Below are 367,943 nucleotides of genomic sequence, written 5' to 3' on the forward strand. Positions count from 1 at the left end.
CGCCGGTGATCTGGTGGAGGCGCAGGCGGCCCTTTACACCGGGGATGCGTTCCATCGGGATTGGGCGTCGGGGACGTTGGACCGGGTGGCGGCGCTGGGCGCCGAGGCGCTGGTGGGCGGACGCGGCTCGGTCGCGGTGGGCCGGGACGCGGTGGACGCGGCGATCGACCAGACCCGCCACTTCCTGCAGGTGATGATCGGTGAGGTGACGGCCGTCCAGGGCCGCGGCGGGACGCTCAAGGAGGCGTTCGAGGCGGTGCACGGGGAGCTGGAGCCGCGTTATGGGCGGTGGCCGATCTTCGAGCACTGTCTGCCGTTCGATGTGTCGCGGCTGTGGGACGAGCTGTCGGGCATCGAGCGGCCCGTCATCTGGACCGCCGAACGCGACCGGGCCGTCTGGGACGAGCTGCAGGCATGACGATGGGCAGGAACGAGACGGATCCGGTCGTCATCGTCGGCGCCGGGCCGGTCGGGCTGGTAACGGCACTGCTGCTGGCCCGCTTCGAGATCCCCACGATCGTGCTGGAGGCCGCCGCACGGCGGGACCCGACAGGGTCCAAGGCGATCTGCTTCCAGCGAGACGTCCTCGACGTGTTCGACCGGGTCGGCTGCGCCGAGAAGATGATCGAACGCGGCGTCACCTGGACGACCGGCCGCACCTATTACCGCGGCACCGAGCTGTTCGCCGTCACGTTCCCCGGCTCGGGACGCAGCACCGTGCCCCCGTGGATCAACATCTCCCAAGCGGAGGTGGAACGGTACCTCCTCGACCTCGCCGACGCGGAACCGCTCATCGACATCAGATACGGGCACCCGGTCATCGGCCTCCACCAGGACGAGACCGGCGTCGAGGCCGATGCGGCCACCGCCGGCGCCAGGGTCGTCGTCCGCGGCACACATCTCGTCGGCGCGGACGGCTCGAAGAGCACGATCCGGCAGCTCATGGGCGTCGGATTCCCCGGCCGCTCGTTCAGCGACCAGTTCCTCATCTGCGACATCCGCGCCGACCTGCCGTTCCCCAACGAGCGCCGCTTCTACTTCGACCCCGAATGGAACCCCGGCCGCCAGGTCCTCGTGCACCAGTGCCCTGACCGCACCTGGCGGATCGACTGGCAGGTGCCCGCGGACTACGACCTCGAAGCCGAACGGGGATCCGGCGCGCTCGACACCCGCATCCGGAAGATCACCGGGGACGTCCCGTACGAGGTCGTCTGGGCGTCCGCCTACCGGTTCCACCAGCGGCGGGCCGAGACCTTCGCCCGCGGCCGGGTGTTCCTGGCGGGGGATGCAGCGCACCTGTACGCGCCGTTCGGCGCGCGCGGGCTGAACTCCGGCGTTCAGGACGCCGAGAACCTCGCCTGGAAGATCGCGTTCGTCCGCCGGGGCCGGGCACCGGAGGAACTACTCGCGAGCTACGACACCGAACGCCGCGCCGCATCCGGGGAGAACCTGGTGGTCACTACCCGCACCATGGAGTTCCTCGTCCCGCACACCGCCGAGGAGAAGGCCCGTCGGCTGGCCGCGCTCGAAGCCGCAGTCACCGACCCCGCCGCGCGCACCCGCATCGACTCGGGCAAGCTCGCCGAACCGTACTGGTACCTCGACTCGCCGCTCACCACCCCGACGGGGCCCGTCGGCGACTTCCCGCGCATCGCGGGAGCCGCCCGCCCGCCGTTGCCCGGCGTGCTGTGTCCTGACGCTCCTTGCACCGTCGGCGGCCGCGAGACCCGGCTGCGCCGGCTGTTCGGAACCGATCTCATCGCGCTGACGCGGACCGAGAAGCGGTGCGCCGAGATCGCCGAGCAGGTGCACGGCCTGCCCGTCCGTTCCTACGCGCTCGACGCCATCGACACCACCGGCGTCGTGGGGACCGCGCTGGACGCCGGGCCCGACACCGTCCACCTCGTCCGGCCCGACGGCCACCTCGCCGCCGTCCTTCCGGACTTCGACCCGGAAGCCCTGGCCGGCGCCGTCCGCCGGGCCATGGGCCACCGCTGACAAGCGAGAGCGGTCGGGCCATCGCAGGCCCGGCCGCTCTACTCCTGGATCAGGACTTCTGAACGGTCAGCTTGAAGACGTTCGGGTAGACGACCTGCTGCACCGTGAGGCAGCCCCGGGCGCCGGTGAGCGCCAGGTGCTGGGCCTCGTAGCGCTCCAGCCCGCTCTCGTTGATCTCACCGACGGAGACGGACCTGCCCTCCGGCGTGGTGAGGGTGTCGGTGCAGAAACCGTAGTAGTCGTTGCCCACCTTCCTGGTCGTGGTGCACTCGGTGTGCACCGAGCCGACCGTCGCGCCGCCCTGGGTGTAGGCGAGCGAACCGGTCGAGATGAGCTTGCTTCCCGCGCCGCGCGGGTCGCAGGTCGGGTTGTCCGGGCCGGGGGTGCAGGCGGGGATGAACTGGGTGTCCCCGTCCGCGACGGTCTCGTAGTAGACGTTGGTGGTCGCGGCGGCGGCCGGGGACACCGCGACGCCGACGCCGGCGAGCGCCATCGCGAACGTGATGAGCACCTTGCGCATTCGTCCTCCTGGGGGGAGAGAGTCGGTGATCGCTGCGCAGCCGCCTCATCGTCGACCGGCCCGGCCGCCGGGCAAAGGAACGCGGTCCGCCCAACGGGACGCGCAGGTCAGCGACGCCAGGCGCCCGTCCAGCAGGTGCCGCCGTACCCCGGCCAGGACCGGTCGAGGACGACCAGCCCGCGCCGGGCCGCCCACCGGATCACCGGACCGCTCGTCAGCCGCACGCGATGCCCGCCGGCCACCACGGCCCACGCCAGCGTCGCGCCGCCGTTCGGGTCGGGACGCGTCAGCACGCGCCCGCCGGCGCCGGGAGCGGCGAGCACCTGGACGCCGAAGCAGTCCGACGGAGCCGTCGGGCGGTCGAGCACCGTGTCGTGCACCGGTACGACGATCGGCGCGGGCGCGGGCGGCGAGGGGATCACCGCGCCGGGGTCGAGCGGATGGGCGGGGTCCATCGGCGCGACCAGGAACACGTCGGCGTCGGGCCGCGCGCCGCTCGGGCCGGACGACGCCGCGTCCGGCGTGTCGACGTACAGGGTGATGAGGTGACCGGCGACCCACGCCGTCTCCACCTCGTCGGGCACCGGCGGCTCACCCGCCGTCGCCGTCGCCGTGCCGCCGAGCAGGAACGCCCCGGCGGCCGTGCTGACCAGAAGAACGCGATGCTTCATCGACGCCTCCAATGCGGAGAAGGAATGAAGCCACAAACTTCGGTCTGCTCTGAGCGTGCCCGCAACAGATGTGTTTCGCTCACCGATTCAGCGCGACGGCTGAAGCCGAATGACCGGCCAAACCAGCGCCGAGCATCAGCGGATGAGGCGTCGCCAACAGATGATGGCTGCGGCGACGGTCACGAAGGCCTCGTGAATGTCGTCGAGGCTGCTCCCAGCGGACGTGTAAGCGGCGAAACCAGTGCAGCAGGCGCTCGACGACGTAGCGGTGGACACCCAAGCCAGACCCGTGCGGGGCGCCGCGGCGAGCGATGACCAGCTAGATTCCCTTGCCTCAGACCAGACGGCGGTATTTGTCGCGGTCGGCCAGCAGTCGCCGGGGCGTCTCCGACCCGGCCGCGGATGGGCGGCACCCTATTCAGCAGAGCCAACAGCGCGTGACATCGTTGCGGTTGCCGCCGGTCATCGCCAGGGCGAGCGCGGGCCATGCCCGTCGGTCAGCACATGGTGCTTAAAGCCGGCTAGCGGCATGCAGTTTTCCAGCAGACGACGGTGCAGCCGATCCCACACCCCGGCCTGATGCCACTCGGCAAGGCGGGCCAGCACGTTATGCTCGAACCGCACTCCAGTTCCTGAGCGGGGAACCCCCACGGGATCCCCGCAGCGCAGCAAAACAAGATCCTGCACAGCACCTGCGGTTGTCCAACCGCTTACGGCCCGGGTGGCACTCGCGGCGCTCGACCTTCGGCAGCAGCGGCTCGATCAGTTCCCACAGGCTGTCGGCCACGCTCCATGGAAGCGATCTGAAGGCCCGGATCTCCGAGGCCAAGCAGCAGGGGTGGCTCGGTAGGCCGAAGATCTGCGCACAACCCTCGCCGGCGCGGCCGCCGGCACCCCCGTGTTCGGACCGCGAGATGTGTCCGGATCGGGCGGTAGCTTTCCGGCATGATCAAATCGCCCTCCTTCGAACTGCTCGACGGTCTGCTCGGCCGCCGCACCGACGACCCGCGCCTGATCGAGCTGCACCGCAACTACCCCTTGAAACCCCTTCCCGCGTTCACCGACCGAGAGGACATCTCTCCGACCGGCTCGGACGCGCACGGGTTCGCGCTCACCTACCAGGCGACCGCGCGCGTGCCCGGCTGCTATCCCTCGATCAGGGTGCGGGGGCGCGGCCCGCTGCTCGGCTACCTCACCAAGGTGTGGATCAGGGAGAACTACCCCTTGCCGATGGGGGACGGCCTCAGCACGGTGCTGCCCGAGCCCGAGGTGCGCGCACGAGCACTGCACAGCAGCGTCCAGGAGTACGGAAACATCGTCCATGTCCTGCGCCGCGACGAGCGCAGCACCCTGGAGGCGCGCTATCACGACGACGGCCGATTCATCTGGTTTCTCCTGACGCTCAACGAGCGGGACGAGGACGATCCTGAACTGCTGAAGTCAGCGGATGCGGTCCTGGCCGCCGCGCCGGCGCGGGAGTACCCGTCCTGGCCGGAACCCGGCGTCGACGAGCCCTTCCCCGCTGCCCTGCGTGCACTGCACGACCACCAGGCCGTGCACGGATTCGGCGAGATCAACTTCGAGATGCGCGACCACTTCACCTTCGGCGGGCCGCACGCGTGGACCGGCAACCCCGCGGCCGAACGAGAGTTCCGGGTGTTCGGCCAGGACGCCAGTGGCGGCCTGGCGGCCTTCTGGTTGGTCCACCAGGGACGCCCTGTCGAGGAGCAGCCCGTGGTCTTCCTTGAGAGCGAGGGCGCCATGGGACCCGTCGCACCGAACCTGCGCGACCTGCTCTACCTGCTCGCGGACGGCATCGGGCCCTACGAGGCCATCACCTTCGGAGCCTCCTACTGGGACGCCGACCCGCAACCCCAGATCGCCCGCATCGCCGAAGACCACTTCGGAACCCGCCAGGCGCGCACACCTCAAGAGATCATCGACGACGCCGACAGCGAGTACTCCGACCTCATGGACCGCGTCGACGCGCTCAGCATGCACTGACGGCACTGCCACCCACCCCGCCCGGTCACGCCGACACATCCCTTACGGGGCCGCTGTCGACCGGTGTGGCACGCCACGTACGCACCGTTCTGTACAGCAGATCGAGCCCTCGCAGTTCGTGTTGCACGCGGTCAGGGCGGCCGGCAGTACAGGAGGGCGGCTAGCGAAAGAGCCAGGCGCGCCCGCGTCACCAGCGACTCGGCCATGGTCACCGCCAACGGTGGACCGGCAACTATGAAGAAGGGACAGGGAGTCATAGTCCATGGCACGAGCACGCGCGTCACTCTGGAGACCAGACCGACAAGAACCAGGTGACCCCGAAAATCGAAAGTTGACACCCTCAGGCGGCGATGCCCGGAAATTCCAGGCCCAGCAACATGGATCAAATCGTCCACCTGAACATTTTCGGCGGGTGCAGGCCCCGAGTAGCACCACCTACCCCGCTGGCGGCAACCCGATCGGCACCAGCATCCTGTGCAATCACCGCGACGAACATCGCCGGCGAGCAGCCGTAACACACACCCCCGAGACGGGCTTCGGGGGCCGGCATCGACCGCGATCAAATCGCGGTGGCCACCTTCCACGCCGAGTGCATCGCGCCCTCGATGTAGTTGACCTCGTCGGCGTCGCCGACGAGGTGGACCTCGATACCGCTCTGGGCCAGTTCGTCGGCGAGCGGCGCCGCCGCCGAGACGCCCGACGCGACGACGACCATGCGCGCCGGCGCGGAGTGCGACTTGCCCTCGACAGTGAACTCGACGGTCTTGCGGGTGATGCGCTCGACGGTCGCGTTGCGGTGGATCTTCACGCCCAGCTCCTTAGCGTGCTTGACGGCGGTCCAGCGGCGGGGCATCGCCATCGGCACACCGAGTTGCCGGCCTTCCTCGACCAGGGTCACGCGGCTGCCGCGCTCGGCGAGGAACTCCGCGAGTTCGAGACCGACGAGCGATCCGCCGATGACGACGACGTACCTGCTCATCGGCAGGAACTTGAGGAACCTGCGGCTCAGGTCGCGAATCCTGGAAGGGCTCTTGGTGATACCGGCGAGACCACCGAGCCTGCCGGCGACCCGCAGGAACAGCGACTGGTCCGAGACGTCACCGGTGCCGGTCATCAGGCCGCGCAGGCTGTCACCGGTATGCACATGGGGCAGGTCGCCGCCCGGCACGCTCGGACGTCCGCGCACAGCACCTGTGGCGACGACGACGGCGTCCGGCGCGAGGGCCCTGATCGTCGCGGCGGTGGCCTCGGTCTTCAGCCGGACGTCGACACCGGCCCGCCGCACCTCCTGGCTGAGCCACTTCAGCAGGCGCTCATTGTCCGGAGTGGTCAGCGTCGAGAACCACAGCGTTCCGCCGAGACGATCGGTCTTGTCCAGCAGGGTGACGCGGTGGCCGCGTTCGGTGGCGACACGGGCGGTCTCCATGCCGCCCGGTCCGGCACCGACGACGACGATGTGCTTGGGGGCCGAAGTGCGCGGGAACGGCAGCAGCGTCTCGTTGCCCAACGCGGGGTTGACCGCGCACAGCGGGGTGGCGTCCCAGAAGTTCTCCTGCACGCACACATAGCAGTTGATGCACGGCCGGATCTGCTCGCTGAAGCCGGCCTTCAGCTTGTTGACCAGGCCGGGGTCGGCCAGCAGCTGGCGGCCCATGGCGACGAAATCGGTGTGGCCCTCGGCGATCATCTGCTCGCCGACGTCGGGCAGCATGCGCCCCACGGTGATGACCGGAATCGACACCGCGCGCTTCACGACCGCGGCGTTGGCGGTGTAGAAGCCGACCGTGTTGGGCAGCGGGCCATCGGTGAAGTTCGCGAATGCGTTCAGCGCGGTGCCGGTGACGTGGATGGCATCGGCGCCCGCCTGCTCGAACAGGGCGGCGGCACTGGCGGCCTCGTCGGGTGTCAGCCCCTCGGACTCGCCGTACTCCTGGCCTGAAAGACGCACGATGACGGCGAGGCCGTCACCGACCTCTTCCTTGACCGCGCGGATCACCTCGCACGACAGCCGCGCCCGGTTCTCGAGCGACCCGCCGTACTCGTCGGTGCGCTGGTTCGAGTAGCGGCTCAAAAAGCCGCCGAGCACGTAGTTGTGGGCGCAGTGGATCTCGACGGCGTCGCCACCGGCGGCCTTCACACGGTCCGCCGCCTCCGCGAACATCCGGACCAGCCACGCGAGGTCCTCGTGGGTGGCCTCATGGTGGGCGGCCTTCTTGCCCTCCTGGATCGCGGCCATCTTCCCGAGCTCCTCGGGAGTGCAGTCGATCATCGCGCTCATGTCGCCGGGCGGCTTCGGGACGGACGGCACCAGCTGCGGCCGTCCGTCGAGGGTGTCGATCCGGGCGACCTTGCCGTGGTGCACCATCTGCACGCACAGCTTGCTGCCGGCCTCGTGGACCGCGTCGGCCAGCGCCTTGAGGCCGGGGATGAACCGATCCTCGGAAAGGCCCGGCTCCTTGCGGCTGGTGCAGCCCGCCGGGTAGGCGACGGCGCAGCAGCCCGTGATGATCATCCCGGTGCCGCCCTTGGCGCGGGCCGCGAAGTGGTCTATATCGGCCTGGTGGATCTCGCCGTCCTCGCAGAGGTTCATGTCCATCGCGGGGAGGACCACTCGGTTGGCCAGCGCGAGGGGCCCGATCTTGCCGGGCGAGAGGAGGGCAGGGAACGTTTGCTGTCGGATCACCACCAGCGGGACGATATTTCACAACACCGATTGCTTCCGGCGCCTTCTCGCTCAGCGAGACGTACCCGGGGGCAAGGTCCGAGTGTGCCGCGACGAGACGATGAGCCACGTTGGTACGCCACGGCCGCCAAGCGGTGATCCGCCGGATCTTCAATGACAGGGTCCACCGCCAGAGCGCGCAGCCTGCAGCCGCGGACGGTCTGTGGACGCACCTTGCGCAGGCATTGTCGGCTTCGACGACACGACGGGAAGGCGGCCCAGCGGGCTGTCGACCGGCATGGCCTCGCACCTGTCGCTACGGCCGGACTCGGGTGGGCGCCGGTACCGTCCGGGGCCGAGTCGGGCCCCGGTGCAGCTGGCTTGCGCGGGCCACGTGAAGAGTTACCGCCGCGTTGAGTACGGCGGCTAGCAGGGGGACGACGATCTGTGCGGCGAGTGCTGTCATGGAGCCGCTTGTCGAGCTAGTCGATGAGCAGGACGCGCGGCACCTTGTACGGCAGCAGGGATGTGCCGAGCGGGCCGAGGTGGATGTGGTGGCCGATCGGAGCCGACCGCGTGCGGCTGCGGCCGACGGCCGCTCCTGGAGTACGGCCGGAATGCGCCGGAAAGGGATTGTCGCGCAGGTCAAGAGGGTGGAGCGGAGGCCGCCGCGCTGCCGGGTGTACTGCCAGCGCAGCGGCTCGTGCGGATCGCGGCGGCAGATGAAGCCGCCGAACCGGTCCAGTCCGTTCGCCAATCGTCGCTACGATCTTGTCTTGCGGTCTTGACGGCTCTTCCGAATCACCCACCGGAGATTGCCCATGCCACAGGTAACGATCTTTAACCTGAAAGAATCCGATCCGCTGCCCGACATCGCGGAGGCTGTCAGACGCGCTCTGACGAGCATGCCGGAACTTCAGGTAAACGATCACGAAATCGACCTTGTCCCTGTCATGGCTCCGGACTCCTTCGACGCCGTGACGACCAGGATCAACGTTGATCTGTGGGAGCACGAAGCACGGACCAAAGAAGCGCTGCAGGAGCTGGCGACTCGGGTCGCTAGGGCCTTCCAGACCGTAACCGGGACAAACCGAAAGGTGAAGGCGGTCATCCGACCGTACGACGTGGGACGCAGCGGCTGGGTGTCATTGGGAGCTGATCAGCGCGCCTGCGAGTGATCGAGGCCACCACGTCGGCGACGTCCACGGCCTCACCCCGCCCGGCGCGCAGGGTTGTCGCGCGTGGACAACAGCGGGCGGGCGCTACCCAGATCGGCCACTGAATCGGGACGGCGCCGCGCGGCGACCATCTGGTGGAAACGCCTGTCCTCAGTCGATCATGAACCAGTTGCCATGCCGGTACGACAGCGTCACACCGCCCAGGTCGTGCTCGGTGAACCTCGCGCTGGAGACCACGGCGCGCGTCGGGATGTCCACGTCTCCATTGGCCCGCCTCGTCACCCTCGTCTTGTTGATGGTGGCGCTCCGCAATGCACTCAACTGCGAGTCGGAGAACATGCTCCGCATGATGGCGAAGGTAGTCCGGCATTTCCCGAATCCTTCGGCTTCGGCCTTCTTTGCTGCCGGCCCAGCAATGACGCACACGGTCTTCAGGTCGCCTCGGCTCAGCGCGTGCAGCACGGTCACATAACGCGCGATCGCGGCCTCGGTGGTTTTGGGCACCGCGGTCGAAGAGGGCGACGGAGGCGGCGGGCTGGGCGCCGACGGCGTGGAACTTGCGACCGGCAGGCCGGCTTTCGGGTCGGACGTGGTGTCGGTCTTCCCCCCGTCCTGGCACGCAGACGCTGCGAGGAGGGCAGTTAGGGTCAGCACGCTGGCGCCGAGACGTATGGCGGGTTTGCTCACAACAATCCTTAGCGGCCGGTTTTCGGGCAGACCAAAGGTAGCCGGATTTGCGCGCTGGTATCTAGCTTCCCTCGATTCTTCTGACCTCGCCTGAGGGGGAACAGGCGGGCGACAGTTGTGCTGCTCACGCAGCATCCTGCCGGGCTGTCGCGCCCGCCGGTCTCGACGAACCCAAGGTGAAGTTCCTGGGTGCGATGACGTCACAAGAGCCGGGGGCAACTCGGCACGGCTCGAGGCGATCGTGTGGCGGGACGTGGCCTCCACCGAGGGGTCGGGGTGCTGTTCAGGCATGGTGTCGTTCGTGCCAGAGGGCGTGTAGCGCGAGGCCGCGTCCGGTGGCCTCGATGCTGGCGCCGACCGGCTGCCCCGCCGTCGGGAAGATGCATTGCGGTCGTCAGGCCCAGCATGAGGCAGATCGTCGCGGCGATCACGTGTTGGGGGACGAAGACGCCTGGGCCGTTTCCTTCCGGCTGGCGTGGGTGGCGGTCGCGAGCGGCGTGGTTCCCCGTGGCGTCCTTCCAGGCTGAGGGGCTGGTGACAACACGGTCGCGTCGGCCGGTGTACGGGTTCGAGACGGTTCAGCGATAACCGCTGATTCGAAGGTATGGCCAGGCCGGGGCTATGGATGTAGGTGTGGAACCGAGTGTTTGCGAACGGCCGGACGGTGTGGATAATTGCCATCAACCCGGCTCGGATCCGGACCAGCCAGGACCTTGCCGAGCAGTTGGCTGTGCTGTCCGCTCGGTATCCGCAAGGGGTGCAGTGCTTGGCCGCGGACGCCGGGTTGGGAACGGGGACGGTCCGGGACCTGATTAAGGGTCGTACAGCGATCCCTCGGGTCGGCACGTTGAAGAACTTCGTGGCGAGTCGGTTCGGGAACGTGTGCGGGCCCGGAGGAACCAATGCGCGGCGATCAATGGGATGGCGCCGACGGGGTACCAGGCAACATCAATGAGGTCGAACCGGGCGCCCAGGAGCTGCCGCGCGAACCAGCTGCGTTGGGAGAGTGCCGCAGGTATGGGGGTGAGCTGGGCGAACTCGATGAACCAGCAGTATGCGATCGTGGCACTGCCAGCGGACAGTGGTGAAATCGGCGGCCATATGCAGATCACTATCGTGTAGACGATGGCCGCGGACAAGGCGGCGCCTGAATACTGTTCGATAGGCCCGTCCATCGCGGCACGGATTGCGTAGGCCGCGCCTGCAAAGCCGGCTGCTGAGACCACCATGAGGAGCCGAATCCAGCGCACTGCGAGCGACATGACGCAATAGTAGGTGATAGTGCAGTTGAAAGTGTCCCACGTGGGTTGCGGATAATGCGGGATCGTGTCGTCAGATCTTGCGTTGCGTCTGGTGCCGGATGAGTTGTGGGAGCTTCCCGAGCCGCTGATACCGGCGTTCCGAGCGCGGAGGCAAGGGCGGCGGTGAGTGATCGGGCGGTGTTCACCGCGGTCGTGTACGTGCTGACCAGCGGATGCACCTGGCGGCAGTTGTCCGGCGAGTTCGGTGTCACCCGGTGGACGGCGCATCGCCGGTTCGCTGCCTGGACCGGAGTCATCGGTTCACTTGGCTGCGATCTGGAGAATGGAGTCGGCTCCTTCCCGTCCGCCGGCGTTCCCCGCCATGACCAGGCTGCCCGGCCGGGATGCGGCTATGTTCCAGGGCAGGTCGCAGGGCAGATTCATGGCGTCCACCGGGTGCGAGGGCATCCGGCATCCACTTCTGTTCCCGTTGAGGTGGCGTGCGACGACCATTGCCGTTCCCGCGTGGACGTGGACGACGTAGTTCGCGCGGTCGTCGCCGGTGAGGATGTACAGCCCGTCCGCGCCATCGCCCGCCATCGTGTAGGCGGGCATCGAGGTGAGGACGCCTGCGATCCCCGCGGACCGTGCCGGAGCGGCGAGTCGTCCTACGGTGCCGTCCGCTCGGATCGTCATCACATCGCTGATGCGGGGTGAGGGCGCAGCCGGCCTGTTCTTCGGTGCGTCGTAGTAGGCGGTGAGATACACCGTCCCCTTGGCGTCCATGGCTGTTTCGACCAGCCGCGGATTCGTGGCGGCCCGGTACGGTCGGCGGAGTTGGTAGAGACGGGTGAGCCGTTCTTTCGCGAGTGCCCAGACGACGTCGCCGTCCCCGATGACCAGCGAGCCGTCCGGCCGTACGCCGAGCGGAAGCGGGACGCCGCGAAAATGGTGGGCGGCCGCGTTCGCGGTCCGGGGAACGGCCCGAGTCGGCGTGCGGGACCTGCCCGTCGCACCGGCCAGAACCGAGACTTTGACGGTCCCCTCCTGGTCGACGGTGACCTTCTTCAGGACGGTGCCGCTTCCGAAGGCGAGCGAACCGTCAGGGAGGACCGCCAAGCCGCCATAGGTCTGCCCCACCTGGTCCTCGTAGAGGACGGTCTGTACCCTACGGTCGGGCGTCACCCGCACCAAGTACTGGTCCAGCCCGTACACGCTGCCGTCGCGTCCGGCGGCAATGGTCCCGGTGAAGTCGCCGAAGGCCCGTTCCGCCAGTGAACCCTGCCCGGGATTCAGGAGCACGGCCGCCTGCCCGGGTGCGGGCGGCTTCCATCTGCCGCCGCCCTGGTGACAGCCGGACGTTCCGATCAGAACCGCGACGAGGACCATCACCATCCGCCTGCGCACTGCACAAGTCTGTCACTTCGAACATCTAAGGAGGCAATGCCTGCGCGGAATTCTCATCGGCTGTGAACATGCTGCCTTCCTTGCGCGGGCGTTGCTCTCCGCGACTGCGGAACCGCGAAGAGCGTGGATCTGTCCGGGGGATCAGGGCCGTTAGTACGATGACGGAGCAGGGGCGGTCTGGGATTAGGCGAAGGACGTGTGCTGGGTCCCGCTCGTCGCGGTCGGCCTCGCCGAATCCCTCTGGACGATCGACCAGGACATCCCATCCGCGGCGTTCGAGGAAGCCCCGCTGCCGCCCCTTGACCGCAAGCCCCGTAAATCGGCAACAGCCGCCGCTGAGCGGGGGAGGGGGGCCTGCCCGCGCTGGTGGGGATAACCCCCGGAGCGATCTTGGAGCGTGCCTGATCGCGGGCCCTTAGAGGTCGGAAATAGCGTTTCAGACATGACTTTGACTCTGCGCGGGCGCCTGGCTGTGGCGTTCGGTGTCGCTGCGCTGCTCGCCTGTGATGTGGTCCCGGCCGCTGCCCGGCTTGGCGGTCCCTCCGCTGCGGAGCGGTTGCGGCAGGACGCCGAGGCGATCCGCGCTCTCGGGGTCAGCGGGGTGCAGGCCCGCATGGTCGGTCCTGACGGTCGGCAGTGGGTCGCCACCAGCGGTACCGCCGACCTGGACACCGGCCGCCTGGTCTCGTCCAACGGCTACTTCCGCATGGCCAGCACGTACAAGACGCTGGTGGCCACGGTGGTTCTCCAACTGGAGGCCGAGGGCAGGCTGTCGCTGGACGACACCGTCGGCCACTGGCTGCCCGGAGTCGTGCACGGCAACGGCAACGACGGCAGCCGGACCACTCTTCGCCATCTGCTCCAGCACACCAGCGGGATCCGCGACGACCTGCCCGGGTACACCACGCCGGAGGAGTACTACCAGCAGCGCCACGACATCTACAGCCCCGAGCAGCTGATCGAACGCGCCATGGCCCACAAGCCGGACTTCCCGCCCGGCAAGGGCTGGGCGTACTCGAACACCGGCTACATCCTGCTCGATATGATCATCCAGAAGGTCACCGGCCGGCCCGCCCACCGGGAGATCGAAGATCGGATCCTGCGCCCGCTCGGCCTCCACCAAACCCGGTGGGGTGGCACCTCACCTACCCTGCCCTGGCCGCATGCCCGGGCCTATCAGCTGTTCGGTCCGGGTACCCCGGTGGACGTCACCGAACAGATACCGGTGGACTACCAGAACCTTTCGTGGGTCACGACCACGCGGGACCAGAATCGCTTCTTCCGCGCGCTGCTCGCGGGCCGGGTGCTGCCGGCGCGGCAGCTGGCCGAGATGAAGCGGACCGTCCCCGTGAGCGCGGAGGTCCAGCAGCTGTGGCCCGGCGGCCGCTACGGCCTCGGCCTGGTTGAACGCCCCCTGACCTGCGGAGGCACCTACTGGAGTCACGAGGGTGGGGACGGAGGGTACATCACCCTCAACGGCGTCACAGAGGACGGCAGGCGCAGCGCCGTGGTCTCCATGTCCGAGGCGCGCGGCGACACCTTCGAGCACATCAAGGAGCAGGAGGAAGCGGCCAGCGTCCTGATCGACCACGCACTGTGCGCCGGAGTCCCCGGCACCCCATGAAGTGAGACGCCGCCACGCCGGCCTCAGACGCCGTGCCGACGCTCACCACTTGGCTCGCGGCCGGCACCCGGTAGCTCGCCTGGCCCCAGATCGTGGTCAGCGGTCAGATGTGCAGAACCATCGGCGCAACCGCGTGCGGGAAATCGCACGGTGCGGATTGGACGGGGAAAAAGCCCTCCCGGGCTGCCGCGCCCTTGACTTGTCAATGACCCAGGCTCTGCGGCGGGCCGTTGCTGGCGGTGCACCCGGGCCCCCGGACGCGGAAACCGCTTCGTCGAGCCCGAGCACTGGCGCGGGCTGCCCGACGGACACACCCGCGTCACCACCCACCGGTCACGCCCCAGCCGACCCGGGCGACCAGATGGCGGCCCGACGACGGCGCCACCAGCGGCCATGAGCATTGGCAGCGTGACACCGTGCCCGCTAGCGCGCTCGGCCAGCCGTCTCTTCTCGTCGGTCGTGAGTCGACGGTAACGCCAGCACCCGGACCTGCCTCCACTGTCTCCGGATTGGCTGCCAACGGCAGCGGCGGACGGGGGCAACTCGGACAGGCGGTCGGTCCGCCTCGTGGGCCTCCGCCCGCAGGGCATCCTGCCGAGTGAAGGCACGTTTCGCATTTTGAGACGTTCTTTCTCGTTATGTGGATCAGCGTTACGATCCTGCGAGTCGGTCTCCGGTGGAGGAGGTGGGGTCATGGTCGAGGCTGCGGCGCTTCCGCTTCCGTGGCAAGTCGGGTTTCAGGCGGGTGGCAACGAGAGCATCGCCGACACGCTCAAGGCCGGCATCGGCGGTTCGACGGGCATGCGACCGCACGAATTGCTGGAGGCCTCCCTTGCCACGTGCATGACCATCTCGGCGCGGATGGCGCTGGCCGACCTCGGCATAACCGAGGCGGAAGTAGGTGTACGAGTGCACCTGGAACGCGAGGAGTCGGAGACCCGGTTCTGCTACGAACTCCTTCTCGCTCCGGAGCTTGAGGCCCACCGGCCCATGCTCGTAGAGCGCATCACGGGCTCGCCTGTGCGCTCCACACTGAGCAAGTCGTTGGTCTTCGAAGCGCTCTGACTGCGCCCGGTCCAAGTGACGTTGCCGTTGGCGATGACTTCGCAGAGTCGTTCGGCGTAGCGGCAAAATCAGGTATCTTGCCCGGCTCTTCTCGGGCTTTGAAGCTCGCTGCCGCGCTCAGCTCACCTCGCCGGCAGCAGTGGCATTCACATTTTTGCGGACGATGGGGCTGGCGGTAGAACCGGCTCAAGGCGGGATGGTGGTTCGTGCAGGCGCTGTGGTGGGCAAGGGGCGGTTGGCTGATGCTGTACCTGTATCGGCTTGGCTTGTGTCGGGGGTTGAGCGCGTGCCTGATGGCGGTAGTGCAGGGGTGAGGCTCCCACCTCCCGTTTGAACGCGGTGCTGAAGGCGCTCTCGGAGGCGTAACCGAGCTCGGCGGCCAGCGATCCGATGCGGACGTCGCCGTCTCGCAGAGCACGCTGCGCCAGCAGCATTCGCCACTGGTTGAGATAGGTAAGCGGCGGTTGGCCTGCCACGGTCCGGAAGCGTTCAGCGAAGGATGTCCGTGACATCGCCGCGGCGTGTGCCAGTTCCTGCAGGCGCCAGGGCTTCCCGGGCTCGGTGTGCATGAGGTGCACGGCCGGACGCAACCGTTCGTCGGTCAGGAGCCGTAGCCATCCCGGAGGCAGTTCGGCCTGGTGGACGTAGGTGCGCAACACATCGAGCAGCAGGAGTTGGCCGTGCTGCCGGATCGCGAACCCCGCACCGATCCGGTGCCCGGTCACTTCGTTGAAAAGCCGGTCGAGACCGCCGCGCAGGTCGGCCGCCGCGGCAGGGGAGGCGGAGGCTTGGACGTGCCCCATAGCCGGAAGCGCCTCTTGTAGCAGTGCCCGGCCGATCGGGTTGAGATCGACGGCGATGCCGATGACGACGTCGTCGCTGTTGGGATCGGCGCCGGAGAGCCGGGCGAAGTTCTCTTGCGGCCGGATCTCCTGGCGCGGCCCGTCGCCGTCGCCGCCCTGCTGTTCGAGCCATGTCCGGCCGTTCAGGATGGCGACGTCGCCCGGCTCCAGTTCGATCGGCCCGGCCACGCCGTCGGCGGTCAGCCGGGCGCGTCCGTACACCATCGCGATGAGCTTCAGCGGGTCCTGGATGGGAGCGCGCGCCAGCCAAGGGCCCCGTGCCGCGAAGCCGCCAGAGACCAGGCCGCGGATCTCGACGAGATCGAACACCTCAGAAAGCTGATCACCGACCATGGCCGTACTTTTGCGCATGAAATGCGCACGGTCAATTATTCCGAGTACGGCCCGGCGGCGGGAGGGTGGTGGCATGACGCACAAGCAGCATCCTCTCGGGTCCGGCTTCACCGCGGCCTCGACCGCCGATGAGGTTCTCGCCGGCATCGATCTTTCCGGCAAGAACGCCGTCGTCACCGGCGGCCACGTCGGGCTCGGTCTGGAGGCCACACGCGCGCTGGTCAAGGCGGGCGCCTCGGTCACCGTCGCCTCGCGCGACCCCGGACGTGCGGCGGCGGCGCTGGGGGAGACCCAAGGCATTGAGATCGGCCGGCTCGACCTGGTGGACCCGTCCTCGATCGACGCCTTCGTAGGTCGCTACCTCGGCTCCGGCCGTCCGCTCCACATCCTGCTGAACAACGCCGGCGTCATGGCTCCCGCCGAGCTGACCCTGGACGCGCGCGGCTACGAGATACAGTTCGCGACCAACCATCTGGGCCACTTCCAGCTGACTTCGGGCCTGCTACCCGCACTGCGCGCGGCGGGTGGTGCCCGCGTGGTCAACACGACGTCCGGTGCGACCCGTATCTCCGGCATCCGATGGGACGATCCGCACTTCGCCACCGGCTATGACGGCCACCTCGCCTACGCCCAGTCCAAGACCGCCAACGTGCTCTTCGCCGTCGAGCTGGACCGCCGGTGGTCCCACGACGGGATCCGCGGCTACGCAGCGCACCCGGGCATCATCGTCGGCACGAACCTGGGCGGCTCGATGCCCGCGGACCAGGTGCGGGCCATGAACCTGGCGATGGGCCTGGTCGACGAGTCCGGCCGGCCGATCATCGACCCCGAGAGCGGGAAGAAGACGCCCCAGCAGGGTGCCGCCACCATCGTGTTCGGGGCCACCAGTCCGCTGCTCGCCGACACTGGCGGCGTCTACCTCAAGGACAACGACATCTCGCCACTGGACGACGCCGCCGATCCCACCGCCCAAGGCGCCGACCTGATCCGCTCCCAGAACGTCGTCCCGCACTCGATCGACCCCCAGTCCGCCCAGCGCCTATGGACGATGACCGAGCAGCTCATCAAAACGTGACCCCTTACCCAGGGTCCTGATGAACCCCAGCAGCCAACCGCAGCCGCCGCAATTCCTGTCCAATCTTCCGCAACTGCTCACCCCGGTCGTTGCGGTGGCCGCAACAAGTACTACAAGTTCACCGTCATCGACGACTGCACGCGGCTGCGGCTGCTGCGCATCTACCCGACCTTCAACCAGAAGACCTCGGTCTAGTTCCTGGACTACGTGCTGTCGAGGCTGCCGTTTGAGGTCGAGGTGATCCAGACCGACAACGGGGCGGCGTCCAGTCGGAGTTCCACTGGCACGTGCTGGACAAGGGCATTGCCCACACCTACATCAAGCTGCGAACACCGTGGCTGAACGGCAAGGTCGAGCAGGTCGGGGCCGTACTGGGCGATCAGGGGCGGGCCGAGCTCGACCCAGGTCATGCGCCGCAGTGCTCGACCTCGCCGCCGTCCCCGACGGCATCTGGGGAGTCGGCGCCCAAGGGGCCCGGCGGGCTTCAACGGCTGACCCCACCAAGGCAGTGCGGGCGTTCGCGGTGGCCGCCAGCTCCAGGCCGCACGGGCTGCAGCCGGGTTCGGCGGTCCTCCGCTCGCCGCTACACTCCCCGCCATGAGCGGGCCGCGAAAGTCCTGGTGGCGGCGGGCGACCGCCGCCAAGGCGCCGATGTCCGGGCCCCAGAAGGCTTTGGCCTGGATGGGCCTCATCATCGCAATGTTGGCGTTCGGGGCGATGGGGCTCGGTGGGGCGATTGGTGGAGCGGTCGCCTGGCAGCGCATCCCGAACGAGACGGCCACAGCGGCGGGGGTCGTGACCCAGGCCGGACACTGCGGCGGCAAGAGCAGCACAGACGGAAGAGCCACTTTCTCCGTTGCAGGCAGTACGTACACCGCCCGTGTCGCCTGCGATGCGCGGATCGGGATCCATGTTCAGGTCAAATACGATCCCGCCGATCCGGCTCACAACAACGACAGCCATGGTCGAGCCACTGTTCTGTTCGTGATGGCGGCCATCGGCTTCGTTGCCCTAATGGGCTCGATAGCGGCCGCCGTTGGGGTGCACCGGACGCCAACGCAGCGGCCCAGCCCTCGCAGGAATGCTCCCGGCAGACCACTGCATCGCTCGCCGTAGCCCCGTTTAACCTGCCGGACGTGCGATTCGGGGCTTCTCTGGGCTGCGGGGGCCGGGGTGCGGGTCAACTGTCTCTGGTCGTCTCTGGCCCGGCGGTCGTCAGGTCGTCGGCAGTTGCTGGCCGGACAGAGGACGGGGACGTCGCGGGCGGGTGACGGGCGGGCGGAACACGAGGTGTTGTGCCGGGTATGGTCGGCCCGGCCGGAGGTGAAGTGCGTCAGGGAGTGGCGAGCACGGGGCCGGGGGCGGCGCGGTAGAGGTGGGCCAGGCGAGGAGAGACGATCGCCGTCGGTAGTTCGGGGTCGAACCAGCGGTCGACGTAGGTCCAGTGGTACGGGTGGAGCAGGTACGGCCCGTTGAGGCCGTCTGCGTTGGCGAATTCTTGCTCCCACGCGTGGGTCCAGTGGCCGGTTGCACGGCTCAGCGCCCAGGAGCCGATGGCGGGGATGTGGCGGGGCATCGCCATGAGGTCGGCCTCGAACGAGGCGATCGTGTCTGGTGGGGCATCGGGCCGCACGGTGAGCAACAGTGTTCGTTTGATGCGCCGGCCGGGTAGCTCGACATGCGCGGAGGCGATCTGCGACAACGCGACGGCCTCGGCCCCGGGGACATCGGGGGCGGTGTCGGAGACCAGATCGAAGCTCGCGCCGCGGCCGCCGACGCTGCCCGGCAGGTCGGGACCGCCGTCTGCGCCGGGCACCGTGGTGTCTGCGTGGGCAAGGATCACCCAGCGGGGCATGTGACCTCCTCCAGCAGGCGCCTGTCGCGGCCGTAGGCCAAGGCGTCGGTGGCGTCCCAGAAGGCTTTCACCGACGGATCAGCCGCCGCGGCGGTACGCATCGCGTAGAAGTCGTAGGGGGTGGGCAAGGACCAGAGCAGGTAGAGGGTGACCTGCTCTGGGCCGGTGTAGCAGCGCCATGTCCGCTCGAGCCGCATTCCGCGCTCCTGCGCGCCCGGCAGGTACTCGCCGCGCCAGCGGTGCAGCCAGTTCTCGACCGCCGGCTCGGGCAGGACGACGGTGTCGAGCACGCTGGTCATAGCTTGTCCAGCACGGTGTCGCGGTAACGGTCGATCTGGTCGCGCAGGGCGTCCAGTCCGCGCGGACCCAGGAGACTCTCCGGATGGGTCCTTGAAAGGCGGGGCGCGAGCACGATGCGGGTGGCGCCCGCATCGACGTACCGGCGGACGAAGGCCGGATCCCACTCACGCTCGGGATCGCAACTGCCAGGCCAGGCGGTGATCTCGACGGTGCGGCCGTCGGCGCTGGCACGCAGCAGATCGGCTCGTTCGGTGAACTCCGCGGGCGCGATCGTGTACGGAAACCAGCCGTCGGCGACGCGACCCGCCCGCCGGACGGCCGGTTCGCTGTTGCCGCCCAGCACGATGGGGACCTTTCCGGACGCGGGCCGGGGCAGGCAATGCACGCGATCGAACGCGACGAACTCGCCCTGATAGGAGGCAGGGGCCTGCGACCACAGCGCCCGCATCGCGGCGATGCACTCGTCGAGACGGGCACCGCGCCGCTGGTAGGGCACGCCGACCGCGGCGTACTCCTCCTTCTGCCATCCGATGCCCAAGCCGAGCATCAGCCGCCCGTCGGACAGCAGATCGATCGTCGCGGCGCGCTTGGCCAGCACGACCGGGCTGTGCAGCGGCGCGACCACCATGGCGGTCCCGAACCGCAGAACGCCGGACCCGCCGGCCATGTAGGCGATGGTGTCCAGGGGGTCGGGCATCGGAACGCCCTGCGGCGGCCCGGGGATCCGGCCGCTCTCGGAATAGGGGTACAGCGGTTCGTACTCGGCGGCGACCACCACGTGCTCCACCGTCCACACCGACTCCACGCCGGACTCTTCGAGCGTGCCCGCGTAGTCCCGCAGGAACCCGCCCGAGGTGATCAGGCCGTCCGCGAACGGCGCCATCATGCCCAACTTGATCATGCGCACTCCCGCCCAGAAGGTGACCTTGCGGTGACGGCCATCACAGCCGTCCGCTCCCAGGCGGTGACAGAGCGCTTCCCGGTCACCGGGAGGGCGAGCAGGCCCAGCCCGGAGACACCGAGCAATGCCGGGCCGGGGTGCGCATGTGTGGCGGCGCCAGCGATGCCGGACGGATCGAGCAGGCCATTGACGTCGCGCGGCGAACAAGCCGGAATCGCAGAGGAGACCCTCGCGACCCGCAAATGCAAGACGAAATCCGGCGGCGCAGGGAGCTGCAAGGCCGACGGGGAGCGCTACCAGAACGCCGACCATGAACTGTAGGGGGACCCAAACCGCCCTCGTCGAGGGGGCGAGCCCGGACGTCACCGAGCGGCTGGCCGACCGCGATCATCGACGTCGCCATGGGACGGCCCGGCACCGACGTCGCCCGCGAGGCGTCGACCATGGTGCTGACCGACGACGACTTCGCCACGATCGTGACGGCGATCGAGTCCGGGCGCCGCGTCTACGACAACGTCCGCAAGTTCATCCAGTACATCTTCGTCCACGCTGCCCCCGAGCTCGTGCCGTTCCTGGTGTTCGCGCTCAGCGGCGGCCTGATCCCGCTGCCGATCCTCGCGATCGACCTCGGCACCGAGACGCTGCCAGCCCTGGTGCTCGACCGCGGGCAGACCGAGCCGGGCATCATGAGCCGCCCGCCCCGGCCGTCCTCCCGAGGGTCATCTCCCGGGAGATACTGATTCGCGCCTGGGGCTACCTCGGCCTGGGCTCCATCGCGCAGGTGAAGTCGGTCTTCTTCTACGCGCGCTGGCGTGCGCCGGTTGGCGGCCGCCCCAAGCAGAGCGGCCCTACAATAACCAGATGAGAATCCACGCCGAGTATGTGCGCGCTTCACCCCACAGGAGTTGGACCGCGTACTAGCCGACCCTGAATGGGGAAGGACGTTCGCCGAGGAACTTCGTGATGCTGAGGGAATAGACCGCTACACCTCCATGTCACAAAGCACGGACCGCTGCTTCGACACCGCCATGTGGGACGCGCTGCAGATCCTGATAGGTCGTGCACTGCCGAAACTCGACACGTGCCCGATCTTGGGAGGCACGCCGTTCGGGGAGAGATGGCGCTACGACAAGCCGCGTTTCCTCACCCTAGAGCAGGTATGCGCGCTGGCCGAGCAATTGGCCGCGCTTCCGTTCGACCGGCTCGTGGACGCCTATGACGCACGCGCCCTTGCGGAGGCCTGCAACGGCCCATGGGGACGGGATAACCTGTTCTGTCTCAAAGATACCTATGGGGCGTTTTCTCTTAGCTACTTTCCGGGGGCGGCAGCCTCAGGGCAAGCCATGGTCCTCTATCGTGCGGAGAATTCGAGGCCCCAAAACCCGCAACCGATGTGATCCTCGCTCCGGACGAGAGAGCACGGTGACGTGGCGGGTGTCGCCGCAGGCGACTTGCGGCGTGCCGGTGGGACCTTGGGTGTGGGCGTGACGCAGGTTGTTCACCTGTTCGACAAGATTCGGCGCGGCGTCGCTTATGACGCCTGCCAGTCGGCCGTCACCTACAGGCCCGAGGGCTATCCGAAAAGCCTATGAGTGCAGGAGCAAAAGCTTCTCGAAGGTGTCGACGGTTTCTTCTCCCTCAATATCTTCGCGAAAAGCCGTAGGGTGCGGCCGGAAAGCGGCCTGATCAAGGCTCAAGGCGCAAGGACGTGAGAGGAGCAGTCGAAGGGCGGAGCACTACGCCAGGTGATCGATGACATTGAGGTGCGAAGGATTCGCTCGGTCCGCGAACTCGGACTCCTCGAAGACGGCGACGGTGACCTGATGCGCGACATCCGTCAACGCCCGGCGGCGCTCTCGGACGAGCACGCCGGTGTTCGGCGAATCGGGCGCTCTGGACGACCGGGGGGCCGGCGCGGTGGGACGTGGGGCCAGGTGGAGCCCCACGATCGTGGCGGTGCTGCTGTACTCCGGCGCCTGGGTGGAGGAGTGCGCCTGCTTGGCGGCGGAGGACATCCCGGTGACCGCGCGGATATCACGCAGGTCGTGCTCGTGGCCGGGGTGCCCGGGTTGCGGGCCGCATCGCGCCGGTCGTCGCCTCGGCACTCGGCTACCGCCACAACACCACCAGCGAAGGGACGGCTCGATGGCTTTGATCGCTCGGCACGGCCCCGAGTGGACCTATATCGACCACCACCAGTTCTTTCTCATGGAGCCGGACCAGCAGGCCGACGTGCCTGAGGAAGCCGGACCGCTCATTTCCACTACCGGTGAAGCGGTCATCGTGCACACCGGAATCGCCAACGGCAACGTCGCGGTGCACATCGAGATCCACGACCACGAGCCGCCCTTGGACCATGCGGACTGGGAAGAAGTCGCCGAGGCCAGCGTGCAGGTGGAAGAAGGCCCACTTATGGTGCGCTGCCTAATGGAAGATCCACCAGACCTGCCGATGCTCACTCCGGCAGGGCCCGGCCACTACCGGGTCCGCGCACACGCTCGTGGCCGCGACATCGCATACGACGGATGTCGCGATCACAGGAGGTCTATCTCTTCCAGATCTGGTCGGCTCCCCACCTGCCGTTGCACCTGCTCAAACAGACCGATCTGTGCGGCAAGGGCCTGCGCCGCCCTCGACACCTCTCCTAGGAGTAGCTACTCCGGTCTTCAACCGACGCGCGATACGACAGACCGCCGGTCACAGGGCCAGTCGGCCCTCGTCTTCAGGCGACCGGCAATGCCCACGGGCACGGAGCGGCAGCCTGGCGACCGCGCATCGCTACGTCACCGAGGTCTTCGTGCTGCCGGCCGAGCGGGCACCAGATCTGCGCGAGGCGACGCGAACCGTCCAGCGGAAGGCCTACGCCATCCAGGACGGCGCCCACCGGCACGGCGTGAACATCCACTCCTGGCCGACCCGCGCGGCCGACTGGTCCGAGTGTCAGCGGTACTGCCGGGCTTGACGCACGACCTCACCGCCGATCCAAGACACCCTCGCCCTACCCGAATGGGAGAACACCCTGACCGACGCCTGGACCTCACCGCTGCGTAACGCCGGACGCACGCCCGTTCCGGCGGCAGCGCGGCTGGACCATCTCGGCATGATGCCAGCGGGGCGTCGGCGATGCTGGACGCGTGGAGTACGTGTCCAGAGTGCCGCGCCCGCCGCTGGACGGGCTCATCGACGATCTTTACTACCTGGAGGGTGCGCCGCCGTACGCCCGGCTGACGCTGCCGCCGATGCCGGCGGCGCTGCTCATCGTCAACCTCGGGGCGCCGTTCCGCATCCGCGCCGGCACCGATATCGAGACGGCCGAATACGCTGACGGCTGCGTGGTCACCACGCCCACCCGCGCGTTGGAGTTCGGGTACCCACTCCGGACCCGGTCCGTCGGCGTGCACTTCAAGCCGTGGGGGCTGGCGCTGTTCCTGCCGATGCCCGCGGCCGAGCTGTGTGACCGGCCGGTGACGGTAGAGCAGGTCTGGGGCCGGCCCGCCATTGCTGAGCTGCGAGACCGGCTGGCCACGGCGGACGGCCCGCACGAGATGCTGACGCTGCTTCAGGAGGAGCTGATGCGTCGGCTGTGTGAGACCGCCGGCCTCGGTCTGGTCCGCCATGTGAGTAGCGTCATCGCGGCGACCAGCGGGGCGGTGGCGATCGGCGACCTTAGCGTGGCAGCCGGTGTCAGCAGCACTCATCTGGCACAGCGGTTCAAGGAGCTCATCGGCGTCACGCCGAAGCGGCTGGCCCGCACCCACCGCTTCGCCGCCACCGTGTTCGCGATCGACCCTGCCGGACCGATCGACTGGAGCGATCTAGCCGGTGGCGCAGGCTACTTCGACCAGGCCCACTTCGGCCACGAGTTCCGGGCGTTCACCGGGCTCACGCCGACCCGGTACCTCGAAGTCCGGCGGCGGTTCCTGCACGAACATCCCGGCCACGTACTGGACAGCTGGCCACTGCCGACCGATTGATTTCTTACAAGAGCGACACCCCACGAATCGCTAATTTGGGGGGATCCCCAAAGCAGAGGAGAGCCCCGTGGGCAAGGTGGTCATGTACAGCTCGGTGTCGGTGGACGGCTTCATCGCGGACGAGAATGACCAGCCCGGACCGCTGTTCGACTGGTTGTCCAGCGGTGACGTCCCGTTGGACGAGAGCGGCGAGGTGAAGGTGTCGCAGACGTCCTACGACTACACCCGGCCGTACTGGGACCAGATCGGAGTCACGATCGTAGGCCGCCACGTCTTCGACCTGACGGACGGCTGGGACGGGAACCCGCCGAGCGGCATCGACCACGTGGTCGTCGTGACGCACCGGCCGGAGCCCGAGGGCTGGGACCCCGAGGCGCCGTTTCACTTCGTCGGCGGCGTCAAGGCAGCCGTGGCCAAGGCGCAGGAGCTTGCGGGTGACCGAATGGTCGAGGTCGCCGCCGGCGACGTCGGTGGCCAGGTACTTGCCGCGGGCCTGATCGACGAGGTGCGCATGGACGTCGTACCCGTCGTGTTCGGGGCCGGCAAGCGCTACTTCGGGTCGGTCCACGCGCAGCACCTTCTGGAAGACCCTGACGTGGCGATTCAGAGCAACCGGGTGCTTCACCTGCGTTATCGGGTGCGCCGTTGACCGATCTGAGCGGGTGCACAAAGACATCCGTTATGAACGGTGACACAGGATCGGGGCCTCCGGCTGCGTTCGCGCATCGCTGTCCTTGGTCGGGCAACCGACGCCGATCCGCCCAAACACCTCATTTGCGGCAAGTTCAACTCAAGATCACCGGTTGCCGGTTTCCCGTCGTATCTCGGCAGACCCCGAACGGACTCGGCCTAAGCGTGGCCTCGAGACTTTGGCCCGATCAACGCGCCGACGTCACCCTCCGACCAGAGCTTCTGATAACGCGAGGGCGATCTAGGGTGGCAGCACCAAGCGGTACCCGAGGTGCTCACCACGATCCGCAGCGCTGAAGCGAGCCGCGCTGGACGGCGACACCCGTCGCGCCTACGACTCCATTAATCGCCTGGCTGGATGCTGGCGGCCCCGACAGCGACCCTCACCGAAGCACACGACCGGGACTTCGCCGTCAGCAACTACAAGAGCATATGAAGACCGTGCTGCGCCGCGCGTCGAATACCGTCAACGCCGACCTCACCGCGTTGACCACTTCTTCACCCAGCTCGGACTCTGCCCCGCCGTGAGCGGGTCGGCGGCGGCGCGATGCGGCTGACGCTCTGGTACCGGCCGTTTCGATGCCTGACCGCGCACGGCGACCAGGCGATCCTGACTCGCTGCCGCGACAAGGAGAAGGGCCGGCGCTGGAAACTACGCTGAGCCGACCACCCGGTCCGTTCCGTTGGGACCGGACAGCGGGCGGTCCTGCTTCGCCCTTCGGCATAGCTCTAGGAGTTCCGGCCGTCTCCGCCGTAATCACTCGGGAGCGGTCCATTCCTCGGCTAGGAGCGCGTATGAGAGACCGTCGAGCCATCCCTTGGTGCGGTGGAGAGAGTCACTCACCGTGTGCTGTTCGCGGCGCATCCCTACCCGCTCCATCAGCCGCCACGAGGGTTCGTTGTCGTAGAAGCAGTCCGCGTGCAGGCGGCGCAGGCCAAGTCTCCCGAAGGCGATGTCGATGAGGCCGCGTACCGCTTCGGTGGCGTAGCCCTTGCCGCCGTAGGAGGGATCGATCGTCCACCCGAGCTCTCCTTGGACGCTTTTCGCCTGGTCAGCGACCTCCTCCTGGGCCCAGGCGTCCTGGACCTGCAGCATCAGATCGCCGATCACCCGGCCGTCCAGTTCGACGATGAGCACGTCCGCGAGCCGCTCCTCGCGGAGAAAACGCTCACGGTAGTCGTCGAACGTCGTCGTGGCGGCCCCAACCCATTCGTGGACCTCCGGCAGCTTCCGGAATGCCCAGGTCGCGTCCAGATCGTCGGGGGTGGCTCGGCGCAACAGCAGTCGCTCGGTGGTAATCGGCCAGTCCAGCGTGTCAAGAGGGTGACGCATGGGCCTCATGCTGGCAGAGGGCCGTGGTGACACACAAAGTGGATTACTGCGGGCGACGTCGCAGCAACGACGCGGAGATCGCCTGACAGGAACCGGCAGGACCAGGGCGGCGGGGCTGGTCGGGTGTCACAGGACGGGCGGGGTTGTCGGTTCCGTCTGGTGGGCGTCGCTGAGGTCGTTGGCGACGGCGTGGAAGTCCTTGGGGAGGCTGTAGTCGTGGTTGCTGGGGATTGCGGGCGCCGACCTTGTCCAGGCTGGCGCGGATGGCCGCACCGGTTGCGCCCGGGGGTGTTGTGGCGGATGCGGCTTCTGGCGCGGCCGGACACGGTGCTGCGCTGCACCGTGACCTGATTGCGGGCCGACGCGCTGCCCGCTCGAAACCCAAGCGGCCCGGCAACCCGCCGACCGTCCGCTCCGTCCGCCCTTGTCCTCCGCTTGGTGTGGGAGAACCTGGGTTGGGCTACCTGCGGGGACACTGCGAGTTGCTGGTGCTCGGTATCGAGGTCGCGGCCTCCACCGTCTGGAGATCCTCAAGGACGCCGGCGTCGATCCGGCGCCCGAGCGTGCCTCCCGCCGGCTGGGTCGGCTTCCGGCGCTCCGAGGGCGAGGCGCTGCCGGCGTGTGACGTCCTGGAGACCGTGACCTTCACCGGCGCCCGCATGTACGTGCTAGCGGTCATCGAGCATCGCACTCGCCGCATCCGAGTTCCGGATGCTATTGCTCACCCGACCGCGTCGTAGGTGACACAGACGGTCCGGAACCTGGTCATGGACCTTGAGGACCCGGCTGCCGGCCACGGTTCCTGGTTCGCGGCCGGGACGGCATCTTCGCTGAGGTGTTCGACGCCGTGCTGGCCGATTCCAGCATCCAGGCAACGCTGACCGGGGTGGCGAGGATGAACGTGGCGATAGCACGGTGGGTGCTGACCTGCCGGCGTGAGCTCTTGGACGGCACGTTGATCTGGAACCAGGGTCGCCGGTCCTCCGCGAGCGAGACCCCTCGGGCGTCGCGAGGACGCCTCGGCCTGCTCCACCCGGAGCCGGTCTCCATCGGCAAACTCAACGACGTCTGCGAGGCCATCGAGATCTGCCGCACCGCCCGCACCGGGCATCTCGCCGGTGTTCACCCGCCACCAGAACAACCTGGAGTCCGTGCTCACCTACGAAGGCGCGCACGGTACCGACCGAGTACGCTCCCGTGCTCGGTCGAGGAGTTCCTGGCATCCTTGGTAATGCTGGCGGTCTTGATTCGCACAGCAGGGGACTATGCCTCGGTACCGGCGCCGGTTTGGAACTCAAAGTGGGTGTAGCAACGTGGAAGATGAGCCACTAGCGCGCGCTGCGTCCATGGTCGGCGTTGACGTAGAGGAAGCCAAACGGCTTTATCGCGAAGCGACCAGAGGAGGCGTTGCTGGCGCGGCGCGCGCCTATGCTCAACTTCTGATCGACCTCGATGACTTTAGCGAGGCGGAAGATGTGCTGCGCAAGTCCGTCGATGCAGGAGAACTGTCCAATCGCGGCTTGTTGGCCAATGTACTGGTTTACATGTACCGCGAGGTCGAGGCGATGCAGATTCTGAGCACCGCCTTCCGGGAAGGTGAGATCGGTGCGGCGCTGCAGGCTGCGACCATCTTTGCGGAGATTCTAGATGACCGAGAACAAGCCGAGATGTGGTACAGGCTCGCGGTGCGATCAGGTGATCCCGATGCCAAAAATGATTACGGAGACTTCCTGAGAGGGGACGAAGCGCGGCTGGATGAGGCAGAGAGGCTTCTTCGGGAGGCCATGGCGGGCGGGGACCCCTTGGCGCCCGGAAATCTCGGAAGGCTGGAGATCGACCGAGGCAATTATGGTGTTGCGGTAGATCTGCTTCTCCAGAGCTTGGCTTCGGGGTGCGAGACTGTTCTATTGCCGCTTGCTGAAGCCGAAACGCGGCTTGGGAACGACGACAAGGCTCGCGAGTACTTCAAGCAGGCTCGCGATCGCCGGGTGCCCAATGCGCGCCTGGCTTATGCGCGATTTCTCGCTGATCGTCTTAAGGGAGGAGCGGCGGACGAGGCGGAGCGAGAATTTCTCATCGCAGTAGAAGAAGACGGCTCAAGGGAAGCGGAGGCCAGTTTTTATTACGGTCTCTTTCTTGAAGGCGAAGACAGGGGTGACGCTGCGGTCAGGGCTTACCTGCGTGCAGCACGGAAGAACAATGAAGCCGCTCAGCATAATCTCGCGCTGATCTATCTTGATCGCGGCGACTTGGAGAAGGCTGAGAAGTATTTCAGGAAGGCTGTGGAAGCCGGTTGCGGTGAGGCCCTGTCTTCTTATCTGGATATGCTCAATGGTCAGGGCAGGTTCAAGGAGGCGGCATCGCTGCAGCGCGGATCAGATTCTCCACATGCGGCGCGCTGATCTCTCTGCGTCGGCGGGTTGGTCTGTGCGGTGGTCTTTCCACGCGCCTGTGAGGCTTTGATGTACGTGGTCACGAGTTTGAATCGTGAGTTCGAGCGCATTGGCGGTTTCCTGTAGAAGTGGCACGTGCCGTTCGAACATTTCGGGCGTCAGTGCGGCTGCCGCAGATGAACAAGAACGCATATCCGACCGACACGTCCCGGTGCCGTCGCCCGGCCTGCAGCCAGCGCAGGTAAGCCGCACGGCACCTCGGCGCGATCTCCGAGTAGCAGGGCCGGTGACCCAGGCCCTCTCCCGCCCAGTCCGGTGCACTCCGGTCGACCGGAAGCAGCGGGTCGATCAGTGCGGGCTCAACGCCGTCCCTCGACAAAGGCCGGCATCCACATAAAGCATGCCGTCTGGGACCGCACGATCCCCGACTCAGCACGCTTCTCCAGGCGCCACCCAACTTGCCGTTGCGTCCCCCTGCACTGGAGGCTGCTCGGTCCCCAACGTCACCTCCCACCCCCTCAACCTGCGCATCGTCCGCCCGCGCCAGGAGGCAGACACGATGCGTAAGAGACGACGCCCCCACCGGCTACGCGGATGACATGGCTGCACCAAGAACCGTGTTGAGCCGATACGCCGCCGTTCTGCTGGCTTTCCCGGTGGGCGCTGGCCAGCAGGGACCGGCGCGCGCCAAGGGGGCCCGGGCGGGGCCCCCTTGGCACAGGATGCCCAGGACCAGGGCCAAGACGACGTCACGGACTCCCTTGGTGATCAGGAAGCCGCCGCCGCCACCGGACGGCGGGCTCGGCAGTCCGAAGCCCAGCGTCGCCGTCTCCGGGCTCAGGATGAACTCCGTCCCGAACCAGAGGATGTGGCGCTCGTTGGCTCCGGCGGTCGCCGCTCCCGCCGCCGGCCTCACGACCGGGCGTCGCCTGGGGCGACGTGCATGTCTGGGGCGTGGAAGTAGGTGCCCCTGCGGCCTTTGGTGTGCTTGCTGTGATAGCTCTGCCCGATTTCCTGGCATACGGGATCGCCGGAGTGGGTGATTCCGCTGTGCTGGATGCGGGCGAGGGCGGCGTTGAATTCCTGTTCGGCGTTTCGACGTCACCCGCGCCTCGATCCTCGCCGCGGCCCGCGAGCGGTTCGCGGCGGGCGGCTACGAGAAGGCGACCATCCGGGCCATCGCGCGCGACGCGGAGATCGACCCGTCGATGGTGATGCGCTACTACGGCAACAAGGCGGGTCTGTTCGCGGCGGCCGTCTCGATCGACCCTGGCCTGCCCGTCGAACCGCGCGAGGAGATCGGCCGTACGCTGGTGCGCCAGTTTCTCACCCTGTGGGAGGAGAGCGGGGAACTCACCGCGCTGATACGGGTCGGCGCCACCGACCCGGCCGCCGCCGAGCGCATGCAGACCGTGCCGCGCGACCAGTTGATCCCGCTGGCCCGCGGAGTGGGCCCCGAGCCGGAGGAGGCGCCGGCGCGGGCGGCGCTGTGCGCCTCGACTGTGCTGGGGCTCGCGTTGACGCGCTACGTGTTGCGGTTCCGGGCGGGCGTGGCGCTCGGCTGCGAGGAGATCGTGGACTGGCTCGGCCCCACGATCCAGCGCTATCTCACCGCACCCACGCCCTGAAGCGCGCGTTCAGGCTTCCTCGATCACGCGAACGCGGGGTGGCCGCAGGTCCCTCGGATCGATGGTCAATGCGATGCGCTCGCGATTTCGAATGGCGATGAGGTCTTCTTCCCATCCGCCTTCACGCAGTTCGGCATCCGTCATGATCAGGTCTTCGTTGTTGCGGCTTGTGGCTGCCAGATGCCCGATGAATCCGTGGGGTAGTCGCTCGACGATCCAGTCTGGCCATGCGGCGGCTACCTTCGCTGCGAGTTGAGGTGGGACGCTCTCCGTCGTCCAGTAGCGAAGCCGGCGTGAGGGAAGATCGACGATTGCGCCGGCGTTAACGGTCTGCTCGGCCGGCATAGGGTACGGCGCGCGAGCAAGCAGCGACGCCGTGAGAGATGCGTCGTGATGCGCCAAGAATGGCACGATATCGTTAACGGCGAGCTGATAATCCATGACGATATCGTCGGATCCGATAACGCTCACCACAGCGGTTGCCGGAGCGAACCAGTCTGCGATCGTCTCGTGGTAGAGAACCGAAATCTCTCGCTCGCCGGGATTCCAGTCGACGAACCAGCCGTCCCGAGAGGTCAACGCTGCGTCCAGTGGAGTTGCCTCCGTTGCGGCCGGCGTTACGACCGCCGGCCTGGCCTCCGGCACCATCTCGACAAGAGCCTCGCGTCCGCTCCATGCATAACCGACATCCCAGCCGGACCATCCAGGAGCCGAAGCCAGCCGCGCCGCAGTGCTTTCAAGGTAACTCACACCCGGCTGCAGAGTTTGAAGGCCGCAGCCGAAAAAGCGATACCGATGACCGACGAAATCGAGCACGACACCACGGCAGAACCACGAGTCCACGAGATCACGTGCGGAGTCGTCGCTCACCGCCACGCCACCGCGCAAGATCGACTCGGCGATCCGGATGCGATCGCCTTCCTCGGCGAGGAACCAGTCCCCCCACTTCTCGCCCATCGTCCAGCATGATCCGTCTTCGGCCCGCAAGACGTAAGCGGTCCAACATCCCATTCCAGATCTCCTCGCGGCGCATTCGCCCAGGCCGTTGGAATCACTACGGCAACGACACCTCGGTGTCGGGCAAACGATGAGCGTCCGCCGCCCGGCGGGTCGCGATCTCGCGGATGCAGTACGTCGCGATGGCCAGAACGGCAGGGAGGACCGTGCCCGGTTCCGGGCGGACGAAGGCGATGTAGGGGGTGACGGTGACGGAGTGGTCCAACGCGGTGGCTCCGGTGTCGAGCACCGCGACGACATTGAAGGCCACGAGCGCATAGCCCGCTCTACGGATCCAGAGTCCGGTCCGCGGCGTGAGCGCGGCGGCGAAGGCGAGCAGGCTCACCAGAGCGACGGTGGAGACGGCCAGCGTCCACCAGTACTGTCCGTAGCCGCCCTGTTCCTCAGCCGTACCCGCGATCACCGCGCCGTAGATGCCGAACAGGAGCAGAGGCAGGACGAACCGGGTCACTTTCGTCACCGCCGCACGCCGGCCCGGATGCGACATGAGAACGAAATAGCCGATGAGCCAAGCCGTGGCGACGGTGACCGCGAGGGTGCCTGTCGCTGCGTCGCGGGCGTCGGAGACACCGTTCACGTTGATCGAGACCAGTACGGCGGTCGCCACCACGATCAGCAGCCATACCGTGCCCGGCAGCCAGGGCCCGCCCACCGATGTGCTCTTGGTCGTCGAAGACGGGGGGACGTCGTCTTGCCGCGTGAGCACCTTGGTGGGCGCCCGGTCGAGTTGCACCAGGGCACGGGAGACGTCGGCGGCCGATTCGTATCGCTCAGCCGGGTCCTTCCTCAGAAGTCTGTGTACGAGAACGTCCCACGAGCCGGGGATATCGGGCCGCACCGAACTGGGAGCGGGTGGTTCCTGGCTGAGATGGGCCGTCAGATAGCCGACGCTGTCGGGTGCCTGGAAGGGCAGTCGGCCGGTGATCAGCTCGAACAGCAGGCACCCGAGTGCGTAGAGGTCGCTGCCGGGTTCCGGGTAGCCGCGTGCCTGCTCGGGGGCCATGTAAGGGGGAGTGCCGACGATGAACCCGGTCTGGGTGAGACGGTCGCCGGTGGCGTAGGGGTCGACCGCCCGCGCGACGCCGAAGTCGAGGACCTTCACCGCTCCGGTCTGCGTGATGAAGACGTTGGACGGCTTGATGTCCCGGTGCATCACGCCCGCCGCATGCGCCTCGGTCAAGGCTTCGCAGACCTGCGCGCCCCACCGGGCCGCGTCCTCCAGGCTGACGTCGCCCCGGGCCAGCTTTGCGTCCAGGCCCTCGCCCCGGACCAGTTCCATCACCAGAAACGGGGCGTTGCCGTTCTCGGGACCGCTCTCGCCAAGATCGTGGACGGTCACGATGTGCGGATGTTGCAGACGGGCCGTGATCCGGGCCTCCCGCAGGAACCGGGCACGCGCCTCACTCGCGCGGCTTCCGCCCCCGCCGAGCAGCGAGATCACCTTGACCGCGACCCGCCGGTCCAGCGTCTCGTCCTGTGCCTCCCAGACCTCGCCCATGCCGCCCTCGCCGAGTTGCCGCACCAGCCGGTAGCGGCCTCCCAGGAGCTGATCCCGCACTGTGACCCCTCACCCTCGGCTTCGCCCGCCCGATCATGCCACGCCGCCTGCGGCTACGCCTTGCGCCGACGGCTTGAGCCGGGCTTCGGCTCAGGGCGGCGAGGCCGTCGCGGAAGATGCTCGTGAGGAGGGCGACCACTTCTTCGTCGGTCGCGCCATCGGGGACGAACCGTCCCGACCATTGGACCTCGGCTGCGGCCTCTTGGACGGTCACCGGATGCATTCGCATGGTCGAGATGTAGATGACGTCGCCGTCAGGTTCTTCAACCGCCGGACGCGTCCTCAGACGCCTTCCGGAAGTGGCGCCTGGGGGCTGACGAGGCCGGACTGGCGCAGCACTGCAGGGCGGCCGCCTTGATGCTCCCCCCGGGCCGGTCGGCGATCTCCCTGAGACGCCGCACCTTCTCGATGATCTCGGGGAAGGCGTCCGCGTACTCGAAGTGGGTGCCGTCAGCGAGGACCCCGGAGCTGCAGGGGCCGCCGACGATCATGTCGACGCCCTGTTCGGCGGCCATGGGCAGGAGCCGCTGTAACGCGTGTGCGTGGTCGAGCAGCGTGTAGCGCCCTGCCAGCAGGAACCCGTTGGGCCGGGGCTCGTCCAGGGCGAGCGTCATCTCGATGGGCTCGGTGTGGTTGACGCCGAGTCCCCATGCCTCGATGACGCCCTCGTCGCGCAGGCGGGATCTCGAAGACGTTGTCCTGCGATCCCTGAGGGCCGGTTGATTCAGGGCCACTACCGCTGTGGTCGTGCGCGCGCCGACGACCACTGCTCGTTCTCCCTCCGCTCCAGGCATCACTACGACCGGGGACGTCGAGACTGCTCACGGGCAATCGGCAGTGGAGGAACCCGCGTGGCCCAGATGGCCGGCCGCTGCGTGTCGAGCCCGGGCTTCTCCGCCCCGGCGGTTTCAAGGGACGTCGGCGTCATTCGGGCAGATCGGCTACGACCAGGCCAAACGCGGTCGCGAGGTCGATTGTCTTGCGGGGTGTTGAGCATTGCCTGGCCAGGCTTGTCTGGTCGAGGCGGCCGTCACGTGCTTGGAACAGGAACCGTGCGGCGGGATGTTGCCGTAGTTCTTCCTTGGTGAGGTTGCCGGCGATGCGGTGTGCTGCGGCAGCCAGGGCAGGAAACGACGACTGCAGTTCCGCGGACCAGGCAGCGACTGTCTCTAGCCAACTGCGCACGGCGATGTCAGGTGTCGAGGAGAACCTTGAGATCGCCTCAGCCAGTTCGGGCCAGGTGAAGTCACGCCAGGGCTTGGTCTTCAGGACGGGCAACTGCCATCGGCGCTTGGCGATCGACCAATGATCCGCGTGCGCCTGCACCGAGTGCACCGTGAAATCCGGCACGCATAGTGCGGTCAGGTTCCAGCCATGGCAAGCGCCGGTGTCCAAGCCGAAGATCCTGCCGTCCCGAATCATCGGCTCATGCCCGGTTACGTGATGTCCGAACACGATCGGCTTGGTGTCGGTGTAGTGATGGTGCCAGTGGCTGTCGGGGAACAGCGCGGCGAGTTCTCGTTCGCCGCTGGTCGAGCCGCAGAGGATCTCTTCCTTCTGGTCGGCCAGCGGGATTCCTGCCAGCATCGCGGCGTGGACAACGCGGACATGGTCGTTCTCGAAGTAGTACGGCAGTGTCCGCATCCAGTCGACTGTTTCGGCGTAGCGCTCGCCCAGCTGCAGACGCGTGATTTCTTGCGCATAGGAGAAGATGCCGCGCACATGCTTGCGCTCGTGATTGCCCATGACCACGACCGAGTTCGGGCGCTCGCGGAAAAGACCGACCACCTCACGCGGCGCTGGACCACGGTCGACCAGATCGCCGACGCTGACCAACAGGTCGTCCGGGTGGAGATCGACTTTCTCAAGCAGTTCGAGCAATTCGTCGAAACAGCCGTGGATGTCGCCGATGATGACGGTGCGCCGCATCCGGGCGAGCCTAGGCAGGCATCGGTTCGGCGCGCAAAGGATTTTCCGAGGAGCCGGGTATGGTCGCTGGTCATAGGCTTCCGGGCGTGGTTTCACCAGTCTCGGGTAGCGATCAGTTCCTCGATGTCGGCGCCGTCGAAGCCGTAGGCGGTGGCCACGAACCAGAACTCTTCGCCGATCACGTCGCGGGCGACCGTCTCGATCTCGCTGCCGGCCGCATCGAACTCCTCCTGCAGGGCGTTGAACTCGTCGGTCGCGGCGTGCGTCAGCGCGTAGAGCGCCGCCAGATCGGCGGGCTGCTCGGTCTCGATCCGCCCGCACAGACTCAGCAGGATCGCTTTGCCCTTGTCGACGAGGTGATCCGGGAAGTACCCGTCGTTGTACATCCCGGTGAGGAACTCGTGCTCGAGCACCTTCTGGTTCGTCACAGCCACCACAATTGCCCCCTTGTCTGCCATACGGGTCTCTGGCACATGCTGCACGGCGCCACTGACAACACCGGTCCTGATCTCCTGGGGGCGCGGAGCCCACTGGCCGACGACGCGGGTGTCGGTGCGAGCAGCCGGGGCGGTGACCGCGATGGCGTGCCCGGCCGAGGTGATTCGGAAAGCGCAGCGCGGCTTCTTGTCGCCTAGGGCGTGTATCGAAAACGGATCTCGAGCTGTGAACACGGTTCATGGGACGAGGAGATCTCACGGACGAGCAGTGGGCAGTGCTGGAACCGTTGCTGCCGAAGGGCGCGAGAGTGGGACGGCCCCTTGTCCGGCCGCGCCGGCAGTTGATCGACGGCATACGGTTCCGTGTGCGGATCGGTGTGCCGTGGCGGGACGCGCCCGTCGAGTACGGACCACGAAGCCGGGTCTACGACTTGTTCCGCCGGAGGCAGCGCAACGGCACCTGGCAGCGGATCCTCACTCGGCTTCAGTCCCTGGCCGACGCGAGAGGCGCGATCGTCTGGGGCTTGAGCGTCGACTCCGCAGTCTGTCGCGATCACCAGCATGCGGCCGGGCCCACAAACGGGGTGACCTGCAGATGGAAGCGCCTGGCGATGTGTTCACCGAGCCCGGAGATCACGGGCTGGGAAGGTCGCGCGGCGGGTTCACCACCAAGTTGCGTCTGGCGGTCGAGTAGGGCCACAAGCCCATGTCGATCGTGATCACGGCAGCGCGCCTACCTGTGCCGCTGTGGCATCCGCTGCACCATTCCGGATAAGAACGACCAGGCGCGCAACCGCAAGAAACTCGGCTCCCTCGGTGGCTGGCCGCCCGGGTTCATCGCCGAGGACTATAAGGCTCGGCATGCCGTCGAGTACGGCATCAACCGCCTCAAAAGGAACCGGGCCGTGGCCGCGAGATACGACAAGCTCGCGGGCCGCTGCGAGGCCACTGTCCTCGTAGCGGCGATCAATGAATGGCTGTGACCAGCTCAATCAGGGATGACGAACGTCCGTGGACGTCTGGGCGGTTCAGGTGTTGATGGCATGTTCGACGAACTGGCCGCAGGCGCGGAATCCCAGGCGGCGGTAGACGGGCTCGCCGTCGGTCGACGCCTGCAGGACCGCGATGCGGTGGTCTCGTTCGCGGGCCGTGCCAAGGGCCGCGAGCGTGATGGCTCCGCCGTAGCCGCGTCGGCGGTGGGTGGCCAAGGTGGAGATGTTGTAGATGCCGGCGACTCCCGCGTGGTGGAACACCTCGGCGGAGCAGACCGGACGGTTCTCCACGTAGCCCACCAGGTACCGGGCCGGGCAGGTCGCGGCCGGCGCCTGCGAAGCGGCCCGGGCGAAGAAGTCGCGGACGGTTTCAGCGGGTGGATTCCAGTTCGCGGCGAGGACCTTGGCGTAGTCGGCGAGCTGCTCGGGCGTGGTCACCGTTCGGATGTCCAGACCCGGGACAGAGGGAATCGGCAGGGTTTCGTCCAACTCGGCCCACATGGCCGTCTCACGCTCGGACACCGGCAGGCCGGCTGCCGTCAGGCGGGCAGTGAGGTCTGTCGGTGTCGAGGCAGGTCCCACCCACCAGGAGAAGCTGCGGCCGGTGCCGGCCAGCGTCCCGACGGTCTCGGCGATGCGGGCCGCGGCGTCGCCGGCGGTGAAGCGGGCCGCGGCGACGATGTTGAACGTGTCGTCGTCCAGACCGCTGTCCGCGACCAGGAGGTCGCCGGTCTCTGCGACGGTCGCACCGGACATGCTTCGGTGCAGATGGCAGGCGTGTTCCGCCAGGTTCCGCTCCATCCTGTCCGTCAAGTCGGCTTCGTTGAGAAAGTAATCATGCATAGCGTTTGATCCCAGCACGACCGAGCGAAGACTGCATGTCACTTTAGGCGGTGCCACGTCGACGACCAGCACTTTCGATACACGCTCTAGGGCGCCGGTGGTGGGCGGGGCGGGTACGGACGCCCAGGTGAAGATCATCAGCGAGGACGCCGCGTATCGGCTGGCCGGGTCTGGCGCGCAGAAGTTCGTGGCCGGTGGCGTCCAGGTGCTGATGCGCCCTGACGGCACGGCCGTCTTGGTCACCGAGGCTGCTGAGCGCCTCGAAGGTCACCGGCAGGTGCGCGAGGTCGTCCTGCCGTGGAGGTCGGTCGCGTCCGACGAGCGCACCCGGTCGCTCCTGGAGGGCTTCGACGATCTGCGGCGCCGGGTGTTGCTGTGGCTGCCCGGGGGCTTGGCGGACTTGGGGTGGGGGCGGGGTCGCTCAGGTCCACCCACCCCCTTCCCGGCCGCGCCGCCGTCATCGGCGGCGACGCTGACCCAGCAGTCGTCGACGTCGGGGGCGCTGGACTCCGGCGGGCCGGGATACAGGCAGGCGATCCGGCCAGGCGCCACCGCGAACGTGACCGGCTCCCACTCGGCCAGCAATGGCTGCAGCGGAACCCGCCCAGCGGCTCCCGCTCACGCCACGGCGCCCTCTCGTGGATGCCGCTCAGCCACCCGTCCTGGTCGTCGCGGATCTCCTCGCGCTGGACCGCCAGCACCTCAGGATCACCCTCTCCAGGCGAAAGCTGCCAGCCGGGCCCGTACTCACCGTCACCACCCAAGCCAAGCGGGATCCTTCCGGTCTGGTCGACCTCCAGTTCGGCAAGAGGATGCAGGAAGCTGCGGCGGTATCTACGGCCCAGCAGATCGGGATGGTGGCGGGCCAGACGATAGAAGTCGGCCAGCACCGGAGGCACCGCGATCTGCGGCGGAGCCTGAAATTCGGGCCGCCAGGCAGGCTGCAGCCGTCGCGGGAACCAACCCGCCGCGAACTCCCGCAACGCTCGGCGCCGATCGGTCAGAGCGTGCTCCAGCCACCCGATCCGGTGCCGGCTCATCCACCGGAACCAGCAGCGACCGCTGGAGATCCAACCACGAACCCCCTGGACGTCGACTGGTACACCTTCACCGGCTGAGCCACGACGGTTCGCCGGTCAACTGGTCACTGAGGGGTGTCGGTCGCGGTCGTCCAGCGGGGATCGATATGGCCCAGCCAGGCGTCTTGAGCGTCCGCCAGCGGTCGGGTGAGCGGTAAGGGCAGGAAGCGGCAGGCGAACGTTAGGCCGGTGTCGTCTCCATCGCCGTGGACGGTGTGGTGCCATGCGTCCGCCGTGGTCGCGGGCGCGTGAAGGTGGAAGTAGGTGGTTCTGCGCGGCTGGTGGGTGTCCGGATGGGGCTTGTCCTCCGCGGCGATGTGCCGGACGACCGAGGCGGTGAGCAGACCGGTCTCTTCTGCGACCTCTCGCAAGACCGCTTGTTCCAGCTGCTCACCTGGTCGGACACCGCCGGCGGGGATCTGGGTTCCGGCTTGGGGCATGCCGACGTGGTCGAAGACCAGGAGTTCGGGGACGGCGCTTTGCCTGATCACGTAAGCCGCGACGCGGATTCTCGGTCGGGTCACCTCGGCATTGTCCACGCTGCGCGGTGGCTGCGGTCAGGACGGTGCTCCGATGGGTGCGGCATGGGCGAGGCGGTCGCCGAGGGCGGCGGCGGTCGCGCCGGCGGCGCCGAGGGAGAAGGCGATCTGCCGTCCCCACAGGAAGTACCGGTGGACGGGGTAGTCGATGTCGGCGCCGATTCCGCCGTGCAGGTGCTGGGTGGCGTGGACGGCCCGCAACCCGGCGCGGGACGCCCACCATTTGGCGACCAGCGCGGCCGTCTCGGCGGCGTCCTCTTGGCCGGTGTCCAGGAGCCAGGCCGCGCGCCGGGTGGTCAGCCGGATCGCCTCGGTGTCGAGGTAGGCGTCGGCGGCCCGCACCGCCACCGCCTGGTTCGTCGAGAGGGGGCGGCCGAACTGCTCGCGCTGGGACGTGTACTGCGCCGTGACCTGGAGGGCCTGCTCGCAGACGCCGGTCTGCAGTGCCGCCAGCGCCACCCGGGCTCGGAGGCGGGACCAGGAGAGCACTTCGGCGCCGTCCGAGGGCAGGAGGTTTGTGTCGGCGACGGTGACGCCGTCGCAGCGGATCGAGGCGCGGCTCTCCCTGCTGGTGGCGCCGAGTTCGGTCGTGGTGAGGCCCGCGCTGTCGGTGGGCACGATCGCCATCACGGTCGTTCCGTCGTCGAGCCGGGCGGGGACGAGGAGTGCGGCGGCCTCCCGCGCGGCGGGGACGGAGAGGAGGTCGCCGGTCAGGGAGAGCCCGGCGGGGGTGCGTGACGCCGCCAGTCCGGCGCCGCCCGTGCTCTCCTCCAGCGCGGAGGTGACCGGGGCCGATCCGTCCAGGATGCCGGGCAGCCAGGCGCTGAGCTGGTCCGGGGTGCCGAAGCGGACGATCGTCAGGGCGGCGATGGCCACGGGCCACAGCGGGACCGGCGCGACCCGCCGGCCCTGCTGCTCCAGCACGGTCACCAGGCCGAGCATGCCGAGGCCGGCGCCGCCCGCCTGCTCGGGCAGCGCGATGCCGAGGAGGCCGGCGTCGGCGAGCGCCTTCCAGAGGGTCGGGTGGAAGCCGCCCCCGTCCTTCTCGGCTTCCACGACGCGGTCCAGGGTCGCGAGGTCGGTGAAGATCTCGTTCGCCAGTTCGCGCGCGGCTTCGAGGTCGCCGTCCAGGTCGAAGTCCATGTCAGCTCCGTTCAGGGGTGGTCGCGGGGCGGCGGCGGGCGGCGAGGGTCATGCCGAGGCTGTTGGACGCGACGATCTCGCGCATCACCTCGTTGGTGCCGCCGCCGAAGGTGTTGTTCTGTGCCCGGCGGCCGAGGGACTCGACCCGGCCCTGCAGCGCGGCGCCGGGGCTGCCGGGACGCAGCAGGCCGGCGGCGCCGAGCACTTCCTGGAGCCGGCCGTAGGCGGTCACCACCGCCTCGGTGCCGAAGATCTTGGCGGCCGCCGAGTCGCCGCCGCCGAGCGTGTTCGCGGCGACGTCGGCCACCAGGCGGAGGCTGAACAGCTCCGCGGCGCTGAGGAGGGCGTACACCTCGGCCATGGTGTGGCGCACCCAGGGGAGGTCGTGGACGGTGCCGTCGCCGAGCCGCTCCTGCCGGGCCCAGGCGAGCACCTCGTCGAACAGTTCGTTGGCGATGCCGCCGCGGGCGGCGAGGGCGACGCGCTCGTGGTTCAGCTGGTCGGTGATCAGGCTCCAGCCCTGGTTCAGCTCGCCGACCAGGTTGGACAGCGGGACGCGGACGTCCTCGTAGTAGGTCGCGGCGGTGCTGATGCCGCCCACGGTCTTGATCTCGGTGGCGGAGAACCCCGGCGCGTCCGTGGGCACGAGGACGACGGAGATGCCCTTGTGCCGGGGCGCGTCCGGGTCGGTGCGGACCGCGAGCCACACCCAGTCGGCGAAGACGGCGGCGCTGGTGAAGATCTTGTTGCCGTCGATGACGAGGTGGCCGCCGTCGATGCGGGCGCGGGTCCGGAGCGAGGCGAGGTCGGTGCCGGCTCCAGGCTCGGTGTAGCCGATGGCGAAGATCAGCTCGCCGGCGAGGATCCTCGGCAGGAAGTAGTCCTTCTGCTCCGGTGTGCCGTGCTTCATCAGCGCCGGCGCCACCGTGTTCAGGGTGACGAGGGAGAGCGGCGCGCCGGCCCGGATCACCTCGTCGTAGAACACGTAGAGCGCCTCGGGGTCCTCGCCGCGTCCGCCGTACTCCTCGGGGAAGCCGAGCCCGAGCCAGCCGTCCTCGCCCATGCGCCGCAGGATCCGGCTGAAGGTGGGGCCGCCCTCGGTCTGGTCGACGAGGTCGCGGCGGTCCCGCGGGCTGATGATCTCGGCGAAGTAGGCGCGCAGTTCGGCGCGCAGCCGCTTGGAGTCCGCCGACAGGTCGGGATGCATGGGCCGCTCCTTCAGGAGTCCTGGCGCGGCAGCCCGAGGACGCGCTGCGCGATGACGTTGAGCTGGATCTCGACGGTCCCGCCGCCGAACAGGACGGACGGGAGGCCGATGTGGTCGATGGCGTAGCCGCCGTCGGCGACGGCTCCGGCTGGTCCGAGCAGGGAGACCAGCGCGCGCGAGCCGTCCCGCTGCGCGATCGCGTTGAAGACCTTCTGCACGCTGATCTCGGCGCCGAGGTCGTGGTCGGACAGCCGGGCCAGGACGCCGCGCAGGCCGAGCGCCGACAGCGCCATCTCGCGGGCGGTGTTGCGGCCGAGCACGCGGACGGCCTCGTCGTGGGACGCGGCGTGGTCGCCGCGCTCGATGAGCGCGCGGACGGTCTCGGCGGAGCCGTGGGTCAGCATGCCGCCCATGCTCAGCCGTTCGTTGGACAGGGTGGTCGCGGCGAGTCTCCAGCCGCGGCCGGGTTCGGAGACGAGGCATTCGTCGGGCACGAAGACGTCGTCGAGGAAGACCTCGTTGAACTCCGCGCGGCCCGTCGCCTGCCTCAGCGGGCGGACCTCGATGCCGGGCGTCCTCATGTCGACCAGGAAGTACGACAGGCCGCGGTGCTTGGGCGCGTCCGGGTCGGTGCGGGCGAGGCACACGCCCCAGTCGGCCTCGTGCGCGCCGGACGTCCACACCTTCTGGCCGGTGAGCGACCAGCCGCCGGGGACCCTGGTCGCCCGCGTGGACAGCGCCGCGAGGTCCGAGCCCGCGCCGGGCTCGCTGAACAGCTGGCACCACACGATCTCGCCGCGCAGTGTCGGCAGGACGAAGCGTTCCTGCTGTCCGGGCTCGCCGTGCGCGAGGAGGGTCGGCAGCACCCATTCGCCGATCACGGTGGTCGGCTGGTGGAGGCCGCGCCGCGCGAACTCCTCGGCGATCACGGACTGCTCGCCGGGGCCGGCCGCGAGGCCGTAGGGCGGCGGATAGTGCGGTGCCACCAGGCCGGCTTCGGCGAGGCGGGCCCGGCGCGGCCCGCCACGCACGGCGTACCGGTCGTCCTCCCCGGGGGTGGCGGGCAGGGTCTCGATCTCGTCGAGCACGCGGCGGACATCGGCCCGCAGTTCGGGGAAGGCGTCCTCGGCCACGAAGGCGAAATCCCGGGCGTCCGCGCGGGCGGCCTCGCCGAGCCGGTGCGCCCACTGCTCCTCGGGGCCGCAGGCCGAGGCGATGCTGAGCGCGCGGCGCCAGTACAGGTGCGCGTCGTGCTCCCAGGTGAAGCCGATGCCGCCGTGCATCATGACGCACTCGAACGCCGCGTCGATCCCGGCCGGCAAGGCGGTCACCGCCGCGGCCGCGGCGGCGAGGCGCCGCTGGGCGGCCGGCTGCTGCTCGGCGCGCGCCGCGTCCCAGGCGGCGGCGCAGGCCGTCTCGGTGCGGACCAGCATGAGGGCCGCCTTGTGCTGGACGGCCTGGAACGCCCCCACCGGCCGGCCGAACTGGACGCGGGTCCGGACGTACTCGACGGCGGCGGCGAGGCACCACGACGCGATCCCGGCAGCCTCGGCGGCGAGGACGGTGTTGACGGCCAGGTCGGCGCGGGTCTGGTCCGGGGCTTCCAGGACGTCGCCGGGAGCGACCCGGTGGTCCGCCAGTTCGAGCCGCCCGACCGACCGGGTCAGGTCGGTTCCCTCGTCGACGTGCACGACGGCCGTCTCGGCGGGGGTGAGCCGGAACCACAGGGCGCGGCTGGAATCGCCCCTCACGGCGGCCCGGACCACGACCTCCTCGGCCCCGGGCAGGCCGAGCACCGGACGGCAGGAGCCGTCCACTCGCCAGCCGTCCGGCTCCTGCACGGCGGTCAGACCGGACGTCGTCACCAGTGCCCCGGTGGCGCCGCCGGCATAGGCCCCGAGCAACCGGTCCCGGACCGCCGACGGCGGGGACGCGGCGACGACGGCGCCGGCGATCGCGGTCGGCACGAACGGGCCAGGGACCAGGGCACGCCCCAGCTGCTCGGCCACGACGGCCAGTTCCATCAGGCCGGCGCCCGCGCCGCCGTGCTCCTCGGGCAGGTGCACCGCGTGCAGCCCCTGGCGGACGAGGGCGTCCCACGCCGGCGGGCGCCCGCCCGCCGCCAGGTCGGCGAGGGTCTCACGGGTCGCCGCCACGGGCGCGTGGCGGCGGGCGAAGGCGGCGGCCGAGTCGGCGAGCGCGCGGTGATCGTCCTCGATGGGGAGTGGCATGGGGGTCCTTGTCCGGATGGTGGTCAGAGTCGTTCGAGAATGAGGCAGGTGGTGGCCGCCGCGGCGCAGATCGCGATCATCGCGATGTGGGCGTCGCGGCGCTCCAGCTCGTCGATGGCCGTGGCCAGCAGCCGGATGCCGGTCGCGCCGGCGGGGTGGCCGATCGCGATCGCGCCGCCGTTGACGTTCAGCCGGTCCTCGGGCACGTCCAGCTCGCGCGCGAACGACATGGGGATCGAGGCGAACGCCTCGTTGACCTCGAAGAGATCGATGTCGGCCGGTGTCATTCCGGTCCGTTCGAAGAGCCTGCGGGCCGCGGGGACGGTGCCGTCGAGCAGCAGCTCGGTGCTCCCTCCGACCACGCATTGGGCGAGCAGCCGCGCCCTCGGCGCGACCCCGAGTTCGCGGGCCCGCTCCCGGGACGTCAGCAGCGCCGCGCTCGCCCCGTCGGAGACCTGGGAGGACGTGCCGGCGGTGTGCAGCCCGTACGGCACGGTCGGCCGCAGCCGGGCCAGCGCCTCCATGCTGGTCTCCCGCAGCCCCTCGTCGCAGGTGACGAGCGTGCGGCCACCGTCGCCGTCCGGCACCTCGACCGGGAGGACCTGCCGGTCGAGGGCACCGGCCGCCCAGGCCGCCCGGGCGCGTTCCTGCGAGCGCAGCCCGAACGCGTCGATCTCCTCGCGGGTGATGCCGTGCACCGCGGCGATGCGGTTGGCGGCGTTGTACTGGTCCGGCTGCTCCACGTTCCAGGACGCGGGGCGCGGCGAACCCTTGCCGAGCCGGATCTCGGCGGCGACGGCGAGCGGGACGCTCGACATCACCTCGATCCCGCAGGCGACGCCGACGTCGAGCGCGCCCATCGCGATCTGCCCGGCCAGCAGCTGCACCGCCTGCTGGGACGTGCCGCACTGCGCGTCGATCGTGGTCGCTCCGGTGCGCGGCGGGAGGCCCGCGTGCACCCACGCGGTGCGGGTGATGTTGCCGAACTGCTCGCCCGCGGGCGTCACGCATCCGCCGATGACCTGCTCGGCGAGGTCGGGGGCGATCCCGGCGCGGTCGAGGACGCCGCGCTGGACGTGCCCGAGCAGCTCGGCGGCGTGCAGCGGCGAGAGCCAGCCCGCGCGCTTACCGAAGGGGGTGCGGACCGCGTCGATGATCACCGGGCTCATTGCGGCACCTCGTCCCTCGTCCGGTGGCCGCGCGTGCTCGCGAAGCGGTGGATCGACTCGGTGATGCGGGTGACGTGCTCGTCGGTCAGGCCGTGGCTCATGCCGAGGGTCATGCCGCGCTCGAACACCGCGTCGGCGGCCGGCAGCCCCTCCTCGGGGACGCGGTGCTCGACGCCCGCCATCATCGGATGGCGGGTGATGTTGCCGCTCCAGACGGTCCGGGTGTCGATGCCGTCGGCTTCGATCGCCTCCTGCAGGTCGCTGCGGGAGAACGGGGCGTCCTCGTTGACCAGCACTGGGTAGCAGAGCCAGGCGGTGTCGAGGCCCGCGGTCTGCCGCGGCGTGGTGAAGAAGTCGGGGAAGGCCGCGTAGGCGGCGGTGTAGGCGTCGAAAATCTCGTGGCGGCGCTTGTAGTTCGCCTCCAGCTTGCCGAGCTGGACGACCCCGTACGCCGCGCCGAGCTCGGACGGCTCGAAGTTCCACGGCAGCAGATCGAAGATGAAGTCGTTGTCGTAGGCGACGCCGTCGAGGTCCTGGCGGAAGACCCGGCCGGTGCCGTTGCCGAACAGGTTCGGCTCGGACCGGCGGCCCCAGCGGCGCAGCAGCAGCGCCCGGTCCCGCGACTCCTCGTCGTCGACCATCACCATCCCTCCCGTGCTGGCGCAGGTGATGATGTGCGCCATCGAGAAGCTGGTGACGCTGATGTCGGCGCGCGCCCCCGTGGGGGTCCCGCGCAGCTTCGGGCCGAGGGCGTCGCAGCAGTCCTCGATCACCTTGAGGCCGTGCCGGTCGGCGATCGCGCGGATCGCGTCCCAGTCCGGTGCGTTGCCGGCCAGGTTCGGGAACAGCAGGGCCCGGGTCCGGTCGGTGACCAGCGCCTCGATCCGGCCGGGGTCGACGTTGAACGTGTCGGGTTCGACGTCGGCGAAGACCGGGACGAGTCCGGCGCGGACGATGGGTGCGACGTCGGTGGAGAACGTCAGCGGCGAGGTGATCACCTCGCTGCCGGGCGGCAGTCCGAGCAGCTCGACGGCCAGGTACAGGGCGGACGACCCGGAGTTGCACATGACCCCGTACCGCTTGCCCGACAGTGCGGGGACGCGGGTCTCCAGCTCCTTCACGTTCGCGCCGATCCGCAGGCCTTGGGGGCCGCTGCGCAGCACGTCGACGACGGCCTGGATCTCCTCCTCCCCATGGGTGGCGCGGGCGTAGGTGATGCGTTCGCTCACGGTGGGCTCCTTGTCTCGGTTGGTGGGGCGCGTCCGGTCAGCGGTCCGCGGTGAGGACGATCGCGCTGTGCGGGACCGGCGAGCCGCCGGTGACGAGCACGTTGCCCAGTTCCTTCGCCGGCTGGTTGACGGAGGTGCCGCGGATCAGGCGCACGCCCTCGGCGATGCCGTTGACACCGTGGATGTAGCCCTCGCCGAGCTGGCCGCCGTGCGTGTTGATCGGGAGCCGGCCGTCGAGGGCGACGCCGCCGGCGGCGATGAAGTCCTTGGCCTCGCCGCGTCCGCAGAACCCGTACTCCTCCAGCTGGAGCAGCACCATCGGGGTGAACGCGTCATAGAGGACGGCCGCGTCGATGCCGTCGGGGCCGACGCCCGCCTGGCTCCAGAGCTGCCGGGCGACCAGTTCGACCTCCGGCATCTCGTCGATGTCGGGACGGTAGTAGCTGCTCATCGAGATCTGCTGCGGGCCGACGCCCTGCGCCGCTCCGGTGATGACGGCCGGGGGGTGCGGCAGGTCGCGGGCGCGCTCGGTGCTGACGATCACGAGGGCCTGCCCGCCGTCGCTCTCCTGGCAGCAGTCGAGCAGCCGAAGCGGATCGGCGATCATGCGGGAGTTCTGGTGGTCGGCCAGGGTGATCGGGCGCTCGTAGAACCACGCCTTGGGGTTGCGCGCGGCGTGCTCGCGCGACAGCACCGAGACCCGCCCGAAGTCCTCGCTGGTGGCGCCGTACTTGTCCATGTAGCGCCGGGCGAGGAACGCCTCCTGCTGAGCCGGGGTGAGGAGCCCGTAGGGGTTGATCCAGTTGCGGTACTCCTGGTCGGTGTTCGCGCTGTAGGCGAACGGCGGCGGGCCCGCGCCGAAGCGGTGCCCGGACCGCTCGTTGAACGCCCGGTAGACGACGACCACGTCGGCGACGCCGCCGGCGACGGCCAGCGCGGCCTGCTGCACCGGGGCGCAGGCACCCCCGCCGCCATGCGGGATCCGGCTGAAGAACTTCAGCTCCGGGATGCCGAGGGCGCGGGCCACGGCGATCTCCGGGTTGGTCTCCATGGTGAACAGGGCGAACCCGTCCACCTCCTCGACGCCGATCTGCGCGTCCTCCAGGGCGGCGAGGACGCTCTCGCACGCGAGGCGCCACTCGCTGCGACCGGAGTCCTTGGAGAACTCGGTGGCCCCGATGCCGGCGATCGCCGCCGCCCCGGAGAATCCGCCGCCGCTCATCGGTCCCCTCCCTCGGCCGGTACGACGACCACCACGTCGGCGGTCACGTGGACGCCGCGCGAGTTCCTGCCGGTCACCCGGACGGACACCGAGTCGCCGGTCACGCCGGTCACCTCGCCGGACAGGCGCATGGTGTCCCCCGGGAAGTTGGGCACGCCCAGGCGAAGCGCGACGCGCGCGATCCGGGCGTGCGGACCGGTCCAGTCCGTGACGTAGCGGTCGACGAAGCCGTTGGTGGAGTTGATGCTCATGAAGATGTCGGGCGTGCCCCGCTCGGCGGCCTTGCCGGGGTCGTGGTGGACGTCCTCGAAATCCTGGGAGGCGATCGCGGTCGCGACGATCAGCGTCCGATCCAGCGGGAGATCCAGGGCGGGCAGCGTCGTGCCCACCCCGCAGTCCGGGAACGTCATGCCGCGTCACCTCCGGGCAGGGTCAGCCGGGGGAGGATCTCGCCGTGGGCATGCTCGGCGAACCCGACCTCCAGCTCCATCCCGGTCTCCAGCTCGTCGAGTTCGACGCCGGAGATGTCGGCCACCAGCCGGGTGCCCTCCTCCAGGTCCACCAGCCCGACGGCGAGCGGGTAGTCGAACGCGTCGTCCTTCGGGTGGTGCAGGACGGTGTAGCTGTGCAGCGTGCACCGGCGGGTGGAGTCGACGCTGTCCCAGGAGAAGGACCGGCAGGACGCGCAGGCGGGGGCCGGCGGATGCCGCAGCGTCCCGCAGTCGGTGCAGCGCTGGATCGCCAGGCGGCCCTCGCGGGCCGCGTCGAACCAGAACCGGTTGTCCTGGGTGATGATCAGCCGGGGAACGGCGGTGCGGACGGCTTCGCTCATCTGCCCTCCTCCTTGGTGTCCGGGTCGAAGCGCAGCAGCCGGAACCGCTCCTCGGCGAGCGGGCCGCCGTGCTGGTCGACGTAGCGTTTGTGCAGCGTGATGAAGACGCCGTCGCCGAGCGCGGTGCGCTTCACGGGCGAGACGTCCTCGATGGTGAAGTGGGCGGTCACGCGGTCACCGGGATGCAGCTCCCGGGCGTAGTCCTGCTCCACGTTCGTCGCGACGACCGAGGTGAACCCGGCCTCGTCCAGCACCGCGAGGAGCCGCGAGTAGGCGAAGTCCTCGCTGACGCCCTCCGCCCGCAGCCGGTGGATCTCCCGGTGGCGGCGGTAGCCGGCCATGACCCACGTCGAGATCATCGCGGGCGGGCCGACGACGTCGCGCCGGCCGGTCGCGCGCGCGGCCTCCGGATCGGTGTACACCGGGTTGGAGTCGTCGTGCGCCTCGGCCCAGTTCCGGATCATCGCCGCGTCGACGTCGTAGCGCGCCACGCGTGGAGGCTCGGCCACCTCGCCCACGAACGGGGCGCAGCGCTGCTCCAATTCCTGCACCATGGACCTCCTGGAAATCGTCGGCCGCCGTCAGGCCACATGCGCGACGGCGTGGGTGAGCACGGGCGCGTCCCCCTGCTCGGGGCAGGTGGCGGAGAGGGTCAGCACGTCCCCGTCACGCCACACCGACGTCCGGATCGTCTGGCCTGGAAGCAGGGACCCGGCGAAGCGCACGCTGATGCCGCGCAGCCGGTCGGTATCGCCGTCCAGAACGCCGTCCACGACGGCCTTGGCGACGATGCCGTACGAAGCGAGCCCGTGCAGGATCGGCTGCTCGAACCCGGCCGCCTTCGCGAACTCCGGATCGGCGTGCAGCGGATTCAGATCGCCGTTGAGGCGGTAGAGCAGCGCCTGGCCGGGGGACGTCGGCGACTCCAGCACATGGTCGGGTGCGCGGACGGGCGCGGACCAGGTGGTGTCCGGACCCGGTGCGCCGCCGAAACCGCCTTCGCCGCGCGCCCAGATCTGCATCCCGGTCGTCCACAGCGGTTCCCCCGAGGGGGCGGTCGCGGTGCCCTCCAGCACGATCAGCGCGGCCTTGCCCTTGTCCCACACATGCGTCACGCGCGACGACAGGGACGCCTCGCCCGACGCGGGGAGCGGGCGGTGCACCGTCAGCGACTGGCCGGCATGCAGGATGCGGCGCAGGTCGACGTCGATGCCGGGCAGTCGCATCGCGGGGAGGCCACCGTCCCCGGCGGAGACGCCCTGCCCGGCGACCATGGCGAAGGTGGGAAGGACCCGCAGGTCCCGCTCGAAGGTGTAGCGCAGCTCAGGGTCGAGGTCCGCGGAGCGGCCGGCGCCCAGGGACAGGTGGTACAGCAGCACGTCGCGGCGGTTCCAGGACAATGTCCTGCGGGCCGGCGCGGCGGACAGCGCCTTGTCGATGTGGATGCCCATCGCTCAGGCCCCCGCGCTCGTTGCCGCCTCAGGGTTCAGCGTCATGAGAGCAGCCTGCCGACCGACCGCTGCGCGGCCGGGTACGGATCCCGCTGGGTGGCGGGGGAGAGCGCGTCGCCGAGCAGGCCCATTCGCCGCCTCACCCGCCATCTTGTTCAGTGGGAGCGGACGAGAACGTCCACCCCGCCCAGGGCGAGCATTCCGCCGTGGCCGAGTGCGTGGTCCTCGGCGTGCCACACGAAGAACTGGGGCAGGAGACTCAGGCCGTCAGGCCGTCGTGCCGCCCAGCCGGGCGCCGAGCAGCATTTCGCAGGAGACGCGGATGTCGTCGTCGGCCTCGTCCGGTGACAGCCGGCCGTTGAGGCAGGAGAGCAGCACGCCGTACCAGCACGATTCGAGGAGCCGCATCAGCCGCTCGTCGGCGGGTGCCGGAGAGTCGATGCCGGCGATGCCGAGCAGCATGTCGCGGAACGTGCGGTCCGAGGACCAGGGGCCGTTGGGGATGGCCTGGGCGGTCTGGTCGGCTTGAAGGACCGTGCACGCCAGCCGGTGCCGCCGCATCATCTGCTCCCTGGCCCGTACCAGGACCTTCACCACGGCTTCGAGGGGAGGTTCCGACGCCGACCGCAACCGGGCGGCATCCTGTGAGAGCTGTTCGACCTGCCTGCGCTTCACGGCGGCGAACAGATGGAGCTTCGACGGGAAGTAGCGGTACAGGGTGGCGATTGCGACGCCCGCCTCGTCGGCCACGTCCTGCATCTGGACCCGGTCCAGGTCGTGCACGGACCCGAGCTTGCGCGCCGCGCGAAGGATCCGCTCGTGCCGCTCCTTCTGGAGCGGCGACCTCGGCTCGGCCGCCGGGCGTGCGTCGGCGATACGTGGCACTGCGTCTCCTTCGGTCGATGCTCTTCATGGTGCCGCAGCCCCCCGGTGGAGCCTAGGCGTCCACCGGCCGGTCAGATCCAGTCGCCGTCCTGGCCGATCGCGGCGAGACGGGCCAGAGTGTCGGCCGACCAGGTCTCCGCCGGCGCGCCGGCGGGGTCGACGCGCTCGCTCTCGACCTGCGACACCAGTGCCAGGGAGATCGTCCTGGCCGCGGCGGCCACCAGCGGGGCGACGGCCTCGAGCGGACACTCCGCACCCCCGACGAGCGAGACGGCCGCGAGCGGGCCGTCGGGACCGCGCACGGCCGCGGCGGCACAGCAGATGCCGGGAGTGTGCTCACCGCGCTCGAAGGCGATTCCGTTGCGGACGCGGATCCGGTGCATCTCCTGGTAGAGGATCCGCGGATCGCTGATCGTGCGCTGCGTCAGCCGGCCCATCGAGTCGCCGACCAGCGCGTCGACCTCCTCGGCCGGCAGCCACGCCAGCATCGCCTTGCCGAGCGCGGTCGAGTGGGCCGGCGCGCCGCCGCCCACCCGCGAGGGCACCTTGGCGGCGAACGAGCCGCCCACCTTGTCCAGGTAGCGGACGTCGGCGTCGTCCAGCACGGCGAGATGCACGACCATCCCGGTCTTGAGCAGCAGGTCGTGCAGCACCGGGGCGGCCGCGGAGCGCAGGTCGAAGAAGCTCTGCGCATCGGCGCCGAGCCGCAGGGAGCGCCGGCCCAGCGAGTAGCCGGCGGACGAGTGCCGCAACCACGCCGCCTTGACCAGCTGATCGAGGATCCGGTGCGCGGTGGACCTCGGGAGCCTCGTCGACCGGACGATCTCTTCGAGGGTCAGCCGCATCGTCGAGCCGTGGAAGGCGTCGAGGATCAGGGTCATCCGGTCGACCATCGATGGAGGGATCTCCCGCGAGGGGCACCGTGACGGCACGACCGCGGCGGTTGACGTCATTCCGACCACCCACCCGAAAACTGAAGTGAATTCTGCTTTCTGGTTTGGAAGGTAGCGCTCACGTGCGCAAAAGGGAAGAGCCGCGCCCAACTCCGTCGCATCCCACCGGCGCGCCCCGGCAAGCTCGGCCGCGCAGCCCGTCGACGACGGCGGCCGGCTGCGCCTTGGGCAGGCGGTGGACCCGGCCGAACTCCTCCGCCCTCATACCGAGGGAGGGGGCGAGGAGGACGTGGGACTCGGTGCCGCCGACGCCGTGGAGATCTCGATGAGTTCCGGGTACGTGGGCGGTCGAGAGATGCATGCTCGGCCCGTCCACACTCCGTCACGTCAGGAGGACCCGATCGTGTCTCGTTCCGTGCTCTACATGTCCATGTCTGTCGACGGCTTCATCGCCGGTCCCGATGACGGCCCGGAGAACGGACTCGGCACGGGCGGAGAGGTGCTGCACGCCTGGCTGTTCGACGGCGACATCGAGGCCCGTGGCGGAGCCGGCGTCCCGGCCATCCGAACCAGTGCGGCCAGCCTTCCTGTGGTCGAGGAGGTCATGGCCACCGGGGCCGTGCTGACGGGACGGCGCACGTTCGAGGCGGCCGGCGGCTGGGGCGGCGACCACCACGACGGTGTCCACATCGAGGTGTTCACCCGCGCGGAGCCGGGCGCCGACGCCGTCCAGGGCCCCAACGTCCGCTATGCCACCGACGGCATCGAGGCGGCCATGGCACGCGCCAAGGCGGCCGCCGGCGACCGCGACGTGCTGGTCCACGGAGCGGTGACGGCGCAGTTGGCGCTGCAGGCCGGAGTGCTGGACGAACTCGTGATCCACCAGGTCCCGGTACTGCTCGGCGCCGGCCGGTCGCTGTTCGGCGCATTGGGCTCGCCCCGCCCGCTCGACCTCGTCCGCGTCATCGACGCTCCAGGGGTCACGCACCTGCGCTACCGCGTGGTCGGCTGAGCGCGTCCGCCGCGGTCGCGAGCCCGGACCGGTTCGGTGTTGCTGAGCCATGGTCATGGTGAGGTCGGGCGGAGAGCGATGAATGCCGTGTCGTCGGTGCTGTCGGAGCCGAGCCGGATGAGCAGTTCGTCGCAGAACACCTCGAGAGGGGCGTGGGAGAGGGCGGCGGCCTGTTCGCGGAGCCTGTCGAGGCCGCGGTCGAGGGGCTCGCCGCGGCGTTCGATGAGGCCGTCGGTGTACAGCAGCACGGTCGAATCGGCGGGCAGCGGGACCCGGGCCCCGGGACGCGGAAGGTCGAACCCGGTGCCCAGCATGAGACCGCCGCCGTCCTCCAGGTAGCGGGCTTCTCCGTCCTGCGTGGTCAGCAGCGGCGGCAGGTGCCCGGCGGAAGAGTAGGACAGCTCCCAGAGGCCCGCATGGCATTCCTTGACGACGGCATAGACGCAGGTGCCGGTGGCTTCCTGGGCAAGGGTCCGGTTCGCCATGTCGAGGTGGCGCAGGACCTCCTCGGGCGGCTCCTGGCAGACGACGGAGATGCCGCGCAACATGCTGCTCAGCCGGCTCATGGTGGCGGTCGCATCGATGTCGCTGCCGGTGACGTCCCCGATGACCACGGCGGTGCCGCCGTCCGGGAGCGCGAAACCGTCGTACCAGTCGCCTCCTACCTGCGCGGTGATGGCCGAGGGGACGTAGCGGGCGGCGAGCCGCAGGTTCTCGATCTCCGGCAGTGCAGGAAGGAGGGAGTGCTGCAGGTGCTGGGCGATGGTGCGGACACGGGTGAACCTGCGCAGGTTCGCCACCTGGAGGGCGAGCCCCCGGGCCAGCTCTCCGACGAGATCCACGTCGTCCTGCATGAACGGCCGTTGCGAGCCGAGACGTCCCACGGTGAGCGCGCCCAGGACCTCGCGATGGGCCTGCAGCGATGCGACGACGGCGCTGCCGACGCCCAACTGCTCGGACAGCTCGGCGTACCGGGTGTCCAGCGGGCTCTCGCCCTGCCCCATCGGGGGTGTGCCGGTGAGCAGCAGCGGTCCTGCGCCGCGCAGCGCCCGGGCGAGGGGGCCCCGGGCGGGACTCGACGGCGGAGGGAGCGCGCCCTCGTACGCGGAGGGGGACGACCCGGGATCGTGGTGGACGACGATGGCCCGCTCGACCTCGTCGTGCTCGTCGATCAGGTCCACCGCGCACCAGTCCGCCAGCCGCCGGGTCAGCAGCAGGGCGAACTGGCGAAGGGCCTGCGGCAGATCCTCGGCTTCGCTGCCGGCGCGCCTGCTCTCGGCCAGCAGGGAGAGTCGCTCCAGCTCCGACATGCTCCGGTCGCGTCCGCGCGCTCGCTGCGCGGGCTCATAAAGCCGCGGGGACGCGGGCGGAGGCTCTGCCAAGGCCGCCGCGCGGCTCTCATTGAGCTCCCCGGGCCAGTCGGCGGGCGGCGGCTCGGGCGCGGCCGTGCGGGGGAGGAGCTGGGCGACGAAGACGGTGCGGCCGTCGCTCATCTCCTGGGCCTGGATGAGCAGGCGGATGGGTATCAGCCGGCCGTCGCGGTGCAGCGCGGGGACGGGGACCGGCCGGCCCAGGATGCGGGGGCGGCCGGTGAGCAGCAGGGACGTGAACGCGGCCAGGTGGCGTTCGCGCAGATGCTCGGGGATGAGCACGGGCAGCCGCCGCCCGACGAGGTCGCCGGCGTCCCAGCCGACCAGGTCCGACGCGGCCTCGTTCGCCGCGATGATCTGGTTCCGGTCGTCGATGGCGATGGTCGGGAACCTGCTGGCCTGGATCTGTTCGCGGTTCCAGGGCCTCAGCTCCAGGGACGAGTCGGTCGGCTCCCGGGGGACCACCGTCCACGCGGTGGGGGCGCCCCCGCCGAACTGCCCGATGATCTCGTCGAGCATCCACCGCCGCAGGGCGGAGAGCTGCGGAAGGGCGGGCCGGGTCAGGAGCGCCTCGAACCGGGTGGCCTCCTCGGCCTTGTCGAGGACGCGGCGCAAGGCGAGCAATGCCGGCGTAACGTGCGCAGGCACCGGCAGGGTCAGGGTGCGGACGTCGGCGTCGGCGGGATGGCCCTCGCACGCGGCGGCCACGCAGGCGCTGATCACGTTGCTCACGTCGTGGGCGGCTTCGAGGTCGTCCGGCCGGATGCCGAGCGGATCCCCGGCGGACGAGGCGAGGACGAGCTCACGCAGCAGCGCATGCCGGTGCTGCTGTTCGGCCATGCACAGCGCCCACGGCAGGTCGGCCAATGTCACGCTACGGCGGTCGCCAGAGTACGGAACGGCGGGCCCCCAGCCGGCGGAAGCCGCCGATGGGGAAACAGACGGGCCCAATTCGAACCACACGGACTTGGTCTTCTCACCGGTGTCGGCTCCGCAGCGGGACGCGAGCCGCTCGACGAGATAGAGGCCCCGTCCCGTATCGGTGTACGGATGGCGGCGCCGCGGCACCAGCCCGCGGCGCGGTTCGCCGTCGACGACCCGCGCGTGGACCGTGCCGTCCACGGACCGCACCGACACCCCGACCTCGGTACGCGCATGGAGCACCGCGTTGGTCACCAGCTCGCTGACCAGCAGTTCGGCGGTGCGCAGGGTATCCAGAGCGACGCTTCCCGCCAGCCGGTCCCGTACGAAGTCCCGGGCGTGCGCCGCACTGATCGGTGACGGTGGGAACGTCCGCTGGGCCCCTTCATGCGCATCCGGATCACTCATGTGGTCAGTGTGGTCCGCGCCGGTGACCGAAGTCCCGATCGCCGACGCGTGTCATTCGATTGCCTTTCGACCGTCGCGTCCGGCGCAATACCGCCCAGGCTCTGTTGACCCGCTGTATCCGGAAAGCGGCGCTTTTTTGGGTCAGTCCATTCAATTCTGGCGGACCTTGAAAAAGCGGGACCGATTGTGGAGGAGCGGTGTTACTGGTGGCATCTCGCGCGTGGGGCAGACGGTAGGTGTCCGATGTCCGGCATCTCGGGCAGCCGTTCCGCTGGGCTCGCGGTGGCAGAGTGAGGGTATGCGCGTGGCGATCCTCGGGCCGTTGTCGGTCACCCATGAGGGCCGCGGTGTCGCGGTGGGCGGTGCGCGGTTGCGGGTGTTGCTGGTCAGGCTGGCGTTGGAGCCGGGCCGGCCCGTCGCGGTGGATTCGCTGGTGCGGGATTTGTGGCCGGATGGTGGTCCGTCGGATCGCGTGCATGCGTTGCAGGCGCTGGTCTCGCGGTTGCGGCGGGCGCTGCCCGAGGGGCGGCTGCTGTCGACGCCCGGGGGATATGTGCTGGACGTCCCGGGCGAGGCGGTGGACGCGCTGTCGTTCGAGCGGCTGGCCCGGGACGGCGCCGGGGCCCTGCGGGCGGGCGACGCCGTCCGAGCGTCCGCGGTCCTGGGCGAGGCATTGGAGCTGTGGCGGGGGCAGGCGCTCGCCGACGCGGCGGGTCTGCCGTTCGCCGACGCCGCGGCCGTCCGGCTGGAGGAGCTGCGGCTCTCCGCGACGGAGGACCGGGTCGCCGCGGAGCTCGCCGGCGGAACCGATCCTGGGCGGCTCGTCGCGGAACTGGAGGAGCTGGCGGCGCGGCATCCGCTGCGCGAGCGGACCCGGGCGCTGTCGGTCCGGGCCCTGCACCGCGCGGGACGTGCCGCCGAGGCGCTGGCGGCGTACGAGCGGTTCCGGGACGTGCTGGCCGAGGAACTCGGCACCGACCCTGGACCGGAACTGCGGGACGCCTACCTCGCCGTCCTGCGATCGGCCCCGCCGGAGCGGCCGCGCGGGAACCTGCGCGCCCCGTCGACCAGCTTCGTCGGACGGGGGGACGAGCGCGCCTGGATCAGGCGGCGGCTGTGGGAGGGGCGGCTGGTCACCCTCGTCGGGCCCGGCGGCGCGGGCAAGACGCGGCTGGCGACGACCGTCGCGGCGGAGGTGGCCGGCCGGTTCCCGGGCGGGGCGTGGCTGGTGGAGCTGGCGGCGGTCGCCGGCCCGGCCGAGGTGCCGCGCGCGGTGGCCGAGGCGCTCGGTCTGCGGGCCGGCATGGGCGGGCGCAGCACCACGGACGTGCTCGTCGACGCGCTGTCTCCGGAAGAGACGCTGATCGTCCTGGACAACTGCGAGCACGTGGTGGGGGCGGCCGCCCGGCTCGCCGACGACCTCCTCGGCAGATGCCCGGGCCTGCGCGTCCTCGCGACCGGCCGGGAGCGGCTCGGGCTGGACGGGGAGGCGCTGTGCCCGGTTCCGCCGCTGGACGCGACGGAGTCGGTGCGGTTGTTCGCGGAGCGGGCGGCGGCGGTGCGGCGCGGTTTCGAGGTGGGTGCCGGGAACGCCGCGCTGGTCGGGGAGATCTGCGGTCGGCTGGACGGGCTGCCGCTGGCGATCGAGCTGGCCGCCGCGCGGCTGCGCGCGATGCCCGCCGAACAGCTCTCCGCGCGGCTGGAGGACCGGTTCGCCCTGCTGGGCGGCGGCGCCCGCACGGCCCTGCCGCGGCATCGGACGCTGCGCGCCGTGGTCGCCTGGAGCTGGGACCTGCTGGACGGCGCGGAGCGCCGGTTCGCCGCGCGGCTGTCGGTGTTCCCCGGCGCGATCGGCCCGGAGGAGGCGGCACAGGTCGGCGGGCGGGCGGACGCCCTGGAGGCCCTCGACGCGCTGGCCGACCGGTCGCTGCTCCAGGTGGTCGACGGTCCGCGGCCGCGGTTCCGGATGCTGGAGACGATCCGCGAGTACGGGCTGGAGCGGTTGGAGGCGGAGGGGGAGACCGGCGAGGCGAAGGCGGCTCATCTGGCCTGCTTCCTCGATCTGGCCGAACGTGCGGAACCGCACCTGCGCGGCGCTGGACAGCTGCACTGGATCGGGGTGCTGGACGGCGAGCGCGACAACCTGTCGGCGGCGCTGGCGTGGGCGGTCGAGTCGGGCGACGCCGCGTCCGCCGTCCGCCTGGGGGCTGCGCTCGCCTCGTTCTGGATGATCCAGGGGGACCACGCCGAGGCGGCGCGGCGGCTGCGCCTGGCGCTCGAAACGCCGCAGGAGGGAGGCGCCCTCGGCGACGCCGCCGCGGTCGCTCTGGGCGGGTACGCGTTCAACACCGTCCTGTCGGGCGGCGACGCCCGCGATGACCCGCTGCTGAAACGGTTCCGGCGGGGTGCGGCCGCCGCGCATCCGCTCGCCGCGCTGGCCGAACCGTCCGCGGCGCTGCTCGACGACGATCCGGCACGCGGGCTCGCGGCCGTCGACCACCGCCTCACCGCGGAGCGGGACCCCTGGGCGCGTGCCGCGCTGCACCTGGTGCGGGCGATGCTGAACGGCAACAGCGGCGCCATGGACGAGGCCGCCCGCGACATCGCCGCGGGCTTGGCGGAATTCCGGCGGTCCGGCGAGCGGGCGGGGCTCGCCCTGGCGCTGGCGTTCTCGGCGGAGGCGCGGACCGTGGCGGGCGGCTTCGAGACCGCGATCGCCGAACTGGAGGAGTCCGTCGGCCTGCTGCGCGAGCTGGGTCAGGAGAGCGGCGCGGGGATGCAGCGGGTGATGCTCGCGGTGGCGCGGGCCCGCTCCGGCGACGTCCGGCGGGCCCGGGACGAACTCGCCGCGATGATCGCCCCCGGTGCGGCGACGCCGGCCCGGCACCTGGTCCCCGCGCACCTCGCCCTCGGCGATCTCGCCCGCCAGGACGGCGACGCGGGCCGGGCGCTCCACCACTATGCCGCCGCCGAGCGGTACCTCGCCCGCGTCCCCTCCTACCCGCAGTTCGGGTCGCTGCTGGAGACCGCGATGGCGCACCTGGCGATCGAGGCGGACGACCCGGACGCGGCCCGCCGCCGGCTCCGCAAAGCCCTGGCCCTGGCCACGGACGCGCCGGACCTGCCGATCGCCGCGGTCGCCGGGATCGCGGTGGCGCGGCTCGGCGCCGCGTCCGCGCCCGAGGCGGCGGCCGAGACCCTCGGCGCGGCATCGGTCCTGCGCGGCGCGCCCGACGCGTTCAACCCCGACGTCGTGCAGGCGTCCCGGGTACTGCGGCGCGCCCTGGGGGAGCGCGCCTACCGGGACGCCTACGCGAAGGGCGCCGCCCTGAAGGTCGCGGACGCGCTCGCCCTCGTGGACGATCAGCTGCGCCGCCGGTAGGCCGCCACCGCCAGCGGCGCGAACACCGCCAGGAACACCGCCGACCACACCAGCGTCAGCATCGCCTGATGCGCGACGGGCCCGCCGATCAGCAGGCCGCGGCACGCGTCCACGGCATGGCTCACCGGGTTCACCTCCACCCACGCCCGCAGCCAGCCGGGCAGGGTGCGGGCCGGCACGACCATGCTCGTCCCGAAGGCCAGCGGGAAGATGCCCAGGAACGCCACCGACTGCACGATGACCTCCTCCCGGATCAGCACCCCGATGAGGACGGTGATCCAGCTCATGCAGAACCCGAGCGTCACCGCGAGCGCCGCCGCGCCGAGCGCCCGCACCGGCCCGGTCTCGACGCGGAACCCCAGCAGGTAGCCGGTGGCGAACAGCACCACGACGGCGACGGCGTACCGGATCAGGTCGCCCAGCACTGAGCCGGCGAGCGGCGCCGACCGGCCGATCGGCAGGCTGCGGAACCGGTCGAACACCCCCTTCTTGATGTCGGTGTTGATGCTGAGCCCGGTCGCCAGCATCCCGACCAGGATGGCCGTCATCACCAGCACGCCGGGGAAGATGTACTGCAGGTACCGGTGCGTCGAGCCCGACACCGCGCCGCCGAACAGGTACACGAACAGCAGCAGGAAGATGATCGGGACGAACAGGGCGTCGCTGAGGAGCCCCGGGTTCCGCCGGTTCTTGGTCAGGCTGCGTCCCGCGAGCAGCATGCTGTGCCGGACGAGCCCGAACGGCCGCCGCGCCGGCGGCACGACCGTCCGCGTGGTGTCGATGGTCGCCGTCATGCCGCCTCTCCCTCGCTCGTGTCGCCGGTGCGGTGGCCGGTCAGGGTGAAGAAGACCTCGTCCAGGCTCGGCAGCCGCAGCGACAACTCGGTGACGGAGATCCCCGCCGCCCCGAGGCGCCGGACGGTCTCGGCGAGCGCTCGGTCCCCGTCCTCACCGGCGACCGGCGCGACGAGCACGCCGCGGCTGGGCGACTCCGCGTCGCGGCCGGTCACCGCGTTGAGGACCGCCGCGACCTCCACCAGCCGCCCGGCGTCGCGCGGCCGGACGGCGATGGTCTGCCCGCCCGCGATCCGCTTCAGTTCCGCGGGCGTCCCCGCGGCGATCACCCGTCCGCGGTCGATCACCGTGATCGCGTCGGCGAGCGCGTCCGCCTCCTCCAGGTACTGCGTGGTCAGCAGGACGGTCCCGCCGTCGTCCGTCATCGACCGGATCAGCCGCCACGCCTCCTCCCGGCGCCCCGGGTCCAGGCCCGTCGTCGGCTCGTCCAGGAAGATCACCGCGGGCCGGGCGATCATGCAGGCGGCCAGGTCGAGGCGGCGCCGCATCCCGCCCGAGTACGTCGACACCTTGCGTTCCGCGTCCTCGGCCAGCCCGAACCGGTCCAGGAGCTCGGCGGTGCGGGCGCGCGCCTCGGCCTTGCGCAGGTCGAGTAGCCGGCCGATCAGCACGAGGTTCTCGGCACCGGTCAGATCCTCGTCCACGGACGCGTACTGGCCGGTGAGGCCGATCAGCCTGCGCACCTTCGCCGCGTCGCGGACCACGTCCAGCCCGCGCACCTCGGCCCGCCCCGCATCGGGCCGCAGCAGTGTCGCGAGCACCCGCACGGCCGTCGTCTTCCCGGCGCCGTTCGGCCCCAGCAGACCGAGCACGCCGCCCGGAGGAGCCGACAGGTCCACCCCGTCCAGTGCGATCGTCTTTCCGAATCTCTTGACCAGGCCCTCGGCCCGGATCGCGTCGTCCATACCGGCGACGGTCCCGCAGCCCGCTCACAGATCGCTCACAGCGGCCGGATCGGCCTGCCCCGTCCGTGGCCGAGGACGGCGCCGCCACCGGGCCCGGGACGAGTGCTCGGCGGTCCCGCGGCGTGTCCCCATGGCTTTCGGCTATCGCGCTATGCAATGAAATGGGGGGATGCTCTTGCGCAGGCGTAACGGCGGCCGCGTGCAGTGAAGGGGGATGCGGTGGTGCGGAGGAGGGGGCGCCCGGTGCCCTACGGGTATCGGTGCATCCGCGATGAGCGGGGGCGGTACGTGACACAGCTGCCCATGGAGCCGCAGGCGAGCGTCGTCCGCGAGATCATCAGCCGGGTCGCCCAGGGGCAGGGCATCCAGCCGATCATCCGTGAGCTCGAGGGCCGCGGCGTGCGCGCTCCGCGCGGCGGCCCGCGCTGGTCGTGGTCGGTCGTGCACGACATCGTGCGCAACCCCGCCTATATCGGCAAGGCCACCGCCGATGAGGAGGAGCGGGTGGCATGGGCACCCCTGGTGCCCGAAAGCCTGTTCTTCGATGCGCAGCGCTCCCTCGGCGGATCGGACGGTCCGCCGGGGGCCTATCCGGCCCTGAGCCTTCTGCTGTGCGCCGTCGGCTCCGGTTACGGGATGGCCGCCGGCTGCCTTCAGCTGGTCACCTGAGGCGATGTGGGGCCCGAGGCTCTGCCCCCGGGCCCCACCGCTCTCAGGAGAGCGGGCTCTGCGTCACTGTGCCCGCTCCCGGACGACGCGCGCGATGTCGAGGCGCCGGACCATGCGGTTGGCGGGGATCTGCGACAGCAGCGACGCGCCGAACATGGCGAGGGCGGCGAGCACGAGGGTCGGCCAGCCGATCTTGAGTTCCATGGAGAACATGTCGCTGTCGAACGACTTCAACGCCGCCCAGGCCGCGACGACCCCGGCGACCAGCCCGGCGGGCGTCGCCAGCGCGGTGGCGGTGAGGTTCTCGACCGCCAGGATCCCCGCGATGCGCCGCAAGGGCACACCGGCGGCCTGCAAGGTGGCCAGCTCGGAGCTCCGTTCGGCGACGTTGACGGTCATGGTCACGTAGATGACGGTGAGGGCGAGGACGCCGCCGAGCACCAGCATCACGCCCACGAACATCCAGAACAGCTTCAGGAAGCTGTTGAACTGCCGTTTGACGGCCTGCGCGTCGGCGTAGGCGACCACCCCGGGCAGCCGGCTGATCTGCGCGCGCACCTGGTCGCGCTGCCCGGAGCCGGTGCCGGGAGCGAAGCGCAACTCGTAGGAATCGGTCCGGGCACCGGTCAGCGACTGGACGGTCTGCCGGGCGCCGTAGACGGAGGTGCCGAGCGGTTCGTCCACGAACCCGGCGAGCCGGACGGTGCGCGCGCCGCCGGAGGAGTGCACCGTGACGGTGTCGCCGACCGAGACGTGCAGTTTCGCGGCCAGCCCCTTGCCGGCGAGGACGCCGCTTGAGGGGAGCGGCTCGTCGCCGCCGCCGTCGGTGCGGAAGCCGTGCATCCGGGTGCCGGGCTCGTAGCCGGTCAGCGTGGTCTGGTACGAGCGGCCCGCGGCGGTGAGGCTCACCGGTACCGCCGTCACCGGTTCGACCCGTGCGACGTGCCCGATCCCTCGCAGGGCCGGGGCCAGATCGGGCGCGCCCGGTGCGGCGGTGACGGTGGCGTCCTGCCGCTGCACGTCGCCGAACTGGGTGTTCATCATCGACCGCATGCTGATGATCATGCCGCCGGAGACCAGCACCAGGACGAGCGCGAGCAGCGTGCCGGTCATGGTGGCGGCCGTCCGGCGCTTGCTGCGGGTGAGCCCGCGCAGGGCGAGGCGGGCGACCACGGGCAGGCCCCGGGCGCGGGCCACCGCCCGGCTCCACGGCCCCGGCGGCCGCAGCGTCCCTCCGTCGCCGCGCATGGCCTCGGCGGGCGCGGCGCGGGACGCCGACAGCGCGGGCGCGATCCCGCCGGCCAGGCCGACAGCGACCCCGAACAGCACCCCGATCACGAGGGTGAGCGGCCGCGCCTGCACCACGGTGTCCGGGATGCCCAGCCCCTTGGTGTAGGCGTGCGTCATCCCGGAGGTGGCCAGTTGTCCGAGGGCCGCTCCGGCGAGGGCGCCGGCGGTTCCGGCGATCGTCCCGTGCCCGAGGTAGTGCCGCACGGCGACGCGGCGGGGCGCGCCGCCGGCGAGGAAGGTCGCGATCACCTTGCGCTCGGACAGGACGAGCCGGGTGATCAGCACGTAGGCGGCGATCGCGGCCGCGGCGAGGAACAGGACGGGGAACCCGACGGCCATCTGCCGGAAGCCGGTCAGGTCCTCGTGCAGGGTCGCGTTGGACGCCTGGTCGGCGCGTTCGGTGACGTCCACCGCGCCGGCGGCCCGCAGCGCCGCGGCCGCCCGCCCGCGGTCCGCGGCCGTCGCGGAGCCCTTCATCTGCACCAGCGTCTGGGACTGGGCGTGCGCGCCGGCGAGGGACCGGGCGGTCTGCTCGGGGGCGAAGACGACGGCGAACGAGTGCGGGTCGGACAGGACCTCCTGGCGGTCGCGGGCCGGCCACAGGTACTCGGGGGAGACGACGACGCCGCGCACGGTGAGGGTGCGCCAGGTGCGGCCGTCGAAGGCCTGCAGACGATCACCGGGGGAGAGATGGAAGGTGTCGGCGGCGTGCTTCTCCAGCAGGACCTCGTCGGGTGCGCCCGCGGCCAGGTTCCGGCCGTCCTTCACATCGACCGCGTCCACCGCCGCCGGTCCGGTGGCCGGCATGCCGGTCACGCGTCCCAGCAGCTTGTCGCCGCCGAGACGCAGCGGCAGGTCGGCCTGGGTGCGGGTCGCCACGCGCCCGACACCCTCGGCACCGCGCGCGGCCTGCGCGGTCTTCTGCGGATCGCCGCCGGTGGCGGTGAGGTCGGCGAAGTGCAGCCGGTCATAGGTGCGGTTGTAGGAGGTGGTCAGGTTGCGGAAGGCGTCGTAGCTGGCGACGAACAGCAGGACGCCGACCATGACGGTGACGGCGATCGCGGCGAACTGCGGGAGGCGGCGGCGCAGGTCGCGCCGGGTCTTGGTGATCAGGACGCGGTGCACGGCGCTCACCAACCCACGGACACGGCGTCGGCCGGCGCGGCGTTGCGCTCGACGGACTGGACGGCGCCGTCCCGCATCGTGATCACACGGTGCGCGATCGCGGCCACGGCGGCGTTGTGCGTCACCATCAGCACGGTGCGGCCCTGCCGGTTGGTGTCCTGCAGCAGCTTCAGCACCGACTTCCCGGTCGCCTGGTCCAGCGCCCCGGTCGGCTCGTCGGCCAGCAGCAGGTCGGGGTCGGTGGCCAGGGACCGTGCGATGGACACCCGCTGCTGCTGTCCGCCGGACAGCTGGGCCGGGAAGTGGTCCATGCGGTCGCCCAGCCCGACCGCCTCCAGGAGCCCGGGCACCTTCCGGCGGTCGCCGCGTCCGGTGAGCTCGACCATCGCCTCGACGTTCTCGCGCGCCGTCAGGGTGGGCACCAGGTTGAAGAACTGGAACACGAAGCCGACGTGGTCGCGGCGGAAGCCCACCAGGTCCCGCGGCGGCCGCCCGGTCAGGTCGATCCCCGCGACCTCGACGGTCCCGCCGTCGGCGGTCTCGATGCCGCCGATCACGTTCAGCAGCGTCGTCTTGCCCGAGCCGCTGGGGCCGAGCACGACCACCATCTCGCCGGCCTCGATGTCGAGGTCGACGCCGGCGAGGGCGGTGAGCGCGGCCTCGCCCGTCCCGTAGGTCCTGGTCACCTCGCGCAGGCGCACACTGCCGCGCGGGGTCGTCGGTTCTGCCATGGAGCCCTCCTCGAAGGGTCGTGACGACCGCGGGCGGCTCCTTCCGGCGGCCATGGGCCGCCGGGCTCGCCGGTCAGTCGTCGGGTGGCATCGACGGGACCGCCCCTTCGGGCGTGAGTCCGGCCATGCGCATGATGGGCGCGGCCAGGGGGGTCGAGCGGAGTCCGGGGTCGAGCATGTAGTGCAGCACCAGGCCGTCGATCGCGGCGCCCAGCACGGTGGCGGTGGCTTCGGCGTCCTCCACTCCCTGTTCCTCGAGCCACCGCGCCGTGGCGGTGCGCCACCGGCCGAGCAGTTCCGCCAGTTCGGTGCGCAGCCGCTCGATCCGGGTGGCGGCGAGCACCGCCTCGGTCATCAGCAGTGTCAGCGGATCGTCCGAGGGGTAGCCGGCGACCGTCGCGAGCATCTCGCCGAGCCCGCCGGGGGCGGACCCGTTCTCGCCGAACAGGACCAGCATCCGGTCAAGCTCCTGCCGGACCGCGTCCAGCGAGGCCTCGACGAGCAGATCGGTGACGCTACCGAAGTGGTAGTGCACGACTCCCGGACGCACCTGCGCGCGATCGGCGATCTTCCTCGTCGTGGCGGCGCTCCAGCCTTCCTCGACGATCAGCTGCACCGCGGCGTCGAGCAGACGGGCACGGGTCTGCTGCCCGCGGGCCGCGGAATCGGCGGACATTCGGTACATGCTCCTTCGACCTGGCGAACTCCTGCTCCGGACTGTAGTCCCCGTCGATTTGGACAAGCACCCTGGACGATCGGCTTGGTCGATTGACTTGGACGATCGACCAGGGCGATAGACCAAACATAGCACGGCCTTCCTCGCGGTCAAGGGATCCGGCGATGCGCGCGAGGCCGCGCCCGCGCTCACCGCATGCATTGCGGGTCGGCTCGGCAAAAGGTTCGCCAACGCGAGAATCCGGGCGCCCGTGCCGGTCACGAATGGGGTGAGCCGCCAGGACCCCCGTCCTCCGCCCGTCCTGCTCCCGCCTGTGATCGACGGCGACTCGGGGACGGCGCGGAAATAGGAGATGAGGCCGGTGGGATGGCATCGACTACCGCGGCCGCGAACCATCCGCGGACGGGACACGCTGATCACCGTGGTGGCGGCCACACTGATCTTCACCGTGCTCGCGATCGGAGCGGACGTCATCGTCCGCTCCCGGGAGAGCGACTTCGCGTTCACGCGGACGGAGGTGGCCACGCGGCGGGTGAGCGCCGCGGTGCGGCAGGGGGCGATCCAGAACCCGCTGCCCGAGGGCCCCTACGGAGTCCGGCTCCTGCAAGTGGTCGACGCCGGCCGGAACGTCGTCACCGCGAGCAGGGACGCGGCGGGACGGCCCCCGATCAGCTCGGTCGTGCCGCCCCCCGACAACCGGCTCGAACGCCTGTACGCGTGCCCGGCGCACGACGGGGGATGCCTGACGGTGGTGGCCGTCCGGACCACCGTCGCCCGCGACTCGCCCGTCGTCTACGGGGCGCGCCCGGTGCCCTGGATACTGGCGGGCCCCTACATCGAGCTGATCCTCGCCGTCGGCGCGCTGTTCCTCATCTCCATGACGACCTGGGCGGCCTGGCTGGTCGTCGGCCGGACGCTGCGCCCCGTCGGCGAGGTCCGCGGCCGGCTCGCCGAGATCAGCATCAGCGACCTGTCCAGCCGGGTGCCCGAGCCGTCAGGCGAGGACGAGGTGGCGCAGCTCGCGCACACCGCCAACGTGACCCTCGACCGGCTCGAGCGGTCCGTGCGCCTGCAGCGGCAGTTCGCGTCGGACGCCGCGCACGAGCTGCGCACACCGATCGCCGCCCTCCGGCTCAACCTCGAGGAGATCGCCCTGCACCCCGACGACCCCGAGGTGGGCCCGGCGGCCCGCGCCGCGATCCGGGCCGCCGACCGCCTGGAGTCCATCGTCGCCGACCTGCTGCTGCTCGCACAGATCGGCACGGCCGCCGAGACGCCCGAGGACCTCGACTTCAGCGGCCTGGTCAACGGCGAACTCCGCGCACACCGCTCCGCTGCCGGCGGCCCGGACCGGCGGCCGCCGATCACCGTCGACGCCGACCTCGCACCCGGCCTGTACTGCCGGGGGGTCCGCGCCCAGCTGGAGCGCGTCGTCGACAACCTGCTGGACAACGCCCTGCAGTACGCCGCCACGACCGTCGAGGTCCGCCTGGAGAGCAGGTCCGGCGACGCCGTCCTGACCGTCGGCAACGACGGCCCCCAGATCCCGCGCGCCGACCGCGAACGCGTCTTCGAGCGGTTCGCCCGCCTCGACACGGCCCGCAGCCGCGACGCGGGCGGAACGGGCCTCGGTCTCGCCATCGCACGTGAGATCGCGAACGCGCACCGCGGCTCGATCGCCATCGACGACGGCACCCTCGGAACGCGGTTCATCCTTCGCCTGCCGCTCGTGACCGGGCCCACGGCGATGCGCCGGAACTCGGACGCATGAGGTGAGGGGAAGGCGGAGTTCGCGGACGGCGGAGGTCGTCGGCGGCCGCGGCGTCAGCGGTCAGGGAGCGTTCGGTGACGTCGGATCGGGCGGCTCGACCAGGCGGTGCCGGTAGGCGAGCGCGACCAGCTGCGCGCGGTCCCGGGCGCCGAGCTTGGTCATCGCCCGGCTGATGTGGGTCTTGGCGGTGGCCTGGCTGATGGACAGGACGGCGGCGATCTCGTCGTTGCTCATGCCGTGCGCCGCGAGCCCGGCGACCTCCCGCTCCCGTCCGGTGAGCATAGCCAGCGCTCCAGGATTGATCTGGCGGGTGGAGGCCTTGTCGACGAGCCGGGCGATCAGCCGGCGGGTCAGACCGGGGGACAGGAGCGCTTCGCCGCCCGCGACCACCCGGATGCCCTGCAGCAGCTGGCCGGGATCGGTGTTCTTGATCAGGAAGCCGCTCGCCCCGGCGTCCAGCCCTTCGATGACGTACTCGTCGTGATCGAACGTCGTGAGGATCAGCACGTGCACGCCCGCGAGGTCGGGGTCCTCGGCGATCCGGCGGGTGGCCTCCAGCCCGTCGACGCCCGGCATGCGGATGTCCATGAGGACGACGTCGGGGCCGGTCCGCCGGGCCAGGTCGACCGCCGCGGCGCCGTCGGCCGCCTCGCCCACCACGATCATCTGCGGCTCGGCGTCGATGAGGGCCCGGAACCCGGCGCGGACCAGCATCTCGTCATCGGCGATGAGGACCCGGATCGGCTCGGGCCGGCCGGTCGTCGGCGGGCGCATGCCGTCATCCTGCCTGGTCCGGGGTGGGTATCACACACAGCACCTGGAAGCCGCCGTCGGGATGCGGGCCGGCGGTGAACCGCCCGGACAGCGCCACGGCGCGTTCGCGCATGCCGCTCATGCCGTGGCCGTCCTTACCGCCGGTGTCGCGGGGACCTGTGCCGGGGGCCGGCCCGTCGTCGCGGATCTGGATGACCAGCTGCGCGGGTTCGTAGCGCAGGTCGAGCCGGACGGTGCGGGCGTGGGCGTGGCGCACCACATTGGTCAGTGCCTCCTGGATGATCCGGTAGGCGGCGAGATCGACGGCTGCGGGCAGCGGCCGCGCGTCGTGGTGGATGTTCAGCTCGGGCCGGACGCCGGCCGCCCGGACCGGGTCCAGCAGGGCGTCGAGCTGGTCGAGGCCGCCGCGGGGCGCCCGCGGCCGGTCGGGTTCGTCGCCGTCGGCGCGCAGGATGCCCAGGATCGTCTTGACGTCGGTCAGCCCCTCGTCGCTGATCTGCTTGATCGCGCGCAGCGCCTCCACCGCCTGGGCGGGGCGCGTGGCGATGAGGTGGATGCCGACCCCGGCCTGCACGCTGATGCCGGCCATGGTGTGGCCGAGGACGTCGTGGAGTTCGCGGGCGATGCGCAGCCGCTCCTCGACCACGAGGCGGCGGGACTGCTCCTCGCGGGTCCGGGCTTCGCGGGCGAGCTGAGCGCGGGTGGCCACCAGCAGTGCACGGTTGTATCCGACCGCGGTTCCGGCGGCGCCGGCGGTGAAGGCCATCCACATGGCGTTGCCCGTGATCCCGGCCGGCGCGGCGCCGTCGAAGGCCAGGCGGATCGCCGCCATCGCGGTGAGCGCGGTCACCGCCGCGCCGGCCAGCCCCCACCGCCACCCGCGCAGGGACGCGAGGGTGTAGCAGGCGACCAGCGGGACCAGCGGGACCAGCGGGCTGGGATAGTGGACCGCCGACCAGGCCAGGGCGGCCGCGTTGAGGACGACCAGCACCGATCTCGGGTACCGGCGGCGCAGCGCGACGGCGCCGGCCATGACCCCGACGAGGCCGACCGCCACGGCGTCGAGCCGCTGAGGGTCGTCGATCCACGGGAGTTTCGCGCCGGCCCGGCTGCCGGCCAGCACCAGCACCAGCAGCGCCACGCCGAGCCCGATGACGGAATCGGTGCGGTTCGGTGCGGCCCGGCGCGCGGTGCTGAGCGCCTTTGACGTCTGCATCGCGAGACATTCTGCCTGTATCCGCTGGTCATGCGCATCCGCTGTCCGGAGTACCGCGCTCGGCGTACCGGTCTACCGCGTAGGGATGACCTACTCCGGCGGAGTGAGCCGCGAAACGCGACCGCCGGCCGACGCGAATTGCCCGCACCTGCCGCCACGATCGGTTGATGACGGGCGCGAGCGAGGCAGAAAGAGTTCCGCTTCGGAATTTCGATGTGCGGCGTTCTCGCGATCACGGCGACATTGCGCCAGAGCCCTTTCGCAATTCCTTGATTCGTGAACGCGCGACGGATCAAGGCGTCCAGCGCCGAACGCGAACGACTTGAGGAGAAGATGATGACGACCGAGGCTCCACGCACGGATGGGGCTCTGGCCGGACTGGCCCGTTTCTGTTACCGGCGGCGCCGCCTGGTCCTGCTCGCCTGGATCGTCGGCGTGATCGCCGTCGCGTTCGCCGGCTTCGGCTACGGCGCCGCCCCCGACAACGACATGTCCGGCGGGGGCTCGGAGTCCGCCAAGGCGCAGGCACTGATCGAGAAGCACTTCCCCGAGCGGCAGGGGGACACGCTCACCCTCGCGATCAAGGCGGACAAGGGCATCGACGACCCCGCCGCCCGGCGGACGATCGAGAAGGTCGTCGCCGACCTCGAAGCCTCACCGATCACCGGCCCGGTGACCTCGCCGTACCAGGACGCGAAGCTGGTGACCAAGGATCGCCGCATCGCCCGCACGATCATCCCGCTGACCGAGAAGGCCGCGACGAAGACCGAGGTCAAGCCCCTGGTGGACGCGGTCAAGGATGCCTCCGGAGACGGCGTTTCGCTGGGGCTCGGAGGCGAGCGGGCCGAGAAGGCCGAGACGCCCAAGCAGAGCCCGGCCGATAGCGCGGGCGTGCTGGCGGCGGCAGTGATCCTCTTCATCGCCTTCGGGTCGCTGGTGGCGATGGGCCTGCCGATCGTGACCGCGCTGACGGCGATCCTCGGCGGCCTCGCCCTGACCAAGCTGTCAGGGCATCTCGTACCCGCGCCGGACTTCACCGTGGTCTTCGCCGCAGTGATCGGGCTCGGCGTCGGCATCGACTACGCACTGTTCATCGTGACCCGCTACAAGGACGGTCTCCAGGAGGGTGACACTCCCGAGAGCGCCACCGTCAGGGCCATCACCACCGCTGGCCGCGCGGTGCTGTTCGCCGGCACGACCGTCGTGATCGCCATGCTGGGACTGGTCGTCATGGGACAGCGGCTGATGACCGGGGTGGCCATCGGCGCGTCCGCGACCGTGCTGGTGACCATGATCGCCGCGGTGACCCTGCTGCCGGCGTTCCTGGGCTTCATCGGCCACAGGATCGACGCGCTGCGGCTGCCTCGCCGTACGTCCCGTCGGGGCGCGTCCATCGACGGCCCGGCACCGGCGCGCCGTACCGCCGCCGAGCGCTGGGCCGGGACGGTACAGCGCAGGCCGATGCTCGCCGCGGTACTGGCCGGGGCGGGTCTGCTGGTGCTGGCCGCCCCCGCGCTGTCGATGCGCCTCAGCCTGCCCGACGCCAGCGTGCAGCCCCACGACAGGGGCAGCTACACCTCGTACAAGATCCTCTCTGAGGGTTTCGGCCCGGGCTACGGCGCACCCCTGATCTTCGCCACCGAGGCCGGCTCCAAGGACGGGCTGGGCGCCGTCGTCGAAGCGGTCCGCGCGACCAGGGGCATCGCCTCCGTCACGCCGCCCCAGGTCAGCGAGGACGGGAGGGCCGCCACCTTCACCGCGTTCCCCAAGAGCGGATTCCAGGACGAGGCGACCGCCCAACTCGTGCGCACGCTCCGCGACGACGTGCTGCCCAAGGCGCCCGCCGGCGACAAGGTCCACATCGGCGGCCCGAACGCGGCCGCGATCGACTACTCCGAGCAGACCGCCTCGCGCCTGCCCCTGATGATCGCGGTCGTCATCGCGCTGTCGCTGGTGCTGCTGATCGCGCTGGTCCGGTCGGTCACGATCGCGCTGCAGGCCGCCGTGATGAACCTGCTGTCGATCGGCGCCGCCTACGGTGTCCTGGTCGCGATCGTGCAGTGGGGATGGGCGGGCTCGGCACTCGGGTTCGCCACCGACATGCCGATCACTACCTGGGTGCCGCTGGTGATGTTCCCGGTCCTGTTCGGCCTGTCGATGGACTACGAGGTCTTCCTGATCTCGCGGGTCCGCGAGGAGTGCGAGCGCACCGGCGACACCCGCACCGCCGTCACCCACGGGCTGTCACGGACCGCCAAGGTCATCACCGCGGCGGCCGCCATCATGATCGCCGTCTTCACGACCTCCATGCTGGGCCCCGACGTCGCGGTCAAGCAGGTCGGCCTGGGCATGGCCGTCGCCGTGCTCATCGACGCGACCATCGTCCGGATGGTCCTCGTCCCCGCGGTGATGGAACTGTGCGGCAAGGCCAACTGGTGGATGCCCGGAGGACGGTCACGGAAGACGACCGCGGCTGCACAGGCCATGGCCGGTGAGAGGGAAATGGGCAAGGTCTGACCCGTCGCCGGCCCTGCTGTGCAGTCCGGCCGCCGCGCCGCATCCAGCGGCGCGGCGCCGGACACCGGCGTTCGCTTCTCAGCCTCGGCGGCGCAGCCTGTACCAGTGCGGATTGGTCCTGTTCATCGGCCAGCCGAGGCCCGCGGTTTCCGCGGGTTCGGCGACGAGCATCTCCCATTCCGGGAATGCCTCTTCGACTTCCGCTTGGGAAACTCCGCCCACTCGGGAGCGCATTCGGCTGAGGCCGAAGGCGAGCATCAGCAAGGTGGCGTCGGGCTCGGCGAGGGCGGTGACTCCGCGCCCCACCGCCATGCGCTGGTCGGCGTCGAACCCTTGGAAGCAGCCGATGTCGAGGAAGAAGCCGAACGTTCCCAGATCGGCTGACCGCAGGTCTGTGACGTCCCCGACGCGGTAGGAGGCGCCGGACGTGTCGCGCTTCTCGGCGGCCTCGATCGCGGCCGGCACGTAGTCGATGCCCACGGCCTCCCATCCGCGTCGCGCGAGGTCCGGTGTGAACTGTCCCCGGCCGCAACCGAGGTCGAGCGCACGGCCGAGCGGGCGTGACCGCTCGGCTTCCTCGCGGTCCAGTTGGGCGGCGATGCTCGCCGCCGCCGCTTTTCCGTAGCGCTCCCAGGGAGTGAGTCCCAGCCGGTACAAGCGGGCGTAGTTCGTCATCTGGACTACCTCACGTGACGTGCGATCGAACGCATCTACTACGGCCCATAGTACTACGGAATGTAGTAGATGACCATGACTTCCGGCCACCCGATCGGGCGGCGATGCCGACGCGATCGGCGGTATCGACGCGTCCGCCGGAATGAGCGGAACGGTCATCTGACGGGCTTTCAGTTCGGGCGCCTTGGCGCTAATCTGACGGCCAGTCAGAAACGGGCGGCCCTCGGCCGCCCGTCCGGCCCGCTCGCGGAGGCATGGTCCCGATGGAAACCCACACCCGGCCCGGCGCACCGCTCGCCGGGATCCGGATCGTCGAGGCGTCGATGCTCGGCCCCGGCGCCGCCACCACCCACCTGGCCGACCTCGGCGCCGATGTGATCAAGGTCGAGCCGCCGCGCGGCGACTACCTGCGTGAGACGACCTGGCCGCTCGTCTCGGGGGTGTCGCTGATGCACCTGCACATCAGCCGGGGCAAGCGCAGCATCGTGCTCGACCTGCGCACCGCCGAGGGCCGGGAGGTCTTCCTCGACCTGGCGAGGGGCGCGGACGTCGTCGTGGAGGCGATGCGGCCGGGCGGGCTGGAGCGCCGCGGCGTCGGGCCCGGGGTGCTCGCCGAGGCCAATCCGCGCCTGGTGTTCTGCGGCATCTCCGGATACGGCGAGACGGGCCCGTACCGCGGCCTGCCGAGCCACGGGGTCGCGTTCGACACCTGGGCCGGGCTCGTCCGCCCGGAACCGACCGGGGACGGCCACTGGTCGATCCCCGAGCACTCCTCGACGGGCATCAACGCCGGCCCGCTGTTCGCCGCCCTCGGCATCCTCGCCGCGGTCGTCCGGGCACGGGCGACCGGCGTCGGGGGCCGCCTGGAGGTCGCCCAGTCGGACGCGGCGGCGTCGATGGACTGGCTGCGCAGCGAGACGTGGCGGGCCTACGAGCGGCCCGAGAGCGAGGTCACCGGCAACAGCGCCGACGGGTTCCGGCGCCGCGAGCCGGGGACGGCCGGCATGCGCGACGGGGTGCGGTACCAGTTCTACGCGACCGCGGACGGCCACATCCTGCTCATGGCCTCCGAGCGGGAGCTGTGGCGCAACTTCTGCGCCGCCGTCGGCCGCCTCGACCTGTTCGACCGGCATCCGGGCTCGCGCTACGCCGACCACGCCGTCGGCGACACCGTGCTGCGCGACGAGCTGACGGAGATCTTCGCCGGCCGCGGCAGCGCCGAGTGGATCGCGTTCGGCGCCGAGCACGACGTGCCGATCGGACCGGTGAACACGCCCCGGACACTGGCCGGCGACCCGCAGTTCCAGGAGCGCCTGCCCTGGCTGCCGGCCGAGCGGCTCGGCACCGACCAGCTGCCGAGCCCGATCAGGTTCGTCGGCGAGGAGCGCCGGGTGCCGGCCCGCGCGCCGACGCTGGGCGAGCACACCGGGGAGATCCTGCGCGAGGTGCTCGGCTACGACCCGGCGGCGATCGCCCGGCTGCGCGAGTCCGGCGCGCTGGGCGAGGTGCAGGAGCCGGGCGCGTTGCCTATTGCACAAATCTGACGCCCCATCATATTGTCGCTTCCACTGCGTCCTTGGAGGTGAGACCATGGAACTCGCCCGAAACAGAACGAGTTCTACGATCCCACGGCACGATTCGGAACCACCGCCCGCCGCCATCCACGCGACCGGCGTCGAGCGCCGGTTCCGCCGTGGCCGCGCGGACGTGCACGCTCTGGGGCCGGTCGACCTCGACATCGCGGCGGGCGAGTTCTGCTGCGTGGTGGGGCCGTCCGGATGCGGGAAGTCGACCTTCCTGCGGCTGATCGCCGGGCTGCTGCGGCCGAGCGCCGGACGCCTGGAGATCCGTGCCACCGCCCAGAACCCGGCCGCGATGATCTTCCAGGACTACGGCATCTACCCCTGGAAGACCGTGCTCGCCAACGTCCGCTTCGGGCTGGACGTCCAGGGCGTCCCGCGCCGGGAGGCGACGAAGCGGGCCCGCGACTGGCTCTCCCGGATGGGCCTGACCGACTTCGCCGACGCCTACCCCGCCTCGCTGTCGGGCGGCATGCGGCAGCGGGTGTCGATCGCCCGGGCCCTCGCCGTCGAGCCGGAGATCCTGCTGATGGACGAGCCGTTCGCCGCGCTCGACGCGCAGCTGCGCACCATCCTGCAGGAGGAGCTGCTGGCGATCTGCGAGGCGGACCGGCGCACCGTCCTGTTCATCACGCACAGCCTGGAGGAGGCCATCGTCCTCGGCGACCGGGTGCTGGTGATGAGCGCCCGACCCGGCCGCATCCTGGCCGAGCGCGTCCCCCCGTTCGGCCGCCCGCGCAGCGGGGACGTCCGGCACTCGCCCGAGTGCGCCGAGCTGAAGGCCGAGCTGTGGGACCTGCTGCGGGGCGAGATCGAACCGGCCGGAGGTGGCGGCGAATGACCGGGCAGCAGACCCTGCGGGCGGCGTCGGCCGAGGAACGGATCATCGTCCGCGAGCCGGGGGCCGCGGAGCGGTCGCCGGCCGCCGCCGCGACCCGCCGGCGCACGCTGGAACTCGGGCTGGCGATCGCCGTCCCGGTCGTCCTGGTCGGGCTGTGGCAGCTCGCCTCGGGCCAGGGCTGGATCGACGCGCGGCTGTACCCCTCACCGTCCACCATCGTCGCCAACGGGTGGGACCTGGCCCTGGACGGCAAGCTCTGGCCGGACGTCTGGGTGACGAGCCGCCGGGTCGTCCTCGGCTTCCTGCTCGGCACCGGCATCGGCGTGCTGCTCGGCCTGGTGATGGGCACCTCGCGGACGGTGCGCGCCGCGCTGGAGCCGCTGCTCGACGCGCTGTACGTGGTGCCGAAGCTGGCGCTGCTGCCGATCTTCCTCAACATGTTCGGCCTGGGCGAGGGGCCCCAGCTCGCGCTGGTCGCCACCACCGTCTTCTTCTTCGTGTGGATCTCCACGATGTCGGCGTTCCTGGCCGTCCCCGAGGGGTACCGCGAGGCGGGCGAGGTGTTCGGGGCGGGCCGGTGGCAGATGTTCCGGCACGTGCTGCTGCCCGGCGCGCTGCCCCAGATCATGGTCGGCGCGCGGATCGCGGCCGGGGTGTCCGTCCTGGTCATCGTGGCCTCGGAGTTCGTCGCCGCGACCGACGGGCTGGGCTATCTGATCTTCAATTCGCGGGCGCTGTTCCAGAACGACGTGATGTACGTCGGCATCGTCTGCGTCGCGGTGCTCGGCGTGCTCTTCTCCGAGATCATCCGCTTCATCGGCCGGCGGCTGACCCCCTGGGCGCCCGGTGACCGTGACCGCGTCCGTACCTGACCAGGCGTTTCGGTGCCGGAGGACAACATGAGACTGCCCGTTTTCGTTCCGATCGTCGCCGCCGTGGCGCTCACCGCCGCCGCGTGCGGCGGGGAGGGCGCCGTCAGCGCGGACACCCCGCGCAAGGCGCGCCCGATCAGCCCGGTGGCCGGTTGCGGCGCGACGGCGTGGAGCGATCCAGCCGACCTCGAGCCCGACCGCGCCCCGGCCCGCTGCAAGGCCGGCGCGCCCGCGCCCAAGCCGCTGGCGAAGAAGACCAAGATCACGATCTCGTCCAGCACCGGGTCGGCCGAGTTCGTGGCGCCGCTGCGGCTCGGCATCGCCAAGGGCGAGTTCGCCAAGGAGAACCTGGACGTGGAGTTCAAGCAGCTCGGGGTCGCCGACTCGATCCCGCTGCTGGCCAAGGGCGACCTCGACGCGATGTGGTCCGCGCCCGAGGCGGCGTTCTTCAACGGCCTGCAGCAGCGGTTCGAGCTGCGCTGGGTGCTCGGCAACTACTCCTCCAGCCCGCAGTCCAAGTCCGGGCTCTGGGCCCGCGTCCCGAAGGGCGCCGCGCCCGGCGCGGTGAAGCTCGACGACGCGCAGGTCGGCACGCTCATCGGCAAGGGCAGCGTGATCACCTACCCGATGAGCCAGGTGCTCGGCAAGCACGGCACCAGCCTCAAGAAGGTCCGCTTCACCAGCCTCACCGGGCCGTCCGACACGGTCACCGCGCTGGAGAACGGCGGCGTGGACGCGGCGTGGATGGTCGACCCGGTCTGGAAGCAGGTGGACGGCAAGCCGGGGCTGCGGTTCCTCGGCGGCCAGCCGCTCGGGGAGCCGCTCGGCGGCCTGATCTACGGGCCGGGGATGCTGCGCAAGAACCCGGACGCGGGCGTGGCGTTCGTCCGGGCCCTGGTCCGGATCGTGAACACCTACTTCACCGGGGACTACAAGAAGAACGCCGCGTTCGTCGGGGAGCTGGCGTCGAGCCTCGGCCTCAAGCCGGAGGCGCTCACCGCCGTCCCGGCCCCGATCTGGGACTGGGAGATCCGCAAGGGCACCACCGACCGGCTGCAGAAGGCGTACGTCGAGGGCGGCGCCCTGGGCAAGACGGTACCCGAGTCGGAGGCCGTCGACCGCACCTTCTACGAGGAGGCCGTGGGCCACAAGCCCTGACCCGCACGAACCCCGCGCCGCATTGGCACGGCACAGTACGGCCCCGGAACCGGGAGGACGGTTCCGGGGCCGTACGGCGTTCCGGTGGTTGCGGGCGGGTCCCCGCCGCCGCGGGCGGGCGCGGCGGCGGGGGAGTGCTCAGACCAGGTCGAGCTTCAGCATCCTGATCGCGTTGCCGCGGGTGATCTTGTAGACGGTCTCGGCGTCCAGGCCCTGGAACATCTCCTCCGCGACCTTCCTGGTGTGCGGCCAGGTCGAGTCGGTGTGCGGGTAGTCGGTCTCGAAGGTCACCCGGTCCACGCCGATCCGGTGCAGCGACTCCAGCCCGTGCACGTCGCGGAAGAAGCAGCCGTACACCTGGCGGCGGAAGTAGGTCGACGGCGGCTCGGGGATGGTGTCGCGCACGCCGCCCCAGGCCCGGTGCTCCTCCCACACGTCGTCGACCCGCTCCAGGACGTACGGCAGCCAGCCGATCTGCCCCTCGGAGTAGGCGACCTCCAGCTGCGGGAAGCGGACCAGGACTCCGGAGAACAGGAAGTCGCACAGCGAGGCCATCGCGTTGTTGAACGACAGCGCGGCGGAGACCGCGGGCGGCGCGTCGGCGGAGGTCGCCGGCATCCTGGACGACGAGCCGATGTGCATGTTCACGACCGTGCCGGTCTCCTGGCAGGCGGCGAAGAACGGGTCCCACGCGCCGGAGTGGACGCTCGGCAGCCCGAGGTGCGGCGGGATCTCGCTGAAGCAGACCGCGCGGACGCCCCGCGCGGCGTTGCGGCGCACCTCCTGGGCGGCCAGCTCGGCGTCCCAGAGCGGGATCAGGCAGAGCGGGATCAGCCGCCCGCCCGAGTCACCGCACCACTCCTCGACCATCCAGTCGTTGTAGGCCCGCACGCAGGCCAGGCCGAGCTCGCGGTCCTTGGCCTCGGTGAAGGTCTGCCCGCAGAACCGGGGGAAGGTGGGGAAGCACAGGGACGCCTCGACATGGTTGAGCTCCATGTCGGCGACCCGCGCCTTGGGGTCCCAGCAGCCCGGCCGCATCTCGTCGTAGGTGATGGGGGACATCGTCATGTCGTCGCGGTCGAACCCGACGGCGGCGACATGGCGCTTGTGGATGTAGACGAGGTCCTCGTAGACCCAGCAGTCGGCCTGCGGGCCGTCGTCGTCGAAGGTCTGCCGGTAGGTGCCGCCGCCGATGTGTTCGACCGAGCCGATGCCGCGGCGTTCGATCCGCGGGCCGCGGTCGCGCAGCCGGGCCGGCAGCCAGGTCCGCCAGACGTGCGGTGGCTCGACGACGTGGTCGTCGACGCTGATGATCTTCGGTAGCTCGCCGAAGGACAGGCTCATGGTGTCCATCCCCACTAATCTGATGGGTCGTCAGAAACAAGGTAGTGGCGTACCGCCGATTGCGGAAGGTCGCCGGCGGTGGAAACTGACGGGGTGTCAGCTAAGGGTGGACGACGGCCAGCGCGTCCAGCGCGACGGCGCCGTCCGGCAGTACCGCGAGCGGGTTGATGTCCAGCTCGGCGAGCACCCCGTCCAACTCCAGCCCCATCCGCTGCACCTTCATGATCACGTCGACCAGCGCGCCGACGTCCGCCCGCGGCCGGCCGCGGGCCCCGTCCAGCAGCGGGAACCCGCGCAGTTCGGCCAGCATCCGGTGGGCCTCGGCCGCGTCGAACGGCGGCACCCGGAACGCCACGTCCTGGAACACCTCGACGAAGACGCCGCCCAGCCCGGCCATCACCGTCGGGCCGAACAGCTCGTCGTGCGCCAGGCCCACGACCGCCTCGACGCCGCCCCGCACCTGCTCGCAGACCAGGACCGCGTCGACCCCGGCATGCGCGGTGATCCGCCGGTACGCCTCGCGCACCTGCGCCGCCGAGCGCAGGTCCAGATGCACCAGCCCGAGGTCGGACTTGTGCGCCACGTCCGGGCCGCACCCCTTCAGCACGACCGGGAACCCGATCGCCGCCGCGGCCCGCGCCGCCGCCGCGGCGCTGCCGGCCAGCTCCTCGCGGGGCGTCCGGATCCCGTACGCGCGCAGCAGCTCCTTGGCGGTGTGCTCCGAGGCGGGGCCGGCCGCGAGCAGCCGCCGCCCCTCGGCCGCCGCCGGCGACGGGGTCCGCGGCGCGTCCGGGAACGCGGACCGGTACCGGCCCTGGAACTCGTGGAAGTCGAAATAGGCGCGCACCGCCCCGACGCAGTTGGCGAAGGTGCGGAACACCGCCAGCCGCCGCGAACCGAGCAGGACGTCCCGGTAGGCCGCCTCGGTCCCGGCAGGCGAGCCCCACACCACGCAGACCGGCTTGTCGGTGCGCTCGGCGATCTCGGCGAGGTCCCGGGCCAGGACGTCGCTCATCGGCGGGAACGCGCCGGTGATCGGGCAGATCAGCACGCCGACCGCCGGATCGGCCACGAGCGTCTCCAGGATGCGGCGCCCGCGCCAGTCGCCGACCGGATGGCCGCCGTTGTCGACCGGGTTGGAGACCCGCAGGTAGCCGGGGATCCACTCGTGCAGCGCCTTCTGCGTCCCGGCCGACAGCTCGGGCAGCTCCAGGCCCGCCGCCGAGCACAGGTCCGCCATGTGCGCGCCGGTGCCGCCCGAGATGGCGTACACGCAGACCCCGCCGCCCACCGGCGGCTTCGCGCGGGCCAGCAGCGCCGAGGTGTCCAGCAGCTCGTCCAGCCCGTCGACCCGGGTGACGCCGAACTGCCCGAGCACGGCCGAGGCGACCGCGTCCGACCCGGTGAGCTTGCCGGTGTGCGAGGCGGCCATCGACGCGCCGTCCCGGGTCCGCCCGACCTTCACCACGACGACCGGCACCCCGCGCCGGGCCGCGTGGTCGGCGGCCAGCATCAGCGTGCGGCCGTCCTTGAAGCCCTCGACGTATCCGGCGACCGCGCCGACCTCCGGCAGGTCGGCGAAGTGCCGCAGGAAGTCGGCGAACTCCAGGTCCGCCTCGTTGCCGGTCGGCGCCCAGTGCGACACCCGGACGCCCAGCTCCTGCGCTTGGAAGATGGGGCGGCCCTGGTGCCCGCTCTGCGAGATGAGCGCGATCGCGGGGCCGTCCAGGTCCTCGCGGAACTCCTCGAACGCGTTGAGGTTGGTGTTCGGGCCCAGCACCCGGGGGCCGTCCAGCGCGAGCCGGCCCATCCGTTCCTGCGCCGCCCTGCCGTCGTCGCCGAGCTCGGCGAAGCCGGACGCGAAGACCACGGCGAACCGGGCCCCGGCGGCGGCGAGCTCGTCGAGCACCCCGGCCGGATCGCCGACCAGGACGGCGGCGACGTCGATGGGCTCGGGCACGTCGGCCACCGACCGGTGGCACGGCTCGCCGTCGACCAGGTCGCGCCCGGGGTTGACCGGGTGGACGCGCGCGCCGACGCGCCCGGCCCAGGCGCGCAGCCTCCGGTAGACGGCGGTGTTCGGCCGGCCCGGCGTGTCCGAGGCGCCGACGACCGCGAGCGTGCGCGGCCTGAAGAACACGCCGAGGTCCTCGTCGCGGAGCGCCAGGACCCGGCCGCTCACGTCCCGCTCGATGTCCTCGGCCCGAAAGGTGCTGTTATCTGACATGCCGTCAGCTTAACCTCGGACAGGCCGAAATCTGATGGGGCATCAGAAAATAGACGACGGAAGACCCGCTCCCGGATCCGTCGGTCGACGTGCGCGTCCGCGTCCGCGGCCACGGCCGCGGGGGCGCGGGCTACTTGGGCGGGCGCTTGCCCGACACGGCCCAGAAGACCAGCTGGGCCATGCTCTCCCGCAGGTTCCCGACCCCGATCTCCCAGGACTCGTAACCGCGCTGGTGGGCGGCGTTGTGCGCCATCATCCCGACGAGCGCGCCAGCCATCGCCTCGGGGTGGACGCTCTCGGCCACCCGGCCGCGCTCCTGCATCTCGCCGATCACCGCGGCGAGCGCCGTGACCACGTTGTTGAGCATGCGGACGCGCAGCGTGTGGAAGCGCTCGTCGCCCTCGATCGTGGCGAGGTCCACCACCCGCAGGACCGCCTCGTTGTCGCGCCAGAACTCCAGGAAGCCGTCGACGAGCAGCTGCGCCGTCTCGTAGCCGGACTTCCCGGTCCACGGCTGGTCCTCGACGAGCGGGCGCAGCCGCCTTCCCGCCTCGGCCATCTCGGCCGCGATGGTGAGGACGGCGGCCTCGATGTCGGAGAAGTACTGGTAGAAGGTGGCGGGGGACGTCCCGGCTCGCCGGGCCACGTCGATCACCGTGATGTCGCGGTACGGCGAGGTGGCGAGCATCTCCGTGAGGCGGCTCAGGAGCCGCTGCCGGGTCGCCCTGGCCCGCCGGCCCGCGACCCTGCCGTCTGCGGTCAGCACGGTTTCTGGCATACCGTCAGTTTAGGGCCTCCGGGCGCGCGGAGCCCACGGGTCCCGCACAGACTTCAGGGGCCGCTGGGCGGGGCGATGGTGATCAGGACGGGCCGTTCGGTGATCCGGACGGAGTCCTCGGGATGCACGGAGCTTCCGCCGCCGTCCAGGCGCTGCACGGCCCGGGCGCCCGGTGGCGGGACGGTGTCGGCGGTCCCGGTGTGCGTCCACCGGATGACGGCTGGACCGCCGGGCAGGACGAACTCGCACTGCCACACGTTCGCGGGCAGGCCCATGGCGAGGCCATGGCCGCATGCATGGATCTTGGCGCGGGTGAGCCAGCGCTGTAGGTGCTCGACCGCAAGAGCGGCACCGGTGGGAGTCCCGCCCACTCCTTGCAGGACGATGGGAAGCCGGGTGCTGCCCCAGTTGTAGAAGTACATGCGCTTGATACCGAGCGTTGTGGCGTACATGCCGGTCAGATAGAAGCGGGCGGCGTAGTTCGCCGCCCGGTCCTGGTCGAGCGGGCCGTACAGCGGCAGCTCATGGGTGGTCCCCGTGCTCCACAGGTCCGGATGGACACCGGCCTTGTGCATCGCCGCGTCCAAGCCCAGCAGAGGTTCCAGCATGGTCTCGGGCGGATCGGCGGGGCGCCGCTGATGGAGCTTGACGCTCGCGGCGTCACAGAAGTCGTATCCGCCCAGGTCGGCGAAGCGTCTCAGAGCCTTCGCCGTTTCGGGCCGCCACAGCGCCCCCATGCTCGGGCACACCACGCGCGCCTTGGGATCGATCTCCCGGATCACGCGCGAGGCCCGCTTCGTCATCTCGGCGAGCCGCTCGGTGGTGTCGTTGAAGAAGCGCCGGTCGCTGCCGTTCACCCACACCTCGTAGGCGGCGAGCCGGCCCTTGTAGCGCCGGACGAGGGCCCGCACGAAGCCCTCCCAGTCGCCGAGATCGTCCGGGGCCGCGGCCCGGGCACCGTCGGGGTAGGGCATCCGCGGTGCGTTCGGCGCCGCCCATCCGGGCGTGCCGCCGAGCACGAACATCGGTTCCAGAGCGCCGCGTTCCGCGCCCGCCACGAGCCGGTCCAGGGTCGCCCAGTCGTACCGGCCGCGCTCGGGTTCGAGGTTGGACCAGCGGGTGCCGCTGTCCCAGAACCGGACGGACCCGACCCGGAAGGACGGCATCTCGCCGGTATCGGAGTTGATCGTCACCCCGAACATCGACGGATCGACCGGCCTCGGGTGGACCGACCAGCTCGGGCCGTGGACCTGCTGGGGCGCGCTCGAAGCACGGAGCGGGCCGGGCAGCGAAGACACCGCCGTGATCGCCACGGCCAGAGCGACGGCCGCGAACTTGACGAGCCGCGTCCCGCGCGCGGCGCTCATTACGTTCGCGGCGCGTGGCACGGGCGTGGTCGGCGACGGCGCGGATCGTGGTTCTTCCGCGCGGATGTCCGGCGCAGGAGGAGGGGGCGGCGCCTGGGGGACGGGCTCGTCCCGGTGGACGGCCATCCACGCCTCGATCAGGCGGTGCGTCTCGCGCCGGTCCGCGCCGCAGGCCCTGGCGATCCGCGAGAGGGTCTCGGCGTCGGAGGGCACGGTCTTCCCGGCGCAGTAGCGGTGCAGTGTCGACCGGCTCGTCAGCGCCGTGCGGCTGAGCTCCTCGTAACTCCGGCCGCTGCGTTCCTTCAGCTCCTTCAGCAACCGCGCGAACTCGGCCGTCGTCTCCAACGGAAGCCTTCCGTCGCTCGTCCCCCTGTCCGGCAGATGGTGCCACGTCTCCCAAACCGCCGACAAACACACACGTCAGGACGTGTTCACCGTCCCAGGCGTCCCAACGGGACGGTGATCCGTTGTGGCGGTCCGTCCCGTCCTGCGAGCTTGTTCGTGGCCGTCGCGGAGCCGCGGCGGACCCGGCACGAACACGTGTCCGGGAAGGCGATCCAACGGGGAGAACATGAGGACCAGAACCAGGACCACCGCGCTGTCGGCGCTCGCCGTCGCCGCGCTGGCACCGCTCACCGCCGGCCTCGCGACCACGCCGGCGAACGCGGCAACGCCCGCCGCACGGACCTTGCGGGTCGCGCAGGCGGCCCCGGCCGGCGCTCAGGTGTCGGCCGCGGCGAAGTGCACGATCCGCAAGTACTCCAGCGCCGGATGGGGCGAGAAGATCTCCCACAAGGGGAAGGGCACCGCGAAGTACAACTACGGGGTCACCAAGTACCGAGGGCGCCAGCTCATCCTGCGGACCGGGCGGATCTACGACCGTTCGTCCGCGCGGATCCTCAAGGGCTACAAGAAGGGCGACAAGGTCTGGGTCGACATCACCGGGAACGGCGGCAAGAGCTGGCAGGCGTGCGGCTCGACCAGCGGCGACCGCACCGGCTGGTTCCTCCACGACTACAAGAAGCGCTGGATACGCGCCTGCATGAAGGTGGACGGCCACGTCAAGTGCGCCACCAACGGCAACAAGAAGGGCCCCGGCAAGCGCTGGTGGTGGAGCGACTCCTGACAGTGGAGAGCGAGGCCGATACGCCGAGCCCGGGGTGGCCTGACAACGGCAGGGCTTGACCGGCCGGCATGGGGGCCCGGTCGTGCCGCTGCGCGGTTCGCGCAGCGGCACGACCGGTCGCGTACGACCACGGAGAACGGTGACCGGCACGCCACGGCGATGAGGACCCGCGGTGAGACCAGAGGTCAGCGATCGTGCCCGGTTCGTTGCCGCCTGCGGTATGCGGCCGATCGGTCCTTGCTTCCGCAGGCGGTGCTGGAACACCAGCGGCGGCGGCCGGGACGGCTGGTGTCGACGAACAGCAGGGCGCACTCCGGACTCGCGCACTCGCGGATGCGGTCGGCGGCGGTGCCGGTGAACAGGTCGATGGCGTCGCGGGCGACGGTGCTCAGCGCGGCCTGCTCACCGCCACCGCCTGGCAGCGTGAGCCGGCCGGTTCCCTCATGGAGGACGGGGACCAGAGCCGGGACGGCGGCCGCGGCGGTGATGGCGGCCTCGTCCTCGGCGGCGGCAGGCCGTCCGGCCATCACCGCGCGGGCGACGCGGTAGATCGCCTCCCGCAGCGTGCGGGCCGCGTGCAGGCCGGCCGGCGTGACCGCGACCGGTTCGTCGAGGAGTCCGCACTCGCGATACCACCGCGTCAGGTCGGCGGGGCTCCGCAGGCGCTCGTAGTTGCCGCGCCACCGTTCGCCGACGGTGGCGACGAGGGCCAGGCTCAGGCGGCCGGAACGGAAGTTGAACCGCAGTTCCTCGGCGGGCACGTCCCCGGTGCGGGTTGCATCGGCATCCACATCACGAGTATAACTCGTGACGTGATCAGCATCGTCCGCGCCGACCACCTCGTCCTGACGGTCCGCGACATCCCGGCCACCGTCGCGTGGTACAGCACCGTGCTGGGGATGCGGCCGGTGACCTTCGGCGCGGGCAGGCAAGCTCTCACGTTCGGCGGACAAAAGCTCAACCTCCACCAGGCGGGGCGCGAGCTGAAGCCCCGAGCCGCGCATCCGGCACCCGGCTCGGCCGACCTGTGCCTGGTCAGCGCCGCCTCCCTCGCCGACGTCCAGGAACACCTGCGCACCTTGGCCGTGCCCATCGAACTGGGGCCGGTCGCACGGACGGGCGCCACCGGTCCCATCACCAGCATCTATCTCCGGGACCCGGACGAGAACCTCGTAGAGATCAGCACGTACGACTCCGGCCGGCCCCAGGCCCCCGCCCCTTACGACCTGCTTCCGCCGGTCGCCCCTCTGACGGTCGACAGTCCCGACATCGCCGACGGCCGTCCGCTCGCCGAACGGCACGTCCACGACAGCCTCGGCGGCGGGAACAAGAGCCCGGAACTGACCTGGACCGGCGCACCGGCAGGCACCTGCGGCTATGCGGTGACCTGCTTCGACCCGGACGCCCCCAGCGGCAGCGGCTTCTGGCACTGGATCCTTCTCGGGCTGCCCGCCACGTGCGCCCGGCTGCCCGGCAACGCCGGTCGCGGTGACGGTGGGCACCTCCCGGCAGGCGCGCTGCATCTGCGCAACGACTTCGGCGCTCACGCTTACGGAGGCGCCGCCCCGCCGACCGCGGACCCCGCACACCGTTATGTTTTCGCGGTTCACGCCGTGGACACCGACGACCTCGGCCTGGCCCCCGACACCAGTGCCGGACGCGCCGGTCTCGTCCTGACCGCGCACACCATCGCCCGCGGGGGCGTTCGGCCCACCTACCAGCGCAGCGCGCCCTAGGTCGGGGAGCCCGCGGCCGGTTGACGGCTCGCGGCGTTCCAGGACGTCGACTGAACGCTCAGATTTGTGCCTATTAAGACGAAGGAGCACGATGAACGACTCTGCACCCTGGACCGTGGCCGTGCTCGGCCCCGGTGGCGTGGGCGGCCTGCTCGCCGCACTGCTCTCCCGCGCCGGACACAGGGTGATCTGCGTGGCCGGCGAGACGACCGCGGCCACGCTGGCCCGCACCGGGATCAGTGTGCACAGCGCCCAGTTCGGTGACTTCACCGCGCAGGTCGAGGCCGTCACCGAGCTCACCGAACCGGTCGACCTGTGCCTGATCACCTGCAAGCAGACCGCACTGGAGGCCGCACTGCGGCGCGTCCCGCCGGCCGCCGTCGACAACGGCGTGATCGTTCCGCTTCTCAACGGTGTCGAGCATCCGGACCTGCTGTGCCGGCGGTACCGCCCGGAACTGGTGGCGCCCGCCGTCATCCGCGTCGAGTCCACCCGGACCGCTCCCGGCGTCATCGAGCACGGCAGCCCGTTCACCGACATCGACCTGGCCGGCGATGCCGTGTCTTCGCAGCGCCTCGAAGCCACGGCCGCGATGCTCAACGCGGCCGGCGTCCACACCAACGTGCAGTCCGACCAGACCGCCTCACTGTGGCGCAAGATGAGCTTCCTTGCCCCGATGGCACTGCTGACAACGCGACACGGGCTGTCCATAGGAGAGCTCCGCTCCGCGCGGAGGCAGGAACTGCTCGAACTCGTCGAAGAGACCACAGCGATCAGCCGCATCTACGCCGCCGGGATCAACGCCGATGCGGTGATGCGGGTGTACGACGACTTCCCGCCGGAGAGCAGATCCTCAATGCAGCGCGATGTCGAAGCCGGCCGCCCCCTGGAACTGGACGCCATCGGCGGTGCACTGCTGCGCGCCGCCGACCGACACGCCGTCGAGGCACCGATCATCAGCAGACTGGTCACAGAGCTGACAGCGCTCACCCCTCCGGGTACGACAATCCAGCCTCGGCGCCATTCGTAGGACCGCCCCGACCGGGCAGGGGAATCGAGGAGCGACAAGTGCCAACTCGGATGATCCGCGCGCCGTCATACATGCCGACGCCCCCTACGACAAGGACAACGAAATGCATCGCCGCCAGGCCCTCGCCGTGATCGCCGCTGCCGCCGCCGGGGTGGCCGCGGGCGCCGTCCCCGAGGTGTGGCGCCCGGAGCGGCACCGGTCGGCGCACGCGGCCGCGGCACGCCGGACCCCCGCGCCGCCGCCCGATCCCGGGTTCGCGCCCGCCCGGTCGATGAAGGCCGTCACCAGCCCGGTGCACACCCTGCACGACCTGGCTCCGGCCGCGCCGCCGAACGCGGTGGCGCTGACCATCGACGACGGGCCGCACCCGTACTGGACGCCCAAGGTCCTGGACGTGCTCGCCGAGTTCGACGTGCACGCGACCTTCAACATGATCGGCGAGCAGGTGCCGGAGAACACCCGGCTGGTGCAGCGGATCGTCGCCGCCGGGCACCAGATCGCCGACCACACCCTCACCCACCCGATCAACCTGCCGCAGCTGCCCGCGGCGCGCATCCATCAGGAGATCGCCGAGGCGCACGACCGGATCGCCCAGGCGTCATCGGCCGCTCCGCGGTTCTTCCGGTCCCCGGGCGGCAACTGGTCGCAGCAGGTCATCGAGACCGCCGGCGCACTCGGGATGATCTGCGTCGACTGGGCGGTCGACCCCCGCGACTGGGCCCGTCCGGGCGTCCCGCACATCACCGCCTACCTCGAGAAGGCCAAACCGGGAGACATCCTGCTGTGCCACGACGGCGGCGGCGACCGCTCCCAAACCGTCGCGGCGCTGCGCACCGTCCTCCCCGCCCTCAAGCAACGCGGCCTGACCTTCGTCGCGCTTTGATGAGCGAACCGGAAGAGCACTCGCAGACCTTGGCCATCCCGCGCGGCGGGGGTTTATTCGTAGGCTCGGGGAGCGCGTGCCAGGTTCTCCTGAATCTTGTCGCGGACGAGGGCGAGAAAGGCGTCATCGGCGGGTCGTGAGTACGCCATCGTCGGGTCCGGATAGATGACGACGTCCACGCGTTCTGTGGTGGCGGAGATAATGGACAGGCCGGACGACCTGCGAGCAGTATTGATCCGCACTGTGGCCGGGGCGACTTTGGCGCCAGTACTGGGAAAGGCTTGTATTCGTTTCGGCCGGCGGATTCCGACCTTCCATAGAGCGACCGAGTTCTGGTCGATGCTGAGGATGAAACCGGCCATGTTCCGCATGCCGAGGGTTGGACGGCACAGGAACGCCAGGCCGTCCCGGCGCAGTGCGGCCAGGGTTCTGCGCTGGTTGCGGACCGCGAGCCGCCCGTAGATCACCAGGGCGAGCAGCGGCAGGAGCGCCAGCGCCACGACCAGGAGCAGCAACGGGAGGAGATGCATCGGCCGACCGTAACCCATTCGGCGGGCCCGTGGTGTCGGTCCGTTGTGTCGGCGCGGCATTCGCGGACGTTCGGGAACCGAACGGGCGGCCGGCGCATCAGTATCTCTGACATCGGTTCGTGTGGGAGTTCTCGTGAAGCGTGCAGCCTCAGTCCTTTCCGTTCTCGCGCTCGGCGGTGCGCTGCTGCTCACGGGCTGCCAGAGCAACTCGCAACGCTGCGTCAACGGCAAGTGCCATGTGACCGTGAGCGGCGCCGGCCAGACCATCAGCGTCAACGACATCGATGTCGTCGTATCGCGGATCTCCGACGGGGGCATGACGGTGAGCGCGGACGGTTCGGCGCCCGCGCGGGTCGGAAACGGCGAGCGCGCACAAGTCGGCCCCGTCACGATCAAGGTGACTTCGATCGACGGCCAGACGGTCAAGTTCGACCTGGAGTAGTTCCTGGGTCTTTCTCGGTGGCGACGGCGGAGGCCGAGAGGAGTGTCGCGGCGGCGAGGCCGCCCCAGAGGGCGGCCGGGCCGTGGAGTGCGAGCGTGGTGATGACAGCGGGGGAGACGGCGAGGCCGAAGCCCGTGGAGAGCTGGAAGCGGGCGAGGGCGCGTCCCAGGACATGGGCCGGGGCGAGGGCGGTGACGAGTGCGGTGGCGCTGCCCGCGTAGATGATCTCGCCGAGGGTGCAGACCACGGACACCGCGGCGACGGCGGGGGCCGCCCAGCCGTGTCCCAGTGAGGTGGCCGCGAGGAAGCCGAGGTAGGACGCGGCGAGGACCACGCCGGAGAGGGCCAGCACGGTCCGCCGGGAAAAGCGAGACATCAGGACGGTGACCGGCACCTGCAGGGTGACGACCAGCGCCGTGTTGGCCACGAAGACGGCCGCCGGCCACACCGGGGATGCGTGGAGCTGCGTCACCAGGACCAGAGGGAGCGCGACCTCCGGGACGTTGAGGCAGAAGACGTAGACCACGTTGGCGGCGAGCAGCGCAAGCATCCGGGGTGCGGGCTTGTCGGCCCGATCCACGGCAGGGGCGGCTTCCGCCGGACGGGCGTGCACGTGGACCGACCACGCCAAGGCGGCTGCGGCGAGGTAGGCGAGCGCGGTGACGGCCGCCAGCGCCCGCAGTGCGGTGGTGCCGCCCGCCAGGCATGCGGTGGCGAGGAGTGCTCCGACGCCCAGGGCGGCGTTGCGCAGGGCGCGGCCCGCCGCGAGGGCGGTGTCGCGTTCCCGGCCGTGGGCGACCGTGGCCACGAGCGCGGCGTGGGCGGCGGGCCATGCCTGGTTGCCGATGCCGAGGAAGAGCGCCGCCGTTGCGAAAAGCCAGACGTGCCCCGCCGGGGCGGCCAGCAGCAGCGCCACGCCCAGCACGCGCACCAGCATCGACGCCGCCACGACCGTGCTGCGTGCGCCGCGGTCCAGCCATCGGCCCACCGCGGGCATGCACGCCAGACCCGCGACGATGCCGGCCGTCATGGCGACGCCGGTCACCGGCGCGGACAGCCCCAAGACCGTCACGCCGTAGAGCAGCAGGAACGGCCGCAGCAGGCCGGTGCCCAGCGCGTCCACGGCCAGGGCGACGGCATAGCGGGGGCCTCCGGAAGCGCGGACGAGGGCACGTGGCTGAATTCCGGTGATGGTTGCCATGGCGCCAGACGGTGCGTGCGGCCGCCGGGGCAGGGCACGTCGGTTGACGCACATCGTCAATCGGCGCCGTCACCTGGTCGTCCGGGCGGTGATGATGAGGGGATGACGCTGAGGATCGACATCGGCGGCCTGCCGTCCGAGCGGGTCCGGTTCGCCGCCTCCCCGCTGGCCGAGCTGACCGCGATGCTGCACGTGCTGGCCGAACCCGGGCATCACCCGCAGTTCGCCGGCTGGGCAGCGGACGTCTGGGCCGGGCTGCGCCCGGAGCCGGCCGAGCGGCTCAGGGAGGCGGAGTTCCTCTGGCGTTCCTCACAGGCCGACTTCCTGATCCCCGCACGGCCCCGTCCGACCCTCGCCGAGGAACTGGACGACGTGGACCGGATCGACGACGAGACGTATGTGACCGCCGCGCTCGTCACCACGTGCGGCAGCAACCGGGTCCATTTCCGCGGGGCGTCGCCGCTCACCGATGCGATGGCGCGCGAGCGAGCCCTGGACGTGGCCCAGGCCCGGGGCGCGCTGCAGGAGGCTTTCGCGGAACGGCTGCTCGCGGACCCGGCCGCGGTGAGGGCGCGGGTGCGCCGCACCCTCGAAGAATGCGCCGAGGCCTTCTTCGACGGCGCCTGGGCGGACGTCGCGGTGCAGCTCGCCACCGATCTGCGCCTGAAGAACGAACTGCTCAGGCGCCAGGGCATCGGTGCGGCACTCGCGTCGGTCTCCGGCGCGGTCACCCTTGCACCGGACGGCGACTGCATCATCGTGGACAAGGTGCAGGACAAGGCGACCGCCGCCCGTGATGCCGGGGTCACCTTCATCCCCAGCGTCTTCGGCCGCCCGCACCTCGTGGCGGTCCACGCGCCCGGGTGGCATCCGGTGGTGCAATACCCCGTGGCCGAGCCGGGCCCGGCGGAGCCGGTCTCTCTGGAAACGGTCACCCTCCGGCTGGAGGCGCTCGCACATCCGGTGCGGCTGCGGCTGCTGCGCACCCTGGCCCGCGGCCCGCACACCACCGGCGAGCTGGCCCACTTCTGGGAACTCTCGCCCCCGGAGGTGTCCCGCCACCTCGCCGTCCTGCGCCGCGCGGGCCTGCTCACGGCCAGGCGGCAGGGCCGTTACGTCCGCTACACCCTCAACCTGCCCGATCTGACGGCGCTGGGCGCCGACCTGCTGGCGGCCGTACTGCGCTGAGTGGCTTCATAGCTTGGCGGACGCCTTCTGCTCAGCGGGGCCGAACGGCCCGAGTGATGAGTTCTGCCGCCCCCATCCGTCATACCTGCGACGGGACACGCTGAGACGGAAGGACGAGTGATGAGTGCGGACACGTGGCCGGCGGGGCTGGGCGAGGTCGGCGAGCCGGAGTTCTCGGGGCTGGCGGAGCGGCACCGGCGGGAGCTGCACGTGCACTGCTACCGGATGCTCGGGTCGTTCGAGGACGCCGAGGACACCGTGCAGGAGACGTTGCTGCGCGCCTGGCGTCGGCGGGAGACCTTCGAGGGGCGGTCGACGTTCCGGGCCTGGCTGTACCGGATCGCGACGAACGCGTGCCTGGACCTGCTCGCCAAGCGCCGCCCCGAGCCCGCGACCGGCGGCGAGGTGCCGTGGCTGCAGCCCTACCCGGACCGGCTGCTCGACGAGCTGCCCGCCGGCGACGCGGACGAGCCGGAGATCGTCGCCGTCGCGCGGGAGACGATCGAGCTGGCGTACCTGGTCGCGGTCCAGCACCTCGCGCCGCGCCCGCGGGCCGTGCTGATCCTTCGGGACGTGCTCGGCTGGCCGGCGAAGGACGTCGCCGAGCTCCTCGGGGACTCCGTCAACTCCGTGAACAGCGCGCTGCAGCGCGCCCGCGCCGGCATGCGGGAGCACCTGCCCGCCGAGCGGCAGGACTGGACCGGCGGCGAGGAGGACGCCGGGACGCGCGAGCTGGTGCGCCGCTTCACCGACGCCAGCGTGGCCACGGACGTCGACGGGCTCGCCGCACTGCTGCGCGATGACGTCCGCTGCTCGATGCCGCCCACGCCGGGCCTGCAGGTCGGTCGCGACGCGGTGGTGAACGACTGGGTCGAGGACGGCTTCGAGGGCATGAAGGGCCTGCGCGCCGTCCAGACCTCGGTGAACCGGCAGCCCGCCGTCGCCTTCTACCTCTGGCGCGAGCCGGAGGGCGCGTACCTGCCGCTGACGATCGACGTCCTGCGCGTCACCGGCGGGGCGATCACCGAGATCGTCACCTTCCACGACGACCGGTTCCCGCTGCTGGGGCTGCCGGAGCGCCTGCCGGCGGACGGCACGGAGTAGCCCCGGACCGGCCACCCGATGATGGAGGATGGCATGAACAGCATGAACGACAGCGGCGTCGTCGCAGGTCCGGCCCCGGACCCGACGAGCCGCGACCGCCGGTTCCGCGGGCTCGCCGGCACCGGCCTGGTCGCCGCGCTCGCGGCGGCCGCGGCCACCACCCTCGCCGCGGCGCTCGCCCAGGCCGCCGGTGTCGACTTCGAGCTCCCCGATGGCGGCGAGTCGATCCCGTTGCCCGGGTTCGCCGTGGTGACCGGCTTCTTCTCGGTCGTGGGCACCGGCATCGCCGTCGCATTTCTTCGCTGGAGCACGCGCCCCGCCACGCGATTCGTGTGGACGGCCATGGCGCTGACCGCGGTCTCGTTGGTCCCGCCGCTCATCTCCGGGGCGAACACCGCCACGACCACCGCCCTCCTTGGTCTGCACCTCGTCCCCGCGGCGGTAATGATCACCACCCTGGCGCGGAGCCTCCGCGCCCGCACCGGCTGACGGTCCCGCAACGGAACGCCGCGAGAACCGGCCAGGGCCGCCCACCTGACCGGTTCCGCCGGTGTCCGGACCGCGCTCTTGCCCGGTTCGCGGCGCCGGTTCTATCCGGCGTCCACGGGGCGGTGGGCGGCCTGGCGGGCCGGATCCTGGTCCTGGAGGCGGCTCGCCTGGAGCGCTATCCGGGCCGGGGACGGCCAGTGGACGTCGTAGGCGCAGCCCAGCCTTTCGAGCAGGCGGATCAGCGCCGCGCTCGGATCGGTCTGTCCTTTGAGGACGCCGTGGCGGGCGCTGGTCGGCTCGATGTGGTGCCAGTTGTGCCAGCCCTCCCCGAACGTCAGGAGCGCCACCCAGCGGACGTTCGAGGAGCGGTCGCGGGTGGGGAAGGCGCGGTCGCCGAAGCAGTGCGCGATCGAGTTCACCGACCAGGTGACGTGGTGGACGATCGCGTAGCGGACCAGACCGGCCCAGAAGAGGGCGGTCCAGAAGCCCGTCCACGACCAGGAGAGCAGGCCGCCGGCAGCGGCGGGCAGCAGGAAGGACGCGGCCGCGATCGCCGGGTAGGCCGCGTCGACCCGGCGGATGTCGGGGTCGGCGAGCAGGTCGGGCACCCAGTGCGCGCGGTTCGACCGCCGGCGGGCGCCGTAGAACCAGCCGACCTGGGCGTGCAGCAGGCCGCGCAGCAGAGCGAGGCCGCTGTCGCCGTACGCCCAGGGGGAGTGCGGGTCGCCCGGCTTGTCCGAGTACTTGTGGTGTCTGCGGTGTTCGGCGGCCCACAGCGAGGGCGGCCCCTCAAGGGCCAGCGCGCCCGCCAGGGCGAACGCCACCCGGACGGGGCGGGTGCACCGGAAGGAGCGGTGGGTCAGCAGGCGGTGGTAGCCGACGCTGATCCCGAAGATGTTGACGGTGTACATGACCAGGGCGAGCAGGACGTCCAGCGGTCCGATCCCGCGCCCCCAGGCGACCGCCACCGCCGCGGCCAGGGCGACGGGAGGCAGGACGACCAGGACGAGCAGGTAGGCGTGCCTGCGGGACTCGGAGACCTGGACCGTTTCCCCCCGCGCCCGATCCGTCATCGCCCCTCCCGAAGGTCGGCACCCATTGAACGCCGGGCCCGCGGCCCGGCGGCAGTTGCCTGACGGACAGGCAATCATCACCGAGTGAAGCCATTTGACTACATGAAGTGCCAAATCTCTTGGCGTCACCCGTTTCCGCTCCTTACTCTCTGGATCCGGCCGGTCACGAGTTCGGAGCTGATGCCATGCGACCCGACGGGTACCTCGCCACCTACGACAGGCTCGCCCGGACCGATCCGCCCGCCGCGCAGGCCCGGCTGGCCGGCTGGCTGCGCACCGGCTGGCGGGAGCTGTTCGCCGAGCTGCGCGCCGCGCGGCCCGTCCTCGCCGCCCCGGCGTTCACCCTGGTCACCCGGCACGCCGACGTCCTCGACGTGCTGGACCGCCCGGCGTCGTTCCCGGTCGCCGCCTACGGGCCGGCGATGGAGTCCGCGCTCGGCGCCCCGATCATGCTGACCCGCGACGGGACCCCGCTGAACTGGCGCGAGAAGGGCCTGATGCAGGTCATGCTCGCGCCCGAGGACGTGCCCGGTGTCCGCGCGCTCGCGGGAGAGCTCGCCGAGCGGGCGCTGGACGAGGCCGGCGGCGGGCTCGACGCGGTCAGCGACCTGTTCAGGGGCGTTCCGCTGAAGGTCTGCGCCGGCTACTTCGGCTTCCCGGGACCCGACGAGCGGACCCTGTCGCGCTGGTCGCGGACGATCATGACCGACGTGACCGCCAACCTCGCCGGCGATCCCGGCGTGCGCGCCGAGTCGGCCGCCGCGGGCGCGGAGATGATGGCGTACCTGCGCGGGCTGGTCGCCGAGCGGCGGGAGGCACCGGGCGGCGCCGACGTGCTCGGCCGGCTCGTCCGGACCCGGCTGCCCGCCGAACTCGGCTTCGACGACGAGCGCGTCGCGGTCAACGTCGCGGGCCTGCTGCTGGGGTTCGTGGAGAACGCCGCCGGGTCCATGACGAACGTGGTGTCGCTGCTGCTCGCCCGGCCCGATCTGCACGCCGAGGCCGCCGAGGCCGCCGGCGACCCCGCGCGGTTCGACCCCTACGTCTGGGAGGCGCTGCGGTTCGACCCCTTCCTGAAGATGATCGTCCGGTTCTGCGCGCACGACCACGTACTGCCCAGCGGGGAGGCCGTCCCGGCCGGACGCCTCGTGCTGGCCGCCGTTGCGTCCGCCATGTTCGACGACGACGCGGTCGACGACCCCGCCGCCTTCCGGACCGACCGGGCCGAGGACGCCTGGCTGCACTTCGGCCACGGTCCCCACGCCTGCCTGGGCGTGCACCCGGGCCGGGCCGTCATCGCCGAGACCGTCCGCCGCGTCATGCTGCGGCCCGGCCTGCGCGCCGCCGGGGAGGTGCGCCGGGACCGGGACGTCTTCCCCGACGCCCTCGATCTGCGGTTCGACGTTCCGGCGCGCGAGGAGGCATGACCGTGCGACGGACCCGTCAGAGCGCCCGCGGCTTCGCCTCCGACGGCGCGCGCAACCGGCTGCGGTTCCTCGCGCTGACCCGCGGCCGGCCGCTGTGGCGGCTCGCCGAGAGCTCGACCGGGCTGCGCCGCCGCATCAACGCCGCCGTGATCGACCACGCCGTCCGGGAGATGCCGCCGCGCCCCGAACCGCTGAGCACCATGGCGCCCTACACGTCCTGGTCCTCGCTGACCGACCGCACCTACAGCGGCCGCCACCTGCCGCCCGTCCCCGACCAGGAGACCGGCCGCCCGACGGTGGAGCAGGCCGCGGACCTGTTCGTCCGGGACGGCGCGATGATCCCCTGCCCCCGCTCGACGGTCCTGTTCGCCTACTTCGCCCAGTGGTTCACCGACGGGTTCCTGCGCGGGGAGTCGCGCGAGCCCCGCGACCCGCGCCGCAGCACCTCCAACCACGAGATCGACCTCAACCCGCTGTACGGGCTGGACGCCGAGGCCACCGACGCCGTCCGCGCCCACGAGGGCGGCCTGCTCAAGAGCCAGCTCCTCAACGGCGGCGAGTTCCCGCCCTATCTGTGCGAGAACGGCAAGGTCAAGGCGGAGTTCTCGGCGCTGTCGGTGGTCCGCATGGAACGGCTCACCGACGAGGGGCGCGACACCCTGTTCGCGACCGGCGGCGACCGCGGCAACGTCCAGGTCGGCTTCACGATGATGACGGTGCTGTTCCTGCGCGAGCACAACCGGGTCGCCCGGGCGCTCGCCGCGGAGAACCCCGGCTGGGACGACGAGCGGCTCTTCCAGACCGCCCGCAACATCGTCATCGTCGAGGTCATCCGGCTCGTCGTCGAGGAGTACATCAACCACATCACGCCGTACCACTTCCGGTTCCTGCTGGACCCGCGCCTCGGCCGGACGCTGCGCCGTGCGCACTGGCACCGCCAGAACTGGGCCTCGGTCGAGTTCAACCTCGTGTACCGCTGGCACAGCCTCATCCCGTCGGACCTGGTCGTCGGGGACGCCGAACTGCCCGCGGTGCGGACGCTGTTCGGGGCCGCGCTGATCCCCGCGCCCGGGCTCGGCCGGCTGTTCGAGGACGCCTCCGAACAGCGCGCCGGACGCATCGGCCTGTTCAACACCGACCCGCTCCTGCGCGAGGTCGAGGTGTCCTCGATCGCCGACGGACGCGCCCTGCAACTGGCGTCCTACAACGACTACCGGGCCCACTGCCGCTTCCCCAGGGTGCGGGACTTCGCCCGGGTCTCGGGCGCCCCGCGGGTGCGGGAAGCGCTGGCCGACCGCTACCGGAGCGCCGACGACCTGGAGCTGTACGTCGGGCTGTTCGCGGAGGAGCCCGGGTCGCCCGCCGCCGTCCTGCCCCCGCTCCTCACCAAGATCATCGCGATCGACGCGTTCTCGCAGGCGCTCACCAACCCGCTGCTGGCCCCGCGCGTGCTGAACGCCGAGACCTTCACCCGCTTCGGCCTGCGGACGATCGCCGAGACCCGCACGATCGGCGACGTGCTGGCCCGCAACACCCCCGAGGACCCGCGGCCCCGCTTCGTGAGCATGACCTGGCGAGGAGCGCTGCGATGACCGCGGGCGGCGGGCCGGGGGAGGCGGGCGCCGCACCGCGGCTGCCCGCCGCCGCCCGCGAGCTCGCCGAGATCGCGCACACGCTCCGCGAGGCGTCCGCGCACGCCACGGCCGCGCTCGCCGATCCGCGGATCGCCGCCGCCGCGTGCCGCGCGCCGCGCGAGGGATGGCGCGCGCAGCGGGCGCTGGCCCGGGCCGTCACGAACCCCGCCGGGCTCGGCTGGGCGCCGTCGGGCGGCGCGCTCGGCGTGCTCGGCGCCAAGCTCGGCGGCTTCGCCGGCGCGACGAGCCTGCCCGTCTCCGTCATGACCACGTCGCTGCGGCTGCGCATCGCCGAGGTCGCGGCCGCCGAACCCGCGCTCGCCGAGGACCCGCTGGTACGCCGGCTGATCGAGGCGGCCGGCGAAGGCCGGGCCGGGGTGGCCGGTGCGCTGCGCGCCCTGATCGCCGACCGCGGGGCGGCGGGCGCGCTCACCGCGCTGTCCCCGGTCTTCAGCGAGGTCCTCGCCCTGCACGCGCTGCTCGACCGCAACCCGCTGAACGACCACACCGCCTGGCTCATCGCCACCGGCGCGGGCGCCGCGACCGCCGACCCGCTGACCGGGCTGAGCAACCGCGTCATCGCGCGCCTGGACCGCGGCCTGGGCGCCGCCGTGCGCACCGAGCCGACCGCGGCGGAGGCGGCGCGGTTCTGCCGGGACGCGTCCCTGCTCGGCCTGCTCGGTGATCTGACCGCGATCGGGCCGACCGGCCGCGCGCTGGTCCTCACCGTGCGCGGTCCCGACGACGTCGAGCGGTACGTCCTGCTGGCGCCCGGCATGCGGATGGGCGTGCCCGACGACGCCTCGCCCGCCGACCTGCTCGGCGCGTTCAGCAGCACCGTCCTGGACAGCGGCCCCTACAGCCGCTCCCTCGCCAAGGCGATCGCCGACCACCGGGTCCCCGCCGGCGCCGACCTCGCCCTCATCGGCCACAGCGCCGGCGGCGCCGCTGTCATGAGCCTGAGCCAGGACACCGCGCTCAACGCCCGGCACCGGCTCACCCACGTCATCGCGATCGGCTCGCCGATCGATTTCAAGCGACCCGCGAACCCCGCGACCTGGGTCGCCAGCATCACCAACCGGCACGACCTCATCCCGAGCCTCGACGGGCAGGGCAGCGGCAACTGCTTCGAGCGCCGGCCCGGCTGGTACGTCGTGGACTACACCGACCCGACGCACCTGTTCCCCGCCTGCCACAGCCTGGAGCAGTACGCCGCCAACATCGAGCACGACCTCCCCGAGGCCCGCGCGGAGATCGAGCAGCGCCTCGCTCCCTATTGCGGTCCCGTGGCCGAACGCCGGCTCTACCAGCTCTACGACGACGCGCGCCGCCCGCCCGGCTTTCCCTTTCTCACCGTCGCCGACCGTCTCGAACCCACCCCCGACGGGCCGGTGGAGCTGCCCGCGCGCACGTCCGACGCGTCGTCGCTGACGGCCTGGTTCACCATCGACGCCGCCTCGGCCGCCGCCGTGACCGGCGGCTGCGTCCCGGTGCGGGTCGGCCCATGGGCGCTGGCCGCGCTGCACGTCCACGACCACCGCGCGAGCACGCTCGGACCGCACCACGAGATCACCCTCGGCGTGCTGGTGCACGATCCGTGGTGCCCGCGGCCCGTCGGCGTCTGGTGGGACCTCCTGCGCCGCCCGCAGTTGCGCGGCGCGGGCCTGCGCACGCTCGCCACGGCGCTGAGCACCCCCGCCGCGGGCGCCGCCCACCGGAACGTGTGGAGCGACGATGCCTTCACCGCCCCGGTCGACGTCCACCTGGACGGCAGGACCGCTGCTCTCACCGTCGGCTCCCCGGACGCCCGCACGCTGACGCTCGCCGGAACGCTCGGCCCGAGCGGCCCGTGGCGCTCGGGCGACCTCGTCCTCTACTCCGTGCGGAAGGGCGCCGTGCTGCGCTCGCTCGTCCGCACCCACGGACCGGCCCGCCTGTACCCGGCGCCGCGAACCCGGTTGCACGTCGGCGCCGCGGACAACGCCCTGGCCGACGGGCTGCGCGCCCTCGGCCTCGACGAGGCCCGGCCCATCCTCTGCCACGGCAGCCCGCGCCGCCTCGTCCGGCGCGACGCGGGCGCCCTCGTCTTTCCCGCCTAGGAGGCCGCCTTGCCCACTCGCCGCCGCCCGGTCGCCGACGCCGCCGCGCTGCTGCTCTCCGACGTCGAGGCCGTCGACCGCGCCACGGCCCGCCTGCGCGTCCTCATGCGGCGGCTCCAGGACGTCCAGGAGACCCCGCCATGGTTCGCCGCCGTCATCGACGCCCACATCACGGCCGCGACGATCGCCGCCGCGGACCTGGCGCGCGCGGCGTCCTGCCTGCGCGCCCTCTCCGAATCTCGCGCACCGGACGGCGCGAAGCCGGAGGGGACGACGGTCCCGCCCCCGCTTGAGCACGACCGACGGCTGCCGGAATAGCCGTCTACGGTGGGCGGATGAGGATGGAGATCGCTGAGGTCGAGGGGTGGCTGCGGGAGCGGCTGCCGGGGCTGGCGGAGCAGTACGAGGTGCCGGGGGTGGCGGTCGCCGTCGACGCCGGCGGGCGGGTCGTCGAGGCGGCGGCCGGGGTGCTGAGCACGGCGACGGGGGTGGAGGCGACGGTCGACTCCGTCTTCCAGATCGGGTCGATCACCAAGCCGCTGACGGCGACGCTGGTGATGGGCCTCGTCGCTGAGGGGCTGGTGGAGCTCGACGCGCCGGTGGACAGCTACCTGCCCGGGTTCCGGAAGGCGACCGTCCGGCAGCTGCTGTGCCACACGGCCGGGTTCGAAGGGGACGTGTTCACCGACACGGGCAAAGGCGACGACTGCCTGAAGAGGTATGTGGAACTGCTGGCCGACGTGCCGCAGCTCTTCGAGCCGGGGGAGATGTTCTCCTACAACAACGCGGGCTTCAGCGTGCTCGGGCGAATCGTCGAGGTGGTGCGGGGCGAGCCGTTCGACCGGTGCATTCGGAACCACCTGTTCACGCCTCTGGGCATGACGCACGCGGCGTGCGATCCGTACGAGGCGATCCTGCATCGCGCGGCGGTGGGGCACATCGGCGGGCGGCCCGTCCCGGTCTGGGCGCTGCCGCGCTCGAACGCCCCCGCCGGGTCGATGCTCGCCATGACCCCGCGCGACCTGCTGGCCTTCGCCCGCGCGCATCTCACCGACGAGGGACTGCAGGCCATGCGGGAACCGCAGGTCACCCTCCCGGACATCGGCTGGGGGACGGCCTGGGGCCTGGGCTGGGAGCTCTACGACCTGCCGGGCGGCCCGATGTTCGGCCACGACGGCAACACCATCGGGCAGTCGGCCGTCCTCCGGGTCGACCCGACCCGCGACGTGTGCGTTGCGGTCTTCACCAACGGCGGCGACCGCAAGCCGCTGATGAAGGAGATCCTCGGCAGGGTCGTCGAGACGCCCGCGAAGCCCGTCCCGGACTCCACCGTGCGCCCGGACGCCAGGCGCTACGAGGGCGTCTACCAGTCGAGCACGAGCCGGACCACGGTGAGCGCGGACGAACGGGGACGGCTGTGGCTCGACCAGGTCCCCCTCGGCTTCGCAGTCGAGGCCGGCGACGAGCCGTACCGGACGGAACTCCTCGGCTGGCGCGGGGACTCCCTGCTCCCCGCGGAACCCGGCCACGGACCCGTCGCATTCCTCGGAGACGACGGCGAGGGACGCGCGCGCTACCTGCACACTGGCCGAGCCGACCTCCGCGCGCCCGAACGAACCGAACCCTGAGACCCACCGACTCGCTCAGGTGCGGGAGGTTCCGGTAAACGCGGACGGTCCGCACAGCAGTGGGGCACCGCTCAGTGGGTGCCCGTCGAACGACAACTGGCCCCACCTCCGTCAGGGGTGGGGCGAGTTGTTACCAAGGGGCGCAGACGAAAGTCCTAGCCCCACGGTACGAAACAGCCCGGGAGCAGCGAGCTCCTGGGGTCTTCGCCGTTACGAAGGCCACCCTTCTGTGACCGCTGGGACCGAAGGTGCAGGCGTGTAGCAGAGCGGCGCGCTCTTTGGGTCCAGCTTGTGGTGGTGTGGCCGGGCGCCCAGAACGTCGGGCCGGCTCCGTCGCCTACCGGCACCAGGTCGTCTTCGAGGAAGTCGTCCGCCGGCCGGGGCTGGACCGGACGATTCTCCGGCGCCGAGGTTTCCGCTTGAACGCCTACACGCGTGGCGGTTCGCCGTTTTCGGTGGTGCGGTGATCGGTCAGGCACTGTGAGCGGGGCCGGTGAGGCCGTGTCGCAGCAGCCCGGTGAGGGTGCCGATCGCCTCGTCGTCGGTAAGGGAGCGGCCGGCCGGCTCGCCTTTCCCGGTGAGCCAGACCGCGCAGAACCCTTCCAGTAGCGCGTTGAACGCTGACGCCAGGACGACGGGGGTGCCGGGCAGGTCGAACCCGGCGATCTTGAGCCGCTGGAGGTGTTCGCGCATGGTCTGGAGTTGGGCGTGCCGGATCTGGGCGAGGCGCTCGGCGAACTCCGGGTCGACCAGTGCGGCTTGGCCGAGCGCCTGGATCTCGGGCAGGTGCGCCTTGTAGGTGTGCCAGTACGCGGCCACCCGGGCGCGCAGGGCGGGCTCGGCCGACAGGTCGTCGCCGGCCTCGTGGGCGGAGAGTTCCCGGCCGGCTTGGGCGAGCCAGTCCGACAGCAGTGCCTGCAGCACGTCCTGCTTGCCGGTGAAGTGCTTGTAGAAGGAGCCCGCGGAACGTCCCGCCTCGGCCGTGATGTCGGTGATCTTGGCGTTGAGGTAGCCGTCGCGGGCGAACACGCGGCGGGCGGCCTCCTTCAGGGCGATCTCGGTCTGCGCGGCCTTCTGCCTCCGGCTCGCAGGCGTCGGTTCGGATGCGGACACACGGCCCCCTTGACGGACGGGCGACTTTGAGTGAATCATGATTCACTGAATCTAGATTCATCGAATCATCATTCAGGCACAGTATGACCCACCGGAAGGGTGGAGCCATGGGCAAGGCACGCAACGGCGACGTCGAACTCGCCTACGAGACCTTCGGCAGTCCGCGGGGCGCACCGTTGCTGCTGATCAGCGGTACCGGGGTGCAGATGCTGGTCTTCCCCGAAGACCTCTGCGGCGCGCTGGCCGACCTCGGCTTCCAGGTCGCCAGGTTCGACAACCGTGACACCGGCCTGTCCACGCACCTGACCGAGATGCCGGCACCCGGCTGGCTCACGACCGTGATCCGACCCTCTTCGGCGCCGTACCGGCTGGAGGACATGGCCGAGGACGCCCTCGCGGTGCTGGACGCCCTCGGCTGGGAGTCCGCGCACCTGGTCGGCACCTCACTGGGCGGAATGATCGCCCAGACGCTCGCCCTCCGGCACCCCACCCGGGTGCGCACCCTCACCTCGGTCATGTCCACCCCCGCCGCCCGGCTCGGCACCATGCCCAAGATCACCACCCTTAAAGCGATCATGAAACTCTCCGCCATGCCGGTCACCGGCCCGGACCAGGCGGCCCGGGAGGCGGTCGCGATGAGAAGGCTCATCGGTTCTCCGCGCTACCCGTTCGACGAGAAGGAAGTGGGCGACATCGGCCGACGCTCCTATGAGCGCCACCCCGGCAGCCCCGAAGCCGACGCACGTCAACGCGCCGCCGTCACCGCCTCCGGAGACCGGCGCAAGGCGCTGACCACGCTGCGCATCCCCACCCTCGTCCTGCACGGCGAGGACGACCCGGTCATCCGGCTCAAAGGCGGCCGGGCGACCGCGGCGGCCGTCCCCGGCGCACGCCTGGTCACCTACCCCGGCATGGGCCACGACCTGCCCCGCCAACTCTGGCCGTCCATGCTCGAGCAGATCCGAACCCTTGCCTTCCCGCAATGACAGATCATCACTCAGCCACCAGATGGGGCCAGAGCCAGTTCATCGGGTGGGACCAAGAGCCGCGCGTCAAACCACCGCGCACCTCACCGGAGGGGGACGACGATCGCCCCAGCGCGGTGTCCCGTTTCCGCCTCGTCCAGCATGAGGGCGGCCAGTGACGCGCGGGAGATCCGAGGCGGTAGCAAAGGGCGCTTCAGATCCGCGAGCGGCACGGTGTGGCGAGTGGGGCTGATGGGTCCGGCGGCCAGGTCCGGGGCGTGAAAGACGGTGGCGCCCGCCTTCAGCGCGACTTGGTCGGCCTGTGCCTTCTCGGCGAGTTCCTTGCCCACCGCCAGGCGCATGATCGCCTGGTAGATCCGCCCGCCCGCATTGGTCGACACGCCTGATCCCAGGGCGCCCAGCCACACGGTGCGGACGCGAGCCTCGGCGAGGACGTCCGCCCCTGCGAGCAGGGCGCCCGGGCCGTCGCCCTTGCTGATGCCGATCGCCGAGACGACCGCGTCGGCGTCGCTCACGTCCGGGAAGGTCTCCGGCAGGCGGACGTCCGCCTGCCGGATCTCGATCTGCCCTGCTCCGGCGGACGCGGGCGCCGCGTACCGGTCCGGGGCGCGGACGAAGGCCACGACCTGGTGGCCGCGCTCGAGTGCCTGGTCCACGAGCAGCCGGCCGACCTTGCCGGACGCGCCGAGTACCGCGATGCGCATGATGGATCCACCCCTAACTGAACAACTGTTGGTTACATGAGTGAACAACTGTTGGTTAGCGATGTCAACCCGGCCGCCGGGTAAGGTGAACAGCCGTTGCCGATCGTTCGCGCAGGGCAGGGCAGGGGAGGGGCGAGTGCCTGAGGAGCGGGCCGCTACCCGCAGGCGCAACCCGCGAGGGCAGGGGCAGGTGCTCCGCGCCCAGCTGGTGGAGGCCGCGGCAAAGCTCCTGGCCACTCTCGACCATCCGGAGACGCTGACGCTGCGGCAGGTCGCGCGCGAGGTCGGCGTCGCGCCGGCCAGCATCTACGGCCACTTTCCGGACCTGAGCGCACTGATCCAGCACGTACTGCGGCTGCGCTACGACGAGCTGGCCCGGCTGATGGGCGAGGCCGCCCGGTCGGCCGCGGACCCGCTGGACGATCTCGTGGCCCGGTGCGCGGCATATGTGCACTGGGGAGTTGAACAGCCCGGCCACTACCGGACCCTCTTCGGGAGCCGTATGCCCGCCGACCTCGTCCCGGGATCGGCTCACGGCGCCGGCGCCGACCTGCTCGAGTCCGTCGTCGTCTCCCTGGCGGCCGTCACCGACCCGGACGGGACCCGGACGACGGAGGAGCAGCGGTGGCAGGCCGGCCTGCTGCTCTGGACGGCGATGCACGGCCTGATCACCCTCTACAACGACCACGGGAACGTCCCATGGCCGTCCGTGGACGGCCTGCTCGCAGAACTGATCGGCCTGCACGCCGCACGACCGGCGATCGAGATCGCGGAGCACCTCGCCCGGAACCGTCCGAGCCGCCGGGACTTCAGCCCCGACTGAGGCTCCGGGGCGGGCGAGGCTCAGGTCAGGCCGACCTTTCCCTCGGCGGCACGGCGGTCGCGATCGCCGTGCCCGCGTCGGTCCGGCTCAGCGGACTCGGTCGTAGACCATGGCGACCTCGCCCAGTTCGCCGGTCTCCAGCCGTGTGAGCGTCCACCGCGTAGAGGGCACGCCGTCGTCGAACAGCCGCGGGCCGCCTCCGGCGATCTCGGGGCAGATCAGGAGATAGAGCCGGTCAAGCAGGTCCGCCGCCACGAGCGGCTTGATGACGCTGGCGCTGCTGTTGACGAGGATGTCGCCCTCGCCGGTGGCCTTGAGGTCGGTGACGACGTCCGCGGCGGGGGCGTTCACCAGCCGGGTGCGTTCCCACGGCGACTCGGTCAGTGTGGTCGACAGGACGACCTTCTCCGTGTCGACCAGCCACTTCGCGTATCCGCGATCGCGCGGGTCGGCGTTCTCGTCCTCGGCGACCGACGGCCAGTACCCCAGGAACCCCTCGGCATTGACGCGGCCGAGCAGCGCCGTCGTCGCGCCCTCCCGGATGCGGGTGAGGTGGTCCCGCGCGACCTCGGTGGCCACATACGGAGCGATCGCCCCGAAATCGCCGGGCCCGCCGGGGCCGATGTAGCGCCCGTCGAGAGTGAGGGCCAGGTTCGCGGTGACCTTGCGGGCGGTCGAGTCGGTCATTTCGTGCTCCTTGTGCCGGTGCGGTGCCGGGTGTCGCGCGGGTCCGCGGCGAGGATCGCCGCGAGCTTGTCGAGGCTCTGGCCGAAGCCGATCTCGATGCCCGCGACGAAGTCCGCGGAGTCGACCGTGCTGTCGGAGATGCGGAAGTGGACGTCCAGGTCGGTGCCGGTGCCGGTCGGCTGGAGCCGGAGGTCGATGTGGGAGGTGAAGGCGGGACCGCCGTCGGGGAGCAGGGGAGAGGACCGGTAGGCGAGGCGCTCGCCGGGCCGCGCCTCTTCGACGACTCCTTCCGCGCGTCCGGCGACCAGGTCGGAGCCGTCGGTGTCCTCGGTGTCGCGGTACTCCAGGACGACCCGTCCACCCGGTCGCGCCTCGAAGACGAGTTCGGAGACGCGGAGGTCGTCGGGCGCCCACCAGCGGGCGAGCAGGGACGGTTCGGTGAGGTGCCGCCAGACCAGTTCGGGGTCGCCCGTCAGTGACCGGAGGAACCTGAACGAGCGGCCGTCGGCCCAGCCCGGATTCTCGGCGGCGAGCCGCTCGGTGCCGAGGCTGAGCGCGTAGCGGTCGTAGGTCTCGCGCGCGCCGCCGGCCTGGTCCGCGATGTCGGCGAGCCTGCCGAGCGCCGCCGCCAGTTCCCGCAGCGGGGCGGGCTGCAGCGCGTAGACGCGGCGCTGGCCGGTGCGCTGGGAGGTGACGACGCCGGCGCGTTCGAGGGTCTGCAGGTGCTTGGTGGTCTGCGGCTGGCGCGCCTCCGCGAGGCGGGCGAGGACGCCGACCGGGCGGGGCCGCTCGGCCAGCAGGGTCACGAGCCGCCAGCGGGCCGGATCGGCCAGTGCGGCGAGAAGTGCGTCCATGGCAGCAAGTATTCTCCACAACGAATATTCGTGTCAAGGAATAAGTTCCCCCCGGCCAGGGCGGGGCGCCTTCCCTCCGGCTTCTGTCGAGCACCAACGTTTTGTTGACAACAATGTGTTGATGGCTCAAGGTGGTCCGCATGGAGGATGCAGAGGCCGACCATGGTCAGGCCGCCCGCGAGGCGGAGGCGCGCAAGCGGTTGCTGGACTCGGGTGCTTCGTCCCTTCCGCGGGCGCCCTGGCTCCACGGGAGCCAGCCGCCCTCGGCGGTCGATCTGATCCATTTCGCCCTGTGGCGTGGCAACGCCGGCGACCTCGACGAGCGCGCCGTGATGGCGGCCTTGGCTCTGCTGCCGGCCGCCCGGGCCGAAATGGACCAGGTGGAGGCGGCGCTGATGTTCACCGCGCGTGCTCAGGGCCTGTCCTGGCCGCAGATCTCCCGGGCCATGGGGCTGGCGTCCGCGCAAGCCGCGCAGCAGCGCTTCGGCCGGGTGTCGGGTCGCGTCGAGAACCGTCGAGAGGGTGCTTGAGGTGGCGTTCTCGTCCGCGCCGGAGGACTTGGCCCTGCACGGCGTCCGAGTGCTCGGCTTTTCGACGACGTCCCGCGTCGCCGCACGTTACGGAATGGACGTCGAAACGGTAGACGAGGCGCTTCTGGACTTCGAAGCCCGAGGTTGGGTTCGCAGGTCGAGCTTCGCCGGTAACTCCGGCTGGTCACTGACCGACACCGGCCGCGCGGAGAACGAGAAGCGGCTGGCCGGCGAACTCGACCGGGCAGGTGCACGAGACGCCGTGACCGACGTGCACGCCGCGTTCGTGCCCCTGAACCGGCGCTTCGGCGCCGCCTGCACCGACTGGCAGATACGTCCGACACGGCTCGATCCCATGGCGTTCAACGATCACACCGACTGGGCCTGGGACGAACGGGTCCTGCGGACGCTGGCGAACGTGGGCAGGTCCTTCGCCGAGCTGTGCGGTCGGCTCGCCGAGTCCCTGGCCCGCTTCGACGGCTACGCCGACCGGTACTCCTCGGCGCTGCGCAAGGTGGACCTGGGACAACGCGCCTGGGTCGACGGCCACGACCGGGACTCTTGCCACATTCTGTGGATCCAGTTCCACGAAGATCTGCTCGCCACTCTCGGCATCCCGCGAGGATCCGACACCTGACGACCTCTTGGGTAGGGTCGGGCAGTGCCCGAGCTGAAGCTGCTGCATGCCGGCCATGCTCCAGCGGTTCTCGCCTTCGAGCTGGCGAACCGCGCCTACTTCGCCGCCTCGATCTCCGACCGCGGTGACGAGTACTTCGACCAGTTCGCCGACCGGCACAGTGCCTTGCTGGCCGAGCAGGAGGCCGGCGCCGGCGCCTTCTACGTGCTCGTCGCCGAGGACGGCTCGATCCTGGGCCGGTTCAACCTGTACCGCTTCGAGCACGGCACTGCCGACCTCGGCTACCGGGTCGCGCAGCACGTTGCGGGCCGCGGGGTGGCGACCGCGACCGTCCGGGAGTTGTGCCGGCTGGCGGCGGCGCGGCACGGGCTGCGGACACTGCGGGCGGCCACCGCCCGCGCGAACGCCGCGTCCCAAAGGGTCCTGATCAAGGCGGGGTTCGTCCCGGTCGGCCCGGCCGACCCGGCGGACCTGGGCGGCAAGCCCGGCACGTGGTACCAGCGCGACCTGGTATTCCGTGAGTAACCCGTGATCCTGGGGACGGGCATGGCCAGGGCGGGCGCGCTATTTCATGATTCTGACGAGTGCGTGGTGACGTAGTCTGGTGATACCGAGGGCATTTCGTGCGTGGGCCACCATGTCGGCGCCGTTCTCGGAGGATGACGACCCGGTCCTTGACGGACCGAGAATGGGGCCTTCTAGATGGCCCACACCACTCGACTCACCCCCGTTCCCGCTGCAGCCGGATGCGATTTGCTTCCGCCTCCGGCGACGTCCCGGCTTCAGTTGACGCTCGGAGATGCCGGGAGCGGAATCTTGGACGGCGGCTGGTGGCCCCGGTCGCGCGACGCGGCCGCCGAACTCGCCGAACTGGCGATCGCCCTGACCGACCGGCTGGGCATGCCCACCCGCCTGACCATCGACTTCGACGACTGGGACGACGTCCCGCTCCGCATCACCGCCCTGGGGCGGGTCATCAGGGTGGGCTGGCTGCCCCACCTGGACCACATGGTCGCGGTCACCTGCGGCCGCGACGAGCCGATCCTCCTTCTGGTCATTCCGCCCGAGACGCCCCGGGCCTCCGCGGAGGAGGCTCTGGCCAAGGCGGCGGCCGGGACCGGCGATCTGCTGCCGGAGGAGATCCTCGCCACCGCCCGCCCGTGAGGGTCGGACCGGCCCGTGCGACCTATCGCCTGCCTTCCGGGCCGCCGCCGGGCGTTCCGTGAGCGGAGATCACCATGACCACCTTCATGGCCGCCGCAATCGCATGGTGGCGGCCGGAGGAGAGCCCCGATGGGCCGTGAGGCCCGTGGGCACCGGACTCGGGCGGGACGAGACGCTCGAAGCACGATGAAGGACGAGTACTTCGCGCTGATGAAGGGCCTCGCAGGCGGTATGGCCGTTGCGGTCGTCGCCGTCTGCGCGGTCATCGGCGTGGTCTTCCTGATCGTCCGCTGAACGTCCCCAAGTCGACGTGTTCAGAGCTCCCGCGCCCGCGCGGAACGGGCGCCCCTCTCCGGCTACAAGGGCTCGCTGATCCAGCGCCATCCGCCGTCGACATGGCGCGCGCTGATCAGCTGCGCGCTGCCGGAGTCCGCGACCTCGGCGATCATCCGGATCAGCTGCCGATGGAAGTCGGCGGGCGGGTGGCCGCCGCCCGGCGAACCCTCCAGAAGGGTCACGCTGACCTTCGCCTCGTCGCGCAGCTGCACGGTCAGCCGTCCGGTCTTGTCCAGCCGAAGGATCACGATGGCATCGGCCCGGATCAGGTCGCCGTCGGCGGCCGAGATCCACACTTCGGGAAAGGTCCCGCTCATGAGCCTCACCTCCCTGAACCTGGGGAACCTGTACCCACCACTCCAACATAGGGACTCCTCCGGCCGGTATCGCCTATGGGCGTACAGGGGCGGGTGGGATGTGGGCCAGGCAGGAAGTGTCGGGGACTCGCAGGTCGCGGATGAATCGTGTCTGGATGGCGGCCACGCAGCCGCTGGGTTCGTGTTCGGCCACGTGGCCGACGTTCGGCACCTCCACTACCGTGGCGCGGCGGAACTGGCGTGCGGCCTGGCGGCCCGTCTCGGTCGGGGTGTTGGCGTCCAGGTCGCCGGACGTCACCAGGACCGGGACGTCGGGGAACGGGCCGGCGGTCGGCCGGCTCGGGCCGCGGCGGTCGGGCCAGCGGATGCAGGTGTCGCCCTGGTCGTAGCTCATGCTGGTCCAGGCCCGTTTTCCGAACGGCCGGAAGTCCCGCTCGGGCAGCGCGGCGCGTCCCGCCGAGAACTGCCGGAGCCGGACCGGCAGCGCCGCTTCGCGGTCCCACAGCGTCGGGTAGTCGTTGCAGACGACGGTCGCGGCCAGTTCGGGGTTGAAGGGCTGCGGGTCGTCTTGACGCAGCGAGGACCCGCTGAGCGGGGCGGCCTGCCGGGCGGCGTCGATCAGCAGCGCGTTGTCGGAGTGCAGGGCGCCGCGGACCATCGCGGGGACGTCCCCGATGCCGGCGGGCGCCGTCTTGGCCAGGCCGTAGACGACGGAGGCCAGCGCGGTGTCGTCGAGTCGCCGCTGCTGTCCGTCCAGCGTGTAGGGGATCGGGCGGGCGTGCAGCCGCCGGGAGAGCCGTGCGATGTCGCGCAGCACTTGGTCGCCGTCGCAGGCGCCGGCGCTGCGCCGGCAGACCAGTCGCAGAGCCCGGCGTGCGGCCCGCGCGTTCGGACGGCCCCGCATGTCAACGGCGAGCGGATAGGCGCTGGAGAGTACGAGCGAGCGCACCCGCTCGGGGTGCCGCTGGGCGTAGACCGTCATCAGGTAGGTGCCGTAGGACTCCCCGAACAGGTCCAGCCGCCCGATGCCGAGCTCGGCGCGGACGGCGTCGATGTCATCGGCGATCTCGGCCGAGGTGTAGCCGCGCGCGCGAACGCCCAGCCGCCGGCCGCACTCACCGACCGCCCGCACGAATGTCGCACGGGTGGCGGGCAGCGAACCGAGCGTCCCGCAGCTGAGCGGATCGGAACGGTTCACCCCGCGCGGATCGACGAGCAGCAGGTCATGGTCCTTCAGCAAGTCGCCGAACATCCGCGCATACGTGGCGGCGGAGGCGATCGCCGAGTCGCCGGGGCCGCCGGGGTTGATCGTCACGGTTCCCGCGGCGGGCCGCGACGTGTCACGGTGCTTGATCAGTGCGTAGGCCACGGTGATGTCGCCCAGTCCGGGACGGGCCCGCACCAGCGGCGCCCGCACCGTCCCGCATACCGCACCCGGCACCGGCACGCACTCGTCCGATGCCGTTCGCTGCGCCGTGCCGGCGTGGCCGGCCGGCACGGCGACCGTCGCACCCGCCGCGACCGCGGCGACCCCGGCCATCAGCATCCCGATGCTCTTCGAGATCAACTTCATGCACGGAAGCCTGAGCGGCGCGGGACCGGCCGCGCATCGTCCTGCACGGCGAACCCGCGACCCACACCTGAGAGGGAGATCGAACCGGCCGGAGACCGGGCGGCGGCCTACGGCTTCGGGACCGGGGCGGTCAGCTCGTCGGCCAGGAGGTCCATGAGGAGACCGTCGTGCCAGGTGCCGTCGGTGCCGCGTTCGTACCGGCGCATGATGCCGACCGGACGGAAGCCGACTTTCTCGTAGCAGCGGATGGCGGCGGCGTTGGACGCGGCCGGGTCGATGGTGAGCCGGTGGTGGCCGTGGTCATCGAAGAGGTGTCGCGCGACGGTGTGGACGGCGTCGGGTCCCAGACCCCGGCCGCGCACGGACGGATCGAGATAGATGTCGATGCCGGCGTGCCGATAATCGGGGTCCTCTTCCGCATGCCACTGAATCATGCCGACGGCGTGGCCCTCGTACTCGATGACCAGTTTCTCGGTGTCGGGATCGGCGAGGTCCCGGGCCACTTCGGCGGCGAGGTCGGCGTCGCCGCGCCACCATCGGTACACCTCCGGTTCCGCACGGACAGCGGCCAACGCCGGCACGTCGGCCTCCGTCGGGGGCCGCAGCGTCACCGACGTGCCATGAAGGATCTTGCTCACGGCTCGACGATATCCGCCGGCGCACGCGGCGGCTGCGTCAACGCCTTTGGCGGATCAGTGCTGTGGGTCGACGAGTCGCGACAGCAGCGTGATGAACTGCCGCCGCTGGGCGGCCGTCAGAGGCGCGAGGAACTCTTCCTGAATGCCGTCGATGACCTTGTCGAGCTCGATGAGCCGTTCGGCGCCCGCGGCTGTGATCGTGACGATGTTCCGGCGCTTGTGGGCGGGATCGGCCGAGCGCTCGACCAGGTCGCGCGACTCGAGCCTGGTCAGGGCGGCGGTCACATCGCTGCGATCGATCCCGGTCCTGCGGCCGAGCTCGGCCTGGCTCGCGGGGCCCCACTCCTCCAGTGCGGCGAGGAGCCGGTAGTGGTAGCCGCGCAGTCCGTCGCCATGGGCCTCGAAACCGGCGCCGAGCAGGCCCGAGGCACGCGCGTGCGCGCGGCTGACGAGCCAGCTCGCGCGTCCTTCGAGCCGGGTCGGCGTGCGGCCGGCGTCGTGATGGGGCGTGGGCACCCGGCAAGCGTAACAGTTGTGGGTCGCGCCAACACTCGCTATGTTGGCCTTGCCAACATAGAAGCCGGGCTCGCCGCATCGGCGTCCAGCCGCGCAGGGGGACACCGCCGGCCCGCGAACCGGCCCCGGAATCCGCCGTAAAGGAGACCGACAATGAACACCTCGCCGAAGAACGAGGCTGACCGCGTTCTCGTCATCGGACGCAGCCCCAGTGTGCTTCTCGCCACCGTCGACATCCTGCGGGACAAGGGCTATTCCGCGGACACCACGAACCAGTTCGACCAGGTTCTCGACGACTACGATGTCGCCGATCTCGACGTCCTCGTCTTCGGTGGCATGGTCCCCGCCGACATGAAACAACGACTGCGTGCGGACATCTCCGAACGCAATCCGCACGTGACCTTCATTCAGGGCCTCGCCGGCATCGCCGGTCTCATCGCCGCCCAGGTGCAAGCCGCCACCTCGGCTGAAACCACCGAAAGTGGCGAGGTCGTCTACGACGCCGCACAGCGCTCGGTGCGACTCGTGCTCGACGATTCCGCCACCGTCGCCGTCGAGGCGTGGTGGCTCACATCGTTCGTACCTCCGGAGCCTGAAAGCGCATCGATGCGCGTTTGCGAGGGCCGGCTCGACGCGGGGTCGCACACCATTCCGCTTCCGGATCGGGTGCCGTCCGAGGGGTCCTTCGCGGCCGTCACCGTCGGCTCGTCCACGCGCGTGTTCACCGTCGGCCCCATGCCCGAAGCCGTCAAGCGGCTGGCGCCTGCTTCGACCGCCGACAATCGGCTTCCAGAGGTCCGCCGGGTCGCGACCGGCACCGATGACCGGTGACGGGCGGGTGGCCGGCCGGTCTTGCGCGGCCGGCCACCCGCCGCCGTCCTCGGTCGGGCGCGATCGGTCAGCGTCGGACGATCCGGCGGACGGCCAGGCCGCCGCCGGTGGCGGCGAGGACCAGGCCGCCGAGGATGACGGGCACCCGGCTTCCGCCGGAGTCGGCCTTGGGGGAGGGCCCGTAGCCGCCCGCCATGCCCTGCCGGTCGTAGGCCGAGCCGGGCATGCGGTCGCCGTAGCGCTTGCGGACCGCCCGCTGGTAGGACGCCAGGGAAACCGACGGCGCGCCGGTCATCTGCCGCGCCTCGGCGTTGAGCGGGCGCACCCGGCCGTCGCGCAGCACGTACCACGCGTTGACCTGCGGTTCGCGGAAGACCGTGCCGCCGTTGCGGGTGTAGGTCTCCTCGTCCGCGCCGGAGGCGATGTTGGCGAGCCGCCAGGCCCCGTTCTTCTTGACGGTCCACACCGAGGCGTGCTGCCCGTCGGCGGAGACCGCCTCGGTGGCGAGGAACGCCAGCCGCGCGACGGTGCCCGACGCGCCGGTGACGAAGCCGGGGTTCAGGTCGTAGACCGGCACGGTGGCGCCGGTCAGCCTGGGCGCCGCCTGCTGCACCGCGGTGGCGCTGACCTTGTCCGTCTTCCCTCGTCCGGCGAAGAAGCGGGCGAGGGTCGGGGACGCCGCGGCGGCGGTCTGCCTGGCGGCGGCCACGTCGGCGGCCGGCGGCGGGGCGGGGGCGGGGGAGGGGGACGCGGCGTGCGCCGGCGCCGCCGCGGCGGCGACGATGGCGCCGCCGAGCGCGAGACCCGTGAACGTTCTCATCTCACGCCTCCTCATGCGCCGATGTAGTCGAGGGAGTGGGTCCAGAAGAAGCTGTCGTTGTCGACGTAGTAGTCGTAGGACGACCAGTTGTAGCGGTAGCTCGACGGCCATGGATTTCCCCAATAGACCATGTTCGAGCTGTCGTCGTAGCCGTACAGGACCTCCATGTGCCCGCCGCCGCTCGTCCATTGGATGCGGGCGATCACGGGCCGCCGCGCGTCGATCTCGCGGGTGACGGCCCAGTAGTAGAGGTGGCCGTCCACGTAATTGCCGGGGCTGATCCCGATCTTGCGGAACGCCGTCTGGTCGTTGGCGAGCGTCGCCTGGCTGTTGGGGCAGGACGAATTCACGGACCGGTCGAAGGCGAGGTTGCAGAACTGGTTCTGGCTGTAGTCCTTGCCCATGAAGGCGGCCACGGTGTCGCCGGACGCGGCCCAGCACCAGTTGGACATCTCCTGCGCCTGCATCGAGATGTCGAGCCGCAGGGCGGCTGCGTCGGCGGTGCCGGGCACGGCCGCGACGGCCAGCGCCAGCGCGCAGACGGCGGCGCTCCGGCCGAAACGTACATGCATGAGAGCGAACTCCTCCGGGGCGGGGGTGGGGACCTTCGGACGTCCGCGGAACGTCAAAAGAATGGTCGGCCCGCGACCGGTCAGAGGCAACCCCTGCGGCGCCGGAGGCATTTCAACGTATACGCCGCCATAAATTGAACGGGTTTCTCCGGGGGGTCTCAGTCCCATTCCCAGCGGATGCCGTGCACTCCGGGCCGCACTTCCATCTCGGCCACGTGGACGGCGCGCCAGCCGGACAGCCGGAGCTCCGCCACGTCCGCCGGGGGCGTCACCGTGTTCGGCTGCCAGACGCGGAGGCAGCGGGCCGGCAGGGCGTCCGGCTCGAAATGGACGTGCAGCAGGTACATGTGCATGGGGTGGCGGAACCACCGCTGGTAGAAGGTCGCCTCGGGGCCGCCGCGGCTGTAGCCGAACTCGTAGTCGACCATGTACGTCTCGCCGCGCCGCAGCGGGTGCTCGAACAGCAGCTCCGCGGCGGTGACCCCGGCTTCCGGGTCGGTGCGCACCTGGCCGAGGCGGCAGTGGGACGCCCGGCGGATGTCGGGCAGCATCTCCTTCTCGCAGTAGTGCACCGCCACGTGCCTGTCGACGCCGTCGGTGCGGGCCTGGAACACCACGCGCGTGCGCACCGACCGCTCGTCCCGCCCGGCGCCGACGCGGACCGTCTCGTCGCAGCTCAGCCAGCGCAGCTGACCGTCGACCGGGTTGCGGATCTGGTCGAGCAGCCGGTCGACGCTGGCGTGCACCTGGCTGACGTCGCGGTACGACAGCGCGCCGGGCACGTTGTGGGCCCACCGGCCGCGCGGGCGGCGCGGCCCCAGCAGCGCGGTCAGGGAACCGGGCGCGAGTTCGAGGATCTCCTCGAGCGCCTGGACGGCGGACAGCGACCGGGACCGCTCCGGGCGGCACCTGCCGCGCTGCCAGTTGCTGAGGCTCGCGACGCTGACCTGGATCCCGCGCTCGGCGAGCCTGGCATGGAGCCGTTCCAGGCCCAGCCCTCGGGCCTGGACCGCCGTCCGCAACACACTGTCGAACGAATCCGCCATCGCCGGATCCTCCTGATGAGCGCGCCTACCCGACGACTGAAGATCATCAAGGACCAGGAGTCACGAGGAACGTACTGACTCGCCGTCCAAGAGTCCAGATCGCCGCCACCGGGCAGCCGGTCGTCTGCGTGTTCTGGATCAACGTGCCGATCGGGCCGGCCACGATGGGCCTCGCCGCGCGGTGGCTGCCGGAGTCCACCGCGCCGCGGGCGCGCCGCCTCGACCTGCGCGGCGTGGCCGTGCCGAGCGCCGCGCTGACGTTGGTGGCGTTCCCGCTGATCCAAGGCCGGCAGGCGGGCTGGCCGGGCTGGAGGGCTGGGCGTGCCTGGCCGCGAGCCTGCCGTGCCTGGCCGCCTGCGCCGCCCGTCCAGCCGAGCCCGCCACGGCCCCCGAACCGAGGCGGTAGTCCGGCCGGGCCCGGGTCAGTGGTGGCCGTCGTTGCGGGGGCGTTCCAGGACGAAGGTGTCGACGGGTTTCGTGGCGCCGCCGGGACCGGTGACGGCGTAGTAGGTGACGTTCATCGTGGTCTTGCCCCCGGGCCTCCCCGGGTCGACCTGGAAAGCGCAGAACCCGTACGGGTTGATCTTGTCGCGGAAGGCCGACCAGGGCGCCGGCTCGTCGACGTAGACCGGCTTGTAGTGGTTCAGGAGCTTCGGGTCGCGTTCGGTGCCGCGTTCCACGATGACCTTGGCCTTGGGCGTGTCGTAGAGGAGCTAGTTGGAGGTGAATCCCATCCCGCCGCCTCCGATGACGAGGTGGACGGTGCCCCGGCCGGTGTCGGCGCGGTGCGGGTCGGTGGAGACGGGGATGGGCGTCATCGTGGAGTTGCCCTGGTGCCCGCGGACGGGATGCGAGCGTTCGTAGTGGTGTTCGTGGCCGCATACGACCAGGTCGACGCCGTACTGGTCGAACAGCGGCAGCCACGCCCTGCGGACGCCGAGGTCGGCGCCGTTGGAGTCGGCCGTGGAGATGACGACCTGGTGCATGCACACCACGATCCAGTCGATGCCGCGGTCGGCGCGGGCGCGGCGCAGTTCGTCCTCCAGCCAGCGCCGCTGCGCGCCGGCGGAGTAGCCGCTGATGTAGGTCGCGCCGCCGTCCTGCAGCGCGACGTCGTCGTTCTGCAGGACGATGACCCGCACGGAGCCGGCGGTGAACGCGTACCAGAGTCCCTGGAACTCGTCGTCGCCGCCGTTGCCCGGCACCTCGAAGTAGGTCTGGAAGGCGCGGAACCCGATCGGGCCGTTGCCCTTCTCGTTCTCGTGGTTGCCGGCCGCCGGCATCCACGGCCGGTTCCGCGCGGAGCGGCTGGTGTTGATGAACCAGTCCCGCCACACCCGGGTCGGGTTCCCCGACAGCTGGGCGTAGCACAGGTCGCCGTTCATCAGGTGGAACAGGGGCGCGGCCCGTTCGACGGCGGTGGTGGTGTCGCCGGCGAACGGGGAGCCGTAGTTGTCCTGCGTCCACAGGGTGATCTGCTCGGTCGGCATGGCCTTGTTGACCTGCGGGGTGGCCTGGTCGCCGAAGCTGGTGAAGGTGAGGGGGCGGCGGCCGCGCGGGGCCGTCCGGAACGTGCCGGCCTCGGGCGTGGCGCCGTCGTGGACGGCCAGGTAGAGGTACTCGGTGTCGGGCCGCAGCCCGCGGATCCGGGCGTGGTGCGAGCGGACCTCCTCGCGGGTGACCGGGTCCCGGTAGGCGCGGGTGTCGGCGCCGTACGTCCGGCCGAGGCCGCCGGTGAGCGTGCCGACCATGACGCGCGGGTTGCGGACCGGCAGCGGCGTCTGCCACGAGACGGTCATCTCGGACGAGGCGTCCGAGCCGAACTGCAGGTGGAGGCCGGAGACGCTCGGTGCGCCGGCCCGGCCGGGGGAGTGGAGCAGCAGCGGGGACGGTGCGGCCGCGCGGGCCGGGGCGGTGTCGAGGGCGAGCAGGGTCGCGCCGGCGCCGGCGGCGGTGAGGACGCCGCGGCGGGAGATCGGGGGCCTTTCCGGTGAGCTCAAGGACGCTCCTCAGGGGGAGGGGGATCGAGCGGGGCGTCAGGCAGGGGTGCGGATGGCGGCGCCGTCCAGGCCGGGACGGACGAGGATCTTGATGTGGTCCTCGGGGCGGCGGAGCGCGTCGACCGCGGCGGGGACGCCCGCCAGGCCGACCTCGCCGGTGATGAGGGACGCGGCGTCGACCGTGCCGTCGGCGATGCGGCGGAGCGTCGCCGCGTACTCCTCGTGCGGGTAGACCAGGCACATCTCGATGACCAGGTCCTTGTAGACGCCCACGACGGGGCGGATGACGTCGTCGGACATCACGGCGCCGATCTGCATGATCCGGGTGCGCGGCGGGACGGCGTGCATCAGCCGGTTGAGCAGGCCCGTCGCGGAGACGCAGTTGAACACGGTCAGCGCCTGGCCGGCGGAGGCGAGCGACCGCCACACCTCGACCGGGTCCTGGTCGGCGGGGTCGAGGACGCGGTGCGCGCCGAGCCGCAGCGCCGTCTCGCGCCGCAGCCGCGACGGGTCGGACACCACGATCGGCGCGACGCCCCGCTCGGCGAGGCCGGCGACGACGCCGAGCCCGATCGGCCCGGCGCCGACCACGACGGCGCTGCCGTCCGGGCCGATGCCGGTGCGCGCGACGTTGCCGAACCCGACGGCGAGCGGTTCGGTCAGCGCCGCGACGGCCGGCGGCACATGGTCGGGGACGGGCTCCAGCGCCATGGCCTGCAGTACCATGCGCTCGCCGTAGCCGCCGGGGAAGTCGTTGCTGTAGCCGATGCCGCGGACGACGCCCGCCGCGTCGATCGCCCACGGCAGCGCGACCGCGTACTGCCCTTCGACGACGCCGGGGGTGTCCGGGCCGGCCGCCAGGACGCGGACGCTGAACTCGTGGCCGAGCACCACGTCCCGCGCCGGGTCGAACAGGAACATGTCGACGCCGCTGTCCCGCGACGCCTCCAGGAAGTCGCCGGTGTGGGCGAGGGCCGACAGGTCGGACCCGCAGATGCCGCACGCGACCGTCTCCACCAGCACCTGGCCCGGGCCGGGCTTCGGCTCGGGGATCTCGTCGGTGACGAGCCGTCCACCGCGCATGACCGTCGCACGCATCGTCACTTCTCCTCCGCGTTCGCCTCGGCGAGGACCTGGCCGTGCTTGTCGAACGCGGCCATGACGCTCTGCTTGAGCGCGCCGATGAACCGCTCGTTGTTGGCGTTGGCCCACGACAGGCTGGCGGTGCGTCCCGCGTTGAGGCCGCGGAAGTGCGGGACGACGTGCTCGGCGAACAGCTCGTAGCCGCGGCGGGTGGCGGCCGGGTCGGCGCAGTTGTGGCCGAGCAGCAGGAACGTGCCGAAACCGCCGGTCTCCTCGATGAGCGCCTCGATCGCCTCGATCGCGTCGTCGGGGGTGCCGATGACGGCCCGCCCGAACGTCGGGAAGCCCTCGGTCGTCCACTGTTCGACGGCGCTCTCGGCGGTCTTGCCCCACGGCATCGTCATGCCGCTGAGCTGCTCGATGTAGTGGACGAAGTCGAGCACGCCCCACTGCGCCTCCTCGCGCGCGCGCTCGCGGGTCTCGGCGATGTGCATCGGCGCGACGAGCCGCCACCGCGACCGGTCCGCAACGTGCCCGTGCTCGGCGGCGGTCTTCTCGTACACGTTCCAGTTCGGCATGAGCGCCTCGTAGCCGGTCGGGTCCGACGCCGCCAGCGACAGCAGCGACAGCCCGTGCCGTCCGCCGAGGACCGCGCCGCTCGGCGAGATGGTGGACGCGACCGCGATCTCCACGCCGCCGGGCGTGAACGGCGCGAGCTGGACGCGGGCCTCCTCCAGCGTGAACCAGCCGGTCTTGGCGGTGACGGTCTCACCGCGCAGCAGCGGGACGAGCGCGTCCAGCGACTCGGCCATCATGTCCCGCTGCCGCATCGGGTCGATGCCCATCATGAACGCGTCGGACGGGAGCTGGCCGGGGCCGGTGCCGAGCATGACCCGGCCCATCGTGAGGTGGTCGAGCAGCGCGATCCGGTCGGCCAGCATCAGCGGCTGGTGGTAGGGGAGCGAGCTGACGCCGGTGCCGAGCCGGATCCGCCGCGTCCGCTCGGCGGCGGCCGCGATGAACACCTCCGGCGAGGCGATGATCTCCATCCCGGCCGAGTGGTGCTCGCCGATCCACGCCTCCTCGTACCCGAGCCCGTCGAGGTGCTCGACGAGCGACAGGTCGCGCCTGAGCTGGAGGGCGGGGTTGCCGCCGAGCCGGTGGTAGGGGGCGATGAACACGCCGAATCGGGTGGGGCCTCGCCCCTGGGAGCTGTCTTGCGCCTCGGACACGCGGACTCCTCCGGAGTTATAGGACACTTCTTTCTGAGAACGTGTATTTACGTCCTATATGGGGGCAGGGGTAGGGTCAAGAGGCCGGAAGCGAGGAGTCTGGAGCCCGATGGCAGTCGCCGAACCCGCCCTGCGGCGCCGTCCGGACGGCGGGCCGAGCGCCCGCGCCCTGGTGTTCACCCTGCTCGGCGAGTACGTCCGGTGGGCCGGCGAGGACACGGTGCCGCTGCGCGCGGTCGTCCCGGCGCTCGGCTCCCTCGGCGTCGCCGATGGAGCGACCCGGCGGGCCGTCACCCGGCTCGTCCACGAGGGCTGGCTCGCCGCCGAGCCCGTCGGCCGCCGCACCCGGCTGCGCCTGACGCCCCGCATGGTCCGGCTGCTGCGCCGCTGGACCGAGCGGCTCGTCCGCGCCGTCGAGAAGACCCCGTGGGACGGGGAATGGCGGATGCTGCTGCTGCGTCCCGCCGAACAGGCCCCGCAGCACGGCTGGCTCGCCGAACGCCTGGAGTTCGAGGGCTTCGGGCCGCTCGGCCGCGGAGTGTGGATCGCCGCAGACCCCGGCGGCGTCGACGCCGTCCGCGAACTGCTCGACGACCTGGGCCTGCGGCCGCACGCCACCTTCCTGACCAGCCGGATCGGCTCGGGCGAGGAGGAACGCGCCCTGATCGGCCAGGCGTGGGACCTCCCCTCGATCCGGCCGCTGTTCACCGACTTCATCGACCGCTTCGCGGGCCTGGAGCCCGGCACCGACGAGGAGGCGTTCGTCGCCCGCCTCCGGATGGTGCACGCCTGGCGCCTGGTGTTCGACCGCGACCCGCGGCTCCCGACCGTGTTCCTGCCGGACGACTGGCCCGGCGAGCAGGCGACCGAACTGTTCATCAACAACTGGCTGAGCTGGTACGAACCCGCCGACCGCTGGTGGAACCGCCTCTGCGCCGCCCCGTGAGACCCCCGGCCCCGGGCCGTTCGCCGCACCGAGAAGGGGGGCGGGGGCTTCGGGCGTAAGAGAGCGTGAGCACCATCCATGCCTTCGGAAGGGTCCCGCATGGCCAACCCCCCAGCCCCAGCGGACCGGCCATGACGGGCGCGCCTTCCGGCCTCAGCCGGCCGGCGCGGCCGGAGCCGGAGCCGGAACCGTCCGACGCCGAGGTCATCGCCGCCTCGCGCCGGAACCCCGAGCGGTTCGCGGTCCTCTTCGACCGGCACTACACCGAGATACACCGCTATGTCGGCCGGCGGCTCGGCACCGATGGCGCCGACGACATCGCCGCGGAGACCTTCCTGATCGCCTTCCGGCGCCGCGGGACGTTCGAGCCCGCGCACAGCTCCGTCCGGCCCTGGCTCTACGGCATCGCGACCCGGCTGATCAGCCGCCACCGCCGCGACGAGCTGCGGCGCTACCGGGCGGTGGCCCGGATGCCCGCCGATGACGTCGTCGAGAGCCACGAGAACAGCGTGGCCGCCGCGGTGACGGCCGCCGGGTTCGGCCTGAGCCCGGTGCTGGCCGGGCTGCGGCATGGCGACCGGGACGTCCTGCTCCTGGTCGCGCTGGCCGACCTCACCTATCCCGAGGTCGCCGAAGCGCTCGGAATCGCCTACGGCACGGTCTGCTCCCGCCTGAGCCGCGCCCGCAAGCACGTCCGCGCGGCCCTGCGCGCCGCCGGCCACACCGTTGAGGAGGACGACCGTGGATGACCTGACCATCATCGAGCAGATGCACGTCCCCGAGCCGCCGCCCTCTCCGCAGACCGCCGCCGCCGCCCGCCGCCGCCTGCTGCAAGAGGCGGCGGGAGCAAGGTCCCGGCGCATCCACCGCAGTGCTCCGCTGCCTCGATCGCGGCGCACGATGGTCCTCACCGCGGGAGCCACCGCATGCGCGCTGGCCGTCGGGTCGTGGATGACCTACAAGTGGGAGACGCGGCCCCTGTACCACCCCGAACCGCTGGCCGGGCAGAGCGGACCGGCCTCCACGTTCCTGCTCACGGCCGCGGACGCGAAGACCCGGCACGCCTCCGACGGGCGGCTGTGGTACGTGCACCGGGTCGTGGGCGAAACGGTCGTGGCCGCGTCTCCGTACCGCCCCGGCGTCCACTACACCGTGCAGACCACGCTCGATGACTACTCCGTCACGGCCAAGTCGGCGAAGGACTTCGGCGTACACCTTCCCTACAGCAACAAGGACTCGGCCGGCGTCGGCTGGAACGGCGGCGAGGTCGCCGTCCGCCCCGTGTCACCCGCCGACATGGCGGCCTGGAAGGCCGACTTTCAGCCCGGTGCCCAGGACCTCAGCCTCCAGCAGCCCGACGAGGAGCGGGGGCCGTTCAGGGGAGAGGGGGCCGAACTGGACTTCGACAACGCCGACGCCCTCAGCCTGCCCGCCGACCCGTCCAAGCTCCGTGCCTGGATCCTGAACTACGCGACGAAGTTCGATCACCGGCGGCTGAACGACCCGGACCTCTACCTGTTCACCGGCGCCCCCATCTTCCTGGTCGACCGGGTCGTCAGCGACCGGGTGCGGATCGCCACCTACCGGATGCTCGCCGGCCTGAAGGGCGTGCGGATGATCACTGGCACCGATGCGGACGGGCGCACCGGCAAGGGCGTCGCCATGCGGCAGACCACCGGCGACTACGGCACGATCGAATGGCAGCTGCTCATCGACCCCGAAACCGGAAGGCTCACCGCCAGCCAGGGCATCGTGGTGACCCCGGGCCGCAAGAACGCCGGTCTGCGCCCCGGCACCCGGGAGTTCTTCGAGATCGTCAAGAAGGCCGAGTGGACCAACGCGCCCACCAAGAGCCTCGTCCCCAAGTCGGTGACCGACCCGATCCTGGAACCCCCGACCGGGGACTAGGGGAGGATCGCGTCGATGTAGCCGCCGTCGGTGCGCAGGGCGCCGCCGGTGGTGGCCGAGGCGTGCGGTGAGCTGAGGTAGACGACCATGTTGGCGATCTCTTCGGGCTCGATGAGCCGCTGGAGCAGCGAGTTCGGGCGGTGCTCGGTCATGAAGCGGCGCTGCGCCTGCTCCCAGGGCAGGTCGTTCCCGACCATCTCGGCAACGAAGTCCTCCACGCCCGCGGTGTGGGTCGGGCCGGCGAGGACGGTGTTGACGGTGACGCCCGTCCCGGCGACGGCCTTGGCGTAGCCGCGCGAGACGGCGAGCAGCGCCGTCTTCGACACGCCGTAATGCACCATCTCCGCCGGGATCGCCACCGCTGAGTCGCTCGCGATGAACTGCACGCGCCCCCAGCCGCGTTCGGTCATGCCGGGCAGGTAGAGGCGGGCGAGCCGGACGCCGGACAGCACGTTGACCTCGAAATAGCGCCGCCATTCGGCATCGTCGATCTCCAGGACGGGCCGTGCCGAGAAGATGCCGAGGTTGTTCACCAGGATGTCGACGTCGGGCACCTCGGCGCGCACCGCTTCGGCGCCTTCGGCGGTGGCGACGTCGGCGGCCACGCCCCGCAGGTCCGCGTCCGGCAGTTCCGCGCGCAGCCCGTCCAGAGCGCGGGTGACGCCGTCGCCGGACCGTCCGTTGACGACGGTGGTCGCTCCGGCCCGCGCCAGCCCCGCCGCGATGGCGCGGCCGATGCCCTGGGTGGAGCCGGTGACGAAGGCGGTCCGCCCGCTGAGATCGATGTCCATGAGGGGGACCATTCCCCCGCGATATAGGTTCAGTATCAGCGGGTCTCCCGAAAATCGGCGCAGCTCTTGGAGTTGACGTTGGGGGAGGACATGGCCGCGTTCCAGGATCTGGTGACCCGCTTCCACGCCCATGCCGGGAAATGGCCTGAACGCGAGCTCCTGACCTTCGTGCGAGCCGTGCGGGAGGACGGCGAGCTCGTCCTGCGGGACGACCGCCGCAGCCGCGGCGAGCTCGACCGGACGGCCCGCGCGATCGCCGTTCATCTGGCGGGGCGGGGCGTCGCGCCCGGTGATCGGGTGCTGGTGCCCGGGTCGCATGGACTCGACTTCGCGGAAGCGTTCCTCGGCGTCCAGTACGCCGGCGCGGTGCCGGTCCCGGCTCCGCCGCCGGGCGGCAGGCGGGAGCACTACGGTCGCGTCGCCGGGATCGCGCGTGACGCCTCGGTCCGGCTCGTCCTGGTGGACGGCGAGGGCTTGGCGGACACCGCGGCCTGGATGGCGCAGGAGAAGGTGACCGCGCTCGGGCCGGTCACGGTGGACGAGGCCCGGGCGGGGGACCCCGAGGCGTGGCGCCCGCCTCGCCTGGACCCGGACTCGCTGGCGTTCCTGCAGTACACGTCGGGATCCACCGGACGGCCCAAGGGCGTCATGGTGAGCCACGGCAATCTCGCCCACAACCTCGGGATGCTCGCGTCCGCGATGGGGCTCCACGAGGGTTCGCGTCTCGGCGGCTGGTTGCCGATGTTCCACGACATGGGCCTCATCGCCCTGCTCCTGGAGCCGATGTATCTCGGCGCCACCTCGACGCTGATGGCGCCGATGCAGTTCGTCAAGTATCCGCACACCTGGCTGCGGATGATCGGTGAGCGCGGCATCCACATGTCCACCGCCCCGAACTTCGCCTACGACCTTTGCCTGCGGAAGGTCACCGACGAGCATCTCGCGGGCCTCGACCTGTCGGGCTGGACGCACGCCCTCAACGGCGCCGAGCCCATCGACGCCCGCACGCTCGACGCGTTCAGCGAACGGTTCGCCCCAGCAGGTTTTCGCCGGACGGCGTTGTCCCCCTGCTACGGGCTCGCCGAGGCGACGCTCTATGTGAGCGGGACGCCGGTGGCCGATCCGCCCGTCGAGGCGGTGGTCGACGCGGCCGCGCTCGAACGCCACCGCTTCGAGCCCGTCGCCGCGGACGGAGTGGCCGGCGCGACGGTCCGGCTGGTCTCCAGCGGGCGGGTCCGGGACCTGGAGACCGTGATCGTCGAGCCGGAGACGGGCACGGAACTGCCGGACGGGCGCGTCGGCGAGCTGTGGATCCGGGGCGAGAGCGTCGCGCGCGGCTACTGGGGCGACCCTCCGCACGGCCGCGGCACGTTCGGCGCGGTCACGGCGTCCGGACGTGGCGGCTTCCTGCGCACCGGCGACCTCGCCGTCCGCGTCGACGGATGCCACTTCATCACCGGCCGGGTGAAGGAGACGATCGTCCTCAACGGCCGCAACCTCTACCCCTACGACGTGGAGCGGGCCTCACGCGCGGCGGACCCGGCCCTGGCCGGGCTGCCCTCCAGCGCGTTCGGGGTGGCGGCGGGGACGGAGGAGCTGGTCGTCGTCCAGGAGGTCCGGGGCGGCGAGCGGACGCCGGGCGCGCTGCGCGAGCTGACCGGCGCGGTGCGGGCGGCGGTCGCGGCCGAGTTCGGCGTGCGGGCCAACGTGGTGCTGGTGCGGCCCGGCCGGATCCGCCGCACGACCAGCGGGAAGATCCAGCGCGGGCTCATGCGGGAGCTGTTCACCGGCGGATCGCTCGATCCGCTTCACGAGGAGCTGTCCCCGCGGCTGGCGGACCGCTACCGCGGCGCGGACCCCGTCGAGGCCGGCGCATGACCGTGAAGGCGATGCTTCCCGCCGCCCGGTTCGAGGCGGCGCTCGGCGACCCGCACGATCCCTCCAGGCCGTTCAACCTGGCCGAGAGCGCCGCGCTGGACGAGGCGGAGGAGTTCCCGGCCCGCGCGGCCGCCGAACTCGACCGGCTCGGACTGCCCGCCTATTACGTCCCGGCGGCGCACGGCGGCGAGCTGCACGATCAGGAGGAGCTGTTCCACCTGGTCAGGGTGCTGGCTCGCCGCGACCTCTCGGTGGCGATCGGGCATGTGAAGACCTATCTCGGAGCGGTGTCGGCCTGGGTGTGCGCGGATCCCGTGCAGGCGCGTTCCGTCGGTGCGGGCGTCGCGGCGGGGCAGGTGTTCTCGTGGGCGCTCACCGAACGCGAGCATGGCAGCGACCTCCTCGCTGGGGAGGTGACGGCCGAACGCGCGCCGGGCGGCGGATACGTCCTCAGGGGCGAGAAGTGGCTGGTCAACAACGCGACCCGGGGCCGCTGGTCGTGTGTCCTGGCCAGGACCGACCCGGCTGGGGGCCCGCGCGGGTTCACCCTGTTCATGGTGGACAAGCGGGCTCTGCCCGCCGGGCGGCACCGCTGCCTTCCCAAGGTGCGCACGCATGGCATCCGAGGCGCGGACATCAGCGGGATCGCGTTCCTGGACGCCGAGGTGGGCCCCGAAGCGAGGGTCGGCGCGGAGGGCGGGGGCCTGGACATCGTGCTGCGCGCACTCCAGCTCACCCGGACGCTGTGCGGGGCGCTGTCGGTCGGCGCCGCCGACCACGCGTTGCGCGTCGCCCTGGACCTGCTCTCGCGGCAGCGGCGTTTCGGCGCCGCCGTCACCGATCTGCCGCTGAGCCGCCGGGAGCTCGCCTCGTGCTACGCCGATCTGCTGCTGTGCGAGGCCGTCGGGCTCGTGACGAGCCGGTCGGCGCAGACGCTTCCCGGCGAGCTGGCGGTCGGTTCGGCGGTGACCAAGTTCCTGGTGCCGACGACCGTGGACCGCCTCCTCGGACGCCTCGCCAAGATGCTCGGGGTGCGCGCGCTCATGGGCCCCGTGCCGGACGGGGCGTTCGGCACCTGCCCGCACGGCCGCTTCCAGAAGCTCCACCGCGACCACCGCATCGTCGCCATGTTCGACGGGAACACCGTGGTGAACCTGAACCTGCTGGTCAACCACTTCCCGATGCTGGTCCGCGGCCACCGGAACGCGGCCGTGGACGACGCCGGGCTCGAACGGGCCGCCGATCTCGGCGCCCCGGTCCCGGCCGTCGCCGCCGACGAGCTGACGCTGATCTCCAAGGCGGGGAGCTCGGTCGTCCAGGCGCTGCCCGGCCTCGTCCGCAGGGTCCGCGCGGACGGCCCGGCGGACCTCGCCGAACTGGCCGGCCGGGTGCAGGCGGCGGCGTCCGAGGTGCACCTGCGGATGGCGGAGCATGCCCCGGCGCCACGCCTGGTTCCGGCGGAGGCGTTCGCCGCCGCCGAAGACTACACGTCGTGCTACGCCGCCGCGGCCTGCCTGGCTCTCTGGGTGCACGGCCGTCCGGGGACGGGAATGCCCGCGGATCTGTGGACGGACGCCGTCTGGGTGAAGGCATGCCTGGTCCGGCTGCTCGGACGGCTGGAGCCGGCGGCCGGGGACGGGCGCGCGGACGGCGCGGTCGACGCACTCTACGGCCCGCTGCTGGCGCGCCACCAGGAGGGCTCGTTGTTCTCCCTGCTCGACATGAGGCTTCCGGACCGGCGCCCCGCAGACGAGCCCGACCGCGCCGAGCCGGCGGGCGCGGCCCGGTGAGCGCCCAGACGGCCGCGGGCCTCGAAGCGGTCTTCGGGCCGCCGGGCGACCCCGCGAACCCGTTCGGCCTCGCGGCCGTCGTCCGGGCCGACGAGCTCGGCGCCCCGCCGCCGGCGGCCCGCGCGGCGCTGGCCGCGTTCGGTGTCGGGGCCGAGTTCGTGCCGCGCGAGCTGGGCGGCCGTTTCGACCGCGCCGACCGGATGGTCCGCGTGCTGCGCCCGCTGGGCCGCCGCGACCTCGCCCTGCTGATCGGGAGCGGCGCCATCGGCCTGATCGCCGCGGCCCCGGTGTGGGTCGCCGGCGACGCCGCCCAGCGGGCGTGGACGGCGGAACTGCTGCTCGGCGGGGCCCGGCTCGCCGCGGCCTTCACCGAACTCGGCCACGGGTCGGACGCCGCCCGCATGGACCTGCGCGCGGTCCCGCGCGGCGACGGCTTCGCGCTGACGGGCGGCAAGCAGGTCATCAACGAGCTCGACCGGGCCGACGCGTGCGTGCTGCTGGCCCGGACCGGCACCGCGGGCTCGGCCCGTGACCTTTCGCTGTTCCTGCTGGACATGGCCGGCGAGCCCGGTCCCGGCACGCGCTTCCTGCCGCCGTTCCCGCTGGCCGTGCTGCGCGGCAGCCGCCTCGTCGGGGTCGAGTTCGACGAGCGGCCGGTGCCGGCCGGCGCGCTGCTGGGCGAACGCGGCCACGCACTCGAAGTGATGGGGCGGGCGTTCCAGGTCACGCGCGCGACGCTGCCCGGCATGATCCTCGGATCGCTCGACACCCTGCTGCGCACGACCGTCGCGTTCGCGCTAGAACGGCGGCTCTACGGGCGGTCCGTGGCGGACCTGCCGCACGCCGCGGGCGAGCTGACCGGGGTGTTCGCCGACCTGCTGGCGTGCGACGCGATGGCGACCGTCGCGGCCCGTTCCCTCCACCTGCTCCCCGGTGAGACCAGCGTGTCGTCCGCGCTGACGAAGTACCTGGTGCCGGAGCTGCTGCAGGACGCGGCCGACCGGCTCGGCGCCGTCCTCGGAGCGAGGTCCTACCTCCGGGAGGGGCCGCACGCGATCTTCCAGAAGCATCTGCGGGACCTGCTCGCGGCCTCGGTCGCGCACACGGGCGGCACCGTCTGCCTCGCCTCGGTCATACCGCAGCTCCCGGCGCTCGCCCGCCGGGCCGGGAACGCCGGCGCCGCGCCCGCCACCGTGTTCCGGCCGGACGCCGACCTGCCCGCGCTGCCGTTCGACCGGCTGGCGCTGAGCGCTCGCGGCAGCGACTCGGTGGCCTCGCTCTGGACGGCTCCGGAGACCGCCGACCTCCCCGAGCCGATCGCGGCCCTGCACAAGCAGTTCGCCGCGGAGGCGGAGCGGCTCCGCGCCAGGGCGGCCGCCCTCCCGCCGCGCGAACGCGTCCTCACCGCAGGGCCCGAGGGGTTCGCGGTCGCGGAACGCTACGCGGTGCTGTGGGCGGCGGCCTGCTGCCTGGGCGTCTGGCGGCACTCCCCGGACCACCACGACGAGGCGTGGGCCGTCGTGGCGCTGCACCGGCTGGCCGGACGGCTCGGGCTGGTGACGGGCCCGCCGCCGGCCGCCCACGCCGACCGGCTGCACAGGATCCTGCTGGACCGCCACGAGCGGCGCCGTTCCTTCGACCTGGCCGACGAACCTCTCGCGACCCAAGGGTGAACACGATGTCCTCAGCAACGAACCCGTCTTCCGCCGTCAACGACGCGGTCCAGGAGTGGCTGACCCAGCGGGTCGCGCTCTACCTGGACCGGGAGCCCGCCGACCTGGAGCCGGAAACGCCGCTGCAGCAGTACGGCCTGGACTCGGTCTACGCCGTGGCGTTCTGCGGCGACGTCGAGGAGCACTTCGGCGTCGAGATCGAACTCACCCTGGCGTGGGACCACCCCACCCTCGCCGCCATCACGCGCTACCTTCACGGCCTCCTGGGTGACGCCGGCCCGGTGGCCGAGCAGGCCGGATGACCGCCGTACGCGGTGGCCTGACCCTCGGGCAGCAGGCCTTATGGCACTTCTACCGGCAGGACCCCGCCGCCACGCCCTACCTCGTGTACTGCGCATTGCGCGGCGAGTTCGACGAGGACGTCCTCGCGCGGGCCGTGAGGATCGCGGGGGGCCGCCATGACCTGGTCCGGTCCACCTTCGCCGAGGACGGGGAAGGGCCCTACCGGACGATCCACGATTCGGGCCGGCCCGTCCTGGAGGTCCGGGACGCACCTGGCCTGACGGGGACGGCGCTTCGCGACGTGGTGCTCGCGGCGGGCCGCGAGCCCTTCCGGCTGGAGGACGACGGGGCCTTCCGCGTCGTGCTCGTCCAGGGAGCCGTCGAGCAGGTGCTCCTTGTGGCGGGACATCACATCGCCACCGACGCGATCTCCCAGTGCCTACTCGTCCGGCACATCATCGACGCCTACGCGGACCTCGCCGAGGGGCGTGCACCCGACGAGACGCGGGCGCCGTCCTTCGAACGGCAGGTCGAACGGGAGCGCGCTCTCCTCGCCGGGCCCCGCCTCGCCGAACTCGAGCGGTACTGGCGGCAGGTCTGCGAGGGAGCGGCCATGGACCTGGAGCTGCCGGTGGACCGGCCCCGTCCGCGCCGCCCGGCGCAGCGCGGCCGCACCCACGTCGAACCGCTCGGCGCCGCCCTCACATCCGACCTGAAGCAGGCCGCCGCGCGCGCGGGGACCACGCAGTTCGCGCTGCTGCTGACGGCCTTTCGGCTGCTGCTGCACCGCTACACCGGCGAGACGGATCTGGTGATCGGCTGCCCCACGGCGACCCGCCGGGTGCCGGGCCTGCGCGCCACCGTCGGCTACTACGTGAACCCGCTGGTGCTGCGCGCGACGATCGCGCCGGACGACACCTGCGCCGAGCTGGTCCTCGCCGCCCACGACGAGATCCGCCGCGCGATGGCGCACCACGACTACCCCTTCCCGCTGCTGCCCACCGCGCTCGGCGTGCCCCGCGACGCCGCCCGCTCGCCGGTCTTCCAGATCACCTTCACGATGGTGGCGACCGGCCGCCTGGACCCCGTGGCCGACCTGCTCGCCGGGGGAGTCGAGACCCTGCGGTACCGGGGGCTGCGGCTGGCCGCTTACGAACTGGACCAGCAGGAAGGCCAGTTCGACCTGGCGGTCGAGGTCATGGCCGGGAGCGAGGGGACGAAAGTGCTCTTCCGCTACCGCGACGACCTCTACGAACCCGAGACGATACGCCGCCTCGGCCGGCACTACGTGCGGCTGCTGGAGGCGCTGCCCGACGCGCTGCCGGACGCGGGCGCACGCCCGGCCGCCTCGTTGCCCGCCGTGGACGCCGGAGAGTGCGCAGAACTGCTCGCCCTCGGGCGCGTGAGGAGCTGACCGCATGACGAACGCCCCTACCGCGGAATCGCTGCCGGCGCTGGTCGCGGCCCAGGCGGCCGCCACACCCGACGCGATCGCCGTCGAAGCGGTGGCGGATCCCGCCGACCGCCTCACCTACCGCGAGCTGCTGGACGGCGCAGACGCTCTCGTCCGGCGGTTACGGGCTCGCGGGGTCGGTCCGGAGGTGCCGGTCGGGATCTGCCTTGAGCGCGGCACGGCGACCGTGACGGCCCTGCTCGCGGCCTGGCGCGCCGAAGCGCCCTATGTGCCCCTGGACCCCGCGCACCCGCGCGACAGGCTGCGCGGGATCGTCGCAGGTGCCGGGCTTGAGCACGTGCTGGCGGACGACCGCACGGCCGCCATCGCGCACGAGGCCGGCGCCCGAGATGTGCTCCGGATCGACGCGGCCCCGCCCGCGGACGAGCCCGCCGTCCCGCTGGCGGCTCCCGATCCGGCGTCGGCGGCCTACGTGCTGCACACCTCGGGTTCCACCGGAACCCCGAAGGGCGTCGTGATCACCCATGAGGGCATCGCCGGACGTGTCCTCTGGGCCGTCCGGCGGCACGCGATCGGCGCCGGCGACCGCGTGTTGTGGAAGACCCCGCTGAGCTTCGACGCGGCGGGGTTCGAGGTCTTCGCGCCGCTGGCCGGCGGGGCCACGCTGCTCGTCGCCCCGGCGGGAGCCGAGCAGTCGCCCGCCGCGCTCGCCGCCGCTGTGCGCGACGGCGCCGCCACCGTGCTGCAGGGCGTTCCGACCATGCTCCGGCACGTCGCGGGCGAACCGGGATGGGCGCACTGCCGGTCGGTGCGGCTGGTCTTCTCGGCCGGAGAGCCGTTGCGGGCCGGCGACGCGGGGCGGCTGCTGGCGCCGCTCGGCCCGGACGCCGAGGTGTGGAACACCTACGGACCCACCGAGTGCTCCATCGACATCACCGCGCACCGGTTCGACCCCGGCCACCCCGCCGGCCACGTGCCGATCGGCGTCCCGATCGACGGGATGCGGGTCGTCGTCCTGGACGAGCGCGGCGAGCTCGCACCGCTCGGCGCCCCCGGCGAGCTGTTCGCGGGCGGGCCCGGCGTGGCGCGCTGCTACCTGGGCAGGCCCGCGCTCACCGCGGAGCGGTTCGTGCCCGACCCGTTCGGCCCGCCGGGCGCCCGGCTCTACCGGACCGGCGACCGCGTCCGCTGGCGGCCGGACGGCGTGCTGGAGTTCCTCGGCCGGCTGGACGACCAGGTCAAGGTGCGCGGGGTGCGGATCGAGCCCGGTGAGGTGGAGGCCGCGCTGTCGGCCCACCCGGCCGTCCGCGAGGCCGCGGTGACCGTGGCCGCCGGGACGGCCGACGGCGAGCGCCGGCTCGTCGCTCATCTCGCGGGAGACGCGGTCGCGGCCGGGGAGCTGCGCGCGTTCCTGCGGGACAAGCTTCCGGAGCACTTCGTCCCCACCCTGTTCACCTGGCTGGACGCGCTGCCCCGCACGTCCGGCGGCAAGCTCGACCGCCGCGCGCTGCCCGCACCCGCTCCCGCCCAGGCGCCGCCCGCTCCGGACGACGTCCCGCCCGCGACCGCGCCGGAGCGGCTGGTGGCCGGCCTCTGGTCGGAGCTGCTCGGCGTGCCGGACGTCGGCGCGCACGCCGACTTCTACGAGCTCGGCGGGCATTCGCTGCTGCTCGGACGGCTCGCCACCATGATCACGACGGCGGCGGGGCGGCCCGTCGCGCTCACCGACCTGCTGGGCGCCCCGACGGTGGCGGCGCAGGCGCGGCTGCTGTCCGTCCCGGCCCCCGCCGCCGGTGCGGACGCCGCGGGCCGGGATGTCGGGGAGCCGCCGCAACTCTCCTTCGGCCAGCAGCGGCTCTGGCTGCTCGACCGGATGAACCCCGGCGCGGCCGAGTACGTGGTCCCACTGCTGCTGCCGCTCCCGGGGGGCGCGGACGCCGCCCGGGTCCGCGAGGCGATGAGGACGCTGGCCGAGCGGCACCGGATCCTGCGCACCCGCTACCCGGTCGTGGACGGCGAGCCCCGCCCGGTCGTCGACGCCGTCGCGTCCGTGCGGCTGGCGGAGACCCGGGCCGCCGACGCCGCCGCCTTCGACGAAGCCCTGACCGCGGAGATCGCGCGGGGTTTCGACCTGGCGTCCGGGCCGGTATGGCGGGGGCTGCTGCTCCACGGGCCCGGCGACGCGGACAAGCTGCTGCTGACGGTTCACCACATCGCCTGCGACGGCTGGTCCTCGGCGGTGCTGGAGCGGGAGTTCGCGACCGTCTACGCGGCCCTTTCCAGCGGGTCGGATCCGGAGCTGCCGCCGTTGCGGGTCCACTACGCCGACCACGCCGCCCGGCAGCGCGCGCGCCTGTCCGGGGAACGCCTCGAAGACCTGCTGTCGTACTGGCGTGCTGCGCTTGAGCACGCCGAACCGGCCGAACTGCCTGCGGACCGTCCGCGTCCGCCGGTCCGCGACGGTTCGGGGGCGCTGCTCACCTTCACCGTCCCCGCCGACCTCGCCGGTGCGGTCGCCGAAGTCGGCCGCCGTGCGGGCGCCACGCCCTACACCACGCTGCTCACCGCCTTCGCGGTGCTGCTCGCCCGGCACACCGGCCGCTGGGGCCAGACGATCGGCGCTCCCGTCTCCGGCCGGCTGGACGCCGAGGCCGACGGCGTCGTCGGGCCGTTCCTCAACACGCTCGTGCTCCGCGCCGACCTCGGCCCCGGCCTGCGGGTCGGCGAGGCGCTGCGGCGCATGCGCGGGACCGTCCTGGACGCGCTCGCCCACCAGGAACTGCCGTTCGAGCTGCTGGTGGCCGACCTGGCCCCGCCCCGCGACCCGTCCCGCACACCGCTGTTCCAGGTGATGTTCGACCTGCACGAGGACGGCGCCACCGCACCGGGCGCGGAGAACGTCCACGCGGCGACGCTGCAACGCGCCTGGCGGAGCGCCAAGACCGACCTGTCCCTGATGCTGCACCGCGCCCCCGACGGGTCGCTGACCGGCGCGATCGAGTACGCGACCGCGCTCTTCGACGCGGCCTCCGTCCGGCGGATCGCGGACCGGTACACGCGGCTGCTGGCGTCGCTGGCCGAAGGCGCGGACGACGCCACGCTGGCCGAGCTCGACCTGCTGCCGCCGGAGGAACGCCGCCTGGTCACGCACCGCTGGAACGCCACCGGGGTGCCGCGCGAATGGCGCCGCCCGCACGAGCTGTTCGCCGACCAGGTGCTGGAACGGCCGGGTGCGATCGCGCTGGCCGACGTGTCCCGGCCCGGCGGCGAGACACTGACCTACGCCGAGCTCGACGCCCGGGCCGAGGCGTGCGCGGCTGCGCTGCGCGCGGCCGGCGCCGGACCGGAGACCGTCGTCGGCGTGCTGCTGGAGCGCGGCCCCGACCTGCTCGCCTGGCTTCTCGGCGTGTGGCGGGCGGGCGGCGCCTACGTGCCGCTCGGCCCCGACCTTCCGGCGGGGCGCCTCGGCCACATGGTCCGGGACTCCGGCGCCCGCGTGGTCGTCGCCGCCGAACACCACCGGCACCTGCTCGCGGACGCGTTCGACGGGACCTTCCTGGCGCCCGCCGTGCCCGCGCGTCCGATCGAACCGGCACCGGTCCCGCCGGCGGCGGCCGACCCGGGCTCCCTCGCCTACGTGATGTACACCTCGGGTTCGACCGGCCGTCCGAAGGGCGTCCAGATCGAGCACCGCGCGCTGGCGAACCTGCTGTCGGCGGGGCTCGAACGGTTCGGCGGCGGCGCCTGGCTGGCGCTGACGGCGGTGACCTTCGACATCTCCGGGCTGGAGCTGTTCCTGCCGCTGGTGTCGGGCGGACGCGTCGTCCTCGCGGACGAGCGGCAGGTCCGCGACGGGCGGGCGCTGGCCAAGGCGGTCGCCGACCACGGCGTCACGCACGTGCAGGCCACACCGTCCGGATGGCGGCTGCTGCTGGAGACGGGGTTCGCCGCGCCCGGCGTCACCGCGCTGGCCGGCGGCGAGGCGCTGCCGGCCGACCTGGCCCGCGACCTGTCTCCGCACGTCGGGCGGCTGACCAACGTCTACGGGCCGACGGAGACCACCATCTGGTCCACCGCCTGGCCCGTGCCGGACGAACCGTCCCGGATCACGATCGGCGGGCCGCTGCAGAACACCACCGCCTACGTGCTGGACGAGCGGATGTGGCCGGTGCCGGTCGGGGTGATCGGGGAGCTGTACCTCGGCGGTCAGGGCCTGGCCCGCGGCTACCGCGGCCTACCCGCGCAGACCGCCGAGAAGTTCGTGCCGGACCCGTTCGGCCCGCCCGGCGCGCGGCTCTACCGGACCGGCGACCTCGTCCGCGCCCTGGCGGACGGCACCCTGGAGTACCTGTCACGGGCCGACGACCAGGTGAAGATCCGCGGGCACCGCATCGAGCCCGCCGAGGTCGCGGCGGTGCTGCGCGCCCATCCGGAAGTCCGCGACTGCGTGGTCACCGCCGCCCGGGTCGGTGCGGAGGCGCACCTGGTCGCCTACGTCGTGCCCGCCGGACCCGCGGACGGCGCACCGCCCGCCACTGTGCTGGCCGAGCACTGCCGGGCCGTGCTGCCCGACTCGATGGTGCCGCTCGCGTTCGTCCCGCTGCCGGAGCTGCCGCTGAACCCCAGCGGCAAGGTCGACCGCGCGGCGCTGCCCGACCCCGAGGTACTTCTCGCGGAGAACCTGGCCGCCGGGCCGGACGCGAACGGCTCCGCCGGCCCTCCGCTCGACGGCCCGGTGCGCCGGACCCTCGCCGAGCTCTGGGCCGAGCTGCTCGGCGGGCCGGCGATCCCGCACGCCGGCCTCGACTTCTTCCGCCTCGGCGGCACCTCGCTGCTCGCCGCCCGGCTGGTGGAGCGGATCCGCACGGCGCTCGGGACCGATCTCCCGCTGGCCACCGTCTTCAGCCGGCCCACCCTCGCCGACCTCGCCGACGCGGTGGAGGAGTCGGTGCGGGCCGACATCGCCGCGCTGGACGAGGGGGAGCTCGCCGTACTGCTCGGGACGGGGCGGGACGGCGCCTGACGCCGTCCCGCCCCGTCCCGCCTCATCGGGTCCGGCGGTGGGAGATGCCGCGCCAGTCCTCGTCGGAGGCGGTGCGGAACCGGGCGGCGACGGCGAACGGGTGGCGAATCATGGGAGCTCCTTCTGCGGTTGGGCGGGACGTTCTTTTTCGCTGGTCGACGGAATTCGGTGTACGTGCTGAGAGGTGATCTGGTTGGACATTTCGGTGAACTCTGAGAAAGCCCTTTCGGTCGGGCAGGAGGCGCTGTGGTTTCTGCGTGAGCTGGCCCCGGAAAGCGCCGCCTACAATCTCGCGTTCGGGGTGCGGGTGCGCGGCCGCGTCGACGGGGCGGCCCTGCGCGCGGCGGTGGCGGCGGTCGCGGCGCGGCACGACATGATCCGCTCCCGGTTCGCGGTGTCGCGGGGCCGTCCGGTCCGCCTGGTGGGCGCCGAGGGCCCGGGTCTGGAGATCGAGGACGCGACCGGCATGGACGGGCTGCGCGCCGCCGCGCACCGGGTGGTGGCCGAGCCGTTCGACCTGGCCGCCGCCGCGTTCCGGTGCCGCCTCGTGCGCGGTCCGGGCGACACCTCGGTCCTGGTCCTGGCCTCCCACCACATCGCCAGCGATGCCCTGGCCCACGGGATCGTGCTGCGCGAGGTGTTCGACGCCTACGCCGCGCTCGTCGCGGGCAAGGCGCCCGGCTGGCCGGAGCCCGCGGGCGACTTCGACGGCCATGTGCGCGACGAGGAGAGGCTGCTGGCCTCCGCGCGGGCGGCGGAACTGGAGCGGCACTGGCGCGCGGAAGCGGTCGGCGCCGAGGCCGCCGAGTTGCCGACCGACCGGCCGCGCCCGCCCCGCCGGGCCTTCACCGGCGGCACCATCGAGCACGCCGTGCTCCCGGAGCAGGCCGCGCGGATCGCGCAGGCCGCCGACGCGCTCGGCGTGACGCGGTTCTCGTTCCTGCTCGCGGCGTTCCAGGCGGTGACGCACCGGTACACGCGCAGCGCGGAGTTCCTGGTCGGCTGCCCGCTGACGACCCGGTTCGGCCGCGCGCACCGCGAGACCGTGGGCTACTTCGTCAACACCGTGCCGGTCCGGGCGCGGTTCGGGCCGGCGACCACGTTCCGGGAGACCGCCACCGCCGCGCAGCGCGCCGTGACGCAGGGCCTGGCGCACGGCCGGTACCCGATCGGACGGCTCGTCCACGACCTCGGCGGGCACCGGGACCCGGGCCGGTCCCCGCTGTTCCAGCTCACGTTCACGATGGTCGGCGGCGAGGGGGCCGGCCCGGTGGCCGCCCTCGGCCTGGCGGGGGAGCGGTCGGCGGCGCGGGCCCGCGTCGCGGGCCTGGACCTCGCTCCCCTGGACCTCGACCAGCAGGAAGGGCAGTTCGACCTGGCCGTGGAGATGGTGGACGCGGGCGGGACGCTCAGGGCCGTGGGCCGCTACGACGGCGCCCTGTTCGAGCGGGACACCGTCGCCCGGTTCCTCGGGCACCTCGTCGCCTTCGCGGGCGCCGCGGCCGAGGCCCCCGACCGTCGCGTCCGGCAGGTGCCGCTGATGGACGCCGACGAGGCGGCCCGCACGCTGGCGCTCGGGGCGGCCCGTCCCGCCGGGGACGCCGGTCAGCACACGTCCGCCCGGTTCCGGCCGGTGCCGTAGCGGAACCGGCGCAGCCTGATGCGCTCGCACCCGTCGCCGCAGGTCGCGGTGACGGTCCGGTGCGTGCCGCCGAGTTCGGCGACCCAGAACACGTCCCCGATGATGATCTTCTGCCCGCTGGTCGCCGTGCCGTCCTCGGCGGAGCTGAACACGATGTCGACGTCGGAGCAGCCGGCCGGGAGCTGGCCCCAGGCGACGGCCCACTGGTCGCGGCCGCCGGGCGGCCGGCCCCGCCACGCGCCCCGCACGAGCGGGCCGCCGATCGAGCTGACCACCGAGATGTCGGCCAGCAGCGGGCCGGCGTAGACCTCGAAGGCGGGCCTGCCGCGCACGCCCTTGGCGGTGTGCACGGTGATGCCGCTGAGCGGCAGCCGGACCAGCGGGGGCGTGGTGTGCTCGAACACCGGTCTCATGGATCCCCCTCCGGGACGTGCTCGGGCCGCCGACGTCCACAGTCTCCAGGCCCCTCTTTCATGTGTCAAGAGTTCTTTACAGGTATAAGTTCCATTTAGATGGTGCTGATAGCCGGTATGCGCGACGCCGTTAGGGACACCGCGCGGCGGCCCTGACAAGAGCCCGGTATAGGGCCCGTATAAGCACCGACTCGCAGGCTTGGTCCAGCCATTGACGCAGATCTGCTCTCGCCGGCGGATTCTGACACCCGGGGGAAGGTGGAACGTGGACGGCAGTCCGCTGAAAGGGATACTCGACACCGTCGGCAATACGCCGCTGGTGGAGTTGACCGCGCTGAGCGGCGGCGCCGGCTTCCGGCTGTACGCGAAGCTGGAGCGCTTCAATCCAGGGGGGAGCACCAAGGACCGGACGGCGCTGAGCATGGTCCGCGCCAGGGTCGTGAGCGGGGAGCTCGTCCCGGGCCGCTCCACGATCGTGGAGTCCAGCTCCGGGAACCTCGGCGTCGGCCTCGCCCAGATCTGCCGCTACTACGGGCTGCGCTTCGTGTGCGTGGTCGACGCCCGCACGACCGAGCAGAACCTCGCCATCCTGCGCGCCTACGGGGCGGAGGTGGAGCGGGTGTGCGACCCCGACCCGAGCACCGGCGAGTACCTGCCGGTGCGGCTGCGCCGGACCCGGGAGCTGGTGGCCTCGATCCCGGACGCGTACTGGCCCAACCAGTACGCCAACCCGCTCAACCCCCGCGCGCACCGGACGACCATGGCCGAGATCGCCGAGTCGCTCGACGGCCGGGTGGACTACCTGTTCGCCGCCGCCAGCACCTTCGGCACCCTGCGCGGCTGCGCCGAGTACGTGCAGGCCAACGGGCTCGCGACGACCGTCGTCGGGGTGGACGCGGTCGGCAGCGTGATCTTCGGCCCCGAGCACGCGACCGGGACGCACCGGCTGCTCCCCGGGCACGGCGCGTCGGTCCCGCCCCCGCTGGCCGCCATGGACCTGGTGGACCGCGCCGTCCACGTGACCGACCTGGAGTGCGTGGTGCAGTGCCGGCGCCTGGTCGCGCGCGAGGCGATCCTCGCGGGCGGCTCGTCCGGCGCGGTCGTCGCGGCGGTGGAGCGGCTGCGCGGCGAGCTGCCGGCGGGCGCCAACGCCGTGGCGATCTTCCCGGACGGCGGCGACCGCTACCTCGACACCATCTACTCCGACGCCTGGGTGCGGCGGCACTTCGGCGAAGTCTCCCATCTATGGAAAGAGCGAACATGACAGAGAACGAGCGCTTCCTGGTGGTGCGGAACGACGAGGAGCAGTACTCCCTCTGGTGGTCCGGACGCGACCTGCCCGCCGGCTGGCACGCCGCCGGCGTCGAGGGCACCCGCGAGGAGTGCCTGGCGCATATCGGCGAGGTCTGGACGGACATGCGCCCGCTCAGCCTCCGCCGCCGGATGGCCGCGGCCGCGTCCGGTGCCGCGGACGGTGCCGCGTCCGGGGCGCCCGCCGAGGCCGGGTCCGGGAGCCCTGCGTGATCTCGCTGGCCCGGCTCTTCGTCCGGCAGGCCACGCGCACCCCGCGCGCCACGGCCCTGGTCGGCGGCGAGGAGAGCGTCACCTACGCCGAGCTCGACCGGCGGTCGGCCGCGCTGGCCGCGCACCTGCGGGCGCACGGCGTGCGGGCCGAGGCACGCGTCGCGGTCCACCTGCCCCGCGGCGTGGACCTGGTGGTGGCGCTGCTGGCGGTGTGGCGCGCGGGCGGCGCCTACGTGCCGCTCGATCCCGCCCACCCCGACCGGCGCAAGGCGGACACGCTCCGCGACACAGCGCCCGTCGCGGTCGTCACCTCGCGGGACCCCCGCCACCGCCTCGCCGCCTCGCTCGCGGCCGGCGCGGCGATCGTGCACCCCGGCGACGCGCCGGACGGGCCGCCCGCGCGACGCCCGGACACCGGCCCGGACCTCGACCCGGACTCGGCGGCCTACGTCCTGCACACCTCCGGGTCGACGGGCCGCCCCAAGGGGGTCGAGATCACCCACGGCGGGATCGCGAACCGCGTCATGTGGACGGTCGGGCGGCACCGGCTCGGCCCGGCGGACCGGGTGCTGCACAAGACCGCCGTCACCTTCGACGCCGCCGGATGGGAGATGTTCGCGCCGCTGGTGAGCGGCGGCGCCGTCGTGCTCGCGCCGCCGGGCGCCGAACGCGACCCCGCGCGGCTGCTGCGCGTCGTGGCCGCGCACCAGGTCACCGTGCTCCAGGTCGTGCCGTCACTGCTCCGGCTGCTGGTGCGCGAGGACTGGAGCGGCTGCGGCTCGCTGCGGCTGCTGTTCAGCGCGGGGGAGCCGCTCGACGCCGAGACATGCCGCCGCCTCCTCGAACGGCACCGGTGCGAGATCTGGAACACCTACGGCCCGACCGAATGCTCCATCGACGTCACCGCGCACCCGGTCGGCGCGGACGTGCCGAGCGGGCCGGTGCCGATCGGCCGCCCGATCGACCGGACGTGGCTGCGCGTCCTCGACGAGGCGGGCGAGCCGGTCCCCGTGGGGGTGCCGGGGGAGCTGTACGCCGGCGGCGCGGGGCTCGCCCGCGGCTACGCCGGGCGGCCCGACCTCACCGCCGACCGGTTCGTGCCCGACCCGTACGGCCCGCCGGGCGCGCGCCTCTACCGCACCGGCGACCTGGTGATGTGGCGGCCCGACGGCGACCTGCGCTACCTCGGGCGCGTGGACCGGCAGCTGAAGGTCAACGGCGTCCGGATCGAACCCGCCGAGGTGGAGACCGCGCTGACCGCGCACCCCGACGTGGCGTGCGCCGCGGTCGACGTCCGGGGCGGGCGGCTGGTCGGCTACGTCGTCCCGGCCGCGCACGACGCGTCCGGCCGGGCGACGGCCGCCGCCGAACTGCGCGCCCATCTGGCGGACCTGCTGCCGTCCCCGATGGTCCCGTCCGCCTTCGTGACGCTGCCGGGGCTCCCGCTGACCACCAGCGGGAAACTCGACCGCGAGGCGCTGCCCGACCCGAGCCGCGAGCCCGGGCGCGCCGGGCCGCCCGGCGACGCGGCGCCGTCCCCGGCCGAACGCGTCGTCGCGGAGGTGTGGGCCGGCCTGCTCGACACCGGCATGCCGGGACGCCACGACGACTTCTTCCAGCTCGGCGGCCACTCGCTGCTGCTGGCGCGGCTGGCGGCCGACCTGCGCGAACGCAGCGGGGCACCGGTGGACGTGGCCGCCCTGTACGGCGCCGCCACCGTCGGGCAGCAGGCCCTGCTCCTCGACCCCGCCGGAACCGGACGCCTGGGACCGCCCGCCGCCGACCAGGCCGTGCGGCCCGTCCCGCGCGGCGGGCCGCTGCCCGCGTCCCACGGGCAGCGGCGCATGTGGTTCCTCGACCGAATGAACCCCGGCGGGGCCGAGTACGTGGTGCCGCTGGCGCTGCGAATCGACGCGCCCCCCGCCGAGCTGGACCGCGCGCTGACCGTGCTCGCCGCCCGGCACGAGGCGCTGCGCACGCGGCTGCGGCTCGACGGGACGGAGGTCGTCCAGGTGATCGACGAGCCGGGTCCCGTCCGGGCGCGGATCGTCGACACCGTCCCGGGGGACCTGTCCGATCAGGTCACGGCAGAGGTCGGCAGGGGATTCGACCTGGAGAACGGGCCGGTCTGGCGCGCCATGCACCTGCGCACGGCCGAGGATCCGCCGCTGCTCCTGCTCACCTTCCACCACGCCGCCTGCGACGGGGCGTCGCTGCTGGTCATCGAACGGGAGCTGCGGGCGCTGTGCTCCGCGAACCACGGCGCACGAGACCTTCCCGACGAGGCAGGCCGCCTCGACCAGGCGGACTACGCCGCCTGGCAGCGCCGCAGGGCGGAACTTCGCGCGCCGGGCGACCTGCCGTACTGGCGGGCCGAACTCGCGGACGACGACCCGTTCGAGCTGCCCGCCGACCGGCCCAGGCCGCCGCGGCGCGACACGGCCGGCGCGGTCGTCCGCTGGACGCTGCCCGCCCGCCGCGCCGAAGCCTTCGCGGAGGTCGGCCGCGCGCACGGCGCGACGCCCTACGTCGCGCTGCTCGCCGCCTTCGGCTGCCTGCTCGCCCGGTACGGCACCACCCGCCATGTGACGGTGGGCTCGCCCGTCTCCGACCGCGACCGGCCGGAGTTCCGGGACGTGGTCGGGTTCCTCTCCGAGACGCTGGTGCACCGGCTCGACCTGTCCGGCGACCCGAGCTTCCGGGAGGTCCTGGAGCGGGTCGGCGCGAGCGTCCGCGCCGACTTCGCGCACCGGCACGTCCCGTTCGAGCGCCTGGTCGAGGAACTGCGCCCCGACCCCGATCCGAGTAGGACGCCCCTCTTCCAGATCATGTTCGACCTCCAGGAGGACGGTGTCAGCGGGCCCGCCGAGGACCCGGCGTTCGCCGGCCTGCTGGACCGGGCCTGGCGGGTCGCGCGCTCCGACCTCGGCCTCACCGTGCGGCGCGCCGCCGACGGCACCCTGACCGGGCGCTTCGAGTACGCGACCGCGCTGTTCGACGCGGCGACCGTCCGGCGGCTGGCCGACCGGTTCGTCCGGCTGCTCGGCGACCTGGCCGCGCAGCCCGACGCCTCAGCCGCCGACCTCGCGGCCCCCGCCGCGGACGAGCGCCGCGCGCTGCTCGCCCGCGCCGCCGGCCCCCGCGCCCCGGGCCTTCGCCCCGGCCGGCCGCCGCAGCGGGTGTGGGAACTGGTCGAGGAGCGCGCCCGCCGCGCCCCGGAGGCGGTCGCCCTGGTCCAGGGCGACCGGCAGGTCACCTACGCCGAGCTCGACGCCCGCGCCGACGCCGTCGCCCGGAGGCTGCGGCTCGCCGGGGTCGGCGCCGACACCGTCGTGGGACTGCCCGCCCGGCGGGGCCCGGAGTTCGTGGCCCGCGTCCTCGGCGTGTGGAAGGCGGGCGGCGGCTACCTGCCGCTCAACACCGCCGAGGCACCGGACCGGGCCCGGCGGATGGTCCGCGATTCGGGCGCGTCGCTGATCCTCGCCGACGCCGGCCAGGACCTCGGCGATGCCGTGCCCGCCGGAGTCCCGGTGCTGCGCGACGACCCCGCCGCGGACGAGGAGGCGCAGGCCGCAGGCGAGGACGTGCGCACCGAAGGCACGGGCGAGGAGCTCGCCTACGTCATCTTCACCTCGGGATCCACCGGGCCGCCGAAGGGCGTGCAGGTCGAGCAGCGTTCGCTGGCCAACCTCGTGCTCGCCACCCGCGACGACTTCGCCCGCGGCGAGCAGGACGTGTGGCTCGCCCCCGCCGCGCCGTCCTTCGACATCTCCCTCGTCGAGCTGTGGGTGCCGCTGGTGTCCGGCGCGCGGGTCGTGCTGCCCTTCGACGGCGAGGCCGCCGACCCGGCGGCGCAGCTCCGGCTGATCGCGGAGCACGGCGTCACCCACCTCCAGCTCACACCGGCGGGCTGGCGGATGCTGCTCGCCGCCGGGCTCGGGCGCGTCCCCATGGTGGCCCAGGTCGGCGGGGAGAGCTGCGACCCCGCGCTGCTCGCCGAGCTGACCGCCGCCGTGGACCGGCTCCACAACGTGTACGGGCCGACCGAGGGCACCGTCCGGACCACCGGCTGGCCCGTCCCCGCCCGGCCCGGGCGCGTCTCGCTCGGCTCGCCCATGGCCGGGACCACGGTGCACGTGCTGGACGAGCGGCTGCGGCCGGTACCGTTCGGCGCCGTCGGCGAGATCTGCCTCGGGGGAGCGGGCGTCGCCCGCGGCTACGCGGGACGGCCCGCCGCGACCGCCGGGCGGTTCCTGCCCGACCCCTACGCCGCCGAGCCCGGCGCGCGCCTCTACCGGACCGGCGACCTGGCCGTCCGGCACCGGGACGGGACGCTGGAGTTCGCCGGCCGCGCCGACGGCCAGCTCAAGATCCGCGGGCACCGGATCGAGCCCGCCGAGGTCGAGGCCGCGCTGACCGCGGTCCCGGACGTGCGGGACGCGCGGGTCGTCGCGCACGGCGACGGCGACGACCGGCTGCTCGTGGCGTACTGCGCGACCGGCCCCGCCGGGCTGCCCGGGCACGACGCGCTCACCGCCGCCTGCGCCCGCGTGCTGCCGGCCGCGCTGATCCCCGCCGCGTTCGTCGCGCTGGACCGGCTGCCGCTCACCACGCACGGGAAGGTCGACCGGCGGGCGCTGCCCGCGTTCGACCCGCGCGGCGGCGCCGCGGCGGCGCCTTCCCGCCCGCCCGCCGAGGGCGCCGAGCGCCGCATCGCCGGGCTCTGGGCCGGGCTGCTCGGCGCCGAGCCGGGCGCCGACGACGACTTCTTCCGGCTCGGCGGCACCTCGATGCTCGCCGCCCGCGCGGTTGCGGCCGTCGGCCGCGCGTTCGGGCTCGCCCTTCCGCTGAGCGTGCTGTACGAGCGGCCGACCGTCGCCGCCCTCGCCGCCGAGGTCGCGGCCCGGCTGCGCGCGGAGATCGTCGCGCTGCCCGCCGCCGAGGTCGCCGCGCTGGTCGATCCCGCCGCGTCCGCAACCACGATTCAGGAGACCCAGCCATGACCGTCAACGACGTCGAGGCGCTGCGCGAGGAACTGCTCCGCCGCCGCCTCGCCGGGCTGGCCGGCGCGGGGCCGCGGGACGCCGCCGCGCCGGCCGGCATCCCGGCGGCCGACCGCACGGGGCGGCTGCCGCTGTCGGCGCAGCAGCGCCAGCTCTGGTTCCTCAACCGGCTCGACCCCGACAGCACCGAGTACCTGATCCCCATGGTGCTGCGGCTGCGCGGCCCGCTGGACGCCGCCGCGCTCGGCGCGGCGTGGGCGCGGCTGACCGCCCGGCACGAGGTGCTGCGCACCCGGTTCGACCTGGACGGCGCCGAGCCGGTCCAGCTCATCGACCCGCCGGGCCCGGCGCCCGCCGTGGAGGACGTCCCCGGCGGCACGGCCGAGCACCGTGCCGCGCGCGCTCTGGAGATCGCCGCGGCGGAGGCGTCCACGCCGTTCGACCTGGCCGCCGAGCCGCCCGCCCGGCCGCGGCTGCTGCGGATCGCGGACGACGACCACCTGTTCTGCCTGATCGTCCACCACATCGCCTTCGACGGCATGTCGCAGCACGTCCTCGCCCGCGACCTCACCGCGCTGTATCGCGCCGAGACGCTGGGGACGCCGCTCCCGCCGGCGCCACGCGTGCAGTACGCCGACTACGCGGCCTGGCAGCTGTCCCGGCGGGACGACGCCGCCGTCACCAGGGACCTGGCGTACTGGAGGACGGAGCTGGCCGGGCTGGAGCCGCTGGAGCCGCCGGCCGACCACGCCCGGCCGGCCGTCCGCGACTGGCGCGGGGCGGCCGCGCCGGTCCCGTTCACCCCGGAGCTGTCCCGGCGCGTCCGCGAGACGGCGCGGGAACGCGGCACGACGCCGTTCGCCGTGCTGCTCACCGGGTTCCACGCCCTGCTCTCGCGCTACACCGGCCGGACCGACATCGCCGTCGGCACCCCGGTCTCCGGGCGCCGCGAGGAACTCGACGCGCTCATCGGCGACTTCGTCGGCAGCGTCGTGCTGCGCGCGCGGTGGACCGGCGCACCGGGGTTCGGCGACCTGCTGGACGCGGCGCGGCCGCGCGTGGCGGCCGCCCTCGACCACGCCGGGGTCCCGTTCGAGCGGCTCGCCGACGAGCTGGCCCCCGAACGCGACCTCAGCCGGACGCCGCTGTTCCAGGTGGCGTTCGCGCTGCACGACGCCGGCCCCGTCCCGCTGGACCTGCCGGCCGTCCGGGTCGAACCGGTCGAGCTGCCGTGGCGCACCGCGAAGTTCGATCTCACCCTCCAGGTGGAGGCCACCGCCGACGGCTTCCGCGGCCAGCTCGAATACGGCACCGCGCTGTTCGAGGCCGCCACCGTCGAGCGGATGGCGGGCCACTACGTCCGGCTCCTCGGCGCCGCGCTGGAACGGCCGGACATCCCCGTCGCCGACCTGCCGATGCTGCACCCCGGCGAGGTCGCCGAGCTGACCCGCGGGCCCCGCCGCCCGGCCGCGGCGGACGAGGGCGTCGCGCTGCACGAGCGGGTCGCCGCGTGGGCGGACCGCACGCCCGGCGCGGTCGCCGTCGTCGCCGGGGACGAGCGCTGGACGTACGCCCGGCTGGACGCCGAGGCCAACAAGATCGCCAGGATGCTGCGGGCGCGCGGTGTGCGGGCGGGCGAGCCGGTCGGGGTCCGCCTCGGCCGGAGCGCGCGGCTCGCGGGGGCGCTGCTGGGCGTCCTGAAGGCGGGCGCGGCGTACCTGCCGCTCGATCCCGTCCACCCGCCCGAGCGGTCGGCGTTCATGCGCGCCGACGCCGGCGCGCGCCTCGTGCTGACCGAACGGGACCTGGTCGAACCCCTCGACGCGAAGGACGAGGAGGACGGGCTGATCGTTCTCGACGGCTCCGCCGTCCGCGCGGACCTCGCCGCCACCCCGGACACGCCGCCGCCCGGCGTCGCCGTCCATCCGGACGACCCGGCGTACATCATCTACACCTCGGGCTCCACCGGCCTCCCGAAGGGCGTCTGCGTCTCCCACGCCAACGTGTCCCGGCTGTTCGCCACGGCGGACGAGCACTTCGGCTACGGCCCGGACGACGTCTGGACGCTGTTCCACTCCTACGCCTTCGACTTCTCCGTCTGGGAGCTGTGGGGCGCGCTGTGCCACGGCGGCCGCGTCGTCGTGGTGGACGAGGGCACCGCCCGGTCCCCGGAGGACCTGCTCGCGCTGCTGGTCGCCGAGCGGGTCACGATCCTCAACCAGACGCCGTCGGCGTTCCGCGCCCTCACCGCCGTCGCCGACGCGCGGCGGGTCGCCGACCTGTCCCTGCGGGCCGTGGTGTTCGGCGGCGAACGGCTCGACCCGGCGGTCCTGCGCCCGTGGGCCGACCTGGCCGGGCTCGACCGCCCCGAACTCGTCAACATGTACGGGATCACCGAGACCACCGTGCACGTCACCTACCGGAGGCTGGACGAGGCCGACGTGTACGGCGAGGCGCGCAGCCCCATCGGCGTCCCCCTCGGCGACCTGTCGGTGGTCCTGCTGGACGAGCGCGGCAACCCGGTGCCGGAGGGCGCGGCCGGCGAGATCCACGTCGGCGGCGCCGGACCGGCCCTCGGCTACCTCGGCCGGCCCGCGCTGACCGCCGAGCGGTTCGTCCCCGACCCGTACGGCCCGCCGGGAGCGCGCCTGTACCGCAGCGGCGACCTGGCCCGGCGGCTCCCCGGCGGCGCGCTGGAGTTCATCGGCCGCATCGACGCCCAGGTGAAGATCCGCGGCTACCGCATCGAGCCGGAGGAGATCGAGGTCGCGCTCCGCAAGTGCGCGGGGGTGCGGGACGCGCGGGTCGTCGTCCGGGCCGACGGCGGGCACCAGGAGCTGGTCGCCTACGTCGTCCCCGGCGAAGGCGGTGAGGGCGGCGAGCCGTCCCCGGCGCGGCTCGGCGAGGAGCTCGGCCGCACCCTGCCACCGTACATGGTACCCGCCGCCTTCGTGATGCTGGAACGCTTCCCGCTCACCCCGAGCGGCAAGCTCGACCACCGGAGCCTGCCCGCCCCGCACCGCTCCGCCCTGCGCGTCGCCGGCGCCCGCGTCGCGCCGCGCACCGACGGCGAGCGGCGGCTGGCCGGGATCTGGGCGGCGGTGCTCGGGCACGACGAGGTCGGCGTCGACGACGGGTTCTTCGACCTCGGCGGCGACTCCATCCGCGCGGTCGCGCTGGTCGGCGCGCTGCGCGGCGCCGGGTTCGACGTCGCCGTCCGCGACGTGCTGGAGCACCGGACCGTCGCGCGGCTGGCCGAGGCCGCCGCCGCCCGCGCGCCGCTGGCCGGCTCCGCCGGTCCGGTCGCGCCGTTCGCCATGCTCGAACCCGCCGACGCCGCGCGGCTGCGCGGCGCGGACGGCGTCCAGGACGCCTACCCGCTGTCGAAGGTCCAGGCCGGGATGCTCTTCGAGATGCTGTCCGGCGAGGACCGCAACTACCACAACGTCACGACGTTCACCGTCCGCGACGACGCGCCGTTCGACGAGGCGGCGCTGCGCGCCGCAGCCGCGGAGGTCGTCGCCCGCCACGACGTGCTGCGGACCTCCATCGTCCTCGACCGGTACGCCGAGCCGCTCCAGATCGTCCACGACACGGGGGTGATGCGGGTCGGCAGCCGGGACCTGTCCGGCCTCGCCCCGGCGGAGCGGGACGCCTCGATCGCCGCGTTCATGGCCGCCGAGCGCGCCACCCCGTTCGACCTGGACCGGCCGCCGCTGCTGCGGGTGTTCGCGCACGTCTACGAACCCGGCCGGTGGCGCGTCTCGATCACCGAGTGCCACGCCATCCTGGAGGGCTGGAGCTACCACTCGCTGCTGATGGAGCTGCTGACCTGCTACCGGCGGTTCCGCGACGGACGGGAGCCCGAGCCGTACGACCGGCCGGACGTCCGGTACGCCGACTACGTCGCGGCCGAGCGGCGCGCCCTGCAGAGCACCGCCGACCGCGACCACTGGCAGCGGATCGTCGAGGAGCACCCGCGGCTGACCCTGCCCCCGTCCTGGGCGGACGAGGGCCCGCGCACCCGCCACCAGGTCCGCGTCCCCTACGCCGACCTGGAGGACCGGCTGCGCGCGCTCGCGACGGACGCCGGCGTGTCGTTCAAGAGCGTGATGCTCGGAGCGCACCTGAAGGTCATGAGCATGGTCACGCACGAGCGGTCCTTCCACGCCGGGCTCGTGTGCGACACGCGACCGGAGGAGACCGGCGCCGAGCGGGTCTACGGCATGTACCTCAACACGGTGCCGATCCCGTTCGAACGCGGCCACCGCACTTGGCGCGACCTCGTGCGGGGGGTGTTCCAGGCGGAGGTGGACCTGTGGCCGCACCGCCGCTACCCGCTGTCGCAGATCCAGGCCGACGCCGGCGGCGGCGAACGGCTCGTCGACGTCTTCTTCAACTACCTGGACTTCCACGTCGTCGACACCGACCTCGTGGACTACCAGGCCAGCGTGGACGACAGCCCGAACGAGTTCCCGCTCTCGGTCATCACCCAGGCGGGCGCGCTGGTGCTCGTCACCGACACCGGCGTGCTCGGCCGCGACGCGGGCCGCAGGCTGGGCGAGATGTACCGCGCCGTCCTGGAGGCGATGGCGGCCGACGCGGACGGCGACGCCCGCCGCACCTTCCTGCCGGAGACGGAGCGCGACCTGCTGCTGCGCCGGTGGAACGACACGGCCTCGCCCCGCGACCCCGACCCGGTCCACCGGGTGTTCGAGCGCCTGGCCGCGCGGACCCCGTCCGCCACCGCCGTCGTGCACGGTGAGGGCGGCACGACGTACGCCGAGCTGGACGCCGCCGCCAACCGCGCCGCCCACCACCTGCGCGCGCTCGGCGTCGGCCCGGAGACCGTCGTCGGGGTGATGCTCGGCCGGGGACCGCTCCTGCTGCCGTGGCTGCTCGGCGTGTGGAAGGCCGGCGGCGCCTACGTCCCGCTCGACGCCGCCTACCCGCCCGAACGGCTCGGCTTCATGCTCGCCGACTCCGGCGCGTCCGTCCTGGTCACCGAGTCCGGGTACCGGGAGCTGCTGGCGGGCGCGTTCGACGGCCCGACCGTCTACGCCGACCTGGACGCGCCCGCCGTCGGAGCGCGCCCGGCCGATCCGCCCGACGACCCCGCCGACCCCGACGGGCTCGCCTACGTCATCTACACCTCGGGCTCGACCGGCCGTCCGAAGGGCGTCCTCGTCCCGCACCGCGGCCTGGCCAACTACCTGTGGTGGACGGTCGAGGGGTACACCGGCAACGGGAGCGGGGGCGCGCCGCTGTTCTCCTCCATCGCCTTCGACATGGTGGTGCCGAACCTGTACGCGCCGCTGATGACCGGCCAGCCCGTCCACATGATCGACCAGGACGTCCCGGCGATCGAGCTGGGCAGGGCGCTCGCCGACGCGGGGCCGTTCGACTTCATCAAGCTCACCCCCGGCCACCTGGAGCTGCTCACCCACCAGCTCGGTGCGGACGAGGCCGGGCGGCTCGCCGCGCTGCTGGCCGTCGGCGCCGACGCCTTCCCCGGCCGGACGCTCAACCGCTGGCTGGAGCTCGCGCCCGGGCCGATCGTCCTGAACGAATACGGCCCGACCGAGATCTCCGTCGCCAACAGCACCCACGCCGTCACCGGGCCCGAGGACCGGGAGCTGGTCCCGATCGGCAGGCCGATCCCGAACAGCACCATGTACGTGCTGGACGAGACGATGATGCCGGTGCCCGTCGGGGTCCCCGGCGAGCTGTACATCGGCGGCGTCGGCCTGGCCCGCGGGTACGCGGGGCGGGCCGCCCTGTCCGCCGAGCGCTTCGTGCCCGACCCGTTCGGCGGCCAGCCCGGTGCGCGCCTCTACCGGACCGGTGACCTGGCCCGCGTGCTGCCCGGCGGCGACGTGGACTTCCTCGGCCGGCTCGACGAGCAGATCAAGATCCGGGGCTACCGGATCGAGCCCGGCGAGGTGCAGGCGGTGCTCACCGGCCACCCCGGCGTCGCGGAGGCCCTGGTCCTGGCGCACGGCCGCGCCGAGCGCAAGCGCCTGGTGGCCTACTGCGTTCCCGCCGGAGGCGGGCTGCCCGACCAGGAGACGCTGCGCGACTACTGCCGCGACAGGCTGCCCGAGCACATGGTGCCCGGGGTGTTCGTGGCGCTCGACGAGTTCCCGCTGAACCGCAACGGCAAGCTCGACCGGAAGGCGCTGCCCGTCCCGGCCGTGTCCGGGCCCGGCGCGGACGGGACCGGCGGCGTGGCCCGCCGAGCGCCCCGGACCGAGGCGGAACGCGCGCTCGCCGACCTGTGGGCCGAACTGCTGGACGTGCCCGAGGTCGCCGCGACCGACGACTTCTTCGCGCTCGGCGGGCACTCGCTGCTCATGCTGCGGGTGGTGGCGCGCGCCCGCGCCGCCGGGATGCCGCTCGGCACGCGCGACGTGCTCGAATGCCGCACGGTCGAGGCCCTCGCCCGGCGCTCCGAGGCCGCCGCGGCCCAGGCGCAGACCCCGGCGCAGGCCGGGGCGCGGGACCGGGAGCGCCTGGTGTGGTTGCGCCGCGACGGCGCCGGACGCCCGCTCTTCTGCGTGCACCCGGCGGGCGGCAGCGCCCACTGGTACCTGCCGCTCGCCGATCCGGCCTTCTCGTCCGGGCCGGTCGCCGCGTTCGAGGCGGAGGACATGCCGGGCCGGGAGGCGAGCCCCGCGCTGGTGGAGGAGCTCGCCGCGGTCTACGCCGCCGAGCTGCCGGCGGCGGACGCCGGTCTTCCGCCGACGCTGCTGGCGTGGTCGTCCGCGTCCACCATCGCCTGGTCGATGGCACGGCGGATGGCCGAACAGGGCACGGCGCCGAGGCTCGTGCTCGTCGACCCGCAGACCGACCTTCCATGGGACGGGCCCGGTGTCGACGACCCGCTCGTCGACCGGCTCGCGGAACTGTTCGCGGCCCGCGCCGACCTCACCGAACTGGCCGGTCGGCGCACCGGCCTGGACGCGGAACTCGTCGGACTGCTCGCCCTGGCGAACATCGAGGCCACGCCCGCCACCCTGGACGCGGTCGCGCCGCGCGTCGCCACCTGGCGGCTGCTCACCCGCTCCATGCAGCACTACGCGTACGCCCCGATGCGAGGCCGGATCACGCTGGTCCTCACCGACGAGTGCGCGTCCGGACGGCACTCGGTCAGCCGCGACCGCGGCTTCGACGCCTACCTGGCCCGCTGGCGCGAGCTGGCACCGGACGGCCTGGACGTCGTCCACGTCCCGGGCGAGCACGACGCCGCCCTCACCCGCGCGGAGGAACTCCGGCCCCTGCTCTACCCGGAGGAGGACTGATGGACATCGACACGGACACCGCCATTAACCTCGACACCGCCGTCGACATCGACGCCGGGCGGCTCCTGCGCGACCTGGACGAGCTGGCCCGCTTCGGCGGGCGCCCGGACGGCGGCGTCGACCGGGTCGCCGGATCGCCGGCCGACCTGGCCTCCCGCGCCTGGCTCGCGGACCGCCTCGCCGAGGCGGGCCTGGCCGCCCGCACCGACGCCGCCGGCAACGTGTTCGGCCAGGTCCCCGGCGCGCGCCCGTGGCTGCTCGCCGGCTCGCACACCGACACCGTCCCCGCCGGCGGGCGGCTCGACGGCGCGTACGGCGTGATCGCGGCGCTGGAGGTGCTGCGCACCCTGCACGAGCACGGCCATCCGGCGGCCGGCGCGCTGGAGGTGGTGAGCTTCTGGGACGAGGAGGGCGCCGGTCCGGCGTCGGCGGGCGGCCTTGCCGGCTCGACCGCCATGTGCGCCGGCGACCACGTCCGCGACCTGCGCGCCTACCTGGAACTGCACATCGAGCAGGGGCCGCGGATGGAGCGCGACGGCCTGGAGCTGGCGGTGGTCGAGGGGATCGTCGGCATCGAGCGCCACCAGGTGGTGATGCGCGGCGCCGCCAACCACGCCGGGACGACCCCGATGGACGAGCGCGCCGACGCGGGCCGCGCGGCCGCGGTCGTGGCGGCCGCCGTCCCGGACCGCGTCCTCGGCGTCGACCCCGCGATGGTCGTCAACGTCGGCCACATCGAGTTCCTCCCGGGTGCGCCGAACGTCGTCCCGGGGGAGGCCCGCCTGGTGGTGGAGTGGCGGGGCGCCCGCGACGACTCGCTGCTGCGCGCGGAGAAGGAGCTGTCCGCCCTCGCCCACGACACGGCCGAGGCGCTCGGCTGCCAGGGCGAGATCCGTGCGGTGTCGCGCAAGCCGCCCGCGGTGTTCGACCCCGGCCTCTGCGACCTCGTCGCGCGGGCGTGCCGCGCCGCGGGCGGCCCGGCCGGCCGGATGCACAGCTTCGCCGGGCACGACGCGGGCGTGCTCAGCGCGCACGTCCCCACGGCGATGATCTTCGTTCCGAGCGCGGGCGGCGTCAGCCACTCGCCGCTGGAGCACACCCCGGAACCGATGCTGGCGCGCGGCTGCCGGGCGCTCCTGGCCGCCGTCGCCGAGGCCGCCGGACGCGGTCCCGCCGGCACTGGCGGCACTGGCGGCACCGCCCGCCCGCCCAGAGGTGAGGAGTAATGCGATGAGCGAATCCGCCGCGGTCGCGTCCGTCCCGGACCGGCCCCCGCATCCGGTGCCCGCGCCCGTCCCCCCGGCGCCGGCCGCGTCTCCCGCCGCGCGGCGCGGGACCGTCCAGGTCGCGGTGTTCTGCGGCGCCCGCGCGGGCGCCCGCGGCGACTACGTCGAGTTCGCCGCGGCGCTCGGCGCCGGGCTGGCCGCGCGGGGCGCCGGACTGGTCTACGGCGCCGGCTCGGTCGGCGTCATGGGCTCGGTGGCCGCCGCCGCCCGCGCGGGCGGCGCCCGGGTCGTCGGCGTCATCCCCGCCTCCCTGTTCGAGCGCGAGCGGCCGTCCTCGACGGGGGAGGAGCTGGTGGTCGTGCGGACCATGCACGACCGCAAGGCGCTGATGTACCGGTTGTCGGACGCCTTCATCGGCCTGCCCGGCGGGCTCGGCACGCTCGACGAGCTGATGGAGGTCGCGACGTGGAGCCAGCTCGGGCTGCACGCCAAGCCGGTCGTGCTGCTGGACGTCGCCGGCTACTTCCGGCCCCTGCTCGCCGCCCTCGACCACGCCGTCGCGGAGGGGTTCGTCAGCGCCGCCGACCGGGCCCTGATCACCGTGGCGGAGACCGTCGGGGAGGCCCTCGACCTGATCGCCCCGGCCCGCGGCCACGAGGACGACCGGGCGGTGGAGGCCGGCCGCGGCCTCGCGGCCGCCCCCTTCACCCCCAACGGGAGGACACGATGAGGCACGACGCACGCGACCTGATCTCGCTGACCGACCTGGCGGACGAGGACCTGCAGGCGATCGTCCTGCGCGGCGTGGACCACGCGGCGGGCCGCACGGGCGGCGAACGCCCGCTGACCGGCCGGGTCGTCGGCACCTACTTCAGCAAGACCTCCACCCGCACCCGCACCGCGTTCACCTGCGCCGCGCTGCGCCTCGGCGCGCAGGTGATCGCCTACGGCCCGGGCGACCTGCAGCTCAACACCGGCGAGAGCATCGAGGACACCGGCCGGGTGTTCGCCGCGATGCTGGACGCGGTGGTGGCGCGGACGGCGGGCCCGCCCGCGGAGCTGCGCGCCATGGCGGCCCACCCCCGGATGGCGGTCGTCAACGCGATGACCGCCGACGAGCACCCCACCCAGGCGCTCGCCGACCTCACCACCCTGCAGGAGCGCTTCGGCGGCATCGAGGGGCTGCGGCTGCTCTACGTGGGGGAGGGGAACAACACGGCGGCGGCGCTGGCCCTCGCTCTGACCCGCTTCGCGGGCACGCACCTGGAGCTGCGCACACCGCCCGGCTACGGGGTCGACCCGGCGGTGCTGGAGCGGGCGCGGATCCTGGCGGACGGCCACGGCGCGGTCGTCGCCGAGCGCCACGACATGGCGGACCTGCCCGGCGACCTGGACGTCGTCTACACCACCCGCTGGCAGACCACCGGCACCAGCAAACCGGACCCGGACTGGCGTTCGGTGTTCGCGCCGTTCCGGGTGACGGCCGAGCTGTGGGACGACCATTCCAAGGCGGTGTTCATGCACGACCTGCCCGCCCACCGCGGCGAGGAGGTGGACGCCGACGTCCTGGACGGGCCGGCGAGCATCGCCTTCACCCAGGCGGAGAACAAGCTGCACAGCGCGATGGCCGTCCTCGAGTGGTGCATGCGGGGATGAGCCGGGCCGGGGAGCGCGAACCGGCGGACGGAGTCACTCCGCTGCGCGGCAACACCGACTTCCTGCTGCTGTGGATCGGCGCGGGGCTGTCCCTGCTCGGCGCGCGCGTCGTCTCCCTGGCCTACCCGCTGCTGGTGTACGCGCAGACGCACTCGCCCGGCCGCGCGGGGCTGGTGGGGTTCGCCGCGCTGGCCCCCTACGCGGTCGTGCAGCTGCCCGCCGGGGTGCTGGTGGACCGCTGGGACCGGCGCACCGTGATGATCGCCTGCGACGCGGGCCGGGTGCTCGCGCTCGGCGCGCTGGTGTGCGCGCTGCTGCTGGACCGTCCGGCGTTCGCGCTCCTTATGGCCGTGGCGTTCGCCGAGGGGAGCCTGACCGTCACCTACCGGCTGGCGGAGCGCGCGGCGGTCCGCAACGTGGTCGAGCCCGGGCAGCTGCCGGCGGCGCTGTCGCGCAACGAGGCGCGGGAGCAGGCGGCGGGGCTGCTCGGCCGCCCGTGCGGACCGGCGCTGTTCGGGCTCGCCGTCTGGGCGCCGTTCGTGTTCACCGTCGTGGGGCAGGCGCTCGGGCTGCTGACGCTGCTGCTGATCAGGAAGCCGTTCCAGCGGCCCCGCGCACCGGCGGGGCCGCGGCGGATGCGGGCGGACCTGGCGGCGGGGCTCGCCTGGGTGTGGCGCGAGCCCCTGATGCGCGCGGCGTCCGGCCTGATCGCCGGCAGCAACCTGCTGTTCCAGGCCCTCAACCTGACGCTGGTGATCACGATCGGCAAGGGCGCGGACCTCACCGTGATCGTGGCGGTGTCCGCGGTCGGCGGGATGCTGGGCGCGCTGTCGGCGCCGTGGTTCCGGCGGCGGGCGAGCCTGCGCACCGTCATCATCGTGGCGAACGCGGTGTGGGCGGTGCTGATGCCGCTGGTCGCGCTGACCCGCGACCCGGTCGCGCTCGCGCTGCTGTTCGCCGGGATGGGCTTCGCGGGCGCGGTGTGGAACGTCGCGGTGGTGGTCTACCAGCTGCGGGTCACGCCGGACGAGCTGCAGGGACGCATCAACGGCGTCGTCGGGCTGGTGGCGTTCGGGCCGACCGCGCTCGGCTCCCTGCTCGCCGGCTACCTGCTGGGCGAGTTCGGGCCGGCCGGGACGGTGTACGCGCTGTCGGCCGCGATGGCCGTCCTCGCGCTGGCCGCCGTGGCCAGCCCCGCCGTGCGGGCCGCCGGGCCGGCCGCCGACCGGCCCGGCCGGGAGGAGCGGCCGCCCGAGCCGGCCGGCGCCGCGGCGTCCGGCACGACGCCGGGCGGCGCCGCACCGGGCGGCGCCGCGAGGGACGCGTCGTGACGGGCCGGCCGTTCACTCGACCGTGCGGAGGATGCGCTCCATGTTGGTGACCCGCTCGCGGAGTTCGGTGAGGTCGTCGTGGATCCGGCTCTCCAGCTCCTGCGACCGCAGCACCAGTTCCTTGAGGTCGCTCTCGCGCGCCGCCGAGACCCGGGCCGTCACGATGCGGCTCGCCACCGTCAGGATGGTGACCACGAGGACGGTCATGAGGGCCACGAAGCCGAGCACGAAGGTGATCTGGCCCCAGTCGCTCCAGCTGCCGCTCGCAGCGGTCATTTCTGCTCCTTGGCGTTGTTGCTGAGAGTGGAGGCCGCCGCGGCAATCGAGGCGGCGGTCAAGGCTATCTCGAAGGACGTCACTTCGAGGTATTTCATGGCTTTGCCGTCCTTCGACAGCTCCAGCGTGGCGCGAATCAGGCCGGCCTCTTCCAGGCGCTGCGCGTGAATGTGCAGGAGCGGGCGGCTCATCTGCAGTTCGCGCGCGAGCTGGCTGACGTAGTTCCGCTTACCGGCGAGCGCGGCGATGATGCGCAGCCGGTGCGGGTTGGCCAGCGCAGAAAGGGCGGCCAGCAGTTCGTCCCCCGTCAGTGGGGTGTTGCTCATTTGGGTTCCCTTGACGACAGGTGATCGGGAAACGGCGCTCCGGTCAGGGTAGTGGACGGCTCTTGTATTCCGAAGATGTCATGTGTTAGGAATAGTTTACACGTGATGACCTCGTCATACAACAGGCCGCTCGGGCGAGCGGCCGGGCCAGGGGGACGCATGGGACCGCGGACGACGCTGGCGGCGAGCGCGGCGGTGGCGGCGCTCGCCGCCCTCGCCACCGGCTGCGCGGACGACTTCGGGCCGGCCACCAACCACGCCAAGGACAGCGCCACCGTCACCGGCGCGGCGCCGGTCGTGGACATCCACAACGGCAGCGGCTCGGTGCGGATCGTCGCCGGCGCCGGGCCGGTCAAGGTCCACCGCACCATGGACTACCACCACACCAGGCCGGGGCCGATCCCGCGCACGGCCGGCTCGGACGGCACGCTGCGGCTGGCCGCCGACTGCGACGGCTGCAAGATCGGCTACGAGCTGACCGTGCCGCCCGCGACACAGGTCCGGGTGCACGGCGGCAGCGGCCGGGTGGACGTCAGCGGGGTCGCCCAGGTCCGCTACGACGGCGGGTCCGGCACGGTCGGTGTCACCCGCGTCACCGGCCCGGTGCAGGTGCGCACCGGCTCGGGATCCGTCGACGTCAGCCATGTCGGCGCCGCCGTCACGATCCGGGCGGCCTCGGGTGACATCGGGCTGGCGGACGTGGGCGGCGCCGTGGTGGCCGTCACCAGCCACGGCGACCTGCACGCCAGCGGCCTGCGGGCGCCGTCGGTCGAGGGCCGCATCGGCTCCGGGTCGCTGAAGCTCGACTTCGCGACCGCCCCGCAGCGGGTCACCGCGCAGAGCGGCTCGGGGAACATCGAGATCCGGCTGCCGTCGCAGGGGTACCGGATCGAGGCGGCGGCGGGCAGCGGCTCGGTCCACCGGCGGGTGCCGGACTCGCCGGCGGCGACCGCGCTGATCTCCGCGCACAGCGGATCGGGGGACATCGACATCGACGGGCGCTGAGCCGCCGTCCCGGACAGGGCGATATAGGAAAGATGGAGCGGTGTTGGGGAGCCTGCGGGAAAAGGCGGAAGAAGGAGCCAGAAGCATGCAGCGCTCAGCCGATCCCATCGTCCGCGCTCAGGTCCGTGCCGTCATCGCGGAAATCCTGGAGCTCGAACCGGAAGAAATCACGCCGGACGGTCTCTTCCGGGAGGACCACGGCGCCGACTCCATGACGCTCATCGACATTCTCGGATCGCTCGAGAAGGAATTCGACGTCGCCATCGGCGAAGGGGAGTTGACCCGCATGGTGAATCTGGACGGAGTCCTCGCCGTGCTCACCGACGCGGGACTCGCCGGGGCCGCGGCACCGGACGCGGGGGCGCCGCGGTGAACGCCGTACCGAAGGCCGTACCAAAGGCTGGACCCAAGGCCCCGGTCCGCCGGCGGCGGGTCGTCGTCACCGGGATCGGGCCGGTCACCAGCATCGGCACCGGGGCCGATGCGTTCCGGCGCGCGCTGCGGGCCGGCCGCGACGGCGCGGGCCCGATCACCGGGATCGACGTCGCCGGGTTCGAGCACACCCAGGGCTGCGAGGTGCGCGGCTTCGACCCCGCCGCCCACCTCGACGTCCTGGACCCGGCCGAGTGGGGCCGCGCGGCGCTGTTCACCGCCACGGCGGCCCGGCTGGCGGTCGCCGACGCGGGGCTGGACGCGGAGACGCTGCGCCCGCTGCGGACCGTCGTCGCCGTCGGCACGACCGACGGGGAGTCCCAGGACCTGGACGCGCTGGTCCGGCAGCGGGCCGAGCGCGGCCCGTCCGCCATGGACCCGGCGCTGGCGCGGCGCGTCGCCCCGATCCGGCTGGCGGTCGCCGCCGCCCGGGAGCTGGGGCTGACCGACGTCGAGCCGCTGACCGTGTCCACCGCCTGCGCGGCGGGGAACTACGCGATCGGGCACAGCCTGGACGCCGTCGGTTCCGGCGCCGCCGACATCGCGCTGTGCGGCGGCGCGGACGCCCTGTGCCGCAAGACCTTCGCGGGCTTCTACCGGCTCGGCACCATCGCGCCGGAGCGGTGCCGCCCGTTCGACGCCGACCGCAACGGCATCCTCACCGGCGAGGGCGCCGGGATGCTCGTGCTGGAGCCGCTGGAGGCGGCGCTGCGGCGCGGCGCGCGCGTCTACGCGGAGGTCCTCGGCTACGGCCTGAACTGCGACGCCGACCACCCCGTCGCGCCGAACGAGGAGAGCATCGCGCGCTGCATGCGGCTCGCCCTGGAGGACGCGGGCGTCAAGCCGTCCGACGTCGACCTCGTCTCCGCCCACGGCACCGGCACCCGCGCCAACGACGTCACCGAGACCCGCGCGATCCGCCGGGTGCACGGCGACGACCCGCCCCGCACGGTCTCGGTCAAGTCGATGATCGGCCACACGATGGGGGCGGCCGGCGCGCTGGCGTCCGCCGCCTGCGCCCTGTCGATCCACCACGGGTTCGTCCCGCCGACCATCAACCACCGCCGCACGGACCCCGAGTGCGCGATCGACTGCGTGCCGAACCGGGCGCTGCCGGTCCGGCCGCGCATCGTGCAGAACAACGCGCTGGCGTTCGGCGGCACCAACTGCGTGCTGATCCTCGGGCGCTGCGACGAGGCGGAGCGGGGAGGCGCGCGGTGAACCCGCTGATCACCGGCTGGACGGCCGTGTCCCCCTACGGCGTCGGCCGCGCCGCGTTCGCCGCGGGCGTCCGGGCGGACGGCACCGCCGTCGCGCCGCTGGACCGGGCGGAGTGGGGCGGCCCGCCCGTCCGCGAGGCCGCGCGGGTCCCGATCGGGGCACCGCGCGACGTCCTCGGCCGCAAGGGGACCCGCACCATGGACCGGGCCACCGCGATGGCGGTGCTCGCCGCCCGCGACCTGCTGCGCGACCCATCGCCAGAAGAGGCCGAGGCGGTGCCGGAAGCCGAGGCGGAGCGCACGGCGCTGGTGCTCGGCGTGTCCACCGGCCCGATCGCGAGCCTGATGGACTTCACCGCGGACTCCTTCACCCGGGACCGGCCGTACCTGGTGGACGCGGCCCGCTTCCCCGGCGCGCTGATGAACTTCACCGCCGCCCAGCTGGCGATCTGGCACCGGCTGCGCGGCCCCAACTCGACGATCGCCGCGTCCCGGGTCGCCGGGCTCGCGGCGCTCGGGTACGCGCTGCGGCTGCAGCGCGCGGGCCGCGCCGACACCGTGCTGTGCGGGGCCGTCGAGGAGTTCACCGAGGAACGGGCCTGGCTGGAATGGCATGCCGCGCCGCCCGGCGCACTCCCGCCGGTGCTCGGCGAAGGCTGCGCGATGGTGCGGCTCACCATGCCGGCGGCCGCCGCGGACCAGGGGCCGGCGGCCGAACTCGCCGCGGTGGCCTCCGGGCTCGCCGGGCCGGACAACGCCGCACAGGTGCTGGAACGCTGCGCGCGGCGGGCGCTCGCCGAGGCGGGGGAGCGCCCGGACGACGTGTGGGCCGTCGCGCCCGCCGACCCGCCGGGACCGCCCGGCGACGCCGAGGCCGAGGCGATCGACGCCCTGTTCGGCCGTGCCGACGGCCGCGGCGGGGGACCGGTGCGCGTCCGCACCGCCGGCCGGCTCGGCGACACGCACGCCGCGTCCGCCGCGTTCCAGACGGCGGCCGTGCTCGCCCTGGCCGAGCACGACGAGGCGGCCGCGGGACGGCCCGCACTGATCACCGCTGTGGACCGCGACGGCGCCGTCGCCTGCGCGGTCCTGCGCCCGGCCGCCGGGAGGCGGCCGGGCTGATGAGACCCCGATCCGGATGATGAGGTGACCCATGAAGAAAGCGAAGGCGGCCGGCGTGCCCGGCCCGGCCGGCGCGCCCGCCGCCTCCGGCTCCCGGGACCCGGAGGCCCGCCGCCCCGGCCCGGGCGGCGGGCAGGACGGCCCGGCCGTCGCGCTGACCGGCGTCACGCGCCGCTACGGCGCGGGCGACGCCGCGGTCACCGCGCTGCGCGACGTCACGGTCGCGCTGCCGCGGCGCCGCCTGACCTGCGTCATGGGCCCGTCCGGATCGGGGAAGAGCACCCTGCTGCAGTGCGCCGCCGGGCTGGACCGGCCGACGTCGGGCCGGGTCGCGCTCGGCGACGTCGAGCTGACCTCCCGCTCGGAGGAGCAGCTGACCGAGCTGCGCCGGGAGCGGGTCGGGTTCGTCTTCCAGGCGTTCAACCTGGTGCCGTTCCTCACGGCCGAGCAGAACGTGGGCCTGCCGCTGCGGCTGTCGGGCGCGCGGGTGGACCAGCGGCGGGTGCGCGAGGTGCTCGCCCGCGTCGGGCTGGGCGAGCGCGCGCGGCACCGGCCCGCGCAGCTGTCGGGCGGCCAGCAGCAGCGGGTCGCGATCGCACGCGCCCTGGTCGCCGACCCCGAGGTCGTCTTCGCCGACGAGCCGACGGGCGCGCTCGACACCGCCGCGGCCCGCGAGGTGCTCGGCCTGCTGCGCCGGTCGGTGGACGCGCTCGGCCACACCGTCGTCATGGTCACCCACGACCCGGTCGCCGCCTCCTACGCCGACACCGTGCTGTTCCTGGCGGACGGGCGGGTCGTCGACACGCTGGACGGGCCGTCCGCCGACGCCGTCGCGGCGCGGATGAGCAGGCTGGAGGAGGGATGCTGAGGCTCGCCCTCTGGTCGACGTGGCACCGCAAGGGCGCCCTCGTGGCCGCGTTCGTGGCGCTGTGGGCGGCGGCCGCCCTCATCACCGCCTGCGGCGTCCTGCTGCAGACCGGTGTCGCGGGCGAGCCCCGGCCGCAGCGGTACTCCGGGGCGCCCGTCGTGGTGACCGGTGACCAGAACGTCCACGTCGTGCAGTACCACAAGGGCCACGCCCGGCACCGTTCCCGTGCCATCGACCAGCGGGCATGGCTGCCGGAGAGCGCGCTCGCCCGGGTCGCCGGCGCGCCCGGCGTGCGGCGCGCCGTCCCCGAGCTGAGCTTCCCGGCGAACCTGGTCTCGGCGTCCGGGCACCCGCTGGGCGGGGGGCCGTCCCTCGGGCACGCCTGGCGGTCGGCCTCGCTGACCCCGATGGCGATCGCCGCCGGACGCGCGCCCGCCCGCGCCGACGAGATCGCCGTGGACGCCGGCACCGCCCGCCGGGCCGGCGTCCGGCCGGGCGACCGGGTGCTCGTCCAGTCCACCCGGGCCCCCGCGCGCTACACCGTCAGCGGCGTGACGGACCGCGGCCTGCGCGGCCAGGCCGCCCTCTACTTCGCCGACCCCGAAGCGCGGCGCCTGGCCGGGCACCCCGGCCTGATCACCGCGATCGGCGTCAGCCCGGCCTCGGCGCTGCCCGCCGTGCGCGACGCCCTGCGGGGCGTGCCCTCCACCGTCCGCGCCGGGAACGCGCGCGGCACGCTGGAGTTCCCGGACGCGTCCGGCTACAAGGTCATGCTGATCAGCATGGGCGCCACCGTCGGCGGCATCTCGCTCGGCATCGCCGTCCTCGTGGTGGCGGGCACCTTCACCCTGTCGATCCAGCAGCGGCTGCGCGAGATCGCCCTGCTGCGCGCCGTCGCCGCGACCCCCAAGCAGGTGCGCAGGCTGATCGGGCGGGAGGCGCTCGTCCTCGCCCTGATCGCCGGGACGGCCGGGGCGCTGTGCGGGCTCGGCCTCGTCGCCGCCCTGCGCGGCCTGTTCGTGGCGGCCGGGTCGCTGCCGCCGACGCTGCCGCTGTCGGTCGGCCCGTATCCGGTCGTGGTCGCCGTCGCCACCGTCACCGCGGCGGCCTGGTCCGCCGCGCAGACCTCGGCGTGGCGCGCCAACCGGATCCGGCCGGTGGAGTCGCTCGGCGAGGTCGCCGCGCCGCGCCCCGGGACCGCCCGGTGGGCCCGCGCCGTCGGCGCCGCCTGCCTGGCCGGGTTCGGCGGGGTGCTGGTCGTGCTCAGCCTGCTGCACGACGAGAAGGGGGCGCTGCCGGTCGCGTTCGGCGGCGTGGTGCTGGCGGCGGGGGCGGTCGCGGTGTTCGGCGCGCCGCTCGCGCGCGGCACGGTCGCCCTCACGGCGCTGGCCGCCCGCTGGTCCCCGGTCGGCGGCTACCTGGCCGCCGAGGGCAACCGCGCCGACCACCGGCGCCTCGCCGCGGTGATCGCGCCGCTCAGCCTCGCGGTCAGCATCACCTGCACCGTGGTGTTCGTGTACACGACGCTCGGCGGCGCGGCCTCCGCGCAGGCCCGCGCCGGAACCATCGGAGACCACGTGGTGACCGGCCCCCTCGGGGTGCCCGCCGAGGCCGCCGCGCAACTGCGCCGCGTGCCCGGCGTCCGCACCGTCACCGAGATCGTGCACAGCGACGTCTACCTGGGCCGCGACCGGTACGCCGCGGAAGGCGTCACGCCCGCCGGCGTCGGCGGCACACTCGACGTCGGGGTCCGCGAGGGATCGCTGGCCTCCCTCGCGGACGGCACCGTCGCCGTGAGCCGCAACGCCGCCGGCGGCATGCACGCCGGCCTCGGACACGTCCTGCGGCTCAAGCTCGGCGACGGCACGCCGGTGTCCGCGCGGGTCGTCGCCCTCTATGACCGCGGCCTGGGGTTCGGGGACGTGCTGCTGCCGCATGACCAGGTCGCCGCGCACGTCGACGATCCACGGGCCGCCCAGGTCGTGGTGAACGGCGGGACGCGCGACCAGGTCGCCGCCGCGCTGGGCGCCTTCCCCGGCCTGAAGCAGTCCGGCCCGCACGCCCCGCCCGCCGCGGGCCCGCAGGGCGGCGGCTCGCTCGTCAACATGGTGATCATGGCGCTCGTCGTCGTCTTCACGGCGATCGCGGTGGTCAACACGCTGGCGATGGCGACCGCCGGGCGCCGCCGCGAGCTGGCGCTGCTCCGGCTGATCGGGACGCAGAGCCGGCAGATCCGCGCGATGCTGCGCTGGGAGACGCTCGCCGTCGCCGTCGTCGCCGTCGCCGTGGGCTCGCTGATCGCGCTGGCCACCCTCGCGGCCTTCAGCGCCGGCATCACCGGGACGGTGGTGCCGCACGTGCGGGTCCCCGCCTACGCCGCGGTGGTGCTGGCCGCCGGAGCGCTCGCCTGGGCGGCCACCGCCGTGCCGGCCCGCGCCCTGCTGCGCAGCAGGCCCGAGACGGGCATCGGCATCCGGGAGTGACGCGCGGCGCGGCGCCGTCCGCCGCGGGCGCCCGGCGCCAGCCCGTGCCCCGTGCGGGCCGGCGGGACGTCACCGGGCGCCCTCGGCCGCGTGGTCCCCGTTCATGAGGGCGGCCGTCCCGTTCCACGCCTCCGGCGGGCCGAACTCCTCCAGGGCGTCCAGCCTGGACCGCAGGACCGCTCCTTCCGGATAGCCGAGCCGGACGCAGTGGTCCAGGCCGCGCCGCCACGACGCGGCGGCGTCGTCCGGCGAGCCCGCCGAGAGCTGCGCGTCCCCGAGCGCCAGCAGCGTCCGCGTCTCCCACAGCGGCATCGCCAGCGTCTCCCAGAGCCGCACCGCCTGCTCCAGCAGCCCGATCGCGGCGGACGGCCCGCCCAGGGCATGGGTGACCTCGCCGAGACCGCGCAGCGCGACCGCGTGACCGAACCCGCCGCCGAGACCGAGGTCGGCGAACCGGCCGATGGCCTGCCGGTAGAGGGACCGGGCGCGCTCGGGCTGGTCCCACAGCCGGTACAGGTCGCCCAGGCTGATGAGCACGTAGGCGACCCCTGTCCAGTCCCGCATCGCGGTCAGCCGGGATCGGCACTCCTCCAGATGCGCCGCCGCCTCGGTGAACCGGCCGGTCTCCCGCTCGATGATGCCGATGTTGCGCATCATCAGCGTGGCGTAGCGCGGCCGGTCGAGCGCCGTCCAGATGGCCTGGCTGTTGCGGTACAGCTCCATGGCCGCCTCCGGCTGCGCGAGTTCGAGGCGGATCTCCGCGAGGCCCGCGAAGCACTGCGCCTCGCCGACCCGGTGCCCGGCCTGCCGCGCCATCGTCAGCGCCTCGTTCAGCAGCCCGGCCGCCCGCTCGTGGTCGCCGGCCTGCCGGTAGCTGTCGGCGCAGTGCACCAGCGCGTCCACCTCGCCGCTCCGCTCACCGAGCTCGCGGAACAGCGTCTGCGCGCTCTCGGCGTGGGTGCGGTGGGCGTCGGCGTCCTTGAAGTAGGCGGCGAGCTCCGCCAGCCCGCGGTGCGCCACGGCTTCGCCGAGCCGGTCGCCGGCGCGGTGCGTCGCCGCGAGCACCGCCTGGTGCGTGCCCGTCCACTCGTCGAAGCGGTGCCGCAGGTCGAAGTAGCCGGTCACCGCCTGCATCAGCTCCCACGCCGCGGTCGTGCGCCCCGCCCGGCACGCCTGCTGGACCAGCGCCACCAGCACCGAGAACTCGGCGTCGAACCAGGCGAACGGGTCGGCGACCAGGGACTCCAGCCGCCGGGGGTCGGGCTGCCAGCGCGGCGCGCCGCCGGAGATCACGCCGAAGCACTGGGTGGGCAGGATCCGGTCGGCGGCCGCCGCCACGGTGAGCCAGGCGCCCAGCGCCCGGTCCAGCACGGCGTCCCGCTCGGCCGCGCCGTCCCGCTCCTCGGCCAGCTCCCGGGCGAAAAGCCGGACCAGGTCGTGGAACCGGTAGCGGGTCAGATGCGGCAGGCGGCCGGGCGAGGCGATCTCCAGCAGCCACGCGTCGGCGAGCCGCTCGGCGATCCGCACGCCCTGCGCCTCCGACACCCCGAGCAGCACGCCGACCGACCAGGCCGGGAGGTCGGCGACGTCGAGGGCGCCCAGCGCCCGGAAGGCGCGCTGGTCGATCCTGCGCAGCCCGTCGTAGCTGATCCGCAGGCTCGCGCGCACGTCGAGGTCGTCGAGCTGGAACTCGTCCAGCCGGTCCTGCTCGCCCACCAGCGAGGTGACCAGCCCGGACAGCCGCCGGTGCGGGCGGCTGGCACAGCGCCCGCAGGCGATGCGCAACGCGATCGGCAGCCCGCCGCACAGCTCGACCAGCCGCCGCGCCGCCTCCGGCTCGCTCGCCGCGTGCTCCGGGGCGACCGCCGCCACGAACGCGAGCCCGTCGGCCTCGCTGAGCGGCGCCAGCGGCAGGTGCCGCGAGCCCTCCAGCGAGGCCATCGGCCGGCTGCTCGTGACGACGATGCGGCACATCGTCCCGCCCGGCAGCAGCGGCCGCACCTGCTGCACGTCGGCGGCGTTGTCCAGCACGATCAGCACGCGCCGGTCGATCAGCCTGCTGCGGTAGAGCTGGTGCCGCTCCTCCAGCGTCCCCGGAAGGATCAGCTCCTCGCCGCCGAGCGCGCGCAGGAACCAGGCCAGCACCTCCGCCGGATCGAGCCGCTCGTCCCCGTTGCGGCGCAGGTCCACGTAGAGCTGCCCGTCGGGGAACTCGTCCGCCAGCAGGTGCGCCGCCCGCACCGCCAGCGCCGTCTTCCCCACGCCCGGCATCCCGGAGATGACGGTGACGAGCGCGTACCCGTCCGCCCGGCCGTCGGGCCCGTCGTCCGGCGTCTGGCGGACGGACGACAGCAGCCGGCGGAGTTCCTCTTCCCGGCCGGTGAAGTCGGTGACGTCGCGCGGGAGCATCGCGGGGCGCACACCCAGCCAGCCGCTGACGGGGCGGACGGCGTCCGCGGCCGGGTCCGCGGCTGTGCCCGCAGCTGGGTCCGGGGCGGCGGGCCCGGCCGGCGGACGTACCGTGGCGGAGCCGTCATGCGGCCTGTCCAGGTCCGATCCGTTCCCCCGGCGCTCGTCCCGCAGCGGCTCGAGCGGCCGCTGGTTGAGGATGGCGTGATGAGCCGCCCGTAACTCGTCGCCGGGATCGATGCCGAGGTCGTCGAGCAGGTTGCGCCGCGCGTTGTCGTAGACGCCGAGTGCGTCGGCCTGGCGGCCGCTGCGGTAGAGGGCCGTCATGAGCTGCTCGTGCAGCTTCTCCCGGTACGGGTGTTCGGCCACCAGGCGGGTCAGCTCCGAGATGAGGTCGTGGTGGCGGCCGAGCACGAGGTCGAGCCCGATGCGCTGCTCGACGGCCGTCATGTACTCCTCTTCCAGCCGGGGCTGCTCGGCGATCGCGAGGAAGTCCGCCGCGTCGGCGAGCGGATCCGCGCCCCGCCACAGGGACAGCGCCGCGGCGATCTCGGCCGCGGCATCGGTGTGACGGCCCTGCACCGCCAGCCCCCGCCCCCTGCGCACCAGCTCCCGGAACTCGTCGTAGTCCAGCCATGCCGAGCCGAGCCGAAGGAGATACCCGGGCTGCTGCCGCACGATGCAGATGTCGGGGGCCAGCGCCTTCCGCAGTCGCGAGACATAGGTGTAGATCTGCGCGGTCGAGGTGGACGGGGGCCCGTCGCCCCAGAGCATCTCGCTCAGCGTCTGGTAATGGACCGTCTGGTCGTGGTGCAGGAGCAGCGTCTTGAGCACGGTGCGCGGCTTGCTTCCGTTGACGGCGATGCCGCGGTCGGCGTGCCTGATCTCAAGAGGACCGAGGATGTGGAGTTCCATGAGGAGCCTTCGATGATGGCGGGGCCCGGTGCCGGAAGCGTGATGGAGCGATCCAAATGCCGCTGAACTGGGCGTATCGGGGAATGGAACGACACCTTTGATTACCTGCGGTTGATCTATGGATTCATTCTGTCAATGATTTGTCAATCACGGCTTACTCGCGAATAATTCCTTCGATTCATAGCACGTGCGGGCGCCGTTTCAGGGATTCATGGCCGGAGACGGTCATTCCGTGATGACCTTGAGTGATGGCGGGGACACGCGCCGATGACCTGATGCGTTTCAGGCGAGCGGCCGGTGCGCGGTCATCGGGAACATGGGCGGTCCCGCGCGCGGTGGGCCGCACCCGCCGCCGTCCACTCCGCGACCATCGAGACTTATGGCCATTGTTGTGCTGCGATTGCCATTCCATGGAAATTGCCATTGATTGGTGTGGCGGCGGTCATTCTCGTCCTGCGTTGACCTTCGGGTAATCGTCGGTCGGGGCGCCGCAGGTCTGCGCGACCCCGTCACCGGGCACGACTCGCCGTCCGCCCCGCGAACCACTCGGCCGGTCTCGGTGCGGGTAAGGCGGCCGCTTACCTAGCGTTGTTCCGCGGGCTACTACGTTCGTGTAGAAATTCGGCGGCATCGAGGAGCGGTGCGGACGCATTCCTCGCCCCTGGACTCATGCGATCGGAGGGAGCCCGCGTGGGCAGGACCGAGCAGGCGGACGGCGTCGTCGCCCCGCACGTCCAGGACGGTGTGAAAGCCGGAACGCCGCGCGGGCAGCTCGGCATCTGGGCCGTCCTGTGCGCCTGGCATGTGATGTGGGTGCTGGCGCGATCGCACGGCGCCGGCGGGTCGTGGCACTACTTCGCCACCGGCGCCGCCGTCCTGTTCGGCGATGACCGGGGACAGGGCCTGCACCTGTACGCGACTCACCCCGAGCTGCAGATCGGCCCCCTGTCGTTCGTGGTCGCGCTGCCGTTGGACGCGCTGGGGCCGCCGTGGGGCCGGACGGCGGCGGTCTTCCTGATGTCCTGCACCGGGCCGCTGCTGCTGGCCGCGATCTGGCGGCTCGTTCCGTCCCCGCATCGGCGGCCGGCCCGCCTGCTGGCGGCCGGTCTGGTGTTCCTGCCGATCTGGGCGGAGCTGGCGACCCACGCCGGGCACCTGGACGACGTCCTGGCGCTGTCCCTGGCGATCGGTGCCCTGCATGCCCGCGTCCGCGACCGGCCTCTGCTGGCGGGGCTGCTCGTGGGAGCGGCGACCGACGCCAAACCCTGGGCGCTGGCGTTCGCGGCCATGCTCCTGTTCCGCCCGGCGCGGTCGGCGATCGCCGCGTTCGCGGTCTGCTTCGCGGTCGTCGCCGCCGGATGGCTGCCGTTCCTGGTCTACGACCCGCACACCATGCACGCCGCCCACTTCACCATCGCCAACGCGGCGGGATCGGGCCTGCGGGTCCTCGGCTACCACGGGCCGCGCACCCCGTCCTGGGACCGTCCCGCGCAGCTCGCGCTCGGCGTGCTGATGGGCGCCGCCGCGGTCCTGCGCCGCCGCTGGGAGGCGGTGATCCTGCTGGCCACGGCCGCCCGGATCCTGCTGGACCCCGAGGTCTACGGCTACTACACCGCCGGGGTGCTGCTCGGTACCGTCGTCTTCGACCTGCTCGCGACCCACCGGCGCCTCCCGCTGGTCACGATCGCCGCCGCGCTCACCCTCTATCTCTCCCGGCAGCTGTCCGACGTCCATGCCGTGCCGCTGACGAACTCCCAGCTCGGCCTGTTGCGCGTCGCCTTCGTCGTCATCGCGGTGATCGCCGTCTTCGGTGCCGCCCGGGCCGCATCCCGCCGCCAAGAAAAAACTACAAGCTTGTAGAATCTCACTCTCGGTATCCGTATCCTCACTTACAGCGTCCGCGGGCGGGCGCCGTCATCGATCGCCGCGCCGACATCAACCGGGGGTTCGCGCATGACCATCACAACGGCTCACTCGCTCAGCGCCGGGGACCGGCTCCGGGCGGCCGTCCGGACGGCCGAGACCACGCCGCTCATCGGGGTGTTCGACATGTTCTCCGCGTCGATCGCCGCACGGCACTTCGACGGCATGTTCGTCTCCGGCTTCGGCTTCGCCGCCTCGCACTACGGGCTGCCCGACATCGGCTTCATCGCCTGGCCCGACATGGTCGGCTTCGTGCAGCGGCTCCGCCTGGCCTTCCCGCGGCACCACCTGCTGGTCGACGTCGACGACGGCTACGTCGACCCGGAAGTGGCCTGCCACGTCGTCGCGCACCTGGAGGCCATCGGCGCGTCCGGGGTGATCCTGGAGGACCAGAAGCGCCCGCGCCGCTGCGGTCACGCGGACGGCAAGCTGATCCTGCCGCTGGAGGAGTACCTGGCCAAGCTCGACCTGGTGCTGGCGACCCGCCGCGCCCTGGTCGTCGTCGCCCGGACCGACGCCACCGAGGAGGACGAGATCCTGCGGCGCGCGGCCGCGCTGGCCGCCACCGACGCCGACGTGATCCTCGTCGACGGCGTCCGCAGCACGGCCGCCATCCGGCGGATCCGCGAGGTGATCGGGGACAAGCCGCTGCTGTTCAACCAGATCGCCGGCGGGAAGTCGCCGCGGCTCTCCCTCGCCGACCTGACGGGCCTCGGCGTGGACGTCGCCATCTACAGCACCCCGTGCCTGTTCGCCGCGCAGACCGCGATGGAGCGTTCACTCGAAGACCTGAGGAAGGCCGACGGGCTGCTGCCCGAGACCTCCATCGGCGTCGCCGACTCCACCGCCCTCCTGGAACGCAACATCAGCCGCCACCACCTCACCGGCCAGAGCCGGGACGGACTCTCCTGACCGTCCCGCCCCGCCACCGGGCCGCCCAGAACGCGCCGCGGACCACGGCCTCCTTGACCGCGACGGCGGCCCGTCCGGTCAGGGCGGCGGCGACGGCGGTGTCATCGGAGCGGGTGAACTGGATGACGGCGTCGCGGCGGCCGAGGCTGATGTTCTGCCCGACGTAGCGGAACCTCACCGGACGCGGCGCGCGTCCGGCGGCCCGCGCCGCCACGGCCCCGGCGACCGCCGCGCCCATCGGCACGCCGGTCTGGCAGGACATGCGGGTCTCGCCTCCGACGGCCGGGGCGGCCACGGCGTCGCTGGCGCCGAACACGTCCGGGTGCGACGCCGAGCGCGGCGCCCCGTCCACGACCATGCGGCCGCGCGCGTCGGTGGCCAGGCCCGCCGCGCCGGCCAGCGGCGGTACGGCGAACCCGGCCGCCCACACCACGGCGTCGGCAGCGATCTCGCGGCCTCGGTGCGGAGCTACCGCCGCTTCTTCGTGATCGGCATGGGCGTCTTTGCGGCGTCCGCCCTGTGCGCCCTGGCCCCGGACGCGCGGGTGCTGATCGCGGCGCGCATCGTCCAGGGCTTCGGCGGGGCGCTGGCCAACCCGCAGGTCCTGTCGATCGTCCAGACCACCTACGCGGGAGCGCGGCTGCGGCGCTTCTTCGGGCTGTACGGCGCGACGATGGGGATCGCCTCGATCGCGGTCCCGCTGCTCGCCGGGGGCTTCGCGTTCGGCCTGTTCACGGCGGCGGGCTTCTCGATCGTCCTCGGCAACGTCACGCCCGAGGCCGTCGGATCCGCATCGGGTCTGCTGCCGACGGCGCTCAACCTCGGCGGCGCCTTCGGCGTCCCCCCCCCGCCGGGGCCCTGTTCCTCGGCGCCGGCGGCTTCGCCTCCGCCCTCCTCCTCGACACCGCCGCGTTCGCACTCACCGCCCTCGCGTCCGGGAACCTGCCCCGCGCCGCGTCCTCTGCCCGCCCCGGCCTGGTGGCGACCACGAAGGGATCTGGCTCATGACCTCGTGCTTCCACGGCAAGACCGTCCTGGTCACCGGCGGCGGCTCGGGCATCGGCCGGGACGTCGCGCGATCCTTCGCCCGTCCCGAGCAGGTCGCGGCGCTGGTGACGGAGACCGTCCAGCGCCACGGCGGACTCGACATCGCCGCCAACGCGGCCGGTGTCCTCACCGCGACGGGTGAGACCCGGACCGAGCGCGACGACCGCTATGGCCGGCAGGTTCCGGCCGGGCGGGTCGGCGCGCTGCGGGAGATCACCGCGGCCGTCCTCTACCTCGCTTCGCCTGAGGCGGCCTTTCTGATCGGCACCGACCTCGTCATCGATGGCGGCGCCGCCGCCTGAAGCGAGCAACCGGCCGGTCGACGGCGTCCAGGCAGGTGACCATTACGGCCTGGTCGCCGGCCTCGGGCCTGAGCGGCCGGTGTCGGCGGGAGCCGCCGGCGCGTCCGGTCCGGTGCGGCGGACGAGGGGCAGGAAGAGGTCGTCGACGATCGTCTGGATGCGGGCCGGCTTCAGGGGTTCGAGGTCCATGAACAGGTCGTGGCGGACGAGGTCGAAGGGCATGGCGAGGACCGCGGGAGGGATCGTCGCCAGGTCGATCTCGCCGCGGTCGTGCGCGCGCTGGTAGAGGGCCTGGACGCGCGAGAGGCGCTGGTCGCCGATGATCTGGTCGCGTGCCTGCGCGGGAGTGAGCCCGGTGTCGGACAGCAGCCCGGAGAAGGCGGCGGCCGCGGCGACGGCGAAGAAGGCGGCGCGGGCCCGGCCCATGCCGGTCAGCGCGGCGATGAGGTCGCCGCGCAGGGTGCCGGTGTCGGGGAGGTCGACGGGGTGGCTGTTGCGGTGGTGCTCGAGCGCGGCGAGCGCGAGCCGGTCCTTGTTGGCCCAGCGGCGGTAGAGCACGGCGATGCCGGTGCCGGCGCGGGCAGCGACGGACTCCATGGTCAGCTTCGCAAAGCCGGCCTCGACCAGCTCGTCCCAGGCCGCGTTCAGCAGCGCGGCCTGGAGTTCGGGGCCGCGCCGGCGGCGGGCGGGTTCAGAGGCGGTTGCCACCCCTCCAGGTTAAGAGAGGTTTGCATTCCTTAGCAACCGGGACGTACTCTGGCTAAGAGATGAATTCCTCTCTTATTGGAGGCCGGCCGATGACGGAGACCACCGGGGCGAAGCTGTCGCCGCAGGTGAGGAACGTGCTGATCGCGCTGGTCGTGGGCGGGATCGCGGCGATCCTCGACTCGACGATGGTGACGCTGGCGATCCGCACGCTGGCGGTGAAGCTGCACTCGACCGCCGGGACGATCCAGTGGGTCACCACCGGCTTCCTGCTGGCGATGGCCGTCGCGATCCCGGTCACCGGGTGGGCGGAGCGCCGCTGGGGCGGCAAGCGGGTCTGGATGGGGGCGCTGGCGCTGTTCGTGCTCGCCTCGGTGCTGTGCGCGGCGGCGTGGAACGACACCAGCCTGATCGGCTTCCGGGTGCTGCAGGGGTTCGGCGCCGGGCTGATCTTCCCGCTGATGCAGACGCTCGCGGTGAGAGCCGCGGGCGGCCGGGCCGGGAGCCGGCTGATGGCGGCCGTCAGCCTGCCGATCGCGCTCGGCCCGATCCTCGGGCCGGTGATCGGCGGCGTGGTCCTGAACTGGCTGGACTGGCGCTGGCTTTTTCTGATCAACGTGCCCGTGATCGCCGCCGGGCTGCTGCTGGCGTGGCGGTTCCTGCCCGCGGACCGCCCGGCCTCCCCGTCCGGACGCGGACGCCTGGACTGGATCGGCCTGGCGCTCCTCGCGCCGGCGCTGACAGGGATCCTGCTCGGCCTCTCGCAACTGTCCGAGGACGGCGGAATCGGCCACACCGGGGTGCTGCTGCCGCTGTCGGCGGGAGCCGTTCTGCTGGCCGCGTTCATCGCCCGGGCGTCGCGGCCCGGTGAGCGCGAGCCGATCGTCGATGTCCGGTTGCTGCGCGTGCGGTCGCTCGGGAGCGCCTCGGCGGTCCTGTTCGCCGCGGGGGCGGCGATGTACGCCGGAATGTTCCTGCTGCCGCTGTACTACCAGCAGCTGCGCGGCGGCAGCGTGCTGGACGCCGGGCTGCTGATGATCCCGCAGGGCGTGGGGGCGCTCGCCTCGCGCTTCGTGGTCGGCGGGCTGACCGACCGGTTCGGGGCCCGTGCCGTGACGGTCGCCGGGTTCCTGCTCGCCGCCGCCGCCACCGTCCCGTTCGCGCTGGCCGGGCCCCGCACGAGCCTGTGGTGGCTGGGCGCCGTGCTGCTCGTCCGCGGGCTGGGGGTCGGGGCGGTGCTGATCCCGCCGATGTCCGTCGCCTATCAGGACATCCCGGCGACGGGCATCCCGCACGCCACCATGAACACCCGCATCGCCCAGCAGGTGGGAGCGTCGTTCGGCACCGCGATCGTCGCCGTCGCCCTCCAGACGCAGCTCGCCGGCGGCGCCACCGGCGCTTTCGGGGGCGCGTTCTGGTGGGCGATCGCCATCACCGTCGCGGCGGTCGTCCCCGCCATCGCCCTGGGCGGCGTCAGCGGCTTGAGCGCGTCCAAGAGGGCTGCTCCGCCGCCCCTTCGGTCGCCATCGTCGTCCTCATCGCCCGCTGGTCGGCCCCGTCCGGGGACGGAGCCAGCCGTGCGATCGGAAGGCGGATCGTGACGAGGAGACCGCCTGCGGGCCGGGGCGTCAGGTCGAGGACCCCGTCGTGGGCTCGGACGATGCTGTGCACGATGGCCAGCCCGAGTCCGACGCCGGCGTGCTCGTCGGTGCGGACGCGTTGCGTTCCGCGCTGGAAGGGTTCGGTGAGGGTCGGCAGGAGTTCCGGCGGGAGCAGATTGCCGGTGTTCTCGACACGCAGCACGCTCGCGTCGTCCTCCGAGGCGGTGTGGACGGTCACGGTGCCGCCGTCGGGGAGGTTGTGCACGATCGCGTTCTGGACGAGGTTGGACACCATCCGCAGGATGAGCTCCGGGGATCCGACGGCCAGCGTCGTCTCGCCGGTGACCTCGAGCGCGATCCGGCGCTTCTCGGCCAGGGGGAGCAGCGTCTCGGCGGCCTCCTCGGCGATGAGCGACAGGTCCACGGGCTCGCGGGCGAAGCTCCTGCGGTCGCTGCGGCTGAGCAGCAGGAGGGCCTCGGTGAGCTCGATCGCCCGCCCGTTGACGGTGTGCAGCCGTTCGATGAGCTCGCCCTGGTCCCGTCCGGGGTCGTTGCGGGCGACGTCGAGGAGCGTCTGCGAGATCGCCAGCGGGGTGCGCAGTTCGTGGGAGGCGTTCGCGGCGAACCGCTGCTGCTCGTCGAGGTGGGACTCGAGCCGTTCCAGCATGGTGTCGAACACGTCGGCGAGCTCGCGGAACTCGTCCCTGGGGCCCTCCAGGCGGATCCGGTGGGACAGCGACCCGTCCGAGGCCAGCCGCGCCGCGTCCGCGATCCGGGTGAGGGGTGCGAGCATCCGGCCGGCGAGGAGCCAGCCTCCCAGGAGCCCGAACAGCAGGAGGAAGCCCAGTGCCTGCGCCGCGCGGGGGGCGAAGGCGCGCCAGAGGTCGGAGCGGTTGGGGATGAACGGCGGCCCCGGCCCCCTGTGCCGGTAGAACCCCGGCCCGGGCGTGATCACGTTGTCGGGTACGTAGCGCAGCAGGAACACCCACACCACGGCCAGCAGGATGGCGCCGGCGAGGACGATGACCCCGGCGTAGCTGAGGGTGAGCTTCAGCCGGGCGCTGAGCCCCGGGCGCCTACGCATGATCGCCGCCGGGGGACGGGGCGCCGATGCCGGTGTCGATGCGGTAGCCGACGCCGGGCACCGTGGCGATCAGCCAGGGCTCGCCGAGCCGTTTGCGCAGCGCGGACACCGTGATGCGGACGGCGTTGGTGAAGGGGTCGGCGTTGGCGTCCCAGGCCCGCTCCAGCAGCTCCTCGGCGCTGACGACGCCGCCCTCGGCGCCGACGAGGACGTCGAGCACGGCGAACTGCTTGCGGGTGAGCGCGACGTAGCGCCCGTCGCGGAAGACCTCCCGGCGGAACGGGTCCACCCGCAGGCCCGCGATCTCGCTGACCGGCGGCCGCACGTGCCCGCGCCTGCGGTCCAGCGCCCGCAGCCGCATCACCAGCTCCCTGAGCTCGAACGGCTTGGTCAGGTAGTCGTCGGCGCCGAGCTCGAACCCCGACGCCTTGTCGTCGATCCGGTCGGCGGCGGTGAGCATGAGGATCGGCATGCCGCTGCCGGACGCGACGATCCGCCGGGCGATCTCGTCGCCGGACGGGCCGGGGATGTCGCGGTCCAGCACCGCCAGGTCGTAGGAGTTGACGCTGAGCATCTCCAGGGCGGAGTCGCCGTCGCCGGCGATGTCGGCGGCGATCGCCTCCAGCCGGAGGCCGTCGCGGACGGCTTCGGCCAGGTAGGGCTCGTCTTCCACGATGAGGACACGCACAGCTCAAGGCTAAGCGGCCGTGCATATCGTCGGCGTATGGCAAACTGACGCGCCCACGGCGCCGCGAGAGTGATGCGGGTCACTTCGGCGGATCGGCTCCAGGTGTCGTGGTCGCGGGAACGGCGGCGGCATCGACCAGGCGTGCGACGAGTTCCTCGTACGGGATCCCTGCGGCGGCGAACATCCTCGGTACCTGCGATTCCGCCGTCATCCCCGGCATGGTGTTGACCTCGTTCAGGACGGGCCCGTAGCCGGTGAGGAAGAAGTCGATGCGGGCGACACCGGCGCAGCCGAGCGCGTCGAACATGCGCAGCGCCGCCCCGGTCAGCGCCGCCCGGTCCGCCTCGCCGAGGTCGGCGGGCACGCTGAACCGGGCCGAACCGTCGTACTTGGACCGGGTGTCGAACAGGCCGCTGGTGTGGATCTCCAGCGGCGGGGCCGCCCACCGGCGGCCGCCGGCCTCGCGCAGGACGGCCACGTCGATCTCCCGGCCCGCGACCACGTCCTCGATCAGGATCCGGTCGTCGAACCGCGCGGCCTCGCGGAGCGCGTCGCGCAGCCGGGACGCGTCGCACGCCAAGGCGACACCGAAGCTCGACCCGGACGAGACCGGCTTGACGACCACGTCCGTCTTGAACTCGATATCGGCGATCTCCGCCGCCGAGACCAGCCGTCCGGGGGCGGTGTGGATTCCGGCGGCCTCCGCCACGAGCTTCGTCGCCCATTTGTCCATGCCGAGCGCCCCGGCGCGCAGGCCCGAGCCGACCATCGGCGTGTGCGCGAGGGCGCACAGCGCGGCGAGCGTCCCGTCCTCGCCGGTGGGGCCGTGGACGGCGGGGAAGACCGCATCGGCACGGTCGATCACGCTCAGCGCCGCCGCCAGGGAACCGATGGCCCGCGCCCCGAGCGCATCGGCTCCGCGTCTCCACGTCCCGTCGCGGTCGATGGTCAGCTCGTCGACGTCGAACCCGCCGGAACGCAGCGCCGCCGCGACCGATGAGGCGGTGGCCAGTGAGACGTCGTGCTCGGCATTCTCCCCGCCGCCGATCACCACGATTCGCCGTGCCATGCGATGTGCCTTGCTCATGCGATGCCCTTTCTCATGCGATGCTCCTTTTCACGCGCGGCCCGATGCCGGTGACGATGGTGTGCGGAATGGTCCCGGCCCAGCGAGCCCAGTCCTGGACGGCCGGCGTCGCGCCCCCGTCCGGGCCGAAAACGGTCGCGGACGTGCCGGCCGGGAAGCTTTCGGCGCCGGTGTCGATCACGATCTGGTCCATCGAGACCCGTCCGGCGACCGGGAAACGGCGGCCGTGGATCTCCACGCCAGCCCGAGGCGCGAGCTCTCGCGGAATCCCGTCGGCGTAACCGACGGGGAGGATGCCCAGATGAGTGGCGCGGTCGGTGACGTACGCGCCGTCGTAGCCGACCGGCGTGCCGGCCGGGACCGCCGCCGTGTGCACGACCGGCGCGGTCAGCCGGGACGCGCCGTGCATCGCCACGGTCCCGGACGGATCGATGCCGACCAGGCCCGCCCCGACGCGGACCATCCCGAAATGCGTCGCCGGGTCGTTCAGCGTCCCCGACGTGGCGGCGAGATGGGCCACCCGCGGCCCGAGCCCCGCCGCCCTGACCGCCTTCAGCGCCTCGTGCATACGGGCGACCGCCGGCGCGTTCTCCGCGGGCTCGGCCCGGTCGGCCAGCGGAAGGTGCCCCATGACGCCCGCGACGCGGACCCTCCGCGCCTGCTGCCCACGCTGGGCGAGGCCGATCAGCTCGTCCCATCGGTCGCGGGGGCAGCCGCCACGGGACATTCCGGTGTCCATGTGCAGATGGATCCGCACCGGCGGCGCGGCCTGCGCGATCAGCGCGCCGAGCTCGTCCACCGACCCGACCGCGACGTCGGCCCTGGCCGCTGCCGCCGCCTCGGCGTCGATCCCGGACGGGTGCAGCCAGGTGAGGATCGGCACCGCCAATCCCGCGGCACGCAGCACGGACGCCTCCGCGATGCTCGTCGTCCCGAGCCATCCGGCACCGGCGGCGACGGCGGCATGGGCGACCGTGACGGCGCCGTGGCCGTAGCCGCCGGCCTTGACCACGGCCATGATCGTGCTCCGGGTCCGCGCACGGATCCCGGCCACGTTCGCCGCCACCGCCGCGGGCAGCGTCTCCAAGGTGGGCGGCCGGAAGGTGCCGGACCGCACCCGAAGCGCGACGGGGCTCCGGTTCACCGCCGCCACCTCCGGTCCTCGACGGCATCGGGACGCCGCTCGTAAGGCCAGACCTCATTGCCCGGGAACCGCCGCAGCCCGTACGCGGCACCGCGTTCGGAGAACCAGGCCGTGGCGTCCGGATGCGGCAGCCGCACCGGCTCGACCGTGCGGTACTCGAAGTGCCACCACTCGTTGTCGTAGACGCGGTAGAGCCCGTACCGCCCGCCGTGCCGTTCGAGCCACCGCGCACCCTCCGTCGGCCGGACGTCGAGCGCGAGCCCCCGCACGTGGCCGGACTCCTCCGGCGGCAGCACCCGGCGCCGCGCCGCGGCCACCGATCCGGTGCGCCGCACCTCCTCGATGAACATCCGGTGCTGCTCCCTCGCGTCGCGGTGCCCCGAGGTCAGGCCGATCAGCTGCCCGTCGCGCCAGAACGCCTCGGCCCGCGCGTGCGTGAACGCCGCCAGCGTCTCCGGCGCCAGCCCGTGCAGGTCCTCGGCGGGGAAGCGCAGGCTCAACGCCCATTGGCAGGCGAGGAAACGGGCGCGGCCCGGTGCGCGGCAGAAGCCGACCGGCACCAGCAGCACCGCGATGAGCCGGGTGACGATCGCGAGGACGCGCACCTTGCGCGCCGAAGGTGAGTTCGCCACGACTCACCGCCGAGGGGTGCGCGTCCGGCGAACTGGCAGTGATGTGCTGTGGTCCATGCCTCCACTGAAGAGTGGAGCCCGTTGCAGGGGCGTATCCGATTTTCGATACGCCCGCGATATGCGCGCCTAGCCGCCGCCGCGGTCGAAGGCGGCCAGTCGTGCCTTGACCTCTTCCGGTGCCAGTTCTCGCAGGTCGACCCGTGCTTCCAGGGCTTCGTGCAGGACCGGGTACATGTTCGTGGGCGCCCATTGAGCGTGAATGGAGCGCGAGGTCAGGAAGAGGGTGGAGCAGCCGTCGATGACCGGGATCTGCGAGAACGCGGCCGAACCGGGAAAGAAGAGCGCCGGGATGGGGGAGTCACCGGCTCCGGGGTAGTGGAAACCGAAACGCTGATGGTCGATCAGGTCTCCGGCGTCCTGAAATTCCTGCTGAGTGAGGCCGGCGTTCCTGGCATAGCGCACGGCGGCGGGATCGGTGGGCTCGGCGCCGAGATAGCCGGGGCCGGCGTGCCGCAGCAGCGCGTCTTGAGCGAGCGCGAAGAAGTGGTACATCACGTCCCGCACGCCGGTCAGTTCGAAGAGGAAACCGCGGCCGTTGCGAGGGTCCAGCAAGAGGATCTTCTGATCGTCGAGGAGTGCCAGCACTTCCCGGACGTAGTAGAGCGTCTCGTAACGCTCCTCCAACTCGGCGACGAGCGCGACGACTTCGGAATCGGCGCGCATGCGCTTCCTCGCCTGTTCGTCGCGGCTGAGAATGGTCATGGTCGCGAGCAGGACGAACGGCAGCGCATGATGCGCTCGGACGAGGTCGGGCGAGCGTTCGAAGACTTCTTCTTCGGTCCCTGCCTGCGCCACGAGTTCACGCGCTAGGTGAAGGTAGCGCCTCATGACAGGAAGGACGGCGTTCGCCGCGTTCGGCGCCGAGGCGCCGCGCTCGACCATCACACCGCAGAGGAACGCAGTCATCCCGCCTCGGAAGACGTCGCCGCCCTCTACGAGTTCGGCCAGTTCCGCGATGGCCGCGTCGGGAGAGGCGACCCTCTGCAGGAAAGCCTGGATCTCCGGCCGGCTGAACAGGTCGGCCCCCGCACGGCACTCCTGGAGAGCACTCGGCTGGACGACGAACCCCGAAATCGACATCCGATCATGCTAGCGGCCCGGCCGCATTGCACGGATGCGCTTAATTCGTTCGAGCCGCCGCTCTCGATTTTCCGCTTCCACACGTGTGGTGGGTCAGGTCCAGCCATGGACGCTGAACGGTTCACCGTGCGTGATCGCGGCGAGTGCCAGCGCGCAGTGGCCGATCACGTCGTCGGGCGGGCTCGCCGGGTCGATCCACAACGCCTCCGATGCCTTGTCCGGTTCGGCGGCGTGGGGCTCGCCCTCCCAGTGGTCGAAGCGGAACCAGTAGTCACTGACCGCGTGGCACGGTCCGGGCAGCGTCGGGGCGGTGCGGTGCATGACGTGGACGAACCGGGCGTCCTCCCGCCGTAGCCGCACACCGGCCTCCTCGCCGGCTTCGCGGATCGCGGCCGCCAGCACGTCCTCGCCCGGCTCGATCCGTCCCGCGGGAGGGCAGAGCAGCCCGTCGGCGTAACCGGTCTGGAAACGGCGGAGCATCAGCACCCACCCGTCCTGGCGCTGCAACAGAACATGGGGCGCGATGAAGGACCCATGCCAGCCGCCGCCGGTCGGCGGGGCGGCGACGTCCCGAGCGGACACGAACCCGAGCCGCCTCGCCATATGCGCTTCGGCCTGGGCGGCACCGCCCGCCAGATCGACCATGGGCACCGCGGCGGACAGCATGACGTCGGCGAGTTCGTCCAGGACGTCGGACGTGTTCTTGTGAACGCCTTTGCGAGGGTTCCCTCCGGTCATTCCGATGTAGGCCTCCGCGACCTCACCGACCTCTTCGGCGACCTTCAAGACGAGGGTCTGCGTCGGCACCTCCGCCAGATATCCGGACCGGATGCGGGCGGTATCGGCCCAGAAACCACGGCACGGCTCAGCGGATTCGATGGTCGTCCTTGGAACCGGCGAAGCGCTCCTTCCGGCTCTTTGAACATCCGGTCGAGCCTCAGGCACGCGGATCCCGTAGGCGCCCGCATGGCTCCGAACGAGGTCCAAAGTCGAAGGGCTGATCGTCAGGCGCGGCATGGTCTCCGGGCGGAACCAGTGCAGCATCACGCCCTCGGTCAGGACCAACGCGGCGGGGTCACCGTTCCAGAGGCCGGCGAAGACCTGGACCGATACAGTTGAGGCGTCGCCGACGGCCTCCACCACGCCGAAACGCTCGAGAACAGGAAGATCCAGGCCGGCTTCTTCGCGCAATTCGCGCCTGACGGTGTCCTCCAACGAGCGGTCGCCCGGCTCGCGCCCCCCTCCGAGGAGCGACCATGCGCCCGGCTCCCAGATGCCGGGGATGTGATCGCGCAGATGCAGCAGATACTCGCCGGCATCGTTGAAGATCAACGCTGAGGCTCTGGTCGGCTCGGCCGCGGCAATGGCCCCCGGCGCAGCGGGGACGACGTCGTCGGAGGTCACCTGCTGTTGATCCCCATCGAGCACGGAACGCAACCGGCGAACCGCAGTGGCGGCCCGTTCAGGACTCAGGGCTGGCCGGGGTGAAGGAGGAACTCCACGATCTGCTGGACGCGGGCGCGGGTGATGCCCGTCCGCTGCTCGACCGCCAGCGGGTGGTCCGTGGGTTCCAGCTCGATGAACGGACGCTCGCCGATGGGGCGGGTGTGCAGGTTCGTCTTGAGGTCGCCGGTCGCGGGCGAGTACAGCGGAAGGGATGTGGACAGCCATCCGAAGTAGGCGGGTTCGGACTCCCGTCCCGGGGTTTCCCAAAGGATCACAGTGCGGTCGAAGTTGTCCCTACTGAGCGAGACCCACACGCCCCAGCTGAACGTTTCGCCGGTGTCCGTCACAGGGATCTCGACGAGCCCGTGCACAAAGAACGCCTGGCCTTTGATCACGCAGAGATCGGAGGTTAGGTAGCTCTCGGGATCTTCCGCCAGGAGCGGGGACCAGAGGTCGGGTGCCGGCGCCGAGAAGTTCATGGGCAGTTCGTCATGATGCTGCCCGCAGCCCGAGCAGAGGAACCCGGAACGTTCTGACATGGGTGGAGGGTACTGATCACCCGCAGTCAGCCGCCGCCAGAAGCGGCGGCTTGCGGGTAGCCGATGGTGTCGAGGACTTCGGCGAGGCTCGCCAGGTCCGCATCGGGGTTGATGCGGCGGACGAGGTCGGCCGTCAGCGCACGGTGCTCGAATACCTGCCTGACGTCGGCCGCGTCGACGGAGACCTCGAAATTTCCCGAGGCATGGGCGCAGTAGCCTTCGGGAGTTCCATCGATCAGGAGGTCGAACAGCCAGGCCGATCCGTCCGGGTCTTCCTCCGCGGGAAAGGCGATGTCCCCCACCTGCCAGCACGGGTCCTCGTGGCGGCGCCAGAGGCAGACGGTGGCCGTGAAGAAGGGGCCCGAATGGCCTTCGTGGGAGAAGGCCGGCTCGGTGACCTGCTCGGCGAACTCCGCTGGGACCGACTCCACCAGCCCCGGCCAGGGACGGTAGTCGTCGTCGCCGTACGGGCTCATCGTGGACTCGTGGGAGAACCCGCGGACGAAGGCCCCGGTGGCGGTGAAGGCGATCGAGTACTCGTCTCCGCTGCCGTTGCTCATCGAGGCCAGTTCCTGGTCCGGTCCCCACCTGCGGTCGAAGGTGTAGGTGGCGTATCCGTCCGGGCTCAGGACCGCGTCCAGCACGGCGATGGACTGGCTCAGCGCCCGGCCGGTCGCGATCGGCGGCAGCGTTCGAGCGAGATCAACAGCGGTCATTCCGCCATCCAACCAGGCGCCCCCGACCTTCACCGGCGCCACGAGCCGCACGTCCGCTCCGAGCGTTCGTGTGATCATGTTCGGCGGTTCGTCGGGGAGGCGTGAAGAAGACCGGGGGGTGCGGGCAATCAGTGCCGACCACTTCAGCAGAGAGGCGGCCGGATGTATGGCCCTGACTCATGTCCCACCCACGCGCATGCCTGAGCGGACGACCGACGCGTCGATCATCGAGAGGTCGCGGCGCGAGCCGGAGCTGTTCTCGGCGATCTTCGATCGGTACTTCGCGGCGATCCACCGGTACGCGGCGTCCAGGATCGGCACCGCGGCGGCCGACGACGTCGCCGCCGAGACGTTCCTGGCGGCCTTCGACCAGCGCGACCGGTACGACCTGGCCTACCCCGAGGCGCGGGCCTGGCTGTACGGGATCGCGACCAACCTGATCGGGCGGCACCGCCGCGGCGAGGTCCGGCTCTACCGGACCCTGGCCCGCACGGCGGGCCGCGACGAGGCCGACCACGCCGACCGGGTCACCGACCGGGTGGCCGCCGAGGGGCTGAGCCCCGGCCTCGCGCGGGGCCTGGCACGGCTCTCCAAGGGCGACCGCGACGCGCTGCTGCTCGTCGTCTGCGCCGAGTTCAGCTACTCCGAGGTGGCGCGCGCCCTCGCCATCCCGGTCGGCACCGTCGGCTCCCGGATCAACCGGGCGCGGCAGTTGCTCCGCAAGACATTGGGCCCCGCGGCACAGGAGGCGATGAACCATGGATGACCTGCACGAGGTGCGCACCCGGCACGACGCGCTCGCGGACCCCGCCCCGCAGACGGTCGCCCGGGCCCGGGCACGGCTCGAGACGCACATGCAGGGCACCCGGGCCAGGAAGCGGTCCCGGCGCCCGGTCTGGGGCGTCGGGCTGGCCGCCGCCGCGGCGGCCGCGGTGGTCGCGGCGACGGTCGTCGCGAACGGCGGCGGCGAAGGCGGCGGCGGGGGCACCGCGCCCCTGCGGCTGCGGACCGTCGCGAGCGCGCAGGACCTCGCCGGCAACGCGGCGCTCGTCGCGGCGGCCGGGCCCGACGCCTCGCCCGGGCCGCGCCAATGGGGGTACCTCAAGACCCTCGCCCTGCGAACCGCCACGGACGGCAGCCCGTGGTTCAGGCCGGGCGACCGCAAGGTCACCAGCACGACCGAGGTCTGGTCGCGGGCCGACGACTGGGGATACGCGGACTTCCAGCACGGGAAGCTGAAGCTCCACAAGGGCTCCGAACGCGAGGTCGACTACCGCGCCGTCCTCGCGCTGCCGCGCGACCCCGCCCGGCTGCTCGCCGGCGTGTACCGGGCCGCGGGCGGCGAGACGACGGCGGAACGCAACACGAACGCGTTCATGTACATCGAGGCGTCCATGCGGGACAGCGCGGTTCCGGCCAAGCTCCGCGCCGCGATGTACGGCGCGCTGGCGAAGGTCCCGGGCGTCGGCTACGAGGCCACCGCCCACGACCTCGCCGGCCGCAAGGGCGTCACCCTGTACCGGCTCCAGGGCGACTACCTGCGCGACGAGATCTTCATCGACCCGAAGACCTACGAGTACCTCGGCGCCCGCGCCATCGCAGTGAAGGACCACAAGGCGGAGGGCGAGGACATGAAGAAGGGGGACATCATCACCTGGTACAGCAACCTCGCCACCGGCGTCGTCGACCAGGCGGGCCAGCGCCCCTGATCGCGCACCATCCGGAGACCGGCCCTGCTCAGGGCCGGTCTTTCGGCGTCCCGGACTCGTACGGATGGGCGCCCGCGACGAGGTCGACGCGCTGCTGACCGCCGGCCCGGACCCCGTCGAGCCCCGGCCTGGTGAACCTGATGGAGTGGCGTCCGGACCCGGGCCAGCCTCCGCTGGCTCCAGTTCCGGGCGAGCTCGCCCCGTTCGTCGGCGCGTCCAAGATGGGCCGCGACATGTGCGAATACGGCGGCGTGCTCCGCAAGCGGTGAGTCAGGGCGGCGGCGCCGCGGCTCGGGCGGCGGGGACGACTTCGCCTGTGGCGCCCGAGGGGTCCAGGCGGATGACGGTGGGGGCGCGTTCGCACTCCCAGGTGGTGACGTTCGCGAAGGTCGTCCCGTCGTGGTGCCAGAGGCCGCCGTCGTGGTGAATGTGCCCGAACAGGTGCAGCCTGGGGCGCACCCGCCGTACCCGTGCCAGCAGGTCCGCGCAGCCGTGCCTGCCCGGCAGGGCGCCGGCGTCGCCGATTCCCAGCGGGGGACCGTGTGTGACCAGGACGTCGACCCGCTCGGGGATCAAAGCCCATTTCTCGGCGAGCGGACGGCCGCGGGGGAGGTTGAAGGCCCAGTCGTTGAACTCCGGCTGCCAGGGGCTGCCCCAGAAACCGACGCCGTCGATCTCCATGCCGCCGTCCTGCAGATAGTGGATGCCGCGGTCGGCCAGGACGGCGCGGGCCTCTTCGGGCCGGTCGGCGAACATCCGGTCATGGTTGCCCGCGACGACGATCTTCGTCCGGTGGGGGAGGGAGTGCAGCCAGTCGGCGGCGCCCTCGAGTTCGCGGAGGTCCTCGCCGCGCCGGCACAGATCGCCCGCGTGGACGAGGACGTCCCCCTCGGGAACGGTGAGTTCGCGATGGTAGGTGTGCGTGTCGGCGACCGCGACGATGCGCATTCGGAAAGCGTACTGAACAAGGGAGAAACGGACGTCCCCGCGCGGGAGGCAGGCGAGGGCGGGATCGTGAACGCGGGCGGGATCACGTGGGAAAATGGCGCGTGATCTCGGGGGGCGGCGTGAAGTCGAGCGTTGAGGATCTCCCGCCGCGGGTCGCGCGCGCGATGCTGTGGACGGCGCTGGCGCTGCTGTTCTGCGTCCGGCTGTTCGACGCCGCCGGTGCCGGCGTGGGCACGGAAGCGCTGCTGCTGGCGGCGGCGCCCTACCCGCCGTTGGTGGCGCTGCTGGCCGGGCGGTTCCGCCCGGTCGTCCGGTACGGGCTGCTAGCGGCCGTGGCGGTGCTGGCGCTGATGCCGTTCGCGCTGGTCGGCACGGAATGGGGATGGCTGCCGTGGACGATCGGGGCCGGCGTCCTGGTCGCCCTTCCGGCGCGGGCGTCCTGGCCCTTGCTCGGAGTCGTCCTGGCCGGCACGGCCCTCGTGGGCCTGCTCGCCGGGGAGCATGCCGACGTCTGGGCCTGGCGGCCGCTGGCCCTGGCGACGGACGCGCTGATCGTGTTCAGCCTGCACACCCTCAGCGGGCTGGTGGCGGACCTGCACGCCACCCGGGACGGCCTCGCGAGGGTCGAGACGTCCAGGGAACGGCTGCGGCTGGACGCCGAGCTGCGCCGGACCGTCGGGGCCGGGCTGCGGTCGATCGCCGCGAGCCTCGCGGCGGCGGCCGAGGCGGAGCCGGGGGACGCCCGCACCGGGGTCCGGGAGGCGACCGAGTCGGCGCGGCGGACGCTCGCCGAGGTCCGGTCGATGGCCGGCGACTACCGCACCGCAGACGTCCGCCGCACGGCGCCGCCGGTCCGGTCGCCGGGCCTCGTGCGCGCCATCCTCGTCGCGGTCGTGCTCATGCAGGCGGTGAGGCCGGTGATGTTCACCTTCACCAGCTCCGGAGACCCGCGCTGGCTGTACCTGTTCATCCCGCTGATCGCGGTGGCCGCGGCGCTGCTGCTGTCGCGGCCGTCGCGCGGGCGGCTCGCCGCGCTGGGCCTCCTGGTGGTTCCGGTGGCCTGGCCGGGGAGCTACGCGGCGGGCACGCTCGCGGTGATCGCCGGCCTGTGGGGGCTGTTCGCGGGTGCGGCGCTGGCCTGGATGCGCCCGCCGAGGTCATGGGCGATCGCCGGCGCCGTCCTCGTCCTGCAGGTCGTGCTGTGCGTCTCCCCGCCTCCCGTCGCACCGCTGACGGTCGCGGTGACGAACGTCGTCTCCACCCTCATCATGGCGTGGCTGTTCTACAGCCTGTCGCGGCTCGGTGAGCTGGTCGTCCTCCTTGAGCGGGCCCGGCACGAGCTGGCGGCGGCCGCCGTCGCCGCCGAACGAGCCCGGATCGGACGCGACCTGCACGACGTCCTGGGGTTCAGCCTGTCGGCGGTCGCGCTGCGCGGCGAGCTGGCGCTGCGGCTGCTGGACCGCGACCCGGTGCGCGCCGCCGCCGAGCTGGCGGCGCTGGTGCCGGTTGTGGAGCAGGCGCAGGCGGAGCTCGGCTCGATCACCGGCGGCAGGGTCCGGCTGGAGCTGGGCCGCGAGATCGACGCGGCCGTCGAGGTGCTGGAGGCCGCGGGCATCACCGTCCGCACCGAGGTGCGGACCGGGGCGCTGCCGGACGGGACCGGCACGGCCCTGGCCGCCGTCCTCCGCGAGGGCGTCACCAACGTCCTGCGGCACAGCCGGGCGCGTACCTGCTCCATCTCGGTCACCGGCTCGGACGGGACCGTCCGGCTGCGGGTCGTCAACGACGGCGCGGCCCGGCGCCGGACGCCGGGAGCCGGCGGCACCGGGCTGGAGAGCCTGGCGGCCCGCGCCGGCGGGCGGCTGTCGGCGGGCCCGCGCCCGGGCGGCGGGTTCGAGGTGGCGGCCGAGTTCCGGTCAGATCCAGCCGGCCTCGGTGGCGATGCGGACGGCGTCGATCCGGTTGCGGGCGCCGAGCTTGCCGACCGATGACGTCAGGTAGTTGCGGACCGTCCCGTAGGACAGGAACAGCCGCTCGGCGATCTCCAGCGGCTGGGCGCCGGTGGCCGACAGGCGCAGCACCTCGGTCTCCCGCTGGGTGAGCGGGCTCGGCGGGGCGAGCAGCGCCGTCGCCGCCAGCGCCGGATCGATCACCGTGCCGCCCGCGGCGACCGTGCGGACCGCCGCCGCCAGCTCGTCCGGCCGGATGTCCTTGCGGACGAAGCCCGCGACGCCCGCCTCCAGCGCCCGGCGCAGGTGCCCGGCACGGCTCAGCGCGGTGAGGATCAGCACCCGGCAGCCGGGGACCCGCTCGGCCAGCGGCGCGGCGGCCGCCAGCCCGTCCAGCTCGGGCAGGTCGATGTCGAGGATCGCCACGTCGGGCCGGGTCCGCTCCGCCTCCGCCACGATCCGCGCCCCGGAGTCCACCTGGGCCACGACCTCCATGTCGTCCTCCAGGCCGAGCAGCTCGGCCAGCGCCTCGCGGAGCAGATGCATGTCCTCCGCGATCAGGACGCGGCTCACGCTCCGGCACCGACGATCATGGTCATGGCCTGATGATATGTGCATTTTTCACATGCGGTCGGTGACAGCGGCACTGTCGCGGCACCCGGCCGTTTCGCCAGCATTGCCAGGGACGGAAACAACGGCCGGCGACCGAAGGAGAACCAATGATTTCCACGATCCTCCCGAACGGCTACTTCGGCCCGCTGGAGAAAATGCAGATCGGGCTGAGCGTCGACGACCAGCTGGCGTGCCTGAACCTGGTCGCCCGCTTCGAGTGGTGCTTCGACTCCCGCGACTTCGACGCGCTGGGCGAGATGCTCACCGAGGACTTCGTCCTGGACCACGTGTGGGGCTACCGGGAGGGCCGGGATGCGGCGATCGCGCTGCTGCGCGAGAAGCTGCCGATCAATGACGGGCTGCGTCACGCCAGCCTCAACCCGACCGTCCACGCCGAGGACGACGGCACCGCGACCGCGCTGTCCTACCTGCTCGGCGTGCTCGTCGGCGAGGACGGGGACGGGCCGCAGCGGCCCATCATCGCGGGCGAGGGCCTGCGGGTGGACCGGTTCCGCAAGGACGGCGGCCTCTGGCGGATGAGCGCGTGCACCGTCGACCAGATGTGGGTGCACAGCTCGTTCCCGATCCCCGACGCCGAACGGGCGCACTACCGGCTGGACGCCGCGTCCCGCCCCCGGATCTGACCGTGCCGGCAGCGGGTCCCCCGGGAACCCGCTGCCGGACGCGGCGCGCCCTTCTGCGACCCCGGCCGGCGCGTCAGCGGAGCGGGAAGCCGAGTGCGCGGCCCTGGTCGCGCAGCTCGTCCCGGGCGGACGGATGGGCGACGTTGCCGATGATCTGCTCGGCCTGGGACACCGCGTCGTTGCCCCACACGGCGGCCGTGCCCTGCTCGCTGACGATGTAGCTGTGCTGGAACGAGGTGACCGGCCCGGCCAGCCGCGCGATGACGGTGGAGACGTCCGCGCGCGGGTGCCAGGACGGCAGGGCGATGACGGCGTGGCCGCCGGGGGAGTGCAGCGCGCCGACGACGAAGTCGGTCTGCCCGCCGAAGCCGGAGTAGATCGTCCCGCGCACGCGGCTGGCGTTGGCCTGCGCGAACAGGTCGACCTGGAGGGCGGAGTTCACCGCGACCATGCGCGGGCGCCGGCCTTCTCCAGGGCCAGGACGCCGTCGCTGAACATCTCCGACCACACGCCGAGGCCCCGGCGGTCGAGGAGGGAGGCGAGCACCGCGTCCGGGATCGCGCCGATGCCGAGCTGGAGGGTGGCGTGCTCGGGGACGAGCCGCGCGACCCGCTCGCCGATCCGGTGGGCGACCTCGCCGGGCGGCCGGGGGACCGGCGAGGCGAGCGGCTCGTCGGCCTCGATCGCGTAGTCGATCTCGTCCTCCGCCAGGACGGCGTCGCCGAAGGTGTAGGGCATGTGCGGGTTGAGCTGCGCGACGACCAGGCCGCCGCGCGCCCGGACCGCCTCGATGGCGGCAGGGAGGATGTTGACCTCGATGCCGAGGGAGACGGTCCCGGCGGACGGCGGCGAGGTCTGCACGATCACCACGTCCGGCGGTTCATGGCGCCGACGTAACGCACTCCTGCGGGACCTTCGGCCCGCAATCCGGGGAACGACGAGCGGCGTCTTGTGGTCTGCGGGCGCTGAACGCCCAGGGGATGAGCGCGCAGAGCGCGAGGGCCGCGCCGAGGACGGTGGGGCCGGTCCAACCCGTGGCGTCGAACAGTGCGGTGGTCGCGGCGGCCCCGAAAGCGGAACCGAGGGAGTAGAAGACCATGTAGGCGCCGATCGCGGTGCTGGTGCGGTCGGGGTAGGCGCTGGTGAGAGCGTGCTGGTTGCTCACGTGGACGGCTTGGACGGCGAAGTCGAGCAGGATCACGCCGAGGACCAGCAGCGTCAGCGACCGCGGGAGCTGCCCGATCGCGGCCCACGAGGCGAGCAGGAGCACCAGTGCGATGCCGGTGACCCGGCGCGCGTGCCCTGCGTCGCCCCATCGTCCGGACCGGGCGGCACCGAGAGCGCCGGCGAGCCCGGCGAGGCCGAAGAGGCCGATCTGCGTTCGGCTCAGGTGCCAGGGCGCACCGGCCAGAGGCAGGGCCATCCCGCTCCACAGGGTGCCGAACGAGGCGAACAGGAAGAACGCGATCAGCCCGCGGCTCAGGAACACCGGCTGGACGAACAGCCCGCCGAAGGACCGGAGGACGTGCCCGTACCGGGCCGTCGCCGCCGGGCGAACGTCTGCCGGCAGCACCTTGAGGGCGAGCACCGCGAGCACGGCCGCGAGCACCGCCAGGACCAGGTAGATGCTCCGCCATCCCCACAGGTCCGAGAGGACTCCCGCGACGAAGCGCGCACCGAGGATCCCGATCACCACGCCCGAGGTCACGATGCCGAGGTTGCGCCCGCGCTCGGCGGGCGGGGAGATCGATGCCGTGTAGGCGACGGTCGTCTGCACCACCACGGCGAACAGGCCCGCCACGGCCAGCCCGGCGAAGGCCGCCCAGGCGACCGGGGCGGCCGCGGTCAGCGCCGTTCCCGCGGCCACCAGGGCAAGGTGCGCGGCGATCAGGCGCCTGCGGTCGAGCAGGTCGCCCAGCGGCACGAGCAGCACCAGCCCCGCGAGATAGCCGAGCTGGCCGGCGGCCACGAACCAGCCGAGCGCGTCGACGGGAACGTGCAGGTCGCGGCCCATCGGGCCCAGTACCGGCTGCCCGGCGTAGACACCGGCCACCGCGACCCCGCACACCGCCGCCGGCAGCAGCCTCGTCCTCACGTGCACAGACCCCACCCCATTTGGTTTCGTTTTGCAACTGATCGGAGGCTAGGCCAGAATGGTTTCATTGCGCAACTCATTGGAGGGGTGATGGCGGACGACGGCACCGGCGGGCACGGCCCTGCCTGGACGGACCCGGACTGCCCGGTCGCCCGCACGGTCGACCTGGTCGGCGACCGGTGGAGCCTGCTGATCATCCGCGACGCGATGGACGGCGCCCGCTCGTTCACCGACTTCCAGCAGCGCACCGGGATCGCCCGCAACATCCTCACCGAACGGCTCCGCAAGCTCACCGCCCGCGGCCTGCTCGCCCAGGTCGACGCCCCCTCGGGCAGGCGCAGGCTGTACGCGCTCACCGAGGCGGGCAAGGACCTGTTCCCCGTGATCGTCACGCTGCGGCAGTGGGGCGAGCGCCACGCCTTCGACGCGGGCGAGACGCACTCGGTCCTGGTCGACGACGACGGCGCCCGCGTGCCCGACCTCCTGCCCGTCGCGGCGGACGGCTCGCAGCTGACGAGCGACACGACCTCGGTGCGCCGGAGCTCATGATCAGCCGGCCGTGACCGGCCCGGTGCCCGGCGCGGCCGACCTCGACCGCGAGCCCTGAGGGCTCTTTGCCCGGTGCGGGCTTTACGGCGGTTTTCGGTTGGACAGGCATTCCCCCATGGAGAAGCTCGCCTTCGGGGACCGCACCGACTTCGAGAACGCCGAGCGGGGCCTGGTCGCCTCGCTGTCGCCCGCGGTGGTGAAGAACGCGGACGGAAAGGTCGTATGGGACAACGACGCGTTCGGGTTCCTGGACGGTCCGTGCCCGGAGACGGCGAACCCGTCGCTGTGGCGGCAGTCGCAGCTGTGCGCCAAGCAGGGGCTGTTCGAGGTCGCCGACGGGATCTACCAGGTCAGGGGCCTGGACCTGTCGAACATGACCCTGGTCGAGGGCAGTCGCGGGGTGCTCGTGATCGACCCGCTGGTGTCGGTCGAGACGGCCGCCGCCGCACTGGCGCTCTACCGGGAGCACCGCGGGGAGCGCCCCGTCACCGGTCTCGTCTACACCCATTCCCACGTCGACCATTTCGGCGGAGCCGAGGGCGTCATCGAGGCGGGCAATCCGGATGGCGTGCCGATTCTTGCGCCCGCGGGATTCCTGGAGCACGCGGTCTCGGAGAACGTCTACGCCGGGACGGCCATGGGGCGCCGCGGCGTTTACCACACCGGCGTCATGCTGGAGAAGAGCCCGGAGGGAATGATCGGGACCGGGCTCGGGCAGACCGCGTCGTCGGGCAGGATCTCGCTGGTCCCGCCCAGCAAGGAGATCACCCGCACGGGCCAGGAAGAGGTCGTCGACGGGGTGCGCATCATCTTTCAGATGACGCCGGGGACCGAGGCGCCCGCGGAGATGAACTTCCTTTTCCCCGACCGGCGGGCACTGTGCCTGGCCGAGAACGCCACCCACAACCAGCACAACATTCTGACGCTGCGCGGCGCCCTCGTCCGCGACACGCGCGTATGGGCCCGGTACCTCGACGAGGCGATCGGCCTATTCGCCGACAAAGCCGATGTCGCCTTCGCCTCGCACCATTGGCCCACCTGGGGCCGCGACGCCATCGTGGCGTTCCTGTCCCAGCAGCGGGACATGTACGCCTACCTGCACGACCAGACGCTCCGGCTGCTCAACCAGGGCTTCACCGGCCTGGAGATCGCCGAGACGATGGAGCTGCCGCCCGCACTGGCCGGCGCCTGGCACGCGCGCGGCTACTACGGATCGGTGAGCCACAACGTCAAGGCGATCTACCAGCGGTACATGGGCTGGTTCGACGGCAATCCGGCGCACTTGTGGGAGCATCCGCCGGCCGAGAACGCGCAGCGCTACGTCGAATGCATGGGCGGCGCGTCCAAGGTGATGGCGATGGCGCGCGACTACGCCGAGCACGGGGATCTGCGGTTCGCGGCGACGCTCCTGAACCACGTGGTGTTCGCCGACGCCGGCAATGCCGACGCGAAGTCCGCGCTCGCGGACGTCTATCAGCGGCTCGGGCACGGCGCGGAGAACGGCACCTGGCGGAACTTCTACCTCACCGGCGCCAAGGAACTGCGCGAGGGCGTCCAGCCGGTCCCCACCAGCATCGCCGGTGGAATGGCGGCGGGCCTCAGCGTCGAGCAGGTCTTCGACTCCCTCGCGATCCGCGTCAACGGGCCGAAGGCGTGGGACGAGCACCTGACCATCGACTGGCACTTCACCGACTCCGGCGACCGTTACCGCATGTCGCTGTCCAACGGCGCGCTCATGCACCGCGAGGTCAGCGGCGACGCGGGCGGCGCCGACCTGACGCTGTCGCTGACCAGGCCGATGCTGTTCGCGCTGGTCAGTGGCCAGGACGCCACCGGCATCGGCACGACGGGCGAGGCCGCCGCGCTGCGCCGGCTGCTCGCCGTCATCGACGACCCCGAGCCCGACTTCGACATCGTCACGCCCTGAACGAGGCGATCGGCGCGGGGATTCCGGCAGTACGACGACCATTACCAGCGGATTCGGGGGCGGCATGGGCGAGGTCATCGGGACGCTGCTGCCGCTGGCGGTGGGGGTGGCGATCAGCCCCGTCCCCATCGTCGCGGTCATCCTCATGCTGCTGGCGCCGCGCGCCCGCGCCACCGGCCTCGGCTTCCTGGCGGGCTGGGTCGGCGGCGTCCTGGCGGCGACCGTCGTGCTGCTGCTGATCGCCAACGGGCTCGGCATGACCGCCGCGTCCGGGCAGCCCAAGACCGGCGTCTCCTGGATCAAGCTGCTGCTGGGCGTGCTGCTGCTGATCTTCGCCGCCAAGCAGTTCACCGCCCGCCCGGACCCCGGCGAGCAGGCCGAGATGCCGGGATGGACGAAGGCCATCGACACCTTCACCCCGGTCAAGGCGGCGTCCCTGGGCGTGCTGCTGTCCGCGGTGAACCCGAAGAACCTGATGATGTGCGTCGCCGCCGGGATCGCGATCAGCCAGGGGCGGCTGAGCGTCGGCGACCAGGTCGTGGCCGTCGCCGTCTTCACCGTCATCGCGGTGTGCAGCGTGGCCGTCCCCGTGATCGTCTACGTCGCCGACACCGAGCGCATGCGCCGGCCGCTGGGCTCGCTGAAGACCTGGCTCGAACGCAACAACACCACGGTCATGTTCGTGCTGCTGCTGGTCATCGGCTTCGTCCTGCTCGGCAAGGGCATCGGCGGCCTCGTCGGCTGACCGGGCCGCATCGGGCCGGCCCGGTCGGCCGCCGGGTCATCGCCGGATGACGGAGCGGATCCACGCGAGCCGCCGCGCGACCTCCCCGGCCTCGGCGGTCCTCTGCCGGTCGGACCCGTCGAAGACGCCGAGGAGGACCTCCGTGCCGTGCCGGCCGATGCTCATCACCGGGCCGCCCGAATCGCCGCCGGCGGGGATCCCGGACACCTTCGCCATGCAGAAGTCCGAGCCGCCCGGCTCGGTGTATCCGCGGCAGCGGCGGTCGTCCGGCCGTACGACGCGCAGGTCCGACTGCTTGAGCACGGGGGACTGGCAGGCGTTCTCGTCCCCGGTGCAGGTGGCGCCCCACCCGTACTGCCGCACGAGCAGGCCCGGGCGGACGCGGACCGTGGCCAGGCGCGCCGGGCGGACCTTCATCGGCGAGACCTTGATGAGCATCATGTCGGCGCGCGCACTCCCCGCGCGCTTGCCGGGCAGCGGGCGGACGGTGGTGCCCTTCCGCATGTCGAGGCTGCCGACGCGGAACGAGATGCGCTTGCCGGCGATCGGCTGCCCCTGCATGAAGAAGCAGTGCGAAGCGCTGATGATCCACTGCCGGGTGACGGCCGTCCCGGTGCACGCGGGCTTGCCGTCCACGAGCATCCGCACCGCCCACGGGCCGTAGGTGCTCTTGGTCCCGCCGATGACGGCGAAGGCCGGCGCCGACGTCATCACCGAGCCCGTCACCAGCAGCAAGGCGGTCAGCAGCGACACACGAACTCGGCGCATGATCCGGAACAGCTCCTCTCATCGGGGCATCGGTCGCCCGGTGGTGAGACACGCCGCCTAGCGGAAAAGTTCTGCCGGGTCTTCGGCGTCGCGGCCGGTTCGGAGGCGCGGTGACGCACCGGCGCCCGAGATCGGTCCCTTGTGTGGCCTGGTGTGATTTCCTATCGGCTCGGGCGGGTTGTTCGGGTGAGGGGGAGACGTGCTGCGGTTCACGGTGCTGGGCCCGGTGGAGGCGGCCGTCCCCGGACGGACGCTGCCGGCGCTCGCGCCCCGCCACCGTGCGATGCTCGCTTACCTGCTCCTGCACGCGGGCAGCGTGCTGAGCGCCGAGCAGCTGATCGACGCGATGTGGGGGCCGGCCCATCCGGAGACGGCCCGCGCCCAGGTCCACGCGGCCATCACCGCGATCCGCCGCGTCCTGAAGGCGGCGGATTCCGAGCATCTGCTCGTCACCCGCCCGGCGGGGTACGTCCTCACCCCCGAACCCGGCCGGCTCGACCTCGCGGAGTTCACCGGCCTCGTCACCGCCGCCGAGCAGGACCCGGACGAGGCGGCGCGGCGGTTGCGCGCCGCGCTGGACCTGTGGCGGGGGCCCGCGCTCACCGGCGTCAACGCCGACTACGTCGAGAGCGCCCGGTCGCGGCTGGAGGACCGGCGGCTCCGCGCCCTGGAACGGCTGGCGGAGCTGGAGATCGCCGCGGGCCGGCACGAGGACCTGGTCGACGAACTCGCCGCCGAACTCGCCGCGCATCCGCTGCGCGAGCGGCTGGCCGCCCACCTCATGACGGCCCTGCACCGGGCCGGCCGGCAGGCGGACGCGCTGGCGGTCGGCCGCGAGTACCGGGAGCGGCTGGCCGGCGAGCAGGGGCTCGACCCAGGCCCGGCCTTCGTGGCCGTGGAGGAGGCCGTCCTACGCGCCTCGCCGGCACCGCCGCCGCCGACGCCCGCGCCGCCGACGCCCGCGCCACCGTCGCACGAGCCGTCGTCGCCCGAGCCGCGGCACGGCACGTTCCTGCCCTACGACGTCGCCGACTTCGCGGGCCGGACCGAGGAGCTCGCCCTGATCGAGCAGGCCGCCCGGGCCGATGACGGCGTGGTGCGGATCGTGGCGATCGACGGCATGGCGGGCGCGGGCAAGACGGCGCTGGCCGTCCACGCCGCGCACCGGCTGGCCGAGCGCTTCCCCGACGGCCGCCTGTTCGTCGACCTGCGCGCGCACACCGCCGGGCAGGAGCCGGCCGACCCGGCCCGGGCCCTGGAGGTGCTGCTGCGGCAGGTGGGCGTGGCCGCCGACGCGATCCCGGCGGAGCTGCCGGAGCGGGTCGGGATGTGGCGGGCCGCGCTGGCCGGACGCCGGATGCTGATCGTGCTGGACAACGCCGCCGGCGCCGGGCAGGTGCGGCCGCTGCTGCCCGGCGCCTCCGCGAGCCTGGTGCTGATCACCAGCAGGCGGCGGCTGCCGGACCTGGACGCCGCCCAGGCCGTGTCGATCGACGTGCTGCCCCGCCGGGAGGCCGCCGGGCTGTTCGCGCGGATCGTCGGCGAGCGCGCCGCCGCGCAGGCCGGCGCGGTGGACGAGGTGCTGCTGCTCTGCGGGTTCCTTCCGCTGGCCGTCCGGATCGCCGCCGCGCGCCTGCGCCACCGGCCGCGCTGGGACGTCGCGCATCTTGCCGGGCGGCTGCGGGACGAGCGGCGCGGCCTGGCGGAACTGGCCACCGCCGAGCGCGGGGTCGCCGCTGCGTTCACCCTCTCTTACCGCCAGCTCGACCCCGGCCACCAGCGGCTGTTCCGGCTGCTCGGCCTGCACCCCGGCCGCGACATCGAACCCCGCGCCGCCGCCGCGCTCGCCGGCCTCGACCCGGTCGAGGCCGAGGATCTGCTGGAAGACCTGCTGGACGTGCACATGCTCCAGCAGCACGAGCCCGGCCGGTACCGCTTCCACGACCTCCTGCGACGGTACGCGCGGGACACGGCGGCCACCGAGCCGCCCGAGGAAAGGCACGCGGCCCTGACCCGGCTGCTGGACCACTACGTCGGCACCGCCGGCGCGGCCATGGACGTCCTGTATCCCGACAGTGCGCACCGGCGTCCCCGCCTTGAGCACGCCGCCGAGCCGGCCGTGGCCTTCCGCGACGCGGACGAGGCGCTCGCATGGCTCGCTGCCGAGCGGGCCGACCTCGTCCTGTCGGCCGCGTACGCCGCCGACAACGGCTGGCCCGCGCATACCGGGGCGCTGGCCACCACGCTCTACCGACACCTGTACGACCAGGCCCTCCACGACGATGCCCGCGTCCTGTACGGCAAGGCCCTGGACGCCGCGCGCCGCCGCGCGGACCCGGCGGCGGAAGGCCGTGCCCTCACCGACCTGGGCTGGGTGCACCGAGTCCAAGGCGACCCCGAGCTGGCGCGCGACCACTTTGAGCGGGCACTGGCCGCGTGCAGCACGGCAGGCGACCAGCGCGGCCAAGCGCGCGCGCTGGTCGGCCTGGGCGGTGTGCACACCGGCGGCAACGACCACGAGGCGGCCTGGACCGCCTACCTCCAAGCCCGGGACCTGTTCCGCGCGCTGGACGACCGGTTCGGAGAAGCGGTCACCACCGACTTCCTCGGTGTCGTGTGCGAGCGGCTCGACCGGCTGACCGAGGCGGACGCCCTGCACCGCGAGGCGCTCACGCTCTTCCGCGCGATCGGCAGCCAGGGCGGCGAGGCCGACGCCCTGCACAACCTCGGCGTCGCCCTCCTGCGGCAGGGACGGCTTGAAGAGGCCCGTGACCACCACGAGGCGGCGCTCGACCTCTACCGCCGCTTCGGCTACCGGCGCGGCGAGGCCAAGGCGCTCAACGGCCTGGCGGCGGTCGCCCGGGACGCCGGGGACGCCGCCGCGGCCGAGCGCCTCTACCGCGCCGCGTTCGAGCTGGCGAGCGAGCTCGGCGACCACCAGGAACAGGCGCGCGCCCGTGACGGCCTCGGGTGCATAGCGGATGCATCGCGAACGTATTAACGGCGGGTTCCAGACTCGGGTGGTGTGAGGGACACGCCCGTTAGGAACGCTCTCCTTCCCGGTGATGCGGGGTTCGGGGAAGCGGTGATGCCGTGGGCCGCCGGGGTGCGGCAGCCGGTGATCGCGGGCGTGGACCGACCGCACCGACCAGGTCCGCCGATCAAAGGAAAAACGATCATGCAGGCACGGATGAAGAACCCCGCCTATGTGCTGCCCGACGGACTGAAGGGGATCGGATCGATCTTCAAGGCCGTGAACGCCGGCGGCATCTCCCACGAGCTGCAGGAGATCGTCGGGCTGCGCGCCAGCCAGATCAACGGCTGCTCGGCGTGCGTGCACGCGCACAACGCGAATCTCCTCAAGGCGGGGGAGAGCGCCGAGCGGATCGCGGCGGTCGCCGCGTGGCGGGAGGCGCCGTTCTTCGACGACGCCGAGCGCGCCGCGCTGGAGCTGGCCGAAGCGGTCACCCGGCTCGCCGACCGCCCCGGCGACGCCGTGGACGACGAGCTGTGGGACCGCGTCGCCGACCACTACGACGAGAAGGAGATCTCCGCCCTGATCCTGCTGATCGGCGTGACCAACATGTTCAACCGCCTCAACGCCACGATCAAGGAGCCCGCCGGCACCACCTGGGGCTGAGCCGATCCGCGACGGAAGACGACAAGGAGACAGTGAAGTGAGCGACGCCCTCGACATGACGGCGATGTACGTCATGCACGACGCGCTGCGGCGGGAGCTGGAGCAGCTCGCCAAGGCCACCGCCCGCCACGACGACGACCCGCGCACCGTGCTGCGCACGGCCGTCGGGTGGGAGCTGTTCAAGAAGTCCCTGCACGTCCACCACACCGCCGAGGACGACGCGCTGTGGCCCGCGCTGCGCGAGACCCTGGCGGAGCGGCCGGACGACCTGGCGCTGCTGGAGGCGATGGAGGCCGAGCACACCGCCGTGGAGGAGGTCATCGCGGCGATCGACGCGGCGCTGGCCGACCCCGACGCGGTGCGCGACCGGCTCGGCGACCTCGTCGACTCCCTCGCGACCGGCCTGAACGGACACCTCAGGCACGAGGAGGATCAGACGCTGCCGCTGATCCAGGCGGTTGCGACGCCGCAGCAGTGGGCGCACTTCGGGCAGGTCCACGGCCAGCGGATCGGCCCGGACGCGCCGCGGCTGATCCCATGGCTGCTGGACGGTGCCGGCGAGCAGTCCGTCGCGGTCATGCTCGCGCCGCTGCCCGAACCCGCCCGCGCCGCCTACGCCGCCCAGTGGCAGCCCACCTACGCCGCGCTGGACCGCTGGGGCACCGGGGCCTGACGGCGTCCGCCCGCACCCTGCGGCCTGACCCCGTGCGCCCGCAGCCGGGGTCAGGCCGGACCTGACCCCGGGTGCGCCGGTCGCAGCTCCGAGCCGCCGGGCGCCTTGCTGGTGTTGTGCTCCGCGATCAGGCGCAGGGCCTCGACCCGGTCGTGGGACTCCAGGGCGTCGACGATGGCCTCGTGCAGGGCGTGCCGAGAGGAGATGTACTCGGGCAGCGGCTGGGCGCTGCTCGGCAGTACGGCCAGGGTGTGGGATTCGATCTGGTCGAGCAGGTTGATGTACAGCGAGCGGAGCATGGCGTGCGGGCTGACCGCGGCGATGCGGGCGTGCAGCGACCAGTTCGCGTGGACGAACGCGGTGGCGTCCTCGCGCTCCACGGCGCCGGCCATCTCCGCCAGGATGGTGCGCATCTCGGCGATGTCGGCGAGCGAGGCGTGCCAGAGCGCGTCTTCGATGAGCAGCGGGTCCAGCGCGTCGCGGATCCGCATCGCCTCGGCGACGGAGGTCTGGCCGGCGTCCAGGGCCAGTACCGAGTTGCCGAGGCGCACCATGGGCGACGGTTCGGCGGCGAACACCCCGCCGCCCGGGCCCGGCCGGACCGTCACCACGCCCCGCGACTGCGCGATCCGCATCGCCTCGTTGAACGTCCCCACCGACACCGAACACCGGTCGCGCAGCTCGCTCTTCGAACCGAGCCGATCGCCGGGCGACGCCGCGCCGGCGAGGGAGATGAGCAGCTCAGCGGTGCTCTCGGCGCGCGACGGCCGGGCCGGCCGGCGCCCCGCACCGGCGGGCGGCCGGCCCCGTTCGCGCACTCTCGGCGCGGATGCCTCGCCGGTCGCCTCCTCGTAGCCCGCCGGACCCGTCATCGCTCCTCCGCCGCACCCGTGAACATTGAGCATGAAGAATACCCGGACGGCTTCGGGCCCGTGAGAGGGCCTCGCCGAAGCCGCGGTGAATCAACATGGTCAATTCGCGCGGCCGCCGGCGGGCGACCGAGCGGCGGTCGCGGACGGCGCCCCGGTCAGCGGGGGGCGGTGCCGGACCATCCGGCCGCCAGGTTCACCACCGAGTTGATCAGCGAGCCGGGCGCGCGTCCCGCGTTCTCGCCCGCCGGCCGGAGCACGACCTGCTCGTAGGCCAGCGCCCGCCCGGACGCCTCGTCGATGACCAGGCGGTGCTCCAGGTCCCCGCCTGAGGTGTGCTCGTCGATCGCGACCGCCGTGCCCCGGCGCCCCTCCGCGTCCCGCACCGGGCCGATCGTCCGCACGGACGGCAGGTCCGCGATCATCCGGAAGGCCGCCGCGCGGACCCGGGGCGTCACCGGCATGTCGAGGATGATGTCGCGGGCGACCGAGAACAGCCAGGAGTCGCCGGTCTTGGTCCTGGTCAGCGGCTCGGTGTCGGCGCCGGCGCGGCCGAACCGCTGGATGAGCAGCCGCCTGAGGCGGTCCGGGTCGGCGGGCAGCGAGCGCAGGTCCTTCATGGTGACGTTGCCGCCGAGCGAGAAGATCGTCCCGTCGCGCGGGAGGGACCGACAGGTGGTGGTGGACGGGCCTGCCGCCAGTTTGAGCGTCATCGGCGCGAAGCCCTTGCGGCCCGTGGGGATCGTGAAGGCGGCGGGGGAGCCCGCGCGGCGCCAGGCCGCCTCGTCGGCGGATCCGGCCGGGCGCGTGCCCAGGTCCTGCCGGCGGCCGCAGTCGCGTCCGGCGGGGTCGCTCGGCGTCCAGCCCTCGGAGCGCCGCGCCCAGACGACGGTGTAGTCGCCCGTCGGCGCGTGCATCCGGTAGTAGAGGCGCGAGACGCTCGCGTCGTGCCAGTACTCGCCCATTGTGTCGTCCTGCAGGTCGGCCTGCCGCGCGGCTGCGAGCAGCACCGTCCGTGCGGCCGGGGGAGGCGGCGTGGCGCGGTGCCGGTCGGGGCCCGGGGCCGTCCCCCACAGGGACACCGCCACCGCCGCCGCCGCGGTGACGGCGGTGAGCCCGAAACCACCGATCCAGCGGCGCCTCGAAGGGACGGCGAGCCCGCGCGCGCGCCGTGGCTCGGCCCCGCCGTCGATGTCCTTCCGCACCTTGGCGAGCGCCGCGGCGGTGTCCTGCTCCGTGGGGCGCGGCGGGCCGAAGACCTCGCGCACCAGGTCGATCTCGTTCATCGGTCGCTCTCCTCGGTGATGAGCGTGGGGTCCACTCCGCCCAGGGCGTCGCGGAGCTTGCGGCGGGCCCGGTTCAGCCGGGACGCCACCGTCCCGGGCTTGAGGCCCAGCGCCTCGGCGACCTCCGGATAGGTGCAGTCGCCGAGGGCCACCAGCAGCAGCACGTCGCGGTCGCCGGGCGACAGCGCGCGGATCGCCTCGGCGAGCCTTCCCCGCACCACTCCCGCGCTGACCTGCGCCACGATCTGCTCCTCGAACCCCGTCTGCGGGCCGCTGACGGGCGCCTTGGCGAGCGTCCGCAGGTACCGGGCCTCGCCGCGCCGGTGCATCCCCACGAGGTTGGTGGCGATGCCGAACAGCCACGGCCTGAGGGCGCCGCGCGCCGGGTCGTAGCGGTCCCGCCGCCGGTAGGCGGTCAGGAACGTCTCCGCCGCGATGTCGTCGGCGGCGTCGGCGCCGAGCCGTCCCGCGACGTACCGGTGGACGTCGGGGAAGTGGCGGTGGAAGATCTCGGCGAACTGCTCGGGCTCGTGCCACGGCGCCTCGATCACCACGGCGTCGCCGCGGCGCGGGTCCGCGGCGGGGGTGCGGCTCATGGTCACCTCGTTCCTCCGCTGGACGATCGGTCACCCCTACTCCGCCGCCCGCGCCCCGACCCTTCACGCGCCGAGGCGGCTAGGTCGCGGTGTCCTCGGACGCGGCGTCGCGGCGAAGGCGCTCGAACGCGCCGGCGTGCGGGCCGCCGGCGGGGAGGGTGTAGGCGACGATGGTCAGGCCCGGGTCCGCCGGGATCTCGAGGGCGTCGTAGTCCAGGTCGAGGTCGCCGTGGCGGGGATGGTGGAAGAGCTGGCGGCCGCTGCGGTAGTACTCGACGTCGTGGGCGTCCCAGCGGCGGCGGAAGCCGGCGCTGCGGGCGGTCAGGTCGTCGACGAGGCCGGCGAGGACGGTGTCGCCGGGGGTGCGGGCGGTCTCGGTGCGCAGGCTGCCGACGGCGTCGTGGGCGATGGCGTCCCAGTCGCGGTAGAAGCGGCGGGCGCGCGGGTCGAGGAAGACGAAGCGCGCGAGGTTGACGGGCCGGGCCGGGGTGTCGAAGGCGTCGGCGTAGAGGACGCGGGCGAGCGGGTTGGCGGCCAGGACGTCCAGCCGGGCGTCGCGGACGAACGCGGCGGCCTCGGTCATGGCGTCGAGGACCTGCAGCACGCCGGCGCGCAGGTGCGTCCGCCCGCCGTCGCGCGGCCGCGCCTCGGTCGGGGCGTGGCGCGGGGCGTTGGCGGCGCGGACGAGGGCGTCCAGGTGGGCGCGTTCGACGTCGTCGAATTGCAGGGCGCGGGCCAGGGCGTCCAGGACCTCGGCGGAGACGCCGCGGACGTTCCCGCGCTCCAGGCGGGTGTAGTACTCGACGCTGATGTTGGCCAGCTGCGCGACCTCGGAACGGCGCAGGCCGGCGACCCGTCGGTGGCCGCCGATGTCGGGCAGGCCCGCCTGCTGCGGGGTAAGGCGCGCGCGGCGGCCGGTGAGGAACCGGCGGACGTCGTCGCGGAGCGGGTCGCTGGCGGGCACGGCACCAGATTATCGGCGCGGCACCGGACGAAGGGGTCCCTGGCGGTACCCCTCACAACGCGGACTCCCAGGTCACAGGCCCGAGTGATTGCCTGAACGCATGGCCGACCTGTTGCAGCACAAGACCGCTGAGACGACCCGTGCAAGTGACCGGCGCGCGGGGGCGACGCTTGCGGCCGCGGTGCTGGGATTCTTCGTCATCACCCTGGACGCGACGATCGTGAACGTCGCGCTGCCCTCGATCCGCGCAGCGCTGGGCGGCGGGATCACCGGTCTGCAGTGGGTGGTGGACGGCTACACGCTGATGTTCGCGGCGCTGCTGCTGTCGGCGGGGGCGCTGTCGGACCGGATCGGTGCGCGCCGCGCGTTCGGTGCGGGCCTGGTGGTGTTCGTGGCCGCGTCGGCGGCGTGCGGGCTGGCGTCGTCCCTGGGGATGCTGGTGGCCGCCCGGTTCGTGCAGGGCGCCGGCGCGGCGGTGACGATGCCGACGTCGATGGCGCTGGTGCGGCACGCCTACCCCGACGCGGGCCGCCGCGCCCGCGCGGTGGGGCTGTGGGCGATGGGCGGGGCGGTGGCCGCCGCCGCGGGCCCGGTCCTGGGCGGGCTGCTGAGCCTGGCGTCCTGGCGGACGATCTTCTGGATCAACCTGCCCGCCGGTGCCGTCGCGCTGCTCCTGCTCGCCCGGACCCCGCCCTCGCCGACCCGGGCCGCGCCGTTCGACCGGATCGGGCAGGCCACCGGCGTCCTGGCGATGGGCGGCCTGACCTACGGTGCGATCGAGGCCGGGCAGGCCGGGCTCACCGCCCCGCGCGTCGTGATCGCGCTGGCGGTGGCGGCTGCGGCGTTCGCCGCGTTCGCGGTGGCGCAGGCGCGGTCTCCGCACCCGATGGTCCCGCCGGACCTGTTCCGCTCGGCGACCGTGACGATCGCGGTGGTGATCGGGTTCGCGTTCATGGTCGGGTTCTACGGGCTGCCGTTCCTGTTCAGCCTGTCCTTCCAGCAGCAGCACGGCCTGTCGCCGCTGGGTGCCGGCGTGGCGTTCCTGCCGATGATGGTGCTCAGCGCATGCGTCACCCCGTTCTCGGCGCGGATCGCCGAGCGCACCGGCCCCCGGCCGCCGGTGGTGGCGGGACTGGGACTGATGGCGGCCGGCTCGATCGCGCTGGCCGTGGTGCCGGCGGCGGCGCCGGTGTGGGCGACCGCGCTGCTGCTGATCCCCGTCGGGCTGGCCGGGCCGCTGGTCATGCCGCCCGTCACCGCCGTGCTGATGGACCACGTCCCCGCCCACCGGACCGGCACCGCCGGCGGCGTGTTCAACACCAGCCGCCAGATCGGCGGGGCACTGGCCGTCGCCGTCTTCGGCGCGCTGCTGTCGGGCTCCGGCGGGTTCGAGCACGGCCTGCGCCTCAGCCTCGCCCTCGCGGCCGTCATCGCCCTGGCCGCCGCGGCGGCGGCCACCCGCCTCGCCGTCGTCCGTCCTCGGCCGTGACCGTGGACGCGGTCGGACGCGTTCCCGGCGGGCATGACGGTACCGGCGGCGACCCGGAAACAGGAGGCACACGATGAACGACTGGACCGGCAAGGAACTGGAGACGATCGCGGGCACCGACGAGCTCGAGATCGCCCCGAACCGCGACGACGGCGGGCTGCGCGAGCCCACCCCGATCTGGGTCGTCGGCGACGGCGACGGACTGTACGTCCGCTCCTACCGCGGCGGCGACGGCGCCTGGTACCGCGCCGCGCGCGCCACCGGGCACGGCCGCATCAGCTCCGGCGGCGTCACCAAGGACGTCGACTTCGCCGACGCGGCCGGCGACCCCGACCTCAACGCGCGGCTCGACGCCGCCTACCGCGCCAAGTACGGCGGCTACCCCAGCCAGTACGTCGACCCCATGGTCACCGACACCGCCCGCGCCACCACGCTGAAACTCGTGCCGCGCTGAAACTCGTGCCGCGCTGACAGGACGCGTTCGGCTCCGGCCGCCCAGGTGGTCCGCGATGCCCGCCAGAAGGCGGCGATGGCCGCTGACCTCCCAAGATGCGTGTGTCCGCCCCGAAAGGGGGCACACCTCCCGCCGGCGGGCCCAGGACATCGTCCGAGGCTCAGGGGGACGGGCGATGCGCGATGGATGGCCGGAGTACGTATGGCGTCAGGTTCGGAGGCGGCGGTCACGCTCAGCGTGGTGCTGCCGGTGTACAACGTGCAGGAATTCCTTCCGCAGTGCTTGGAGTCGCTCTTCCAGCAGGCCGCCGCCGGGGTGGAGGTGGTGGCGGTCGACGACGCGTCGCCCGATGACAGCGGCCTGATACTGGACGACCATGCCCGCCGCGACCCGCGGCTGCGGGTGGTGCATCTCGACCGCAACCGCGGGCTGGGCGAGGCCCGCAACATCGGCCTCGACCACGCGCACGGCGACTACGTGTGGTTCGTCGACAGCGACGACTGGGTGACCAGCGGCGCCGTCGCGGCCGTCCTGGCACGGCTGGAACGGTCCCGGCCGGACGTCCTGGTGTTCGACCACGCACGCGAACTCGCGCCCGGCCGGCTGGCCCCCAACCCGTGGAGCCGGCTGCTCCGCGACCCGCCCCCGGGGGAGGTCTTCACACTCGACGAGCGGCCGTCGGCGCTGGGGCTGATGATGACCGCGTGGAACAAGGCGATTCGGCGGGAGTACCTGCTGGACCTCGGCCTGCGGTTCGGCGGCGGATTCTATGAGGACGTCGCGGTCACCTATCCCATTCTGATGGCCGCCGAACGCATTTCCCTGCTGGACCGGGTCTGCTACGTGTACCGCGTCCGGCGCACGGGCGCGATCACCGCGACGGCCAGCGAACGGCACTTCGAGGTCTTCGACGGCTACGGGAAGATCTTCGCGTTCATGGACGCGCGGAAAGGCCGGTCGGATGACCACCGGGCCGCGATGTTCGACCGGATGATCTGGCACTACACCACGATCGCCGAGGACCCGGCCCGGGTGCCGGCGGCGTCGCGGCGGCCGTTCTTCCGGCGGGTGTCGCAGGAGTTCCGGGCGCATCGCCCGAGCCCGTACCGGTACCCGGCCGGGGCGCGCGGGATCAAGTTCCGGCTGGTCGAACGCGACATGTACTGGCTGTTCCGCGGGCTGCGGCCGGTCAACCGGACGCGGCTCGTGCTGCGCGCCGCCGCGCGGCGGGCCGGCGGCGTGGCGCGCACCGGCGTGCGGCGCGCCAAGGCCGTGGCGCCGCTCGCCTACTACCAGTTGCAGAAGCGGTTGCCGATGGACGACCGGCTCGCGGTTTATGCGGCGTACTGGTACCGCGGCTACGCCTGCAATCCCAAGGCGATTTACGAGAAGGCCCGGGAATTGGCGCCCGACGTCCACGGCGTGTGGATCGCCGGTCCTGACGCCGCCGCGTCCCTGCCTCCGGGAATCGACCATGTCGTTCCCGGTTCACTGCGCTATTTCCGCGTCATGGGACGCGCGAAGTACCTCGTCAACAACGTCAATTTCCCGCATGCCGTGTCCAAGCGCCGCGGCTCCGTGCACGTCCAGACGCTGCACGGAACGCCGCTGAAGCGGATGGGCCTGGAACAGGCGGCCTATCCGGCCGGCGCGAGGAACATGAACTTCGCCCGGCTGCGAAAGCACAGCCGCCGGTGGGACTTCGTCGTCTCCGCCAACCCGCTGTCCTCGCAGGTGTGGCGGCGCGCCTATCCCGGGGACTACGAGATCCTCGAGACGGGGTATCCGCGCAACGATCGCCTCTTCCACGCGTCCGCCGACGACATCGCGCGCATCCGCCGGGACCTCGGCATCGCGGCGGACAAGACGGCCGTCCTGTACGCGCCCACCTACCGCGACCACCTCGACGAACTGGTGTACCCGCTGGACCCGGCCGTGCTGGCCGCCGCGCTCGGCCCGCGGTACGTGCTGCTCGTCCGCGCCCACTACCTCACCGGCTCGACGCCGCCGCCGGTGCCGTCCACCGGGTCGGCGCCGGTCGTGGACGTGTCGTCCCACCCCGCCGTCGAGGACCTCTGCCTGGCCGCCGACACGCTGATCACCGACTACTCGTCGATCATGTTCGACTACGCGCACCTCGACCGGCCCATCGTCATCTACGCGCCGGACTGGGAGACCTATGGCCGCACCAGGGGAGTGACCTTCGACCTGCTCGCCGAGCCGCCCGGGCCGGTGGCCCGCACCGAGGACGAGCTCATCGCGTGCTTCAAGGGCGACGAGCCGGGCAGCGCGTCGTCCACCGCACGGCGCGCCGCGTTCCGCCGCCGGTTCTGCGCTTTCGACGACGGCCGCGCCGCCGAACGCGTCGTCCGCCGCGTCTACCTCGGCGAGACGGACGAAGCGGAGGCACCGCGGCACAGCCGGGCGATTTCGCCAACTCTTTCCGGATCCCGCCGAGACGGTTGACCTTGTCGCGGTGCTACCGAACCTAGGCTACAGATCGTGACAATTCAGAGACGCACCGTGTTGACGGGTATGGCCGGACTGGCCGGCGCGGGGCTGTGCGCCGCCTGCGGCGGAGGCTCCCGGCCCGACGCGGACGCGAGCCGCGGCACCGGCGGCCCCCGGACCGGCGCCGCCGCGGCGGCGCGGCCCGTCCGGTCCCGGCCGGAGGAGATCATGCACGGAGCGCGGGACTCCCGCGCCGTGGCTCTGACGTTCCACGGGTCCGGCGACCCAGCGCTGGCGCAGCGCCTCCTGCGGGAGGTGAACGCGGCGGGCGCGCACATCACCGTCATGGCGGTCGGGCAGTGGCTCGACGAGCAGCCGCGCATGGCGCGGTCGTTCCTGGACGGCGGCCACGAGCTGGGCAACCACACGCAGAACCACCGCGACATCGACGCGATGCCCGCGGCGGACTCGTACGCGGAGATCGCCCAGTGCGCCGAGCGGCTGCGGAAGCTGACCGGTACGCCGGGCGCGTGGTTCCGGCCGTCGCAGGCGCAGCACGCCTCGCCGCGGGTCCGCGCCCAGGCGGCGGCGCTGGGGTACCGCGGCTGCCTGTCCTACGACGTGGACTCGCTGGACTCCACCGACCCCGGCGCGTCCGCCGTCTCCAGCAAGGTCCTGCACGACGTGCGCGGCGGCTCGGTGGTGAGCATGCACCTCGGGCACGCCGGGACGGTCGAGGCGCTGCCGGCGATCCTGGACGGCCTGCGCGGGCGCGGGCTGCGGCCCGTCACCGTCTCCGAGCTGGTGAAGGCGTGAAGCGGGGGTGGGCGGCCGTCGCCGCCGCGGGCCTGCTGGCGGCGGCGTGCTCGTCGGGGGGCGCCGCCGGTGACGCGCCGCCGCGGGCGCCCGGGACCGCCGTCGCGCAGCGGGTGAACGCGCCGCTGGACCTGTACGAGCACGACCGGCCCGGCATGCTCAGCCCGGCGGTGCAGGGCCTGCCGGCGCGGGTGTACGTCCCCGACTCCGAGAGCGACGACGTCATCGTCCTGGACCAGCGGACGTTCAAGCAGATCGGGCGCTTCAAGGTCGGCCGCAAACCGCAGCACGTCGTCCCGTCCTGGGACCTGAGGACGCTGTGGGTCAACGACAACGACTCCAACGACCTCGTCCCGATCGACCCGCGCACCGGCACGCCGGGCAAGCCCGTCCAGGTCGACGACCCCTACAACATGTACTTCACGCCGGACGGCCGGTTCGCGATCATCATGGCGGAGCGGCTGCAGCGCATCGACTTCCGGGACGCCCACACGATGCGGCTGCGCAAGCACGTGAGCGTGCCGTGCACCGGCCCGAACCACGCGGACTTCTCGGCATCGGGCGACTTCTTCCTCACCGCGTGCGAGTTCTCCGGCGACGTGCTGCGCCTCGACACCCATCGGCAGAAGGTCACGGGCGTCATCAAGCTGGCGGACCGCGCCATGCCGCAGGACGTGAAGACCTCGCCCGACGGGAAGACCTTCTACATCGCCGACATGGCCACCAACGGCGTCTGGACGATCGACGCCGCGACGTTCCGCAAGACCGGCTTCATCCCCACCGGCAAGGGCGCGCACGGCCTGTACGTGAGCCGCGACTCCAAGACGCTCTACGTGACCAACCGCGGCGAGGGCACCATCTCGCTCATCTCGTTCAAGACGGGCCGGGTCGTGCGGCGCTGGCGGCTGCCCGGAGGCGGCTCACCGGACATGGGCGGGGTGTCGGCGGACGGGAAGGTGCTGTGGCTGTCGGGACGCTACAACTCGGAGGTCTATGCGATCTCCACGTCCGACGGCCGGCTGATCCGCCGGATCCGCGTCGGCGACGGACCCCACGGCCTCGCCGTGTTCCCGCAGCCCGGCCGCTACTCCCTCGGCCACACCGGCGTCTTCCGCTGACCCCGGCGCCTTACAGGTCGCCGGAGGCCGCACGCTCCGCGGCCGCCTGCACGGCCTCGTCCCAGTCGAAGTACTCGTAGCCCTGGACGAACATGGCGTCGGAGTAGTTGTAGGCGCGCCACGTCTGCCAGTCGCTCTCGTGATCGCCGCGCCGTTGCAGCCATTCCAGCGGCACGCCGGGGAAGTGGACGTACAGCGTTCCGCTCGCGACGGACAGTGCCAGGGCGAGGTTCTCCTCACCTTCGCCGTCCACGTCGCGTTGGACGCCGTGCACCTCCACGCCCTTGGCGCCGAGGTCGGAGAGGAACGCGACCAGGATGCGCGGGCCCACCCGGTCGCGTTCCTCGTCCTCGTCGAACGTGTCGCCGAGCTCTTCCGCCGTCCATTGCCGCGTCATGGTCACCCGCTCCTCGGTCGTCGATGCGCCTTTCCGGCGTAGCGGACTCGATCATTCCAGGACCCGAGCCCGAGTGCGCCGGCCGACGGGTCCAGACGTCCCGGTCCCCGGGCAGAACCCGCCGGTCGTTCCGGGAGTCCTACGACATATGCGGCGGATCTTGTTCGGAGCGGCGGCGGCCTGCCTCGCGCTCCTCCTCTTCGCCCCCGCGGCCTCGGCGGCGCCCGCGCCGGAGCACATCCGGTCCTACGCGGTCGAGCTGTCGGTGGGCAAGGACGGCGTCCTGCACGTCCACGAGAGGATCGTCTACGACTTCGGGGACGCGCGCCGGCACGGCATCGAGAGGCGCATCCGGACCGGGCGCGCGTCGATCGGGAACGTGAAGGCCGGCAGCCCCGACGCGCCCGCCGGACGCTCCGTCACCCGCTCCGACGGCCACGTAGACGTGCGGATCGGCGACCCGGGCAGGCTGGTCACCGGCGTGCACACCTACACGCTGGACTACACGGCGAAGCACGCCGTCCGCTCGGACGTGCTCGACTGGAACGCGGTCGGCACCGAGTGGAAGGTCCCGATCGACGTGGCGACCGTCCTGCTGCGGGCGCCGGCCGCCTACCGGTCGCTGGCCTGCTACGCCGGGCCGCGCGGTTCGACGACGCCATGCGCCGGCGCGTGGAACACCGGCCAGGGCAATGCCGCTTTCGGGCAGCGCCTCGAAACGGGGCAGGGCATCACCGTCCGCGCGGCGCTGCCGCACGGCGTGGTGCGGGAGCCGGCGGGAAAGAGCGGCTGGCGGGTCGGTGCGCCCGGCTGGCTCGCGGTCGCGGCGGCGCTCCTGCTCGTCGCGGTGGAGGCGTGGGACATCCTGCGCCCGCCGCGCTGGCCGGGCATGGACCCGGCCGCGCCCGCCCCCGCCGTCCCGCCCGCCGAACTGCCCGGCCTGCACCCGCAGTGGGCCGAGCCCGACCTCGGCGCGGTCGTCGCCGTCGGCCTCGCCGTCCGCGGGCGCCTGCGGATCAGCCGCCCGGCCAAGGACGGCCCGCGGCTCCGGCTGACGGGCCGCCGCGACGACCCCGACCTGAACCCCTACGAGAAGGCGTTCATGGACGAGGTGTTCGGCTACGGTGACACCGCCGTCGTCGAGCACGTCGACGTGCCCGCGCTCAACGCGCGCCTGCGTCCCCTGGTGAAGGAGGCCGTCGACGCGCAGGGCTGGCGGCGTCCCTGGTCGGCGGGTGTGCCGCTGCTGCGGTTCGCGTCGGCGGTGCTGGGCGTCACCGGGTTCGTGTGCCTGGTGTACGGGCCGGCCGCGGAGGGCGCGGTGACCGACGTGACCGCCTGGGGCCTGGCGCTGCTGGTGGCCGCCGGGGTCGGGGTCGTGCAGGCGCTGCGCATCGACCCCTTCACCCGGGCCGCCCAGCGCCTCAGGGACGACGTGGAGGCGTACTTCGGCGGGCTCTCGTCCAAGAAGGCGCCGGACGCCGAGGACGTCCCGTACCTGATGATGCGGAGGTATCGCGCGCTCCTGTGCAAGTACGTCACGGCCGGCGGCGGCCCGCCCGAGTGGTACGCCGACGACGGCACGGACGAGGGCCTGCCGGAGCGTTTCGCCGAGGTCGCGACGGTGTTCTCCGCCGCGTCCGAGCGGAAGGCGCTGGCCTCCCTGGCGAAGCTGCGCAGGTCCTCCACCGTCCGCCGCTCCGGTTCGCGCTCCCGCGGGTCGGGGGCCGGCGGGTACGGCCACGGCGGGTTCGGCGGCTTCTCCGGCGGTGGTGACGGCGGGGGAGTCGGCGGCGGTGACGGAGGCGGAGGCGGCGGCTCCTGGTGAACGCCCGGCGCCGCCGGACCGACCGTCCGGCCAGGGGGCGCCGCCTTGCCGGTGCAGGACGTCCAGGCCGGCGGGCCTTACGCTCAGGGGCGTGGCGGAGAAGCAGGCGGACGGAAGGCGGCGGGACCGGGGGACCGGGCGCGGGCCGGGCAGGCCGCGGGAGGAGCGGGTCGCCCCGGCGGTGCTCGACGCGGTGGTGGAGCTGGTCGCCGAACGGGGCGTCGCGCAGGTCACCATGGACGCGGTGGCGCAGCGGGCCGGGGTCAGCAAGCCGGCCATCTACCGGCGCTGGCCCACCAAGCAGGACCTGGTCATCGCCGCCGCCGAGTCGCGGGTCGGCCCCCTCACCATCCCCGACCTCGGCGACTTCCGCGAGGAGCTGAGGGTGGTGCTCGAATTCCGCGCCCGCGCCTACCGGGCCCCCGGGGTCGACCGCCTCATGGCGGGGGTCATCGGCGCGGCGGCCGAGGCGGGCGCGGCGCGCGGCGCGTACGGGGACTACGCGTTCCGCGTCATGGCCGAGACCAGGCAGATCCTGGAGCGCGGGATCGTCCGCGGCGACGTCCGTCCGGACGTCGACGTCTCCGCGATGACCACCCTGGTGGCGGCCCCCCTGATCTTCCGGCTGGTGGGGGAGATGGCGGCGCCGGACGAGCGGCTGGTCGAGTCGCTGGTCGAACTGATCGGGAGCGCCGTGGCCGTCCGGCCCTGACCCGGACGGGGCCGCGGCCCCGGCCATCGCCACGTCCGCGGAAATCAATGTGCGCCGGCCTCTTGCCCCCTGCGGCCAAATATCGATACTGCTAGTAACGAAACATTGTCGTCATCGCAGAGGGACCCCATGGCAACTCCGGTCACCGCTCCCAGGCCCGTCCTCGACAAGCCGCTGCTGCACTACGGGCGCCGCACCCTGGACCGGGTGGCGCCCGGCACCCCCGAGCCGTCCTACGAGATCCTGCGCATCTCCCCGCTCACCCCGCACATCGGCGCCGAGATCGGCGGCGTCGACCTCACCCGCCCGCTCACCGGCGAGCTCGCCGCCGAGCTCCGGCAGGCGCTGCTGGAGTGGAAGGTCGTCTTCTTCCGCGACCAGCGGGGCTTCACCCCCGACCACCACCTGGCGCTCGCCGCCGTGTGGGGCTCCCCGGAGGCCAACCCGTTCTTCCCCAAGGCCGGGACGGCGGGCGTCTCGCGGCTCGCCAAGGACGCCCAGGCCATCGGGAACGAGAACATCTGGCACAGCGACCACTCGTTCATGAAGGAGCCCGCGCTCGGCTCGGTGCTGCGCGCCATCGAGGTGCCGGCGGCCGGAGGCGACACCATCTGGGCGGACATGGGCGCCGCCTACGACAACCTCTCCGACGGGCTGAAGTCCCGCATCGACGGCATGACCGCCGTGCACGACTGGGTGCCCAGCTGGGGCGCGACCATGACCGAGGAGCAGGTGGCGAGGTTCCGCGAGCAGCTGCCGCCCGTCGAGCACCCCGTCGTCGTCCGGCACCCGGTGTCGGGCCGCAAGGTCCTCTACGTCAACGAGCCCTTCACCACGCGGATCGTGGGCCTCTCCGAGGAGGAGAACCGCGAACTGCTCGACGACCTCGTGCTGCAGGCCCGCATCCCCGAGTACCAGGTCCGCTTCCGCTGGCAGCCCGACTCCATCGCGATCTGGGACAACATCGCCGTCCAGCACTACGCCGTCAACGACTACTACCCGCAGCGCCGCGTCATGGAGCGGATCGCCATCGCGGGCGTGCCGATCTCGTGACCACCGCCGAGACCCGGCCCGGCCGGCGGGCCCGTGGCGAGCGGCCGGCCGGCGCCGCCGGCGCCCGCGCGTGGGTCGTCACGGCCCTGCTCGTCGCCTTCATGATGGTCAACTTCGCGGACAAGGCCGTGTTCGGCCTCGCCGCCGACGAGATCCGGGCCGATCTCGGCCTGTCCGCCACCCGGTTCGGGCTGGCCAACAGCGCCTTCTTCCTGCTGTTCTCGCTGTCCGCCGTGGTGGTGGGCGTCCTCGCCGACCGCCTGTCGCTGAAATGGCTGCTGCTCGTCATGGCCCTGCTCTGGTCGGTGGCGCAAGTGCCCCCGGCGCTCGGCGGCGGCCTCGCCGTGCTGGTCGGGACGCGGGTCGTCCTCGGTGCCGCCGAGGGCCCAGCGTTCCCGGTGGCCCAGCAGATCGCGTTCTCGTGGTTCCCGAACCACCGGCGCAACCTGCCGGGCGCCCTGGTCACCCTCGGCGTCACCTTCGGTGTGATCACCGCGGCGCCCACGCTGACCTGGGTCATCGACCGCCACGGCTGGTGCTCCGCGCTGTGGGCGCTCGCCGTCGCCGGCCTGGTGTGGGGCGCCGCCTGGTTCGGGCTCGGGGCCATCGGCCGCCACCGCGAGGACCGGCCCGGCGCCGACCCATCCGGTGACGAGGAGACCGGGGAGGAGACCGGGGCCGCTTCCGGCCGCGCCTCCTCCTGGGCCGCCTACCGGCGAGTGTTCGGCAGCCGCACCTGGATCGGCGTCACGCTCGCGTACTTCACCAGCTACTGGGGCGTCGCGCTGATGCTGGTCTGGCTGCCGTCCTACCTGAAGAACGCCCTCGGCTACTCCTCGGGCGCCGCCGGCACCCTGGTCGCCGTCCCGTGGGCGGTCGGCGCCGTCGTGTTACTCGGCCAGGCCGCGGTCACCGGGCGGCTGATGCGCCGCGGCGTCCCGAGCCGGTGGGCGCGCGGCCGGGTCGGCGCCGCCCTGCTGGCCGTCGGCGCGCTGTGCCTGCTCGGGTTGCCGCTGGTGAACGGGCACGCGGCCAAGGCCGTCCTGCTGTTCCTCGGGTTCGGCTTCGGCGGGTCGTTCGCCGCCATAGCCGCCACGACCGTCGCCGAAGTCGCTCCGCCGCGGCGGCGCGGAGGCTCCCTCGGCACGATGAACGCCCTGGTCACCACGGCCGGGCTCATCGCCCCCACCGTCGTCGGCGCGATGGTCGACGCGCAGGGGCACGCCGGCTACCAGAACGCGGCGCTGGCCTACGCCGCCCTCCTCCTCGTCGGAGCCCTCGCCGCCGCCGTCCTCATCGACCCCCAGCGCGACGCCGCGCGCACCGGGGCCCCACTCCCCGAGAGGAACCGTCCATGACCGGACTCGTTCAACGGCGAGCTCGGCGGCGTCAACAGAAATCAGGCAAAGGCCCCGGACCGAATTGCCCGATCAGTAGGGTGTGATGATCATCTTGAGTTCGAGGTAGCGGAGGTTCACTCGTGGTCGTCGGTTTCGATACGACCGGACTGCAGCAGGTCGATGGGACCACGTGGATGCACCCGGGCAGCGGCGACCGGATCATCCTGAACGTCCAGGACTCGCGGCTCGGGGAACAGGCGTGGCTGGAGAACGTCCCCGCGATGCGCCGCAACCTCGCCACCGCCTATGCGCAGATGGGGTGCCTCATCGAGGCCGAACCGGTGGTGCTCGGCGGCGTCCGCGGCGTGTGCCAGGTGGTGAAGGTGCCGATCCCGAACGCGCCCAGCGGGCAGGTGTTCATGGCGAACATCTTCCTGGCCAAGGCCGACCGCTATGTGATGTTCGGCTGCTCCGCCGCGGAGAGCGGGACCACCGGCGTGCGCGAGGCGCTGCTCATGGCCCAGCTCGGCGTCGGAGCCGAGGGCTGGTTCCTTCCCCATCCCTACGCGCCCGAGGTACAGGGCAAGCTGCCGTTCCACCGCGGCGACGACCCGGCATGGGACGCGCAGTTCCCCGACCATCCGCTGTCGCGCGTCCGGGGATGGGTCCGCTGGGCGCTCGGCGCGGCGACGGTCGACCCCGCGTTCGCGGCGCTGCCCGACTTCGTGCCCGGCGGCGGTGCGGCTCCGGGCGGCGCCTACCGGAACTGATCGTCACGCTCGCCGGCCAGGCTCGCGCACAGCGCACTGCGGGCGCGACGGTATCGCCGCCTGCGGTGGACGAGTCGAGCACCCAGTGCGCCTACCGCTCCACGTGGCTTGCGAGGTTGTCGAGGGAGGACGCGAGTCCGGTGGCGTGGTCTTCTGCGGAGATGCCGGCGGGAACGTCGTCGGCCCGGATGTCGACGCGGCTCCCGCCTTCGGCGGCGGTGACCTCCCACGTCATGGTCATCGTGCCGGCGAAGGCGGGGTCGTCGGAGACGAAGTCGACGGCCTGCACCACCCGCGCACCGGGGACGATCTCGTCGAAGCGCGCTTCGACGACGTCGGAGTCAGGCGTCGCCTTTCCCGGGGACGAAGAGGCGTCCGTGTAGGTGAGCACCATCCGGAATCCGCCGCCGGGCCGGAGGTCGAACCTTTCCAATCTCGCGCTCATCCCCGTGGGCGGAAGCCACATCACCAGGGCTTCGGGATCAGTGAGCGCGCGGTAAACGCGATCGGGCGGCGCGGCCACGATCCGGGAGGCGACGTCTGTTCGTCCCATGGCGCCACGCTAACCGATGGGAACCTCAGCGGCGTTCGCCGAGGGCGGCGAGGCCATCGACGAGGATGTCGGTGAGCAGCCGGGCGCGGCCGCCGTCCGGGTCGAGGTCGGGGTCGAAGACGGTCACCTGCGCCCCGATCGCCCGCGGTGCGAGGGCCGCGAGGAGTTCGGTCAGCTCGTCGGCGGTGAGCCCGCCGGGGTCCGGGGAGTCGACGGCGGGCATGACGCCCGGGTCGAGGATGTCGACGTCGAGGTGCAGCCAGTGGCCGTCGAGGCCGTCGCGGTCGACGACGTCGAGGATCCGGCGGGCGGCTTCCCGCACGCCCTGCTCCCGGATCCGTGCCGCGGGGACGACGGCGCCGAGGAGCGCGGTGGTCTCCTCCAGCGCGGTGTCGTCGTCGCGGCAGCCCGCGTGGGCGGTGTCGGCGGGCGCGAAGTAGGGGCCGAGGCCGTCGATGTCGGCGACGGCCGGCCAGTGCAGGCCCACCACGGCGGCGAGGTCCTCGCCGGCGAGGCTGGCGCACCGGTCGGAGTTGCCGGGATGGCGGAAGTCGGTGTGCCCGTCGAGATGCACCAGGCCGTGGCGTCCCGGCGCGCGCCGCAGCGCGACGCCGGCGCCCACGAGCAGGCTGCAGTCCCCGCCGATCACCAGGGGCGCGAGGCCGTCGGCGCGGACCGCGTCGATCCGCTCGGCGAGCCGCCGCGCGTGCTCGACGATGGCCGCCTGGTTGCGGAGCACTCCGGGGCCGGCGTCGTCGGCGTACCGGCCGGGCACGACGGCGCCCCGGTCCTGCCCGCCGCGTTCGAGGAAGCGCCGGTGCAGTCCGGCCTCGCGCAGCGCCTCCGGCGCCTTGGCCGTGCCGGGCACGCTGGTCGGCGCGGGCGGACGCAGCCCCAGATTGGTGGGCGCGGAGATCAGGGCGATCGTCACGAGCCCGACGGCGTTCCGCTGAGGACCTGCTCGCGGAGGATGTCCGCGTGACCGCAGTGCTGCGCCAGTTCGCGGAGCATGTGGAGGTACACCCAGCGCAGCGGCAGCGGCCCGCGGCGGTTGCCGTGCACCAGGTCGTCCACCCCCAGGTCCGCGGTGGCCTTCCGGGACGCCGCGCACGCCTCCCGGTAGTCCCGCCGGACGGAGGCGATCGTGTCGCCGGCGTCGAGGTCGAACGACTCGTCGGGCGTGTCGGGGATGCCGATCTCGGCCCGCGACCGGCGGGTGACCGCCTCGTCGAACCAGACCCGCTCGATGAACGCGGCGTGCTTGACCAGGCCCAGCAGCGTCGTCTTGGACGCGACGAGCCGCCGCCGCGCCTGCTCCTCGGTCAGCCCGTCCAGGTGGGCGTCCATGGCCGACCGGTGCTCATCGAGGAACGTCTCGAACTGGTCGCGGAGAGCGCTCTGGAACGCGGTGGGCTCCATCGTCGGCATGTCGATCACGGTCGCAACGATAGGCGATCCCGGAGGACCGGATCGTCCCGCCTCGGTGGTGTTGCGATGTTTGCCGGGTGCGCGGGAGGGGAGCGCAGCCCATGAGGCCGATGTAGAGCGACAAGGGGGCGCGAGATGGCTTGTCTGCTGCGAGGAGCGCTGCGGGGCGCCGCCGCCGGTGCGGCGGGCACGACCGCGCTCAACGGCGTCACCTACCTGGACATGGCGCTGCGCGGCCGTCCGGGGAGCGACACGCCGGAGGAGACGGTGCGCGCCCTGTCGGACAGGACCGGCATCAAGGTGCCGGGCGAGGGCGAACGGCACGAGAACCGCATCTCCGGCCTCGGCCCGCTGACCGGCCTCGCGGCCGGCATCGGCACCGGCACGCTGCTCGGGATCATCGCCGCCGCGGGCTGGCGGCCGGGCAAGGCCGCCACCGCGATGCTGGCCGCCGCCGGGGCCATGGTGGGCAGCAGCGGCCCGATGGCCGCGCTGGGCGTCACCGACCCGCGCGAATGGCCGGTGTCGTCCTGGATCAGCGACCTGGTCCCGCACGCCGCGTACGGCGCGGTCACCGCCACGGTCCTGCACGGCCTCGACCGCTGACCCGTCCTCGGACGGGCGGGCCCGCTCGGGCCCGGACCTGGAAGGGGCCCCGCACATGCGAGCAGAAGCGGTCGGCGTGCAGGAGCCGGGACTGACGGTCGGCGTGGAGGAGGAGTTCCTGCTCGCCGACGCCGCGACCGGGGAGACGGCGGCCCGTGCGGACGCCGTCCTCGCGCATGTGCGGAACCTGCCTCAGCGGCGCTCCGGCGCGCAGTTCCACACCGAACTTCTCGGTACGCAGGTGGAGGCCGCGTCCGCTGTCTGCACGGATCTGGCGGCACTGGGCCGAAGGCTCGCCGCTGCCCGCGATGAACTCGCCGTGTGCGCGCGGCGCGAGGACGCGCTGCTGGTCTCATCGGGAACCGCGCCGCTGCCCGGCCCCTTGCCGCCGACCTCCGAAGGTGAGCGGTTCGCCCGGATCCAGGATCTGTACGCGGGCGTGGTGCGCGACTACGAGGTGTCCGGCTGCCACGTGCACGTCGGCGTCCCCGATCGCGATACCGCGGTCGCCGTCGTCAACCACCTGCGGCCCTGGCTCCCGACGCTGCTGGCGGTGTCGGTGAACTCGCCGTACGCGCGCGGCGCCGACACCGGCTACGCGAGCTGGCGGATGATCCAGCAGGCCCGCTTCCCCGGGGCCGGGCTGCCGCCCTGGTTCCCGTCCGCCGCCGCCCACGACCGGGAGACGGCCCGCCTCGCCGAATGCGGAGTCGTCGTGGACGCCGCCATGTCGTTCTGGCTGGCGCGGCCCTCGCCGCACCTCCCGACGGTGGAGGTCCGCGCGGCCGACGCCGTCCCGACCCCGGACGAGGCGGTGCTCCAGGCCGCCCTCACCAGGGGTCTGGTGCGGACCGCGCTGGCAGAGCTCGCGGCCGGACGGACCGCACCGCACGCACCGGACGCCCAGGTCGGCGCCGCCGCCGTCTGGGCCGCGGCGCGCCACGGGCTGTCGGGCCAAGGCGTCCACCCGGTTCTGGAGCGGCGCGTCCCGGCGGCGCAGCTGGCGTCCGAACTCCTCGATCATGTCGCGCCGGCCCTGGAGGAGACCGGTGACCTGGGCCGGACCCGGACGCTGCTCGGCCGCGTCCTGCACGAGGGGACGGGCGCCGACCACCAGCGCCGGGCGGCGGCCGGAGGCATGCGCGGGCTGATCGACGCGCTGGCCCGCCGCACGTCCCGCCGAGCGGACCGGGACCCCGGCGGCATGGACGGGATCGGAGCGGGTACCGCAGGCTCGGCGCCGGAGACGGCCCGGTGACCGCCGAGGGAGGGGACATGACGACCGTCGCCACGAGCCCGCCCCGGACCGGCGGGCGGCCGCCGCTGCCCGCCCCGCGCGGGCCGCTGTCGGAGGCGGTGCTGGCCGCGCTCGCGCGCCTCGCGCCCGCGGACCCGGCGCCGATGCTGGACGCCGCCCGCACCGAGGTCCGCCGCGACGGTGCCGACCCGTTCGGTGATGACCTGCACCTGGCCTTGTACGTCTGCTACGAGCTGCACTATCGCGGTTTCGGCGGCGTCGACGACGGCTGGGAATGGGCACCGGGACTGCTGGCCCTCCGTGGCGCGCTGGAACACCGCTTCCTGGAGGCTCTCCGCGCGGAGACCGCGCCGGGCGACGATGTGGAGGGCGTTCTCGCCGGTGTTCTCGCCGAGCCGGCCGACGCGTACGGCGTCTCCCACTACCTGCGCGACGAGGGGGAGGGGTGGCAGCTGCGCGAGTACGCCGTGCACCGCTCCGCCTACCACCTCAAAGAGGCCGACCCCCACGCCTGGCTGATACCGCGCCTCGACGGGCAAGCGAAGGCCGCGCTGGTCGCGGTGGAGTTCGACGAGTTCGGCGGCGGCCGCGGCGAGGCCATGCACTCCCGGCTGTTCGCCGATCTGATGGACGACCTCGGCCTGGACTCCGCCTACGGCCGCTACCTGGACCTCGTCCCGGCCCGGATGCTCGCCGTCGTCAACATGATGTCGCTGTTCGGCCTGCACCGCTCGCTGCGCGGCGCGATGGCCGGGCACTTCGCCGCCGCCGAGATCACCACCGCGCCCGCCGCGCGCCGGATGGCCGCCGCGCTGGAACGGCTCGGCGCGGGCCCGCGCGGCGTCCGCTTCTACACCGAGCACATCGAGGCCGACGCCGTCCACGAACAGGTGCTCCGGCATGATGTCCTCGGTGACCTGCTGGCCCGGGAGCCCGCCCTCGCCGCCGACGTCGTGTTCGGCGTCCGCGCCACCGAACTGCTGGAGGACCGCTTCGGCGAGCACCTCCTGAAGTCCTGGCGGACGGGCGGTACCTCGCTCCGCCAGGCGCTTCCGCCACCCCCGCACTAGTCGCCCGCGGCCTTCCGGCGGGGTTTGCGGCGGTGGCTGGTGTCGCAGAACGGGTAGCGGCGGCTCCGCCGGCACGCGCACAAGGCGACCATGAACCGGTCGGACGTCACCGTCGTGCCGTCCGGCATCTCGATCTCCACGGGCCCCTCCACCAGAACGGGCCCGTCCGGGTCCAGCCGGACCCGGCGGGGAGCGGGACGGTCAGCCGCGGTCGGCACGGACCACCACCAGTTCCTCGAAACGGCCGAAGACCGGGGCATGCCCGGCGGCCTCCAGCTCCGCGGCACGAGCCCGCAGCACCGGGCCGTGCGGCTGCGTACGCCGCGCCGCGACCGACGCCGCCATCCCCTGTGCCCGCAGCGCGTCCAGCGTCGCCTGGACCCCGGACACGGCCGACTGCACGATCAGCAGCGTGCCGCCCCGGCGGAGCTGGCGGGGCGCCCGCTCGCAGATCCGGTCGAGCAGGGCCCGGCCGTCCGGGCCGCCGTTCCACCAGCGTCCGGCGCGTCCCGGCGGCGCGGACCCGCTCGGCACGTACGGAGGGTTCGCCACGATCATGTCGAACCACTGGCCGGCCACCGGCCCGAACAGGTCGCCCCGCAGGACCCTGATCGGCAGCCGGTTCAACCGGGCGTTGGCCCGGGCGGCCAGCACGGCCCGCGCGGACACGTCCACCGCCGTCACCCGGCGCGCCCCGGCCCGGGCGGCGGCGAGCGCGAGCGCACCGGTCCCGGTGCACACGTCCAGCACGCACGCCCCTTTCAGCAGCGGAGCCTTCCGCAGGACCTCCGTCAGCAGAAAGGTGTCCCCCTGGGGCGCGTACACCCCCGGCGGCCTCACGAGCCTCATTCCCCCCGGCTACCCCCCACCTCGGCACCAAACATGCACGCACCGGTGCTGAACCCTGAAAAAGCATGAAAATGGCGAGCGCGAATGGCTCTGAGCTGGGCCGACGAGCCGAATTCCGCCTTCGTTGACCCGGCTGCCTGAACGGCTGTTTGTGCAGGTCAGAGCGATATGTGAACAACCTGTTCGCGTTTGCAGCGACGAGATGGGCGAGCCGGGGATGGGGCGTCGGGAAAGAGCCCGACCAGGAAGGGGACGCCCGTGACCATTCTGATGACCGGCGCGACAGGGCAGGTCGGGCGGCGCGTCGTGGCGCGCCTCGACCGGGCGGGGGCGCCGGTGCGTGGCGCGGAGTGGACGCACGTCAGGCCGGGCGAGTTCATGCTGAACATGCTGTGGCTGTGGGGGCCTTCGATCCGCGCCGAGGGGATCGTGCGCGACCCGGCCCCCGACGCGACGGCCCGGAGTTCCTCACCCGCCGGGAGCAGGCCGCGCTCATCGGCGCCGCGCGGCCGCGAGGTCCGGTTCGAGCGGGTCGCGCCCGAGCGGGCACGGGAGATCTACCGGGCGCAGGGCGGGTTCGCGGCGGCGAACGCCGACTTCCCGCTGGGGTTCGAGGACTACTCTGGCGCGCCGGCGGACCCCGCCGCTCACGAACGGACGGACCTGTCGGCCAACGGCCCTCTTCCCACGGCGCGGCAGGTGACCGGACACCCCGCCCGCACGTTCGCCCAGTGGGCCCGCGACCACGCGGCCGACTTCCGGGCCTGACGGCGGCTCCGGCGGTTTGCCGCCCTGTTCCGGGCATGCCATCATCCGCCGATGACGCCGCTCAGGTTGATCGAAACCCGTCCCGGATCGTTCTCGCTGCTGCTCGACGCGGGGACGACCCAGGTGGACGGGCTCGTCGAGGAGCTCGGCCACGAGCCGAACGGCTACTTCTGGGAAGGGGCCGCGCGGTTCCTGGTGAGCACGGAGGCGCAGGGCCTTGACGGGCGCTTCTCGTACGACCCCGAAGGCGGCATGTTCTGCGCCTATGGCCAGGATCGTGCCGCGCTGGAGGAGCTGGGTGCGCTGCTGGCCGCCGTCGCCGCCGACGGCGATCGGATGCGGAAGCTCGTTACTTCGGCCGAGGCCGCCGGCTTCGACTTCGACGACTGACGCCTAGCCGCCCCGGAGACGGGCGCTGATCGACCGCACTGGGGGAGCCGGGATGAGCGGTGTGATCCGACCTGACGAGCCTGAAGCGCCCGCCGATGCCGCGGCGTTGCGCGCGCGGCTCGCGCACGTCTACTGGGTCGGCGGCGGGACGGGGGCGGGGAAGTCGACCATCGCCCGCCGCCTCGCGGCGCGGCATGGCCTGCGGCTCTACGCGACCGACGACGTGATGGGGGAGCACTCCGGCCGGACCACGCCCGCCGAGAGCCCGTTCCTCAGCGAGTTCATGGCGATGGACATGGACGAGCGGTGGGTGAACAGGTCACCGGAGACGATGCTCGAGACGTTCCACTGGTTCCGCGGTGAGGGCTTCGGGCTGATCGTCGACGACCTGCTCCGCCTTCCGAAGAATCCCGGCGTGATCGTCGAGGGCTTCCGGCTGCTGCCGCACCTGGTCAAGCCGCTGCTCGCCGTTCCCGGCCGGGCGGTCTGGCTCCTTCCGACGCCCGGTTTCCGCCGGGCCGCGCTCGACGGCCGGGGCTCGACGTGGACCATCGCCCGCAAGACCCGCGATCCGGAGCGGGCGCTGCGCAACCTGCTCGAACGCGACCGCATGTTCACCGAACGCCTCGCCGTCGAGACGGAGTCCCTCGGCCTCCACGGCATCGAGGTCGGCACCGCCATGACAGAGGACGATCTGGCCGGCCGCGTGACCGCGGCGTTCGGCCTGTGATCCGGCGGCCCCGCGCCGGACGGCCCGTGCCCGGCTTGTGCTGCGGACCGCTCCGGCCCGTCGCTATGATCTTGCGGCGATCGGACGTTGGAGGGGCGCGTGCCAAGGTGGAAGTCCCTGCTGCCGACCGATCCGGCGTCGGTGGGGCCGTACCGGCTCGCGGGCCGGCTCGGGACGGGCGGTCAGGGCACGGTCTACCTCGGTGAGTCGGCGGACGGCCGGCGCGTCGCGGTCAAGCTGCTCCATCCGCACCTGATCGTCGAGGAGCGGGCGCGGGCCCGGTTCCTCGGCGAGGTCGAGATCGCCGAGCGGGTCGCCCCGTTCTGCACCGCGCAGGTGCTCGGCAGCGGCGTCCTGAACGAGCAGCCGTACATCGTCAGCGAGTTCGTGGACGGGCCGTCGCTGCACGAGTCCGTCCGCGAGGCCGGCCCGCGCGCGGGCGCGGCGCTGGAGCGGCTGGCGCTCAACACGGCGACGGCGCTGGCGGCGATCCACCAGGCGGGCGTCGTGCACCGCGACTTCAAGCCGGGCAACGTCCTGCTCGGCCCGGACGGCCCGGTCGTGATCGACTTCGGCATCGCCCGGGCGCTGGACCTCAGCCGGTCGATCACGACGAGCCAGGCCGTGGGGAGCCCCGGGTACATGGCGCCCGAGCAGATCGAGGGCGAGGGCGTCGGGCCGGCGGCCGACATGTTCGCCTGGGCGGCGACCATGGTCTTCGCCGCCACCGCCGCGCGGGCCTTCCGCGGCGACACCATCCCGGCGGTGATGCGGTCGATCCTGCACGACGAGCCCGACCTCGGCGCGCTGGACGGGCGGCTCGGCGGCATCGTCCGCGCCTGCCTGGACAAGGACCCCGCCGGACGTCCCACGGCGGCCGAGGTCGGCGACGGGCTGCGCGCTCTGCCGACCACCGCCTGGCTGCCCGCGGACGCCTCGCCGACCCGACCGGACCCCGCACCCGCTCCACCTGCGGCGGACGCCAAGCCGGCGAGGAGGCGGGCACGCCGCCTGCCGCTCCTGATCGGCGCCGCGGTGATCGCGCTGGTGGCGGTCCTCGGCGTCACCTACACGCTTCTTCCTTCGGACGAAGGGGGAACTGGCCCGGATGCGTCGGGCGAGTCGAGGCCCGGCACGTCCGCCGGTGGCGTCCCGGGTTCGCCCGGCCCGGCCGGCGGCCGCCACGCCGGCTCCCCGCCGACCGCGACCGCGACGACGCCGGCGGGTACGGGGCGGCCTGCACCGCAGCGCAGGAGCGGTTCACCGGGCCCGGCCACGAAACCCTCGACGCCGAAGAAGGCGCCGTCGTCACCGCAGCGGCATTCCTCGGCGCCGAGAACGCTCGGAACCGTTTCGGGCAGTGACATGAACCGCTACTGCCAGTCCCGCGGCTTCAGCGGCAGCGGCGGCACCGAGGGCGGCTACTGGTGCTACGGCCCGGGCGGGACGCCCATCACCACGGCGGACGTCTGCCGCTGGAAATACCCCGGCCATTCCAACGTGACCGCGGACGGAAGCACCTGCAAAGGCCAGTAGGCCCGCTCACCAGCCGCGGAGCACGATCGACTCCGCGACGCCGCCCGCAGGCGCGGCGCCGTGTGCTTCCGGCGGGGGCGGTGGATCTGAGATCTTTGATCCATGTATCCCGGTTCTGCGCTTGGTGAGTTCCTGAGGTCCCGCCGTGCCCGGCTCAGGCCCGAGGAGGTGGGGCTCAATCCCGGCGTGAAGCACCGGCGGGTGTCCGGGCTGCGCCGGGAGGAGCTGGCGCCGCTCGCCGGGGTCAGCGTGGGGTACTACACGCGGCTGGAGCAGGGGCAGAGCCCGAACGTCTCCGACGAGGTCCTCGACTCCATCGCCCGCGTCCTGCGGCTGGACGACGACGAGCTGGCCCATCTGCACCGGCTGGCGCGGGTCGTCCGGGCGCGGGAGCGGGTCAGGCCGGAACGGCTGCGGCCCGGCATCAAGCTGATCGTGGACTCGTTCACCGAGGCGCCCGCCATGGCGGTGGGCCGGCGCGGCGACATCCTCGCCTGGAACCGCCTGGCGCACGCGCTGCTGGCGCCGCACTGGGAGTTCGACGGCGAGGAGAGGCCGAACTTCGTCCGCATCGACTTCCTGGAACTGGACTTCGCGCGCGGCCTCTACGGCGACTGGGAGCAGAAGGCCCGCGACGACATCGCCTACCTGGAGGGCTCGCTCAGCAGGTTCCCCGGCGACGAGGGGCTGACCGCCCTGGTCGAGGAGCTGCTGACGCTCAGCCCGGAGTTCCGCGCCATGTGGACGGAGCACCCGGTGGCCAACTGCGCGTCGATCTCGCGCGACTACCGGCACCCGGACGTGGGCGTCATGACCCTCACCGCCGAGCTGCTGCGCACGCCCGACGACGAGGGGCAGGGCGTCACGGTGTTCCAGGCCGAACCGGGTTCGCCGTCGCACGAACGGCTGCGGCGGCTCGCCGAGCGAGTCGCCGCAGCCGTTCACTGAGCGGGGGCCGGGTCACGCGGCCATGGAGTGCTCGGCGCTCTCCTCGGCGGCGTGCCCGGCGGTCCGGCCGGTGCCCGTCCGGCGGAGGAGGGCGGCGCCGGCGACCGCGCCGAGCAGCGCCACCGCGCCGGCCGTCAGGAAGGCGGCGTGCAGCCCGCCCAGCGTGGCCAGGGCCTTGGTGGTGGACGGGGCGAGCGCCTCGGTCCGGGCGGCGGCGATCGCGGTGAGCCCGGCCACGCCGATCGCGCCGACGAAGGTGGGCATCTGGGCGAGGCTGCCCGCGACGCCCTGGTCGCCCTCGTCCAGGCCGGAAGTGATCGTCGTGATGGCGGCCACCACGGTCAGGACGTGCCCGAAGCCCATCGTGGCGGACGTGGCGAGCAGCAGGACGAGGCCGCCGTGCACGGGCAGGGCCACCATCGCGGCGGTGCCGGCCGCCTGCACGGTCAGCCCGGTGACGATGGTCGCGACCGTCCCGCGGGCGTTGATCAGCCGGGCGGCGAGGGTGCCGGCGGCCAGCGCGGCGACGCCCTCGCCGAGGAAGCCGAGCCCGGTCTGCAGGGGCGTGTAGCCGAGGACGTCCTGCATGTGGATGCTGAGCAGCAGGGTCGCGCCGCCGCACATCCCGAAGGTGACCAGGCCGATGGTCATGCCCCACTTGACGGTCGGGCGGCGCAGCAGCCGCAGCGGGACGAGCGGGGCCGCGTGCCGGGCCTCGACCACCAGGAACGAGCCGAGCAGGACGACCGCGGCGAGCAGTGTCGCGACGGTCGGGGCGCTGCCCCAGCCCGCGTCCCCGCCGGTGGAGATGCCGTAGACCAGGGCGAACAGGCCGGCGCTCGCCAGGATCGCGCCGGGGACGTCGAGCCTGGTGCGGGTCCGTCCGGCGGTCTCGCGGACCACCGTGACCGCGCCGAGCATGACCAGCGAGCCGATCGTGAAAAGGATCAGCATCGTCCAGCGCCAGTTGAGCCCGCTGGTGATGAGCCCGCCGCCGATCGTCCCGATGACGAAGCCGAGCGACAGGAGTGCGCCGTTGACGCCGAGGGCGCGGGTCCGCCGCGGTCCCTCGGGGAACGCGGCGGTCATCAGCGCGAGCGCGGTCGGGCCGATCATGGCGGCCGCGACGCCCTGCCCGGCGCGCGCCGCGACCAGCAGCGCCGGGCTCGGCGCCAGCGCGGCGACCAGGGACATCAGCGTGAAGCCGGTGACGCCTGCCATGAACAGCCGGCGCCGGCCGAGCATGTCGGACGCCCGGCCGAACAGCGGCATCAGCGCGGCCGTCGGCAGCAGGCACGCGGTCGCCACCCACTGCAGCGCCGACGCGCTGGAGAACCCGAGGTCCCGGCCGATCTCCGGCAGCGCGACGGTGATGATCGAGTAGTCCAGGCCGGTCATGAACGTCGCGCCGCACAGCGTGATGAGGATGAGCCAGCCGCGCGTCCCGAGCCGCGCGGCGCTCTTAGCGATCTCTGTCGTCATGTCCATCAGACTGCTGCGCGGCGGAACGGCCGACCAGCACTCCGCTGGGGGTACACCTGCCAGGTGCAGGCTCGCGTGCCCTACGACCGCCGGCGGCGCGGATCCGTTTCCGCGTCCGCGTGTGGCGGCGGCCGGTTCGGGTGATCGAGAAGGTAATGATCACGACGCAGCCGACCGCAGGGGAACCCATGCCGAAGCCCGGACGACCGCAGGCCGCCCTGGCCGCCTGCGCCCTCCTCGCCGCCCCGCCCTACGCCGTGAGCGGCGCGCCGGCGCGGCCGGAGCCCGCCGTCCTCGCGCCGGCGGGGGAGGACGGCGCGTCCGAGCTGGTCAAGGGCTGGCGGATCCAGTCCTCGTCCGTCGCCGGGAGCGACGGCGCGCGGATCTCGCGGCCCGGCTACCGGGCGTCCGGCTGGCTGCCGATCGGCCGCCCCGAGACGCTGATGGCGGGCCTGCTGGAGAACGGCCGGTACCCGAACGTCTTCTTCTCGGACCGGTTGAGGTCGGTGCCCACGGGACAGTTCTCCGTCAACTGGTGGTACCGGGACGAGGTCACCCTGCATCCGCGCCGCGACGGCCACACCTTCCTCACCATGGACGGCGTCTCCGGCACCGCCGACCTGTGGGTCAACGGCACCCGGATCGACGGGCGGTCGCGGCTCCAGGGCTCCTACGCGCGCTTCGAGTACGACGTGACCCGGTACGTGCGCGAGGGCGCCAACGCGATCGCGCTCGACGTCGCGCCGAACAGGGCGAAGACCTACCTCACCGGCAGCCGCCTCGACTGGAACCCGGCCGCGCCGGACCGGGGCACGGGCCTGGAGCGCCCGCCGAAGATCGTCCAGGACGGTCCGGTCTCGCTGCGCGACACCCACGTCGTCCAGCGCAACGCCCGGGACTTCTCCCGCTCCGAGCTCACCGTCAAGGCCCTGCTGCGCAACAACACCGGCGCCGCGCGGCGGGCCGAGTTCTCCGGCGCGGTCCTCCGTGGCGCGACGCGGCTGCCCTTCCGCACGACCGTGACGCTGCCGCCGAACGCCACACGTCCGATCGCGGTCCGCCTCCGGCTCCGCCATCCGGACGTGTGGTGGCCGTACCAGCTCGGCGGCCAGCCGCTCTACCACCTCGCCGCGCGCGTCCGCGCGGCCGGACGGGAGACCGGCCGGTACGCCGAGGACTTCGGGATCCGCACCGTCACCTCGTCGCTGACCCGCGTCGTCCCCGGCCGGACGCACGCCCCGCACGGCTACCGGCGGTTCGCGGTCAACGGCGTGCCGATCGTGATCCGGGGCGGCGGCTGGTCGCCGGACATGTTCCTGCGCTACTCGTCCCGGAACGTCCGCGATCAGCTCGCCTACGTCAAGGACCTCGGCCTGAACGCGCTGCGCTTCGAGGGCAACTTCCCGCCGGACGACATGCTCCGGCAGATGGACCGCGAGGGCGTGCTCGCGATGACGGGCTGGCAGTGCTGCGACCGCTGGGAGGACCCGTACGCCAAGTGGGGCAAGGAACTAAAGGACAGCGCCGCCGTCCAGGCCGCGGCCGTCTCCCGCCGGCTGCGCGACCACCCGAGCGTCTTCACCTTCTTCCAGGGCAGCGACGCGGCGCCGGACGCGTTGAAGGAGCCGGTGTACCTGTCGGCGTTCAAGGCCGCGGACTGGGGCACGCCGCAGGTCGCGTCCGCCGAGTACAAGGCGTCGCCGAGGCTCGGCCCGTCCGGCGCCAAGGAGGGCCCGTACAACTATGTGCCGCCGGTCTACTGGTGGAGCAACGGCCGCGAGACCGCCGGGCGCGACCCGTCGTACACCAACGCCGGAAGCGGCTGGGGCTTCGACACCGAGACGAGCGCGGGCAACACCGTCCCGACACAGGACTCGCTCGACCGCTTCCTGACGCCGCAGGACCAGGCGGCGATATGGGATCCGGCCACCGCTCGCGGGCCGCGCTCCGGCCGCGACCTCTTCCACGTGTATCCGTACAACGACTACACGCGGACCGCGCGCATGGGGCAGTACAACACCCCTCTGTGGCACCGGTACGGGCCGTGGTCCGACATGGCCTCCTACCAGCGGATCGCGCAGATGGGCGGGTACGAGATCGCCCGGGCGCAGTTCGAGGCGTACCTCGGCAACTCCAAGGACCCGGCCAACCCGAGCACCGGCGTCATCTACTGGATGATGAACAAGGCCTGGCCGTCGCTGCAGTGGAACGTCTACGGCCAGGACTTCGACCAGCCCGGCGTGTACTTCGGCGCGAAGAAGGCGGGCGAGCCGGTGCACGTCATGTACGACTACGCCACCCGTGCCGTCAAGGTCGCCAACCTGACCGGGCGGCGCCAGGCCGGGCTGACGGCGCGGGTGCGGCTGATCGACCTCGACGGCGCCGTGAAGCGGACCTCCCGCGTCGCCGTCCCGGCCCTGGCCGCACAGGACGTGCGGACCGTGGCCGCCGCGCGGGCGCCGCAGGGCATCTCCCGCACCTACTTCCTCGAACTCACCCTGTCCCGGCACGGGACGGCGGTGAGCCGCAACGTCTACTGGCTGTCCACGAAACCGGACGTGGTGGACTGGGCGAACACCCTCGGCAAGGGCAGCGGCGCGGCCTTCCGCCCGGACGGGTACGCGGACCTGACCGGTCTGCGCGACCTGCGCAAGGCCGCCGTGCGCGCGTCGGCCACCACCCGCCGCGACGGCGCCGACCTGGTGACCACGGTGACGATCAAGGCGACCGGGACGGCCCCGGCCGTCTTCACCAGGGCGGACGTGCGGCGCGGCGGCCCCGGCGGGCGGCCGCTGCCCGGCGGCGACCAGGTGCTGCCGATCCGCTGGAGCGACAACGACGTCACGCTGTGGCCCGGGCAGTCGCAGACGCTGACCGCCCGCTACCGCGCGTCCGACCTGCGCGGCGCCGTCCCGGTCGTCGGCCTCACCGGCTGGAACCTGCCGCGCCGGACCGTCCCCGCCCCGGCGCGGCGGTGAGACGGCCGGCGCGCCGCGAGGTTCACGGCCCGGCCTCGGCGGCGAGGGCGAGAGCGCCGATGAGCGCGGCGTCGTCGACGAACCGGGCCGTCTCCACCGGCGGCGGGAACGGGACGGCCCGCGCGACCGTCGCGCGGATCACCGGCAGCAGCGAAGGCTCGGCCGCCATGCCGCCGCCGAGGACGACGCGCTCCGGGTCGAGCACGGTCGCGAGGTTGGCCACCGCCATCCCGAGCGTCCCGGCGGTGTCGTCGAGCAGCCCGGCCACCCGCGGGTCGTCGCGCCGGGCGAACAGGCCCTCGGCCGTCACCGCCTCCCCGAGGACGGCCGAGGCGCGGGCGGCGAGGCCGCCGCCCGACGCGTACTCCTCGAGCGGGGCGCGGCCCGCCGCGCACCCGGGTTCACCGGGGCGGCGCAGCAGGTAGCCGATCTCGCCGGCGGCGCCGTGCGCGCCCGGCACGACGCGTCCGCCGACGACGAGCCCGGCGCCGAGCCCGGTGCCGAGGTTCACGTAGACGCCGGTGCCGACGCCCGCGAGCCGGCCCCACCGCGCCTCGGCGGCCGTGGCCGCATTGACGTCGTTGTCGATGCGCACGGGCGCGCCGAGGCCGTCGGAGACCAGGTCCGGCAGCGGCAGGTCCTCCCAGCCGGGGACGTTGGGCGCCAACCGCACCCGCCCGTCCCGGACGACGCCGAACGTCGAGACGCCCACCGCGGTCAGCGCGCCGGGGGTGTCGTTGACGAGGCGGCGCGCCGCGTCCAGGGCCCGGCGCACCACCTCCTTCGCGCCGTCCGCGGCCCGGGTCTCCAGGCGGGCGCGGCGCAGCGGCGCGCCCGCCGCGTCGGCGGTGGCCAGCGCGACCTTCGTCCCGCCGAAGTCGATCCCGAGGATCATGCGGCCTGCGGTTCGGCGCCGCCGGGCTCGGCGAAGTGCTCGCGGACCTCCTTCGGCCCGAACGGCCAGATCCGCTCGACCCGCGCCCACACGAGGTAGGCGACGACGCCCGCCGCGAGCCAGGCCAGCGACAGCAGGATCGGCCTGGTGCCCGCCGACTTGTAGATGTAGATCCAGCCCGCCAGCGCGACCAGGCTCGGCAGCGGGTAGAGCCACATCCGGTACGGGCGGGGCAGGTCCGGCTGCCGGCGGCGCAGCACGGTGAGCGCGACGATCTGCGCCACCGACTGCACCAGCACGAACACCGCGGTCAGCATGCTGATGACGTCGGTGAGGGTGAACAGCGAGCCGACGGCCGTGATGACGCCCATCGCGTACAGCCCGAACGTCGGGAACCTGAGCCGCGGGTGCAGCCGCGCGAACCACGGCAGGAACAGCTTGTCGCGGGCCGCGTTGTAGGGCACCCGGGAGCCGCCGAGCAGGCCGGCGAACACCGACGCGAACGCGGTGACGATGATCCCGACCGTGAAGACCTGCGCCGCGCCCTTGCCCCACGTCCGCTCCAGGACGAGCGAGGCGAACGAGCTGGACTCCTGCGTCTTCTCCCACGGGATGACGCCGAGGATGCCGACCTGGAACAGGAAGTACAGCGCCATGATGCCGAGGATCGAGAAGATGATCGCCCGCGGGATCACCCGGCCCGGCCGCCGGACCTCCGCCCCGAGGTAGGCCGCCGTGTTGTAGCCGAGGTAGTCGTACACCGCGATGACGAGCCCGGCGCCGAGGCCGTGGAAGAACTTCGACCCGGCGTCGTGCGGGTAGGTGAACGCCAGGTCGGAGTGGAAGTGTGTGAACGCGGCGAGGATGACGCCGAGCACCGAGACCAGCATCACGACGAAGAAGACCGTCGTGAGCAGGCCGATGTCGCCGATCCTGCGGTACAGCGCGCCGACGACGAGCGCGACGACCGCGATCGCGAGGACGTGGCCGCCGGTCGACAGGCCGGAGCCGTGCACCAGCGACGGCCACAGGTAGCCCGCGTACTGGACGAGCCCGATCACGCCGGTGGACATGATCAGCGGGATGAACAGCACCGCCGACCAGACGAACAGGAACGGCATCAGCCGGCCGGTGCGGTATTGGAACGCCTCGCGCAGGTAGAGGTAGGTGCCGCCGGCGCCCGGCATGGACGCGCCGAGCTCGGCCCAGACCAGGCCGTCGGCGAGCACGATCAGCGCGCCGACCAGCCAGCCGAACATCGCCTGCGGGCCCTCCATCGTGGAGATCATCGCGGGGATGGTGACGAACGGCCCGATGCCGCACATCTGGGTCATGTTGATGGTGGTGGCCTGGAACACGCCGAGCCGCCGTTCGAACCCCGAGCCCTCGGGAGCGGTCATCGCGGTCTCTCCTTCCTCGTGACCGGACGCCTCACCCCCGCTCGACGTCGCAGCGAATGTAAGGGAGGCTCCCTAACAAATCAATACCCGGGGCGTGCCCCGTGCCGGGATATGTCAGTCTTTACACGTGCCGAGCAGGGAGACCGCCAACACCACGAGCGTGCTGCGGATCATGAACGAGCGGGCCGTGTACGAGCGGATCCGCGTCCTCGGGCCGGTTTCGCGCCCGCAGCTCGCCGCGGCGACCGGCCTGTCCAAGCCCACGATCTCGCTCGCGCTCGCCGACCTGGAACGCGTCGGCCTGGTCAAGGCGATCGGCCAGCGCACGGGCGGCGCCGGACGGGCGGCCCGGCTCTACGGCATCCGGCCCGAGACCGGCTGGGTCATCGGCCTCGACGTCGGCCGGGAGTGGATCCGCGCCGCGCTCGCCGACCTGTCCGGCGAGATCGCGGTGCGCAAGGACGTCCGCTCGGTCGGCGCCGGCGGCACCGCCGGGCCGGCCGCGCTCATCGACAGGATCGGCCGGATCGTCGACGACCTCGCGAAGGCCGCGGACGGCGACGTCACCGGCATCGTGCTCGGCACGCCGGGCGTCCACGACGTGGCGAACCAGCGGCTGCGCCTCGCGCCCAACCTGCCCGGCTGGGACGAGCCGGGCGTCACCGGACGCTTGGCCCGGCGCCTGCCCGCGCCGTACACCATCGAGAACGACATCGACCTGGCCGCGCTGGGGGAGCAGGGCTACGGGCTCGGCGAGGGCGTGCCGCACTTCGCGTTCGTGTCGATCGGCACCGGCATCGGCATGGGGATCGTCCTGAACGGCGAGCTGCACCGCGGCGCCCGCGGCGCCGCCGGGGAGATCGCGTGGCTGCCGTTCGGCGAGGCCGACCCCCGGGAGACCCGCTCGCACGGGATGCTGGAGTCGGTCGCGTCCGGACCCGGCGTCGTCGCCGCCGCGCGGCGGCTCGGCATGCCCGGCGCGGTCACCGCCAAGCGCGTCTTCGACGCCGCCCGCGCCGGCGACCCGCTCGCGGCGGAGGCCGTCGCGCACGAGGCCGGGCACGTCGCCCGCGCCCTGGCCAGCGTCGTCGCGCTCCTCGACCCCGACCTGATCGTGCTCGGCGGCGGCATCGGCGGGCACGGCGCCGACGTGCTCCTCGGCGCCGTCCGCGAACGCCTCGAGACGATGACCCCGCTCGGCGCGCCGCGCGTCGAGGTCTCCGCCCTCGGCGACGACGCCGTCGTCCTCGGCGCCCTGGCCACGGGCCTGCAGACGGCCCGCGACCTCGTCTTCGCCCGCGCCGTCAGCGAATCCTGAACCCGCCGCGACGAGGACACCATGGACGAGAACACCGAGATCGACGCGCTGATCGGCCGAGCCGAGGCCATGCTCGAGGCCGGCGCCGACAAGGAGGCCGAAAGGCTTTTGCGCCGTGCGGCCGATCTGGGCAGTGTCGCGGCCATGCTCACCCTCGGAGTGGTGATCGAGTGCCGGGAGCGGATCGCCGAAGCGATCCACTGGTACCGGCGCGCGGCCGAGAGCGGTGACCGGGACGCGATGGCGGCGCTGGCGCGCGTGTACGACGACGAAGGCAATGAAGCCGAGGCCAGGGAATGGTATTCAAAGGCGGCGGAACTGGGCGCGGTCGAGGCTATGACCGAGTTGGTGTGGGAGGCCGACTACGCGGGAAGGCTCGCCGACGCCGAAAAGTGGTACCGACGTGCGGCGGAAACCGGGGATGTGAACGCTCTGAACAACCTGGCCTTGGTGATCGACAAGCAGGGAAGGCCGGAGGAGGCGGAACTCCTCTGGCGCCGAGGCGCTTCCCAGGGGCACATCACGTCGACCTTCAACCTTGCTGTGCACATGGCCGAGCACGGCACCATCCAAGAGGCGAGATCTCTTTACGAGAAGGCCGCGGCAGTCGGCCATGGGGGCGCCTCCCATAACCTCGGAAGAATTCTCTCGGAAGAAGGGAACCTTCCAGAAGCAAGGCGCCTCCTCGAGTTCGCCGCTTCGCAGGGGAACGTCCGCGCGGAGATCGACTTGATCGAGGTCCTGGAAGGGCTCGGGGAGACCGAGGAGGCCGCGCGGGTCAGATCGAAGGCGCGGTCGTTCCTGGAATCGGAGGCCGAGGACGGACGCGCGGACGCCATGTACGACCTCGCCGTCCTGCTGGAGCAGGCGGGCGAGGCCGAGGAGTCGGACATCCTGTGCGAGCGCGCGGCCGCCCTCGGCTCCCGCGAGGCGAGGGAGTACCTCCGGGGTCAGTGATCGTCGGCCGGTAGGCCGAGTTCGCTCGCCAGGGCTTCCAGCAGGTCTGCCTGCCGTTGCGGGTGGACGTCCAGGAGGTTGGTGGCGATGTGCATCTCGTCGGCGCCGACGTCGGCGGCCCGTTCGAGGTTGCGCAGCGCGGCGTCGACGAAGTCGGCGGTGGCGACGTCGGTGCCGGGCGGTGCGGCGAAGACGCTGACCAGGACGGTCCCGTCGCCTCCGGCGGCGCGGTACCAGCCGACCTGCGTGCGGGTGTCGTCCCAGTTCACGGCGGTCGTGACGAAGCCGTCCCCGATCCGGGCCGCGCGCTCGACGGTGCGCTGCGTGATCGCGCCGAACAGGACCGGGATGCGGTCGCCGTACGGCTTCGGGCCGATCTTGGCGGCCGGGATGCTGTAGTGCTCGCCGTGGAACTCGACGGGGTCGGGGCCCCAGCAGGCGCGCATCGCGGCGACGTGCTCGGCGAAGCCGGCGCCGCGGCGCCCGGCGGGCACTCCGGCGGCGGTGAACTCCTCGGGGATGTAGTACGGGGCGAGGCGGGTGCCGCCGCCCTGCCCGACGCCGGCGACCACCCGGCCCCGGGACAGCTGGTCGAGGGTGGCGAGCCGGCGCGCCACGACGACGGGCGGCTGGAAGATCGTGTTCAGGATGGCGGTGGTCAGCCGGATCCGCCGGGTGTGGGCGGCCGCCCAGGTCAGCACCTCCAGGACGTCCCACGGCGCCGACTCGGGCAGGCCGGCGTCGTTGGTCCAGTGCGGCCCGACGGGGGTGAGGAGCCGGTCGCTGACCGACACGGCGTGGAAGCCGAGCCGTTCGGCCGCCTGCGCGACGGTGACGACGGCGTCGGGTCCGGCGTGCGGGCCGAAGTGCTGGAGGGTGACTCCGAGGCGGGGCAGGTCCATGTGTTCTCCGTTCGTGGTCGCCGGGCGTGCGGAGCCCGGGCGAAGGCGTCCTGTCACGGATAGGTCGGAGCCGCCGCGCCGTTCTTGCGCACCCGCCGAAAAGATCTTTCTGGCGGTCATTCGGGCCGGCGCAGGCCGGCGATGAGGACCCGCACGAGCCGGCGCGCGTCGTAGCGGGGGTCGCTGTCGGCGCCGATGCACAGGTTCCCGACCCCGCGCATGAGCTCGTAGGCCGCGAGGTCCGAGCGGATCTCGCCCGCCGCGGCGGCGGCGTCGAGCAGTCGGGCGCACACGGGCACGAGCCGGTCGAGGAAGTAGGCGTGCAGCGCCTCGAAGCCGGCGTCGTCGGACCGCAGCACGGCGGCGAGCCCGTGCTTGGTGACCAGGAAGTCGACGAACAGGTCGATCCAGCGCCCGAGGGCGGCGTGCGGGGACGGGCCGCTCGCGAGCAGGTCCGGGCCGGCCGCGGCGCAGGCCTCGATCTGGTGCCGGTAGACGGCGATGATGAGGTCCGCCCGCGTCGGGAAGTGCCGGTAGATCGTCGCGGTCCCGACGCCCGCCTCGGCGGCGATGTCGCGCACCGGCGCCTCCACGCCCGCCGCGACGAAGACCGCGGCGGCCGCGTCGAGCAGGGCCTCCTTGTTGCGCCGGGCGTCCGCCCGCTTGGGCCGGGCCGCGCGCCCGGCCGCCCGCTCGCTCTCGCTCACCGCGTCCTCCGCCTCCGATTGCTAAACGGGACAACGTCCCGTATCGTCGAAACGGGACAATGTCCCGTTTGTTCATGATGCCAGAGCAGGCGACCGGACCCGCACCGTCCCCTCATGCCCCACCGAACGAAAGGCTCCGCCATGCCCGAAACGAACGTCGCGACCGCTCCGGTCGTGTCCGTGAAGCCGGTCCTGCTTCCCGCTCCCGGACGCGGAACGGACCTCCAGGTCCGGGTGTCCGCACCCGCGACCGGACGCGACCTGCCGGTCATCGTGTTCTCGCACGGCTTCGGCTGGTCGATGGACGGCTACGCCCCGCTCGCCGACCACTGGGCCGCCGCCGGCTTCGTCGTCGTCCAGCCCACCCACCTGGACTCGCGGACGCTCGGCCTCGCCGCCGACGACCCCCGCACCCCGCTGATCTGGCGCATCCGGGTCGACGACCTGAAGCGCGTCCTCGACGGCCTCGATCTCGTGGAGGCCGCGGTGCCGGGCCTCGCGGGCCGCCTCGACCGGAGCCGCATCGCCGTCGCCGGGCATTCCTGGGGCGCGCAGACGGCGAGCACGCTGCTCGGCGCGCGGGTCCTCGACGCCGCGGGCGTCCCGGGCGAGGACATGTCCGACCCGCGGGTGACGGCGGGCGTGCTGCTGGCCCTGACCGGCCTCGGCGGGGACGACCTGTCCCCGTTCGCGGCCGAGCACTTCCCGTTCATGAACCCCTCGTTCGACGCCATGACCGCGCCGGCCCTGGTGATCGCCGGGGAAGAGGACCGCTCCCCGCTGTCGGTGCGCGGGCCGGACTGGTTCACCGACCCCTACTTCCTGAGCCCGGGGAGCAAGAGCCTGCTGACGCTGTTCGGCGCGGAGCACTCGCTCGGCGGCATCCCCGGCCACGGCGTCGCGGAGACGACCGACGAGAGCCCCGGGCGCGTCGCGCTGATCCAGCGGCTCACCGTGGCGTACCTGCGCAGCGCCCTCTACCCCGGGGACGCCGCCTGGCTCGAGGCGTGCTCCGAGCTGGAAGGCGACCCGGAGCCGCTGGGCAAGATCCAGAGCAGGTGAGCGCTCCCCGCCGCCGGCGGGCTACGGCCCGGTCAGGGCCGGGCCGCGCAGTTCCTTCGGGCAGGACGTGCCCCGAGGCATCTTGTAGGGCGCGGCCAGCCGGTACGTGCCGGCCTTCGGGGCGAGGAGCTCCGTCCACGCCTCGCCCGTGGCGTCCGGAGCGGTCGGCGCCAGGCAGCCGTTGGGGTTCTCGTACTGCGGCGGCCTGCTGCCGTCGTACTCCCGGATCTGCTTGGACGCCTCCGTCTCGAAGGGCGGCTGGAGGCTGTGGCCTTCCCCGTCGACCAGGCCCAGCCAGGGCGAATAGGGGATGCGGATCAGGATCCGGCCCGGTGCGCCGACCTTCAGCGTCATCTCGTTCTGCTCGGCCCGCAGGACGGTCGCGTGCGGCTCGGCGAGCGGCGCCGGGTCGGTGACGGCGTACAGGTGCCAGTTGCTGTCGCTCCAGACCTTCTTCAGATAGGGCAGCCCGCTGCCGACCAGTTCCCGCTCGCGCTCGGCGCCGTCGTCGGGCGCGTCCGCCGGGAGGACCACGTAGTGGACGGCCCAGTGCTTCAGCCAGTCGTGGTAGGTGGCCACGGTGAGCGTGCCGTCGTAGAAGAGGGGGTTGCGCTTGATGTCCGCCTGGCGGTTCCAGCCCCGCGCGAGGTTCACGTAGGGGGCGAGGGCCGAGGCCTCCCGGTGCGAGCGCGCCGGCACGACCTCGACCCGTCCGCGCTCGGCCCCCGCCTTGCGCAGCTCGTGGACGAGGGGGGCGAGGCGGCGGGTCCAGGCCGCGGCGGGATGGGCCCGGACGACGTCCTGCACCGTCTTGATCCCGATCCAGGTCGTGAACCCGAGGAACACCAGCACGATCGCGTACCACTTGCGCGAGCGCGGCTCGGTGAAGGGCAGCGCGGCGATCAGCACGACGCCGGTGAACAGCATCGGGAGCCGGGTGATGTTCGTGCCGATCTGCGAGGTGATCAGCGTGGCGAACAGCACGACCGCCGAGGTCACGACCGACGTGATCCGGACCGTCCGCCATTGCTTCGGGACGAGCAGGATGACGGTGATCCCGAAGACGATCGGCAGGATCGCCGAGCCCAGCGGCATCGGCTGGGTGCCGGAGAAGGGGAAGAGCCAGGCGGACAGCGCGACGACGACGACGGGCGCGACCCCGAGGGCGTACGCGGCCGGGCGGCGCTTCTGCAGGAACAGGGCCGCGGCGACGAGCCCGATGTAGAGCCCGGCGACGGGGGAGCAGGCGGTCGCGAGGCCGGCGAGCGGGCCGGCCGCCGCGGCCTTGGCCCACCGGTTGCCGCGCAGCACGCGGGGGGTGCTGAACACCACCGCGGCGGCGGCGATCGCGAACATCAGCCCGAGCCCGAACGTGACGCGGCCCGAGATCGCGTTGCACAGCAGCGCGACGACGCCCGCGAGCGAGGCCCAGATCGGCTTGCGGACGTGCCCGCTGCGGGTGAGGATCACGGCGAGCAGCGCCGACGAGGCGGTGCCCGCGAGGATCATGGTGGTCCGGACGCCGAGCAGCGACATCACGTACGGCGAGACGGCGCTGTAGGACACCGGGTGCATGCCGCCGTACCAGGCGAGGTTGTACGCCGAGCCGGGGTGGCGGCCCGCGAACTCGGCCCAGGCGTCCTGTGCCGCGAGGTCGCCGCCGCTGCTGGCGAGCGTGGCGAGCCACAGCAGGTGGAGGACCGCGGCGACGGCCGTCACGAGGGTGACCGGGTGGCGCAGGAAGCGGTTCAGCCGGTCCCGGCGCACGCCGGATCGGGCCTTCGCCTCGGGCGGCCGCGGCTCCGGCCGCGCGTCGCCGGGAGGTGTCCGGCCCTCGGCCTGCTCGGTGTCGCCGTCCGGGGGCGTTCCTGGCCCCGGGACGGGATCATGGGCGCGCGGGGCCTGCGCTGCGGTCACTGACGGGACGCTCCATGTCTGTGCTCATGCCCGGTGGGCGAAATAAACCGGCATATGAACACTACGGGGGAAACCTTGGGCACTACATATCGGCACCCGCGCCGCCCGCCCGGTCGAGGGCCGTCCGCCCGGCGTCACGGCCGCTCCGAACCCTCCGTCAGTCGAGGAGAGGCGGCACGGCGGCCTGGAGCCGGACGGCCGCGGCCTCGGCGTCGCGGCGCAGCTCGGACGGGATCAGCTCCAGCAGCTGGTCCGGGCGCAGCGGGAGATCGAGGAGGCTGAGCTTGACCCGGCTGCGGCTGGCGTGCTCGCGCGCCGACAGCCGGACGACCTGGCCGGCCTCGGGCAGCATCGTCGCGGTGAGGCCGTCGCCGTGCCCGAGCTCGGCGGCCGCCGTCCCGTCGATGTCGAGGGTGATCGGCGCGCTGTCCGCCGCGACGGCGAGGCGGATCCGGTCGGCGGCGCCGAGCACGACGGGCCGGCTGATCCCGGACATGGGCGCGACCGGCGTGATGACCACCGCGTTCGAGGACGGCGACACGATCGGGCCGCCGGCGGCGTAGTTGTAGGCGGTGGAGCCGGTCGGCGTCGAGACGACCAGCGCGTCGGCCCGGTAGTAGCCGTACTGCAGGTCGTTGACCGTGAGGTCGAGGGAGACGGCGCCGGTGCGCGACGAGCGTCCGAGGACCATGTCGTTGAACCCGAACCGGGTCGTGAGCCCGACGCGGCCCGCGTCCACCCGCAGGGCGGCGTGCTGCTCGATGGTGAAGTCGCGGTCGGCGAGCCGTGCCAGCGCCGCGGGCAGCTGGGGCGGGTGCACCTCGGCGAGGAAGCCGAGGTTGCCGTGGTTGACGCCGAGGACGGGCACGGGGCGGTCGATCACCAGCCGCATCGCGCCGAGGATCGTGCCGTCGCCGCCGAGGGCGATCAGCCCGTCGACCTCGTCGGCGAACCGGTCGTCCGGGACGACCTCGACGCCGGACGGGACCCGGTGCCGGTCGGCGGGGCGGACCAGCACCCGGGCGGGGCGGCCGCGGGCGGCCGCGACGATCGCCTCGACGGACGGGCCCACCGGCCTGGTCGGATGGAGCACGAGTCCGACCGTCCCCACCTGCGGTTCCGCACCCATGACCTCACCTTACGACCCGCGTTCGCGGGGGTCCCCACCGTCCCGGTCGGTGCGGTAGAGGTGCACCAGGCCGCGGGTCACGGCGGCCGGCCACACCGTCGCGTGCTGCTCGCCGGGGATGACCTCGCTGCGCACGGCGAGGTCCCGGTCGCCGTCCAGCCGGCCGGTGAACGCGGCGAGGTCGGCGACCATGTCGAGGTCCGCCAGCTCCCGGCACAGCTCGTCCGGCATGATCGGCCAGCTGCGGTGCGGGCCGTCCTCGAGTTCGCCGACGGCGAGGTAGACGTCCCCGGCGTCCCGTGCGGCGACGGGCGTCCGGCCGGGGTCGAGCAGCAGGTGGTCGTCCCACCACAGCGACGGGCTCACGGCGAGGAAGCGGCGGAAGCCCTCGGGGCGGCGCAGCAGGGCCCAGCAGGTGAGAAGGCCGCCCAGGGAGAACCCGCCGAGCCCCCGGTCGGCGGGGTCGAGCGGATGGGCGGATTCCAGGTGCGGTGCGATCACGTCGCGGATCAGGTCGACCATCGCGGCGGCGCCGCCCATCCCATAAGTGGTCTTCACATGCAGGTAGCCGGAATCGGTGCTGGTCGGCGTCATGTCCCGCGCGCGCTGGGCGCTCAGCCGGCGGAGGTCGTCGGTGGCGGGCGAGATGCCGACGACGACGATGGGGCGCAACTGCCCCAGCGAATAGGCGAACGTGGTGTGGGCGATCTGCGCGGCGGTGGCGAACGTCAGCAGGCCGTCGAGGAGGTACAGCGCGGGAAACGGGCCGGGACCTGCGGCTTTCCGGAGGTTCGGCGGCGGCGGTGCGACCGTCACATGCCATTGGTCGCCGGGCTCGGTTCCGGTGACCACCGTGTACCGCACCGCGCCCGGTAGTTCCATGCGCTCCGCCGCCCAGGTGATCGTCATGCGGCAAGGATAAAGAGATCGTCACCCGAAGATCAGTAATGCGGAACGGCCGATGTCCGCCAGGGGCAGGGCGTGCTTGCCACCGGTCCAGTATTTGCTTTGACATCTTGTATAGGCGGTAGTCGAAACGTACGTTCGTCGCGTGGGGAATCGTGCGCCGGCCCGGGAGGAGAACGCGCGGCCGAGCCTCCGCGAGGAGCACAAGAGGCTCACGCGCGAGCGGGTCCTCGAAGGCGCCGTGGCCGTGTTCGGCGCGAAGTCCCTCGTCGACGTGACGATGGAGGACATCGCCAGGGCGGCGGGCGTCACCAGGGCGACGGTGTACGCCTACTTCCCCGGCAAGACGGAGATCTTGCAGGCGCTGCTGGCGCGCGTCTACGACCTCGCGGACGAGGTCTACGGCGACCTCGCCGCGCTGCCTCAGTGGACCCGCCGGGACGTCCGGGCCTGGCTGGAGGGCGCCGTGGCGCGCTGGCGGCCGATGGCACCGGTGATCCGGGTGCTGACCGCCGCGGGCGGCACCGCGCTCGGCGACGCCGACCGCGCCCGCGACCGCTCGCTCGCCGTCCACGAGCACTACGTGAACCTGCTGACCGGTGCGCCGAGACGGTGGGACGCGCCGCCGGCGGAGGCCCGGCAACGGGCCCTGATGGCGGTGCTGCAGGTCGAGGCGTTCCTGACGATGTGGCTCGCCGGCGGCTGGCCGGTGGAGGCGGCCGACCCGATCGGCCTGCTCGCCGACGCCGTCTGCCATCTCCTGGCGCCCGCGATGACCGGCCCGGACGACCGAGCGCGATGAACGCGCAGACCACCGTCCCACCGGCACGCGGGCCGCCGCCCGCGCCGCGTCGCGGACGTCCGACCGGCAGCGCCATCCCGCCCACAAGGCTCCCACCCCCGCTGCCCGGGGCCGTGCCGCGCGGAAGCCGTCACCATGCCGCCGCAGCACCGGGGCCGCCCCGCCCCGGCCGGCGCGCACCCGCCAATGGTGAAACGAGACCCCCGCGAAGGAGTGGGTGATGACGACCACGAGACCCTGGACCGAGGTGTTCGGCGCGAGCGACCGCCTCGACGTCGCTCCGGCGTTCGCCGGACTGCGCAAACGGCCCCTGTGCCGGATCCGGCTGCCCTACGGCGAGCCCGCCTGGCTCGCCACCCGCTACGAGGACGTCAAGGTCGTCCTCGGCGACCCGCGGTTCAGCCGCGCCGCCGCCACCGGGCGCGACGAGCCGCGCTCCCGGCTCCACCTGGGGTCGCCCGGCTCCCTGCTGCGCCAGGACCCGCCGGAGCACAGCCGGCTGCGCAGGCTGGTGGCCAAGGCGTTCACCGCCCGGCGCGTCGAGCGGCTGCGCCCCCGGACGCGGCGGATCGCAGGCGACCTCGCCGCGGCGATGCTGGCGCAGGGGCCGCCCGCCGACCTCGTCGAGGACTTCGCGCTCCCGCTGCCGATCACCGTCATCTGCGAGCTGCTCGGCGTCCCCGTCGAGGACCGGACGGACTTCCGGCTGTGGTCGGACGCGTTCCTGTCCACCACGCGGTTCACCCAGGACGAGGTCACCGAGTACACGGGACGGATGCGGGACTACATGGCGTCCCTCGTCGCCGAGCACCGCGCGGCGCCCCGCGACGACCTCATCGGCGCGCTCATCGAGGCCCGCGACCGCGACGACCGGCTGTCGGAGGAGGAGCTCCTCGCGATGGCGGAGGGGATCCTCGTCGCCGGGCACGAGACGACGGCCTCGCAGATCCCGAACTTCGTCTACGTGCTGCTGACCCATCCCGGCCGGCTCGCCGCGCTGCGCGCCGACCCGGACCTGATCCCGCGGACGGTCGAGGAGCTGATGCGGTACGTCCCGCTCGGCGGCGGCGCGGGAAGCGCGCGCTACGCGCTGGAGGACGTCGAGCTGGGCGGCGTCACCGTCCGGGCGGGGGAGCCCGTCGTGGTCGCGCTGCAGTCGGCGAACCGGGACGAGGCGGTCTACTCCGATCCCGACGCGTTCGACCCGGAGCGCAGCGAGGCGTCCCACATCGGCTTCGGGCACGGCCCGCACCACTGCCTCGGCGCCCAGCTCGCCCGCATGGAACTCCAGGTCGCCCTGAGCACGCTGCTGGACGGCCTCCCCGGCCTGCGGCTCGCGGTGGCGGAGGAGGACGTCGTCTGGAAGACCGGTTCGGCCACCCGCTCGCCCGAGCGGCTGCCCGTCACCTGGGACCTTCCCCGGACCACCGAGAGGACGGACGCATGACCTGGCTGGTCGAGGTGGACGGACGGACCTGCATCGGCTCCGGCATCTGCGCCGGGGCGGCCCCCGATCACTTCGCGCTCGTCGACGGGGAGTCCCGTCCCGTCCGCGCGGAGACCGGACCGGACGACCGGGTGATCGACGCCGCCGAGTCCTGCCCGGTCGAGGCGATCACCGTCCGCGCCAAGGGAACGGGGGAGCTGCTGGCGCCCGTCGAGTGACCGGCGGCGGTGCCGCGCCCCTCGGCGGGGCGCGGCGCCGCACCCGCGCCGGGAGCGGAAACCTATACCTGCGCCTGATGTTGGCTTGCCCGCCGGAGCGGAATCCTCCGCGGAGGTCCCCGACATCCGGAAGGCTCGAGTGCAGGACGGACGCAGCGCCGACGTCGTGGTCGTCGGCGCCGGATTCGCCGGGCTCGCCGCGGCGCACGAGCTGGCGGGCGCGGGCGCGCGCGTCGCGGTCGCCGAGGCCCGCGACCGCGTCGGCGGGCGGGCGCTCACCCGCCTGCTCCCCGATGGCACGCAGCTGGACCTCGGCGGCCAGTGGGTCGGGCCGAGCCAGCACGAGATGCGGGAGCTGATCGAGCGCCACGGCATGCGGACCTACCCGACGCCGGAGCACGGACGGGCCGTCGTGGACTATGAGGGCGCGCTCGTGGACGCGATGCCGGCCGAGGTCACGGCGCTCTACAGCGAGCTCGACCGGCTCAGCCGGGAGATCCCGGCGGACGCGCCATGGACGCATCCGCGGGCCCGGTGCTGGGACGGCCGGACGCTGGCATCCTGGCTGGCCGAGCGCACGAGCGACCCGGCCGTCGCGCGGACCGTCGCGCGGCAGACGGCCGGGGCCCTGCTGTCCCTCGACGCCGCCGACGCCTCGCTGCTGGAGATCCTGTTCTACCTGGTCAGCGGCGACGGGCTGGACGTCCTGGCCGGGTTCGCGGGCGGCGCCCAGTCCGACCGCCTCGTCGGCGGGCCGCAGGAACTCGCGGGACGCATGGCCGCCGCGCTGCCCGCCGGCACGATCCACCACGGCGCCCCGGTCCGGCGCATCGAGCACGGCACCGGGGGAGCGGTCGTCCGCGCCGGCGCGCTGCGGCTGGAGGCGGCCCGCGTCATCGTCGCGATCCCGCCCTTGCTGGCCGGGCGGATCGAGTACGACCCGCCGCTCCCGCCGCGCCGGGACGGCCTCACCCAGCGGATGGCGGCCGGGTATGCGCTCAAGACGCACGCGGTGTATCGGGAGCCGTTCTGGAGGGCGCGCGGCCTGTCGGGGATCAGCTTCAGCAGCGCCGGCGTCCTCACCGAGACCGTCGACAACACCCCGCCCGGGGGGCCGAGCGCCGTCCTGACCTCGTTCGTCTATGGCGCGGACGCGCACCGGCTGCGTTCGCGGACGCCCGGCGACCGCCGCCGCGCCGTCCTGGAACGGCTCGCCGAGCTGTTCGGCGGCGAGGCGCGCGACCCGGTGGACTACGTGGAGTTCGACTGGTGCGCCGAGCCGTGGACCCGCGGCTGCTTCTCCGGCCATCTCGCGCCCGGCGCCTGGACAGGGTTCGGGCCGGCGCTGCGCGCGCCCGTCGGCGTCCTGCACTGGGCGGGCACCGAGACCGCCACGCGATGGAACGGCTACTTCGACGGGGCCGTCCAGTCCGGCCGCCGTGCCGCGGCCGAGGTCCTCGCCGCCGGTTCGGCGGCGCCGCCCGGTTCCGGGTGAGGTGCCGGCGCGGCCTTCCGGGTCGTGTCGGAGATCACAGAATTATCCTGTCCGATCGGTCAGACCCTGACCGATCGGACAGTTAGCGTGGTCGCCATGGCGCGTACCCCGGCCGCCCTGCGCGGCCAGATCCTGGAGTCGGCGCTGCGGCTGTTCGCGCAGTACGGCTTCCGCGGCACGTCCCTGCAGCACATCGCGTCCGACGCCGGATGCTCGAAGGCGTCGCTGCTGTACCACTTCGCCAACAAGGAGGCGATCCTCGCCGAACTGCTGGTGCCGGTGGAACGGGAGGCCGTCGCGCTGGACGCGCGGCTGGCCGGCCTGGACGGGGAAGTGGCGGCGGTCACGGCCGTCAACGCCTTCGCCGCTCTCACGGTGCGGTTCCGGCGCGAGATGAAGGTGCTGCTGGACACGCTGCCGGAGCGGACCGTGCTGAACGACCCGGCGCTCGACGGCCTCGGCGACCGGATCGCGGACGCGATGGCCGGCCGTTCGCCCGACCCGGCGGACCAGGTGGCCGCGTGGATGGCGCTCGGCGGCATGTTCGTGACCGGCGCCGCCGACCCGCCGATGGGCGACGAGGCGCTGCGCGAGGCGATGACCGCCGCCGCCCTCCGGACGCTCGGCCGCGCGGCTCCGCGAGAGCGCGCGAAGGGCGAGGACGAGGCGAAGCGCGGGGACGGGGTGGCGCGCGAGGAGGGGGACGCGTGAGCCCGCGCCGGACGCGGCGACGCGCCGGCGCGGACCCCGCACGGACGACATGAGGAAGGAACCGGCTGTGTTCGCTCGCATCGGACGCGTCGTCGTGCATCACCCCTGGAGGGTGATCGCGGTGTGGCTGGCGGCGGCGATCGCCGTCGTCGCGCTGGCGCCGAAACTGACCGCGACGACCGACGAGGCGTCGTTCCTACCGAGCCACTACGAGTCCATCCAGGCGCAGAACCTGCAGCAGAGGGCGTTCCCGCAGGCCGCGACGCCCGCCGCGATCATCGTCCTGGAACGGCAGGACGGGACGCCGCTGACGGCGGCGGACTCGAAGCGGGTCGCCGCCGTCGGGCAGGCGCTGTCCGGGGGGCACATCAAGAACGTCACCGCCGTGCAGACCGCCCCGGCCACCGGGAACAAGAAGATCCAGATTATCTCGGTGCAGATGCCGAAACCGGAGGGCGCGCAGGGCAAGAACCAGACCGACGCGGTCAAGGAGCTGCGCTCGGCCCTGCAGGACCGCCTGCACGGCACCCACCTGAAGGGCGGGATCACCGGCACCGCCGCGCAGAACCTGGACGGCCAGGAGGCCGGGACCAAGGCCGAGGCGATCGTCGGCGCCGCCACCATCGGGCTGATCCTGGTGCTGCTCCTGCTGATCTTCCGCAGCCCGATCATCGCGCTGCTCCCGGTGATCACCATCGGCGCGGTGTCGCAGATCGCGACCGGGCTGATCGGCTGGGCCAACGACCTCTTCGACCTCAAGACCGACAGCTCGGTCAGCTCCATGCTCATCGTCGTGCTGTTCGGGGTCGGCACCGACTACATCCTGTTCCTGATGTTCCGGTACCGGGAGCGGCTGCGCGCGGGCGAGGACTCCAGGACCGCGATGGTGTCGGCGATCGCGCGGGTCGGCGAGGCGATCTCGTCGGCCGCCGGCGCGGTGATCATCGCGTTCCTGGCCCTGGTGCTGTCGACGCTCGCGCTGTTCCGCTCGCTCGGGCCCGCGCTGGCGATCGCGGTGGCGACGACGCTCCTGGCCGGGCTGACGCTGATCCCCGCGGTCGTGTCGCTGCTGGGCACGAAGGTGTTCTGGCCGTCCAAGGCCTGGCGGCAGGAGCCGAAGGGCGCCCGGTTCGCCGCGATCGGCGGGTCGATGGGCCGCCACCCGGGCCGGTACGCCGCGGCCTCCGGCCTGCTGCTGGCGATCCTCGCGGCCTTCTCGCTCGGCTTCCACTCCAATTTCGACCTGTCCGGCGGCTCCATCCCGAAGGGCGCGGAGTCCACGGTGTGGCAGAAGGAGCTGCTCAAGGGCCTGCCCGCCGGCGCCACCGAGCCGTCCGAGGTCTACCTGCGCTCGACCGCCGGGACGCCGCTCGCGAAGGCCGGCCTCGACGGCTACAAGGCGAAGCTGGCCGCGGTGGACGGCGTCGGCAACGTCGCCGACCCGGTGCTGTCGAAGGACCGGACCGTCGCCGACTTCCGCGTGACGCTCGCCGAGAAGCCGGAGTCGTCGTCGGCCATCGCGACGGTGAAGGGGCCGCTGCGCGACACCGCGCACCACGCCGCGCCGGCCGGGACGACCGCGGTCGTCGGCGGCATCACCTCGGTGTTCGTCGACATCCAGGCCGCGGTCGACCACGACTACGCGGTGGTGTTCCCGGTCGCCGCCGTCCTGATCATGGTGATCCTCGGGCTGCTGCTGCGCAGCGTGGTCGCGCCCTGGTACCTGATGGCGTCGGTCGGGCTCGGGTTCGCCGCGACCCTCGGCGCCAGCGTGCTGATCTTCCAGCAGCTGCGCGGCGAGCCCGGGCTGATCTTCATGCTGCCGGTGATCATGTACCTGTTCGTCGTGGCGCTCGGCACCGACTACAACATCCTCATGATCGCCCGATTGCGCGAGGAGGCGCGGGAGGGACGGTCGCCGCGCGAGGCGGCCGCCCTGTCGGTGCGGCACGCGGGGCCGACCGTCGCCGCGGCCGGGGTCATCCTCGCCGGCACCTTCGCCTCACTGATGCTGGCGGGCGGCTCCACCCTCCTGCAGATGGGCTTCGCGATCTCGGCGGGCATCGCGATCGCGGCGTTCGTCATGGCGCTGTTCTTCACCCCGGCGGTGACCGCGCTGATAGGCCACGCCGCCTGGTGGCCCGGTCGTGTGGGGGGACGACCCCCCGCGCCCCCCGGTGAGGGGACACTTCCCACACCCCTCGCTAGAGCCGGTCAGGAGGGGCGGCGTGGTGGTGCGGGCGGAATGCCGTAGACCGTCAGCCAGATCGAGCGGGCGAGGGTGCGGGCGATGCGTTCGTCGCCCGCGCCCTCGTCGCCCGGAGGGGCGTCGTGGCGGCAGTGGGCTGAGACTGTGCGTTCGACCGTCCAGATCAGCACCTGGGCCGTCGTCCGGACGTCCATCTCCGGGTCGACGGTGCCCGCCCGCAGCTCCGTGTCGAGCCGTGCCTGGACGACGTCGGTGAAGCGGCGCATCCGGTCGCGCCAGAACTCCGCCACGTCGGGGTCGTAGCCCGCGACCTCGCCGAGCGCGTGCAGCACGCGGCGGTGCTCGCGGTACGCGGCGATCATCTGCCGCATCGCGTGCGCGACGCCGTCCACCCCGTCGGCGTGGTCGGCCCGCCACCAGACGACCGCCTCGGCGAACAGCGCCTCGACGGCCTCGTCGGCCAGCGCGATGAGCAGCCGGCTCTTGTCGGGGAAGTGCAGGTAGAAGGTGGAGCGCGCGACCTGCGCGCGCTCGGCGATGCGCTGCACGGGCAGCTCGGTGTAGGGCGTCCCGTCGGCCATCATCTCCGCGGTCGTCCGCAGCACCCGGCGCCGGACGTCCTCGCGCCGTTCCCGGACCTTGCCGCGCGGCTGGGTGGTGGACGCCATGGCGGCAGCGTACCCGCGGCGGCGGGGCGCCGGGCGGCCGTAATCGGACAGTGTGTCGACACTGTGCTTGACAGTGCCCGTGGACCGAATCACACTCGGTCCACGGCTCCCCGCCAGGGGCCGGACGCAACGGGGGGCTCAGCCGAGGAGGCTCTCGTGCCACGTCACTCCGCCGCCCGCCGCCGCTCCATCGCCGGCCGTGCCGCTGCCGCGCTGGTGCTCGCGGCCGCCGCGCTCGTCCCCGTCGCGGCCCCGCCCGCCGCTGCGCAGTCCGCGCCCTCACCGTCCGGCCCGGACTCCTGGATCCCGCACACCGACGTCAAGCGGTCCGACCTTACGCAGGTGCCCGGCAAGCTCGCCGAGCCATCCGACGACGGGCCGCACCCCGGCTCCACCACCGAGTGGTGGTACACGCACGTGATGGACCCGGCGACGCACCGCACCTTCATCGCGATGCTGTTCACGGCGCCCGTCCCCACCGGGGTGATCTTCTGGTACCCGGAGAAGGGGCAGAAGGTCGTCCTGCCGGAGCCGACCGCGGCCGTCACCGCCAAGCCCGGCCCGACCGTCGACAGCAGCGCCGGCGACCTGGCGTGGGACGCCGCGCGCCGCGCCTACCACCTGCAATGGCATGGGCTGTTCGCCAAGGCCGACATCTGGTTCGACCGCGCGCTGCCCGGCGTCACCGGCGGGCCGATCCGCTACGACGGCGACCAGACGATGTACTGGAGCGCACCCGTCGCGACGAGCCGGGTCCGCGGCTGGCTCCAGCCGCCGGGGTCGTCCTCGCGCATCAGCGTGAACGGCTGGCGCGGCTACCACGACCACAACTGGGGCCGGTTCAGCGTCGTCGACCAGCGGTACTCGGGCTGGGAGTGGGGCGTCTCCCACGAGCCGGACGGCACCGCCACGCTGCTCGGCGGAGTGGTGAAGGGCGACGGGACCTGGCAGGGCGTCGTCGGCCGCGTCACCAAGCGCGAGACGTACGGGTGCATGACCACCATCAAGCTGTCGGACTGGCGGACGTCGGGGCTGTTCTCCTACCCCGAGACCACCACGCTGTCGTGCCCGTCCTCGCTGCACGCGACGCCGCAAGGGCTGAAGGGCGCCCGGCCCGGGCTGCGCACGAGTTTCCACGTCGTCGACCCGTTCATCCTCGACGCCGGGCTGCTCGCGCTGCCCGAGTCGCTCGGCCGCACCGTCCCCGGCTCGCTCGGCCTCATCGAGCACATCCGCACGCTGCCGTCGCGGCTGCCGCACTCCTGACCCCGGACGGTCCGGACCCGGACGCGTCCACCCCGCACGTTCACCGGCCCCGAGGAGGCGGCGACCCATGATGACCGAGCACGGGAACGACAAGGGCACCGACGGTGTCTCGCGCCGCCGGGTGCTGTACGGCACGGCTGCGGCTGGAGCGGCGACGCTGCTGCCCGGCACGGCGTCCGCCCGCGCGGCGGGCGGACGGAACGCGGGCACGGTCGCCGTGCTGGGCGGCGGCATGGCCGGGCTCGCCGCCGCCCACGAACTGGCCGAACGCGGATTCACCGTCACCGTCTTCGAACGCAAGGCGCTCGGCGGAAAGGCGCGGAGCATCCCCGTCACCGGAACCGGCAGAGGCGGACGGCGGGATCTGCAAGGCGAGCACGGTTTCCGCTTCTTCCCCGGCTTCTACCGGAACGTGCCCGACACGATGCGGCGCATCCCGTTCCCCGGCAACGCCGGCGGAGTCCACGACAACCTCCTCCCGCTCACCTCGACGCGCATATCCCGCAACGCCGGCCGGTCGGACATCATCGTCCCGGAACTGACCTCACCGGGCGGCGGCGGCCTCGACCTGGACGTATTGAAGGAGACCCTGACCGGCCTCGTGCAGCAGGCCGCCGCCATTCCCGCGTCCGAGCTCGCCCTTTTCGTCAACCGGTTCATCGTCTACCTCACCAGCAGTGACGACCGGCGCCTCGGGCAATGGGAGCACGTTCCCTGGTGGCAGTACGTGCGCGCCGATGGCAAATCGAAGGACTACCGCGCGATCGTGGCGCGGTTCCTGACGCGCGGCTTGGTCGCGGTGAAGGAGGAGGTCGCCAGCACCAAGACGGTCGGCGCGATGGGGGAGGCGTTCCTGCTGTCGGGGCTCGGCCTCGGCGCCGACGGCGGCCTCGCCCGCATGCTGAACGCCCCCACCAACGAGGCGTGGATCGACCCGTGGGTCCGCTACCTGCGCGGACGCGGTGTCCGGTTCGAGGTCGGGCAGACCGTCGAGGCGCTGGAGGTGGGCGGCGGCCGCGTCCGCTCGGTCCGGCTCGTGGACGCGGCGGGCCGGCGCCGCACCGCCGCCGCGGACTGGTTCGTGAGCGCGATGCCGGTCGACCGGGCCAAGGCGCTGCTGTCCCCGGCCGTCCTCGCGCTCGACCCTTCCCTGGCGTCGATGCGGGACCTGCGCACCGAATGGATGAACGGCCTGCAGTTCTTCCTGCGACGGTCCCCGCACGGCATCGACCAGGAGGTCAATTTCATGGACTCGCCCTGGCAGATCACCGCGGTCCTGCAGAGCAGACTGTGGAAGCACGACTTCACCCGCGACTTCGGCGACGGGAAGGTCGCCGACTGCCTCTCCCTCGACATCTCCGACTGGGACACCCCGGGGATCGTGTACGGGAAGCCGGCGAAGAAATGCACGCGGGCGCAGATCGCCAAGGAATGCTGGGCGCAGATGAAGGACCACCTGGAGGACACCGGCCGGTCCGTCCTCCCCGACGACCTGCTGCACTCCTGGTTCCTCGATCCCGCGATCGGCTGGAAGGCGTCCGCCGGGCAGAACACCAACGACGAGCCGCTGATGGTGAACACGGTCGGCAGCTGGGCCAAGCGCCCGGAGGCCCGGACGCGGATCCCGAACCTGTTCATGGCGGGCGACTACGTCCGGACGAACGTCGACCTGGCCACCATGGAGGGCGCCAACGAGTCCGGCCGCGCCGCGGTCAACGCGCTGCTCGACGCGTCCGGCTCGCCCGCGCGGCGCGTCGAGATGTACACGCTCTACCGGCCGCCGGAGCTGGACGGCCTCAAGAAGCTGGACGCGCAGCGCTACCGCGCCGGGCAGCGCAACCTCTTCGACACCCTGTGAGCGAGAACCGCCGTGCCGGCCGTCCGAGCCTTATAGACGGCAGTATCTTTTTGGTAGCCTGTGCCCCCGGATCACGTCGTGCGGTGGGGGATGCCAGTGCGGCCGCTTCAGGCTGGGGACGCGCCGGGCATCGGCCCGTACCGGCTGCTCGCACGGCTGGGCGCCGGCGGCATGGGGACGGTGTTCCTCGCCGCCTCGCCCGGCGGCCGGCTCGTGGCGCTCAAGGTCGTGCGAGCCGAATTCGCCGACGACGACCGGTTCCGCGAAAGGTTCCGGCGGGAGATCGCCGCCGCCCGCCGGGTCAGCGGCCTCTACACCGCGCCGGTGCTGGACGGCGACGCCGACGCCCCGCACCCCTGGCTCGCCGTCGCCTACGTGCCGGCCCCCACGCTGGCCGAGGCGGTCGCCGCGATCGGCCCGCTCCCGGAGGCCCCGCTGCGCGCGCTGGGCGCCGGGCTGGCCGAGGCGCTGCTGGCCGTGCACGCGGCGGGCCTGGTCCACCGCGACCTCAAACCGGGCAACATCCTGCTGGCCGGCGACGGCCCGAAGGTCATCGACTTCGGCATCACCAAGGCCGTCGACGCCTCGCAGCTCACCGGCACCGACGGCGTGCTCGGGACCCCGGCGTACATGTCGCCCGAGCAGATCACCGCGAGCAGGGACGCCGGCCCCGCGTCCGACGTGTTCTCGCTCGCGGCCGTGCTGGCGTACGCGGCCACCGGCATCGGCCCGTTCAGCGCCGGAGACCCCGCGTCCCTGCTCTACCGGGTGATGTACGAGGAGCCGCGGCTGGACGGGGTGCCCGGACCGCTGCGCGGGCTGCTCGCCGCCTGCCTGGACAAGGAACCGGGCGGGCGTCCGGGACCGCAGGCGGTGCTGGACGCGCTCCTCCCCGCCGATCCGGCGGCGCTGATCTCCCCCGCGCTCCGCCGGGAGGTGGCGGCGCGGGAGGCGGAGGCCACGGCGGTGGCCTCCGCGCCCGTCACGCTGCCTCCGCCTCCGCCGCAGGCCGACGATGGCGGCGCCCACCCCGGGCGGCGCCGCGTCCTGCGCCTGGCGGCGGTCGCCGCCGTCGCGGTGGCCGGCACCGGCGGCGGCGCCACGGCCTGGGCGCTGAACCGCCGGGACGCCAAGCCCGTCAAGCCCGCCCCGCGCGTCAGCCGCCTCGCGACCGCCCCCGCGCCCGCTTGGACCCTTTCGTGGCCCGGACGGTTCGACGACGGGCTGGGCCTGAACGTCTCCCTCGCGGGGGACACGGTGGTGTGGCGCGGGCACCGGGCGATCCTCGGCGTGCACGCCGCCTCGGGCCGCCGGCTCTGGACCTTCGACCGCCCGACCGGGGGCTCGTCCATATTCAGCCCCGGCTACCGCGTTTTCGGCACCGCGGTCTTCGCGCTCGCCGCCACCGACGCCCCCCGGCCGAACGTCGTCCATGTGATCGACGCGGCGACGGGGTCCGCCAGACCGGTGGAGCTGCCCGGCGAGGTCACCGAGCTGACCGACGTGTACGGGACGATCGGGAGCACGGCTTTCGTCGGCGGCACCGTCCGCCGCACCGGCGACGAGATGGTCGTGTTCGCCGTGGACGTCGGCAGCGGACGGGTCCTGTGGCGCTTCCCGAGCGGAGCTGACAAGATCTCCGGCGTCGCCGACGGCGGCCGCCTGTACGTCATGACGCCGGAAGTGCTGCTCGGCATCGAGGCCGCGACGGGCGACACGGCGTGGAAGCGCACCTGGTACACGGGAAAGGCCGACAGGGCCACGACGTATCCGCTGGTGCTCGGCGACGGCCTGCTGTTCTTCGGCGCCACCGGACTGGGGAACGTCCAGGCTGCCGGTACCCGTGACGGGAAGGCGGCCTGGACGAAGGCCAACGACGACATGCAGAGGCCCGTGGTCGTGCTGGGCTCCACCCTGGTCGCCATGGGAGGGAACGGCTTCTCCCTCTACGACCAGGCCACCGGGACCCTGCGCCGGCGGCTGGCCTCCACCGCGGCCGACCTCGACGCCATCACCCCGTCCGCCGCCGGATCGCCCGGCCTCCTCGTGGCGTCGTTCACCGGCGACTCCGACTCGTCCGGCGTCAGCAAGGACAGCGGCTTCTTCGCCGCCGCCCCGGACGGCGGATCGGCGTGGGCGTACCGGGGGCCGTCCTACAACAACGACGGCTGGAGCGTGGCCGTGTCCGGTACGACCGTCTACGCGACCGACAGCAGGCGGCTGGTCCGCTTCCGGCCGGGAGCCTGATGGCCGCGCTGGAGCCCGGCGATCCCCGCCAGGTGGGGCGGTACCGGCTGCTGAGCCGGCTGGGCCAGGGCGGCATGGGGCGCGTCTTCCTCGCCGCGTCCCCCGCCGGCCGGGCGGTCGCGATCAAGATGGTGTGGCCCGCGCTGGCGGGCGACCCGGCGTTCCGGGCCCGGTTCCGCGCCGAGGTCGAGGCCGCGCGGAAGGTCTCCGGCGCCTTCACCGGCCCGGTGGTGGACGCCGGCCCGGACGCGGCGGTGCCCTGGCTCGCGACCGCCTATGTCCACGGGCCCAGCCTGAAGGACGCCGTCGCCCGGCACGGCCCGCTGCCCGAGCCGATGCTGCGCGCGCTCGGCGCGGGCCTCGGCGAGGCCCTCGCGGCCGTCCACCGCGCGGGGCTGCTGCACCGCGACCTCACCCCGGCCAACGTCCTGCTGGCCGCGGACGGGCCGAAGATCATCGACTTCGGGATCAGCCGGGCCGCGGACGGCACCGGGCTGACCGCCGAGGGGCAGTTCGTCGGGACGCCCGGCTACATGGCGCCCGAGCGGTTCCGCGGCGAGGACCCGGATCCGGCCCTCGACGTCTTCGCCTTCGGCGCGGTGATGGCCTTCGCCGCCACCGGGCGCCCGCCCTTCGGGACCGGGCCCGTGCAGACCAAGATCTACCGGACGCTCCACGAGCAGCCCGACCTGGACGGTGTCCCGCCGTCGCTGGCGGCGATGGTCGCCGCCTGCCTGAGCACCGACCCCGCCCGCCGCCCGCCCGTAGCGCTGCTGCCCCGGCTGCCGGGCGCCCCGCCGGGCGGGCCCGGCTGGCTGCCCGGTGCCATCGACCGGGAGGTCCGCGAGCACGAGCGCACCCTCGTCATGGACCTGCGGGACGCCGTCCGGCGCAGGACGCGCCGCCGGCTCCTGGCGGGCGGGGCCGCGGTGGCCGGTCTCGCGCTCGCCGGCGGCGGCACCGCGGCGGCGCTCGCGGCCACCGACCGGAGCAGGCGGGTCCCGCCGCCGCCCCGGTTCCTGTGGCAGGTCGAGCTGCCGAAGAGCGGCGACATCGCGGTGCCCGTCATCACCGCCCACGGGGTCTTCGTCTTCGAACTCTTCACCAAAGTGGCGGTGTCCTACGACATGACCACGGGACGGAGACTGTGGTCGGAGAAGATGAACAACGCCACGGTCGACGAGGACTCCGTTTATGCCCAGCGGAGCCGGGGCGGCGGCCTCGTCGCCATCGACCCGGCCTCGCGGGCGCGCCGCTGGACCGCCGCGCTGCCGTCCGGCTACGACGTCCGCGACTTCTACGGTCCGACCGGCGGGCTGCTCGTCCTCGGTGACGGCGACGGGACCGTCCTCTGCCATGACGCGCGGACCGGGAGGCACCGGTGGACCTACCGGGGGCGGGACGCGACCGACCTGCGGGGCGTCCAGGGCGGCAGCCTCATCGCCGCGTCCGGCGATGAGGGCGACAGCCGGGAGGGCACCGTCCTCGGGCTCGACACCGCGACCGGCGCGGTCCGCTGGACCCGCACCTACGGCAACACGCGCCTGGCCCTGCCTGAAGGCGGCGACCTGCTCTTCGGTGCCCAGGCGGAGCACACGCTCGACGCGATCTCCGCCGCCACCGGCCGGACGGTGTGGAGCGCCGAACTCCCAGGCGCCGCGGGCGACCTCAGCGAAGGCACCCCCAGGGTCACCGTGGCGAACGGGACGGCCTACGCCGGCACCCGCGGCCTCTACGCACTGGATCTGGCCACCGGTCGGCGCAGATGGGCGTACGAACCGCCGGCGTCGGGCGGCGACGCCCGGACCTTCCTGGTGGAGGGCGAACGCGCGTACATCTTCGACGACCACGAGCTGGTCGCGCTCGACGCCCGCACCGGCCGCCGCCTCTGGTCGGCGGCCACTCCCGCCGACGACACCGCTCCGCTTGTCACCGCGGGCGGACTGGTCTGCACAGTGGCCGCGGGCGTCACCGCTCCGGGCTTCTACGGCTGGGACGCGGTCACCGGCAAGCCGGCGTGGAGGCGTCCGCCGGCGTCCTCGAACGCCGACGACCAATGGGTCCTGACCGGTGCCGGCCCGTTCCTGGTGGCACTCCAGAACGCCGCACTGGTCGCCTTCCGGTTCGCGTGAGCCGAGCTCGATCCCGCGATCGGCCGGCAGGGCCTGGCCGCCGCGCTGATTGCTTGATACAAACGACGTATCAACGTCTCAGAGCGGGTGATGCGGTATGACCGACCTCGACGTCAAACCGATCCAGGCCGGGGCGATCCCCGGTCCCGACTCCCTCATCTGGCGGTACGCGGGCGACTGGCGCGGCGCGTTCGGCGGCCGGGCCGTCCTGCTGCTGCAGGTCGCGCATCCCGTCGTCGGCGCGGGGGTCGCCGAGCACTCGGAGTTCCTGGAGGACCGCTGGGGGCGGCTCCTGCGCACCGTCGAGTCGACCATGAACTTCCTCGGCTACCGCGGCGAGGAGCGCGGCCGCAGCGAGGCCGCCCGGCTGCGCGAGATCCACAAGGACATCAAGGGCGTCGACGCGCAGGGCCGCCGCTACCACGCCCTCAACCCCGAGGCCTACCTCTGGGTGCACGCCACCCTGCTGCACGGCATGATCCAAACGCAGCGGCTGTTCGGCACGCCCCTCACACCCGGCCGCGAACGCGTCCTGCACGAGGAGTGGGCGCGGCTGGCGGTCGCGCTCGGCATCACCGAACGCCACATCCCCGAAAGCCCCGCCGCGTTCCGCGACTACTTCGACACGATGGTGAACGAGCGGCTGGAGGACAACGCGACGGTGCGGCTGCTCATCGAACTGGACCGCAAACCGCTGCCGCCCCCACCGCGGTGGCCGCTGCCCGGGTTCGCCTGGTCCGGCATCGCGGGGCCGCCGACGGTGATGCTGGGCCGGATGGGCGTCGGCTGCCTCCCGCCCGTCCTGCGGGAGCGGTTCGGGCTGCGCTGGACGTCCGGCGACGAGCGCCGTTTCCGGCTGTTCGCGCGGGCCATGCGCGGCGGCGACCGGGTGCTGACCGACCGGCTCCGCTACTCGCCGGTCGCCGCCCGCGCCATGCGCCGGGCCGGCCGCGGCCACTAGGCTCGGAGGCATCATGACCGAGCCGACGGACCGGGCGCCGCTGAGCGACCTGCTCGCCGGCCCCGCCGCGTCCGGGCCGCAGGTCGACCGGATCCTCGACGCCGCCCTGGGGCTGTACGGGACGTTCGGGCTGCGCCGCACCACGGTCGACGACGTCGCCCGCGCGTCCGGGCTCGGCCGCGCGACCATCTACCGCCGCTTCCCGACCAAGAACGACCTGGTGACGGGGGTGCTGCTGCGCGAGGCCCGGCGCTTCTTCGCCGAGCTGGACGCCGCCGTCGCGGCCTGCCCGACGGTGGAGGAGCGGATCGTCGAGGGGTTCGTCGCGACGCTGCGGATCAGCCGGGAGCAGCGGCTGGTGAACCGGCTGCTCGTCCTGGAGCCCGACCTGCTCCTCCCGCACGCCACCGGCCGCGCGGGCCCGCTGCTCGCCGCCGCGCGCGGCTACCTGGCCCGCCGGCTCCGCGCCGCGCAGCTGCAGGGCGACGCGGGCGCGTTCGACCCGGAGGTGGTGGCGGAGATCCTGATCCGCCTGACCCACTCGCTCCTGCTCACGCCGGAGGGCCACATCCCGCTGGACGACGACGGTGCCCGCGCGTTCGCCCGCCGCTACCTCACCCCGATGATCCGCTGACCCGGTGCCCGCCGCCCCGCGGCGGACACCGGCCCGGCGTCGTGTCAGGCGTTGTAGCCCATGATGGCCTTGGTCTCGAGGAACTCCTCGAAACCGAGCGCGCCCCACTCGCGTCCGTTGCCGGACTGGCGGTAGCCGCCGAACGGCGCGTTGAAGTCGGGACCCGCGCCGTTGAGGTGGACGTTGCCGGTGCGGATGCGGCGGGCGATCGCCTTCGCGCGGTCGGCGTCGCCGGAGATGTAGCCGGACAGGCCGTAGAGGGTGTCGTTGGCGATGCGCACCGCGTCGTCGTCGTCCTCGTAGCCGATCAGCACGAGCACCGGCCCGAAGATCTCCTCGCGGGCGATCGTCATGTCGTTGGTGACGTGCGAGAACACCGTCGGGCGCACGTAGTACCCGGTCTCCAGTCCCGCGGGCTTGCCGGGCCCGCCGGCCTCGACCTTGGCGCCCTCGCCGATGCCCTTCTCGATGAGCTGCTGGATCCGGCCGTACTGCGTCGCCGACACGACCGGGCCGATCCGGGTCGTCTCCTCGCGCGGGTCGCCGACCGTGATGTTGCGCGCGGCCTCCGCGGCGATGGCGGCGGCCTCGTCCATGCGCGCGGCCGGGACGAGCATCCGGCTCGGGGCGTTGCACGACTGGCCCGAGTTGGTGCACATGTTGCCGACGTCGCGGGCGACGACGGCGGCCAGGTCGGCGTCGTCCAGGACGATGTTGGCGGACTTGCCGCCGAGCTCCTGCGCGACCCGCTTGACGGTCGGGGCGGCGGCGCGCGCCACCTCGATGCCGGCGCGGGTGGAACCGGTGAACGACATCATGTCGATGTCCGGGTGCGCCGACAGCGGCGCGCCGACGCCGAGGCCGTCGCCGTTGACCAGGTTGAACACGCCCGCCGGGACGCCCGCCTCGTCGAGGATCTCGGCGAACAGGACGGCGTTCAGCGGCGCGACCTCCGACGGCTTGAGCACCATCGTGCAGCCGGCGGCGAGGGCCGGGGCGACCTTGCAGGCGATCTGGTTCAGCGGCCAGTTCCACGGGGTGATCAGCCCGCAGACGCCGACCGGCTCGCGGGTGACCAGGGTGGTGCCCATCGCGCTCTCGAACTCGAACTCGGCGAGCACGGCGCGCGCGGTGGCGAGGTGGCCGAACCCGGCGGCGGCCTGCGCGGCCCGCGCCAGCGAGAGGGGCGCGCCCATCTCCTGGCTGATGATGTCGGCGAGCTCCTCCATCCGCCGGCCGTAGACGGCGATGATGGCGTCGAGCAGGTCGAGGCGCTCCTGCTTGGTGGTGAGCGAGAAGGTCTCGAACGCCTCCTTCGCCGCGGCGACGGCGGCGTCGACGTCCGCCGCGCCGCCCATCGCGATGGAGGTGATCGGCTGCTCCGTGGCCGGGTTGACGACCTCGAGCGTCGTGTCGGTGCGGGGGGCGACCCACTGGCCGCCGATGTAGAACTGCTTGACGTGGTCCACGGGCTTCCTCCGGCAGTGAACTGGCCGTGCTTCGTTGCAGGCTCAACATACGAAACCCGTTCGGTCCGGTAAACGCCCGCCCCGGGCGAGCCGCCTCCCGGTCACATGAATGTCTTTCATGTTCGTTACCGGGCGGACGCGTGATCGCGGTCGTCCCGTTACCCGCGCGGCGCACGCTTTGCGGGCATGAGCCCTCGCCGCGAAGGTCCCTCCCGCCGCTCGTTCCTCGCCTCCGGCGCCGGCGTCGCCGGCGGCGCCGCGGTCGCCTCGCTGCTGCCGCCGTCGGTGCACGCCGCGCTGGCGCAGCCGGTGAAGCCCGGCGGGCTCCGGTCGATCGAGCACGTCGTCTTCCTGATGCAGGAGAACCGCGGCTTCGACCACTACTTCGGGACGCTGCGCGGCGTGCGCGGGTTCGGCGACCGCAACGCGATCGAGCTGCGCGACGGGCACCCGGTCTTCGAGCAGCAGGGCCTGCTGCGGCGCGTCAAGCCGTTCCTCGCCCGCGACGCGATCGGGCACGGGCCGCTGACGGACGTCAACTACATCGCGGGCCTCGACCACGGCTGGGACAGCGGCCAGAAGGCCCGCGGCGGCGGCTGGCACGACGGCTGGATCGCGGCCAAGCTCATGCCGACGATGGTCCACTACGACCGCAAGGACCTGCCGTTCCAGTACGAGCTGGCCGACACGTTCACCGTCTGCGACGCCTACCACTGCTCGGTGTTCGGGCCGACGAACCCGAACCGCACCTACCACTGGACCGGGACGATCGGCTACGAGAAGAACGGGCACCGCGCCGTCGAGAACGACGCCTACGACGAGGCGAACCATCCCGGTTACGCGCAGACCGCCTACGTCGAGCGGCTGTCGAAGGCGGGCCGGACGTGGAAGGTGTACCAGGAGTGGGACAACTTCACCGACAACCCGCTGGAGTTCCTCACCCGGTTCAAGCAGATCATGCGCAAGGCGCTCGCGCCGGCCGGGTCATACAAGAGCCTGACCGAGTTCTACGGCGCCGTCGCGAAGGCCGGTGCGAGCGATAGGACGGCCATGCTGGCCGCGCTGGACAAGGGCGTCGCCGCCCTTCCCGCGCCCGGGCGCGACCTGTTCGAGCGGGCGCTGCGGCGCAACGCGGCCGGCACCCTGGGCTCGGCGTTCCGCGACGACGTGGCGGCGGGACGGCTGCCGGAGGTGTCCTACATCGTCGCGCCGGCCGCCGAGTCCGAGCACCCCGGGTCCGGCAGCCCGATCCAGGGCGCGGGCATCACCTACCAGGTGCTGGACGCGATCGCCTCGGACCGGCGCACGTGGGAGACCACCGCGCTGTTCCTGCTCTTCGACGAGAACGACGGCTACTTCGACCACGTGCCGCCGCCGCTGCCGCCCGCGGACGCCGCGGACGAGCACTACGACGGCAAGCCGATCGGGTTGGGCTTCCGCGTGCCGATGACGGTCGTGTCCCCGTGGACCGCCGGAGGCCACGTCTGCTCGGAGGTGTTCGACCACACCTCGACCATCCGCTTCCTGGAGCGGTGGCTCGGCGTCCGCGAACCCAATATCAGCGCGTGGCGCCGGACGGTCGCGGGCGACCTGACCTCGGCGTTCGACTTCCGCCGCCCCACCGGCCCGCCGCCCGTGCCCCGGCCCGGGACGCCGCCGAAGTTCTACCTGCGCTGGCCCGCGCTGCCGCCGGTCGTGCAGAAGAACCCCGTGCCGGAGCCGGGGACGCGCCCGGCGCGCCCCCTGCCGTACCGCACCGAGGCGTCCGCGCGGCTCGACGGTGGCACCCTCGTCGTCACCATGACCGAGCGGGGCAGCCGCGCGTCGCACCTCGCGCTCTACCCCTACGCGGGGGAGTTCGGCGCGCCGCGCCACTTCGACGTGGCGGGACGCAAGGTCGAGCGCGTGGCGGTGAAGAACGGCCGGTACCGGCTCACGCTGATCGGCCCGAACGGGTTCCGGCGCGAGTTCGCGGGCTCGGCGTCCGGTGCGGCGGCCCACGCGGACGTGGCGTCGCGCGGCGCCGGCGACGCCGGCCACATCCAGATCACTGTGCGGAACCGGGGCACGGAGCCCGTCACGTTCACGCTCACCGCGCTCGCCTACGGCAAGGCCGCCCGCAAGGCGACGGTGGCCGCGGGCAAGAGCGCGACGATCGACTGGGCCACCGAGGACGGCTGGTACGACGTGGAGGTCCGCGCCGTCCAGGACGAGGTGTTCCGGCGCCGCCTCATGGGGCACCTGGAGAACGGCCGCCCGTCCGTCTCGGGCTGACGGGCGGCCCGGCGGCCCGGCGCCCGGCCGCCTCAGTCCTCCTCGACGACCATCAGGGTGTTGCCCTCGGGGTCGCGGAACCAGAACATCGGCGGGACCGGCCCGCCCATGCGGCTCACCTCGGCGTCGACGTCCACCCCGGCCGCCTTCAGCCGCGCGTGGCAGGCGTCCACGTCGCCGCTGGACAGGGCGATGCCGGTGTCCCGGCCGCCCGCCTCGACGCCCTCGGGCGGCGGGCAGAGCGCGATCGGCGTCTCGGCCCCGGCGGGCGCGACCTCGACCCAGCGGTAGCCGCCGCCGAAGGGCTGGTCGACGCGCTTGTCGAGGCCGAGCGTCCCGCAGTAGAACTCCAGCGCCCGGTCCTGGTCCCGGACCGGGATGATCACGTTCGCGACCTTGGTGACGGTCCCGGCGGTGGTGGTGTCGCTCATGGCGGTTCCCTCCTGTGCTGGTCGGTGCTGGTCTGTCGTGAAGGCAGACCAGCGGGCCGCTCCGAACTCATCGCCGCGCGGGCGCCGGTTCCCGGCGCGGTCGAGGCCCCCGCCGGAGCAGGGCTCTTGGCGCACTACTTGCCGACATCTGCGCACTCTTGTACGTTACTGGCGCATAAGGCGCACAAACGAGCAATTAGGAGCCTCGGTGTCGTTCGTTCTTGAGGAGATCGCGTCGCAGCCGGGCTGCTGGGAGCGCGCCGCCGAGATGGCGGACGGGGTGGACGGGCTTCCCGCGCGCGGCGAGCGCGTCGCGGTCGTCGGGTGCGGCACCTCGCTGTTCATCGCGCAGGCCTACGCGGCGCTGCGGGAGGCGGCCGGCGCGGGGGAGACCGACCCGTTCCCGGCGTCGGAGTTCCCGCACGGGCGCCGCTACGACCGGGTGGTGGCGATCTGCCGCTCCGGCACCACGACGGAGGTCCTGGACCTGCTGCGCAGGACGGACCTGCCCACCACCGCGCTGATCGGGGACCCGCGCACGCCGATCATGGACCTCGCCGGCTCCCGCGTCGTGCTCGACTTCGCCGACGAGCGCTCCGTCGTGCAGACGCGGTTCGCCACGAGCGTGCTCGCGCTGCTGCGCGCGCACCTCGGCCTGCTGCCCGCGGACCTGGTCGAGCAGTGCCGCGCCGCGGTCGAGGCGCCGCTGCCCGAGGGCGCCGTCGAGCGCCGCCAGTTCACCTTCCTCGGCGCCGGCTGGACGAACGGCATCGCCAACGAGGCGGCGCTGAAGGTCCGCGAGGCCGCCGGCGCGTGGACCGAGTCCTACCCGGCGATGGAGTACCGGCACGGCCCGATCAGCGTCACCGACGAGCACAGCCTGACCTGGTTCTTCGGGACGCCGCCGGAGGGCCTGCCCGAGCAGGTCGCCGCGACCGGCGCGCTGGTCGAGGCGTCCGGGACGGACGCGATGGCGGACCTGGTGCGGGCGCAGCGGCTCGCGGTGGCGCTGGCCGGGTCCAAGGGCCTGGACCCGGACAAGCCGCGCAACCTGACCCGCTCGATCATCCTGTCCTGATGATCCTCACGGTCACCCTCAATCCCGCCTGGGACGTGACCTACCGGGTCCCCAGGCTGACGCCGCACGGCTCGCACCGCGTCGCGTCGGTGCTGCAGCGGCCCGGCGGCAAGGGGCTGAACGTCGCCCGCGTCCTGCACGCCCTCGGCGCGGGGACGCTGGCGACGGGCCTGGCGGGCGGCGCGACCGGGGCCCTGGTGACGGGCGCGCTGGACGTCCCGCACGACTTCGCCCCCATCGCGGGGGAGACGCGGCGGACCGTCACGGTCGTGGACACCGACGCGACGATCTTCAACGAGGCGGGCCCGGACGTCGCCCCGGACGAGTGGGCGGCGTTCCAGGAGTCGTTCGCCGCGCTCGCGGCCGGGGCGTCGGTGGCGGTGCTGTCCGGCAGCCTGCCTCCCGGTCTGCCGGAGGACGCCTACGCCGTCCTCACCCGGCTGGCCCGGGACGCGGGCGCCCGGGTGCTGGTGGACGCGGGCGGCCCCGCGCTTCGCGCCGCCGCCGAGGCCCGTCCCGACCTGCTCAAACCGAACGCGGCCGAGATGGCGGCGGCGGGACTGGACCGCGCCGCTCTCGGGGAGGGCGGCGCGCTCGTCGTCTCGCGCGGCGCCGACGGCATGCTCGCCGTCACCCCCGGCGGCTGCTTCGAGGCCGTCCCGCACGAGGTCGTCGCCGGCAACCCGACGGGCGCCGGCGACGCGGCGGCGGCGGCACTGGCGGTGGCGCTGCGCGACCGGACGCCCTGGCCGGAGGCGCTCGGCGAGGCCGTCGCGCTGTCGGCCGCGGCCGTCGCGGCGCCCGCCGCCGGCGAGTTCGACCCCGACGTCCTCCGGCGGCACCGCCGGGCCACGAAGGTGAGGGAGACATCATGCCCCTGGTGAACACGGCCGAGCTGGTGCGGCCCGGCGAAGGCGTCGCCGCGTTCAACGTGATCACGCTGGAGCACGCCGAGGCGATCGTCGCGGCGGCCGAGGAGACCGGGCGCCCGGTCATCTGCCAGATCAGCCAGAACGCGGTGCGCTTCCACGGCGGCCGGCTCGGCCCCATCGCCGCCGCGACCCGCGCGGTCGCCGAGGGCTCGGCGGCGCGCGTCGCGCTGCACCTGGACCACGTGACCGACGAGGACCTGATGCACCAGGCCGCCGACCACGGGTTCGGCTCGGTGATGTACGACGGGTCCGAGCACGACTACGACGAGAACGTGGCCCGCACCGCGGCCGCCGCCGCCTGGGCGCACGAGCGCGGCCTCTGGCTGGAGGCGGAACTCGGCGAGGTCGGCGGCAAGGACGGCGCGCACGCCCCCGGCGTCCGCACCGACCCCGGCGAGGCCGCCGCGTTCGTCGCCGCCACCGGCGTCGACGCCCTCGCGGTCGCCGTCGGCAGCTCGCACGCCATGACCGAGCGGACCGCCGTCCTCGACCACGACCTGATCGCGCGGCTGCGCGACGCGGTGCCGGTCCCGCTGGTGCTGCACGGCTCGTCCGGGGTCGCCGACGACGAGCTGCGCCGCGCGGTCGGTCAGGGAATGACAAAGATCAACATCGGCACGGCCCTCAACATCGCCTTCACCGGGGCGGTCCGCGCGAACCTGGACCGGGGCGTCGACCCGCGCCGCTACCTCGCGCCCGCCCGCGACGCCATGCGGGAGCGGGTCGCGCACCTGCTGGAGGTCATCGCGCCCCGTTCCGCCGAGAACATTGGATCACTTGCATGCTGAACATCGCCTTCGTCGGCGCCGGCTCGGTCGAGTTCACCCGCCAGCTGCTGCGCGACATCTTCTCCTACCCCGAGCTCGGCGGCGTCCGGCTCGCGCTGCACGACATCGACCCCGAGCGGCTGGAGGTCGCCGAGGGCCTGGCGAGGCTCACCGCGAAGGAGCACGGCGCCGCGCCCGTCATCACCGCGTCGCTGGACCGGCGCCGCGCACTGGACGGCGCCGACGTGGTCGTGAACATGGTCGCGGTCGGCGGGCACCCCGCGACGGTGAAGGACTTCGAGGTCGCCGCGGAGTTCGGCGTCCGGCAGACGATCGGCGACACCCTCGGCATCGGCGGCATCTTCCGCGCGCTGCGCACGTTCCCGCTGCTGGAAGGGCTCGCGGCCGACATCCAGGCCGTCTGCCCGGACGCCTGGCTGCTGAACTACACCAACCCGATGGCGATGAACCTGCAGTACCTCGCCACGGTCGCGCCGAAGGTGAAGGCCGCCGGCCTGTGCCACTCGGTGTACTGGACCGTCCGGGACCTGTCGGAGCTGGTCGGCGTCCCGTACGAGGAGGTCGACTTCCACTCGGCGGGCGTCAATCACCAGGCGTGGGTGCTCAAGTGGGAGCATCAGGGCCGCGACCTCTACCCGGCGCTGGACGCCGCCATCGAGGCCGACCCCGAGCTGCGGCGGCGGGTGCGCGTCGACATGTACCGGCGCCTCGGCCGCTACCCGACGGAGACCAGCGAGCACTCGTCCGAGTACGTCCCCTGGTACCTCAAGGACGCGGCGGAGATCGAGCGGCTGCGCATCCCGGTCGGCGAGTACGTGAAGATCAGCGAGGGCAACCTCGCCGAGTACGCGCGGGTCCGCGACTGCCTGGCGCGCGGCGAGTACCCGGCGCCGCGCGAGGACGAGGACGCCACCGAGTACGCGCCGCAGGTGATCCACAGCCTCGCCACCGGCGAGCGCCGCACCATCCAGGTGACCACCGCCAACACCGGCCTGATCACCAACCTGCCGATGGGCGCGGGCGTCGAGGTCCCCGCGACGCTCGACCGGACGGGCGTGCACCCGCACCACGTCGGCGCGCTGCCGCCGCAGCTCGCGGCGCTGAACCGCAGCTTCCTCAACGTCGTGGAGCTGACCGTGGCCGCCGCCGTCGAGGGCGACCCGGCGCACGTCCGGCACGCCGCGATGTGCGACCCGGCGACCGCCGCGGCGCTGCCCGTCGAGCGCATCGACGAGCTGTGCGATGCGCTCACGGCCGCGCACGGCGACGCGCTGCCCGCCGCGCTGCGGAGGAAGTGATGCTGGACCTGCTGGTCGTCGGGGACGCCAACCCCGACGTCCTCGTGCACGGCGCCCCCGACGCCCCGCCGTACGGCCAGGCGGAGACGCTGGTCGGGGGCGGCGTGCTCGCGCTCGGCGGGTCCGCGGCGATCGCCGCGCACGGCGCCGCCCGGCTCGGCCTGGCCACCGCGTTCGCGGGGCTGGTCGGCCGGGACGCCGCCGGCGACTTCGTCCTCGACGCGCTGAGCGGCGCCGGCGTCGATGTGTCCCGCGTCGTCCGGCACGACACGCTGCCGACCGCGCTCACCGTGTGCCTGAACCGGCCCGGCGGCGACCGGGCGATCCTCACCGCGGCCGGGTGCCTGGCCGAGTTCGGGCCCGAGCACGTCCCGGACGTCACGGCGCGGCACGTGCACGCCGCGTCCTACTTCCTCCAGCCGCGCCTCGCCGAGGCGCTGCCCGCGCTCCTGCGCGGCCACCGGGCCGCCGGGGCGACGACGTCGCTGGACACCAACGACGACCCGTCCGGGCGCTGGGAGTTCGCGCCCGGGCTGCTCGCCGAGTGCACGTTCCTGCTGCCCAACGAGGCCGAGGCGCTGTCGCTGAGCGGCCGGGCCGCGCTCCCCGAGGCGCTGGACGCGCTGGCGGGCGCCGGGTGCGTCCCGGTCGTCAAGCGCGGCGGCCAGGGCGCCGTGGCGCTGAAGGACGGCGAGACGGTGCACGCCGGGGCGCCGCGCACCGACCCCGCCGACACCGTCGGCGCGGGCGACAGCTTCGACGCCGGCTTCCTCGCGGGCTGGCTCGACCGCGGTGACCTCGCCCACGCGCTCGCGCTGGGCGCGGTGTGCGGGGCGCTGTCCACGCGCGCCGTCGGCGGCACCGCGGCCCAGCCCTCGCGCGACGAAGCACTCGCGCAAATTGCGTGATTATTTCCGGCCGAAACGACTACTTTCGCGCATCTCTCGTACTCTATAATGAGCGGATGCGTCAGCAGGACCGTCTCCCCCTCATCCTCGAACGGCTCGCCGAGCACGGCTCGGTGAGCGTCGTCGACCTGTCGGCCGAGCTGCAGGCCTCGCCCGCCTCGATCCGCCGCGACCTGCAGGTGCTCGAGGAGCAGCAGCTCCTCAAGCGCACGCACGGCGGCGCGATGGCGGCCGAGGTCATCTACGAGCTGCCGATGCGCTACCGCGGCGGCCGCAGCCAGGAGGAGAAGCGCCGCATCGCGCAGGCCGCGGTGCGGCTGGTCGACGCCTCGGTGCACTCGGTCGGCTTCAACGGCGGCACCACCATCACCGAGCTGGCCCGGCTGCTGTCCACCGGCCGCGCGCTCAAGGTCGTCACCAACGCCCTCAACATCGCCGCCGACCTGTCGGTGCGCCCCGCGATCGACCTGGTCGTCACCGGCGGCGGCGTCCGCCCCGAGTCCTACGAGCTGGTCGGGCCGATCGCCGACCGCACCCTCGCCGACATCAGCCTCGACCTGGTCTTCCTCGGCGTGGACGGGATCGACGCGGAGGCCGGCATCAGCACCCACGACGAGATCGAGGCCCGCACCGACCACTGCCTGATGCGGTCGACCCGCCGGGTCGTGGTGCTCGCCGACGGGTCCAAGATCGGGCATCGCGCGTTCTCCCGGATCGCCCAGATCGGCGAGGTGCACATGCTCATCACCGACGCCGGCGCCGACGGCGCCGAGCTGGACCGGATCCGGGCGGCGGGCGTCGAGGTGACCGTGGCCTGAGGCCCGGCCACCCCGCCCGCCTAGCGCGCCGCTACTTCAGCCCCGCGGTCGCCACCGACCGCACGAAGAACCGCTGCGCGACGAAGAACAGCACGAACACCGGCAGCTGGCTGATCACCGTGCCGGCCATCAGCCGCGGCCAGTTCGTGGTGTGCGCGCCCTGGAAGGTCTGCAGGCCCAGCTGGACGGTCATGTGCTCCGGGCTCTGCACCGCGATCAGCGGCCACAGGAAGTCGTTCCACGTCTGCAGGAACGTCAGCACCGCGAGCGTCGCCAGCGTCGGGCGCATCAGCGGCAGCATCACCTGGAACAGGATCCGCAGCCGGCTCGCGCCGTCGATCCGCGCGGCCTCCTCCAGCTCCTGCGGCACCGTCATGAAGAACTGCCGCAGCAGGAAGATCCCGAACGCGGTCGCCAGATTCGGCACGATCAGCGCGCCGAGCGTGTCGGTCAGCCCGGCCGCCCGGACCATGATCAGCGTCGGCAGCATGACGATCTGGAACGGCACCATCAGCGTCGCCAGGACCGCGACGAACAGCGCCCTGCTCCCGAGGAACCTGATGCGGGCGAACGCGTAGCCCGCCAGCGAGCAGAACACGAGGTTCCCGATCACGCAGCTGACCGACACGATCGCGCTGTTGCCGAGCCAGTGCCCGAGCGGCGCGTCCCGCAGCGCGTCGGTGTAGTTGTGCCACTCGATGCCCGACGGCAGGCCGGGCGGGAACCGCCGCGTCTCCGCCTCGGTGGAGATCGACAGCAGCACCATCCAGAGCAGCGGCGCCACCATCACCAGCGCGATCGGCAGCAGGATCAGGTGCAGCGGGCTCGGCCGCCGGAACCGGCGCGGGGCCTGGGGGTTCATCGTCGACATGCTCATCGGCCCTCGTAGAAGGAGGTACGGCGGGTGATCGCGAGCTGGACCACGGTCACCAGCAGGATCACCAGGAACAGCGCGCAGCCGACCGCGGCAGCGTAGCCGCCGTCGAAGTCCACGAACGCCTTGTTGTACAGGTGGTAGACGATGACGGTGGTGGCGCGCAGCGGCCCGCCCTTGGTCGTCACGTACACCTCGTCGAACAGCTGCAGCGAGTTGATCGTCAGCCAGACGAGGAGGAAGCCGGACGCGGGCGCCAGCAGCGGCAGTTCGACGTGCCGGAACGCCTTCAGCCGGCCGCAGCCGTCCAGCGCCGCGGCCTCCATCAGGTCCTTCGGGACGGACTGCAGCGCGGACAGGTAGATGATGACGGCGAAGCCCAGCCAGCCCCACACCGTCATCGCGACCAGCGCGAACAGCGCCTCGTTCGGGTCCTGGAAGAAGCCCTGCGCGGGCAGCCCCGCCTTGGTCAGCACCGCGTTGACCGGGCCGAACTGCGGGTTCAGCATCCAGTTGAAGATGATGCCGGTCGCGACGGTGGAGGTCACCAGCGGGACGAACACCGCCATCCGGTACAGCGTGATCCCGCGGATCCGCTGGTTGAGCAGCACCGCGATCGGCAGCGCGAGCACCATCGTCAGCGGCACGAACAGCACCGTGTAGATCGCCGACCGCTTCGCGGCCTGCCACATCAGCGGGTCCTTGACCAGCTCGGCGTACTTGGCGCCGCCCGCGAACGTGCCGGGGGAGGTGAGGTCGGTGTCCTGGAACGACAGCCAGAACGACCACAGCACCGGCAGCATGCCGAAGATCCCGATCAGCAGGATCGCCGGGGACACGAACCCCCAGCCGGCCAGGTGGTCGCGCAGCCGCAACCGCGACCGGCGGGGCCGCCGGCCCTTCGCGGTGCGCGCGGGCAGCGCGGTGGACGCCATCAGGAGCCCGCCAGGATGTCGTCGACCTGCTTGGCGGCGTCGGCGAGCGCGGCCTGCGGCTGCTTCTTGCCGAGCAGCACGCCCTGCACCGCCTGGCCGAGCACCTGCGAGATCTGCGGGTACTGCTTGATGTTCGGGCGGGCCTTGGTGACGTTCTTGCTGAGGTTGTCGATGAACACCTTGTTGCCGGGGTACTTGGCCAGGTAGTCCTTGTAGCCGGGCAGCTTCTCCTCGGACGCGCGCAGCGGCAGGTCACCGGTCTGCGTGGCGTACCGCAGGTGGACCTGCGGCGAGGTCAGCCACTTCAGGAACGCCCAGGCGGTCTTCTGCGCCTTCTTGTCGAAGAGCATGTAGTAGTCGGGGCCGGAGATCGTCGCGTGGGTGGCCTTGCCGGGCAGGTACTGGACGCCGTAGGAGACGTCCTTGTTGATCTGCCCCAGGTCCCACGGGCCGGTCCACAGCATGCCGACCCGCCCGGAGTTGAACAGGTTGAGGTACTGCTGGTCGCCGGTGTCGAGGTAGACCGACTTGTCGGTGACGGCCATGTCGCGCAGCAGCTGCATGGCCTGCTGCCCGGCCGGCGAGTCGAACGCGGCCTTCTTGTTCCCGGAGTCGAGGAGGTCGCCGCCGGCCTGCCAGAGCAGGGCGAGGAAGCGCCAGACGGTGTCCTCGGTCCCGTCGTTGACGTAGGCCCAGCCGTACTTGTTGTTCCCCGACAGCTTCTTCGCCGCGTTCCGGAAGTCGTCCCACGTCCAGTCGGGCGTCGGGTACTTCAGCCCGGCGGCGTCGAACATCTTCTTGTTGTAGACGAGGCCGAGGTTGTCGACCAGCGCGGGGAGCCCGTAGATCTTGCCGTCCACGGTGCCGCCCTGCCGGGCCGCGGGGAAGAAGTCGTTCCAGTCGACGTCCGGGCTGCCCTTGACCAGCGAGGTGAGATCCTGGGTCTGGTGGCGCCCGGTCAGCGCGGTGATCGACGAGCCGTACTGGTAGGCGACCGACGGCGCCTTGCCGGACACGAAGGACGCGAGGGTCTTCTGCAGCGTGTTGTCGTTGTTGCTGAAGACGGGGTCGACCTTCTGGTCGGGATGGGCGCCGTTCCACTCGCCGACCAGCTTGGTGATCGCGTCGGACTGGACGTCGGTGTACCCGTGCCAGAACGTGATCTTCTTCGCGTCGCCACCGCCCGAGCCGCAGGCCGAGGAGAGGGCCGCCACCAAGGCGGCCCCGGTGACCAGCGCGGTGATCCGGCGACCGCTCGGCTGCCTCATGATCGCCTCCAGATACTCGTGCTCGATTGTGCAGGATGCGCGGCACTTTAGAACACAATCGCTCATCCGGCAAGAGATCCCAGGCCGCGCGAACCTTGCGACGTCCCCGCCGCCCGCGGGCGTTCCCGCCGTCCGGCACGCCTTGAGATCATGTGCTCGTTTATAGATGCTTGGTGAGGCTTTCGATCGAGAACGGTCAGGAACGGGAGAGGTTGATGGAGCGACTGAGCGAGCCGTCCCTGCCCGCGGGCGAGCCGGGGCCGGCATGAGGCGGCCGGCGGCGCTTCTCGCGGTCCTGCTCGTCCTGTTCGCCCTGGCCGGTGCGGTGTCTGCGGGCGCGGTGACGGGAAGCGTGCGGATCCGGCCGGGGGACGACTGGACGCTGCCCGGCTGGGTCCGGCCCTCGTCCAACAGCGGGTTCTTCTCCGAGCAATCCTCGCCGGACGACCACGTCGACCTGCGAGGACTCGACCTTACCTGGCGGCAGCTCCAGCCGGACGGGCCCGGCGGGCTGCGCGACGACACCACCGGAACCGCCGAGGACATGGCCTTCCGCCCGCTGCGTGAGCAGCTCGCGCAGAAGCGGCCGTTCTGGATGCGCGTGTTCGGCAGCGGCACGTCCTGGGCGCCGAAGTGGGTGGCCGAGGAGTGCGGCGTGAAGCCGATCGGCCCCGACTACGAGGGCCAAAGCCATCTGCCCATCTGGAACGGGTGCGTATGGGGGCGGCTGCTCGGCCTCTACAAGAAGCTGTTCGTCGACTCCGGCCTGCGCGCCGACCCGCGGCTCCGGTTCGTCTACGTCCCGGGCGCCTTCACCTGGGCGGAGTACGACTACGACATCATCAGCGCCGCCGCAAAAGAAGGGCTGACCTTCGACGAGTACCGGTCCTGGTACTCGCACGCCTGGCGCGACCTCGCCGCACTCTTCGGGCCCTACCGCACCAAGCTGGTGTTCACGGGCGAGGACTATCCCTGGGGTCCGTGGGGGAGCAGGACGGACCTGTTCGCCAAGCAGGCCGTCGACGCGGGCCTGAGCATCCGGACCGGCATCACCGAGGAGTTCAACTACCACCTCGGCGAGGCGCCCTCCTATGGGAGCCGCATCGAGCCCGACGGGCACATGACGGTGAACGAACGCCTGCCCGTCCACGACGGACGGCACGTGGTCGCCACCGAGAACGAATGCTTCAACGACTGCGGCTACACCACCGGCGACCCGTACTACGCCGTCCGCCAAGCGAACCTGAAGGCGCTGCAACTGCGGATGAACTGGATGTACGTCGTGCCGGGCCCGTCCTATATGAAGCAGTACCCGGCCCAGTGGCGGTGGGTGCGGCTGAGCCTCGGCAAGACGGCGTCCGACTCCCCGGACGCCTGGGCGGCGCTGCGCGACGCCGAGGACACCTACTGGAAGGACGAGACCGGTCCCTTCACCGGGAACCGCGCCTGGCGGACGCGGCCGTGGGTGCGCAACCTCGAACGCTGGCTCGTCCAGCGCGACGTCCGGCCGGACGGCACTCCGCGCCGCTCCACCGCCGACGTCCACCGCAACGTCTTCTCCAAGGAGAACGGCACCGCCTACGAGGGGCTGCGCACCGACCGCGCGCACGGGCAGACCTCGATGTACTTCGACGTGGACGAGCGGTTCCGGTCGCGCGGTGACAGGCGTCCCCTGGAGGTCAAGGTGACCTACCGGGACGCGGGACGCGGCTCGTGGTGGATCGAGTACGAGGGCGGGCGGTCGCCGCGCGTGCGACGCTCGGGCGACGGGGCGTGGAAGACCGCGACGGTGCGGCTGCGGCGCCCGGTCTTCGCCGGCCGGCTGCGCGGCGGCACCGACTTCCGCCTCGCCACGGGCGCCGGCGACGACCTGGACGTGCGGTTCGTACGCGTCGTCCGCCCGCACCGGCCCTGACGGGACGGCGGGCGGGCGCCCGCGCTGTGTCCGGCGTCACCGCGGAATCCCGTACCATGGAAGCGCAGGTCACACCTCAGGCCAACGGGGCCCGTGACGTCGCAGCCGGCGACGGAGCCAGTGGACCGCGCCCGTCACGGTCGTCCCGCCGGGGAACCGTACGCAAGGTCGGGCGGCACCAGGCCCCGAGGACGTGTACTTGCGCTCGCTCGCGGGGCCACCGCACAGTCCCCGATAGAGCAAGGACGAGTCCGATGGCCTCTCCGTCACCCGCTGTACCCTCACCCGCCGTCGAGCGCTTCGACACGACGTGGTTCATCCGTGCCAGCAAGGCGCTGCTCACGTTCACCGTCGGCGGTTTCGCCCTGTTCGTGGTGTTCGGCAACGTGACCGACTACTGGACGAACTTCAACTTCGTCTCGCACGTGTTCTCGATGGACGCGCAGAAGCCCGCGCTGCACGACGTCAGCAACATCAACTACCGCGCGGTCTCGTGGAAGTGGTTCCACCACGTCGCCTATGTCGGCGTCATCCTCACCGAGACGGCGATCATGGTGACCTGCCTGGCGTCGGCGTGGCGGCAGGCCCGCACGCTGCGCGCGTCCGACGCCGCGTACCGCAAGGCCAAGCGGTGGGGCCTGGCCGGCTGCACGATCGGCCTGTTCCTGTGGTTCTTCGGCTTTCAGGCCGTGGCCGGCGAGTGGTTCGGCATGTGGATGAACGACACCTGGAACGGGATCCCCGACGCGGTGCGCCTGTGCACCTACATCGGCATCGTGCTCGTCTACCTGACGATGGGCAACGACCGGGCCCCGCGCGAGGAGGCGGCGGGATCCTGAGCCGGGTGCGGGCGCCCGCCCGGCGGCGGGCGCCCGCACGCGCTCCCGCGCCCCGGCGGTTTTGCAGGTCACTGGCGGGATAGAGAGCGGACGAACGCGGTCGTCCGGGTACGGGACGTGACCGTTCTCTGAGCCTTGGGGGAGGCACTGATGAGCATGCCGCACAGGATGGTGCGCCGGCTGGAACGGGCGAAGGCGCTGGACAAGGTCGCCGGGCCGGTGAGCGCGGCCGCCCAGCGCATGGTGCGGCCGCGCCTGGTCCGCAACTTCTTGAGCGGGACCAACCTCGGCCATCCCCTGCACCCGGCGCTGACCGACGTCGCCATCGGCGCGTGGAGCATGTCCACGCTGCTGGACGCGGCCGGCGGACCCGAGGCCGAGCCCGCCGCCGACCTGCTGGTGAAGGCCGGGATCGCCGCCGCGGTGCCGACCGCCCTGTCCGGCCTGAACGACTGGTCCGACACGGTCGGCGCGGACCGGCGGGTGGGCCTGGTCCACGCCGTGGCCAACAGCACCGCGCTGACGCTGTATGCGGCGTCCCTCGCCGTGCGCCTGCGCGGCGACCGCCGCGCCGGCAAGGCCCTCGGGCTCGCCGGGTTCGGCGTGCTGGCGGCCAGCGCCTACCTCGGCGGCCACCTGTCGTTCGTCCGGGGCGTCAACGTCAACCACACCGCCTTCCAGCACGGCCCGCAGGACTGGACGCCGGTGCTGAGCGAGAGCGACCTGGCCGACGGCGAGCACCGCACGGTGCACGCCGACGGCGTCCCGGTCCTGCTCTACCGGACGGACCGCCAGGTGTTCGCGCTGGCCGCCACGTGCAGCCACATGGGCGGGCCGCTGGGCGAGGGGACGATCGCGGACGGCTGCGTCACCTGCCCGTGGCACGGCAGCACCTTCCGGTTCTCCGACGGCGGCATCGTGCGCGGCCCCGCCAGCACGCCGGAGCCGCGCTTCGAGACGCGGGTGCAGGACGGGCGCATCGAGGTCCGGGTGCCGCCGGCGGGCGCGCCGGCCCGCAAGGGCGAGGGCGCGCACGCCGGTCCGACCGAGCGGATGGGCCGGGCGGCCCGCCGCCGGATGGCGCGGGTCTCCTGACGGCCCGTCCCGTCCCGGCGTGCGCTCGCGGTCGCGGCTAGGCGAGGAAGGCGGGCTTCAGTTCCTCCTCGCACCATGCGCGGAAGGTGGTGGGCGAGGTGGCCTCGAGGGTGCGCGGCTCGGCGTTGTCGAGGCCGTTCTCCTTGGCCACGGCCATCTCGACCAGCCCCTGGGCGTTCGCCTCGGACACCCCGCGCGCGAGCATGCTCTCCTTGAACGCCTCGGCGGAGACCTGCTGATGGCGGACGGGCCGGCCCAGGACCTCGGACATGATCCGCGCCATGTCGTCGTTCGACAGGTCCTCCGGGCCGAGCACCGGCACGTCGCCGCGCCCGGTCCACGACGGGTCGAGCAGCAGCTTCACCGCGGCGGCGGCGATGTCGCGGCACGCGCACGTCGGCATCTTGCGGTCGCCGGAGATCGCCGAGAAGAACACGCCCTGGTCCCGGATGCCCGCGACCTGGCCGAGCATGTTGTCCATGAAGGTCGGCAGCGTCAGCGCCCGGAAGTGCACGCCGGTGCCCGCGATGAGGTCGTCCATCGCCAGGGTCGCCGTGATGTGGCCGGCGTCGGGCAGGACGCCGCGGCCGAGGGCGGAGACGGCGACGACCCGCTGGACGCCCTGCCTCTCGAACGCCTCGCAGGCCGGCCGCGCGAAGCGGGAGTAGATGTCGTCGAGGCTCTCGGCCCGGCGGTTCGGCGGGGCGAGCCAGAAGACGGTGTCGGCGCCGGCGAACGCCTTGGCCACGACGTCGGGGTCGCCGTGCGAGCCCTCGACCACCTCGGCGCGGTCGCGCACCCCGGCCGGCAGCTTGGACGCGTCGCGGACGATCAGGCGGGCCGGTGCCCCGGCGGCGAGCACGCCGTCGACGACGCGCCGGCCGATGTTGCCGGTGGGCGTGGTGATGACGATCATCGAAGTCTCCAAAGAAGGCGGTGCGGTGGGAGGCGCCGGAACGGCGCCGGTACCGACGAGTCAAGCCGTCGCCGCCGCGAGGCTGAAGGATCGATCGGGTCCGCATTGATACCCTGGGGATATGAATGACCTGGAGTCGCGGCAGCTCCGGTACTTCGTGGCCGTCGCCGAGGAGCTGAACTTCGGGCGGGCCGCCGAGCGGCTGGGCATGGCGCAGCCGCCGCTGTCGCGGGCGATCCGCGAGCTGGAGCGGGGGCTCGGCGTGCGGCTGTTCGAGCGCACCACCCGCCAGGTCGCGCTGACCGCCGCCGGGGAGGTGCTGCTCCGCGACGCGCGGACCGCGCTGGAGGCGATCACCGCCGCCGCCCGCCGGGCCGCCCACGCGGGACGGCCCGTGCCGGAGCTGCGGCTCGCGCTCAAGGCCGACTTCGACGCCGGGCTGCTGCCGCGGTTCCTCGCCGCCTACCGGCGCGAGGACGCGGCGATCCCGGTGGAGCTGGTGCTGGGCGGCCGGGGGGAGCAGGAGGCCGCGCTGCGCGACGGCGGTGCGGACGTCGCGGTCGTCCCCGAGCTGACCGACCCCCGCGGCCTGGACGTCGAGCCGCTGCTGACCGAGCCCCGGCTGGTCGCGCTGGCCGCGTCCGACCCGCTCGCCGCCCGGCCGTCGCTGACCCTGGCCGACCTCGCCGGACGCGTCCTGCCCGACGGGCGACCCGCGGAGGAGGGCGGCCCGCCGCCGGGCCCGCAGCACGCCGGCACCCCGGTGCCGCCGCCCGCCGCGCGCGGGTCGTTCGCCGGGAGCCGGCGTCCCGTCCGGGACCTGATGGAGCTGTTCAGCCTGGTCGAGCTGGGCGGCGTCATCTGGTTCGTGCCGGTGTCGATCGCGCGGCGGCACGTTCGCCCGGGCATCGCCTACCGCGCCGTCACCGACCTTCCGCCGGCGGAGTTCGTCGTCGCGTGGCCGCAGGACTGCCGGTCACCGGCCGTCGCCGCGTTCGTCCGCGCCGCCACCGCGGTCGCGGCCGCCGCGCAGCCCGTGATCACCGCGCAGCCGCTCGACGTCGTCGAGCCGGCGGGCGGGGCTCAGCGGGCGGACGGCGCCGCGGCGGCGCCCGCTCCGGGCGCCGGCAGCAGCATGATGAACCCGGTGACGGTCCGCAGGTAGCGCCGCAGGTCGTCCGGGTCGTCGGCGTCGACGCCGGGGCTGTTCACGAACACCAGCGACAGCACGATGCGGGTCAGCGCGTCGATGAGGACCGGCACGTCCACGGGCGGGAACTCGCCCCGGTCGATCTTCTCCTGGACGACCGGCGCGGCGAGGGCCGTGACGCGGGCGACGGTGAGGTCGGCGCGGATCGTGAACCACGGCAGCACCATGTCGGGGACGTCCCGGACGGCCGCGGACAGCAGCGGGTGCCGGCGGGCCCGGCCGACGAGGAAGGCCAGCAGTTCGGCGACGTAGTCGGCGTCCCAGCGGGCGGCGTCGATGATCGGCGCGGCCTCGGCGAGGTAGCCGGTGAGCTCGCGCTCGATGAGCGCGTCCTTGATCTCGTCGAGGGTGCCGCCGTACTTGTACAGCGTCGGGCGCGACAGCCCGGCGCGGCGCGCGATCGCCGACAGCAGCCGGGTGGAGGTGAACCCGCCCTCGGTCAGGCACGCGGCGGCGGCGTCGAGGATGCGGGCGTGCGTGTCCCCGTCCTGCCTCGGCATGAGCCCGATTCTATGGCCCTTCTATGGCCCGGCCCACACTCCCGGCCCATTGACCCGGTAAGCGAGCACTGTTTACAGTTCCTATAGGAAGTGTAAACGATCTAGGAGGTCCCCGATGGCGCAGGTGACCGAGTACCGCGAGTTCCTGCGGACCCTCTCGAACGGATCGGTGCACCGCCGGTTCGACCCCTACCTGGACATCGACTGGGACTCCGCGGACTTCGCGATCGACGCCTCCGACCCGCGGTGGACGCTGCCCGACTGCGACCCGCTCGGCGCGCACCCCTGGTACAAGGCCCAGCCGGACGACAAGAAGATCGCGATCGGGCTGTGGCGCACCGCCAACATGCAGAAGGTCGGGCTGAGCTTCGAGAGCGTGCTCATCCGCGGGATGATGCAGTACGCGATGAAGCTGCCGAACGGCTCCCCGGAGTTCCGGTACTGCCTCCACGAGATGTCGGAGGAGTGCAACCACATCCAGATGTTCCAGGAGCTGGTGAACCGGACCGGCGTGGACGTCCCGGGCATGAAGACGCCCTACCGGGCGACCTCCTCGCTCTGGCACCTGGCCGCCTACGCGCCGGTGATCTTCTTCATCGGCATCCTCGCCGGCGAGGAGCCCATCGACCACTTCCAGAAGGACGTCATCCGGGACGGCGCCGCCCGCCCGCCCGCGCTGCTGCGCACGATGGAGATCCACATCGCCGAGGAGGCGCGGCACATCTCGTTCGCGCACCGCTTCCTCAACGAGCACGTCGCCAAGCAGACCAAGGCCGGCAAGGGCATCACCTCGATCGCCTACCCGCTGATCATGCGCTGGCTGGCCGGCGCGATCATGACGCCGCCGCGTCAGTTCGCCAAGGAGTTCGGCATCCCGCGCAAGGTGATGCGGGAGGCGTTCTGGCAGCGCGAGGAGTCCAAGGCGATCCTGCGCGGCTACTTCGGCGACGTGCGGATGCTCGCCGAGGAGCTCGGCCTCATGAACCCGGCCGCCCGGAAGGTCTGGGAGCTGTGCCACATCGACGGCAAGCCGTCCCGGTACCGCGGCGAGCCGCACCGCCAGGCCCACGCCGCCTGACCCGTTAGGAAACGCCCCCAGCCATGCCCCACGTGGTCACGCAGTCCTGCTGCGGCGACGCCTCCTGCGTCTACGCATGCCCGGTCAACTGCATCCATCCCACCCCGGACGAGCCGGACTTCCTCACGTCCGACATGCTCTACATCGACCCGGTCGCCTGCGTCGACTGCGGCGCGTGCGTGACCGCGTGCCCGGTGGACGCGATCGTCCCGCACGACCGGCTGCCGGAGTCGCAGGAGCCGTTCGTGCCGATCAACGCGGCGTTCTACCGGGACGGCCGGGTGCGGCCGCTGCTGGCGCCGCACGTCCCGCCGCTCATCGTGCCCGCGGGCCGCGAGCCGCTCGACGTGGCGATCGTCGGGACCGGGCCGGCCGCGATGTACGCGGCGGACGAGCTGCTGACCGTCCCGGGCGCGCGGGTCACGATGTACGAGCGGCTGCCCACCCCGTACGGGCTGGCGCGCGCCGGCGTCGCCCCCGACCACGTGAAGACCCGCCAGGTCACCGACCTGTTCGACCGCATCGCGGCGCAGGACGGGGTGCGCTTCGTCCACGGCACGCAGGTCGGGCGGGACGTCACGCACGAGGAGCTCCTCCGCCGGCACCACGCGGTGCTCTACGCGGTCGGGGCGTCGGCGGACCGGCGCCTGGACGTCCCGGGCCACGACCTGCCCGGCACCGCGACGGCCACCGAGTTCGTCGCCTGGTACAACGGCCACCCCGACCACGCCGCCCGCCGGTTCGACCTGTCGCACGAGCGGGCCGTCATCGTCGGCAACGGCAACGTCGCGCTCGACGTCGCCCGCATCCTGACCGCCGATCCCGAGCGCCTCGCCGGCACGAGCATCGCGCCCCGCGCCCTGGACGCGCTGCGGGAGAGCCGCGTCGAGGAGGTCGTCATCGTCGCCCGCCGCGGCGTCGCGCACTCGGCCTTCACGCTCCCGGAACTGGTCGGCCTCATGCAGGTCCCGGGCATCGACCTGGTGCTCGACTCCGCCGACCTTGACCTCGACACCGCGGCCCTCGGCCACGCCGCCGCCCAGAAGATCGGCCTGCTCCGCGAACTGGCGGAACGGCCCGCCTCGGGCAGCGGGAAGCGGATCGTGCTGCGGTACCTGGCGTCGCCGCTCGCCGTCCTCGGCGACGAGCGCGTCCGGGGCGTCGAGCTGGGCCGCAACGCCTACGTCCCAGGCTCCGGCGACCGCGTCGAGCCGACGGGGGAGGGCGGGACGCTCGACGCCGGGCTGGTGCTCAGCTCGATCGGCTACCGCGGGACCGCCGTCCCCGGCGTCCCGTTCGACGAGGCCCGCGCGGTCATCCCCAACGCCGGCGGCCGCGTCCTCGCCGAGCCGGGCGGCGCCGTCCTGCCCAGCGTCTACGCCACCGGCTGGATCAAGCGCGGCCCGACCGGCTTCATCGGGACCAACAAGCAGGACGCCATGGAGACCGTCCGCCACCTCGTGGACGACTACGCGCAGGGCCGCCTGCGCGCGCCGTCGACCGTCACGGCCTGAGAGCGAAGAAGGTCTTGACACGACGCTCGTGGTAGTCGAGGTCGTCCTCGTCATGCACGGCGCCCTGGCGCCGCGCGTGCTCGAAGTAGGCGGCCTCGCGCCGCAGCCGGTGCCTGATCAGCTGCGCGACCGTCTCGTCGTCCATCTCGCCCGCCGTTCCACCGGCCTCGTGGTAGTCGGCGACGAAGCGCCGCCGCCGGTCGGGCGCGTCGCCGTACTCGTCGGCCCATTCGAGCGCGGCGGACGCCACCTCCAACTCCGGCGCCCCGACGACGGCCTCGTCCCAGTCCAGCACCGAGACCAGCCGGCCGTCCCGCGCGAGGGTGTTGCCGGTGTAGAAGTCGCCGTGCAGCGGGTGGCGGAGTGTAGTCCGGCGATGGAACGTGGCGAGCCAGCGGTCCAGTTCCGGGTCGGCCAGCGCGGGGACGTCGTCCGGCGGCTCCCCGTACAGGCCCGCCTCCAGGAACGACGGCACCGGACGCGGCGGCGGCCGATGACCGGCCAGTGCGCGGTGCAGCCGTGCGAGGAGCCGCGCGCCCTGCGTCCGCACCCGCGGCTCGTCGGCGTCGGGCCACTCGCCCGGGACGTAGGGCCACACCGAAACCGGGCGGCCCTCCACCCGGACGACCGTCGCCCCGGCACGCGTCCGCAACGGGGCCACCGCCTCCGGCAGCGTCGCGGCGGCATGCACCGCGATCGCATGGCACCACTCGGCCTCGGCGCTGCTCCGGCTCGCCGGACCGACGCGCACGACGAGGTCGCCGAGCCGGTACGCCGCCGACTCCTCCCCGCCGTACAGCCGCACGGCCTCGCCGTCGAAGCGCCGTCCCCAGACGTCCTGGACCGCGCGCTGCATCGGCGCGGTCAGCGGTGTGTCGATGAAAGGCATCGGCTCAGCCCATCCGATCGCGCAGCAGGGTGGCGGCGATGGTCACCTGGACGGGGTCCAGCGCGGTCTCGCCGTCCTCGACGTCCCACAGCGCGTTCTGCAGGACGCGGCCGAGCGTCCACCCGGCCGCCCGCCGACGGTCCAGGCCGAGCGCCTCGGTGAGCTGGTCGAAGCGGCGGAGCAGCCCGCGGGACGCGTCGCCCGCCGCCACCAGCTCCGCCCACCGATTGTCCAGCGCGGGCAGCAGGTCGAACCCCGGGTCGCCCGCGAGCGGCTTCGGGTCGATGGCCAGCCAGGGCTCCCGCTCCCCGGCGAGGACGTTGTCGTAGTGCAGGTCCCAGTGCAGCAGGCGGTCGCCGGGCTCGCCGACCAGCTCGGCCACGGCGGACGCGCAGGTCCGCACCAGCCGCCGGTCGGCCGGGTCCGCCAGCGCGGGCATGGCTCGCGGCACCTCGTCGAGCATGGCGGCCGCGATGTCGGCCAGCCGGCGCAGGCCCTCCGGTGCCGGCACCGCGACAAGCCGCGCGAGCAGCCCGCCCAGGATCTCCAGCGCGGCGGTGTCGTCGGCCACCGACGACAGCGGGCGGGTCTCGTCCAGCCGCTCCAGCAGCATCGTGCCGGTGGCGGGGTCGTGGTCGAGCAGCCGCACCGCCCCGTCGCCGTCCCAGACGCGCAGGCCGACCGGTTCGGTCTCGTTCTCGTCGGTGACCGGCTGCAGCTTGAGCGCGGCGGGCGCCCCGTCCGCGCAGGTCACGGGCAGGACCAGCGACGCCATGCCGTGCCGCCCCGGACCGTCCGGCCGCAGCGACCAGCGGTCCAGGAACCCGGCGGCCAGCGCGGGCAGCGCGGCGATCCAGGCACGGCCGGACGCGCCGCCGTGCTTGGCGTGCGAGGCGGCCAGCGCCTCGGGGACGTCGATGCGGATCGACGTGCTCATGGTGAACGTCTCCTTCGCGGAACGCGGACTTCGGGCTGACACGAAGGAGACGGCGGCGGTGCCCGGCTTCCGGGCAGGGGTCAACGCATGCCCCGAGCCTAGCCGCCGCGACGGACAGTCGGTCAGCCTCGAACCGGCAGGACGGCGCGGGCGACGGCGTCGCGTTCGGCCGCCTCGCGTTCGGCGGCCTCCTGCTCGGCGGCCGTGCGCCGGTCATAGGCGGTGCGCGCCGCGGCGATGGCGTTTTGGTGCTCCTCCGTCCAGACGACCAGGGCGCGGATGGTGCTGTGCAGGGTCGCGCCCATCGGCGTCAGCGCGTAGTCCACCCGCGGCGGGACGGTCGGGTGCACCGTCCGGCTTACCAGCCCGTCGCGCTCCAGGTGCCGCAGCGTGCGGGTCAGCATCCGCTGGCTGACGCCGTCGATCGCGCGCCGCAGCTCGGTGAAGCGCAGGCTCCGCTTGTCCAGCAGCGCGATCACCTGGAGCGACCACTTGTCGGCGATGCGGTCGAGGATCTGCCGCACCTCGCAGTCCGCGCGCTGGTCCCACTGGAGAACGTCGTCGACGCCGGTATCCCCGCAGTAACCGAGGGACTCGAAAGTGCCGTCTTCCATGGTCCCTGATGGTGCCGGACGATGCTGCCGGTAACAAGAGGGAACCGGCAGGCATTCGGGGAACCGCCCCGGACCCGGTTTCCGGACGAGAGGGAGTCGAGCACGATGTCCAATTCCGCTACCGGATCCGCCGGGCGCCTGACGGGCCGCCCGCTCGGCGCGCTCCTCGTGCTGTGCGGCGCGATCTTCCTGGAGGGGATCGACGTGGCCATGCTGAACGTGGCGCTGCCGTCGATCCGCGCGGACCTCGGCCTGTCCACCGGGACGCTCAGCGGGGTCGTCAGCGCCTACGTCCTCGGCTACGGCGGGTTCATGCTGCTGGGTGGCCGGGCCGCCGACCTGCTGGGCCACCGCCGGATGTTCGTGCTGTGGCTGGCGGTGTTCCTGGTCTTCTCCGGGCTCGGCGGGTTCGCCACCGCGGGCTGGGCGCTGCTGGTCGCCCGGTTCGTCACCGGCGTCGCGGCGGCGTTCATGGCGCCCGCCGGGCTGGCGCTGGTCACGTCCGCGTTCCCGGAGGGGCCCGCGCGCACCAAGGCGCTCGGCGTCTACGCGGGGACGGCGGCGGGCGGCTTCTCGCTCGGCGTCGTCGCGGGCGGCGCGCTCACCACGCTCGGCTGGCGCTGGGTGTTCTTCGCACCGGTCGTCCTGTCGGCGCTGATCCTCGCGGGGGCGCTGATCCTGGTCCGCGAGCCGGGCGGCGAGCGCGCCTCCGGTCGCTTCGACCTGGCCGGTGCGCTCACCCTCACCGGAGCGATGCTGCTGCTGGTGTACGGGGTCGTCCGGCTGGAGCACGCCGGCGACGGGCCCTTCCTGACCACCGGCGTGCTCGCCGCCGCCGTCGCGCTGCTGTGGCTGTTCGCACGCGTCGAACGCCGCTCCCCGTCCCCGCTGGTGCGCCTCGGCATCCTGCGGACGGCGTCGCTGGTGCGCGTGAACACGGCCGCGCTGCTGTTCCTGGCTGCGTTCGCGGGCTTCCAGTTCCTCGCCACCCTGTACTTCCAGGAGGTGCGCGGCTGGAGCACCATGCAGACGGGACTCGCCTTGCTCGTGATCGGGATCGACACGGTCCTCGCGCCCGTCCTGACGCCGCGCCTGGTGAACCGCTTCGGCAACACCCGCGTCCTGCTCGCCGGCATCGTGCTCGCGGCGGTCGCCTACGCGCTTTTCCTACCCGTCGGCATGGACTGGACGTACGCCGCGATGCTCCCGGCGCTCTTCCTGCTCGGGGTGTCGTTCTCGCTGGCGTACGGGCCGCTCACCATGGCCGCCACCGATGGCGTCGCCGAGGACGAGCACGGTCTCGCGGGCGGCCTGCTCTACACCTCCATGCAGTTCGGCACGGCGCTCGGCCTGTCCGCCGTCACGGCCGTCGACGTCGCCGCCGGGTCGGGCCTGGACGCCCTGCGCACCGCGCTGATCGTCCCCGTCGCGGCGGCGGTGCTCGGCGCGGCCGTCATGGCGTCCGGTCTCCGCGGGCCGGCCGGGCGGAACGGCACGCCACCGGACGCGACGGTCCCGGCCGAGCCCGCCCCGACCGCCGCCCGAGCCGCATGAAACGGGATAGAAGGGGCATCTGTTGTCGCGGGACAACGGTCCGGGACGAGCCCGGCCGATGGCGATGAGGAGTGACGGACATGGGGCTCTTCCAGCGGTTCTCGCGTGCTAGGGCCGGACGCCGGGCCAGGGCCGCGGAGCGGCGGCGCACCCCGAGCTTCCGTGAGATGCGCGCGCAACTGCGCACGGAGAAGGCCGAGGCCGACCTCCTCGCCACCGAGCAGCGCATCCACCTGGAGGCCGACCGCATGCGGCACTCCCGCTGAGGACCACCGAACCACCCGCGGACGAGGGCCGCGCGGCCGGGAGCGGTCCCGGCCGCGCGGCGGTCGGGCGATGGCGGGGGAGTCAGGGTGTGCGTTCGGCGATCGCCATCGCCCATGCGTAGAACGTCGCGGGGTCGCCGAGCGCGGCTTGCAGGCCGGGGTCGATGACGGGGGCGTTGGCGGCGTTGAGAAGGTCGAAGAGGCCGAGAGCGACCCACTCCCAGACCATGGCGTCGAAGTTGTAGGCGAGCATGAGCGGGGCGAGGCGCTGCCGGATGGCGGCGACTTCTTCGCGAGCGAACCCGGCGCCGCGGAGCCGGTCGAGTGTGGCGCATTCCTGGTCGGCGTCGATCCGGGTGTCGAGGAACGGTTCGAGCAGGTCGTCCCACGTATCGCGACGCGAGACCCTGGCGATTCCGTGGCGGTGGCAGAACTCCTGGAGGTCGGCTTTCTCGTCCCCGGGGACGAATAGGGTCTCGCCGCGGGTGGTCCGGATCTCGGGCCTGATGGCCTTCCAGTCCGCGTCGCGGATGCGGGAGGGCGTGACCATTCCCCTGGGATGGACCGTGGCGCCGCGAAAGTCGTAGCGCAGGAAACAGATGTGGTCCTCGGCGAAGCGAACCTCCATCGGCCCAGCCTGGTCCTCCATGAGCACGGCCGGTAGACGCTCGCGATGTGAGGTCCGCCGCTTCCCGCCACGACTACGCGCCGACCCGGTGCAATCGCCGCCGGTACGCCAGCCTCTCCGCGACACGTCCCAGCCCCTTGATCCGCGGCCTGCGCCGGCGCGCGAGCATCGCCAGGCAGTAGAGCCGCAGGACGAGCGGCAGGAGCAGGAACGCGACCATGAACACGTTGAGGCCGGGATCGTCCTGCGGTATCGGATCATTGCCGTAGCGGACGCCCGAGTAGACGGCGCCGACGATCATGCCGCCGGCCATGAACACCGCGTCGAACGCGTCGATGAGCACGCACTGCCACGCGTGGTACCGCGCCTCCCGATCCCGGATCGGCAGCAGGAACAGGCTGCTGAAGAAGGGCATGAAGTAGCAGATCGCGAACACGCCGAGCGAGGCCCGTGGCGGTTCCGCTGCGGTGCGCGGTGCCGTGTGCGCCGCCGGAGGAGGCGGCGCGAACGGCGGAGAGGGATCCGGCGCAGGCGGTGCACCGGCGAGCGCTCCGCCCGGCGGGGGAGGCGCGGCCTTTCCGCCGAGATGCAGGTCGACCTCCCGCATGGCGGCCCGTGCGCGGGCCGAGACGTCGCGGCTGTCGTCGTCGGCCATCGCGGCGAGGTGCCCGTAGGCCGTCCGTCCCAGCGCGTCGCCGGCCCGCGCGAGCCGCCGCAGCGCCTCGACGGCGCCGCGCCGCACGTCGGCCAGCGGGCTCGTCGCCGCCGACAGCAGGTCCGGCGGCAGGCTCGCCGCGCGCGGGCCGCGCGGGCTCCTGGCGATCATCAGCTCGCCCTGGACGTCCAGGTACTTGGTCGGCCTCTGGTGCGGTGTGGCCGCGACGGTCGCGTCGTAGGCGTACTCGTAGAGCTCGTCGATGGAGACGAGGCCGTCGCCGTTCAGGTCGGCGTCGCCGGTCCGCAGCCCGCGGACGACGGCGCCGGTGAAGATCGACGACGGTGCCGCGTCCGACGCGGCGGGGACCTGCGACAGGTGCCCGTCCGCCACCTCGAACGAGTACTCCAGGTCGGAGGACGAGCAGATCACCGCGCGTCCGGAGCCGCCGAGGCCGCCGGCCGCGTCCACCGACCCGCCGCCGCGGTGCAGCAGGCCGCGGCTGAACGCCCCGCTGTAGCAGCAGTCGAGCAGCACCACGATGTTCCGCGACCGGCACCGCGCGATCTGCTCGCTGAGGTAGGACGCGGGCACGGCGGTGGAGTTCGGCCGGTCCAGCCGCGTCGCGGTGGTGGCGAAGAAGAGCCGTCCGCCCTCGTCCTTCCAGCCATGGCATGAGAAATGGACGAGCAGCACGTCGTCCGGGCGCGCGTCGGCGAAAAGGTCCTCCAGCGCGGCCGTGATCTCGTGTGCGGGCTCGTTGGCCATCGTCGACACCGAGAAGCCGCCGATGGCCGGGTCGGAAAGGACTCCGGAAAGGCTCGCCGCGTCCTGGGCGGGCGACCGGAGCCGGTGCAGTTTCGGATCGGTGTACCGGTCGGCGGTGATCAGGAGCGCTCTCCGGGCCCGGTGTTCTCGTCGCGCGTCAGCCATTCGATCAGCCGGTGTTCCTGTTCGCGTGTCGGGTGGGAGAGTTCCAGGCTGCGGTCGGCCATGGTGATCTTGACGGTCCGGCCCTCGCGCGCGGCGAGCCAGGCGAACACCCCCCGGACGAACGCGGTGGTCACCGAGCCGGACCCGAGCACCGCCGCGATCGTGCCGATCGCGGCGGCGGCGCCGGACTTCGCGCCGGGCGGGGGAGCGGCGGTGAAAGGCGCGACCGGCACGCCCCGCTCGGAGAGTTCGCGGCGGAGGGCGCGGCATATCTCGTCGGTCCGGGCGGCGTCGGCGTATTGTTCATCGATTTCCGTGATCGCGATTCCGGGCATTTTCCCCGTCTCAGTGTTCGTCGGTCTTTTGTGAGACGCGGCGGTGCGGGCGGCGGAGCACATGCCGTTGTATCGATCCGGTGAACACCGGCGCGTAGCATTCATAATTCGGACCATTTGGACATTGTGCTGGTTTCCGCTAGAGTGCTCGGGTGACGAACCTACGGAAGCAGATAATCGCGGAGCTCGGCGTCAAGCCGGCCATTGTCCCGGGGGACGAGATCCGGGAGCGGGTCGGCTTTCTCAAGGAGTACCTGCGGGCGACGCCGGCCAAGGGGTACGTGCTGGGGATCAGCGGCGGGCAGGACAGCACCCTGGCCGGACGGTTGTGCCAGCTGGCCGCCGAGGAGCTGCGCGCGGAGGGGCACGAGGCGACGTTCGTCGCGGTGCGGCTCCCGTACGGCGTGCAGGCGGACGAGCACGACGCGCAGGTCGCGCTGGAGTTCATCCGCCCCGACCGGTCGATCGCGGTGAACGTCAAGCCGAGCGCGGACGCCGTCGCGGAGGAGGCGGCGACCGGGTTGCGGGAGCTGCTGGACGGCGAGCCGAGGCTGCGGGACTTCGTGCGCGGCAACATCAAGGCCCGCGAGCGCATGGTGCTCCAGTACGCGGTCGCCGGGCAGCTCGGCCTGCTCGTGGTGGGCACCGACCACGCGGCCGAGGCCGTCACCGGTTTCTTCACCAAGTACGGCGACGGGGGCGTCGACATGACCCCGCTGACCGGGCTGACCAAGCGGCAGGGCGCGGCGCTGCTCCGGGAGCTGGGCGCCCCTTCGAGCACCTGGCAGAAGGTGCCGACCGCCGACCTGGAGGACGACCGGCCCGCGCTGCCCGACGAGGAGGCGCTCGGCCTGAAGTACAGCCAGATCGACGGCTACCTGGAGGGCGAGGACGTCCCGCCGGAGGTCGCGGAGCGGGTCGAGTCGGTCTACCTCGCGACGCGGCACAAGCGGACGGTCCCGGTCACCCCGCTCGACGACTGGTGGCGCTGACCGTCCTCAGCGGGTCGGCGCGGTGATGAGGAACGACACCGCGCCCTGGTCGTCGAGGCGGACGTCGAGCACCTTGTCGTGCAGGTACGCGGCGGCGGCGGAGTCGAGGAACAGCCGCGCCCCCTCCGCCTCGACGACCTCGTCGGTGGACGCCGGCCGCTCCGCCGGGGACACGGCGAGGAGCGAGGCGTCGTCGTCGAGCGGCGCGATCCGCAGGCCGGCGCCCGGCCGGCCGGACAGATTGCGCAGGGCGCTGGCGGCCGTTCCCGTGACGATGAGCACAACGAACTCCTGAGCCTCGCTTGAACCAACCGGTGGTCATGACTGCCGCATTTTGTGTACCCCATGATCACCGCGCCGAATCCGTGACGCGCGCCACGGGTAGGGGGAGACGCGGGAGGGGCGGGCGAGGCCGCCCGCGTCGGGGTTCCGGTGATTTCGGCCATTACCCCGAGGTCCCGCGAATTCACCGTGAAAAGGAGCGGACCGGTTGCCCTACGACTACGCGCGCGCCATTCAGGACGTCATTGAGGAATCCGTCGCCCCGCGGGCCGGCGAGGTGGACCGCGGCGGGGCCTTCCCGCGCGCGAACATCGACGCGCTGGCCGGCGCGGGCCTGCTCGGCCTCGTCAGCGCCGAGGACGCGGGCGGGCGCGGCGAGGGGCTCGCCGCCGCCGCGCACGTCGTCGAGCGGCTCGCGGGCGCCTGCGGGTCCACGGCGATGGTCCTGCTCATGCACTACGCCGCCACCGCGCTGATCGAGGCGCACGGGCCGAAGGACGTCCGGGAGGCCGTCGCCGGGGACGCGCACCTCAGCACGCTCGCGTTCTCCGAGGCCGGGTCGCGGAGCCACTTCTGGTCGCCGCTCGGCACCGCCGCGTCCGGCGGCGACGGGCGCGTCCGGCTCGACGCGGACAAGAGCTGGGTCACCGCGGCGGGCGAGGCCGACAGTTACGTCTGGTCGAGCCGTCCCCTCGCGGCGGACGGGCCGATGACCCTGTGGCTGGTGCCCCGCGACCGCGAGGGGCTGAGCGTCCGCGGGCCGTTCGACGGCCTCGGGTTGCGCGGCAACGCGTCCAGCCCGGTGAAGGCCGACGGCGTCCTCGTCGACCGCGAGGCCATGCTCGGTCCCGACGGCGAGGGCTTGGACATCGCGCTCGGGACGGCGCTCCCGCATTTCCTGGTCATGAGCGCGGCGTTCTCGCTCGGCCTGATGGAGGCCCTCACCGCCAAGGCCGCCGCGCACCTCACCGGCACGAGGCTGGAGCACCTCGGGCAGACGCTCGCGGACCAGCCGATGCAGCGCGCGCAGTTCGCGGAGCTGCGGATCCGCACCGACCAGGTCCGCGCGTTCCTGCGCGACGCGCTCGTCGCGCTCGCCGAAGGCCGCGAGGACGCGACGCTGCGCGTCCTGGAGGTCAAGGCCGTCGCCGCCGAGGCCGCCGCCGACGTCGCGGACGCGACGATGCGGCTGTGCGGCGGCTCCGCGTTCCGCAAGGAGCTCGGCGTCGAGCGGCTGTTCCGCGACGCGCTCGCGGCAAGGGTGATGGCGCCGACCACGCAGGCCCTGCACGACTTCGTCGGCCGGGCGAGCCTCGGCATGCCGCTCTTCTAGGAGGCCCGGATGACGCTGGTGATGGGCGCCGTCGCCTACGACCCCAAGGTCGTGACGATCTGGGCCGGGTTCCGGGCCTGGTTCGCCCGGCAGGGCTTCGGCTTCGACTTCGTCCTTTACTCCCACTACGAGCGGCAGGTGGACGACCTGGCCGCCGGCCGCATCGACGCCGCGTGGAACTCGCCGCTGGCGTGGGTCCGCGCCCGGCGCCTGGCCGGCGGGCGGCTCGAACCGCTCGTCATGCGCGACACCGACCAGGACCTGACCTCGGTCGTCGTCGTCCGGGAGGACTCGCCGTACAAGGACGTCGCCGACCTCAAGGGCGAGACGGTCGGGACCGGCGCGGCCGACTCGCCGCAGGCCACGCTGATCCCGCGCGCGCTGCTGCGCGAGCGCGGGCTCCGGCCCGGCGAGGACGTCGCGGTCCGGCGCTTCGACGTCAGTGTCGGACTGCACGGCGACCACGTCGGCGGCGAGCGCGACGCCGCCCGCGCGATGATGGCCGGCGACGTCGCGGCGGCCTGCATGATCGACGCGAGCCACCTGCTGTTCGTCCAAGAGGGCACGCTGCCGCCCGGCGGCACCCGCGTCGTCGGCCGGACCCGCCCCTACGACCACTGCGTCATGGCCGCCCGGCCCTCGCCCGAGGCGGACCGGTTCCGGGACCTGCTGCTGTCGATGGACGCCGCCGACCCCGAGGTCCGGACGCTGTTCGACCTCGAAGGGCTCACCGCCTGGCGGCCCGCCCGCACGACCGGCTTCGCGCTCCTCGAGCAGGCCGTGGACGACGACGGGTTCTACGGCCCGGACGGCGCGGTCACCGCGCCGGACTACCGGCCTTGACCGACCCCGTCCTCGACCTCGACGACCTGGGCTTCGAGTCCGGCGCCCACCTGCTCGTGCAGCGGGCGCTCCGCGCGCTCCCGCCAGGCGCCCGGCTCGGCGTCCAGGGCCGCGACCCGCTGCTCGACACGCACCTGCGCGCCTGGTGCCGGTCGCGCGGCCACACCGTGATCGCGGCGGACGGGCCCGTGCGCGCCTGGGTCGTCCCGGGCGGCCCCGACCGCTGGGCTGGCGCCGAACGGGCGGGCTCCCCGGACGGCGTCGCCGGCCGGGCGGCCGCGCACTGGGGCTTGGCCGCCCGCGGCGCGCTCGTCGAACCGGGCGGCCCGGAACCGCACTTCGACCTCGCCGACCGCGACCTCCTCTGGACCGAGATCGCCCCCGCCCTCTACGCGCACGCCGCGTCCGCGCAGTGGGACCCGGCGACCGCCGTCCCCTGGGACGCCGAGTTCACCCTCCCGCCCGACATCGAGCGGGCCGTCGTCCAGGTCATGACCTACCTCGTGGAGAACGAGCAGGCCGCCCTCGTCGTCCCGGCCCGGCTCCTCGCCCGCGTCCACCCGCACTTCCGCGAGGTCGTCCAGCTGCTGGCGGTCCAGGCCGCCGACGAGGCCCGGCACGTGGAGGTCTTCGCCCGCCGCGCCGCCCTCACCGGCGGCCCGCTCGGCACGTCCGCCGCCGGAGGCCGCGAGTCCCTCGGCACGCTGCTCACCGAACCCGACTTCTCCCTTGCGTCCTTCCTGCTGTCCGTCCTCGGCGAGGGCACCTTCCTGAACCTGCTCGCGTTCCTCGACCGGCACGCCCCCGACCCGGTGACCCGGCGCGCCGTCCGCCTCGCCCGCCAGGACGAGGCCCGCCACGTCGCGTTCGGCGTCGCTCACCTGCGCCACCGCGCCGAGATCGACCCGCACCTGAGGAACCGGTTGCGCGCCGCCGTCGAGCGCCGCCACGACGCCCTCGCCACCACCGCCGACCTCAACCAGGACGTCTACGACGCACTGATCCTGCTGGCCGCCGGCGGCTGGTCGCCGCCCGAGATCCGCCGCGGCCACGCCGCGGTCCTCGAACTCCGGAAGGAGATGGACGAGGGCCGCCGGCGTCGCCTCGTCCACCTCGGCTTCCCCGACGACGAGGCCGCCGCCCTCTCCGCCCTCCACACCCGCAACTTCATGTAGCCCCGCCCGTGCCAGGCCGCGGTGCTAAGTTGAGGAACACGGCGCCAGACCCCTGAGAGGACCAGGAGAATCCCGATGACGGCGATGCCCGACGAGCCGCCGTTCGTCCGTGACGACCTGCGTGAGGCGTTCGCAGCACTCGACGTGATGCCGGGCTTCCGTGCGGAACTGGTGGATGGGGAGATCATCGTGTCGCCGACCCCCGACGGCCAGCACGAGACCGTCGTCGTGGCGGTCGACGACTGGGTGCGCGACGTCCATGGCCTCCGCCTGCATCGCAATCTGACGCTCATCAGCCCGGAGGGGGAGTACGTCCCCGACGGGATCGCCGCTCCCAAGGGCGCGTTCGCCGGGCGCGAGTGGCACAGCAAGCCGGACGGCGTCGTGATGGTCCTGGAAGTGACCTCCGGCGGGCGCCGGGACCGCAAGAGCGCCGAGCGCGACCGCGGCCCCAAGCGCCGCGGGTACGCCGCCGCCGATATCCCGCTGTACCTGCTGATCGACCGCCTCGACCGCAAGGCGACGATCTTCTCGGAGCCGCGCGGCGACGACTACACCCACAGCGCCTCGGTCGCCTTGGGCGAGGACCTGCCGGTCCCCGCCCCGCTCGAAGGCGTCCTTTCGACCCGCGACTTCTGACCCGTCCGGCCGGGTCAGGCGCCGGCGACGTTGACGAGGATGACCAGGAGGATCAGGATCACCGGGACGAGGGCGCCGATGATGGCGATGGGGCGGGCCATCAGCGGGGCGCCGGGGTCGGCCGGGTGGCGGTGCGGGCTTCCGTCCGGCGGCGGCATCGGCGGGGCCAGGGACGCCACCTTGCCGCGCCGGGTGAGGTTGATCAGGACGGTGACCGGCGTCGCGATGAACGAGAAGTAGCCCCACCAGCCGCCGATCAGGGTCTTCGCCGTCATGTCGCGGAACACCGCGAGGCCGCAGTTCCGGCAGAACGGGCCCTTGGTGTGCAGGAACGACATGAGCACGATCATGCCGCGGTGGCCGCGGAAGGTGGTCTCGGCCGCCGGGACGCAGCCGCAGAAGCGGCACTGGAGCCCGTACTGGGGGACCTGCTGCGCGCCGTAGGGCATCGGCTGGGCAGGCGGCGCGCCGTACGGCGCCTGCTGCGGCGGCGGGCCGTACTGGGAGGGCTGCTGGCCCGCGTACGGCCCGGCGTAGGGGGCCTGCTGGGGAGCGCCGTAAGGGGCTTGCTGGGGAGCGCCGTGGGGAGCGCCGCCGTGTCCGTACGGCGTCTGGTTCGATGGTGGCTGCACGCCGCCGCCTCCGCTCTCTTCAGGGGGTCGGCTGATCTTGCCATGCGCCGGTGTCAGAACGGATGCTTTCCGGCGGACGGGCCGGTGCTCAGGAGAGGGCGCGCCAGGTCTCGGTGAGGGTGTTCCGGAACTCGCCGACCTCGCGGGACGGCAGGTCGCGGATCATCTGCTCCTCCAGCTCGCCGACGGGCCCGGCGAGGTCGTCCAGCAGCGCGCGTCCGGCGCCGGTGAGCAGGATGAGCAGCTCGCGACGGTTCGCGGGATTGCGCTCGCGGCGGACGAGGCCGCGCGTCTCCAGGGCGCGGACCATGTCGGCCATCGACTGCGCGGTGACGAACGAGTCGCGGGCGAGCTGGGCGGCTGACAGGCCGTCGTGCCGCTCCAGAACCGTGAGGGCCGTGTACTGCAGCGCGGTGATCCCGGCAGGTTTCACCAGCTCCTCCAGCCGCGACCGCACGAGCAGCTCCAGCCGTTTGACCAGGTACAGCAGCGACGGCGGCGCCTTGCCGGCGGTCGTCGGCGGCGTGCTGTCGGTCATCGGCTCTCCCCGGTCGCGGTGCACGCGTCCAGGGTAGGCCATTGACAGGAAACCTGTTGAATGTGAACACTGGCCATCAACAGGATTCCTGTCGATTGTGGGGAGCTATGGAACTGGACGGGAAGGTCGTCGTCGTCACCGGGAGCGGCCGCGGCCTCGGCCGCGCCTACGCCGAGGCCCTGGCGGCCGCCGGCGCCTCGGTGGTGGTCAACGACGTGGACCGGGACGCGGTCGACGCGGCGGTCGGCGCGATCACCGCGGCGGGCGGTACCGCGACCGGGGTCGTCGCGGCGGTCGGCGGCACCGAGACCGCCGACGAGCTGGTCGGCGCCGCGGTCCGGGAGTTCGGCCGGCTCGACGTGCTGATCACCAACGCGGGCATCCTGCGCGACCGGGTGCTGTGGAAGATGACCGACGAGGACTTCGACGACGTCGTCCGCGTCCACCTGCGCGGCACCTTCACCTGCGCGCGCGCGGCGGCGGCGCGGATGCGCGAGCAGGGCACCGGCGGGCGGATCATCCTGATCTCCTCGCCGGCCGGGCAGCGCGGCAACTTCGGCCAGACCAACTACGCGGCGGCCAAGGCCGGCATCGCGGCGATGGCGCGGACGTGGGCGATGGAGCTGGCCAGGGCGGGCGTCACCGTGAACGCGGTCGTTCCGGTCGCGGCGACGGAGATGACCAAGACGATCCCGGCGTTCGGCCCGGTCATCGAGGAGTCCGAGCGGACCGGCGAGCCGCTGCCGGACTGGCTGCGCAAGGACGAGGGCCTGGGCACCGTCGAGGACGTCACCGGGCTGATCACGTTCCTGGCCTCGGACGCGTCCAAGGACGTCACCGGGCAGGCGATCGGCATCGGCGGCGACCGGCTGGCGCTGTGGGCGCACCCGAAGGAGAAGGCGGTCGCGTTCGCCGACGGCGGCTGGACCGCCGAGGCGATCGCCGGGCAGTGGAGCGCGGGCGTGGGCGCCGAACCGGAGACCTACGGCATCCCCGCCCCGAAGGCACCGGAGGGCTGACATGGCCGACCTCACGATCGACGTCGACGCGCTGACCGCGATCGACGTCCACACGCACGCCGAGATCAGCAAGGACGGGCACGGCTCGCTGAGCCCCGAGCTGTTCGGCGCGTCCGAGGAGTACTTCAAGGCGCACGGGCACCGGCAGCCGTCCATCGAGGAGATGGCCGCCTACTACCGCGAGCGCAGCATGGCCGCCGTCGTCTTCACGGTGGACGCCGAGCACGCCACCGGATGGCCGCGCATCTCCAACGAGGAGGTCGCCGAGAGCTGCGCCGAGCACCCGGACGTCCTCATCCCGTTCGCCAGCATCGACCCGCACAAGGGCCGGGCGGGCGTGCGGGAGGCGCGGCGGCTCGTCGAGCAGTACGGGGTGCGCGGCTTCAAGTTCCACCCGAGCATCCAGGGCTTCGCGCCGAACGACCCGGTCGCCTACCCGCTGTACGAGGCGATCGAGGAGCTCGGCGTTCCGGCGCTGTTCCACACCGGGCAGACCGGCATCGGCGCGGGCGTCCCCGGCGGGGGAGGCATCCGGCTGAAGTACTCGAACCCGATGCTCGTGGACGACGTCGCCGTCGACTTCCCCGAGCTGCGGATCATCCTGGCGCACCCGTCGTTCCCCTGGCAGGACGAGGCCCTCGCCGTCGCGAACCACAAGCCGCATGTGTACATCGACCTGTCCGGCTGGTCGCCGAAGTACTTCCCGCCGCAGCTCGTCCGGTACGCCAACAGCCTGCTTAAGGACAAGGTGCTGTTCGGCTCGGACTACCCCGTCATCACCCCGGACCGCTGGCTCGCCGACTTCGCCAAGCTGGAGATCAAGCCCGAGGTCCGCCCGAAGATCCTCAAGGACAACGCCGCCCGGCTGCTCGGGCTCACCGGCAAGGAGAACGCATGATCACCGCCACCGGCCTCGACGAGATCAGGGCCTTGGCCGGCAAGGACCTCGGCCACAGCGCATGGCTCGACATCACCCAGGACCGGGTGAACACCTTCGCCGACGCCACCGACGACCACCAGTGGATCCACACCGACCCGGAGAAGGCGAAGGACGGCCCGTTCGGCGCCGCCATCGCGCACGGCTACCTGACGCTGTCGCTGGTCATCCCGCTGTTCAACGACCTGCTCGGCATCCAGGGCACCAAGATGAGCATCAACTACGGGCTGGAGAAGGTCCGCTTCCCCAGCCCCGTGAAGGTCGGCGCCCGGATCCGGCTCGCCGGGAAGGTCGCCGAGGTGACCGACGTCCCGGGCGACGGCGTGCAGATGGTGTGCGACTTCACCGTCGAGATCGACGGCGAGGCCAAGCCCGCCTGCGTCGCCCAGGCCGTCTACCGCCACTACGCCTGAACCCCGCCCGGCCCTTGTGCGGCCGGCCATCCGCACACGCTGCTCAGCAAGAGGAGTGAAACACCGTGGTGAACGCAGGACTCGGGGGATGGCCGGCCAGGCGGGCCGTGATGTCGCCCGGCCGCACCGCCTTCGTCTTCGGTGACCGCCCGACGACGTACGCGCAGGTCCACGACCGGACGGCGCGGCTCGCCGCCCGGCTGCGCGCCGCCGGCGTCGGCAAGGGCGACCGGGTCGCCTACCTCGGGCCGAACCATCCGGCGTTCGTCGAGACGATGTTCGCCGCGCACGCGCTCGGCGCGATCTTCGTCCCGCTGAACTTCCGGCTCGCCGCGCCCGAGATCGACTACATGCTCGGCCACAGCGGCGCGTCCGTGCTGGTCTACGCCCCCGAATGCGCCGCGGTCGTCCGGGCCGCGGAGCGGGCGCCGGCCACCGTCGTGGCGGTCGGCGAGCCCGCCGGCGGCGAACTCGCGTACGAGGACTGGATCGCCGGCGGCGACCCCGCACCGATCGACACCGAGGTCACGCTGGACGACGTCGCGTGCATCCTTTACACCTCCGGCACCACCGGACGTCCCAAGGGCGCGATGCTCACCCACGGGAACCTGGTGTGGAACTGCTACAACCTGCTCGTCGGCGTGGACGTCGCCGGCGACGAGGTGACGCTGGTCAGCGCGCCGCTGTTCCACGTCGCCGCGCTCGACCAATGCCTGTTGCCCACGTTCCTCAAGGGCGGATGCTCGGTCATCATGCCGTCCTGGGACGTCGACGAATGCCTCGACCTGATCGAACGGCACCGCGTCACCTGGATGTTCGGCGTGACCGCGATGTTCGCCGCGCTGTCGCAGTCGCCGCGCTGGGACGGCGCCGACCTGTCGTCCGTGCGCAGCCTGATGTCCGGCGGCGCGCCGGTACCGCCGTCGCTCATCCACACCTACCAGGAACGCGGCCTCGTCTTCTGCCAGGGTTACGGCCTCACCGAGACGGCGCCCGGCGCGACGTTCCTCGAAGCGGCCGAGAGCGAGCGCAAGGCCGGGTCGGCGGGCGTCCCGGTGTTCTTCACCGGCGTCCGCTGCGTCCGGCCCGACCTCACCGACGCGGCGCCCGGCGAACCCGGCGAGGTCGTCATCAAGGGACCGAACGTCACGCCCGGCTACTGGAACGACCCGACCGCCACCGCGTCCGCGTTCACCGACGACGGCTGGTTCCGCTCCGGCGACATCGCCCACGTCGACGACGAGGGCTACTTCTACATCGTCGACCGGGTGAAGGACATGTTCATCTCCGGCGGCGAGAACGTCTACCCGGCGGAGGTGGAGAGCGCGATCTTCGAGCATCCCGCGGTCGCCGAAGCGGCGGTGGTCGGCGTGCCCGACGCCCGCTGGGGCGAGGTGGGCCGTGCGTTCGTCGTCACCGCCCCCGGCGCCGCCCTGGACATCGACGGCCTGCGCTCGTTCCTCGCCACCCGCCTGGCCAAGTACAAGATCCCCGTCTACCTCGACGTGGTCGACGACCTCCCCAGAACCGGCTCCAACAAAGTCCAGAAGGCCCGCCTCCGCGACCGCCCCCTACCACGTTGAGTTGCGGCGTGTCGGCCTTAAAACCGCGGTTTTAAGGCCGACACGCCGCAACTCAACGGAGGGCGTCGGAGCCAGGCGGCGAGGTCCGCCCAGTCCGGTTCGGACGTCACGTCGAGGCGCCGGTCGACCGCGCCGTCGGGGAGGCCGCCGGGCGGTGCCTCGGCGAAGTCGGTCGCGATGACCGCGGCGCCCTCGCGGGTCAGGGCGGCGGCTTCCGCCGCGCCCTGGCCCTGTGCCGCGCCGGTGACCACGACGACCTTTCCGGCGACCCGGTTCACGGGCGTTCCCGCATCCGTTTGCGGGCGCGCGGGATCGGAACCGGCTCGGTCCCCGCGACGATCGTGTTGGACACCGTGCCGATGCCCTCGACGGTGAGCGTGACGGTGTCGCCCGGCTTCAGCGGCGGCGGGTCCTGCTCGCCGCGGCGGCCCCACAGTTCGGCGAGGCAGCCGCCGTTCCCGCAGGTCCCCGAGCCGAGGACGTCACCGGGCCGCAGCCGGGCGCCGCGCGAGGCGTAGGCGACGAGGTCGTCGAACGGCCAGCCCATGTTGGACAGCAGGTCGCGGCCGACGACCTCGCCGTTGACCTCGGCGGTCAGGCCGAGCCGCAGGAACCCCTCGGCGTCGCGGTAGGGCTCCAGCTCGTCGGCGGTGACGAGCCACGGCCCGAGCGTGGTGGCGAAGTCCTTGCCCTTGCACGGCCCGAGCCCCACCTGCATCTCGCGGGACTGCAGGTCGCGCGCCGACCAGTCGTTGAAGATCGTGTAGCCGAAGACGTGGTCGCGGGCCCGCGCCGGTGAGAGGTCGGCGCCCGCGCGCCCGATGACGGCGGCGACCTCCAGCTCGAAGTCGAGGGCCTGGCAGCCAGGAGGCAGGGGTACGTCGTCGTGCGCGCCGACCATCGCGTGCGGGTTCGAGAAGTAGAAGGTCGGCGCGTCATACCAGGCGTCCGGGACGCCGGATGCGCCGTCCACGGCCTTCCGGACGCCCTCGACGTGCTCCTCGAACGCGACGAAGTCCCGCACGGACGGCGGTTCGAGCGGCGGCAGCAGCCGGACGTCCGCCAGCGGGACGCCGGGCCCCGTCGCCGGGAACGAGCCGGACGCGATGACGTCGAGCAGGTCGGTGCCGTCCGGGAACGGAAGCACCGCGTCGCCCTCGACGGCGCCGCAGCGGCGGACGCCCTCATGCAGGTACGTGGCGAGACGCATGAAACTCCTTGCGGGTCAGACGGGCGGGGCGACGAACACGCCGCGGTCGGGGTCGTTGAACGACTCCTTCGCGACGAGCTCGTTCATCGGGTTGGCGGTGCCCCACTGGTCGGTGACGTCGGGGTCGGAGAAGTCGTACAGGTGCGGATGCCAGGCGTCCTCGTCGAGGGTCTCCAGCTCGGTCGTGTACTCGACGGTGTTGCCGTGCGGGTCCAGGAAGTAGGAGAACGTGTTGTCGCCCGCCTTGTGCCGCCCCGGCCCCCAGATCATGCGGACCCCCGCGCGCAGCAGCCGGCCGGTGCCGAACATGTACTCGTCGAGGCCGCGCATTTCGAACGACACGTGGTGCAGCGACGTGTGCGGGCCCTTCGCGATCGCCATGCTGTGGTGCTGCGGGTTGCAGCGCATGAAGTGCATGACCTTCCCCATGTGCGGGGACGTCAGGGTGTCGCTGAGCGCGAAGTCCAGGTGCGTCTCGTACCAGGCGCGGGTGGCGTCCAGGTCGGGCGCGTTCAGGACGACGTGCGACAGCCGGACCGGGACCGCCTCGCGCTCCTCCAGCTTCCGGTGCGCGCGGACGGCGACGTCCGCCGACACCTCGACCGTCCGGCCGTCGAGGTCGAAGAACCGGAACCCGTAGCCGCCGCCCGGCGTGGCGAGCGCGCCGGGCTCGGCGACGATCTTCACGCCGGCCGCGCCGAGCCGCTCGGCGAGCGCGTCGACGTCGGCGGGGGAGGCGGCGCCGAACGACACCAGGTCGAGGCGCTTCTCGCCGGCCTTCCGGAGCCGCACGACGTACTGCTCAGGCGAGCCCTCCGCCGCCAGGAACGAGATGCCGGTGTCGCCCGCGACTTCCGTCAGGCCCCAGACGCCGGAGTAGAACTCGCGCTGCCGGTCGTAGTCGGGGACGGCGAGGTCCACGTGGCGCAGATGGGTGATCAGCCTTTCGGGCATCAGTGCTCCTTGAGGTCGAAGAGGGCGACGGCGTTGCCGCCGCGGACGGCGTCCAGTTCGTCGCCGGGCGGCAGGGCGGCGCGGAGCCGGTCGAGCGGGTCGTCCACGCCCATGTCGAACGGGTGGTCCGAGCCCAGGACGACCTGGGACGCGCCCGCCGCCTCGATCAGCGCGCGCAGCGCGCCCGGCTCGTAGACGAGCGAGTCGAACCAGATCCGCCGCAGGTAGGTGCTCGGCGGCTCGGCGCAGGTGCGGGACTCGGGACGCACGCGCCAGCCGTGGTCGGCGCGGCCGAGGTAGGTCGGCAGGTAGCCGCCGCCGTGCGCCGCGACGATCTTCAGGCCCGGGTGCCGGTCGAGGACGCCGGAGAAGATCAGATGCGACAGCGCGACGGCGTTCTCGGCCGGCTGCCCGACGATGTTGGACAGGTAGAACCGGTCGAGCCGCTCGTCCAGCGTGCAGCCGAACGGATGCAGGAACACGACCGCGCCGGTCTCGGCGGCCCGCGCCCACAGCGGCTCCAGTTCCGGGTCTGACAGCTCGCGGCCGGGGGCGTGTGAGGAGATCTCGACGCCCTTCAGCCCGAGCGACAGCGCGTGGTCGAGCGCCTCGACGGCCAGGTCCGGATGCTGCAGCGGGACGAGCCCGAGCCCGCGCAGCCGGTCGGGCGCCTGCGCGCAGTGCGCGGCGGTCGCCTCGTTCGCCATCCGGTACACGGTGCGGGCCAGGTCGGGCGCGGCCCAGTAGTGGTAGTGCGAGGGCGACGGGCTGACGATCTGCACGTCCACCCCGGCGGCGTCCATGTCCGCGAGCCGCGCCTCGATCCGCGTCAGCCGCTCGAACCGCTCACCGATCATCTTGCCGCCGGCCTGCAACGACGCCGGGCCGTTGCGGCGGGCGTCCAGCTCGCGGTGCTCGGCGTGGCCGGGCGCGCCCGCGACGGCGTCCTCGATCTGCGGCAGCAGGACGTGCGCGTGCACGTCGACGGTGGGAGTCTTCACGGGCGCTCGCTCACGATCGCGCTGATGCGGCCCATCAGCCCGGGCACGTCTGCGTCGGGGGACGGATTCATCTGCCATTCGCCGAGCTGCACCGACGCCTCGACGACCGCCTTAGCGCGCTCGTACCGCCGGTCCATGAACGCGTTGAACAGCGCCTGGTCGAGCCGGTCGGCGCCGAGCAGCAGTTCGGCGAGGACGGCGGCGTCCTCCACGCACTGCGCCGCGCCCTGCGCGAGCGTGGGCGGGCACGCGTGCGCCGCGTCGCCGATCAGGACGGTCCGCCCCCGGTTCCACGGCCGCTCGACCAGCAGCGACTCGAACCACGTGTAGTTGATGCGGTCCGGGTCGGTGATGTCGGCGCGGATCTCGTCCCAAGCGCCGCCGTAGCCCTCGGCGAGCGCGCGCATGTGCGCCGGCTTGTCGGCGTCCGCGATCGACTCGCGGGGCCGCGCCTTCTCCACGAGGTAGGCGTACATCGTGTCGGGACCGGTCGGGCAGTACCCGGCGATGAAGCACGGCCCGCCGTAGATCAGGTCGGTGCGCTCGACGTCCTTGGGACGGCGCGTGTGGATCCGCCAGATGCCCATCCCCGTCGGCTGCGGCGCCGCGTCGACGCCGATCAGGCCGCGCACCGCGGAGCGGATGCCGTCGGCGCCCACGACCAGGTCATATGCGCCGCTCGTTCCGTCGGAGAAGTGCGCGGTGACCCGGTCGCCGTCCTCGGAGAGGGCGTCGACGGTCAGCCCGAACCGGGTCGTCGCGCCCGCGTCCCGCACCGCGGCGGCGAGGACCGCCGCCAGCTCGGGGCGGTTCATCCCGAGCGTCGCGGGCAGGTCCGGGCCGCCGGTGCGGGCGTCCGGGATCTCCGCGATCAGGCTCCCGTCCGGCGCCCGCAGGCCGAGCACGTCGAACGCGTACCCCGACGCGCTGACCCGGTCCCACACGCCGAGGTCGCGCAGCACCCGCAGCGCATTGCCCTGCAGCGTGATCCCCGAGCCGAGCGCGGTGACGTCCGGCTGGATCTCGGCGATCTCCACCGCGACGCCGCCCCGCGCCAGCAGGACGGCCAGCGCCGACCCGGCCGTGCCGCCCCCGACGATCAGGACGTTCCCAACAGCTGCCATGCCGACCTCACTTCACCGCGATGGGATTGACGGGGGCGCCGACCGCGCCCGTGACCGGGATCGGCCCGGCGGCCAGCCAGAACTCGTGGACGCCGTCGGCGGCGCAGTCGGCCGCGAGCGCGTCCAGGTCCCACAGCTCGCCGATCAGCAGCCCCATGTTCGGGATCGCGACCTGGTGCAGCGGCTGGAACGCGTCGTCGAACTCGTTCGGCCGCACCTCGAACCCCCACGTGTCCGTGGCGATCGCGGCGATCTCGGTGCGGTGCAGCCATCCGGCCGTGGTGAACGACAGGCCGGGCGCGGGACCGCCCGCGTAGTCGCCCCAGCCGTCTCGGCGCGCGCGCGTCAGCTGCCCGGTGCGGACGCACACGATGTCGCCGCGCCCGACCGTCACGCCGTGCGCGTCGATGGCCGCCTGGAGATGCTCCTCGGTGATGGCGAAGCCGTCGGGCAGCTCGCCGTCCTCGCCGGCGACGCGTCCCACGTCCAGCAGGACGCCGCGCCCCGCGACGGGCGCGGCCATGTGCTCGATGCCGGTGACCAGGTCGCCGTCGGACGTGACGACCTTCTCCGCCGGACGCCCGTTCCACGCCTTGCCGTGGTCGAAGATGTGGCCGAGGCCGTCCCACTGCGTGGAGCATTGCAACGGCATCGCGACGACGTCGTCCGCGCCGCCGATGCCGTGCGGGAAGCCCTGGTTGCCGAGCGCCGCGTCCGTCCCGGTGTCCAGCATCGTGTGGACGGGGTTGGTGCGGCGCCGCCAGCCCTTCTGCGGGCCGTTCATGTCGAAGCTCTGCGACAGCGAGAACGACACTCCGCGCCGCACCAGCGCCGCGCCTTCGCGCCGCTTCGCCTCGTCGATGAAGTTGACGGTGCCGAGGACGTCGTCGTCGCCCCAGCGTCCCCAGTTGGAGCACCTGGCGGCGGCTTCGGCGATCGCGCCTTCGGGGTCGGTTCGGTCGAGCATCACGCGCGCTCCGCCACGCAGATGTTGCGCTGCGCGCCGAGGCCCGTGATCGAGCCCTCCATGACGTCGCCGGGCCGCAGCAGCCGCCCCCAGTGCATGCCGTTGCCCGCCGGGCTGCCGGTCAGGACCAGGTCGCCGGGCAGCAGCCGGACGGCCTGCGACGCGTACGCGACCAGCCGCGCCACCCCGAAGATCATGTCCTTGGTGGACTCGTCCTGCATGGCGTCGCCGTTGAGCTTCAGCGTGACGCGCAGGTCGCCGGGGTCGCCGACGAACGCCGACGGGACCAGGTACGGGCCGAGCGGGGTGAACGTCGGCGGGTTCTTCGCGCGCAGCCAGTCAGTGCCGATCTCCGGCATGTCGCGGCGGAACACCGCCTCGCGGACCGTCAGGTCGTTGGCGATCGTGTAGGCCGCGACGTGCTCCAGCGCCTCGTCCTCGGGTACCCGGTACGCGGGACGGCCGATCACCGCGGCCAGCTCCAGCTCCCAGTCCGGCTTCTCGCACCAGTCGGGGATCATCACGTCGTCGTAGGGGCCCGTCACCGACGACGGCAGCCCGATGAACATGTAGGGCCGGTCCTCGGCGGCGCGCCGGTCCATCATCGCCGCGGTCTCCTCGCGCACCTGCTCGGCGGGCCGTCCGCCCTCCGGCTCGTGCGCCACCGCGAGGTCGATGACGTGCGTGCGGTAGTTGGCGCCCGACTGCAGGATCTGCCGCGGCTCGACCGGCGCGTGCACGGCCAGCCCGTCCAGCGGCAGCCACCCGTCGCCGGCCTCCTCCGCCGCGGCGCGCAGCAGCGGGAGGGCGTCGTCCCAGCGCTCCAGCAGCCCGCGCGTCGTCGCCCCGCCGCCGGGCAGGTCAGGGATGACGCGCAGGTCCAGGACCCGGCCGTCCGCGACCAGGCCGGCGAACCGCGGGCCGTCCCCGCTGGAGAAGGTGCCGACCGCGAACGGGCCGGACGGGTGCGCGTGTGCTTCCACCAGGTGTCCTCTCGGTTCCTGCCTGCGGGTCTGCCTTAACCTTGGGACACCGGAGCCGATCTGAGAAATAGATTCCTCGGATGGTGCTCATCGACCGTGTGGATAGGTGACGGCGTGAACCTCGCGAGCCTCGACCTGAACCTCCTCGTCGCGCTGCGCGCGCTGCTGGAGGAGCGCAACGTGACCCGCGCCGGCCGGCGCATCGGGCTCAGCCAGCCCGCGACCAGCGCCGCGCTCGCCCGGCTCCGCCACCACTTCGCCGACGACCTGCTCGTCCGGACGGGCAACAACTACGAGCTGACCCCGCTCGGCACGGCCCTCGTGGTGCCCTGCGCGACCGCCTGCGGGCTGCTGGAACGGCTGTTCACCAGCCGCGCCGAGTTCGATCCGGCCACCGAGCGGCGCGAGTTCACGATCATCGCCTCCGACTACGCGGTCGCGGTGTTCGGCGCCGCGCTCGCCCGCGCGCTGCACGCCGCCGCACCCGCTTCCAGCCTGGTGTTCGAGCAGGTCGGGCCCGAGATCACCGAGAACACCGCGGCGGCGCTCAGCGCCGTCGACGGGCTGCTGATGCCGCACGGCATCGTCAGCGGCCTCCCGACCGTCGAGCTGTACCTCGACGAATGGGTCTGCGTGATCGCCGACGACCATCCCGACGTCGGCGACCGCATCACCATGGACGACCTGGCCCGCCTGCCTTGGGTCGTCTACCAGCGCCCCTACGACGCGCCCGCGCCCGCCAGCTCAGCATGCTCGGCCTCGAACCGCACGTCGAGGTGTCGGTGCAGAGCTTCCAGCTGCTGCCGAGCCTCGTCGCGGGCACCCGCCGCGTCGCCCTGATCCAGCGCCGCCTCGCCGAACTGCTCGCGCCGATCGCCGCCGTCCGCGTCCTGCCGTGCCCGTTCGAGGCGGTGCCGGTCCGGGAGGCGCTGTGGTGGCACCCCGTCCACACCCAGGACGCGGCGCACATGTGGCTCCGCGAGACCGCCGCCCGCGTCGCCGCCGGGCTGGAGGCCCTCACTCCGGCCGGGGGAGGCGGGGGCGCAGCCGGCGGGTGAGCGCGTGCCCCAGCTCGGCGTCCAGCGGACCGGCGTGCTCGATGCCGAGCTGGGTCGCGAGCCCGCCCGCGTACAGCCGCGTCACCGCCTCCAGGAGGACGGCGTAGGCGTCGACGGCCGTGCGGAACCGGTGCCGCGCGGCCAGGGCGACGACCGCGGCGAGCGGCGCCGCCGGCCACCACCACCCGGCCAGCGGCGCGTACAGCACCGCCCACGCCCCGAGGGTCGCCGCCCGGCTCACCGCGGTGCGCGCCGCCGTGACCTCGGCCCGCACGTGGTCGGGGACCGTCAGCCACAGATGCGGCCACACCGCGGCCAGGTCGAGATGGTGCTCCCGGTCCATCCGCAGCGCGACCGCGTGCACCCGGTCGCCGCTCCACGTCGGACGGTCCGGAGACTCCACCGCCACCCGGTCCCGGCGGCGGGCGGCCCGGTGCCGGGCACGCGGATCGGGCCGCAGAGCGGGATCGGGTGCCCTGGCCCGCAGGTACTCGGCGTGCCAGTCCGCGTGCGCGGCGGTCCACCGGGACCGCCGCCGCTCGGCGAGCCGTCCGGCGGCGAGGCCTAACGGTCCCGGCCACCCGCGCCACCCCGCGGCCAGGACGAGCCGCTCCACCAGCACCCCGAGGGCCTGGGCGGCGAGCCCGGCGACCGCGGCGCCCGCGAGCACCGCCGCCAGCAGCACCGCCTGCCCGCCCGCGGACCGCACCGCCGGCGACGCCGCCCGCGCGGTGATCCCGGCGGTGAGCCGTCCCGCGTCGAGCGCGTGCCCGTGGCCGAGCAGGGCGGCCACGAAGCAGGCGGCCAGGTAGAGGGCGCCGGGCAGGACCAGCAGCGTCAGCCAGCGTTCGGCGATCCGCTTCCCGAGCTCACCGAGCAGCCCGTTCATCAGCCGAGCCGCTCGCGCACCAGATCACGCCCGGTGACCGCGCAGCGGACCGGGAGCCGGTCGACCTCGTCGGCGTCGCGCCCCGCGCACACCCCGAGCGGGCAGCGGTACACGACCTCGACGCTCTCCACCCCGGCCGCGCCCAGCGGACCGCGCTGCGCAGGCGGCCGCACGCCCCACGGGTCGCCGGCCGCCTGCACGGCCGCGTGCAGATCGTCGACCAGCGCGGACAGCTCCGCCTCGGACGGACGCGGGTCGGCGCGAAGCGCGGACACCAGCCGCGTCAGCCGCGCCGCCGCGTCATCGCTCTCTTCGAGAAGCGTCCGCAGCTCGTCCAGGTGAGCGCATGCGTAGGCCACCGAGAACGGCACATCACGCGGGCCCGACCTCGTCAATTCGCCCTCCTGGAATGGGAGCCTATCGGCATAGGCTCCCATTTGTGGAAGCTGATGAGAAAGGTGACCGCGTCGATCGGCTTCTCCGTCTCCTGGAAACGCGGGATCACTCCGCAGGGCCGTTCGACGCGATGATGGGGGAGGCGGCCTCCCTGGTGAAGGCCGACACCGACCGCCTGCTCGCCGCCGCGGCGCCGGACGGCCTGCTCGACCTCACCGTTGCGCGCTGGCGGCGCATCCTGGCCCTCGTCGCCGCGGACCATCCCGGACGGGCGGGCTGGCTCTGCGACTTCGGAGTCGCCCTGACCGCCAGGTTCGACCGCGACCATGCCGCCGCCGATCTGAACGAGGCGGTCCGCGTCACCGAGGAGGCGACCGAGGCCGCCACCGACGGGAGCGCGGCCCCGCCCGCGATGCTGTCCAATCTCGCCGGGCTGCTCCGGGACCGCAATGCGCTCACCGATTCAAGGGACGATCTGGAAAGGGCGATCGAGGCGGGCCGGAAAGCGGTCGATGCCGCAGGGCCGGGACATCCCGTGCGGCCGCAGGCCCTTTCCAATCTCGCGGGCGCGCTGCTGAGCCGTTATGCCGACGACGAATCGGAAGAGGATCTGGACGAGGCGATCGCCCTCCTCGAAGAGGCCGCGGGCGGCGCATCGTCCGCGGGCGTCGCTTCGGGGTCTGCTGCGGACCGCGCCCGGTGGGCGGCCAACCTGGGACTCGCGCTGAGGGTCCGCTACAACCTCGGTGCGCTGGAGGCGGACCTGGGTCGGGCGATCGCACTTCTGCGTGAGGCGGTCGGGCTCGCTCCCGCAGGGCATCCCGACCGCCCCCACTACCTCATGAATCTCGGCGGCGCCCTCTACGACCGGTACGAGATCGGCTGGGACCCCGCCGATCTCGACGCCGCCGTCCGGCATCTGCGCGAGGCCGTGGAGGCCACCGCGGAGACCGACCCGGCCCTCTCGGACCGGCTGGGCCTGCTATGCGTGTGCCTGCTGATGCGGTACGAAAGCTCGGGCGCCCTCGCGGACCTGGGGGAGGCGGTGCGGTCCGGCCGGATCGCGCTGGCGCGCTGCGCGCCCGGCGACCCGGCGCGCGGCGTCAGGCTGTCCGACATGAGCGGCATTCTCAGCCGCTGGTACGACCACACCGGAGACGCGGCCGCACTGGACGAGGCGGTCGACTGCGTCCGCGAGGCGCTCGCGGCGTCGACCGAGGACGATGCCTTGCGTCCGGTGTTCCTGTCGAATCTCGGAGGCCTCCTGCAGAACCGCTACGAGCGCTCCGGGACTGTGGCGGACCTGGACGAGGCGGTCGACCGGCTGCGCTTGGCCGTCTTCACCAGCGCGCCCGATGACGCGGGCCTCCCCGTCCGGCTGTCGAACCTCGGAACGTCCTTGCAGGCCAGGTTCGAGGAGTTGGGCGCGATGGGCGACCTCGCCGAGGCCATGGCGGTGCTGCAGGAGGCCGTCGGGCGGATGCCCGCGGGCCATCCGGCCGCGGCCGCGGCGCGCTCGAACCTCGCCTCGGCCCTCGACTCGGCCCACGACGTCACCGGTTCCCCGCAGTACCTCGCCGAGGCCATCGACCACATGCGGGCGGCGGTGGAGGGCGCACCGCCCGGTAACCCGGATCGTGCGGTGCACCTGACGAACCTCGGAAACCTCCTGTACGCCCGTTATGAGGCCGATGGCGACCTCGACGACCTCGACAGGGGGATCGACTGCCATCGGCTGGCGGCGGATGCCGCGGGCCAAGGGCGGGCCGGTCGCGCGACGCTCCTGTCGAACCTGGGCGGCCCGCTCCAGGCGCGCTTCGACCGCACCGGTGATCCGGCCGACCTCGACCGGGCCATCACGGTGCTGAGCCAGGCGCGAGACGAGGCCGCGCCGGGCCACCCCATCCGGGTCAACGTCCTGTTCAACCTGGGGAACGTCCTGCGGATCCGGCATGAGCGCGCGGGAGCGCCCGAGGATCTGCGGGACGCGATCGGCTGCATGGAGGAGGCGGCGGGCGTTGCCTCGGCGGCGCCGGTGTCGCGGGTGCGGGCCGCCTATGCCGGGGGGATGCTCGCCGCCGACGCGGAACCCGAGCGGGCCGCCGACCTGCTGGAGACGGCGGTCCGGTTGCTGCCGCTGATCGTCCCGCGGCGGCTTGACCGTGCCGATCAGCGGCGGGCGCTCGCCGACCTCCCGACGCCCGCGGCCAACGCCGCGTCGGTCGTGCTGAACGGCTCGGCGCGGACGCCCTCCGGACGGGCGGAGCTGGCGTTGCGACTGCTGGAGACGGGCCGGTCGGTCCTGCTCGGGCAGGCGCTGGAGTCCCGCGAGGACCTGACGGACCTCGCGCGGGCGCATCCGGCACCGGCCGAGCGGTTCGCCGACCTGCACGAGCGGCTCAACGCCCCGCCCTCCCTGAACCCCGCCGGGCGGCCGGCCGATGACGACCGCCGCGAACTGGCCGCCGCGTGGGCCGGCCTGCTCACCGAGATCCGCTCGCTCCCGGGGTTCGCGTCGTTCGCCCTGCCGCCCTCGCACGCCGAACTGGCGGAGCAGGCCGCGGACGGCCCGATCGTCACGGTGAACATCAGCCTCTACGGCAGCGACGCCCTCATCCTCGACTCCGACGGGCTCGTCCGCCTTCCCCTGCCGGACGTGTCGTCCGACGCCCTGACCAGGCAGGTCGCCGCATTCGACGAGGCGCTGGAGACGATCTGGACGAGCCGGTCCCCGCTCGCCCGCCGCGCCGCCGAGCGCGGCCTGCTCGACGTGCTCGCCTGGCTCTGGGACGCGATCGCCCATCCGGTCCTCGGCGCGCTCGGCCACGACGGCGCGCCGCGCGACGGGCATTGGCCGCGGCTGTGGTGGGCGCCGGGCGGGCTGCTCGGGCGGCTTCCCCTGCACGCCGCCGGGCTGCCCGGCGGCCCGGCCGTGATGGACCGGGTGATCTCGTCCTACACCGCCAGCGTCACCGCCCTGCGGCATTCGCGGCGCAACGCCCGCCGCGCCGCGCGCGCCGAAGGTCCGGCCCTGGTCGTGGCGATGCCCACCACGCCGGGGGGCGCCGAGCGGCTCGACCACGTCGAGGCGGAGGCGCGCGCCGTCCGGCGCCTCCTGCCCGGCGCGGCGGTCCTCGGCGAGCCGGGGACGGCGACTAGGGCGGCGGTGCTGGCCGCGCTGGCGGACTGCCCGATCGCGCACTTCGCGTGCCACGGGGTCAGCGACCCGTCCGACCCGTCCGGCGGCCGGCTGCTGCTCGCCGACCACGAGGACGCGCCGCTGACCGTGGCCGACCTCGGCCCGCTGGACCTGCGGCACGCGCGGCTGGCGTACCTGTCGGCGTGCGGCACGGCCCGCGTCGCGGACCGGCTGGTCCCCGACGAGGGCGCCACGCTGGCCTCGGCGTTCCAGCTCGCCGGGTACCCGCACGTCATCGGTACGCTCTGGGAGATCGGCGACGAGGTCGCCGCGCGGGTCGCCGAAGCCTTCTACACCACGCTGACCAGGGACGCCGCGCCCGGCCTGCCGGACGTGGGCCGGTCGGCGGCGGCGCTGCACCGCGCCGTGCGGGCGGTGCGGGCCGAGCGGCCCGGCACACCGTCGCTCTGGGCGGCGCATCTGCACACCGGCGCATGACACGATGCCCCATGGACGGCCGGGGCCCGGCCCTCCTACTATCGACGTAGTAATCCCGTTCCGGGGACGAGGACATGGTGAACGAGGACGACCGGGGACGGCGCCCGGCGGGCATGCTGGAGGACGCCGTGCTGGCCGTCCTGTGGGAGGGCGGCCGCCCGATGAGCCCCGCGGACGTGCAGGCCGTGCTGCCCGGCGACCCCGCCTACACGACCGTGATGACGACGCTGGCGCGGCTCGCCCGCAAGGGGCTGGCGAGCCGGGAGCGCGCGGGCCGCGGGTTCGTGTACGCCGCGGCCGTCGACGAGGCCGGGCACACCGCCGCCGCGATGAACGAGCTGCTGCGCCGCCGCCGCGACCGCGCCGCGGTGCTGGCCCGGTTCGTGTCCGAGCTGGCCCCCGAGGACGAGGAACTGCTGCAGCGGCTGCTGCGCGACGGCGGCATGGAGGGCTGACCGGCCGGCTCCCGGCCGCTCCCGGCAAGGAAATTTCCGCCCGATCCGGGGTATATCCCCAGGCCAGGTGAGGGCCGTCCGGCGCTTACGTTCCGATTACCCCCCGACTTTTACTATCGCGGTAGTAGGTGTTGGACGAGGAACGAGGCGGTGAGCCGATGCCGGCCGAACCCGATGTGACCGTCGTGGTGATCGCCTTCAACGACGCGGCCCGGCTGGCCCGGGCCGTCCGCTCGGCGCTCGGCCAGTCGCTGCCGGACGTGGAGGTCGTGATCGTCGACGACGCGAGCACCGACGCGACGCCCGCGGTCGCCGCCCGGCTGGCGGCCCGCGCCCCGGACCGGGTGCGGGCCTTCACCCTCCCGGTGAACTCCGGCGGCTGCGGCCGCCCGCGCAACATCGGCATCCGGCACGCCAGGGGCCGGTACGTGATGTTCCTCGACAGCGACGACACCCTTGACCCGCACGCCTGCCGGAACATGGTCGCCGCCGCCGAGGACACCGGCGCCGACCTGGTGGCGGGCCGCTGCGTGCGCGTCCTGCCCGACCGCGAGCACGCCTGGTACGCGCGGCTGTACCGGGAGAGCGCCGTCTACGACGACATCCTGGACAACCCCGACCTCCTCTACGACACGCTGGCGACCAACAAGTGCTACCGGCGCGCGTTCCTCGACCGCGCCGGCCTGCGGTTCGCCGACCGGCTGCACTACGAGGACCTGCTGTTCAGCGCCGAGGCCTACCTCGGCGCGAACCGGATCGCGGTCATCCCGCACCGGGTCTACAACTGGCTGGTCGACCCGCGCGGCGGCGCCCCGTCGATCAGCAACCGGCGTGCCGAGCTGAGCAACTTCGCCGACCGGCTGGAGATCCACCGGCGCATCGACGCGGCGCTGCGCGCGCACGGCGCGGACGAGATCGCGCTGGTCAAGGACGTCAAGTTCATCAACCACGACCTGCTGCTGTACCTGCGCGAGCTGCGCAGCCGCGACCCCTGGCACCGCGAGGCGTTCGTCGGCCTGGCCCGCCCCTACCTCGAAGAGCTGGACGACGCCGTGTTCGAGGCCGCGGAGAAGATGCCCGCCATCGCCGCGCTGATGGTCCGCGAGCGCGACATCGAGGCGGCGATGGCCGCCGCCGACCACGCGCCGAAGGGGAGCGGCCGGCCCGTCCTGTCGATCGCCCCCGCCGAGCGGGACGGCCGGATCTACTGGTCCGGCGAGCACCTGCGCGCCGCGTCCGCCCGCCGCGTCCTGGACATCACCGGCCTCGGCGTGCACTCGGCCCCGCTGTCGGAGCTGGTCCTCGGCGGCCGGGTCACCGCGATGCGCCGGGACGGCAAGGCGCTGCGCATGTCCGGCACCGTCGTCAACCCGCTCGGCCGGATCCCCGAGGACGCCGAGCTCGGCGGCCGGCTGGAGATCCGCGACCGGCGCCGGCCCGGCCGGGCGTTCGGCGTCCCCGCCACCGTGCGGCGCGAGAACGGCCGGATCGCGTGGGAGACGGTGTTCTTCCCCACCCAGGTGATCCGGCCGATCGGCCTGGTCGACCAGACCTGGGGCGTGTGGCTGCAGCTGACGGTCGGCGGCGCCCCGGTCGAGGTCCGGCTGACCTCCGAGGGCACCGCGCACTGCGACCTCGCCGTGCCCGTCCGGCCGCGGCTGACCCGCGCCGTCGGCGACCGGCTGGAGGCCTACGTCGCCGCGACCGGCGAGCTCGCGCTGCGGATGGCGGCCGGGCGCTGGCCCGCCCGCGTCACGCTGCCCGCGCTGCGCCGGGTGGCCCGCACGGGCGCCGGGCGGCGCTGGTGGCGGCGGTTCGCCAGGACGGAGCGCCGGCTGCGCGAGCGGTTCGCCGCCCGCGCTCTGAAGATCGCGGTCTTCAACCGGGTGCTGGTCCGGCTGCCGGTGCGCCGGGGCACGGTCGTCTTCGAGAGCCGGAACGGCGCCCGGTACTGCGGCGACCCCAAGTACATCTTCCGCGCGCTGCGCGACAGCGCCGCGCCCTACCGGGCGATCTGGTCCTACCGCGACACCCGGCGCGGCTTCCCCGACGAGGCGCTGCTGGTCAGGCGCGGCTCGTGGGCCTACTACCGGGCGCTGGCCCGCGCCGAGCTGTGGATCGACGACCAGGGCCTGCCCGCCGGCCTGGTGAAGCGCCCGCAGACCACCTACGTCCAGACCTCGCCGGGCCCCGCGCCGGCTCCGGCGGACGACCCGCCGGCCGGACCCGGCGCCGGCGTCGTGCCCGATGACGCCGTCGTCGGGCACGAGAGGGCCGACCACCTCGTCGTCCGGTCCGAGCGCGACGTCCGCACGCCCGCCGGCGGCTCCGGCCCCGAACCGCTGCGGACCGGCTGCCCGCGCAACGACCCGCTGATCACCGGCGGCGACCCGCACGAGCTGGCCGCGCTCCGGCGGCGCCTCGGCCTCAGCGGTGACCGCCGCTACGCCGTCCTGTACGCGCCTGCGCTCCGCACCGGCCGCGACGGCCTGCCCGCCCGGTCGTTCGAGCTCGCGTTCCCGCTGGAGCGGTTCGCGCGGGAACTCGGCGACACCCACGTCCTGCTCGTCCGCGCGCCCGGCTCCGCCAACGCCGTCGTCCCGCCCGGCATGGACGGCACCGTGATCGACACCTCCGCCGTCCACGACGCCGCGCTCCTGATGCTGCTGTCGGACGCGCTGGTCACCGACGAGTCGCCGATCATGTTCGACTACGCGCTGCTCGACCGGCCGATGATCTTCTACGCGGCGCGGGGCGCGCCCCGCCCGGCCGGCGCCCGCGGCCGTCCCGGCCTCCCGGCGCCGGTGCCCGGGCCGGTCGCCGCCGGCGAGGACGCGCTGCTGGCCGCCCTCGGCGACCTCGACGGCGTCCGCCGCGAGCACGCCGCCGCCCGCCGCCGGTTCACCGAGCTGTACGGCGAGTACGACACCGGCACCGCCGCGAAGGCGATCGTCGAGCGGTTCTTCGCCGGGCGCCCGGCCGATGACCGCTGACTCTCCGGCGTACTACCGGGTCTGTAGTAGAAAGAAGCCATGCCGACCGCAGTGAACGCACCGCCCCGGACGGACGGCGCCGACCGCGCCGTCCGCTGGGTGACGGCCGTCGCGCTGGCGTTCACCGCCGCGCAACTGCGCTTCGTCCCGGCCGGGATGACGCTGGGCGCCGGGGAGGTGGGCAATGTGTGGCAGGCCCGCAGCGGCGACCCGGGCGCCTTCCTGGACGTCTCGCGCGGGCACGCGACCGTCGCGCTGGTCGCCCCGATCGTCCAGGCGACGTCCTCGACCGCGGCGATGCGGATCTACCTGGCGGTCGCCTCCGGCGCGGGGCTGTTCGCCGCGCTGTGGGCATGGCGCCCGCTGCACCGCCCCGAGACGCTCGCCGGCGCGGGCGTGCTGTTCGGCGGGCTGTGGGCCGCGCAGCTCTACGGCTCGCAGGCGATGCCCGACCTGTGGTGCGCGCTCGGGGCGCTCGGCGCGGTCGGCTGCCTCCTGCGGGTCGCCCGGGACCGGCAGGACTACCCGGCGATGCTCGGGCTGACGGCGAGCCTCGCGCTGGTCGCCGCGATGCGCCCGTCGCAGGGGCTCTGGCTGGCGCTGCCGCTGTGCGCCGCCCTGGCCGTCGTCCCGGCGTGGCGGCACCGCGAGGCCGTGGTGAGCGTCCTCGCCGGGCTGGTCCTGGACCTGACGGCCTGGCTCGTGCACGAGAACGGCGGCGCCGGCCCGGAACCGGTCCAGCGCGTCCAGCGGGCCGCGGCGCGCGGCTCCGGGTGGGTGGACGGCTGGCCCGGCTGGTCGGGCTTCGCGGCGGTGGCGGTGTTCCTCGCCATCGGCGGGCTCATGGCCGTGTCCGGCGTGCGGCGGCCCGGGACCGCGCTGCTGCCGATGGCCGTCGCGGCGTGGATGCTGGTGCCCGGAGCGCTGGCCGGCCCGGGAACGGCGGGCTTCCTGCTCACCGCGGGCGCGCTGGCGGCCGTGCCCGCCGCGGCGGGCTGCGTGCGGGCGCTGACCCGCGCCCGGCGGCGGCCGCTGGCGGCGGTGCTCACCGCCGGCTGCCTGGTCGCGCACCTGGCGGTGCAGAACGCGGCGCTCGACGCGGTGACCGACGCCGCGTCGGCCGCCCCGGCCGCGCACCCGGCCTCCGGGCAGGGCGCGCACGCGCCGGGAGAAGGGGACGGTCGAGCGGATGGGACGGGGAGTGACGGCATCCGGAGCTGATCAGGACGTGTCCGGCGGGGGCCCGGAGGCCCCGGCACCGCGCCGCGGGAAGGCTGCGCGCCCACCGCGGACGGCGCGCGCGGGGCTCGCCGCGCTCGGGCGGGCCCTGTCGGCCGAGGCGTCCGTGCCGCGCGTCGTGCTGGGGACCGCGGTCGCGGGGGCGGTCGTCGTCCTCGCGCTGATGCACCGGGTCGCGCTCGACGCGGGGAGCGAGAGCCTGATGGGCGCCGACCGCGCCTGGCTGCTGATCGCCGCGCTCGCCACCGCCGCGATGTGGTGCGTCGGCACCGTCACCCAGCTCGGCTCGATGCCGGTGCGCCCGCCGGTCGGCCGGCTGTTCGCGGTGCAGGTCGCCGCGTCCTTCGCCAACCAGCTGCTGCCCGCCGGGTCCGGCGGCATCGCGATCAATGTCCGGTTCCTGCGGCGCTGCGGGCTGACCCGCGGCGCCGCGATGGGCTCGGTCGGGCTGAACTCGCTGGCCGGGCTGGTGACGCACCTGCTGCTGCTCGCGGTCGCCGTCGCGGGCGTCCCGTCGGCGCTCGGCATGCTGGGGGAGCGGCACTGGCTGCGCCCCCACGAGGTCGCCGCCGCCGTCGCCGGGAACCCGTGGGTCGAGGGCGGCCTCGCCGCCGCCGCGGTCGCCGCCGTCGCCGCGCTGGTGTGGCTGCGCCCGGCGCGCTTCGTGCGCGTCCTGCGGTCGCGCGCCGCCGGTGGGTGGAGGCATATGCGGCACGAGCTGGCCGGGCTCGGCAGGGTGCTGCGGCACCCCGGCCGCGCCACGGCCCTGTGGCTCGGGTCGCTGTCCTCGCCGCTGCTGCACGGCCTGGTGCTGTTCGCGGTGCTGCGCAGCCTCTCCGTCCCGATCACGGTGACCAGCGTCGTGGTGGTCTACCTCGTGGTCTCCTCGGTCTCGGCCCTGCTGCCCTCGCCCGGCGGGATCGGCGGGCTGGACGTGGTGCTCGTCGCCGGGCTGGTGTGGGCGGGCGTGCCGTCGGCCGCCGCGCTCGGGGCGGTCGTCGGGTACCGGCTGATCACCGTCTGGCTGCCGCTGCTGCCGGGCGCGTGCGTGTTCGCCGTCCTGCTGCGCCGCCGGATCATCTGACCGCCCGCGTAGACGGTCCCCTGCCCGGCCCACACCAGGCCCGTCACCAGGACCGCCGCCGCCGTCACCGTCATCCCGGCCAGGACGTCCAGCAGGTAGTGGTTGGCGGTCGCCATCACGACGAACGCGGTCGCCGCCGGATACAGCAGGGCCAGCCAGCGTGCCCGGTACGGCCGAAGCAGCGCCAGCACCACCACAAGCACCCACGTCGCCCATGCCAGATGCAGCGACGGCATCGCCGCGTACTGGTCGGCGGGCACCGGGCCGCCGTGCGTCGTCCCGAACCCGGCGAGCGCCACCGAGTCGGCGAACCCCGCCCCCGGCAGCAGCCGCGGCGGCATCACCGGCAGGACGAAGAAGACCGTCATCCCCGCCAGGTTCGTGAGGACGAGGGCGTTGCGCGCGGGCCGGTAGAGGTCCGGTCCGGCGATGTAGCACCAGGCGAGGACGGACAGCGTGACGCCGATGTGCGCCCGCTGGTACCACTCCACGGACGCCCACGCCATGCCGTGGTGGCCGGTCAGCCACCGGTTCAGCCCGAGTTCGACGTCCAGGTGCAGATCGCTTTCCGCGCCGAGGACGTCCCGGCCGTGCACCAGCGCCGGCCCGTGCCGCGCGTCGGCGAGCGAACGCACGTAGTCGTAGACCTTCAGCAGGGCCAGCACGATCAGCAGCTCGCCGATCGGCCACGGCCGCTTGCGGCGGGGCCTCCCGGCGGTCTGCCGGCCGGTGTCGTTCGCCCGGGGGCGCAGGAGCAACGCGCGGACGGTTCAGCCCACCCTTCCTTCGGGCGGCCCCTCGGGCGCCCGCTCCAGCCGTTCGACGGCCAGGCCGTACAGGTCCTCGGTGCGGCGCAGCACGCCCGGCCAGGTCACCGGCGGCTGGACGGCGCGGGCCCGGGCGGTCATCCGGGCCCGCAGCGGCTCGTCGGACGCCAGCCGCACGATCGCCTCGGCCATGGCGGCGTCGCTCGCCGCCAGGTAGCCGTCCTGGCCGTCGGTCACGAACTCCCCGATGCCGCCCTCGGTGCGGGCGATGACGGGCAGGCCCGCGCACCGCGCCTCCAGCGCGGCGATGCCGAACGACTCCAGCACCGCCGGCGCGACGAACATGTCGGCGCGCCGGAACAGGGCGCGGATCCGGTCGCGCTCCAGGCGTCCGGGCAGGTCCACCCAGTCGGTCATGGCGTGCCTGCGCAGGTAGCGCTCGATGGAGCGGCGTTCGGGCCCGTCTCCGACGATCACCGCGCGCAGCCCCGCGGACGGGCCGAGCGCCGCCCGCGCCCGCCGCAGCACGCGCAGCAGGTGGTGCGGCCGCTTGCGCGGCGCGAGCCGCATGACGGCGACGACGAGCACCTGGTCCGGCGTGCGGGGGAGGGGCTCGACCCGCCAGGCGTCGGCGTCGATGCCGTTGGGCAGTACGAACACCGGCGCGGGGGAGACCAGGCGGCGCACCGGCTCGGCCGCGGTGTCGCTGACGGCCGTCCACACCGCCGGCAGCGCGGACCAGCCCGTCGCCGCGTCCAGCACCCGGAACGCCGGCTCCATGTAGGAGATGAGCGAGTGCACCGTCACCACGGTGGGGATCTGGGCTGCCAGGGTCGCGCCCGCCACGGCCAGCGGGGTGAAGGGACCGGCGTGCACGTGGACGACGTCGTACTTGCCCTGCCGCGCCAGCCGCCGGCCCGCCATGATCCCGCCGGGGTTCAGCGTGGTCGCGAACGCCATCCGCTCGGTGGGCCGCAGCACCCGCGGCCCGCCCCCGCCGCCGTCCCCGCCGTGGCCCTGCTCCTGGCGCCGCAGCCCGGCGGGACGCGCCGACGAGGTGATCACGGTGACGTCGTGGCCCGCCTCCTGCTGCCGGGTCGCCAGGTCGTGGACGTGCATCTCCACGCCGCCCAGCCGCGGCAGGTAGTAGTCGGTCAGGTGCGCGATCCTCATCCCCGGCCACCCCGCCTCCGGCCGCCCCGTCCCGCGGCGCCCGGCACGCGGCCGCCCGCGCGCTCCGGCACACTTGTCCGGTGCCGTACACGCTGGTGTCCTTCCACGCCCACCCCGACGACGAGGCGCTGCTGACCGCCGGCACCCTCGCGCGCGCCGCTGCGGACGGCCACCGGGTCGTCCTCGTGATGGCGACCGTGGGGGAGGCCGGCCTCGCCGCGTCCGCCGACCGGGAGGACGGGCGGCTCGGCGAGCGGCGCGTCGCCGAACTCCGCGACTCCGCCCGCGCGCTCGGCTGCGCCCGCGTCGAATGGCTCGGCTACGCCGACTCCGGCATGGCGTCCGACCCGTCCGGCGCGCCTGGCTCCTTCGCGCACGCCGACGTGGCGGAGGCCGCCGCGCGGCTCGCCGCGATCCTGGCGGAGGAGGGCGCGGACGTCCTGACCGTGTACGACCCGGCGGGCGGGTACGGCCACCCCGACCACGTGCAGGTGCACCGCGTCGGCGTCCGCGCGGCCGGACTCGCCGGTACCCGCGTCGTCCTGGAGGCCACGGTCGACCGCCGCCTGCTGCGCCGCGCGCTCGCGCTGATCGCCCGGCTGCCCGGCGTCCCGGCCGACTTCGCCCCGTCCCGCTTCGCCGCCGCCTACAGCGCGCCGGAGGCGCTCACCCACCGGGTGGACGTGCGCCGCTTCGCCCGGCAGAAGCGCGCCGCGATGGCGGCCCACGCCACGCAGGCCGGAGCGGACACGGGCGTCCGGACGCTGGCGGTGCTGCTCAGGCTTCCCCGGCCGGTGTTCCGCTGGGCGCTCGGGCACGAGTGGTACGTCGAGCACGGCAGGACGCCCTCGCGCCCCTTGCTCGACGACGTCTTCGCGACCCTGCGCGACGCCCCGCGCGGCTGACGTCGCCGCTGCCGCCGGCACTGCCGGCGCGGCCGAGCCCGGGCGGGCGGCGCACGGGCCCGTCACGCTCGCCCCCGTCACGGCAGCCCCAAGCCTCGATCACGTACGCTTCACTCCAATCTACTACAACTGGCGTAGTAGATCGTTATCGCGGCAAAGAGCCGGTGACGGAGGTGCCGAGCGCGGCGCGGAGCGCGCCCGTGGCCAGCCGGCGCGCCTCGACGGCCGCGGGCAGCACATGGTCGAGGCCGAAGAAGCCGTGGAAGGCGCCCTCGATCCGGTGCGCTTCCACCGGCACGCCGGCCTCGGCGAGCCGCGCCGCGTACGCCTCCCCCTCGTCGCGGAGCGGATCGCATTCGGCGGTCAGGACGAACGCCGGCGGCAGACCGGACAGGTCCGGGGCCCGCAGCGGCGACGCGTGCGGATGGCCGGCGTGCGACGGGTCGTCCAGGTACTGCTCCCAGTACCAGCGCATGTGCGTCGCGGTGAGGAAGTTGCCCTCGCCGTGCTCGCGGTAGGACGGGGTGTCCTGCCCGGCGTCGGTCACCGGGTAGATCAGCGCCTGGAACGCGATCGGCGGGCCCGCCTCGTCGCGGGCGGCCAGGCACGCGACCGCGGCGAGGTTCCCGCCCGCGCTGTCGCCGGCCACCGCGAGCCGCGCCGGATCGCCGCCGAGCGCCGCCGCGTTCGCGTGCGCCCAGGCGACGGCGGCCCGCGCGTCCTCGACGGCGGCGGGGAACGGGTGCTCGGGCGCGAGCCGGTAGTCGACCGACACCACGATCGTGCCGGCGCCGGACGCGATCATCCGGCAGACGCGGTCGTGGCTGTCGAGCCCGCACAGGGCGAAGCCGCCGCCGTGGAAGAAGACCGTGACCGGATGCGGGGCGTCCCCGTCCGGCCAGTAGATCCGGACGGGGAGGCTGCCGTGGCCGAGGCGCGGGGCGCGGTCCTCGGTGCGGGCGACGGGGATCGCCGGGAGGTCGGGGGCGGGCGCGGCGGCCAGCAGCCGCCGCGCCTGCGCCGCCTCGGTGACCTCGGCGCCGATCGGGGGGAAGCCCGCCGTCATCGCGGCGGCGATCCTCTGCGCGCGGGGGTCGAGGGGCATGGTCAGCCGGCCGCCTGCGCCATCATCACGACCTCGCCGGCCGTCCAGCCGCCGTCCACGGCCAGCTCGGCGCCGGTCACGTAGCCCGCCGCGTCGGAGATCAGGAAGGACACCGCCTCGCCGATCTCCTCGGGCACGCCGACGCGGCCGAGCGCGGCGAGCGGGAAGCCGCCCTCGCCCTGGGTGGCGTGCTCGGCGGTCATCGGCGTGTAGGTCATGCCGGGGTGCACGGAGTTGACCCGGATCCGGTGCCGGCCCAGCTCCGTCGCGGCGATCTTGGTGAGGCCGCGGACGCCCCACTTGGACGCGCCGTACCCGGAGGTCAGCGGCAGCGCGGTCAGCCCGGCCGCGGAGGAGATGTTGACGATGGAGCCGCCGCCCGCCGCCTTCATCGGCTCGATCACGGCCTGCATGCCGAGGAACACCCCGAACAGGTTGATCTTGAGGACCTTCTCGAAGTACTCCGGCGACTCGTTCTCGATCAGCGAGTTGGACGCGACGCCGGCGTTGTTGACCAGCCCGTCGATGCGGCCGTAGGCGTCCAGCGCCGCCTCGGTGACGGCCCGCCAGCCCTCCTGCGAGGTGACGTCGTGGCGGACGAACAGCCCGCCGACCTCGGCCGCGGTCTCCGCGCCCGGCTCCTCGAGCAGGTCGGTGACGACGACCTTCGCACCGTCGCGGGCCATCCGCGCGGCGGCCGCGGCGCCGAGGCCCCGGGCCCCGCCCGTCACGATCACTACCTTGTCCTGCAGTCCGGACATGTTCATCTCCTAGCTGTGACGTGCGTCTTTCTGTTCAATGTATTCCAAATTGGAACATCTATGTCCGGGTGTGACGCGCCGGACGCCCGCGGGTGGCTACGCTGGTCGCCATGGCGCTCCCCTCCGAACCGCCCGGCGAACGGCTGCCCGCCACCGCATGGGCCGTGCTCGGCGTGCTGTCCTTCGGCGAGGGGCTCACCGGTTACGAGATCCGCCAGTGGGCCGAGCACATCCTGCGGTTCTTCTACTGGAGTCCCGCGATGAGCCAGATCTACACCGAGCTCAAGCGGCTGGAGCGCGTCGGCTACGCCGAGTCCCACCTGGGCACCGCCGCCGACGGCCGGTCACGGCGCGTCTACACCATCACCCCGGAGGGCCGCGACGCGCTCGCCGGCTGGGTCGGGCGGGCGCCGGTCGAACCGCCCGTCCTCAAGCACGGCACGGCCCTGCGCGTGTGGCTCGGCCACCTGGCCACGCCCGAGCGGCTCCGGCAGATCGTGACCGAGCACCGCGACGACGCCCAGCGGCTGATGGAGGAGGCGGAGGACTCGCGCCGCACCGCCGCGTCCTGGGCCGGGTGGGCCTACCCCGAGCTGGTGGCGCGCTGGGCGTCCCGCTACTACGCGGCCGAACGCGACCTCGCCGACCGGATGCTCGCCGACCTGGACGAGCTGCTCGCGTCCGGCCGGGCCGTCCCGCCCGCCGGCACGCCGACCCGGGCTCCCGGCTGATCACGCCCGCTCCCGCAGCTCCCGCTTGACGACCTTGCCGCTCGCGTTGCGCGGCAGCGCGTCCACGACGTGGAAGTACCGCGGCACCTTGAAGTTGGCGAGCCGCTCGCGCAGCCAGCCGGTCAGCTCCGCGTCGTCGATCGTCGCGTCCGCGCCCTTCCCTTCCGCGCCGTCGTGGAGGACGAGGAACGCCGCGCCGACCTCGCCGAGCCGCGCGTCCGGCACCCCCACGACCGCCGCGTCCGCGACAGCCGGATGCCGGACGAGCACGCTCTCGATCTCCGCCGGGTAGGCGTTGAACCCGCCGACCACGAACATGTCCTTGATCCGCCCGGTGACGGTCAGGTAGCCGCGCTCGTCGAGGCGGCCGCAGTCGCCGGTGCGCAGCCAGCCGTCCGCGTCGATCGCCCGCGCGGTGGCGTCCGGATCGTCCAGGTAGCCCTTCATCACGTTGTAGCCGCGCACGAGGATCTCGCCGGTCTCGCCGGGCGGCAGCGAGCCGCCGTCCGCGCCGGCGACCCGGATCTCGGTGCCCGGCAGCGCCGGACCGGTGGTGCGCGCCACAGTCTCGGCGTCGGCGTCCACCGGGCAGACCGTCGCCACGCCGGCCGCCTCGCTCAGCCCGTAGGCGGTGAACACGTCCGGCACGCCCAGCTCGCCGCGGATCCGGCGGACGAGGTCGACCGGCACGTCGGCCGCGCCCGTCCCCGCGAGCCGCAGCGCGTGCGGCGGCCGGCCGGGCAGCGCCAGCAGCGCGGAGAAGATCGTCGGCGGGCCCATCAGCACGGTGATCCGCTCCCGCGCCAGCCGCCGGGCGGCCCGCTCCGCGTCGAACACCGCCTCCGGCAGCATCGTCGCGCCGTTCAGCAGGCACGCCAGCACGCCCGCCTTGTAGCCGAACGTGTGGAAGAACGGGTTGATCAGCAGGTACCGGTCGCCCGGCCGCAGCGTGGCGACCTCGCTCCAGGCCTGGAAGACGCGGAGCGTCTGGCCGTGCGTCGACATCGCGCCCTTGGGGCGGCCGGTGGTGCCCGAGGTGAAGACGATGTCGCACACGTCGTCGGCGCGCACCGCCTCCGACCGCTTGCGCGCATCGTCCGCGCTCACGGAGGCGCCGCCGGCGAGGTGGTCGGCCCAGCTCACGGCGGCGCCTTCCGGCTCGCCCGCCAGCAGCACCGTCAGCCGCAGGTCGGGCAGGTCGGCACCCTCCGCCGCCAGCATCGCGGGGTAGTCGTTGCCGAGGAACCCGCGCACCGTGAACAGCGCGGTGGCGCGGCTGCGGCGCAGGATGTCGGCCGCCTCGGCGGCCCGGTACCGGGTGTTGAGCGGGACGAGCACCGCGCCGGCGCTCACCAGCCCGAGCGCCGCGACGACCCATTCCGCGCTGTTGGGCGCCCAGATCGCCACCCGGTCGCCGGGCCGGAGGCCCGCGCCGGCCGCCGCCCGCGCCGCCGCCTCGACATCGGCTCCGAGCTGCGCGAACGTCCGCCGGACCGGGCCGTGCGCGGTCTCGGTCACCAGCGCCTCGCGGTCGCCGTGGACGCGCGCGGCGTGCCGGACGAGCGCGGGGATCGTGGCGGGGGCCGTGCCGGGTGGCATCGGGGTCCTCTCGGGTGGCATCGGTCTGCTCCTTAGGGCCGGACGGGAGCCGGGCGCCTTGACATGGAACCACAGAGATGATTCTAATCGGAATGTTTCTATTAGAAATATATCGATTCGATGCATCAGGAGGACGGATGGCGCACGCGACGATGGAGGAGACGGTGGAACCGGTCAGCGCGGAGCGGATGCGCCGCGTCCTCGGGACGTTCTGCACGGGCGTCGTGGTGGTGACGGCCATGGACGGGGGTGAGCCGGTCGGCATGGCCTGCCAGTCGTTCTCGTCGCTGTCGCTGGACCCGCCCCTGGTGTGCTTCTGCCCGGGATCGGCGTCGACCACCTGGCCGCGGGTCCGCGCGGCGGGCCGGTTCGCGGTGAACGTGCTGGCCGCCGACCAGGGCGGGGTGTGCCGGGCCATGGCGGGACGCGACAAGTTCGCCGGCGTGTCCTGGACGCCGGGGCCGGGCGGCTCGCCGCTGCTGGACGGCGCGCTGGCGTGGATCGAGGCCGACATCGACCAGGAGCTGCCGGGCGGCGACCACACCATCGTGGTCGGGCGGGTCCGCGACCTGGCCGCCGGGCGGGCCGAGCGGCCGCTGCTGTTCTTCCGCGGCGGCTTCGGCCATGCGCTCCAGGATTGAGCGGAGCGAACCGGGGGGTGTGGGGGGTCGTCCCCCCACAGGGCGCAGGATTGAGCAGGCCGGGCGGGGCGGGCCTCAGCTAGTGCTTCGCGGGGTCGGCGGCGACTTCGTCCAGGTCGGCGAGCATCTGCCGGGTGAGCTCGCGTTCGGCCTCGTAGTAGCGCTGCGACCAGCGCAGCACCAGCTCCGGGTAGGCCCACTCGGCGACCTCGGCGGCGCCGTCGGCGTCGACCTGCGCGCGCCGGCTCATCTTCTCGGCGTACTCGCCGTGCTGCTCGAGGATCTCGCGGAGCCGGGCCGGCTCCATCAGGTGGCCGAGCCAGGTGCGGAGCATCACGCCGTGCTTGAGGACGGGCGGTTCGACGGGGGCCTCGCGCGCCCAGCGCGACACGGCGTCCATGCCGGCGTCGGTGATGGCGTAGACGCGCTTGCCGCGGGTGCTCTCGGTCAGCTCGACGCGGGACGTGGCGTACCCGATCTTCTCCAGCCGCTTCAGCTCGCCGTAGATCTGGCTGTAGGAGGGGCTCCAGTAGAAGAACTTGAGGCTCCAGTCGGCCCATTTCTTCAGGTCGTAGCCCGACAGCTCCTCGCCGAAGGACAGCAGCCCGAGCACGGCCCAGCTGGTCGGGGGGAGGTTCGGCGGCTCGTCCCGCGGCGCCTCGCTCCTCGCCGTGCCGCTCCCGCCGGTGCCGTCGTCCGCCGCTGTTCCGCTCACCCGCCCAGCGTAGCCGCCGCGGCATGCCGGTCGGTCATGTGGCGGTGCGACAATATATCTGTTAGGAATATTCCGAACCGGAATACTGGAGGTGCCCCCCGATGCAGTTCTCGATGATCTTCGAAGCCCAGCTGGCAAAGCCGACCCCCGAGCGCGAGCGGCAACTGCTGCTCGACAGCGTCGAGCAGGCCGTCTACGGGGAGGAGATGGGCTTCGACCGGGTCTGGGCCGTGGAGCACCACGGGCTGGAGCGCTACGCCCACATGTCCGCGTCCGAGATCTTCCTCAGCTGGGTCGCCGCGAAGACCTCCCGGATCCGCATCGGGCACGGCGTGGTCTGCATGCCGTTCAACTACAACCACCCCGTCCGGGTGGCCGAGCGGGTCGGCATGCTGGACGCGCTGTCGGGCGGCCGGCTCGACGTCGGCGGCGGCCGCGGCTCCACCCGGATGGAGATGGGCATGTACGGCGTCGAGCCGTCCGCGACCTACCCGCAGATGGAGGAGTCGCTGCGCTTCCTCGCCAATGCCTGGCGCAAGGACGAGGTCGACTGGCACACCGACCTGCTCGACGTCGGCCCGGCGAAGATCCTGCCGCGTCCCGTGCAGACTCCGCACCCGCCGCTCTACATGGCGTGCTCGAAGCGCGACACGGTCAAGCTCGCCGCCGCGCTCGGCGTCGGCGCCCTCGTGATGGGCTTCGCGGGCCCCGAGGAGGTCAAGGAGATGTACGACCTCTACTGGGACACCGTCCGGACCCGCGCTCCCGAGCGGCTCGTGACCAGCGAGACGACCGACAGGTTCGTGGCGCTGTGCCCGACGATCGTGCTGGACGACGGCGCGCGGGCGCTGCGCATCGGCGCTCGCGGCCAGCGGTTCTTCGCCGAGTCCATCGCGCACTGGTACGGCAACGGCCCCGCCCCCGCCGAGGACACCGAGGACGACGACAACATCGCCGCGCTCGCCCGCGACAAGGACGCCCTGGTCGCCAAGCTCAACGAGGCCAACATCCCGGCCCGCCCGCAGGACACCGGCACGTTCAACGCCGAGCACGCCTACGGCACCGCCGAGTACGCGATCGAGTACGTGCAGCGGCTCGCCGACATCGGCGTGGACGAGATCATGTGCCTGATCCAGATGGGCACCGTTCCGCAGGAGGTGTGCATGGAGACCATCCGGCAGTGGGGCGAGACCGTGATCCCGCACTTCCGCGCCGCCGAGCGGGCCGGGTCCCGGGCGTGAGGCTGGACGGGAAGGTCGCGGTCGTCACGGGCGCCGCGCGCGGGCAGGGCGAGGCCGAGGCGCGGATGCTCGCCGAGGCCGGCGCCCGGGTCGTGCTCACCGACGTCCTCGCGGACGAGGGCAGGGCGGTCGCGGCGTCGATCGGGGACGCCGCGCGGTTCGTCCGGCACGACGTCTCGTCCGGCGCCGACTGGGAGCGGGCCGTCGCCGTCGCCGAGGAGGCGTTCGGCGGCGTGGACGTGCTGGTCAACAACGCCGCGATCTGGCGTACCGCCCCGGTCGCCGAGGAGACCCGTGAGAACCTCGAGGAGATCCTGCGGATCAACCTCGTCGGCCCGTTCCTCGGGATCCGGGCGGTGGTGCCGGCGATGCGGGCGCGGGGCGGCGGGTCGATCGTGAACATCTCGTCCACGGCCGGGCTGCGCGGCATCCGCGGCCACTCCGCGTACGGCGCGAGCAAGTTCGGGCTGCGCGGCCTGACCCTGTCCGCCGCGCTGGACCTGGGTGCGGACGGCATCCGCGTCAACTCCGTCCATCCGGGCGTGATCGACACCCCGATGATCGCGAGCATCGGGGTGGAGCGCGGCGCGGGCAAGGCGCCGCGCGTGCCGCTCGGCCGCGCCGGCGTCCCCGAGGACGTCGCGGGCCTCGTCCTGTTCCTCGCCTCGGACGCGTCCGCCTACATCACCGGCGCCGAGCTCGCCGTGGACGGCGGCCTGAGCAGCGGCTGACCCCTCGTTGACTTGCGGCGTGTCGTCCTTAAGAGGGCCCTCTTAAGGACGACACGCCGCAAGTCAACGCGTCAGCGGGTCAGGAGTTCGTGGCGGAGGCGGGCCTCGGTGCGGCCGTCGATGCCGAGGCCGGCGCGCAGGTAGCGGTGGAGGCTGCCGTAGGAGCGGCGCACCTGGTCGAGCGCAGCGTCCAGGTACTCGGGGCGCACCTCCTGGATCGGGATCAGCAGGTCGGGGTTCTGCATGTACCCGGCCGCCTTCAACTGCGCCCGCGTGGCCGCGTCGGCGTCCCGCCGGTACTGGTTCGACAGCAGGTAGTCGTAGCGGGCGGTCGCGTCCGGGACGCCGAGCGCGCGCAGGAGCAGGTAGCTCATCCAGCCGGTCCGGTCCTTGCCGCTCGTGCAGTGGAACGCCAGCGGCGTCCTCGACCGGTCGGCGATGTCGCGCAGCGTGCGGCCGAACGCCGCGCGGGAGCCGGCGTCGCTGACGAAGGTCCGGTACAGCCCGCTCATGATCTGCGCGCCCCGGCCGGAGCCGAGGGCCGCGTCCTGCTTCGCCGGGTCCTTCGACCCGATCGCCGCGTTCACGGCCGCGTACATGCCGCCGTCGGAGATGGGGCGCGCCGTCACGGCCAGGCCGGGCGGGAGCCGGTCCGCGCCGTCGCCGGCGACCTCGCCGGGCGTGCGGAAGTCCACGACCTCGCGGACGCCGAGCCGGGCGAGCGCGCCGAGGTCGGCGTCCGTCGTGCGGTTCAGCGCGTCGGTCCGGAACACCAGGCCGGACCGGACGCGCGCGTGCGACACCGTGCGGTATCCGCCGAGGTCGCGGAAGTTGACGGTGCCCTGCAGCGCGTCCTGCACCGGCGCGGCGGCCGCGGGTGCGGCGCCCGGGACGGGCGCCGCCGCGACCGCGCCGGGGGAGGCGAGCAGGCCGCCGGCGGCGATGAGCGCGACGGCGCCCGCGCCACGAATCGAACGCATGGGGTTCCTCCTGCGTGAGGGGGTGAGAGGTGGCTCACACCGTAGGAACCCCCGCCGGGCGCGCCCGCACGCCTTCCCGATCAGCGGGAGACCACCGCCGGTCAGCGGACGCGGGGGTGGCGGCCCGCGGTGAACAGCGCGCGCCACACGTCGCGGGCCGTGGTCAGCAGCGGCGGGACGACGCGGCGCGCGTCCATCCGCGACGGCGGGCCGCAGACGGAGATCGCGGCGACGCCGCGCCCGGTCGCGTCGCGCAGCGGCGCGGCGACGCACGACACGCCCCGGTGCCCCTCCTCGCGGTCGAACGCGACGCCGTGGTCGCGGATGTAGGCCAGCTCGCGGCGGAGCGCGCCGGGGTCGGTGATCGTGAACGGGGTGCGGGCGGGCAGCCCGGCGGCGAGCGTCCCGGCCAGCTCGTCCTCGCCGGCGAACGCCAGCAGGGCCTTGCCGGCGCCGGTGCAGTAGGCGGGCTGCCGGCCGCCGAGCCGGGACGGCACTCGCCCCTCCGGCCCGTCGCCGATCTTCTCGAGGTAGACGATCTCGGGGCCGTCCAGCACAGCGAGGTGCACCAGCGCGCCGGTCGCCTCGTGCAGGCGGCGCAGGTGGGGCAGCGAGGTCTCGCGCAGCCGGTTCTGGTGCACGGCGAGGGCGCCGAGCTCGAGCAGGCCGAGGCCGAGCCGGTAGTGCGACCCGGTCCGTTCCAGGGCGCGCAGCTGGACGAGCTGGTCGAGGATGCGGTGCACCGAGGAGCGGGGCAGCCCGGTGCGCCGGACCACCTCGCTCATCGACAGCTCGGGGCTCGTACTGGTGAAGGAGTACAGGATGCGGGCCGCCCGGGCCAGCATCGAGGACTCCAGGGGCGGCGCGGACGCCGCGGCGGGTGCCGCCATGGGCTGGTTCCTCCCGGCTTGTCTCCCACTCAGCGGGAAGTTGGTATTTCTAATTGGAACACCATGCCTAGCGTGCACGCAACTCCCGGGTGAGCCGGATCACCCGGAACGCCACCCGGGGGACGAGTGTCCGAGCAAGGAGCGAGCATGAGCGAGCAGGTTCTGGAGGCGGTGCGCGACCTCGTGCCCGCGATCGCGGAACGGGCCGGCGAGGCCGAGGAGGCGCGCCGCGTCCCGGAGTCGACGATCAAGGAGCTGGCCGGGACGGGGTTCTTCCGGCTGCTGCAGCCGAAGGCGTTCGGCGGCCACGAGGCGCACCCGGCGGCCTTCTACACCGCGGTCCGGGAGATCGCCGCGGCGTGCGGGTCCACCGGCTGGGTCGCCTCGGTCGTCGGCGTGCACCCCTGGCAGCTCGGGCTGTTCCCCGTGCAGGCGCAGCAGGAGGTGTGGGGCGACGACCCGAACAGCCGGATCTCCTCGTCCTACGCGCCGACCGGGAAGATCACGCCGGTGGACGGCGGGTTCCGGGTGAGCGGCCGGTGGAGCTTCTCCTCCGGCTGCGACCACGCCGACTGGGTGTTCCTCGGCGGGCTCGTCCCGGGACCCGACGGCAACCCGGTCGACATGCGGACGTTCCTGCTGCCGCGCGCCGACTACCGGATCGACGACGTGTGGCACACCATCGGGCTGCGCGGCACCGGCAGCAACGACATCGTCGTCGAGGACGTGTTCGTCCCCGAGCACCGGACGCTGAGCTTCACCGACACCTCCGCGTGCGCCTGCCCCGGCCACGAGGTCAACAAGGCGCCGCTGTACCGGCTGCCGTTCGCCGCGGTGTTCTCCACGACGATCAGCATGCCGATCGCGGGCATCGCGCAGGGCGCCCTGGACGCCTACCTGAAGGCGACCCGCGAGCGCATCCGCGTCTCCTACGGCGGCCAGAAGGTGGCCGAGGACCCGCACGCGCAGGTCCGCATCGCCACCGCCGCCGGTGAGATCGACGCCGCCTGGACGCTGATGGAGCGCAACATCACCGAGCTGATGGCGGCGGCCGAGGCGGGGGAGGAGTTCTCGCTGAAGCTGCGGCTGCGCACCCGCCGCGACCAGGTCATGGCGACCGCGCGCTCGATCCGGGCCGTCGACCTGCTGTTCGAGAACGCGGGCGGCCACGCGCTCAAGGAGGGCCACCCGGTGCAGCGCGGCTGGCGCGACGCGCACGCCGGGCGCGTCCACGCCGTCAACGACCCGGAGCGGGCGCTGACCCTGTACGGGATGGGCGCGCTGGGCCTCGAGGTGACGGACACGATGATATGAGCGGCCCGGAATCCGGCGCCGGGTTCCGCGACGTGCTCGGCCGGTTCGCGTCCGGCGTCACCGTCGTCACCTCGGTGGACGGCGACGGGCGGCCGGCGGGCCTGGCCTGCCAGTCGTTCGCGTCGCTGTCGCTGGACCCGCCGCTGGTGATGTTCTGCGTGGCCCGCACCTCGACGAGCTGGCCGCGGATCGCCGCGACCGGCCGCTTCGCCGTCAACGTCCTCGCCGAGGACCAGCGCGAGGTCTGCCGCGCGTTCGCGGTGAGCGGCGCCGACAAGTTCGCGGGCGTCGGCTGGACGGTCTCGCCGCACGGCACCGCGCACCTTGACGGGGCGCTCGCCGCGATCGACTGTGCGATCGAGGACGTCCACGAGGCCGGCGACCACCTGATCGTGGTGGGCGCCGTCCGCGAGCTGCACGACCGTCGCGACCACGGCCCGCTGCTGTACTTCCGCGGCGGCTACGCCGCCGGCGCCTTCCACTAGCCGGAGAAGGAACATGGAACGAGAACACGAGTACGACGTCGTCGTGGTCGGCTCCGGCGCGGGCGGGCTCACCGCGGCGGTGACCGCCCGGGCGCACGGCCTGACCGCGCTGGTCGTGGAGAAGACCGACCGGTACGGCGGGTCGACGGCCCTGTCCGGCGGCGCGGTCTGGATCCCGAACAACCTCTACCTGGAGGAGGCCGGGCAGCGCGACACCCTGGACAACGCCCGCGCCTACATGGACGCGACGGTCGGCGACCGCGTGCCCGGCGAGCGCAAGAACGCCTACCTGACGCGCGGCCCCGAGATGCTGCGCTTCCTGCACGACCGGACCCGCTGGGTGCGGTTCGAGTACACGCCGGGCTACTCCGACTACTACCCGGAGGCGCCGGGCGGGAAGCCGGAGGGCCGGTCCGTCGAGCCGTGCATCGTCGACGGCCGCAAGCTCGGCCCCGAGTTCGCGAAGATGCGCCGCGCCGGCCTGCCCACCTACGGGCTGACGATGACCTCCGCCGACTTCGGCAAGCTCAACATGGTCACGCGGACGTGGAAGGGCAAGCGGACGGCGCTGCGCGTCGGCGTCCGCGCCGTCGGCGCCCTGCTCGCGGGGCGGAAGCTGCTGTCGCTCGGCGAGGCGCTGATCGCGCGGCTGCGGCTCTCGCTTGCCGAGGCGGGCGGCGAGCTGTGGCTGTCCAGCCCGTTCCAGGACCTGGTCGTCGAGGACGGCCGCGTCACCGGCGTCACGGTCCGCCGCGGCGGCCGCGACGTGACGGTCCGCGCCCGGCGCGGCGTCATCCTGGCCGCGGGCGGCTTCTCCCACGACCAGGGGCTGCGCGAGCAGTACCTGCCGTCCCCGACGAAGACGGAGTGGACGCACGCCGCCGAGGGCCAGACCGGCGACACGCTGCGCGCCGGGCAGCGGCTCGGCGCCGCCACCGACCTGATGGACAAGGTGTGGGGCGCGCCGTCCGTCCCGACCCCGGACGGCCGGCTGTTCTTCCTGGTCGCCGACCGCGCCATCCCGTCCATGGTGATCGTGGACGGCAACGGCGAGCGGTACGCCCGCGAGTCGCTGCCCTACCACGAGTTCGTCGACCGGATGTACGAGCACGGCGCGCCCGCGATGGACTCGTGGATGATCGTCGACGCGCGCGCGAAGGCCAAGTACGTGTTCGTCGGCCTGTTCCCCGGCCAGCCGTTCCCGAAGAAGTGGCGGGAGAGCGGCTTCCTCAAGACCGGGGACACGCACGCCGAGCTGGCCGCCGCGATCGGCGTGCCCGCGGACCGGCTCGAGGCGACGTTCAAGCGGTTCAACGAGTTCGCGCGCGCCGGCAAGGACGCCGACTTCGGCCGCGGCGACAGCGCCTACGACAACTACTACGGCGACCCGACGCTGCCGAACCCGAACCTCGCGCCGCTGGAGAAGGGCCCGTTCTACGCGGTCCCGGTCGTCCCCGGCGACATCGGCACCAAGGGCGGTCTCGTCACCGACGTCGACGGCCGCGTCCTGCGCACGGACGGCACCGCCGTCGAGGGCCTCTACGCCACCGGGAACTGCTCGTCGGCGGTGACCGGCGAGACCTACCCGGGCCCCGGCGCGACCATCGGCCCGGCCATGACCTTCGGCTACACCGCCGCCACCCACATCGCGAACCAGGCAACCGTCCAGGCCGCCGGCGACGAGCCGGCCACGCAAGGAGGTACGTCATGAACCACCGCGTCATCGAGGCCGCACCGCCCCCCGAGCGGTTCGCCCGGGGCTGGCACTGCCTCGGCCTGGCCGACGCGTTCCGCGACGGCAAGCCCCACGCCGTCGAGGCGTTCGGCACCAAGCTCGTGGTGTTCCAGGGCGAGAACGGCAAGCTGAACGTCCTCAACGGCTACTGCCCCCACATGGGCGGCGACCTCACCCAGGGCACCGTCAAGGGCGACGCCATCGCCTGCCCGTTCCACGACTGGCGCTGGGGCGGCGACGGCAAGTGCGCGGGCATCCCCTACGCCAAGCGGGCGCCGCGCGGTGCCCGCACGCGCGCGTGGCCGACGCTGGAGGAGAACAAGCAGCTCTTCGTCTGGAACGACCCGCAGGGCAACCCGCCGCCCCCGGAGGTGACGATCCCGCGGATCGAGGGCGCGTTCAGCGACGAGTGGAGCAACTGGACCTGGAACACGCTGCGCGTGGACGGCTCGCACTGCCGCGAGATCGTCGACAACGTCGTGGACATGGCGCACTTCTTCTACATCCACTACGCGCTGCCGACGTACTTCAAGAACGTCTTCGAGGGCCACGTCGCCACCCAGTTCTTCGACGGGACGTCCCGCGACGACGCCTACCTCGGGTTCGTGCCCGGCCCGCCGCAGAAGATCGACCAGAAGTCCGAGGCGGCCTACTACGGCCCCTCGTACATGATCGACTACCTGTGGAACAAGGCGGAGGACATGATGGTCGAGACCGTCCTGATCAACTGCCACTACCCGATCAGCCCGACCTCGTTCATGCTCCAGTGGGGCGTGATCGTGAAGAAGTTCGCCGGCATGTCCGCCGAGGAGGCCGACGCGACGGCCGCGCAGGTCGCCGAGGGCGTCGGCCTCGGCTTCATGCAGGACGTCGAGATCTGGAAGAACAAGACCGCGATCGACAACCCGCTGCTGTGCGACCAGGACGGCCCCGTCTACCAGCTGCGCCGCTGGTACAAGCAGTTCTACGTGGACGTCGAGGACGTCACGCCGGAGATGACCGACCGGTTCGAGTTCGAGATCGACACCTCCCGCGCCGTCGAGACCTGGCGCGAGGAGGTCGCCGAGAACGTGGCGAACGGCGTGCTGTTCTCCGCGATCCCCGAGTCGATGCGGGGCTAGCGGATGCAGCCGGTCGACTGCCGGGCGTGCGGGGCCCGCGTCCTGGTCGAGAAGAAGAGCCCGCCGCACACCAGCGTGCAGTGGACCGCCGCGGCCGGCGCCGCCTGCGGGGAGATCGCCCCGCGGGTGGCGGCCGGCGAGCCCGGCGCCCGCATCCGGCACTGCGGCGCGCTGCGCGCGTCCATCGAGTGGGCGGTCGCCGAGGGCCTGGTGCGGATCGAGAACCCGGAGTGAGGGGTGGGCATGGCAAGGCTTGACGGCAAGGTCGCGCTGATCACCGGCGGTGCGCGGGGGATCGGCGAGGCGCACGTGCGGCGGTTCGCCGCCGAGGGCGCGCGGGTCGTCTTCGGCGACCTGCTGGAGGACCGCGGCGCGGCCGTCGCGGCCGCCACCGGCGCGGTGTTCGTCCCGATGGACGTGACGAGCGAGGAAGACTGGCGGCGCGCGGTCGCCACCGCCGTCGAGCGGTTCGGGAAGCTGAACGTGCTGGTCAACAACGCGGGGATCCTGCGGCACCGGCTGCTGACCGACATGACGCGGCAGCAGTTGCAGCAGGTCCTCGACGTGAACCTGGTCGGCCCGTGGCTCGGGATGCGGGCGGTCGTCGAGCCGATGAAGGCGGCGGGCGGCGGCTCGATCGTCAACACGTCCTCGATCGAGGGCTACGCGGCGGCGGCGGGGCTGTCGGCGTACGCGGCGAGCAAGTTCGGCGTCCGCGGCATCACCAAGGCGGGGGCGCAGGAGCTCGGGAAGTACGGCATCCGGGTGAACTCCATCCATCCCGGTGGCATCGCGACGGAGCTGGCGCTCGATCCGGAGGTCGCGCAGGGCGTGGAGGTGGACGCCGACGCGTTCTTCAAGGCGCTGCCGATCCCGCGCTGGGGCGAGCCGGACGACGTGGCGGGCGCCGCGGTGTACCTCGCGTCCGACGAGTCGGCCTACTGCACCGGCACCGAGATCCTGGTGGACGGCGGTCTGCTCAGCGGCCCCGGCTACTGACCGCGCCGGCGGGCCGGGGCGGCCCTTGGCGCCCCGGCCCGCACCCCTTTCCGAGCGCCGCCCGCGGGTTTACGTTGTGGGGTATCTCACCCACGGACCGGGAGGTCAGGCGCGTGAAGACCAGGGCAGCAGTACTCGCGGGACCCGGCAAGCCGTTCGAGATCACCGAGCTCGACCTGGACGGCCCGAAGGACGGCGAGGTCCTCATCCGCTACGTCGCGGCGGGCCTGTGCCACTCCGACCTGCACCTCACCGACGGGGACCTCGGGCCGCGGTTCCCGATCGTCGGCGGGCACGAGGGCGCGGGCGTCATCGAGGAGGTCGGCACCGGCGTCACCAAGGTCGCGCCCGGCGACCACGTCGTGTGCAGCTTCATCCCGAGCTGCGGGACGTGCCGCTACTGCTCGACGGGGCGGCAGAGCATCTGCGACATGGGCGCCGGCATCCTGAACGGCACGATGCCCGACGGCACGTTCCGCTTCCACGGCGGCGGCGAGGACTTCGGCGCCATGTGCATGATCGGCACGTTCAGCCAGTACGCGACGATCTCTCAGTATTCGGTGGTGAAGGTCGACGACTGGCTGCCACTGGAGACGGCGGTGCTGGCCGGCTGCGGCGTCCCGACGGGCTGGGGGAGCGCGGTGTACGCGGGCGGCGTCCGGGCCGGCGACACCGTCGTGGTGTACGGCATCGGCGGCATCGGCATCAACGCCGTGCAGGGCGCGCGGCACGCGGGCGCGGCGAACATCGTGGCGGTGGACCCCGTCGCGTTCAAGCGGGAGAAGGCCCTCGAACTCGGCGCGACGCACGCGTTCGGCGACGCGGACGAGGCGCTCGCGAAGGTCATGGAGCTGACCTGGGGGCAGGGCGCAGACCAGGCGCTGGTGACCGTCGGCGTGGTGGACGAGACCGTGGTCGGCGCCGCGTTCAACGCGATCGGCAAGGGCGGCACGCTCGTGGTGACCGGGCTCGCGCATCCCGAGAAGCTCACGATCCACGTGTCCGGCGCGGTGCTGACGCTGTTCGAGAAGACGATCAAGGGCACGCTGTTCGGGTCGGCGAACCCGCAGTACGACATCCCGCGCCTGCTGCGCCTGTACGACCAGGGCAAGCTCGACCTGGACGCGCTCGTGACCAGGCGGTACACGCTCGACCAGGTCAACGAGGGCTACCAGGACATGCGCGACGGCAAGAACATCCGGGGCGTCATCGTGCACGAGCACTGACCGGCCCGTCCGTCCCGTCACCGCCCCGCGGCCGAGGCCGCGGGGCGGTCGCTTGTGCGCGGTGAGGGGCGGCGTCCGATGTCGGCCACGCCGGGGGACCTGGGTCGCCGCGGTCGCTTGTTGGCGATGCGCCAATAGCTATTGTCGCGCCGCCAAAGAGCGCCTAGAGTTCCGCCTACCGGTCGGTCCAGACCTCCACCCCCACAGAAGGGCCCCGGCATGACCGAGCACCACGATCCCTCACGCAGACGCTTCCTCGGCGGCGTCGCCGCCGTCGGCGCGGGCGCGGCGGCCGCCGGTCTGATCGGCGAGTCCGCGCCCGGGCTGCGCGGCGAGGCCCGCGCGCAGGCCCTGCCCGTGCGGCGGCGGGCGTCCGGCAAGAACGTGGCGATCTTCGGTGCCGGGATCGCCGGCCTCTCGGCGGCCCTCGAACTGGCCGAGCGCGGCTTCCAGGTGACGGTCTACGAGCGCCGCCAGGCCGGCGGCAAGGCCCGGGTCTTCGGCGTGCCCGGATCGGCCAAGGGCGGCCGCGACCCGCTACCCGCCGAGCACGGCTTCCGGTTCTTCCCCGGCTTCTACCACAACCTGCCCGACTCGATGCGGCGCATCCCCTTCCCCGGCAACGCCAACGGGACCTGGGACAACCTCACCCGCGCGTCCACCTACCTCGGCGCCCGCAAGGACCGCCCCGACCTGACCATCCCGTTCCCCTTCCCGTGGCCGATCCCGCCCGGCACCCCGCCCTTCCTGACGCCCGAGTCGCTGACGGCGACGATCGTGTCCGGGCTCGAGTCGCTCGGGATGATCCCGCTGCCGGAGATCCTGTACTTCGCGCGCAAGGGCGTCATGTACGTCACCAGCTGCGACGAGCGCCGCATAGGCCAGTGGGACCACGTCACCTGGGCCGACTACCTCGGCACCGCGACGCGCTCCAAGGAGTACAACACGCTGCTGGCCGACGGCCTGATCCGCAACCTGGCCGCGATGAAGTCCAGCCAGGCCAGCACGCACGCCATCGGCCTGGTCGGCGAGGCGACGCTGTGGAGCGTGCTCGGCGCGGGCAACGAGGACGGCGGCTCGGTCGACCGCGTCCTGCACGGCGCCACCAGCGAGATGCTCATCGACCCGTGGGTCGCGCACCTGAAGTCGCTCGGCGTCGCCTTCAAGATCGGCTGGTCCGCCGAGTCGTTCGCGATGGCGAACGGGACGGTCGCCTCGGCCGTCGTCAGCGACCCGCAGGGCGCCGAGCACACCGTCGCCGCCGACTGGTTCCTGTCGGCCGTGCCGCTGGAGCGCGCGGACAAGCTCGTCAACAGTGCGATGCGCGCCGCCGATCCGATGCTCGACAACATCTCCAAGCTGCGCAACGACTGGATGAACGGCCTGATGTTCTTCCTGAAGAAGCGGCTGGACATCACCCCTGGCCACGTCAACTACTGGGACTCGACCTGGGCCCTCACGTCCATCAGCGAGGCCCAGTTCTGGAAGCGCGACTTCTCCACCTACGGCGACGGGACCGTCAAGGACAACCTGTCGGCGATCATCTCCGACTGGAACTCGCCGGGCATGTTCAACAAGAAGACGGCGAAGGAGTGCACGCCCAAGGAGATCGCCGAGGAGGCGTGGGCGCAGATCAAGGCGCACCTCAACAAGCCGGGCAAGCCGCCGGTCCTCACCGACGACATGCTGCACACCTGGTACCTCGACCCCGGGATCACGAACCCCGGCACCGCGAACGTGAGCAGCGAGGACCCGCTGTTCATCCAGACCCTCGGCGCCTACGAGACCCGCCCGACCGCCAAGACGAAGATCGAGAACTTCTTCCTCGCCGGCGACTGGGTCAGGACGAACCTGTACGTCTCGACCATGGAGACCGCGAACGAGGGCGGGCGCCAGGCCGCCAACGCGCTCCTGGACGCCGCCGGCTACGCCGGCAAGAAGGCGACCCTCACCGACCTGTGGGTGCCGCCCGCCTTCGACGACGCGAAGCGAGTCGACCGCGACCGCTATGCCAAGGGCCAGAAGCACGTCCTGGACGACTAGGCCCCCGGAAGACCCCGGCGCCGGCCGCACGCGCGCCCATCGGTGCGGCCGGCGCCGGTTTCCCGTCCCCGTGCCGGGTAGGGCCCCGGCATGATCGATGCCGTGCTCTTCGACGTCGACGGGACGCTGGTCGACAGCAACTACCTGCACGCCGCGACGTGGTGGCAGGCGTTCCTGCAGTACGGCCACACGGTCCCGATGGCGGACATTCACCGGGCGATCGGGATGGGCTCGGACAAGCTGCTCGACCATCTGCTCCCCGACGACCGGGACCGCGAGGACGACGACGCGGTCCGGTCCGCGCACAGCGCCCTCTACGCGCAGTACTGGACGCGGCTCAAGCCGTTCGACGGCGCCGCCGCCTTACTGCGCGAATGCCACCGGCGCGGGAGCCGCGTCGTGCTGGCGAGCTCCGCCGCCGTCCCCGAGCTGGAGGCGCTGCGCAGGGCGCTCGACGCCGACGATGCGATCGACGAGGCCACGTCGTCCTCGGAGGTCGGGGCCAGCAAACCGTCCCCCGACCTGGTCGAACTGGCGCTGGAGCGCGCCGGCGTACCCGCCTCGCGGGCCGTGTTCGTCGGCGATACCCGCTGGGACGTGGAGGCCGCCGCGAAGGCCGGGATGCCGTGCGTGTGCGTCCTCAGCGGTGGGTGGAGCCGGGACGAGCTGAACGAGGCGGGCGCAGCGGCCGTGTACGACGGCCCCCGCGCCCTCCTCGATGATCTGGACGGGAGCCCGCTCGCCGGAGCGGGCCCCCGGGCCTGATCAGGACGTGGTCACGAGGCGCGGTCGCGCTCGGCGGCGAGCGTCAGCGCCACATCGATGATCATGTCCTCCTGGCCGCCGACGTAGCCGGCCTCGCCGACCTTCTGCAGGATCTCGTGCGCCGGCACGCCGTAGCGCTCCGCCGCACGCTCGGCGTGCAGCAGGAAGCTGGAGTACACGCCCGCGTAGCCCTGCGTGATCGCGCCCCGGTCCGCGAACGGCAGCCGGTGCAGGAACGGCTTCACCACGTCGTCGGCGGCCGCCATCGCGCCCTGCACGTCGACGCCCGTCGGCACGCCGAGCCGCTCGAACGTCGCGACCAGCACCTCGGTGGGGGAGTTGCCCGCGCCCGCGCCGAGCGCGCACAGCGCCCCGTCGATCTGCAGGGCGCCGTTCTGCTGCGCCAGCACCGAGTTCGCGACGCCGAGCGAGAGGTTCTGGTGGCCGTGGAAGCCGACCTGCGCCTCGTGCCCGATCTCCTTGACCAGCGCGCTGACCCGCTCCTGCGCGTCGCCGAGCACCAGCGCGCCCGCCGAGTCGACGACGTACACGCACTGCGCACCGCCGTCCACCATGATCCGCGCCTGCTTCGCCAGCTCCTCCGGGCCGACCCGGTGCGACAGCATCAGGAACCCGACGGTCTCCATGCCGAGCTCGCGGGCCGCCGCGAAGTGCTGCAGCGACACGTCCGCCTCGGTGCAGTGCGTCGCGACCCGCGCGACCCGCGCGCCCGCGTCGTGCGCCATCTTCAGGTCGTTCACCGTGCCGAGGCCCGGCAGCAGCAGCACCGCGATCTTCGCCTGCGCCGCCTCGTCCACCGCCGCGGCGACGAGCTTGACGTCGTCCTCCAGCGAGAAGCCGTAGTTGAACGACGAGCCGCCGAGGCCGTCGCCGTGCGTCACCTCGATGACCTCGACGCCGGCGCCGTCCAGGGCGTGCACCACGCCGCGGACCTGCTCCTCGGTGAAGCGGTGCGCCATCGCGTGGCTGCCGTCCCGCAGCGTCGAGTCGGTGATCCGGATCTTCCGTGCCGTCTGCTCAGTCATGAGGTGACCTTCCTGCGCGCGAGCTGCTCGCCCACCCGGGCGGCGGCCGCGGTCATGATGTCGAGGTTGCCGGCCCACGGCGGCAGGTAGTCGCCGTTGCCGCGGACCTCCAGGAAGACCGCGACGCGGGCCATCCCGTTCCAGATGTCGCGGGGCTCGTCGAACTGCGGCTCCGCGCGCAGCGTGTAGCCCGGCACGTACGTGGCGACCTCGCCGACCATCTTGTCGATCGACGCGGCGATCGCCTTGGTGTCGGCGTCGGACGGGATCGCGCAGAACACCGTGTCCCGCATGATCATCGGCGGCTCGACCGGGTTCAGGATGATGATCGCCTTGCCCCGGGTCGCGCCGCCGACCTGCTCGATCGCGCGCGCCGTGGTCTGGGTGAACTCGTCGATGTTCGCGCGGGTGCCGGGACCGGCCGAGCGCGAGGAGATCGACGCGACGATCTCCGCGTACGGCACCGGGACGACCGACGACACCGCGTGCACGATCGGGATCGTCGCCTGCCCGCCGCAGGTGATCATGTTGAGGTTCGGCGCGTCCGACAGCGTGTCCAGGTTCACCGGCGGGCACACCAGCGGCCCCGCGGCGGCCGGCGTCAGGTCGATCGCGGTGATCCCGGCCTCTTCGTAGCGCGGCGCGTTGGCGAGGTGCGCCTTCGCCGACGTCGCCTCGAACACCAGGTCCGGCAGCGTCGGCTGCTTCAGCAGCCAGTCCACGCCCTCCGCCGACGCCGGCACGCCCATCTTGCGGGCGCGGGCGAGGCCGTCGGAGTCCGGGACCACCCCGACCATCGAGTGGACGTCGATCAGCTCGCTGCGGGTCAGCTTGACCAGCAGGTCGGTGCCGATGTTGCCGGGCCCGACGATGGCGGCCGTCAGCTTGCTCATGCCAGCTCCTCCTTTCCGAACCGGGCGGTCACCGAGCCGATCCCGGCGAACGTTGCCGTGAGTGTCTGTCCGGGCGCGACCGGCACGGCCGCGGTGATCGAGCCGGGCAGCACCACGTGCCCGGCCTCCAGCGAGATGCCGCGCTCGCCCAGCACGTTGGCCAGCCACACCAGCGCGTTGATCGGCGAGCCCAGCACCGCGCCGCCCGCGCCGGTGTCGATCAGGTTCCCGTCGCGGTGCAGCAGGCAGCCCATGAGCGCGAGGTCGAGGTCGCCCAGCCGGACCGGCCGGGTGCCGAGCACCAGGCCGCCGCTGGAGGCGTTGTCGGCGATCGTGTCCGGAAGCGTGATCTTCCAGTCCGCGATCCGCGAGTCGATGACCTCCAGCGCGGGCAGCACGTACTCGACCGCGGCGACGGCGTCGGCGGCGGTCGCGCCCGGCCCGGACAGCGGCCGGCCGAGCACGAACGCGATCTCCGGCTCCACCCGGGGCTGCAGGAAGCGGCCCGCGTCGATCGGGGCGCTCTCCGGCAGGAACATCGAGTCCAGGAGGATGCCGAAGTCCGGCTGGTCCACGCCCATCTGGCGCTGCATCGCGGCCGACGTCAGCCCGACCTTGTGGCCCTTGATCCGGGCGCCCGCGGCGGTCCACGCGTCCGACTGGGCGCGCTGGACCGCGTACGCGTCGTCCACCGTCATGTCGGGGTGCGACGCGGTGAGGGGGGCGATCGGGACGCCGGAGGCGTACGCGTCGAGGAGGGCCCTTGCGGCCTTCTCCACTGAACCCGGGTCCATGGCCGTTCCTTTCGGTCGTCTCTGCGACGAGCCTTCCGCGCCGGGGGCCGTCCCGGCAACGCGGCCGTCCCGCGTGGTGGGACACGTCTTCTACAGTGAGGCCATGCCGTCCGACGACACCTTCCTGCACCGCGCCGTCGCGGTGCTGACCGCCTTCCGGGCGGACGACGACGGCCTCGGCGCGGCGGAGCTGGCCCGCCGCAGCGGCTTGCCGCGCTCCACGGCGCACCGGATCGCGCTCGACCTGGTCGACGCGGGCCTGCTGGAGCGGCAGGGGACGCGGGTGCGGCTCGGCCTCAAGCTGTTCGAGATCGGCCAGCGGGTGCCCCGGCAGCGCGTCCTGCGCGACGCCGCCGTGCCGTACATGTCCGACCTGCGGGAGGCGACGCGGCAGACCGTCCACCTGGCCGTCCTGGAGGGCGCCGAGGTGGTGTACGTGGAGATCCTCGGCGCGTCCGACGCCCCGCGCATGCCGTCGCAGGTCGGCGGGCGGCTGCCCGCGAACGCGACCGGGGTCGGCAAGGCGATCCTGGCGTTCTCACCGCCGGAGGTCGTCCAGGCGGTGCTGGACGCCGGGCTGGTCAAGGTCGGCGAGCGGACCGTCGTCGCGCCCGGGCTGTTCACCCGCGAGCTGGCGAAGATCCGCGAGGAGGGCGTCGCCTACGACCGCGAGGAGTCGGGCAACGGCATCCTCTGCGCGGCGAGCCCCGTCCTCGGCCCGGACGGCGAGGCGATCGGGGCGCTGTCGGTGTCCGGCTGGTCGAACCGGATGCGCCTGGCGGCCGTCGCGCCGGCCGTCCACACCGCCGCCCTCACCCTGTCCCGGACGCTCGCCCGCCGCTGACCTCACCCGGGGAGGTGGCGGGCGAGGAGCTGGGCCAGATGCTCGCCCCGGCGGGCGGCCAGGTCGGCGAGCTGGGTGCGGCAGCTGAACCCGTCGGCGAGGACGACGTCGTCCGCGGCCGCCTCGCGGGCGGCCGGCAGCAGCTGGTGCTCGGCGATCGCGACGGAGACGTCGTGGTGTCCCTTCTCGACGCCGAAGTTCCCGGCGAGTCCGCAGCAGCCGCCGAGCCTGGCGACCTCGGCGCCCGCGTCCCTGAGCAGGGCGGCGTCCTTCGTCCAGCCCATGACGGCGTGGTGGTGGCAGTGCGGCTGCGCGACGCCGGTGACGCCGGACAGGTCGGGTGGCGTCCAGTCCGGGGTCTCGGCGAGCAGCTCGGCGAGGGTGCGGGTGGCGGCGGCGACCTCGCGGGCGGCGGCCGCGTCCACGCCCCGCAGGAGCTCCTCGGCGTCCGAGCGGAGCACGCCGGTGCAGGACGGCTCCATGCCGACGACCTTCGCGCCGCGCCGCACCGCGGGCAGCAGGGCACGGACGGTGCGGCGGAGCTGGGCGCGGGCGCCGTCGAGCTGCCCGGTGGAGATCCACGTGATCCCGCAGCACACCGGGCGCTCGGTGACCGTGACGCGGTAGCCGGCGTGTTCGAGGACCTTGACGGTGGCGTCGGCGACGTCGGGGGAGAAGGCGTCGGTGAAGGTGTCGACGAACAGGACGGCCTCGCCGTGGCGTCCCGCCGGACTGCGATGGGACGCGAACCGGCGCCGGAACGTGACCGGCGCGAAGGCGGGCAGCGAGCGCCGCCGGTCGATGCCCGCGGCCCGGGCGACCAGCGGACGCAGCGCACGCGACCGCATCGCCGCGTTCAGCACGCTCACGGCGGCGGGCGCCTTCGCGGCGAGGCGCGTCCACCGCGGCAGCCAGCCGAGGGCGTAGTGGGCGCGGGGCCGCAGCCGGCGCCGGTAGCGCTGGTGAAGGGCCTCGGCCTTGTAGGACGCCATGTCGATGCCGGTCGGGCAGTCCGACGCGCAGCCCTTGCACGACAGGCACAGGTCCAGGACGTCGTGGACGGCCTGCGTCTTCCACCCGTCGGGACCGAGATGGCCGGTGACGACGTCCTGCAGGACGCGGGCCCGCCCGCGGGTGGTGTCCTTCTCCTCGCGGGTGGCGAGGTACGACGGGCACATCACGCCGCCGGACCCGGTGTTGTCGGCGCGGCACTTGCCGACGCCGGTGCACCGGTGCACCGCCCGCGCCAGGTCGCCCGCGTTGTCGCGGTAGGCCAGGCCGAGCGTCGGCAGCTCCGCGCGGGTGACCGGCGCGACGCCCGCGACCCGCACGTCCGCGTCCACCGGCGCGGGCCGGACGATGATCCCCGGGTTCAGCAGGTCGTCGGGGTCGAACAGGTCCTTGACCTGCGCGCACAGGGCGAGGGCCTCGGGGGAGTACATGTGCGGCAGCAGCTCGCCGCGCGCCCGCCCGTCGCCGTGCTCGCCGGACATCGTGCCGCCGTGCCGCGCCGCGAGCGCCGCCGCCTCGCCGAGGAAGTCGCGGAAGACCCGCCGGCCGTCCGGGCGGTCGAACGGGAAGTCGATGCGGACGTGCACGCACCCGTCGCCGAAATGCCCGTACGGGACGCCGAACAGCCCGTGCCCGTCGAGCAGCGCCTCGAACTCGCGCAGGTAGGCGCCGAGCCGCTCCGGCGGGACGGCCGCGTCCTCCCAGCCGGCGTGCGCCTGCCGGCCGTCCGGGGTGCGCGCCACCAGGCCCGAGCCGTCCTCGCGGATCCGCCAGAGCGCGTCGGCCAGTGCCGCGTCCTCCACCAGCATCGAGCCGGCGCTCCCGGACTCGGCGACGAGCTTGCGGGCGGTGTCGCGCAGCGGGCCGATCTGCGGCCCGGCCAGCTCCACGAGCAGCCAGCCCGAGCCGTCCGGCAGCGGCGGCACCGCGTCCGGGCCGCGCCGCCCCCGCACCACGTCGGTGATCCGGGAGTCCAGGCCCTCGCAGGCCACCGGGCCGTGCGGCAGGATCGCCGGGACGGCGTCGGCGGCCTCCGCCATCGACCCGTACCCGAGCACGACCAGCAGCCGGCACGCGGGCTCGTGGACCATCCGCAGCCGCGCCGCGAGCGTCACCGCGAGGGTCCCCTCGCTGCCGACCAGCGCCCGCGCGACGTCGAAGCCCTTCTCCGGCAGCAGGTGCTCCAGCGAGTAGCCCGACACCTGCCGGCCGAACCGCCCGAACTCGGTGCGGATCAGCGCGAGCCGCCCCTCGACGAGAGCGCGGAGCCGGTCCAGCAGCGGGCCGGCAGCGGGCGCGCCGGGGACGTCGCCGAGCCGCAGCCGCTCCCCGGTCCCGGCGACCACGTCCAGGCCGAGCACGTTGTCGCTGGTGCGGCCGTAGCCGAGCGCCCGCGACCCGCACGCGTTGTTGCCGATCATCCCGCCGAGCGTGGCGCGCGTCCGGGTGGACGGGTCGGGGCCGAACCGCAGCCCGTGCCCGCCCGCGACCTGATGCAGCCGCGCCTGCACGATGCCGGGCTCGACCAGCGCCGTCCCCGCGTCCGGGTCGATCTCCAGCACCCGGTTCAGGTGCCGGCTCGCGTCCACGACGACGCCGGGCCCGACCGCGTTGCCCGCGATGGACGTGCCCGCGCCCCGCATCGTCAGCGGCACCGCGAACTCCCGGCACACCGCCAGTACCGCGGGCAGCTCGGCGGTGTCGCGGGGCACCACCACGACCTGCGGCGGGACCCGGTACAGCGAGGCGTCCGAGGCGTACATCGACCGGGCCAGCGCCGAATCGTCCACCCCGCTCACCCCGGCGCGCCGCAGCGCCGCCACGAGACCGCCGTGATCGCCCACATCCGCCCCTTCGCACCCGGCCGGCGCCGGCCTGCGACGGCGCCCTGCCGTCGACGGTAGTACCGCGCCCGGAGGGCCGGCCGTCCGGCCGTGCCCCGCCACGCTTCGGAATTACCGCAGAAAGCACATCAAAATAGACATCCATTACCGGTCAACATGTGGCGCCCAAAGGGGCCGGTGTCCGGACGGTGAGTACTACATGCCCTTGTTGGGCTCGTTGGATTCTGCCTACACTCGCGCAAGTCAGGTGAGTTTCTTGTGAAGTCAGAAAACGGAGTGAAAGCGTGGCAGACGTGTCGGAAGATTGTCCGCCGTCGACCTCGCGCCGAACGGCGCCGAGCGAGTCGCTGTCCGCCGCATTCGACCCGACCCTCTTCCGGAAGAATTCCGAGGCGGTCGCCGCGCGGCTGGAGTCGTATCTGGCGGACCCGTCCGTCCGGGGACTGCGGCTCTCGGAGCCGGGAGTGCTGTCGCGGGCCGCCAGGGCGCTGATGACGACCGAGCGCGAGGGCGTCGCCGACTTCGACGAGAACCGGCTCGCGGCGATCGTCGACCTCTACGTCCGCACCGGGATCCAGGTCCATTCCCCCGGCTACATGGGCCGGCAGTTCTCCGGCACCGTGCCGCTGGCGGGCGTCATCGACTTCGTCAGCTCGGTCGTCAACCAGCCGTCCTCCTACTACGAGGCCGGCCAGCTGCCGGCGATGGCCGAACGGATCATGGCCGACGAGCTCAACCGCTTCATCGGCTGGGACCCGGGCGGGTTCGCCATGGTCACCACGTCCGGCGGCTCGCTGGCCAACCTGACCGCGCTGCTGGCCGCCCGCAACCGCGCCCACCCCGGCATCTGGGCGCGCGGCGAGCCCGGCGGCCGGGGCCGCCCCGCCATCGCGGTCGGCGAGGACGTGCACTACAGCGTGACCCGCGCGGCCGGCGTCCTCGGCATCGGCGAGACGCAGATCGTCCGGCTGCCGGTGGACGCGCAGGGCCGGATCGCCGCGCGCCTGGTGCCCGGGCTGCTCGCCGCCGCCGAGCGCCGCGGACTGCAGGTGTTCTGCCTGGTCGCCTCGGCCGGCACGACCGCGCTCGGCGCCTTCGACCCGATCGACGAGCTCGCCGCGATCACCGCCCGGCGCGGCATCTGGCTGCACGTCGACGGCGCGCACGGCGCGAGCCTGCTGGTGTCGGACGCGCTGCGGCACAAGCTGCGCGGCATCGACCGGGCCGACTCGCTGACCTGGGACGCGCACAAGATGCTGTTCGTCCCGGCGCCCTGCACGCTGCTGTTCTACCGCGACGCCCGGGACGCCCCCGGCGCCTTCCGCCGCAGCACCGCCAGTTACGTCTCCGACGAGGAGCCGGACGCGCACTGCGAATTCGACAGCGGCGACCGGAACCTCGAATGCACGAAACGTCCAATGATCATGCCCCTGTGGACGCTCTGGGCGATGTACGGACGCGTGCTCTTCGCCGAAAAGATCGAGCATCTCTGCCGGATGACGCAGGAGGCGCACGCCATTCTCCTCGACGAACCCGATTTCGAGGTGCTGCACCGGCCCGAGGCGAACATCATGTGTTTCCGATACCGCCCGGTAGGCGTCGCCGAGGAGCGATTGCACCGCCTCCAGTTGCGGATCAGGAAGCAGATCAGGCTGGCCGGCCGGTTCTTCATCTCCAAGGTCGACGTGCAGGGCACCGCCGCGCTGCGGGTCGTCCTGATGAACCACCAGATCGGCCCCGAGCATTTCCGCGACCTGCTGGCCGAGATCCGCGGCACCGGCGACCGCCTGCTGCGCGACGGCGGCCTCGACTGACCTCCGCGCCCACTCCCGCGAGGCCGCGCGGCCCCCAACGCCGCCGCACGTCCCCGCATGCCCTCGCACGCCCCACGACGAACAAGGAGAACCCATGACATCGATGATCTGCACGCCCGTCGGCAGATCGCCCGGAGACGGCGCCGAACTGGCGGCACGGCTGATCCCCGAAGAGGAGATGCGGCCCTGGTCGGTGGACACCGTCGCGGCCCTCCCCTCCTTCGCGGGCAAGATGCGCGAATGCGAGCGGATCTGCGGCGTCCCCTACAGCGAGACGCCGCACGAGATCCAGGACGCCCTCGTCCTGCGCCGCCTCGGCCAGATGGTCAACACGGTGCTGCTCAACCCGCTGTGGCGGGAGCGGCTCACCGCCGCCGGCGTCACCGGCCCGCCCGCCACCTACGAGGAGTGGGAGCGGGTGCCGCTGTCGGACAAGACCGTCCAGCGCGACATGTTCATGGGCGCCCGCGCCGGGATGGTCGTGCCGCTCGGGCACGGCGGGTTCGAGGTGGTGGCGAGCGGCGGCACCAGCGACGGGCTGCCCCTGGAGATCGTCTACTCGCTGCGCGAGCTGCACGACACCTACCGGATCGCCGGCGCCTTCATGGGCACCTACCAGCTGCGCGACCATCTCGCGGGCGGCGACCCGAAGTGGCTGTTCACCAACCTCGCCGACTACCAGATGTGGAGCAGCGGGACGATGGTCGGCGGCGTCCTGCAGCAGGTCCCCGGCGTCAACTACATCGGCGCCGGCCCCGTCACCGGGCCCGTGCTGGAGCACATGTTCTCCTATCCGGGCCCCAAGGCGATGATGGGCATCTCGGCCGGCATCGCGATCCTCGGCGACCTCGGCGCGGGGCTGAGCAGGCAGGCGCGGGCGAGCTTCCGCGTCGCGATGTACGGCAGCGGCGTGCTGCCGGAGCGCAAGCGCGCCGAGCTGCGCGCCGTCTACCCCAACGTCGCGATCCTCAGCTACTTCGCCGCCACCCAGGCCGAGACGATCGGGCTCCAGCTCAGCGACGACTCGCCCTGGCTGTCCGCCGTGCCGGGCCTGCACCTGGTCGAGATCGTCGACGAGGCGGGCCGTGCGGTCGCCGAGGGCGAGGAGGGCGAGCTGGTCGTCACCCGGCTGCACGCCCACGAGGCGCCGCTGCTGCGCCTCAAGCTCGGCGACCGGATGGTCCGCCGCCCCGCCCTGGACGGCCCCGGCCTGAAGACCGGCCGGTTCGAGTTCGCCGGCCGCACCGGCGACGTCCTGCACATCAACGACAGCCAGTACTCGGCGGCGCTCGCCTACGCCGCCGTCCGCGAGGACCTGCGCGCCGCGACCGGCGTGGACCTGGACGCCGCCGCCCACGACCTGCAGTTCGTCAACCACCGCGAGGGCAAGACGATCACCCTGCTCGCCGCGGTCGACGACGCCGACGGGCTGACGCGCGCGGTGGCCGGGGCGCTCGGCCCCGCCGGCGTCCAGGGACTGTTCGCCGGGGCGCTGCCCCGCGCGCTGTCGCTGTTCAACGACCGGGAGGCGACGCAGGCGGCCGTCGAGCGCACCGGCTACCGCTTCCAGCTCGTGTTCGTGCACCGGTCGTCCCCCGAGATCGAGCGGACGGCCGTCGGCAAGGTCCCCCTGGTCCGCGACCGGGGGTGATGGACCGCAGAGTGGCCAAAGAACAGGAGAGACAGTGAAACCCCACGTCAACATCGTCGTCCTGGTGGACGCCGTCGGAGCGTTGTCCGACCGGACCCTGAACAACGGCAACCTGTCCCTGGTGGACGACGGCGCCTTCGGCAGCCGGGGGCAGGGCACCACCGACCTGTGCACGGTCGTGGTGCCGGGCCAGGTCGTCCAGTGGACCGCGATCGCGATCGACGTCCAGACGACCGCCGAGATCTCCGCCATCACCTTCCTGCCCCCCGACGCCGCCGGCGGTGCCGGCGGCGCCGCCGCGGAGGAGGCGCCGGCCGGGGAGGCGCCGGGCGGCGGCCACGAGAACCTCGACCTCAAGGTGTGGGAGGGGATCGTCCCCGCCCATCTCCAGCCCGGCGTGCCCTACCGCTACCGGCTGGAGGTGCGGATGCACGAGGGCCGCGACAGCGTCCTGCACATCGACACGCCCGCGCTGATGTGCGCGTGACCCGACCCGCGATCCGGAAGGCGGCCCCATGGCCCAGCAGCAAGGGATCATCGTCCTCGTCGACATCGCCAACGCGCTCCGGTCCCGGACGCTGACCGGCAACGTCTACCTCTTCGACAACATGAAGTTCCTCGGCTCGACCGGGCAGGGCACCCCCGACCTGGTGACCATCTGCCCCGGCACGTACTGGTCGGACGGCTCGCAGGCCACCGAGCAGGTGCTGAACTGGCTGCCCGCGAGCCTCGGCTCCATCCCCCCGACCGTGCCCCGCAGCTACCACGCCGACCGCGCGCAGGCCACCGACCAGGAGGCGCTGGAGGAGATCGCGGGCGTCGCCGACCGGGCCGGCGACCCGTCCGTCGACACCGCCGCCGAGCTGGAGGGGCTGCGGCGCCGCGTCGGCGCCCGCGCCCGCCGGCAGCGCGGCGGCCGGGCCCCGGCCGCTCCCAAGGTCCTCGACGTCACCGGGAACGTCGTCACCGGCGAGGGGCAGGCCTACAACCATCCGAACCCCGTCATCACCGACATCACCGGTCCGGCGGTGGAGGAGAAGATCATGTACCCGGCGCAGTACGGCTCGCCGGACATGGTGTCCGACGGCTGGTACTGGGCCGCGTCGGTCGACACCTCCCGTCCCGGCACCTACCGCTACACGATGCACATCCAGCTGCACGAGCTGGTGTGGCGCAACGGCGAGCCGGCCTGGGAGCCGGTCGACTACACCTGCGACTCCGCCATCAAGGTGATCAGCGACCCCAAGCGCAACGCCTTCACCGGGGCGGGCCTCGGCGTCCTGCCGATCCCGTGAGCCCCGGCGCCCGCAGCCCGCGCCCCGCAGCCCAGCCCGAAACGGAGAGCCGATGCCCAGCAAGGCCAAGCCGCCCGAGTCCCGGCCCGTGACGATCACCGCGGTGATCGACCCGGTCGCCGCCCTCGCCTCCGGCGCCCTGGAGGGGAACCTGTTCCTGTACGACACCAACAAGGCCGAGGGGTCCGCCGGATTCGGCGGCACGGACCTGCGCACCCGGGTGCGCTCCGGCGACCGGATCATCTGGAACGTCGTCGTCCTGGAGTGCGAGACCTACGCCGCCCTCGACGAGATCGTGATCGACGAGAAGGTCTGCACGCCCGAACGGAAGGTCTACCCCAACACCGACATCGCCTACTGGACCGCGACGGTGAAGCGGCACGTCACCGAGCCCGTGCCGTACCGGCTGAAGTTCCGGCTCGGCACCGTCACCGAGCCGTACGCCGTGTCCTCGCCCGCCCTGGTCGGGCAGGCCGGCGCGGGGAAGGAGCAGCGATGACCACCGAGACCCGCGGCCAGCTCAACTCCGTCCAGCTCAACGTCGTCACGCTGGTCGACATGGAGCGGGCCGCCGAGACCGGCTCGCTCGACGGCGCGCTCTACATGATGGACAACAGCGTCGGCGGGATCGGGCAGGGCACCGACCACCTGGAGACGGTCTGCAAGCAGGGCCAGGTGATCAACTGGATCATCCGGCCGGTCGCGATGCACAAGCGGCCGGACGGCACCTGGCCGCCCATGCCGAAGATCAACAACCTGGTGTTCCTGGACACCGAGCGGGGTGACGAGGAGGACGTCGCCGAACGGCGCATCATGACCGAGCTCAAGATCTACGGGATGCCGGACCTGATGCGGTCGCCCTACACCTCGATCTACTACTACTGGGCGGGGGCCGTCCTCAGCACCGCCCCTCCCGGGCAGTACCGCTACCGCTTCGTCCTGGAGCTGGAGCAGGACGGCACCAAGGAGAAGCTCTACATGAACACCACGGAACACGCGTCGCTGCGGGTCCTCAAGGTGTGAGCCGGCCCGTGTGAACCGGCCCATGTGAAGCGAACCGTGCGGGCCCGGCCTCGGGAGACCGGCCGGGCCCGCGCGGACGGTCACGCGAGGGCGGGACGGTACTCGTCGAGCCAGTCGGCGACGGCCAGGGCGCGCTCGATCGGGACGCGGTCGCGCTGGATGCTGGCCTTGCCGAGCGGCCGGTCGAGCGCGGTCTTGACGGCGTCCAGGTCGAGGTAGGCGTGGACGGGGGCCGAGGAGTCGGCGGCGACGGCGTGCAGGCGGTCCCGGACGGCCTGCTCGTAACCGGGGTTCTGGGTGGCGGGATAGGGGCTCTTGCGGCGCTGGACGACGGAGTCGGGGAGCACGTCGGCGACCGCGCCGCGCAGCAGGCTCTTCTCGCGGCCGTCATAGGTCTTGTGCGACCACGGGGTGTTGAACACGTACTCGACGAGCCGGTGGTCGCAGAACGGGACGCGGACCTCCAGTCCGACGGCCATGCTCATCCGGTCCTTGCGGTCGAGCAGCAGCCGGACCATCCGGGTCAGGTGCAGGTAGCAGATCTCCCGCATCCGCCGCTCGTGCGGGGACGCGTCCGGCAGGTGCGGGACCTCGGCGAGCGCGTCGTGGTAGCGGTCGCGCAGGTAGGCGTCGGCCCTGGCGCGCAGGCCCGGGTCGAGCAGGTCGAGGCCCTGGCCGAGCGCGGCGGACGTCCACGGGAACGCCTCGGCGGCGACCACCTCCGGGTCGTGGAACCAGCGGTAGCCGCCGAACACCTCGTCGGCGGACTCGCCGGACAGCGCGACCGTCGACTGCTTGCGGATCTCGGCGAACAGCAGGTACAGGGAGCTGTCCATGTCGCCCATCGCGGGCATGTCGCGGGCGCGCAGGACGGTGCGCATCGCCTCGGGCGAGGCGAGCTGGTCGTTGCCGAGGACGACGTCGGAGTGGTCGCAGCCGACGTGCGCGGCGACGTCGTGGACGTACGGCCCGTCGGCGGTCTCGCGCAGCTCGTCGGGGACGAAGCCGCCGGTCTCGTCGACGAAGTCGACCGCGAACGAGCGGACGTGGTCGCGGCCGAGCGCCTTGTCGGCGAGCGCGGTCAGCGCGCTGGAGTCCAGGCCGCCGGACAGCAGCGTGCACAGCGGGACGTCGGAGATCAGCTGCCGCTCGACGATGTCGTCGAGGAGCTCGCGGACGTGCCGGACGGTCGCCGGCACGTCGTCGGTGTGCTCGCGGGCGGTGAGCGCCCAGTACCGGCGATCGGCGAGGCCGGTGCGGGAGACGGTGACCGTATGGCCGGGGACGACCTCGTACATGCCGGCGTAGATGCCGTGGCCGGGGGTCTTGGCGTTGGTGAGGACCTCCAGCAGTCCCTCCTCGCCGACGCGGGCGGTGAAGAGCGGGTTGGCGAGGATCGCCTTGGGCTCGGAGCCGAACAGGACGCCGTTCTGCGTGGGAGCGTAGAAGAGCGGCTTGATGCCCATGCGGTCGCGGCCGAGGACCAGTTCCTCGCGGCGCGCGTCCCAGATCGCGAACGCGTACATGCCGTTGAGGCGGTCGACGAAGTCCGCGCCCCATTCGAGGTAGGCGTGCAGCACGACCTCGGTGTCGCTGCGGGTCCGGAACCGGTGGCCGCGTCCTTCGAGGTCGCGGCGGAGTTCGTGGAAGTTGTAGGTCTCGCCGCTGTAGACGATGGCGGCGGGGCCCTCCGTCATCGGCTGGACGCCGCCCTCGATGTCGATGACGGCGAGGCGGCGGTGTCCGAGCACCGCGTGGGGGGCGGTCCACAAACCCTCGTCGTCGGGCCCGCGCAGGGCCATGGTCCGGGTCATCGCGAGCGCCGTGGCCCGCTCCTCCGTGAGATCGCGCTGGTAGTCCACCCATCCGGTGATGCCGCACATGGAACGTCCCTTCTGACATGTGCGTCGTGCAGGTAACCGTCCTTCCTTACCCTCGTTTGACAAGAAATGAATCTGTAACGAACCTCACCGGCGCCCGCTCTTGCCATCCCGCCGGAAAAGGTGGCGTAGGGACTGACCTGGGGGATTGCTCCCACCTGGGGTGGAAGGTGGGAGCGGATGGGCGAGGCTCAGGCGGCCTCGTTCCACAGATCGGGACCGAACACCTCGTAGTGGATGCGCTCATCGGACACGCCCGCGTCGAGCAGCCCGCGCCGCACGGCCCGCATGAACGGGATCGGCCCGCACATGAACACCCGCGCCTTCGGCGGCAGCGGCAGCGCCGCCACCTCGACCCGGCCCGGCCGCACGTCCTCGGCCGCGTCCGCCGCGTCGAGGTCCTCGTACCAGGTGATCTGCCGGAAGCCGGGGATCCGGGCACCGGCCTCGGCGATCTGCGCGCGCAGCGCGTGCGTGCGGACACTGCGGTCGGCGTGCACCGCCAGCACCCGCCGGCCCGGCCGCACGGCCGCCACGTGGCCGATCATCGCCGCGGCGGGCGTCACACCGATCCCGGCGCTGATCAGGACGAGCGGGTCGTCGTCGTCCTCCATCACCACGTCGCCGAACGGCGCCGACAGTTCCAGCTCGGTGCCCGGCCGCGCCGTCTCGTACAGGAACGTCGACACCGCGCCCGCCGGCGAGTCGTCCTCCGCGCGCACACGCCGGACGGTGATCTGCAGGACGCCGTCCCCCGCGGCCCGCGACAGCGTGTACTGGCGGGGCTGGCGCAGCCCGTCCGGCAGCGTCACCACGACGCTCACGTACTGGCCGGGACGGTGCGCCGGCACCTCGCCGCCGTCGGCCGGGGCGAGGACGAGCGACACGGTGTGCTCCGCCTCGTCCACCCGCCCGACGACGCGCCACGTCCGGTACGCGGAGTCGGGGGAGCAGCCGGCGTCCTGGTAGAGCCGGGCCTCCTCGGCGATCAGCAGCGTCGCGAACAGCCAGTACACCTCGGACCAGGCGGCGTGCACCGCGGGCGTGACCGCGTCGCCGAGCACCTTCGCGACGGCCTCCAGCAGGTGCCGCCCGACGATCGTGTACTGCTCGGGGCGGATGCCGAGCGAGGCGTGCTTGTGCGCGATGCGCGACAGCATCTGCTGGAACGGGGTCGCCGACTCCTCGCTCACCAGGTGCTGCGCGAACGCGGCGACCGCCCCGGCGAGCGCGCGCCGCTGCTCGCCGTTGGCCTGGTTGCCCTGGTTGAACAGGTGCAGCAGCTCGGGGTGCGCGGCGAACATCGCGTCGTAGAACTCGCCGGTGATCTCGGCTCCGTGCGCCGCCACGGCGGGGATGGTGGCCCGCACGATCGCTGCATGGTCGGACGAGAGCATCATGTGCCTTTCTCTGGCTCGGGCGGCGCGCCGGCGGGGGCCGGCAGCGCCAGGGACAGCAGGACCGGTTCGGGGGGATCGGACACCAGGTCCCTCAGCGGCACCCGGTCCAGCGACGCGAGGAACGCCTCCTGCGCGGCGCGCAGCGCGCCGCGCAGCCGGCATCCGCCGCGCAGCGGGCACGGCGGGTGGTCGCAGTCGACCACCTCGCCGGGCCCCTCCAGGACCCGGACGATCTCCCCGACGGAGGTGCCGGGGGCCCGGGCGGCGAGCACGACGCCGCCGCCGCGGCCGCGCGCCGTCTCGACCAGCCCGTGCCGCCGCAGCCGCTGGACGATCTTGGCCATGTGCTGCGGCGGGACCCGCAGCCGGGTCGCGAGGTCGGCCGCCGAGCGGCGCTCGGCACTGGCTCCGAGCAGCATCAGCGCGCGGAGCGCCAGGTCCGTGGAGTGGGTCAGGTACACGGCCCGATCCTAGGTTTGAATCGGAATTCCAAAGTCCGATTAAGGCTGTGCGTCTCACCACACCACTCGGCGCGACCGGCCGGACACGCGATTTCCGACCTCTTCAGTGGAAATCTGCTGCCATGCTGGAGGCATGCCTCGCAGCATCGATGAGATCCTCGCCGCCGCCCGCGCGCGGCTCGACCGCCTCGACCCCGCCGCCGCGCACGCCGCCGCCGGCGACGGCGCCCTGCTCGTCGACATCCGCCCGGCCGCGCAGCGCGCCGCCGAGGGCGAGATCCCCGGCGCGCTGATCGTGGAGCGCAACGTCCTGGAATGGCGGTTCGACCCGCAGTCCGGCGCCCGCCTGCCGCAGGCCACCGGGCACGACGTGCGCGTCATCGTGTTCTGCAGCGAGGGCTACACCTCCAGCCTCGCCGCCGCGGCCCTGCACGACCTCGGCCTGACCCGCGCCACCGACGTCGTCGGCGGCTTCAAGGCCTGGCGCGGCGCCGGGCTGCCCGCCACCGCCGGGAGTGACAACGCCGGTTGAGGTCTTAACATCGGTGATGTTAACTTCCCCTCGACCCGCCGCGCTCGCGGCGTCCGGACGGAGGAGCGGGGCATGAGCAACGGCCAGCGGCGGGGGCCCGCGCAGCGCCAGGACGCGATCGCCGAGGCGGTCCTCGCGCAGGGCTCGGCGACGGCCGCGGAGCTGGTCGAGCGGTTCGGGGTCAGCCTGATGACCATCCACCGCGACCTCGACGAGCTGGAGCGGCAGGGCATCGTCCGCAAGTACCGGGGCGGGGTCACCGCGCAGCGCTCGGGCGTCTTCGAGAGCAGCGTCGCCTACCGGGGCAAGTCGATGCGCGAGGAGAAGGAGGCGATCGCCGCCGCGGCGGCGGAGCTCGTCGAGCCCGGCATGGCGATCATGCTGGACGACTCCACCACCGCGCTCGCGCTCGCCCGCCGGATCAAGGACGCCGGCCCGCTGACGATCGTCACCAACTTCCTGGACTGCCTGAACCTGCTGGCGCCCGTGCAGGGCGTCCGGCTGATCGCGCTCGGCGGCGACTACGACCCGCTCCACAACTCGTTCATGGGCGTCTCGTGCGTCGAGGCGATCGAGTCGCTGCAGGTCGACCTGTGCTTCGTGTCGACGTCGGCGGTGTCGGCGGGCAACGCCTGCCACCAGGAGCAGCGGGTCGTGGTGGTGAAGCGCGCGATGCTGCGCAGCGCCGTCCGCAACGTCCTGCTGGTGGACCACACCAAGCTCGGGCGCACCGCGCTGCACCGGGTGGCGCCGCTCGGCGAGTTCGAGCGCGTCATCACCGACGACGGCGCGTCCGCCGCCGCGCTCCGCGAGCTCGACCGGCACAAGGTCGGGTACGAGGTCGCCGCGCGCGCCTGAGCGCCGGCTCCGCGCGCGCTTGGGCGTCGGCTCCACCCGCCTTCGTGTGATGGGCGATGTTAGAACCAACACCACGATGACCCCTGCCGCCTAGAGGGGCCGCACGGTCGATATCGAGTTGTGACCTGGGTGTTCCGGTGTTGCTTCGGCACGACATCACGTTCGCGAATGTTAGTTAACGACGCAGTATTGACATTTCTAACGTTGCGAGTGTTACGTTCTCCCCGCGACGGCCGGTCGGACCCGGCCCGGACGGCCGCCGCGCTGGATCGGTCGCCCTTCCCCACGGGCGCAGCACCGAGGAGACCTCAGTGACGAAGCTTTCCCTCCGGACGGCCGCCGCGGCCGGCGCGGCGCTGGCCGTGCTCGCCCCCGCCGCGGCCTGCTCGTCGAAGAGCGCGGGCTCGAGCGGCGGCGACGCGAAGAACGCCAAGATCGCGTTCCTCATGCCGGACATCGCCTCGACCCGCTACGAGCTGTACGACGCGCCGCTGTTCAAGGCGAAGATGAAGCAGCTGTGCGGCGGCTGCTCGGTGCTGTACCAGAACGCGGGTGCGGACGCCTCGAAACAGCAGCAGCAGGCCAGCTCCGTCCTGGCACAGGGCGTGAAGGCCATCGTGATCGACCCGGTCGACTCGGCGGCGGCCGCGTCCATCGTCCGGATGGCGCAGTCCCGCAAGGTCGCCGTGATCGCCTACGACCGGCCGATCCCGGCCGCCAAGGCCGACTTCTACGTCTCCTTCGACAACCAGAAGATCGGCGCGATGATCGGCCAGTCGCTGGTCGACCACCTGAAGCAGACCAAGGCCCAGGGCGGCATCCTCGAGGTCAACGGCTCGCCGACCGACGCCGCGGCGAACCTGATCAAGAAGGGCATCCACAGCGCGGTCGACCCGTCCGGCTTCAAGCTGCTCGCCGAGTACGACACCCCCGGCTGGGAGCCCGCCAAGGCGCAGGACTGGGTGAGCGGCCAGATCAGCAAGTTCCGCGGCCAGATCGCGGGCGTCGTCGCCGCCAACGACGGGACGGGCGGCGCGAGCATCGCCGCGTTCAAGGCCGCGGGCACGAAGGTCCCGCCCGTCACCGGCAACGACGCCGAGCTCGCCGCCGCGCAGCGGATCGTGAACGGCGACCAGTACAACACCATCTCCAAGCCCATCAAGATAGTCGCGGAGGCCGCGGCGGAGGCGGCGTACGAGCTGGTGAAGGGCGACAAGCCGAAGCCGAACGCCACGCTGTTCAACACCCCGTCCGAGCTGTTCACCCCGACCGTGGTGACGAAGGACAACATCGCGACGGTGCTGCTCGGCCCGGGCGGGGCGCTCAAGGCGTCGCAGGTCTGCACCGCCGAGTACGCGGCGGGCTGCACCCAGCTCGGCATCAAGTAGCGGAGCGGTCATGTCACCCACGCCCAGCACCGCGGCGCCCGCCCCGGCCGCCGCGAAGGACGGCGCGCTGCTGTCGCTGCGCGGCGTCAGCAAGTCCTTCGGCGCGGTCGCCGCGCTCACCGGCGTCGACCTGGACGTCGCGGCGGGCGAGGTCGTCGCGCTCGTCGGCGACAACGGCGCCGGTAAGTCCACGCTGGTGAAGGTCCTGTCCGGCGTCCACCCGCCGGACGCGGGGACCATCACGTTCGAGTCCCGCGAGGTGTCGGTGCCGAGCCCCGCCGCGGCGCAGCAGCTCGGCATCGCGACCGTCTTCCAGGACCTCGCCCTCTGCGAGAACCTCAACGTCATCGAGAACCTGTTCCTCGGCCGCGAGCTGCGCGCGCTGCGGCTGGACGAGGTGGCGATGGAGGTCCGGTCCCGGGAGCTGCTGCGCCAGCTGTCGGCGAAGATCCCGTCGGTGGAGGCGCCGGTCGCGGCGCTGTCGGGCGGGCAGCGGCAGACGGTCGCGATCGCGCGCTCGCTGCTCGGCGACCCGAAGGTCATCATCCTGGACGAGCCGACCGCCGCGCTCGGCGTCGCGCAGACCGCCGAGGTGCTGAACCTGATCGAGCGGCTCCGCGAGCGCGGCCTCGGCGTCGTCATGATCAGCCACAGCATGGCGGACGTGAAGGCGGTCGCGGACCGGGTCGCCGTGCTGCGGCTCGGCCGCAACAACGGGGTGTTCGACGCGGAGACGACGTCCGCCGAGGAGCTGGTCGCGGCGATCACCGGCGCGACCGACAACGTGGTCAGCCGTCGCTCCCGGCGCGCCCGCGCGGCCGCCGGCGAACCCGGCACCGGTCCCGGCGCCGGACCCGGGGACGCCGAGGAGCCCGCCGCGCCGGTCGCGATGACGAAGGAGGACGGCGATGAGTGACCTCACCACGGCGCCGCCGGTGGAGCAGGCGCCGCCCGGCGAGCCGCAGGACCGCGGGGTCCGCGCCACCCTCACCGGCATGGCCGACCGGGTGCGCGGCGGCGACCTCGGCGTGTGGCCGGTCGTCGCGGGACTGGTGGTCATCTGGACCGTCATGCAGGTGCTGAACTCGGTGTTCCTGTCCAGCGCGAACCTGGTGAACCTCGCGATGGAGTGCGTACCGGTCGGCGTGATCGCGCTCGGCGTGGTGTTCATGCTGCTGGTCGGGCAGATCGACCTGTCGGTCGGCTCGGTCAGCGGGCTCAGCGCCGCGATCACCGCGGTGCTGTTCGTCGACCACGGCATGCCCGCCGTCGTCGCGATCGTCGCGGCGGCGGCCGCGGGCTGCCTGATCGGCTGGTTCTACGCGCAGGTGTTCAACCGGCTCGGCGTGCCGAGTTTCGTCATCACCCTCGCCGGGCTGCTCGGCTTCCTCGGCCTGCAGCTGCTGACCCTCGGCCCGAAGGGCTCGATCAACCTGCCGTTCGACTCGTGGCTGGTGACGTTCGCGCAGCTCGACTTCGTCCCGCCCTGGCTGGCGTACGCGCTGTCCGCCGCGGGCGCCGCCGCGCTGTACTGGACGGGCCACGCGAAGGCGGCGGCGCGCCGGAGGGCGGGGCTGCCCGCCACCACCGAGCAGACGCTGGTGCTGCGCAGCGCCGTCCTCCTCGTCGGCCTCGCGGTCGCCGTCTGGTACCTGAGCCGCGACCGGGGCGTCGGCTGGATGTTCGTGCTGTTCCTCGGCCTGGTCCTGGCGATGCACTACGTCCTGTCCCGGACGAAGTACGGCAAGTCGGTGTACGCGGTCGGCGGGAACGTCGAGGCGGCCCGCCGCGCCGGCATCAACGTCAAGGCGATCTACACCTCGGCGTTCGTGGTGTGCACGACGCTCGCCGCGGTCGGCGGGATCCTCGCCGCGGCCCGGCTGGCGGCGGCGAACCAGAGCAGCGGCGGCGGCGACGTGAACCTGAACGCGATCGCGGCGGCCGTCATCGGCGGGACGAGCCTGTTCGGCGGGCGCGGGAACGCGTTCGCGGCGCTGCTCGGCATCGTCGTGATCCAGTCGATCTCCAGCGGGCTGACGCTGCTGAACCTCGACTCCTCCTACCGTTTCATGGTCACCGGCGCGGTGCTGCTGCTGGCCGTGGCGCTGGACTCGGTCGCCCGCCGGTCGCGGCGGACGCACGGCCGCGCCTGACCCCCTGTTTCCGCACCCCACGGGAGAGCTGATGGCGGTCGTCTGCGTCGACGCGGGCACCACGATGATCAAGGCGGTCGGATACGCCGGGGACGGCACGGAACTCGCGGTCGTCCGCCGCCCCACCGCGGTGTCGCGGCCCGCGCCCGGCCGGGCCGAGCAGGACATGGCCGAGGTGTGGGACGCCGTGGCGGGCGCGGTGCGCGAGGCCGCCGCCGAGGTCACCGCGAGGGGCGCCGGCGTCGACCTGCTCGCGCTCACCGCGCAGGGCGACGGCTGCTGGCTCGTCGACTCCGCGGGGGAGCCGACCGGCCCGGCGATCCTCTGGAACGACGGCCGCGCCACCGCGGCCGTCGACGGCTGGGCGCGCTCCGGCGTGATCGCCGAGGCGTTCCGCGCGAACGGGTCGCTGCCGTTCCCGGGGCTGCCGAACGCGATCCTGACCTGGCTGCGCGAGCACGACCCGGACCGGCTCGCCCGGTCCGCGGCGTCCCTGACCTGCGGCGGCTGGGTCTTCTCGCGGCTCACCGGGCGGATCGCGGTGGACTCCTCGGACGCGTCGGCGCCGTTCATGGACGTCCGCGAGCGCGCGATCTCCCGCGACCTGCTCCGCCTCTACGGGATGGAGTGGGCGGGGCCGCTGCTGCCGGACCTGCTCGGCGACGACGAGCGCGCCGCCCCGCTCGCGCCGGACGCGGCGGGCGCGCTCGGCCTGCCCGCCGGGATCCCGGTCGTCCTCACGCCCTACGACATCGCGTCCACCGCGATCGGCGCGGGCGCGGTCGACGTCGGGCAGGCGTGCACGATCCTCGGCACGACGCTGTGCACGGAGATGGTGGTGGACGAGCCGCGCCTGGACGGCGAACCGTCCGGGTTCACGGTGGCGATGGGCCTGCCGGACCGCTGGCTGCGGGCGTTTCCCACGCTCGCTGGTGGCCAGGTCGTCGACTGGGCCCGCCGGATGCTCGGTCTCGGCGACGACCCGTCCGCGCTGTCCGCGCTCGCGGCGCAGGCCCCGCCCGGTGCGGGCGGCCTGGTGTTCCTGCCGTACCTGTCGCCCGCCGGGGAGCGCGCGCCGTTCCTGGACCCGCGGGCGCGCGGCGCGTTCCACGGCCTGACCGTCGAGCACGAGCGCACCGACCTCGCCCGCGCCGTCCTGGAAGGGCTCAGCCTGGTCGTCCGGGACTGCCTGGAGGCGGCCGGGACCCGGCCCACCGAGCTGCGGGTCTGCGGCGGCGGTTCGGCGAGCGCGTTCTGGCTCGGCATGCTCGCCGACGTCACGGGCGTCCCCGTGGTCCGGTCGGCCGACACCGAGGCGGGGGCGCGCGGCGCGTTCATCGTCGGGCTGCTCGCCACCGATCGCGCCAAGGGCGCGAGGGAAGCGGCCGACCAGTACGTCCGGCCCGGTGAGGTCTACGAACCCGATCCCGGGCGGGCCGCGCATTACGCGCAGGCGTACGGGGACTTCCTGGAGGTCCGGCAGGCCACCGCGCCCGCGTGGCCGACGCTCGCCGCGATGCGCGAGCGCGGGGGCGCGCAGTGAGCGGCGAACCCGTGTGGGTGGGCGTCGACCTCGGGACGCAGAGCGTGCGCGCTCTCGCGGTCACCGCGTCCGGGCAGGTCGCGGGCAGCGGGACGTCCCCGCTGTCGGGCAGGCGCGACGGACCTCGCCACGAACAGGACCCGGAGCGCTGGTGGACGGCCGTCGCCGCGGCCTGCCGCGAGGCGCTGCGCGACGTCCCGGCGGGCGCGGTGCAGGCCGTCGCGGTGGACGGCACGTCCGGCACCGTCCTGCTGACCGACCGCGACGGGCGGCCCCTGACCCCGGCGCTGATGTACGACGACACCCGCGCCGCCGGCGCCGTCGAGAAGATCAACGAGGTCGGCGGCGAGGTGTGGCGCAGCCTCGGCTACCAGCGCATGCAGCCCGCCTGGGCGCTGCCGAAGCTGCTGTGGCTGCTGGAGAACGTGCCCGGCCTGCCGGACGGGGCGCGCCTCGCGCACCAGGCCGACTTCGTGAACCGGCGCCTCACCGGCCGCCCGGTCGCCGCCGACCTCAGCAACGCCCTCAAGACCGGCGCCGACCTCATCGCCGAGGCGTGGCCGCAGGACGTCCTCGACGCGCTCGGCGTCCCGGCCGGCCTGCTCCCTGAGCTGGAACGTTCCGGCACCCGGCTCGGCACCGTCGGCGCCGACGCCGCCGCGAGCACCGGGCTCCCCGAAGGCACGCCGGTGATCGCGGGCGCGACCGACGGGTGCGCCGCCCAGCTCGGCACCGGCCGCCTCACCGCCGGCTCGTGGAACTCCGTCCTCGGCACCACGCTCGTGCTGAAAGGCGTCACCGACGACCTCGTCCACGACCCGTTCGGCGTCGTGTACTCCCACAAGGCACCGGACGGGCGGTGGCTGCCCGGCGGCGCGTCCAGCACCGGCGCGGGCGCCCTCTCCCGCGACTACCCCGGCCGCGACCTCGCCGACCTCGACAGCCGTGCCGCCGGTCGCGAGCCCGCCGCCGCGTTGACCTACCCGCTCGTCGGAGCGGGGGAGCGGTTCCCGTTCGTCGCGCCGGACGCCCGCGCGTTCACCCTCGGCGCCGCCGGCGACGAAGCCGACGCGTACGCGGCCGTCCTCCAGGGCGTCGCCTTCATCGAACGGCTGTGCTTCGACCACCTCGACCTGCTCGGCGCCCCGACCGGCGGCGACCTCACGCTGACCGGCGGCGCCGCGAAGTCGCGGTACTGGTGCCAGCTGCGCGCCGACATCCTCGGACGTCCAGTCGTGCTGCCGCGCCAGGCCGAGCCCGCGCTCGGCGCCGCCGTCCTCGCCGCCTCCCCGGGGCGCGACATCGCCGACGTCGCGTCCCGCATGGTCACCGTCGCGGCCACCATCGACCCGCGGCCAGGCAGCGCAGGCCGATTCGACGACGCCTATGTGCGCATGGTCGACGAGCTGGAAGGGCGCGGGTGGCTGCCCGCCCCGACCGCCGCCCACGCGCGGGCGAGGACGGCCCGATGACGCGGCTCGTCCTCGTCCGGCACGGCGAGACCGAATGGCACGCCGAGAACCGCTACGCCGGCACCAGCGACGTCGCGCTCACGCCGCGCGGTCTGGAGCAGGCGGGGCTGCTCGGCGCGTGGGCGGAGGCGGCCCGCCCCGACGCCGTCTGGTGCTCCGACCTCGGCCGCGCCCGGATCACCGCCGAGCCGTCCGCGAAGGCGATCGGCGCGGACCCCGTCGTCGACGCGCGGCTGCGCGAACTCCACTTCGGGCGCGGCGAGGGCCTCACCCGCGACGAGATGGCCCGCGCGTTCCCCGACGCCCTGCGCGCCTTCCGCGAGGACCCCGTCACCGGCCACCTGCCCGGCGGCGAGGACCCGGCCGCCGCCGCGCGCCGCTTCACCGCGTGCCTGCACGACATCGCCGGACGGCACCCCGGCGGCCGCGTCCTGGTCGTCGCGCACTCCACCGTCCTCCGCCTCGCCCTGTGCCGGCTGCTGGGGCTGCCGCTCAAGGACTACCGGCGGCGGTTCCCGTCGCTGGGCAACTGCGCTCTCACCGAGATCCGGCTCCGGGACGGCGACGCCGCCCTCCTGGAGTTCAACACCGCGATCGAAGGATCGCTCGTTCCCTGGAGCCTGCAATGACGACCCGCGTCCTGGCGGCCGGTGACCTGTTCGTCCGCAACCGCCTGTTCATCGACGCGCTGCGCGCCGCCGCCCCCGGCGACCTGGAGTTCGCCGAGCTGACGCTGCCGTGGCCGGTCGAGCCGTTCGGGCGGGTCGCCGAGGTGGACGAGGCGTCCGGCACCGAGGAGCGGCTCATCGAGGCGCTGCGCGGCGCGCGGATCTGCGTCACCCAGATGGCGCCGCTCACCCGGCGCGTCCTGGAGGCGTGCCCGGACCTGGAGCTGTTCGGGATCAGCCGCGGCGGCCCCGTCAACGCCAACCTGGAGGCGGCCACCGAGCACGGCGTCGCGGTCTGCTACGCGCCCGGACGCAACGCCGGCGCGACCGCCGAGCACACCCTCGGGCTGATCCTCGCCGCCGTCCGCCGGATCCCGCAGACCCACGCCGACCTCGTCGCCGGCCAGTGGCGCGGCGACTACTACCGCTACGAGGACGTCGGCGTCGAACTGCTCGGCAGCACCGTCGGCCTCGTCGGCTGCGGGGCCGTCGGACGCCGCGTCGCCCGGATGCTGGCCGCGCTCGGCGCGAAGGTCCTCGTCCACGACCCCTATCTGGACGGTCTCGGAGACCTCGCCGACGTCGCGGAACTCGTGTCGCTGGAGGAGCTGCTTGCGCGCGCGCAGATCGTCTCCCTGCACGCCCGCGCCACCCCGCAGACCACAGGGATGATCGGCGCCGCGCAGATCGCCGCGATGGCGCCCGGGTCGATCATCGTCAACTGCGCCCGCGGATCGCTGCTGGACTACGAGGCCGCCTGCGACGCCGTCGAGTCCGGGCATCTGTTCGCCGCCGCGTTCGACGTGTTCCCCGAGGAGCCGATCCCGGCCGGGTCGCGGCTGCTGACCACCCCGAACGTCATCGTCACCCCCCACCTTGCCGGCGCGAGCAAGCAGACCGCCGCGAACGCCGCCCGCATCATCGCCGAGGACGTCGGCCGCCACCTGCGCGGCGAGCCCCTCCTGCACTGCGCGAACCCCGGCGCCCTCACCGTGCCGCGCCCGGCCTGACCCCGGGCGCCGCCCAGACTCCCCGCGCGACCCCCACCACGAGGAGGCACGATGCACCCGACCCGCCTACCCGCCGACATCCCGCTGACCCGCCGCACGGCCCTCGGCCTCGCGGGCGCCGCCGCGCTCGCCGGCGCCGCGACGCTGGCCGGGACGGCCCGCCCCGCCGCCGCGGCCGAACGCTCCTACACCTTCGAGCTCGTCTTCGACGTCCCCGACACCGGCAACATGCAGGGCCTGGCCTACCAGCACGGCCGCTTCTTCGTCGGCTTCGACGTGGGCGGCGGCCAGGGCGTCATCCGCGAGTACCGCCCGGACGGCACCAAGGTGAAGGAGAGCGCGCCGCTCGACGTCGGGCACGCCGCCGAGGTCAGCGTCCGCCGCGCCGACGGCCTCCTCTACGTGGCGACCGGCGGCGGAACGAACCCGACCAAGGTGAACGTCGTCGACTGGACGGGCGAGCCGCGGATCGTCCGCACCATCAATTTCGGCTCCCTCGGCAATTCCGGTCTCGTCGCCGTCGACGACAAGCGCGACGGTCTGCTCGTGCACGCCGGCCCCGGCGACAACGGCCCGTTCGTCTTCGCCTTCACCGACCTGGACGGGAATGTCCGCTCGACGTTCCCGCTCGGCTACCAGGGCGTTCCGCAGGGCCTGGAAATGTCCGGTGACAAGGTCCTCTACTACACCAACAACACGATCACCGTGCTGGACCGCTCCGGCGCGATCCTGGAGGCGATCACCATCCCGCTGACGGGCGAGAGCGAGGGCCTCGCCGTCGCTCCCGCGGGCCGCGGATCGCGCGTCTTCGTGGGCTACAACAAGCCCAACCGCGTCTACGCGATGACGCCCGCGTTCCGCTGACAGGCCAGGCGCGCGGCCGGGTCCGTCCGTACCTCCCAAGCCCGGCCGCGCGCCCTCCCACCTGGATTCCGCCCGCCCGCCTAATTTCCGCCCATGCGATCGTTCCAATTCATTTTCGGTTATAAGATCCGGTGGGAACGGACATTCGCGGGCGCCGATTCGCGGCCAGGTGAGTGATCTTCAGCGTCCGTTTATCGGAATCCTATGAATCGCGGGTCTCTTTTCCGATCGCCCTATCCTTTCCCGGATCACTCGGGTATGAACAAGGGGTGATCGGCGCGGTCACGGCGGGCATCCGCGGACCGCGCGCAGGGGGCCGCGCGCGGCGCCCCCGCGCGCGGAGGCAGGAAGACCCTCTCCGAGGAGGAACCCCGTGAAAGCTCCCGCCCGACGCGCCCGCATCGCCGCCCCGGCGGCCGCCGCGTGCGCCGCGCTCGCACTGGCGGCCGGCCCCGCGTCCGCCGCCACCACCACGATCCGCCAGGACACCGCCACCGGCGCGCCCTACGCCGGGAACTGGCAGATCTCCACCGTCGGCACGCTGAACTTCTCCACCAGCTTCCTGGGCATGAACGTCACCGGCACCTGCGACAGCGCGCGGATGCAAGGCACCACCACCACCGCGGGCGCCGGCGAGCTGACCGCCGCCTCCATCGGCGCGTGCCACACCTCCAACGGGTTCAGCTCGCCCGCCACCGACCTCGACCTGGGCGGCGTCTCCGACCGGAGCGGGCAGATCGCCTACGCGCCCGTCCAGGGCGGACGCGACGGCGTCATCACCATCGGCGGCGACCTGCGGATCACGCTCAAGGGCCAGGTGCTCGGCCTCACCGTCACGTGCATCTACGGCTTCCGCACCGGCGGCTCCGACGGGCTCGCCTTCGACGTCTACAACCGCGACAACCCGAACCGGCCGCTGCCCGCCGACGACCTGCAGGGCAAGTCCGACGCCATCCAGCTCGTCCGCGAGACCGGCAGCAGCGGTCTCTGCCCCTCCAGCGGGACCGGCAGCGGCGCCGCGATCGGCCGCGGCGAGAGCACCGCCGGATCCGGCGTCTTCGACCGCAAGCTCTACCTGACCTCGTGACCGGCAGGGGTAGCGGCCGGGCTCCGGGGCCGGTGCAAGGGAGTGGTCTTCCACCTCGGGGCCCGGCCGCCCCCTGATCCTCGCGGTGCTGGGTCGCCGTGTCGGAGCGGCCGGGGGCGTACGGCCGGATCCTGCGGACGATTCGCGAGGAGTACGAGCGTAACCCCGCAGGTCAGGCGGGTGTAATGACAGAGCGCTTACAGTTGTTTCCCACCGGTGTCCGGAATGTCGAGTGGTTAAATCACCCGGTTCCGGTCATGTGCCCTGGATCACACCGGGGACTGTCACGCCCGGCGGACCCGTCCCGTCCTGATGCCGTAACCGGCCTTCTCCCGGCCCCGCGCCGGGACGGACATCAGGAGTCGCCATGCGCGTTCTCGTCGCAGGATCCACCGGAGTCATCGGCCGCCGGCTGATGCCGCTGCTCGACGCCGTCGGCCACGAGGCGATCGGGCTGTCGCGCTCCGGCCGCGGCCCGGGCCGCACCCTCGCAGCCGACGCGCTCGACCGGGACGCGGTCTTCCGCGCCATCCGGGAGGCCGCGCCCGACGCGGTCGTCAACCTGCTCACCGCCATCCCCTCCACACTCGACCCGAAGCACCTGGCCCGCGACTTCGCGCTCACCAACAGGCTGCGCACCGAGGGCACCCGCAACCTCTACGACGCCGCCCGGGCCGCCGGCGTCGGACGTGTCCTCGCGCAGGGCCTCGCCTACGCCTACCAGCCCGCCGACGGCCTCGCCGACGAGGACGCGCCGCTGTGGACCGACCGCACCCCCAAGCAGTTCGCGCCCGTCCTGTCCGCCCTCATCGACCTGGAGAAGGCGACCGCCGCCGCGAACGGCCTGGTCCTGCGGTTCGGGCACCTGTACGGTCCCGGCTCCGCCTACGCGCCCGACGGGTCGTTCACCGCGCAGGTCCGCGCCGGCAAGGTGCCGGTGGTCGGCGGCGGCCGCTCCATCCTGTCGTTCACCCACGCCGACGACGCCGCCAGCGCGATCGTCGCCGCGCTCGACAAGGACGTCACCGGCGTCCTGAACATCGTCGACGACACGCCCGTCGCGATGGCGGACTTCCTCACCGGCTACGCCCGGATGCTGGACGCGCCCGCGCCGAAGCGCGTCCCCGCCGCCCTCGCCCGGCTCGCCGTCGGCGGCTGGGGCGTCGCCTTCATGAACGGGCTGCGCGGCGCCGACAACAGCCGCGCCCGGCTCCGCCTCGACTGGCGGCCCCGCCACCCGAGCTGGGTCCACGGCGTCGAGGCCGGCGGCGCGGACGGTGGCGCGGACGGCGGTCCGGACGGCGCCGCCGCCCGCGACGCGGCATGATCGTCGTCATGGACACGCGGGGAGACGCCGCCGGCACGTTCGAGGAGTACCGTCCGCTGCTGCTCGGGCTCGCCTACCGGCTGCTCGGCAGCATGTGGGACGCCGAGGACGCCGTCCAGGAGGCGTACCTGCGGTGGACGCGCACCGACCCCGCCGAGGTCGAGACGCCCCGCGCCTACCTGGTGACGATCGTGACCCGGCTCGCCCTCGACCAGCTCCGCTCCGCCCGCGTCACCCGCGAGGCCTACACCGGGCCCTGGCTGCCCGAACCGGTGTCCGCCGCCGCGTTCGGGCCGCTGGAGACCGCCGAGATGACCGACACCCTCGCCTACGCCACCCTGCACATGATGGAACGGCTGTCGCCGCCCGAACGCGCCGTGTTCGTGCTGCGCGAGGCGTTCGAGCTGCCCTACGAGGAGATCGCCCGCATCGTCGGGATCCCCGTCGCGACGTGCCGCCAGCACCACCGCCGCGCGGCGGCGCGCCTCGCGGAGGGCCGCGACCGGTTCCGGCCGTCCACCGCCGACCACACCGAACTGCTCGGCCGGTTCCTGGACGCCGCGCGCGGCGGCGACCTCGCCGCCCTCACCGACCTGCTCGCCGAGGACGTCGTCGCCTGGAACGACGGCGGCGGCAAGGTCCGCGCCGCACTCCGCCCCGTCCAGGGACGCGACGCCGTCGCCGCGTTCATCACCGGGCTCGGCGCCCGCTACGGCTTCGGCGAGGTCCGGGTCGTCGAGGCCAACGGCGCGCCCGCGCTCTGGACGCACATCGACGGCCACGAGCAGCTCACTGCGTTCGACGTCCGCGACGGCCGTGTCCACGGGCTGTTCGCCGTCCTCAACCCCGACAAGCTCGGCCGCGTCCGCCCCGCACCCTGACCCCGGCCCCGGCCGCCGGCGGCGGACGTCGGACAATGGGGGAGTGAGAGCGGTCGTGGTCTCCGACACCCACGCGCCCCGGCGCTGGAAGGCGTGCCCGCCGCGGGTCGCCGAGCACCTGCGGGGCGCCGACGTGATCCTGCACGCCGGCGACGTCTGCGTCGCGTCCGTCCTCGACGAGCTCGCCGGGTACGCGCCGGTCCACGCCGTCCTCGGCAACAACGACGGCCCGGACGTCGCCGCCTGGGGAGCGCCCGAACGCCTCGAACTCGACCTCGATGGCCTCGCCGTCGCGATGGTGCACGACAGCGGCCAGGCGCGCGGCCGCACCGCCCGCATGCGCCGCTGGTTCCCCGCCGCCGACCTCGTCGTCTTCGGGCACTCGCACATCCCGCTGGACGAGACCGGCGACGGCGTGCGGATCTTCAATCCCGGCTCGCCCACCGACCGGCGCCGGCAGCCGCACGGCACCATCGGCCTGCTCGACATCGACGGCGGACGGCTGACCGGCGCGCAAATCGTTCCCGTCACCTGATCATCGCCGGGCACAATGGCGTCATGGACGACACCGGGCGGAGGCCGCCGTGGGCTTCTGGATGACGCTCGGCCGCCACGACTGGACCGAGGTCCACGCGCTCCTCGACCACCCGCACGGCCTGCGGGGCGGCCTGCTCCGCCTCTACGACGCGTGGGGCGAGTCGCTCCGCGAACTGGAGACGGCGCAGACGACCCGCACCTGGGACGCGATCCACATCCTGCTGACGGGATGTGAGAACGACGAGGATCCCAAAGGAGTCCCCCTCGGCCCGGCCCCGGCCCGCGACGCCGTCATGGGCGGGCTCGTCCTGACCGGCGGCACCTCCCGCCTCAACACGCCGATCCTGCTGAGACCCGCCGAGGTGCGCGCCGTCGACGCCCACCTGCGCGCGATCGACCTCGACGCCCTCGTCCGCGAGCGCTACCCGCTGCTGCTGGAGATCGGGCCGTACTCCTTCCACGAGAGCGACGGAAGCGACATGGTCACGAGGGGATGGCTCGCCGACGACTTCGCGGTCCTCCGCGGCTTCTATGCCCGCGCCGCCGCCGCGGGCAACGCGGTCATCAAGGACATCTCCTGAGCCGGCCGGGACCCCGCCCGACCGGCGCCCGCGCGCGAGGGGCGGGGCCGAGCGTCGGCGCGGTGCCCCGAAACCGGTATCTTCTGCCGTCGTGATCAGGGCGTCCACCTGGTCGGACCCACCCCCGGAAGGCAAGGCAGGCATGCCCGAAGAAGGACCGCGCCGGCACCCCGTCGACGAGGTGCTCCCCGTCCCCAAGCTCGCCCTCTACGGTTTCCAGCACGTCCTGGCGTTCTACGCCGGCGCCGTCGTCGTGCCGATCCTGGTCGCCGGCGCGATCGGGCTGTCCCCGCAGCAGCTCGTCTACCTGATCAACGCCGACCTGTTCACCTGCGGCATCGCCACCATCATCCAGTCGCTCGGCGTCTGGAAGATCGGCATCAGGCTGCCCATCGTGCAGGGCGTCACGTTCACCGCCGTCGCACCGATGATCGCCATCGGGCAGGGCGCGCAGAACGCCACCGCCGGGCTTCTCGCGATCTACGGCGCCACCATCACCGCCGGCCTGGTCACCCTGATCGCCGCCCCGTTCCTCGGCCGGGTCCTGCGGTTCTTCCCGCCGCTCGTCACCGGCACCGTCCTGACGATCATGGGGCTGGTGCTGCTGCCGAACGCGCTCACCGACGCCGCCGGAGGCGCCGCCGCCAAGGCGGCGGGCAAGGACTTCGGCAGCTGGAAGCACCTCATGTACGCGGGCGGCACCCTGCTGTTCATCATCGTGCTCTACCGGCTCCGGCGCCCGTTCCTGAGCAGCATCGCCGTGCTGCTCGGCCTCGTCGGCGGGACGGTCGTCTCCTACGCCCTCGGCGACACCGCCTTCGACCAGGTCGGCAAGTCCGACTGGTTCGGCGTCACCACCCCGTTCCACTACGGCGCCCCGACCTTCCACATCGGCCCGATCATCGCGATGCTGCTGGTCATGATGGTCACCGTCGTCGAGACCGTCGGCGACTCCAAGGCCACGGGCGAGATCGTCGGCAAGGACGTCACCGACGCCGACATCACCCGCGCGCTGCGCGCCGACGGCCTGTCCACCTTCCTCGGCGGCTCGCTGAACGCCTTCCCCTACACCTGCTTCGCGCAGAACGTCGGGCTCGTCCGGCTCACCGGGGTCCGCAGCCGGTTCGTCGTCGTCGCGGCCGGCGCCGTGATGATCGTCCTCGGGCTGTTCCCGAAGGCCGCCGCCTACGTCGCCTCCATCCCGCCGGACGTCCTCGGCGGCGCCGCCGTCGCGATGTTCGGGATGGTCGCCGTCGTCGGCATCCAGACCCTCGGCAAGGTCGACCTGCGCCAGGAGCGCAACGCCCTGGTCGTCGCCGTCAGCATCGCGCTCGCGCTGCTGCCCACCGTCGTCCCGCAGTTCGGCGAGAACATGCCGAAGGACGTCGCCGCGATCCTCAACAGCGGCATCACGATCGGCAGCATCAGCGCGATCGTCCTGAACCTGGTGTTCAACGTCTTCACGCGGACGCCCCCGCAGGACGCGGAGGACGCCGCCGTCCCGCCCGCGGAACCGGCCACCACGTCCTGACCGCGACGCGGTCCGCGGCGCCCGCCGGCCGCCGCGGACCGCCGTCCGGTCAGTTCCAGAAGGCCGCGATCCCCGCCGCGGCCGCCCTGCCCTGCGCGAGGCCCGCACCGGCGGACGGGGTCCGCGTCGACGGGTCCAGCGGGTCCGCGCCGAACGCCGCCGTCGACGCCTCGTCCGGACGGATCACCTCGACCCGCCCGGCCGCCGCCACCGCCTCGACCTCCTGCTCGAGGTGCGGGTCCTCCATCGGCGCGGCCAGCAGGACCCGCTCGTACCCGGTGGCCAGCGACAGGTTGGTCGCCGAGTGCACGCCGCCGTCGACGTACCGGACACCGCCGATCGTCACCGCCGGCCAGATCATCGGGACGGCGCAACTCGCGGTGACCGCGTCCACCAGCCCCACCCCGGAGTCCCGGTCCAGCACCCGCAACTCGCCCGTGAGCGCGTTCACGGCCGTCACGAGCAGCTTCCGATCGGGCCACTCGTGCGACGGGAGCCGCTCCTCGATCACCGCGCGACGCTCCGCCTCCGTCACCGTGTCGGCCGCGAGCGCACGCGCGCCCAGCCCCTGCCGCAGTGCCACCGGATCACCCTGGTTCTCGTAGGCGAGCTGCATCCAGGTCTCCATGACCGTGCTCACCGACACCCCCGTCGGCATCAGCTCCCGGTTCTGCAGCGCCGGGTCCGCCTGCCGCGCGTACAGCTCCTTCAGCGGCAACCCGCTCGCGACCTGCGCTGCCACAGCGGAGCCCGCGGACGTGCCGACCAGCAGGTCGGCGCCGGTCACGTCCGCTCCTCCCTCGGCGAGCCCGGCGAGCACTCCGTTCAGCCACGCGATGCCGGCCACCCCACCGCCGCCCAGCACCAGCGCGCGTCCCTTGTCGGTCATATCCGTCCTCTCAATGGTGATCGATAGAGCGTAGGGAGGCCGGGAGACATTCCGGCCGCGGCCCTTCCCCCAGGGCGTCACGCCGTCAGGACGGCCCCGAACGGGAGGTTGCGCACCAGCCAGAACAGCAGGACCGCGCCGAGGAACGCCCAGATCAGCCGCGGATCCGCCACCCGCGTCCGCACGGGCCGGTCCATCGCCCGGGCGGCCGTCCAGCGGAGCCAGAAGAAGGCGAGCACCGGGATCATCACGACCGCGAAGACGTTCAGGCCGAGCGCCTCCCGCAGGTGCCCGTGGGCTAGCGCGTGGATCGTGCGCAGCGCACCGCAGCCAGGGCACTCGTAGCCGGTCAGAGCCAGGAACGGGCAGGTCGGGTAATGACCGGCCTGGCCGGGATCCACGGCGGCGACGTAGGAGACGACCGACAGGGCCAGGACCAGGACGCCCGCCGGCCGCGACAGCCGCCGCGCCGCCGCGACCGGCGAGCGATCGCGGCGGCGGTCCGGAGTGCCGCCCGGCCGGGGCCGGGCGGACACGTGCTCAGGGGACATGGAGGCCGGGCGTCAGTTGTTGCCCAGGGCGGCGAGGACGTAGATCACCAGCACCACGGCGCCGGCGACGGCCGACACGATCGCCCAGGTCTTCGCCTTCTCGGACGCGTTGACCGCGCCGGCGTGGTCGCCCGAGGACCACTTGGAGTCGACCTGCGCGGCGAACACGATGGACACGATCCCGGCGGGCAGGCAGCAGAACAGCGTCGTCAGGATCGCCCACACGAGATGGCTGGACGGCGGCGTGCCGCCGTACTCGTGGCTCGGCGGGGGGTTGTAGCTCATCCGCGTACCTCCGTGGAGTCGGCCGTCATAGGGGGTCGGCCGGTTCACAGAAGTAGATGGCGAGGGGCCGCGTCCGGTTCCCCTCCGCCCAGCCTGGCCCGCACGCCCGTGCGGGGGACCGCCGCGCGTCGATTTGACGAGGCCGCGCGGACCACGTAAGTTAACCCCTCGTCCCCCTCACGGATGCAGGACGCCCGCTTGGCGGCCGGCCGATGGGGAAACCACCACTCAGCAGCCGACGCGGCTTTGCCGTGTCAGCCGTACGGTGATGGCGTCGGTAAGGCCCGATTTTGCAAATCGAGCCGGATCTGATGAAATGGCAACACCGCCCGGAAGGGCCG

General features: G+C 72.8%; 336 protein-coding genes and 6 pseudogenes. 188 read left to right on the top strand and 154 right to left on the bottom strand.

Features of this window, described 5'->3' with window-relative positions:
- Both J4709_RS11490 and J4709_RS11495 read left to right on the top strand, forming a co-directional pair.
- Positions 1-418, top strand: a pseudogene (locus tag J4709_RS11490) (MBL fold metallo-hydrolase); the annotation flags it as partial.
- Positions 415-1,998, top strand: a complete 1,584-nt coding sequence (locus J4709_RS11495) for an FAD-dependent monooxygenase (protein ID WP_208240006.1) — start codon at positions 415-417, stop codon at positions 1,996-1,998. The pseudogene J4709_RS11490 and the gene J4709_RS11495, both read left to right, overlap by 4 nt.
- 49 nt (positions 1,999-2,047) lie before the next feature.
- On the opposite strand, the gene J4709_RS11500 is transcribed toward J4709_RS11495, so the two are convergent.
- From J4709_RS11500 to J4709_RS56125, 3 genes are all read right to left on the bottom strand, one after another.
- Entirely contained in the window at positions 2,048-2,518 is a 471-nt protein-coding gene (locus tag J4709_RS11500) for a hypothetical protein (protein WP_208240007.1), read from the bottom strand.
- 107 nt (positions 2,519-2,625) lie between these two features.
- A complete protein-coding gene (locus J4709_RS11505) occupies positions 2,626-3,189 on the bottom strand; it encodes a hypothetical protein (protein WP_208240009.1) in 564 nt (187 codons plus the stop codon).
- A gap of 462 nt (positions 3,190-3,651) precedes the next feature.
- On the bottom strand, positions 3,652-3,813 hold the full coding sequence (locus J4709_RS56125) for a hypothetical protein (RefSeq protein ID WP_372442063.1): 162 nt from the start codon (positions 3,811-3,813) through the stop codon (positions 3,652-3,654).
- Positions 3,814-4,134: 321 nt separating this feature from the next.
- Between J4709_RS56125 and J4709_RS11515 the strand changes: the two genes are divergently transcribed.
- A complete protein-coding gene (locus J4709_RS11515; protein ID WP_208240011.1) occupies positions 4,135-5,193 on the top strand; it encodes a hypothetical protein in 1,059 nt (352 codons plus the stop codon).
- Between the two features lie 559 nt (positions 5,194-5,752).
- Here the strand turns inward: J4709_RS11515 and J4709_RS11520 are convergent.
- The gene (locus J4709_RS11520; protein WP_208240012.1) at positions 5,753-7,879 is read right to left on the bottom strand and encodes an NAD(P)/FAD-dependent oxidoreductase; all 2,127 of its coding nucleotides are present in this window, start codon (positions 7,877-7,879) and stop codon (positions 5,753-5,755) included.
- A 797-nt stretch (positions 7,880-8,676) separates the two neighbouring features.
- On the opposite strand from J4709_RS11520, the gene J4709_RS11525 reads away from it, so the two are divergent.
- Positions 8,677-9,033, top strand: a complete 357-nt coding sequence (locus J4709_RS11525) for a hypothetical protein (RefSeq protein WP_208240014.1) — start codon at positions 8,677-8,679, stop codon at positions 9,031-9,033.
- A gap of 150 nt (positions 9,034-9,183) precedes the next feature.
- On the opposite strand, the gene J4709_RS11530 is transcribed toward J4709_RS11525, so the two are convergent.
- Together J4709_RS11530 and J4709_RS11535 are read right to left on the bottom strand one after the other, a co-directional pair.
- Positions 9,184-9,720 (bottom strand): hypothetical protein, encoded by a 537-nt coding sequence (locus J4709_RS11530; protein WP_208240016.1) that lies wholly within the window; start codon positions 9,718-9,720, stop codon positions 9,184-9,186.
- A gap of 812 nt (positions 9,721-10,532) precedes the next feature.
- Complete coding sequence (locus J4709_RS11535) at positions 10,533-10,982, bottom strand: ribosomal maturation YjgA family protein (protein WP_208240018.1); 450 nt, start codon at positions 10,980-10,982, stop codon at positions 10,533-10,535.
- Positions 10,983-11,144: 162 nt separating this feature from the next.
- Here J4709_RS11535 and J4709_RS56130 point away from each other — a divergent pair.
- Positions 11,145-11,258, top strand: a pseudogene (locus tag J4709_RS56130) (transposase); the annotation flags it as partial.
- Between the two features lie 24 nt (positions 11,259-11,282).
- Here J4709_RS56130 and J4709_RS53170 read toward each other — a convergent pair.
- Positions 11,283-12,350 carry a hypothetical protein gene (locus J4709_RS53170; protein ID WP_232383361.1) on the bottom strand — a complete coding sequence of 356 codons (1,068 nt, stop codon included), beginning with the start codon at positions 12,348-12,350 and terminating at the stop codon, positions 11,283-11,285.
- A 460-nt stretch (positions 12,351-12,810) separates the two neighbouring features.
- Here J4709_RS53170 and J4709_RS11545 point away from each other — a divergent pair, with 460 nt between their 5' ends.
- Positions 12,811-13,992 carry a serine hydrolase domain-containing protein gene (locus J4709_RS11545; protein WP_208240021.1) on the top strand — a complete coding sequence of 394 codons (1,182 nt, stop codon included), beginning with the start codon at positions 12,811-12,813 and terminating at the stop codon, positions 13,990-13,992.
- Between the two features lie 693 nt (positions 13,993-14,685).
- The gene (locus J4709_RS11550) at positions 14,686-15,057 is read left to right on the top strand and encodes an OsmC family protein (protein ID WP_208240022.1); all 372 of its coding nucleotides are present in this window, start codon (positions 14,686-14,688) and stop codon (positions 15,055-15,057) included.
- A gap of 146 nt (positions 15,058-15,203) precedes the next feature.
- Here J4709_RS11550 and J4709_RS11555 read toward each other — a convergent pair whose 3' ends face one another.
- Complete coding sequence (locus J4709_RS11555) at positions 15,204-16,253, bottom strand: AraC family transcriptional regulator (RefSeq protein ID WP_232383362.1); 1,050 nt, start codon at positions 16,251-16,253, stop codon at positions 15,204-15,206.
- A 73-nt stretch (positions 16,254-16,326) separates the two neighbouring features.
- On the opposite strand from J4709_RS11555, the gene J4709_RS11560 reads away from it, so the two are divergent.
- Positions 16,327-17,328 (top strand): SDR family NAD(P)-dependent oxidoreductase, encoded by a 1,002-nt coding sequence (locus tag J4709_RS11560; protein WP_208240025.1) that lies wholly within the window; start codon positions 16,327-16,329, stop codon positions 17,326-17,328.
- 203 nt (positions 17,329-17,531) lie between these two features.
- Here J4709_RS11560 and J4709_RS11565 read toward each other — a convergent pair whose 3' ends face one another.
- The gene (locus J4709_RS11565; protein WP_208240026.1) at positions 17,532-17,738 is read right to left on the bottom strand and encodes a hypothetical protein; all 207 of its coding nucleotides are present in this window, start codon (positions 17,736-17,738) and stop codon (positions 17,532-17,534) included.
- 187 nt (positions 17,739-17,925) lie between these two features.
- On the opposite strand from J4709_RS11565, the gene J4709_RS11570 reads away from it, so the two are divergent.
- On the top strand, positions 17,926-18,444 hold the full coding sequence (locus J4709_RS11570) for a hypothetical protein (protein WP_208240027.1): 519 nt from the start codon (positions 17,926-17,928) through the stop codon (positions 18,442-18,444).
- A 217-nt stretch (positions 18,445-18,661) separates the two neighbouring features.
- Here the strand turns inward: J4709_RS11570 and J4709_RS11575 are convergent, their stop codons facing one another.
- Genes J4709_RS11575 through J4709_RS11585 form a run of 3 tightly spaced genes read right to left on the bottom strand, consistent with a single transcriptional unit; the run spans position 18,662 to position 20,384 of the window.
- Positions 18,662-19,183: a Dabb family protein gene (locus J4709_RS11575; RefSeq protein WP_208240028.1), complete on the bottom strand. Its 522-nt coding sequence runs from the start codon at positions 19,181-19,183 to the stop codon at positions 18,662-18,664.
- Positions 19,168-19,482, bottom strand: coding sequence for a hypothetical protein (locus J4709_RS11580; protein ID WP_208240029.1), 315 nt, complete (start codon positions 19,480-19,482; stop codon positions 19,168-19,170). Before J4709_RS11580 ends, J4709_RS11575 begins: the two co-directional genes overlap by 16 nt.
- On the bottom strand, positions 19,479-20,384 hold the full coding sequence (locus J4709_RS11585; protein ID WP_208240030.1) for an LLM class F420-dependent oxidoreductase: 906 nt from the start codon (positions 20,382-20,384) through the stop codon (positions 19,479-19,481). The genes J4709_RS11580 and J4709_RS11585 overlap by 4 nt, the downstream gene beginning before the upstream one ends.
- 401 nt (positions 20,385-20,785) lie before the next feature.
- Between J4709_RS11585 and J4709_RS11590 the strand changes: the two genes are divergently transcribed.
- Together J4709_RS11590 and J4709_RS11595 are read left to right on the top strand one after the other, a co-directional pair.
- Positions 20,786-21,124: a cation transporting ATPase C-terminal domain-containing protein gene (locus tag J4709_RS11590; RefSeq protein ID WP_208240031.1), complete on the top strand. Its 339-nt coding sequence runs from the start codon at positions 20,786-20,788 to the stop codon at positions 21,122-21,124.
- 159 nt (positions 21,125-21,283) lie between these two features.
- A pseudogene (locus J4709_RS11595) lies at positions 21,284-21,781 on the top strand (DUF1877 family protein); the annotation flags it as partial.
- Between the two features lie 339 nt (positions 21,782-22,120).
- On the opposite strand, the gene J4709_RS11600 reads toward J4709_RS11595, so the two are convergent.
- Both J4709_RS11600 and J4709_RS11605 read right to left on the bottom strand, forming a co-directional pair.
- Entirely contained in the window at positions 22,121-22,399 is a 279-nt protein-coding gene (locus J4709_RS11600; protein WP_208240036.1) for a hypothetical protein, read from the bottom strand.
- A 94-nt stretch (positions 22,400-22,493) separates the two neighbouring features.
- The gene (locus tag J4709_RS11605; RefSeq protein WP_208240038.1) at positions 22,494-22,724 is read right to left on the bottom strand and encodes a hypothetical protein; all 231 of its coding nucleotides are present in this window, start codon (positions 22,722-22,724) and stop codon (positions 22,494-22,496) included.
- Positions 22,725-23,518: 794 nt separating this feature from the next.
- Here J4709_RS11605 and J4709_RS55510 point away from each other — a divergent pair.
- Together J4709_RS55510 and J4709_RS11615 are read left to right on the top strand one after the other, a co-directional pair.
- Positions 23,519-24,358, top strand: coding sequence for a helix-turn-helix domain-containing protein (locus J4709_RS55510; RefSeq protein ID WP_208240040.1), 840 nt, complete (start codon positions 23,519-23,521; stop codon positions 24,356-24,358).
- A 67-nt stretch (positions 24,359-24,425) separates the two neighbouring features.
- Positions 24,426-25,007, top strand: coding sequence for a dihydrofolate reductase family protein (locus J4709_RS11615; protein WP_208240041.1), 582 nt, complete (start codon positions 24,426-24,428; stop codon positions 25,005-25,007).
- Positions 25,008-25,805: 798 nt separating this feature from the next.
- Here the strand turns inward: J4709_RS11615 and J4709_RS11620 are convergent.
- Positions 25,806-26,381, bottom strand: coding sequence for a GNAT family N-acetyltransferase (locus tag J4709_RS11620; RefSeq protein ID WP_208240042.1), 576 nt, complete (start codon positions 26,379-26,381; stop codon positions 25,806-25,808).
- Between the two features lie 1,346 nt (positions 26,382-27,727).
- Between J4709_RS11620 and J4709_RS11625 the strand changes: the two genes are divergently transcribed.
- Positions 27,728-28,783: a tetratricopeptide repeat protein gene (locus tag J4709_RS11625; protein WP_208240043.1), complete on the top strand. Its 1,056-nt coding sequence runs from the start codon at positions 27,728-27,730 to the stop codon at positions 28,781-28,783.
- A gap of 70 nt (positions 28,784-28,853) precedes the next feature.
- On the opposite strand, the gene J4709_RS56135 is transcribed toward J4709_RS11625, so the two are convergent.
- Both J4709_RS56135 and J4709_RS56140 read right to left on the bottom strand, forming a co-directional pair.
- Positions 28,854-29,357: a TerB N-terminal domain-containing protein gene (locus J4709_RS56135; RefSeq protein ID WP_372442065.1), complete on the bottom strand. Its 504-nt coding sequence runs from the start codon at positions 29,355-29,357 to the stop codon at positions 28,854-28,856.
- 3 nt (positions 29,358-29,360) lie between these two features.
- A complete protein-coding gene (locus tag J4709_RS56140) occupies positions 29,361-29,795 on the bottom strand; it encodes a DUF4267 domain-containing protein (protein WP_372442066.1) in 435 nt (144 codons plus the stop codon).
- A 94-nt stretch (positions 29,796-29,889) separates the two neighbouring features.
- On the opposite strand from J4709_RS56140, the gene J4709_RS11635 reads away from it, so the two are divergent.
- Positions 29,890-30,402 carry a TetR/AcrR family transcriptional regulator gene (locus J4709_RS11635; RefSeq protein ID WP_307801200.1) on the top strand — a complete coding sequence of 171 codons (513 nt, stop codon included), beginning with the start codon at positions 29,890-29,892 and terminating at the stop codon, positions 30,400-30,402.
- Positions 30,403-30,411: 9 nt separating this feature from the next.
- Here J4709_RS11635 and J4709_RS11640 read toward each other — a convergent pair whose 3' ends face one another.
- From J4709_RS11640 to J4709_RS55515, 5 genes are all read right to left on the bottom strand, one after another.
- Positions 30,412-31,359, bottom strand: coding sequence for a hypothetical protein (locus J4709_RS11640; RefSeq protein WP_208240045.1), 948 nt, complete (start codon positions 31,357-31,359; stop codon positions 30,412-30,414).
- A 97-nt stretch (positions 31,360-31,456) separates the two neighbouring features.
- Positions 31,457-32,977, bottom strand: coding sequence for a serine/threonine-protein kinase (locus J4709_RS11645; RefSeq protein ID WP_208240046.1), 1,521 nt, complete (start codon positions 32,975-32,977; stop codon positions 31,457-31,459).
- Positions 32,978-33,240: 263 nt separating this feature from the next.
- Complete coding sequence (locus J4709_RS11650; RefSeq protein WP_208240047.1) at positions 33,241-33,744, bottom strand: aldo-keto reductase family protein; 504 nt, start codon at positions 33,742-33,744, stop codon at positions 33,241-33,243.
- 157 nt (positions 33,745-33,901) lie between these two features.
- On the bottom strand, positions 33,902-34,906 hold the full coding sequence (locus tag J4709_RS11655) for a metallophosphoesterase family protein (protein ID WP_208240049.1): 1,005 nt from the start codon (positions 34,904-34,906) through the stop codon (positions 33,902-33,904).
- Between the two features lie 92 nt (positions 34,907-34,998).
- Complete coding sequence (locus tag J4709_RS55515) at positions 34,999-35,577, bottom strand: DUF5713 family protein (protein ID WP_307801164.1); 579 nt, start codon at positions 35,575-35,577, stop codon at positions 34,999-35,001.
- Positions 35,578-35,582: 5 nt separating this feature from the next.
- Between J4709_RS55515 and J4709_RS56360 the strand changes: the two genes are divergently transcribed.
- Positions 35,583-36,062, top strand: coding sequence for a transposase (locus J4709_RS56360; protein WP_443608320.1), 480 nt, complete (start codon positions 35,583-35,585; stop codon positions 36,060-36,062).
- Positions 36,063-36,371: 309 nt separating this feature from the next.
- Here the strand turns inward: J4709_RS56360 and J4709_RS55520 are convergent, their stop codons facing one another.
- Positions 36,372-37,421 (bottom strand): GNAT family N-acetyltransferase, encoded by a 1,050-nt coding sequence (locus J4709_RS55520; RefSeq protein ID WP_307801165.1) that lies wholly within the window; start codon positions 37,419-37,421, stop codon positions 36,372-36,374.
- Between the two features lie 24 nt (positions 37,422-37,445).
- Positions 37,446-37,763 carry a hypothetical protein gene (locus tag J4709_RS11675; protein ID WP_208240051.1) on the bottom strand — a complete coding sequence of 106 codons (318 nt, stop codon included), beginning with the start codon at positions 37,761-37,763 and terminating at the stop codon, positions 37,446-37,448.
- Between the two features lie 53 nt (positions 37,764-37,816).
- Between J4709_RS11675 and J4709_RS11680 the strand changes: the two genes are divergently transcribed.
- Positions 37,817-38,296: a hypothetical protein gene (locus tag J4709_RS11680; protein WP_208240053.1), complete on the top strand. Its 480-nt coding sequence runs from the start codon at positions 37,817-37,819 to the stop codon at positions 38,294-38,296.
- Positions 38,297-38,322: 26 nt separating this feature from the next.
- Here J4709_RS11680 and J4709_RS11685 read toward each other — a convergent pair whose 3' ends face one another.
- The 13 genes from J4709_RS11685 to J4709_RS11745 all read right to left on the bottom strand — a co-directional run bounded on the left by J4709_RS11685 (position 38,323) and on the right by J4709_RS11745 (position 51,046).
- A complete protein-coding gene (locus tag J4709_RS11685) occupies positions 38,323-38,781 on the bottom strand; it encodes an NUDIX hydrolase (protein WP_208240055.1) in 459 nt (152 codons plus the stop codon).
- A 33-nt stretch (positions 38,782-38,814) separates the two neighbouring features.
- A complete protein-coding gene (locus tag J4709_RS11690; RefSeq protein ID WP_208240057.1) occupies positions 38,815-39,939 on the bottom strand; it encodes an acyl-CoA dehydrogenase family protein in 1,125 nt (374 codons plus the stop codon).
- 1 nt (position 39,940) lies between these two features.
- Entirely contained in the window at positions 39,941-41,146 is a 1,206-nt protein-coding gene (locus J4709_RS11695; protein WP_208240059.1) for an acyl-CoA dehydrogenase family protein, read from the bottom strand.
- Between the two features lie 11 nt (positions 41,147-41,157).
- Positions 41,158-43,377, bottom strand: a complete 2,220-nt coding sequence (locus J4709_RS11700) for an acyl-CoA dehydrogenase family protein (protein WP_208240061.1) — start codon at positions 43,375-43,377, stop codon at positions 41,158-41,160.
- A 23-nt stretch (positions 43,378-43,400) separates the two neighbouring features.
- Positions 43,401-44,546, bottom strand: a complete 1,146-nt coding sequence (locus J4709_RS11705; RefSeq protein WP_208240070.1) for a steroid 3-ketoacyl-CoA thiolase — start codon at positions 44,544-44,546, stop codon at positions 43,401-43,403.
- Positions 44,543-45,775 carry a DegT/DnrJ/EryC1/StrS family aminotransferase gene (locus J4709_RS11710; protein ID WP_208240072.1) on the bottom strand — a complete coding sequence of 411 codons (1,233 nt, stop codon included), beginning with the start codon at positions 45,773-45,775 and terminating at the stop codon, positions 44,543-44,545. The genes J4709_RS11705 and J4709_RS11710 overlap by 4 nt, the downstream gene beginning before the upstream one ends.
- Positions 45,776-45,812: 37 nt before the next feature.
- Complete coding sequence (locus J4709_RS11715) at positions 45,813-46,997, bottom strand: lipid-transfer protein (RefSeq protein WP_208240074.1); 1,185 nt, start codon at positions 46,995-46,997, stop codon at positions 45,813-45,815.
- The gene (locus tag J4709_RS11720) at positions 46,994-47,407 is read right to left on the bottom strand and encodes a hotdog family protein (protein ID WP_208240076.1); all 414 of its coding nucleotides are present in this window, start codon (positions 47,405-47,407) and stop codon (positions 46,994-46,996) included. Before J4709_RS11720 ends, J4709_RS11715 begins: the two co-directional genes overlap by 4 nt.
- Positions 47,404-47,829: a Zn-ribbon domain-containing OB-fold protein gene (locus tag J4709_RS11725; protein WP_208240085.1), complete on the bottom strand. Its 426-nt coding sequence runs from the start codon at positions 47,827-47,829 to the stop codon at positions 47,404-47,406. The genes J4709_RS11720 and J4709_RS11725 overlap by 4 nt, the downstream gene beginning before the upstream one ends.
- Positions 47,826-48,383, bottom strand: a complete 558-nt coding sequence (locus tag J4709_RS11730) for an FAS1-like dehydratase domain-containing protein (RefSeq protein WP_208240087.1) — start codon at positions 48,381-48,383, stop codon at positions 47,826-47,828. The genes J4709_RS11725 and J4709_RS11730 overlap by 4 nt, the downstream gene beginning before the upstream one ends.
- Positions 48,384-48,410: 27 nt before the next feature.
- Entirely contained in the window at positions 48,411-49,280 is an 870-nt protein-coding gene (locus J4709_RS11735) for a MaoC/PaaZ C-terminal domain-containing protein (protein ID WP_208240089.1), read from the bottom strand.
- Between the two features lie 267 nt (positions 49,281-49,547).
- A complete protein-coding gene (locus tag J4709_RS55525; RefSeq protein ID WP_208240091.1) occupies positions 49,548-50,165 on the bottom strand; it encodes a TetR/AcrR family transcriptional regulator in 618 nt (205 codons plus the stop codon).
- A 71-nt stretch (positions 50,166-50,236) separates the two neighbouring features.
- The gene (locus J4709_RS11745) at positions 50,237-51,046 is read right to left on the bottom strand and encodes an IclR family transcriptional regulator (RefSeq protein WP_232383364.1); all 810 of its coding nucleotides are present in this window, start codon (positions 51,044-51,046) and stop codon (positions 50,237-50,239) included.
- A 436-nt stretch (positions 51,047-51,482) separates the two neighbouring features.
- Between J4709_RS11745 and J4709_RS11750 the strand changes: the two genes are divergently transcribed.
- Positions 51,483-52,070 carry a dihydrofolate reductase family protein gene (locus tag J4709_RS11750; RefSeq protein ID WP_232383365.1) on the top strand — a complete coding sequence of 196 codons (588 nt, stop codon included), beginning with the start codon at positions 51,483-51,485 and terminating at the stop codon, positions 52,068-52,070.
- Between the two features lie 53 nt (positions 52,071-52,123).
- Here J4709_RS11750 and J4709_RS11755 read toward each other — a convergent pair whose 3' ends face one another.
- A complete protein-coding gene (locus tag J4709_RS11755) occupies positions 52,124-54,769 on the bottom strand; it encodes a SpoIIE family protein phosphatase (protein ID WP_208240104.1) in 2,646 nt (881 codons plus the stop codon).
- A 298-nt stretch (positions 54,770-55,067) separates the two neighbouring features.
- On the opposite strand from J4709_RS11755, the gene J4709_RS11760 reads away from it, so the two are divergent.
- On the top strand, positions 55,068-58,151 hold the full coding sequence (locus tag J4709_RS11760) for an ATP-binding protein (RefSeq protein ID WP_208240106.1): 3,084 nt from the start codon (positions 55,068-55,070) through the stop codon (positions 58,149-58,151).
- Here the strand turns inward: J4709_RS11760 and J4709_RS11765 are convergent.
- Together J4709_RS11765 and J4709_RS11770 are read right to left on the bottom strand one after the other, a co-directional pair.
- Positions 58,133-58,945, bottom strand: a complete 813-nt coding sequence (locus tag J4709_RS11765) for an ABC transporter permease (protein ID WP_208240108.1) — start codon at positions 58,943-58,945, stop codon at positions 58,133-58,135. The genes J4709_RS11760 and J4709_RS11765 overlap by 19 nt on opposite strands.
- The gene (locus J4709_RS11770) at positions 58,942-59,910 is read right to left on the bottom strand and encodes an ATP-binding cassette domain-containing protein (protein WP_208240117.1); all 969 of its coding nucleotides are present in this window, start codon (positions 59,908-59,910) and stop codon (positions 58,942-58,944) included. Before J4709_RS11770 ends, J4709_RS11765 begins: the two co-directional genes overlap by 4 nt.
- A gap of 303 nt (positions 59,911-60,213) precedes the next feature.
- Here J4709_RS11770 and J4709_RS11775 point away from each other — a divergent pair, with 303 nt between their 5' ends.
- Positions 60,214-60,579, top strand: a complete 366-nt coding sequence (locus J4709_RS11775; protein WP_208240119.1) for a recombinase family protein — start codon at positions 60,214-60,216, stop codon at positions 60,577-60,579.
- 63 nt (positions 60,580-60,642) lie between these two features.
- On the opposite strand, the gene J4709_RS55530 is transcribed toward J4709_RS11775, so the two are convergent.
- The 3 genes from J4709_RS55530 to J4709_RS11790 all read right to left on the bottom strand — a co-directional run bounded on the left by J4709_RS55530 (position 60,643) and on the right by J4709_RS11790 (position 64,401).
- Entirely contained in the window at positions 60,643-63,003 is a 2,361-nt protein-coding gene (locus J4709_RS55530) for an ABC transporter permease (protein ID WP_208240121.1), read from the bottom strand.
- Positions 63,000-63,725 (bottom strand): ABC transporter ATP-binding protein, encoded by a 726-nt coding sequence (locus J4709_RS11785; protein ID WP_208240123.1) that lies wholly within the window; start codon positions 63,723-63,725, stop codon positions 63,000-63,002. The genes J4709_RS55530 and J4709_RS11785 overlap by 4 nt, the downstream gene beginning before the upstream one ends.
- A gap of 73 nt (positions 63,726-63,798) precedes the next feature.
- Positions 63,799-64,401 carry a TetR/AcrR family transcriptional regulator gene (locus J4709_RS11790; protein WP_208240125.1) on the bottom strand — a complete coding sequence of 201 codons (603 nt, stop codon included), beginning with the start codon at positions 64,399-64,401 and terminating at the stop codon, positions 63,799-63,801.
- 421 nt (positions 64,402-64,822) lie between these two features.
- Between J4709_RS11790 and J4709_RS11795 the strand changes: the two genes are divergently transcribed.
- Entirely contained in the window at positions 64,823-66,172 is a 1,350-nt protein-coding gene (locus J4709_RS11795; RefSeq protein WP_307801166.1) for a sensor histidine kinase, read from the top strand.
- A gap of 60 nt (positions 66,173-66,232) precedes the next feature.
- Here the strand turns inward: J4709_RS11795 and J4709_RS11800 are convergent, their stop codons facing one another.
- Both J4709_RS11800 and J4709_RS11805 read right to left on the bottom strand, forming a co-directional pair.
- The gene (locus J4709_RS11800; RefSeq protein ID WP_208240129.1) at positions 66,233-66,946 is read right to left on the bottom strand and encodes a response regulator; all 714 of its coding nucleotides are present in this window, start codon (positions 66,944-66,946) and stop codon (positions 66,233-66,235) included.
- Positions 66,947-66,950: 4 nt separating this feature from the next.
- Entirely contained in the window at positions 66,951-68,162 is a 1,212-nt protein-coding gene (locus tag J4709_RS11805; protein WP_208240130.1) for a sensor histidine kinase, read from the bottom strand.
- 276 nt (positions 68,163-68,438) lie between these two features.
- On the opposite strand from J4709_RS11805, the gene J4709_RS11810 reads away from it, so the two are divergent.
- A complete protein-coding gene (locus J4709_RS11810; RefSeq protein ID WP_307801167.1) occupies positions 68,439-70,679 on the top strand; it encodes an MMPL family transporter in 2,241 nt (746 codons plus the stop codon).
- Between the two features lie 78 nt (positions 70,680-70,757).
- Here J4709_RS11810 and J4709_RS11815 read toward each other — a convergent pair whose 3' ends face one another.
- Complete coding sequence (locus tag J4709_RS11815; RefSeq protein ID WP_208240132.1) at positions 70,758-71,354, bottom strand: class I SAM-dependent methyltransferase; 597 nt, start codon at positions 71,352-71,354, stop codon at positions 70,758-70,760.
- Between the two features lie 254 nt (positions 71,355-71,608).
- Here J4709_RS11815 and J4709_RS11820 point away from each other — a divergent pair, with 254 nt between their 5' ends.
- Genes J4709_RS11820 through J4709_RS11835 form a run of 4 tightly spaced genes read left to right on the top strand, consistent with a single transcriptional unit; the run spans position 71,609 to position 75,805 of the window.
- Positions 71,609-72,898: a CaiB/BaiF CoA transferase family protein gene (locus J4709_RS11820; protein ID WP_208240134.1), complete on the top strand. Its 1,290-nt coding sequence runs from the start codon at positions 71,609-71,611 to the stop codon at positions 72,896-72,898.
- A gap of 46 nt (positions 72,899-72,944) precedes the next feature.
- A complete protein-coding gene (locus J4709_RS11825; RefSeq protein ID WP_208240136.1) occupies positions 72,945-73,775 on the top strand; it encodes an ABC transporter ATP-binding protein in 831 nt (276 codons plus the stop codon).
- On the top strand, positions 73,772-74,647 hold the full coding sequence (locus J4709_RS11830; RefSeq protein ID WP_208240138.1) for an ABC transporter permease: 876 nt from the start codon (positions 73,772-73,774) through the stop codon (positions 74,645-74,647). Before J4709_RS11825 ends, J4709_RS11830 begins: the two co-directional genes overlap by 4 nt.
- 27 nt (positions 74,648-74,674) lie before the next feature.
- On the top strand, positions 74,675-75,805 hold the full coding sequence (locus J4709_RS11835) for an ABC transporter substrate-binding protein (RefSeq protein ID WP_208240150.1): 1,131 nt from the start codon (positions 74,675-74,677) through the stop codon (positions 75,803-75,805).
- Positions 75,806-75,943: 138 nt separating this feature from the next.
- Here the strand turns inward: J4709_RS11835 and J4709_RS11840 are convergent, their stop codons facing one another.
- The 4 genes from J4709_RS11840 to J4709_RS11855 all read right to left on the bottom strand — a co-directional run bounded on the left by J4709_RS11840 (position 75,944) and on the right by J4709_RS11855 (position 81,866).
- Positions 75,944-77,158, bottom strand: coding sequence for an amidohydrolase family protein (locus J4709_RS11840; protein ID WP_208240151.1), 1,215 nt, complete (start codon positions 77,156-77,158; stop codon positions 75,944-75,946).
- A gap of 91 nt (positions 77,159-77,249) precedes the next feature.
- Positions 77,250-79,376 carry an acetate--CoA ligase family protein gene (locus tag J4709_RS11845; protein WP_208240153.1) on the bottom strand — a complete coding sequence of 709 codons (2,127 nt, stop codon included), beginning with the start codon at positions 79,374-79,376 and terminating at the stop codon, positions 77,250-77,252.
- 130 nt (positions 79,377-79,506) lie between these two features.
- On the bottom strand, positions 79,507-80,154 hold the full coding sequence (locus J4709_RS11850) for a TetR family transcriptional regulator (RefSeq protein WP_208240155.1): 648 nt from the start codon (positions 80,152-80,154) through the stop codon (positions 79,507-79,509).
- Positions 80,155-80,207: 53 nt separating this feature from the next.
- Positions 80,208-81,866, bottom strand: a complete 1,659-nt coding sequence (locus tag J4709_RS11855; protein WP_208240157.1) for a helix-turn-helix domain-containing protein — start codon at positions 81,864-81,866, stop codon at positions 80,208-80,210.
- A gap of 226 nt (positions 81,867-82,092) precedes the next feature.
- On the opposite strand from J4709_RS11855, the gene J4709_RS11860 reads away from it, so the two are divergent.
- Positions 82,093-82,647 (top strand): hypothetical protein, encoded by a 555-nt coding sequence (locus J4709_RS11860; protein WP_208240159.1) that lies wholly within the window; start codon positions 82,093-82,095, stop codon positions 82,645-82,647.
- A 185-nt stretch (positions 82,648-82,832) separates the two neighbouring features.
- Here the strand turns inward: J4709_RS11860 and J4709_RS11865 are convergent, their stop codons facing one another.
- A complete protein-coding gene (locus J4709_RS11865; RefSeq protein ID WP_208240168.1) occupies positions 82,833-83,438 on the bottom strand; it encodes a CGNR zinc finger domain-containing protein in 606 nt (201 codons plus the stop codon).
- Between the two features lie 21 nt (positions 83,439-83,459).
- Between J4709_RS11865 and J4709_RS55535 the strand changes: the two genes are divergently transcribed.
- From J4709_RS55535 to J4709_RS11885, 3 genes are all read left to right on the top strand, one after another.
- Positions 83,460-84,383, top strand: a complete 924-nt coding sequence (locus J4709_RS55535; RefSeq protein WP_307801168.1) for a YbhB/YbcL family Raf kinase inhibitor-like protein — start codon at positions 83,460-83,462, stop codon at positions 84,381-84,383.
- Positions 84,384-84,498: 115 nt separating this feature from the next.
- Positions 84,499-85,413 (top strand): ketopantoate reductase family protein, encoded by a 915-nt coding sequence (locus J4709_RS11880; RefSeq protein ID WP_208240170.1) that lies wholly within the window; start codon positions 84,499-84,501, stop codon positions 85,411-85,413.
- A gap of 103 nt (positions 85,414-85,516) precedes the next feature.
- Positions 85,517-86,296, top strand: coding sequence for a polysaccharide deacetylase family protein (locus tag J4709_RS11885; protein ID WP_208240172.1), 780 nt, complete (start codon positions 85,517-85,519; stop codon positions 86,294-86,296).
- Between the two features lie 53 nt (positions 86,297-86,349).
- On the opposite strand, the gene J4709_RS11890 is transcribed toward J4709_RS11885, so the two are convergent.
- On the bottom strand, positions 86,350-86,826 hold the full coding sequence (locus J4709_RS11890) for a hypothetical protein (RefSeq protein WP_208240174.1): 477 nt from the start codon (positions 86,824-86,826) through the stop codon (positions 86,350-86,352).
- A gap of 133 nt (positions 86,827-86,959) precedes the next feature.
- Here J4709_RS11890 and J4709_RS11895 point away from each other — a divergent pair, with 133 nt between their 5' ends.
- Positions 86,960-87,268 (top strand): hypothetical protein, encoded by a 309-nt coding sequence (locus J4709_RS11895; protein ID WP_208240176.1) that lies wholly within the window; start codon positions 86,960-86,962, stop codon positions 87,266-87,268.
- Here the strand turns inward: J4709_RS11895 and J4709_RS11900 are convergent.
- Positions 87,249-88,469, bottom strand: a complete 1,221-nt coding sequence (locus J4709_RS11900; protein ID WP_208240178.1) for an MFS transporter — start codon at positions 88,467-88,469, stop codon at positions 87,249-87,251. The genes J4709_RS11895 and J4709_RS11900 overlap by 20 nt on opposite strands.
- A 102-nt stretch (positions 88,470-88,571) precedes the next feature.
- Here J4709_RS11900 and J4709_RS11905 point away from each other — a divergent pair, with 102 nt between their 5' ends.
- The 3 genes from J4709_RS11905 (at position 88,572) to J4709_RS11915 (ending at position 91,250) form a co-directional block, all read left to right on the top strand.
- The gene (locus J4709_RS11905) at positions 88,572-89,657 is read left to right on the top strand and encodes a DUF5937 family protein (protein WP_232383368.1); all 1,086 of its coding nucleotides are present in this window, start codon (positions 88,572-88,574) and stop codon (positions 89,655-89,657) included.
- A gap of 120 nt (positions 89,658-89,777) precedes the next feature.
- On the top strand, positions 89,778-90,761 hold the full coding sequence (locus J4709_RS11910) for an RNA polymerase subunit sigma-70 (RefSeq protein ID WP_208240180.1): 984 nt from the start codon (positions 89,778-89,780) through the stop codon (positions 90,759-90,761).
- Positions 90,762-90,794: 33 nt separating this feature from the next.
- Positions 90,795-91,250: a DUF6069 family protein gene (locus tag J4709_RS11915; RefSeq protein WP_208240182.1), complete on the top strand. Its 456-nt coding sequence runs from the start codon at positions 90,795-90,797 to the stop codon at positions 91,248-91,250.
- Positions 91,251-91,351: 101 nt separating this feature from the next.
- Here J4709_RS11915 and J4709_RS11920 read toward each other — a convergent pair whose 3' ends face one another.
- The gene (locus tag J4709_RS11920; RefSeq protein ID WP_208240184.1) at positions 91,352-92,323 is read right to left on the bottom strand and encodes an acyl-CoA desaturase; all 972 of its coding nucleotides are present in this window, start codon (positions 92,321-92,323) and stop codon (positions 91,352-91,354) included.
- Positions 92,324-92,508: 185 nt separating this feature from the next.
- Here J4709_RS11920 and J4709_RS11925 point away from each other — a divergent pair, with 185 nt between their 5' ends.
- The 5 genes from J4709_RS11925 to J4709_RS11945 are packed head-to-tail and all read left to right on the top strand — an operon-like array spanning position 92,509 to position 99,111.
- A complete protein-coding gene (locus J4709_RS11925; protein ID WP_208240186.1) occupies positions 92,509-93,750 on the top strand; it encodes a cytochrome P450 in 1,242 nt (413 codons plus the stop codon).
- Complete coding sequence (locus J4709_RS11930) at positions 93,747-95,342, top strand: peroxidase family protein (protein WP_208240188.1); 1,596 nt, start codon at positions 93,747-93,749, stop codon at positions 95,340-95,342. The genes J4709_RS11925 and J4709_RS11930 overlap by 4 nt, the downstream gene beginning before the upstream one ends.
- A complete protein-coding gene (locus tag J4709_RS11935) occupies positions 95,339-97,483 on the top strand; it encodes an alpha/beta hydrolase family protein (protein ID WP_208240190.1) in 2,145 nt (714 codons plus the stop codon). Before J4709_RS11930 ends, J4709_RS11935 begins: the two co-directional genes overlap by 4 nt.
- A gap of 9 nt (positions 97,484-97,492) precedes the next feature.
- On the top strand, positions 97,493-97,801 hold the full coding sequence (locus tag J4709_RS11940) for a hypothetical protein (RefSeq protein ID WP_208240192.1): 309 nt from the start codon (positions 97,493-97,495) through the stop codon (positions 97,799-97,801).
- A gap of 17 nt (positions 97,802-97,818) precedes the next feature.
- Positions 97,819-99,111, top strand: a complete 1,293-nt coding sequence (locus J4709_RS11945; RefSeq protein ID WP_232383369.1) for a serine hydrolase domain-containing protein — start codon at positions 97,819-97,821, stop codon at positions 99,109-99,111.
- A gap of 471 nt (positions 99,112-99,582) precedes the next feature.
- Here J4709_RS11945 and J4709_RS11950 read toward each other — a convergent pair whose 3' ends face one another.
- Entirely contained in the window at positions 99,583-100,224 is a 642-nt protein-coding gene (locus J4709_RS11950; protein WP_208240193.1) for a TetR/AcrR family transcriptional regulator, read from the bottom strand.
- Between the two features lie 107 nt (positions 100,225-100,331).
- On the opposite strand from J4709_RS11950, the gene J4709_RS11955 reads away from it, so the two are divergent.
- Positions 100,332-101,210: an alpha/beta fold hydrolase gene (locus J4709_RS11955; protein WP_208240194.1), complete on the top strand. Its 879-nt coding sequence runs from the start codon at positions 100,332-100,334 to the stop codon at positions 101,208-101,210.
- A gap of 83 nt (positions 101,211-101,293) precedes the next feature.
- Here J4709_RS11955 and J4709_RS11960 read toward each other — a convergent pair whose 3' ends face one another.
- Positions 101,294-101,914 (bottom strand): NAD(P)-dependent oxidoreductase, encoded by a 621-nt coding sequence (locus J4709_RS11960; protein WP_208240195.1) that lies wholly within the window; start codon positions 101,912-101,914, stop codon positions 101,294-101,296.
- A gap of 136 nt (positions 101,915-102,050) precedes the next feature.
- On the opposite strand from J4709_RS11960, the gene J4709_RS11965 reads away from it, so the two are divergent.
- Entirely contained in the window at positions 102,051-102,737 is a 687-nt protein-coding gene (locus J4709_RS11965) for a TetR/AcrR family transcriptional regulator (protein WP_208240196.1), read from the top strand.
- Positions 102,738-102,824: 87 nt separating this feature from the next.
- On the opposite strand, the gene J4709_RS11970 is transcribed toward J4709_RS11965, so the two are convergent.
- Together J4709_RS11970 and J4709_RS11975 are read right to left on the bottom strand one after the other, a co-directional pair.
- On the bottom strand, positions 102,825-103,424 hold the full coding sequence (locus tag J4709_RS11970) for a dihydrofolate reductase family protein (RefSeq protein ID WP_208240197.1): 600 nt from the start codon (positions 103,422-103,424) through the stop codon (positions 102,825-102,827).
- On the bottom strand, positions 103,421-104,278 hold the full coding sequence (locus J4709_RS11975) for a metalloregulator ArsR/SmtB family transcription factor (RefSeq protein ID WP_208240198.1): 858 nt from the start codon (positions 104,276-104,278) through the stop codon (positions 103,421-103,423). The genes J4709_RS11970 and J4709_RS11975 overlap by 4 nt, the downstream gene beginning before the upstream one ends.
- Positions 104,279-104,418: 140 nt before the next feature.
- Between J4709_RS11975 and J4709_RS11980 the strand changes: the two genes are divergently transcribed.
- The 4 genes from J4709_RS11980 (at position 104,419) to J4709_RS11995 (ending at position 106,609) form a co-directional block, all read left to right on the top strand.
- The gene (locus J4709_RS11980) at positions 104,419-104,808 is read left to right on the top strand and encodes a DNA-binding protein (protein WP_208240200.1); all 390 of its coding nucleotides are present in this window, start codon (positions 104,419-104,421) and stop codon (positions 104,806-104,808) included.
- 1 nt (position 104,809) lies between these two features.
- On the top strand, positions 104,810-105,445 hold the full coding sequence (locus tag J4709_RS11985) for a transcriptional regulator (protein WP_208240201.1): 636 nt from the start codon (positions 104,810-104,812) through the stop codon (positions 105,443-105,445).
- A gap of 24 nt (positions 105,446-105,469) precedes the next feature.
- The gene (locus J4709_RS11990; RefSeq protein ID WP_208240202.1) at positions 105,470-105,970 is read left to right on the top strand and encodes a GNAT family N-acetyltransferase; all 501 of its coding nucleotides are present in this window, start codon (positions 105,470-105,472) and stop codon (positions 105,968-105,970) included.
- Between the two features lie 177 nt (positions 105,971-106,147).
- Positions 106,148-106,609: a DUF5994 family protein gene (locus J4709_RS11995; RefSeq protein ID WP_269757159.1), complete on the top strand. Its 462-nt coding sequence runs from the start codon at positions 106,148-106,150 to the stop codon at positions 106,607-106,609.
- A 356-nt stretch (positions 106,610-106,965) separates the two neighbouring features.
- Here J4709_RS11995 and J4709_RS12000 read toward each other — a convergent pair whose 3' ends face one another.
- The 4 genes from J4709_RS12000 to J4709_RS12015 form a co-directional block, all read right to left on the bottom strand.
- Complete coding sequence (locus J4709_RS12000) at positions 106,966-107,262, bottom strand: hypothetical protein (protein ID WP_208240204.1); 297 nt, start codon at positions 107,260-107,262, stop codon at positions 106,966-106,968.
- 73 nt (positions 107,263-107,335) lie between these two features.
- Positions 107,336-108,835: an alpha/beta fold hydrolase gene (locus tag J4709_RS12005; protein ID WP_208240205.1), complete on the bottom strand. Its 1,500-nt coding sequence runs from the start codon at positions 108,833-108,835 to the stop codon at positions 107,336-107,338.
- A 107-nt stretch (positions 108,836-108,942) separates the two neighbouring features.
- The gene (locus J4709_RS12010; RefSeq protein WP_208240639.1) at positions 108,943-109,464 is read right to left on the bottom strand and encodes a GNAT family N-acetyltransferase; all 522 of its coding nucleotides are present in this window, start codon (positions 109,462-109,464) and stop codon (positions 108,943-108,945) included.
- A gap of 63 nt (positions 109,465-109,527) precedes the next feature.
- Complete coding sequence (locus J4709_RS12015; protein ID WP_208240213.1) at positions 109,528-109,989, bottom strand: MarR family winged helix-turn-helix transcriptional regulator; 462 nt, start codon at positions 109,987-109,989, stop codon at positions 109,528-109,530.
- A 153-nt stretch (positions 109,990-110,142) separates the two neighbouring features.
- Between J4709_RS12015 and J4709_RS12020 the strand changes: the two genes are divergently transcribed.
- Positions 110,143-110,820 (top strand): hypothetical protein, encoded by a 678-nt coding sequence (locus J4709_RS12020; RefSeq protein WP_208240215.1) that lies wholly within the window; start codon positions 110,143-110,145, stop codon positions 110,818-110,820.
- A 67-nt stretch (positions 110,821-110,887) separates the two neighbouring features.
- Here J4709_RS12020 and J4709_RS12025 read toward each other — a convergent pair whose 3' ends face one another.
- The 7 genes from J4709_RS12025 to J4709_RS12055 form a co-directional block, all read right to left on the bottom strand.
- Positions 110,888-111,640: a hypothetical protein gene (locus tag J4709_RS12025; protein WP_208240217.1), complete on the bottom strand. Its 753-nt coding sequence runs from the start codon at positions 111,638-111,640 to the stop codon at positions 110,888-110,890.
- 11 nt (positions 111,641-111,651) lie between these two features.
- Positions 111,652-112,212, bottom strand: a complete 561-nt coding sequence (locus tag J4709_RS12030; RefSeq protein ID WP_208240219.1) for a papain-like cysteine protease family protein — start codon at positions 112,210-112,212, stop codon at positions 111,652-111,654.
- A gap of 158 nt (positions 112,213-112,370) precedes the next feature.
- On the bottom strand, positions 112,371-113,258 hold the full coding sequence (locus tag J4709_RS12035) for a hypothetical protein (RefSeq protein WP_208240221.1): 888 nt from the start codon (positions 113,256-113,258) through the stop codon (positions 112,371-112,373).
- A 422-nt stretch (positions 113,259-113,680) separates the two neighbouring features.
- Positions 113,681-113,938: a hypothetical protein gene (locus tag J4709_RS12040; RefSeq protein WP_208240223.1), complete on the bottom strand. Its 258-nt coding sequence runs from the start codon at positions 113,936-113,938 to the stop codon at positions 113,681-113,683.
- Positions 113,939-113,971: 33 nt separating this feature from the next.
- Entirely contained in the window at positions 113,972-115,258 is a 1,287-nt protein-coding gene (locus J4709_RS12045) for a purple acid phosphatase family protein (RefSeq protein WP_208240225.1), read from the bottom strand.
- 36 nt (positions 115,259-115,294) lie between these two features.
- Positions 115,295-116,356, bottom strand: a complete 1,062-nt coding sequence (locus tag J4709_RS12050; RefSeq protein WP_208240227.1) for a zinc-binding dehydrogenase — start codon at positions 116,354-116,356, stop codon at positions 115,295-115,297.
- A gap of 2 nt (positions 116,357-116,358) precedes the next feature.
- On the bottom strand, positions 116,359-117,573 hold the full coding sequence (locus tag J4709_RS12055; protein ID WP_208240229.1) for an LLM class flavin-dependent oxidoreductase: 1,215 nt from the start codon (positions 117,571-117,573) through the stop codon (positions 116,359-116,361).
- A 109-nt stretch (positions 117,574-117,682) separates the two neighbouring features.
- Between J4709_RS12055 and J4709_RS12060 the strand changes: the two genes are divergently transcribed.
- The 3 genes from J4709_RS12060 (at position 117,683) to J4709_RS12070 (ending at position 120,427) form a co-directional block, all read left to right on the top strand.
- Positions 117,683-118,519, top strand: coding sequence for a PaaX family transcriptional regulator (locus J4709_RS12060; protein WP_208240230.1), 837 nt, complete (start codon positions 117,683-117,685; stop codon positions 118,517-118,519).
- Between the two features lie 131 nt (positions 118,520-118,650).
- Complete coding sequence (locus tag J4709_RS12065; RefSeq protein ID WP_208240232.1) at positions 118,651-119,268, top strand: RNA polymerase sigma factor; 618 nt, start codon at positions 118,651-118,653, stop codon at positions 119,266-119,268.
- Positions 119,261-120,427 carry a hypothetical protein gene (locus J4709_RS12070; RefSeq protein ID WP_208240234.1) on the top strand — a complete coding sequence of 389 codons (1,167 nt, stop codon included), beginning with the start codon at positions 119,261-119,263 and terminating at the stop codon, positions 120,425-120,427. The genes J4709_RS12065 and J4709_RS12070 overlap by 8 nt, the downstream gene beginning before the upstream one ends.
- On the opposite strand, the gene J4709_RS12075 is transcribed toward J4709_RS12070, so the two are convergent.
- The gene (locus J4709_RS12075) at positions 120,424-121,218 is read right to left on the bottom strand and encodes an SDR family NAD(P)-dependent oxidoreductase (RefSeq protein WP_208240236.1); all 795 of its coding nucleotides are present in this window, start codon (positions 121,216-121,218) and stop codon (positions 120,424-120,426) included. The two genes, J4709_RS12070 and J4709_RS12075, sit on opposite strands and share 4 nt — an antisense overlap.
- Before the next feature lie 78 nt (positions 121,219-121,296).
- Here J4709_RS12075 and J4709_RS12080 point away from each other — a divergent pair, with 78 nt between their 5' ends.
- From J4709_RS12080 to J4709_RS12110, 7 genes are all read left to right on the top strand, one after another.
- Positions 121,297-123,096 (top strand): fatty acyl-AMP ligase, encoded by a 1,800-nt coding sequence (locus J4709_RS12080; protein ID WP_208240238.1) that lies wholly within the window; start codon positions 121,297-121,299, stop codon positions 123,094-123,096.
- Positions 123,093-124,886 (top strand): acyl-CoA dehydrogenase family protein, encoded by a 1,794-nt coding sequence (locus tag J4709_RS12085; protein WP_208240240.1) that lies wholly within the window; start codon positions 123,093-123,095, stop codon positions 124,884-124,886. The genes J4709_RS12080 and J4709_RS12085 overlap by 4 nt, the downstream gene beginning before the upstream one ends.
- The gene (locus J4709_RS12090; RefSeq protein ID WP_208240242.1) at positions 124,883-126,559 is read left to right on the top strand and encodes an acyl-CoA dehydrogenase family protein; all 1,677 of its coding nucleotides are present in this window, start codon (positions 124,883-124,885) and stop codon (positions 126,557-126,559) included. Before J4709_RS12085 ends, J4709_RS12090 begins: the two co-directional genes overlap by 4 nt.
- A gap of 5 nt (positions 126,560-126,564) precedes the next feature.
- Complete coding sequence (locus J4709_RS12095) at positions 126,565-126,861, top strand: acyl carrier protein (protein ID WP_208240244.1); 297 nt, start codon at positions 126,565-126,567, stop codon at positions 126,859-126,861.
- Positions 126,858-128,255 carry a condensation domain-containing protein gene (locus J4709_RS12100; protein ID WP_208240246.1) on the top strand — a complete coding sequence of 466 codons (1,398 nt, stop codon included), beginning with the start codon at positions 126,858-126,860 and terminating at the stop codon, positions 128,253-128,255. The genes J4709_RS12095 and J4709_RS12100 overlap by 4 nt, the downstream gene beginning before the upstream one ends.
- Positions 128,256-128,259: 4 nt before the next feature.
- Positions 128,260-133,278, top strand: a complete 5,019-nt coding sequence (locus tag J4709_RS12105) for a non-ribosomal peptide synthetase (protein ID WP_208240248.1) — start codon at positions 128,260-128,262, stop codon at positions 133,276-133,278.
- A 205-nt stretch (positions 133,279-133,483) separates the two neighbouring features.
- Positions 133,484-134,920 carry a condensation domain-containing protein gene (locus J4709_RS12110; RefSeq protein WP_208240250.1) on the top strand — a complete coding sequence of 479 codons (1,437 nt, stop codon included), beginning with the start codon at positions 133,484-133,486 and terminating at the stop codon, positions 134,918-134,920.
- Here the strand turns inward: J4709_RS12110 and J4709_RS12115 are convergent.
- Complete coding sequence (locus J4709_RS12115; RefSeq protein ID WP_208240251.1) at positions 134,884-135,333, bottom strand: hypothetical protein; 450 nt, start codon at positions 135,331-135,333, stop codon at positions 134,884-134,886. The two genes, J4709_RS12110 and J4709_RS12115, sit on opposite strands and share 37 nt — an antisense overlap.
- A 265-nt stretch (positions 135,334-135,598) precedes the next feature.
- On the opposite strand from J4709_RS12115, the gene sbnA reads away from it, so the two are divergent.
- From sbnA to J4709_RS12155, 8 genes are read left to right on the top strand one after another with little or no spacing between them, the layout of a single operon-like run.
- Complete coding sequence (sbnA, locus tag J4709_RS12120) at positions 135,599-136,597, top strand: 2,3-diaminopropionate biosynthesis protein SbnA (protein WP_208240253.1); 999 nt, start codon at positions 135,599-135,601, stop codon at positions 136,595-136,597.
- Positions 136,594-136,857, top strand: coding sequence for an MbtH family protein (locus J4709_RS12125; RefSeq protein WP_208240259.1), 264 nt, complete (start codon positions 136,594-136,596; stop codon positions 136,855-136,857). Before sbnA ends, J4709_RS12125 begins: the two co-directional genes overlap by 4 nt.
- On the top strand, positions 136,854-141,860 hold the full coding sequence (locus J4709_RS12130; RefSeq protein ID WP_208240260.1) for a non-ribosomal peptide synthetase: 5,007 nt from the start codon (positions 136,854-136,856) through the stop codon (positions 141,858-141,860). The genes J4709_RS12125 and J4709_RS12130 overlap by 4 nt, the downstream gene beginning before the upstream one ends.
- A complete protein-coding gene (locus tag J4709_RS12135; RefSeq protein WP_208240261.1) occupies positions 141,857-149,161 on the top strand; it encodes a non-ribosomal peptide synthetase in 7,305 nt (2,434 codons plus the stop codon). The genes J4709_RS12130 and J4709_RS12135 overlap by 4 nt, the downstream gene beginning before the upstream one ends.
- Positions 149,161-150,387: a Zn-dependent hydrolase gene (locus J4709_RS12140; RefSeq protein ID WP_208240262.1), complete on the top strand. Its 1,227-nt coding sequence runs from the start codon at positions 149,161-149,163 to the stop codon at positions 150,385-150,387. The genes J4709_RS12135 and J4709_RS12140 overlap by 1 nt, the downstream gene beginning before the upstream one ends.
- 4 nt (positions 150,388-150,391) lie before the next feature.
- Entirely contained in the window at positions 150,392-151,117 is a 726-nt protein-coding gene (locus tag J4709_RS12145) for an LOG family protein (protein WP_208240264.1), read from the top strand.
- The gene (locus J4709_RS12150; protein WP_208240266.1) at positions 151,114-152,043 is read left to right on the top strand and encodes an ornithine carbamoyltransferase; all 930 of its coding nucleotides are present in this window, start codon (positions 151,114-151,116) and stop codon (positions 152,041-152,043) included. Before J4709_RS12145 ends, J4709_RS12150 begins: the two co-directional genes overlap by 4 nt.
- Positions 152,040-153,374, top strand: a complete 1,335-nt coding sequence (locus J4709_RS12155; RefSeq protein ID WP_208240269.1) for an MFS transporter — start codon at positions 152,040-152,042, stop codon at positions 153,372-153,374. The genes J4709_RS12150 and J4709_RS12155 overlap by 4 nt, the downstream gene beginning before the upstream one ends.
- 12 nt (positions 153,375-153,386) lie before the next feature.
- Here the strand turns inward: J4709_RS12155 and J4709_RS12160 are convergent, their stop codons facing one another.
- Both J4709_RS12160 and J4709_RS12165 read right to left on the bottom strand, forming a co-directional pair.
- Complete coding sequence (locus tag J4709_RS12160; RefSeq protein ID WP_208240271.1) at positions 153,387-153,650, bottom strand: hypothetical protein; 264 nt, start codon at positions 153,648-153,650, stop codon at positions 153,387-153,389.
- Positions 153,647-153,976, bottom strand: coding sequence for an ArsR/SmtB family transcription factor (locus tag J4709_RS12165; protein ID WP_173094181.1), 330 nt, complete (start codon positions 153,974-153,976; stop codon positions 153,647-153,649). Before J4709_RS12165 ends, J4709_RS12160 begins: the two co-directional genes overlap by 4 nt.
- A 159-nt stretch (positions 153,977-154,135) precedes the next feature.
- On the opposite strand from J4709_RS12165, the gene J4709_RS12170 reads away from it, so the two are divergent.
- The 6 genes from J4709_RS12170 to J4709_RS12195 all read left to right on the top strand — a co-directional run bounded on the left by J4709_RS12170 (position 154,136) and on the right by J4709_RS12195 (position 161,106).
- Positions 154,136-154,981, top strand: a complete 846-nt coding sequence (locus J4709_RS12170; RefSeq protein ID WP_208240273.1) for a DUF4097 family beta strand repeat-containing protein — start codon at positions 154,136-154,138, stop codon at positions 154,979-154,981.
- A gap of 85 nt (positions 154,982-155,066) precedes the next feature.
- A complete protein-coding gene (locus J4709_RS12175; RefSeq protein WP_208240275.1) occupies positions 155,067-155,354 on the top strand; it encodes an acyl carrier protein in 288 nt (95 codons plus the stop codon).
- On the top strand, positions 155,351-156,634 hold the full coding sequence (locus J4709_RS55540; RefSeq protein ID WP_208240277.1) for a beta-ketoacyl-[acyl-carrier-protein] synthase family protein: 1,284 nt from the start codon (positions 155,351-155,353) through the stop codon (positions 156,632-156,634). Before J4709_RS12175 ends, J4709_RS55540 begins: the two co-directional genes overlap by 4 nt.
- Positions 156,631-157,755, top strand: a complete 1,125-nt coding sequence (locus J4709_RS12185; RefSeq protein ID WP_208240279.1) for a beta-ketoacyl synthase N-terminal-like domain-containing protein — start codon at positions 156,631-156,633, stop codon at positions 157,753-157,755. Before J4709_RS55540 ends, J4709_RS12185 begins: the two co-directional genes overlap by 4 nt.
- A gap of 31 nt (positions 157,756-157,786) precedes the next feature.
- Positions 157,787-158,623 (top strand): ABC transporter ATP-binding protein, encoded by an 837-nt coding sequence (locus J4709_RS12190; RefSeq protein WP_208240282.1) that lies wholly within the window; start codon positions 157,787-157,789, stop codon positions 158,621-158,623.
- The gene (locus tag J4709_RS12195; protein ID WP_208240283.1) at positions 158,617-161,106 is read left to right on the top strand and encodes an ABC transporter permease; all 2,490 of its coding nucleotides are present in this window, start codon (positions 158,617-158,619) and stop codon (positions 161,104-161,106) included. The genes J4709_RS12190 and J4709_RS12195 overlap by 7 nt, the downstream gene beginning before the upstream one ends.
- Positions 161,107-161,175: 69 nt before the next feature.
- On the opposite strand, the gene J4709_RS12200 is transcribed toward J4709_RS12195, so the two are convergent.
- Complete coding sequence (locus J4709_RS12200; RefSeq protein ID WP_208240285.1) at positions 161,176-164,430, bottom strand: AfsR/SARP family transcriptional regulator; 3,255 nt, start codon at positions 164,428-164,430, stop codon at positions 161,176-161,178.
- Between the two features lie 690 nt (positions 164,431-165,120).
- On the opposite strand from J4709_RS12200, the gene J4709_RS12205 reads away from it, so the two are divergent.
- Positions 165,121-166,290: a glycosyltransferase family 87 protein gene (locus tag J4709_RS12205; protein WP_208240287.1), complete on the top strand. Its 1,170-nt coding sequence runs from the start codon at positions 165,121-165,123 to the stop codon at positions 166,288-166,290.
- 93 nt (positions 166,291-166,383) lie between these two features.
- A complete protein-coding gene (locus tag J4709_RS12210; RefSeq protein ID WP_208240289.1) occupies positions 166,384-167,265 on the top strand; it encodes an isocitrate lyase/PEP mutase family protein in 882 nt (293 codons plus the stop codon).
- Here the strand turns inward: J4709_RS12210 and J4709_RS12215 are convergent.
- The gene (locus tag J4709_RS12215; protein ID WP_232383407.1) at positions 167,234-167,836 is read right to left on the bottom strand and encodes an FAD-dependent oxidoreductase; all 603 of its coding nucleotides are present in this window, start codon (positions 167,834-167,836) and stop codon (positions 167,234-167,236) included. The two genes, J4709_RS12210 and J4709_RS12215, sit on opposite strands and share 32 nt — an antisense overlap.
- On the opposite strand from J4709_RS12215, the pseudogene J4709_RS12220 reads away from it, so the two are divergent.
- Positions 167,759-167,926: pseudogene (locus J4709_RS12220) on the top strand (MFS transporter); the annotation flags it as partial. The gene J4709_RS12215 and the pseudogene J4709_RS12220 sit on opposite strands and share 78 nt — an antisense overlap.
- Here J4709_RS12220 and J4709_RS12225 read toward each other — a convergent pair.
- Complete coding sequence (locus J4709_RS12225) at positions 167,890-168,036, bottom strand: hypothetical protein (protein WP_208240666.1); 147 nt, start codon at positions 168,034-168,036, stop codon at positions 167,890-167,892. The pseudogene J4709_RS12220 and the gene J4709_RS12225 sit on opposite strands and share 37 nt — an antisense overlap.
- 233 nt (positions 168,037-168,269) lie before the next feature.
- Between J4709_RS12225 and J4709_RS12230 the strand changes: the two genes are divergently transcribed.
- Positions 168,270-168,614: an SDR family oxidoreductase gene (locus J4709_RS12230; protein WP_208240291.1), complete on the top strand. Its 345-nt coding sequence runs from the start codon at positions 168,270-168,272 to the stop codon at positions 168,612-168,614.
- A 42-nt stretch (positions 168,615-168,656) separates the two neighbouring features.
- Here the strand turns inward: J4709_RS12230 and J4709_RS12235 are convergent, their stop codons facing one another.
- Positions 168,657-169,322: a TetR/AcrR family transcriptional regulator gene (locus J4709_RS12235; RefSeq protein WP_208240293.1), complete on the bottom strand. Its 666-nt coding sequence runs from the start codon at positions 169,320-169,322 to the stop codon at positions 168,657-168,659.
- Between the two features lie 89 nt (positions 169,323-169,411).
- Here J4709_RS12235 and J4709_RS53200 point away from each other — a divergent pair.
- Positions 169,412-170,680 (top strand): annotated as a pseudogene (locus tag J4709_RS53200) (DHA2 family efflux MFS transporter permease subunit); the annotation flags it as partial.
- 112 nt (positions 170,681-170,792) lie between these two features.
- On the opposite strand, the gene J4709_RS12240 reads toward J4709_RS53200, so the two are convergent.
- From J4709_RS12240 to J4709_RS12280, 9 genes are all read right to left on the bottom strand, one after another.
- Entirely contained in the window at positions 170,793-172,004 is a 1,212-nt protein-coding gene (locus J4709_RS12240; protein WP_208240295.1) for a sensor histidine kinase, read from the bottom strand.
- Complete coding sequence (locus tag J4709_RS12245; protein ID WP_208240297.1) at positions 171,997-172,692, bottom strand: response regulator transcription factor; 696 nt, start codon at positions 172,690-172,692, stop codon at positions 171,997-171,999. The genes J4709_RS12240 and J4709_RS12245 overlap by 8 nt, the downstream gene beginning before the upstream one ends.
- Before the next feature lie 79 nt (positions 172,693-172,771).
- A complete protein-coding gene (locus J4709_RS12250) occupies positions 172,772-173,761 on the bottom strand; it encodes a D-alanine--D-alanine ligase family protein (protein ID WP_208240299.1) in 990 nt (329 codons plus the stop codon).
- 31 nt (positions 173,762-173,792) lie between these two features.
- Positions 173,793-174,923, bottom strand: coding sequence for an alanine racemase (gene alr, locus J4709_RS12255; protein ID WP_208240300.1), 1,131 nt, complete (start codon positions 174,921-174,923; stop codon positions 173,793-173,795).
- Positions 174,920-175,555: a D,D-peptidase/D,D-carboxypeptidase VanY-N gene (gene vanY-N, locus J4709_RS12260; RefSeq protein WP_208240301.1), complete on the bottom strand. Its 636-nt coding sequence runs from the start codon at positions 175,553-175,555 to the stop codon at positions 174,920-174,922. The genes alr and vanY-N overlap by 4 nt, the downstream gene beginning before the upstream one ends.
- Positions 175,556-175,681: 126 nt before the next feature.
- Positions 175,682-176,695, bottom strand: a complete 1,014-nt coding sequence (locus J4709_RS12265; protein ID WP_208240302.1) for a hypothetical protein — start codon at positions 176,693-176,695, stop codon at positions 175,682-175,684.
- A gap of 93 nt (positions 176,696-176,788) precedes the next feature.
- Entirely contained in the window at positions 176,789-178,099 is a 1,311-nt protein-coding gene (locus J4709_RS12270) for an NUDIX domain-containing protein (protein ID WP_208240303.1), read from the bottom strand.
- A 65-nt stretch (positions 178,100-178,164) separates the two neighbouring features.
- Positions 178,165-178,680 carry a DUF2199 domain-containing protein gene (locus J4709_RS12275; protein WP_208240304.1) on the bottom strand — a complete coding sequence of 172 codons (516 nt, stop codon included), beginning with the start codon at positions 178,678-178,680 and terminating at the stop codon, positions 178,165-178,167.
- Between the two features lie 26 nt (positions 178,681-178,706).
- Complete coding sequence (locus J4709_RS12280; RefSeq protein ID WP_208240305.1) at positions 178,707-179,396, bottom strand: hypothetical protein; 690 nt, start codon at positions 179,394-179,396, stop codon at positions 178,707-178,709.
- A 196-nt stretch (positions 179,397-179,592) separates the two neighbouring features.
- On the opposite strand from J4709_RS12280, the gene J4709_RS12285 reads away from it, so the two are divergent.
- The 3 genes from J4709_RS12285 to J4709_RS54655 all read left to right on the top strand — a co-directional run bounded on the left by J4709_RS12285 (position 179,593) and on the right by J4709_RS54655 (position 181,374).
- Positions 179,593-180,162 (top strand): RNA polymerase sigma factor, encoded by a 570-nt coding sequence (locus J4709_RS12285; RefSeq protein WP_208240307.1) that lies wholly within the window; start codon positions 179,593-179,595, stop codon positions 180,160-180,162.
- Positions 180,155-181,105, top strand: a complete 951-nt coding sequence (locus tag J4709_RS12290; RefSeq protein ID WP_208240309.1) for a CU044_5270 family protein — start codon at positions 180,155-180,157, stop codon at positions 181,103-181,105. The genes J4709_RS12285 and J4709_RS12290 overlap by 8 nt, the downstream gene beginning before the upstream one ends.
- 140 nt (positions 181,106-181,245) lie before the next feature.
- Entirely contained in the window at positions 181,246-181,374 is a 129-nt protein-coding gene (locus tag J4709_RS54655) for a hypothetical protein (RefSeq protein ID WP_269757160.1), read from the top strand.
- 1 nt (position 181,375) lies between these two features.
- On the opposite strand, the gene J4709_RS12295 is transcribed toward J4709_RS54655, so the two are convergent.
- Positions 181,376-182,053 carry a metallophosphatase domain-containing protein gene (locus J4709_RS12295; protein ID WP_208240311.1) on the bottom strand — a complete coding sequence of 226 codons (678 nt, stop codon included), beginning with the start codon at positions 182,051-182,053 and terminating at the stop codon, positions 181,376-181,378.
- A gap of 119 nt (positions 182,054-182,172) precedes the next feature.
- On the opposite strand from J4709_RS12295, the gene J4709_RS55545 reads away from it, so the two are divergent.
- Positions 182,173-184,044 carry a sensor histidine kinase gene (locus J4709_RS55545; protein ID WP_208240313.1) on the top strand — a complete coding sequence of 624 codons (1,872 nt, stop codon included), beginning with the start codon at positions 182,173-182,175 and terminating at the stop codon, positions 184,042-184,044.
- Here J4709_RS55545 and J4709_RS12305 read toward each other — a convergent pair.
- On the bottom strand, positions 183,970-184,575 hold the full coding sequence (locus J4709_RS12305; protein WP_208240315.1) for a response regulator transcription factor: 606 nt from the start codon (positions 184,573-184,575) through the stop codon (positions 183,970-183,972). The genes J4709_RS55545 and J4709_RS12305 overlap by 75 nt on opposite strands.
- A gap of 146 nt (positions 184,576-184,721) precedes the next feature.
- Between J4709_RS12305 and J4709_RS12310 the strand changes: the two genes are divergently transcribed.
- A complete protein-coding gene (locus J4709_RS12310) occupies positions 184,722-185,258 on the top strand; it encodes a nuclear transport factor 2 family protein (RefSeq protein WP_208240317.1) in 537 nt (178 codons plus the stop codon).
- A 73-nt stretch (positions 185,259-185,331) separates the two neighbouring features.
- Here J4709_RS12310 and J4709_RS53210 read toward each other — a convergent pair whose 3' ends face one another.
- The 3 genes from J4709_RS53210 to J4709_RS12320 are packed head-to-tail and all read right to left on the bottom strand — an operon-like array spanning position 185,332 to position 187,353.
- Positions 185,332-185,709 carry an acetyl-CoA hydrolase/transferase C-terminal domain-containing protein gene (locus J4709_RS53210; protein WP_232383374.1) on the bottom strand — a complete coding sequence of 126 codons (378 nt, stop codon included), beginning with the start codon at positions 185,707-185,709 and terminating at the stop codon, positions 185,332-185,334.
- Positions 185,697-186,128 carry a hypothetical protein gene (locus J4709_RS53215; protein ID WP_307801175.1) on the bottom strand — a complete coding sequence of 144 codons (432 nt, stop codon included), beginning with the start codon at positions 186,126-186,128 and terminating at the stop codon, positions 185,697-185,699. The genes J4709_RS53210 and J4709_RS53215 overlap by 13 nt, the downstream gene beginning before the upstream one ends.
- Before the next feature lie 10 nt (positions 186,129-186,138).
- Positions 186,139-187,353 carry an MFS transporter gene (locus J4709_RS12320; RefSeq protein WP_307801176.1) on the bottom strand — a complete coding sequence of 405 codons (1,215 nt, stop codon included), beginning with the start codon at positions 187,351-187,353 and terminating at the stop codon, positions 186,139-186,141.
- 90 nt (positions 187,354-187,443) lie between these two features.
- On the opposite strand from J4709_RS12320, the gene J4709_RS12325 reads away from it, so the two are divergent.
- From J4709_RS12325 to J4709_RS12335, 3 genes are all read left to right on the top strand, one after another.
- Positions 187,444-187,902, top strand: coding sequence for a winged helix-turn-helix transcriptional regulator (locus J4709_RS12325; protein WP_208240319.1), 459 nt, complete (start codon positions 187,444-187,446; stop codon positions 187,900-187,902).
- 115 nt (positions 187,903-188,017) lie between these two features.
- Positions 188,018-189,829, top strand: a complete 1,812-nt coding sequence (locus J4709_RS12330; protein ID WP_208240321.1) for an alkyl/aryl-sulfatase — start codon at positions 188,018-188,020, stop codon at positions 189,827-189,829.
- Between the two features lie 64 nt (positions 189,830-189,893).
- On the top strand, positions 189,894-190,574 hold the full coding sequence (locus J4709_RS12335) for a GAP family protein (RefSeq protein WP_208240323.1): 681 nt from the start codon (positions 189,894-189,896) through the stop codon (positions 190,572-190,574).
- A gap of 36 nt (positions 190,575-190,610) precedes the next feature.
- Here J4709_RS12335 and J4709_RS12340 read toward each other — a convergent pair whose 3' ends face one another.
- On the bottom strand, positions 190,611-191,342 hold the full coding sequence (locus J4709_RS12340) for a S1 family peptidase (protein ID WP_208240325.1): 732 nt from the start codon (positions 191,340-191,342) through the stop codon (positions 190,611-190,613).
- A 199-nt stretch (positions 191,343-191,541) separates the two neighbouring features.
- On the opposite strand from J4709_RS12340, the gene J4709_RS12345 reads away from it, so the two are divergent.
- The 3 genes from J4709_RS12345 to J4709_RS54660 all read left to right on the top strand — a co-directional run bounded on the left by J4709_RS12345 (position 191,542) and on the right by J4709_RS54660 (position 195,655).
- Positions 191,542-194,343 carry an AfsR/SARP family transcriptional regulator gene (locus J4709_RS12345; RefSeq protein ID WP_208240327.1) on the top strand — a complete coding sequence of 934 codons (2,802 nt, stop codon included), beginning with the start codon at positions 191,542-191,544 and terminating at the stop codon, positions 194,341-194,343.
- Positions 194,344-194,520: 177 nt separating this feature from the next.
- The gene (locus tag J4709_RS12350; protein WP_208240329.1) at positions 194,521-194,982 is read left to right on the top strand and encodes a carboxymuconolactone decarboxylase family protein; all 462 of its coding nucleotides are present in this window, start codon (positions 194,521-194,523) and stop codon (positions 194,980-194,982) included.
- A 37-nt stretch (positions 194,983-195,019) separates the two neighbouring features.
- Complete coding sequence (locus tag J4709_RS54660) at positions 195,020-195,655, top strand: hemerythrin domain-containing protein (protein ID WP_307801177.1); 636 nt, start codon at positions 195,020-195,022, stop codon at positions 195,653-195,655.
- Between the two features lie 50 nt (positions 195,656-195,705).
- On the opposite strand, the gene J4709_RS12360 is transcribed toward J4709_RS54660, so the two are convergent.
- The 4 genes from J4709_RS12360 to J4709_RS55550 all read right to left on the bottom strand — a co-directional run bounded on the left by J4709_RS12360 (position 195,706) and on the right by J4709_RS55550 (position 199,370).
- The gene (locus J4709_RS12360) at positions 195,706-196,527 is read right to left on the bottom strand and encodes a FadR/GntR family transcriptional regulator (protein WP_208240331.1); all 822 of its coding nucleotides are present in this window, start codon (positions 196,525-196,527) and stop codon (positions 195,706-195,708) included.
- Positions 196,528-196,682: 155 nt separating this feature from the next.
- A complete protein-coding gene (locus J4709_RS12365) occupies positions 196,683-197,810 on the bottom strand; it encodes a CU044_5270 family protein (RefSeq protein WP_208240333.1) in 1,128 nt (375 codons plus the stop codon).
- On the bottom strand, positions 197,807-198,406 hold the full coding sequence (locus J4709_RS12370) for an RNA polymerase sigma factor (protein ID WP_208240335.1): 600 nt from the start codon (positions 198,404-198,406) through the stop codon (positions 197,807-197,809). Before J4709_RS12370 ends, J4709_RS12365 begins: the two co-directional genes overlap by 4 nt.
- Positions 198,407-198,485: 79 nt before the next feature.
- The gene (locus tag J4709_RS55550; protein ID WP_208240337.1) at positions 198,486-199,370 is read right to left on the bottom strand and encodes a helix-turn-helix domain-containing protein; all 885 of its coding nucleotides are present in this window, start codon (positions 199,368-199,370) and stop codon (positions 198,486-198,488) included.
- Positions 199,371-199,470: 100 nt separating this feature from the next.
- On the opposite strand from J4709_RS55550, the gene J4709_RS12380 reads away from it, so the two are divergent.
- From J4709_RS12380 to J4709_RS12400, 5 genes are all read left to right on the top strand, one after another.
- A complete protein-coding gene (locus tag J4709_RS12380) occupies positions 199,471-200,859 on the top strand; it encodes an MFS transporter (RefSeq protein WP_208240339.1) in 1,389 nt (462 codons plus the stop codon).
- A gap of 73 nt (positions 200,860-200,932) precedes the next feature.
- On the top strand, positions 200,933-201,313 hold the full coding sequence (locus tag J4709_RS12385) for a DUF2255 family protein (RefSeq protein ID WP_208240341.1): 381 nt from the start codon (positions 200,933-200,935) through the stop codon (positions 201,311-201,313).
- 201 nt (positions 201,314-201,514) lie between these two features.
- Positions 201,515-203,779 carry a bifunctional glycosyltransferase/CDP-glycerol:glycerophosphate glycerophosphotransferase gene (locus J4709_RS12390; protein ID WP_208240342.1) on the top strand — a complete coding sequence of 755 codons (2,265 nt, stop codon included), beginning with the start codon at positions 201,515-201,517 and terminating at the stop codon, positions 203,777-203,779.
- 36 nt (positions 203,780-203,815) lie between these two features.
- Positions 203,816-204,580, top strand: coding sequence for a polysaccharide deacetylase family protein (locus J4709_RS12395; protein WP_208240344.1), 765 nt, complete (start codon positions 203,816-203,818; stop codon positions 204,578-204,580).
- The gene (locus tag J4709_RS12400) at positions 204,577-205,698 is read left to right on the top strand and encodes a YncE family protein (RefSeq protein ID WP_208240346.1); all 1,122 of its coding nucleotides are present in this window, start codon (positions 204,577-204,579) and stop codon (positions 205,696-205,698) included. The genes J4709_RS12395 and J4709_RS12400 overlap by 4 nt, the downstream gene beginning before the upstream one ends.
- Positions 205,699-205,708: 10 nt before the next feature.
- Here the strand turns inward: J4709_RS12400 and J4709_RS12405 are convergent, their stop codons facing one another.
- Positions 205,709-206,095, bottom strand: coding sequence for a hypothetical protein (locus J4709_RS12405; RefSeq protein WP_208240347.1), 387 nt, complete (start codon positions 206,093-206,095; stop codon positions 205,709-205,711).
- Between the two features lie 148 nt (positions 206,096-206,243).
- Here J4709_RS12405 and J4709_RS12410 point away from each other — a divergent pair, with 148 nt between their 5' ends.
- From J4709_RS12410 to J4709_RS12430, 5 genes are all read left to right on the top strand, one after another.
- Positions 206,244-207,923, top strand: a complete 1,680-nt coding sequence (locus J4709_RS12410) for a DUF2207 domain-containing protein (RefSeq protein WP_208240348.1) — start codon at positions 206,244-206,246, stop codon at positions 207,921-207,923.
- A 91-nt stretch (positions 207,924-208,014) separates the two neighbouring features.
- Positions 208,015-208,635 carry a TetR/AcrR family transcriptional regulator gene (locus J4709_RS12415; RefSeq protein ID WP_307801180.1) on the top strand — a complete coding sequence of 207 codons (621 nt, stop codon included), beginning with the start codon at positions 208,015-208,017 and terminating at the stop codon, positions 208,633-208,635.
- A gap of 129 nt (positions 208,636-208,764) precedes the next feature.
- Positions 208,765-209,688, top strand: a complete 924-nt coding sequence (locus tag J4709_RS12420; RefSeq protein WP_208240353.1) for a TauD/TfdA dioxygenase family protein — start codon at positions 208,765-208,767, stop codon at positions 209,686-209,688.
- Positions 209,685-211,046, top strand: a complete 1,362-nt coding sequence (locus J4709_RS12425; protein WP_307801181.1) for an MFS transporter — start codon at positions 209,685-209,687, stop codon at positions 211,044-211,046. The genes J4709_RS12420 and J4709_RS12425 overlap by 4 nt, the downstream gene beginning before the upstream one ends.
- 122 nt (positions 211,047-211,168) lie before the next feature.
- The gene (locus J4709_RS12430; protein WP_208240355.1) at positions 211,169-211,798 is read left to right on the top strand and encodes a hypothetical protein; all 630 of its coding nucleotides are present in this window, start codon (positions 211,169-211,171) and stop codon (positions 211,796-211,798) included.
- A gap of 91 nt (positions 211,799-211,889) precedes the next feature.
- Here the strand turns inward: J4709_RS12430 and J4709_RS12435 are convergent, their stop codons facing one another.
- Genes J4709_RS12435 through J4709_RS12445 form a run of 3 tightly spaced genes read right to left on the bottom strand, consistent with a single transcriptional unit; the run spans position 211,890 to position 213,779 of the window.
- Positions 211,890-212,351: an SRPBCC family protein gene (locus J4709_RS12435; RefSeq protein ID WP_208240357.1), complete on the bottom strand. Its 462-nt coding sequence runs from the start codon at positions 212,349-212,351 to the stop codon at positions 211,890-211,892.
- 25 nt (positions 212,352-212,376) lie between these two features.
- Positions 212,377-213,282, bottom strand: coding sequence for an arginase family protein (locus J4709_RS12440; RefSeq protein ID WP_307801182.1), 906 nt, complete (start codon positions 213,280-213,282; stop codon positions 212,377-212,379).
- Positions 213,279-213,779 carry a DinB family protein gene (locus J4709_RS12445; protein WP_232383421.1) on the bottom strand — a complete coding sequence of 167 codons (501 nt, stop codon included), beginning with the start codon at positions 213,777-213,779 and terminating at the stop codon, positions 213,279-213,281. The genes J4709_RS12440 and J4709_RS12445 overlap by 4 nt, the downstream gene beginning before the upstream one ends.
- Positions 213,780-213,914: 135 nt before the next feature.
- On the opposite strand from J4709_RS12445, the gene J4709_RS12450 reads away from it, so the two are divergent.
- From J4709_RS12450 to J4709_RS12460, 3 genes are read left to right on the top strand one after another with little or no spacing between them, the layout of a single operon-like run.
- The gene (locus J4709_RS12450; protein ID WP_208240359.1) at positions 213,915-214,385 is read left to right on the top strand and encodes a hypothetical protein; all 471 of its coding nucleotides are present in this window, start codon (positions 213,915-213,917) and stop codon (positions 214,383-214,385) included.
- A 55-nt stretch (positions 214,386-214,440) separates the two neighbouring features.
- A complete protein-coding gene (locus tag J4709_RS12455; RefSeq protein WP_208240361.1) occupies positions 214,441-215,643 on the top strand; it encodes a carboxylate-amine ligase in 1,203 nt (400 codons plus the stop codon).
- A gap of 17 nt (positions 215,644-215,660) precedes the next feature.
- A complete protein-coding gene (locus tag J4709_RS12460) occupies positions 215,661-216,713 on the top strand; it encodes an iron-containing redox enzyme family protein (RefSeq protein ID WP_208240363.1) in 1,053 nt (350 codons plus the stop codon).
- On the opposite strand, the gene J4709_RS12465 is transcribed toward J4709_RS12460, so the two are convergent.
- Both J4709_RS12465 and J4709_RS12470 read right to left on the bottom strand, forming a co-directional pair.
- Complete coding sequence (locus J4709_RS12465; RefSeq protein WP_307801183.1) at positions 216,710-216,931, bottom strand: CDGSH iron-sulfur domain-containing protein; 222 nt, start codon at positions 216,929-216,931, stop codon at positions 216,710-216,712. The genes J4709_RS12460 and J4709_RS12465 overlap by 4 nt on opposite strands.
- Complete coding sequence (locus tag J4709_RS12470; protein ID WP_208240365.1) at positions 216,915-217,562, bottom strand: HemK2/MTQ2 family protein methyltransferase; 648 nt, start codon at positions 217,560-217,562, stop codon at positions 216,915-216,917. The genes J4709_RS12465 and J4709_RS12470 overlap by 17 nt, the downstream gene beginning before the upstream one ends.
- Before the next feature lie 258 nt (positions 217,563-217,820).
- Here J4709_RS12470 and J4709_RS12475 point away from each other — a divergent pair, with 258 nt between their 5' ends.
- The 5 genes from J4709_RS12475 (at position 217,821) to J4709_RS12495 (ending at position 221,934) form a co-directional block, all read left to right on the top strand.
- On the top strand, positions 217,821-218,330 hold the full coding sequence (locus J4709_RS12475; protein ID WP_208240366.1) for a Rossmann-fold NAD(P)-binding domain-containing protein: 510 nt from the start codon (positions 217,821-217,823) through the stop codon (positions 218,328-218,330).
- A gap of 51 nt (positions 218,331-218,381) precedes the next feature.
- Positions 218,382-218,720, top strand: a complete 339-nt coding sequence (locus J4709_RS12480; protein ID WP_208240367.1) for an Imm51 family immunity protein — start codon at positions 218,382-218,384, stop codon at positions 218,718-218,720.
- A gap of 52 nt (positions 218,721-218,772) precedes the next feature.
- On the top strand, positions 218,773-219,450 hold the full coding sequence (locus tag J4709_RS12485) for a hypothetical protein (RefSeq protein WP_208240368.1): 678 nt from the start codon (positions 218,773-218,775) through the stop codon (positions 219,448-219,450).
- Positions 219,451-219,549: 99 nt separating this feature from the next.
- A complete protein-coding gene (locus tag J4709_RS12490; protein WP_307801185.1) occupies positions 219,550-220,986 on the top strand; it encodes a serine/threonine protein kinase in 1,437 nt (478 codons plus the stop codon).
- A 102-nt stretch (positions 220,987-221,088) separates the two neighbouring features.
- Positions 221,089-221,934, top strand: coding sequence for a helix-turn-helix transcriptional regulator (locus J4709_RS12495; RefSeq protein ID WP_208240369.1), 846 nt, complete (start codon positions 221,089-221,091; stop codon positions 221,932-221,934).
- A 12-nt stretch (positions 221,935-221,946) separates the two neighbouring features.
- Here the strand turns inward: J4709_RS12495 and J4709_RS12500 are convergent, their stop codons facing one another.
- Complete coding sequence (locus J4709_RS12500) at positions 221,947-223,416, bottom strand: MFS transporter (protein ID WP_232383375.1); 1,470 nt, start codon at positions 223,414-223,416, stop codon at positions 221,947-221,949.
- Between the two features lie 188 nt (positions 223,417-223,604).
- Between J4709_RS12500 and J4709_RS12505 the strand changes: the two genes are divergently transcribed.
- Positions 223,605-226,394, top strand: coding sequence for a glycosyl hydrolase 2 galactose-binding domain-containing protein (locus J4709_RS12505; RefSeq protein ID WP_208240372.1), 2,790 nt, complete (start codon positions 223,605-223,607; stop codon positions 226,392-226,394).
- A gap of 22 nt (positions 226,395-226,416) precedes the next feature.
- Here the strand turns inward: J4709_RS12505 and J4709_RS12510 are convergent, their stop codons facing one another.
- Together J4709_RS12510 and J4709_RS12515 are read right to left on the bottom strand one after the other, a co-directional pair.
- Positions 226,417-227,289: an ROK family protein gene (locus J4709_RS12510; protein WP_208240374.1), complete on the bottom strand. Its 873-nt coding sequence runs from the start codon at positions 227,287-227,289 to the stop codon at positions 226,417-226,419.
- Positions 227,286-228,689 carry an APC family permease gene (locus J4709_RS12515; RefSeq protein WP_208240376.1) on the bottom strand — a complete coding sequence of 468 codons (1,404 nt, stop codon included), beginning with the start codon at positions 228,687-228,689 and terminating at the stop codon, positions 227,286-227,288. Before J4709_RS12515 ends, J4709_RS12510 begins: the two co-directional genes overlap by 4 nt.
- A 127-nt stretch (positions 228,690-228,816) precedes the next feature.
- Here J4709_RS12515 and J4709_RS12520 point away from each other — a divergent pair, with 127 nt between their 5' ends.
- Positions 228,817-230,007 carry an ROK family transcriptional regulator gene (locus tag J4709_RS12520; protein WP_208240378.1) on the top strand — a complete coding sequence of 397 codons (1,191 nt, stop codon included), beginning with the start codon at positions 228,817-228,819 and terminating at the stop codon, positions 230,005-230,007.
- Positions 230,008-230,028: 21 nt separating this feature from the next.
- On the top strand, positions 230,029-230,964 hold the full coding sequence (locus J4709_RS12525) for an SEL1-like repeat protein (RefSeq protein WP_208240380.1): 936 nt from the start codon (positions 230,029-230,031) through the stop codon (positions 230,962-230,964).
- Here J4709_RS12525 and J4709_RS12530 read toward each other — a convergent pair.
- Together J4709_RS12530 and J4709_RS12535 are read right to left on the bottom strand one after the other, a co-directional pair.
- Entirely contained in the window at positions 230,958-231,866 is a 909-nt protein-coding gene (locus J4709_RS12530; RefSeq protein WP_208240382.1) for a TIGR03619 family F420-dependent LLM class oxidoreductase, read from the bottom strand. The two genes, J4709_RS12525 and J4709_RS12530, sit on opposite strands and share 7 nt — an antisense overlap.
- A 116-nt stretch (positions 231,867-231,982) precedes the next feature.
- Positions 231,983-232,573: a TetR/AcrR family transcriptional regulator gene (locus tag J4709_RS12535; RefSeq protein ID WP_208240384.1), complete on the bottom strand. Its 591-nt coding sequence runs from the start codon at positions 232,571-232,573 to the stop codon at positions 231,983-231,985.
- Positions 232,574-232,714: 141 nt separating this feature from the next.
- Between J4709_RS12535 and J4709_RS12540 the strand changes: the two genes are divergently transcribed.
- Entirely contained in the window at positions 232,715-233,635 is a 921-nt protein-coding gene (locus J4709_RS12540) for an alpha/beta hydrolase family protein (RefSeq protein WP_208240386.1), read from the top strand.
- A 21-nt stretch (positions 233,636-233,656) separates the two neighbouring features.
- Here the strand turns inward: J4709_RS12540 and J4709_RS12545 are convergent, their stop codons facing one another.
- The 3 genes from J4709_RS12545 to J4709_RS12555 form a co-directional block, all read right to left on the bottom strand.
- Complete coding sequence (locus J4709_RS12545) at positions 233,657-235,552, bottom strand: DUF8823 domain-containing protein (RefSeq protein ID WP_208240388.1); 1,896 nt, start codon at positions 235,550-235,552, stop codon at positions 233,657-233,659.
- A 157-nt stretch (positions 235,553-235,709) separates the two neighbouring features.
- On the bottom strand, positions 235,710-236,681 hold the full coding sequence (locus tag J4709_RS12550) for an NAD(+)/NADH kinase (RefSeq protein WP_208240390.1): 972 nt from the start codon (positions 236,679-236,681) through the stop codon (positions 235,710-235,712).
- Positions 236,682-236,690: 9 nt separating this feature from the next.
- On the bottom strand, positions 236,691-237,590 hold the full coding sequence (locus tag J4709_RS12555) for an alpha/beta hydrolase (protein WP_208240392.1): 900 nt from the start codon (positions 237,588-237,590) through the stop codon (positions 236,691-236,693).
- A gap of 142 nt (positions 237,591-237,732) precedes the next feature.
- On the opposite strand from J4709_RS12555, the gene J4709_RS12560 reads away from it, so the two are divergent.
- From J4709_RS12560 to J4709_RS12585, 6 genes are all read left to right on the top strand, one after another.
- Entirely contained in the window at positions 237,733-238,389 is a 657-nt protein-coding gene (locus J4709_RS12560) for a TetR/AcrR family transcriptional regulator (RefSeq protein WP_208240394.1), read from the top strand.
- A 220-nt stretch (positions 238,390-238,609) separates the two neighbouring features.
- Positions 238,610-239,836, top strand: coding sequence for a cytochrome P450 (locus tag J4709_RS12565; protein ID WP_208240396.1), 1,227 nt, complete (start codon positions 238,610-238,612; stop codon positions 239,834-239,836).
- Positions 239,833-240,054, top strand: coding sequence for a ferredoxin (locus J4709_RS12570; protein ID WP_208240397.1), 222 nt, complete (start codon positions 239,833-239,835; stop codon positions 240,052-240,054). The genes J4709_RS12565 and J4709_RS12570 overlap by 4 nt, the downstream gene beginning before the upstream one ends.
- Positions 240,055-240,193: 139 nt before the next feature.
- The gene (locus tag J4709_RS12575) at positions 240,194-241,549 is read left to right on the top strand and encodes a flavin monoamine oxidase family protein (protein WP_208240399.1); all 1,356 of its coding nucleotides are present in this window, start codon (positions 240,194-240,196) and stop codon (positions 241,547-241,549) included.
- Between the two features lie 96 nt (positions 241,550-241,645).
- A complete protein-coding gene (locus tag J4709_RS12580) occupies positions 241,646-242,260 on the top strand; it encodes a TetR/AcrR family transcriptional regulator (protein WP_208240401.1) in 615 nt (204 codons plus the stop codon).
- Positions 242,261-242,327: 67 nt separating this feature from the next.
- Positions 242,328-244,514 carry an MMPL family transporter gene (locus J4709_RS12585; RefSeq protein ID WP_208240403.1) on the top strand — a complete coding sequence of 729 codons (2,187 nt, stop codon included), beginning with the start codon at positions 242,328-242,330 and terminating at the stop codon, positions 244,512-244,514.
- On the opposite strand, the gene J4709_RS12590 is transcribed toward J4709_RS12585, so the two are convergent.
- The gene (locus tag J4709_RS12590) at positions 244,475-245,137 is read right to left on the bottom strand and encodes a TetR/AcrR family transcriptional regulator (RefSeq protein WP_208240405.1); all 663 of its coding nucleotides are present in this window, start codon (positions 245,135-245,137) and stop codon (positions 244,475-244,477) included. The genes J4709_RS12585 and J4709_RS12590 overlap by 40 nt on opposite strands.
- A gap of 156 nt (positions 245,138-245,293) precedes the next feature.
- Between J4709_RS12590 and J4709_RS12595 the strand changes: the two genes are divergently transcribed.
- From J4709_RS12595 to J4709_RS12620, 6 genes are all read left to right on the top strand, one after another.
- Positions 245,294-246,403, top strand: coding sequence for a hypothetical protein (locus J4709_RS12595; protein ID WP_208240407.1), 1,110 nt, complete (start codon positions 245,294-245,296; stop codon positions 246,401-246,403).
- A 67-nt stretch (positions 246,404-246,470) separates the two neighbouring features.
- Positions 246,471-248,261 (top strand): hydroxysqualene dehydroxylase, encoded by a 1,791-nt coding sequence (locus J4709_RS12600; protein ID WP_208240409.1) that lies wholly within the window; start codon positions 246,471-246,473, stop codon positions 248,259-248,261.
- Positions 248,262-248,357: 96 nt separating this feature from the next.
- Positions 248,358-250,508, top strand: a complete 2,151-nt coding sequence (locus J4709_RS12605) for a serine/threonine-protein kinase (protein WP_307801186.1) — start codon at positions 248,358-248,360, stop codon at positions 250,506-250,508.
- Positions 250,508-252,640, top strand: a complete 2,133-nt coding sequence (locus J4709_RS12610; RefSeq protein WP_208240413.1) for a protein kinase domain-containing protein — start codon at positions 250,508-250,510, stop codon at positions 252,638-252,640. Before J4709_RS12605 ends, J4709_RS12610 begins: the two co-directional genes overlap by 1 nt.
- Positions 252,641-252,737: 97 nt before the next feature.
- On the top strand, positions 252,738-253,601 hold the full coding sequence (locus J4709_RS12615) for an oxygenase MpaB family protein (protein WP_208240415.1): 864 nt from the start codon (positions 252,738-252,740) through the stop codon (positions 253,599-253,601).
- 13 nt (positions 253,602-253,614) lie between these two features.
- Complete coding sequence (locus tag J4709_RS12620; RefSeq protein WP_208240417.1) at positions 253,615-254,235, top strand: TetR/AcrR family transcriptional regulator; 621 nt, start codon at positions 253,615-253,617, stop codon at positions 254,233-254,235.
- A gap of 44 nt (positions 254,236-254,279) precedes the next feature.
- Here J4709_RS12620 and J4709_RS12625 read toward each other — a convergent pair whose 3' ends face one another.
- Positions 254,280-255,704 (bottom strand): aldehyde dehydrogenase family protein, encoded by a 1,425-nt coding sequence (locus J4709_RS12625; RefSeq protein WP_307801187.1) that lies wholly within the window; start codon positions 255,702-255,704, stop codon positions 254,280-254,282.
- A gap of 186 nt (positions 255,705-255,890) precedes the next feature.
- Here J4709_RS12625 and J4709_RS12630 point away from each other — a divergent pair, with 186 nt between their 5' ends.
- Positions 255,891-257,978 (top strand): phosphocholine-specific phospholipase C, encoded by a 2,088-nt coding sequence (locus J4709_RS12630; RefSeq protein ID WP_208240419.1) that lies wholly within the window; start codon positions 255,891-255,893, stop codon positions 257,976-257,978.
- Between the two features lie 32 nt (positions 257,979-258,010).
- Here J4709_RS12630 and J4709_RS12635 read toward each other — a convergent pair whose 3' ends face one another.
- Positions 258,011-258,409: a VOC family protein gene (locus J4709_RS12635; RefSeq protein ID WP_208240421.1), complete on the bottom strand. Its 399-nt coding sequence runs from the start codon at positions 258,407-258,409 to the stop codon at positions 258,011-258,013.
- Between the two features lie 208 nt (positions 258,410-258,617).
- Between J4709_RS12635 and J4709_RS12640 the strand changes: the two genes are divergently transcribed.
- From J4709_RS12640 to J4709_RS12665, 6 genes are read left to right on the top strand one after another with little or no spacing between them, the layout of a single operon-like run.
- On the top strand, positions 258,618-259,487 hold the full coding sequence (locus tag J4709_RS12640) for an SIS domain-containing protein (RefSeq protein ID WP_208240424.1): 870 nt from the start codon (positions 258,618-258,620) through the stop codon (positions 259,485-259,487).
- Positions 259,487-260,371 (top strand): 1-phosphofructokinase family hexose kinase, encoded by an 885-nt coding sequence (locus tag J4709_RS12645; RefSeq protein WP_208240426.1) that lies wholly within the window; start codon positions 259,487-259,489, stop codon positions 260,369-260,371. The genes J4709_RS12640 and J4709_RS12645 overlap by 1 nt, the downstream gene beginning before the upstream one ends.
- On the top strand, positions 260,359-261,207 hold the full coding sequence (locus J4709_RS12650) for a class II fructose-bisphosphate aldolase (RefSeq protein ID WP_208240428.1): 849 nt from the start codon (positions 260,359-260,361) through the stop codon (positions 261,205-261,207). Before J4709_RS12645 ends, J4709_RS12650 begins: the two co-directional genes overlap by 13 nt.
- Complete coding sequence (locus J4709_RS12655) at positions 261,201-262,505, top strand: alpha-glucosidase/alpha-galactosidase (RefSeq protein ID WP_208240430.1); 1,305 nt, start codon at positions 261,201-261,203, stop codon at positions 262,503-262,505. The genes J4709_RS12650 and J4709_RS12655 overlap by 7 nt, the downstream gene beginning before the upstream one ends.
- Positions 262,505-263,413, top strand: a complete 909-nt coding sequence (locus tag J4709_RS12660) for a carbohydrate kinase family protein (protein ID WP_208240432.1) — start codon at positions 262,505-262,507, stop codon at positions 263,411-263,413. Before J4709_RS12655 ends, J4709_RS12660 begins: the two co-directional genes overlap by 1 nt.
- A 56-nt stretch (positions 263,414-263,469) precedes the next feature.
- Positions 263,470-264,231 carry a DeoR/GlpR family DNA-binding transcription regulator gene (locus tag J4709_RS12665; protein WP_232383378.1) on the top strand — a complete coding sequence of 254 codons (762 nt, stop codon included), beginning with the start codon at positions 263,470-263,472 and terminating at the stop codon, positions 264,229-264,231.
- Positions 264,232-264,262: 31 nt separating this feature from the next.
- Here the strand turns inward: J4709_RS12665 and J4709_RS12670 are convergent, their stop codons facing one another.
- The 3 genes from J4709_RS12670 to J4709_RS12680 are packed head-to-tail and all read right to left on the bottom strand — an operon-like array spanning position 264,263 to position 267,308.
- The gene (locus J4709_RS12670) at positions 264,263-265,093 is read right to left on the bottom strand and encodes a carbohydrate ABC transporter permease (protein ID WP_232383379.1); all 831 of its coding nucleotides are present in this window, start codon (positions 265,091-265,093) and stop codon (positions 264,263-264,265) included.
- A gap of 11 nt (positions 265,094-265,104) precedes the next feature.
- Positions 265,105-266,040, bottom strand: a complete 936-nt coding sequence (locus J4709_RS12675) for a carbohydrate ABC transporter permease (protein ID WP_208240436.1) — start codon at positions 266,038-266,040, stop codon at positions 265,105-265,107.
- The gene (locus J4709_RS12680) at positions 266,040-267,308 is read right to left on the bottom strand and encodes an ABC transporter substrate-binding protein (protein WP_208240438.1); all 1,269 of its coding nucleotides are present in this window, start codon (positions 267,306-267,308) and stop codon (positions 266,040-266,042) included. The genes J4709_RS12675 and J4709_RS12680 overlap by 1 nt, the downstream gene beginning before the upstream one ends.
- 265 nt (positions 267,309-267,573) lie before the next feature.
- On the opposite strand from J4709_RS12680, the gene J4709_RS12685 reads away from it, so the two are divergent.
- The 3 genes from J4709_RS12685 (at position 267,574) to J4709_RS12695 (ending at position 271,157) form a co-directional block, all read left to right on the top strand.
- Positions 267,574-269,223, top strand: coding sequence for a hypothetical protein (locus J4709_RS12685; RefSeq protein ID WP_208240440.1), 1,650 nt, complete (start codon positions 267,574-267,576; stop codon positions 269,221-269,223).
- Between the two features lie 254 nt (positions 269,224-269,477).
- Positions 269,478-270,062 (top strand): DUF2165 family protein, encoded by a 585-nt coding sequence (locus J4709_RS12690; protein ID WP_208240442.1) that lies wholly within the window; start codon positions 269,478-269,480, stop codon positions 270,060-270,062.
- 150 nt (positions 270,063-270,212) lie between these two features.
- On the top strand, positions 270,213-271,157 hold the full coding sequence (locus J4709_RS12695; RefSeq protein WP_208240451.1) for a Rieske (2Fe-2S) protein: 945 nt from the start codon (positions 270,213-270,215) through the stop codon (positions 271,155-271,157).
- A gap of 37 nt (positions 271,158-271,194) precedes the next feature.
- Here J4709_RS12695 and J4709_RS12700 read toward each other — a convergent pair whose 3' ends face one another.
- Positions 271,195-272,073, bottom strand: coding sequence for an NAD(P)H-binding protein (locus J4709_RS12700; protein WP_208240453.1), 879 nt, complete (start codon positions 272,071-272,073; stop codon positions 271,195-271,197).
- Between the two features lie 121 nt (positions 272,074-272,194).
- On the opposite strand from J4709_RS12700, the gene J4709_RS12705 reads away from it, so the two are divergent.
- Positions 272,195-273,238 (top strand): LysR family transcriptional regulator, encoded by a 1,044-nt coding sequence (locus tag J4709_RS12705; RefSeq protein ID WP_208240455.1) that lies wholly within the window; start codon positions 272,195-272,197, stop codon positions 273,236-273,238.
- Here J4709_RS12705 and J4709_RS54675 read toward each other — a convergent pair.
- A complete protein-coding gene (locus tag J4709_RS54675; RefSeq protein WP_208240457.1) occupies positions 273,157-273,783 on the bottom strand; it encodes a TetR/AcrR family transcriptional regulator in 627 nt (208 codons plus the stop codon). The two genes, J4709_RS12705 and J4709_RS54675, sit on opposite strands and share 82 nt — an antisense overlap.
- A gap of 115 nt (positions 273,784-273,898) precedes the next feature.
- Here J4709_RS54675 and J4709_RS12715 point away from each other — a divergent pair, with 115 nt between their 5' ends.
- Together J4709_RS12715 and J4709_RS12720 are read left to right on the top strand one after the other, a co-directional pair.
- Positions 273,899-274,861: an AurF N-oxygenase family protein gene (locus J4709_RS12715; protein WP_208240459.1), complete on the top strand. Its 963-nt coding sequence runs from the start codon at positions 273,899-273,901 to the stop codon at positions 274,859-274,861.
- 23 nt (positions 274,862-274,884) lie between these two features.
- A complete protein-coding gene (locus J4709_RS12720) occupies positions 274,885-276,375 on the top strand; it encodes an FAD-dependent oxidoreductase (protein ID WP_208240461.1) in 1,491 nt (496 codons plus the stop codon).
- On the opposite strand, the gene J4709_RS12725 is transcribed toward J4709_RS12720, so the two are convergent.
- The 3 genes from J4709_RS12725 to J4709_RS12735 all read right to left on the bottom strand — a co-directional run bounded on the left by J4709_RS12725 (position 276,365) and on the right by J4709_RS12735 (position 278,815).
- A complete protein-coding gene (locus tag J4709_RS12725) occupies positions 276,365-277,264 on the bottom strand; it encodes a phosphotransferase enzyme family protein (RefSeq protein ID WP_208240463.1) in 900 nt (299 codons plus the stop codon). The two genes, J4709_RS12720 and J4709_RS12725, sit on opposite strands and share 11 nt — an antisense overlap.
- A 4-nt stretch (positions 277,265-277,268) precedes the next feature.
- Positions 277,269-278,201, bottom strand: coding sequence for an aminoglycoside phosphotransferase family protein (locus tag J4709_RS12730; RefSeq protein ID WP_208240465.1), 933 nt, complete (start codon positions 278,199-278,201; stop codon positions 277,269-277,271).
- Positions 278,202-278,323: 122 nt separating this feature from the next.
- Positions 278,324-278,815 carry a winged helix-turn-helix transcriptional regulator gene (locus tag J4709_RS12735; protein ID WP_208240467.1) on the bottom strand — a complete coding sequence of 164 codons (492 nt, stop codon included), beginning with the start codon at positions 278,813-278,815 and terminating at the stop codon, positions 278,324-278,326.
- 105 nt (positions 278,816-278,920) lie between these two features.
- On the opposite strand from J4709_RS12735, the gene J4709_RS12740 reads away from it, so the two are divergent.
- Together J4709_RS12740 and J4709_RS12745 are read left to right on the top strand one after the other, a co-directional pair.
- Positions 278,921-280,369: an MFS transporter gene (locus J4709_RS12740; protein WP_208240469.1), complete on the top strand. Its 1,449-nt coding sequence runs from the start codon at positions 278,921-278,923 to the stop codon at positions 280,367-280,369.
- Positions 280,370-280,449: 80 nt separating this feature from the next.
- Entirely contained in the window at positions 280,450-280,635 is a 186-nt protein-coding gene (locus tag J4709_RS12745; RefSeq protein ID WP_208240471.1) for a hypothetical protein, read from the top strand.
- An 82-nt stretch (positions 280,636-280,717) separates the two neighbouring features.
- Here the strand turns inward: J4709_RS12745 and J4709_RS12750 are convergent, their stop codons facing one another.
- From J4709_RS12750 to J4709_RS12760, 3 genes are all read right to left on the bottom strand, one after another.
- Positions 280,718-281,263 (bottom strand): hypothetical protein, encoded by a 546-nt coding sequence (locus J4709_RS12750; RefSeq protein WP_208240473.1) that lies wholly within the window; start codon positions 281,261-281,263, stop codon positions 280,718-280,720.
- Positions 281,264-281,336: 73 nt separating this feature from the next.
- The gene (locus J4709_RS12755) at positions 281,337-282,851 is read right to left on the bottom strand and encodes a caspase family protein (protein WP_208240475.1); all 1,515 of its coding nucleotides are present in this window, start codon (positions 282,849-282,851) and stop codon (positions 281,337-281,339) included.
- Positions 282,806-283,249, bottom strand: coding sequence for an effector-associated constant component EACC1 (locus J4709_RS12760; protein WP_208240477.1), 444 nt, complete (start codon positions 283,247-283,249; stop codon positions 282,806-282,808). Before J4709_RS12760 ends, J4709_RS12755 begins: the two co-directional genes overlap by 46 nt.
- Positions 283,250-283,338: 89 nt before the next feature.
- Between J4709_RS12760 and nadE the strand changes: the two genes are divergently transcribed.
- Complete coding sequence (gene nadE / locus J4709_RS12765) at positions 283,339-284,178, top strand: NAD(+) synthase (RefSeq protein WP_208240487.1); 840 nt, start codon at positions 283,339-283,341, stop codon at positions 284,176-284,178.
- A gap of 6 nt (positions 284,179-284,184) precedes the next feature.
- Here nadE and J4709_RS12770 read toward each other — a convergent pair whose 3' ends face one another.
- On the bottom strand, positions 284,185-284,460 hold the full coding sequence (locus J4709_RS12770; protein WP_208240489.1) for a Fe-S cluster assembly protein HesB: 276 nt from the start codon (positions 284,458-284,460) through the stop codon (positions 284,185-284,187).
- A 208-nt stretch (positions 284,461-284,668) separates the two neighbouring features.
- On the opposite strand from J4709_RS12770, the gene J4709_RS12775 reads away from it, so the two are divergent.
- The 4 genes from J4709_RS12775 to J4709_RS12790 all read left to right on the top strand — a co-directional run bounded on the left by J4709_RS12775 (position 284,669) and on the right by J4709_RS12790 (position 288,450).
- Complete coding sequence (locus tag J4709_RS12775) at positions 284,669-285,793, top strand: acyl-CoA dehydrogenase family protein (protein ID WP_232383380.1); 1,125 nt, start codon at positions 284,669-284,671, stop codon at positions 285,791-285,793.
- Positions 285,794-285,802: 9 nt separating this feature from the next.
- Complete coding sequence (locus tag J4709_RS12780; protein ID WP_208240491.1) at positions 285,803-286,636, top strand: phosphate/phosphite/phosphonate ABC transporter substrate-binding protein; 834 nt, start codon at positions 285,803-285,805, stop codon at positions 286,634-286,636.
- Positions 286,633-287,811 carry a diiron oxygenase gene (locus tag J4709_RS12785; protein ID WP_208240492.1) on the top strand — a complete coding sequence of 393 codons (1,179 nt, stop codon included), beginning with the start codon at positions 286,633-286,635 and terminating at the stop codon, positions 287,809-287,811. Before J4709_RS12780 ends, J4709_RS12785 begins: the two co-directional genes overlap by 4 nt.
- Positions 287,812-287,886: 75 nt before the next feature.
- Positions 287,887-288,450, top strand: coding sequence for a Uma2 family endonuclease (locus J4709_RS12790; RefSeq protein ID WP_208240494.1), 564 nt, complete (start codon positions 287,887-287,889; stop codon positions 288,448-288,450).
- Between the two features lie 14 nt (positions 288,451-288,464).
- On the opposite strand, the gene J4709_RS12795 is transcribed toward J4709_RS12790, so the two are convergent.
- Both J4709_RS12795 and J4709_RS12800 read right to left on the bottom strand, forming a co-directional pair.
- Positions 288,465-289,082, bottom strand: a complete 618-nt coding sequence (locus J4709_RS12795; RefSeq protein ID WP_208240496.1) for a hypothetical protein — start codon at positions 289,080-289,082, stop codon at positions 288,465-288,467.
- 88 nt (positions 289,083-289,170) lie between these two features.
- Positions 289,171-289,620 (bottom strand): MarR family winged helix-turn-helix transcriptional regulator, encoded by a 450-nt coding sequence (locus J4709_RS12800; protein ID WP_208240498.1) that lies wholly within the window; start codon positions 289,618-289,620, stop codon positions 289,171-289,173.
- A 107-nt stretch (positions 289,621-289,727) separates the two neighbouring features.
- Here J4709_RS12800 and J4709_RS12805 point away from each other — a divergent pair, with 107 nt between their 5' ends.
- The 4 genes from J4709_RS12805 (at position 289,728) to J4709_RS12820 (ending at position 293,572) form a co-directional block, all read left to right on the top strand.
- A complete protein-coding gene (locus J4709_RS12805) occupies positions 289,728-290,639 on the top strand; it encodes an SDR family oxidoreductase (protein WP_208240500.1) in 912 nt (303 codons plus the stop codon).
- 16 nt (positions 290,640-290,655) lie between these two features.
- On the top strand, positions 290,656-291,537 hold the full coding sequence (locus J4709_RS12810; protein ID WP_307801203.1) for an amidohydrolase family protein: 882 nt from the start codon (positions 290,656-290,658) through the stop codon (positions 291,535-291,537).
- The gene (locus tag J4709_RS12815; protein WP_208240504.1) at positions 291,534-291,989 is read left to right on the top strand and encodes a MaoC family dehydratase; all 456 of its coding nucleotides are present in this window, start codon (positions 291,534-291,536) and stop codon (positions 291,987-291,989) included. Before J4709_RS12810 ends, J4709_RS12815 begins: the two co-directional genes overlap by 4 nt.
- A 65-nt stretch (positions 291,990-292,054) precedes the next feature.
- Positions 292,055-293,572 carry an acyl-CoA synthetase gene (locus tag J4709_RS12820; protein ID WP_208240506.1) on the top strand — a complete coding sequence of 506 codons (1,518 nt, stop codon included), beginning with the start codon at positions 292,055-292,057 and terminating at the stop codon, positions 293,570-293,572.
- A 17-nt stretch (positions 293,573-293,589) separates the two neighbouring features.
- On the opposite strand, the gene J4709_RS12825 is transcribed toward J4709_RS12820, so the two are convergent.
- Genes J4709_RS12825 through J4709_RS12855 form a run of 7 tightly spaced genes read right to left on the bottom strand, consistent with a single transcriptional unit; the run spans position 293,590 to position 299,811 of the window.
- Entirely contained in the window at positions 293,590-293,850 is a 261-nt protein-coding gene (locus J4709_RS12825) for a Rossmann-fold NAD(P)-binding domain-containing protein (RefSeq protein ID WP_208240508.1), read from the bottom strand.
- Positions 293,847-294,782, bottom strand: a complete 936-nt coding sequence (locus J4709_RS12830) for a fumarylacetoacetate hydrolase family protein (RefSeq protein ID WP_208240510.1) — start codon at positions 294,780-294,782, stop codon at positions 293,847-293,849. The genes J4709_RS12825 and J4709_RS12830 overlap by 4 nt, the downstream gene beginning before the upstream one ends.
- A 15-nt stretch (positions 294,783-294,797) precedes the next feature.
- On the bottom strand, positions 294,798-295,736 hold the full coding sequence (locus J4709_RS12835; protein ID WP_208240512.1) for a VOC family protein: 939 nt from the start codon (positions 295,734-295,736) through the stop codon (positions 294,798-294,800).
- A complete protein-coding gene (locus J4709_RS12840; protein ID WP_307801189.1) occupies positions 295,736-296,737 on the bottom strand; it encodes an amidohydrolase family protein in 1,002 nt (333 codons plus the stop codon). The genes J4709_RS12835 and J4709_RS12840 overlap by 1 nt, the downstream gene beginning before the upstream one ends.
- On the bottom strand, positions 296,734-297,861 hold the full coding sequence (locus J4709_RS12845) for an FAD-dependent oxidoreductase (protein ID WP_208240516.1): 1,128 nt from the start codon (positions 297,859-297,861) through the stop codon (positions 296,734-296,736). Before J4709_RS12845 ends, J4709_RS12840 begins: the two co-directional genes overlap by 4 nt.
- A gap of 7 nt (positions 297,862-297,868) precedes the next feature.
- Positions 297,869-298,828, bottom strand: a complete 960-nt coding sequence (locus tag J4709_RS12850) for a cyclase family protein (protein WP_208240518.1) — start codon at positions 298,826-298,828, stop codon at positions 297,869-297,871.
- Entirely contained in the window at positions 298,828-299,811 is a 984-nt protein-coding gene (locus J4709_RS12855) for a fumarylacetoacetate hydrolase family protein (RefSeq protein ID WP_208240519.1), read from the bottom strand. Before J4709_RS12855 ends, J4709_RS12850 begins: the two co-directional genes overlap by 1 nt.
- A gap of 114 nt (positions 299,812-299,925) precedes the next feature.
- Here J4709_RS12855 and J4709_RS12860 point away from each other — a divergent pair, with 114 nt between their 5' ends.
- Positions 299,926-300,651 carry a LysR family transcriptional regulator gene (locus tag J4709_RS12860; RefSeq protein ID WP_208240520.1) on the top strand — a complete coding sequence of 242 codons (726 nt, stop codon included), beginning with the start codon at positions 299,926-299,928 and terminating at the stop codon, positions 300,649-300,651.
- Complete coding sequence (locus J4709_RS12865) at positions 300,594-300,869, top strand: type 2 periplasmic-binding domain-containing protein (protein WP_208240521.1); 276 nt, start codon at positions 300,594-300,596, stop codon at positions 300,867-300,869. Before J4709_RS12860 ends, J4709_RS12865 begins: the two co-directional genes overlap by 58 nt.
- On the opposite strand, the gene J4709_RS12870 is transcribed toward J4709_RS12865, so the two are convergent.
- Together J4709_RS12870 and J4709_RS12875 are read right to left on the bottom strand one after the other, a co-directional pair.
- Positions 300,829-301,758, bottom strand: a complete 930-nt coding sequence (locus J4709_RS12870; protein WP_208240523.1) for a hypothetical protein — start codon at positions 301,756-301,758, stop codon at positions 300,829-300,831. The genes J4709_RS12865 and J4709_RS12870 overlap by 41 nt on opposite strands.
- On the bottom strand, positions 301,758-302,153 hold the full coding sequence (locus J4709_RS12875) for a hypothetical protein (protein WP_208240525.1): 396 nt from the start codon (positions 302,151-302,153) through the stop codon (positions 301,758-301,760). The genes J4709_RS12870 and J4709_RS12875 overlap by 1 nt, the downstream gene beginning before the upstream one ends.
- Before the next feature lie 131 nt (positions 302,154-302,284).
- Between J4709_RS12875 and J4709_RS12880 the strand changes: the two genes are divergently transcribed.
- The 5 genes from J4709_RS12880 to J4709_RS12900 all read left to right on the top strand — a co-directional run bounded on the left by J4709_RS12880 (position 302,285) and on the right by J4709_RS12900 (position 311,562).
- Entirely contained in the window at positions 302,285-305,791 is a 3,507-nt protein-coding gene (locus J4709_RS12880; protein ID WP_208240527.1) for a CHAT domain-containing protein, read from the top strand.
- 74 nt (positions 305,792-305,865) lie between these two features.
- Entirely contained in the window at positions 305,866-306,246 is a 381-nt protein-coding gene (locus J4709_RS12885) for a BlaI/MecI/CopY family transcriptional regulator (protein WP_208240529.1), read from the top strand.
- A 158-nt stretch (positions 306,247-306,404) separates the two neighbouring features.
- Positions 306,405-309,239, top strand: coding sequence for a bifunctional glycosyltransferase/CDP-glycerol:glycerophosphate glycerophosphotransferase (locus tag J4709_RS12890; RefSeq protein WP_208240531.1), 2,835 nt, complete (start codon positions 306,405-306,407; stop codon positions 309,237-309,239).
- Between the two features lie 39 nt (positions 309,240-309,278).
- On the top strand, positions 309,279-310,460 hold the full coding sequence (locus tag J4709_RS12895) for a hypothetical protein (RefSeq protein ID WP_208240533.1): 1,182 nt from the start codon (positions 309,279-309,281) through the stop codon (positions 310,458-310,460).
- A gap of 7 nt (positions 310,461-310,467) precedes the next feature.
- Positions 310,468-311,562, top strand: coding sequence for a lysylphosphatidylglycerol synthase transmembrane domain-containing protein (locus tag J4709_RS12900; RefSeq protein ID WP_208240535.1), 1,095 nt, complete (start codon positions 310,468-310,470; stop codon positions 311,560-311,562).
- A gap of 59 nt (positions 311,563-311,621) precedes the next feature.
- Here the strand turns inward: J4709_RS12900 and J4709_RS53235 are convergent.
- Positions 311,622-312,227, bottom strand: a pseudogene (locus tag J4709_RS53235) (phosphatase PAP2 family protein); the annotation flags it as partial.
- A gap of 105 nt (positions 312,228-312,332) precedes the next feature.
- Positions 312,333-313,502, bottom strand: coding sequence for a glycosyltransferase family 4 protein (locus J4709_RS12905; RefSeq protein ID WP_208240537.1), 1,170 nt, complete (start codon positions 313,500-313,502; stop codon positions 312,333-312,335).
- Between the two features lie 80 nt (positions 313,503-313,582).
- Here J4709_RS12905 and J4709_RS12910 point away from each other — a divergent pair, with 80 nt between their 5' ends.
- Positions 313,583-314,407, top strand: a complete 825-nt coding sequence (locus J4709_RS12910) for a PIG-L family deacetylase (protein ID WP_307801192.1) — start codon at positions 313,583-313,585, stop codon at positions 314,405-314,407.
- A 145-nt stretch (positions 314,408-314,552) separates the two neighbouring features.
- Here J4709_RS12910 and lipP1 read toward each other — a convergent pair whose 3' ends face one another.
- Together lipP1 and J4709_RS12920 are read right to left on the bottom strand one after the other, a co-directional pair.
- Positions 314,553-315,512: a LipP1 family hormone-sensitive lipase gene (gene lipP1 / locus J4709_RS12915; RefSeq protein ID WP_232383381.1), complete on the bottom strand. Its 960-nt coding sequence runs from the start codon at positions 315,510-315,512 to the stop codon at positions 314,553-314,555.
- Positions 315,513-315,514: 2 nt separating this feature from the next.
- Complete coding sequence (locus J4709_RS12920; RefSeq protein ID WP_208240538.1) at positions 315,515-316,273, bottom strand: glucose 1-dehydrogenase; 759 nt, start codon at positions 316,271-316,273, stop codon at positions 315,515-315,517.
- Between the two features lie 110 nt (positions 316,274-316,383).
- Between J4709_RS12920 and J4709_RS12925 the strand changes: the two genes are divergently transcribed.
- Positions 316,384-317,004, top strand: coding sequence for a PadR family transcriptional regulator (locus J4709_RS12925; RefSeq protein ID WP_208240540.1), 621 nt, complete (start codon positions 316,384-316,386; stop codon positions 317,002-317,004).
- Here J4709_RS12925 and J4709_RS12930 read toward each other — a convergent pair whose 3' ends face one another.
- The gene (locus J4709_RS12930) at positions 317,005-318,624 is read right to left on the bottom strand and encodes a FadD3 family acyl-CoA ligase (protein ID WP_232383382.1); all 1,620 of its coding nucleotides are present in this window, start codon (positions 318,622-318,624) and stop codon (positions 317,005-317,007) included.
- Between the two features lie 116 nt (positions 318,625-318,740).
- Here J4709_RS12930 and J4709_RS12935 point away from each other — a divergent pair, with 116 nt between their 5' ends.
- A complete protein-coding gene (locus J4709_RS12935) occupies positions 318,741-319,244 on the top strand; it encodes a flavin reductase family protein (RefSeq protein WP_232383383.1) in 504 nt (167 codons plus the stop codon).
- A 79-nt stretch (positions 319,245-319,323) separates the two neighbouring features.
- Here the strand turns inward: J4709_RS12935 and J4709_RS12940 are convergent, their stop codons facing one another.
- Complete coding sequence (locus J4709_RS12940; protein ID WP_208240542.1) at positions 319,324-319,959, bottom strand: PadR family transcriptional regulator; 636 nt, start codon at positions 319,957-319,959, stop codon at positions 319,324-319,326.
- Positions 319,960-320,060: 101 nt separating this feature from the next.
- Here J4709_RS12940 and J4709_RS12945 point away from each other — a divergent pair, with 101 nt between their 5' ends.
- Together J4709_RS12945 and J4709_RS12950 are read left to right on the top strand one after the other, a co-directional pair.
- The gene (locus J4709_RS12945; RefSeq protein ID WP_208240544.1) at positions 320,061-321,200 is read left to right on the top strand and encodes an LLM class flavin-dependent oxidoreductase; all 1,140 of its coding nucleotides are present in this window, start codon (positions 320,061-320,063) and stop codon (positions 321,198-321,200) included.
- Entirely contained in the window at positions 321,197-321,931 is a 735-nt protein-coding gene (locus tag J4709_RS12950) for a glucose 1-dehydrogenase (protein WP_208240546.1), read from the top strand. The genes J4709_RS12945 and J4709_RS12950 overlap by 4 nt, the downstream gene beginning before the upstream one ends.
- Before the next feature lie 71 nt (positions 321,932-322,002).
- Here J4709_RS12950 and J4709_RS12955 read toward each other — a convergent pair whose 3' ends face one another.
- Positions 322,003-322,911 (bottom strand): tyrosine-protein phosphatase, encoded by a 909-nt coding sequence (locus tag J4709_RS12955; protein ID WP_208240548.1) that lies wholly within the window; start codon positions 322,909-322,911, stop codon positions 322,003-322,005.
- Between the two features lie 101 nt (positions 322,912-323,012).
- Positions 323,013-323,801: an IclR family transcriptional regulator gene (locus J4709_RS12960; RefSeq protein ID WP_208240550.1), complete on the bottom strand. Its 789-nt coding sequence runs from the start codon at positions 323,799-323,801 to the stop codon at positions 323,013-323,015.
- Between the two features lie 147 nt (positions 323,802-323,948).
- Here J4709_RS12960 and hsaA point away from each other — a divergent pair, with 147 nt between their 5' ends.
- The 9 genes from hsaA (at position 323,949) to J4709_RS13005 (ending at position 333,489) form a co-directional block, all read left to right on the top strand.
- Positions 323,949-325,115, top strand: coding sequence for a 3-hydroxy-9,10-secoandrosta-1,3,5(10)-triene-9,17-dione monooxygenase oxygenase subunit (gene hsaA / locus J4709_RS12965; RefSeq protein WP_208240552.1), 1,167 nt, complete (start codon positions 323,949-323,951; stop codon positions 325,113-325,115).
- A complete protein-coding gene (locus J4709_RS12970) occupies positions 325,112-325,600 on the top strand; it encodes a flavin reductase family protein (RefSeq protein WP_208240554.1) in 489 nt (162 codons plus the stop codon). Before hsaA ends, J4709_RS12970 begins: the two co-directional genes overlap by 4 nt.
- Positions 325,601-325,613: 13 nt before the next feature.
- A complete protein-coding gene (locus J4709_RS12975; protein WP_208240556.1) occupies positions 325,614-327,311 on the top strand; it encodes an FAD-binding protein in 1,698 nt (565 codons plus the stop codon).
- Positions 327,308-328,456, top strand: a complete 1,149-nt coding sequence (locus J4709_RS12980; protein ID WP_208240558.1) for a 3-ketosteroid-9-alpha-monooxygenase, oxygenase component — start codon at positions 327,308-327,310, stop codon at positions 328,454-328,456. Before J4709_RS12975 ends, J4709_RS12980 begins: the two co-directional genes overlap by 4 nt.
- Positions 328,457-328,459: 3 nt before the next feature.
- A complete protein-coding gene (locus tag J4709_RS12985; protein ID WP_151541630.1) occupies positions 328,460-328,690 on the top strand; it encodes a hypothetical protein in 231 nt (76 codons plus the stop codon).
- A 9-nt stretch (positions 328,691-328,699) separates the two neighbouring features.
- Positions 328,700-329,455, top strand: a complete 756-nt coding sequence (locus tag J4709_RS12990; RefSeq protein WP_208240560.1) for an SDR family NAD(P)-dependent oxidoreductase — start codon at positions 328,700-328,702, stop codon at positions 329,453-329,455.
- A 113-nt stretch (positions 329,456-329,568) separates the two neighbouring features.
- Positions 329,569-330,681 (top strand): NDMA-dependent alcohol dehydrogenase, encoded by a 1,113-nt coding sequence (locus J4709_RS12995; RefSeq protein WP_208240562.1) that lies wholly within the window; start codon positions 329,569-329,571, stop codon positions 330,679-330,681.
- Between the two features lie 219 nt (positions 330,682-330,900).
- Positions 330,901-332,724, top strand: a complete 1,824-nt coding sequence (locus tag J4709_RS13000) for a hydroxysqualene dehydroxylase (RefSeq protein WP_208240564.1) — start codon at positions 330,901-330,903, stop codon at positions 332,722-332,724.
- 90 nt (positions 332,725-332,814) lie between these two features.
- The gene (locus tag J4709_RS13005; RefSeq protein ID WP_208240566.1) at positions 332,815-333,489 is read left to right on the top strand and encodes an HAD family hydrolase; all 675 of its coding nucleotides are present in this window, start codon (positions 332,815-332,817) and stop codon (positions 333,487-333,489) included.
- Between the two features lie 11 nt (positions 333,490-333,500).
- Here J4709_RS13005 and dmpG read toward each other — a convergent pair whose 3' ends face one another.
- Genes dmpG through J4709_RS13020 form a run of 3 tightly spaced genes read right to left on the bottom strand, consistent with a single transcriptional unit; the run spans position 333,501 to position 336,222 of the window.
- Positions 333,501-334,535 (bottom strand): 4-hydroxy-2-oxovalerate aldolase, encoded by a 1,035-nt coding sequence (gene dmpG / locus J4709_RS13010; RefSeq protein ID WP_208240568.1) that lies wholly within the window; start codon positions 334,533-334,535, stop codon positions 333,501-333,503.
- Positions 334,532-335,428, bottom strand: a complete 897-nt coding sequence (locus tag J4709_RS13015; RefSeq protein WP_208240571.1) for an acetaldehyde dehydrogenase (acetylating) — start codon at positions 335,426-335,428, stop codon at positions 334,532-334,534. The genes dmpG and J4709_RS13015 overlap by 4 nt, the downstream gene beginning before the upstream one ends.
- Positions 335,425-336,222, bottom strand: coding sequence for a 2-keto-4-pentenoate hydratase (locus tag J4709_RS13020; protein WP_208240573.1), 798 nt, complete (start codon positions 336,220-336,222; stop codon positions 335,425-335,427). Before J4709_RS13020 ends, J4709_RS13015 begins: the two co-directional genes overlap by 4 nt.
- A 103-nt stretch (positions 336,223-336,325) precedes the next feature.
- Here J4709_RS13020 and J4709_RS13025 point away from each other — a divergent pair, with 103 nt between their 5' ends.
- Positions 336,326-337,066, top strand: a complete 741-nt coding sequence (locus J4709_RS13025) for an IclR family transcriptional regulator (protein WP_208240575.1) — start codon at positions 336,326-336,328, stop codon at positions 337,064-337,066.
- 2 nt (positions 337,067-337,068) lie between these two features.
- On the opposite strand, the gene J4709_RS13030 is transcribed toward J4709_RS13025, so the two are convergent.
- On the bottom strand, positions 337,069-339,921 hold the full coding sequence (locus J4709_RS13030; RefSeq protein WP_307801195.1) for an FAD-binding and (Fe-S)-binding domain-containing protein: 2,853 nt from the start codon (positions 339,919-339,921) through the stop codon (positions 337,069-337,071).
- Positions 339,922-340,205: 284 nt separating this feature from the next.
- Here J4709_RS13030 and J4709_RS13035 point away from each other — a divergent pair, with 284 nt between their 5' ends.
- The 6 genes from J4709_RS13035 (at position 340,206) to J4709_RS13060 (ending at position 345,704) form a co-directional block, all read left to right on the top strand.
- Positions 340,206-341,735: a pyridoxal phosphate-dependent decarboxylase family protein gene (locus tag J4709_RS13035; protein ID WP_208240576.1), complete on the top strand. Its 1,530-nt coding sequence runs from the start codon at positions 340,206-340,208 to the stop codon at positions 341,733-341,735.
- A 94-nt stretch (positions 341,736-341,829) separates the two neighbouring features.
- On the top strand, positions 341,830-343,386 hold the full coding sequence (locus tag J4709_RS13040) for a phenylacetate--CoA ligase family protein (protein ID WP_208240577.1): 1,557 nt from the start codon (positions 341,830-341,832) through the stop codon (positions 343,384-343,386).
- A gap of 34 nt (positions 343,387-343,420) precedes the next feature.
- Positions 343,421-343,873 (top strand): DUF8788 domain-containing protein, encoded by a 453-nt coding sequence (locus tag J4709_RS13045; RefSeq protein WP_208240578.1) that lies wholly within the window; start codon positions 343,421-343,423, stop codon positions 343,871-343,873.
- Positions 343,874-343,901: 28 nt separating this feature from the next.
- Positions 343,902-344,681 carry a DUF8788 domain-containing protein gene (locus tag J4709_RS13050; RefSeq protein WP_208240579.1) on the top strand — a complete coding sequence of 260 codons (780 nt, stop codon included), beginning with the start codon at positions 343,902-343,904 and terminating at the stop codon, positions 344,679-344,681.
- Positions 344,682-344,733: 52 nt separating this feature from the next.
- The gene (locus tag J4709_RS13055) at positions 344,734-345,180 is read left to right on the top strand and encodes a DUF8788 domain-containing protein (RefSeq protein WP_208240580.1); all 447 of its coding nucleotides are present in this window, start codon (positions 344,734-344,736) and stop codon (positions 345,178-345,180) included.
- Positions 345,177-345,704, top strand: a complete 528-nt coding sequence (locus tag J4709_RS13060; RefSeq protein ID WP_208240581.1) for a DUF8788 domain-containing protein — start codon at positions 345,177-345,179, stop codon at positions 345,702-345,704. Before J4709_RS13055 ends, J4709_RS13060 begins: the two co-directional genes overlap by 4 nt.
- An 80-nt stretch (positions 345,705-345,784) precedes the next feature.
- Here J4709_RS13060 and asnB read toward each other — a convergent pair whose 3' ends face one another.
- The 3 genes from asnB to J4709_RS13075 all read right to left on the bottom strand — a co-directional run bounded on the left by asnB (position 345,785) and on the right by J4709_RS13075 (position 349,445).
- On the bottom strand, positions 345,785-347,587 hold the full coding sequence (gene asnB, locus J4709_RS13065) for an asparagine synthase (glutamine-hydrolyzing) (RefSeq protein WP_208240582.1): 1,803 nt from the start codon (positions 347,585-347,587) through the stop codon (positions 345,785-345,787).
- 188 nt (positions 347,588-347,775) lie between these two features.
- Positions 347,776-348,984: a globin domain-containing protein gene (locus J4709_RS13070; RefSeq protein WP_307801196.1), complete on the bottom strand. Its 1,209-nt coding sequence runs from the start codon at positions 348,982-348,984 to the stop codon at positions 347,776-347,778.
- A complete protein-coding gene (locus J4709_RS13075) occupies positions 348,981-349,445 on the bottom strand; it encodes an RrF2 family transcriptional regulator (RefSeq protein WP_208240584.1) in 465 nt (154 codons plus the stop codon). Before J4709_RS13075 ends, J4709_RS13070 begins: the two co-directional genes overlap by 4 nt.
- 133 nt (positions 349,446-349,578) lie before the next feature.
- On the opposite strand from J4709_RS13075, the gene J4709_RS13080 reads away from it, so the two are divergent.
- From J4709_RS13080 to J4709_RS13155, 16 genes are all read left to right on the top strand, one after another.
- Entirely contained in the window at positions 349,579-349,977 is a 399-nt protein-coding gene (locus J4709_RS13080) for a rhodanese-like domain-containing protein (RefSeq protein ID WP_208240586.1), read from the top strand.
- 72 nt (positions 349,978-350,049) lie between these two features.
- Positions 350,050-350,835, top strand: coding sequence for a DeoR/GlpR family DNA-binding transcription regulator (locus J4709_RS13085; protein WP_208240588.1), 786 nt, complete (start codon positions 350,050-350,052; stop codon positions 350,833-350,835).
- 311 nt (positions 350,836-351,146) lie between these two features.
- A complete protein-coding gene (locus J4709_RS13090) occupies positions 351,147-352,223 on the top strand; it encodes a substrate-binding domain-containing protein (RefSeq protein WP_208240590.1) in 1,077 nt (358 codons plus the stop codon).
- 10 nt (positions 352,224-352,233) lie between these two features.
- On the top strand, positions 352,234-353,139 hold the full coding sequence (locus tag J4709_RS13095) for an ATP-binding cassette domain-containing protein (RefSeq protein WP_208240592.1): 906 nt from the start codon (positions 352,234-352,236) through the stop codon (positions 353,137-353,139).
- Positions 353,132-354,376 (top strand): sugar ABC transporter permease, encoded by a 1,245-nt coding sequence (locus J4709_RS13100; RefSeq protein WP_208240594.1) that lies wholly within the window; start codon positions 353,132-353,134, stop codon positions 354,374-354,376. Before J4709_RS13095 ends, J4709_RS13100 begins: the two co-directional genes overlap by 8 nt.
- 31 nt (positions 354,377-354,407) lie before the next feature.
- On the top strand, positions 354,408-355,919 hold the full coding sequence (locus J4709_RS13105; RefSeq protein WP_208240596.1) for an FGGY-family carbohydrate kinase: 1,512 nt from the start codon (positions 354,408-354,410) through the stop codon (positions 355,917-355,919).
- The gene (locus tag J4709_RS13110; protein ID WP_307801197.1) at positions 355,916-357,391 is read left to right on the top strand and encodes an FGGY-family carbohydrate kinase; all 1,476 of its coding nucleotides are present in this window, start codon (positions 355,916-355,918) and stop codon (positions 357,389-357,391) included. The genes J4709_RS13105 and J4709_RS13110 overlap by 4 nt, the downstream gene beginning before the upstream one ends.
- A complete protein-coding gene (locus tag J4709_RS13115) occupies positions 357,388-358,020 on the top strand; it encodes a histidine phosphatase family protein (protein WP_208240598.1) in 633 nt (210 codons plus the stop codon). The genes J4709_RS13110 and J4709_RS13115 overlap by 4 nt, the downstream gene beginning before the upstream one ends.
- Entirely contained in the window at positions 358,017-359,069 is a 1,053-nt protein-coding gene (locus tag J4709_RS13120) for a 2-hydroxyacid dehydrogenase (RefSeq protein ID WP_208240600.1), read from the top strand. Before J4709_RS13115 ends, J4709_RS13120 begins: the two co-directional genes overlap by 4 nt.
- A gap of 51 nt (positions 359,070-359,120) precedes the next feature.
- Positions 359,121-359,933, top strand: a complete 813-nt coding sequence (locus tag J4709_RS13125; RefSeq protein ID WP_208240602.1) for a hypothetical protein — start codon at positions 359,121-359,123, stop codon at positions 359,931-359,933.
- A gap of 373 nt (positions 359,934-360,306) precedes the next feature.
- Positions 360,307-361,020 carry a hypothetical protein gene (locus J4709_RS13130; RefSeq protein WP_208240604.1) on the top strand — a complete coding sequence of 238 codons (714 nt, stop codon included), beginning with the start codon at positions 360,307-360,309 and terminating at the stop codon, positions 361,018-361,020.
- A 367-nt stretch (positions 361,021-361,387) separates the two neighbouring features.
- Complete coding sequence (locus J4709_RS13135) at positions 361,388-362,347, top strand: NAD-dependent epimerase/dehydratase family protein (RefSeq protein ID WP_208240606.1); 960 nt, start codon at positions 361,388-361,390, stop codon at positions 362,345-362,347.
- An 8-nt stretch (positions 362,348-362,355) separates the two neighbouring features.
- The gene (locus tag J4709_RS13140) at positions 362,356-363,228 is read left to right on the top strand and encodes an RNA polymerase sigma-70 factor (RefSeq protein WP_232383386.1); all 873 of its coding nucleotides are present in this window, start codon (positions 362,356-362,358) and stop codon (positions 363,226-363,228) included.
- 43 nt (positions 363,229-363,271) lie between these two features.
- Positions 363,272-363,763, top strand: a complete 492-nt coding sequence (locus J4709_RS13145; protein ID WP_208240610.1) for a metallophosphoesterase family protein — start codon at positions 363,272-363,274, stop codon at positions 363,761-363,763.
- A gap of 49 nt (positions 363,764-363,812) precedes the next feature.
- A complete protein-coding gene (locus J4709_RS13150; RefSeq protein ID WP_208240612.1) occupies positions 363,813-364,346 on the top strand; it encodes a DUF1877 family protein in 534 nt (177 codons plus the stop codon).
- A gap of 142 nt (positions 364,347-364,488) precedes the next feature.
- Complete coding sequence (locus J4709_RS13155; RefSeq protein ID WP_208240614.1) at positions 364,489-365,877, top strand: nucleobase:cation symporter-2 family protein; 1,389 nt, start codon at positions 364,489-364,491, stop codon at positions 365,875-365,877.
- 49 nt (positions 365,878-365,926) lie between these two features.
- Here the strand turns inward: J4709_RS13155 and J4709_RS13160 are convergent, their stop codons facing one another.
- The 3 genes from J4709_RS13160 to J4709_RS13170 all read right to left on the bottom strand — a co-directional run bounded on the left by J4709_RS13160 (position 365,927) and on the right by J4709_RS13170 (position 367,602).
- On the bottom strand, positions 365,927-366,766 hold the full coding sequence (locus tag J4709_RS13160) for a patatin-like phospholipase family protein (protein WP_208240623.1): 840 nt from the start codon (positions 366,764-366,766) through the stop codon (positions 365,927-365,929).
- Positions 366,767-366,843: 77 nt separating this feature from the next.
- The gene (locus tag J4709_RS13165; protein WP_307801199.1) at positions 366,844-367,302 is read right to left on the bottom strand and encodes a DUF2752 domain-containing protein; all 459 of its coding nucleotides are present in this window, start codon (positions 367,300-367,302) and stop codon (positions 366,844-366,846) included.
- A 27-nt stretch (positions 367,303-367,329) separates the two neighbouring features.
- The gene (locus J4709_RS13170; protein ID WP_208240625.1) at positions 367,330-367,602 is read right to left on the bottom strand and encodes a CD225/dispanin family protein; all 273 of its coding nucleotides are present in this window, start codon (positions 367,600-367,602) and stop codon (positions 367,330-367,332) included.
- Positions 367,603-367,943: the final 341 nt, after the last annotated feature.

This window comes from Actinomadura violacea (genome assembly GCF_017573465.1).
Taxonomy (GTDB): Bacteria; Actinomycetota; Actinomycetes; order Streptosporangiales; family Streptosporangiaceae; genus Spirillospora; species Spirillospora violacea.

Bases quoted from the DNA above. Each gene is read 5' to 3' on its own strand.
- J4709_RS11495 (WP_208240006.1), top strand. From the start codon at position 415: ATGACGATGGGCAGGAACGAGACGGATCCGGTCGTCATCGTCGGCGCC.
- J4709_RS11500 (WP_208240007.1), bottom strand. From the start codon at position 2,518: ATGCGCAAGGTGCTCATCACGTTCGCGATGGCGCTCGCCGGCGTCGGC.
- J4709_RS11505 (WP_208240009.1), bottom strand. From the start codon at position 3,189: ATGAAGCATCGCGTTCTTCTGGTCAGCACGGCCGCCGGGGCGTTCCTG.
- J4709_RS11515 (WP_208240011.1), top strand. From the start codon at position 4,135: ATGATCAAATCGCCCTCCTTCGAACTGCTCGACGGTCTGCTCGGCCGC.
- J4709_RS11525 (WP_208240014.1), top strand. From the start codon at position 8,677: ATGCCACAGGTAACGATCTTTAACCTGAAAGAATCCGATCCGCTGCCC.
- J4709_RS11535 (WP_208240018.1), bottom strand. From the start codon at position 10,982: ATGTCGCTCGCAGTGCGCTGGATTCGGCTCCTCATGGTGGTCTCAGCA.
- J4709_RS53170 (WP_232383361.1), bottom strand. From the start codon at position 12,350: ATGGTCCTCGTCGCGGTTCTGATCGGAACGTCCGGCTGTCACCAGGGC.
- J4709_RS11545 (WP_208240021.1), top strand. From the start codon at position 12,811: ATGACTTTGACTCTGCGCGGGCGCCTGGCTGTGGCGTTCGGTGTCGCT.
- J4709_RS11550 (WP_208240022.1), top strand. From the start codon at position 14,686: ATGGTCGAGGCTGCGGCGCTTCCGCTTCCGTGGCAAGTCGGGTTTCAG.
- J4709_RS11555 (WP_232383362.1), bottom strand. From the start codon at position 16,253: ATGGTCGGTGATCAGCTTTCTGAGGTGTTCGATCTCGTCGAGATCCGC.
- J4709_RS11560 (WP_208240025.1), top strand. From the start codon at position 16,327: ATGACGCACAAGCAGCATCCTCTCGGGTCCGGCTTCACCGCGGCCTCG.
- J4709_RS11565 (WP_208240026.1), bottom strand. From the start codon at position 17,738: ATGACCTGGGTCGAGCTCGGCCCGCCCCTGATCGCCCAGTACGGCCCC.
- J4709_RS11570 (WP_208240027.1), top strand. From the start codon at position 17,926: ATGAGCGGGCCGCGAAAGTCCTGGTGGCGGCGGGCGACCGCCGCCAAG.
- J4709_RS11575 (WP_208240028.1), bottom strand. From the start codon at position 19,183: ATGCCCCGCTGGGTGATCCTTGCCCACGCAGACACCACGGTGCCCGGC.
- J4709_RS11580 (WP_208240029.1), bottom strand. From the start codon at position 19,482: ATGACCAGCGTGCTCGACACCGTCGTCCTGCCCGAGCCGGCGGTCGAG.
- J4709_RS11585 (WP_208240030.1), bottom strand. From the start codon at position 20,384: ATGATCAAGTTGGGCATGATGGCGCCGTTCGCGGACGGCCTGATCACC.
- J4709_RS11590 (WP_208240031.1), top strand. From the start codon at position 20,786: ATGGGACGGCCCGGCACCGACGTCGCCCGCGAGGCGTCGACCATGGTG.
- J4709_RS11600 (WP_208240036.1), bottom strand. From the start codon at position 22,399: ATGTCCTCCGCCGCCAAGCAGGCGCACTCCTCCACCCAGGCGCCGGAG.
- J4709_RS11620 (WP_208240042.1), bottom strand. From the start codon at position 26,381: ATGCGTCACCCTCTTGACACGCTGGACTGGCCGATTACCACCGAGCGA.
- J4709_RS11625 (WP_208240043.1), top strand. From the start codon at position 27,728: ATGGTCGGCGTTGACGTAGAGGAAGCCAAACGGCTTTATCGCGAAGCG.
- J4709_RS56140 (WP_372442066.1), bottom strand. From the start codon at position 29,795: ATGCCAGGAAATCGGGCAGAGCTATCACAGCAAGCACACCAAAGGCCG.
- J4709_RS11640 (WP_208240045.1), bottom strand. From the start codon at position 31,359: ATGGGCGAGAAGTGGGGGGACTGGTTCCTCGCCGAGGAAGGCGATCGC.
- J4709_RS11655 (WP_208240049.1), bottom strand. From the start codon at position 34,906: ATGCGGCGCACCGTCATCATCGGCGACATCCACGGCTGTTTCGACGAA.
- J4709_RS56360 (WP_443608320.1), top strand. From the start codon at position 35,583: ATGGGACGAGGAGATCTCACGGACGAGCAGTGGGCAGTGCTGGAACCG.
- J4709_RS11690 (WP_208240057.1), bottom strand. From the start codon at position 39,939: ATGGACTTCGACCTGGACGGCGACCTCGAAGCCGCGCGCGAACTGGCG.
- J4709_RS11695 (WP_208240059.1), bottom strand. From the start codon at position 41,146: ATGCATCCCGACCTGTCGGCGGACTCCAAGCGGCTGCGCGCCGAACTG.
- J4709_RS11700 (WP_208240061.1), bottom strand. From the start codon at position 43,377: ATGCCACTCCCCATCGAGGACGATCACCGCGCGCTCGCCGACTCGGCC.
- J4709_RS11705 (WP_208240070.1), bottom strand. From the start codon at position 44,546: ATGAGCCCGGTGATCATCGACGCGGTCCGCACCCCCTTCGGTAAGCGC.
- J4709_RS11715 (WP_208240074.1), bottom strand. From the start codon at position 46,997: ATGAGCGGCGGCGGATTCTCCGGGGCGGCGGCGATCGCCGGCATCGGG.
- J4709_RS11720 (WP_208240076.1), bottom strand. From the start codon at position 47,407: ATGACGTTCCCGGACTGCGGGGTGGGCACGACGCTGCCCGCCCTGGAT.
- J4709_RS11725 (WP_208240085.1), bottom strand. From the start codon at position 47,829: ATGAGCGAAGCCGTCCGCACCGCCGTTCCCCGGCTGATCATCACCCAG.
- J4709_RS11730 (WP_208240087.1), bottom strand. From the start codon at position 48,383: ATGGTGCAGGAATTGGAGCAGCGCTGCGCCCCGTTCGTGGGCGAGGTG.
- J4709_RS11735 (WP_208240089.1), bottom strand. From the start codon at position 49,280: ATGGGCATCCACATCGACAAGGCGCTGTCCGCCGCGCCGGCCCGCAGG.
- J4709_RS11745 (WP_232383364.1), bottom strand. From the start codon at position 51,046: ATGACCCTGATCCTCGACGCCTTCCACGGCTCGACGATGCGGCTGACC.
- J4709_RS11750 (WP_232383365.1), top strand. From the start codon at position 51,483: ATGTCCATGTCTGTCGACGGCTTCATCGCCGGTCCCGATGACGGCCCG.
- J4709_RS11755 (WP_208240104.1), bottom strand. From the start codon at position 54,769: ATGAGTGATCCGGATGCGCATGAAGGGGCCCAGCGGACGTTCCCACCG.
- J4709_RS11760 (WP_208240106.1), top strand. From the start codon at position 55,068: ATGCGCGTGGCGATCCTCGGGCCGTTGTCGGTCACCCATGAGGGCCGC.
- J4709_RS11765 (WP_208240108.1), bottom strand. From the start codon at position 58,945: ATGACGGCGACCATCGACACCACGCGGACGGTCGTGCCGCCGGCGCGG.
- J4709_RS11770 (WP_208240117.1), bottom strand. From the start codon at position 59,910: ATGGACGACGCGATCCGGGCCGAGGGCCTGGTCAAGAGATTCGGAAAG.
- J4709_RS11775 (WP_208240119.1), top strand. From the start codon at position 60,214: ATGGAGCCGCAGGCGAGCGTCGTCCGCGAGATCATCAGCCGGGTCGCC.
- J4709_RS11785 (WP_208240123.1), bottom strand. From the start codon at position 63,725: ATGGCAGAACCGACGACCCCGCGCGGCAGTGTGCGCCTGCGCGAGGTG.
- J4709_RS11790 (WP_208240125.1), bottom strand. From the start codon at position 64,401: ATGTCCGCCGATTCCGCGGCCCGCGGGCAGCAGACCCGTGCCCGTCTG.
- J4709_RS11800 (WP_208240129.1), bottom strand. From the start codon at position 66,946: ATGCGCCCGCCGACGACCGGCCGGCCCGAGCCGATCCGGGTCCTCATC.
- J4709_RS11805 (WP_208240130.1), bottom strand. From the start codon at position 68,162: ATGCAGACGTCAAAGGCGCTCAGCACCGCGCGCCGGGCCGCACCGAAC.
- J4709_RS11815 (WP_208240132.1), bottom strand. From the start codon at position 71,354: ATGACGAACTACGCCCGCTTGTACCGGCTGGGACTCACTCCCTGGGAG.
- J4709_RS11820 (WP_208240134.1), top strand. From the start codon at position 71,609: ATGGTCCCGATGGAAACCCACACCCGGCCCGGCGCACCGCTCGCCGGG.
- J4709_RS11825 (WP_208240136.1), top strand. From the start codon at position 72,945: ATGGAACTCGCCCGAAACAGAACGAGTTCTACGATCCCACGGCACGAT.
- J4709_RS11830 (WP_208240138.1), top strand. From the start codon at position 73,772: ATGACCGGGCAGCAGACCCTGCGGGCGGCGTCGGCCGAGGAACGGATC.
- J4709_RS11835 (WP_208240150.1), top strand. From the start codon at position 74,675: ATGAGACTGCCCGTTTTCGTTCCGATCGTCGCCGCCGTGGCGCTCACC.
- J4709_RS11840 (WP_208240151.1), bottom strand. From the start codon at position 77,158: ATGGACACCATGAGCCTGTCCTTCGGCGAGCTACCGAAGATCATCAGC.
- J4709_RS11845 (WP_208240153.1), bottom strand. From the start codon at position 79,376: ATGTCAGATAACAGCACCTTTCGGGCCGAGGACATCGAGCGGGACGTG.
- J4709_RS11850 (WP_208240155.1), bottom strand. From the start codon at position 80,154: ATGCCAGAAACCGTGCTGACCGCAGACGGCAGGGTCGCGGGCCGGCGG.
- J4709_RS11860 (WP_208240159.1), top strand. From the start codon at position 82,093: ATGAGGACCAGAACCAGGACCACCGCGCTGTCGGCGCTCGCCGTCGCC.
- J4709_RS11885 (WP_208240172.1), top strand. From the start codon at position 85,517: ATGCATCGCCGCCAGGCCCTCGCCGTGATCGCCGCTGCCGCCGCCGGG.
- J4709_RS11890 (WP_208240174.1), bottom strand. From the start codon at position 86,826: ATGCATCTCCTCCCGTTGCTGCTCCTGGTCGTGGCGCTGGCGCTCCTG.
- J4709_RS11900 (WP_208240178.1), bottom strand. From the start codon at position 88,469: ATGGCAACCATCACCGGAATTCAGCCACGTGCCCTCGTCCGCGCTTCC.
- J4709_RS11905 (WP_232383368.1), top strand. From the start codon at position 88,572: ATGACGCTGAGGATCGACATCGGCGGCCTGCCGTCCGAGCGGGTCCGG.
- J4709_RS11910 (WP_208240180.1), top strand. From the start codon at position 89,778: ATGAGTGCGGACACGTGGCCGGCGGGGCTGGGCGAGGTCGGCGAGCCG.
- J4709_RS11915 (WP_208240182.1), top strand. From the start codon at position 90,795: ATGAACAGCATGAACGACAGCGGCGTCGTCGCAGGTCCGGCCCCGGAC.
- J4709_RS11920 (WP_208240184.1), bottom strand. From the start codon at position 92,323: ATGACGGATCGGGCGCGGGGGGAAACGGTCCAGGTCTCCGAGTCCCGC.
- J4709_RS11925 (WP_208240186.1), top strand. From the start codon at position 92,509: ATGCGACCCGACGGGTACCTCGCCACCTACGACAGGCTCGCCCGGACC.
- J4709_RS11930 (WP_208240188.1), top strand. From the start codon at position 93,747: ATGACCGTGCGACGGACCCGTCAGAGCGCCCGCGGCTTCGCCTCCGAC.
- J4709_RS11935 (WP_208240190.1), top strand. From the start codon at position 95,339: ATGACCGCGGGCGGCGGGCCGGGGGAGGCGGGCGCCGCACCGCGGCTG.
- J4709_RS11945 (WP_232383369.1), top strand. From the start codon at position 97,819: ATGAGGATGGAGATCGCTGAGGTCGAGGGGTGGCTGCGGGAGCGGCTG.
- J4709_RS11955 (WP_208240194.1), top strand. From the start codon at position 100,332: ATGGGCAAGGCACGCAACGGCGACGTCGAACTCGCCTACGAGACCTTC.
- J4709_RS11960 (WP_208240195.1), bottom strand. From the start codon at position 101,914: ATGCGCATCGCGGTACTCGGCGCGTCCGGCAAGGTCGGCCGGCTGCTC.
- J4709_RS11970 (WP_208240197.1), bottom strand. From the start codon at position 103,424: ATGACCGACTCGACCGCCCGCAAGGTCACCGCGAACCTGGCCCTCACT.
- J4709_RS11975 (WP_208240198.1), bottom strand. From the start codon at position 104,278: ATGGACGCACTTCTCGCCGCACTGGCCGATCCGGCCCGCTGGCGGCTC.
- J4709_RS11980 (WP_208240200.1), top strand. From the start codon at position 104,419: ATGGAGGATGCAGAGGCCGACCATGGTCAGGCCGCCCGCGAGGCGGAG.
- J4709_RS11995 (WP_269757159.1), top strand. From the start codon at position 106,148: ATGGCCCACACCACTCGACTCACCCCCGTTCCCGCTGCAGCCGGATGC.
- J4709_RS12000 (WP_208240204.1), bottom strand. From the start codon at position 107,262: ATGAGCGGGACCTTTCCCGAAGTGTGGATCTCGGCCGCCGACGGCGAC.
- J4709_RS12005 (WP_208240205.1), bottom strand. From the start codon at position 108,835: ATGAAGTTGATCTCGAAGAGCATCGGGATGCTGATGGCCGGGGTCGCC.
- J4709_RS12020 (WP_208240215.1), top strand. From the start codon at position 110,143: ATGAACACCTCGCCGAAGAACGAGGCTGACCGCGTTCTCGTCATCGGA.
- J4709_RS12025 (WP_208240217.1), bottom strand. From the start codon at position 111,640: ATGAGAACGTTCACGGGTCTCGCGCTCGGCGGCGCCATCGTCGCCGCC.
- J4709_RS12030 (WP_208240219.1), bottom strand. From the start codon at position 112,212: ATGCATGTACGTTTCGGCCGGAGCGCCGCCGTCTGCGCGCTGGCGCTG.
- J4709_RS12035 (WP_208240221.1), bottom strand. From the start codon at position 113,258: ATGGCGGATTCGTTCGACAGTGTGTTGCGGACGGCGGTCCAGGCCCGA.
- J4709_RS12050 (WP_208240227.1), bottom strand. From the start codon at position 116,356: ATGCGTGCGACGGTCATGCGCGGTGGACGGCTCGTCACCGACGAGATC.
- J4709_RS12060 (WP_208240230.1), top strand. From the start codon at position 117,683: ATGGCAGTCGCCGAACCCGCCCTGCGGCGCCGTCCGGACGGCGGGCCG.
- J4709_RS12065 (WP_208240232.1), top strand. From the start codon at position 118,651: ATGACGGGCGCGCCTTCCGGCCTCAGCCGGCCGGCGCGGCCGGAGCCG.
- J4709_RS12075 (WP_208240236.1), bottom strand. From the start codon at position 121,218: ATGGACATCGATCTCAGCGGGCGGACCGCCTTCGTCACCGGCTCCACC.
- J4709_RS12085 (WP_208240240.1), top strand. From the start codon at position 123,093: ATGACCGTGAAGGCGATGCTTCCCGCCGCCCGGTTCGAGGCGGCGCTC.
- J4709_RS12095 (WP_208240244.1), top strand. From the start codon at position 126,565: ATGTCCTCAGCAACGAACCCGTCTTCCGCCGTCAACGACGCGGTCCAG.
- J4709_RS12100 (WP_208240246.1), top strand. From the start codon at position 126,858: ATGACCGCCGTACGCGGTGGCCTGACCCTCGGGCAGCAGGCCTTATGG.
- J4709_RS12105 (WP_208240248.1), top strand. From the start codon at position 128,260: ATGACGAACGCCCCTACCGCGGAATCGCTGCCGGCGCTGGTCGCGGCC.
- J4709_RS12115 (WP_208240251.1), bottom strand. From the start codon at position 135,333: ATGAGACCGGTGTTCGAGCACACCACGCCCCCGCTGGTCCGGCTGCCG.
- J4709_RS12125 (WP_208240259.1), top strand. From the start codon at position 136,594: ATGACAGAGAACGAGCGCTTCCTGGTGGTGCGGAACGACGAGGAGCAG.
- J4709_RS12135 (WP_208240261.1), top strand. From the start codon at position 141,857: ATGACCGTCAACGACGTCGAGGCGCTGCGCGAGGAACTGCTCCGCCGC.
- J4709_RS12140 (WP_208240262.1), top strand. From the start codon at position 149,161: ATGGACATCGACACGGACACCGCCATTAACCTCGACACCGCCGTCGAC.
- J4709_RS12145 (WP_208240264.1), top strand. From the start codon at position 150,392: ATGAGCGAATCCGCCGCGGTCGCGTCCGTCCCGGACCGGCCCCCGCAT.
- J4709_RS12150 (WP_208240266.1), top strand. From the start codon at position 151,114: ATGAGGCACGACGCACGCGACCTGATCTCGCTGACCGACCTGGCGGAC.
- J4709_RS12155 (WP_208240269.1), top strand. From the start codon at position 152,040: ATGAGCCGGGCCGGGGAGCGCGAACCGGCGGACGGAGTCACTCCGCTG.
- J4709_RS12160 (WP_208240271.1), bottom strand. From the start codon at position 153,650: ATGACCGCTGCGAGCGGCAGCTGGAGCGACTGGGGCCAGATCACCTTC.
- J4709_RS12165 (WP_173094181.1), bottom strand. From the start codon at position 153,976: ATGAGCAACACCCCACTGACGGGGGACGAACTGCTGGCCGCCCTTTCT.
- J4709_RS12170 (WP_208240273.1), top strand. From the start codon at position 154,136: ATGGGACCGCGGACGACGCTGGCGGCGAGCGCGGCGGTGGCGGCGCTC.
- J4709_RS12175 (WP_208240275.1), top strand. From the start codon at position 155,067: ATGCAGCGCTCAGCCGATCCCATCGTCCGCGCTCAGGTCCGTGCCGTC.
- J4709_RS12190 (WP_208240282.1), top strand. From the start codon at position 157,787: ATGAAGAAAGCGAAGGCGGCCGGCGTGCCCGGCCCGGCCGGCGCGCCC.
- J4709_RS12195 (WP_208240283.1), top strand. From the start codon at position 158,617: ATGCTGAGGCTCGCCCTCTGGTCGACGTGGCACCGCAAGGGCGCCCTC.
- J4709_RS12200 (WP_208240285.1), bottom strand. From the start codon at position 164,430: ATGGAACTCCACATCCTCGGTCCTCTTGAGATCAGGCACGCCGACCGC.
- J4709_RS12210 (WP_208240289.1), top strand. From the start codon at position 166,384: ATGACCATCACAACGGCTCACTCGCTCAGCGCCGGGGACCGGCTCCGG.
- J4709_RS12230 (WP_208240291.1), top strand. From the start codon at position 168,270: ATGACCTCGTGCTTCCACGGCAAGACCGTCCTGGTCACCGGCGGCGGC.
- J4709_RS12240 (WP_208240295.1), bottom strand. From the start codon at position 172,004: ATGCGTAGGCGCCCGGGGCTCAGCGCCCGGCTGAAGCTCACCCTCAGC.
- J4709_RS12250 (WP_208240299.1), bottom strand. From the start codon at position 173,761: ATGGCACGGCGAATCGTGGTGATCGGCGGCGGGGAGAATGCCGAGCAC.
- J4709_RS12265 (WP_208240302.1), bottom strand. From the start codon at position 176,695: ATGTCGATTTCGGGGTTCGTCGTCCAGCCGAGTGCTCTCCAGGAGTGC.
- J4709_RS12275 (WP_208240304.1), bottom strand. From the start codon at position 178,680: ATGTCAGAACGTTCCGGGTTCCTCTGCTCGGGCTGCGGGCAGCATCAT.
- J4709_RS12280 (WP_208240305.1), bottom strand. From the start codon at position 179,396: ATGACCGCTGTTGATCTCGCTCGAACGCTGCCGCCGATCGCGACCGGC.
- J4709_RS12285 (WP_208240307.1), top strand. From the start codon at position 179,593: ATGCCTGAGCGGACGACCGACGCGTCGATCATCGAGAGGTCGCGGCGC.
- J4709_RS12290 (WP_208240309.1), top strand. From the start codon at position 180,155: ATGGATGACCTGCACGAGGTGCGCACCCGGCACGACGCGCTCGCGGAC.
- J4709_RS54655 (WP_269757160.1), top strand. From the start codon at position 181,246: ATGGAGTGGCGTCCGGACCCGGGCCAGCCTCCGCTGGCTCCAGTTCCG.
- J4709_RS12295 (WP_208240311.1), bottom strand. From the start codon at position 182,053: ATGCGCATCGTCGCGGTCGCCGACACGCACACCTACCATCGCGAACTC.
- J4709_RS12310 (WP_208240317.1), top strand. From the start codon at position 184,722: ATGATTTCCACGATCCTCCCGAACGGCTACTTCGGCCCGCTGGAGAAA.
- J4709_RS53210 (WP_232383374.1), bottom strand. From the start codon at position 185,709: ATGGTCGCGGTGAACTCCGCCCTCCAGGTCGACCTGTTCGCGCAGGCC.
- J4709_RS12325 (WP_208240319.1), top strand. From the start codon at position 187,444: ATGGCGGACGACGGCACCGGCGGGCACGGCCCTGCCTGGACGGACCCG.
- J4709_RS12330 (WP_208240321.1), top strand. From the start codon at position 188,018: ATGGAGAAGCTCGCCTTCGGGGACCGCACCGACTTCGAGAACGCCGAG.
- J4709_RS12335 (WP_208240323.1), top strand. From the start codon at position 189,894: ATGGGCGAGGTCATCGGGACGCTGCTGCCGCTGGCGGTGGGGGTGGCG.
- J4709_RS12340 (WP_208240325.1), bottom strand. From the start codon at position 191,342: ATGCGCCGAGTTCGTGTGTCGCTGCTGACCGCCTTGCTGCTGGTGACG.
- J4709_RS12350 (WP_208240329.1), top strand. From the start codon at position 194,521: ATGCAGGCACGGATGAAGAACCCCGCCTATGTGCTGCCCGACGGACTG.
- J4709_RS12360 (WP_208240331.1), bottom strand. From the start codon at position 196,527: ATGACGGGTCCGGCGGGCTACGAGGAGGCGACCGGCGAGGCATCCGCG.
- J4709_RS12365 (WP_208240333.1), bottom strand. From the start codon at position 197,810: ATGAACGAGATCGACCTGGTGCGCGAGGTCTTCGGCCCGCCGCGCCCC.
- J4709_RS12370 (WP_208240335.1), bottom strand. From the start codon at position 198,406: ATGAGCCGCACCCCCGCCGCGGACCCGCGCCGCGGCGACGCCGTGGTG.
- J4709_RS12380 (WP_208240339.1), top strand. From the start codon at position 199,471: ATGGCCGACCTGTTGCAGCACAAGACCGCTGAGACGACCCGTGCAAGT.
- J4709_RS12385 (WP_208240341.1), top strand. From the start codon at position 200,933: ATGAACGACTGGACCGGCAAGGAACTGGAGACGATCGCGGGCACCGAC.
- J4709_RS12390 (WP_208240342.1), top strand. From the start codon at position 201,515: ATGGCGTCAGGTTCGGAGGCGGCGGTCACGCTCAGCGTGGTGCTGCCG.
- J4709_RS12405 (WP_208240347.1), bottom strand. From the start codon at position 206,095: ATGACGCGGCAATGGACGGCGGAAGAGCTCGGCGACACGTTCGACGAG.
- J4709_RS12410 (WP_208240348.1), top strand. From the start codon at position 206,244: ATGCGGCGGATCTTGTTCGGAGCGGCGGCGGCCTGCCTCGCGCTCCTC.
- J4709_RS12420 (WP_208240353.1), top strand. From the start codon at position 208,765: ATGGCAACTCCGGTCACCGCTCCCAGGCCCGTCCTCGACAAGCCGCTG.
- J4709_RS12435 (WP_208240357.1), bottom strand. From the start codon at position 212,351: ATGGGACGAACAGACGTCGCCTCCCGGATCGTGGCCGCGCCGCCCGAT.
- J4709_RS12445 (WP_232383421.1), bottom strand. From the start codon at position 213,779: ATGCCGACGATGGAGCCCACCGCGTTCCAGAGCGCTCTCCGCGACCAG.
- J4709_RS12450 (WP_208240359.1), top strand. From the start codon at position 213,915: ATGGCTTGTCTGCTGCGAGGAGCGCTGCGGGGCGCCGCCGCCGGTGCG.
- J4709_RS12455 (WP_208240361.1), top strand. From the start codon at position 214,441: ATGCGAGCAGAAGCGGTCGGCGTGCAGGAGCCGGGACTGACGGTCGGC.
- J4709_RS12460 (WP_208240363.1), top strand. From the start codon at position 215,661: ATGACGACCGTCGCCACGAGCCCGCCCCGGACCGGCGGGCGGCCGCCG.
- J4709_RS12470 (WP_208240365.1), bottom strand. From the start codon at position 217,562: ATGAGGCTCGTGAGGCCGCCGGGGGTGTACGCGCCCCAGGGGGACACC.
- J4709_RS12480 (WP_208240367.1), top strand. From the start codon at position 218,382: ATGACGCCGCTCAGGTTGATCGAAACCCGTCCCGGATCGTTCTCGCTG.
- J4709_RS12485 (WP_208240368.1), top strand. From the start codon at position 218,773: ATGAGCGGTGTGATCCGACCTGACGAGCCTGAAGCGCCCGCCGATGCC.
- J4709_RS12495 (WP_208240369.1), top strand. From the start codon at position 221,089: ATGTATCCCGGTTCTGCGCTTGGTGAGTTCCTGAGGTCCCGCCGTGCC.
- J4709_RS12500 (WP_232383375.1), bottom strand. From the start codon at position 223,416: ATGACGACAGAGATCGCTAAGAGCGCCGCGCGGCTCGGGACGCGCGGC.
- J4709_RS12505 (WP_208240372.1), top strand. From the start codon at position 223,605: ATGCCGAAGCCCGGACGACCGCAGGCCGCCCTGGCCGCCTGCGCCCTC.
- J4709_RS12510 (WP_208240374.1), bottom strand. From the start codon at position 227,289: ATGATCCTCGGGATCGACTTCGGCGGGACGAAGGTCGCGCTGGCCACC.
- J4709_RS12515 (WP_208240376.1), bottom strand. From the start codon at position 228,689: ATGACCGCTCCCGAGGGCTCGGGGTTCGAACGGCGGCTCGGCGTGTTC.
- J4709_RS12525 (WP_208240380.1), top strand. From the start codon at position 230,029: ATGGACGAGAACACCGAGATCGACGCGCTGATCGGCCGAGCCGAGGCC.
- J4709_RS12530 (WP_208240382.1), bottom strand. From the start codon at position 231,866: ATGGACCTGCCCCGCCTCGGAGTCACCCTCCAGCACTTCGGCCCGCAC.
- J4709_RS12540 (WP_208240386.1), top strand. From the start codon at position 232,715: ATGCCCGAAACGAACGTCGCGACCGCTCCGGTCGTGTCCGTGAAGCCG.
- J4709_RS12550 (WP_208240390.1), bottom strand. From the start codon at position 236,681: ATGGGTGCGGAACCGCAGGTGGGGACGGTCGGACTCGTGCTCCATCCG.
- J4709_RS12555 (WP_208240392.1), bottom strand. From the start codon at position 237,590: ATGACGATCACCTGGGCGGCGGAGCGCATGGAACTACCGGGCGCGGTG.
- J4709_RS12565 (WP_208240396.1), top strand. From the start codon at position 238,610: ATGACGACCACGAGACCCTGGACCGAGGTGTTCGGCGCGAGCGACCGC.
- J4709_RS12570 (WP_208240397.1), top strand. From the start codon at position 239,833: ATGACCTGGCTGGTCGAGGTGGACGGACGGACCTGCATCGGCTCCGGC.
- J4709_RS12580 (WP_208240401.1), top strand. From the start codon at position 241,646: ATGGCGCGTACCCCGGCCGCCCTGCGCGGCCAGATCCTGGAGTCGGCG.
- J4709_RS12590 (WP_208240405.1), bottom strand. From the start codon at position 245,137: ATGGCGTCCACCACCCAGCCGCGCGGCAAGGTCCGGGAACGGCGCGAG.
- J4709_RS12600 (WP_208240409.1), top strand. From the start codon at position 246,471: ATGATGACCGAGCACGGGAACGACAAGGGCACCGACGGTGTCTCGCGC.
- J4709_RS12610 (WP_208240413.1), top strand. From the start codon at position 250,508: ATGGCCGCGCTGGAGCCCGGCGATCCCCGCCAGGTGGGGCGGTACCGG.
- J4709_RS12615 (WP_208240415.1), top strand. From the start codon at position 252,738: ATGACCGACCTCGACGTCAAACCGATCCAGGCCGGGGCGATCCCCGGT.
- J4709_RS12620 (WP_208240417.1), top strand. From the start codon at position 253,615: ATGACCGAGCCGACGGACCGGGCGCCGCTGAGCGACCTGCTCGCCGGC.
- J4709_RS12630 (WP_208240419.1), top strand. From the start codon at position 255,891: ATGAGCCCTCGCCGCGAAGGTCCCTCCCGCCGCTCGTTCCTCGCCTCC.
- J4709_RS12635 (WP_208240421.1), bottom strand. From the start codon at position 258,409: ATGAGCGACACCACCACCGCCGGGACCGTCACCAAGGTCGCGAACGTG.
- J4709_RS12645 (WP_208240426.1), top strand. From the start codon at position 259,487: ATGATCCTCACGGTCACCCTCAATCCCGCCTGGGACGTGACCTACCGG.
- J4709_RS12650 (WP_208240428.1), top strand. From the start codon at position 260,359: ATGCCCCTGGTGAACACGGCCGAGCTGGTGCGGCCCGGCGAAGGCGTC.
- J4709_RS12655 (WP_208240430.1), top strand. From the start codon at position 261,201: ATGCTGAACATCGCCTTCGTCGGCGCCGGCTCGGTCGAGTTCACCCGC.
- J4709_RS12660 (WP_208240432.1), top strand. From the start codon at position 262,505: ATGCTGGACCTGCTGGTCGTCGGGGACGCCAACCCCGACGTCCTCGTG.
- J4709_RS12665 (WP_232383378.1), top strand. From the start codon at position 263,470: ATGCGTCAGCAGGACCGTCTCCCCCTCATCCTCGAACGGCTCGCCGAG.
- J4709_RS12670 (WP_232383379.1), bottom strand. From the start codon at position 265,093: ATGAACCCCCAGGCCCCGCGCCGGTTCCGGCGGCCGAGCCCGCTGCAC.
- J4709_RS12675 (WP_208240436.1), bottom strand. From the start codon at position 266,040: ATGGCGTCCACCGCGCTGCCCGCGCGCACCGCGAAGGGCCGGCGGCCC.
- J4709_RS12680 (WP_208240438.1), bottom strand. From the start codon at position 267,308: ATGAGGCAGCCGAGCGGTCGCCGGATCACCGCGCTGGTCACCGGGGCC.
- J4709_RS12685 (WP_208240440.1), top strand. From the start codon at position 267,574: ATGAGGCGGCCGGCGGCGCTTCTCGCGGTCCTGCTCGTCCTGTTCGCC.
- J4709_RS12690 (WP_208240442.1), top strand. From the start codon at position 269,478: ATGGCCTCTCCGTCACCCGCTGTACCCTCACCCGCCGTCGAGCGCTTC.
- J4709_RS12695 (WP_208240451.1), top strand. From the start codon at position 270,213: ATGAGCATGCCGCACAGGATGGTGCGCCGGCTGGAACGGGCGAAGGCG.
- J4709_RS12700 (WP_208240453.1), bottom strand. From the start codon at position 272,073: ATGATCGTCATCACCACGCCCACCGGCAACATCGGCCGGCGCGTCGTC.
- J4709_RS12705 (WP_208240455.1), top strand. From the start codon at position 272,195: ATGAATGACCTGGAGTCGCGGCAGCTCCGGTACTTCGTGGCCGTCGCC.
- J4709_RS54675 (WP_208240457.1), bottom strand. From the start codon at position 273,783: ATGCCGAGGCAGGACGGGGACACGCACGCCCGCATCCTCGACGCCGCC.
- J4709_RS12715 (WP_208240459.1), top strand. From the start codon at position 273,899: ATGGCGCAGGTGACCGAGTACCGCGAGTTCCTGCGGACCCTCTCGAAC.
- J4709_RS12720 (WP_208240461.1), top strand. From the start codon at position 274,885: ATGCCCCACGTGGTCACGCAGTCCTGCTGCGGCGACGCCTCCTGCGTC.
- J4709_RS12725 (WP_208240463.1), bottom strand. From the start codon at position 277,264: ATGCCTTTCATCGACACACCGCTGACCGCGCCGATGCAGCGCGCGGTC.
- J4709_RS12730 (WP_208240465.1), bottom strand. From the start codon at position 278,201: ATGAGCACGTCGATCCGCATCGACGTCCCCGAGGCGCTGGCCGCCTCG.
- J4709_RS12735 (WP_208240467.1), bottom strand. From the start codon at position 278,815: ATGGAAGACGGCACTTTCGAGTCCCTCGGTTACTGCGGGGATACCGGC.
- J4709_RS12740 (WP_208240469.1), top strand. From the start codon at position 278,921: ATGTCCAATTCCGCTACCGGATCCGCCGGGCGCCTGACGGGCCGCCCG.
- J4709_RS12745 (WP_208240471.1), top strand. From the start codon at position 280,450: ATGGGGCTCTTCCAGCGGTTCTCGCGTGCTAGGGCCGGACGCCGGGCC.
- J4709_RS12750 (WP_208240473.1), bottom strand. From the start codon at position 281,263: ATGGAGGTTCGCTTCGCCGAGGACCACATCTGTTTCCTGCGCTACGAC.
- J4709_RS12755 (WP_208240475.1), bottom strand. From the start codon at position 282,851: ATGGCTGACGCGCGACGAGAACACCGGGCCCGGAGAGCGCTCCTGATC.
- J4709_RS12760 (WP_208240477.1), bottom strand. From the start codon at position 283,249: ATGTGCTCCGCCGCCCGCACCGCCGCGTCTCACAAAAGACCGACGAAC.
- J4709_RS12780 (WP_208240491.1), top strand. From the start codon at position 285,803: ATGACGCTGGTGATGGGCGCCGTCGCCTACGACCCCAAGGTCGTGACG.
- J4709_RS12790 (WP_208240494.1), top strand. From the start codon at position 287,887: ATGACGGCGATGCCCGACGAGCCGCCGTTCGTCCGTGACGACCTGCGT.
- J4709_RS12800 (WP_208240498.1), bottom strand. From the start codon at position 289,620: ATGACCGACAGCACGCCGCCGACGACCGCCGGCAAGGCGCCGCCGTCG.
- J4709_RS12805 (WP_208240500.1), top strand. From the start codon at position 289,728: ATGGAACTGGACGGGAAGGTCGTCGTCGTCACCGGGAGCGGCCGCGGC.
- J4709_RS12815 (WP_208240504.1), top strand. From the start codon at position 291,534: ATGATCACCGCCACCGGCCTCGACGAGATCAGGGCCTTGGCCGGCAAG.
- J4709_RS12830 (WP_208240510.1), bottom strand. From the start codon at position 294,782: ATGCGTCTCGCCACGTACCTGCATGAGGGCGTCCGCCGCTGCGGCGCC.
- J4709_RS12835 (WP_208240512.1), bottom strand. From the start codon at position 295,736: ATGCCCGAAAGGCTGATCACCCATCTGCGCCACGTGGACCTCGCCGTC.
- J4709_RS12845 (WP_208240516.1), bottom strand. From the start codon at position 297,861: ATGGCAGCTGTTGGGAACGTCCTGATCGTCGGGGGCGGCACGGCCGGG.
- J4709_RS12850 (WP_208240518.1), bottom strand. From the start codon at position 298,828: ATGCTCGACCGAACCGACCCCGAAGGCGCGATCGCCGAAGCCGCCGCC.
- J4709_RS12870 (WP_208240523.1), bottom strand. From the start codon at position 301,758: ATGAACGGGCTGCTCGGTGAGCTCGGGAAGCGGATCGCCGAACGCTGG.
- J4709_RS12880 (WP_208240527.1), top strand. From the start codon at position 302,285: ATGATGGGGGAGGCGGCCTCCCTGGTGAAGGCCGACACCGACCGCCTG.
- J4709_RS12885 (WP_208240529.1), top strand. From the start codon at position 305,866: ATGGTGAACGAGGACGACCGGGGACGGCGCCCGGCGGGCATGCTGGAG.
- J4709_RS12890 (WP_208240531.1), top strand. From the start codon at position 306,405: ATGCCGGCCGAACCCGATGTGACCGTCGTGGTGATCGCCTTCAACGAC.
- J4709_RS12895 (WP_208240533.1), top strand. From the start codon at position 309,279: ATGCCGACCGCAGTGAACGCACCGCCCCGGACGGACGGCGCCGACCGC.
- J4709_RS12905 (WP_208240537.1), bottom strand. From the start codon at position 313,502: ATGAGGATCGCGCACCTGACCGACTACTACCTGCCGCGGCTGGGCGGC.
- lipP1 (WP_232383381.1), bottom strand. From the start codon at position 315,512: ATGCCCCTCGACCCCCGCGCGCAGAGGATCGCCGCCGCGATGACGGCG.
- J4709_RS12920 (WP_208240538.1), bottom strand. From the start codon at position 316,273: ATGTCCGGACTGCAGGACAAGGTAGTGATCGTGACGGGCGGGGCCCGG.
- J4709_RS12925 (WP_208240540.1), top strand. From the start codon at position 316,384: ATGGCGCTCCCCTCCGAACCGCCCGGCGAACGGCTGCCCGCCACCGCA.
- J4709_RS12930 (WP_232383382.1), bottom strand. From the start codon at position 318,624: ATGCCACCCGAGAGGACCCCGATGCCACCCGGCACGGCCCCCGCCACG.
- J4709_RS12935 (WP_232383383.1), top strand. From the start codon at position 318,741: ATGGCGCACGCGACGATGGAGGAGACGGTGGAACCGGTCAGCGCGGAG.
- J4709_RS12945 (WP_208240544.1), top strand. From the start codon at position 320,061: ATGCAGTTCTCGATGATCTTCGAAGCCCAGCTGGCAAAGCCGACCCCC.
- J4709_RS12955 (WP_208240548.1), bottom strand. From the start codon at position 322,911: ATGCGTTCGATTCGTGGCGCGGGCGCCGTCGCGCTCATCGCCGCCGGC.
- J4709_RS12960 (WP_208240550.1), bottom strand. From the start codon at position 323,801: ATGGCGGCACCCGCCGCGGCGTCCGCGCCGCCCCTGGAGTCCTCGATG.
- hsaA (WP_208240552.1), top strand. From the start codon at position 323,949: ATGAGCGAGCAGGTTCTGGAGGCGGTGCGCGACCTCGTGCCCGCGATC.
- J4709_RS12970 (WP_208240554.1), top strand. From the start codon at position 325,112: ATGAGCGGCCCGGAATCCGGCGCCGGGTTCCGCGACGTGCTCGGCCGG.
- J4709_RS12975 (WP_208240556.1), top strand. From the start codon at position 325,614: ATGGAACGAGAACACGAGTACGACGTCGTCGTGGTCGGCTCCGGCGCG.
- J4709_RS12980 (WP_208240558.1), top strand. From the start codon at position 327,308: ATGAACCACCGCGTCATCGAGGCCGCACCGCCCCCCGAGCGGTTCGCC.
- J4709_RS12985 (WP_151541630.1), top strand. From the start codon at position 328,460: ATGCAGCCGGTCGACTGCCGGGCGTGCGGGGCCCGCGTCCTGGTCGAG.
- J4709_RS12990 (WP_208240560.1), top strand. From the start codon at position 328,700: ATGGCAAGGCTTGACGGCAAGGTCGCGCTGATCACCGGCGGTGCGCGG.
- J4709_RS13000 (WP_208240564.1), top strand. From the start codon at position 330,901: ATGACCGAGCACCACGATCCCTCACGCAGACGCTTCCTCGGCGGCGTC.
- J4709_RS13005 (WP_208240566.1), top strand. From the start codon at position 332,815: ATGATCGATGCCGTGCTCTTCGACGTCGACGGGACGCTGGTCGACAGC.
- dmpG (WP_208240568.1), bottom strand. From the start codon at position 334,535: ATGACTGAGCAGACGGCACGGAAGATCCGGATCACCGACTCGACGCTG.
- J4709_RS13015 (WP_208240571.1), bottom strand. From the start codon at position 335,428: ATGAGCAAGCTGACGGCCGCCATCGTCGGGCCCGGCAACATCGGCACC.
- J4709_RS13020 (WP_208240573.1), bottom strand. From the start codon at position 336,222: ATGGACCCGGGTTCAGTGGAGAAGGCCGCAAGGGCCCTCCTCGACGCG.
- J4709_RS13025 (WP_208240575.1), top strand. From the start codon at position 336,326: ATGCCGTCCGACGACACCTTCCTGCACCGCGCCGTCGCGGTGCTGACC.
- J4709_RS13040 (WP_208240577.1), top strand. From the start codon at position 341,830: ATGACATCGATGATCTGCACGCCCGTCGGCAGATCGCCCGGAGACGGC.
- J4709_RS13050 (WP_208240579.1), top strand. From the start codon at position 343,902: ATGGCCCAGCAGCAAGGGATCATCGTCCTCGTCGACATCGCCAACGCG.
- J4709_RS13055 (WP_208240580.1), top strand. From the start codon at position 344,734: ATGCCCAGCAAGGCCAAGCCGCCCGAGTCCCGGCCCGTGACGATCACC.
- J4709_RS13060 (WP_208240581.1), top strand. From the start codon at position 345,177: ATGACCACCGAGACCCGCGGCCAGCTCAACTCCGTCCAGCTCAACGTC.
- asnB (WP_208240582.1), bottom strand. From the start codon at position 347,587: ATGTGCGGCATCACCGGATGGGTGGACTACCAGCGCGATCTCACGGAG.
- J4709_RS13070 (WP_307801196.1), bottom strand. From the start codon at position 348,984: ATGATGCTCTCGTCCGACCATGCAGCGATCGTGCGGGCCACCATCCCC.
- J4709_RS13080 (WP_208240586.1), top strand. From the start codon at position 349,579: ATGCCTCGCAGCATCGATGAGATCCTCGCCGCCGCCCGCGCGCGGCTC.
- J4709_RS13085 (WP_208240588.1), top strand. From the start codon at position 350,050: ATGAGCAACGGCCAGCGGCGGGGGCCCGCGCAGCGCCAGGACGCGATC.
- J4709_RS13095 (WP_208240592.1), top strand. From the start codon at position 352,234: ATGTCACCCACGCCCAGCACCGCGGCGCCCGCCCCGGCCGCCGCGAAG.
- J4709_RS13100 (WP_208240594.1), top strand. From the start codon at position 353,132: ATGAGTGACCTCACCACGGCGCCGCCGGTGGAGCAGGCGCCGCCCGGC.
- J4709_RS13105 (WP_208240596.1), top strand. From the start codon at position 354,408: ATGGCGGTCGTCTGCGTCGACGCGGGCACCACGATGATCAAGGCGGTC.
- J4709_RS13115 (WP_208240598.1), top strand. From the start codon at position 357,388: ATGACGCGGCTCGTCCTCGTCCGGCACGGCGAGACCGAATGGCACGCC.
- J4709_RS13120 (WP_208240600.1), top strand. From the start codon at position 358,017: ATGACGACCCGCGTCCTGGCGGCCGGTGACCTGTTCGTCCGCAACCGC.
- J4709_RS13125 (WP_208240602.1), top strand. From the start codon at position 359,121: ATGCACCCGACCCGCCTACCCGCCGACATCCCGCTGACCCGCCGCACG.
- J4709_RS13135 (WP_208240606.1), top strand. From the start codon at position 361,388: ATGCGCGTTCTCGTCGCAGGATCCACCGGAGTCATCGGCCGCCGGCTG.
- J4709_RS13140 (WP_232383386.1), top strand. From the start codon at position 362,356: ATGGACACGCGGGGAGACGCCGCCGGCACGTTCGAGGAGTACCGTCCG.
- J4709_RS13155 (WP_208240614.1), top strand. From the start codon at position 364,489: ATGCCCGAAGAAGGACCGCGCCGGCACCCCGTCGACGAGGTGCTCCCC.
- J4709_RS13160 (WP_208240623.1), bottom strand. From the start codon at position 366,766: ATGACCGACAAGGGACGCGCGCTGGTGCTGGGCGGCGGTGGGGTGGCC.
- J4709_RS13170 (WP_208240625.1), bottom strand. From the start codon at position 367,602: ATGAGCTACAACCCCCCGCCGAGCCACGAGTACGGCGGCACGCCGCCG.